Source organism: Janthinobacterium sp. BJB304, from assembly GCF_002735765.1.
GTDB lineage: Bacteria > Pseudomonadota > Gammaproteobacteria > Burkholderiales > Burkholderiaceae_D > Janthinobacterium.
In genome coordinates, this window is sequence record NZ_PDZN01000003.1 from 1 (window position 1) to 363555 (window position 363555).

333 protein-coding genes and 9 tRNA genes are annotated in these 363555 nt (G+C 64.1%); 152 read left to right on the forward strand and 190 right to left on the reverse strand.

Annotated features, from left to right (window positions below; translation table 11 throughout):
• The 5 genes from CSQ95_RS03995 to CSQ95_RS04015 all read right to left on the reverse strand — a co-directional run.
• Positions 1 to 1006, reverse strand: a 1006-nt coding sequence (locus CSQ95_RS03995; protein ID WP_257217944.1) for a thiamine pyrophosphate-binding protein, incomplete at its 3' end; no start/stop codon positions are given.
• Entirely contained in the window at positions 1003 to 2949 is a 1947-nt protein-coding gene (gene iolC, locus CSQ95_RS04000; protein ID WP_099408594.1) for a 5-dehydro-2-deoxygluconokinase, read from the reverse strand. The genes iolC and CSQ95_RS03995, both read right to left, overlap by 4 nt.
• An 8-nt stretch (positions 2950 to 2957) precedes the next feature.
• Positions 2958 to 3743 carry an ATP-binding cassette domain-containing protein gene (locus CSQ95_RS04005; RefSeq protein WP_070218089.1) on the reverse strand — a complete coding sequence of 262 codons (786 nt, stop codon included), beginning with the start codon at positions 3741 to 3743 and terminating at the stop codon, positions 2958 to 2960.
• Between the two features lie 3 nt (positions 3744 to 3746).
• Complete coding sequence (locus CSQ95_RS04010) at positions 3747 to 4880, reverse strand: ABC transporter permease (RefSeq protein ID WP_170933038.1); 1134 nt, start codon at positions 4878 to 4880, stop codon at positions 3747 to 3749.
• Between the two features lie 175 nt (positions 4881 to 5055).
• Entirely contained in the window at positions 5056 to 6105 is a 1050-nt protein-coding gene (locus CSQ95_RS04015) for a sugar ABC transporter substrate-binding protein (RefSeq protein WP_070311795.1), read from the reverse strand.
• A gap of 259 nt (positions 6106 to 6364) precedes the next feature.
• On the opposite strand from CSQ95_RS04015, the gene CSQ95_RS04020 reads away from it, so the two are divergent.
• Genes CSQ95_RS04020 through CSQ95_RS04030 form a run of 3 tightly spaced genes read left to right on the forward strand, consistent with a single transcriptional unit; the run spans position 6365 to position 9261 of the window.
• The gene (locus CSQ95_RS04020; RefSeq protein WP_034757651.1) at positions 6365 to 7231 is read left to right on the forward strand and encodes a MurR/RpiR family transcriptional regulator; all 867 of its coding nucleotides are present in this window, start codon (positions 6365 to 6367) and stop codon (positions 7229 to 7231) included.
• On the forward strand, positions 7224 to 8210 hold the full coding sequence (gene iolG / locus CSQ95_RS04025) for an inositol 2-dehydrogenase (RefSeq protein WP_099408595.1): 987 nt from the start codon (positions 7224 to 7226) through the stop codon (positions 8208 to 8210). The genes CSQ95_RS04020 and iolG overlap by 8 nt, the downstream gene beginning before the upstream one ends.
• 28 nt (positions 8211 to 8238) lie before the next feature.
• The gene (locus tag CSQ95_RS04030; RefSeq protein ID WP_070311797.1) at positions 8239 to 9261 is read left to right on the forward strand and encodes a Gfo/Idh/MocA family oxidoreductase; all 1023 of its coding nucleotides are present in this window, start codon (positions 8239 to 8241) and stop codon (positions 9259 to 9261) included.
• A 13-nt stretch (positions 9262 to 9274) separates the two neighbouring features.
• Here the strand turns inward: CSQ95_RS04030 and CSQ95_RS04035 are convergent, their stop codons facing one another.
• Complete coding sequence (locus CSQ95_RS04035) at positions 9275 to 9622, reverse strand: DNA-binding protein (RefSeq protein WP_099408596.1); 348 nt, start codon at positions 9620 to 9622, stop codon at positions 9275 to 9277.
• Positions 9579 to 9941: a type II toxin-antitoxin system RelE/ParE family toxin gene (locus CSQ95_RS04040; RefSeq protein WP_099408815.1), complete on the reverse strand. Its 363-nt coding sequence runs from the start codon at positions 9939 to 9941 to the stop codon at positions 9579 to 9581. Before CSQ95_RS04040 ends, CSQ95_RS04035 begins: the two co-directional genes overlap by 44 nt.
• A 240-nt stretch (positions 9942 to 10181) precedes the next feature.
• Between CSQ95_RS04040 and CSQ95_RS04045 the strand changes: the two genes are divergently transcribed.
• Positions 10182 to 11399 (forward strand): hypothetical protein, encoded by a 1218-nt coding sequence (locus CSQ95_RS04045; RefSeq protein WP_257217945.1) that lies wholly within the window; start codon positions 10182 to 10184, stop codon positions 11397 to 11399.
• A gap of 16 nt (positions 11400 to 11415) precedes the next feature.
• On the opposite strand, the gene CSQ95_RS04050 is transcribed toward CSQ95_RS04045, so the two are convergent.
• The 3 genes from CSQ95_RS04050 to CSQ95_RS04060 are packed head-to-tail and all read right to left on the reverse strand — an operon-like array spanning position 11416 to position 14888.
• Positions 11416 to 12879, reverse strand: a complete 1464-nt coding sequence (locus CSQ95_RS04050; RefSeq protein ID WP_257217946.1) for an ATP-binding protein — start codon at positions 12877 to 12879, stop codon at positions 11416 to 11418.
• The gene (locus CSQ95_RS04055) at positions 12872 to 13585 is read right to left on the reverse strand and encodes a response regulator (RefSeq protein WP_070218103.1); all 714 of its coding nucleotides are present in this window, start codon (positions 13583 to 13585) and stop codon (positions 12872 to 12874) included. Before CSQ95_RS04055 ends, CSQ95_RS04050 begins: the two co-directional genes overlap by 8 nt.
• Positions 13560 to 14888, reverse strand: a complete 1329-nt coding sequence (locus CSQ95_RS04060; RefSeq protein ID WP_257217947.1) for an ABC transporter substrate-binding protein — start codon at positions 14886 to 14888, stop codon at positions 13560 to 13562. The genes CSQ95_RS04055 and CSQ95_RS04060 overlap by 26 nt, the downstream gene beginning before the upstream one ends.
• Before the next feature lie 355 nt (positions 14889 to 15243).
• Here CSQ95_RS04060 and CSQ95_RS04065 point away from each other — a divergent pair, with 355 nt between their 5' ends.
• From CSQ95_RS04065 to CSQ95_RS04090, 6 genes are all read left to right on the forward strand, one after another.
• Entirely contained in the window at positions 15244 to 16506 is a 1263-nt protein-coding gene (locus CSQ95_RS04065) for an ABC transporter substrate-binding protein (RefSeq protein WP_099408599.1), read from the forward strand.
• Between the two features lie 111 nt (positions 16507 to 16617).
• On the forward strand, positions 16618 to 17532 hold the full coding sequence (locus CSQ95_RS04070) for a carbohydrate ABC transporter permease (RefSeq protein ID WP_099408817.1): 915 nt from the start codon (positions 16618 to 16620) through the stop codon (positions 17530 to 17532).
• A gap of 8 nt (positions 17533 to 17540) precedes the next feature.
• On the forward strand, positions 17541 to 18380 hold the full coding sequence (locus CSQ95_RS04075) for a carbohydrate ABC transporter permease (RefSeq protein ID WP_070218105.1): 840 nt from the start codon (positions 17541 to 17543) through the stop codon (positions 18378 to 18380).
• Between the two features lie 10 nt (positions 18381 to 18390).
• The gene (locus CSQ95_RS04080) at positions 18391 to 19524 is read left to right on the forward strand and encodes an ABC transporter ATP-binding protein (protein ID WP_099408600.1); all 1134 of its coding nucleotides are present in this window, start codon (positions 18391 to 18393) and stop codon (positions 19522 to 19524) included.
• Positions 19525 to 19617: 93 nt separating this feature from the next.
• Positions 19618 to 20853 (forward strand): carbohydrate porin, encoded by a 1236-nt coding sequence (locus CSQ95_RS04085; protein WP_099408601.1) that lies wholly within the window; start codon positions 19618 to 19620, stop codon positions 20851 to 20853.
• A 99-nt stretch (positions 20854 to 20952) separates the two neighbouring features.
• Positions 20953 to 21975, forward strand: coding sequence for a ParB/Srx family N-terminal domain-containing protein (locus tag CSQ95_RS04090; protein ID WP_099408602.1), 1023 nt, complete (start codon positions 20953 to 20955; stop codon positions 21973 to 21975).
• 71 nt (positions 21976 to 22046) lie between these two features.
• Here the strand turns inward: CSQ95_RS04090 and CSQ95_RS04095 are convergent, their stop codons facing one another.
• From CSQ95_RS04095 to CSQ95_RS04115, 5 genes are all read right to left on the reverse strand, one after another.
• Positions 22047 to 23156 (reverse strand): ABC transporter ATP-binding protein, encoded by a 1110-nt coding sequence (locus CSQ95_RS04095; protein WP_099408603.1) that lies wholly within the window; start codon positions 23154 to 23156, stop codon positions 22047 to 22049.
• 9 nt (positions 23157 to 23165) lie between these two features.
• Positions 23166 to 24035: a carbohydrate ABC transporter permease gene (locus tag CSQ95_RS04100; protein ID WP_070290751.1), complete on the reverse strand. Its 870-nt coding sequence runs from the start codon at positions 24033 to 24035 to the stop codon at positions 23166 to 23168.
• Complete coding sequence (locus tag CSQ95_RS04105) at positions 24032 to 24916, reverse strand: carbohydrate ABC transporter permease (protein ID WP_010397323.1); 885 nt, start codon at positions 24914 to 24916, stop codon at positions 24032 to 24034. The genes CSQ95_RS04100 and CSQ95_RS04105 overlap by 4 nt, the downstream gene beginning before the upstream one ends.
• A gap of 114 nt (positions 24917 to 25030) precedes the next feature.
• On the reverse strand, positions 25031 to 26284 hold the full coding sequence (locus tag CSQ95_RS04110; protein ID WP_035817882.1) for an ABC transporter substrate-binding protein: 1254 nt from the start codon (positions 26282 to 26284) through the stop codon (positions 25031 to 25033).
• Positions 26285 to 26528: 244 nt separating this feature from the next.
• On the reverse strand, positions 26529 to 27815 hold the full coding sequence (locus CSQ95_RS04115) for a carbohydrate porin (protein ID WP_099408604.1): 1287 nt from the start codon (positions 27813 to 27815) through the stop codon (positions 26529 to 26531).
• 345 nt (positions 27816 to 28160) lie between these two features.
• Between CSQ95_RS04115 and CSQ95_RS04120 the strand changes: the two genes are divergently transcribed.
• Complete coding sequence (locus CSQ95_RS04120; protein WP_070291724.1) at positions 28161 to 30074, forward strand: glucokinase; 1914 nt, start codon at positions 28161 to 28163, stop codon at positions 30072 to 30074.
• On the forward strand, positions 30058 to 31146 hold the full coding sequence (locus tag CSQ95_RS04125) for a LacI family DNA-binding transcriptional regulator (protein WP_099408605.1): 1089 nt from the start codon (positions 30058 to 30060) through the stop codon (positions 31144 to 31146). Before CSQ95_RS04120 ends, CSQ95_RS04125 begins: the two co-directional genes overlap by 17 nt.
• Before the next feature lie 23 nt (positions 31147 to 31169).
• Here CSQ95_RS04125 and CSQ95_RS04130 read toward each other — a convergent pair whose 3' ends face one another.
• The 4 genes from CSQ95_RS04130 to CSQ95_RS04145 all read right to left on the reverse strand — a co-directional run bounded on the left by CSQ95_RS04130 (position 31170) and on the right by CSQ95_RS04145 (position 35222).
• Positions 31170 to 32102 (reverse strand): carbohydrate kinase, encoded by a 933-nt coding sequence (locus tag CSQ95_RS04130; protein ID WP_099408606.1) that lies wholly within the window; start codon positions 32100 to 32102, stop codon positions 31170 to 31172.
• Positions 32099 to 33313 carry an AGE family epimerase/isomerase gene (locus tag CSQ95_RS04135; protein ID WP_099408607.1) on the reverse strand — a complete coding sequence of 405 codons (1215 nt, stop codon included), beginning with the start codon at positions 33311 to 33313 and terminating at the stop codon, positions 32099 to 32101. The genes CSQ95_RS04130 and CSQ95_RS04135 overlap by 4 nt, the downstream gene beginning before the upstream one ends.
• Before the next feature lie 68 nt (positions 33314 to 33381).
• Positions 33382 to 34383, reverse strand: a complete 1002-nt coding sequence (locus tag CSQ95_RS04140; protein ID WP_180278950.1) for a tetratricopeptide repeat protein — start codon at positions 34381 to 34383, stop codon at positions 33382 to 33384.
• Positions 34380 to 35222: a tetratricopeptide repeat protein gene (locus CSQ95_RS04145; protein WP_099408609.1), complete on the reverse strand. Its 843-nt coding sequence runs from the start codon at positions 35220 to 35222 to the stop codon at positions 34380 to 34382. The genes CSQ95_RS04140 and CSQ95_RS04145 overlap by 4 nt, the downstream gene beginning before the upstream one ends.
• A gap of 134 nt (positions 35223 to 35356) precedes the next feature.
• On the opposite strand from CSQ95_RS04145, the gene CSQ95_RS04150 reads away from it, so the two are divergent.
• Entirely contained in the window at positions 35357 to 35746 is a 390-nt protein-coding gene (locus CSQ95_RS04150; RefSeq protein ID WP_099408610.1) for a DUF1090 family protein, read from the forward strand.
• On the opposite strand, the gene mmsB is transcribed toward CSQ95_RS04150, so the two are convergent.
• The 3 genes from mmsB to CSQ95_RS04165 all read right to left on the reverse strand — a co-directional run bounded on the left by mmsB (position 35743) and on the right by CSQ95_RS04165 (position 39456).
• On the reverse strand, positions 35743 to 36648 hold the full coding sequence (gene mmsB / locus CSQ95_RS04155) for a 3-hydroxyisobutyrate dehydrogenase (protein WP_099408611.1): 906 nt from the start codon (positions 36646 to 36648) through the stop codon (positions 35743 to 35745). The genes CSQ95_RS04150 and mmsB overlap by 4 nt on opposite strands.
• 10 nt (positions 36649 to 36658) lie before the next feature.
• On the reverse strand, positions 36659 to 38173 hold the full coding sequence (locus CSQ95_RS04160; RefSeq protein WP_099408612.1) for a CoA-acylating methylmalonate-semialdehyde dehydrogenase: 1515 nt from the start codon (positions 38171 to 38173) through the stop codon (positions 36659 to 36661).
• 86 nt (positions 38174 to 38259) lie between these two features.
• Positions 38260 to 39456: an ABC transporter substrate-binding protein gene (locus CSQ95_RS04165; protein ID WP_373631425.1), complete on the reverse strand. Its 1197-nt coding sequence runs from the start codon at positions 39454 to 39456 to the stop codon at positions 38260 to 38262.
• 142 nt (positions 39457 to 39598) lie between these two features.
• Between CSQ95_RS04165 and CSQ95_RS04170 the strand changes: the two genes are divergently transcribed.
• The 3 genes from CSQ95_RS04170 to CSQ95_RS04180 all read left to right on the forward strand — a co-directional run bounded on the left by CSQ95_RS04170 (position 39599) and on the right by CSQ95_RS04180 (position 43080).
• Positions 39599 to 40516 (forward strand): LysR family transcriptional regulator, encoded by a 918-nt coding sequence (locus CSQ95_RS04170; protein WP_099408614.1) that lies wholly within the window; start codon positions 39599 to 39601, stop codon positions 40514 to 40516.
• A gap of 55 nt (positions 40517 to 40571) precedes the next feature.
• Positions 40572 to 41102: an isochorismatase family protein gene (locus tag CSQ95_RS04175; RefSeq protein ID WP_099408615.1), complete on the forward strand. Its 531-nt coding sequence runs from the start codon at positions 40572 to 40574 to the stop codon at positions 41100 to 41102.
• A 106-nt stretch (positions 41103 to 41208) separates the two neighbouring features.
• Complete coding sequence (locus CSQ95_RS04180; protein ID WP_099408616.1) at positions 41209 to 43080, forward strand: hypothetical protein; 1872 nt, start codon at positions 41209 to 41211, stop codon at positions 43078 to 43080.
• Positions 43081 to 43092: 12 nt separating this feature from the next.
• On the opposite strand, the gene CSQ95_RS04185 is transcribed toward CSQ95_RS04180, so the two are convergent.
• The 3 genes from CSQ95_RS04185 to CSQ95_RS04195 are packed head-to-tail and all read right to left on the reverse strand — an operon-like array spanning position 43093 to position 47311.
• Positions 43093 to 44250, reverse strand: a complete 1158-nt coding sequence (locus CSQ95_RS04185) for a DUF1624 domain-containing protein (protein WP_099408617.1) — start codon at positions 44248 to 44250, stop codon at positions 43093 to 43095.
• Between the two features lie 3 nt (positions 44251 to 44253).
• The gene (locus CSQ95_RS04190; protein WP_099408618.1) at positions 44254 to 46344 is read right to left on the reverse strand and encodes a TonB-dependent siderophore receptor; all 2091 of its coding nucleotides are present in this window, start codon (positions 46342 to 46344) and stop codon (positions 44254 to 44256) included.
• 55 nt (positions 46345 to 46399) lie between these two features.
• Entirely contained in the window at positions 46400 to 47311 is a 912-nt protein-coding gene (locus tag CSQ95_RS04195) for a LysR family transcriptional regulator (protein ID WP_099408619.1), read from the reverse strand.
• A gap of 120 nt (positions 47312 to 47431) precedes the next feature.
• Here CSQ95_RS04195 and CSQ95_RS04200 point away from each other — a divergent pair, with 120 nt between their 5' ends.
• A complete protein-coding gene (locus CSQ95_RS04200) occupies positions 47432 to 48418 on the forward strand; it encodes a zinc-dependent alcohol dehydrogenase family protein (protein WP_257217948.1) in 987 nt (328 codons plus the stop codon).
• 72 nt (positions 48419 to 48490) lie between these two features.
• The gene (locus CSQ95_RS04205; protein ID WP_099408621.1) at positions 48491 to 48817 is read left to right on the forward strand and encodes a tetratricopeptide repeat protein; all 327 of its coding nucleotides are present in this window, start codon (positions 48491 to 48493) and stop codon (positions 48815 to 48817) included.
• A 7-nt stretch (positions 48818 to 48824) separates the two neighbouring features.
• Here CSQ95_RS04205 and bla (CSQ95_RS04210) read toward each other — a convergent pair whose 3' ends face one another.
• The 12 genes from bla (CSQ95_RS04210) to CSQ95_RS04265 form a co-directional block, all read right to left on the reverse strand.
• A complete protein-coding gene (bla, locus tag CSQ95_RS04210; protein ID WP_099408622.1) occupies positions 48825 to 49745 on the reverse strand; it encodes a subclass B3 metallo-beta-lactamase in 921 nt (306 codons plus the stop codon).
• Entirely contained in the window at positions 49627 to 51609 is a 1983-nt protein-coding gene (locus CSQ95_RS04215) for a M56 family metallopeptidase (protein ID WP_099408623.1), read from the reverse strand. Before CSQ95_RS04215 ends, bla (CSQ95_RS04210) begins: the two co-directional genes overlap by 119 nt.
• The gene (locus CSQ95_RS04220) at positions 51606 to 51998 is read right to left on the reverse strand and encodes a BlaI/MecI/CopY family transcriptional regulator (RefSeq protein ID WP_070310901.1); all 393 of its coding nucleotides are present in this window, start codon (positions 51996 to 51998) and stop codon (positions 51606 to 51608) included. Before CSQ95_RS04220 ends, CSQ95_RS04215 begins: the two co-directional genes overlap by 4 nt.
• Positions 51999 to 52059: 61 nt before the next feature.
• A complete protein-coding gene (locus CSQ95_RS04225; RefSeq protein WP_143449900.1) occupies positions 52060 to 53553 on the reverse strand; it encodes a hypothetical protein in 1494 nt (497 codons plus the stop codon).
• Between the two features lie 89 nt (positions 53554 to 53642).
• On the reverse strand, positions 53643 to 54989 hold the full coding sequence (locus tag CSQ95_RS04230) for a DUF3422 family protein (protein ID WP_099408625.1): 1347 nt from the start codon (positions 54987 to 54989) through the stop codon (positions 53643 to 53645).
• Between the two features lie 122 nt (positions 54990 to 55111).
• Positions 55112 to 56320 (reverse strand): multidrug effflux MFS transporter, encoded by a 1209-nt coding sequence (locus tag CSQ95_RS04235; protein ID WP_099408626.1) that lies wholly within the window; start codon positions 56318 to 56320, stop codon positions 55112 to 55114.
• Positions 56317 to 56973: a CerR family C-terminal domain-containing protein gene (locus tag CSQ95_RS04240; protein WP_070291701.1), complete on the reverse strand. Its 657-nt coding sequence runs from the start codon at positions 56971 to 56973 to the stop codon at positions 56317 to 56319. Before CSQ95_RS04240 ends, CSQ95_RS04235 begins: the two co-directional genes overlap by 4 nt.
• Before the next feature lie 122 nt (positions 56974 to 57095).
• Positions 57096 to 57572 carry a copper chaperone PCu(A)C gene (locus CSQ95_RS04245; RefSeq protein WP_218963575.1) on the reverse strand — a complete coding sequence of 159 codons (477 nt, stop codon included), beginning with the start codon at positions 57570 to 57572 and terminating at the stop codon, positions 57096 to 57098.
• Between the two features lie 17 nt (positions 57573 to 57589).
• On the reverse strand, positions 57590 to 58186 hold the full coding sequence (locus CSQ95_RS04250) for an SCO family protein (protein ID WP_070291700.1): 597 nt from the start codon (positions 58184 to 58186) through the stop codon (positions 57590 to 57592).
• Between the two features lie 62 nt (positions 58187 to 58248).
• Positions 58249 to 58635 carry a DUF2946 domain-containing protein gene (locus tag CSQ95_RS04255; RefSeq protein ID WP_227742147.1) on the reverse strand — a complete coding sequence of 129 codons (387 nt, stop codon included), beginning with the start codon at positions 58633 to 58635 and terminating at the stop codon, positions 58249 to 58251.
• 36 nt (positions 58636 to 58671) lie between these two features.
• Positions 58672 to 59265, reverse strand: a complete 594-nt coding sequence (locus tag CSQ95_RS29945; RefSeq protein WP_257217949.1) for a hypothetical protein — start codon at positions 59263 to 59265, stop codon at positions 58672 to 58674.
• Between the two features lie 62 nt (positions 59266 to 59327).
• Positions 59328 to 60029, reverse strand: coding sequence for a Crp/Fnr family transcriptional regulator (locus CSQ95_RS04265; protein ID WP_070222062.1), 702 nt, complete (start codon positions 60027 to 60029; stop codon positions 59328 to 59330).
• A gap of 115 nt (positions 60030 to 60144) precedes the next feature.
• On the opposite strand from CSQ95_RS04265, the gene CSQ95_RS04270 reads away from it, so the two are divergent.
• A complete protein-coding gene (locus CSQ95_RS04270) occupies positions 60145 to 61779 on the forward strand; it encodes an acyl-CoA synthetase (protein WP_099408627.1) in 1635 nt (544 codons plus the stop codon).
• 2 nt (positions 61780 to 61781) lie between these two features.
• Here the strand turns inward: CSQ95_RS04270 and CSQ95_RS04275 are convergent, their stop codons facing one another.
• From CSQ95_RS04275 to CSQ95_RS04285, 3 genes are all read right to left on the reverse strand, one after another.
• Complete coding sequence (locus CSQ95_RS04275; RefSeq protein WP_099408628.1) at positions 61782 to 63194, reverse strand: MFS transporter; 1413 nt, start codon at positions 63192 to 63194, stop codon at positions 61782 to 61784.
• Between the two features lie 106 nt (positions 63195 to 63300).
• Positions 63301 to 64017: a ribonuclease gene (locus CSQ95_RS04280; protein ID WP_099408629.1), complete on the reverse strand. Its 717-nt coding sequence runs from the start codon at positions 64015 to 64017 to the stop codon at positions 63301 to 63303.
• Between the two features lie 72 nt (positions 64018 to 64089).
• Positions 64090 to 65190 carry a branched-chain amino acid aminotransferase gene (locus tag CSQ95_RS04285; RefSeq protein WP_070291696.1) on the reverse strand — a complete coding sequence of 367 codons (1101 nt, stop codon included), beginning with the start codon at positions 65188 to 65190 and terminating at the stop codon, positions 64090 to 64092.
• A gap of 198 nt (positions 65191 to 65388) precedes the next feature.
• Here CSQ95_RS04285 and CSQ95_RS04290 point away from each other — a divergent pair, with 198 nt between their 5' ends.
• The 4 genes from CSQ95_RS04290 to CSQ95_RS04300 all read left to right on the forward strand — a co-directional run bounded on the left by CSQ95_RS04290 (position 65389) and on the right by CSQ95_RS04300 (position 69243).
• Entirely contained in the window at positions 65389 to 67923 is a 2535-nt protein-coding gene (locus CSQ95_RS04290) for a sulfite reductase flavoprotein subunit alpha (RefSeq protein ID WP_099408820.1), read from the forward strand.
• Between the two features lie 130 nt (positions 67924 to 68053).
• On the forward strand, positions 68054 to 68239 hold the full coding sequence (locus CSQ95_RS04295) for a hypothetical protein (RefSeq protein ID WP_099408630.1): 186 nt from the start codon (positions 68054 to 68056) through the stop codon (positions 68237 to 68239).
• Positions 68240 to 68379: 140 nt separating this feature from the next.
• Complete coding sequence (locus CSQ95_RS29575) at positions 68380 to 68535, forward strand: hypothetical protein (protein WP_175445243.1); 156 nt, start codon at positions 68380 to 68382, stop codon at positions 68533 to 68535.
• 309 nt (positions 68536 to 68844) lie between these two features.
• A complete protein-coding gene (locus CSQ95_RS04300) occupies positions 68845 to 69243 on the forward strand; it encodes a bacteriohemerythrin (RefSeq protein WP_099408631.1) in 399 nt (132 codons plus the stop codon).
• 41 nt (positions 69244 to 69284) lie between these two features.
• Here the strand turns inward: CSQ95_RS04300 and CSQ95_RS04305 are convergent, their stop codons facing one another.
• Positions 69285 to 70145 carry a hypothetical protein gene (locus CSQ95_RS04305; RefSeq protein ID WP_143449901.1) on the reverse strand — a complete coding sequence of 287 codons (861 nt, stop codon included), beginning with the start codon at positions 70143 to 70145 and terminating at the stop codon, positions 69285 to 69287.
• 335 nt (positions 70146 to 70480) lie between these two features.
• Between CSQ95_RS04305 and CSQ95_RS04310 the strand changes: the two genes are divergently transcribed.
• Entirely contained in the window at positions 70481 to 72715 is a 2235-nt protein-coding gene (locus CSQ95_RS04310) for a TonB-dependent siderophore receptor (protein WP_099408633.1), read from the forward strand.
• Here the strand turns inward: CSQ95_RS04310 and CSQ95_RS04315 are convergent.
• Entirely contained in the window at positions 72712 to 73461 is a 750-nt protein-coding gene (locus CSQ95_RS04315; RefSeq protein WP_143449902.1) for a nucleotidyltransferase domain-containing protein, read from the reverse strand. The genes CSQ95_RS04310 and CSQ95_RS04315 overlap by 4 nt on opposite strands.
• Positions 73462 to 73556: 95 nt before the next feature.
• On the opposite strand from CSQ95_RS04315, the gene CSQ95_RS04320 reads away from it, so the two are divergent.
• Both CSQ95_RS04320 and CSQ95_RS04325 read left to right on the forward strand, forming a co-directional pair.
• On the forward strand, positions 73557 to 74123 hold the full coding sequence (locus CSQ95_RS04320) for a methylated-DNA--[protein]-cysteine S-methyltransferase (RefSeq protein WP_099408635.1): 567 nt from the start codon (positions 73557 to 73559) through the stop codon (positions 74121 to 74123).
• A 59-nt stretch (positions 74124 to 74182) separates the two neighbouring features.
• Positions 74183 to 74557 carry a DUF1294 domain-containing protein gene (locus CSQ95_RS04325; RefSeq protein WP_070291691.1) on the forward strand — a complete coding sequence of 125 codons (375 nt, stop codon included), beginning with the start codon at positions 74183 to 74185 and terminating at the stop codon, positions 74555 to 74557.
• 2 nt (positions 74558 to 74559) lie between these two features.
• Here the strand turns inward: CSQ95_RS04325 and CSQ95_RS04330 are convergent, their stop codons facing one another.
• Positions 74560 to 75279: a hypothetical protein gene (locus CSQ95_RS04330; protein WP_099408636.1), complete on the reverse strand. Its 720-nt coding sequence runs from the start codon at positions 75277 to 75279 to the stop codon at positions 74560 to 74562.
• A 165-nt stretch (positions 75280 to 75444) separates the two neighbouring features.
• Here CSQ95_RS04330 and CSQ95_RS29580 point away from each other — a divergent pair, with 165 nt between their 5' ends.
• Positions 75445 to 75621 carry a hypothetical protein gene (locus CSQ95_RS29580; protein ID WP_180278951.1) on the forward strand — a complete coding sequence of 59 codons (177 nt, stop codon included), beginning with the start codon at positions 75445 to 75447 and terminating at the stop codon, positions 75619 to 75621.
• Positions 75622 to 75699: 78 nt separating this feature from the next.
• Here the strand turns inward: CSQ95_RS29580 and cydX are convergent, their stop codons facing one another.
• The 5 genes from cydX to cydD all read right to left on the reverse strand — a co-directional run bounded on the left by cydX (position 75700) and on the right by cydD (position 82249).
• Entirely contained in the window at positions 75700 to 75825 is a 126-nt protein-coding gene (gene cydX / locus CSQ95_RS04340) for a cytochrome bd-I oxidase subunit CydX (protein ID WP_076570210.1), read from the reverse strand.
• 173 nt (positions 75826 to 75998) lie between these two features.
• Positions 75999 to 77153, reverse strand: a complete 1155-nt coding sequence (cydB, locus tag CSQ95_RS04345) for a cytochrome d ubiquinol oxidase subunit II (protein ID WP_099408638.1) — start codon at positions 77151 to 77153, stop codon at positions 75999 to 76001.
• Between the two features lie 13 nt (positions 77154 to 77166).
• Positions 77167 to 78744 (reverse strand): cytochrome ubiquinol oxidase subunit I, encoded by a 1578-nt coding sequence (locus CSQ95_RS04350; RefSeq protein WP_099408639.1) that lies wholly within the window; start codon positions 78742 to 78744, stop codon positions 77167 to 77169.
• Positions 78745 to 78869: 125 nt separating this feature from the next.
• Positions 78870 to 80552 carry an amino acid ABC transporter ATP-binding/permease protein gene (locus tag CSQ95_RS04355; protein WP_099408640.1) on the reverse strand — a complete coding sequence of 561 codons (1683 nt, stop codon included), beginning with the start codon at positions 80550 to 80552 and terminating at the stop codon, positions 78870 to 78872.
• Positions 80549 to 82249: a thiol reductant ABC exporter subunit CydD gene (gene cydD / locus CSQ95_RS04360; protein ID WP_099408641.1), complete on the reverse strand. Its 1701-nt coding sequence runs from the start codon at positions 82247 to 82249 to the stop codon at positions 80549 to 80551. Before cydD ends, CSQ95_RS04355 begins: the two co-directional genes overlap by 4 nt.
• 137 nt (positions 82250 to 82386) lie before the next feature.
• On the opposite strand from cydD, the gene CSQ95_RS04365 reads away from it, so the two are divergent.
• The 3 genes from CSQ95_RS04365 to CSQ95_RS04375 all read left to right on the forward strand — a co-directional run bounded on the left by CSQ95_RS04365 (position 82387) and on the right by CSQ95_RS04375 (position 84147).
• The gene (locus CSQ95_RS04365) at positions 82387 to 82938 is read left to right on the forward strand and encodes a GbsR/MarR family transcriptional regulator (protein ID WP_175444744.1); all 552 of its coding nucleotides are present in this window, start codon (positions 82387 to 82389) and stop codon (positions 82936 to 82938) included.
• Between the two features lie 303 nt (positions 82939 to 83241).
• Positions 83242 to 83808, forward strand: a complete 567-nt coding sequence (locus tag CSQ95_RS29950) for a PEP-CTERM sorting domain-containing protein (RefSeq protein ID WP_257217950.1) — start codon at positions 83242 to 83244, stop codon at positions 83806 to 83808.
• Between the two features lie 159 nt (positions 83809 to 83967).
• Positions 83968 to 84147 (forward strand): hypothetical protein, encoded by a 180-nt coding sequence (locus tag CSQ95_RS04375; RefSeq protein ID WP_070219514.1) that lies wholly within the window; start codon positions 83968 to 83970, stop codon positions 84145 to 84147.
• 71 nt (positions 84148 to 84218) lie between these two features.
• On the opposite strand, the gene CSQ95_RS04380 is transcribed toward CSQ95_RS04375, so the two are convergent.
• From CSQ95_RS04380 to CSQ95_RS04405, 6 genes are all read right to left on the reverse strand, one after another.
• Positions 84219 to 84293, reverse strand: a tRNA-Arg gene (locus CSQ95_RS04380).
• Between the two features lie 94 nt (positions 84294 to 84387).
• Positions 84388 to 84464: transfer RNA gene (locus CSQ95_RS04385), tRNA-Pro, on the reverse strand.
• A 135-nt stretch (positions 84465 to 84599) separates the two neighbouring features.
• Positions 84600 to 85937: a phosphoglucosamine mutase gene (gene glmM / locus CSQ95_RS04390; protein ID WP_099408642.1), complete on the reverse strand. Its 1338-nt coding sequence runs from the start codon at positions 85935 to 85937 to the stop codon at positions 84600 to 84602.
• Positions 85938 to 85975: 38 nt separating this feature from the next.
• Positions 85976 to 86809 carry a dihydropteroate synthase gene (gene folP, locus CSQ95_RS04395; RefSeq protein ID WP_099408643.1) on the reverse strand — a complete coding sequence of 278 codons (834 nt, stop codon included), beginning with the start codon at positions 86807 to 86809 and terminating at the stop codon, positions 85976 to 85978.
• Positions 86810 to 86924: 115 nt separating this feature from the next.
• Positions 86925 to 88805 carry an ATP-dependent zinc metalloprotease FtsH gene (gene ftsH, locus CSQ95_RS04400; protein WP_035817778.1) on the reverse strand — a complete coding sequence of 627 codons (1881 nt, stop codon included), beginning with the start codon at positions 88803 to 88805 and terminating at the stop codon, positions 86925 to 86927.
• Positions 88806 to 89007: 202 nt separating this feature from the next.
• Positions 89008 to 89691, reverse strand: a complete 684-nt coding sequence (locus CSQ95_RS04405; protein WP_070219517.1) for an RlmE family RNA methyltransferase — start codon at positions 89689 to 89691, stop codon at positions 89008 to 89010.
• A 42-nt stretch (positions 89692 to 89733) separates the two neighbouring features.
• Between CSQ95_RS04405 and CSQ95_RS04410 the strand changes: the two genes are divergently transcribed.
• Positions 89734 to 90204, forward strand: a complete 471-nt coding sequence (locus tag CSQ95_RS04410; RefSeq protein ID WP_010397237.1) for a YhbY family RNA-binding protein — start codon at positions 89734 to 89736, stop codon at positions 90202 to 90204.
• Between the two features lie 218 nt (positions 90205 to 90422).
• Here CSQ95_RS04410 and CSQ95_RS04415 read toward each other — a convergent pair whose 3' ends face one another.
• The 6 genes from CSQ95_RS04415 to CSQ95_RS04440 all read right to left on the reverse strand — a co-directional run bounded on the left by CSQ95_RS04415 (position 90423) and on the right by CSQ95_RS04440 (position 97590).
• Positions 90423 to 90866 (reverse strand): DUF4149 domain-containing protein, encoded by a 444-nt coding sequence (locus tag CSQ95_RS04415; RefSeq protein WP_180278952.1) that lies wholly within the window; start codon positions 90864 to 90866, stop codon positions 90423 to 90425.
• Positions 90866 to 91342, reverse strand: coding sequence for a transcription elongation factor GreA (gene greA, locus CSQ95_RS04420; protein ID WP_034757428.1), 477 nt, complete (start codon positions 91340 to 91342; stop codon positions 90866 to 90868). Before greA ends, CSQ95_RS04415 begins: the two co-directional genes overlap by 1 nt.
• 169 nt (positions 91343 to 91511) lie before the next feature.
• On the reverse strand, positions 91512 to 94748 hold the full coding sequence (gene carB, locus CSQ95_RS04425) for a carbamoyl-phosphate synthase large subunit (protein WP_099408645.1): 3237 nt from the start codon (positions 94746 to 94748) through the stop codon (positions 91512 to 91514).
• Positions 94741 to 95919, reverse strand: coding sequence for a glutamine-hydrolyzing carbamoyl-phosphate synthase small subunit (carA, locus tag CSQ95_RS04430; RefSeq protein WP_099408646.1), 1179 nt, complete (start codon positions 95917 to 95919; stop codon positions 94741 to 94743). Before carA ends, carB begins: the two co-directional genes overlap by 8 nt.
• A gap of 295 nt (positions 95920 to 96214) precedes the next feature.
• The gene (locus CSQ95_RS04435) at positions 96215 to 96622 is read right to left on the reverse strand and encodes a heme-binding protein (RefSeq protein WP_034786036.1); all 408 of its coding nucleotides are present in this window, start codon (positions 96620 to 96622) and stop codon (positions 96215 to 96217) included.
• Positions 96623 to 96681: 59 nt separating this feature from the next.
• The gene (locus tag CSQ95_RS04440) at positions 96682 to 97590 is read right to left on the reverse strand and encodes a patatin-like phospholipase family protein (protein ID WP_099408647.1); all 909 of its coding nucleotides are present in this window, start codon (positions 97588 to 97590) and stop codon (positions 96682 to 96684) included.
• Positions 97591 to 97768: 178 nt separating this feature from the next.
• Here CSQ95_RS04440 and CSQ95_RS04445 point away from each other — a divergent pair, with 178 nt between their 5' ends.
• The 5 genes from CSQ95_RS04445 to CSQ95_RS04465 all read left to right on the forward strand — a co-directional run bounded on the left by CSQ95_RS04445 (position 97769) and on the right by CSQ95_RS04465 (position 103092).
• Positions 97769 to 98215: a hypothetical protein gene (locus CSQ95_RS04445; protein ID WP_099408648.1), complete on the forward strand. Its 447-nt coding sequence runs from the start codon at positions 97769 to 97771 to the stop codon at positions 98213 to 98215.
• Between the two features lie 98 nt (positions 98216 to 98313).
• Positions 98314 to 98976 (forward strand): hypothetical protein, encoded by a 663-nt coding sequence (locus CSQ95_RS29815; RefSeq protein WP_218963576.1) that lies wholly within the window; start codon positions 98314 to 98316, stop codon positions 98974 to 98976.
• Entirely contained in the window at positions 98973 to 99260 is a 288-nt protein-coding gene (locus tag CSQ95_RS04455) for a barstar family protein (protein WP_099408649.1), read from the forward strand. The genes CSQ95_RS29815 and CSQ95_RS04455 overlap by 4 nt, the downstream gene beginning before the upstream one ends.
• Positions 99261 to 99612: 352 nt before the next feature.
• Positions 99613 to 101319 carry a 2-isopropylmalate synthase gene (leuA, locus tag CSQ95_RS04460; RefSeq protein WP_070219528.1) on the forward strand — a complete coding sequence of 569 codons (1707 nt, stop codon included), beginning with the start codon at positions 99613 to 99615 and terminating at the stop codon, positions 101317 to 101319.
• A gap of 168 nt (positions 101320 to 101487) precedes the next feature.
• Positions 101488 to 103092: a methyl-accepting chemotaxis protein gene (locus CSQ95_RS04465; protein WP_180278953.1), complete on the forward strand. Its 1605-nt coding sequence runs from the start codon at positions 101488 to 101490 to the stop codon at positions 103090 to 103092.
• A 16-nt stretch (positions 103093 to 103108) separates the two neighbouring features.
• On the opposite strand, the gene egtB is transcribed toward CSQ95_RS04465, so the two are convergent.
• Both egtB and egtD read right to left on the reverse strand, forming a co-directional pair.
• Positions 103109 to 104341, reverse strand: coding sequence for an ergothioneine biosynthesis protein EgtB (gene egtB, locus CSQ95_RS04470; RefSeq protein WP_099408650.1), 1233 nt, complete (start codon positions 104339 to 104341; stop codon positions 103109 to 103111).
• Between the two features lie 7 nt (positions 104342 to 104348).
• Positions 104349 to 105341 carry an L-histidine N(alpha)-methyltransferase gene (gene egtD, locus CSQ95_RS04475; RefSeq protein WP_099408651.1) on the reverse strand — a complete coding sequence of 331 codons (993 nt, stop codon included), beginning with the start codon at positions 105339 to 105341 and terminating at the stop codon, positions 104349 to 104351.
• A gap of 321 nt (positions 105342 to 105662) precedes the next feature.
• Between egtD and CSQ95_RS04480 the strand changes: the two genes are divergently transcribed.
• The 3 genes from CSQ95_RS04480 to CSQ95_RS04490 all read left to right on the forward strand — a co-directional run bounded on the left by CSQ95_RS04480 (position 105663) and on the right by CSQ95_RS04490 (position 112566).
• Positions 105663 to 106355, forward strand: coding sequence for an ABC transporter ATP-binding protein (locus CSQ95_RS04480; RefSeq protein WP_070313594.1), 693 nt, complete (start codon positions 105663 to 105665; stop codon positions 106353 to 106355).
• 179 nt (positions 106356 to 106534) lie between these two features.
• A complete protein-coding gene (locus CSQ95_RS04485) occupies positions 106535 to 106822 on the forward strand; it encodes a hypothetical protein (protein ID WP_034757399.1) in 288 nt (95 codons plus the stop codon).
• A gap of 266 nt (positions 106823 to 107088) precedes the next feature.
• The gene (locus tag CSQ95_RS04490; RefSeq protein WP_099408652.1) at positions 107089 to 112566 is read left to right on the forward strand and encodes a CHAT domain-containing protein; all 5478 of its coding nucleotides are present in this window, start codon (positions 107089 to 107091) and stop codon (positions 112564 to 112566) included.
• Here CSQ95_RS04490 and CSQ95_RS04495 read toward each other — a convergent pair.
• Positions 112499 to 113260, reverse strand: a complete 762-nt coding sequence (locus tag CSQ95_RS04495; RefSeq protein WP_046683713.1) for a GNAT family N-acetyltransferase — start codon at positions 113258 to 113260, stop codon at positions 112499 to 112501. The two genes, CSQ95_RS04490 and CSQ95_RS04495, sit on opposite strands and share 68 nt — an antisense overlap.
• A gap of 145 nt (positions 113261 to 113405) precedes the next feature.
• Between CSQ95_RS04495 and CSQ95_RS04500 the strand changes: the two genes are divergently transcribed.
• The gene (locus CSQ95_RS04500) at positions 113406 to 115730 is read left to right on the forward strand and encodes an FdhF/YdeP family oxidoreductase (RefSeq protein ID WP_099408653.1); all 2325 of its coding nucleotides are present in this window, start codon (positions 113406 to 113408) and stop codon (positions 115728 to 115730) included.
• Here the strand turns inward: CSQ95_RS04500 and fdhD are convergent.
• The 4 genes from fdhD to CSQ95_RS04525 all read right to left on the reverse strand — a co-directional run bounded on the left by fdhD (position 115706) and on the right by CSQ95_RS04525 (position 120118).
• Positions 115706 to 116524 (reverse strand): formate dehydrogenase accessory sulfurtransferase FdhD, encoded by an 819-nt coding sequence (fdhD, locus tag CSQ95_RS04505; RefSeq protein ID WP_257217951.1) that lies wholly within the window; start codon positions 116522 to 116524, stop codon positions 115706 to 115708. The genes CSQ95_RS04500 and fdhD overlap by 25 nt on opposite strands.
• 77 nt (positions 116525 to 116601) lie before the next feature.
• Positions 116602 to 117321: a hypothetical protein gene (locus CSQ95_RS29585; protein WP_257217952.1), complete on the reverse strand. Its 720-nt coding sequence runs from the start codon at positions 117319 to 117321 to the stop codon at positions 116602 to 116604.
• Between the two features lie 93 nt (positions 117322 to 117414).
• Entirely contained in the window at positions 117415 to 118872 is a 1458-nt protein-coding gene (locus CSQ95_RS04520; protein WP_099408655.1) for a Ppx/GppA phosphatase family protein, read from the reverse strand.
• A gap of 163 nt (positions 118873 to 119035) precedes the next feature.
• A complete protein-coding gene (locus CSQ95_RS04525) occupies positions 119036 to 120118 on the reverse strand; it encodes a calcium:proton antiporter (RefSeq protein WP_099408656.1) in 1083 nt (360 codons plus the stop codon).
• A gap of 294 nt (positions 120119 to 120412) precedes the next feature.
• Between CSQ95_RS04525 and CSQ95_RS04530 the strand changes: the two genes are divergently transcribed.
• Entirely contained in the window at positions 120413 to 120751 is a 339-nt protein-coding gene (locus tag CSQ95_RS04530) for a hypothetical protein (protein WP_143449903.1), read from the forward strand.
• A gap of 6 nt (positions 120752 to 120757) precedes the next feature.
• Here CSQ95_RS04530 and CSQ95_RS04535 read toward each other — a convergent pair whose 3' ends face one another.
• Positions 120758 to 121909 carry a diguanylate cyclase gene (locus CSQ95_RS04535; RefSeq protein ID WP_070222978.1) on the reverse strand — a complete coding sequence of 384 codons (1152 nt, stop codon included), beginning with the start codon at positions 121907 to 121909 and terminating at the stop codon, positions 120758 to 120760.
• A gap of 37 nt (positions 121910 to 121946) precedes the next feature.
• Positions 121947 to 122222 (reverse strand): hypothetical protein, encoded by a 276-nt coding sequence (locus CSQ95_RS04540; protein WP_099408658.1) that lies wholly within the window; start codon positions 122220 to 122222, stop codon positions 121947 to 121949.
• A gap of 163 nt (positions 122223 to 122385) precedes the next feature.
• Here CSQ95_RS04540 and CSQ95_RS04545 point away from each other — a divergent pair, with 163 nt between their 5' ends.
• Positions 122386 to 123162 carry a transferase spermidine synthase gene (locus CSQ95_RS04545; RefSeq protein WP_070222982.1) on the forward strand — a complete coding sequence of 259 codons (777 nt, stop codon included), beginning with the start codon at positions 122386 to 122388 and terminating at the stop codon, positions 123160 to 123162.
• A gap of 153 nt (positions 123163 to 123315) precedes the next feature.
• Positions 123316 to 126201 carry an EAL domain-containing protein gene (locus CSQ95_RS04550; protein WP_099408659.1) on the forward strand — a complete coding sequence of 962 codons (2886 nt, stop codon included), beginning with the start codon at positions 123316 to 123318 and terminating at the stop codon, positions 126199 to 126201.
• A 16-nt stretch (positions 126202 to 126217) separates the two neighbouring features.
• On the opposite strand, the gene CSQ95_RS04555 is transcribed toward CSQ95_RS04550, so the two are convergent.
• The 5 genes from CSQ95_RS04555 to CSQ95_RS04575 form a co-directional block, all read right to left on the reverse strand.
• Positions 126218 to 126442, reverse strand: a complete 225-nt coding sequence (locus CSQ95_RS04555) for a hypothetical protein (protein ID WP_070289679.1) — start codon at positions 126440 to 126442, stop codon at positions 126218 to 126220.
• A gap of 22 nt (positions 126443 to 126464) precedes the next feature.
• Positions 126465 to 127346, reverse strand: a complete 882-nt coding sequence (locus CSQ95_RS04560) for a LysR family transcriptional regulator (protein ID WP_099408661.1) — start codon at positions 127344 to 127346, stop codon at positions 126465 to 126467.
• Positions 127347 to 127427: 81 nt separating this feature from the next.
• Positions 127428 to 128045 (reverse strand): hemolysin III family protein, encoded by a 618-nt coding sequence (locus CSQ95_RS04565; protein WP_099408662.1) that lies wholly within the window; start codon positions 128043 to 128045, stop codon positions 127428 to 127430.
• A gap of 136 nt (positions 128046 to 128181) precedes the next feature.
• Positions 128182 to 129681: an NYN domain-containing protein gene (locus CSQ95_RS04570; protein ID WP_099408663.1), complete on the reverse strand. Its 1500-nt coding sequence runs from the start codon at positions 129679 to 129681 to the stop codon at positions 128182 to 128184.
• Between the two features lie 111 nt (positions 129682 to 129792).
• Complete coding sequence (locus tag CSQ95_RS04575; RefSeq protein ID WP_257217953.1) at positions 129793 to 130935, reverse strand: dienelactone hydrolase family protein; 1143 nt, start codon at positions 130933 to 130935, stop codon at positions 129793 to 129795.
• Positions 130936 to 131149: 214 nt separating this feature from the next.
• Between CSQ95_RS04575 and CSQ95_RS04580 the strand changes: the two genes are divergently transcribed.
• A complete protein-coding gene (locus CSQ95_RS04580; RefSeq protein ID WP_099408664.1) occupies positions 131150 to 131521 on the forward strand; it encodes a flagellar basal body protein in 372 nt (123 codons plus the stop codon).
• Positions 131522 to 131540: 19 nt separating this feature from the next.
• On the opposite strand, the gene CSQ95_RS04585 is transcribed toward CSQ95_RS04580, so the two are convergent.
• On the reverse strand, positions 131541 to 132149 hold the full coding sequence (locus CSQ95_RS04585; protein WP_070218208.1) for a TetR/AcrR family transcriptional regulator: 609 nt from the start codon (positions 132147 to 132149) through the stop codon (positions 131541 to 131543).
• Between the two features lie 140 nt (positions 132150 to 132289).
• Between CSQ95_RS04585 and CSQ95_RS04590 the strand changes: the two genes are divergently transcribed.
• Genes CSQ95_RS04590 through CSQ95_RS04600 form a run of 3 tightly spaced genes read left to right on the forward strand, consistent with a single transcriptional unit; the run spans position 132290 to position 135162 of the window.
• Entirely contained in the window at positions 132290 to 133351 is a 1062-nt protein-coding gene (locus tag CSQ95_RS04590; protein WP_070218209.1) for a sugar phosphate isomerase/epimerase, read from the forward strand.
• Between the two features lie 12 nt (positions 133352 to 133363).
• Positions 133364 to 134236 (forward strand): alpha/beta fold hydrolase, encoded by an 873-nt coding sequence (locus CSQ95_RS04595; RefSeq protein WP_099408665.1) that lies wholly within the window; start codon positions 133364 to 133366, stop codon positions 134234 to 134236.
• A complete protein-coding gene (locus tag CSQ95_RS04600) occupies positions 134233 to 135162 on the forward strand; it encodes an alpha/beta hydrolase (protein WP_099408666.1) in 930 nt (309 codons plus the stop codon). Before CSQ95_RS04595 ends, CSQ95_RS04600 begins: the two co-directional genes overlap by 4 nt.
• A 57-nt stretch (positions 135163 to 135219) precedes the next feature.
• On the opposite strand, the gene CSQ95_RS04605 is transcribed toward CSQ95_RS04600, so the two are convergent.
• On the reverse strand, positions 135220 to 135756 hold the full coding sequence (locus CSQ95_RS04605; protein ID WP_257217954.1) for a molybdopterin-dependent oxidoreductase: 537 nt from the start codon (positions 135754 to 135756) through the stop codon (positions 135220 to 135222).
• Positions 135757 to 135783: 27 nt separating this feature from the next.
• Positions 135784 to 137778, reverse strand: coding sequence for a TonB-dependent siderophore receptor (locus CSQ95_RS04610; RefSeq protein ID WP_099408668.1), 1995 nt, complete (start codon positions 137776 to 137778; stop codon positions 135784 to 135786).
• A 269-nt stretch (positions 137779 to 138047) separates the two neighbouring features.
• On the opposite strand from CSQ95_RS04610, the gene CSQ95_RS04615 reads away from it, so the two are divergent.
• The 8 genes from CSQ95_RS04615 to CSQ95_RS04650 all read left to right on the forward strand — a co-directional run bounded on the left by CSQ95_RS04615 (position 138048) and on the right by CSQ95_RS04650 (position 146215).
• Positions 138048 to 138872 (forward strand): IclR family transcriptional regulator, encoded by an 825-nt coding sequence (locus CSQ95_RS04615; protein WP_099408669.1) that lies wholly within the window; start codon positions 138048 to 138050, stop codon positions 138870 to 138872.
• A gap of 51 nt (positions 138873 to 138923) precedes the next feature.
• Positions 138924 to 140078 (forward strand): acyl-CoA dehydrogenase family protein, encoded by a 1155-nt coding sequence (locus CSQ95_RS04620; protein ID WP_070289686.1) that lies wholly within the window; start codon positions 138924 to 138926, stop codon positions 140076 to 140078.
• Positions 140079 to 140089: 11 nt separating this feature from the next.
• The gene (locus CSQ95_RS04625; protein ID WP_099408670.1) at positions 140090 to 141628 is read left to right on the forward strand and encodes a class I adenylate-forming enzyme family protein; all 1539 of its coding nucleotides are present in this window, start codon (positions 140090 to 140092) and stop codon (positions 141626 to 141628) included.
• A 60-nt stretch (positions 141629 to 141688) separates the two neighbouring features.
• Complete coding sequence (locus CSQ95_RS04630) at positions 141689 to 142855, forward strand: ABC transporter substrate-binding protein (RefSeq protein ID WP_099408671.1); 1167 nt, start codon at positions 141689 to 141691, stop codon at positions 142853 to 142855.
• A 104-nt stretch (positions 142856 to 142959) separates the two neighbouring features.
• Entirely contained in the window at positions 142960 to 143832 is an 873-nt protein-coding gene (locus CSQ95_RS04635; protein WP_035817692.1) for a branched-chain amino acid ABC transporter permease, read from the forward strand.
• Positions 143829 to 144803, forward strand: a complete 975-nt coding sequence (locus CSQ95_RS04640; protein ID WP_099408672.1) for a branched-chain amino acid ABC transporter permease — start codon at positions 143829 to 143831, stop codon at positions 144801 to 144803. Before CSQ95_RS04635 ends, CSQ95_RS04640 begins: the two co-directional genes overlap by 4 nt.
• Positions 144796 to 145509 carry an ABC transporter ATP-binding protein gene (locus CSQ95_RS04645; RefSeq protein WP_099408673.1) on the forward strand — a complete coding sequence of 238 codons (714 nt, stop codon included), beginning with the start codon at positions 144796 to 144798 and terminating at the stop codon, positions 145507 to 145509. Before CSQ95_RS04640 ends, CSQ95_RS04645 begins: the two co-directional genes overlap by 8 nt.
• A gap of 4 nt (positions 145510 to 145513) precedes the next feature.
• Positions 145514 to 146215 carry an ABC transporter ATP-binding protein gene (locus CSQ95_RS04650; protein WP_099408674.1) on the forward strand — a complete coding sequence of 234 codons (702 nt, stop codon included), beginning with the start codon at positions 145514 to 145516 and terminating at the stop codon, positions 146213 to 146215.
• 39 nt (positions 146216 to 146254) lie between these two features.
• Here CSQ95_RS04650 and CSQ95_RS04655 read toward each other — a convergent pair whose 3' ends face one another.
• A complete protein-coding gene (locus CSQ95_RS04655) occupies positions 146255 to 147244 on the reverse strand; it encodes an HDOD domain-containing protein (RefSeq protein ID WP_099408675.1) in 990 nt (329 codons plus the stop codon).
• Positions 147245 to 147407: 163 nt separating this feature from the next.
• Between CSQ95_RS04655 and CSQ95_RS04660 the strand changes: the two genes are divergently transcribed.
• Positions 147408 to 147992, forward strand: coding sequence for a DinB family protein (locus CSQ95_RS04660; RefSeq protein ID WP_070218219.1), 585 nt, complete (start codon positions 147408 to 147410; stop codon positions 147990 to 147992).
• A gap of 1 nt (position 147993) precedes the next feature.
• On the opposite strand, the gene CSQ95_RS04665 is transcribed toward CSQ95_RS04660, so the two are convergent.
• Positions 147994 to 148386, reverse strand: coding sequence for a VOC family protein (locus CSQ95_RS04665; RefSeq protein WP_099408676.1), 393 nt, complete (start codon positions 148384 to 148386; stop codon positions 147994 to 147996).
• Positions 148387 to 148469: 83 nt separating this feature from the next.
• Between CSQ95_RS04665 and CSQ95_RS04670 the strand changes: the two genes are divergently transcribed.
• The 7 genes from CSQ95_RS04670 (at position 148470) to fghA (ending at position 153956) form a co-directional block, all read left to right on the forward strand.
• Positions 148470 to 149012, forward strand: coding sequence for a GNAT family N-acetyltransferase (locus CSQ95_RS04670; protein ID WP_099408677.1), 543 nt, complete (start codon positions 148470 to 148472; stop codon positions 149010 to 149012).
• Positions 149013 to 149091: 79 nt separating this feature from the next.
• Positions 149092 to 150666 carry an oleate hydratase gene (locus tag CSQ95_RS04675; protein WP_099408678.1) on the forward strand — a complete coding sequence of 525 codons (1575 nt, stop codon included), beginning with the start codon at positions 149092 to 149094 and terminating at the stop codon, positions 150664 to 150666.
• A 126-nt stretch (positions 150667 to 150792) separates the two neighbouring features.
• Positions 150793 to 151044 (forward strand): hypothetical protein, encoded by a 252-nt coding sequence (locus CSQ95_RS04680; RefSeq protein WP_070218223.1) that lies wholly within the window; start codon positions 150793 to 150795, stop codon positions 151042 to 151044.
• On the forward strand, positions 151041 to 151286 hold the full coding sequence (locus CSQ95_RS04685) for a hypothetical protein (protein WP_070218224.1): 246 nt from the start codon (positions 151041 to 151043) through the stop codon (positions 151284 to 151286). The genes CSQ95_RS04680 and CSQ95_RS04685 overlap by 4 nt, the downstream gene beginning before the upstream one ends.
• 163 nt (positions 151287 to 151449) lie before the next feature.
• On the forward strand, positions 151450 to 152121 hold the full coding sequence (lepB, locus tag CSQ95_RS04690; RefSeq protein WP_099408679.1) for a signal peptidase I: 672 nt from the start codon (positions 151450 to 151452) through the stop codon (positions 152119 to 152121).
• Positions 152122 to 152169: 48 nt separating this feature from the next.
• Positions 152170 to 153033: an NAD-dependent protein deacetylase gene (locus tag CSQ95_RS04695; RefSeq protein ID WP_099408680.1), complete on the forward strand. Its 864-nt coding sequence runs from the start codon at positions 152170 to 152172 to the stop codon at positions 153031 to 153033.
• Between the two features lie 56 nt (positions 153034 to 153089).
• Positions 153090 to 153956, forward strand: coding sequence for an S-formylglutathione hydrolase (gene fghA, locus CSQ95_RS04700; RefSeq protein ID WP_099408681.1), 867 nt, complete (start codon positions 153090 to 153092; stop codon positions 153954 to 153956).
• A 9-nt stretch (positions 153957 to 153965) separates the two neighbouring features.
• Here the strand turns inward: fghA and CSQ95_RS04705 are convergent, their stop codons facing one another.
• The 4 genes from CSQ95_RS04705 to CSQ95_RS04720 form a co-directional block, all read right to left on the reverse strand.
• A complete protein-coding gene (locus tag CSQ95_RS04705; RefSeq protein WP_099408682.1) occupies positions 153966 to 154631 on the reverse strand; it encodes a dienelactone hydrolase family protein in 666 nt (221 codons plus the stop codon).
• 161 nt (positions 154632 to 154792) lie between these two features.
• Positions 154793 to 157111, reverse strand: a complete 2319-nt coding sequence (locus CSQ95_RS04710; protein ID WP_099408683.1) for a xanthine dehydrogenase family protein molybdopterin-binding subunit — start codon at positions 157109 to 157111, stop codon at positions 154793 to 154795.
• Complete coding sequence (locus CSQ95_RS04715) at positions 157104 to 157571, reverse strand: (2Fe-2S)-binding protein (RefSeq protein ID WP_070218230.1); 468 nt, start codon at positions 157569 to 157571, stop codon at positions 157104 to 157106. Before CSQ95_RS04715 ends, CSQ95_RS04710 begins: the two co-directional genes overlap by 8 nt.
• A 24-nt stretch (positions 157572 to 157595) precedes the next feature.
• Positions 157596 to 158894 carry a cytochrome c gene (locus CSQ95_RS04720; protein WP_099408684.1) on the reverse strand — a complete coding sequence of 433 codons (1299 nt, stop codon included), beginning with the start codon at positions 158892 to 158894 and terminating at the stop codon, positions 157596 to 157598.
• Between the two features lie 194 nt (positions 158895 to 159088).
• Between CSQ95_RS04720 and CSQ95_RS04725 the strand changes: the two genes are divergently transcribed.
• From CSQ95_RS04725 to CSQ95_RS04755, 7 genes are all read left to right on the forward strand, one after another.
• Positions 159089 to 160741, forward strand: coding sequence for a Na+/H+ antiporter (locus CSQ95_RS04725; RefSeq protein WP_099408685.1), 1653 nt, complete (start codon positions 159089 to 159091; stop codon positions 160739 to 160741).
• Between the two features lie 194 nt (positions 160742 to 160935).
• Positions 160936 to 161514 carry a YfiR family protein gene (locus CSQ95_RS04730; protein ID WP_240453593.1) on the forward strand — a complete coding sequence of 193 codons (579 nt, stop codon included), beginning with the start codon at positions 160936 to 160938 and terminating at the stop codon, positions 161512 to 161514.
• 8 nt (positions 161515 to 161522) lie between these two features.
• A complete protein-coding gene (locus CSQ95_RS04735) occupies positions 161523 to 162782 on the forward strand; it encodes a diguanylate cyclase domain-containing protein (protein ID WP_306532446.1) in 1260 nt (419 codons plus the stop codon).
• Positions 162783 to 162798: 16 nt separating this feature from the next.
• The gene (locus CSQ95_RS04740) at positions 162799 to 163302 is read left to right on the forward strand and encodes an OmpA family protein (protein ID WP_099408687.1); all 504 of its coding nucleotides are present in this window, start codon (positions 162799 to 162801) and stop codon (positions 163300 to 163302) included.
• A gap of 2 nt (positions 163303 to 163304) precedes the next feature.
• Positions 163305 to 163805, forward strand: a complete 501-nt coding sequence (locus CSQ95_RS04745; RefSeq protein ID WP_257217955.1) for a gluconokinase — start codon at positions 163305 to 163307, stop codon at positions 163803 to 163805.
• A 71-nt stretch (positions 163806 to 163876) separates the two neighbouring features.
• Positions 163877 to 164194 (forward strand): DUF3144 domain-containing protein, encoded by a 318-nt coding sequence (locus tag CSQ95_RS04750; protein ID WP_034782889.1) that lies wholly within the window; start codon positions 163877 to 163879, stop codon positions 164192 to 164194.
• A complete protein-coding gene (locus tag CSQ95_RS04755; RefSeq protein ID WP_099408688.1) occupies positions 164194 to 165135 on the forward strand; it encodes an acyl-CoA desaturase in 942 nt (313 codons plus the stop codon). Before CSQ95_RS04750 ends, CSQ95_RS04755 begins: the two co-directional genes overlap by 1 nt.
• Here the strand turns inward: CSQ95_RS04755 and CSQ95_RS04760 are convergent.
• The 5 genes from CSQ95_RS04760 to CSQ95_RS04780 form a co-directional block, all read right to left on the reverse strand.
• Positions 165108 to 165650, reverse strand: coding sequence for a gamma carbonic anhydrase family protein (locus CSQ95_RS04760; RefSeq protein ID WP_099408825.1), 543 nt, complete (start codon positions 165648 to 165650; stop codon positions 165108 to 165110). The two genes, CSQ95_RS04755 and CSQ95_RS04760, sit on opposite strands and share 28 nt — an antisense overlap.
• 32 nt (positions 165651 to 165682) lie before the next feature.
• Positions 165683 to 166414, reverse strand: a complete 732-nt coding sequence (locus CSQ95_RS04765; RefSeq protein WP_099408689.1) for a CPBP family intramembrane glutamic endopeptidase — start codon at positions 166412 to 166414, stop codon at positions 165683 to 165685.
• Positions 166415 to 166499: 85 nt separating this feature from the next.
• Entirely contained in the window at positions 166500 to 167678 is a 1179-nt protein-coding gene (locus CSQ95_RS04770) for a benzoate/H(+) symporter BenE family transporter (RefSeq protein ID WP_099408826.1), read from the reverse strand.
• Between the two features lie 134 nt (positions 167679 to 167812).
• On the reverse strand, positions 167813 to 169288 hold the full coding sequence (locus CSQ95_RS04775) for a PLP-dependent aminotransferase family protein (protein WP_099408690.1): 1476 nt from the start codon (positions 169286 to 169288) through the stop codon (positions 167813 to 167815).
• Positions 169285 to 170220, reverse strand: coding sequence for a hypothetical protein (locus CSQ95_RS04780; protein WP_099408691.1), 936 nt, complete (start codon positions 170218 to 170220; stop codon positions 169285 to 169287). The genes CSQ95_RS04775 and CSQ95_RS04780 overlap by 4 nt, the downstream gene beginning before the upstream one ends.
• 149 nt (positions 170221 to 170369) lie before the next feature.
• On the opposite strand from CSQ95_RS04780, the gene CSQ95_RS04785 reads away from it, so the two are divergent.
• Together CSQ95_RS04785 and CSQ95_RS04790 are read left to right on the forward strand one after the other, a co-directional pair.
• Entirely contained in the window at positions 170370 to 170837 is a 468-nt protein-coding gene (locus CSQ95_RS04785) for an META domain-containing protein (RefSeq protein ID WP_180278954.1), read from the forward strand.
• Positions 170838 to 170892: 55 nt separating this feature from the next.
• On the forward strand, positions 170893 to 171603 hold the full coding sequence (locus tag CSQ95_RS04790; protein ID WP_099408693.1) for an HAD-IA family hydrolase: 711 nt from the start codon (positions 170893 to 170895) through the stop codon (positions 171601 to 171603).
• Here the strand turns inward: CSQ95_RS04790 and CSQ95_RS04795 are convergent.
• From CSQ95_RS04795 to ssuE, 5 genes are read right to left on the reverse strand one after another with little or no spacing between them, the layout of a single operon-like run.
• Positions 171560 to 172390: an ATP-binding cassette domain-containing protein gene (locus tag CSQ95_RS04795; RefSeq protein ID WP_099408827.1), complete on the reverse strand. Its 831-nt coding sequence runs from the start codon at positions 172388 to 172390 to the stop codon at positions 171560 to 171562. The genes CSQ95_RS04790 and CSQ95_RS04795 overlap by 44 nt on opposite strands.
• Before the next feature lie 17 nt (positions 172391 to 172407).
• A complete protein-coding gene (gene ssuC / locus CSQ95_RS04800; RefSeq protein WP_099408694.1) occupies positions 172408 to 173199 on the reverse strand; it encodes an aliphatic sulfonate ABC transporter permease SsuC in 792 nt (263 codons plus the stop codon).
• A 1-nt stretch (position 173200) separates the two neighbouring features.
• Complete coding sequence (ssuD, locus tag CSQ95_RS04805) at positions 173201 to 174361, reverse strand: FMNH2-dependent alkanesulfonate monooxygenase (RefSeq protein WP_099408695.1); 1161 nt, start codon at positions 174359 to 174361, stop codon at positions 173201 to 173203.
• Between the two features lie 12 nt (positions 174362 to 174373).
• Complete coding sequence (locus tag CSQ95_RS04810; RefSeq protein ID WP_180278955.1) at positions 174374 to 175378, reverse strand: sulfonate ABC transporter substrate-binding protein; 1005 nt, start codon at positions 175376 to 175378, stop codon at positions 174374 to 174376.
• A gap of 24 nt (positions 175379 to 175402) precedes the next feature.
• On the reverse strand, positions 175403 to 176023 hold the full coding sequence (ssuE, locus tag CSQ95_RS04815; protein ID WP_099408696.1) for an NADPH-dependent FMN reductase: 621 nt from the start codon (positions 176021 to 176023) through the stop codon (positions 175403 to 175405).
• Positions 176024 to 176278: 255 nt separating this feature from the next.
• Between ssuE and CSQ95_RS04820 the strand changes: the two genes are divergently transcribed.
• The 5 genes from CSQ95_RS04820 (at position 176279) to CSQ95_RS04840 (ending at position 181309) form a co-directional block, all read left to right on the forward strand.
• The gene (locus tag CSQ95_RS04820) at positions 176279 to 177493 is read left to right on the forward strand and encodes an acyl-CoA dehydrogenase family protein (protein WP_099408697.1); all 1215 of its coding nucleotides are present in this window, start codon (positions 176279 to 176281) and stop codon (positions 177491 to 177493) included.
• 21 nt (positions 177494 to 177514) lie between these two features.
• The gene (locus CSQ95_RS04825) at positions 177515 to 178342 is read left to right on the forward strand and encodes a MetQ/NlpA family ABC transporter substrate-binding protein (protein WP_099408698.1); all 828 of its coding nucleotides are present in this window, start codon (positions 177515 to 177517) and stop codon (positions 178340 to 178342) included.
• A 3-nt stretch (positions 178343 to 178345) separates the two neighbouring features.
• Positions 178346 to 179746 (forward strand): LLM class flavin-dependent oxidoreductase, encoded by a 1401-nt coding sequence (locus CSQ95_RS04830; protein ID WP_099408699.1) that lies wholly within the window; start codon positions 178346 to 178348, stop codon positions 179744 to 179746.
• A gap of 107 nt (positions 179747 to 179853) precedes the next feature.
• A complete protein-coding gene (bla, locus tag CSQ95_RS04835) occupies positions 179854 to 180756 on the forward strand; it encodes a subclass B3 metallo-beta-lactamase (RefSeq protein WP_099408700.1) in 903 nt (300 codons plus the stop codon).
• A 73-nt stretch (positions 180757 to 180829) separates the two neighbouring features.
• Positions 180830 to 181309, forward strand: a complete 480-nt coding sequence (locus CSQ95_RS04840) for an META domain-containing protein (protein WP_099408701.1) — start codon at positions 180830 to 180832, stop codon at positions 181307 to 181309.
• A gap of 137 nt (positions 181310 to 181446) precedes the next feature.
• On the opposite strand, the gene epsC is transcribed toward CSQ95_RS04840, so the two are convergent.
• On the reverse strand, positions 181447 to 182385 hold the full coding sequence (gene epsC, locus CSQ95_RS04845) for a serine O-acetyltransferase EpsC (RefSeq protein ID WP_070218250.1): 939 nt from the start codon (positions 182383 to 182385) through the stop codon (positions 181447 to 181449).
• Positions 182386 to 182574: 189 nt separating this feature from the next.
• On the opposite strand from epsC, the gene CSQ95_RS04850 reads away from it, so the two are divergent.
• Entirely contained in the window at positions 182575 to 183750 is a 1176-nt protein-coding gene (locus CSQ95_RS04850; protein ID WP_099408702.1) for a multidrug effflux MFS transporter, read from the forward strand.
• 117 nt (positions 183751 to 183867) lie between these two features.
• Here the strand turns inward: CSQ95_RS04850 and CSQ95_RS04855 are convergent, their stop codons facing one another.
• Positions 183868 to 184164, reverse strand: a complete 297-nt coding sequence (locus CSQ95_RS04855; protein ID WP_070218319.1) for a hypothetical protein — start codon at positions 184162 to 184164, stop codon at positions 183868 to 183870.
• A gap of 80 nt (positions 184165 to 184244) precedes the next feature.
• Positions 184245 to 184685 carry a carboxymuconolactone decarboxylase family protein gene (locus CSQ95_RS04860; protein ID WP_099408829.1) on the reverse strand — a complete coding sequence of 147 codons (441 nt, stop codon included), beginning with the start codon at positions 184683 to 184685 and terminating at the stop codon, positions 184245 to 184247.
• Between the two features lie 103 nt (positions 184686 to 184788).
• Between CSQ95_RS04860 and CSQ95_RS04865 the strand changes: the two genes are divergently transcribed.
• Positions 184789 to 186273 carry a PLP-dependent aminotransferase family protein gene (locus tag CSQ95_RS04865; protein WP_099408703.1) on the forward strand — a complete coding sequence of 495 codons (1485 nt, stop codon included), beginning with the start codon at positions 184789 to 184791 and terminating at the stop codon, positions 186271 to 186273.
• Here the strand turns inward: CSQ95_RS04865 and CSQ95_RS04870 are convergent.
• From CSQ95_RS04870 to trxC, 5 genes are all read right to left on the reverse strand, one after another.
• Positions 186230 to 186832: a DUF1287 domain-containing protein gene (locus tag CSQ95_RS04870; protein ID WP_099408704.1), complete on the reverse strand. Its 603-nt coding sequence runs from the start codon at positions 186830 to 186832 to the stop codon at positions 186230 to 186232. The two genes, CSQ95_RS04865 and CSQ95_RS04870, sit on opposite strands and share 44 nt — an antisense overlap.
• A 62-nt stretch (positions 186833 to 186894) precedes the next feature.
• Positions 186895 to 187230 carry a DUF6616 family protein gene (locus CSQ95_RS04875; protein WP_099408705.1) on the reverse strand — a complete coding sequence of 112 codons (336 nt, stop codon included), beginning with the start codon at positions 187228 to 187230 and terminating at the stop codon, positions 186895 to 186897.
• A gap of 17 nt (positions 187231 to 187247) precedes the next feature.
• Complete coding sequence (locus CSQ95_RS04880; protein WP_099408706.1) at positions 187248 to 187994, reverse strand: DNA alkylation repair protein; 747 nt, start codon at positions 187992 to 187994, stop codon at positions 187248 to 187250.
• Positions 187991 to 188512, reverse strand: coding sequence for a MarR family winged helix-turn-helix transcriptional regulator (locus CSQ95_RS04885; RefSeq protein ID WP_218963582.1), 522 nt, complete (start codon positions 188510 to 188512; stop codon positions 187991 to 187993). Before CSQ95_RS04885 ends, CSQ95_RS04880 begins: the two co-directional genes overlap by 4 nt.
• Positions 188513 to 188582: 70 nt before the next feature.
• Positions 188583 to 189035 (reverse strand): thioredoxin TrxC, encoded by a 453-nt coding sequence (trxC, locus tag CSQ95_RS04890; RefSeq protein WP_099408708.1) that lies wholly within the window; start codon positions 189033 to 189035, stop codon positions 188583 to 188585.
• 147 nt (positions 189036 to 189182) lie between these two features.
• Here trxC and CSQ95_RS04895 point away from each other — a divergent pair, with 147 nt between their 5' ends.
• The gene (locus CSQ95_RS04895) at positions 189183 to 190613 is read left to right on the forward strand and encodes a coniferyl aldehyde dehydrogenase (RefSeq protein ID WP_099408709.1); all 1431 of its coding nucleotides are present in this window, start codon (positions 189183 to 189185) and stop codon (positions 190611 to 190613) included.
• Here the strand turns inward: CSQ95_RS04895 and CSQ95_RS04900 are convergent, their stop codons facing one another.
• Positions 190614 to 191219: a LysE/ArgO family amino acid transporter gene (locus CSQ95_RS04900; RefSeq protein ID WP_070312363.1), complete on the reverse strand. Its 606-nt coding sequence runs from the start codon at positions 191217 to 191219 to the stop codon at positions 190614 to 190616. It abuts the gene before it with no gap.
• 204 nt (positions 191220 to 191423) lie between these two features.
• Here CSQ95_RS04900 and CSQ95_RS04905 point away from each other — a divergent pair, with 204 nt between their 5' ends.
• Together CSQ95_RS04905 and CSQ95_RS04910 are read left to right on the forward strand one after the other, a co-directional pair.
• Positions 191424 to 192314, forward strand: coding sequence for a LysR family transcriptional regulator ArgP (locus tag CSQ95_RS04905; RefSeq protein WP_035817600.1), 891 nt, complete (start codon positions 191424 to 191426; stop codon positions 192312 to 192314).
• 105 nt (positions 192315 to 192419) lie between these two features.
• Positions 192420 to 193442 carry an alpha/beta hydrolase gene (locus CSQ95_RS04910; RefSeq protein WP_099408710.1) on the forward strand — a complete coding sequence of 341 codons (1023 nt, stop codon included), beginning with the start codon at positions 192420 to 192422 and terminating at the stop codon, positions 193440 to 193442.
• A gap of 106 nt (positions 193443 to 193548) precedes the next feature.
• Here the strand turns inward: CSQ95_RS04910 and CSQ95_RS04915 are convergent, their stop codons facing one another.
• The 7 genes from CSQ95_RS04915 to CSQ95_RS04945 form a co-directional block, all read right to left on the reverse strand.
• Positions 193549 to 194187: a phasin family protein gene (locus tag CSQ95_RS04915; RefSeq protein WP_099408711.1), complete on the reverse strand. Its 639-nt coding sequence runs from the start codon at positions 194185 to 194187 to the stop codon at positions 193549 to 193551.
• Between the two features lie 279 nt (positions 194188 to 194466).
• Complete coding sequence (locus CSQ95_RS04920; RefSeq protein ID WP_099408712.1) at positions 194467 to 194802, reverse strand: hypothetical protein; 336 nt, start codon at positions 194800 to 194802, stop codon at positions 194467 to 194469.
• Between the two features lie 27 nt (positions 194803 to 194829).
• Positions 194830 to 195201: a VOC family protein gene (locus tag CSQ95_RS04925; protein WP_218963578.1), complete on the reverse strand. Its 372-nt coding sequence runs from the start codon at positions 195199 to 195201 to the stop codon at positions 194830 to 194832.
• A gap of 71 nt (positions 195202 to 195272) precedes the next feature.
• Positions 195273 to 195878 carry a pyridoxamine 5'-phosphate oxidase family protein gene (locus tag CSQ95_RS04930; RefSeq protein WP_099408713.1) on the reverse strand — a complete coding sequence of 202 codons (606 nt, stop codon included), beginning with the start codon at positions 195876 to 195878 and terminating at the stop codon, positions 195273 to 195275.
• Positions 195879 to 195889: 11 nt separating this feature from the next.
• Complete coding sequence (locus CSQ95_RS04935) at positions 195890 to 197167, reverse strand: YncE family protein (protein WP_099408714.1); 1278 nt, start codon at positions 197165 to 197167, stop codon at positions 195890 to 195892.
• A gap of 57 nt (positions 197168 to 197224) precedes the next feature.
• Complete coding sequence (locus tag CSQ95_RS04940) at positions 197225 to 197995, reverse strand: creatininase family protein (protein ID WP_099408715.1); 771 nt, start codon at positions 197993 to 197995, stop codon at positions 197225 to 197227.
• Positions 197996 to 198267: 272 nt separating this feature from the next.
• Positions 198268 to 198732, reverse strand: coding sequence for an SRPBCC family protein (locus tag CSQ95_RS04945; RefSeq protein ID WP_099408716.1), 465 nt, complete (start codon positions 198730 to 198732; stop codon positions 198268 to 198270).
• A gap of 216 nt (positions 198733 to 198948) precedes the next feature.
• Here CSQ95_RS04945 and CSQ95_RS04950 point away from each other — a divergent pair, with 216 nt between their 5' ends.
• From CSQ95_RS04950 to CSQ95_RS04955, 4 genes are all read left to right on the forward strand, one after another.
• Positions 198949 to 199368, forward strand: coding sequence for a hypothetical protein (locus CSQ95_RS04950; protein WP_070218265.1), 420 nt, complete (start codon positions 198949 to 198951; stop codon positions 199366 to 199368).
• A 432-nt stretch (positions 199369 to 199800) separates the two neighbouring features.
• Positions 199801 to 200058 carry a hypothetical protein gene (locus CSQ95_RS29000; RefSeq protein WP_143449904.1) on the forward strand — a complete coding sequence of 86 codons (258 nt, stop codon included), beginning with the start codon at positions 199801 to 199803 and terminating at the stop codon, positions 200056 to 200058.
• A gap of 229 nt (positions 200059 to 200287) precedes the next feature.
• Entirely contained in the window at positions 200288 to 200902 is a 615-nt protein-coding gene (locus CSQ95_RS29005) for a hypothetical protein (RefSeq protein WP_143449905.1), read from the forward strand.
• A gap of 77 nt (positions 200903 to 200979) precedes the next feature.
• Positions 200980 to 201537, forward strand: a complete 558-nt coding sequence (locus CSQ95_RS04955) for a hypothetical protein (protein WP_099408717.1) — start codon at positions 200980 to 200982, stop codon at positions 201535 to 201537.
• 225 nt (positions 201538 to 201762) lie between these two features.
• On the opposite strand, the gene CSQ95_RS04960 is transcribed toward CSQ95_RS04955, so the two are convergent.
• The 3 genes from CSQ95_RS04960 to CSQ95_RS04970 form a co-directional block, all read right to left on the reverse strand.
• Entirely contained in the window at positions 201763 to 203409 is a 1647-nt protein-coding gene (locus tag CSQ95_RS04960; protein ID WP_099408718.1) for a methyl-accepting chemotaxis protein, read from the reverse strand.
• A gap of 92 nt (positions 203410 to 203501) precedes the next feature.
• Positions 203502 to 204623, reverse strand: a complete 1122-nt coding sequence (locus tag CSQ95_RS04965; protein ID WP_373631368.1) for a patatin-like phospholipase family protein — start codon at positions 204621 to 204623, stop codon at positions 203502 to 203504.
• A 312-nt stretch (positions 204624 to 204935) separates the two neighbouring features.
• On the reverse strand, positions 204936 to 205862 hold the full coding sequence (locus tag CSQ95_RS04970) for a LysR family transcriptional regulator (protein ID WP_099408719.1): 927 nt from the start codon (positions 205860 to 205862) through the stop codon (positions 204936 to 204938).
• A 107-nt stretch (positions 205863 to 205969) separates the two neighbouring features.
• Between CSQ95_RS04970 and CSQ95_RS04975 the strand changes: the two genes are divergently transcribed.
• From CSQ95_RS04975 to CSQ95_RS05030, 12 genes are all read left to right on the forward strand, one after another.
• Positions 205970 to 207529 carry an MFS transporter gene (locus tag CSQ95_RS04975; RefSeq protein ID WP_099408720.1) on the forward strand — a complete coding sequence of 520 codons (1560 nt, stop codon included), beginning with the start codon at positions 205970 to 205972 and terminating at the stop codon, positions 207527 to 207529.
• 220 nt (positions 207530 to 207749) lie between these two features.
• Entirely contained in the window at positions 207750 to 208967 is a 1218-nt protein-coding gene (locus CSQ95_RS04980; RefSeq protein ID WP_099408721.1) for a carbohydrate porin, read from the forward strand.
• A 299-nt stretch (positions 208968 to 209266) separates the two neighbouring features.
• Complete coding sequence (locus tag CSQ95_RS04985; protein WP_070218272.1) at positions 209267 to 210280, forward strand: substrate-binding domain-containing protein; 1014 nt, start codon at positions 209267 to 209269, stop codon at positions 210278 to 210280.
• A 300-nt stretch (positions 210281 to 210580) separates the two neighbouring features.
• Entirely contained in the window at positions 210581 to 212218 is a 1638-nt protein-coding gene (locus tag CSQ95_RS04990) for an alpha-amylase family glycosyl hydrolase (RefSeq protein WP_099408722.1), read from the forward strand.
• Positions 212219 to 212302: 84 nt separating this feature from the next.
• Entirely contained in the window at positions 212303 to 213388 is a 1086-nt protein-coding gene (locus CSQ95_RS04995; RefSeq protein WP_070311949.1) for an ABC transporter ATP-binding protein, read from the forward strand.
• Positions 213389 to 213498: 110 nt separating this feature from the next.
• Positions 213499 to 214719, forward strand: coding sequence for a maltose/maltodextrin ABC transporter substrate-binding protein MalE (malE, locus tag CSQ95_RS05000; protein ID WP_180278956.1), 1221 nt, complete (start codon positions 213499 to 213501; stop codon positions 214717 to 214719).
• A 147-nt stretch (positions 214720 to 214866) separates the two neighbouring features.
• A complete protein-coding gene (gene malF / locus CSQ95_RS05005) occupies positions 214867 to 216378 on the forward strand; it encodes a maltose ABC transporter permease MalF (protein WP_071654406.1) in 1512 nt (503 codons plus the stop codon).
• Positions 216379 to 216388: 10 nt separating this feature from the next.
• Positions 216389 to 217279: a maltose ABC transporter permease MalG gene (malG, locus tag CSQ95_RS05010; RefSeq protein ID WP_070218276.1), complete on the forward strand. Its 891-nt coding sequence runs from the start codon at positions 216389 to 216391 to the stop codon at positions 217277 to 217279.
• A gap of 2 nt (positions 217280 to 217281) precedes the next feature.
• Entirely contained in the window at positions 217282 to 218928 is a 1647-nt protein-coding gene (locus tag CSQ95_RS05015; RefSeq protein WP_099408723.1) for an alpha-amylase family glycosyl hydrolase, read from the forward strand.
• Entirely contained in the window at positions 218925 to 219836 is a 912-nt protein-coding gene (locus CSQ95_RS05020) for a carbohydrate kinase family protein (protein ID WP_099408724.1), read from the forward strand. The genes CSQ95_RS05015 and CSQ95_RS05020 overlap by 4 nt, the downstream gene beginning before the upstream one ends.
• A 94-nt stretch (positions 219837 to 219930) precedes the next feature.
• Positions 219931 to 221217, forward strand: coding sequence for an O-acetylhomoserine aminocarboxypropyltransferase/cysteine synthase family protein (locus CSQ95_RS05025; protein WP_099408725.1), 1287 nt, complete (start codon positions 219931 to 219933; stop codon positions 221215 to 221217).
• A gap of 43 nt (positions 221218 to 221260) precedes the next feature.
• Positions 221261 to 222253: a GyrI-like domain-containing protein gene (locus CSQ95_RS05030; protein WP_218963579.1), complete on the forward strand. Its 993-nt coding sequence runs from the start codon at positions 221261 to 221263 to the stop codon at positions 222251 to 222253.
• An 18-nt stretch (positions 222254 to 222271) separates the two neighbouring features.
• On the opposite strand, the gene CSQ95_RS05035 is transcribed toward CSQ95_RS05030, so the two are convergent.
• A complete protein-coding gene (locus CSQ95_RS05035) occupies positions 222272 to 223075 on the reverse strand; it encodes an SDR family oxidoreductase (protein WP_099408727.1) in 804 nt (267 codons plus the stop codon).
• A gap of 165 nt (positions 223076 to 223240) precedes the next feature.
• Between CSQ95_RS05035 and CSQ95_RS05040 the strand changes: the two genes are divergently transcribed.
• Positions 223241 to 223819 (forward strand): TetR/AcrR family transcriptional regulator, encoded by a 579-nt coding sequence (locus CSQ95_RS05040; protein ID WP_099408728.1) that lies wholly within the window; start codon positions 223241 to 223243, stop codon positions 223817 to 223819.
• On the opposite strand, the gene CSQ95_RS05045 is transcribed toward CSQ95_RS05040, so the two are convergent.
• The 9 genes from CSQ95_RS05045 to CSQ95_RS05085 all read right to left on the reverse strand — a co-directional run bounded on the left by CSQ95_RS05045 (position 223776) and on the right by CSQ95_RS05085 (position 233262).
• Positions 223776 to 224819: an AAA family ATPase gene (locus CSQ95_RS05045; protein WP_099408729.1), complete on the reverse strand. Its 1044-nt coding sequence runs from the start codon at positions 224817 to 224819 to the stop codon at positions 223776 to 223778. The genes CSQ95_RS05040 and CSQ95_RS05045 overlap by 44 nt on opposite strands.
• The gene (locus CSQ95_RS05050) at positions 224816 to 226195 is read right to left on the reverse strand and encodes an AMP-binding protein (RefSeq protein ID WP_099408730.1); all 1380 of its coding nucleotides are present in this window, start codon (positions 226193 to 226195) and stop codon (positions 224816 to 224818) included. The genes CSQ95_RS05045 and CSQ95_RS05050 overlap by 4 nt, the downstream gene beginning before the upstream one ends.
• A complete protein-coding gene (locus CSQ95_RS05055) occupies positions 226192 to 226785 on the reverse strand; it encodes a hypothetical protein (RefSeq protein WP_180278957.1) in 594 nt (197 codons plus the stop codon). The genes CSQ95_RS05050 and CSQ95_RS05055 overlap by 4 nt, the downstream gene beginning before the upstream one ends.
• A 126-nt stretch (positions 226786 to 226911) precedes the next feature.
• Complete coding sequence (locus CSQ95_RS05060) at positions 226912 to 228693, reverse strand: VWA domain-containing protein (protein ID WP_099408732.1); 1782 nt, start codon at positions 228691 to 228693, stop codon at positions 226912 to 226914.
• The gene (locus CSQ95_RS05065) at positions 228690 to 229661 is read right to left on the reverse strand and encodes a hypothetical protein (protein WP_099408733.1); all 972 of its coding nucleotides are present in this window, start codon (positions 229659 to 229661) and stop codon (positions 228690 to 228692) included. The genes CSQ95_RS05060 and CSQ95_RS05065 overlap by 4 nt, the downstream gene beginning before the upstream one ends.
• 9 nt (positions 229662 to 229670) lie before the next feature.
• Positions 229671 to 230138, reverse strand: coding sequence for a hypothetical protein (locus CSQ95_RS05070; protein ID WP_143449906.1), 468 nt, complete (start codon positions 230136 to 230138; stop codon positions 229671 to 229673).
• Positions 230139 to 230140: 2 nt separating this feature from the next.
• Complete coding sequence (locus CSQ95_RS05075) at positions 230141 to 231721, reverse strand: AAA family ATPase (RefSeq protein WP_099408735.1); 1581 nt, start codon at positions 231719 to 231721, stop codon at positions 230141 to 230143.
• Between the two features lie 75 nt (positions 231722 to 231796).
• Positions 231797 to 232408, reverse strand: coding sequence for a glutathione S-transferase (locus CSQ95_RS05080; protein ID WP_099408736.1), 612 nt, complete (start codon positions 232406 to 232408; stop codon positions 231797 to 231799).
• The gene (locus CSQ95_RS05085; RefSeq protein WP_099408737.1) at positions 232405 to 233262 is read right to left on the reverse strand and encodes an alpha/beta fold hydrolase; all 858 of its coding nucleotides are present in this window, start codon (positions 233260 to 233262) and stop codon (positions 232405 to 232407) included. Before CSQ95_RS05085 ends, CSQ95_RS05080 begins: the two co-directional genes overlap by 4 nt.
• Positions 233263 to 233361: 99 nt before the next feature.
• Between CSQ95_RS05085 and CSQ95_RS05090 the strand changes: the two genes are divergently transcribed.
• Positions 233362 to 234246: a LysR family transcriptional regulator gene (locus CSQ95_RS05090; protein WP_099408738.1), complete on the forward strand. Its 885-nt coding sequence runs from the start codon at positions 233362 to 233364 to the stop codon at positions 234244 to 234246.
• On the opposite strand, the gene CSQ95_RS05095 is transcribed toward CSQ95_RS05090, so the two are convergent.
• The 9 genes from CSQ95_RS05095 to CSQ95_RS05135 form a co-directional block, all read right to left on the reverse strand.
• A complete protein-coding gene (locus tag CSQ95_RS05095; RefSeq protein ID WP_143449907.1) occupies positions 234243 to 234761 on the reverse strand; it encodes a hypothetical protein in 519 nt (172 codons plus the stop codon). The two genes, CSQ95_RS05090 and CSQ95_RS05095, sit on opposite strands and share 4 nt — an antisense overlap.
• 2 nt (positions 234762 to 234763) lie before the next feature.
• Positions 234764 to 235912, reverse strand: a complete 1149-nt coding sequence (locus CSQ95_RS05100; RefSeq protein ID WP_099408740.1) for an ABC transporter permease — start codon at positions 235910 to 235912, stop codon at positions 234764 to 234766.
• A complete protein-coding gene (locus CSQ95_RS05105) occupies positions 235909 to 237090 on the reverse strand; it encodes an ABC transporter permease (RefSeq protein WP_099408741.1) in 1182 nt (393 codons plus the stop codon). The genes CSQ95_RS05100 and CSQ95_RS05105 overlap by 4 nt, the downstream gene beginning before the upstream one ends.
• Positions 237091 to 237096: 6 nt before the next feature.
• Entirely contained in the window at positions 237097 to 238071 is a 975-nt protein-coding gene (locus tag CSQ95_RS05110) for an HlyD family secretion protein (protein WP_099408742.1), read from the reverse strand.
• Positions 238072 to 238073: 2 nt separating this feature from the next.
• Positions 238074 to 239483, reverse strand: coding sequence for a TolC family protein (locus CSQ95_RS05115; RefSeq protein ID WP_257217956.1), 1410 nt, complete (start codon positions 239481 to 239483; stop codon positions 238074 to 238076).
• Between the two features lie 178 nt (positions 239484 to 239661).
• The gene (locus CSQ95_RS05120) at positions 239662 to 241266 is read right to left on the reverse strand and encodes a bifunctional aspartate transaminase/aspartate 4-decarboxylase (protein ID WP_099408744.1); all 1605 of its coding nucleotides are present in this window, start codon (positions 241264 to 241266) and stop codon (positions 239662 to 239664) included.
• A gap of 69 nt (positions 241267 to 241335) precedes the next feature.
• On the reverse strand, positions 241336 to 243024 hold the full coding sequence (gene aspT / locus CSQ95_RS05125; protein ID WP_070218293.1) for an aspartate-alanine antiporter: 1689 nt from the start codon (positions 243022 to 243024) through the stop codon (positions 241336 to 241338).
• A 56-nt stretch (positions 243025 to 243080) separates the two neighbouring features.
• Positions 243081 to 244763: an aspartate-alanine antiporter gene (gene aspT, locus CSQ95_RS05130; protein WP_099408745.1), complete on the reverse strand. Its 1683-nt coding sequence runs from the start codon at positions 244761 to 244763 to the stop codon at positions 243081 to 243083.
• Positions 244764 to 245013: 250 nt separating this feature from the next.
• Positions 245014 to 245883 (reverse strand): ABC transporter substrate-binding protein, encoded by an 870-nt coding sequence (locus CSQ95_RS05135; RefSeq protein WP_099408746.1) that lies wholly within the window; start codon positions 245881 to 245883, stop codon positions 245014 to 245016.
• On the opposite strand from CSQ95_RS05135, the gene CSQ95_RS29590 reads away from it, so the two are divergent.
• Both CSQ95_RS29590 and CSQ95_RS05140 read left to right on the forward strand, forming a co-directional pair.
• Positions 245882 to 246055 carry a hypothetical protein gene (locus tag CSQ95_RS29590; RefSeq protein WP_180278958.1) on the forward strand — a complete coding sequence of 58 codons (174 nt, stop codon included), beginning with the start codon at positions 245882 to 245884 and terminating at the stop codon, positions 246053 to 246055. The genes CSQ95_RS05135 and CSQ95_RS29590 overlap by 2 nt on opposite strands.
• Before the next feature lie 77 nt (positions 246056 to 246132).
• The gene (locus tag CSQ95_RS05140) at positions 246133 to 246396 is read left to right on the forward strand and encodes a heavy-metal-associated domain-containing protein (RefSeq protein ID WP_071078113.1); all 264 of its coding nucleotides are present in this window, start codon (positions 246133 to 246135) and stop codon (positions 246394 to 246396) included.
• Positions 246397 to 246419: 23 nt separating this feature from the next.
• Here the strand turns inward: CSQ95_RS05140 and CSQ95_RS05145 are convergent, their stop codons facing one another.
• Genes CSQ95_RS05145 through CSQ95_RS05155 form a run of 3 tightly spaced genes read right to left on the reverse strand, consistent with a single transcriptional unit; the run spans position 246420 to position 248913 of the window.
• A complete protein-coding gene (locus tag CSQ95_RS05145; RefSeq protein ID WP_099408747.1) occupies positions 246420 to 246953 on the reverse strand; it encodes an SCP2 domain-containing protein in 534 nt (177 codons plus the stop codon).
• Positions 246954 to 246972: 19 nt separating this feature from the next.
• Positions 246973 to 247869, reverse strand: coding sequence for a U32 family peptidase (locus CSQ95_RS05150; protein WP_099408832.1), 897 nt, complete (start codon positions 247867 to 247869; stop codon positions 246973 to 246975).
• A 9-nt stretch (positions 247870 to 247878) separates the two neighbouring features.
• Positions 247879 to 248913, reverse strand: coding sequence for a peptidase U32 family protein (locus CSQ95_RS05155; protein WP_070311960.1), 1035 nt, complete (start codon positions 248911 to 248913; stop codon positions 247879 to 247881).
• A gap of 164 nt (positions 248914 to 249077) precedes the next feature.
• On the opposite strand from CSQ95_RS05155, the gene CSQ95_RS05160 reads away from it, so the two are divergent.
• From CSQ95_RS05160 to CSQ95_RS05190, 7 genes are all read left to right on the forward strand, one after another.
• Positions 249078 to 249494, forward strand: a complete 417-nt coding sequence (locus tag CSQ95_RS05160) for a hypothetical protein (RefSeq protein WP_099408748.1) — start codon at positions 249078 to 249080, stop codon at positions 249492 to 249494.
• A 118-nt stretch (positions 249495 to 249612) separates the two neighbouring features.
• Positions 249613 to 251361 (forward strand): ribonucleoside triphosphate reductase, encoded by a 1749-nt coding sequence (locus CSQ95_RS05165; protein ID WP_099408749.1) that lies wholly within the window; start codon positions 249613 to 249615, stop codon positions 251359 to 251361.
• Entirely contained in the window at positions 251358 to 251555 is a 198-nt protein-coding gene (gene nrdD, locus CSQ95_RS05170) for an anaerobic ribonucleoside-triphosphate reductase (protein WP_070218300.1), read from the forward strand. The genes CSQ95_RS05165 and nrdD overlap by 4 nt, the downstream gene beginning before the upstream one ends.
• A complete protein-coding gene (locus CSQ95_RS05175) occupies positions 251548 to 252252 on the forward strand; it encodes an anaerobic ribonucleoside-triphosphate reductase activating protein (protein ID WP_099408750.1) in 705 nt (234 codons plus the stop codon). Before nrdD ends, CSQ95_RS05175 begins: the two co-directional genes overlap by 8 nt.
• A 148-nt stretch (positions 252253 to 252400) precedes the next feature.
• Complete coding sequence (locus CSQ95_RS05180; RefSeq protein ID WP_099408751.1) at positions 252401 to 256456, forward strand: Pls/PosA family non-ribosomal peptide synthetase; 4056 nt, start codon at positions 252401 to 252403, stop codon at positions 256454 to 256456.
• Between the two features lie 21 nt (positions 256457 to 256477).
• On the forward strand, positions 256478 to 257026 hold the full coding sequence (locus tag CSQ95_RS05185) for a 4'-phosphopantetheinyl transferase superfamily protein (protein ID WP_180278959.1): 549 nt from the start codon (positions 256478 to 256480) through the stop codon (positions 257024 to 257026).
• A 264-nt stretch (positions 257027 to 257290) separates the two neighbouring features.
• Complete coding sequence (locus tag CSQ95_RS05190; RefSeq protein ID WP_099408753.1) at positions 257291 to 258199, forward strand: LysR family transcriptional regulator; 909 nt, start codon at positions 257291 to 257293, stop codon at positions 258197 to 258199.
• Here the strand turns inward: CSQ95_RS05190 and CSQ95_RS05195 are convergent.
• On the reverse strand, positions 258196 to 258873 hold the full coding sequence (locus CSQ95_RS05195; RefSeq protein ID WP_099408754.1) for a phosphoribosylanthranilate isomerase: 678 nt from the start codon (positions 258871 to 258873) through the stop codon (positions 258196 to 258198). The two genes, CSQ95_RS05190 and CSQ95_RS05195, sit on opposite strands and share 4 nt — an antisense overlap.
• Before the next feature lie 126 nt (positions 258874 to 258999).
• On the opposite strand from CSQ95_RS05195, the gene CSQ95_RS05200 reads away from it, so the two are divergent.
• Both CSQ95_RS05200 and CSQ95_RS05205 read left to right on the forward strand, forming a co-directional pair.
• Entirely contained in the window at positions 259000 to 259227 is a 228-nt protein-coding gene (locus CSQ95_RS05200) for a hypothetical protein (protein ID WP_070218305.1), read from the forward strand.
• A gap of 73 nt (positions 259228 to 259300) precedes the next feature.
• The gene (locus tag CSQ95_RS05205) at positions 259301 to 259705 is read left to right on the forward strand and encodes a hypothetical protein (RefSeq protein ID WP_099408755.1); all 405 of its coding nucleotides are present in this window, start codon (positions 259301 to 259303) and stop codon (positions 259703 to 259705) included.
• Between the two features lie 89 nt (positions 259706 to 259794).
• Here CSQ95_RS05205 and CSQ95_RS05210 read toward each other — a convergent pair whose 3' ends face one another.
• From CSQ95_RS05210 to CSQ95_RS05240, 7 genes are all read right to left on the reverse strand, one after another.
• Positions 259795 to 260829: an RNA methyltransferase gene (locus CSQ95_RS05210; RefSeq protein ID WP_099408756.1), complete on the reverse strand. Its 1035-nt coding sequence runs from the start codon at positions 260827 to 260829 to the stop codon at positions 259795 to 259797.
• Between the two features lie 68 nt (positions 260830 to 260897).
• Positions 260898 to 261239: a zinc ribbon domain-containing protein YjdM gene (locus CSQ95_RS05215; RefSeq protein ID WP_070218308.1), complete on the reverse strand. Its 342-nt coding sequence runs from the start codon at positions 261237 to 261239 to the stop codon at positions 260898 to 260900.
• 91 nt (positions 261240 to 261330) lie between these two features.
• Positions 261331 to 262302, reverse strand: coding sequence for a CDF family Co(II)/Ni(II) efflux transporter DmeF (dmeF, locus tag CSQ95_RS05220; RefSeq protein ID WP_099408757.1), 972 nt, complete (start codon positions 262300 to 262302; stop codon positions 261331 to 261333).
• 10 nt (positions 262303 to 262312) lie between these two features.
• Positions 262313 to 262588: a metal/formaldehyde-sensitive transcriptional repressor gene (locus tag CSQ95_RS05225; protein WP_099408758.1), complete on the reverse strand. Its 276-nt coding sequence runs from the start codon at positions 262586 to 262588 to the stop codon at positions 262313 to 262315.
• Between the two features lie 76 nt (positions 262589 to 262664).
• Positions 262665 to 263489 carry a TlpA disulfide reductase family protein gene (locus CSQ95_RS05230; protein WP_099408759.1) on the reverse strand — a complete coding sequence of 275 codons (825 nt, stop codon included), beginning with the start codon at positions 263487 to 263489 and terminating at the stop codon, positions 262665 to 262667.
• A gap of 70 nt (positions 263490 to 263559) precedes the next feature.
• Positions 263560 to 264240 carry a DUF2325 domain-containing protein gene (locus CSQ95_RS05235; RefSeq protein ID WP_099408760.1) on the reverse strand — a complete coding sequence of 227 codons (681 nt, stop codon included), beginning with the start codon at positions 264238 to 264240 and terminating at the stop codon, positions 263560 to 263562.
• A gap of 133 nt (positions 264241 to 264373) precedes the next feature.
• A complete protein-coding gene (locus tag CSQ95_RS05240) occupies positions 264374 to 264979 on the reverse strand; it encodes a hypothetical protein (RefSeq protein WP_099408761.1) in 606 nt (201 codons plus the stop codon).
• Between the two features lie 279 nt (positions 264980 to 265258).
• Here CSQ95_RS05240 and CSQ95_RS05245 point away from each other — a divergent pair, with 279 nt between their 5' ends.
• Genes CSQ95_RS05245 through CSQ95_RS05250 form a run of 3 tightly spaced genes read left to right on the forward strand, consistent with a single transcriptional unit; the run spans position 265259 to position 267409 of the window.
• Positions 265259 to 266122, forward strand: a complete 864-nt coding sequence (locus CSQ95_RS05245; RefSeq protein ID WP_099408762.1) for a PoNe immunity protein domain-containing protein — start codon at positions 265259 to 265261, stop codon at positions 266120 to 266122.
• Between the two features lie 16 nt (positions 266123 to 266138).
• Positions 266139 to 266300 carry a hypothetical protein gene (locus tag CSQ95_RS29595; RefSeq protein ID WP_180278960.1) on the forward strand — a complete coding sequence of 54 codons (162 nt, stop codon included), beginning with the start codon at positions 266139 to 266141 and terminating at the stop codon, positions 266298 to 266300.
• A complete protein-coding gene (locus tag CSQ95_RS05250) occupies positions 266297 to 267409 on the forward strand; it encodes a hypothetical protein (protein WP_099408763.1) in 1113 nt (370 codons plus the stop codon). The genes CSQ95_RS29595 and CSQ95_RS05250 overlap by 4 nt, the downstream gene beginning before the upstream one ends.
• A 57-nt stretch (positions 267410 to 267466) precedes the next feature.
• On the opposite strand, the gene CSQ95_RS05255 is transcribed toward CSQ95_RS05250, so the two are convergent.
• The 7 genes from CSQ95_RS05255 to cysS (CSQ95_RS05285) form a co-directional block, all read right to left on the reverse strand.
• A complete protein-coding gene (locus CSQ95_RS05255) occupies positions 267467 to 269071 on the reverse strand; it encodes a methyl-accepting chemotaxis protein (protein WP_099408764.1) in 1605 nt (534 codons plus the stop codon).
• A 379-nt stretch (positions 269072 to 269450) separates the two neighbouring features.
• Positions 269451 to 269543, reverse strand: a tRNA-Ser gene (locus CSQ95_RS05260).
• Between the two features lie 110 nt (positions 269544 to 269653).
• The gene (locus CSQ95_RS05265) at positions 269654 to 270901 is read right to left on the reverse strand and encodes an aspartate kinase (RefSeq protein WP_070221317.1); all 1248 of its coding nucleotides are present in this window, start codon (positions 270899 to 270901) and stop codon (positions 269654 to 269656) included.
• A gap of 196 nt (positions 270902 to 271097) precedes the next feature.
• Positions 271098 to 272516: a tRNA lysidine(34) synthetase TilS gene (gene tilS / locus CSQ95_RS05270; protein ID WP_099408765.1), complete on the reverse strand. Its 1419-nt coding sequence runs from the start codon at positions 272514 to 272516 to the stop codon at positions 271098 to 271100.
• A gap of 181 nt (positions 272517 to 272697) precedes the next feature.
• Positions 272698 to 273672, reverse strand: a complete 975-nt coding sequence (locus CSQ95_RS05275) for an acetyl-CoA carboxylase carboxyltransferase subunit alpha (RefSeq protein WP_034784047.1) — start codon at positions 273670 to 273672, stop codon at positions 272698 to 272700.
• 54 nt (positions 273673 to 273726) lie between these two features.
• Positions 273727 to 274440, reverse strand: a complete 714-nt coding sequence (locus CSQ95_RS05280; RefSeq protein ID WP_070221359.1) for a DNA-3-methyladenine glycosylase — start codon at positions 274438 to 274440, stop codon at positions 273727 to 273729.
• Positions 274440 to 275837 carry a cysteine--tRNA ligase gene (gene cysS / locus CSQ95_RS05285; RefSeq protein ID WP_099408766.1) on the reverse strand — a complete coding sequence of 466 codons (1398 nt, stop codon included), beginning with the start codon at positions 275835 to 275837 and terminating at the stop codon, positions 274440 to 274442. Before cysS (CSQ95_RS05285) ends, CSQ95_RS05280 begins: the two co-directional genes overlap by 1 nt.
• A 278-nt stretch (positions 275838 to 276115) precedes the next feature.
• On the opposite strand from cysS (CSQ95_RS05285), the gene CSQ95_RS05290 reads away from it, so the two are divergent.
• The 7 genes from CSQ95_RS05290 (at position 276116) to CSQ95_RS05320 (ending at position 281316) form a co-directional block, all read left to right on the forward strand.
• Entirely contained in the window at positions 276116 to 276745 is a 630-nt protein-coding gene (locus CSQ95_RS05290; protein ID WP_175444739.1) for a peptidylprolyl isomerase, read from the forward strand.
• Positions 276746 to 276818: 73 nt separating this feature from the next.
• The gene (locus CSQ95_RS05295) at positions 276819 to 277310 is read left to right on the forward strand and encodes a peptidylprolyl isomerase (RefSeq protein ID WP_070289832.1); all 492 of its coding nucleotides are present in this window, start codon (positions 276819 to 276821) and stop codon (positions 277308 to 277310) included.
• Positions 277311 to 277396: 86 nt separating this feature from the next.
• Positions 277397 to 278152 (forward strand): UDP-2,3-diacylglucosamine diphosphatase, encoded by a 756-nt coding sequence (locus tag CSQ95_RS05300; protein ID WP_099408767.1) that lies wholly within the window; start codon positions 277397 to 277399, stop codon positions 278150 to 278152.
• Between the two features lie 69 nt (positions 278153 to 278221).
• Positions 278222 to 278938, forward strand: a complete 717-nt coding sequence (locus CSQ95_RS05305) for a DUF72 domain-containing protein (RefSeq protein WP_099408768.1) — start codon at positions 278222 to 278224, stop codon at positions 278936 to 278938.
• A gap of 130 nt (positions 278939 to 279068) precedes the next feature.
• Complete coding sequence (locus CSQ95_RS05310) at positions 279069 to 279449, forward strand: GntR family transcriptional regulator (protein WP_099408769.1); 381 nt, start codon at positions 279069 to 279071, stop codon at positions 279447 to 279449.
• Positions 279446 to 280318, forward strand: a complete 873-nt coding sequence (locus CSQ95_RS05315; RefSeq protein WP_099408770.1) for an ABC transporter ATP-binding protein — start codon at positions 279446 to 279448, stop codon at positions 280316 to 280318. The genes CSQ95_RS05310 and CSQ95_RS05315 overlap by 4 nt, the downstream gene beginning before the upstream one ends.
• Positions 280315 to 281316 carry a hypothetical protein gene (locus CSQ95_RS05320; protein WP_099408771.1) on the forward strand — a complete coding sequence of 334 codons (1002 nt, stop codon included), beginning with the start codon at positions 280315 to 280317 and terminating at the stop codon, positions 281314 to 281316. Before CSQ95_RS05315 ends, CSQ95_RS05320 begins: the two co-directional genes overlap by 4 nt.
• 91 nt (positions 281317 to 281407) lie before the next feature.
• Here CSQ95_RS05320 and udk read toward each other — a convergent pair whose 3' ends face one another.
• The 6 genes from udk to rnr all read right to left on the reverse strand — a co-directional run bounded on the left by udk (position 281408) and on the right by rnr (position 287576).
• Positions 281408 to 282049, reverse strand: a complete 642-nt coding sequence (gene udk, locus CSQ95_RS05325; RefSeq protein WP_070221308.1) for a uridine kinase — start codon at positions 282047 to 282049, stop codon at positions 281408 to 281410.
• 48 nt (positions 282050 to 282097) lie between these two features.
• On the reverse strand, positions 282098 to 282601 hold the full coding sequence (locus CSQ95_RS05330) for a DUF2199 domain-containing protein (protein ID WP_099408772.1): 504 nt from the start codon (positions 282599 to 282601) through the stop codon (positions 282098 to 282100).
• 13 nt (positions 282602 to 282614) lie between these two features.
• A complete protein-coding gene (locus tag CSQ95_RS05335; protein ID WP_070221306.1) occupies positions 282615 to 283313 on the reverse strand; it encodes a YceH family protein in 699 nt (232 codons plus the stop codon).
• A 10-nt stretch (positions 283314 to 283323) separates the two neighbouring features.
• Complete coding sequence (gene cysE / locus CSQ95_RS05340; protein ID WP_034784004.1) at positions 283324 to 284073, reverse strand: serine O-acetyltransferase; 750 nt, start codon at positions 284071 to 284073, stop codon at positions 283324 to 283326.
• 194 nt (positions 284074 to 284267) lie between these two features.
• Positions 284268 to 285011, reverse strand: coding sequence for a 23S rRNA (guanosine(2251)-2'-O)-methyltransferase RlmB (gene rlmB / locus CSQ95_RS05345; protein WP_058048541.1), 744 nt, complete (start codon positions 285009 to 285011; stop codon positions 284268 to 284270).
• Positions 285012 to 285026: 15 nt separating this feature from the next.
• The gene (gene rnr, locus CSQ95_RS05350; protein ID WP_099408773.1) at positions 285027 to 287576 is read right to left on the reverse strand and encodes a ribonuclease R; all 2550 of its coding nucleotides are present in this window, start codon (positions 287574 to 287576) and stop codon (positions 285027 to 285029) included.
• A 417-nt stretch (positions 287577 to 287993) separates the two neighbouring features.
• Between rnr and CSQ95_RS05355 the strand changes: the two genes are divergently transcribed.
• From CSQ95_RS05355 to CSQ95_RS05375, 5 genes are all read left to right on the forward strand, one after another.
• Positions 287994 to 288078, forward strand: a tRNA-Leu gene (locus CSQ95_RS05355).
• Positions 288079 to 288268: 190 nt separating this feature from the next.
• A tRNA-Leu gene (locus CSQ95_RS05360) sits at positions 288269 to 288353 on the forward strand.
• Positions 288354 to 288535: 182 nt separating this feature from the next.
• Complete coding sequence (locus CSQ95_RS05365; protein ID WP_099408774.1) at positions 288536 to 289600, forward strand: NF038122 family metalloprotease; 1065 nt, start codon at positions 288536 to 288538, stop codon at positions 289598 to 289600.
• 187 nt (positions 289601 to 289787) lie between these two features.
• Positions 289788 to 289872: transfer RNA gene (locus tag CSQ95_RS05370), tRNA-Leu, on the forward strand.
• Between the two features lie 75 nt (positions 289873 to 289947).
• Positions 289948 to 290032: transfer RNA gene (locus CSQ95_RS05375), tRNA-Leu, on the forward strand.
• Positions 290033 to 290129: 97 nt separating this feature from the next.
• On the opposite strand, the gene CSQ95_RS05380 is transcribed toward CSQ95_RS05375, so the two are convergent.
• Positions 290130 to 290981, reverse strand: coding sequence for an NAD(P)H-binding protein (locus tag CSQ95_RS05380; RefSeq protein WP_099408775.1), 852 nt, complete (start codon positions 290979 to 290981; stop codon positions 290130 to 290132).
• A 114-nt stretch (positions 290982 to 291095) separates the two neighbouring features.
• Between CSQ95_RS05380 and CSQ95_RS05385 the strand changes: the two genes are divergently transcribed.
• From CSQ95_RS05385 to phaP, 4 genes are all read left to right on the forward strand, one after another.
• Entirely contained in the window at positions 291096 to 291524 is a 429-nt protein-coding gene (locus tag CSQ95_RS05385; RefSeq protein ID WP_099408776.1) for a helix-turn-helix domain-containing protein, read from the forward strand.
• Between the two features lie 91 nt (positions 291525 to 291615).
• Complete coding sequence (locus tag CSQ95_RS05390; RefSeq protein WP_099408777.1) at positions 291616 to 293856, forward strand: ATP-binding protein; 2241 nt, start codon at positions 291616 to 291618, stop codon at positions 293854 to 293856.
• A 47-nt stretch (positions 293857 to 293903) separates the two neighbouring features.
• Positions 293904 to 294098: a hypothetical protein gene (locus CSQ95_RS05395; protein ID WP_070310501.1), complete on the forward strand. Its 195-nt coding sequence runs from the start codon at positions 293904 to 293906 to the stop codon at positions 294096 to 294098.
• 107 nt (positions 294099 to 294205) lie between these two features.
• Positions 294206 to 294817: a TIGR01841 family phasin gene (phaP, locus tag CSQ95_RS05400; RefSeq protein WP_070218072.1), complete on the forward strand. Its 612-nt coding sequence runs from the start codon at positions 294206 to 294208 to the stop codon at positions 294815 to 294817.
• 202 nt (positions 294818 to 295019) lie between these two features.
• Here phaP and CSQ95_RS05405 read toward each other — a convergent pair whose 3' ends face one another.
• Positions 295020 to 296249, reverse strand: a complete 1230-nt coding sequence (locus tag CSQ95_RS05405) for an MFS transporter (RefSeq protein WP_099408778.1) — start codon at positions 296247 to 296249, stop codon at positions 295020 to 295022.
• Positions 296250 to 296405: 156 nt separating this feature from the next.
• On the opposite strand from CSQ95_RS05405, the gene CSQ95_RS05410 reads away from it, so the two are divergent.
• From CSQ95_RS05410 to CSQ95_RS05420, 3 genes are all read left to right on the forward strand, one after another.
• Entirely contained in the window at positions 296406 to 297110 is a 705-nt protein-coding gene (locus CSQ95_RS05410) for an SMI1/KNR4 family protein (protein ID WP_099408779.1), read from the forward strand.
• A gap of 95 nt (positions 297111 to 297205) precedes the next feature.
• Positions 297206 to 298858: a VRR-NUC domain-containing protein gene (locus tag CSQ95_RS05415; protein WP_099408780.1), complete on the forward strand. Its 1653-nt coding sequence runs from the start codon at positions 297206 to 297208 to the stop codon at positions 298856 to 298858.
• Entirely contained in the window at positions 298855 to 301119 is a 2265-nt protein-coding gene (locus tag CSQ95_RS05420; RefSeq protein ID WP_099408781.1) for an ATP-dependent DNA helicase, read from the forward strand. The genes CSQ95_RS05415 and CSQ95_RS05420 overlap by 4 nt, the downstream gene beginning before the upstream one ends.
• Before the next feature lie 16 nt (positions 301120 to 301135).
• Here CSQ95_RS05420 and CSQ95_RS05425 read toward each other — a convergent pair whose 3' ends face one another.
• The 16 genes from CSQ95_RS05425 to pstS all read right to left on the reverse strand — a co-directional run bounded on the left by CSQ95_RS05425 (position 301136) and on the right by pstS (position 316568).
• The gene (locus CSQ95_RS05425; protein WP_099408782.1) at positions 301136 to 301564 is read right to left on the reverse strand and encodes an XRE family transcriptional regulator; all 429 of its coding nucleotides are present in this window, start codon (positions 301562 to 301564) and stop codon (positions 301136 to 301138) included.
• Positions 301565 to 301585: 21 nt separating this feature from the next.
• On the reverse strand, positions 301586 to 301987 hold the full coding sequence (locus CSQ95_RS05430) for a type II toxin-antitoxin system RelE/ParE family toxin (RefSeq protein ID WP_099408783.1): 402 nt from the start codon (positions 301985 to 301987) through the stop codon (positions 301586 to 301588).
• A 58-nt stretch (positions 301988 to 302045) separates the two neighbouring features.
• Positions 302046 to 302774: a LytTR family DNA-binding domain-containing protein gene (locus tag CSQ95_RS05435; protein WP_099408784.1), complete on the reverse strand. Its 729-nt coding sequence runs from the start codon at positions 302772 to 302774 to the stop codon at positions 302046 to 302048.
• A gap of 11 nt (positions 302775 to 302785) precedes the next feature.
• Positions 302786 to 303862 (reverse strand): sensor histidine kinase, encoded by a 1077-nt coding sequence (locus tag CSQ95_RS05440; RefSeq protein WP_099408785.1) that lies wholly within the window; start codon positions 303860 to 303862, stop codon positions 302786 to 302788.
• Between the two features lie 6 nt (positions 303863 to 303868).
• Entirely contained in the window at positions 303869 to 304690 is an 822-nt protein-coding gene (locus CSQ95_RS05445; RefSeq protein ID WP_099408786.1) for a LiaI-LiaF-like domain-containing protein, read from the reverse strand.
• A complete protein-coding gene (locus CSQ95_RS05450) occupies positions 304680 to 305063 on the reverse strand; it encodes a LiaI-LiaF-like domain-containing protein (protein ID WP_099408787.1) in 384 nt (127 codons plus the stop codon). The genes CSQ95_RS05445 and CSQ95_RS05450 overlap by 11 nt, the downstream gene beginning before the upstream one ends.
• A 381-nt stretch (positions 305064 to 305444) precedes the next feature.
• A complete protein-coding gene (locus CSQ95_RS05455) occupies positions 305445 to 306359 on the reverse strand; it encodes an NAD-dependent epimerase/dehydratase family protein (protein ID WP_099408788.1) in 915 nt (304 codons plus the stop codon).
• Positions 306360 to 306453: 94 nt separating this feature from the next.
• Positions 306454 to 308400: a UvrD-helicase domain-containing protein gene (locus tag CSQ95_RS05460; RefSeq protein ID WP_099408789.1), complete on the reverse strand. Its 1947-nt coding sequence runs from the start codon at positions 308398 to 308400 to the stop codon at positions 306454 to 306456.
• A gap of 33 nt (positions 308401 to 308433) precedes the next feature.
• Entirely contained in the window at positions 308434 to 309630 is a 1197-nt protein-coding gene (gene senA, locus CSQ95_RS05465; RefSeq protein WP_257217957.1) for a selenoneine synthase SenA, read from the reverse strand.
• Between the two features lie 76 nt (positions 309631 to 309706).
• Positions 309707 to 311023 (reverse strand): phosphate regulon sensor histidine kinase PhoR, encoded by a 1317-nt coding sequence (gene phoR / locus CSQ95_RS05470; protein ID WP_099408790.1) that lies wholly within the window; start codon positions 311021 to 311023, stop codon positions 309707 to 309709.
• Between the two features lie 11 nt (positions 311024 to 311034).
• Complete coding sequence (locus CSQ95_RS05475; protein ID WP_034755074.1) at positions 311035 to 311724, reverse strand: response regulator; 690 nt, start codon at positions 311722 to 311724, stop codon at positions 311035 to 311037.
• A 5-nt stretch (positions 311725 to 311729) separates the two neighbouring features.
• Positions 311730 to 312440: a phosphate signaling complex protein PhoU gene (phoU, locus tag CSQ95_RS05480; protein WP_070218051.1), complete on the reverse strand. Its 711-nt coding sequence runs from the start codon at positions 312438 to 312440 to the stop codon at positions 311730 to 311732.
• Between the two features lie 48 nt (positions 312441 to 312488).
• Positions 312489 to 313271, reverse strand: coding sequence for a phosphate ABC transporter ATP-binding protein PstB (gene pstB, locus CSQ95_RS05485; RefSeq protein ID WP_373631409.1), 783 nt, complete (start codon positions 313269 to 313271; stop codon positions 312489 to 312491).
• A 38-nt stretch (positions 313272 to 313309) separates the two neighbouring features.
• Positions 313310 to 314206: a phosphate ABC transporter permease PstA gene (pstA, locus tag CSQ95_RS05490; protein ID WP_099408791.1), complete on the reverse strand. Its 897-nt coding sequence runs from the start codon at positions 314204 to 314206 to the stop codon at positions 313310 to 313312.
• Positions 314203 to 315174, reverse strand: a complete 972-nt coding sequence (pstC, locus tag CSQ95_RS05495) for a phosphate ABC transporter permease subunit PstC (protein ID WP_227742171.1) — start codon at positions 315172 to 315174, stop codon at positions 314203 to 314205. The genes pstA and pstC overlap by 4 nt, the downstream gene beginning before the upstream one ends.
• A gap of 344 nt (positions 315175 to 315518) precedes the next feature.
• Entirely contained in the window at positions 315519 to 316568 is a 1050-nt protein-coding gene (gene pstS / locus CSQ95_RS05500; RefSeq protein WP_076570857.1) for a phosphate ABC transporter substrate-binding protein PstS, read from the reverse strand.
• A gap of 271 nt (positions 316569 to 316839) precedes the next feature.
• Between pstS and ppk1 the strand changes: the two genes are divergently transcribed.
• From ppk1 to CSQ95_RS29955, 3 genes are all read left to right on the forward strand, one after another.
• On the forward strand, positions 316840 to 318933 hold the full coding sequence (gene ppk1 / locus CSQ95_RS05505; RefSeq protein WP_099408792.1) for a polyphosphate kinase 1: 2094 nt from the start codon (positions 316840 to 316842) through the stop codon (positions 318931 to 318933).
• A 25-nt stretch (positions 318934 to 318958) separates the two neighbouring features.
• Positions 318959 to 319417: a phosphohistidine phosphatase SixA gene (gene sixA, locus CSQ95_RS05510; RefSeq protein ID WP_070290771.1), complete on the forward strand. Its 459-nt coding sequence runs from the start codon at positions 318959 to 318961 to the stop codon at positions 319415 to 319417.
• Positions 319418 to 319839: 422 nt separating this feature from the next.
• On the forward strand, positions 319840 to 319968 hold the full coding sequence (locus tag CSQ95_RS29955) for a hypothetical protein (RefSeq protein ID WP_256267160.1): 129 nt from the start codon (positions 319840 to 319842) through the stop codon (positions 319966 to 319968).
• Positions 319969 to 320051: 83 nt separating this feature from the next.
• Here the strand turns inward: CSQ95_RS29955 and CSQ95_RS05525 are convergent, their stop codons facing one another.
• The 9 genes from CSQ95_RS05525 to CSQ95_RS05565 all read right to left on the reverse strand — a co-directional run bounded on the left by CSQ95_RS05525 (position 320052) and on the right by CSQ95_RS05565 (position 334734).
• Positions 320052 to 321167: a polyamine ABC transporter substrate-binding protein gene (locus CSQ95_RS05525; RefSeq protein ID WP_099408793.1), complete on the reverse strand. Its 1116-nt coding sequence runs from the start codon at positions 321165 to 321167 to the stop codon at positions 320052 to 320054.
• A gap of 324 nt (positions 321168 to 321491) precedes the next feature.
• On the reverse strand, positions 321492 to 324098 hold the full coding sequence (gene clpB, locus CSQ95_RS05530; protein ID WP_099408794.1) for an ATP-dependent chaperone ClpB: 2607 nt from the start codon (positions 324096 to 324098) through the stop codon (positions 321492 to 321494).
• 121 nt (positions 324099 to 324219) lie between these two features.
• Positions 324220 to 324693 (reverse strand): molybdopterin synthase catalytic subunit MoaE, encoded by a 474-nt coding sequence (moaE, locus tag CSQ95_RS05535; protein WP_099408795.1) that lies wholly within the window; start codon positions 324691 to 324693, stop codon positions 324220 to 324222.
• Positions 324690 to 327269, reverse strand: coding sequence for a DUF349 domain-containing protein (locus tag CSQ95_RS05540; protein WP_099408834.1), 2580 nt, complete (start codon positions 327267 to 327269; stop codon positions 324690 to 324692). The genes moaE and CSQ95_RS05540 overlap by 4 nt, the downstream gene beginning before the upstream one ends.
• 180 nt (positions 327270 to 327449) lie before the next feature.
• A complete protein-coding gene (locus CSQ95_RS05545; RefSeq protein ID WP_141749875.1) occupies positions 327450 to 328115 on the reverse strand; it encodes a hypothetical protein in 666 nt (221 codons plus the stop codon).
• Positions 328116 to 328231: 116 nt separating this feature from the next.
• On the reverse strand, positions 328232 to 330913 hold the full coding sequence (locus CSQ95_RS05550) for a bifunctional acetate--CoA ligase family protein/GNAT family N-acetyltransferase (RefSeq protein ID WP_180278961.1): 2682 nt from the start codon (positions 330911 to 330913) through the stop codon (positions 328232 to 328234).
• 110 nt (positions 330914 to 331023) lie between these two features.
• The gene (locus CSQ95_RS05555) at positions 331024 to 332016 is read right to left on the reverse strand and encodes a DUF2804 domain-containing protein (RefSeq protein ID WP_099408796.1); all 993 of its coding nucleotides are present in this window, start codon (positions 332014 to 332016) and stop codon (positions 331024 to 331026) included.
• Positions 332013 to 333296 (reverse strand): winged helix-turn-helix domain-containing protein, encoded by a 1284-nt coding sequence (locus CSQ95_RS05560; RefSeq protein ID WP_099408797.1) that lies wholly within the window; start codon positions 333294 to 333296, stop codon positions 332013 to 332015. The genes CSQ95_RS05555 and CSQ95_RS05560 overlap by 4 nt, the downstream gene beginning before the upstream one ends.
• A 73-nt stretch (positions 333297 to 333369) precedes the next feature.
• Positions 333370 to 334734: an ATP-binding protein gene (locus tag CSQ95_RS05565; RefSeq protein WP_257217958.1), complete on the reverse strand. Its 1365-nt coding sequence runs from the start codon at positions 334732 to 334734 to the stop codon at positions 333370 to 333372.
• 166 nt (positions 334735 to 334900) lie between these two features.
• Here CSQ95_RS05565 and CSQ95_RS05570 point away from each other — a divergent pair, with 166 nt between their 5' ends.
• The gene (locus CSQ95_RS05570) at positions 334901 to 336991 is read left to right on the forward strand and encodes a TonB-dependent receptor domain-containing protein (protein WP_099408799.1); all 2091 of its coding nucleotides are present in this window, start codon (positions 334901 to 334903) and stop codon (positions 336989 to 336991) included.
• Positions 336992 to 337082: 91 nt separating this feature from the next.
• Here CSQ95_RS05570 and CSQ95_RS05575 read toward each other — a convergent pair whose 3' ends face one another.
• Both CSQ95_RS05575 and CSQ95_RS05580 read right to left on the reverse strand, forming a co-directional pair.
• Entirely contained in the window at positions 337083 to 337751 is a 669-nt protein-coding gene (locus tag CSQ95_RS05575; protein WP_099408800.1) for a response regulator, read from the reverse strand.
• A gap of 18 nt (positions 337752 to 337769) precedes the next feature.
• A complete protein-coding gene (locus CSQ95_RS05580; protein ID WP_034755042.1) occupies positions 337770 to 338141 on the reverse strand; it encodes a YajD family HNH nuclease in 372 nt (123 codons plus the stop codon).
• A 273-nt stretch (positions 338142 to 338414) separates the two neighbouring features.
• Here CSQ95_RS05580 and CSQ95_RS05585 point away from each other — a divergent pair, with 273 nt between their 5' ends.
• The 4 genes from CSQ95_RS05585 to CSQ95_RS05600 all read left to right on the forward strand — a co-directional run bounded on the left by CSQ95_RS05585 (position 338415) and on the right by CSQ95_RS05600 (position 347366).
• Complete coding sequence (locus CSQ95_RS05585; protein ID WP_257217959.1) at positions 338415 to 341435, forward strand: PAS domain-containing protein; 3021 nt, start codon at positions 338415 to 338417, stop codon at positions 341433 to 341435.
• Between the two features lie 207 nt (positions 341436 to 341642).
• The gene (locus CSQ95_RS05590) at positions 341643 to 342869 is read left to right on the forward strand and encodes an exonuclease SbcCD subunit D C-terminal domain-containing protein (protein ID WP_099408801.1); all 1227 of its coding nucleotides are present in this window, start codon (positions 341643 to 341645) and stop codon (positions 342867 to 342869) included.
• Between the two features lie 57 nt (positions 342870 to 342926).
• Positions 342927 to 343568, forward strand: a complete 642-nt coding sequence (locus tag CSQ95_RS05595; RefSeq protein ID WP_099408802.1) for a hypothetical protein — start codon at positions 342927 to 342929, stop codon at positions 343566 to 343568.
• Positions 343569 to 343607: 39 nt separating this feature from the next.
• Positions 343608 to 347366, forward strand: a complete 3759-nt coding sequence (locus tag CSQ95_RS05600) for an AAA family ATPase (RefSeq protein WP_099408803.1) — start codon at positions 343608 to 343610, stop codon at positions 347364 to 347366.
• A 4-nt stretch (positions 347367 to 347370) separates the two neighbouring features.
• Here the strand turns inward: CSQ95_RS05600 and CSQ95_RS29600 are convergent, their stop codons facing one another.
• Complete coding sequence (locus CSQ95_RS29600; protein WP_166449232.1) at positions 347371 to 347538, reverse strand: hypothetical protein; 168 nt, start codon at positions 347536 to 347538, stop codon at positions 347371 to 347373.
• A gap of 178 nt (positions 347539 to 347716) precedes the next feature.
• On the opposite strand from CSQ95_RS29600, the gene CSQ95_RS05605 reads away from it, so the two are divergent.
• The 5 genes from CSQ95_RS05605 to CSQ95_RS05625 all read left to right on the forward strand — a co-directional run bounded on the left by CSQ95_RS05605 (position 347717) and on the right by CSQ95_RS05625 (position 350435).
• The gene (locus tag CSQ95_RS05605; RefSeq protein ID WP_034755039.1) at positions 347717 to 347926 is read left to right on the forward strand and encodes a hypothetical protein; all 210 of its coding nucleotides are present in this window, start codon (positions 347717 to 347719) and stop codon (positions 347924 to 347926) included.
• Positions 347927 to 347986: 60 nt separating this feature from the next.
• Positions 347987 to 348844, forward strand: coding sequence for a hypothetical protein (locus CSQ95_RS05610; protein ID WP_099408804.1), 858 nt, complete (start codon positions 347987 to 347989; stop codon positions 348842 to 348844).
• A 58-nt stretch (positions 348845 to 348902) separates the two neighbouring features.
• Positions 348903 to 350081: a class I SAM-dependent methyltransferase gene (locus tag CSQ95_RS05615; protein WP_180278962.1), complete on the forward strand. Its 1179-nt coding sequence runs from the start codon at positions 348903 to 348905 to the stop codon at positions 350079 to 350081.
• Positions 350082 to 350137: 56 nt separating this feature from the next.
• A tRNA-Met gene (locus tag CSQ95_RS05620) sits at positions 350138 to 350214 on the forward strand.
• 144 nt (positions 350215 to 350358) lie between these two features.
• Positions 350359 to 350435: transfer RNA gene (locus CSQ95_RS05625), tRNA-Met, on the forward strand.
• A 67-nt stretch (positions 350436 to 350502) separates the two neighbouring features.
• Here CSQ95_RS05625 and CSQ95_RS05630 read toward each other — a convergent pair.
• On the reverse strand, positions 350503 to 351069 hold the full coding sequence (locus CSQ95_RS05630) for a hypothetical protein (protein ID WP_143449909.1): 567 nt from the start codon (positions 351067 to 351069) through the stop codon (positions 350503 to 350505).
• A 330-nt stretch (positions 351070 to 351399) separates the two neighbouring features.
• Here CSQ95_RS05630 and CSQ95_RS05635 point away from each other — a divergent pair, with 330 nt between their 5' ends.
• From CSQ95_RS05635 to dbpA, 6 genes are all read left to right on the forward strand, one after another.
• On the forward strand, positions 351400 to 351918 hold the full coding sequence (locus CSQ95_RS05635) for a sigma-70 family RNA polymerase sigma factor (protein ID WP_099408807.1): 519 nt from the start codon (positions 351400 to 351402) through the stop codon (positions 351916 to 351918).
• A gap of 1 nt (position 351919) precedes the next feature.
• Positions 351920 to 352927 (forward strand): FecR domain-containing protein, encoded by a 1008-nt coding sequence (locus CSQ95_RS05640; RefSeq protein WP_099408808.1) that lies wholly within the window; start codon positions 351920 to 351922, stop codon positions 352925 to 352927.
• A gap of 102 nt (positions 352928 to 353029) precedes the next feature.
• Positions 353030 to 355531: a TonB-dependent receptor gene (locus CSQ95_RS05645; RefSeq protein WP_099408809.1), complete on the forward strand. Its 2502-nt coding sequence runs from the start codon at positions 353030 to 353032 to the stop codon at positions 355529 to 355531.
• Positions 355532 to 355643: 112 nt separating this feature from the next.
• Positions 355644 to 357308, forward strand: coding sequence for an acid phosphatase (locus CSQ95_RS05650; protein ID WP_099408810.1), 1665 nt, complete (start codon positions 355644 to 355646; stop codon positions 357306 to 357308).
• A 328-nt stretch (positions 357309 to 357636) separates the two neighbouring features.
• Positions 357637 to 357873, forward strand: a complete 237-nt coding sequence (locus CSQ95_RS05655; RefSeq protein WP_099408811.1) for a hypothetical protein — start codon at positions 357637 to 357639, stop codon at positions 357871 to 357873.
• 112 nt (positions 357874 to 357985) lie between these two features.
• Entirely contained in the window at positions 357986 to 359410 is a 1425-nt protein-coding gene (dbpA, locus tag CSQ95_RS05660; protein WP_099408812.1) for an ATP-dependent RNA helicase DbpA, read from the forward strand.
• Here dbpA and CSQ95_RS05665 read toward each other — a convergent pair.
• From CSQ95_RS05665 to CSQ95_RS05680, 4 genes are all read right to left on the reverse strand, one after another.
• A complete protein-coding gene (locus tag CSQ95_RS05665; RefSeq protein WP_070310473.1) occupies positions 359397 to 359939 on the reverse strand; it encodes a hypothetical protein in 543 nt (180 codons plus the stop codon). The genes dbpA and CSQ95_RS05665 overlap by 14 nt on opposite strands.
• Positions 359932 to 360510, reverse strand: coding sequence for a hypothetical protein (locus CSQ95_RS05670; protein WP_143449910.1), 579 nt, complete (start codon positions 360508 to 360510; stop codon positions 359932 to 359934). The genes CSQ95_RS05665 and CSQ95_RS05670 overlap by 8 nt, the downstream gene beginning before the upstream one ends.
• A gap of 42 nt (positions 360511 to 360552) precedes the next feature.
• The gene (cysS, locus tag CSQ95_RS05675) at positions 360553 to 361929 is read right to left on the reverse strand and encodes a cysteine--tRNA ligase (RefSeq protein ID WP_099408814.1); all 1377 of its coding nucleotides are present in this window, start codon (positions 361927 to 361929) and stop codon (positions 360553 to 360555) included.
• Between the two features lie 236 nt (positions 361930 to 362165).
• A complete protein-coding gene (locus tag CSQ95_RS05680; protein ID WP_070223830.1) occupies positions 362166 to 363317 on the reverse strand; it encodes an MFS transporter in 1152 nt (383 codons plus the stop codon).
• Positions 363318 to 363555 lie beyond the last annotated feature (238 nt).

The following is a 363555-nucleotide window of genomic DNA, read 5'->3' on the forward strand; positions in this document are numbered from 1 at the left end:
GGCCCCGGCGTTTCAGCGCATCGAAAGCGTTGACGTTCAGGCTGAGCAGTTGCGCCTGCGCAAACAGGGAGTTCGACCCGGTCGTGAAATCCTGCAGGCGCGTGCCGACGGCCAGCACCACGTCCGCGTCCGCCGCCAGCGCGTTGGCGGCGGGCGAACCGGTGACGCCGATGGCGCCCAGCTGCAACGGGTGGTCCCACGGCAAGCTGCTCTTGCCGGCCTGGGTTTCCGCCACGGGAATGCCGTGCCGTTCGGCAAACGCCTGCAAGGCGGCGCCGGCCTGGCCGTACAGCACGCCGCCGCCGGCGACGATCAGCGGCTGCTTCGCCGCTTGCAGCAAGGCGGCCGCCTCTTCCAGTTCCTGCTCGACGGGCGGCACGGCGCGGAAACGCACGGTCCTCGGCGCAAAGAATGCTTCCGGGTAGTCATACGCCATCGTCTGCACGTCTTGCGGCAACGATAAGGTGACGGGGCCGCAGGCGGCCGGGTCCGTCAAGGCGGCAATCGCGCGCGGCAAGGCCGTCAGTAGCTGTTCCGGATAGACGATGCGGTCGAAATAGCGCGATAAAGGCTTGAACGCATCGTTGACCGACACGCTGCCATCCGTGCCGTCTTCCAGCTGCTGCAGCACCGGGTCGGGCGCGCGCGAGACGAAGACGTCGCCGGGCAGGAGCAGGACGGGCAAGCGGTTGACGTGCGCCAGCGCAGCCGCCGTCAGCAGGTTGGTGGCGCCGGGACCGATGGAAGTGGTGACGGCCAGCATGCGCCGGCGCATGTGCGCTTTCGCATAGGCGATGGCCGCATGCGCCATCGCCTGTTCATTGTGGGCGCGGAAAGTGGGGAACACATCCTTGTACTGGTACAGCGCCTCGCCCATGCCCGCCACGTTGCCGTGGCCAAAGATGGCGAAGGCGCCGCCGAACAAGGGCTGGCCATCCTCGGTGCGCAAGGCAGCCAGGTAGCGCACCAGCGCCTGCGCCATGGTCAATCTGATCGTGGCGCTCATGCCGCACGCTCCAGGCGGTTGCGCGTGCGCTGCCACAAGCTGATCAGCTGTTCGAAATTGGTGCGCACGGCGGCGATCAGGCCCGCATCGTCGAGTTCGCCGGCCAGCCAGCGGCGGCTCGGTTCCTGGAAGATGGTGCGGCCCACCATGAAACCCTTGCAGGTGCTGCTGGCACTGGCCTGTTCGAAACTGGCGGCCAGGGCGGCGATGGGCGCGTTCAAGCCCAGTAATACCACGCCACGGCAATACGGATCGCGTTCGTGCACGAGGGCATCGATGGCTTGCCATTGCTGGGCTGACATGCTTTCCAGTTTCCACCATTCAGGGTAGATGCCCAGGTTATACAGACGCTTGACGGCGCGCAAGACGGTATCGTCACTGTGCGGCAAGGCTTCCGACGGTATGACTTCGAGCAACAGTTCGTGACCGCTCACTTGCGCCGCATCGTACAGGGCCTTGATCTGCGCTTCCTGTTCCAGGCGGTTTTCCACGGCGTCATCCGGATGCAGCTGCACCAGGCATTTGATCACGTGTTCCTTCGGCCAGCTGAGCAGGTGTGAACCGATGGAGCGGCCCCAGTCGAATTGCAGCGGGTTCGATCCCGGCAATTCCACGGGACGGCCTATCCACCAGCCGCGCCCCGTCGCATCGTTGAGCGCATCGACGCCATAGCGGCCATCGATCAGCACGCCCGTCTTGCCGGCCAGTTGCAAGGCCGTTTCCGTTTGCGCCACGGCTTGCACCATCAATTGCTTCAAGGCTGCAATGGCCGCTTCGGGCGCGCCGGTTTGTTGCGCCAGCTCAAAAAATTGCGTGCGGTGGTCGAACGCAAACACGCACAGCTCATTCCACTCCTTGCGCGCGACCGTCGTGCGGTGCAGGCGCGACAAGGTGGCGTCCTGGTCCGGCTGCGTGAGCTTTGCCGCATTTGCCAGGAAATAGTCAAGCTCGACGGGCGACGGCATGGCCGGCGCGCAGCCGTGGCGCGACACGACGAGGGCACCGCAGCCGTTCGCATAGCGGCAGCATGCCTCGTAATCCTCGCCGCGCAGCCAGCCTTTCAGGAAACCGGAAAGAAAAGCGTCGCCCGCGCCAAGCACGTTCAAGACTTCCACGCGCACGCCGCAGTAGTTATACGCATCATCCAAACTGGCCGGCACCACGTTGTCGATGACGGCGCTGCCCAGCGGGCCCCGCTTGACGACGAGGGTGGCCAGGGTGGCGGCCCGCACGGCACGCAGGGACGCCATGATATCAAAGCCGCCGCCGGCGATCATGAATTCCTCTTCCGTGCCGACGATCAGGTCGAACTGCGGCAGGATGGCCTGCAAGTGCTTGGTGACGCCGTCGTTCGAGACGAACCGCGTTTCGCCGTCCGCCTTGCCCGACAAGCCCCACAGCACGGGCCGGTAATCGATGTCGAGCACGGTGCGCACGTTATTGGCGCGGGCCAGTTGCAATGCCTGCGTGCTGACGGCGTGCATGGCGCTAGTCGAGAAATGCGTGCCGGTGATCAACAGCGCTTTACTCGATGCAATGAAAGCCGCATCCACCGACGCGGCGTCAATGGCCATGTCGGCGCAATTTTCGCGATAAAAGATCAGCGGGAAGGTGTTCTTGTCCTTGATGCCCAGCATCACCAGGGCGGTGAGCCGTTCGCGGTCGATGCCGACATGGCTGACGTCGCAGCCCTCCTGCGCCAAAGTGTCGGTGAGGAAACGGCCCATGTGATCGTCGCCCACTTTCGACAGCATGGCCGATTTCAAGCCCAGCCGGGCCGTGCCGAAGGCGATATTCGCCGACGAGCCGCCCAGGTATTTGGCAAAGCTCGTCGCGTCTTCCAGGGTGCTGCCGATCTGCTGCGCGTACAGGTCCACCGCCAGGCGGCCCAGGCAGATCACGTCCAGCGCGCGGCCCTGGGCAAATTGTGTGGAATTATTCATGGCTATCCTTAAATCGTGACACCGTCGAGTTCACTCATCAGCGTTTGCATTTCCGCACCGCCCGCCATCATGTCCAGCAAGGCATCCTTGCTCACCGTATCCTTGGTGAAGGTGCCCAGCGACTTGCCCCGGTTCAACAACGTGAACGAGTCGCCGACCGGATACGCATGGTGCACATTATGCGTAATAAAGATCACGGAAATGCCCCGCTCGCGCGCCTTGTAAATCAGTTTCAGCACATTGAACGATTGTTTCACGCCCAGGGCGGCCGTCGGTTCGTCGAGGATCAGCACGCGCGCGCCGAAGTGGATGGCGCGGGCGATGGCCAGGCACTGCTTTTCGCCGCCCGACATGGTGCCGATGGCCTGGTGCGGGTCGCGCACCATGATGCCCATCTCGGCCAGCTTGTCGCGCGCCGTGTCAGCTGCATAGTCGATATCCATCACGGGCACCAGGCCCAGCAGTTTTTTCATCGGCTCGCGGCCCATGAAGAAATTGCGCGCCACGGACAACAGCGGCACCAGCGCCAGATCCTGGTAGACGGTGGCCACGCCCATGTCCAGCGCTTCGCTGGGCGAATTGAAGACGACGGGCTTGCCATCGACCAGGTATTGGCCATCGGTGGGCTTGTGCACGCCGGCCAGGGTCTTGATCAGGGTGGACTTGCCGGCGCCGTTATCGCCCAGCAAACAATGAACCTCCCCCTCGCGCAACCGCATGGTGATGTTTTGCAAGGCCAGCACGGAGCCGAAGCGCTTGCTGACATTTTCCAGGGCAAGAATATATTCGCTCATGATTTATCTCGCTTCCGTGACGCGTGAGCGTACAAAGTTATTGAACAGCACCGCGATCAGCAGCATCACGCCGAGGAATACGCGGAACCAGTCCGAATTGATATTGGTATAAGTGATGCCAATCTGCACCACGCCGAAGATCAGCGCGCCGAAGCAGGCGCCGACGACGGAACCGTAGCCGCCCGTCAGCAAGGCGCCGCCGATGACGGCCGCGATGATGGCTTCGAATTCCTTTTGCATGCCGCGGTCGGCGGCGGCCGAACCCACGTCGCAGACTTGCAAGGTGGCAAACAGGCAGGCGCAGAAGGCCGTGAAGACGAACAGGGAAATCTTGACCTTGCGCACCGGCACACCCACATTCTTGGCCGCATTGGCGTCGCCGCCGACGGCAAACATCCAGTTGCCGAAACGGGTACGCGACAAGACGAATGCGGCGCCGGCGGCCAGCACCAGCCACCAGGCGATGACTTTCGGCACGCCTTTCACCAGCGGCGAGCCGTCGTCGAGCACGGCGATCCAGCCATGCGCGCCCATCCACTGGAACAGGCCGGTGGCGACGTTGCCGTGGAACAGCAGGCTGGCCAGCCAGTCCTGCGCCGCCAGGTCGCCCACGCCGCTGACGATGGTGCGGTTGGCGAACATGATCGACAGGGCCAGGGTCAGGCCGCGCAGGATGAACAGGAATGCCAGGGTCACGATGAACGATGGCAAGCGTGTCTTGATGACGATGTAGCCGTTGAGCCAGCCCAGCGCCATGGAACCGGCGAAGGCGAACACGATGGCGGCCCACAATGGCCAGTGGAAATAAATCGTCGGGATGGCGATCATCATGCCGGCAAAGCCGATCATGGAGCCGATCGACAGGTCGAATTCACCGGCGATCATCAACAGGCAGGCGCCGATGGCGATGATGCCCAGGTAGGACGCCACTTGCATCCAGTTGACGACGCCATCGAGGTTGAACATGCCGGAATCGCCGGCCGTGATGACGAAGAAGGCAAACACGAGCACCGCGCCGGAGATCGAGGCGAACTCGGGGCGGCCGAAAAACCGTTTGACCCAGCTGGTCGTGCCCACGCGCTCGTCGGCGGCGGCAACTGGCTTGCTGGAGGCGCCGGGAGGCGGAGGAGGATTCATGCCGGGGCTAGCCAGGCTGGATTTGAGCGCAGTCATACGAATTCCTTTCAGTGATACTTGTTACCAATTCCGATTACTTTCCTGCCAGCATCGCTGGCGCCAGGCGTGTTGCTCCCATGCGCCGCCCGCGGGAGGCGGTGCGGCGCAGGGCAACTCCTGGTGGCGACTGTGTGGATTAGCGGTATTGACCGGCGTATTTTTCGACCTTGGCGATGTTTTCCTTGGTCACGAAACCGGGGCCGGAGCTGATGTGGCGCGGGCCGTAGATGGGCGTCAGACCGTATTCAGCCAGGCGCGCCTGGTATTTCGGATTGGCGATCAGGATTTCCTTGACCTTGGCCAGGTCAGTGATTTTTTGCTGTTTCATGATGGCCATCACGGCAACGGGAATGTAGCCTTGCAGGTAGGGCTGCTGGTCGATGGCGAACTGGATGCTGCCATCCTTGATGCCCTTGGCGATTTCTTCCGACAAGTCGAAGCTGGCGAAGTACATCTTGCCTTTCAGGCCCAGCTTTTCGACGGCGCGCATGGCGGCCGGCGCCGAATCCGGTCCCAGCGCCAGCACGGCCTGGGTCTTCGGATTGCTGCGCAGATAGGCGCTGACCTTGCTTTCGATCACGCCTGGGTCGACGCCATTGGTGTCGAGCGTGGACGATTTGAAATCGACGCCGAGCGCATCGGCAAAACCGCGGCAGCGTTCGAACGACGACGCATTCATCGCATAGTGATTCACGCACACGAACGATTTGATGCCCGCTTCCTTGGCGCGCTTGCCGGCGCCCAGGCCCGCGTCATACTCGGGCTGGCCCACGTGCATGATGGCTTTCAACTGTTCGCTTTGCGCGATGGTGCCTGAATTGATGGTCACGAGCATGATTTTCTTCGCCACGACCGTACCCAGCGGTTTTTGCAGCACGCTGAAGTCGGCGATGTCGGCGATCAAGCCATCATAGTTGCGCGCGGCCGACTGCTCGATCAGGCGCGCCATGTCGGCCAGGTCGCCATTCGGCGGATTGCGGTAGTCGACGGACACGTTGAAATCTTCACCGGCTTGCTTGATGGCGTTCTTGATGGTATTCCACCAGGAATCGGAGTCCGGCGCATGGCTGACCATGACGAATTTCTCGCCGGCAGCATGGCTGGCGCCCGTGCTCAAACCCAGGCTCAGGCCCAGGCTGGCGATGGCCAGGCACTTCATCAAACCCTTGCTTTTATTGCTATGCATGAATGTCTCCTAGACGGATTAATTTTTATAGTTGCGAGCTTTTATGAAGGGTGTCACCGGCCTGGCCTTGCGGCACGCGAACCGATGCACTGCGCACAGCTTAGGCCACAAAAAAGACAAATGCAATAAAATTTTCAAAATAAATTTAAATAGAAATTCGTTTCTATTTTCAAGATTCCCTCCTATAATTCTCGCCAGAACCAGCCGCACGTAATTGATACGTCATCGCGGCCCAGCAAGCACACCGAGGAAAAAAATCATGGCAGCCACCGCCCCCATCGAACAGCTGATGCAGCACATTGCCGCCGAGTACGACAACCTGTCGCGCCAGCTGAAAGTCATCGCGCAATACATTGAAAAGCACCGGGCCAGCCTGATGCTCGAGCGCATCAGCGACATCGCCGCCGCCTGCGACGTGCAGCCGTCGGCCATCGTGCGTTTCGCGCAGCGCTTCGGCTACACGGGCTTTTCCGAAATGCAAGATGTGTTCCGCCAGGCTTATACGGACCAGGCCGGCGCCACGCCCGACTACCAGCAGCGCATCCGCAAGCTCATTTCCACGCGCGATGCGGCCCTCAGCGCGGGGGACTTGACGCGCGAATTCGTCGGCGCCAGCCGCGCCGGCCTCGACGACTTGGCCGCCGGACTCGACGACGCGCAACTGGAAGCGGCCGTCAACCTGCTGCTCAAGGCGGAAAACATCTATGTGATCGGCGTGCGCCGGTCGTTTCCGATCGCCTCCTACATCGCCTACGCGCTGGAACACACGGACAAGCGCGTGCACCTGATCAGCGGACTGGGCGGCATGCACCGCGAACAGATGCGCAGCGTGCGCGAACGCGATGTGGCGATCGCCATCAGTTTCTCGCCTTACGGCAAGGAAACCCAGCAGTGCATCAAGGCGGCGCAAGACAAGGGCGCCAAGGTCCTGGTGATTACCGACAGCAAACTGGCGCCGCTCGCGCGGGCCGCCGACGCGCTGCTCACCGTCACCGAGGGCAGCGCCTTCGCCTTCCGCTCGCTGACCAGCACCATCTGCCTGTGCCAGGCGCTGTTCATCGCGCTGGCATACAAATTAGAGCTCGACATCGAAGAAATCCACACCCCAGGAGAACATGATGATTGAAGTAGCGTTGTTCGGCGCCGGACGCATCGGCAAAATCCACGCGGCCAACCTGGCCTTTCACCCCGGCGTGCAGTTCAAGTACGTGGTCGACGTCAACCAGGAAGCGGCGGCCGCGCTGGCCGGCTTGCATGGCGGCAGCAGCGCCACGGTGGAAGCGGCATTGGCCGACCCGGCCGTCAAGGCCGTCGTCATCGCCTCGAGCACGGATACGCACGCGGACCTGATCCTGCGCTCGGCCGCTGCCGGCAAGGCCATCTTTTGCGAAAAGCCCGTCGATCTGACCATCGACCGTGCACGCGCCTGCGCCGCTGCCGTCAAGGAAGCCAAGGTGCTGTGCATGCTGGGCTTCCAGCGCCGTTACGACCCCACCTTCAATGCCGTCAAGACACGGATTGAAGCGGGAGAAATCGGCACGCCGGAATTGCTGGTCGTCACCAGCCGCGATCCCGGTCCGCCGCCCGTGAGCTACATCAAGGTGTCGGGCGGCATCTTCAAGGATATGCTGATCCACGATTTCGACATCTTCCGCTGGATACTCGACGATGAAGCCGTCAGCGTGCACGCCACGGGCAGCTGCCTCGTCGATCCTGCCATCGGCGAGGCGGGCGACCTCGATACGGCCGTCGTCACCATCCGCACGGCCAAGGGCCGCTTGTGCCAGATCAATGCCTCGCGCCGCGCCGCCTACGGCTATGACCAGCGCTTCGAAGTGCTGGGCAGCGCCGGCATGCTGCAGGCGGGCAACCACAAGCCGACGGAAGTGACGGCCTATGGCTCGGTGAACGTCAGCGTGGACAAGCCGGAAGACTTTTTCCTGGAACGCTACCGCGTGGCTTACGCGCAGGAAATGGCGCACTTTTTTGACGCCCTCGCCCACGGCACGCCGCTGCGCACCACCGTCCACGATGGCTTGAAGGCACTGGAACTGGCCGAGGCGGCCACGCTGTCGTGGCGTGAACAGCGCGTCGTCACTGTATAAACCAATAATAAAGCTATCTGGAGACCACATGTCATCCCCAACATTAAAAGTCGGCATCGTCGGCCTGGGAAGGCTGGGCCAGCGCCACGCCATCAACCTGGCGCAGCGCGTGCCCAACGCCGAAGTAGTCGCCGCCTGCAGCCCCGTGCAAGCCGAACTGGACTGGGCCGCCAGCCAGCTCGGTATCACCACCGGCTATGCCGACTACGATGCGCTGCTGGCCCATCCCGGCCTGGACGCCGTCTTCCTCGTCACGCCCACCTCGCTGCATGCGGACCAGATCATCGCCGCTTTGCGCGCCGGCAAGCACGTGTTTTGCGAAAAACCGCTATCGCTGGACCTGGCCGACTGCCTGAAGGTGGAAGCGGAAGCGGCGCGCCACCCGCAACTGACCATCATGATCGGCTTCGTGCGGCGTTTCGACGCCAGCTATCATGACGCGCAGCAAAAGATCGCACTAGGACTCATCGGCAAGCCGTATCTCGTGCGTTCGCAAACCTGCGACCAGAACGACCCCAGCGGCGCCTTCATGCGCTTCGCCCCCACCAGCGGCGGCATCTTCCTCGATTGCAGCGTGCACGATATCGACCTGGCGCGCTGGCTGCTGGGCAATCCCGTGCCCAAACGCGTATATGCGAGCGGCACCAACGCCATCCACACGGGCTTGCAGGCGTTCGGCGACGTCGACAACGGCCTGGCCACAGTCGAATTTTCCGATGGCAGCATGGCCAGCTTCATGGCCTCGCGCACCATGGCGCACGGACATGAAACCCTGACGGAAGTGTTCGGCACGGGCGGCCGCCTGGCCGTGGGCAGCAATCCGCGCCTGAACAGGGTGGAAATTTCCGATGCGCACGGCGTGCGCAACGAATGCACGCCGGACTTCTATGCCCGCTTCGCCGATGCCTTTTTGATCGAAGCGCAGGAATTCACGGATGCGGCGCTGGGCCGGCGCACCTTGTCACTGACCTTGCACGACGCGACGGAAGCGACGCGCATCGGCCTGGCCATGACGCAAGCGATGCGCGAAGCGCGGCCCGTGGAGTTCTAAGCGCCCCGTGGACTCAGGCGGCCGGCGCGGGAAATGGACGTTCGGGCTGCCTGGGTTCCACGGCCAGCCGCAAGCCCATGGCATCGAGGATGGCCGTCAAGGTGCTCAGCGATGGATTGCCCTCGGGCGACAAGGTACGGTACAGCTGGGTAGGATTGAGCTTGGCCGCCTGCGCCACGGCGGGCACGCCGCCAAAGGCGCGCGTCAGCTGGCGCAGCACGGCCAGCAGTTCGCCATGGTCGCCATCGACGAGGATATTGTTGATCAGTTCAAGGGCCAGAGCGGGATCGTCGCGGTACAGTTCGGCCATCGCATCGTCATGCGAGCGGTCTCTCGGTGGTTTGCTTGGCTCCTCTTTCATGTCCTCTCTCCTTCCAGTCGTGCCAGCAGGCACAGGCGTATTCGATATCTTTCGGCTGCGTGCGCTTGTCGCCTCCGCACAGCAATAAAATGATCTGCTCCCCGGCAATGGCGTAATAGATACGGTAACCAGGCCCCACGTCGATGCGCAACTCCCACACGCCATCGTGGCAGAACTTGTGGTCGCCAAAATTGCCGGGAATCATACGCAGCACGCGCCGGGCTATGGCCACCCTGGCCGCAGTATCGCGCTGGCGTTTCAGCCATTCCGTATATAAATCCCTGCCCGATGATGTCAGATAGTGCCGGATCTCGTACATCATATTCGTCCATAAACGAAGAAATATCAAGGAAAAAATCACGTGGTTGCATAAAAAAGAAGTCCACGCCATCTTGCGGCGAAACCGCATGACGCAGGTGCCGAATGCCGGGATTACTGATGTATATCAAGATGCGTTTCCCCAGTTACTGTAGAGAAATGATGTGGCGCGTACACGCCTCACGCGCATGCCATTGCGCTATACAATAAGCGCTGCCCAACCGCGAAAAACTCTGCCGCCATGACGAATAACGATAGCAACTCCCCTCCCCTTGCCGACGTGGCCGAATGCTACGTCAAGCTGGTTCTGGCCATGGGCCAGCACGATGCGTCGTATGTGGACGCCTATTACGGCCCGCCCGCATGGCAACAGGAAGCGGTAGAACAGCAATTGAGTTTGAGCGACATCAAAGCCGCGACTGACAAGGCGCTGGCCCTGCTGGCCGACGAACCTTGCCTGCGCGCCCTTAACCTGCGCAAGCAGTTGCAGGCCGTGCTGGCGCGCGCGGACATGCTGCAAGGCGCACGCCTCGATTTCGATACGGAAAGCGCGCGCCTGTACGACGCCGTCTCGCCCCATCACAGCCGTGCGTACTACGAAGACCTGGTGGCGCAAATCGACGCCCTGCTGCCCGGTCCCGGCACGGTCAGCGCGCGTGTCAACGCCTTGCGCGCGCAACTCGTCATTCCCGCCGACAAGCTGCGTGCCGTCATGGACGCGGCCATCCGCATGGGCCGCGAGCGCACCCTGCGCTACATCGCGCTGCCCGACGGTGAAGATTTCGTACTGGAATTTGTCACCGACAAGCCGTGGAGCGGCTACAACTGGTACAAGGGCAACTACCAGAGCGTGATCCAGATCAATACGGACTTGCCCGTGTACATCGATCGCGCCGTCGACCTCGGTTGCCACGAAGCGTATCCGGGCCACCACGTCTACAACGTGCTGCTGGAACGCGACCTGATGCGCGGCAAGGGCTGGATGGAATACTGCATCTACCCGCTGTACTCGCCACAATCCTTGATCGCCGAAGGCACGGCCAATTACGGCATCGAACTGAGCTTCACGGATGCGGAAAGGCTGGACTTCGAACAGCAGGTGCTGTATCCGCTGGCCGGCCTGGCCCCGGCGCTGGCACCCCGCTATGCGCAACTCAATGCCTTGCTGGCCAAACTGAGCTACGCCGACAACGACATCGCGCGCCAGTACCTCGAAGGCAGCATCACGCGCGAAGAAGCGCTGGAATGGCTGATCAACGTGCGCCTGTATCCGGCCGAGAAATCCGCGCAACGCCTGCAGTTCTACGATGCCATGGGTGCGTACGTCATCAATTACAACCTGGGCCAGGACATGGCGAAAGCCTATGTCGAGCGCCAGGGCGCGACGCGTGCCGCGCATTGGGCCGCCTTCCGCGACCTGATGTCCTCGCCTCGCGTGCCCAGCGCGCTGCTGGCCTGACGCTGCCGCCGGCGCCTTACTGCGCCGGCAGGCGGATGGTCGCTTCCAGGCCGCCCTCGCGGTGGTTGGCCAGGCTCAGCTCGCCACCGTGGGCCTGCACGATGCTGCGCGCAATACCGAGCCCCAGCCCCATGCCGTGCGCATTCTGCTCGCGGCCATGTTCCAGGCGCACATAGGGCTGGAACAGGCTGGCGAACGCCTCTTCGGCCACGCCGGGGCCGTCGTCGCGGATGCGGATGACAATGTGCTCGCCTTCGCGGCGCGCGGACAGGTGGGCCGTCTTGCCATAAAACAGGGCATTGTCGAGCAAGTTGCCGATGGCGCGCTTGAGCGCCAGCGGCTTGGCCGTCACGCTCAGGCCCGTCTCCACGTAATGCACTTCGTGGCCGGCCAGTTGGGCGCCGCGTACCATGCGCTGCAGCAAGGCGTCGAGCCGCACCTCGGTGGCGTTTTCATGGATGTCGCTGTCCTTCACGCATTGCAGCGCCCCCTTCACCATCATGTCCAGCTCGTCGAGGTCGTCGTGGAATTCATTGCGCTGCACATCGTCGTCCAGCAGTTCCGTGCGCAGTTTCAAACGCGTAATGGGCGTGCGCAAGTCGTGCGAAATCGACACGAACAGGCGTTCGCGGTCTTCCAGATAACGCTGGATGCGCTCGCGCATGGCGCCAAAGGCGCGCGCCGTCTGCACGAACTCGCGGCTGCCCGTCTGCGGCAGGGGCGGCGGCGTCTCGCCGCGGCCAAAGGCCTCGGCCGCATCCGACAGGGCCGCCAGCGGCCGCGTGGTCCAGCGCACGACTAGGATGGACAGCAACAGCACAGCCGCCAGCGACAACGCCTGCAGCAGTACCCGGTCCAGGGTCCAAGGGTTGCTGCTTTGCAAGAAATACGGATTCGGCATCAGCGCTGCCAGGTACAGCCAGTTATCCGGTTCCAGCTCGGCCTGGATCACCAGCACGGGGGCCGGATTCGGTTTCAGCAGCAAGATATGCTGGACCCAGTTTTCCGGCAAGTCGCCGATGCGCGCGCCGCTGTCGGCCACCACCAGGTCAGCCGGCCAGGCGAAGCCCACGCGGTAGCCGGCCAGCTGCGGCAAGTCGCTCTTCAGCGCCGTGCCCACGGTCGCCACCACCGTGTCGGCCAGCGCGTTGGGCGCGATTTCGCGGATGGCCAGCGGGCCCTGGTTGACGTTGACAAAGAAGCGCGTGCCGCCCATCTCGCGGAATTGCTGGATCAGGATGGGCCGGTAATTGGCCGGCAGGCTGAGAAAGAAGCGGATGGTGCTGCTGGCGCTGCGGGCCAGGTGCTGCGACGCCATGCGCGCTTCCACGGCCGAGTCGCGGCGCAGCTGCGCGGCCCAGATCAGGTTACCCACCAGTTGCGTGGCCAGCACGCCGGCCACCATCACGACGGACAGGCGGCCCAGCAGCGATGGCGGCAGCAGGCGCTCGAGCAGGCGGCGCGCGCCCCGCTCAGGCATGCGCACTGCTGACGTCGGCCGAAAACACATAGCCGGCGCCGCGCACTGTCTTGATCAGCACGGGTTGCTTGCCATCATCCTTCAGGCGCAGCCGCAGCCGGCTCACCTGCACGTCGAGCGAGCGGTCGAGCGGCCCCGCGTCGCGCCCCCGCGTCTGTTCGCACAGCACGCTGCGGTCGAGGATATCGCCCGGATGCTCGACAAAATAGCGCAGCAGCTGGAAATCGAGGCCCGTCAGTTGCAGCGCTTCGCCGTCCGCGTCCGTGACCGTGCGCTCCAGCGTATCGAGCGTAAAGCCCACGAAGCGGTAGTAGCGTGGCGGCGCCGCCGCGTCGATGCCCGTGCGGCGGTGGATGGCCTTGATGCGCGCCAGCAGTTCACGCGGACTGTAGGGCTTGGCGATGTAGTCGTCGGCGCCCAGCTCCAGGCCCACCACCCGGTCCGTCTCGTCGGAGCTGGCCGTCAGCATGATGATGGGCACGTTCGAGCGGGCGCGCACTACCTTGCACAGGGCAAAGCCGTCCGTGTCGGGCAGCATCACGTCGAGGATCACCAGCGACAGGCTGTCGACATGGCGGTGGAATTCGGCCAGGAAGGTGGCGCCATCGTGCGCCAGTCCCACCTCGTACTGGTTCTTTTCCAGGTAGGCCTTCAGCAGCATGCGGGTCTTTTGATCGTCGTCAACGACCAGGATTTTGCGTGACATGGTCTCGTCCTTTTTTATTCAGCACCTGCAACATGCTGCCGATGCGGCGCTGGGCGTCGGCCGCGCTGATCGTCTCGTCCAGGAAATAGCGGTGCACCTCGGCGATGATGGCGTCCTTGCTGGTTTCATCGGTGGCCATGCGGTGCACGAGGCTGGGCGCCTGGAAGGCGGCGCCGCGCGCGAACGCCTGCGCCGAAGCGCGCCCACAGCTGTCCAGGCGCGACAGGTCGGCCTGGCGCAAGGCGGGAATCGAACCCTTTACCTGGCTGTACTCGAGCTGCACGGACGGCGAAGCGACAACCTGCGCCAGCTTTTCCTGCGCGCCCTGGTGCGTGTAGTCCGAAGCGAACATGGCCAGCGTATCGATGCTGTACAGGTGATAATCGCCCGTGTCGGGCGCGGCGACGCAGCCAAAGACCTCGTCCGTGGCGCGGCCCCAGGCGTTCAGCTCGCCCTTCGCCCAGTCGCCCATGATATACATGGCCGCCTCGCCATCACCGACCTGGCGCGCCATCTCGGGCCAGCTCTGTTCGCGCAGCGGCGCCGCCATCCATTGCTTGAGCGACCTCAAGCGCTGCAAGGCGTGCCGCAGGCGGGGGTCCGCATACGCCTCGGCTTTCTTGTCGACAAACAGGGCGCGGTAGTAGGCAGGTCCCGATGCGGCCAGCACCAGCGTCTCGAACAGGGTGGCCACTTGCCACGCCTCGCTGCTTTGCGCCAGCGGCGTGATGCCGGCCTGGCGCAGCGTGGCGGCCACGCGCTCGAAGTCGCTCCAGCTGCGCGGCACGGCCAGGCCCAGGCGCTGGAAAATCTTGCGGTTGTAAAACAGCGTATTGATGCGGTGGATGCCGGCCGGCACGCCCATCGTATGGCCGCGGTTCTGCAGCAGGCCCCACACGGTCGGATACATGGTCGCGCGCCAGTTGTTGCTGGCGGCAACGCTGTCGAGCTGCAGCAGCAGGCCCAGGTCGCTCCACTCGCCCAGGGTATAGCCGATCAGCTGCATGACTTCCGGCGAATTGCCGGCCAGCACGCGGCTCTTCAGCACCTTGCCCGCGCCGACGCCGGCGCCGCCCGCGATACCCGCGTCGCGCCACTCGACGCCTTCCTGCGCCAGGCGCGCCACCAGCACGTCGGCCGCGCGGCGCTCGCCGGTCGAGGTCCACCAGTGCAGCACTTGCAGCGGCTCGGCCCGCACGGGCACGCCGGTCCACATCAGTGAGAGCAGTGCCAGTGCCGCCACGCCGCGACGGCGGGCGGCCCCGGCATGGCGGTCGGCGGTGCTGCGCGGTGGCGTCTTCAATGCTGTCCCCTTGTTCTTGTCGCGACAAACTATAGCCCAACTACAAAACAGCAGGTTGGTAATTTAGTCACCTGATTTGTAAAGAAACGTGAGCTTTTGTTGCGCCATCTTGCACGGCGTCCAGGCGGCCCCGCCCGCCCGACGCCCCGCACGGCGCGCCACGGCAGCGGCCGACGGTAAGGAAAGGTAAGCAAGCGCACCTGCGCATTTCCATATTATCCTTTGAAATCAACAAGATAAGAAATTATCGTCAGCGCAAAGCCGGGAGCTGGCGTCACATTTCCCCCGATGCTACTGTCCGCCAACTGCAGCGTATCAGGCAGCCAAACAAGACCAACACCAACAAGGAGACATCATGCGATTGCATGCACAAGGCGGCGTGGCCGCGCGCAACACATTGCTGGCCCTGCTGCTGACCAGCGGCACGGCGCAAGCGGGCACGCTCACCATCGAAAGCTGGCGCGTGGACGACAAGACCCTGTGGGAAACGGTGCTCATCCCCGCCTTCCAGAAAAAGCATCCTGGCATCGAGATCAAGTTTTCGCCCACCGCCCCCACCGAATACGATTCCACGCTGAACGCGCGCCTGAGCGGCGGCACGGCAGGCGACTTGCTGGCTTGCCGCCCGTTCGACGTCTCGCTGGCCCTGTACAAACGGGGCCAGCTGGAAAAGCTCGACGGCAAGGCCGGCATGGAGAATTTTCCCGCCTCGGCCAAGGTGGCGTGGCAGACGGACAATGGCAAGGACACCTTCTGCATGCCGATCGCCTCCGTCATGCATGGTTTCCTGTACAACAAGAAAATCTTCCGCGAACTGAAACTGCAGCCGCCCGCCACGGAAGAGGAATTCTTCAAGGTGCTCGAAACGGTCAAAAAGAGCGGCAAGTATGCGCCGCTGGCGCTGGGCACGGCCGACCAGTGGGAAGCGAACCAGGTGGTGTTTACCAGCATCGGCGCCAATTACTGGAAGGGCGAGGATGGCCGCAAGGCGCTGATCGCGGGCAAGGCCAGGTTTACCGATCCGCAATTCGTCGGCGCCTGGGAATATGAAGCCCGGCTGGGCAGCTATCTGTCCAAGGGCGCCAGCGCGCAAACCTATGGCGACAGCCAGAACCAGTTCGCGCTGGGCAAGGCCGCCATCTACCCGTCCGGCTCCTGGGACATCGCCTACTTCAAGCAGGACCCGGAGCTGGAACTGGGCGCCTTCAACCCGCCCGTGCGCAAGGCCGGCGACAAGTGCTATATCTCGGACCACACGGACATCGGCATGAGCGTCAACAAAAAGTCGAAGAACAAGGAAGACGCCTACAAATTCCTCGCCTGGCTCGGTTCGCAGGAATTCGCCGACATCTACACCAACAAGGTGACGGGCTTCTTCTCGCTGTCGAACCATTTGATTTCCATCAAGGATCCGCTGGCCAAGCAGATGAACGGCTGGCGCGCCAGTTGCGCCTCGACCATCCGCCTGAACGCGCAAATCCTCAACCGGGGTGAACCGAGCATGGAAAACGAGCTGTGGAACGTCAACGCCCAGGTCCTGAACGGCAAGCTGGCGCCGAAAGACGCGGCGCGCCAGATCCAGGCCGGCTTTGCCAAGTGGTACAAGCCGCAGCAGTAATCCCCCCATCCTCCCCCCGCAACCGGCCTGAGCAATGCGATGCAGCGGCCCGGTGGCGCGGTTTTGCCGGCGGCCCCGCCGCCGGTGTTTTTATTCGTCTGGAGTTTCGCCGTGAAGAAAGCTTTCCCGTGGCACGTGGCCGTGTTCCTGGCCCCGGCGCTGGTCATCTACTCGCTGTTCAGCGCCTTGCCCCTGGCCGATACCCTGCGCCTGGGCCTGTACACGACCGATGAGGGCGGCCAGCACCATTTTGCCGGTCTGGCCAATTACGCCACCATCCTGTTCGACCCGCAATGGTCGCAAAGTTTCTGGAATGCAATGTGGAACAACTGCAAGTTTTTTCTCATCCACATGCTGCTGCAAAATCCCATCGGCCTGCTGCTGGCCACCCTCTTCAGCCTCAAGGGATTAAAAGGCGAGCGCAGCTACCGCACCCTGATCTTCCTGCCCACCTTATTGTCCGTGGTGATCATCGGCTTCATCTGGCAGCTGATCCTGTCGCCGCTGTGGGGCGTGGGCCAGTCGCTGATGGATGGTGTGGGCATCGGCAGCTATTTCGCGCCATGGCTGGGCCAGGAATCGACGGCCCTGCTGACCATCGCGCTCATTTCTGTTTGGCAATACATCGGCATTCCCATGATGCTGATCTATGCGGCCCTGCTGGCCGTGCCGGAGGAAATCATCGAGGCGGCCCACGCGGAAGGCGCCAGCGCCATGCGCATCTTCTGGCAAATCAAGCTGCCGCTGATCTGGCCCACCCTGGGACTGGTGACCATCCTCACCTTTGTCGCCAACTTCAATGCCTTCGACCTCGTGTACTCCGTGAAAGGCGCGCTGGCGGGGCCGAACTACGCCACCGACATCCTCGGCACCTTCTTCTACCGCACCTTCTTCGGTTACCAGGCCCAGCTGGGCAGCCCCACCATGGGCGCGGCCGTGGCCACCATGATGTTCCTCGTCATCCTCATGGGCGTGGGCGTGTATTTCTTTTTCGTGCAGCGCAAGCTGACACGCTACGAACTGTAAGGGCCGCCATGCGCAACGTTTCCACCCGCCCCCTGGGCCGCGCCGCCGTGCACGTGATCCTGGCCGGCTACACCCTGATCGCGCTGTTCCCCATCGTCTTGATCCTGATCAACTCAGTCAAGACGCGGGCCGCCATCTTCGACAATCCGCTGGCCCTGCCCACGCCCGCCACCTTTTCCCTCGTGGGCTTTCACAAGGTGCTGGCCAATTCGGACTTCCTGCTGTATTTCGGCAACAGCCTGTTCGTCACCCTGCTGTCGCTGCTGCTGATCGTGCTGTTCGGCGCCATGGCGGCCTGGGCACTGTCCGAATACACGTTCACGGGCAACCGCCTGCTGACCCTGTACCTGGCGCTGGGCATCATGATCCCCATCCGCCTGGGCACGGTGTCCATCCTGGAACTGGTGGTGCGGCTCGACCTGATCAATACCCTGACGGCACTGGTGCTCGTGTACACGGCGCAGGGCTTGCCGCTGGCCGTGATGATCCTGTCCGAATTCGTGCGCCAGGTGCCGCGCGAACTGAAGGATGCGGCGCGCTGCGACGGCGTGGGCGAATTCGCCATCTTCTTCCAGGTGATCCTGCCCCTGATCCGCCCCGCCATCGCCACGGTGGCCGTGTTCACCATGATTCCCGCCTGGAACGACCTGTGGTTCCCGCTGATCCTGGCGCCGTCGGACCGCACCAAGACCGTCACCCTGGGCGTACAGCAATTCATCGGGCAATACGTGACCGACTGGAACTCCGTGCTGGCGGCGCTGTCGCTGGCCGTCATTCCCGTGCTCGTCATGTACGTCATTTTCTCTCGTCAACTGATCCGCGGCCTGACGTCCGGCGCGGTCAAATAATAGGTGCACCATGGCCCATGTAAGCCTGCAACAACTGAGCAAATCCTACGACGGCCGCACGAACGTGCTGGCCGGCATCGACCTCGACATCCGCGACGGTGAATTCGTCGTGCTGGTGGGCCCTTCCGGCTGCGGCAAATCGACCTTGCTGCGCATGCTGTGCGGCCTGGAAAGCATTTCGCACGGCACCCTCTCCATCGGCGGCAAGGTCGTCAACGACCTGCCGCCCGCCGAGCGGGGCATCGCCATGGTCTTCCAGAGCTATGCGCTGTATCCGCACATGAGCGTATTCCGCAACATGGCGTTCGGCCTGAAGATCGCTGGCGCCGGCAAGGATGACATCGCCCGGCGCGTGCGCCACGCGGCCGCCATCCTGAAGATCGACCATCTGCTCGAGCGCCTGCCGCGCGAGCTGTCGGGCGGCCAGCGCCAGAGGGTGGCCATCGGCCGCGCCATCGTGCGCGAGCCGCAGCTGTTCCTGTTCGACGAGCCGCTGTCGAACCTCGACGCGGCCCTGCGCGTGCAGACGCGGCTGGAAATCGCCAAGCTGCACCGCCAGCTGAACGCCACCATCGTGTATGTGACGCACGACCAGGTCGAGGCGATGACCCTGGGCGACAAGATCGTCGTCATGCATGGCGGCCATATCCAGCAGGCGGGCACGCCGCTCGAGCTGTACCAGCAGCCGGCGAACCGCTTCGTGGCCGGCTTCATCGGCGCGCCCATGATGAATTTCTTCGAGGGAAAAGTCATTGCCGCTGAGGAAGATGGCGTGCGCGTAGCCCTGGCCAGCGGCCAGGAAATCACGGCCCTCGTCGATCCGGCCGGCCTGCGGGCGGGCGACGCCGTCACGGTGGGCCTGCGCGCCGAACACATCCTGGAAAACGGCGACGGCGGCGCCCGCTTCCAGGGCGTCGTCAGCCTGGTGGAACACCTGGGTGAAGCCAACTTCATCTACCTGAGCCTGGACAACGGCCAGGAACTGGTGATACGCGGCGACGGCAACAACCGCGTGCCGCTGGGCCAGCCATTCACGGTCTCGGCCGCCAGCAGCGCCTTCCACCTGTTCGACGCACAGGGCGTGGCGCGCACGCGGCGCCAGCCCGGCAACCTGATTTCCTCGAAACAAAATCTGGCCGCCTGAGCCTTTCCGCCCAGGCAGCCCCCCGATTGGATCGGCAGCGATCCGGTAGACGACGTGCCCAAGCACGCATTTTAATAACGACAAGGAGATTCCATGCAACACCCGATCAAGACCTCGCTGGCCCTCGCCTGCACCATGCTGCTGGCCTGCGGCGCCGCCCACGCCAGCGATGCCGAAGGCGAATACCACGGCTACTTCCGCGCCGGCCTCGGCTCGAGCACGGACAGCCGCGGCCCGCAAAGCTGCTACGGCCTGGGCGGCAACACCATGCGCTACCGGCTCGGCAACGAATGCGACACGTATGGCGAATTCGAATACCAGAAGGAAATGGCCAAGTCGCCCAACGGCGTCAGCTTCGTCGGCCATATCATGGTGGCAGCCTACACGCCCAGCTCCGCCGTCAGCGATTCGGACCTGAGCATGTCGAAGATGTACGTGGAAGCGAAAAACATACCCACGCTCAACGGCGGCACGGCCTGGATCGGCAAGCGCTACTACATGCGTCCCGACATTCACATGCTGGACTTGCAATATATCAATATGAACGGCACGGGCGGCGGCATCGACCAGTACAAGCTGGGACCGGGCCGCATCAGCTATGGCTTCTTCAAGGATAACGACAAGCCCGGCAACTCGGCCATCCGGCAAAACCTCGTCTACCAGGGCATCCCCGTCAACCAGGATGGCACGCTGGAAGTGCTGACCACCCTCATCACGCCCGACAAGAAGGACAGCACCTCGCACAGCGGCTGGCAGGCCACCGTGCTGCACAAGCAGGATAAAGTGTGGGGCGGCGCCAACACCTTCGGCATCCAGTACGGCGTGGGGCCAGGCACGGGCGCCGGCGGCCAGTGCTGCGACCGCATGGGCACCACGGGCTCGATCCGCAACGGCAGCGACGTGACGCGCCTGCGCATCTTCAATTCGCTGTGGATACAGCCGACTCCCGAATGGAGCGCGGAAATGGTGGCCATCGTGCAGCGCGACAAGTCCAACGTCTCGGGCGGCAGCTCGACCTGGACCACCGTGGGCGTGCGCCCCGTGTATGCCGTCAACGACAACTTCAAGCTGCAGTTCGAGCTGGGCACGGACCGCGTGACCTCGCCCACGGGCGGCGCCGCACAGCGCCTGACCAAGCTGACCTTCGCGCCCACCCTGACGGCGGGCAAGGGTTACTGGGCGCGCCCGGAGTTGCGCGCCTTCGTCACCTACGGCAAATGGAACGACGCCGCCACGGCCGCCGTCAACAAGGCCAACGAGTCCGGTCCCGTGTACGGCAACGCCACCAGCGGCACCTCGTTCGGCCTGCAAGTGGAGACGTGGTTTTAAGAAACTATCTTGATCTGGCGCAGTGCATGCGCCTGTCGGACTGTGCGAAATCGCGTGCCGCGCTATGCTGCACGCCATACCGCTCACTTCGGAGGTCGCATGCACGCCGCACTTCCCCGGGCCGCCGCCGCGCTGGCCCTGTCTTTCGCCAGCATGGCATGGTCCCGCGATGCCGTCGTCGCGCCCGCCCTCAGCGCGCGCCAGCAGGCGCTGATGTCCACCGTGGCGGGCAGCGCCGCCCATCCGCGCATCCTGCAGGTGCGCCTCGATGAACTGCATCCGACCCAACCGGCCATCGGCTACGACCAGGTGTACTACAAGCTGGGACGCTATGCGGCCGAAGAAAAACATATCGCGGACATCGCCAAGCCCAGGAAATTTGCCGACCTGTGCGAGGCCAATGGCCAGGGCGACGTCTTGCCCGGCACGGCCAACGTGGCCGGCGCCACCCTGGCCGCGCCGCCGGCCGGCTACCGCTGCAAGGCGGCCGTGGGCAGTCGCCCGGACGACATGAAGACCGTCGTCATCGGCCCGCGCGGCATCGTGTACCTGACCGATGGCCACCACACGTTTTCCGCCTTCCGGGAAGCCGATGGCGGACGCAATCAGCAATTGCAGGTCTGGGTCAAGGTCAGCGACAATTTCAGCGCGCTGGACGAAGCGGCCTTCTGGACCCGCATGCGCGCAGAAAACAAGGTCTGGCTGAAGAACGGCCGCAACCAGGCCATCACGCCGCGGCAGCTGCCGTCCGCCATCGGCTTGCGCACGCTCGGCGACGATCCCTACCGCTCGCTCGTCTACTTTACGCGCGAGATCGGCTACGAGCCGCCCGGCAAGGCCACGGAATTTCTCGAGTTTTACTGGGCCGACTGGCTGCGCCGCATGCCGGCGCTGGACCTGGCGCGTGTCGACCTGCGCGACCCTGTCGCGTATGCCAATGCCATCCTGCTGGCCGCGCAGGCGATGGTGGCGCTGCGGCCCGGCGACAGCGTCAGCGGCGGCAAGAGCGCGCGCGAGCTGGGCGCCCTGCGGGAAGTCAACCGGGAAGCGTTCGATGATCTGATCGACGACAAGGGCAAGCTGCGCCACGCCATCGCCTATAAAAAATCGCTGGCGCAATAAGCGCGGCGGCGTAAACGACAACGGCCCGCCTGTCATGCGACAAGCGGGCCGTTTTCTGTTGCAGGTGGCGCTTACGCGATGCGTTCGCCGTTGGCCGGGTCGAACAGGGCCGCTTTCGACAGGTTGAACGACAGCTGCATGGTCTGCCCCGGCAGCACCGCTTCGCGCGGGTGCGTGCGGCAAGTCACGGCGGCGCCGTTCAGGCGCGTCGTCAGCAGGGTGTCGGGGCCGGTCGGCTCGACGAGGTCGATCAGGCAACCGAGTTCCTGGCCCACGTCGCCGTGCGCGCTGCTCATGTCCGTGATCTGTTCCGGGCGCACGCCCAGGATCACGTCGCGGCCCGCATAGCTGCGCAGCTTGTCGGCGGCGAACGGCAAGGCCAGGCGCATGCTCTTGCCCGCATTCTCGATGGCGACAAACACTTCGTTGCCCTCGATGACAGGCTTGACGGTGATGAAGTTCATCGACGGCGAGCCGATGAAGCCGGCCACGAACAGATTCGCCGGATTGTCGTAGATTTCCTGCGGCGTGCCCAGTTGCTGCACCACCCCATCCTTCATGACGGCGATCAGGTCGCCCATCGTCATCGCCTCGATCTGGTCATGCGTGACGTAGACGATGGTGGCCTTCAGGCGCTGGTGCAGCAGCTTGATCTCGGCGCGCATTTCCACGCGCAGCTTGGCGTCCAGGTTCGACAGCGGTTCGTCGAACAGGAACAGCGAGGGCTTGCGCGAGATGGCGCGGCCCATGGCGACCCTCTGGCGCTGGCCGCCCGACAGCTGCGCCGGGCGGCGGTCCAGCAAGTGCGTGATCTGCAGCGTTTCGGCCACGCGCGAGACGATTTCTTCCTGCTCCGCCTTCGGCACCTTTTTCACGTTCAAGCCGAACGCGATGTTTTCGCGCACCGTCATCGACGGGTACAGCGCGTAGGACTGGAACACCATGGCGATGTCGCGGTCCTTCGGCGGCAAGTCGTTGACCACCTTGCCGTCGATGAGGATTTCGCCCGAGGTGACGCTTTCCAGGCCTGCCACCATGTTGAGCAGGGTCGACTTGCCGGAGCCGGAGCCGCCGACGAGGATCAGGAACTGGCCATCCTTGATCTCGATGTCGATGCCCTTGAGGACTTCGACGCCATTCGTGTACACCTTGCGGATGCTGCGTATCGATAAACTGGACATATTCTTTCCTTAACCTTTGACTGCGCCTGCGGTCAGACCGCGCACAAAATAACGGCCTGCGACCAGATAGACCAGCAGGGTCGGCAGCGCGGCAATCACCGCGGCGGCCATGTTGACGTTGTATTCCTTCACGCCCGTGGACGTGTTGACCAGGTTGTTCAAGCCCACCGTGATCGGCTGCGAATCGCCGCTGGCGAAGACGATGCCGAACAGGAAGTCGTTCCAGATCTGCGTGAATTGCCAGATGATGCAGACGACGAAAATCGGACCCGAAATCGGCAGCACGATCTTGCGGAAGATCAGGAAGAAGCCGGCGCCGTCGATGCGCGCCGCCTTGATCAGTTCTTCCGGCACGCCGATGTAATAGTTGCGGAAGAACAGGGTCGTGAAGGCCGTGCCGTACACCACGTGCACGAAAACCAGGCCGGTAGTCGTATTGGCCAGGCCGAATTCACCGAGCAAACGCGCCATCGGCAAGATCACCACCTGGAATGGAATGAAGCAGCCCACCAGCAAGGCGGCAAACAGGATTTCCGAACCACGGAAGCGCCAGTGCGCGAACACATAGCCGTTGAAGGCGCCCAGGAAGGTCGAGATCAGCACGGCGGGAATCACCATCTTGATCGAGTTCCAGAAGAACGGCTGCATGCCGTCGCAGGTGACGCCCGTGCAAGCCGAAGACCAGGCCTTGGCCCAGGAATCGAACTGCCACACGTGCGGCAAGGCCAGCAGGTTGCCGCTGCGGATCTCGTCGAGCGACTTGAACGACGTCGACAGGGTCACGTACAGGGGCACGATGTAGTACACCGCGAACAAAATCAGCAGCAGGTATACCACCACCCGTCCGAGGGTGAGTCGATTATTGCGGGTAGGTGTCATCTCATCGCCTTTGCGCTGCGCGTTTCCAGGTACATCAGCGGCACGAGCACGGCCACGATGGTGGCCAGCATCATCATTGCCGATGCCGAGCCCAGGCCCAGCTGGCCGCGGGTGAAGGAAAACTGGTACATGAAGATGGCCGGTACGGACGACGAGTTGCCCGGTCCGCCAGCCGTCAGTGCGATGACCAGGTCGAAGCTCTTGATGGCGATATGCGCGAGGATCAGCAGCACGCTGAAGAACACGGGACGCATGGCGGGAATCACGATGCGCCAGTAGATCGTCGGCAAGGACGCGCCGTCGACTTGCGCCGCCTTGATGATTTCGTCATCGATGCCGCGCAGGCCGGCCAGGAACAGGGCCATGACAAAGCCCGATGACTGCCATACGCCGGCGATCACCACCGTGTAGATGGCCATGTCGGAGTTCACCAGCCAGTCGAAGGTAAACGAGGTCCAGCCCCAGTCGTGCATGACTTTTTCCAGGCCCAGGCTGGGATTGAGCATCCATTTCCAGGCCGTGCCGGTGACGATGAAGGACAGCGCCATCGGATACAGATAGATGGCGCGCAGCGCGCCTTCGGCGCGGATTTTCTGGTCCAGCAGGATGGCCAGGAACAGGCCGATGGCGATGCTGCAACCGATGAACAGGACACCGAAGATGCCGAGGTTCTTGAGCGAGGTCCACCAGCGCTCGTTGTCGAACAGCTCGACGTATTGCACCAGGCCGGCGAACTCGTAGTTCGGCATCAGCCGCGATTCGGTCAGCGACAGCCAACCGGTCAAAAAGATAAAACCATAGACGAATACCAAGCTGGCGATGAGCGTGGGGCCCAGCACCATCTGCGGTATCCATCGGTCGAATTGCTTGCGTATGGACATAGGACAGCCGTAGAAGTAGAACTGCGTGTGGCGCCGGCCTGGCCGAAGCCAGGGCGGACGCCTGCGATGCATGCGATGCAGCGGGCGCCGGCGGGAGTGCCGGCGCCGTCGTGATTACTTCACTTTTGCCGCTTTGGCCAGGGCGGCAACCGCGTCTTTCGAGCTCATGTTGGTATTCATGAACTTGGCGATGACGTCGGTCACGGCGCCTTGCGTGGCCGATGGCAGGGCCATGCCGTGGGCGAACGATGGCACCAGGCCGCCGGTCTTGTTGGTGGCGTCCATGTCTTCCATCGATTTCAGGGCGCAAGCGTCAAACTTGTCCTTCGATACGCCGGAACGCACGGGGATGGAACCCTTGTTCAGGTTGAAGATCGACTGGAACTTCGGATTCATGATAGCGTTGGCCAGGGCGATCTGCCCTTTCTTCGCATTTGCATCCTTTTGCGTGAACATGGCAAACGAATCGATGTTGAAGGTGTAAGCCTTGTCCGTGCCAGGCGCTGCCACGCACAGGTAGTCCTTGCCCGGCACCTTGCCGGCGGCCGTGAACTCGCCCTTGGCCCAGTCGCCCATGAACTGGAAGCCGGCCTTGTTGTTGATGACCATGGCGGTGGCCAGGTTCCAGTCGCGGCCAGCCGCATCCTTGTCGATGTAGGTCTTCACCTTGCCCAGGGTGTCGAACACCTTGAGCATGGTCGGACCGGTCAATTCCTTCTGATCCAGCTTGAGGATGGCTTTCTTGTAGAACTCCGTGCCGCCCACGCCCAGCGCGACGGATTCAAACACGGTGGCGTCCTGCCAAGGCTGGCCGCCGTGGGCGATCGCGATGCCGCCCGATTTCTTGATCTTCTCGGCCGCGTCGAAGAACGCATCCCAGGTGGTCGGGGTGGTGGCCACGCCGGCTTTTTTCAGCACTTCCGGATTGACCCACATCCAGTTGACGCGGTGGACGTTGACGGGAGCGGCAACATAGTGGCCCTTGTATTTCATGATGTCGGCGACGACTTTCGGCAGCACGGCATCCCATTTGCCTGGAATGGCGGCATCATCGATATTGGCCAGCACGCCTTCGGCGCCCCACTCCTGGATCGATGGGCCCTTGATCTGGGCAGCCGTCGGCGGGTTGCCGGAAATGACGCGGGTTTTCAGCGCGGTCGCGGCGTTTTCGCCAGCGCCGCCAGCCACGGCGAAGTCTTTCCAGCCGAAGCCGCTTTCCTTCACGATTTGCTGCAACTGGCCCACGGACTTCGCTTCGCCGCCGGAGGTCCAGTAGTGCAACACTTCCACGTCGGTCGCAAAGGCGCTGCCGGCAAATGCCAGGGTGGTCAATGCGGCCAGTTGGGTAATCTTGAATTTCAGTTTCATCTCCACATTCCTTTTTTGATCAAGCTTTTAGGGGGCTTCGGCATACGGGGGCCGAAAAAGGTGAAATCTGCGCCTGTACCGGCGCTCTTGTGCTCAGACCCGCTTGCAAACGGGCATCATCTTGGTGTAAAGACGGCGCCGTGATCCATGACATGACTACATTGCATTTATATCACGGGACGGCGCCAAAAACGCATCCGCGAAGGATGCGCCAGGTTGATCTAGACTGACAACGCCTGCAAACTTAGAACCAGGTTTCCACCTGGAAACCATACGACGTGCCGCTGGTATTGTTGTTGTAGATCGGGCCGCCGTTGTTCGACGCATTGACCGAGGCGGTGGCCGCATCGTTCCATTTGCCGTAGGTCACGAAAGCGCGCAGCTCGGGACGCGACCACAGGCCAGGACCGGCCGAGATCGTCGGGGCGATGGTCAGCTTGGTCAGGCGCTTGGCCGGCAGGCCGCCCGCTTGCGTCACGCGGTCCGTGCCCAGTTCGCCCACCAGCTTGAAGTTGTTGGTGAACGCGTACACGGGACGCACGCCGACCGAGGTCCAGGTCGAGGAACCGTTGGCGTTCGATTCGTCTTTTTGCCACAGGGCGACGAATTCCATGCCGAAGTTGGCCATCGGCTGGATCGCCATGTCATTGAAGATGCGCGTGCGTTTCACGTCCGAACCGAAATTGGTGTCGCCCGACGCGCCGAACTGCGCGCCCTTGCCGGTGCCAGGACCGACGCCGTACTGCACGCCGAAGGTATTGCCGCCGCCGAAGACTTTCGCTTGACGGTGGAAGGCCGACAGCTGCCAGCCGTTATGCTTCTGGCCAAACGCGTCGTTGTCCTTGCCTTCGCCGATGATGTAGGTCGCGGCCAGGTCCAGGGTGCCGTTTTCATTGACGGGAATCTCGCCGTAGATGAAGTTCTGGCGCACGGCCGATTTGGTGCTGACGACGCCGGTCTTCGACACGGTGTTGATGTCGTTGTCCTTGAAGAAAGCGTACGAGAATTTACCGGGGCCCGCAGGAATGCGGTCCAGGCCGGCGCCCGTGCCGTTCATGTTGATGTACTGCAAGTCCAGCATGTGGATGTCAGGACGGTAGTAGAAGCGCTTGCCGATCCAGGCAGTGCCGCCGTTCAGGAAATCGAGTCCCTGTGCTTCGACATAGGCCTTGACGATGCCCAGTTTGTTGTCGCCGAAATCCGAGTTGGGCGCGTAAGCGTTGACCCAGATGGTGGCCAGGTAGTTCACGCCGCCGGACTGGGCGACGGACTTGGTGTAGCCGAATTCCGTGTAGGCGTCGCACTCATTGCCCAGACGATATTTCATGGTATTGCCGCCCAGACCGAAGCAGCCTTGCGAACCGCCGCCGCCCGAGGTATTGCTGCCGGCGCCGGCGCGCAGGTAGCCATGGAAGCCTTCGGAATCGGATGGGTACATAGGGTCGGCGGCAGCGGAACCGCTGGCGATGGCCAAGACGATGGCAGCTGGCAGTGTCTTCAACACGGCCTTCAACATGTTGCGATGCAGCATGGTAAGTCTCCTCAGTAGTTATTTTTTATCTAGTCATTCGTGGCCGAATGTACTGGCCAGAATTCTTTCCAGCAGGGACATAGTAACTATACTACGAACAAATATCAACATATTATGTTGTAATCCTACGACTACTCTGCGACACTTTATTTGCGCCCGCATTTGCCGTTGGAAGGCACTGCTTTTCATGGTGACGTGTCCGTTTTTGACCCGATACATGAGCATCTGCAAGGCAGGGCTGCATTTTTCGGCACGCTGCACGTATACGAATTAAAATCCTTGGTTTTTGCCCATAACGACAGTGCGCGGCCACGACCACGCACGCAGACGAGACAAAGCACCGCCATGAAAATTGATGAAAAAATGGAAGTAGCAGGCAGCGATCCAGCGGAGCGTTTCAGTGAAGGGCCACGCCTGCTGGCAGACATCGGCGGCACCAATGCCCGCTTCGTGCTGGAAACGCGCCAGGGCCACCTGGAAGCGGTCGCCGTGCTGCCCTGCGACGACTACGCGTCGCTGCTCGACGCCATCACCGCATATATGGATAGCAGCGAGGCGCGCGCCGCCGGTTCGGCGCGCGTGCGCCATGCGGCCATCGCCATCGCCAATCCCATCGACGATGACAATATCCGCATGATGAACCATCACTGGTTCTTCTCGATCGAGGCGATGCGTGCCGCACTGGGCCTCGACACCTTGCTGGTGGTGAACGACTTCACGGCGCTGGCCATGGCCTTGCCCTACCTGCGGCCCGACCAGCGCCAGCAGATCGGCGGCGGCATGGCGCGCGCCGACAGCGTTATCGGTTTGCTTGGTTCGGGCACGGGCCTGGGCGTGTCGGGCATGATCCCCGCCGAAGACCGCTGGATCGCGCTGGGCAGCGAAGGGGGCCACGTCAGCTTCGCCCCCTGCGACCAGCGCGAGATGGACGTGCTGTCCTTCGCCTGGCGCGAACTGTCGCACGTCTCGGCCGAGCGCCTCGCCTCCGGACGGGGGCTGGAACTGATCTACCGCGCCCTGTCCGACCGGGCTGGCCGGCATGACGTGCCGCCGCTGCTGGCGGCCGACATCACCAGCCGCGCCCTGAACAATGAATGCGACGTGTGCCTGGAAGCGGTCGACTGCTTCTGCGCCATCCTCGGCTCCATCGCCGGCAACGTGGCCATGACCCTGGGCGCGCTGGGCGGCATCTATATAGGCGGCGGCATCGTGCCGCGCCTGGGCCCCCTGTTCGAACGGTCGCAGTTCCGCGCCCGCTTCGAGCAAAAGGGCCGCCTGAACGAATACCTGGCGCAGATCCCCACGTTTCTGATCACGGCCGAACTGCCGACTTTTCTCGGCATCGCCGCCATCCTGGCGCAAAAGCTCAAGCGCGCCCATACCGGCGCGCCCGTGCTCGAATCCGTGCGCCAGGCGCGCGGCCGCATGAGCCCATCGGAATGCAAGGTGGCCGACTGGGTATTGAAAGAGCCGAACGCCATGCTGACCCTGCCGATCGCCGAAATCGCCCAGCGGGTCGGCGTGAGCCAGCCGACCGTGATGCGCTTTTGCCGCTCGATCGGCGTACAGGGCCTGGCCGACTTCAAATTGAAGCTGGCGTCCGGCCTGACGGGCGGCGCCATCACGGTGGCCCACTGCCACGTGGAAATTTCGGACTCCGACGCGGAACTGGCGCGCAAGGTGCTGGGCAATAACGCCTCGGCCGCGCTGGCCCTGCGCGACATGCTCGACGTGAAGGCGCTGACAGCGGCCATCGAGCTGCTGCGCGGCGCGCAGCGCGTGGAATTGCTGGCCGTGGGCAGCGCCCGCGTGGTGGCCGACGACATGCAGCACAAGCTGCTTAACCTGGGCATCGTCAGCAGCTTCTTTGCCGATCCGCAGGCGCAGGAAATGAGCGCCGCCATGCTCAAGCCGGGCGACGTGGCGCTGGTCATTTCCCGCTCGGGCGCCCTGCCCGACCTGTTGCGTACCGTCAAGGTGGCGCAGGGCTGCGGCGCGCGCGTGCTGGCGATCACGGCCAGCGGTTCGCCGCTGGCCAAGCTGGCCGACGTGCTGCTGACCCTGAACCACCCGGAAGGCAATCTCAATTTCGTGCCCATGATCGTACGCCTGCTGCAGCTGATGATGCTCGATATCCTGTCGGTGGGACTGGCGCGGCGCGACACGGCGCAGCGCACCAGCGCCGCCCAGCTGGAAGAAGGTCAATTGCACGGCATGCGCATCAGCGGCAAGCTGAAATTCGGTGGCCACCTCGAATAAGGCGGCGCACGCCGCCCACACCGCCGCCGACACGGCCAGCGGCGCCACCGTGCACGATGTGGCGCGCCTGGCCGGCGTATCGGCCATGACGGTATCGCGCGTCATCAACGGGCGCGCCAGCGTCAGCTCGGTCACGCGCGACAAGGTCGAGGCGGCCATCGCCAGCCTGCGCTACCAGCCCAACCTGGCGGCCCGTGCCGCCCGCACGGGCACCTTGCGCATCGGCTTGCTGTACAGCAACCCCAGCGCGGCCTTCCTCAGCGAATTTCTCGTCGGCGCCATGGACCAGTGCCGCCAGGGCGGCGGCCAGTTGCTGCTCGAACGCTGCGAAGACCTGGACAGCCAGCGCGCCGGCATCGATTGCCTGGTGGCGGCCGGCGTGGACGGCATCCTCGTGCCGCCACCCCTGTGCGATTCACCGGAAGTGCTGGCGCAGCTCAATACCATGGGCATTCCCGCCATCGCCGTGGCCACGGCACGCCCCTCGCCCGGAGTCTCGGCCGTGCGCATCGACGACTACGAAGGCGCGCTGGCCATGACGCGCCATCTGCTCGCGCTGGGCCACCGCGACATCGGCTTCATCGAAGGCGATCCGGCGCACACGCCCGCCCTGCTGCGCCGCCAGGCCTTCGAGGACGCCATGCGGGAAGCGGGTTTGCAGGTGCCGCCGCACAGGGTGGCGCAAGGCTATTTTACGTACCGTTCGGGGCTGGACGCGGCGCGCCGGCTGCTGGCGCACGAACCGCATCCCAGCGCCATCTTCGCCAGCAACGACGACATGGCCGCCGCTACCCTGGCCGTGGCGCACGGCATGGGCTTGCAAGTGCCGGCGCAACTGAGCGTGTGCGGCTTCGACGACACGCCCGTCGCCACCACCGTCTGGCCCGAGCTGAGCACCATCCACCAGCCCATCGCCGACATGGCGCGCGCCGCCGTCACCCTGGTAATCGATGAAATCCGCCAGCGCCGCGCGGGGGAAACGGCGCCCGCAACGCATCATCTGATGGCGTTTACCCTGATGGCACGGGCGTCGTCGGGACCCGTTGCGCGGGGTCAGACCCGCCGGCTCTGACCCCGGCTTTATCACTGAGTTGCTTAGCGCACCACGGTGCGCTGCGCCAGCGATTCCACCAGTTCCACCGAAGGCGGCGAGCCGCCGGCCGCCAGGCAGGCGCCCGCGCCCGCAGCGACGGCAAAGCGCAAGTGCTGGCCGCCGTCCGCATCGGGCCGGTACATCAGGCTGTACAGCAAGCCGCCGATGCTGGCGTCGCCCGCACCCACCGAGTCGACCACCTCGATGGCGGGCGGGGCCGCCTGCCATGTCTGCTCGCCCCGGTACAGCGCCGCACCCTGCGACCCGCGCGTATACAAATACGTGGCGTGGGGATTCCAGCCGCGCAGCATGGCAAACGCGCCATCGATGTCGTCGTGGCGGAACAGGCCCGCCAGATCTTCATCGGACACCTTGATCACGTCGGCCAGCTCCGTCATGCGGCGCAGGGTGGCGTCGTAGCGCGCATCCATCATGATGCGGAAGTTCGGGTCGTAGCTGATTTTCACGCCGGCCGCCTTGAGTTCCTGCGCCAGCGCCACCAGCTTGCCCGCCAGCGGTTCGCGCGCCAGGCTGATGCCGCCGAAATGCACCCATTGCGCGCCCTGCATCCAGCCGGCAGGCAGTTGCGCCGCGTCGAAATGCAGGTCGGCGCTGTCGTCGCCGATGAAGTAATAGGTGGGCGGATGCAGTTCATGCACGATGGCCAGCAGCGGCGACTTCGCGCGGCGCTGCAAAAAGCGCATGTCCAGGCCCGCTGCGTCGGTCGCTTGCGCCAGCGCGTCGCCGAAGACATCGAGGCTGACGGCGCCGGCAAAGGCGCTGGGCACGCCCAGGCGCGCCATCACGCGCGCCACGTTCCAGGTCGAGCCGCCCACCTGGCTGCTCCAGGCGTCCGCGCCCGTGCGCAGCATGTCCGTCAGCGCCTCGCCGGCCGACACGAATTGTGGAAATTCGCGCGGGAAGGCGGCGCTCATACGGCACCGCCGATCACGTTCAGCACTTCATAGCAGGCGCCCATCGTGTGGTAATCGACCTTGCCGGCGGGGCTTTTCTCGTTGCTGATTTTTTGGTTCTCGGGTGTCAGGATGCGGTACCAGGCGCCGTGTTCGTGGTCGACGAAATGCTTCCAGCTGTAGTCCCATATCTTGTCGTAGCTTTGCCAATAGGCGTCGTCGCCCGTGCGCGCCGCCAGCACGGCGGCGGCCGCGAAGCTTTCCGCCTGCACCCAAAAATATTTGTCGCCGTCGCAGATTTCACCATGCGGGCCGAAACCGTAGTGGATGCCGCCATGCGCGCCATCCCAGGCCTTGGCCAGCGCCGTGTCGTACAGTTCGCGCGCACGCGGCAGCAGCCAGCCGGACGGACCGGCCATGAACCTGGCGTGGCGCTCCATGATCAACAGCAGCTTGGCCCATTCCGTGAAGTGGCCGGGCTGGTAGCCCCAGGGACGGAAGATATTGCTCTTGTCGTGCAGGTTGTAATCCCAGTCGATAGCCCAGTCGCTCTTGTAGTGTTCCCAGATCATGCCGTTGGCCAGACCCGCCTGGCGCACGGTGATGTTGTGTGCCAGGGTTTCCGCGCGGTGCAGGTAGCGCGCCTCGCCCGTCGCCTCGAACGCGGCCAGCATGGCTTCGCACGCATGCATGTTCGCGTTCTGGCCACGGTAGCCGTCCAGCGTCGACCAGTCGGCGCTGGCCACGTCCGCATACAGGCCGTGTTCGGGCAGCCAGAAGCGCTGCTCCATCAGTTCGAAGGTCTCGTCCAGGTAGGCGCGCGCTTCCGTCACGCCGGCTTGCAAGGCATGCGCATACACGAGCAGCACGAAGGCCAGGCCGTAGCAGTGATTGGCGCCGTCTTCCACAGTCTTGACGCCGTCTTTCCACGACAGTTGCCAGGCGTAGCCGCCCGTGTCCGGGTCGCGGTGCACGTCGCGCAAAAATGCCACGCCATGGCGCAGCGCCGCCTGGTAATCGTCGCCGCCGAAATGGCGGTAAGCCATGGCGTAATTGAAGATGAAGCGCGTGCTGCTGACCAGGTGGCGCGTGGCAGCGTCGTACACGGTGCCGTCGTCGAGGAAGAAGTGATAAAAGCCGCCGCTCGGGTCAAACGCGCGCGGGTGGTAGAAATGCATCGTGTGCAGGATGTGCTTTTCAAGCATGGCCCTGGAGCGGAAATCGGGATTCATGGGTCTCTCATGATATTGTTATCGATAACAATGATGATAGCATGCCGTTTCCGCCCCGTCTCGTCCACTTAGGGAGTCCTGGCCAGCCTGAGCTTTTCGCGCCACAGTGCCGCTTGCGCCGGGTCGGCCGCCTGCCCCAACTCGCCCTTATCGTACACCTTGACCAGCCGCTCGATGGCTTCCGCGTCGCCCTGCTTCGCCGCCAGCAGGTACAACTCGAAGGGCTGGGGTGCCGGCCCTTGACGCGTGGGACCGCCGCGACCCTGCTCCAGCAGGCGCGCAAAACCCGTCTGGCCCGGCGGGCTTTTCGCGATGGCCGCCATTTCGTACCAGCCCAGCGCCGCCTCGTCGCTCTGCGGCACGCCCTGCCCCACTTCATACGAGTAGGCCACATTGTTCAAGCCCGGCGGATCGAGCGCCTTGGCCGCCTGCATGTACCAGCCGAACGCTTCCCTGCGCTGCGCGTCATCGTGCGCCGTCATCATCAGCCGGTAGCCGATTTCATTGTAGGCGGGAATGAAGCCGTTTTCGGCATAGAACTTCAGCCAGTGCAGCGCGTGCGCCTGTTCTTCCGGGCTGCTGTGGATGTTTTCGAAATGCTGGGCCACCATGAAGTTGGCCAGTTCCACGCCTTGCGCTGCGCCCTTGCGCGACCAGTATTCGCCCAGCTTGCGGTCCACCGCCATGCCCTGCCCCAGCGTATAGGCGACGCCCAGGAATGCCTGCGCCGGGCCATAGCCGCCCTCGGCCGATTTCCGCATCCACGCCAGGCCGGCGTCAACGTCGCGCGGCGTGCCCTCGCCTTCGTGCAGCATCTGCGCCAGCTCCAGCTGGGCGGCCGCATCGCCCTTTTGCGCGGCGCGGCGCGTCTTTTCGTAGGCGGCGATTTTTTCCGGCGACAGGTCGGCCGGGCGGTTGACCACGGCCTGCACCTTCGCGCGCATGTCGTCGAGGCCGGACATATCGATTTCGGCCAGCGCCGGATGCTGGCGCGGTTCCTTGGAGGACGCGGGCCGCGCCAGCACGGGCTGCGCCAGCGCCAGGGTCACTAACAATACGATGGTCTTCATTTCTTCTCGCTTTCCGCCAGCCTGGCGCGCCATTCGGCGGCGTCTTCGGCATTCGCCGCCTGTCCCAGTTCACCCTTCACGTACACCTCGAGCATGCGCCGCATGGCGGGCAGGTCGCCGCTCCATCCCGCCCGCTCGTACCAGACCAGGGCCAGCTTGTCCGACTGCGCCACGCCCAGACCCAGCTCGTGCGAGCGGGCCAGGTTGCGCATGCCGGCCGGCTCCTTTTCACGCGCCGATCTGTCATACCAGCGGAAGGCCTCGCCGCGCTCCTGCTCATCGGCGGCTGCGCGCATCAGGTGTTCACCGAGCGCGTTATAGGCAGGAATAAAGTGTTCTTCGAGCGCGGCCTTCTTCAGCCATGCGATGGCCAGCGCCTGTTCTTCGGCAGGGCTGCTGCCATCGATGAATTCCAGCGCCAGCATGGTTTGCGCCAGCGCGTCGCCCTGCGCCACGCCCTTGCGCAGCCAGTACTCTCCCTGCACGCGGTCGATCGGCACCTTGCCGCCCACGGTGTAGGCCAGGCCCAAGGCCGATTGCGCCGGCGCGTAGCCGCCTTCGGCCGACTTGCGTATCCAGGCCATCGAGTGCGCCGTGTCTTGCGGCGTGCCGACGCCCAGCTGCAGCATGCGCGCCAGCTCCAGCTGCGCCTCCACGTCGCCCGTTTCAGCCATACGCCGGGTCTCGGCAAACTCGGCGATGCTTTCCGGGCTATGGCTGGCCGCATCGGCCCGTGCCTTGATGGCGATCAGCTGCAGATCGAGCAAGGTGGGCGAGGTCTGGGCAAGGACGGGCAGCGGCAATAGCAAAGGGATCAGCAATAGTAATTTCGTGGGCATGCGGCGGTGTCGAAAAGAAGAAAATACGCATGGTAGCCGATGCCATGCGGGACAGGCGCGCACGGTAGGCGAAGTTTGACAGGGCACGCCGGCAGGCTTACATTGCACGGGCCCACCACTGACACAGGAATGCCATGAACCTTCTATCGAAAACCGCCTTGACCCTGCTGTTCGCCGCCGCCTCCATGGGCGCCAGCGCCGCAGACACCCAGCTGGCCGGCTGCGCCGCCAAGCGAGAAAGCATCCGCAGCGAATTGCAGCAGGCGCAGGAACAGGGCCTGTCCGACAAGGTCGCGGGCCTGACGCGCGCGCTCGACGAGGTCAACGCCCACTGCCGCGACAGTACCCTGATCGAACGCCACAACAAGAAAATCGTCAAGGCGCAGGCCAAGGTGAACCAGACGGAGCGCTCGCTGCGCCTGGCCCAGGAAGCGAATAAAGAGCCGAAGAAGATCGCCAAGCTGGAAGGCAAGCTGGAAAAAGCCAGGGCGGAACTGGCCGCCCTGCAGGCGCAGCAGCCTTAGGCTTTCTCTCCCAGCAGCTGATAAATGCTGGAAAAATCCATCGCGCCCGCCCCCGCCTTGCTGTGCAAGCTATATAAATTGCGCGACAGGGCGCCCAGCGGCACGCTCGCCCCGCTGGCCAGCGCGCTTTCCACGGCCAGGCCCAGGTCTTTCAGCATCAGGTCGACGCCAAAGCCGCCCGTGTAGCCGCGCGACGCGGGCACGTTCTCGGCCACGCCGGGACACGGGTTGTACACCTCCAGGGTCCAGTTGCGGCCCGAGCTTTTCGCCATCACGTCCGACACCACTTTCGGATCGAGGCCATTGGCCACGCCCAGGCGTATCGCTTCGCTGGTGCCGATCATCAAAATCCCCAGCAGCATGTTGTTGCAGATCTTGACCGTCTGCCCGCAACCCGAGCCGCCCGCATGGAAAATCGCCTTGCCCATGACGTCCAGGTAGGGGCGCGCCGCCGCCAGCGCGGATTCTTCGCCGCCCACCATGAACGTCAAGGTGCCGTTGGTGGCGCCCGCCGTGCCGCCCGACACCGGCGCGTCCAGCATGGGCATGCCCTTCTCCTCGGCCGCGCGGCCCACCTGGCGCGCCGCCTCGGTGGAAATCGTCGAACAGTCGATCAGCAGAGTGCCGGGCCGCGCCTGCGCCAGGATGCCCGCGTCCCCCAAAGGGTTACCCAAATAAGCGCCCAGCACGTGGCGGCTGGCCGGCAGCATGGTGATGACGATGTCGGCCTGGCCTATCGCCGCGCCCTGGTCGCCGGAGACGAGGCCGCCGCCGTCGGCAAACTGCTGCACGCTGGCCGGCAGCAAGTCGAAACCCGTCACCGCATGGCCGGCCCGCACCAGGTTTTGCGCCATGGGCAGCCCCATGTTGCCCAGGCCGATGAAAACGATATTGGTGCTCATCGCCGCCTCCTTATTTCATCGCAATGGTGGTATTGACGCCGCTGCCGCCATCGTCCGGGGCGAACCAGCGCGCCGTGACGGTCTTGGTCTGCGTCCAGAAATACAGCGCCTGCTTGCCGTTCGGGCCCAGGTCGCCCAGTTTCGACGCGCGCGAGCCCGTGAAGCTGAAATACGCCACGGGTACGGGGATGGCCACGTTGATGCCCACCTGCCCCACGTCGATCTCGTTCTGGAACTTGCGCCCCGCCCAGCCGGACGAGGTGAAGATCGAGGTGCCGTTGCCGTTCGGGTTGGCGTTGACGAAGGCGATCGCTTCGTCGAGCGTCTCGGTTTCGACCACGCACATGGCGGGGCCGAAGATTTCCTGCGTGTAGACGGCGTTCGACGCTGCCACCTTCGAGAAAATCGTCGGGCCCATGAAGTTGCCGCCCTCGTAGCCGGCCACCTTGTGGCCGCGGCCGTCGAGCAGCAGCTGCGCGCCTTCGTCCACGCCCGCCTGGATCAGCTTTTCCGCCCGCTGCATGGCCGCCTTGGAGACCATCGGGCCCAGGTCGGCCGTGCGGTCGCTGCCCGGCCCCACTTTCAGCGCCTTGGAGCGGGCGACGATTTCCGGCAGCCAGGAGCGGGCCTCGCCCACCAGCACGACGACGGAATTGGCCATGCAGCGCTGGCCGGCCGCGCCGAACGCGGCGCCGATCAGGTTATTGATCGCCTGCTCCTTGTTGGCGTCGGCCAGCACCACGCAATGGTTTTTCGCGCCCATCATCGATTGCGCGCGCTTGCCCGATTCGCTGGCGCGGCGGTAGACATGCGTGCCCACGTGGGTGGAGCCGATGAAGGACACGGCCTTGATGTCGGGATGGTCGCACAGCATGTTGACGACGTCGGCGCCGCCATGCACGACGTTCAGCACACCGGCCGGCAAGCCCGCCTGGTACATCAGCTCGACCAGGTACATGGTCGATGACGGGTCCTGTTCCGACGGTTTCAGCACAAAGGTATTGCCGCAGGCGATGGCAATCGGGAACATGAAACACGGCAGCATGACGGGGAAATTGAAGGCCGTGATGCCGGCGCCTACGCCCAGCGGCTGGTAGATATTGTAGACATCGACGCCGGTGGCCGCGTTTTCCGCGATCTCGCCCAGCTGCAGGGTGGCGATCGAGCACGCATGCTCCACCACTTCCAGGCCCCGCATCACTTCCCCTTCCGCATCGGGCAGGGTCTTGCCATGTTCGCGCGTGATCAGTTCGGCCAGCGCGCCGATATTGTCGCGGATCAGCTGCTGGTACTTGAGCATGATGCGCATGCGCGCCGCCAGCGGGGTATTCCTCCAGGTTTTAAAGGCTTCCTTGGCCGTGGCGACGGCCAGGTTGACTTCGTCGGGCGTGGAAAACGGCACCCTGGCGACGATTTCCTGCGTGGCCGGGTTGACGACGTCGCGCCATTCCGTGCTGGTCGAGGCGTGATGCTTGCCGGCGATGTGCAGGGGGATGGAGGGGACTGAGGTGAGGGCTTGGTTCATGATTGAGGCTCCGGGTGTGCGATGTTTGTTCAGCTAAACCCAACGGCGTAAAGCTGGGGTCAGACCCGACGGGTCTGACCCCGGAATTATTTTTTAACGAGATTGCACGCCGCCCCATCCATCGGCTTGAACGCCTGGTCGGCGGGGATGGTGGACAGCACTTTCAGGTAATCCCACGCGCCTTTCGATTCGGCCGGGGTTTTGACCTGCACCAGGTACATGTCATGGATGACGCGGCCGTCAGGGCGGATCGAGGCGTTGTTCATGACGGCATCCTTGATGGGCAGCTCGCGCATTTTCTGGGCGACGGCCTTCGAATCGTCGCTTTTCGCGGACGCCACCGATTTCAGGTAGTGGTAGACGCTCGAATACACGCCCGCCTGCACCATGGTCGGCTTGGCGCCCTTGTTGAGCGCCTCGAAGCGCTTGGCAAACGCGCGGCTGCGGTCATCGAAATCCCAGTAAAAGCCGTCCGCGTAGACGAGGCCCTGGGCCGTTTCCAGCCCCAGCGCGTGCACGTCGGAGAGAAACACCAGCAAGGCGGCCAGGCGCTGGTCCTTGCCGCTGCCGATCCGGAATTCGCGCGCCTGCTTGATGGCGGAGACGGTGTCCGCGCCGCCGTTGGCCAGGCCGATCACCTGCGCTTTCGACCCTTGCGCCTGCACCAGGAAGGACGAGAAATCGGACGCGTTCAGCGGATGGCGCACGGCGCCCAGCACCGTGCCGCCATTGCGCTTGACGACTTCGCTGGCGTCCTTTTCCAGCGAGTGGCCGAAGGCGTAATCGACGGTGACGAAATACCAGGACTTCTGTCCCAGCTTGGTCAGCGCCGCCGCCGTGCCGGCCGCCTGCGAATACGTGTCGAACATCCAGTGGAAGCCGTTCGGCGAGCAATCCTCGTTCGTCAGGCGTCCCGTGGCCGGGCCGCTGAACATGGCGATGCCGCCCTTCTCTTTCATCAGCTTTTGCACGGACAGGGCCACCGAGGAATTGGTCAGATCGGCGATGGCGTCGACCTTGTCGCGGTCTATCCATTCGCGCGCCTTGGAGGCGGCGATGTCGGCCTTGTTCAGGTGATCGGCCGAGAGGATTTCGATCTTCATGCCCTTGCATTCGGCTTTCAGACAATCCTCGACGGCCATCTGGCTGGCGACGACGGAGCCGCGCCCGCCCATGGCCGAGTACGGGCCGGACATGTCGGTCAGGATGCCGACCTTGACGACGCCATCGGAAATCTGCGCGTGCGCGCCGGTGAAAGACAGGGAAAGCGCCAGCGCGCCCATGGCCAGAACGGTTTTTTTCATGCGTGTCTCCAGGTGAATGGGTTTTTCTTATATGTATAGATGCATTCTGCATGTGTAAAAATATGCACTCAAGTGAAATTAATGCATAATTCCTTTGCAAAAATGCACAAAGAGACAAGACATGCTCGATTGGGACAATGTACGGGTTTTCCTGGAACTGACGCGCAGCGCGGGACTCGTCGACGCAGCAAAAAAGCTGGGCATCGACCATTCCACCGTATCGCGGCGCATGCGCAAGTTCGAGGAACAGGTGGGCACGCAATTGTTCGACCGTAACTACGTGGGCTACCAGCTGACACCCGAAGGCCACCGCCTGATGGAATACGCGGAGACCATGGAAAGCACGGTGTTTGCCGCCACCGAGGAACTGGGCGAACACAACCGATTGCTGTCGGGCCAGGTGCGCCTTGGTGCTACCGAGGGCTTCGGCGCCATCGTGCTCGCGCCCCATTTGGCGCAGTTTTGCGGACGATACCCGCACATCAGCGTGGACCTGATCGCCGTGCCCCGCTTCGTCAGCCTGTCCAAGCGCGAGGCGGACGTGGCCATTTCCATCGAACGGCCCCTGTCCGGCCCCTACGTGGTGACGAAATTGTCCGACTACCGGCTGAAACTGTATGCCACGCCAGCCTACCTGGCGCGCCACGCAGCGATCACCAGCGTGGCGCAGCTGGCGCAGCACCCGATCATCGGCTACGTGGACGACCTTGTCTTCAGTTCGGAGCTGCGCTACATGGACAACGTGGCGCCCGATTCCCTGCGCGCGTTTCGCAGCACCAGCGTGATCGCCCAGTACCACGCGGCGCGCGCGGGCCAGGCGCTGGCGATCCTGCCCTGCTTCGTGGCCCAGCAGTCGAACGAACTGGTGCCCGTGCTCGACGGCGAGATCGACCTGCTGCGCGCCTTCTGGATGATCTCGCCCAGCGAGCGGCGCAACATCGCCCGGGTCAGCGCCCTGTGGAACTACCTGCGCGGCGCCATCGATTTGAATCACGCCTATCTGATGGGCGAGACGGCCACGCCCAGCTGGCCAACTTGAGCACACTGCGGCGCGCTACACTGTCCTGTCGCCACATACTAATTAGGAGAATGCCATGCTGATGGATGCAAACCAGGCCGTACTGGTCATTGTCGACCTGCAAGGCCGTTTGATGCCGGCCATCCACGACGCCGGCCTGGTGCTGGCGCAAAACCTGCGCCTGGCCAGGATCGCCCGCCTGCTCGACGTGCCCGTGCTGGGCACGGAACAGAACCGCCAGGGACTGGGGCCGAACGTGGAAGAGATCGCCGCCCTGTGCGAACGGACCTTGCACAAGACGCATTTCGGCGCCTGCTTTGATGGCTTGCAGGACATGCTGCCCGCCGGACGCAAACAGATCGTCGTCACCGGTTGCGAAGCCCATGTGTGCATGCTGCAGACGGCCGTCGGCCTGTTGGAACTCGGGTATGACGTCATCATCGCCATCGACGCCGTCGGCTCGCGCCAGGCCACCAGCCGCGACGCGGCGCTGGCCCGCCTGGGCAAGCTGGGCGCCCAGCTGGTGACGGTGGAAATGCTCGCCTTTGAATGGTTGCGCGACTGCAAGCACCCGCGTTTCCGCGAGGTATTGGCGCTGATCAAATAGGCACTCCTTTACGCAGGATCAAACCCATCGGCCGCCCGTTTGCTAGCTTGGTAACAGCGCCGCCATCTTGAACGGCGCAACTGTCCAACCGAGCTGGAGAACCATCATGGCCTATATCCTGCGGGGCAAGCTGTGCGGCGTGATCTGTGCCGAATGTCCGGAACCGTTGTCGCACGTCATCGTGCGCCTGTACCGGCCGCGCGACACGCAAAACGTCACGGCCCTGGCCGTGGCCAGCGCAAAGGAAACCTTCGCCATCCTCACCGACGAGGAAGTGCAGGCGAAAGCCCCCTTCCTGCTGGCCGAAGCGCGCACGGATGACGACGGTAACTACAGTTTCACCCTGGAAGGCGATTATCAGGGCGAGGCTGTGGAGGTCGATATCCTGTGCTCCACCGTGCCCCATTTGAAACCGGGGCCGAAAGAGCCCGTGCCGCTGCAATTTTCCATCACCACCCTCCAGCCGCGCTGGCGCCAGGTCGACAACGATTTCGTCGCTGTCTGGGACTATTGCCTGCCGCAACGCTTCTGGTGCCTGGTGCGCGCCCGCTTCGGCGCCTGGGCCATCTGCGGCCGCCTGCGCACCTGCGACGCGCCGCACACGCCGATCGCGGGCGCCACCGTGCGCGCGTTCGACGCGGACTGGCTGCAGGACGATGCGCTGGGCGTTGCCGTCACCGATGCCACGGGGCGCTTCCGCATCGACTACCTGACGTCGGACTTCACGCTGACGCCATTCTCGCCGTTCATCAACGTGGAATTTGCCAGCGGACCCGACGTGTACTTCACGGCGCAGCTGGGCAGCGTGACCATCCTGTCGGAAACGCAGGCCAACGGCCGCCAGCCGGGGCGCGAAAACGTGGGCCACTGTTTCTGCGTCGAATTGTGCTCGAAAGAAGTGCTACCGCCCGATGTGGAAGGCGTGCCCCACTGGCAGCAGGTGGAAGTGTTCGACATCCACCCCTTCCCTTCGCTGGCGGGCTTTTCCGCGCAAGGCTATGCGGGCGGCCCCGGCGCCTCGTACGTGTTCGCCGGCGGCGTCACCCTGAAAGGCAATTGCCCACTGCGCAACAGCGCCATTCCCGCCAATCCGCTCGAATACCGCTTCCTCATCGGCGAATGGTCCTGGCCGGGCGGCAGCGACGACCCGACAGCCTTGCCGACGGTGGCGCCGGCCAGCCTGGCGCCGCTCACGCAAGTGCTCGGCACGCTCGTCGGCTATGTGTTTTATACGAACGGCCTGGGCTTGAGCGACTCGGCGCAGGTGATCGTCGACGCGGGCGATCTGAAACCGGGCGGCTGGATACGCGTGGACGGCAAGCCCGTCACGGTGGACATGCGCGACGGCACGACGGCCGTCGTCAACGTGGCGCCCAACATCTTCCTGCGCACCTTCGATTTGCTGACCGTGAATACGCCCGCCATCACCAGCCTGCATCCGGCCAAGCTGCCGGGCGGCTTGCCCATCCTCGATGCGGGCCGCAGCTTGACCGCGGCCGAAAGCGAACCGATACGCCGCTATCGCATGGGCTTCGAGGTGCGCGATGGAAATACCCTGGCGCTCGTGGCCACGGACGGGCTCGACTCCATCGTCTTCGACAACTCGCCCGTCATCGTGGCGCTGGACCTGGAAGAGTTGCGCAGCAATGCCTGCAACCCCATCGCGGGCGGGCTCGTGCATATCCTGTACACGATCGACCATCCGCATTTGCGCTTTTTCAATATCACGATTTCCAACAACAACGGCATCCAGCACCCGCCGCCACCGCTGCCGGCCGCCAGTTTCACGCCACCGCCGCCACCGAGTAATTATCTGTTCCGCGGCGGCGCGGGCGGCCCCCACTTATCGGGCAACAATGGCGGTTTTCCCGTCAACGTGGCGCTCGACCCGCCGTGCGCCTACCGCGTGGCCATCGCGTGGCAGACACGGCATTACCTGGCGTCCAGCCACAGCATCGACAGGCTGTACTGTAAATAGAATAGGCTTGACTCAGAAGTAACGCACCCACGCCTGCTGCGACGTGCGCTTGTAATTGGCAAACGCGCGGCAGGGAAAGTACAGCACGGGCATCAGCAGCAAGGCCAGCAGCCAGACTTGCCAGATATGCTCGACGCCGTAGCGGGTGCCGTGATTGGCGCCCAGCACGGCCGTCAGAGTCAGACCGATGGCCAGCAGCAGATACAGGTGCAGCAAGTAATAGAACATGGGCGCGCCGCCAAAGGTGGCGCAAGCCCGCGTGAACCCGTTATCGACGCTTTCCAGCCAGGCCAGGCCCAGCAAGCCAAGGCCCAGGGTGAACAGCAAAAAGTCCAGCGACGGCGGATATTTCGTGAAGTTCAGCACGCTCATGGCCGTGCGCAAGGCCGTGTCGCCCGCCACCCACGGCAGGGTTTCGCCATACAGATTGAAGCCGCGCAGCAGGCCCAGGAGCAGCAAGCTGCCCGCGCCCAGCGCCAGCAGCAGGCGGCGCCGTCCTTCCGGTGAGCGGCTGCGCGCATACAGGGGGCCGGCAGCATAGCCGAGCACGATCACGCCTATCCACGGCAGCAGCGGATAGCTGACCTTGATCTTCATCGCACCGTCGGCCACCAGATAACCGCGTTGCAGCAGCACCGTCAGAGCGTAATAGCCAAGGCTGTCCTGTTCCGCGCGCAAGCCGGTCATCAAATGCTGGCCCGCGATCATCGCCACACCAAGCACGAGCAGCACTTTCAAGGGCAGCTTGTGCAGCACGGCCAGCGCCATCATGGCCAGGCCGATGACCCAGATCACCTGCAGGTACAGCACGGCGGGCGGAAACGCCCCGCTCCACGCGAAATTGACGAACACCAGTTCCAGCACAACCAGCAGCAAGCCCCGCTTGAACAGGAAACCGCTAGCACTGCGAGGACCGGCGGCCGGATGCGCGTACAACCAGGCGGACAGTCCCGTCAGGAAAACGAACATGGGCGCGCACACGTGGGCCGCCAGGCGCGTGAAGAACAGGGCCGGATCGACGTGGGCCGCATCCATCGGGTCGCCGACCTGGTGATGTAAAAAGACGGTTTCGCGCACATGGTCGAACAGCATGATCAGCATGACGAGGCCGCGCAGCACGTCGATGACGGCGATGCGGGTGCGCAGGGTGGCAGATGTAGTCAAGGTCATCCCTTAAAAGCGGTAATGGGCATTCAAGTTCACCGTGCGCTCCGCCCCCGGCGCCACCCACAGCTGGCTATAGGAACTCGCATAGTAGCTGCGGTTGAACACGTTTTCCACGCTCAAAGCCAATCGCAGTCTGGCGTTGGGCGCATACGACGCCAGCAATCTGGCCGTCGTATAGGCCGGCAGGGTAAATTGGCTGCTGACGGCCACGTCGCCGAGGCGCTCGCCCACATACTGAAAACCGCCGCCCACGCTGGCCGTGCCCGTGCCCAGCGCGAACTGCTGTGTCGCGAGTACATTGGCGCTGTGGCGCGGCACGTTGGCGAAGCGGCTGCCCGTCACGATCGTATTGTCGCCGCGCGTGACGGTGGCGTTGGTGTACGCATACGCGCCCGAGACGCGCAAGCCGCGCGCCAGTTCGCCCGACACATCGAGCTCCAGGCCCCGGCTGCCCACCTCGCCCGCCGCGATGGCGAAATCCGTGTTGGCGGGATTGGTCGTCAGCACATTGCTCTTGCGAATGTCATACACGGCCACCGTCCCCGTCAGCTTGCCCGTTTCCAGCTTGGCGCCCAGTTCATACGAGCGGCTGCGCTCGGCCGGGAAAGCCTGGTTATCGATGCTGATGCCGCTGTTGGGCCGGAAGCCCTTCGCCGCGCTCGCATACAGCGACCACATTTTCGACGGCTGGTAGACGAGGCCCGCGCGCGGGCTGGTGGCCGACAGCGACTGGCGGTTGCTCACGTTCAGGCGATGGTTCGCCACATCCTGCGTGTAGCTGTCGCGGCGCACGCCAACGAGCGCCTTCCATTGGGCGCCCAGGTCGATCTGGTCCTGCGCGTACAGGCCGCGCGCCCGTTGCCCTTCCTGCGTGTCGATGGACAGGGCCAGCGGCGCGGCCTTGCCGCCATACACGGGATTGAAAATGTCGATGGCATAGGCATTCGCGGCGCTGGGGTTGCGCCGCAGCTGCACCCGGTGGTCGTCGAAATGGTAGGCGTCCACGCCGGCCAGCACCTCGTGCGCCAGCGCGCCCGTTTTGAACTTGCCCAGCAACTCGACGCGGGCGGAGACGTCGGTGGCCGAGAAATCGCGGTGGCGGCGCTGCCGGTTCAGGGTGCGGCCATCGGCCAGCAGCTTGTTCGCCTCGGTCGAATAACCGCGCAATTCGCTGTCGCGGTAGGAAGCGCCCGCCTGCACAGTCCAGTCGTCGGACAGCGCGTGGTGGATGAACAGCTGCTGCCCCAGCGACTTGACCGTCATGGGGCCGTCGCCCGGCTCGCCCAGGAAACGCGACACGGGCACGGCGCCCAGCTTGCCGTTCACGGCCACCACGCCCCGGTCGAACGGCGCGCGCTGGCGCACCGCTTCGATTTCATACGATACCGTCGTGTGCTCGCCCGCCAGCCAGATAAACGAGGGAGAAAACAGGCTGCGCTCGACTTTCACCGTATCGCGGAAGCTGTGCCCTTCCTCGTGCGCGGCGTTCAGGCGGTAGGCGATGGTGTCGCTCAACGGTCCCGTCAAGTCGACGGCGGCGCGGCGCGTGCGGAAGCTGCCCAGCGCAACATCGGCGCTGTATTCCGGCGCGAACTTCGGCTTTTTCGTCGTGATGTTCACCGTGCCGCCCGGCTCGCCCCGGCCGTACAGGGCCGACGCGGGGCCTTTGAGCACTTCCACATTCTGCGTATTGCTGCCGTCGCGCATGCCGTTGTAGCCGCGGCTGGAACTGAAGCCGTTGACCATGTAGTCGGAACCGAAATTCGGGTCGCCCGTGAAACCGCGCATGGCATAGCTGTCCCACAGGCCGCCCAGCGGACTTTGTTTTGAAATACCGCTGGCCAGGTCCAGCGCGCCCGCCAAAGTCGTCACGCCGGTGTCGCGCAGCAGGTCGCCGGTCAGCACGCGCACGCTTTGCGGCAAGTCCATCAATAAAGCGTCCGTCTTGGTGGCGCCCGTGGCCGACAGGCTGCGGTAGTGCTGGCGCTCGGCCTTGACGGTGACGACATCGTCGGCCTGCACATCATCGATTGCCAGTGACCAGGGGCTGGCAGCGGCAAGTAACAGCGCCACGGGGCGGCGTAAAAACACGGGCATGGAATTCCTGACGAAGGCGCAAATCAATGCAATAGGCTTGCATTATAATTGAGAATCAATTCTCATTAAAGCCTTCGTGAACAATCTGCGCCAAAAACTCCACGAACACCTGCACCTTGGCGGCGCGCAGCTGGCGCGGGTGGAACAGCGCCCACAAGTCCGGCCCCCGCGTGCGGAACGGCTGCAACACTGGCACGAGGCTGCCCTCGCGCAAAGGCTGTAGCACGGAAACGGACAGCGCCTGGACGATGCCGCAACCGGCCTGGGCAGCTGCGATCATCGATTCGATATGGTCGAAAGACAAGACGGCGGCCGGCGTGTGTGCATAGACTACGCCGCTAACCGCGTCCTGAAACAGCCAGGGCCGCACCTGGCGCGCTTTCGGATACAGGAAATGCAGGCAGGCAAACTGATCCAGCTCCTGCGGCGTGCGCGGCACGCCATGCCGGGCGATGAAGGCGGGGGAAGCGCAGCACAGATAATCCATGGTCAGCAGGCTGCGCGCCACCAGCGACGAATCCTGCGGTTCGCCGATGCGCAGCATCACGTCGATGCCCTCTTCCACCATGTCGACCAGGCGGTCGCTGACCGTCAGGCGCAGGGAAATGTCGGGATAGGCGGCGGTAAAGCGGGGCAAGGCGGGCGCCACCAGATTGCGGCTGATGCTGCTGGGCATATCCACGCGCAGGCTGCCCGAAGGTTTCCCGGCCGCCTGTTCCAGACTGGATTCCAGCGCCGCCATGCCGGCCAGCACCTGGCGCGCCTGCGCGTGGCACTGCTGGCCTTCGGCCGTGAGCGACATGCTGCGCGTGGTGCGCTGCAAGAGGCGCACGCCGAAATGCTTTTCCAGCGCCGCCACCTGGTTCGTCACGGACGAGGTGGAAATGCCCAGGCGCTGCGCCGCCTTGCTGAAGCCGCCCGCCTCGACCACGGCGCAAAACACCTTCATCGCTTCCAGCCTGTCCATGTATTTCTCTCCTGTTTGCCAATGATTATCCACGATACTGAAATAGTGCATCGGGCTGCGCCCCGTTTTTCTTTGCACGCCGTCCGCCTAGACTGGGGCATCAACCCAATGGAGAACCCCATGCAAGCCCTCGTCCTGACTACCTTTGCCGCCCACATGAGCATCGAACACCTGCCCGTGCCGCAGCCCGGCCCCGGGCAAGTCCTCGTGCGCATCGCCGCCAGCGGCGTCAATCCGCTCGACACGAAAATCGCCTCGGGCGCCGCGCCGCACGCCCGGCCCAGCCTGCCCGCCATCCTCGGCATCGACCTGGCCGGCACGGTGGCGGCCGTGGGCGAAGGCGTGAAGACTTTTCACGTTGGCGCAACAGTGTATGGCATGGCGGGCGGCATCGCCGGCATCCAGGGCTCGCTGGCCGAGTACGGCGTCTTCGACGCCGCCCTGCTGGCGCCTATGCCGCAAGGATTGAGCATGCGCGAGGCGGCCGCCCTGCCCCTCGTCTTCATCACGGCCTGGGAAGGGCTGGTGGAGCGCGCCCACGTGAAGGCGGACGACAGCGTGCTCGTGCATGGCGGCGCGGGCGGCGTGGGCCACATGGCCGTGCAGCTCGCCGTCGCCCTGGGCGCGAAGGTGTCTGCCACGGGCAGCGCCGCCAGCCGCGCCGCCATCGAAGCGCTGGGCGCGCGCTTCATCGATTACCGCACCAGCACGGTGGACGACTACGTGGCCGAGCATACGGGCGGCGCCGGCTTCGACATCGTCTACGACACGGTGGGCGGCGTCACCCTGGATGCCAGTTTCAAGGCGGCACGCATGTATGGCGGTCACGTCGTCAGTTGCCTCGGCTGGGGCACGTTCGCCCTGAGTCCGCTGACGGCGCGCGCGGCGACTTACTCGGGCGTGTTCACCCTGCTGCCCCTGTTGAGCGGTGAGCATCACGCGCGCCATGGCGCGATTCTGCGCGAAGCCAACAAATTAATAGAGGCGGGCAAGCTGCGGGTGCGGCTCGATCCACGCCGCTTTAGCTTGCGCACGGCACACGAGGCGCATGTGGCGCAGATGGATGGCAGCGCGCGCGGCAAGCTGGTGGTGGATGTGGCGGATTGAAGGCAGGCTTGTTTCTCAAGCGCGCAAGCGCTAATATGCAAGAGTTAACTTGCATATTGAGGTGAGGCGAAAATGCTGCGTGAACAACTGGAAAAACTGCTGGCGCAGGGGCGCGACAACGCGCTGCTGCGCTTTGGCCTGGGCGATGCTTGCCTGAAAGACAATGACGCCGAGCAAGCGGTCCTGCACCTGGCGCAAGCCACCGCGCAGCAGCCCGGCTATTCCGCCGCCTGGAAACTGCTGGGCAAGGCCCTGCTCCAGCTGGGCAGGCTGGATGAAGCGCAGGCTGCCTGGACCACGGGCGTGACGGTGGCCCAGCAGCAAGGCGACCTGCAAGCCGTCAAGGAAATGACGGTGTTCGTCAACCGCCTGCAAAAACAGCGGCAGGCGGCACAGTAAAAACGGCTTAGTGCGCGTGCGCGGCGGCCTTGGCTTCAATAGGCACTGCCTCGCCCCGTTCCTTCGCCAGGCGCTTGGCCAGCAAGCCGCCCGCTTCGGCCGCATAGGCGCGGCAGGCGTTGGCGTCGATCAGGGGATTGTCCGTGCCGCTGCGCCTGGCCGCCTTGCCCAGCACGTCCGTCGTGCCCGGATGCACGGGGATGATGATGTCGCATGGCAAGGCAGCCACCTTGGCGATGCTCGCTTCGAACGCGGCCGAGACGTCCGGCGTCCTGCCTTTGCCCCCGCCCTTGCCCGTGTAAGTAAAATCGCCGCTCGCATACGGGTTCAGACTGTCCGCATACACCACGTTCAGGCAGCGCTGGCCTTCGCACGACGTCCACGTCCATGTCGTGCCGCCTGGCGTGTGGCCGGGCGTCATGCGGGCCGTCAAGGTCAACGGTCCCACCTTGACGGTATCGCCCTCGCCCACCACCTTGACCTTGTGCACCTTGGCCACATGCACGACAGGGTTGGCCTGGTATTGCGGGTCATCCTTGCCATTCGTGCCGCTTTGCAGCCCCAGTGCGCCCGAGGCGCTGGCCACCACGGTGGCGCCGCTCGCCCGCTGCAGCGCGGCAATGCCGCCCGCATGGTCCCAGTGCGCGTGCGAATTGAGGATGAACTTCACATCCTCGATGCGGAAACCGAGCGCCTTGATATTGTCGATGATCAGGGGCGCCGACTGCGGCAGCGCGCCGTCGAGCAGGATATGGCCCTGCGGCCCCGTCACCAGCACGGCGGACAGGCCTGCCGTGCCCACATACCAGCTATTGCCATAGATATTGAACGGCTTGACGGGCGCATTCCATTCCTTGCAACTGTCGCAATCGACAGGCGTATCCTGCACCGGTGCGGGCGTCTTCGCCTGTCCTGTGCCCGCCGACATGGTCGCAACCGTCGCCAGCATCAACTTCGCCAATAGTGTCATCTTCATCTCCAGAGTGTAAAAAAGAAAGGCGGCCGCCGCGCGGCGCGCCCGGGGGGTAGCAATGCATGCGGCCGGTCCTGTCGGCCAGGGTGTCGCGGATGTGTCCGGCGTCAAGCGAGCGCCGCTGCGCGCCGTCGGCGTCCAGCAGCACCACGGTGACGTGCTTGCCGCCGCTGCGCATGCGCATGGTCAGGCAGCTGCCCGCCTCGTGGCTGCTGCCCGTCTTGGACAATACAATGTCCCAGCCCTTGCCGCCGACCAACGGATTCGTGTTGCGCAGGGTGCGGACCTTGCCATTGACGGCCACGCTCGCTTGCGGATGGCTGGTGATGCGCGCAATGTCCGGATAGCGCGCGGCCGCCGCGACGATCTTCGCTACCTCGCTGGCCGTCGACGTATTCGCGGGCGAACTGCCGACAGGGTCCGTCAGGTTGGTGCGGCGCAAGCCCAGCTGGCGTATCTTCGCTTGCAAGGCTTGCTGAAAAGCCGCGTTGCCGCCGGGATAAGTGCGCGCCAGCGCGGCGGCGGCGCGGTTTTCGGATGGCAGCAACGCCAGTTGCAACAGCGCGCCGCGCGACACGGCCACGCCATCGGCCAGCAGGCTGCGGCGCTGCAAGGATGCATCGCCATCGGCGCGCACGATGCGCAGCTGTTCGTCGGGGTCGAGGGCCGCGTCGAGCACCACCATGGCCGTCATCAGCTTGGTGATCGAGGCGATGGGCACGACGGCGTCCGCATCTTTCGCCATCAGCACCTGGCCCGTGCTGTCGTCAAATACCAGCATGTGTTTCGCGCTGACAGGCAAGTCCAGCATCGCGGCGGCGGCATCGGCCAGCATCGTTCCGTTGACGGCAGGCTTGCCCTGCACCTGCAGCAGCAAGGTGGCGCAGGCCAGCAGCAAGGCGGGCACGGCCAGTTTCCAGCCGGCCGTGTCGGCGCCCGGCGCCATCAGCCGTTCGATGCGCGTCAGCAGCGCCCCGCCCCGGGCCGACATCAGCAAGCCGGCATGCCGCGGCGCGGCCGCGTGCAGCGACAGCGCATGCAGCGCCGTGGCCAGCTGCTGCGGGTCTTGCAGCGCTTGCGCGGCCAAGGCGTCGGCCACCTGCTCCCGCTCGGCCCGCATGCGCGCCGACAGCCACCAGACGACGGGGTGAAAGAACAGCAGCGCCTCGGCCACGCTTTGCAACAGATTGACCAGGTAATCCCAGCGCCGCACGTGCGCCAGTTCATGCGCCAGCAGCGCTTCGAGCAAGGCGACGGGCATGCCGCTCAGCAAGGCGGCCGGCAGCAGGATGACGGGGCGCCAGAAACCCACCGTGACGGGGCTGGACAATCCCCCGTGCAGCTTCAGCGGCACTTTCCGACTGCCGTGCAAGCCCATGCGCTGCGCCAGCGCATCGAGGCGCGCCTGCCAGATGGCCGGGGCAGCGACGGCCTGGCGGCGCAGCTTGCCGACCCAGGCCAGGCCCAGGCACAGGCGCAAGCTCATCAGGGCGACACCGGCGCTCCAGGCCAGCACCAGGGCCGGCATCCACGCTTGCAGCGCGGCACGCCAGGCGGGCGGCGCGGCCACCGCCAGCCGGGCCGGCGACGCATCCGACAGCAGAGACAGCAGGTGGATGGCGGGAATACACAGGCACAGCAGCAGCGCCAGCGCGCAGACGGCATAGCGCCAGCGCGCGCTGGCGTAGCGCAGCAGCCAGAGCAGGACGGCGGACACGGCGCCCACGATCAAGCCCTGCCAGACAAAATACAGCAGGACCCAGCCCAGCGCAGGGACCAGCTTGCCCAACTCTATGCCCAGGCGCATGTCCAGGTTCATGGCTGTTTGCCATCCTTGCTGCGCAGGATTTTTTCAATTTCCAGGCGTTCCGCGTCGCTCACGTGTTCGCGCAGCGCCGTCAGCACGAGCGCCTTGCCGGAACCGGAAAACACCTTGCCGATCAAGTCCTTGAGCAAGCTGGTCTGCAATTTTTCCTGCGCGTCGACGGCCGCATACAGCTGCGGCCGTTGGCTTTCATCACGGCTCAGGAGACCCTTGCCATGCATCAGCTGCAACTGGCGCAGCACGGTGGCGTAACTGGCGTCGGCACGCTCTTCGGCCAGGGCGTCGTACACGGCGCGCGCGTCGGACGGACCGCGCCGCCACAGGATGCGCAGCAGATCCAGTTCGGCGGCCGTGGGATGGGGAGTGGAGGTATTTTTTAACATGACGCTAGAATACCCATTCTAGAACTCTATGTCTAGAACTTTTTTTCTAGCGCATGTCTGACTAAAAATCGCGCAAGCGGTCAAACAAGGCATACAGCGCCGCCACATCCGGCAGCGGCACTTGCGCCAGCACCTGCTCCAGCGCCACATAGATTTCATCGCGCTCCACCGTTTCGATGACGCTGGAACGCCGCTCGATCTGGTTGAACACGCCGACATAGGCGGTGACCATCTCCTGCGCCACGGCTTGCGCCGTCCCGGCATCGTTCGCGCCGTCGAGCGTGCGCGCCGTGGCCAGCAGCTTTTTATACGCCTGCGCGGCTTTTTTGGCATACGCCGCCGCAATGTGCGCGCGGCCATCCCAGTCGCGGAACGGATTGTCCAGGTTTTCCGCCAGCCATTCCGGCTTGCGCGGCCGCGTCACCGACAGGTCCAGACCCAGCACCGCCGCCTTTTTATAACTGGCCTTGATGGCCTTGGCGGCGTCGGCCGGCAGGCTGGTCAGGCACAGGCTGGACAAGGCCGGCAACTGCGCCGGCACGGGGAAGTCGTCGGCACCGTAGCCGAACAGTTCATACGCGGTGAAGGAGCGCAAACGGTCCAGTCTGGCGATGCTGGCCACGTTTGACGCCAGCCCCGGCTTGCCCCACACGGTCAGGTCCGTCAGCAAGGGGAAACGCTGCGCCACCATGTCGAAATCCACGGCCGGCATGGCGCTCAGCGACAGGCGCGCCAGCTGGTCGAGGCCGTGGAATGGCGTCAGGGCGCCGGAACACTGCAGGCGCAGGAAGCGCCCTGCATGCGGGTCGTCGATGCGCAGCGCGGACGACGGCGCGCCATTCAGTATCAGGGTGCTCAAACCCTCGTTCAGGCGCAGCGAGCGCAAGCCTGCGCCATGCACGACGAGACGGCTGACATTGCTGTTGCGCAAGTCGAGTTCGCTCTCCGTCGAGGATTGCCAGTGCACTTCGTTGATGATGGGGTTGCCGTTGATGTAGGCGGCCAGCGCCGCGCTGCCGTGGCGCGTCTCGATGGTCGTCAGGCAAGGCAGCTGGTCCAGTTCGGACAGGTCGCCGAGCGCCTGCAGGATATCGTCGCCGATGCGGCTCGTCTTCTGGCGCACGGCCTGGCCGCCGACCATCACTTCCTCGCTCGATGCCGCCTTGAAGCGCTGGCGCCGGGCCGGGTCGACCTGCTCCCAGCGGCGCTGGCGGTACACGCTGTCGCCCATGTGCCAGCCGCCGCTGTAGCTTTTCACTGCCGTCTCGACCAGCGGCGCCACATTGACCACCAGGCTGTAGTGGCGCGGCACCGTCGCGCTGGCAAAGCTGTGGTCGTGGCGCTTGTTCCAGAAATAGTAATCGCACACCAGGGGGCGCATCGCCTGCACGGCGTGCGCATCGGGCAAGGTGTCGCCCGTCCAGTCCAGCTGCAAAATGGCGGCCAGCGGGGCGCTGCCGGACGCGGCATCGTCGATGGCCGTGACCTGGCAAGCCACATACTGCTGCAGCCTGTGCGAAAACACACTGTAGATATCTCCAACCTTGGCAAGCACGCTGATTTCCTTGTAGCAAACAATGAGGCCAGCACGATAGCAAAGATTGGCGGCGCGCGGCGTACGCACCGCCTGAGTGCCTGCCCTGGTCAGTCCGCGTGCAGCTTGTGGTGCATGCGCCGCAAGCCCAGCCAGACGGCCGCCGCCACGAACGGCACCAGGGCGCCGACGAGGATTTCCGGATTCACGGGCAGCCCCAGCACCTTGGCCGCCTTGCCCGTGTAGCTGAACAGGCCGATCACGTAGTAGGAAATGGCCGCCACGGACAAGCCTTCCACCGCCTGCTGCAAGCGCAGCTGCTGGGCCGCGCGGGCGTTCATCGATTGCAGGATTTGCCGGTTCTGCAATTCCTGCACGATGCCCACGCGCGTGCGCAGCAAGTCGTTGGTGTTGGCAATGCGCTGCGCCATCGCTTCCTGGCGGCTGGACATCGCTTCGCACGTGTTCATGGCGGGCGTCAAACGGCGGTCCATGAATTCCTCGACAGTGGGGATGCCCTCGATGCGCACTTCGCGCAACTCGTCGATGCGCGCCTTGACGAGGCCCATATAGGCTTTCGAGGCGGAAAAACGGTAGCTATTGTCGAGCGACAGCTTTTCAATGCGGGCCGCCAGGCGCGTGATGCGGTCGAGCAAGCCTTGCTCGGAGACGCCATCATCGGCCTTGCCCGTACCCGGGGCATCGTCCGTATCGACCATGGCGGCGGCCAGGGTGGCCAGTTCGTTCTCGATGGCATTGAGCGATGGCGCCGCCTGCATGGCGTAGGGCAAGCCCAGTAAAGCCATCATGCGGTAGGTTTCGATTTCCAGCACGCGCTGCACCAGGCGGCCCGACTGCTGCGAGCGCATGCCCGCGTCGCGGATGACGAAACGGCTGAAGCCGTCAGACTGGATGGTGAAATCCGTCCACAATTCGCCGCCCTGCAGCACCTTGCTGCCGGCCAGGGTATTGCCCTCGAACACGCGCGACAAGCCTTGCATGAAGATCTCGGCCGGCTCTGTTGCCTGCTCGAGCACCACGTGGGCCGCCACCATCAGCTTGCCCTTCAAGCCCACCAGCCATTGTTGCGGCAACTGTTCCAGGGGCATGCGCTCGAACGCCTGCTCCAGGGGCAAGGCGGCGCCCGGATGTTCGGCAAAGGTAAACGTGGCAAATTCCGTGTGGCATTCCCATTTCAGGCGGAAGCGGCCGAAGTCGTAATAAAAATACTTGGCTTCGGCAGCGGGCGGCGTGACGCCGAAATGCGTACACAGGGCCGCCAGGGTAGCGTGCTGGGCCGCCATATTCGACGCACCGGGCGCCGCGCTGTCATCCTTGTAGACGGCCAGATGGGTGATCAGCTCGGGGGCATCGAGCTGCAAAAACGGCCGCGAGTGGATTTCCGCAGCCAGCGGCACGCGCAAGGCGTGGTTCAAACTGGAGTTAATCAAGTGCATGATAGCCAAAGGTAAAGTTGCAAAACTGCTTAGACCCGCGCGCGTGCTGTGCTGCCCGCAGCGAGGGTCTGATTGTCACAGTGTAACAAAGCAGAATGCATGCCATCCTTTTCCAGGGCTCGTCATATTGTTTTGACAACCCCTACCACGCCCTGCCCCACCCCTTGCCGGCTGCCCAGCCACCAGAATGCGGCGGCCAGCACGACGGCCGAAGCCTGTCCCAGCGCCAGTTTGAATGCGCTGTCGAACAGCAACGGTGCGACAAAACCGGACACCAGCGCAAACACCAGCATTTGCACGAAGTTTTGCAGGGAGGCGGCCAGGCCCCGCATCTGCGGGAAAATGTCGAGCGTCGACATGGTCATGCCCGGCAAGGCCAGCGACATGCCGAACGCGTACAGCATCACGGGCACGACGGCGAACGGGATGCTGGCCGCAAACCAATGGTTGTAAGCAATATTGATCGCCCCCGTGACCGCCATGGCCAGCAAGCCCCAGCGCACCAGCACGGTGCTTTTCACCACGTGGGCCAGCTTGCCCGACAACGCCGAGCCCAGCACCAAACCGGCCACCATGGGAATGAACATCCAGCCAAACGCCGTTTCCGGCAGATGCAGCAATTCCAAAATAAAATGCGGGGCCGAGGCGATATACAGGGCAAAGCCGCCAAAGGCGAAGGCCACGGCCAGCGAACGCAAGAGGAATGCCCGGTGGCGCAAGGCCAGCCAGTAATTGCGCGCGATGTTGCCTGGATGGAAAGGCTGACGTTGCTCGACAGCTAAACTTTCCGGCAAGCCTTTCAGGCAGGCGAGCGCCAGCAGCACGGTGACGGAAAAGGTGAACACGAACGTCGATTGCCAGCCGTAGGCCACGTGCAGCCAGCCGCCGATGATGGGGGCGATGGCGGGCGCGATGCCGAACACCATCATGATATTGGCCAGCATCTTTTGCGCGGCCGCGCCAGCTAGACTGTCGCGCACGATGGCTTGGCCGATCACCCTGCCCGCGCCGGCCGAGGCGCCCTGCATGCCGCGGAAGAACAGCAGCCAGCCAAAGCTGGGGGCGAAGGCAGCGCCGATGGAACCGGCGGCAAAGATCAGGAGCGAAGCGAGAATCACGGGACGGCGGCCGAACGAGTCGGACAAGGTGCCGTAGAACAAGGTCATGAAGGCATACGCGGCCAGGTAGACACTCAGGGTCTGCTGCACCAGCACGCTGCTGACGTCGAAATGCGTGCCGATCGCGGGAAACGACGGCAGGAAGGTATCGGTGGCGAACGGGCCCAGCATAGCCAGACCGGCCAGCACCAGGGTCAGGTTTCTGGTTTTCATGCGCCCGCCTGCACAGCATATTGGCGGCGCAAGCCGTCGAGGGCCGCCAGCGAGAACGCGGCGACATGCTGCGCAATGCTGGCGGTGCCAGTCTCGTCATAGGTAATTTCCGGCGCCACCAGTTCATGCACGATTCGCGAACGGGCATAGAACACAGCCTGGCCAATCACGCTGAACACGCATTTCTGCACCACGTCCGCCGGCATGGCCTCGCCCACCACGCCACGGATCAAGCCTGTAAACAGGGCGTGGTGCGCGCGCACATCGCGGTCTGCCAGCATGTGGATGGCGGACGTGGGTTCGATCAATTCACGCGCCACCAGGCGGCTGAACAGCGAAGCCGCTCCCGGGCGCAGCATGTCGAAGACCATCGATTCTATCGCCAGGCGCAACTGTTCCACGGGCACCACGGCCGCCGCTGGGCCTGCCTCCGGCGCGGCAGCGGCCGAGGCACGCGCCAGCGCGCGCGCATGGTCGAAGGCGGCCAGGTACAGCTCTTCCTTGCCATGAAAATAATAGTTAACCATCGCCACGTTGACGTGGGCCGCCTCGCAGATCCTGCGCACGGACGCGAGCTTGTAGCCTTCGTCGGCAAACAGCTGGACCGCCGCCTGCAGAATGCGCGTGCGCGCCGTTTCGACTTCTTCTGTCATGCCATTCCCATCATTTAAACATCTGTTTAATATTATCCGGCATTGTATCAAACAGCTGTTTAATTTTCAAATGGACGCAAAAAAGCCCGGCGAACCGGGCTTTGCAAGGGCATTGCCGTAGCTTAGTGCTTCATCGCCGGCATCGCAGTTGACGTCGAGGTGGCGCCCAGCGGACGCGCCACGGCATTGACTTCGATCGTTTCGCGGCGCTTGTCCTCGCCTTCGACGACCAGGGTCAGCGGGATCTTGTCGCCCGCCTTCACCTGCCCTTTCAGGTCGAGCAGCATCACATGGTAGCCGCCCGGCTTCAGTTCCACCGCTTTTCCGGCTGGCAAGGCGATTTCCTTGACCTGGCGCATGCGCATCATATTGTCCGCCATGCTCATTTCATGGATTTCCGCCACGCCCGCCACGGGCGAGCGCACTTCCAGCAGCCGCATGGCTTTTGGCGCCGTGATCTGCATGAAGGCGCCCGTGGCTTTTTGCTGCGGCACGGTGGCGCGCACCCACGGGTCGCTAATCTGCACGGACGTCTGTGCAGCGGCGGAGAAGGACAGCACGGTCAGGGCCGTGGCCAGCAGGGTTTTCAGATGGGTCATGATTATTTCCTCGGTAGTTATAAGGTGTATTTCGATTTCATCAGGGTCTTGATGTCCTGCACGCACTCATCGCCCGTCAACTGGTGCTTCAGGCCCAGGCGCATGCGCCCCTCTGTGTCGAGCACGTAGCTGATGGCCGTGTGGTCCATCGTGTACGAACTGCCGCTCGGCACGCGGCGGTAGAAGACCTTGTAATTGAAGGCCGTCTGCGCCGTGTCCTTCGGGTCCGTGCGCAAGCCGAGGAAACTGGGGTCGAAGGCGCGCATGTATTCGCCCAGCAGCTCGGGCGTGTCGCGCTCGGGGTCGATGCTGATGAAGATCACTTGCAGTTTATCGCCATCGGCGCCCAGTTTCTGGCGGATTTCCAGCGCGCGCGACAGGGCTGTCGGGCACACGTCCGGGCATTGCGTGAAGCCAAAGAAGACCATCACATACTTGCCCTTGAAGTCGGCCAAGGTGTAGACCTTGCCGTCGGGGCCGCTCAACTTGAAGTCGGGCTTGTAATCGCCTCCCGTCAGGTCGAGGCCGTTGTAATGGGGTTTCGGCGCTTGTTCGCAAGCGGCAAGCGTGAGCAATCCCGCCGTGCCGGCGAGAAGGAAAAGACGACGTTTCATGGCATGCTGGCCCGATGGGCGTAGTGGAGACGGTTAAGACGTGGAAGGTATGACTGCTGCGTTCAGGCAGCCGAAGGCGGGCCGCGCGGACTGGCGGCCAGCCACGCGAACGGCGCTTTGGGCGCCTGGTAAAACAATGGCGGATAGTGATCGTGGCCCGTGATGACGGCCAGCGGCGAGGATGAGGACGGCGGCAAGCCCACGCTGCCCGCATGGCTCATGCAGAACGGGCAATGTTCGATGTGGTGCAGCACGGAATCGGTGGTGGATCTGGCGGCTGGCGCCAGGTCCGCCTGCGTATAGACGGCGCCGCTGGCCGAACAGATTTCGACGGCGGCATTGTTCGCGTTCGCATGCCGCGAAGCAAACGCATACGACAGGGACGGCGAAAGCGCATTGAGCAGTATCGCCAGGCAGGCGAACCACATATGCCACTGTTTGCGTTTCAATAAAGATCCCATGGCCCCGATTATAACGGAGTCTGGCTATCCGGGCGCCTGTCCCCGCAGGAACAGGCTGGGACGCACGCCCGCCACGTCCACGCAGGCGTCGCAAAACGCGGGGATCGAGGCAAAGCCAGAGCCGGCCGCCACTTGCGCCAGGTCGCGCTCGCCGTCTTCCCCATCGGCGCCCGCTTGCGCCGCCGTGTGCAGCGCGTGCGCCAAACGCTGTTCGCGTACCAGGCTGAGCAATGCCTCGCCCTCGGCAAACAGGCGGGCACGCGCCTTGTGCGGCGTCACTTGCCACAGGGCCGCCAGCCGTGCCGCCGTCCATTTGCCTTGCGGCGTATCAAAGATATGCTGCGCCAGCGCCTGGCTCCAGCGCTTGCCGCCGCCGTGGCCGCCATCGGCTTCATCGCCTTCCAGCGCCAAGGTGAACACGGCAGGCTTGCCCCGCCCCGGCATCACGTCGCAGGCAAAGCGCAAGAACGCGGGCACGACGAAGCTGTCGCCGCTGCCCAGCTTCTTGGTGGCGATTTCATTATGCAAGGTGACAAAACCCTGGCGCACGGTAACGCGCAGCCGGAGCGGAAAGCGCAAGCCCAGCAAGTGCAGAGGATGATCGGAAACGAGTGCCATGCGTCAATTCAATGTCATAAGCCAGCCGCCAGCATGCCACACATCGCGCGCCCAGTCTGTCATCACAGCGACGCTACGCCATAACGGCGCAAGCCATCGAGGTCGACGACGCGGATCGATTGATAGGCGATGCTGATCAGCTTGAGTTCGGCCAGATGGCCCAGCGCCTGGTTCACGCGCTGGCGCGAAATGCCGGTCAGCAAGCCGATTTCTTCCTGCGACAGCTCAAGCACGCGGGAAGTGCGCGGGTATAACATGGGGTGGAACAGCTGCGCGATCGCTTGCGCCACCTGCGCGTCGACGGCCAGCAGGCGCTGGTTCTGGATGGTGGCGATGAATTGCCCCATGCGCTCGTTCAGCTGGCGGATGACGAAGGCATTGAAGGAAAGGCTCTCGGCCAGCAGCAGATGAAACAGGTCCACGGGCACGAGGATGATGCTCGATGCGCGCACGGCCACCACATCGTAGCGGCGCAGTTCGCGCTTGAGCACGCTGCCCTCGCCGCTCCAGCCGCCGGCCGGCACGCCGGAAAACGTGGCGCCGCGCCCATCGGCGTTGTAGACGGCCAGCTTGATCAAGCCCGTGTGCACGCCGATCCAGTGCGCCGACGGTTCGCCGCGCCGCGTGATGAAGGCGCCCGCCTCGAAATGCCGCAGCACGCTGCCGGCGCGCAACAGGGTCTGATGCCGCGCATCGAGGGCCGCGAACCAGTCGTGGCTGTCGAGTTCCAGCATTGCAAGGTCTACACTATCGTTGCTATCCATTCCATCCTTCAGACCTGTCACTAAGATGACAGTGATTTTCCAGCGCCGGTGCTATGCTAACCGGTATCAATCCCGAAACAGGGAGCTACAGAATTTTATTTAACAGGAGACAAGCATGACTGCTGATTTCAACACCGGCCTCGGCAAAAACAGCGCCAACTACGCCGCCCTCACCCCGCTCGACTATATCGCCAGGGCAGCCGCAGTATATGGCAATCGCCTGGCAATTGCACATGGCAGCCTGCGCCAGACGTGGCGCGAAACGTATGCGCGCACGCGCCGCCTGGCCTCCGGCCTGATCAAGCTGGGCGTGGGCACGGGCGATACGGTGGCCGTGATGCTGCCGAACACGCCCGCCATGGTGGAAGCGAGCTTTGGCGTCCCCATGGCCGGCGCCGTCCTCAATGCGCTGAACATCCGCCTCGACCTGGCCTCCTTGACCTTCATGCTGCGCCACGGCCAGGCGAAAGTCTTGCTGGCCGACACGGAATTTGCCGAGCTGGCGCGCCAGATGGCGGCGCAGATTCCCGGCTTGCGCGTGATCCAGGTCAACGACGTGCTGGGACCGGAAGTGGATGCGTTTTCCGACCTCGACTATGAAACCTTGCTGGCCAGCGGCGACCCCGATTACGACTGGCAGCCGCCTGCCGACGAGTGGGATGCCATCGCACTGAATTACACGTCCGGCACCACGGGCGACCCGAAAGGCGTCGTCTACCACCACCGCGGCGCGGCCTTGAATGCCCTGTCAAACATCCTGGAATGGGACATGCCCAAGCATGCCGTCTACCTGTGGACCTTGCCGATGTTCCACTGCAATGGCTGGTGCTTTCCGTGGACCGTGGCCGCGCGCGCGGGCGTGAACGTGTGCCTGCGCAAGTTCGAGCCGAAGCTCGTGTTCGACCTGATGCGCGAATTGCGCATCACCCACTATTGCGCGGCACCCATCGTGCATGCGGCGCTGGCCAACGCGCCCGCCAACTGGCGCGAGGGAATCGACTGGACCGTGCGCGGCATGGTGGCCGGCGCGCCGCCGCCGGCGGCCATGGTGGCAAAGATCGAAGCCATGGGCTTTGACTTGATCCATTCGTATGGCTTGACGGAAGTGTACGGCCCCGCCGCCATCTGCGCCGAGCAGGACGAGTGGGCGGCCTTGAGCCAGGAAGAGCGGGCCGTTTTAAAGTCGCGCCAGGGCGTGCGCTACCACTTGCAAAGCGCCGTGGCCGTGCTGGACCCGGAAACCATGCAGCCCGTGGCGGCCGATGGCGAACAGATCGGCGAGATCATGTTCCGTGGCAACATCTGCATGAAGGGTTATTTAAAGAATGAAAAGGCGACTCAGGAAGCGTTCGCGGGCGGCTGGTTCCACACGGGCGACCTCGGCGTGATGTATCCGGACGGTTACATCAAGCTGAAGGACCGCAGCAAGGACATCATCATCTCGGGCGGAGAAAACATTTCCAGCGTGGAAGTGGAAGACGCGCTGTACCACCACCCGCAAGTGCTGGCCGCCGCCGTCATCGCCCAGCCCGACGAGAAATGGGGCGAAACGCCGTGCGCCTTCGTCGAACTGCGCGAAGGGGCGACGGTGACGGAAGCAGAATTGATCGCCTTCTGCAAGAACAACCTGGCGGGCTTCAAGGTGCCGAAAGCCATTTATTTCGGCCCCCTGCCCCGCACATCGACGGGCAAGATCCAGAAGTTCGAATTGCGCAAGCGCATGCACTCAGACAAGGCAATCGACGTCTAGGCTTAGCTGCCTTTACCTGTCAGCCACGCCGGCTGCGCCACCGCCAGGCGCGCAAAGCTGGCGATGCTGGCCACGGCGGCGAACCCTGCCGCCAGGCACAGCGCGTACGTCGTGCCCCGGCTGGCGGAAACAGTAAAACAATACGCGACCAGCGCCGCGCCCGTCGCCTGGCCGATCAGGCGCGACGTGGCCACCACGCCGCTGGCGCCGCCTGCCCGCTCGGGCGGCGCGCTGCCCATGATGGCTTTCAGATTGGGCGCCTGGAAAAAGCCGAAGCCGATGCCGCACAAGGCCATGCGCCAGCCGATGTCGAACGCGCTCGGGTGCGCCGGTATCCACACGAGCGTCAGCAAGCCGCCCGCCAGCGCCGCCAGGCCGATGCCGCCCAGCACGCCCGGCGAATATCGGTCGCTCAGGCGCCCCGCCACGGGCGCCATCACGGCCACCAGCACGGCCCACGGCGTCATCAAAAAGCCCGTCTCCACGGGTGAACGGCCCAGGGTGACTTCAAAATAGAATGGCAGCGAGACGAAGGCCAGCCCCTGCGCGGCAAACGTGCAGATGGCCGTCAGCGACGACAACAAGAACAGGGGGCGGCGGAACAGGTCGATCGGCAGCATCGGTGCCGCATGCCCGGCCTGTCGGCGCAGCAGCAACATAAAAAAGACCACTACGGCCACCAGTTCCGCCAGCAGGACGGCGCTGGACGCGTGATGGGCCGCATCGCCGAACAGCAAGATGAGCAAGCCGAAGGCGCCCACGTTGTACAGCGCCGTGCGCGCATCGAGCGTGTGCCCGGACAGTTGAGTCGCCGGCAGCATGCGGCTGGCCAGGAAAAAGCCGGCCACGCCCAGCGGCACGTTGATGGCGAACAGCCATGGCCACGACGCCGTCGCCAGGATCAGCGAAGCGGCCGTGGGCCCGATGGCGAACGCGACGGCCACCACCAGCGCATTGTTGCCGAACGCGCGGCCCAGCAAATGCTTGGGGTACAGGGCGCGCAGCAGCGCCGTGTTGACGCTCATCATGGCGCTGGCGCCGACGCCCTGGAACAGGCGCGCCACCACCAGCGAGGGCAAGGACCAGGCCAGCGCGCAGGCGAGCGACGCCAAAGTAAACAGGAACATGCCGGAGATAAACACGCGGCGGTAGCCGGCGATTTCGCCGAGGGCGGAAAACGGCAGCAAGGTCGCCACCATGGCCAGCTGGTACACATTCACGATCCAGACGGAGGCGGCCGGTGTCGTGTGCAGCTCGCTGGCGATGGCCGGCAAGGCCGTGTTGGCGATCGCCGTATCGAGCGAGGCCATGCCCACGCCGATGGCCAGCGCCAGCATGGCCCATAAACGGGCGCCGGGCGGCAAGCCGTCCTCGCCCACGAGGAAAGGCTGCGCCTTGTTTTTCTGCTTCATCATGTTGCCTGTTCGTCTAGCCCGTCCGGGGCGGCATACGGTACCGCAGCCAAGACACTAGCATGGATGGACGGACTCTGCCGGGCAGGCCCGCCGATTTCACCCTACATCACTTCTGGCAGTCGATCACTTTAAAATCTTTCGAATAACAGATGCGCAGCTCGCCCGAGTGCTTTTCATAGCCGAGCCAGCGGCCTTTCAGCTGCGGGTTGTGCTGCTTCATCCACTGGAACAACTCGTTTTTCGGCATGGTGGAATCCGGCAACTTCAAGGCTTGGAACAGTTCGCGTTCCTTCTCGAAATACTGCTTGGCCGTATCGAAATCGCAGGCGCCATGCTTTTCCCATTCACCCTGCAGCAAGGCTTCGCCGGGCTGCATGCACATGTACGGCAGGATGTCCGACGGCGCCAGCTTCGGCAAATTGCCCTTGCAATAGCGCGGATGCATCTCCGTCTTGCGCGGCGGCGTCACGGAAATGTCTTCGCAAGTGGCCGGATTGTTCGACTGCGCCCACAAGCCATGGACGATCCAGCCGAAGTGGTTGCTCTCGGCGCACTGGAAGGCGGCCTTCTTCGACACTTCGCCGCGGCGGCGCTGGCTGTCGCAAAAACCGGGCGACCACGACAGCGCCAGCATGAAGTAATCAGTGGGCACGTTGGTGCTTTGCTTGTAGCAGGTGTTTTTCTCGTCCGACGGCTTGACGTCGTAATCGTAATAGCTGACGTTGCGCGGAATGGCGCAGGCGGCATCGGCCGCGTGGACGACGCCGGCCGACAGGCTGAGGAAAACGGCGGCCAGCGCCGGCAAGACAGTTCGCAATTGCATCGGGTTTCCCTTTCAAGATATAAAAACGCCGGCAACTGGGTGCCGGCGCGGTAGTGAAATTACACCATCAACTTAGCAGACGGTATGCATCCAGCCGTGGGTATCCGGTGCCGTGCCATGCTGCAAGCCCAGCAGCGCTTCGCGCAGGGCCAGGGTGACGGCGCCGTTTTCATTGTTGTTGATGGTCATTTCAAAGCCGTTGGCCTTGGCCACGCCCACGGGCGTGATGACGGCTGCCGTGCCGCAGGCGAACACTTCGGTCATGCGGCCCGAGGCGATGTCGTCGCGCCATTGCTGGACGGACAATTTACGCTCTTCCGTCGCATAGCCGAGGTCTTTTGCCATTTCCAGCAGGCTGCGGCGAGTGATGCCTGGCAGCAAGGTGCCCGTCAATTCCGGCGTCACGACGGTGACTTTCTCGCCATCCTTGTAGACGAAGAACAGATTCATGCCGCCCATTTCCTCGATGAACTCGCGGTGCACGGCGTCGAGCCACACGACCTGGTCGCAGCCCTTTTCTTGCGCTTGCGACTGGGCCATCAGGCTGGCCGCGTAATTGCCCGCGCACTTGGCTTCGCCCGTGCCGCCCGGCGCGGCGCGCACGAAGTCTTCGCTGATCCACACGGTGACGGGTTTCACGCCTTTCGGGAAGTAGGCGCCGGCGGGCGAGGCGAACAGCACGAACAGGTATTCTTCCGATGGACGCACGCCCAGGTAGGGGTCGGTGGCGATCATCAGCGGACGCATGTACAGGCTCTCGCCCGTGTTCTTCGGCACCCAGTTACGGTCTTGCGCGATCAGCGCATCGCCCGCTTCCAGGAACAGCTCGACAGGGATGGCCGGCATGGCCAGGCGCGCGGCGCTGCGGTTGAAACGCTCGGCATTTTGTTCCGGGCGGAAAGTCTTGATGCTGCCATCGGGCTGGGCAAACGCCTTGTAACCTTCAAAGATGGCCTGGCCGTAGTGCAGCGACGAGGCGGACGGGTCCAGCATCAGCGGGCCGTAGGCCTTCAGTTCGCCCTGCTGCCACTTGCCGTCGCGGTAAGGAATCACCACCATGTGGTCCGTGAAGATGCGGCCAAACGCCGGGTTGACCATGCGCGCGGCGCGCTCGGCGTCGGACAGGGGGTGGGCGGACGGGGTGACGACGAGATTCGGTGTGGAAGTGGTCATGGCAGCAATGGGAACTAGTGAACAGTATCCCTATTGTAGCGCCTCCAGCGCCCGATCAGGCAAACGAGAATGGCCACCGCCCCGCGACAACAGGGAGTCATCATTTGCGAATGATTCTCGTTTGCGTTACTATGTCAATCCTCCTTCTTCCCCGCCATGCCTGATGCCCCGCATGGCGGCGCTATCGAAAGCCGCTTCATGACGACCTCCTCCCTTCCACACCCTCTGCCGCGCGCCGGCGCCGATGAGGCGCCGGAAACCGGCCAGCGGCGCCAGCTTGCCGCCGTCGCGCAACAACGGCGCTGGCACTGGAACTGGAAGCAGGTGTGGTTTCAATTGCACTGGTTCATCGGCATCACGGCCGGCACGGTGCTGGTGATCATCGGACTGAGCGGCGCCACCCTGGCCTTCAAGGATGAATTGCTCGACGTTATGAACCCCGGCGTGCGCCATGTCCCCGTGGAAACGCGCGCACCGCTGACGCCGGCACAGCTGAGCAGCATTGCCGCAGCCGAACACGGCCAGCGCGTGGCCTCGGTCACCATGTATGCGCAGGCGGGCGCGGCGCCACGCCTGTTTTTCGCGCCAAAGAACGGCCAGCGGCGCGGCGAGTCCGTTTATCTGCACCCGTACACGGGCGCGACCCAGCCGGCGCTGGCGGGCGCGGCATTTTTCGAGTGGACGGAATCCTTGCACCGCTGGCTGCTGCTGCCGCGCGATCCGGGCCGGCAGGTGGCGGGCGCGCTGGCCCTGTGCCTGCTGGGCCTGGCACTGTCCGGCCTGTACCTGCGCTGGCCCCGCCGTCCGCTGGACTGGCGCACCTGGCTGACCTTCGACCCTGCATTAAAAGGCCGCTCCTTTTTGTGGAATCTGCACGCCGTGGCCGGCACCTGGTGCCTGGTCGTCTATGTGGCGCTGACCCTGACGGGCATCTACTGGAGCTATGACGTGGTGCGCGACAATATCGACGCCTGGGCCGGCAAGCCCCCGCGCACGGCGCAGGCGCCCGGCAAGAAAGGGGCGCCGCAGGAGCCATCGCCTGTCGCCGACATCGGCCTGGCCTGGAGCGTTTTCCAGCAGCACGCCCCCGGCTGGACCCTGGCTACGGTGCGTCTGCCCGTGCGCCCCGGCGAAGCCGTGCAATTCACGTGGCTGGCCGGCGATGCGCCGCACGAACGGGCGCGCAGCCGCATGAGCATTGCGCCGGCCAATGGCACTCTCACGGAAAACGAACCGTACAGCCAGCAGGCGCTGGGTGCACGCCTCGTCAACATCATTTATCCGCTGCACATGGGCACGTATTTTGGCTTGCCCGGCCGCATCATCGTCACCCTGGCCAGCCTGGGCCTGCCCCTGTTCGCCGTCACGGGCTGGATGCTGTACCTGGGCCGCCGCAAGGCCAAGCGGGCTGTGCAAGCGCAGCGCGCTCTGCTGGCTGGCATTCCGGGCAAGCAAGATATAGGCTTGCCCACCCTGGTGGCCTACGCCAGCCAGTCGGGACAGGCCGAGCGCCTGGCGTTGGAAAGCGCGCGCGCCCTGCAGCAGGCGGGCGTGGCCGTCGATGTGCAGTCGCTGGACCGTTTCGATCCCGCGCAATTGCGCCAGTACGAACGGGCCCTGATCGTCGCCAGCACCTTTGGCGAAGGCGAGGCGCCGGACGGCACGCGCCGCTTCGCGCGCCTGCTGCAACAAACGGCGGGCACGCCGCTGGCCGGCCTGGAATTCGGCATGCTGGCCCTGGGCGACCGCCATTACGGCGCCTTCTGCGGCTTTGGCCATGCGCTGGCGCAACAATTGCAAGCGCTGGGCGCCACGCCCTTGTTCCCGCTGATCGAAGTGGACAAGCATGACCCCGCCGCCCTGGCCGCCTGGTCGCAAGCGCTGGTCCGCTGCAGCGGCAGCGCCATCGACGCCATCGGCGTACAGGAAGAAGCGTCGTACGCCGAATGGCGCCTGGCGCGCCGCGTGCTGCTGAACCCGGGCAGCCTGGGCGGCGAACTGCATGAAATCACCTTGACGGGCCCCGCCGATGCTGCCTGGGAAGCGGGCGCGCTGGCGGAAATCATCGGGTGCAACGCGGATGGCAGCGAGGGCGACGCGCAGAGCGCCCAGCATGCGCCGCGCAGCTATTCGCTCGCGTCGCTGCCGTCCGATGGTGAACTGCAATTGCTGGTGCGCCAGGAACGCCATACGGGCGAGGAAAACGACGGGTACGGCCTCTGTTCCGGCTGGCTCACGCGCTTCGCCCCGACAGGCAGCCCCATCCGCCTGCGCCTGCAAGCCAATCCCGCCTTCGCGCCCGCCCTGGTCGACGTGCCCTGCATTTATATCGGCAATGGTTCCGGCCTGGCAGGCCTGCGGGCACACCTGCGCGCGCGTCAGCGGGCGGGGCTGGCCCGTAACTGGCTGCTGTTCGGCGAGCGCCAGCAAGCTGTTGACAGCGTCTGCGGCGCAGAGTTGCAAGGCTGGCTGGACGCTGGCCACCTGGCGCGCCTGGACCGTGTCTTTTCGCGCGACGGCAACGAGGGCGGCAAACGCGAATACGTGCAGGACCGCCTGCGCGCCAACGTCGGCGAGCTGCGCGACTGGCTGGCGCAAGGCGCCATCGTCTACGTGTGCGGCAGCCTGCAAGGCATGGCGGCAGGAATCGATGCTGTACTGCAAGAAGTGCTGGGCCAGGACGGTCTCGACGCCCTGCTGGCGGCCGGACGCTACCGCCGCGACGTGTATTGATCTGCCTCAGCACATTGCCAGCGCCGCCCGGCTATGTGGGCCGCCGCACGGTCAGCGCCGGCCATCGGACTACAGTAGCGGCATGGCGGCATATCCGCGCCGCCCCCACCCACTGTTTGCGAGGCTAGCCATGAAAAACCCCTGGATGAGCATGTACCTGAGCGCCGCCAACCGCGTCGCCAACACGGCGCGCGGCCACGCCACGGCCGCCGTCAAGCGCGAGGCGGCGAAAAATACGCGGCAATTGACGCAAGTGTGGTTCGACTCCTTCCTGCCCGCCGCAGGCAAGCCGCGGCGCAGCCGCAAGGCCAAATAAGAGGCGTCACTGGTGCAGTGCATCACAGCAACTAGTTGAAGTTTCAATCAGATGAACTAAACTGCAAGCATGGTAGTACATAAGACGTGACCGGCAGGCGCCGCATCCCCGCGCCGCCGCCGGGACACCGGGAGACGACCATGTTGACGCTCAAAGTGCTGCTCTGCCTTGCCTTGTCGGCCCTGATGCTCGTGCCCCTCGTGCTGAGGGATGCGATGCAGACGTCGGCCGGACAGCAGATGCAGGTGCCGAATGTGGATGCGCAGGGCATGTGGGCCCACTGGCCCAAGCAATAAGACGCGCGGCTGAGAACAATAAGACGCGCGGCTGAGAAAACGTCGCTGACTGCGTTGCCGTGCCTCGTCGTACATTCGTACTGCCTTCGGCACGACGCCTTGCCAGCGGCGTTTTTCAGCGGCGCTCGGTAACACGGCGCATCGTTAAAAACCGCTTTGTTGCGGGTGGGAATTTGTTCTCTTCGCCGGCGGCTTTCCTCTTCCCCTCTTCACCATACTTTTGATCCAGATCATGGATTTCGCCCTTCGCTGCGTCCACACTGGAACAGTCCGCTTCGCGCCGCGACGGACTTCACCGGGGGCATCGGCATGGGTAAATCGGATTGGAAAGATGAGATGGCGCTGGGCGTTCCCGCCATCGACGAGGCGCATGAGGCGCTGTTTCAGGAGCTGGCACGGCTGGGGCAATTAAGCGACCAGCATTTCAGCGTGGCGTTTCGCGAGCTGATTGCGGCCGTCGAACGCGATTTCCGCGAGGAAGAAGATTTGATGGAGCAAATCGGCTTTCCCTCGCTGGCCAACCACCGCGAACAGCATGCCCGCGTGCTCAGCGGCTTGCACCATGCCTGGGCCGCCGTCGATGAAGGCGACCTGGAACAGGGCCGCCATGCGCTGTCGCTGTTGCCGCAGTGGCTGATCTTCCACCAGGCCACCATGGACCTGGCCCTGGCGGCGGCGCTGGAACTGGTGCAGCGCCAGCCCAACTAGGTACTTAAGAGCCACATCTTTAAAGGGGTGACTCTTAGCCGCTACAGCAACAGCACTGTCGCCTGCTCGGGCATGACCACGCGGTAGTGTCCCGGGTATTTGTCTTCGCCGTCGAAAATCTTGCAAAACACGGGCTGGTTGATGTCGTTGACGGCCGCCTCGTTCATGGGCAGCGTCGCGATCAGCTGTTCTCCATCCATCAATTGCAAGGCGCTGCCCCGCTCGGCCGCGCAAAAGGCCAGCGATTGCACGTCGCTGGCGAACGGCCGCTTGTACCACGGCGTGATGGCCCGCACGGCGCGCCGGGCGTCGCGCAAGACCTGCCCCACGCGCGTGACGTTCCACGCATCGCGCGCCACGGACGGCTGCAGCACGATATTGGCCGTCAGCTCGCCCCTGCCCTTGTTCACCAAAAACGTGCCGTCCTGCGCGGCGATATCATCGTTGAGCGGCACGACAAACACGCCGCCGGCCGACACCTTGATCGGCATGGGGGCGCCATTGCCTTGCAAGGCCACGCGCACATCGTCGATGGTGGCGCTCAGCTTGGCAGGAATCAGGCGCAGGGCCATGACCACGCTGCCGCTCGACACTTGCCACACTTTCCTGGCCGTCAGATAACTTTCACGGTATGCCGTGAACCGCACGTGCGGCGCCTTGGCATCGCTGGTGGCCGTGATCGTCACCGTTTGCGGTGGCAAGGCTTCCTCTGCTGGCGCCGTTGCCTTGGGTGCTGATGCCGCGGATGTGGCCGGCGCAAGCGGTGGCGCAACGGCATCGGCGGCGGGCGGCACGCTGGCGCTCTGCAGCGGCGCGGGAACAGCCGGCGGCGGCGCGTGTTCCTGGGCCTGACCCAGCGAGACGACACACAACCATCCGGCACAAGCGATCCATGTACGCATGCATTTCTTTCATTAAGGAAAATATTTGTCAGCGCCTGCATTATCGCAGAAGGCAAGCCGATGCGCCGCCCCGGGTCTGCCGGCACTCCTGCCTGCACTCCTTTGGTGCACACGCTTGATTATTTGGCAAATATCACCTATATTGATAATGATTCTTATTCACAAAAGTGACAGGAATCGCGCGCCTTTCTTTTCCACTGCCCGTCCGCGCCGGGCCTTGCGGTGGAACTGCTATCCAAGCCAGACCACGGGCCAGCGTTACGCCATCCCCCAGCTACTGCGCAGCTCGCCAGACGAGATAGGAACACTCACGACTAAAAATATCCAGGAAAATAATGCAATCAACGACAGCCTTCTCATCTTCGCGCCAGCCCGCCTTGCGCGCCCTCCCCCGTTTATTACACATCAGCCTGCTCAGTCTTGCCGCCGGCGTGGCCCTGCCGGCACAGGCCGCCGACGCCGCCGCGGCCGACGTGACCATGCCCGCCGTCACCGTGCTGGGCCAGTCGACCGCGACGACGGAAGGCACGCAGTCGTACACGGCCGGCGAAGCGCGCAGCGCAACGCGCATGGACCTGTCGCTGCGCGAGACGCCGCAATCGGTCAGCGTCATCACGCGCCAGCTGCTCGACGACCTGGGCGCCGTGCGGCTGGACCAGGCGCTGGCGCAGACGACAGGCATCCAGGTGGGCCAGAACGACACGGAGCGCACGACATTTTATGCGCGCGGCTTCGGCATCAACAATCTCCAGATCGACGGCATGGCGCGCGGCGGCAATGCGCCGCTGCAAGACACCATCCTGTACGACCGCATCGAAGTCGTGCGCGGCGCCACGGGCCTGATGGGCGGCAAGGGCGACCCGTCCGCCACCATCAACATGATACGCAAGCGTCCGGCGAAGGACTTCCAGGCCAGCGCCGGTCTCATCATGGGCCGCTGGGATGACCAGCGCTTCGAAGCCGACCTGTCCACGCCGCTGAACGCGGAGGGGAGCGTGCGCGCGCGCACGGCCCTGGCCTGGCAAAAACGCGATTCCTACCTGGACATGTACCACGAGCGCAAGACGGTGGGCATGGCCATCCTTGAGGCGGACGTGCGTCCCGGCACCCTGCTGACGGCGGGCGTCGACTTCCAGGACAACAAGCCGACAGGCGCCACCTGGGGTGCCGTGCCGTACTGGAATGCGGATGGCAGCCTGGCCAGGTTGCCGCGCAACACCAGCCTCACGACGCCCTGGAGCACCTGGGCCAACAAGCAGCACACCATCTTCACGTCGCTGGACCAGCGCCTGCCCGGCAACTGGAACATGCACCTTGGCTATGCGCGCACGGAAAGCACGAACCGCACCACCGTCGCCTATGCGGGCGGCGGCAAGCCCGATCCGGCCACGGGCGAAGGCATGTTCCTGTGGACGGGCGCCTATGGCCCGGGCAAGACCACGGGCGACAATTTCGACGTGTACGCCAGCGGTCCCTTCACCTTGCTGGGGCGCAAGCACACGGCCATCGCCGGGTGGAACGGCGGCAACCAGCGCGCCCGCTCGCTGGGCGGCGAGGCGGAAATCAACTACCCGAACTTCGTCCCCGATTACCGCAGCTGGACGGGCAACATCCCCCGCCCCGTGTTCCACCCGGACGGCTCGCACACGGAAACCGTCACCCGCCTGGCAGGCGGCTATGTGGCCACACGTTTGAGCCTGGCCGACCCGCTGCATGTGATCATCGGCGCGCGCAGCAGTACTTACCGCACGGATACGCGCAGCTACGATACGCATGGTGCGTACATGGGCAGCGGCGACTTCGTGGAAACGCGCAATGAAGTCACTCCGTATGTGGGCGCCGTGTTCGATATCAACAAGCAGTATTCGGCCTACGCCAGCTTCACGCAGCTGTTCAACCCGCAATCGAGCAAGGACCGCAACAACAAGTTCCTGGCGCCGGAAACGGGAGACAATGCAGAACTGGGTATCAAGGGCGAATTTTATGAAGGCAAGCTGAACGCGTCGGCCGCCCTGTTCCATACGAAGAAAAAGAACATGGCGGAACTCGACCGCACGGTGCCGCCCGGCTTCTTGCTGCCCGACGGCGGCCAGGCCATGGTGGCCAATGGCGCCGGCGTGACGGCCAAGGGCGTCGAGTTCGACGTCTCCGGCCAGTTATCGCCCGCCTGGGAAGCGAGCGGCGGCTATACCTATCTGCACGCGGCCGAGGCCGATGGCCGCCGCGCCGCCACCACGCAGCCGCGCCACCTGCTGCGCCTGGCCACCAGCTACCGCTTCGACGGCCGCCTGGCCGGTTTGAGGGCGGGCGCCAGCATGACGGCGCAAAGCGCCACCTACAGCGAATCGTGGTACGGCCGCCCGCCATCGGGAACCATCACCGACATTCCGCAAGCGGGCTATGCGCTGCTCAACGCCATGGCCAGCTATGCGCTCAACCGCCACGCCAGCGTGCAGCTGAACGTGAATAACTTGCTCGATAAAAAGTACTACCGCAACGTGGGCTTCTTCGACGGCGTCTTCTGGGGCGAACCGCGCAACATCAGCCTGAGCTTGCGCACGATGTTTTAAGCGCGCCAGTGCGCGGGCGCCGGCAGGGTAAAGCCGTCGAGCAAGGGACCGCCCACGGGCGCCAGCACGGCGGCGGCGACTTGCCCGAACGCGCGCTGGCCGGCCGGCAAGTCGCCGGCGGCCAGGCGCAGCGCGCCGTCGAGCTGCCCGGCGATGGCGGGATCGACCGCCTGCAGGCGGCGGAACAGGTGCTTGCCGCCGCCGCTCCACTGCCCCGCCGCGCGCAAGTGCAGGTCGGCCAGCGCTTCGTACAGCTGGCAAGCGACGGCCAGCGCCTCGCCCGGGTGCGTGCTGTCGACCAGGTCTTCCAGCGCGGTGGTGATGGCGTAGCGCCGGCGCTGCAGGTTTTCCGCGTCGAGCACGGGCGGCCCGGCCGTGACGAAGGCGTGCGCCAGCGCGTGCAGCTGCGCATAGGCGTCGCCGGCGGCGACGATGTTTTCCCCTTCCGCCACCATCATCGCCAGCGGCACCGTGCCGCCCGGTGCATCTATTTCCTTGCAGAAATACGTGAACGTGGCCACGTCGTGCGCGAACAATTCCACTGTGCGCCCCTCGGCCACGATGGTGTCGCGCCAGGCGCAATCGACGTGGTCGAACAGCAGCAGCAAGTCGATATCGGAAGTAGGCGTTTGCCGGCCCGTGGCGAACGAGCCGCCGATGATGGCCGCCACGGCCGTGGGATAGCGCTCGTGCACCAGCCGCTGGGCAATCGCGCGAATGGTCTCATAGGTGGGGATCGTCGTCAAAGCCGGTGCTCCATGTCGATAAAACACTATCCTACACGCAATACGCAGGCTGCCGCCAGCCTGCTACACTGGCGCCATCTGATCAAGGAACCAACATGGAATACGACTGCATCGTGGTGCCCTCGCCCGTGGGCGAGCTGACCCTGGTGGCGCGCGGGGAAGCCCTGGCCGCCATCCTCTGGGAAAACGACAAGCCGAACCGCGTGCGCCTGGGCGCGATGCGCGTCGATGACGGTTGCGCCGTGCTGCAGGAAACGGCGCGGCAGCTGGATGAATATTTTGCCGGCACGCGCCAGCATTTTGAGGTGCCGCTCGATTTTGCCGGCACGCCATTCCAGCAGGAAGTCTGGCGCGCGCTGCTGACGATACCGTACGGCCAGACGCGCAGCTATGGCGAGATCGCGCGCCAGATCGGCCGCCCCGCCGCCGTGCGCGCCGTGGGCGCCGCCAACGGCAAGAATCCCATTTCCATCATCGCCCCCTGCCACCGCGTCGTCGGCGCCACGGGCGAGCTGACGGGCTTTGCGGGCGGCTTGCATGCCAAGGAAACCTTGTTGGCGCTGGAAGGAATCGCCCTGTCGAGCGACCGCGAAGCGCTGAAAACGGGCCACGCCCGCCGCCGCGCCGTGCATGTCGATGCGGGGCAAGGCAGCCTGTTTTAAGCGGCGGCATCGCTCCCCATGTGGGATACTCACGCCCTCCGTTCAAGCCAACACATCCTATGCCCTACCTTGTCATCGCGTTCTTTGTCGTACTGTACTTACTCGCCACCTTCTTTTTCCACATCCCCGCCCTGGTTGCCCTCGCATATGGCGTGCTGAGCCTGGGATGCTTCGTTGCCTATGCGATCGACAAGTCGGCCGCGAAAGGGGGACGCTGGCGCACCCCGGAGCGCACCTTGCTGCTGCTGGGACTGCTGTGCGGCTGGCCGGGCGCCGTGCTGGCCCAGCAATGGCTGCGCCACAAGTCCAGCAAGCGCTCGTTCCGCATCGTGTTCTGGATCACGGTCGCCCTCAATATCGGCGCTTTCGTGTATTTCAGCATGCATTACGCGGCGCCCGATATCGGCACGGACGTCGCCCCCATCGAGTTATAAGGTCACTCTCCCAGCAGGCGCAGCGACTCCAGCCAGTCCGCCTTCCAGTCGCGCAGCAACGGTTGCGTGGCGAACGCCTTTTTCAAATGCGCCATCGGCACGCGGTGCACGTCGTGCAAGCCGAACGCCAGGGTCACCGGATGCCACAAATGGCTGTTCTTGCCGCCGCGCGAATTCTTGCGCACGCGCGCGCCATCGTCGCCAAAGATGCCCACGCCGCTGGCCATGCCTTGGTCCAGGTCGACCTTGCCCACGCCGGCGAAGGCAATCAAAATCTGCTCGCGTCCCAGGCCTTTCAAGGCGCTGGGCAAGACCACGGGCGCCTTGTCCGCTGCCGTGTCGACCGGCTGCGGATGCTGCAACTCCTTGAGCAAACGCAACAGGTCGCGCTCCTGGAAGTGCAAGCCGTCCAGCGGCACGCGCAAGCCCTGCCCCTTGAGCTCAATGGGGAGATTGCCCGAGTCGCGCGTAAAACGCAGCCAGACATCACCGGCGCCCGCGGCCAGGTGCTGCTTGTCCTCGATGAACACCACGGGCGCCGCATAGCGCGTCACGCCGTCATGGAACAGCTCGGCCCAGGCTGCGCTGTAGTCGAGCCAGATAAACGGCAAGCCGCCCTGCTCGAGCAGGCGCGCCAGGGTCCACGGGGTGCCCGTCTGTTGCGCCAGCCAGGCGCAGGCTTCGGTTGCGGTGGCGCGGTATGGCAGGGTTAGAGAAGTCATGGCAATTCCGTCGGTCAAAGTGGAGCGCAGTGTAGCAGACGCCGCCATCCGCCCCTGCGGCAGGCGCATCCTGCGCGCCATTCCTGCGCGATGTGCTAGGCTGGATGCATCAGTCCGCGCCAAGACCACCCCGGCCCCATGGCGCACCACCGCGAGGGGAATATCATGCATTCCAGCACCAACGCCGCCACCACGCCCGCCCCGCCACCGGAGCGCGATTCGCCCACGCCGGCGGGCGAAAGCCACGCCGAGGAAGCGCTCGATGAAGCGCTGAAGGAAAGTTTTCCGGCCAGCGATCCGATCGCCATTGCCGTGCCGAAACCTGCGCCCAAGACGCCCTGAGTCCCGAATAAAAATGCCCCGCCGGGCGGCGACGGTAAAACCATCGCACCGAGCGGGGCCAGTCAAGCCGACACGCTTTTACTTCGGCGTGTCGCGGTACTGCTCGGGCGTCGTGTCGCCATCGGCGACTTCATACCACATCGCATTGAGCACGGCGAACGTCGCCGCCAGCGGAAGACCCAGTATCCAGGCGAAATACCACATAATTATTTCCTTTCTTCAATTCCAGCTTGATCGTTTTTACTATCAAACTAACGACACCTAACAAAACCGTAGCGAGCGGCAGCGATTTGTGGTCGAGAAGCGCAACCGTACTCCAGTACGGTGAGCATCGCCGGCCGCAAAGGGCGACGCGCAGTAGGTTTAGTTAGGTGTTCTCAATAAGCGTGACCGCTGTCGTCCTTGATTGCTTTTGCATCAACCTTACCCCACAGCACTTTATACACCCAGGTCGTGTACGCCACGATGAGGGGGATGAAGATGGCCGTGACGACCAGCATGATGAAGAGGGTCATGTGGCTGGACGAGGAATCCCACACCGTCAGGCTGGCGCGCGGGTCGATCGACGATGGCAGGATGAACGGGAACATGGCCGCGCCCACGCTGAGGATGATGCCGGCGATGCTGGCCGCGCTGGCCAGCAAGGCGGGCACTTCGCGGCGCGCGCGCAGCAAGGCGAACGCCAGCAAGGGACCCAGCAAACCGGCCGCAGGGGCGATCCAGGTCCACGGATGGGCGGCAAAGTTGAGGAACCAGGCACCCACGTGCACTTGCGCCGTTTTCAGCATCGGGTTCGACGGGCCATCGACGACGACGGCGCTGGTGACGCGGTAGCCATCGACCCACAGCCACAGGGCCACGCCGGCTGCCGCATACAGCACGACCGTGGCGATTGCCGCCACGCTGCCGTAACGGCGCGAACGTTCCGCCACGGCACCGTCCGTTTTCACTTGCAGCCAGGTGGCGCCGTGCATCACCAGCATGGCCACCGAAACGAGGCCGCACAGCAAGGCGAACGGGTTGAGCAGCGCAAAGAAGCTGCCGTCATAGAAGATATGCATGTCCGGCGAGAAACGGAACGGTACGCCCTGCAGCACGTTGCCGATGGCCACGCCGCAGATCAGGGCCGGCACGAAGCCGCCCACGAACAGGGCCGCGTCCCAGCGGGCGCGCCAGCGCGGGTCTTCGCGCTTGCTGCGGAATTTGAAGGCCACGGGACGCACGATCAGCGCCACCAGGATGACGAACATGGCCAGGTAAAAGCCCGAGAACGAGACGGCGTACAGCTGCGGCCAGGCGGCAAAGATGGCGCCGCCGCCGAGGATCAGCCATACCTGGTTGCCTTCCCATACGGGGCCGATGCTGTTGATGATGACGCGGCGCTCGAGGTCCGTCTTGCCGGCGAACGGCAGCAGGATGCCCGTGCCCAAGTCGAAGCCGTCCGTGATGGCAAAGCCCACCAGCAATATGCCGATCAGCAGCCACCAGATCAGGCGCAGGGTTTCGTAAGAAATCATTTCATGCAAAATCATGGTCTGGCCCTCCTCAGGCGCGTTGAGTATGAATGGCTGCGGCCGCCGGCACGGGAGCCCGCGGCGTCTCTTCCGGCCCCTTGCGGATGGCCTTGAGCATGAGCTTCATCTCGATAATCAACAGCACGGTGTAGATGGCGGCAAAGCCGGCGATGGTAATCAGGAGCGTCGACGCCCCCAGGTTGGATACAGCCACGGCCGTTGGCAGCACACCTTCGATGACCCACGGCTGGCGGCCCACTTCGGCCACGATCCAGCCCGCCTCGATGGCCACCCACGGCAACGGGATGGCGAACACGGTCAGCTTCAGCAGCCAGCGATGCTTGTCCAGGGTGCGGCGCGTCGACAGGATGAAGAAGGTGCCGGTCAACAGGATAAAGAACATGCCCAGGCCCACCATCACGCGGAAGGACCAGAACAAGGGCCCCACGGGCGGCACGGTGTCGAGCGCGGCCTGGCGGATCTGCTCGGGCGTGGCCTGGCGCGGATCGTCGACATAGCGTTTTAATAACAAGGCATAGCCCATGGACTGGCCTTTCGACTCGAACATGTCCTTCGCCTCTTGCGGCACAGGCGCACCTGGCGCCACGCTGCGGATGGTTTGCAGCGCGTCATACGCCTTGATGCCATCCTGGATCAGCAGCTCGCCGCGGTCGACCAATTGCTCGATGCCGGGGATTTCCGTCGTCAGCGAACGCGTGCCGATCAAGCCCATCACCATCGGGATATGCACGGCGTAATGCGTTTCGCGCGCTTTCGCGTCGGGAAAGCCGATGGCCGTGAAGGCGGCGGGCGCCGGCTCCGTGGTCCACATGGCTTCGATCGCGGCCAGCTTCATCTTTTGATGTTCGGACGACAGGTAGCCGCTTTCGTCACCGAGCACCACCACCGACAAGGTGGCGGCCAGGCCGAACGAGGCGGCCACCGTCATCGAGCGCTTGGCCAGCTGCACGTGGCGGCCCTTCAGCAGATACCAGGCGGAAATACCCAGCACGAAGATCGCCGCCGCCGTGTAGCCGGCCGACACCGTATGCACGAATTTCGCCTGTGCCACGGGATTCGTCAGCACGGCGCCGAAATCCGTCACTTCCATGCGCATGGTCTGCGGATTGAAGGCCGCGCCGACGGGATTTTGCATCCAGCCGTTGGCGATCAAAATCCACAGGGCCGAGAAGTTCGAGCCGATGGCCACCAGCCAGGTGGTGACCAGGTGGCCCCGCTTCGACAGCTTGTCCCAGCCGAAGAAGAACAGGCCGACGAAGGTCGCTTCCAGGAAGAAAGCCATCAAGCCCTCGATGGCCAGCGGCGCGCCGAAAATGTCGCCCACATAATGGCTGTAATAGCTCCAGTTCATGCCGAACTGGAATTCCATGACGACGCCCGTCGCCACGCCCATGGCGAAGTTGATGCCGAACAAGACACCCCAGAACTTGGTCATGTCGCGCCAGATGGGGCGGTTCGTCATCACGTAGACCGTCTCCATGATGGCGAGGATCACTGACAGCCCTATCGTCAGCGGAACGAATATAAAGTGGTACAGAGCTGTCAGCGCGAACTGCAGTCTGGATAAAGCGACAATATCGAAGTCCATATGATTTCCTTGGTATTTCCCTACTGTGTGTAAACTTGGTATCTATCTGATGCTGTTTCGCTTGGCGCTGTTGTTGCAAAGCTGTCAGGCAGCGCCGCCTGTGCCTCCAGTCTTTCCTTGATGCCTTAATCGCCGCGCAGGCCCGCCAGGGCCGCCTCGAAGGCTGGCGTGCCACGGCGCACGTCGCCGACGATACGGCCATCGCGCAGGCTGACCAGCCGGTCCGCCAGCGCTGCTTCGCGCCGCAAGTGGGTGGCGATCAGCAAGCTGCGCCCTTCGCAGCGCGCGCCCAGGCGCTGCAGGACATCGATCGCCGTCTGCGCATTGAGCGCTTCCGTCGCCTCGTCCAGCAGCCACAAGGTCGATGCGTGCAGGAACAGCCGCGCCAGTGCCAAGCGGCGCGCCTGGCCGCCCGACAAGCCCAGGCCGCCCTCGCCCAGCATGGTATCGAGGCCGTCCGCGAAGGCCCGCACCTCGTCGTCCAGGCCGGCCGCCTGCAGCGCCGCCCACAGCTGCGCATCGCTGGCGGACGGGTCGGCCAAGCGCAGGTTGTCGCGCAAGCTGTCCTGGAACAATTCCGTCTTCTGCGTAAATAAACAGGCGCGGCCCGCGTGCACCGTGCCCGACAACGGCGCCAGCTCGCGCGCGGCGATGGCCAGCAAGGTCGACTTGCCCGCGCCGCTGGGGCCGATCAAGGCCACGCGTTCGCCCTCGCCGATGTGCAGGGAAACATCATGCAAGATGGCGACATGGCTGCCCGCATGTGCGGCGCTGACCTGTTCCAGGCGCAAGCCCGGTGCGCTGTCAGCCGGCGGCACTGCGATCTCCTGAGCGTCGAGGCGCGGCGCCAGGCGGCGCATGGCCAGCAGCATGCGCCCCGCTTCCAGCGCGCCGCGGCGCAGTCCCGCAAACGGTTCCACGGCCGTCAGCGCGATCAACAGGGCCAGGGCCGCCAGCGGCACGTTCAGCGCCTGCTGCTGCACCAGCGCGGCCACGGCCAGCAGCACCCCTGCCAGGGTCACGCTGCCCGCCACGCCATATGCAGCGCCCGCCGCCGTCTCCAGGCGCAGCAGGGCAACATCGGCTTGCGCCAGCGAGCGGTCGATCTGTCCCAGCGCGGCGCACTGGGCGTCGATGCGGCCCGCCATCACCAGGTCCGTCTGGCCCGCCACCAGGTCGATGGTGGCGGAACGCAGTTTTTCGATGGCGCGTGTACGCACGATGGCGGGACGGCGGGCGCCGCGCGCCAGAAGCCAGCTGATGCCGCCGCCGGCGGCCAGCAGCCACGCGGCCAGGCCCAGGCCCAGCTGCCACCGCATCGCGCCCAACGCCACGCCGGCCAGCATGGCCACGCACAGTGCCGTGAAGGCGGGCACCAGCAGGCGCAAATACAGCGATTCGAGCGCGTCGATATCGGCCGTCAGGCGGAACAGCAGCCTGGCGGGCTGGCGCAGCAAGCGGCTGGCCGCTTCCGGGCGCGACCAGCCGCGAAACAGCTGCACGCGGATACTGGCCAGCGCGGCGAACGTGGCGTCGTGCGTGACGAGGCGCTCCGCATAGCGCGAGCCCGTGCGGCCGATGGCCAGCAGGCGGATGCCGGCCGACGGGCCGAACACGTCGAAGACGATGGCGGTGGACGCATGCAAGCCGGCAATCGAGGTGGCCGTGATGAACCAGCCGGACAAGCCCAATAAGGCCATGCCGGCCACGGCCGTCAGGGCCGCCAGCACGGCGCCCCCGATCAGCTTGCGGGGCTGGGCCAGCAGCAATTGCCGCAGCACGGGGTGCGATATCAGCGATGTTTTCATGCGCGCGCCTCTGCCTTCTGCGTCTGCGCATGCGCCTGGGCATCAACTTGCACCGTGCGCTGCAACCGGCCAGCCAGCACGGGGTCGTGCGTGGCGACAAGCAAGGTCTTGCCTTTTGCCAGGGCCAGCAAGGCGTCCGTGACGCGCGCCGCCGTTTCGCTGTCCAGGTGGGCCGTCGGTTCATCGACCAGCAGCAAGTCCGCATGCGGATGCAGGGCCACGCGGGCCAGGGCCAGGCGCACGGCTTCGCCGCCGGACAAGCCCTGGCCGCCATCGCTGAGCATGACGGCCGGCTGCGCCTGCGCCACGCTGGCCAGGTCGGCCAGGTGCAGCGCCTGCGTCACGTGCGCGGCGTTCGCACCTGCCCGGCCCAGTGTCACGTTCTGGCTGACGGACGCGGCAAACACGTGCGGACGCTGGCCCATCCAGGCCATGCGCTGGCGCACGGTATTGACGGTACCGTCATTCAGGCGCACGCCGCCGATGCGGATGTCGCCGCCGCCGGCGGGCAGCAAGCCGGCCAGCAAGGACAGCAAGGTGGTCTTGCCCGCGCCGCTGGCGCCCAGCAGGGCCACGTGTTCGCCGGCGCGCACGCTCAAGTCCAAGCCGTCGAACACGGGCGCTTCGCCGGGATGGGCAAAGCGCAGTTGATGGATGTCAATGGCGGGCGGCGGCGCCACCGCCATGGCGGCGGCGGAGACGGCAGCCACTTCCGCACCAAAGCCAGGCAAAGGCACGCCCTCGGCGGCCAGGTCGTGCAATCCGGCCAGGCCCGCCTCGCCGGCCGCCTTGTCGTGCCAGACGGCGGCCAGCTCGCGCAGCGGCTCGAAGAACGCGGGCGCCAGCAGCAGGATGAACAAGCCCTGCCCCAACGTCAGTTCGCGGCCCCAGGTGCCGAAATCAAGGCTGCCCAGCAGCGAGAAGCCGATGAACGCTGCCACCATGGCCACGCCCAGCGCGGAAAACAGTTCCAGCACGGCGGACGACAAAAAGGCGATGCGCAGCACCACCATCGTGCGCCGGCGCACGGATTGCGACGAAGCGTCCAGCCGCGCGGCCGTGGCATCGACGGCATCGAGCGCGCGCAAGGTGGCCAGGCCGCGCAGGCGGTCCAGCAGAAAGGCGTTCATGCTGCCCATTTCCACCATCTGCGCGCGGCTGGCCGCCTGCGCGCCCATGCCCACGAGGGCCATGAAGACGGGAATCAGAGGCGCGGCGATGAGCAGGATCAGCGCGGCGATCCACGACAACGGCGTCACCACGGCGAGGATCACGAGCGGCACGAGCATGACTTTCCAGCGCGCCGGCTTGTAGCGCACCAGATACGGCACGATGGCTTCGGCCTGCTCGGCAATGACGCTGGCCGCCTGCCCCGACTGGGCGCGCTGGCGGTCCAGCGGCGAACGGCGCGCCAGCGCCTGCGCCACTTGCCCGCGCAAGGTGGACAGGTGCGCGCGCGCCGCCGCATACATGCGCCGCGCGCCCCACGCTTCGCAGCCGGCGCGCAGCACGCCCAGCAGCAGCACGCCGGCGGCCGGCAACAGGGCCGCGCGCCACGGTGCGCCATCGAGCATGGCTTGCACGGCCCAAGCCAGCAAGGCAGCTTGCGGCAGCCACAGCAAGGCGGCACCGCCTTGCGCCAGGCTGGCGGCTCGGGGAAGAATAAAGCGGGGCAAGGACAGTGGCGAGGTCGGCATCTTATATTTTTTGAGTTTTCAGAATTTTCTGTAAATTCGATTTTTTGTATAATACTGCGAAACATGACATATATCAATTGACCCTGGCGGTTTGGCGTGAAAAAATTCAGATAATTATGAAAACTCAAAATATCCAAATGACGCCGCTGATCCTGACCTTCGTCAGCCATTTCGGCGAGATGGGCAGCCGCTGGGGCTTTAACCGCACGGTGGGGCAAGTGTACGCCTTGTTGTTTGTCGCGGAGCATCCTTTACACGCGGATGAAATCGCGGAACACCTGAGTTTCTCGCGCTCGAACGTAAGCATCGGCCTGAAGGAATTGCAGGGCTGGGGCTTGATCCGCCAGTCGCGCATTCCCGGCGACCGGCGCGAGTATTTTTCCTCGCTGGGCGATGTGTGGCAAATCTTCCGCGTGGTGGCCGCCGAGCGCCGCCGCCGCGAGGTGGCTCCTACCCTGACGGTGCTGCGCGAAGCGCTGCTGGCGCCGGCCACGGAACCGGTGGACCAGTACGCGCAGGAGCGCATGCGCGAAATGTATGAACTGGTCGACCTGGCCAATACCTGGTTCGACGACTTGCAGCGCCTGTCGCCCGAATCGATGGCGCAGCTGATGAAAATGGGCGCCAAGGTACAAAAGCTGCTCAACGCCAAGGATCGTCTGTTTGGCGTCAGCAACAACAGCGACTGAAACCCGCCTCCCCTTTTCCCACGCAAGACACCGCTAGCACAAACTGGCGCACCTTGTCACGCCATTTCGCAACGTCATGCTGGCGATCGCTGGCACACCCATACATAGCCGTATGCGATATTGTCAAGCAAACCAATAGAATTATTAAAATTGTATTAATTTGCATCAAGAGTAAGCTTGCATTTGCGTACTCAGTACGCGCAGGAAATAGCAGCTAAAAACGGGCAATGGGATGACTTCCCCGGCAGGCAGGGGCGTATCCCTACACGATGAAGCAACTGTCTCAAGCACAAGGGGATTTTCATGAAAAGCATAAAAAGCATTGCCGTCAAGGCATCCATGCTGGCCGCAATGACCGTACTGGCAAGTGCGGCGCAAGCGGCCACCTGGGTGGATGTAGGCCCGGCCAGCGGTTTCGTCATCGCCGGCAGCACCGTCACCTATTCGCCATCGCCGGCGCTGCAGGTGAAATATTATGACGATGATCTGGTGCCGCAGAGCCCCTCCGACATCCAGGGCTATATTAATGGCGTGTTCGGCACCAGCCTGGGTTCAGCCGTCTCGTATTGCGACAACGCCACCTCGGGCTGCACTGCCGGCACCACGGCAGGCTTGAGCGGCGGCGTCAATTCCTATACGAGCGCGGCTGCCTATGACTACCTGGCCATCCACTTCGGTCACGGCGAACTGGTATTCCACTGGGCTGCACCCGTGGCTGCCGGCACCACCTTCACGGTGGAAGGCCTGCCCAAGGATCTGAGCAACTACAGGGCCTTCATTTCCGCCGTGCCGGAACCTGGAACCTATGCCATGCTGCTGGCCGGCTTGGGCCTGCTGGGCTTCCTCGCACGCCGCCGCCAGGAAAAGTAAGTATCACCAGCGGCAGCGGCGCACCATCGCCCGCTGCCGCCTCCATGCCAGCCGCATCTTTACGCCGCGCTTGCGGCGCCAGGCCCGCTTTTTACACCATTTTTAGATCCCTCTCGCTATGCTCGACGGCATCCACTGCTGATCGACGAGGGAGATCTCATGCACGAACAACCGTTTCAGCCACGCGCGCGCAGCGTGATCCGCCAGCACTTGCCCGCGCGGGAACGGCTGCGCCTGGCCCGACTGGCCAGCAAGAAAATGGGGTCGCTACTATCCGCGCTGCTGTGCGCGGCGCCGCTGCTGTATTTGCTGAGCGTGGTGCTGTTTGCGCAGCCGTGACACGGCAGGCAGACAAAAGATGAAAAGTGATGGCAATGCGACAGGCTGTCGCGTGCATGACCAGCGTGAGCTGGTCCGCCCAGAGGGAATCGAACCCCCATTCACGGTTTAGAAGACCGTTGTCCTATCCGTTGAACGATGGGCGGAAAGGTGCAGCATTTTAGTCTATGCGCGCCAGCAATGCCAAGGCGTCGCACAATAGAAAACGGGCTGTCATTTCTGACAGCCCGCTTATGACTTTGGTCGGAGTACAAGGATTCGAACCTTGGACCCCCTGGTCCCAAACCAGGTGCGCTACCGGGCTGCGCCACACTCCGAAGACAAGATAATAACGCCCCCACCCAATTTCGTCAATTGCCCCAGGCGAATTAGATGGAAATAACTATCACTCCCGCTTGGGCGCTTGCTGAAAACGTACAGGGCAAGGCAGTGCAACGCCGCCCTGGGCGTTTTCAGCTGGCGACCTTGTCGGCGATGCGGCGTGCCATCGACTCGGCCTTCTCCTTGTCCTTCGCCTCCACCATCACGCGGATCAGCGGCTCGGTGCCCGAAGCGCGGATCAGCACGCGGCCCGTGTCGCCCAGTTCGGCCTCGACCAGTTCCTTTTCGGCCACCATGGCGGCATTTTTCTGCCAGTCGAAACCGGGCGCCACGCGCAGATTGATCAGGGTTTGCGGGAACAGCACCAGTTCGGCCAGGCATTGCTGCAGGCTTTGGCCGCTGCGCTTGAGCGCAGACAATACTTGCAGCGCAGAGACGATGCCGTCGCCCGTCGTGTGGCGGTCCAGGCACAGCAAATGGCCCGAGCCTTCGCCGCCCAGTATCCAGCCCTTTTCCTTCATGACTTCCAGCACGTAGCGGTCGCCCACCTTGGCGCGCGCAAAGCCGATGCCCTGCTGCTTGAACAGCACTTCCAGCGCCATATTCGTCATCAACGTGCCGACGGCGCCGGCCACGGGACCCGTCGCCAGGCGGTCCTTGACCATGACGTACAACAATTCGTCGCCGTTGTACAAGCGGCCCGTGGCGTCGCACATGATCAGGCGGTCGGCGTCGCCGTCAAGGGCGATGCCCAGGTCCGCGCCGTGCTCGACGACGGCTTCGGCCATGGCCTTGGTTGCCGTGGCGCCAAAGCCCGCGTTGATGTTGAAGCCATCGGGCTTGTTGCCGATGGCGATGACTTCCGCGCCCAGCTCATGGAAGACGTGCGGCGCGATATGGTAGGCGGCGCCATGCGCGCAATCGACGACGATCTTCAGGCCGCGCAAGTCCAGCTCGTTCGGGAAGGTACTCTTGCAAAATTCGATGTAGCGGCCCTGGGCATCGTCGAGGCGCTTGGCGCGGCCCAGCTTGTCCGACGCCACGCAAGCCATGGGCTCGTCGAGCGCCGCTTCGATTTCCAGTTCCACGCTGTCGGGCAGCTTGGTGCCCTGGCCGGAAAAGAACTTGATGCCATTGTCGTGATACGGATTGTGCGAGGCGGAAATGACCACACCGGCCGACAGGCGCAGTGCCCGCGTCAGGTAAGCGATCGCCGGCGTCGGCATGGGGCCGGCCAGCATCACATCCACGCCTGCGGCCGACAGGCCCGCTTCCAGCGCCGCTTCCAGCATGTAGCCGGAAATGCGCGTGTCCTTGCCGATCAGTACCGTCGGACGCGCCTTGCCGCCCTCCGACTTGGCCAGCACCTTGCCGGCCGCATAACCGAGGCGCATGACGAAATCGGGGGTGATCGGAGCGGTGCCCACCAGGCCGCGGATGCCATCGGTGCCAAAATATTTACGCGTCATAAATTTCTCTTTTGTTGTTTATAATGAATCTTACAGGTTCAGTGCGCCATGCGCCAGACCTTCAGGGCATCGACGGTTTCTGCTACATCATGCACACGAATAATTTCCGCGCCTTGCGCTACCGCCGCAAGCGCACCGGCAACACTGCCGGCCAGGCGCTGCTCGACGGGACGTCCCGTCACGGCGCCGATCATCGACTTGCGCGACAGGCCCGCCAGCACAGGCAGGTCCAGCTCGCTGCGCAGCTGGCGCGTGGCGCGCAATAAAGCGTAGTTCTGTTCCACCGTCTTGCCAAAGCCGAAGCCGGGATCGACGCACAGGCGCTCGCGGGCGATGCCGGCGGCCGTCAGGATATCGATGCGTTCGCGCAGGAAGTGGATAACTTCGCGCACCACGTCGTCGTACTGCGGCTGGGCTTGCATGGTTTCTGGCACGTTTTGCATGTGCATGATGCACAGCGCGCAATCGCTGTCCCGCACGGCCTCGATGGCGCCTGGCGCGCGAAAACCGTTGATGTCGTTGATCATGTCGGCGCCCGCCAGGATGGCTTCGCGCATGACTTCAGGCTTGTACGTGTCGACGGACAAGGGCTTGCCGCAGTCGCGCAAGGCGTACAGCACCGGCATGACGCGCGCAAGCTCGTCCTGCAGCGGCAGCGGCGGCGCGCCGGGGCGGCTCGATTCGCCGCCGATATCGATGATGTCGGCGCCATCAAGCATCATCTGCTCGGCGCGCGACAGGGCAAATTCCAGGTGCTGATACTGGCCCGCATCGGAAAACGAGTCGGGCGTGATGTTCAGGATGCCCATCACCAGCGCCTGCGCGCCGGACAGGTTGAAGCCGAAACGGCCGAATTGCAAATAGTGTCGCATGTGAATCTTTGTAGTCGTCAGGAAAAAACTGCTGCGGCAACGAAAAAGGGCAAGGATTGCTCCTTACCCTCGTTCTTGCCATCCCCTTGCGTGCCGCCCGTCAGGGCCGCACTAATCAGGCTGGTGCCGTCACGTTTGGCGAGATGCCGCCCGTGCCGCTGTCGCCCGCATTGCGGCGTGGCGGAATGACTTTCGGTGGACGCGGCTCCAGGCCGGCCATGATGTCATTGATTTGCTCTGCATCAATGGTTTCCCATTCCAGCAAGGCTTTCGTCATCATTTCGACCTTGTCGCGGTTGCCTTCCAGCAAGGTGCGCGCCAAAGCATATTGCTTGTCGAGAATGTTGCGGATTTCAGCATCGACCTTTTGCTGGGTCGCTTCCGAGATCGTCTTGGTGGCGCCACCGAAGAAACCTTCGTTTTCGCTGTCTTCGTAGACCATCACGCCCATGCTGTCGGACATGCCGAAGCGGGTCACCATGGAACGGGCCAGCTTGGTGGCGCGCGAGAAGTCGTTCGACGCGCCCGTGGACATCTGTCCGACGAAGATCTCTTCGGCGATACGGCCGCCGAACAGGATGGAAATTTCTTCCAGCATCTTGTCCTTGTAGGCCGACAAGTTGTCATGTTCCGGCAGCTGCCAGGTCAGGCCCAGGGCCCAGCCGCGCGGCATGATCGTCACTTTATGCACGGGGTCGGCTTTCGGCAGCAGTTTGGCGACGACGGCGTGACCGGACTCATGGTAAGCCGTATTACGACGCTCTTCCTCGCGGATGATCATCGATTTACGCTCGGGACCCATGTAGATCTTGTCTTTCGCATCTTCGAAGTCAGCCATTTCCACCAGGCGCTTGCTGCGGCGGGCGGCGAACAAGGCTGCCTCGTTGACCAGGTTGGCCAGGTCGGCACCCGAGAAACCCGGCGTACCGCGGGCCAGGATATCGGCTTTCACATCGGTACCGATAGGCACCTTGCGCATGTGCACGTTCAAGATCTGTTCGCGGCCGCGGATATCGGGCAAGCCGACGGACACCTGGCGGTCGAAGCGGCCCGGACGCAGCAAGGCTTTGTCAAGCACGTCGGCGCGGTTGGTGGCGGCCACGACGATGACGCCGGAGTTCGCTTCAAAACCGTCCATCTCGACCAGCAACTGGTTCAGGGTCTGTTCGCGCTCGTCATTGCCGCCGCCCATGCCGGCGCCGCGGTGACGGCCGACAGCGTCGATCTCATCGATGAAGATGATGCACGGCGAGTGTTTCTTGGCGTTTTCGAACATGTCGCGCACGCGGGACGCGCCCACGCCGACGAACATTTCCACGAAGTCGGAACCGGAAATCGAGAAGAACGGCACCTTGGCTTCGCCGGCGATGGCGCGCGCCAGCAGGGTTTTACCCGTGCCCGGAGGACCGACCATCAGCACGCCGCGGGGAATGCGGCCGCCCAGTTTCTGGAATTTGCTCGGGTCCTTGAGGAAGTCGACCACTTCGTTGACTTCTTCTTTCGCTTCGTCGCAACCGGCGACATCGGCGAAGGTGACGGTATTGCTGGCTTCATCCATCATGCGCGCCTTCGACTTGCCGAACGAGAATGCCCCGCCCTTGCCGCCGCCTTGCATCTGACGCATGAAGAAGACCCAGACGCCGATCAACAGCAGCATGGGGAACCAGGAAACAAAAATAGTTTGCAGGAAAGACGCTTCCTCGGGCGGACGCACATCGAAATGCACGCCATTGTCGCGCAAGTCGCCGATCAGGCCCTTGTCGAGGCTGGTGGCGGTGGTACGCACCTTGGTGTCGTCCATCAGCTTGGCGGTGATCGACGAACCTTCGATCACGACATCCTTGACGCGCTTGGCTTTGACTTCATCCAGCAAATCGGAATAAGCGATGGCCTTGCTGCCGCCTGTGGCGCCATGACTGTCGAATTGCTTGAACAGCATGAACAACAGCAGCAATACGACTACCCAGATGGCAGATTTGGAAAACATGTTATTCACGAAGACTCCTTGGATGCAGTGCGCATCTCTTTACCTATAGCTAGAAACACGATTTTACTCGCAATAAGCGGGCCGTGCCAAAGCCCGCCGATCCGTGCGCGCGAAAAAACCGCGTTCACGCAAAAAAATGCAGTATAAACAATTTAGGCTTTTATGCCATCAGACGCTACTGCACTTCTCGTTCCCATGTGCGGATTCCCGCTTAAATATCAAGGGCGGGATCATCTTCTTCTACGGCATTTTTCAGCGGATTCTTGATTCCACGGCCCATCAGGAAGATTTCCGACGATTTATCGCGGCTGGCCTTGGGCTTTTTCTGCACCACGACCTTGAATTCAGCGCGGAATTTCTCCACGATCTGGCTGAAACCCATGTCTTTAAAGCATTTCACCAGCAATACGCCCGATGGTTTCAAATGCAATTGCGAAAATTCGATGGCCAGGTCGATCAGATGCTCCATGCGCGCGGCGTCCGCCGTGGCGATGCCCGACAGGTTGGGCGCCATGTCCGACAGGACCAGGTCCACCTTGCGGCCTTGCAACACCACTTCCAGCTGGCGCAGCACGCGCGCTTCGCGGAAGTCGCCCTGGATGAAGTGGAAATCGGCGATCGGCTCCATTTCCAGCATGTCCAGGCCAATCAGGGTACCATTGACCCCGCCGCCGTCCTTGCCGGCCAGCTTGCGCCGCGTGTACTGAGCCCAGCTGCCGGGAGTGCAACCAAGGTCGACAATCACCTGGCCAGGTTTGATCAGTTTCTCGTCTTCATCGATTTCTTTGAGCTTGTATGCTGCCCGGGCGCGGTAGCCCTCTTTTTGCGCCAACTTCACATAAGGATCATTTATGTGGTCGTGCAACCAGTTTTTGTTTAATTTCTTCTTTGCCATTCGCGTAGAATACTGCTTTTAAGGGAATTACTAAATATTATTATGCTAAAACTTACACCCGTAGAGCGCAGCGCACTGCGCGCCGAAGCACACGCGCTGAAGCCTATCGTCATCATTGGCGAAGCGGGCTTGACACCTGCTGTCCTCAAAGAGATCGACCTTGGCCTGGATTCGCACGGTCTGATTAAAGTCCGCGTGTTCGGCGACGACCGCGAAGCCCGCGTCGGAATGTACGATACGATTTGCGGCAATCTCGGCGCCGCCCCGGTACAACATATTGGCAAACTGCTGGTAATCTACCGTCCGAAAAAAGAAGTGGTTAAGGAGAAGGTCAGCGCCGGCAAAGGCATGCGCGAAGTGACCATCGTCAAGGCCAGCGCCAGCGGCACCAAGCGCCCCAGCGTGACGAAAGTCATGATCAAGGGCAATGAGCGCGTTACCGAAGGCGGTTCCATCAAGCGTGCCAAGCCACGTCAGAAAAGCGCCAAGAAAAGCGCACTGGGCAGCAAGTAAGCCTGTTCACCCGGCCACCGCGAGGCGGCCGGGCTTGAAACAAGAAGCGGAGCACGGGATATCCCCTGCTCCGCTTTTTTATTACTGTTATTACATGGACATCGTCGGATTACGCGCTGCGCGCTAATCCGACCTACGATATCGACCGGCAGGTCGGATTAGTCAGTAGGTCGGATTAGCGGGGCCGCAGGCCACGCGTAATCCGACAAGCACAGCGATTACTGCTGTTTCCAGATCAGCACGCCCGCGAGCAGGCTTTGCACGGCAAAGATCGCGGTCGATGCGCCATGCAGCATGCCGAAGCGGCTGCGCATGGCCTCGTCCATGATGCCCGACGGCGCTTGCGCCTTGAGCTCGGCCATCAGCGGCGTGATGCCGAAATGGCTGAGCAGCGCACACACCAGCATGGACAGCACCAGCGCGCCCAGCAGGCGGCGGCGCTTGAGTTCCAGCGCACCGGGGCTCCATTGCAGCAAGGCCAGCAGTACCAGCGCACAGGCGATGGACAGCCAGGCCTCGGCGCGGAACATGCTGCCGGCGATATTACCTGCCAGCACGCGGTCGCTCAAGGTGCCGAACAGGGTGGGCGCCACGATGAAGCCGATGGTCCACAGGCTGCCCGCCCACAAGGTGGCAACGAGGAAGCGCACGCGGCCCAGCATCAGATGTACAGTACTTCCAGGATTTCGTATTCGCGCGGGCCGGACGGCGCCTGCACTTCCACCACGTCGCCGGCGTACTTGCCGATCAGCGCGCGGGCGATCGGGGACGTCACGGAAACCTTGTTCATTTTCAGGTCGGCTTCATCGAGGCCCACGATCTGGTACGTGACTTTCTGGCCCGATTCCAGGTCCTCCAGGTTCACGGTCGAGGCAAACACCACGCGGCCTTCCGCGTCGAGCGCGGTCGGGTCGATGATTTGCGCTGCGCCCAGCTTGCCTTCGAGCTCGGCGATGCGGCCTTCGACGAAGGCCTGGCGTTCCTTGGCGGCATCGTACTCGGCGTTTTCCGACAGATCTCCGTGCGAACGCGCTTCGGCGATCGCATCGATGACGATGCGGCGTTCCTTGGTCTTCAAATGATGCAGCTCTTCCTTCAGGAGTTCTGCGCCGTATTTGGTCAATGGGACTGAGGTCATGTTATCTCTACTATCTGCTAGTTATCGGCGCCGTTGTCCGTGTTTTGCCACGGTTAACGGACTTACCAAGTGAAAACCACAGAGGCCGCGCGCTGCTCTGCACGGAACTCTGTGGTTGATAAGCATGCAGTGTACCGCCTAACGGCGGCCACTGCAAATGACACGCGGACTATGCTTGCTGCAGGGTCTTGTGCAGGCCTTGCAAATCGTACACACGCAACTCGTCCAGATGGCGGATGCCTTCGACGGCCGCTTCCGCGCCCGCGATGGTCGTGTAGGTCGTCACGCGCGAGGCCAGGGCCGAGGTGCGGATGGCCCGCGAATCGACGATGGCGCTGCGCTTTTCTTCCACGGTGTTGATCACCAGCACGATTTCATGGTTCTTGATCATGTCGACCACGTGCGGACGGCCTTCGATCACCTTGTTCACTGGCGTGACGGCGATGCCGGCAGCAGCGATCACGGCGGCGGTGCCCTTGGTGGCGACCACGGTGAAACCGGACTCGACCAGGTCGCGCGCCACTTGCACGGCGCGCGGCTTGTCCGACGCTTTCACGCTGATGAAGACCTTGCCCGATTTTGGCAGGTTGACGCCGGCGCCCAGTTGCGATTTCACAAACGCTTCGCCGAACGTCAGGCCTACGCCCATAACTTCGCCCGTCGATTTCATTTCAGGGCCGAGGATGGTGTCCACGCCGGGGAACTTGACGAACGGGAACACGGCTTCCTTGACGCTGAAGTATGGCGGCACGACTTCCTGCGTGATGCCTTGCGACGCCAGCGACTGGCCGACCATGCAGCGCGCGGCGATCTTCGCCAGTTGCAGACCGGTGGCTTTCGAGACGAAAGGCACGGTGCGCGACGCACGCGGGTTGACTTCCAGCACGAAGACGACGTCTTTCATTGCGCCGTCGATCTCCTGTTTCTGGATCGCGAACTGCACGTTCATCAGGCCAACCACGTTCAAACCCTTGGCCATCAGCGCCGTCTGGCGTTTCAGTTCTTCAATGGTTTCCGGTGCCAGCGAGTATGGCGGCAAGGAGCAAGCCGAGTCGCCCGAGTGCACGCCAGCCTGTTCGATGTGTTCCATCACGCCGCCGATGAAGGTCGTTTCGCCGTCGGAGATGCAATCGACGTCGCACTCGATGGCGTCGTTCAGGAAGCGGTCCAGCAGCACGGGCGAATCGTGCGAAACCTTGACGGCTTCGCGCATGTAGCGCTCGAGGTCGCGTTGCTCGTGGACGATTTCCATGGCGCGCCCGCCCAGCACGTACGATGGACGCACGACCAGCGGGTAGCCGATTTCCTGCGCCAGCGCCAGGGCGTCGGCTTCCGTGCGCGCGGTGCGGTTAGGCGGCTGGCGCAGTTCCAGCTTGTGCAGCATCTGCTGGAAACGCTCGCGGTCTTCGGCCGCGTCGATCATGTCGGGCGAGGTGCCGATGATCGGCACGCCATTCGCTTCCAGGTCCAGCGCCAGTTTCAATGGCGTCTGGCCGCCATACTGCACGATCACGCCCACCGGTTTTTCGATGGCGACGATTTCCAGCACGTCTTCCAAGGTCAGCGATTCGAAGTACAGGCGGTCCGAGGTATCGTAGTCGGTCGAAACCGTTTCTGGGTTGCAATTGACCATGATGGTTTCGTAGCCGTCTTCGCGCATGGCGAGGGCCGCGTGGACGCAGCAATAGTCAAACTCGATACCCTGGCCGATACGGTTCGGGCCACCGCCCAGCACCATGATCTTTTTCTTGTCGGTCGGGTTCGATTCGCACTCTTCGTCGTACGTGGAATACATGTACGCCGTGTCGGTCGAAAACTCGGCCGCGCAGGTGTCGACGCGCTTGTAGACGGGACGGATGTTGAGCGCATGGCGCTGCTGGCGCACGGCCGTGTCGGTCGTCTGCAACAAAAAGCCCAGGCGGCGGTCCGAGAAGCCCTTCTGTTTCAACTTGTACAGGGTGTTCTTGTCCAGGTTTTCCAGTTTCTGCGTATCGAGCCACAGTTCCAGGTCGACGATTTCCTTGATCTGGATCAGGAACCATGGGTCGATCTTGGTCAGCTGGTGCACTTCTTCCAGGGTGAAACCCTGGGCAAACGCATCGCCCACGTACCAGATGCGCTCAGGACCAGGCTCGCCCAGTTCTTCTTCGATCTTTTCGCGGTCCTTGGTCTTCTCGTTCATGCCGTCCACGCCCACTTCCAGACCGCGCAAGGCTTTCTGGAACGATTCCTGGAAGGTACGGCCGATGGCCATCACTTCGCCGACGGATTTCATCTGCGTCGTCAGGTGATCGTCGGCGGTCGGGAATTTCTCGAACGTGAAACGGGGAATCTTGGTGACGACGTAATCGATCGACGGTTCGAACGATGCCGGCGTGGCGCCGCCCGTGATTTCATTGCGCAGCTCGTCCAGGGTGAAACCCACGGCCAGCTTGGCGGCGATCTTGGCAATCGGGAAACCCGTCGCTTTCGATGCCAAGGCAGACGAACGCGATACGCGCGGGTTCATCTCGATGACGATCATGCGGCCATCGACGGGGTTGATCGAAAATTGCACGTTCGAACCACCGGTGTCGACGCCGATCTCGCGCAGCACTGCCAGACTGGCATTGCGCATGATCTGGTATTCCTTGTCCGTCAGGGTTTGCGCTGGCGCAACCGTGATGGAGTCGCCCGTGTGCACGCCCATCGGGTCGAGGTTTTCGATCGAGCAGATGATGATGCAGTTGTCCGCCTTGTCGCGCACCACTTCCATCTCGTACTCTTTCCAGCCCAGCAACGATTCTTCGATCAGCAGCTCTTTCGTCGGCGATGCTTCCAGGCCGCGCTTGCAGATGGTTTCGAATTCTTCTTCGTTGTAGGCGATGCCGCCGCCGGTACCGCCCATGGTGAACGATGGACGGATGATGGTCGGGAAGCCCAGGGTGCGCTGCACGGCCCACGATTCTTCCATCGAGTGCGCCACGCCCGAGCGTGCCGAACCGAGGCCGATCTTGGTCATCGCGTCCTTGAACTTGGAACGGTCTTCGGCCTTGTCGATGGCTTCCGGCGATGCGCCGATCAGCTCGACGTTGTATTTCGCCAGCACGCCATTGTTGAACAGGTCCAGCGCGCAGTTCAGCGCCGTCTGGCCGCCCATCGTCGGCAGGATGGCGTCAGGACGCTCCTTGGCGATGATGCGCTCGACAACCGACCAGGTGATCGGTTCGATGTAGGTCACGTCGGCCATTTCCGGATCTGTCATGATGGTCGCAGGATTGCTGTTGACCAGGATGACTTTATAGCCCTCTTCGCGCAGGGCCTTGCACGCTTGCGCGCCGGAATAATCGAATTCGCAGGCCTGGCCGATCACGATCGGGCCAGCGCCAATAATCAGAATACTTTTGATATCTAAACGTTTAGGCATTTTTCTTTTTCTCCTCCGCAGCCATCAAGTTGATGAAGCGGTCAAACAGGTAAGCAACATCCATCGGGCCCGGCGACGCTTCAGGGTGGCCCTGGAAGCAGAAGGCCGGCTTGTCCGTGCGGGCAAAGCCTTGCAGGGAGCCGTCGAACAGCGATTCATGGGTCACGCGGCAATTCGCGGGCAAGGTTGCCGCGTCGACTGCGAAACCGTGGTTTTGCGAGGTAATCAACACCTGTTTCGTTTCCAGGTCTTGCACCGGGTGGTTGGCGCCGTGGTGGCCGAACTTCATCTTCAAGGTTTTCGCGCCGGAAGCGAGCGCCATGATCTGGTGGCCAAGGCAGATGCCGAAGATCGGGATACCCTTCTCGATCAACTCGCGGGTCGCCGCGATGGCGTAGTCGCACGGTTCCGGGTCGCCGGGGCCGTTCGACAGGAAGATGCCGTCCGGATTCAGTGCCAGGGCGTCGGCCGCCGTCGCTTGCGCGGGCAGCACGGTGACTTTGCAGCCGCGCGCCGTCAGCATGCGCAGGATGTTGCGCTTGACGCCGTAGTCGAAGGCGACCACGTGGTATTTCGCGTCCGCGTCGGCCAGCTGGCCGTAGCCTTCGCCCAGGGTCCATTCCGTTTCGCGGTATTCATAAGCAGCCGGGGCCGACACTACTTTGGCCAGGTCCATGCCGGCCAGGCCGGGGAAGGAGCGGGCCAGTTCCAGCGCTTGCGCGGCGGATGGCTCATTGCCTTGCGTACCGACGAGGATGGCGCCGCCCTGCGCACCTTTTTCACGCAGGATGCGCGTGAGCTTGCGTGTATCGATGCCGGCGATGGCGACGATATTTTCAGCTTTCAGGTAATCGGACAGGGAGAGCGTGGAACGGAAATTGGATGCCAGCAATGGCAGATCGCGGATGATGAGGCCAGCGGCGTGTACCTTGGAAGACTCGACGTCTTCGGGATTGACGCCCGTATTGCCGATATGCGGATAGGTCAGGGTGACCATCTGGCGGCAATAGCTTGGGTCGGTAAGGATTTCCTGATACCCGGTCATCGAGGTGTTGAAAACAACCTCGCCCGTGGTATGACCGGCGGCACCGATCGAAAAACCTTTAAAGATCGTTCCATCAGCAAGCGCTAATATGGCTGGAACGGCAGGGCCAGAAAAAAATGGCGGCAAGGGCAACTCCTGATAAAGTTACCGTAGCTGCGCCACGTCAGACCGACCGCCTAGATACCCGAGCCAGATGCACTCAGGGTGTTTCAACGGTCATTTTGAATGAGGGGATGGGTAGTCGCTACGGTATATGTGTGATTGGCTAAACCTTTGAATTATAACCAAAAGGAAGCTTTTCCACAAGGAAGAAAATTCAGAAAGCCCGGCATTTTTTTGCGCAGCAACATAAATCCTGCGCCCCATGAAAAAAGCCGCCCGGCTTGCGCGGAGCGGCTTGTTCTGCAACTACGGGTAGTACTTAGGCTGTCAGAGCTGCAATACCCGCTTTGGCGATTTGCGCATCCTCGGCTGATTTCACGCCCGAGACGCCGACGGCGCCCACGTAGTGGCCGTCGAACACGATGGGCACGCCGCCTTCGAGCAAGCCGTCGATTTCCGGGGCGCTCAGGAACGACACGCGGCCGCCGTTGATCATCTCTTCATAGATGCGCGATTCGCGGCGGCCCAGCGCGGCCGTCTTGGCTTTCGATGGGGCGATGTGCGACGAGATCGGCGCCACGCCGTCCATGCGCTGCAGCCACAGCAGGTGGCCGCCGTCGTCGACGATGGCGATCGTGACCGCCCAGTTATTCTTGACCGCTTCCGCTTCGGCGGCGGCAGCGATTTTCTTTACGTCGTCCAGGGTCAAAATCGGTTTCGATTGCATGGTGCATCCTTGTTATGTTGAAACAAAATTGTATACGAAATGCGCAGCGGCGCCATCGCCTACTGCTCGCGTTTGGCCTTCAGCTTTTGCTTGAGTTGCGCCATGACGGCAAACGTCGCCTGCTCGCCCGCCAGGATGGCCTGGTTGCGGCTGTTGAAATCGTTCCCTTTCATGGTGCCCAGGCTGGGCTGGATCACCACGTCCGCATCTTTCAATTCGAACTGGTTGATGCGCTGACCCATGATGGCGAAGGTTTGCATGATGACTTCCATCGAACTGATGGCCTTTTGCGTATCCGTTTGCGACGAAATATTCACGGCGATGATGAAGTCGGCACCCATGTCGCGCGCAAAGCGCACGGGCACGGGAGCGACGAGGCCGCCATCGACATAGGTATGGCCGGCGATCGTCACGGGCTGGAACACGCCGGGCACGGCCGACGAGGCGCGCACGGCCATGCCGGTGTTGCCGCGCTGGAACAGGATCGGCTGGCCATTTTTCAGATCGGTCGCCACCACGCCAAACGGAATCTTCAGCTTTTCCAGCGACACGCCGCCGACCGCCTTGTTGACATAGCTTTGCAGCGCTTCGCCTTTCAGCACGCCGGACGACTTGCCGAACAGGGGCAAGGCCCAGTCGGAAATGGCCGCCTCGTCCATGTCGAAGGCCATCTTTTGCAGGACGAAGCCGGAATTGCCTGCCGCATACAGGGCGCCCACCACGCTGCCGGCGCTGGTGCCGGTGACGATGTCGGCATGTATACCCTGCGATTCGAGCGCCTTGATCACGCCGATGTGTGCAAAACCGCGCGCCGCGCCGCCGCCCAGCGCCAGGCCGATCTTGATCTTGCGGGGAGCGACGACGGGTTCGGGCGGCGTCAATACTTGTACGGGTTTCGGGGCGGTGGTATCGCAGCCGGCCAGCACGAAGGCGGCCAGGGCAAGCAGGGTCAGGCGTTTAGGGAACATGGTGGCAGGAGAGAACCGCGCGCGGCAGTGGCAATAAAGGAGAGCCGATTGTAGCGCAAGCGGGGCCGGCCGCACTGAAGGCGGTCTTAAATGTTTATAGTGACAAGATTGCGAACCGTGCGCGCCACGCCGGCTGCTAGACTGGCGCCTGGTTTCCCACCTCCCCACCTCCTGGCTTATGAAAACAGACCTGTTCCGCTTCATCGCGCACCCCTGCTTGCTCGTTGCCGTCCTGCTCGGCGCAGCCTGCGCCAACGCCACCCCCGCCGCGGCGCAGCGCCCAGATAGCATCGCGGAAAGGATGGCGGGCGTTACCTGCACGGGTAACATACAGATTCCCAATGATCAGGGGGAGCACACGATTGAACTCAGCTTCGACGCCCCCGACCGGCACGGCGCGCAAGGCACCCACATCATTGACGGGCGCGGCAAAGCGAGTAATTTCTACGATTGCCGGCAAAGCGGCGACAGCTTGTCTTGCACATATGACGCGGGACCAAGCAGCGGCCCGCTGACCATGCGCTTTAGCGGCAACTTGACGCAAGTAAAGGGCGAGTTCAATTCCCCGTTTGAAAACAGCACCGCCTTGCCATTTTCCGCACGCTGCCAAAAATCGGAGCAATAGCAGCGTCCGGTCCATGGGCCAAGCGAAGAGCACCCGCTGGGTAGCTGGCTCGCATGCAGAATCGCCCCAACCGCCTCTCACTCGCCGAATCAGTCAACATGTCCAACGAATATCAATTTTCCGACAGCCGCGCCCTGAGCGCCCCATTTGCACAACAGTTATCGCAGCAGCCGCCCGACGGCGCCCTCGCCTGGCTGAGCGCCATCTTCGCCACGCAGGCACCCATGCTGCGCTCGTCGAACGCCATCCTGCTGGCCTACACGGGCAATCCGGCCGCAATCGCCTGGATCGACGCCAATATCGGCTCGCCCGTGGCGGGACAATGGGGCGTGGCGGCGGCCCTGCTGGACACGCCGTGGCCGCAAATCGTTGATTGGCTGCAACGGGGCGGCGCGCACCGGCTGATGGCGCTCGATACCCTGCTCGCGTACCGCAAGCCCGCCGTCAACATGTCGCCGCTGGAACAGATCGCCGCCCCCGTGCTGCCGCAAGCGCCAGCGCGCGCCGAACTCGACGCCGCGCTGGCCGCCTGCCTGGCGGCATCTTCCACGCCGCGCATCCAGGCTGCCATCCACTCGATCAACAAGCATGTGGACGAGATCCTGCGCGGCGGCCCGCGCGGCGTGGCCGTGGCCGACTTGCCGCGCCTGTACCTGGACCCGGCACCGTTCAAGGATGCGCCCGCCATCCTGGAGCAGCACGAGGCGGTGGTGGGCGGCATGCGGCAAAACCTGCAGAACTTGCTCAAGGGCATACTGTGAACAGGCCAACCCATATCAGCATCGACTTGAGCGAAATCAACTCGCCGCGCCAGCTGCATGCCGCCCTGGCCGCCGCACTGGATTTCCCTTCCTTCTACGGCATGAACTGGGATGCCTTCTGGGATGCCATCACGGGCCTGGTGGGCATGCCGCAACAACTGGAGCTGCTGGGCTGGCAGGGGCTGGCGTCGCGGCTGCCCCGCGATGCGGCCCTGTTGCGGCGCTGCCTGGAACGCGCGCAGCAGGAAATGCCGAACGGGGCATCACACGTGCACTACATGTAAAACGGAAACGCTTGACAGCCCCGCCCGACATCCCTTACATTGAGTGCATGTCCTCCTTCAAACATTCCTCCCCTTCCCTGCTGTCGCTATCGCGACTACTACTAGCACGCGCATAAGTTTGCCGCATTGCTTCGCCTGGCCACACGCCGGCGTGTTTCAAAAACCCTGGAAGGTTTGATGATGTTTGCACCATCCCCATACGTACACGTAATCCCCGCTGCGACTGCCCCTGCCGGCATCGCGGCCGCACTGCTACCGCTACCGATCGCTTGCCTGGCCTAGTGTTGCGTGGCCGCCCGGCAAGCTTGCGCCACAACCATTGATTTCCCCCTATCTTCAGGAGTACCCGATCATGATGTTGCAAAACCCAGCTTCCAAATACCGCGCCTTTCCTCCAGTTAAATTGACCGACCGTCAATGGCCGAACCAGATCATCAGCAAACCGCCGATCTGGATGAGCACCGACTTGCGCGACGGCAATCAGTCCTTGATCGAGCCGATGAGCGCGGAAAAGAAGCTGCGGTTCTTCGAGATGCTGATCGCCATCGGCCTGAAGGAAATCGAAGTGGGTTTCCCATCGGCATCGCAGACGGATTTCGATTTCGTGCGCAAGCTTGTCGATGAAGGCCGCATTCCGGACGACGTCACCATCATCGTGCTGACCCAGTCGCGCGAAGAATTGATCCGCCGCACGGTGGAATCCGTCGTCGGCGCCAAACGCGCCATCGTCCACCTGTACAACTCCGTGGCGCCCGTGTTCCGCAAGGTCGTGTTCGGCATGTCGCGTGAAGAAATCACGACTATCGCCACCACCGGCACCACCCTGGTAAAACAGCTGGTGGCCCAGCATCCGGAAACGGAATGGGGCTTTGAATACACGCCGGAATCGTTTTCCACCACGGAGCTCGATTTCTCCAAGCATATCTGCGACGCCGTCAGCGCCATCTGGAAGCCGACGCCGGCCAACAAGATGATCATCAACCTGCCCTCGACCGTCGAATGCAGCACGCCCAATGTGTATGCGGACCAGATCGAATGGATGTCGCGCAAGCTGGCGCGCCGCGATTCCATCATCATCAGCGTGCACCCGCATAACGACCGCGGCACGGCCGTCGCCTCGGCCGAACTGGCCGTGATGGCGGGCGCCGACCGCGTGGAAGGTTGCTTGTTCGGCAATGGCGAGCGCACGGGCAACGTCGATCTCGTCACCCTGGCGATGAACTTGTACACGCAGGGCGTGCATCCGGGCCTGGATTTCTCCGACATCGACACCGTGCGCAAGTGCGTGGAAGAGTGCAATCAGTTGCCCGTCCACCCGCGCCACCCGTATGCGGGCGACCTGGTATTTACTGCCTTCTCCGGCTCGCACCAGGATGCCATCAAGAAAGGTTTCGCCAAGCAGCAACCGGACAGCATCTGGGAAGTGCCCTACCTGCCGATCGACCCGGCCGACCTGGGCCGCAGCTACGACGCCGTGATCCGCGTCAACAGCCAGTCCGGCAAGGGCGGCATGGCATATCTGCTGGAACAGGAATACGGCCTGGTCTTGCCGCGCCGCCTGCAGATCGAATTCTCGCGCGCCGTGCAAGCCGTGGCCGACGCCACGGGCCGCGAAATCGCCGCGCAGGATATCCATGAAATCTTCCAGAAGGAATACCTGGAGCAAACGGCGCCGTACGCCTACGCTTCGCACCGCATGGTGGAAGACACGAGCAGCGACGAATCCGTGCAGATCGACATCAGCCTGTCGCACCGCCAGACGCCGCTGGCCCTGCAAGGCGGCGGCAACGGCCCCATCGACGCCTTCGTCAATGCGCTCGGTCTCGACATCAAGCTGATGGATTACCACGAACACTCGATCGGCTCCGGCGCCAACGCGCAAGCGGCGTGCTACGTGGAATTGCGCCTCGATAACGGCCCGACCCTGTTCGGCGCCGCCATCGACAGCAACATCGTCACCGCCTCGTTCAAGGCCGTGCTGTCGGCCGTGAACCGCCGCATTGGGCAGACGGAAGCCGAAAAAACAACAACGGCCAACGTGGCGGCGAGCGCCGTCTAAGGACTGCGTTCCCTCTGGCACAGGGAAAAAAAGCGGTACGGCTTGATCGCCGTGCCGCTTTTTCATTTCCGCAAGGCAATTGTTGCTGCAAAAGAAGTATCACGCGCCGTATAATCGACTCATAATAAGACCACCGGGGACAGATCATTAGCTACCGAGGGAATCAGTATGAAATTGACGGATATGAAGATAGGCGCGCGCCTGGGTGCCGGCTTTGGCGTGGTGCTGCTGCTGATGGCAGTACTGGTGGGAACGGGCCTGTTCCGGCTGGACAAGATCGGCGCGCTCAGCGAGTCCATCATCGAGAAAGACTGGGCCAAGGCGGACGCCATCGCCACCATCCGCAGCACGACGCGTTCGAATGCGGCATTGGTGCTGGAACTGTTCATCCATGAAGATCCAGCCCGCGCCAACGCCATCCATGGCGAAATCGATGCCAACAAGGCCACCATCACCGATGCGCTGGCCATCCTCGACCGCCTGATCGTGCTGCCGGAAGGCAAGGACCTGCTGGCCACCCTGAAGCAGCAGCGCAAGGCCTATGTCGTCTCGTTCAGCCAGGCAGACAAGCTGCTGGTGGCGGGGCAGCGCGCGGAAGCGGCCAAGCACGTGCGCGACGATACCCTGCCCGCCCTGAACCAACTGCAAAAGACGGTGAACCGCCTGAATGAAATTCAGCGCGGCGTGGTCGTGCATGGCGGCCAGCAAATCCAGCAGAATATTTCCGCGGCGAATGTGCTGATGGCCAGCCTGGGCACGGCTGCCCTGCTGCTGGGCGTGCTCTTTGCCTGGCGGGTCACGCGCTCGATCACCGCGCCGATCGCATATGCGCTGCGCGTGGCGCAAGCCGTGGCTGGAGGCGACTTGAGCAGCAAGATCGTGGCCGACGGCAAGGATGAAGCGGGCCAGCTGCTGCAAGCCTTGCGCGACATGAACACCAACCTGGCCACCCTCGTGGGGCAAGTGCGCGGCGGCACGGGTACGATCGCCGTGGCGTCGAGCCAGATCGCCAGCGGCAATGCCGACCTGTCGGCCCGCACCGAAGCGCAGGCCAGCGCGCTGGAAGAGACGGCTTCGTCGATGATCGAACTGACGGGCACCGTGCGCAGCAACAGCGACAATGCGCGCCAGGCCGACAGTCTGGCCCGCTCGGCGTCGGCCATCGCGCAGCGCGGCGGCTCGGCCATGGCGGAAGTGATCGGCACCATGGACGCCATCAATGCCTCGTCGCGCAAGATCGTCGACATCATCGCCGTCATCGACGGCATCGCTTTCCAGACGAATATCCTGGCACTGAATGCGGCCGTGGAAGCGGCGCGTGCCGGCGAGCAAGGCCGCGGCTTTGCCGTCGTGGCGTCGGAAGTGCGCAACCTGGCGCAACGCTCGGCGGCGGCGGCAAAAGAGATCAAGGAACTCATTGCCGACTCCGTCACGCGGGTCGGCCAGGGCGCGCAGCTGGTCAGCCAGGCGGGCGCCACGATGGATGAAGTGGTGGCCAGCGTGGGCCGGGTCAGCGCCATCGTCGGTGAAATCAGCGTCGCCAACCACGAGCAGAGCGAAGGCATCGAGCAGATCAATGCGGCCATCATGCAGATGGACCAGACGACGCAACAGAACGCGGCCCTGGTCGAGGAAGCGGCCGCGGCGGCGGCGGCCATGCATGAACAGGCGGGCGACCTGGAAACCCTCGTCAGCCAGTTCAAGCTCGAGCAGAACGCCAGCGCCAAGGCACCGCCCCGTCCTGACGCGCCCGCCGTCCCGCGCCTGCACTAAGTTATTCCACCTTTGCTTATTCCACCTGGCGCGCCAGGCGGATGCCCGTAAATTGCCAGCGCGCGCCGGCCGGGAAGAAATTGCGGTAGCTGGCGCGCGCATGGCCGGCAGGAGTCGCGCACGACGAGCCGCGCAGCACATACTGGTTCAGCATGAACTTGCCGTTGTATTCGCCCAGCGCCCCGGGCGCCGTGCGGTAGCCCGGGTACGGCGCATAGCTGCTGCTGGTCCACTGCCAGCAATGGCCGAACATCTGCCGCAGTCCCGTTCCCGGCGCGCCGGCCGCCGGATGCAGCTGGCCCACCTGCATGTCGACGCCCTGCGCCGCCACTTCCCACTCCGCTTCCGTCGGCAGGCGCGCGCCGGCCCAGTGCGCATACGCATCGGCCTCGAACAGCGACAAGTGCGTGGCCGGCGCCTGCGGGTCCAGCGGGCGCAAGCCGGATAAAGTGAATTCCTGCCAGCGGCCCGCCTCGTCGCACTGCCAGTACAGGGGGCATGTCAGCTGTTGCGTGCGGACCCAGTCCCAGCCTTCAGCCAGCCACCAATGCGCCGTGCGGTAGCCGCCCGCCTCGATAAAGGCGAGAAATTCCCCATTCGTCACCAGCGCGCTGGCCAGTTCGAACGGCGCCACGTATTGCGGGTGGCGCGGCAATTCATTGTCAAAACAAAAGCCGTCGCCCGCATGGCCGATCTGCGCCAGGCCGCCGTCGAAGGCGAGCCAGGCCGTGGGCTGCGCGTGTTCTTGCGCTGGCGCCACCGCGCCGTCTAGATAGGCGGGAAACAGGGCGCTCTGCGCCAGCAAGTGTTTGACGTCCGTCAACAGCAATTCCTGGTGCTGCTGCTCGTGTTCGAGGCCCAGCGCCAGCAACATGGTCAGCCGTTCGCGCGCGTCGCGCGCCAGTTCCCCCGCCAGCAGGCGCGCGATGCGCGCATCGACGTCGGCCCGGTAAGCGCGCACCTGCGCCATGCCGGGGCGCGTCAGCAAGCCACGCTGGGCGCGCGGGTGCTTCTCGCCCACGCCGTTGTAATACGAGTTGAACAGCACGCGGAAAGCCGGGTGGAATGGCGCGAACGCCGCTTCCATGCTTTCCAGGATAAACGTTTCGAAAAACCAGGTGGTATGCGCGAGGTGCCATTTGACGGGACTGGCGTCCGGCATCGACTGGGCGCCGCAATCTTCGTCGGACAGGGGTTCGGCCAGCCGCAGCGAGTGCTGGCGCACTTTATTGTAATGATCGATCAGCATCTTTTTCTTAGTCCCTGATGATGCGCGCATAAATGACGGCAAACCACTGCTGCGGGTCCGTCCAGACTTGAACGGTGGAAAACCCTGCCTGCTCCAGCAAGCCGACGAAGGCCGGGCGCGTATATTTATAGCTGTCTTCTGTATGGATGCGTTCGCCTTTCGCGAAACGGCGCTGGCCACCTTTCCAATGGACAACTTGTTCGCTGCGCGCTTCCAGGTGCATTTCGACGCGGTGCTCGTCGGCGTTGAAAAAGCCGTGGTGCTGCCACGCGCGCACGTCGAAGTCGGCGCCGATCAGGCCATTCACGTGGCGCAGCATGTTCAGATTAAAAGCGGCCGTGACGCCCAGCGCATCGTCATAGGCGGCGTCGAGGATGGCGTCTTCCTTGATCAGGTCGACGCCGATCAGCAGGCCGCCATCGCCGTCCGCATTCGCGCGCAGGCGGCGCAAAAAGGCGATCGCTTGCTCAGGCGCAAAATTGCCGATCGACGAGCCGGGATAGAAGAACAATCGCCGCGCGTCGCGCACGCTGTCGGGCAAGTCCAGGCGACTGGAGAAATCCAGGCCCAGACCGGTCATCTCGATATGCGGAAAGCGCTGCTGCAGCCGGCTCAGCGATTCACTGAGAAAATCGTAGGAAATATCCACGGCCACATATTGCGCCGGATGCAGCAGCGGAAACAGGCTGGCGGCCTTGGCGCAATTGCCCGCGCCCAGGTCGATCAGGGTGCTGCCCGGCCCCACGGCGTGCGCGATCTCGGCGCCGTGGCGCGCGAAGATGGCCGCCTCGGTACGCGTCGGGTAGTACTCGGGCAAGGCGCAGATGGCTTCGAACAGTTTCGAGCCGAGCGCGTCGTACAGATACTTGGGCGAAGTCCAGGCATCGCGCGCCAACAGGCCTGCGCTGATCTCGGCTATCGTGACAGGAGTGGCGCTGGCCGCACTGGCGTTGCTGGCGGGATACAAATCGGACTGCTGTTGCGCGAGTGGCATGGTCATGGGCTGGCGTCGTCAATATGAGGTTCACGAAGGGCTTGCACGGTCGGCCACCGGGCGCGCCGCCCCTGCCGCAGCGGTGTGCGGGCGCCTTGCCGATGACTTTTTTCCATCATAGCGGAATCCGCGCAAGCCAGCCGTGCGGCAGGTAACTTAAGGTCGAACAGCCGGCATGCACATAAAATTGGTATTACCCAGCAAAAATGATAAGGCTGTCGTATACTACACATTGCCGGCCAAACAATCCGCGCCCCTTGCAGTTCCCAGGCCCCCCTCTCCCCCGCGTGCCTCCCTTTACGATAGCCGTTATTAATCAAGATCACCATGCTCGAATTGCGCCATCTGTCGAAGTCCTATGCCAATGCCCGTCCCGTGCTGGCCAACCTTTCCTGCCGCTTCAAGGCGGGGGAATTCATCGCCATCATGGGCGATTCGGGCGTGGGCAAGTCGACCTTGCTGAACCTGATCGCCGGCCTCGATACGCCCGATGCGGGTGCCGAAGCGCACCCTATCCTGGTGGACGGCATTGCCATGTCCAGCCTCGATGACGCCGCCGCCACCCGGCTGCGTCGCGCCCGCATGGGCTTTATCTTCCAGGCTTTCCACGTCTTGCCGCACCTGACCCTGCTGCAAAACGTGGCCCTGCCGCTGCTGCTCAACGGACTGCCCCAGGAGCGTGCCGCCAGCATGCTCGAGGCCGTCGGCCTGGGCGGACGCGGCGGCGACTTTCCGCAGCAATTGTCGGGCGGCGAAATGCAGCGCGTGGCCATCGCCCGCGCACTCGTGCACAAGCCGGCGCTGGTGCTGGCAGATGAGCCCACCGGCAACCTCGACCCGGACACGGCGCACAGCATCCTGCAATTGCTGCGCGCCGAAATCAAGGCCAACGGCAGTTGCGCGATCATGGTCACGCACTCGCTGGCCGCCGCCGAAATGGCGGACCGGACCATGATTCTGACGAAAAGCGGCTTACAAAATACAACAACCGTCAACCAAATTGATCAAACAATCAGTTAATTTAACTGACCATCTGTCACAAGTTTTGTTATCGTAGTATTATTGAAAACACTTGCCTGGTTATCAATGTTGTAACGCGAATGTTGTCACGTCACCCAGACAGCCGTACTGCGATGACGAACTATAGCCGGGACCATATAAAGTGGTCTCGTCCCTTGCATAACCTGAAGGAGGAGTAAATGAACGTTCGACAAAAGAAGCTGGAAATGATTGAAGCGATGAACCGGGCGCGGGCGCTCGAACCATCGAGTTTTGTGCCGAACAAGCTGCTCGATACCCTGATCGAGAAGCTGAACTTGAAAAATGATGCGGAACTGTGCCGCGTCCTGGAAGTTCAGCCTCCCATCATCAGCAAGATTCGGCACGGCAAACTGTCGGTCGGTGCAACGATTTTATTGCGCATGCATGAAAAATCGGACATCACCATCCGCGAACTGAAGGAACTGTCCGCCACACCAGTCCATTGAACCACCCGCTGTTGTAATGCCATGCCAGGCACCCAGGTCCCCGGCGCCATGAACTTTTGCCATACAATTCGCGTAGTTCGCTCACCGCACAACATCCGAGCACGATAGCGAAGAGACCCAGCCCAAACCATGCTGACCGTTTCTCTGCCCTGCCGCGCCAGCCCTCCCAGCTTCTCCCCCTGCATTTCCACACATACTTGATCTGACACAACACGCATAGTCCGCGCAGGCATCAAGGTCAGCTTTTAACCAGTGATCTCAACCGCATGTCCAGCGATCCCCTTGCGCCGCCCGTGCTGCGCCTGACGCTCACGCGCGATCCCCTCGCCAGCGCCGGCGACTGCCCCGCCGCGCCCGGCTGGCACAGCGAAACCCACGTGCTGTCGAGCGCGCGCGGCATCGGCAGCTGCCGCATCGCCCTCGATATCGGCCCGGCCGACGTGGTGCAGCTGCTGCTGTGCGACGGCAGTTCGCTGCTGGCAGGCAGCCTGGACCTGCCACGCTACCTGGGGCCGGCCACGCTGGCGCGCGACGGCGCGCCCGCCAGCATCGAAGTGGGGCTGGCCCTGCGCCCGCAGGCGGCGCGCCCGCCGCCCGGCGCCAGCCGCGACGGCCTGGGCGCCTGGATGCTGCGGGCCGTGCGCGTGTACCGCTGCGGCGCCGCCGCCATGACGGCGCTGGCGGCGGCGGGCGCCTTCCAGGACCGCCAGCTGGAACAACGGCTGGGCCTGTACCGCTGCGGCATCGAGGCGGGCGGCATGACGGCCGTCGCCAGCCTGCCCGCCGGGCCGGAACCGGTGCTGCTGCTGTTGCACGGCACGGCCTCGTCGACCCAGCGCAGCTTTGCCGGCCTGTGGCGCAACGGCCTGGCGCCGCAACTGGCGGCGCAGTACGGCAACCGCATCTACGGCTATGAGCACCGCAGCCTCAGCGACAGTCCCATCGAGAACGCGCTGGCCCTCGTGCGCCAGTTGCCGCACGGCGCCGTGCTGCACCTGCTGACCCATTCACGCGGCGGCCTGGTGGGCGAATTGCTGGCCCGGGCGCAGCGCATCGACAGCCGCGGCGCCGTCGACCTGGCCGGCGACGGCCTGGAGCGATTGAGCGAAAACACGGTGGGCGGCGAAGCGTTCAACAGCCACGATATCGAACACTTCACGGCGCAGGCGCGGCTGGGCGGACGCGGCGGCTACGACGCGGATGCGGTGCGCCTGCGCGAATTGAGCGTGGAACTCAAAACACGCGCCATCCGCATCGCCCGTTTCGTGCGCGTGGCTTGCCCGTCGCGCGGCACCACCCTGATGTCGGGCCGTCTGGACCGCTGGGCCAGCGTGATGTTCAACCTGCTGCTGCACGGCAGCGTTCCCGACGGCGCCATGGCCTTCCTGCTGGCCGTGGTGCAGCAGCGCTGCGACGCGCGCATCCTGCCGGGACTGGAAGCGATGATGCCCGACTCGCCCCTGGTGGCGCTGCTCAACGCGCCCGACGTGCGCGTGGCCAGTCCGCTGCACGTGCTGGCCGGCGCGTGCAGCGGCGATGGCCTGCTGGGCTGGCTGGGCGACTGCCTCGACGACCAGCTGTACGGCGGGCAGAACGACCTGGTGGTCAATTGCGCCTCGATGGCCGGCGGCGCCACGCGCAGCACACCCGTGCGGCAACTGCTGCTGCGCGGGCCGCACACGCACCACCTGAACTACTTCGAGCGCGCGCCATCGAGCCAGGCCGCCGTGCAGGCGCTCAGCGGCGACGAGACCGCCTACCAGCCGCTGCCCGGCATCGAGCACGGCCCGCTGGCGCGCAGCGGCGAGGTGCCGAAACGGCGCGCACACGCGCCCATCGTGCTGCTGCTGCCCGACATCATGGGCAGCCACCTGCAAGTGGGCAGCAACCGCATCTGGTTCGACCCCGTCAACCTGGTCGAAGGGCGCATCGAACGCCTGGCCGTCGGCCAGCCGCACATCGTCAGCGCCGGCTGGCTCGAGTCCTGCTATGAACCGTTCGCCCGCTTTCTCGCGCAAAGCCAGGAAGTGCGGCCCTTTACCTATGACTGGCGCTTGTCGCTGCAGGAGTCGTGCCGCGCCTTCCTGCCCGTGCTCGACGACGCCATGCGCGACGCCGAGCAGCGCGGCCAGCCCTTGCGCATCGTAGCCCACGGCATGGGCGGACTGGTGGCGCGCCTGGCCCTGAAGGACCGCTGGCAGCGCTTCGGCGCCCTGCCCGGCAGCCGATTGCTGCAGGTGGGCACGGCCAACCGTGGCACGCAGGCGATGGTGCAAGTGCTGCTGGGGCGTGACCGGCTGGTGCAGATGCTGGCCTGCTGGATCGGCTGGAAGCACACGCGGCGCCAGTTTCTCGGCTTCGTGCGCGCCTTTCCCGGCGTGCTCGACATGCTGCCGTGGCCGCAGGCGGGCGCCATCGATTATTTCGACGCCGGCGCCTGGGCGCAGCTGGCCGCCGGCGACGCGCAAGCGGGGCTGCCCGGCGGCTGGCAGGCGCCCGAGGCGCCGGCGCTGGCCGCCGCGCGCGCCACCGTGACCCTGCTGGAAGCGGCCCCGCTCGACGCGCGCCATTGCAGCTACCTGGCCGGCTGCGCCGACACGCCGGTGGCGCTGCGCCTGCGCGACGGCGCCATCGAGACGGCCTGGTCGCCGGACGGCGATGGCCGCACGGCCTGGCTAGGCGCGGTGCCGGACGGCGTGGCGGCCTGCTACCTGCCGGTGGCGCATGGCGACCTGCTGCTGCAAAAGGAATACTACCCGGCCATCGCGCAGCTGCTCGACGGCGGCCAGGGCGCCGCCCTGCCCCGGCACCCGCCGCACGCGCCGGGCGGCGCCCCGCCCCGCTTCCATCCCTACGTGCCCGACGCCACGCCGCTGTACCCGCAGCCGCAGGAATTGCTCGACGCGGCCATCGGCGCCGCCGGCCCCGCCAGCGCGCCGGAAAGCCGCGCGCCGCAGCTGAGCCTATCCGTCATCCACGGCAGCATGGCCTCGGCCGACGCGCCCGTCATGAGCGGCTGCTACGCATCCGAATCGCTGCGCGGCAGCATGAGTTTTCTCGACCGCCTGCTGGCGGGCAAGCTGCAGGAAATCCACGCGCTCGGGCGCTTTCCGCAGCGTCCCGACTCCGCCCTCGTGGTGCTGCAGCCCGATGCGGCGCGCCGGCCCGGCGGCGCCATCGTCATCGGCCTGGGCGCGCTGGGCGAGCTGACGCCGGGCGAACTGGCGCGCGCCTTTGCCGGCGGCCTGCTCGAATACGCGTGCGTCTGCCTGCAGGTGCGCGCCGCCGGCCATGTGGCCACGCCGCCGATGGGCGAGCACGGCTTGCGCGTGGCCAGCCTGCTGTCCGGTTCCGGCTACGGCGGCTTGAGCATCGCCCTGTGCGCGCGGGCCCTGATCGACGGCGCGCGCAGCGCCAACCGGCGCCTCGAAGACGCGGGCATGGCCTGCCGCATCGGCCACATCGCCATCTACGAACAGTCCGAGGCGCGCGCCATCGCCGCCGCCGTGGCCATCGAACAGATCATGGCCGAAGCGCGCTACCAGGGCAGTTTCACGTTCGAGCGGCGCATCCGCCACAGCCCCGGCGGCTACCGGCGCATCCTGCCCAGCCTGAGCGGCGACAACGGCTGGCGCCGCGTGCAGATCGTCGCCGCCGATCTGTCGGGCGCCCTGCGCTTCACGGTGCTGACGGACCGCGCCCACAACAGCGTCGACGAGGAGCCGAACCAGCGGCAAGCCGTCGATGGCCTGATCATGGATGCCACCGACAACACCACCGACCAGCCGGGCCTGTCGCGCGCGCTGTACGAACTGATGCTGCCCAATGGCCTGAAGGCAGCCATCCCCGAGATGCGCGGCCTGATCCTGGCCGTCGACCAGAGCGCCGCCATCTATCCGTGGGAACTCATGCGCGACGAGGCGGGCAGCGAGGAAAGCCCCCTGTCGACGCGCATCGGCATGGTGCGCCAGCTGGCCAGCCTGCGCGAGCAGCCGTCCGCCGTCAGCCCGCCCAGCAACAGCGTGCTGGTGATCGGCGACACCGATTCCGGCCTGCCAGAGCTGTCCGCCGCGCAGGCCGAGGCGCAGGACGTGGCGCGCATGTTCTGCGCGTACGGCTACCAGGTGCGCGAGCTGCTGCGCCCGCAGGCGCAGCGCGTGCTGGTGCACCTGTTCGACGAGCGCTATTTCGCCATCCACCTGGCCGGCCATGGCGAAGTGGCCGGCCCCGGCATCGCCCATACGGGCCTGGTGCTGGGACCGAAGACGCGGCTGACGGCGGCGCAGGTGGGTAAATTGAAGCGCGTGCCGCAATTCGTCTTCATCAATTGCTGCCACCTGGGCGACATGCGCCCGGACGCCATCGCGCCGTGGTCGAAACTGGCCGCCAGCCTGGCCACGGCCTTCATTGAAATGGGCTCGCAGGCGGTGATCGCGGCCGGCTGGCGCATCGACGACCAGGCGGCCAGCATCTTCGCGCACAGCTTTTACCACGCCATGCTGAGCGGCGAATACTTCGGCGACGCCGTGCGCCTGGCGCGCGAGGCGGCGTATCTGCAATTCCCCGCCTCGAACACCTGGGGCGCCTATCAGGCGTACGGCGACGACCGCTACCGCTTTCCGAACACGCAGAGCCGGCCCTGGCAAGCGCCCGATTACCACTACCACGGCCATTTGCTGGCCGACCTGGAAACCCTGCACGCGCGCCTGGCGGGTGCCGATCCTGCACGCCGCGCGGCCATCGAGGAAAAGCTGGGCAGCATCGAGGAAGCCGTGCGTGCCCGCTTCTTCGGCTGCGCCGACATCCGCGAAAACATGGCTGCCACGCGCGCCGGTCTCGGTGGACTGGAGAACACCCTGCGCGCCATCGAACATTACCGGGCGGCGCACAGCGCGGCCGACGGCAAGGTGGGCTTGCGCGCGCTCGCCCACTGGGCGGAACTGGAGATACGCCAGGGCGCGGCCCTGTGCGGCCTCAATGCGGGCGCCGGCATCGAGGTGCCCGCCGTGCCCGACCCGGCCCAGGGACGCCAGCTGCTGCAGGATGGAAAGCAGCATATCGACCTGCTGGTGGCGCTGGCGCCCACGGCGCAGCGCCTGGCCCTGCTGGGACGCTACTGGGCCTTGCAGGCGCGCCTGGCCTGCCGCGAAGGAAACTCCGGCGCATCGGCCCTGCGCGCCATGACGGACGCCTGCCTGGCCGCGCTGGAAGAAGCGCGGCGGCGCAGCGGCGCGGCCGACTGCGACCTGATTTTCCAGGTGCTGGCGGGCGCCCTGCTGCTGAAAGCCCATGGCGACGGCGGCGCCTGGCGCGCGCTCGATCCGCAGTTGGGCGACTTGCTGCACGACGCCATCGCCTATGCGCGCCAGCGCCACGCGGATGAACACCGCGCCATCGACGCCGGCGCCCCCGTGCGCGCCGCCCTGCTGGCGGCCCTGTGGCAGGCGCCGGACGGCCAGTCCTTCGACGCGCCCGCGCGCGCCGCCTTCCTGGCCCTGTACCACGGCGCCGTGCGGCGCCACGGCAGCATCGGCGAACCCGAAACGATCACGGCGCCGCTGCGCTTCCTGCTCGAACTGCTGCCGCCCGACAGCCCGGAGACCGGCTTGCGCAGCACCGTGCAGGCGCTGGCCAGCCAGCTGCAGGCCTTACTGCCCGGCGTGAGCCCTGGCAGCCTTAGCCAGGCACCACCCCGTAATGGCGCGCATAGCGCTCGTCCAGATTCGCCAGCGGCATCATCATGAACATATCGGCGCTTTCGAAATCAGGATCCCACGCCGGTTCGCCGCAAATCCAGGCGCCCGAACGCAGATAGCCCTTGATCAGCGGCGGCACTTGCGGCTTGTGCGCCGCTTCCACCTGGTGGATGGGGAAAGGCAGGTGCGGCGTGACGCGGTACTCGCTTGGGGCCATGTGCTTTTCCGCCAGCGCCTGGTACACGGCGACGGCGTTGTGGCCGCCATCGGCCAGGCTGATGCTGGCGCAGCCGACCAGGTAGTCGCAGCGCTCGCGGCGCATGTACTCGGCCAGGCCCGACCACAGCAGCATGATCACGCTGCCGCCCCGGTATTTCGGGTGGATGCAGGCGCGGCCCGCTTCGACCATGCGCCCGCGCAGGTTCTTCAGGCGGCTCAGGTCGAACTCGTTTTCCGAATACAGGCGGCCGATCTTGGCCGCCTTGGCCGCGCTCAGCACGCGGTAAGTGCCCACTACTTTCAGGGTGTCGGCGTCGCGCACGATCAGGTGATCGCAGTGCGCGTCGAATTCATCGCTGTCGAGGCCATCGGCGTTGGCAAGCGACGTCAATCCCATCGTCTCGATAAACACCTTGTAACGCAAACGCTGGACTTCACGCAATTCCGCCGCCGTCGTGGCCTGGCTCAGCACCAGTTGGACCGGACGGGCCTTGGCTTCGTTTGATGCGATTATGTTTTGCATGGTTTCATCCCCTGTGATCAAGACGACTCCAGCGTACTTGCCTAATATGTCAGGAAAATGACAGCCGAATGTCATTTCCATGACGCAAGTCAACGTCATTCGGGGATCGTGCATAATTACCACACTCGCCCAGCCGAAAGAGCCCATGACAGACACCGACGCCGTCCATATCACGCCCTACACCAAGCCTGCCGCCGGCTGGGACGCCTTGAAACACGTGGCCATCAGCCTGCGCCAGGAGCGCGTCGCGCCCGGGAATCTGAAGGCGCTGCTGGCGCAAAACCAGCCAGACGGTTTCGATTGCCCCGGCTGCGCCTGGCCCGACCGCCACCACGCGTCCACGTTCGCCTTTTGCGAAAACGGCGCCAAGGCCGTCGCCGCCGAAGCGACCAGCCGCCGCGCCGGACCGGAACTGTTTGCCAGCCACACCGTCACGCAGCTGCTGGAACAGTCGGACTACGCGCTCGAGCAACACGGCCGCCTGACAGAACCGATGGTCTACGACGCCGCCAGCGACCGCTACGTGCCTATCGCCTGGGAAGACGCCTACGCCCTCGTGGGCCGCCACCTGCGCGCCCTGCCCGATGCCAACCAGGCCGCGTTCTATACGTCAGGACGCGCCAGCAACGAAGCGGCCTTTTTGTACCAGCTGATGGCGCGCCTGTACGGCACGAACAACTTCCCCGACTGCTCCAACATGTGCCACGAGGCGACCAGCCGCGGCTTGCCGGCCACCGTGGGCATCGGCAAGGGCACGGTGACCCTGGCCGACTTCGAACTGGCCGACACCATCCTCATCTTCGGCCAGAATCCCGCCACCAACCACCCGCGCATGCTGGGCGAACTGCGCGAGTGCGCGCGCCGCGGCGGCAGCATCGTTTCCATCAATCCCCTGCGCGAGCGGGGCTTGCAGCGCTTCATGGACCCGCAAAGCGCGCGGGAAATGGCGACCCTGGACAGCACGCGTCTGGCCGGCCTGTTCGTGCAACCGACGCTGGGCGGCGACTTCGCCCTGATCAAGGCCGTCGCCAAGCGCGTCGTCGAACATGACGACGCGGCGCAGGCGGCAGGCAGGCCCGCCGTCATCGACCACGCCTTCATTCTTGAGCACTGCAGCGGTTTCGACGCCTTCCGCGACGACCTGCGCGCAGAAAGCTGGGAATTGCTGCTGCGGGAGTCGGGCGTGGCGCGCGCGCAGATCGAGGCATTGACGAACATTGTCGTCAAGGGCCGACGCATCATCGCCACCTGGGGCATGGGCCTGACGCAGCACAAGCACAGCGTGGCGGCCATCCGCATGCTGTCGAACCTGATGATGCTGCGCGGCCAGATCGGCAAGCCGGGCGCCGGATTATGTCCCGTGCGCGGCCACTCCAACGTGCAGGGCGACCGCACGATGGGCATCGAGGAAAAGCCGACAACCGCCTTCCTCGACCGCCTGGGCCAGGTGTATGGTTTTACTCCGCCGCGCGCGCACGGCCACGACGTGGTGGCCACCATCGAAGCCATGCGGCGCGGCGACGTCAAGGTGTTCATCGCGCTGGGCGGCAATTTCGCGGCCGCCACGCCGGACACGCCCGTCACCTGCGCCGCGCTGCGCCAGTGCGCGCTGACGGTGCAGGTGGCCACCAAGCTCAATCGCAGCCACCTGGTCATCGGCAAGGAAGCCCTGCTGCTACCCACCCTGGGCCGCACGGAGATCGACCTGCAGCACGGCGTGGCGCAAGGCGTGACGGTGGAAGACTCGATGAGCATGGTGCATATCTCGTACGGCCGCAATGCGCCCGCTTCGCCGCAGCTGCGCTCGGAAGTGGCCATCGTGGCCGGCATGGCCGAAGCGGTGGTGGGCAGCAATCTAGTGGACTGGCGCGCGTACGCGGCCGACTATGCGCGCATCCGCGACGATATCGAAAAGGTGTTCGACGATTTTTACGACTACAACGCCAGGGTGGCGCAGCCGGGCGGCTTTCATCTGACAGTGGCCTCGCGCGAACGCGTGTGGAAGACGGCCAGCGGCAAGGCCAACTTCCTCGTCGCCCCGCTGGACCTCGACACGCCGCTGCACCGCGCCCGCGCGCGCCACGGCGAGCGCCTGATGGTCTTGATGAGCACCCGCTCGCACGACCAGTACAACACCACCATCTACGGCATGGATGACCGCTACCGGGGCGTTTACGGCACGCGCAAGGTCGTCTTCGCCAATGCGGCCGATATCGCCATGCTGGGTTTTAAGGATGGCGATATGATCGATTTGATAGGCGCCTGGGACGATGGCGTGGCGCGCCGGGCCGACGGTTTCCGGCTGGTCGCCTATGACATCCCGCGCGGCTGCCTGGGCGCCTACTACCCGGAGACGAATGCGCTGGTGCCGCTGGCCAGCACGGCCGACGGCGCCGGCACGCCCACGTCGAAGTCCGTGCCGGTGCTGCTACAAGCGGCGAATGTTCAGATGCCGATATCCGGCGTGTAATCGACGTACGCATCCTGGCGGCAGAAACCCACCAGCTTCATGCCGGCCTGCGTGGCGATGGAAATGGCCAGCGAACTGGGGGCGGAAATCGTCGCCAGCAAGGGTATCTGCATGCGCGCCGCCTTGCGCGCCAGCTCGTAGCTGCCACGACTGGACAGGAAGACGAAGCCGCGCCGCATGTCGATATCGTGCAGCGCCAGGTAGCCAATCAGCTTGTCGAGACCATTGTGCCGGCCGACATCCTCGAACACGTGCACGATGTCGCCGTCGGGCGTGCACCACGCGGCCGCGTGCACGCCGCCCGTTTCCCGCATCAGCGCCTGGTGCTCGCGCAAGCCTGCGGATGCGCGCGCCAGCGCGGCCGGCAAGTCGACGCGGATCAGGGACGGCGGCAGCGCCGCGGGCCGCAAATCGAGCATGTCGATGCTGTCGATGCCGCACACGCCGCAGCCCGTGCGGCCCGTCAGCTGGCGGCGCCTGTCCTTCAGGCGCACGAAATCCTCCTGCGCGATGCTCAAGGACACTTCGGCGGAATCGGGACGCAGCAACACTTCGCAATCGAAGATGGCGGCAGCCGATGCCACCACGCCTTCCGTCAGCGCGAAACCGTAGGCAAACGCTTCCAGGTCGCGCGGGGTGGCCATCATGACGACGTGGGAAATGCCATTGAAGACCAGCGCGACGGGGATTTCCTCGGCGACGTGGTCGATGGCATCGGTGAACTGGCCCGCGCGATGGCGGACGATGGCGCGCTCGACGAAGCCGGCGCGTTCGATCTCTGTATCTTCTGACATGGCAACCATGGGGGAACTATCACAGGCCCCATGGTAAACCAGAACGGCCAGGCAGGGGGCGGCCCCTGCCCGCGCCATCAATCCTTCTTCGGACGGCCCGTTTTCAGCTGCGGCAAACCGGCCAGCACGTTTTGCAGCGTGGCCAGGTCGATCTGGCTGATCAGCGCCACGCCGATGCGCAGCAATTCGCTTTTCTTGATCTCGAAACCGGCCTTCAGGCAGGCTTTCTTGACCTGGCCCAGGACTTCGTATTCCGCTTCCGGCATGGTGAAGCTGTCACGCACCAGTTTTGGCTTGCGGGCTTTTTCCTTGACGGCGACGACCTTGGCGACCGGCGTTTTTTTCGCTGGCGCAGGCTTGGCGGCGGCCTTGGCAGCCGGTTTGACGGCGGTTTTCGCTGCCGGCTTGGCGGCGGGCTTTGCAGCAACCTTGGCCGCTGGCTTGGCAACGGTTTTTACTGCCGTCTTGGCGGCAGGCTTGACAGCGGCCTTGGCGACAGGTTTGGCAACGGGCTTGGCCACGACGGCCTTGGCCGCCGGCTTGGCGGCTGGCGCCTTGGCGGCGGTGGGCTTGGCGGCAGCCGGTTTCGCTGCCGCCGGCTTCGCAGCGGCCGGTTTGGCGGCCACTGGCTTGACGGCGGCCTTGGCCACCGGCTTGGCTGCCGGCTTCGCGGCGGGCTTCACTGCAGGCTTGGCGGCCGGTGCGGCCTTGGCCGCTGCCGCGTTGATCGATGCGCTGGTCGGGAACATCGATACGGGCGCGCTGTCGGCCTTTTTCGCTGGGGTGGTTTTGGTCATGGATTCTCCAATCTAGTAAATAATATAAACAATATATACTGTTTTTTGAAATCTTGCTTGCTGCACATCAAGTCATGCGCATGCCATGACCTTCTAGGCGCTGGCGCGGATGGTGAAATCGACCCCGACCTCATCCCAGAATTCCTGCTCCTTCTCGATCCAGAACGACACGGTGGGATGGTGCGCCACCCAGCCGCGCTTGATGTCGAGTTCGATGCGGCTCTTCATGCGCAGGCGCAGTTCGCTGAAATCGGCCTCGATGCGCGCATGCATGAGCAGAATCGACAGGCGCAGCGCCAGCACGGCCTTGGCGAAATCGGGGTCGGACAGCACCTCGCCGATCTTGCGCAAGTTGCCCTTCTGCGCCAGGATCAGCCGGCTCATGGTCTTCTGTTCGCGCGTGGTAAAACCGGGCAAGTCCGCATTTTCCACGATGTAGGATGCGTGCTTGTGATAGCCCGTCTGCGACACGGCCAGGCCCACCTCGTGCAGCAGGCTGCTCCAGCGCAGGCATTTCACCAGGGCGTCGGACGTGGGCTTGAGCTGCGCGTACATGGCCAGCGCCTGCTCGGCCACCCGGCCGGCGCGCTGCTGGTCGATATGGAATTTTTCCATGCAGCCCTGCACCGACTGTTCGCGGCGGTCGCGCTTGGTCGAACGCAGGTACAGATCCCACATCACACCCATGCGCAAACCCGCCTCGATCGGCGTCATGGCGGGAATGGCCAGTTCGCGGAACAGGCCGATCAGGATGGCCAGGCCGCCGACGATGGTGCTGGCGCGGTCGGGGCGCAAGCCCGGCATGTCGATGCGGCTGGTGTGACCGAGTTCGATGAAGCGGCGCGCCAGCGCATCGAGGCTGATGCTGGTGAGCAAGCCGTCACCAAGCTTGTTGCGGGCGATGATGTCGGCGATCGTGCGGATGGTGCCGGAAGAGCCGTAAGCCGTCTTCCAGTGCTGCGGATGGTACGGCGGCGCGGCATCCTCGAAATGGCTGCGCGCCGACAGGATGGCCGCCTCGAACGACGGCGCGTCGATGCGTCCGCCGATGAAGAACGACAGGCTTTGCTTGACCGTGCCCAGGCTGAAGGATTCGACGCGTTCGATATCATTGCCGCGCCCCAGTATCAGTTCGGTCGAACCGCCGCCGATATCCATCACCAGCCGGCGTTCGCCGGGAATGGCCAGCGCATTGGCCACGCCCATGTAGATCAGGCGGCCCTCTTCCTCGCCCGAGATGATCTCGATCGGGTAGCCGATGGCTTGCTCGGCCAGCGGCAGGAAGACGGCGCCGTTGCGCGCCACGCGCATGGCCGACGTGGCCACCACGCGCACGGCATCGAGTTCGAAGCCGGCGAGGATGGCGCGAAAGCGCTGCAGGCAGGCCAGCGCGCCCTGCATGGCCGCTTCGGTCAGGTCGCCATTGGCGTCCAGGCCGGCGGCCAGGCGTATCGGATCGCGCACGCTCTTGACCACGCGAATGGTGTCGCCATCATGCTTGCCGACGTGTAAACGAAAACTGTTGGACCCCAGGTCCACCGCTGCATACATACTGGCCTCTTGTCTTGTCATGACTGTGCCAACTGAAAAAGTTGGCAAATTCAGTTGCTAAACTATATAAATCATTTAAACGATTTAAAAATCCTACCACACTACCCTCATCGTATGACAGCGGCGTGACAGGATTGTGACAAAACGGCAGCCGTGCGGCAGCTTATGGGACGACGGTGGTAAACAGGTACACGGCGAAAATCACCAGGTGCACCGTGCCCTGCATGACCGTGGTGCGGCCCGTGCCCAGCGACAGGGTAGCGACCATCAGCGACAGCAGCAACAGCACCGTCGACTTGATATCGAGTCCCAGCGTAATGGTCAGGCCCGTGGCCAGCGACACCACGACTACGGCGGGTATCGTCAGGCCGATGCTGGCCAGCGCGGAGCCGAGCGCCAGGTTCAAGCTCGTTTGCAGGCGGTTCGCGCGCGCGGCGCGCACGGCGGCCAGGCCTTCGGGCAGCAGCACGATGGCGGCGATGACGATGCCGACCAGGGTTTTCGGCGCGCCCATGGCGGCAATGGCCGTCTCCAGCGCGGGCGCCAGCGACTTGGCCAGCAGCACCACGGCGCCCAGGCACACCAGCAGCGCACCGGCACTGACCCAGGCGACGGTGGGCGTGGGTGGCGCCGCATGCACCTCTTCATCGCCGACGGCTTCCTTGGGCAGGAAGTAATCGCGGTGGCGCACCGTCTGCACCAGCACGAAAGTGCCGTACAGGACCAGCGAGATGACGGCGATGAAAATGAGCTGGCTGGAGTTGTAGTAAGGGCCGGCGGCGCTCGACGTGTAGTTCGGCAGCACCAGCGTCAAAATGGCGATGGCCGCCAGGGTGGCCAGCGACGCGCTCACGCCCAGCAGGCCGAAAGTCTGCTCGCGGTGGCGCCCGGCGCCCAGCAGCAGGCAGATGCCGACGATGCCGTTCAAAATGATCATGATGGCGGCAAACACGGTGTCGCGCGCCAGCCCCGTCGTTTCCGGTCCGCCGGCCAGCATCAGCGAGACGATCAGCGCCACCTCGATCAGGGTCACGGCCAGCGCCAGCACGAGGGTGCCATACGGTTCGCCGATGCGGTGCGCGACCACTTCCGCGTGGTACACGGCGGCCAGCACGCTGCCGATCAGGCCAGCCACCAGCAGGATCTGATAGGCGCCGCCGAGATTGAGGGTGGAACCGAACAGGAACAGCCAGCCGGCAAGCGGGGCGGCAAGCGGCCATACAGGCAGGGATTTGAGCATTTTCATTATGGGCCTGGCAAGAGTAAAAAAAGAGGGGCGCGGTGCGGACGGCAAAGGACAGCCTGGCGTGCATGCCACAGCATAACTTGCCTAGCTTAAATGCAAGTTAGGGAATACACATCTCGAATGACGGCGACCCGCGCCTGACCCGCCTTTCAATCACCTTGCCACAGTGCACCTGCTTGCTACCAGTAACTATAGTCCCTTTGGTAACATGCCGTTGCAATTTTCTTGTCTTTTTGCTTGCTGCCGCCGTCATAATGCAGGGTCCGCCTTCCAGGCACCGACCAAGGACAAACCGTGATTTCCATAAACAGCACAGCCATGCGCGCGTTCTTTTTCGCGGGCAGCCTGCTGTGCGCCGCCGCGCACGCGGACACACCGCCGGCGCAGGCAGCGCAGGTTGACGTCAACTGGGCCACCGCGCCCGCGCCTGCCCCGGAGGCACGCTGGCAAGACAGCCTGCCGCCCGCGCCGCCCGTGGCGCCACGCGAAGAAAAGATACTGCCCAAGAGCGAATGGCTCAGCGTCGAGCCGATGAAGGCGCCTGACCGGCGCTGCGATCCGGGCCTCGATGCCCTGTTCTTGCCCAAGGAATGCGGCAAGGAACCCAGCTGGCTGGGCTCGCGCAAAAAATAATCCGGTTTAGATATCGAGGGTGCTGGCGCCCTGCGCCTCCACCACCCTGTTGCGGCCCGCCTGCTTGGCCGCCTGCAGCGCCTCGTCGGCCCGCTTGAACAGGCTGACGGTGCTGTCTTCGGCGCGGATGGTGGTCACGCCCAGGCTTGCCGTCAGTTGCAGCACGGCACGCTCCGTCTTGACGGGCAGCGCTTCGACGGCGGCGCGGATGCGCTCGGCCACCATCAGCGCATCGGCCAGAGTCGTGCGCGGCAACTGGATGGCGAATTCGGCGCCGCCCAGGCGGCCCATCAGGTCGCTGTCGCGCAGCTGCTGGCGGCAGGTATCGACGATGGTTTTGAGCACAGCATCGCCGACCGGATGGCCATAGCTGTCGTTGACTCTTTTAAAATGGTCGATATTGAGCACCACCAGCGCCGTCGGCAAGCCGGGCCGGCGCGCCAGCGCCATCCACGGCGCCAGCGCCTGGTAAAAGCCGCGCCGGTTCGGCACGCCCGTGGCCGCGTCGAGCACTTCCAGGCGCGCCAGCTCGCCGCCCAGTTTTTCACGCGACAGCAGCAGATAGCCGAAGGCGTTCGTCAGCATCATCAGGTACAGGGCGCCGAAGCCGGCCAGCTGCATCAGCTCCGCATCGAAACCGGGAACGGTGGCGGCAAGCACGCCGCGCGCGGCGATCAGCAAGGACAGCACGCCCATGCTGACGACGAGGAAGCGGCGCAGCATGCTCGCCTCGCGCCATTTCAGGCACAGGGCGGCCACGCCGGCGAGGAAAAAGCCGGCCACGATGAGCGAGCCGCCGGCGCTGCGCAGCAGCGGCGCCACGTCGAACAGGTAGCAGGCGGCAAACAGGGCCACCGACAGGCCCAGCGCCGGCAAAACATAACGTCGCCAGCCGCCGCGCCCGGCCGCCTGCCACAGCGCGCCCGCATCGAGCGCCATGCCGGCAAACAGCAGGCTGTTGCCGAGCAGGATGGAGAGGAAATCGGGCAGCACGCCGCGGAAATACAGCAGGCACCAGGCAATAGCCTGGCATTGCTTGGCCACCGCCCAGGTGGACATGCTGAGCGACTTCTTGCGCTCGTATTCGAAGAAGAACAGGGCCGCGCACAGGCTCAGGTTGCCGAGCGCCAGGGCCAGTACCAGGGTCTTGATATCCATGGGCTACGCCATCGCCGCGCTGCCGCGGCACGCTGTGTCAGATTTCGTGTTCGACATTCGTGCTGCCGTCGCCGATCTTGCTGGCCCACGCCTGCACGAAATACTGCTTTTCCACGTCGCTGGGCGCCTCGTGCCAGAACACGATGAGGGTGCCCTTGTGGTCGTGGATCTGCGCCACTTTTTCAATGAAGCCGACATTGGCGGCCTGGTCCGCCAGCGCTGCCGCGTAGCCGTACACGCGCGTCAGCCGCTCGATGCGGTCAGGCTCCGTAAAACTGTTCGTCGCCGTAATGATGGGGTGATCCAAAAACATGCTTGTCTCCATGGTGCCCGACTGCGCGGCCGTGCCGCCGCGCGCCGTATATCTGCATATACGCATGCTCGGCGCGGATTAATCGGGTATGCTCACGGGAGCTTATCAGATTTCTCTGAATGCAACAAAGCATCTTCCCCAGTCCACTCAGCGAAGTCGTCCCATGCCGGAACACAGAAGCACCACCCCACTTGCCCCGCAGGTGCATACCTGTGGCGACCGGCGCCGCCTGGAATTCCAGCCCGGCATGATCCAGAGCGAAATGCTGCTGTCGCGCCCCGACCATCTGCTGCTGCGCTATGCGCGCGCCATGATGTGCTTTACCCTGTTCGTGCCGCGCCCGCGGCATATCCTGATGGTGGGCCTGGGCGGCGGTTCGCTGCTGAAATTTTGCCACCGCCACCTGCCTGATACGCGCATCACCGTGCTGGAACTGCGCGCCGACGTGATCGCCCTGCGCGAGCAATTCATGCTGCCGCCCGACGACGCCCGCCTGCGCATCATCGAGACGGATGCCGTCAGCTATATCCGCCAGCATCCGGGCTGCGCCGACGTGCTGCTGCTCGACGGCTACGATGAAACGGGCTTGCCGCCCGCCCTCGGCAGCGCGCGCTTCTATGCGGACTGCCTGCGCGCGCTGCTGCCCGGCGGCGTGCTGGCGGCCAACCTGTTCAGTTATGACGAGCACTATCCCGCCATGCTGGCGCGCCTGATGCTCACCTTCCGCGGCGCCGTCTGTCACTTCGACGGCATCGCCGGCAACAACCGCATCATCTTCGCCGCCAAGCCTGAGCAAGGCCAAGGCGCCGACGGCCGCGCCGTGCGCGTCGTGCGCCTGGTGCGCTGGCGCCGGGTATGCGGCCTGGCTTTCCTGAACCGGCTGCTGCCGGCATGGCAACTGTGGCGTTTGCGCCGGCAATCAGGCGCACGCGACAACTGACAGTCGTCTGCCATGGCCATCTATATTGTTGCTTATTAGCAGCGATCTGGTGCAAAATTCGCATGATGGATGTGGTTTATGACAAACTACGGCCTGCGCGGGCCGGCAGGTGCTGCCGAGCAATTGTGTCCATGAAGTGAGATAGGAAAAACCATGCTGCGTGGCCGCCTGCCATTGTCGATTTCCGCCGCGGCCGCGCTGACCTTCGCCTGCGGCGTCAGCGTGACGGCCGTGCTGTTCGCCGCCATCAGCCAGCTCGAATACGACAAGATGAGCCTGAGCCTGCAGCAACGCGCCGGCGCCAGGGTGGCCGCCATCGAGCAGGGACTCGACGACGCGGTCGAGGTGCTGACCACGACGAACCAGCTGTTTGCCGCCGTCGTGCCCGTCACGCGCGAACAGTTCCACGACTTCACCACGCCGCTGCTGCAGCGCCACCCGTTCATCCAGGCCTTCAATTTCCACCGCATCGTGCCGCATGCGCAGCGCGCGGCATTCGAGGCCGAGCTGCGGCGCATCGTGCCCGACTACGCCATGATGGAAATGCGCGACGGCGTCATCGTGCCCGCGACGACGCGGGCCAGCTACATGGTGGTCGACTATCTCGAACCCTTGCAGGGCAACCGCCCCGCCTTCGGCCTGAACGTCAGCCCGAGCGGCATGCTGGCGCGCGCGCTGGAACAATCGGTCATCAGCGGCCAGACCACCGCCACAGGCCTGCTGACCCTGGCGCAGGGACCGCAGCAGGGCTTCGTCATCGTACGGCCCGTGTACCGCCACGGCGTGCCCCTGCAAACGGTGCAGCAGCGGCGCGCGGCGCTGATCGGCGATACGGCGGCCATCGTGCGCGCCGGCGAACTGGTGCAGAAAATCCTCGCCGGTGCCGACCTGCTGGGCGACCCGCAGCTCGAACTGAGCGTCTATGCCGACGCCGGCGCCGACCCGCGCCAGTTGATCTTCCGGCATGGCCAGGCGCCTGCCGACGAAGCGGGCGTCACCTGGGAGGTGCTGCCGCGCTGGCTGCACTTTGCCTACCACAGCCATTATGACCGTGCCTTTTTTTCCGCCGGCCGGCCCTGGCACGTGCGCGTGGTGGCCCATCCGCGGCCCTTCCTGGCGGACCACCTGGGCTCGCTGTTCACCGTGATCATGGGTTTGCTGTTCAGCTTACTGACGGCCGCCTTCGTGCAATCGCTGACGCAGCGCTCGCGCCGCGTGCAGCTGCTGGTGGAGCAGCGCACTGCCGACCTCAAGCGCAGCAACGAGCTGCTCAGCGCCGACGTGCGCGCGCGCCAGCGCACGGAGCGCGCCCTGCAGGAAAGCGAAAAGCGCTTCCGCCGCCTGCTGGCCTTGTCCTCGGACTGGTACTGGGAGCAGGACGCCAACTTCTGCTTCACCCACATCACCAGCGGCTTCACGGACAAGTCGAACATGCCGCTGGAACGCTTCATCGGCATGACGCGCTGGGACAACAACCCGGAGATGCGCAATTCGCGCTGGGGCAAGCAGCATATCGCCAACCTGGAAGCCCACCTGCCCTTTTCCAACCTCGAATATGCGATGCACGACCGCAATGGCCAGCTGCGCTGGTTCAGCGTCAATGGCGAACCGCTGTTCAACGAGTTCGGCGAATTTCGCGGCTACCGGGGCACGGGTTCCGAAATCACGGAACGCAAGCTGGCCGAGCAGCAAATCCAGCACATCGCCCACCACGACGTGCTGACGGGCTTGCCCAACCGCGCCCTGCTGCGCGACCGCCTGGCGCAAGCGATGGCCCTGTCTCGCCGCAAGAACCGCGCGCTGTGGGTGCTGTTGATCGACCTCGACCGCTTCAAGTTCGTCAACGACAGCCTCGGTCACAAGGCCGGCGACCTGCTGCTGAAAACCATCGCCACGCGCCTGCAGGCCAGCCTGCGCGAAACCGATACGGTGGCGCGCCTGTCGGGCGACGAATTCGTCGCCATCCTGTGCGAACAGGCCGACGAAGCGCTCAGCGCCGCCATCGTGCAGCGCGTGATGGATGCCGTGGCCCAGCCGGTATTGCTGGATGGCAAGGAATTCTTCGTCACCTGCAGCATCGGCGTAGCCGTCTACGACATCTCGCGCTACGACGCTCCCGGCGACGTGACCCTGAACGGCGAGACGCAGAACCTGATCGAGCAGGCCGACATCGCCATGTACTGCGCCAAGAAACAGGGCCGCAACAACATCAAGTTCTACACGACGGCCATGAACCAGGCCACCCTGGAGCGCCTGCGCATCGAGACGGCGCTGCGCAACGCCCTGGAGCGCGAGCAGTTCGTGCTGCATTACCAGCCGCAGCTGGACCTGGCCAGCGGGCGCATCGTCGGCGTGGAAGCGCTGCTGCGCTGGCAGCATCCGGACCTGGGCATGGTGGCGCCGCAGCGCTTCATCGCGCTGGCGGAAGATACGGGCCTGATCGTGCCGATCGGCGCCTGGGTCATGCGCGAGGCGTGCGCGCAGGTGAAACGCTGGCATGCGGCGGGGCTGGACACGCTGCGCCTGGCCGTGAACCTGTCGGCGCGCCAGTTCAACGAGCCGAACCTGGTCGCCTCGATCGCCGAAGTGCTGCTGGAAACGGGCCTGCCGCCCGCCTGCCTGGAACTGGAACTGACGGAAAGCCTGTTCATGCACGACGTGGCGCTCGCCGTCAGCCAGCTGCACGACATGAAGGCGCTGGGAGTGCAGCTGTCGATCGACGACTTCGGCACCGGCTATTCCAGCTTCGCCTACCTGCGCACCTTCCCCATCGACGTATTGAAGATCGACCGCAGTTTCGTCGGCGACGTGGCGCGCGACGCGGACGACGCAGCCATCGTCGTCTCCATCATCGCCCTGGCGCACAACTTAAAACTGCGCGTGGTGGCCGAAGGCGTGGAAACGGCCGAGCAGCTCGATTACCTGCGCCGCCATGGCTGCGATGAGGCGCAAGGCTATTACTTCAGTCACCCGCTGCCCGCGCACGAGGTGGAACTGCTGCTGCGGGCCGAAACGAAGGAAGCGAACGCCGCGGCCTGACGCGCGTGCGCGCAGGCTAGCCGGCCGGCAGCCTGGCGAGCAGCGCCAGTTCCTCCCAGTCGTCAGCGAGACCGGCTGCCGCCAGAAACTCCGCCACGCCCTCGCTGGCGTCGATGTCGGGCGCGCTGCCCGGCTCGGCCCACAGATTGTCGCATTCGGTGCAAACGACCACCTCCTGCCCCGTCTTTCTGACTTTCGCAAGGATCAGGTCGCCGTATTCGCCGCAGGTGGGACACTGCATGCCCTTCTCCTTCATGCCCGGCCTACAGCTTGTGCTGCAGGAATTCGAGAAAGCAGCTGATGCGCTGCGCCAGCTGCGTGTTGCGGTAGTAGACGGCATGGATCTGCTGGCGGTAGCCCGTGTAGAACGGCTGCAGCACTTTCACCAGGCGGCCGGCGGCGATATCGTCCTTCGTCATGAAGTCGGACAGGCAGACGATGCCCTGGTCGTGCAGGGCCAGCTGGCGCAGGGTTTCGCCGCTGGAGGCGGCCAGCGCGGGCACGATCTGCAGGCTGTTGCCGGCTTCGTGACGCAGCGGCCAGTTATTCCCCAGGTCGTACTGGGCAAAGCCCAGCAGCGCATGGCCGGACAGCGCTTCCGGCGTGGCCGGTTCGCCGTGGCGCGCCAGGTAGGCGGGCGTGGCCAGCACGTGCAGCGGACTGGCAGTCAGGGCGCGCGCATGCAGGGTCGAGTCGACCAGGGCGCCGATGCGGATGGCGATATCGGTACGGTGCTCGAGCAGGTCAGCGATCTGGTCGTTGCTGGTCAGCTCCAGGCGGATCTCCGGATACATGGCGCGAAATTCGGCCACGTGGGGCACCACGCAGTGGAGCATGAAGGGCGAAGCGGCATCGACGGACAGCCGCCCGGCCGGCTTCTGGCGGCGGATGCGGATCGACTCTTCCACGTCTTCCATCGAGGCGAGGATGGCGCGCGCCTTGTCGAGGAACAGCTGTCCCTCTTCCGTCAGCTCCATGCGCCGCGTGGTGCGCGTCAGCAGCGAGGTGGCCAGCTTGTCTTCGAGCCGCGACAGCGCGCGGCTGACGCCGGAGGTGGTTTGTCCCAGGTGCACGGCGGCCGCGCTCAGGGTGCCGCTGTCGATGACGGTGACGAAGATTTTCAGGTCGTCCGAGTTGATATCCATTCTTGCCCTTGTTTCACAGATCAGGGCATTATAATGGATTACAGGCAATAGTCGGCGAGGGTGGCCCGGCTGCGCGCTACGTCAGGCAACGTAGAACAAAATGGCGATAAAGTGGCAACTGCTGCCGGCCAGCACGAACAGGTGCCAGATGCCGTGGCCATGGCGCAGCTTGTGATCGGTGGCATAGAAGACGATGCCGCCCGTGTAGCACAGCCCGCCCGCCACCAGCCACAGGAAACCGTTCCACTCGAGCGCCGCCAGCAGCGGCTTGATGCCGATGACGATCAGCCAGCCCATGGCCACGTAAATCACCAGCGACAGGATGCGCGCGCCTTTCGCGTACACATATTCCTGCACGATGCCAAACAGCGCCAGCCCCCAGACGACGCCAAACAGCGACCAGCCCCACGGCCCGCGCAGGGTCACCAGCATGAAGGGCGTGTAGGTGCCCGCGATGAGCAGGTAGATGGCGCAATGGTCGAGCCGCTGCAGCACGGCCTTGGCCCTGCCGCGCACGCTGTGGTACAGGGTGGAAGTGAGGTATAGGGTCAGCAGCATGGCCGCGTACACGCTGCAGCTGACGATTTTCCAGGGGTCGCCCGTGCGGGCCGCCGCGACGATCAGGATGACGCCGCCGATGGCCGCCAGCGCGGCGCCCACCGTATGGGAAATGCTGTTGAACCGTTCACCGTGGTACATGCCTGACCGCCCGCTGCGTTAAAAACAGGCTCATCCTACACGCTTGGGGAGATCGGGGTGCGCGGTTTGCGCAAGGCAGGCACAGGAAAAGCCGGGGCGCATGCGATTGCCGCCCCGCTTGTTCCTGCTCAAACTATCAAGCCGCTTCCGCCTTCTTGCGCGCGGGACGGCGCGCCGGCGTCTTGCGCGGCGCCTTGGCCGGCTTGTCTTCGGCCACGACGGCCACTTCCACCGGCGCCGCCTCAATCACAGGCGCCGCTTCCGCCACGGCTTCAGCCGCCTTTTTGGCCGGCTTCTTCGCCGCTGCCGTCTTGCGCGCCGGCGTGCGCGGCTTGGCCTTCGGCTTCGCTTCGGCGGCCGCTTCCACGATCGCTTCGGCTACCGGTTCAGGCACGGGCGCAGGCATGGCTTCCGCCACCGCCACCGCCACCTCGACGGCCTCGACGCGCGCTTCACGGCCGCCATCGCCGTTCTTGCGGCCGCCACGGCCATTGCGGCGCGAACCGCGCTTGGCGTTGCCCTCGTCCGCCACGACCTCGACTGCGGCTTCGGCCACTTCATGCACGATCTCCGGCTGCGGCGCCGGCGCATACTGCTCGACGGCCGTTTCCGCGTCGGCCACCGGCACGAAAGCCTGTGGCGCGGACTCGCTGCGGCGCTGCTCGTTCTGCTTGCGGCCGCCACGGCCATTGCGGCGCGAATCGCGGCGGCTGCCGCCATCGCGGTGATTGCCCTCTTCCGCCGTCGCGCCGGCTTCGCCGCTGGCGATGACTTCACTGGCGACTTCCCCGTTCACGGGCGCAACGACAGGCACCAGGCCGCTGCTGCGGTAGACATAGGCGCCCGATTTCTCGTCGCGGCCAAATTCCAGCAAGCCGCGCGTCTGCGCTTCTTCCAGCAGGTTGCCGAAGGTGCGGAAACCGTAATACGATTCGCTGAAGTCCGGCTTGCGGCGCTTGATCGCCTCCTTCAGCATCGAGGCCCAGATCTTGCCGCTGTCGCCGCGCTCCGAGACCAGCGCGTCGAAGGTGGCGACGGCCATTTCGATCGCTTCCGTCTTGCGCGACTCGTATTTTTCCTTGCGGCGCACTTCCTCGTCGGGCGAGCGCTTGGCCGCCGGAGTTTCGCGCGCGTCGCGCTTGGCGGCCGTGCGGCGGCTCTCGCGCACCAGGTCGTCGTAGAAAATGAATTCGTCGCAGTTGGCCACCAGCAGGTCCGACGTCGACTGCTTGACGCCCACGCCGATCACCTGCTTGGCGTTTTCGCGCAGTTTCGACACCAGCGGCGAAAAATCGGAATCGCCGCTGATGATGACGAAGGTGTTCACATGGGCCTTGGTGTAGCACAGGTCCAGTGCATCGACGACGAGGCGGATGTCGGCCGAATTCTTGCCGGACTGGCGCACGTGGGGAATTTCGATCAGTTCGAAGTTCGCCTCATGCATGGTGCCCTTGAAACTTTTATAACGGTCCCAGTCGCAATATGCCTTCTTGACAACGATGCTGCCCTTGAGCAGCAAGCGTTCGAGGATGGGCTTGATATCGAATTTTTCGTAATTTGCATCTCGCACGCCGAGCGCGACGTTCTCGAAGTCGCAAAACACGGCCATGCTGAGGTTTTCTGGGGATGACGCCATAAGGGTGAATTCTCGCTGATGATAAGGGCGGACGGGAAGCGCAACGCCTCCCTTTTCGACTAGTATATTCGCCCATCCCCCGTTTCGGCGACAACTATCGTGCGCGGCAGCCTATTGCGCGCCGCCGGCGGCGCTCGCGCTGGCGCCGGCGACGGGCCAAACAACGCTTTCATCGACCGAATACAGCTGGCATGGCAGGCTGCTGCGGCGCTGGCACGAAGCGAGCGCGCGCACATCGGGGCTTTCGCCCTCCTCGGCCCAGCCCCAGGCGCCGCTGGCCGACAAGGCAAAGGCGCGTGGCGCGGTTTTTTCCAGGAAGACGCGGTACGCGGCGCGGCCCTGCTCTTCCAGGTAGGGCACGGCGGCGATATCGTCCTGCGGCGCGAAATGCGTGGCGGGCGGCGACGGCGCATCGGCCACGCGGTAGACCTGGCGCACCGGCATGCCGATCTTCTGCAAGAAGCGCTCGGTGGCGGGCAGCCACACGGCCACCCCATCGCGGCTGCCCAGGGTCAGGTGGGCGTCGCGCTTGAACGGGCCGTAGGCCAGCAGCTGCGCCCGGCCGCCTGAACCGGTAAAGGAATTGAACAGCCGCCGCGCCAGCGCCGGCGAAAAGTACGCGTCATTCGCGCCATACAGCCACAGGCTGGGAATGTGGTTGTAGGCGCCCAGGGTGGCGAAGGTCTTGGCCAGCGCCCCTTGCCAGTCGCAGCCGGGCATGTCGATGCGCAAGCCGCCCGCAAAATTGAGCACGCCGCGCACGCCGGGCACCATCCGGGTGGCCAGTGCCAGCGCCGCCATGCCGCCGTACGACTGCCCCGCGACGACGATGCGCTGCGGGTCGACCCAGCTCTGGCGGCGCGCATACGCGAGTGCGGCGAGCATGTCGCGCGCCTGGCCCTGGGCGTTGCCCAGCATGTCGCAGCCGAAATCGCGGTAGGCGCCCGTGGAGCGCGCAAAGCCGGCGCGCATCGGCAGCATCACGGCATAGCCGCGGCGCACGAACTCGGTCGCCATATAGATGAAGCGCTCGCGCTGCTGCAGCCGGGCCGGGCCGGCCTGCTTGCCGTGATTCATCAGCAGCAAGGGAAACGGGCCGGAGCCGGGGGGACGAAACACCGTCGTCTCCAGCGTCTCGCGCAAGCCGTCCCCGGCCGGCACCATGATGACTTGCTCGTTCAGGCGCGCATCGAGCGGTAGCTGGGAGGGAACAAGCTGGGCTTTCAGGGGCAGGCAAGGCAGGCTGAGCAGCAAACCCAGAAAAATGGGGCGTAACAGGTGGAAAATGGCGCACTCCGTGGATGACTTCCCTGCCAGTCTAGGCAGTGAAATGCCACAGAACAATATAAAAAAATTACGTGACGTACATATTTTTTGCGGCAAGCACCTGCGGGAAAAATTGTTGCCTTGCGCCACCACACTTTTTCCGCAGACGGGAGTAAACTGGGCGTATTCTGAAGGAGTTGCCATGTCCATATCCGCCCTCACCACCGGTACCTCGGGGCTGACCGCCAACCAGCGCGCGCTGGATGTGGCCGCCAACAATATCGCCAATGCGAATACGCCGGGCTTCCAGCCGCAGCAAGCCGAATTCCAGGAAGCCAGCCCGGCCGGCACGGGCGTCACCCTCTCCGTCGAGGGGCGCAAGCTGGCCGCCAGCGAAAGCGTCAGCGGCGCCAATGCCAATGCGGCCAAGGCGGCCGAAAGCCGGCCGAACGGCGTGGGCCTCGCTTCCGAACTGACCGATAACCTCGTCTACAAGGCCGGTTTCAACCTGTCGGCGAACGTCGTCAAGGCGGCCGACCAGGCACTGGGCAGCCTGATCGACATCAAGACTTAAGCACAACAGTCACTAGCGCTTAGATAGTCTGCTTGTTCATTTCCAGCGCCAATGGCGCCATCGCCGGCGTGATCAGCGCCAGCAGCCGTTCGGCCGGAATGCCGTCGCGCGCCTGCACCGACAAGCCATGCAGCAAGGCCGCATAGTAGTCGCCCAGCGCCTGCACGTCCGCCTCCGCTTTTAACTCTCCCGCCAGCTGCGCCGCGCGCAGCCGCTCGATGACGGCTTGCGTGCGCGCGCGGCGGTGCTGCGCCAGCCAGTCGGCGATGCCCGCGTTTTCCGCACTCGTGTTGGTGGCGGCCGTGACCACCATGCAGCCTTGCGGCTGGCCGCTGCGCGTATACAGCAGCACGGCTTCTTCCAGCATGCGCGCCACCGCATCGCGCACGTTCAGGCTGGCCGCCAGCGCGTGCACGGCAAACGCGCCCTCTCCCGTTTCATACAGCTCCACGGCTTCGCGGAACAGCTGCTCCTTCGAGCCGAACGCCGCATAGATGCGCGCCGAGGCGATGCCCAGCGCCGCCACCAGGTCCGCCATCGACACCCCCTCGTAGCCGCGCGTCCAGAACGCGTCGCGCGCTTTTGCCAGCGCCAGCGCGCGGTCGAATTCCCTCGGTCTTCCTGCCATCTTGATCCTCTGCTTGCGAAGTGGCGGCCAGTATAACGCCTGGCGCCCGCGCCGCGTTCGCCATTTATTTTGCTTCACGGGCTTGACCGCGCCAACAATTTCGCCTATTCTTTGTCGATCGACAAACAATAGGAGCCGATATGAAAACCATCCAAGGACCAAGCCTGCACCTGGCACAATTCGCCGCCGACACGGCGCCCTTCAACACCCTGCCTGCCATCGCCGAGTGGGCGGCCGGCATGGGCTTCAAGGCCCTGCAGATTCCCGCCTGGGATGCGCGCCTGTTCGACGTGGCGCAGGCGGCGCACAGCCAGCAATACTGCGACGACCTCGTTGCCATGCTGGCCAGCCATGGCCTCGTCATCAGCGAACTGACGACGCACATCCTCGGCCAGCTGGTGGCCGTGCATCCGGCCTACGACGCGCTGTGCGACAGCTTCGCCCCGGCACACCTGCACGGCCAGCCGGCCGCGCGCACCGAGTGGGCCATCGAGCAAGTGAAACTGGCGGCCATGGCGTCGAAACGCCTGGGCCTGACCGACATGGGCACGTTCTCCGGCTCGTTCGCCTGGCCATATCTGTTCCCGTTCCCGCAGCGCCCGCCCGGCCTGATCGAGGCGGCCTTCGACGAACTGGCACGCCGCTGGCTGCCCATCCTCGACGTGTGCGAGGAACAGGGTGTCAACCTGTGCTACGAAATCCACCCGAGCGAAGACCTGCATGACGGCATCAGCTTCGAGATGTTTTACGAGCGCGTAGGCCGCCACCCGCGCTGCAAGATGCTGTTCGACCCCAGCCACTTCGTGCTGCAGCAGTTGAACTACCTGGAATTCATCGATATCTACAAGGACCATATCCGCATGTTCCATGTGAAGGATGCAGAGTTCAATCCGACGGGGCGGCAAGGCATTTACGGCGGCTACCAGTCATGGGAAAACCGCGCCGGGCGCTTCCGCTCGCTGGGCGACGGCCAGGTCGATTTCAAGGCCATCTTCTCGAAGATGGCACAAAACGATTACGCGGGCTGGGCCACGCTGGAATGGGAATGCTGCCTGAAGGACCAGGAGGTGGGCGCGCGCGAAGGCGTGGCCTTCATCAATGCCCACATCATTCCCGTCACCGACAAGATCTTCGACGACTTCGCCGGCGCCCCCGTCAGCGCACAACAGATCAATACCCTGCTCGGCATCGAGCATCACTAATCAAGGAAACATATGAACGACTTCATTCACGACTACGTCCGCATCGACGGCCAGCGCCTGCATTGCGTCATCGCTGGTCCCGGCACCGGCAAACCCGTGCTGCTGATCCCCGGCTGGCCGCAAACCTGGTATGCATGGCGCCACGTGATGGCGGCGCTGGCCGCCAGCGGCTACCAGGCGATCGCCATCGATCCACCGGGCAGCGGCCACTCGGACCGCCCGGCCGGCGGCTATGACACGGGCGCCGTGGCGACCACCCTGCACCGCGCCATGCTGGCCCTGGGCCACGCGCAATACGACGTGGTCGGTCACGACATCGGCATGTGGGTCGGCTATGCGCTGGCCAGCGATTTCCCGCAGGCCGTGACGAAACTGGCGCTGACGGAAGCCGTGATTCCCGGTCTGGCGCCCGCGCCGCCGATTTTCATCGCGCCGTCCGACAACATCTTCCTGTGGCACTTCATGTTCAACCAGGTGCTCGATTTGCCGGAGATGCTCACGGCGGGCAAGGAACGCGAATACATCCGCTTCATCCTGGACCGCTGGTCCTACCGCCGCGACAAGGTCGCCGTCGACGTGTATGCGGATGCCTATGCCACGCCGGGCGCCTTGCGCGCCGGTTTCGCCTACTACCGCGCCATACCCGAAACCATCCGTCAAAATCTGGAACGGGCAAAACGCAGCCTGACCATGCCGGTACTGGCCATCGGCGCCGACCATGCGACCAACGACGCACCGCTGCTGACCATGCAGGGCAAGGCGGACAATTTGAAAGGCGCCATCGTTGCCGAATGCGGCCACTTCATCATGGAAGAACAGCCGGAAGCCTTCATCGCCCACCTGCTGCCCTTCCTGGCCGGAGAAAAATCAGGAAACAACGCATGAGCCTCGATCCGCTGATTGCCGCCTGGCTGGAACAGACAAGGGATGCGCCGCCACCCGCCTCGCTGGCGGACTTGCGCGCGGCCACGGAAACGGGGTTGCGCCAGCTGCATGGCCCCCTGGAAGACGTCGCATCCATCACGGATTACGTGCTGCCGGGCGAGCATGCGCTGACCGTGCGCGCCTACGTGCCCGCCGGCGCGGACACAAGCCAGCCCCTGCCGGCCATCGTCTTTGCGCATGGCGGAGGATGGTGTCTGTGCTCGCTGGACCTGTACGACAATCCCTGCCGCGCGCTGGCCAACGCCACCGGCTGCGTGATCGTTTCCGTCGACTACCGGCTGGCGCCCGAGCACAAGTTCCCCGTGCCACTGAACGACTTTTACCGCGCGTTGTGCTGGGTCGCCGAACATGCGGCGGCGCTGGGCATCGATGCGAAACGGCTGGCCGTGGGCGGCGACAGCGCGGGCGGCAACCTGGCGGCGGCCGCCGCCCTGATGGCGCGCGACCAGGCCGGTCCCGCGCTGGCGCATCAGCTGCTGCTGTACCCGGCGCTCGATTTTGCCTTCGACACGCCGTCCTACCAGCGCTATGCGGAGGGCCACTCGCTGACGCGGGAAGCGATGCGCTTTTGCTGGTCCGCCTACCTGAACGAGCCGGCCGACGGCGCAAACGCCTACGCGGCGCCCCTGCGGGCAACGTCGCTCAAGGACTTGCCGCCGGCGACGGTGCTGGTATGCGAGTACGACCCGCTGCATGACGAGGGCGAAGCCTATGCGCGGTATTTGCGCGACGACGGCGTGGCTGCGCAATGCGTGCAGCTCGACGGCATGATCCACGCATCGATACACATGCCGGGCTTGGCACCAAAGGCGCGGGGATTGTTCGACGTGGCGGGCCAAGCAATGAAAAGTGCCATGTTTGCGTAAATAGTCCACTAGAAAAATTCTGGGGTCTGACCTGGCGGGTCAGACCCCAGCATGCCTCTATTCCACCAATTTGCGCACCTCGATGGCGTTCAGCCACTTCACATGGCGCGGACCCGTGCGGATGTCCTTTGCCGAGATGAGGGCGATTTCGCCATCGCTGTCGTCGAGCGCCTTGCCGTTCTTTTCGTAGTAGACGATCACGCCCTCGCCGGCCGGCGCGTTATACAGCTCGCCCCAGGAAAACACCACCGCATAGCCATCGGTGGCCGTGGCGATGATGGCGAGCTTCTTGACGTCGTTGTGGCCGGGCGCATCGAGCGCCGCCTTGTCGAGGATGTCGTGCAGGCGCACGCCCTTGTAACTGGTGATGGTTTCGGCCTTGTCGCCGTTGTGGCGCGTGACGGCGATGTCTCCGCCATTGGCTTGCGGCAGCCGGCGCAGGTCGGCTACCGTCAGGGTCAACGGCGTTGCCACCTTGCCCGTGACGGCGAGCGCGCGGCTCATGTTCTCGCGCGCCGGCGCCGGGTCGGCCCATGCGGGGGCCGCCGCCAGCAGTGCGGCCGAAGCCAAACCAAGGAATATTTTCTTCAACATGCTGTGTCCTTTCATGACAGTGAAAACTCAAAACTGGTATTGCGCATTGGCCAGCCAGGTGCGGCCCGCGCTGGGAAAACCGTCGGCCAGCGCATAGTTGCGGTCAGCCAGGTTGCTCAAGCCCGCTTCCAGGGTCAAGGCCGGCAAGGGGCGGTACACGGCTTTCAGGTTCACGCTGGCAAAGCCGCCCAGTGCCAAAGTGTTCGAAACCCAGCGGCCGCTGTTCGCTTCCGCGATGGCCACCACGTCGACCTGGCGCGCCGCGTGCAATACGGCGTGCGCCGTCAGCTTGTGGCGCGGCACGTCCGTCAGGCGGATGGCGCGGTCGCTGACATTTTTCATGGCCGTGTAGGTGTAATTGCCGCCGAAATCGAGCCAGGCGCCGGCGCGGCCGCGCACGCCCAGTTCCACGCCGCTGATGTGCGCCCTGCCCGCGTTGCGCATCTGCGCACGCCCGCCCGCCACATTCGCCACGCTCTGGATCTTGTCCTTCACGTCGCTGTAGAACAGGGCGGCATCGAGCGCCAGCCCGCGCACGGTTGCCTGGTAGCCCAGCTCATAATTCATTGCCTCTTCCGCGCGCAAGGCCGGGTTTTCAATATATGTACCCAGGCGCTGCGAGTAGCGGTCCTTCAGGGTCGGCAGACGCGACTTGCGCGCCACGGTGGCGTACACGCGCGATGCAAGACCGGTCTTGTGGAACAATCCCGCCTGCAGGTCGGTGGCCGATTGATTACTCGGCAAGGTATACGCATTGCCGGCGCTGTAGACGGTGTCCGGGCGCAGCGCGTTGCGCGAGGCGCCCAGCGACAGTTCCGTCGCCGCATTGAGGGCAATGCTGTCTTCCGCGCCCAGGGTCCACAGGGCATCCTTGTACCAGGTGGTGCGCACGCCCCTGGCGTCGAGCTCCTGGTGCTCGTCGGCCTTGTAGCTGGCAACGAAGCGCAGGCTGTGCGCGGCCAGGCGGAACGATTCGAGTTCCACCGCGCCGCCGTTCGTGCGGTCGTTATAGATGCTGCGCCCGCCGCTGACGCTGCCCTGGCCGCTGGTCTTCAGGGTCGCGTAGCTGCCGTTTGTATAGGACGTGATTTCATTGTCGTAGCTGTCGTGGTACAGGCGCAGTTTCAGGCGCTCGGCTTCGCCCAGGCGCGTCTGCGAGACGAGATACACGCTTTCCTTGTTCCAGTACGGCCACTGCCAGTAGCGCGCGCCGACGGGATTGGTCGATGGCGGCTGGCCCTTTTCGCCATGCTGCTTGTAGTAGCTGAGCGCATATTCATCGCCTGCATGCGCGCCGCCCGGCGTGTAGCCCACCTTGAACGACAGTTTATGATCCTTGCGATAGGCGTTATTGCGCATGCCGCCGTCTTCCGTGGCCGTGGGGCGGAAATCGGACGACAGGGGAAAGCCGTCGCTGTCGATGTAGGACACGCCCGCCTGCAGATACCACAGGCCCTGGTTGGTGCCCACGTTGGCCGACACCTGGCGCTCGCTGCCCGAACCGAATCCCACTGACGCATCGCCTTCCATCAAAGCCGTCGGTTTGCGCGACACCAGGTTGATGGCGCCGCCCAGGGTATTGGCGCCGTAGGCCACGGAACTGAAGCCCTTGGCCACCTGGATCGCGGCCAGGTCGCTGGTCGTGAAGCGGTTGAAATCGACGTAGCCGTCATACGGCACGTAGACGGGAATGCCGTCGATGTAGAGCGGCACCTGGCGCGCATCGAAGCCGCGGATGGCGACGGTTTTCTCGTTGCGCGCATTGGTCGACAGCGACACCCCGGACAGCAAATTGAGGGCGTCGCCCACGTTGTCGCGGTTAAAGCGGCGCATCTCGGCGCGGCTCACTTGCGTGCCCACTTGCTGTTCCACCTGGCCGGCCTGCTCGCGCTGGCCGATCACCGTCACCGTGCCCAGCACGAACGGCGCAGCCTCATCTTTGCCTGCTGTCTGCTGCGCCTGCACCGTCTGCGCCAGCGCCAGCATCACGGCGCCTGCCATTACCTGTTTCACCATCGTCATCTTGTTCTCTTCCGTTATATATCGTTTTATATAGCGATATGCAAAAAAGCGGCCACTCGTGCGGCGGCCGTCATCCAACAGCGCAATATACAGACGTATATAGCGATACTCAAGCGGGGAGAGGCAAAACGGGCGCACAAGTCAATTTTCCGGCGATTTTTCATGCACCGCACCATTTCGCTGTGCGAACGAATGTTTCACAAAACGGTTGACATGCGAGAGTCGGCTAGGCAAACTGATTTCCAGGGAGCCAGAAAATGAATGCAAATATGACAAATATTCAGGCCGCAGCCGATCCGGAAATCATCGTCTTCAGCGATGACGAGGAAGGCAAGGACCGCCAGTTCGTCAACGCGCTGGCGCGCGGCCTCGAAGTGCTGCGGTGCTTTCGTCCCGGCGAAGTCTTCCTGTCGAACGCGGACATGGCCAAGCGCACGGGCATCCCGAAACCGACGATTTCCCGCCTCACCTACACCCTCACCAAACTCGGCTACCTCAATTACTCGGACAGCCTGGGCAAGTACCAGCTGGGCGCCGGCGTGCTGGCCCTCGGCTACCGCATGCTGTCGAACCTGGACGTGCGCAAGATGGCGCGCCCGCTGATGGAAGAACTGGCCGAACATGCGCAGGCGTCCGTGTCGCTGGGCACGCGCGACCGCCTCAGCATGGTGTACGTGGAAACGTGCCGCAGCAGCGCCAACGTCACGCTGCGCCTCGACGTCGGCTCGCGCATTCCCCTGATGACGACGGCCATGGGCAAGGCCCTGCTGTGCATCCTGCCGCAGGCCGAGCGCGACTATCTGATGGACCATGCGCGCGTGCACGAGGCGGAACGCTGGCCGCGCATCAAGGCCGGCATCGAGCAAGGCTTCAAGGATTACCAGGACCGCGGCTTTTGCATCTCGGCCGGCGAATGGCAGAACGACGTGCATGCCGTGGGCGTGCCCATGCTGGGTGCCGACGGCGAACAGGTGATGGCCTTCAATTGCGGCGGCCCCGCCTTTTTGCTGTCGCGCGAAAAACTCGAATCGGACCTGGGTCCGCGTCTGGTGGCCCTGGTCAAGACAGTGGAAAAAAACCTGGGCCGCGGTTAGACTGCGCGCCCCCTCTCAACAACAGATCAAATCAAAGCGCCGAGGAACCCGATGATACGCGACGAAGAAACCCTGAACATCCTGCTCGACAGCATCGCCCGTTTCGTGCGCGAAGTGCTGGTGCCGAACGAGGCGCTGGTGGCTGAAACGGACACGATCCCGCCCGCCATCGTGGCGCAGATGCGCGAACTGGGCCTGTTCGGCCTGTCCATTCCGGAAGCCTACGGCGGCCTGGAACTGAGCATGGAAGAGGAAGTGCGCGTCGCCTTTGAAATCGCCCGCACCTCGCCCGCCTTCCGCTCGCTGATCGGCACGAACAATGGCATCGGCTCGCAAGGCATCGTGATCGACGGCACGGAAGCGCAAAAACAATACTATCTGCCCAAGCTGGCGGCCGGCGAGATCATCGGCTCCTTCGCGCTGACGGAAGCGGGATCGGGCTCCGATGCCGCCTCGCTGCGCACCTCGGCCGTGCGCGATGGCGACTTCTATATCCTCAACGGCAGCAAGCGCTACATCACCAACGCGCCCGAAGCGAGCATCTTTACGGTCATGGCCCGCACGGACCCCGTCAAGCGGGGCGCCTCGGCCATTTCCGCCTTCATCGTGGAAAAGGATACGCCGGGCCTGTCCCTGGGCAAAATAGATAAGAAAATGGGCCAGCAAGGCGCGCATACCTGCGACGTCATCTTCGAAAATTGCCGCGTGCCGGCCGCGAACGTCATCGGCGGCAAGGAAGGCGTGGGTTTCAAGACGGCCATGAAGGTGCTCGACAAGGGCCGGCTGCACATCGCCGCCGTCTGCGTGGGCGCGGCCGAGCGCATGCTGGCCGACGCCCTCGCCTACGCGATGGAACGCCAGCAGTTCGGCCAGCCCATCGCGGAATTCCAGCTGATCCAGGCCATGCTGGCCGACAGCAAGGCGGAAATCTACGCGGCGCGCAGCATGGTGCTCGACGCGGCGCGCCGGCGCGACAACAAGGAAGACATCTCGACGGAAGCGTCGTGCTGCAAGCTGTTCGCCTCCGAAATGTGCGGCAGAGTCGCTGACCGCTCCGTGCAGATCCACGGCGGCGCCGGCTACATCAGCGAATACGCGGCCGAGCGTTTCTACCGCGACGTGCGCCTGTTCCGCATCTACGAAGGCACGACGCAGATCCAGCAGATCGTCATCGCCCGCAACATGATCAAGGCAGCGCAAAAGTGAAGGAGGCCGCGATGGATATTCCCGCCCTGCTGGCCCACTTGCCGGCGCGCCTGTCGGCCATCTCCATCTATTGGGCGACGCGCGCGCCCGACGCGCCCGCGCTGCATGAAGCTGGCCGCAGCTGGACCTACGCCCAGCTGCAGCACGGTGTGGAAAGCGCCGCGCAGCTGCTGCGCCAGCTGAACGTGCGCGCCGGCGACCGCCTGATGGTGGTGGGCGAGAACTGCGCGCTGCAGGTGGCGCTGATTTTTGCTGCCGCCAGCATCGACGCGTGGATCGTCAACGTCAATGCGCGGCTGTCGGCGCGCGAGATCGACACCATCGCTGCGCACAGTTCGGCGCGGCGCGTGCTGTTCCTGGCCGGCGCCTCGCCGGAAGCGGCCGCGCATGCGGCGCGTCTGGGCGCGGCCAGCGCCACGGTCGACGGCATGGGCGAGCTGCTGGCGGGCGACTTGAACGAGGCGGCCATCGCGGAAGACACGGTGCCCGGCAACGAACAGGTGGCAGCGCTGATCTACACGACGGGCACGACGGGACAGTCAAAAGGCGTGATGCTCACGCACCGCAACCTGCTGTTCATCGCCGCCGTCTCCAGCACCCTGCGCGGCCTGACCAGCAGCGACCGCGCCTACGGCGTGCTGCCGATTTCGCACGTGTACGGCCTGGCCTCGGTGGCCCTGGGCACCCTGTATGCGGGCGCCGCGCTGTACCTGGTGCCGCGCTTTTCCGTCGACGGCCTGCTCTCGGCACTGAAGGACGATGAACTGACCATTGTGCAGGGCGTGCCCGCCATGTACGCCAAGCTGCTGCAAACCCTAGGCGGCGCCGATACGCCGCTGCCCACGCGGCTGCGCTTTGCGTATGCGGGCGGCTCGCCGCTGGCGCCGTCGCTCAAGCACGAGGTGGAAAAGCTGCTCGGCACCGCGCTGCACAATGGCTACGGCATGACGGAAAGCTCCCCCACCATCAGCCAGACGCGCCTGGAAACGCCGCGCCGCGACGATTCCGTGGGCATGCCGATCCCCGGCGTGGAAGTGCGCGTGGTCGACGTGGCCGGCCAGGACGTGACGCCGGGCCAGCCGGGGGAACTGTGGATACGCGGGCCGAACATCATGGCCGGCTATTACCGCGAACCAGCCATGACGGCGGCCACCATGCGCGACGGCGGCTGGCTCAATACGGGCGACATGGCGCGCCAGGACCCGGACGGCGCGCTGTTCATCGTGGGCCGCACCAAGGAACTGATCATCCGCTCCGGCTTCAATGTGTATCCGCTGGAAGTGGAAACGGCCCTGAACGCCCACGCTTCCGTGGTGCAGTCGGCCGTGGTGGGACGCACCCTGGCCGATGGCAACGAGGACGTCATCGCCTACGTGGAACTGGACCCGCGCCAGCCCGCCAGCGTGGCAGAATTGCAAGCCTGGCTGGCGCAGACCCTGTCGCCGTACAAGTGCCCGTCCGCCATCATCGTCATGGAAGCGCTGCCGGCAGCCGCCACGGGCAAGATTTTAAAGGGGCAGCTGCGGCAAATGGCGCAGAATGCACGATAAGTTGACCATGTAGTAGCAGACCCGACAATAAAACCAAGCCACATCACCGGAGGAGACACGATGAAACGCACCTACACACGCATCGCCATGGCAGCGCTGGTTGCCAGCGCCTGGATGGCACAGGCCAGCGCCGACGAATTCCTGGTCGGCGCGGAAATCCCGCTGACGGGCAACCTGGCGCGGGTCGGCGCCGGCATGCAGGAAGGGATCATGGTCGCGGCCGAGGTATTCAACAAGACCAACGGCAAGCACACCATCAAGATCATCACCGTCGACGACGAATCGGCGCCCGCCAAGGCCATCGCCGCCGTGGAAAAGCTGGCCAGCCAGGGCGTGTTGGCCATCACGGGCGGCTATGGCTCGAACAATATCTCGCCCGCCTCGGACACGGCCAATAAACTGGGTCTGGTCTACATCACCTCGGGCGGCGTGGACGACAGCCTGGTGGCCAGCGGACGCAAGAATTTTTTCCGCATCAATAACACGGCCGGCTACGAAAAAGCCATGCTGGGACTGCTGCAGGATGTGGGCGCCAAGTCCGTCTCCATCGTGTATTCGACCAAGGACGCCACCACGGGCCTGGCCAAGGACGTGGAAAAGGCCCTGGCGGCCAAGGGCGTGAAGGTGACGACGCACTCGTTCGACCCGGCCATTACGGACTTCAAGCCCATCATCAACAAGATCAAGCTGCAGGATAAATCCGAAGTGGTGGCCATGGTCGGCTACGAAAACGACTACGTGGGCATCATCCGCGCCGCCCGCGTGCTGAAACCGAAGATCAAGGCCATGGTGGGCGTGTGGTCGCTGGCCACGCCGAAGATGGCGGCCGACTTCCCCGACCTGATGCCGAACGTCTTCGGCACGGCCCTGCTGCCCTTCCCGACGGAATTCAAGACGGCCGACGGCAAGGCCTTCAGCGACGCCTACAAGCAGCTGTACAAGAAGGAGCCGGACTACCTGGGCCAGTTCGGCTACGTGCAGTCGATGCTGCTGTTCGAAGCGATCGCGCGCGCGGCCGACAAGGGCACGCTCAAGAAAGGCGGCGTGGCCGACGAGATGCGCAAGACGGACCGCGAAACCCTGATCGGCCGCGTGCAGTTCGCCGCCAACGGCGACAACCAGAACTTCGTGCACCGCATGGCGCAGCACCAGGACAAGAAAGTGGTGATCGTCTGGCCGAAGGAACACGCGACGGGCAAGCTGAACTATCCTGCCCTGCCCTGGTAAGCAGCCTCCCGCTGCACACGAGCGCGCCCGCCGGGCGTGCACCGATGAACGGCGGTCCTGGTGCCTCTTCGCGATGCGCCTGGGCCGCCTGACGGGATGACGATATGACAGAATTAATCTTGCAAGCCCTGTATTCGGGCTTGCTGCAGGGCGGCTCCTACGCCCTGATCGCACTGGGACTGGCGCTGGTCTTCGGCACCATGAAAGTGATCAACCTGGCGCACGGCGAACTGGTGCTGCTGGCCGCCTACATCGCCTACAGCGTGGAGTCCGGCCTGGGCCTGGGGCCGATGTTCGCCATTCCCATCGCGCTGGTGATCGTCAGTCTGACGTCGGTGGGCGTCTACCTGATCGTCAGCCGCATCAAGAAAGACCGCGAAATCAATTCGCTGATCCTTACCTACGGCATCGGCGTGATCCTCACCAACTTCATTTTGCTGGTATGGAAGGCCGACATCCGCTCGACCTCATCGAGCTGGCTGCAGGAAGGCTTCGAGATCGGCCCGTTTTTCAGCATGCGCAGTGAAGTGATTTTCTTTGGCGTCAGCCTGGTGCTGATGGCGGCCCTGTGGCGCTGGCTGTCGACCAGCTGGTATGGCCGCGCCGTGCGCGCCGTGTCCAGTAACCGCGACGCGGCCAAACTGATGGGCATCGATCCGGGCCGCACGGAACTGGTCTCGTTCCTGGTCGCAGGCATCCTGGCCGCCTTCGCCGGCGTCGCCTTGTTCAGCTATGGCGTGATCCAGCCTGCCTACGGCGGCGCGCTGACGGTGAAAGCCTTCATCATCACGGTACTGGCCGGCATCGGCTCGATTCCCGGCGTGCTGCTGGCCGCCGTGCTGCTGGGCGTGGCCGAAGCCTTGACCGTCACCCTGGCCAGCTCCGCGCTGCAGGAATTGTCGGGCATGGTGCTGTTCCTGCTGGTGCTGTTCATCATGCCGAACGGCCTGTTCGGCGCACAACGGAGGCGCGGATGAAGCGCTCGACACTGATTTCCACGGCAGTCCTGCTGCTGGCCGCGTATGTCGCCGTGCCGCTGGCCCTGGGCGCCAACCAGTATGTGATGAGCATGGTGGTGGCGGCCCTGATCATCGGCGGCGTGGCCATGTCCTGGGCCCTGCTGGGCAATTTGGGCGGCATGGTCAGCTTCGGCCATGCCGCGTTCTTCGGCGTGGGGGCGTATGTCTCCGCGCTGGCCACCGTGAAACTGGGCTTGCCCGTGTTTGCCGCCATGCTGCTGGGCGGCGCGGGCGCGGCCATCGCCGCCGTCATCATGCTGCCCGTGCTGCGGCTGCGCGGGCCGTATTTTGCGCTGGCCATCCTCGCCTACGCCCACATCTTCCGCATCCTGGCCACGGAATGGAGTGCTGTGACGGGCGGTGCCGGCGGCATCAACAATATCCCGGCTTTACCCACCGTCTTCGGTTTTGATCTGGCCAGCAAGACGGGCGCCTACCTGGTGGTGCTGACCCTGGTGGTGTGCTGCGCGTTTGCCTACAGCCGCATCCGCGCCAGCCACTACGGCATCGCCCTGCGTGCCATGCACGACAGCGAGGACGCCACGCGCGTCGTCGGCGTCAACAGCACCTTGCTGAAAGGCGCGATGCTGCTCGTGTCGGCCTTCATGGCCGGCCTGTTCGGCGCCTTCAACGCCCATTACATCAACTTCCTCGAGCCCGACTACGCCTTCAACAGCCTGTGGGTCACGTTACCAATCGTGGCGGCCATCTTCGGCGGCTACCGCACGATACTCGGCCCCGTGCTGGGCGCCGTCGTGGTCTACCTGGTCGACCAGCTCATTTTCAAGTCGCTGATCCCCACCGGCCACCAGCTGGTGCTGGGCGTGCTGCTGGTGGCGATGATCGTCTTCAGCCCGAACGGCTTGCTGCCGCTGCTGCAAAAATGGCTGAAAAACACCTTCAAATCGAAGGAGAAACAACATGCTTGAACTCGATAATGTGTCCGTGCGCTTCGGCGGCCTGACGGCCGTCGATTCTGTCACGTTAAAAGTGGGCAGCCACGACGTGATCGGCCTGGTGGGCGCGAATGGCGCCGGCAAGACCACCCTGTTCAACGCCATTTCCGGCCTGGTGCGCCCCACCGGCGGCAGCATCCGCTTCGAGGGACGCGACATCATGGCCACGCCCATGTACCAGCGCGCCCGCCTGGGGCTGGGCCGCACCTTCCAGATCCCGCAGCCGATGCATGAATTGACGGTGCGCGAAAACCTCGTCGTGGCGCAGCGCTTCGGCACCGGCAAGGTGGACATGCGCAAGATCGATGAAATCCTCGACTTCACGAGCCTGGCGGACAAGGCGCAGCGCGACGCGGCCAGCGAACTGGCGCTGACGGAATTGAAAGCGCTGGAAGTGGCCAAGGCGCTGGCCACCAATCCGAAACTGCTGCTGCTCGACGAAGTGCTGGCCGGCCTGGAAACGAACGGCAAGCGCCGCTTCATGGGCATGCTGAAGGATTTGCATGCCGCCTTTGGCGTGGGCATCGTCATGATCGAGCACGACATCGAGACCATCAGCAATCTGTGCCAGCGCGTGGCCGTGCTCAATTTTGGCCAGCTGATCGCCGACGGCACGCCGGATGCCGTCTTCCGCGATCCGGCCGTCATCGAAAGCTATACGGGAGCCGCGCATGCTTGAAACGATGCTTGAAGTAAATAATCTGCGCGCCGGCTATGGCGCCATCAATGTGCTGTGGGACGTGTCGCTCTCGATCCAGAAGGGCAAGCTGACCACCATCATCGGCCCGAATGGCGCCGGCAAGACGACCTTGCTGCGCGCCATCATGGGTTTGCTGCCCGTGGGCGCGGGCAGCATCGCGCTCGACGGCGTGGCCATCAACGGCACGCCGACATGGAAGATGAGCGATGCGAGGGTCACGATGATCCCCGAGGGGCGCATGACGTTTCGCGACATGAGCGTGGAAGAAAACCTGATCATGGGCGCCTTCCCGAAGGAGCACCGCAGCCACATGCCGGCGCGCCTGGCCGAAGCCTACGCCATGTTCCCGCGCCTGCACGAGCGCCGCAGGCAGCTGGCCGGTTCCTTGTCCGGCGGCGAGGCGCAGATGCTGGCGATGGCGCGGGGCCTGATGTCGGATCCGTCGTTATTGATCATCGACGAGCCGTCACTGGGCCTGGCGCCGCTGGTGGTCAACGAGCTGTTCGAGATCCTCGCGCACCTGAACGACGGCAAGCGCACCATCATTTTAGTGGAGCAGAACACGGCGCGCGCCGTCGGCGTGGCCGATCACGTCTACCTGATGCAAAGCGGTAAGGTGGCGCTGTCGCAGGCGGCGGTCGATGTCGACCTCGAGCATCTGCATGCGCTGTATTTTGCGCGCTGAGCGGCATGGCCGGCGCCGAGGTTGAGCGGACTGCGGCCATCACTCCTCGTCGTCGTCCTCGTCGTCGGCCAGCTTGTCAAACACCTGCAGCTCGGCCTTGCTCAGTCCCGTCATCACGAAGGGATCATCGGCAGGAAAGCGGCCGGTATCGAGCAGCATGCGCAGCTTGCTCAAGCGCTCGCCCAGCGCCAGCGCTTGCGCCTGCGGATCGGCATCGGCTTGCCCCACCTGAGCGATCGCGCGGGTCACGGACGCGGGAAACTCCCATAATTCCGCGATCCGTACCGACAAGATGCGCGCTTGCGCAAACACCTGGGCAATGAAGGCGTCCGATTGCGGAAAGGCATCGGGCGCATGCATCTGGTCGATCAGCCGGAAGGCCACCACTAGGCCGACATTGGCCATCAGTCCCGCCAGATAGGCGTCGAAGGCGTTGGCCTGCATGGCCGGCGCGACCAGGTTGGCCGCCAGCGCACATTTCTCGGACTGGCGCCAGATCAGCGGCGCCGTGCGTATGGTCAGGCCGCCGCTTTGCATGCTGACGATGGGACGGAAGGCGACGCGGGCGAGCAGCATGCGCATGCCGTTTTGCCCGAGCAGCATGATGGCGCCTTCCATGTTGTTGATCGACGGGCTGGCGTTGTAGCGCGAATGGTAGCGGGGCCGGTTCGCTTCGCGGTAGACCTCGGCGACCAGCAGCACGTCCTGGGCCAGCTGGGCCGACAGCTTGGCCGCACTCATGTTTTCATCTTGCAAGGTACGCATCAACTGGGGAATGATGGCCGGAATGCGCGGTATCAACGCAGCGCCAGCGACCGGTTCACGGACCAGGCGCGCCAATTCGTCCAGAATCTGCTGTTCCGCCTCCGCCGGCGCCTGCGCCGAACCGGCGGCCGCCAGCCAGCGGTAGTAAATGGCATCGATTTCGGTGATGGTGGCCGGCTGCCGTGCCGCCTCGGGCGCCGCCGCTGCCGTGAGGTGCGCAGCCTTGTCGTCGCTGCCGCTCAGTAATTTTCCTATCCAACCCATTTTATTCTTCCAGCCCTATGTGCATCACTATCGCGAAATCCGCCCCGCGATTTTACTTGATGACAGCGGCGCCGGTGCGGCGGGCGTGAGCGCTTTGTCCACCTGCCGCAACATGCTAAAGTGGCATGACATGTCCCCTGTCCTGCCTAACAAGCGATCCATCATGAACAATCCACTTGCGCACTACATCACCAGCCAGGCGTACAACAACGCCTGGGCCAACCACCGCCTGCTGAAAGCTTGCGGGCAGCTGACCCGGGCCGAGTTCCAGGCCACGCGCGTCAGTTTTTTTCCCACCATCCAGTTCACCTTGAACCACATCCTCACATGCGACTGGTTTTATCTCGACGCGCTCGAGCGCGAGCTGCGCGGCGAAGCGCCCCATGCCGACTGCTACGTCTTCTTTGCACAGGATGAACCGTTCACCGATTGCGCGGCCCTGCACGCGGCGCAGCGCGCATCGGACCTGCGCCTGATCGCCCATTGCCGCAGTCTGTGCGACCTTGACCTGGCGCGGCCCGTGACGATCTTGCGCGACACGCCGCAAGTCGACACGCGCCAACGCCTGCTGGCGCATGTGTTCCAGCACCAGATCCACCACCGGGGGCAAGTGCACGCCATGCTGGCCGGCACGCGCATCGCGCCGCCGCAGCTCGACGAATTCTATTGCGCCGGCGAAGCGGACGAGCGGGCGCAGGATTTTCTGGAACTGGGCTGGACGGAAGACGAGGTGTGGGCAGAACGCTGAGTTATTCCTCGCCGTGGCAGCAGACGCACAGCTTGTTGCCGTCGAGGTCGCGGAAATAGGCGCCATAGTAATTATCGTGGTAATGGGGGCGCAAGCCAGGCGGCCCCTCGCACACGGCCCCCAGCGCCAGCACGGCCTGGTGGCAGCGGTCCACCTGCGCGCGGCTGGCCGCCAGCAAGGCCGTCATCTGGCCATTGCCGGACGTGGCCGGCAAGCCGTCGTGCGGCGACGTCAGCACGAACAGGGGACGCGGCGCGTGCCGCGCCATCCAGCCCGCCCAGGGCTTGGCCGGATCATGAAATTTTTCGATCAGGTCGAGTTCTCCCAGCAAGGCCGTGTAGAAGGCGTAGGCGCGGGGAAAGTCGTTGGTGCCGAGGCAGAGATGGGACAGCATGCTGCTCCTTCATGGGTAGAAACGGGTGTGCGGCGGAATGCGCCAGCTGATTATAATGGCGCATCTCTTTCGGACCAGATCCCATGCCAGACATCGACCGCCTCCAATTGTCCCCTCCGACCAGCGCCGACCTCTCCGCCTTGCTGGCCTTCGAGCTGGACAACCGCGCCTATTTTGAATCCTGGGTCACGGCCCGGGCGCCGTCCTACTATAGCCAGGAAGCCATCGCCGCCGCCATCGAGCAGGCGCAGCGCGAGCGCGAGCAGGACCGCGCCTACCAGTATCTGGCCAGGCTGGACGGACAGATCATCGGCAGGGTCAACCTGACGGCCGTCACGCGCCCGTATTTCAACAAGGCGGCGCTCGGTTACCGCATCGGCGAACGATTCGGCGGACGCGGCTACGCCACGCGCGTCGTGGCCCTGCTGCTGGAAGAAGCGTTCGGTCCACTGGAACTGTGGCGCCTGGAAGCGACGGCGCGGCCGCAAAACCTGGGCTCGGTCGCGGTCATGCAGCGCAACGGCTTTCACCAGTATGGGCGCTCGGAAAAAGCCATGCATTTCCAGGGCGCCTGGTCGGACTTGCTGTATTTTGAACGGCGCAACGAGCACGCCGGCATGGAATAAAACCGAGCAGTTGCTCTATTGTGAGGCCGCTTCTCCCCTGATGTTATAAAATAGGCAAATATCACATTCAGGGAACAATATGCACAATACAGATAAAAAAGCCTACCTCGTCGGCGGCGGCATCGGCTCGCTGGCCGCGGCCGCCTTCATGATACGCGACGGCGGCATGCAAGGCAGCAACATCACCATCTTCGAAGCGGCGCCCGTGACGGGCGGCAGCCTCGATGGCGGCGGCAATGCCGAGGATGGCTACACCTTGCGCGGCGGGCGCATGCTGACCACCGACAATTACGAATGCACGTGGGACTTGTTCAAGAGCATCCCCTCGCTCGAGCATGCGGGCCAGAGCGTCTACGACGAAACCATCGCCTTCAACGAACGGCATATTCCCCACTCGCGCGCGCGCCTCGTTGACCGCAACCGTTTCAAGGTCGACGTCAGCAGCATGGGCTTTTCCATGCAGGACAGGCTGGAACTGCTGAAGCTGACGGAAGCCGATGAAGACGCCCTGGGCAGCAGCGCCATCACGGACTGGCTCTCGCCCGCATTTTTCGACACCAAGTTCTGGTACATGTGGGCCACCACGTTCGCCTTCCAGCCCTGGCACAGCGCCGTCGAGTTCAAGCGCTATCTGCACCGTTTCATGATGGAATTTTCGCGCATCGAGACGCTGGCCGGCGTCAAGCGCACCGTCTACAACCAGTACGATTCGCTGGTGCGCCCGCTGGTCGCGTGGCTGCAGGAGCAAGGCGTGAACGTCATCATGGATTGCGCGGTAACCGATATCGAAGTGCAGGAATCCGAAGGCCGCCTGAGCGCCACCGCCATTGCCTGCCAGCGCCGCGGCATGGCCGACGTGATTCCTGTCGCTGCCGGCGACCTGGTCTTTTTCCAGAATGCCTCGATGACGGATGCATCGAGCTATGGCAGCATGCACAGCGCGCCGGCCAAGCGCACGAAGAACGATAGCCACGGCTGGCGCCTGTGGGAAAAGCTGGCCGAGGGCCGCCCGCAACTGGGTCGCCCCGCCGCCTTCAACAGCAGCATTCCCGAATCGTACTGGGCCTCGTACACGGTCACCCTGAAAGACAGCGTCTTCTTCGACAGGATGGAACAATTCACGGGCAACAGCGCGGGCACGGGCGGCCTCGTCACCTTCAAGGACAGCAACTGGTTCATGTCCATCGTGCTGGCGCACCAGCCCCATTTCGCGGGCCAGCCCGAGGGCGTGCAAGTGTTCTGGGGCTATGCGCTGCACCCCGACCGCATCGGCAACTTCGTCGCCAAGCCCATGTCCGACTGCAGCGGCGAGGAAATCCTGCGCGAGCTGTGCGGCCATCTGAATTTCGACCTCGACATGATGGCCACGGGCAACTGCATTCCCTGCCGCATGCCCTACATCACCAGCATGTTCATGCCCCGCGCGAAAAGCGACCGCCCGCTGCCCGTGCCGGCCGGCTCCGTCAACCTGGCCTTCGTGAGCCAGTTCGTGGAAATCGCCGACGATGTCGTGTTTACCGTGGAATACTCGGTGCGCGCGGCGCAGACGGCCGTCTACCAGCTGCTCGGCGTGCCGCGCGACGTGCCGGCCATCCACGCGCACGACAAGTCGCTGAAGGTCAAGCTCGATGCCGTCATCAAGGCTTTCACATAAGCCCATTTTCCCGCGTCAACGTCGTTTTCATCCTATCGGGCGCGCCTTTGTGACAGCGCAAAGCACGGCGATATCGGACTGATAACGTCAAGGTCCGGGAATCTTCCCCACCTTGCCAAGTCCAACATGAAACTGCGGCTACGCCTGTTCGAACATGTGCTGCTGGTGCTGGCCTTGGCCCTCGTCATCTTTGCCGCCGCCATCGTGCTGGCACGCATGACGCAATGGGCGGAAGCGCAGGAATTGCCCGCCTACCTGATACAGGGCATGCACCTGGTGGGCAAGGTGCTGTTTTTCCTGGACGGTTGCATCGTCATCGCCGTCAGCAGCATCCTGGCCGCCCGGCTGTTCCGCATGCTCACCAAGGAGGATGTATGAAGCACCTTCATTACCTGTTCACGCTCCGGCATCCGCGCCGTTTCTGGTGCAGCGCCCTCGTCATCGCCGTAGCCTCGGCCATCCTGCTGGGTCCCTGGCTCGACAGCATTCCATGGCTGGTGGCGATCCCCCTCGTGGCCGGCGGCCTGCTGGTGGCGCTGGGCGAACTGTGGGATGAAATGCATGGCAAGCGCCTGCCGAACGGCAACGACGACACGCAAGCGCCGTGCCGCCATCCCTGATGGCAGGCATGGTGATGCGTGCACGCAACAGCGGTCACGCCATCGGCCCCGCATGCACTGGATTTAAGACTGGCTTCAGCCTCGCCGTGCATCGTGCATAGGACGCCAGCAGCAATGGCGCCTCCCTACACCATCACGGGCACAGCCCAGCGAAAGAGCCGACATGAGCACATGGATGCGCGCCAACAAAGGTTTTTTGATGTTTCTCCTGCTGTTCGGCGTGTTCCGCACGGCCGTGGCGGACTGGAATCCCATTCCGTCGGCGTCCATGCGCCCCAATCTGCTCGAGGGCGACGTGGTCTTCGTCAACCGCCTCGCCTTCAACCTGAAAGTGCCGCTCACCGATATCGTGCTGCAGCGCCTCGGTGAACCGCAACGGGGCGACATCGTCACCTTTTCCTCGCCGAAAGACGGCACGCGCTTGATCAAGCGCATCATCGCCCTGCCCGGCGACACGGTGGAAATGCGCAATGAACAGCTGGTCATCAATGGCCAGTCGGCCCAGTACACGGCGCTCGACACGGCGCCCGAAACCATCGCCCACGTGGGCCAGCTGACAGCGCAGCGCATCAGCGAGCGCAACGCGACCGAGCAGCACCGCATCCAGGTCTTGCCGCAAATCGCCGGTGCGGCGCGCAGCTTTGCCCCCGTGACGGTGCCGGCTGACCATTTCCTCATGCTGGGCGATAACCGCGACAACAGCGCCGACTCGCGCTACTTCGGTTTCGTGCCCCGCGCATTGCTGATCGGCAAAGCCGAACGCATCCTCGTCTCGGCTAATATCCAGGAGCATTGGCAGCCGCGGCTGCAACGTTTCGGCATGAAACTCGAGTAAACCTCGCCCTCGCAACGGCGCCATGCTTTTCGGTTAGCATGGCGCATCATGCAAAACTTTCCTTCATCCAGCCAGCAGTGCGCCAGCGACGATGCCGCCCTCGAGCAGCTGGCACAGTTCCTGCGGCGCCATCCCGACGTGCTGCTGCTGACGGGCGCGGGCATCAGCACGGCGTCCGGCATACCCGCTTACCGCGACACGGAAGGCGTGCGGCGCGGCAATGCCCCCGTACAAGGCCCCGATTTTCGCCGCCAGGAAGCCGTGCGCCGCCGCTACTGGGCGCGCAGCATGGTGGGCTGGCCGACCCTGGCGCGCGCCATGCCGAATCCCGGTCACCTGGCCATCGCCCGGCTGGCCCAGCGCCAGTGCATCGGCGGCCTGGTCACGCAAAACGTGGATGGCCTGCATCAGCAGGCAGGCAGCGCCGCCGTCACGGAGTTGCACGGCAGCATACATGGCGTGATCTGCCTCGATTGCCGGACCCGCCATACGCGCCGCCTGATCCAGGATCAGCTCGAACGCGACAATCCCCGGATGCTGGGCGCCACGGCCACGCCGGCGCCCGACGGCGACGCCTTGCTGGAGCCGTCCCAGCTGGCCACCTTCCACGTGCCGGTGTGCCCCCGCTGCGGCGGCACCCTGCAGCCCGACGTGGTGTTTTTCGGCGATGGCGTACCCGCCGCCTGCGCGGCCGAAGCCGAAAGCAAGATGCACGCGGCCAGCGCCCTGCTGGTGGTGGGCTCGTCCGTCATGGTGTATTCGAGCTTTCGCCTGTGCCGCATGGCGGCCGAGACGGGCAAGCCCGTGGCCGCCATCAACATGGGCAAGACGCGCGCCGACCATTTGCTGGCATTCAAGACCGATGCCCCGGCACAAGACATCTTGCCTGCATTAGCGGCCATGCTGGGCTGATCCCGTGCCGGCCCCGCGCCGCTCTGGCTATACTGTGCAATTAACGAGGAGAATTCATGCTGGAACTGTTGAGTGAACACGCCTGTTTTGGCGGCGTACAACGCTTTTATCGCCACGACGCGCAAGCCATCGGCTTGCCCATGCGTTTCTCGGCCTTCATTCCCGACACGGCGCCGGGCAGCATGGTCACCACCAAACGCCCCGCCCTGTTTTACCTGGCAGGCCTGACTTGCACGGAAGAAACGTTCATGATCAAGGGCGGCGCGCAGCGCGTGGCGGCCGAGGAAGGCTTGATCCTGATCGCCCCCGACACCAGCCCCCGTGGCGCCAACATCGCGGGCGAGAGCGAATCCTGGGATTTCGGCGCGGGCGCCGGCTTTTACGTGGATGCCACCGAGGCGCCCTGGAGCGGCCACTACCGCATGTACAGCTATATCCTGGAACTGCGCGCGCTGCTGGAACAGGAACTGGCGATCGATGCGCAACGCACGGGCATTTTCGGCCATTCGATGGGAGGCCACGGCGCGCTGGTGCTGGCCCTGCGCAACCCGGACCTGTTCCGCTCCGTCTCCGCCTTCGCCCCCATCGCCGCGCCCAGCCAATGTCCGTGGGGCAAGAAAGCGTTTACGGGCTACCTGGGCGGCGACGCGGCCAGCTGGCAGCCGTACGACGTCAGCGCGCTGATGCGCGGCCTGCAGGGCCAGCCGCCGCTGTTCCCCGAAGGCATCTTGATCGACCAGGGCCTGGCCGACAAGTTTTTGCCCGAGCAACTGCACCCCGAGGTATTCGAAGCGGCGTGCCGCGACGCCGGCCAGCCCTTGCGGCTGCGCCGCCATGCCGGCTACGACCACGGCTATTACTTCATCGCCAGCTTCATGGAAGAGCACGTGCGCTTCCATGCGCGCACGCTGCGCGCCGCCTGATCTGCCGCCTTACTGCGCCGTGCTGGTATGCCCGTTGAAATGGCGCGTGTACCAGTCCGTGGCCAGCAGGGCCGCCTGGTGGCGCGTGTCGGGGCCGCCAGGTGCGGCGATCTGTTCCAGCTGCTTGTCGCAGCGCAAGGTGGCAAACGCCATGCGGTTCAGGCCGGCCACGTCGGGGTCGCGCCCGCCCACGATCAGCAACGATGGCACGCGCACGTTTTCCAGCGCCGCCTTGCCCGCCATTTCCACCTGGCCATCGCACACGGCCAGCGCGGCGATCTCCGCGCTGCGCCAGGCCGCCAGCTGCATCACGACAGCCGCACTGGTGCCATAGCCATACAGGCCGCAGGGCAAGCGTCGGGTGGACTGGTCGATTTGCAGCCAGCTCAGGGCTTTTTCCAGCTGGCGCGCCAGCAGCACGATATCGCTGCGCACGAAGTAGGCGTGGCCATTGCTGCCGCCGCCAGGCTCGATACCGCCCTGATCGAAGCGCAAGGTGGCGATGCCCGCTCGCAAAAAATCCTGGGAAGTGGCGTGGCTGGAGGCGCCCAGATAGTCGCTATCGGCGCCCGCGCCGTGGGCAAACAGGACGATGCCCACGGGCCGCTCGGGCATTTCAAGCACGCCGTCCATTTGAAGTTCATCGGCCGTGATGCTGACAAATTGTTCTTGCATGGCTGCCTCCGCTATCGAGCTGAAATCGGACTGACATCAAGCTGCTGTTGCGTTGATCTTGCCGGAACGGGCACCGCCTGCGCGCCCTGAGCGGCAAGCCTCAGTGTACCAGCCTGCGTCCGTTCGCGCGCGGCGCACGTCAAATTCGCCACGCCTCCGCATCAGACGGCGCCGTACCGGTCCAGCCCCTTCAGCACGGCTTCCGGACGGATCGGCAAATGCCGCACGCGCGAGGCCACGGCGGCGAAGATGGCGTTGCCGATCGCGGGCGCCACAGCCGTCGTGGGCGGCTCGCCCATGCCCGTCGACGTTGCCGTGCTGGCAACGAATTCAATGTCGAGCTCGGGCACGTCGGCCATCCGCAACGGCGTGTAAGTGTTCAGGTTGGTATCCTTCACTTCGCCATTGAGGAAAGCCGTGCCTTCGTGCAAGGCCATGCTCACGCCCCACAAAGCGCCCCCTTCCGCCTGCGCCAGCGCGCCGTCGGGATCGACGATGCTGCCCGCGTCGATCACCATGAACAGCTTTTCGACTTTCACCATGCAAGTGCTGCGGTCCACTTTCACCCGGGCAACGCAGGCCGTCCAGGTGGGCATGTCGCGTTCCTGGCCGAACGTGGCGGCGATGCCCAGGCCCGTGTCGGGCGGCATGGCCGTGCCCCAGCCCGCCTTGTCCGCCACCCGCCGCAGCACGTGGGCCAGGCGCGCGGCGCCGCCGACGGCATTCGGCGCGCTGCCCGCATTGCGCCCCGTGGCCTGCAGCAAGGACAAACGAAACGCCAGCGGGTCGACCTTGGCCGCCTGCGCCGCCTCGTCCATGAAACTTTCCACTGCCCAATTCGTCCAGCCCGGCCCCACGGAGCGCAGCCAGCCGGGACGAAAACTGCTGTTAGCCAGGTCGTTCGACACGGCCCGCACACGCTGCGCGCCCACCGCATACCAGTGGTCGGCGCCGGCGATGGCGAACGGGTCGTATGGATGGCCCTGCTTATCCTTGGCCAGCAAGGCGGGGATCATCGCTTGCGTGGGCCAGCCCGCGCTGGCCTCGTGCACCATCGCCGACACCTTGCCGGCGTCGTCGAACGCCATGCGCACATGTTGCGCGGACGGCGAACGGGGCGAATCGAAACGGGCGTCGTCGGCCCGCGTGCAGATCATCTTGACGGGGCGCCCCACGGCTTGCGCCGCCAGCGCGGCCGGCACGCAATAATCGCCGTTCAGGCGCCGACCGAAGCCGCCGCCGAGCAAATAGGTATGCAGCATGACCTTGCTCTCCGGCACCTTCAACGCCTGCGCCAGCACGGGCAGGATCAACGATTGCCATTGATTGCCCGCATGGATATGCCAGACGCCGTCGACTTCCTGGGCCAGCGCATTCACGGGCTCCAGCTGGAAATGCAGCACGGTGCTGGTCGTGTAATGGCGTTCCAGCTGCAGGCTGGCATCCTTGAAGGCTTGCTCCACACCATCATCGTCGACCACGCGAGCGCCCAGGCTCGCGTCGGCCAGCTGCTTGCCCGCATAGCTGACGATATCCTGCTCCGACACGTGGGCGGCCGCGCCGGCCCGCCATTTCACCTGCACCAGATCGGCCGCGCGCATGGCGGCCGCATACGTTTCGGCCACCACCATGACCCAGCTGGGCACCGTGCCGCTGGGGTCCTGCAGCGCCACGCTGCGCAGATAGCCGTTCACTTTCTTTGCCGCCGAGTCGTCGATGGAGACCACCCTGGCACCGTAGCGCGTGGGCGGGATCTTCGGACGCGCATACAGCATGCCCTCCACCTGCGCATCGATGCCGTACACGGCCGTGCCATTGATTTTCGCGGGGATATCGAGCGCCTGCACCTGCTGGCCGATCAGCCTGCGCTGCTGCGGCGTTTTCAGCACGATGGCTTTCAGTTGCTCGGGCGTGTACTGGCGCGCCAGCTTGCCACGGCGCACGATGTCGCCATAGCTGATCGAGCGCCCCCGGCCATGCACGACGCCCAGCCGGGCGTGGCAGGCGGACACGGGCACGCGCAGCAGGCGCGCGCCCTCCTCGACCAGCGCGAGGCGCCCGGCCGCGCCGGCTCGGCTGAGCGGATCGAAGTTCTGCCAGACAGACCAGCTGCCGCCCGTCACCATCAAGCCCCATTTCGGGTCCGTGTCCACGTAATGCAGGCGTACCTTGCTCCAGTCCGCTTCCAGCTCTTCGGCAACGATGCGCGCCAGGGCCGTGCCGATGTGCTGGCCCATTTCCGCCTTGGCGATATTGACGGTGACGATGCCGTCCCGGTCGATCTGGAACCAGATGCTGGGATCGAAATCGGGCGCGGTGGACTTTGTCGGTGGCGCGGGCGCCGCCTTGCCTGCGGCCGATGAGCTGTCCGCGCGCAGGAAGGCCAGGGTAAACCCCGTGCCGGCGGCGGCGATCAGGAAGCCGCGTCGGCCCGGCGAGGGAGCGCGGGTCCCTGAATTTTCTTTCGGCAACTTAAACACCGGGCGCCTCCTGCATGCCGGCCGCCAGCTTGATCGCCTTGCGGATGCGCACATACGCCATGCAGCGGCACAGGTTGCCGCTCATGACGGCATCGATATTCGCATCGGTCGGCTGCGGATAGTCTTTCAACAAGGTAGCCGCCTGCATGATCTGGCCCGACTGGCAATAGCCGCACTGGGGCGCCTGCGTGGCAAGCCACGCCCGCTGCAGCGGATGCGTGCCGTCCGGCGAAAGGCCTTCGATGGTGGTGATGGCGCAGCCGGCCACGGCGGCAATCGGCGTGATGCACGAGCGCATGGCGCGCCCATCGACGTGCACGGTGCAGGCGCCGCACATGCCGATGCCGCAGCCAAACTTGGTGCCTTTTAAATGGGCTTCGTCGCGCAGTACCCACAGCAGCGGTGTTTCGGCGTCGGCCTCGGTGCCGAAGGGCTGGCCATTGACGGTAATGTTATACATAAATATTTAAGACACTTTCAAGTATCACTTGCCGGCGCGTGCGCGTGCCACGGCCGCTTCCAGGTTCGTCCAGGCCGGCTGGTGGCTGCGGCTGCGGCGCAGATAGGCGGCCAGGTTGGCCACGTCGTTGTCCGTCAGCGAGGCGGCAAAGCCCGGCATCAGCACGCCGGACATGGCTTCGTCCTTGCCGATGCCATGCAATATCACCTGGATCAGGTTGGCGGGATCGGGCGCGCTGACGGCGCTGTTCAGGCTCAGTTCCGGGCGCAAGGCCGCGGGTTTTCCATCGCTGTTCGAATGGCACGACGCGCAGGCGGCCACGTACAGGCTGGCGCCACGGTCATTGTCGACCAGGCTGACGCGCTGCGAGCGTTCGATGCCGGCTTTCACCACGGCATCCGCATCCACCTTGCGCTGCTCGGCCCCGGCCACGCCGGCAAAATACACGGACAAGGCACGGATATCGCTGTCGGGCGACGCGCCCATGCCTTCGTGCACGACGGCCGACATGGGACCTGCCGCCACGCCGTGCAAGGCCGTCGCCCCCGTGCGCAAAAAGGCGTACAGCTCGTCCTGCGTCCACGGCAAGGGCGCCGTGTTGGCGCTGGTCAAGGCCGGCGCATACCAGTGGTCGATGGACGCGCCCAGATAGGCCGAACCGGCAAGCTCGGCACCCAGCGCATTGCGCGGCGTGTGACAGGCGGCGCAATGGGCGAGGCCCTCGGCCAGATAGCGGCCCCGGTTCCAGTCCAGCCCTTGCGCGGGATCAAGCTGAAAGCCGGCCGGCTTGAAAAACAGCAACTTCCAGCCCGCCTGCAAGGGACGCAGGTTCAAAGGGAACGGCACGCTGTTGGCGGGCACGGCCGCGTACACGGGCGGGCGCGTCATGAAATACGCGTACAGGGCCGTCAGGTCGGCATCCGAAACGAGGTTGAAATGGGTGTACGGAAAGACGGGATACAAATGCGCGCCATCGCGGCCCACGCCTTCGCGCATGGCGCGCTGGAAAGCGGCCAGCGACCAGCGGCCGATCCCCGTTTGCCTGTCGGGCGTGATATTCGTCGCATAGATCGTGCCGAACGGCGTAGCCAGGCCGTGGCCGCCCGCGTACTCGGCGCCGCCCTGGGCCGTATGGCAGGCGGCGCAATTGCCCATGCCGGCCAGGATGCGGCCCCGCTCCACCGCTTGCAAGGAAAAGGCCGTGGCGGCGGGCGGGTCGATGGGCGCCAGCGCGGGGCGCCAGTAATACAGGTAGGCGGCCAGCGCCGCGACGATGAGCAATGCCAGCGACAGCAGCAGGCCGGTGAGGATTTTCTTGAGCAAAACAGGAACCAATGAAAAGTAAAGGCCAGGGTAAAAGCAAGGCGCACGGACCGCCAGCCAATGGCGGCCGCAACAAGGCCACAGTGACAATCTTACCGCGATTGTGACTTGTTGTATGTACGCAATGACACGGAGGTCGTGCCGCAGGCGGGCTGCGCCTTATAATCAGCGTTTCAGCACGCCGCCGCTCCTTCATGCATACCGTTACCATCATCCTCATCCTCGTGTTGACCGTCGTCCTGTGCGGCTTTCTCGCCCGCTCGCGCTGGGTCAAGCTGCCGCTGCCCCTGATCCAGATCGCCGGCGGCACGGGATTGGCCGTGTTTGGCGTGCAAGTGCCGCTCGATCCCGACATTTTCTTCCTGCTCTTCATTCCGCCGCTGCTGTTTCTCGATGGCTGGCGCATTCCCAAGGGCGCCTTCTTTTCCGACGCGCGCTCGATCCTGATGCTGGCCATCGGCCTGGTGCTGTTTACCGTGCTGGGCATGGGTTTCTTCATCGACTGGCTGATCCCCAGCGTGCCGCTGGCCGTCGCCTTCGCGCTGGGCGCCATCCTCTCGCCCACGGACCCCGTGGCCGTCTCGGCCATCGCGGCAGGCAATCCCATCCCGCCGCGCCTGATGCACATCCTCGAAGGCGAATCCTTGCTGAACGACGCCTCGGGCCTCGTCTGCTTCACGTTTGCCGTGGGCGCCATGATGACGGGCGGCTTTTCCATCGGCGCCGCCTCGCTGAGTTTCCTGCAGGAAGCGGGCGGCGGCATCGTCATCGGCCTGGGCATCTCCTGGGGCGTGGGCCTGGCGAATAAATGGCTGGTGAGCAAGGTTGGCGAAGAGCCTGGCCTGCAAATCCTCATCAGCATCCTGATCCCGTTCGCCGCCTACCTGGGCGCCGAGCAAATCCACGGCTCCGGCATCCTGGCCGCTGCCACGGCGGGCGTGTCCATGCATTATGCCGACCTGATCGGCCGTCCGCTGGCCGCCACGCGCACCCAGCGCAAGGCCGTCTGGGATACCGTGCAACTGGTCTTGAATGGCGTGATCTTCGTCATGCTGGGCGCGCAACTGCCCGCCACAGTGGCCGGCTTGCCCGCCGCCTCCATGGAGGTAGGCGCCGGCAGCGCCTGGAAATTGCCGCTGTTCGTCATCGCCATCACGGCGGGGCTGACCTTCATGCGCTTCCTCTGGGTCTTCATCTCGATGAAACTGACCCTGTTCAAGCACCACAAGAAAGTGGCGGGCGAGCCGAAGGACGCGGCGCTGCTGGCGCGCCCCAGCCTGCGATTGCTGCTGGTGGCGTCGTTCGCGGGCGTGCGCGGCGCGCTGACCCTGGCCGGCATCCTGACCTTGCCGCTGTTCTTGCCCGACGGCAATCGTTTCCCCGCGCGCGACCTCGTCATCTTCCTGGCCATGGGCGTGATTTTGCTGTCGCTGCTGCTGGCCAGCGTCACCCTGCCCCTGCTGACCAAGGGCCTCGTGTTCGCGCCGCCCGCGCGCCGTTCGACGGAGGAGCGCAATGCCCGCGCCGCTGCCGCCGAAGCGGCCATCGCGCGGCTGGAAAAAGTGTGCGAAGGCATCGACAAGAATGACAAGCAGCAAGTCGTCACGGAGGCGGCCAACCGTCTGATCGAAGCCTACCGGCGCCGCCTGGCCTATGGCGAAAGCAGCAACGACGAGGCGATGCGGCTGCAGGAACTGGCCAAGGCCGAGCGCGCGCTACGCCTGGAAGCGCTCAATGCGGAGCGCGACGAGCTGTTCCGCCGCCGCATTTCGGGCGAACTGGACGACACCATCCACTTGCGCCTGCTGCGCGAAATCGACTTGCTGGAGGCGACATTGGAAGAATAGCAACACTCTGGCTTGCCAAAGCAGTGTTGGTAAGTAATTCTCATGGTAAAGAATGCAAGTTTTCCTATTCGTGTTTATAATGCAAGGTTGATGGCGTCATGCCGTGATTTACTTTCGACAGGGACTTCCGTAGAGTCTGGGTTGCTGAGTAACTATTTGAATAGCCCCCCGACCTGCATAAAGACACCGACGCCGTGCCCTCCTCCCCCCGCCACCGGCAGCGCTCCGCGCCGCCCGTCCTGCTCGCCGTCGTCCTTCTGGCCGCGCTGTTCGCCTGCAGCGCGCTGGCGCCATGCGCCTGGGCACAAGCGGGCGCGGCGGCCGACGCCAGGCGTCCCGCCGAAGTGGCCCAGGTCCTGTTTGGCATCATCAGCTATGTGCGCTGGCCCGTGGCGCGCCAGGAAGTGCGCGTCTGCATGCTCGGAACACCCCGCTACGGGGCGGCCATCGTCGACACGCCCGCCTCCAGCCTGGGACCGCGCATCCGCGTGAAAATTCCGCCGCCGGCAAGCGCAGCCAGCGAATGCGACGTCGCCTACCTGGGCAGCCTGCCCGAGAGCGAACGCGAGCATCTGCTGGCGCAGATCATCGGCAAACCCATCCTGTCGGTCGCCGAGCCCGGCACGTCGTGCGCCGTGGGCACCATGTTCTGCCTGCGCCTGAACGAGGCGCAGATCGGTTTTGACGTCAATCTCGACGCCATCGCCCGCAGCGGCCTGCGCGTGCATCCGAACGCCTTGCAAATTGCACGTCGCAAGGGACCACCGCCATGAGCGCCCGCATGCGCAATAAGCCAGCCCGCACGCCCCGCCCCACGCTCGACAGCGTGCTGCGGCGCGCCCACCTGAGCGTGTCGCTGATCGCCGTGCTGGCGGCCGGCCTGACCCTGACGGCCGTGGCGCTGCTCGCCCTGCGCGTGTATTCGGACCAGAACCTGCGCCTGGTGGCCCGTTCGATGAGCTATACGGTGGAAGGGGCCGTCGTCTTTGGCGACTCCTTCGCCGCCAGGGAAGCGCTGGCCCTGATCGGCGTCAATGAAGACATCGACCAGGCGCAGGTGAGCGACCAGGCCGGCAAGGTGCTGGCCCGCTGGGAACGGGGCCAGCACGGCACGCGCTACTACATCGAACGCGCGCTGACGGGCTGGATGCTGCCCGATTCGCTGTCGTTCCCCATCACGCGCAATGAACAGGTCATCGGCAGCATCAAGCTGGTGCCGCACAGCCGCAGCCTGCTACCCTTCCTGCTCAGCGGCCTGACCTGCCTGCTCGCTTGCCTGGTGCTGAGCCTGGTCGTCGCCGTGCGCCTGTCGCGCAGCATGGAAACGGAGATCACGTCGCCGCTGCGCCACCTGGCGGAAACGGCCCACCGCGTGCGGCGCGACCGCTCGTTCGAACTGCGCGTGCCGCCCGCCAATATTGCCGAGCTGAACCAGATCAATGACGACTTCAACGCCCTGCTCGACGAACTGGAAGCGTGGCAAAGCCACCTGCAAAAGGAACACGCTTCGCTGTCGCACCGCGCCAACCACGACAGCCTGACGGGCCTGTCGAACCGCGCCTTCATGGAAGCGGAACTGGAACGCGCCATCCTCGAAGCGCGGGTCGGCAATGGCAAGGTGGCCGTGCTGTTCCTCGACAGCGACCGGTTCAAGTACATCAACGACACCTTCGGCCATGCCTCGGGCGACCGCGTACTGGTGACGATCGCCGCGCGCATCAAGCAGCAATTGCGCGAGGGCGACCTGGTGGCGCGCCTGGGCGGCGACGAATTCGCCATCGTGCTCAAGCCGCTGCGCAACAGCAGCGACGCCATGCACATCGCCGACAACATCATCGCCGCCATGGCGCAAGCCATTGAACTGCCCACTGGCAACAGCATCGTCAGCTCGCTGACCATCGGCGTGGCCGTCTTCCCTGATCACGCCATCGACGCCGTCTCGCTGGTCGGCGCGGCCGACGAAGCCATGTACCGCGCGAAGCAGGCGCAGCGCGGCACGCGCCAGGTGGCGCGCCTGCCGCAACCCCATATTCACCCCTGAACCAAGGAGCAACACCATGCAATTCATCTACAAGCAATTACGCCGCGGCTTTCTCGGCCTGTTCATGCTGGGCCTGCTGGCCGCCTGCCAAAGCACGCCCGAGACCAAACCGCTGTTCAGCCCCGAGCAAGTCGCCACCCTGAAGGAGCAAGGCTTCAACCAGACCGACGAAGGCTGGGAACTGAGCTTTACCGACAAGCTGCTGTTCGAATTCGACGCCGCCAAGCTGACGCCGCCGAGCCGCATGGCCATCCAGAAAATCAGCGCCGCCCTGCTGAAAGTGGGCATCACGCACATGCGCGTGGAAGGCCATACGGACAACGAAGGCACGGAGGCGTACAACAACAAGCTGTCGCTGGCGCGCGCCAACGTGGTGGCCGACGCCATGAGCGCATCGGGCATTCCACGCGATAACATCAGCGTCAAGGGCCTGGGCATGAGCAAGCCGGTGGCCTCGAATGCCAGCAAGACGGGCAAGGCGGAAAACCGCCGCGTCACCGTCATCGTCTCGGCCCCTTGACCATGGGCGTGCCCGCCGTGCGCTGGGTCGTGATGGGTGTGTCCGGCTGCGGCAAGAGCGCCGTCGGCAGCCTGCTGGCCGAGGCCTTGCATGTGCCCTACGTGGAAGGCGACGACGTGCATTCCCCGGAAAACGTGGCCAAGATGGCCGCCGGCATCGCGCTCGACGATGCCGACCGGGCCGGCTGGCTGGCCGCCCTGCGCGACCGGATCGCCACGACCCGCGCGCAAGGCAGCGGCCTCGTCGTCTCCTGCTCGGCCCTGAAGCGCGCCTACCGCGACGTGCTGCGCGCAGGCGATCCGGCCCTGCGCTTTGCCCACCTGGACGGCCCGCGCGCCGTGCTGGAAAACCGCTTGCAGCGCCCCGGCCATTTCATGCCGGCCAGCCTGCTCGACAGCCAGCTGGCCACCCTGCAGCCGCTGCAAGCGGACGAAGCCGGCATGGTGCTCGACATCCGCCAGCCGCTGGCCGTGCTGGTCGCACAGATCCTGCAAGCGCCCTGACAGGCAGCCGCGCGGCTGGACAGCCCGCGCCCCCCTGTGTAGACTGGCGCGCACTTTCATGAGGGATTTCTATGAGCACACCAACGACAAAACCAGCACCGGGCCCGGAATTCTGGGAACGCGCCGACCAGGTCATCGCCCTGGCCAATGAACAATGCATGCACAGCGGCGGCAATGAAGTGGCCACCTCGCTGCTGTACGCGGCCGCCCGCTTCAACGCCTTCCTCGTCGCCAGCAAGAGCAACGACGTGGCCAAGATGCAGGAAGAGAAGGAAGGCGCCGTGGCCTTCTTCACGGAACAGTACAAGCGCATGCTGACCGACAACTTCAACGACTACATCACCAACTTCGACAAGTACACGCAACCGTCGTCGGCCCCCAAGGGCTGATGTCCGCAGCCAGCCTGGACGGCCACCGCGCCCGCGCCACCCATGCCGGCAGCGTCCTCGACGGCACGGTGCGTTACGCGCCGCTGCAATCGCTGTGGCTGCTAGCCATGCTGGCCGGCGCCGTGACGGGCGCCCTGCTCTTCTTCAGCTGGATGGGCCTGCTGCTGTTTGCGGCCGGCACGGCCGTCGTCCTGCTGTTCGGCCACTCGCTGGGCAGCCACCGCAAGCTGATCCACAACAGCTTTGCATGCCCGCCATGGCTGGAATATGTACTCGTCTACCTGGGCGTGCTGGTGGGCCTCAGCGGCCCGCTGGGCCTGCTGCGCCAGCACGAGCTGCGCGACTATGCGCAGCGCCTGCCCGCTTGCCATCCCTATCTGCGCCACGGCGCCGGCTTCTGGCGTGATGCCTGGTGGCAATTATTCTGCCGCCTGGAACTCGACCACCCGCCCCACATCGCCATCGAGCCGCGCATCGCGCTCGACCGCTTTTACCGTTTCCTGGAAAGAAGCTGGATGCTGCAGCAATTGCCATGGGCCGTGCTGTTCTATGCCTGGGGCGGCTGGGGCTTCGTCTGCTGGGGTGTCTGCGCGCGGGTCAGCGCCGGCGTGCTCGGCCATTGGCTGATCGGCTACTTCGCCCACAACCATGGGCACATGCACTTTCATGTCGACGGCGCCGCCGTACAAGGCAGGAATATCCGCCTGACGTCGCTGCTGACCATGGGCGAATGCTGGCACAACAACCATCATGCGTATCCGGGCTCAGCCAGGCTGGGCCTGCTGCCGGGCGAATGGGACCCGGGCTGGTGGATGCTGCTGCTCTTGCGGTGCCTGGGCCTCGCGTCAGGCCTGCGCCTGCCGCAAGACCTGGCGCCGCGGCCGGAACTGCGCCGCCTTGATGGCGCTGGCGGTCAGGCGTCGTCGCCGCCGGCCAGATAATTGTTCTTGACGCGCACATAATGCTCGGCCGAATAGCGCAGGTAGGCGATCTCCGCCTCGGTCAGTGCGCGCACCTTGACAGCGGGACGGCCCACGTACAGATGGCCGCTTTCCAGCACCTTGCCCGGCGATACCAGGCTGCCCGCGCCCAGCATCACGTGCTTTTCCACCACGACGTCATCCATGACGATGCTGCCCATGCCGATCAGGCATTCGTCGCCAATCGTGCAGCCGTGCAAGATCACGGAATGGCCGATGGTCACGTATTTGCCGATGGTCAACGGTGACCCGTCGGGCTTGGCCGCATTCCTGTGCGACACATGGCCCATGGAAAAGTCCTGGATATTGCTGCCCTCGCCGATGACGATGCGGTTGACGTCGCCGCGCAGCACGCTGTTGCACCAGATGGAACAGTCGTCGCCGATCTGCACATCGCCAATCACTTGCGCCGTGTCATGCAGGTAGACTCTTTCGCCCAGCACGGGACGGGTATTCAGGTAGGAACTGACAGGCATCGCTTTCTCGCTTTTCATTAATTAGTAGACATTCACACCCAGCCGGCCGCCAGCGCAAAAATCGCCAGGCCATGGGCCAGCGATGCGCCCAACAAGCCGGCACGGCAATATACCAGCCCCGCCACCACGCCTTCGATCACGGTGAACACGAGGATGGGCGCGCCCACCTGCGTGACGGTGGTGGCGAGAAAGGCGTGGCACAGGCCGAACAGCAGGCCCGACACCAGCGCCGCGCGCCAGGCGGGCAGCCAGGCGCGCAATTGCTGCTGCAGCAAGCCGCGGAACAGCAATTCCTCATAACAGTTGGCCGCCAGCGCAAAGCCCAGCAGCAAGGGCAGCGTGGATGGCGCGACGGGCGCCAGCGACGGCAAGCCGAACAGCGCTTTCAAGCCCGCCGCCAGCGCAACGATCACGCACGCGCCCGCCACGCCGAGCAGCACGGACAGGGCTGGCCGCATGCCCAGCCAGCGGATCTGGCGGCGCGCCTCGCTTTCCAGCCAACACGTGCTTGCCACCAGCCCCAGCGACATGGCGCCCAGCGCCAGCAAGACCGGTGGCGGCGCCGTGAAGCGCAAGCCGCCCGCCGCCACTTGCCAGTAGCCGTGCGCCGTCATCGCGTCGCGCGCCAGCACGAAAAACAGGATATGCACGAGCACGCGCAGCAGCGGTACCGTCCGGGGAATAGCCAGCAGCAAGGCGGCGCAGACGAGGAAGGCAGGCGTGATCGCCAGCAGATACTGCGCCAGGGAAGTCAGGTCGTCCATCGTTCACATCGGAGAAAGTACGGTGCCAACGGGCACGGGCGCAGCAATTGTATGCGCCGCCTGGCAACATGGGCAACCTGTCTTGCTATGCCGCCTTGCGCCAGCCATGCATCAGCCCATGCGCAGCCAGCCCCGCCGCCAGTCCCCACAGGGCGCCGCCCACGCCCAGCAGGGTCACGTTCGCGGCCGTGGCCAGGAAAGTAATCAGGGCCGTTTCGCGCATGCGCACGTCCGCCATCGCCTGCGCCAGGCTGTTGCCGATGGCGCCCAGCAGGGCCAGGCCCGCCAGCGCCGTGATGAAGGGGCGCGGCAGGACCATGAACAGGCTGGCCAGGGTCACGCCAAAGATGCCCACGAGGATGTACAGCACGCCACACGCCAGGCCCGCCACATAGCGCTTCGACGGGTCCGCATGGGCATCCTTGCCCGTGCAGATGGCGGCCGTGATGGCGGCCACATTGAAGGCGTGCGCGCCGAACGGCGCCATGAGCAGCGAACCGAGGCCCGTCACCGTCAAAATCGGATTGGCGCTGACGGCGTAGCCGTCATTGCGCAGCACCAGCATGCCGGGCATGTACTGGCCCGTCAGCGTAATCAGGAACAGCGGCAGCGCCACGCCCAGCAGCGACGCCACGGAAAAGCGCGGCATCTCGAACACGGGTGCGGCCAGGGCCAGTTCGATGCCTTGCGCATCGATGCGCCCCTGCGCCAGCAGCAGGGCCAGGCCGATCAGCATGATGCCCACCACGGCAAAACGTGCCGTGAAACGGCGCAGCACGGCGTACGACAGCAGCAATACGACGACCAGCACCGGGTCGGCGCTGGCGCCGCCAAATGCGTTGACGCCAAACTGCAGCAAGATGCCGGCCAGCAATCCGGCAGCGATACCGCCCGGTATCAGCCGCACCAGGCGCTCGAAGGCGCCGGACATGCCCAGCACAATGAAGGCGATGGCGGAAATGATATACGCGCCGATCACCTCGGCATACGGCGTATGCGGCATGACGGTGGCCAGGAAAGCCACGCCGGGCGTGGACCAGGCCGTGATGATGGGAGCGCGGTAGCGGTAGCTGAGCCAGATGCCCGTCACGCCCACGCCGATGCTCAGCGACCAGACCCAGGACGCCGTCTGCGCAGCGCTCAGCTGGGCCAGATGGGCGGCCTGGAACACCAGCACGAAGGTGCCGCCATAGTTGACGAGGACGGAGATGAAGGCCGCCATGGCGGGGGACGCCAGGTCGCGCCAGCGCGTCCGGTCGGCCATCGCGGTGGTGGTGGTGGTTGCTGTCATGTGTATGCCCCTGCCATTGAAAGGGAGCATCTTAATGGTCACATGGACTGCTCAGGCAGGCCAATTTCTTCACATACGGCAGACCACTTGCGCGCTCACCCCAGCGCTCACCCCAGCGCGCGGGCCAGGCGGACGATGCCGCTGTCGATCTCGTGCGGCGTGAGCGCCGCAAAGCCCAGCAGCCAGCCGCCGCGTTCCGGCGGCGTCGCGTACAAGCGGCTCAGGCCAGGCAGCACGATGCCCGCCTGCGCCGCCAGGCGCAGCGTGTCCAGCTCGTCCCTGCCCTCGTGCAACAGACATGGCATCTGCAAGCCGCCCGGCGGCAGCTGCGCCGTGACGACGTGCGGCAAATGCCGCTGCACGGCCTGCGCCATCGCATCGCGGCGCACGGCGTAGACCTTGCGCATGGCGCGCACATGGGCCGCGAAATGGCCATCGGCGATGAAACGGGCCAGTGTCAGCTGGTCCAGCTGCGGCGTATGACCATCGAGAATGCTGCGCGCATACGTCATCGGTTTCACCAGCGCGGGCGGCAGCACCATGTAGCCGATGCGCAGACCGGGATACAGCGACTTGGCGAAGGTGCCCAGGTAAATCGTGCGCTGCTGTGCGTCGAGCCCCTGCACGCAAGCCGTCGGCAAGCCCGCGTAGTGAAACTGGCTGTCGTAATCGTCTTCGATGATCCAGCCCTGGCGCTCGGCCGCCCAGGCAGTCAGCGCGAGGCGGCGCTCGAGCGCCAGGGTGGCGCCCGTCGGGTATTGATGCGACGGCGTGACATAAATCGTGTTGGCTCCGCTGCGGTCCGCGCGCAGGTGGTCGATGGACAGGCCATGCGCATCGACGGGCACGGGCACGATCTGCAATTGCGCCATCTCGAACGCCTTGCGCGCGCCGAAATAGCCGGGATCTTCCATCAGGATGGGGCCATGCGCGTCGGCCAGCACCTGCGCGCACAGGTACAGGGCCTGGCGCGTGCTGCTCAGCACCAGCACCTGGCCGGCCGTGGCCCGCGCGCCCCGCTCCAGGTTCACATAGTCGGCGATGGCCTGGCGCAGCGGCTCGGCCCCTTGCGGGTCGCCGTGCAGCAGCATGCCCGCATGGTGTTCGCCGGCCGCCTGGCGCCGCAAGCGCTCCCACACGTCGAGCGGAAAGGCCCGCGTTTCCGGCAAGCCCGTGGCAAACGCCTTCACGCTTTGCTGGTCGGCCACGCCGCCGCTGGCGAGTATCTGCGCGCCGCGCGCGCTGAGCGCCATCGGCTGCGCGGACAAGGGCGGCAGCGTCGTCGCAGGCTTGCCCAGCAAGCTCGCGCCTATCGTCGGCGAGACGAAACTGCCCGATCCCGCTTGGCGCCGCAGATAGCCATCGAGACGCAGCTGCGCATACGCCATTTCCACCGTGTCGCGCGACACGCCCAGCGATTGCGCCAGCGTGCGCGTGGCCGGCAGGCGCACGCCGGGCGCCAGCACGCCGTCGAGTATCAGCTGTCGCAGCGCGCGCTGCACGCGCACGCGCAGGTCGAGCGCCGCCAGTCCGGGAGCGGCGAGGCGGATTTTCAGGGTGTCGAGTTCGAACTGCTGCGTCATATGGCCTTGGCGCGCGCCGCATCCACGGCCGCCATGCTGCTGGCCAGCGAAAAGCCATGCTGCTGCAGCACCGCCACCAGCTGTTCGCCGGCGCAGCCCAGGCGCAGGTTTTCCGCCACCCAGTCCTGCCACTCGCGGCTGATGTCCGGCATCGGTTCATCGTCCAAGGTGAGACCGAGTATGCAGCTGGCCAGCAAGCCGTTGATGCGCTTCGTGTCGATCAGGTGCTGCACCACCGCGTGGCCCGAGTGGGGAAACGGATGCAGGGTGCAGCGGCCGAAGGCGGCCAGGCGCTGTGCGTGCATGGCGTCGAGGTTCACCGATTCGCTGGCGCTGGTGCCGGGATTGGCCACGTCAGGCCGCGTGCCGAACAGCAGGTGCATCCGCGTATATTCGGTGGCCCTGGCGCGGCACAGGGCCGCCAGGTCGTAATAACCCGAGGCCGGAGGATCCTGCGCCAGCGACTCCATCACGGGCAGCCAGCGCAGCTCGTGATACAAACGCGCCTGCTGCACGTCGAGAAAAGACAGCGGCCCGAAGGCGACGATTTGCTGCGCCTCGAGCAGCAAGCCATACATGACGGCCGCGTAACCGCCCATGGACTGGCCGAGGGTGGTAACCTGACTTGGCGCGATGCGGCGCACGAGCTCGCGCAAGGCTTGCGCCGTTTCGTCGACATGATTGCCCAGCCCCGCGATGCGTCGGTGGTACCAGGCGTTGCCCGAATCGCGCACGAGGATCTTGTTCAGATGCTGCCCGCTGGCCTGCTCGAGCTTTCTCAGGCGCCCGTAGAAATCAAAGGCGGGACGCGTCGTCCACGAGACGAAGCCGAAGGCGATGACCAGCGGCGCGCCGGGCACGATGCGGTCGATCAGCACGTCGTCGCCAGTGGTGGCGACCAGTCGGTTATCCAGCGCTTGCGCTTCCAGCATCGGCCCGGCTCCCCGATCAAGGTTAAAACAATGGAAGCATGAGTGTAATGCCAGGACTGGCAAAATGGAAACAATCGCCGCTGCGGTACGCCGGCCGGCGCGAAAAATCTGCTAGGCTGCAGGCATACCACCCATCACAGGAGCATCCCATGCTGCATCGCCTGACGCATCGTTTCAAATACCTGTGCCTCGCCACTGCCATCGCCATGGCTGGCGGCTGCGCCGCCACAGCCGACAGCGCCAAGCCGGACACGGGCCTGACGCCCACGTACAGCCTGACGAATACCTACTGGAAGCTGACGGAACTCGATGGCGCCCCCGTGACGATGGCGCCCGGGCAGGAGCGCGAAGTGCGCATCACCCTCACCGACGATGGCAAGGTCCATGGTTTTACGGGCTGCAACCGCGTCATGGGCGGCTATACCTTGACCGGCAATACCCTGCGCTTCACGCAGCTGGCCGGCACCCGCATGGCCTGCCCGCCGCCGTTGATGCAGCTGGAAAGCGCCGTGCTGGCCAATTTGAACAGCGTGACGGGCTACCGTTTCGAAGGCGAGTACCTGATCCTGCTCAAGGATGGCGCGCCCGTGGCCAGGTTTGAATCGGTCTACCTGTGAAATAAAAACCGGCTGCCGTTACAATGGCTTCCAACCCATCAATTGGAAGGAAGCCATGTCCGCACTGCCCTCGCCGTCGTCATCCCCAACACCATCGGCCGCCGGCCGCTACCGGGCTTTTCTTTTCGACATGGACGGCACCGTCATCAATTCCATCGCCGCCGCCGAACGCATTTGGGGCACCTGGGCGCAGCGCCAGGGCCTCGACGTGGCGACCTTTCTGCCCACCATCCATGGCGCGCGCTCGGTCGACACCATCGCCAAGCTGCGCTTGCCCGGCGTCGACGCGCAGCGCGAATCGCAGGGCATCACGGATGCGGAAATCATCGATGTGGAAGGGATTATTGAAATCGCGGGCGCGCTGCGTTTTTTAACGTCGCTGCCGCCCGCGCAATGGGCCATCGTCACCTCGGCGCCGCGCGCGCTGGCCACGGCGCGCCTGAAGGCGGCCGGCATGCCGATACCCGCCATCATGGTGACGGCGGAAGACGTCAAGGCGGGTAAACCAAAGCCCGATTGCTACCTGCTGGCGGCGGAAAAACTGGGCGTGGCGCCCATGGATTGCCTGGTGTTCGAGGATGCCTCTGTCGGCATCGAGGCGGGCGAGGCAGCCGGCGCGAAGGTCATCGTCGTCACTGCCACGCATGCGCACCCGCTGGCCACGCGCCACCCGGCCATCGCCAGCTACGAGGGCATCGTGGCGACCGTCGATGGCGACGGCTTTATTGTCCTGGCCGAGACGGCTGCAGCACCCGCGACAAGATAGCCTGCTCCAGCGCGGCGAAATCCGCATGGCCGCGCTGACGCGGGCGCGGCAAGTCCACCTGCACGTCCATGGTGATCTGGCCATCCTCGATCAGCAGCACGCGGTCGGCCAGCGCCACCGCTTCGGCCACGTCATGCGTCACCAGCACTGCCGTGAAACCGCGCGCCAGCCACAGCGACTCGATCAGCTGCTGCATCTCGATGCGCGTCAGGGCGTCGAGCGCGCCCAGGGGTTCGTCGAGCAGCAGCAGTTGCGGCTCGTGCACGAGCGCGCGCGCCAGCGCCACGCGCTGCTTCTGCCCGCCCGACAGGGCCGACGGCCAGTCGTCCGCCCGCTCGGCCAGGCCCACCGTCCACAGCGAGGCGGCCGCCGCGCCGACGGAACGGGGCAGGCCCAGGGCCACGTTGTCGAGCACCGTCTTCCATGGCAGCAGCCGCGATTCCTGGAACATGATGCGGATGTCGGGCGCCCCGACACCGCTGCCGATGGCGACGCTGCCTTCATCGATGCTTTCCAGCCCCGCGATCGAACGCAGCAAGGTGCTCTTGCCGCAGCCGCTGCGTCCCACGATGGCGACAAATTCTCCCGCCTCGAGCTGCAGGTCGACGTTTTTCAGCACGGGGCGGCTGGTGTAGGATTTGCTCAGCTTCGTCAGTTCCAGGGGCACGCCGCGCCGTTGCAAAGGGGTGGATGGCGCCGTCTTCGCCTGCGGCGGCGCGCTGGCCGGGTCGTATTGCACGAAGTGCGACAAAAAATCCGTTTCGATCTGGATGGGGGCGAGCAGCATGGTGTCCTCTTCAATCATTAGCGGTAGGCGGGATTCCAGCGCAGGCAGTGGCGTTCCAGCCGGCGCGAGAACAAATCGGCCAGCTTGCCCAGCAAGGCGTACAGCAAAATCCCCACCAGCACCACGTCCGTTTGCAAGAATTCGCGCGCATTCATGGTCATGTAGCCGATGCCGGCCTGCGCCGAGATGGTTTCGGCGACGATCAGCAGCACCCACACGAGCCCCAGCGAAAAGCGCACGCCAACCAGAATGGAGGGCATGGCGGCCGGCAGGATCACGTCGCGGTACAAAGGCCAGCCGGACAAGCCATAGCTTTTCGCCATTTCGATCAAGCCCTGGTCGGCCGAGCGGATGCCGTGGAAGGTGTTCAGGTAGACGGGAAAGAAGACGCCGACGGCCAGCAGGAAGAGTTTCGCCGTCTCGTCGATGCCGAACCACAGGATCACCAGCGGAATCAGGGCCAATGCCGGGATGTTGCGCACCATTTGCAAGGTCGTGTCGAGCAGGGTTTCCGCATGGCGGAAGCTGCCCGTCAATAGGCCCAGCAGCAAGCCCAGTCCCGCGCCCACGGCGAAACCGACGGTCGCGCGCCACAAGCTCGTCTTCAGGTGCAGCCACAATTCGCCCGACACGGCCAGATGCCAGAAGGCTTTCGCCACGGCCCACGGCTCGGGCAGGATGCGGCTCGACAGCCAGCCCCACTGCGACGCCAGCTGCCAGGCCAGCAGCAGCGCCACGGGCAAGGCCCATGGCGCCAATGCATTGCGCCACGGCGCGGCGCTTGTCCGTTTTGTGGTGCCGGCCGCCATCTCAGGCCGCCTTCTTCTGCGGCGCGACAGGCACGATATTGCTGGCCATGACTTCGCCGAAGGGGCCGCTCAAGGATTGCTCGCCCACGGCCTTGCCCTTGCCCAGCAGCGGGAACACCAGTTCGGCGAAGCGGTACGACTCTTCCAGGTGCGGATAACCGGAGAAAATGAAGGTGTCGATGCCCAGGTCCGCATATTCCTGCATGCGCGCCACCACGGTCGGACCGTCGCCCACGAGGGCCGTGCCCGCGCCGCCGCGCACCAGGCCCACGCCGGCCCACAGGTTGGGCGACACTTCGAGCTTGTCGCGCCGCCCGCCGTGCAGAGCCGCCATCCGTCGCTGGCCCACGGAATCCATCTTGCCGAACGCCGCCTGCGCCTTGGCGATGATGTCGTCGTCCAGGTGGCTGATCAGTTCATCGGCCGCGCGCCAGGCCGCTTCGTTGGTCTCGCGCACGATCACGTGCAATCGGATGCCAAAGCGTACCGTGCGGCCTTTTTTTGCGGCACGCGCGCGGATGTCGGCGATTTTCTCGGCAACGGCGGCGGGCGGCTCGCCCCACGTCAGGTACACGTCCATCTGCTCGGCCGCCAGTTCGTGCGCCGGCTCCGACGAGCCGCCGAAATACAGGGGCGGATACGGTTTCTGCACGGGCGGATACAGGGTTTTCGCGCCCTTCACCTGGATATGCTTGCCCTCGAAATCGTAGCCGGCCGCGCCGCCCTCGCCCGCCAAGGTGGCGCGCCACACCTTGATGAATTCATCGGAGATTTCATAGCGCTTGGCGTGGTCGGCAAACAGGCCGTCCGCTTCCAGCTCGCCCTGGTCGCCGCCCGTGACGACGTTGATCAGGAGACGCCCGTTCGACAGGCGGTCGAACGTGGACGCCATGCGCACGGCCAGGCCGGGCGTGGACAGGCCGGGGCGCACGGCCACCAGGAATTTGAGCTTTTGCGTCACGCTGATCAGCGACGATGCCACCACCCACGCGTCTTCGCAGGAGCGGCCCGTGGGCAGCAGCACGCCGTCGTAGCCCAGCGTGTCGGCGGCCACGGCCACCTGGCGCAAGTAATCGGCATCGACGGGGCGCGCGCCCTGCGACGTACCCAGGTAGCGGCTGTCGCCGTGGGTAGGAATAAACCAGAAGACATTCAATGACATGATATTTGTTCCTTATTTTGTGCTGGTGGCCAGCTGACGCGCCGGCAGCAGCGCATCCTTGACGACGATGGGTTTCGGAATCAGCTTCAGAGCGGAAAACGCGTCGGCCACCCTTTGCTGCGAGGCGATGACGTCGACGGAGACGGGTTTGACGCCATACGCATAGCGCGAGGCGGCCAGCGCCACGACATCCTTGCCCAGCCCCGTCTGCGCCGACAGGATCGTCGCCACCTCGTCCGGGTTGTTGCGGCCCCAGTCATCGACCTTGGCCACTTCATCGAGCACGATGCGCAGGATTTCGGGATTTTTTTCCGCATATGTACGCGAGGCGAGATAAAACTGGTAGTTCGCCACCAGGCCCTTGCCGTCGGCCAGCACGCGGGCGCCCAGCTGCTTTTCGGCGGCGGCCAGGAACGGGTCCCAGATGGCCCACGCATCGACGCTGCCCCGCTCGAAAGCGGCGCGCGCATCGGCCGGCGGCAGGAACACGGGCTGGATGTCGGCGTACGCGACGCCGGCCTTTTCCAATGCCTTCAACAACAGGTAATGCACGTTCGAGCCCTTGTTCAGGGCGATTTTCTTGCCCTTCAAGTCGGCCAGGGTGCGCAGGCCCGAAGCCTTGGGCACGACGATGGCTTCGCTGGCCGGGGACGCCGGCTCATTGCCGACATACACCAGGTTGGCGCCGGCCGCCTGGGCAAAGATCGGCGGCGCCTCGCCCACGGTGCCGAAATCGATGCTGCCCACGTTCAAGCCTTCCAGCAGCACGGGGCCGGCCGGGAACTCCGTCCATTTCACGCCCACGCCCTGCTCGGCCAGGCGTTTTTCCAGCGTGCCACGCCCCTTCAACAACGTCAGGGTGCCGTATTTCTGGTAGCCAATACGCACCTGCAGCTCCCCCTTGGCCTGCGCCTGCGCTGCGGCCGGCATGCCGGCCACCATCACGCCGGCAGCAGCGGCAAACAGCAAGCCCAGGGTGGTACGGCGCGAGAGGCGTTGTGCGTGGCGGTGTGTCATGGCGGTTCCTTGGTCGGTGAATGGTCAGGCGGCTTGAAATCGGGGTGCGTAAGGCTGGTCATGCAGCGAACGCACGGGAGGCGGGACTTCTGCCGGCGCGGGCGGACGCCGGTGCTGCAGCACGAACAGGCCGGCAGACAGCTCCTCGATGCCGGCCTGCACGCGCGCGGCAATCGGCGCGTCCAGGCTCAAGCCCCCCTCGTCGTGCCACGCCAGCTGCTGCGCATTCGCATAAATGCTGGTGAAGACCTGTTTGGCGCCCAGCGCATGGAGCACGGGGCGCAGCGCATAGTCGAGCGCCAGGGTGTGGGCATGGCCGCCGCCCGTGGCCAGCGGCAGCACCAGCTTGCCGGCCAGGCCATCCTGCGGCAGCAGGTCGAGGAAGGCTTTCAGCAAGCCCGTATAGGAGGCCTTGTAGATGGGCGTGGCGATCACGATGGCGTCGGCATCGGCCACGGCGCGCACGGCGCGGGCGATCGCCGCATCGTCGTAGTCGGCCAGCAGCAAGGCGCGCGCCGGCAGGTCGCGCACATGCAGCTGGGCGTAGCTGTGGCCCTGCAGCGCCAGCTGTTCGCCGATATGCAGCAGCAAACGGCTGGAACTCGATGGGAGTTGCGGGCTGCCGCCCAATAACAAGATGCTCATGTGATGCCCGTCCCTGTACGTGATGGTTTGATTTGGCTACTTGGATGCTTGCAGCCTATCGCCATCAGCGGCCCGACAAAACGAATGCTTTCGCGCTTCGATATGCGTTTTTTGTCTATCCGGGCCTGACGCCCCGCAAGCGAAGACGCTCCTCCCCACATGGCTTTTTTCGCATATCCATGCGCGGTTTTCTTCGTGTACGGCGCGCGCCCGGCGGTGCAATATCGGCCTCATCGTCTTTCTGGAATGTCACCCATGTCTAGCGTTTTTCTCCATGCCGCCCGTCCTCAGCCGCCTGTGCCGGAACCCCTGCAGGACGCCATCAGCATCGCCACGTCGCTGGCCGCGCGCCTGGCCGAAACGGCCAATGCCCGCGACCAGGCCGGCGGCCATGCGGCGCAGGAACGCGAATGGCTGCGCGAGTCAGGCTTGCTGACCCTGTCGATTCCCGTGGAATTCGGCGGCCAGGGCGCGTCGTGGCCCCTCGTGTACCAGGTGATCCGCATCCTGGCGCGGGCCGACAGCGCGCTGGCGCATGTCTTCGGCTTCCACCATCTGCAACTGGCGGGCCTGCAGCTGTATGGCAGCGCACAGCAGCAGCGCCGCCTGCTCACCTTGACCGTCGACGAGCGCCTGTTCTGGGGCAATGCCCTCAACCCGCTAGACAAGCGCGTCACGGCCAGCGACAGCGGCGACGGCTACGTCCTCGACGGCATCAAGAGCTTTTCTTCCGGTTCCGTCGGCTCCGACTGGCTGACCGTCTCCGCCTGGCACGCGCCCACGCAGACGGCGCTGATCGCCGCCCTGCCCACGCGCCAGGATGGCGTGACCGTGCAGGCAGACTGGGACGCCTTCGGCCAGCGCCAGACGGACAGCGGCAATGTCCGCTTTGAAGGAGTCGCCCTGCCGCGCGAACTGGTGCTGCAGGCACCCGCGCAGGCCGCCACGCCGCAAGCCACCGTGCGCTCGCAGATCGCGCAGCTGATCATGGCGAATTTATACCTGGGCATCGCCGAAGGCGCGTTCGAGGCGGCGCGCCGCTACACGGGCGAGCAGGCGAAAGCCTGGTTTGCCTCGGGCGTGGCGCAAGCGACGGATGACCCTTTGATACAGCACCGCTACGGCCAGCTGTGGCTCTTGCTGCGCCCCGCGCAAGTGCTGGCCGACGCGGCGGCGCAGGAACTGGAAAAGGTCTTCCGCAAGGGCGCGCTGGTGACGGCGCGCGAACGGGGCTTGCTGGCCGTGGCCGTGGCCGAGGCGAAGTGCCTGGCGCACAAGGCGGGACTGGAGATCAGCAGCCAGATGTTCGAACTGACGGGCGCGCGCTCCACCTCGGCCCAATACGGCTTCGACCGCTACTGGCGCAACGTGCGCGTGCATACCCTGCACGACCCCATCGACTACAAGCTGCGCGACCTGGGACGCTTTGCCTTGACCGGCACGGTACCCGAGCCGACGGCGTATTCATAATTCACACACCAAGGAGCCACCATGACCATCGCCCGCCGCAGCATCGTCCTCACCGCCCTGACCCTGGCCTTGACGGCCAGCTTCACCCACGCCAAGGACCCGAAAGACATCACCATCGGCACCAGCGCCGGGCCGTATGCGGACCAGATCAAGCTGGGCATCAAGCCCATCCTGGAAAAACAGGGCTACAAGGTCAAGCTGGTCGAGTTCAACGACTATATCCAGCCGAACTTCGCGCTGGCGGAAGGTTCACTCGACGCCAACGTGTTCCAGCACATCATCTACCTGAAGAAATTCGCGCTCGAGCACAAGCTGGCCCTGACGGACCTGATCACGATCCCCACGGCGCCGATCGCCATCTACAGCAAGAAGCACAAGACGCTGGACGACGTGAAGGAAGGCACGACCGTGGGTTTGCCGAACGATCCGACCAACCAGGCGCGCGCGCTGGTGCTGCTCGACCAACTGGGCTGGATCAAGCTGCGCGCCAGCTTCGACCCCGTGCGCGCGTCGGAAAAGGATATCGCCGTCAACACGAAGAAAATCAAGCTGCTGCCGCTGGAAGCGGCGCAACTGCCACGCTCGCTGGGCGACACCGATTACTCCTTCATCAATGGCAATTACGCGCTGGCGTCGGGGCTGAAACTGACGGACGCGCTGGTGGCCGAGAAGATCTCGCCCAACTACATCAACCTGGTGGCCATCCGCACGGCCGACAAGGACAAGCAGTTCGCGAAAGACCTGGCGGCCGCCTACCGCTCGCGCGAATTCCTCGACATCACGAATAAACACTTTGCCGGCTACTCGAAACCCGACTACCAGCAAGCCTTGCAGACGGCGGCCAAATAAGCCATGGCCAAGACGATACGCTTCAACGCCTTCCAGATGAATACCGTCGGCCACCAGTCGCCGGGACTGTGGACGCATGCGCGCGACCGCAGCCACCGCTATACCGATCCTGCACACTGGACGGAACTGGCGCGGCTGCTGGAAGCGGGCCTGTTCGACGCGGTTTTTCTCGCCGACGTGCTGGGCGTGTATGACGTGTACCGGGGCAGCCTCGATGCGGCCCTGGAACACGGCGTGCAGGTGCCGCTGAACGACCCGCTGGCGCTCGTGCCCATCATGGCGCAAGCCACCACGCACCTGGGTTTCGGCGTCACCTGCGCCCTCACCTATGAACATCCGTACACGTTCGCGCGGCGCATTTCCACCCTCGACCACCTGACCGGCGGGCGCATCGGCTGGAATATCGTCACTGGCTACCTCGACAGCGCGGCGCGCAACCTGGGCTTGCAACAGCAACTGGGTCACGACGAGCGCTACGACCTGGCCGACGAATACCTGGAAGTGGTCTACAAGCTGTGGGAAAAGAGCTGGGACGACGACGCCGTCGTCAACGACAAGGCGCGCGGCATCTACGCCGATCCAGCCAAGGTGCATCCGATCAACCATGCCGGGCGCCACTACCAGGTGCCCGGCATCCATTTGTGCGAGCCGTCGCCGCAGCGCACGCCGCTGCTGTACCAGGCGGGCACCTCGCCGCGCGGCACGCGCTTCGCGGCGCGCCATGCGGAAGCGACGTTTGTCAGCGGTCCCAGCAAGACGGTCGTCAAGCGCTACGCCGACGACTTGCGCGCCGCCGTGCGGCAAGGCGGGCGCGATGGCGAAGCGCTGCTGATCTACGCCCAGGCGCTGGTCATCACGGGCGCCACGGAGGCAGAAGCACGCGCCAAACACGCCGACTACTTGCGCCACATCAACATCGAGGCGGCGCTGGTGCTGCTGTCGGGCTGGACGGGCGTCGATTTCAGCCGCTATCCGCTCGACGCCACCATCGACTACATCGATTCCCCGGCCGGACGCTCGGCGCTGGCCTCGTTCAGCCAGGCCGACCCGGACCGCACGTGGACGGTGCGCGAGGCCGCCGAATACATCGGCCTGGGCGGGCGCGGCCCCGTGCTCGTGGGCGACGCGCGCCAGGTGGCCGACCAGCTGGAAAGCTGGCTGGACGAGACGGGCATCGACGGCTTCAATCTCGCCTTCGCCGTGGCGCACGACAGCATGGCCGACGTGGTGGAACACATCGTGCCGGAACTGCAGCGGCGCGGCCGCTACCGCACCCGCTACGAGGAAGGCAGCTTGCGCCACAAGGTCTTCGGCCAGGGCCCGCGCCTGCCCGCCAGTCACGCGGGCCGCCAGGTCAGCATCGCGCCTTTGGCCCCGCCCGGCGCCACGCTGGCCGCCGCCTGAGCGCCTGCTAGCCAGACGACGCCCTGGCCGGCATGACTGCCAGCGTTTGCATCGCGCCCCGTTCCGTGTCAGCATATGCCACCCTGGCAACACGGATAAGGATCGCAATGCCCCTCACACCACCACGCGCGCTGGTCCTGGCAATGCTGCTGGGCAGCCCCGCCACCCAGGCACAAACATCTGCGCCAGCCACGCCGCCGACGCCTGGCTGCGAAGTCTGCGCCGCCTGGAACGAGGACCAGACGCCGTTCCGCATCTTCGGCAATACCTATTATGTGGGCGTGAAAGGCCTCAGTTCCGTGCTCATCACCTCGCCGCAGGGCCATGTGCTGATCGACGGCGGCTTGCCGGAATCGGCGCCGAAGATCATCGCCAATATCGGCGCGCTGGGATTTCGCATCGAGGACGTCAAGCTGATCCTCAATTCGCACGGCCATATCGACCACGCGGGCGGCCTGGCCGAGCTGCAGCGGCGCAGCAATGCGCTGGTGGCCGCCAGCCCGTCGGCCGCGCTGGACCTGGCGTCGGGCGAAGTGGGGCCGGACGACCCGCAATACCACGCGCTGCCCAAGTATCCGCCCGTCAAGGACATGCGCTTGGCGCGCGACGGCGGCCAGTTCAATGTCGGCCCCATCAAACTGACGGCGCACGCCACGCCGGGCCACACGCCCGGAGGCCTGAGCTGGACGTGGCAATCGTGCGACGGCCCCCGCTGCCTGAACATGGTCTACGCGGACAGCCTCAACGCCGTCTCGCGCCCCGGCTTCAAGTTCAGCGCCAGCAGCGAGTATCCGAACGCGGTGGCGGACCTGCGCCACAGCTTCGAGACCCTGGAAAAGCTGCCTTGCGACGTGCTGATCTCGGCCCACCCGGAAGCGTCGCAGCTATGGGAACGCCTGGAAGCGAGCGCCACGGCCGGCAGCGAGGCCTTCGTCGACCCGCAGGCCTGCCGCGCCTACGTGGCGGCGGCGCGCACCTTGCTCGAGGCGCGGCTGGAGCAGGAGCGATAGGCTTGTCAACCGTGCACGCCGGCGCGGCGCGTATCTGCTAATCTGGCGTCATTCATTTGAAGAAGGAAATGCCATGTTCAAGATCGCCAGACTGATTCCCCTCGCCGCCATCGTCGCCATCACGGCCGGCTGCGCGCAAACGCCCGTGCGCAGCGATGCGGCCGCCGCCGCGCCAGGCGCCACCTCGCCCGCCAAGCCGGCGCCGAAGCTGACGGGCACGCAGTGGAAGCTGAAGGAATTGAAGGGCAAGCAAGTGGTGCGCAAGGCGCCTGAACAGCGCGAAGTGACCCTGCAGTTGGCCGAAGGCCGCGCCAGTGGCCACAGCGGCTGCAACCAGATGATGGGCGGCTACACCAGCGATGGCGTCAGCACCTTGAACTTTGGGCAGCTGGCCGGCACCATGATGATGTGCCAGCCGCAGGACATGGACCTCGAACGCGAGCTCCTGACCACCCTGGGCGAAGTCAATGGCTACCGCTACGCGGACCAGGAATTGCTGCTGCTGAAGGATGGCGTGCCCGTGGCCCGCTATGAAGCGCTGACGGTGAAGTAAGGTTTTTGCAAAGCCAGGCGCCACGCCCGGCTTGAAGAGTGCCCGAAAAACGTTCAGGGCAAGGCGCAGCGCCGCAGGCAGTACGCTAGTACGGCCAGGCGCTGTAACGCCGCCATGGACGTTTTCTCGGCCACTCTTCAATCGTTGCGCATCTGCGCCTGCGATACATTGCTATTCGCCGGCACGCTCTGCGTCAGCCACACATTCCCCCCGATAGTCGATCCCGCGCCGATGGTGATGCGCCCCAGCACGGTCGCGCCCGCGTAGATGACCACGTCGTCCTCGACGATGGGATGGCGCGGCGTTCCCTTGATCAGAGCGCCGGAAGCATCGGCGGGAAAGCGCTTGGCGCCCAGGGTGACGGCCTGGTACAGGCGCACGCGCTGGCCGATGATGGCCGTCTCGCCGATCACCACGCCCGTGCCATGGTCGATGAAGAACGATGCGCCGATGTGCGCGCCCGGGTGGATGTCGATGCCCGTCAGGGTGTGCGCGATGTCGGCGATCAGGCGCGCCAAGAAAGGCGCGCCGAGCGCGTGCAGCTGGTGGGCCAGGCGGTGGTACAGAATGGCGATGGTGCCCGGATAGCACAGCATGATCTCGGCCACCGAGGTGGCGGCCGGGTCGCCCGCATAGGCGGCCTGCACGTCCGACACCAGCAGGGCGCGGATGTCGGGCAGGCTGGCGGCGAAGGCGCGCGTGATGTCGCGCGCCTGCTGCGCCAGCGCCGCATCATCGCTGGCGCCGTTCTGTTCATCGCCAGCTGGTATGGAAAATAGCAAGCCGCGCCGCACCTGCTCGCTGAGTCGGTTCAGAGTCGTGTTCAGCGTGTCGCCGACAAAATAGTCGATGCTTTCATCGGTCAGATTCGGACGCCCGTAATGCGTGGGGAACAGGGCCGCCGACAGGCCGTTGACGATGGTGGTGAGCGCTTCGCGCGACGGCAGTTCACGCACCCTGCCGTTATGGCGGATCTTGTGCTTGTCTTCGCGCGAGCTGCGCAGGGCCTGGATCACGGGTCCCAGGTTCCACTGGGCCGTGTCGTCGGCGGGCGCCGCCGGATAAATACTGTGCATGGCGTATCACTTCCAAAAAGCGGCTAACAAGCCGGGTCGCCCCAGCTTAACGGTGACGGCAAGCGGTGCAAACGAAGAATTCCAAGGTTTCATATGCGAAAAACGCATATGGATGGCAAACCACCGCGGCGCCGGACCCGATTCCCGCCGCTAGCGTAAAATGACGGACTAACAAAAACACTCTTCCACATGACTAAATTATTAACCTGGATTTTGGCGGGCCTGGCGATGGTCGGACCGCTTGCAATTGACACCTATCTGCCGTCGTTCCCCGCCATCACGCAAGATTTCAATGCCAGCCCCCTGCTGGTGCAGCAGACCCTGAGCTTTTTCCTGTTCACGTTCGCCTTCATGATGCTGTTTTACGGCACCCTGTCCGATTCGTTCGGCCGCCGTCCCGTGATCCTCGTTTCGCTGGTGCTGTACGTGATCGCTTCCGTGGGCGCCGCGCTGGCGCCGTCGCTGGGCTGGCTGCTGGCCTGGCGCGTGCTGCAGGGCCTCTCGGCGGGCGCCGGTTCCGTGATCGGCCGCGCCATCGTGCAAGACCGCTATTCGGGCGCCGCCGCGCAGAAAATCCTCTCGCACATCATGATGGTGTTCGCACTGGCTCCGGCCATCGCGCCCGTGCTGGGCGGCTGGCTGCAGGTCAGCCTGGGCTGGCGCTGGATTTTCTGGTTCCTCACTGCTTTCGGCGTGCTGATGTTCGTCGTCGTCTGGCGCGCGCTGCCGGAAAGCCTGTCGAAGGAGCAGCGCCACGCCTTCCACCTGGGCGACATCGCCGTCAATTACTGGAAAGTGCTGTGCCACCGCCAGTTCCTGCTGCTGTCGACGGCCATCGGCGCCGCCTTTGGCGGCTTCGCCCTGTACATCGGTTCGGCCGCCTACTTCATCATCAACATCCTGCATTTGCCGGAAACGGCCTTCGCCTGGCTGTTCATTCCCCTGATCAGCGGCATGGTGTTCGGCTCGGCCCTGTCGGCGAAGATCGCCCACCGCTACAGCCAGCGCCAGATGATCTGGGCCGGCTTCATCTTGATGCTGGTCGCCGCGCTGGCCAACATCGGCTATAACTACTTCTTTGCCGCCGAAGTGCCGTGGGCCGTGCTGCCGCTGTTCTTCTACTCGTTCGCCCTGTCGATCGCCATGCCGCCGATGACCCTGATGGCCCTGAACCACTTCCCCAACAACAGCGGCTTGGCGTCATCGATGCAGTCGTTCATCCAGATGCTGCTGTTCGCGCTGGTCTCGGGACTGGTGGCGCCGCTGCTGTTCGACAGCGCGCTGAACCTGGCGTATGGCGTGATGGCGGGGCTGCTGGTGAGTTTGGTTTGCTGGGTGTTTGCGCAAGGGAAGGCAGAAGCGTAGGTCGGATTAGCGCGCAAGCGCGTAATCCGACTGCATCTGCCTACCATGTTGTCGGATTACGGCCCTTCGGTCCTAATCCGACCTACAACCAAGATAGAGGCACGATGACGGCCAAGGTTACGGCCACGGTGCCGGCGTCACATCCTGGTATTGCGCCCCGCCCTGCTCCGGTTCCGCTTCATTGTTCAGCGATGGCTGGTTCAAGGAACCGGCCGGCGAACGCAAACTCAATATCTCCTTGCGCGTCTCGACGAAGTCGGCGGAACTGAGGGGGTGTTGCTGGTCCGGCCAGTGGCTGACGGCCCATTCCTGCAACGCTTCGAAGCGCCGCCACAGTTCGGCGATGAATTCGCGGCGCGCCTCTTCCTCCTGCTGCGGCGTCTTTTCGGCGCCTTCCCCGATATGTACTTGCATGGCTGCTCCCTGGCTGATCAATCGTCCTGCCAGACTACGCAGGGACCAGCCAGGCGTCTGTTCGCGAACGAACACAGGATTTATTCAGGCATCTTGCGAAAGCCCACGGCCAGGCGGTTCCAGGTATTGATGGAGCCGATGGCCAGGGTCACGTTGACCATTTCCGCCGGCGTCAATTGTTCCGCCAGCGCCGCGTAGTCTTCGTCGGACGCATGATTCTGCGGCAGCAGGGTCAGCGCCTCCGTCCAGGCCAGCACGGCCCGCTCGCGCGGCGTGAAGAACGGCGTTTCGCGCCAGACGGAGACGGCATACAGACGGCGCTCCGTTTCGCCCGCCTTGCGCGCGTCGCTCGTGTGCATGTCCACGCAAAAGGCGCAGCCATTGATTTGCGACGCGCGCAGGCGGATCAGCTCGAGCAGCGAATGTTCCACGCCCAGTTTGGCGATGGCCGCTTCCAGCGCATACATGGCCTTGACGGCGTCGGGCGAGGCTTGCGTGAAATCGAGTCGTTGCTGTGTCATGATGCATTCCTTGATAATGAGAGATGCACCATTGTAGAAGCGCAGCAAGTACGCGCGGCAGGCCAATCCTCCCGAAAAACAGCAGACCACCAACAGATACTCCATGGAATTACACATCCTGATCGACGGCACGCGCGACCTGGGCGGCCAGCTGTACCGCCAGCTCAGCGAAGCGATTCGTTCGGGCCGGCTGACGGACGGGCAGCAATTGCCGCCCTCGCGCCTGCTGGCCAGCCAGCTGGGCCTGTCGCGCAAGACGGTGTCCGACGTATATGAAAAGCTCGGCTATGAAAAGCTGCTGGTCGGCAAAGTGGGCGTGGGCAGCTTCGTGCAGACGCCGCACGCCTCGCCGCAGCGCCGCCATGCGAGCGCGCCGCTGGCCAGCGCCCAGCGCATCGCCCGCTGGGAAGCGACGCCCACGCCCCTGCGCCGCGCCAGCCAGGAAACGCCGGCACGCTATGCATTCATCGGCGGACGTGCCACGCCCGCGCATTTCCCGCAGGATGAATGGCGCGCCTGCATGCTGCATGCGCTGCGCCAGGGCGGCCAGGCGCGCGGCCGCTATGGCCCCGCGGAAGGCTTGCCCGCCTTGCGGGCGGCGATTGCCGGCCATGCCGCCTTCAGCCGCGGCATCCATTGCACTGAGGAACAGGTGCTCGTCACCAGCGGCGCGCAGCAAGCCTTGCACCTGCTCGCGCTGACCCTGCTCGAGCCGGGCGACACGGTTGCCGTGGAAGAACCCGGCTACCCGGTGGCGCGCGCCGTGTTCGCCAGCCAGGGCGCGCGCGTGGTGGGCGTCGAAGTGGACGAGGATGGGATCATCGTCGCGCAAATCCCGGACGGCACGCGGCTGATCTATGTCACGCCCGCCCATCAATTTCCGCTCGGCATGCCGATGAGCATGGCGCGCCGCCATGCCCTGCTGGAACGGGCGCAGCAGCTGGGCGCCATCATCATTGAGGACGATTACGACAGCGCCTTCCGCTACGAGGGCCGGCCCGAGGATGCGCTGCAAAGCATGGACCGCTACGGCATCGTCGCGCACGTGGGCAGCTTTTCCAAGATCATGCTGCCGGAATTGCGCCTGGGCTATGTTGTGCTGCCGCAAGCCATCGTGGCCGCCATGCAGACGGTGAAATACCTGAGCGATTGCCATACGGCCAGCCTGGGCCAGCATGCGCTGGCCAAGTTCATCGGCGATGGCCATTTGCTGCGCCATATCCGCCGCTGCCACGACATCTATGCGGGGCGGCGCGAACGGCTGCAGCACTGGTTCAACGGTCCCTTGGCCCCATGGTTCCGCCTGGTGCCGGCCAGCGCCGGCTTCCACGTGGCGGCGCTGGCGCAGGCGCCGCTCGATATCGCCGAATTGCTGCGCCGCGCGCGCCTGGCCGACGTCAGCCTGTATGCGCTGGCCAGTTTTTACCATGGCCCCGCCCGCCATGAAGGCCTGTTTCTCGGCTATGGCGCCATTGACAAGCTCGATATCGATATGGCACTGGCCATCGTGCTGGCGATCCTGCAAGAGATGGCGCCCCTGCCTCTCAGCGGGGTTGCCAGCCGGGTTGCCAACGATAGTGCCCCGTGATCGGATAACTGAATAAAATATTTTCCTCGCGCGCGCCCTCGCCGATGTTGTGGATGATCAGCGGCACGCCGCCCCACGACTGCTTGTCGCTGACGATGCCGATGTGCGTGAGGTTGCGCGGCAGGCGCCAGGTGACGATGTCGCCCGCGCGGTAAGCGTTTGCTTCCTTGCTTGGCGGCAGGCTGGTGCCGTGGCGGGCAAAGTAGGTCCCCAGGTTCGGCACGCGCCGGTGGTCGATATTGCGGTCCGGCCCCTTCATCTGCCAGCGGCCCTGTTGCTGGTACACCTGCCACGCCTTGCGCATGTCTTCGTGCACGAGCACCTGCAAATCCTGCCCAAGTTTACGGTAGGCACGCACGACCACGTCCGTGCACACGCCGCGCTCGAGCGGCACGTCGCCGCCCGGATAGGCCAGGCGTTCGTAGCGCGGGTCGTACTGCAGGGTCACGCCCACCTGGCTGCGGGCGGCGGCGACGAGGGCTTGCGGGGTGGCAGGGGCTGCCGACGCCAGCAGGGGCGCCAGGGCAAGCATCAGGAGGGAGAACAGTTTGATTGGCATCAACGTCGGTGATCAGATGGAAATGCCAACTTTACCGCAGCGGCAAGGAAAACGCCGTACGCTTAGACGGCGGCCAGCTGCGCCAGGTGTGCGGGAAAATCCACGGCCGGGCCGGCCGCATTGATGGTGTCGAAATAATCATGCCAGCCCGTGGCGGCGATGCCGGCCAGCAAGGCGTCCAGTGCCGCCTCGTCCGGGAAGCGCCAGACGGCATAGAATTGCTGGGGTGCCGCATGCAGCTTGCCGCCGTCGATGGCGCCCATGGCCAGCGCTTCGGCGCCGCTGCCCGACAAGGCCGCCATGCCGGCGCCCACCGTGGCGAAATACGCCTGGCGCGCGGCGCCGTCGAGGGCCAGCCAGGCCGGTTTCGGGCTGTACTGTTCTAACAGGTAATGCATGTTTGTCCTCCAAAGAATCAAGTAAGCGAACGCTGCGCCCGCTTGCAAATGCGTGCCGTGGCGGCAGTGGGGCTGTCCAGCAGCCATTGCGCGCACAGGCTGCGCACCCAGTCCGGCTGGCTCTTGGCCGCATCGTTGAGCCAGTTGGCCACGGAATCCTGCACGTAGACGGCCGGGTCGGCGCGCAAGGCTTGCAGCAGGGGCAAGGCCAGCTGCGGCTCTTCCTTTAGCTGGGCGATATGCGCGCACCACACGCCGCGCGGGCGCAGCGCTTCGCAGGCAAAGCGGCGCACTCTTTCCGACGGGTCCGCCGTCCACGGCGCCAGCAGCGCGATGGCATCCAGCAAATGCGCGGCCAGCCGGGGCCGCAGCGCCAGCCAGGCCCATTCGCGCACGCCGAAATGGCCATCGTCGGCCAGCGGCCGCATGGCGGCCAGCTGTAGCGGCAAGGTCAAGCCCGCTTGGGCGGCGATGGCAAAGCAGGCCCAGCCCCGCACCGTGTCGGACGGGTGCACTTGCAGCATCGCCGGGTCGGTGCCGGCATCGAGCAGCAATTGCGCCGCCAGCGCCATGCGCCCGGTGATGCCGGCGGCGGCCTGCGCGCGCATCCGCTCCAGGCGGGCCACACCGATAGCGGGCACGGCTGCAGCCAGCAGCTGGGCAAAATCGATGGCCAGCCCTTCCGTCAGGGTGGCGCTGGCCACCGCTCCCTGGTTCAGCAGGGCCAGGCGCGCGGGGGCGATATCGGCGACGCCGCGGCTCATGCAGCACCCTGCATTTCACCCTTATCCGTCTTGCGCCAGGCTTTTTCCAGCAGCGCACTCAATAATTGCATTTCTTCCGGCGTGAAATCGGCAAACAGGCTGGCGATCCATTGCGCGTGCTCATCGACCAGGGTGGCGGCCGCCGCGTCTCCCTTGGCACTGAGGCGCACCAGAAGCTTGCGCCGGTCGACCTGGTCCGCGTGGCGCGCCAGGAAGCCGTCGCGCTCCAGGCCGTCGAGCAAGCCCGTGATGGTGCCGCGCGTCACGCCGGCCCGCTCGGCCAGTGTGTGCGGCGAGAGTCCATCGGGCACGTCGCGCAGCAGGGCCAGCAGCACGAACTTGCCTTCCGACAAGCCATGCCGGCCCAGGCGCGCGGCGCAATCGCCATCGATGGCCGATGCCAGGCCCAGCACTTCAAAGCACAGGCGCAAGCGTCCGACGGATGCCGGCATGTCGGGGCCGAGCGAGCGGCGCTGCACGTCACCGAGCAAGGCCGTGTATTTCTGTTCGAGCTTTATCATATGGTGCAATATAATATGGCACCATACCAAATGTCAAATGGAAAACCTGAACGGCTTTCCCTTGTGCTTAGAAACGCGCCTTGTCCCTCGCCCACGCAACGATGGCGTTGGCATCGATGGCACCGGGCTGGCGCGCCACTTCCACACCGCGCAAAAACAGAGCCAGGGTGGGAATGCTGCGGATATTGAAACGGCTGCCCAGGTCCGGCGACGCTTCCGTATTCACCTTGACGACGCGAAATGCCGGTTCCAAGGTCCTGGCGGCTTGCACATAGAATGGCGCCATGCTGCGGCACGGGCCGCACCATGGCGCCCAGAAATCGACCAGCACGGGAATGTCGCTGCGTTCGATATGCTTGAGGAAACGGGCGCTGGCCAGGTCCACTGGCTGGCCCGTGAATAGCTCCTTCTGACACTTGCCGCACGTGGGCTGTTCCGTGAGCCGGGCCGCCGGCAGGCGGTTGACGGCGTCGCAATGGGGGCACACGATGTGCAGGGAGTCTGGCGTGGTCGAGGTCATGGCATTCCTGGAAAGCGTAGCGTCAAGTTGACGGACATTTTACGGGGTATCGTGCAGCAGCGTCGGCTCGCTGGCGGCACATTTGCCAATACTCGCCTATAGTGCGCTGGAACGGCGCGCGTATTGCCCGGCCGGCCAAGGAGCAACATGCCTGATGTCGCAAACAACATGGAACTGAAGCACGCCGAACTCGCTGCCGCCCTGGCCTTGCAGCGCGCCGCCTGTCTGGCCCACCCCGCGCCGACCCTGGCCGAGCGCAAGCGCGACCTGCAAACCCTGCAGCGCTACCTGCGCGACCACAAACAAGCGCTGTGCGCGGCGATCAGCGCCGATTATGGCAACCGCTCCCACCACGAAACCTTGCTGGCGGAGATATTCCCCGCCATCGACGGCATCGACCACGTACTGAAAAAGTTGAAAAAGTGGATGACACCGCAGCGCCGCAGCGTGGACTGGCGCAATTTTCCGGGCGCCCGCAACCGCGTGCTGCCCCAGCCCTTGGGCGTGGTAGGCGTCATCGTGCCGTGGAATTTCCCCGTCAACCTGAGTCTGGTGCCTCTGACTTACATTTTTGCCGCCGGCAACCGCGCCATGGTCAAGATGAGCGAGAACTCGCGCCACCTGGCGCGGCTGCTGATGGAGACCATGCCCGCCTATTTCCCGCCGGAAAAGCTGCAGTTTGTTGACGAAACGGGCGGCGTGGGCATGGCGTTTTCGCAACTGCCGTTCGACCATCTGCTATTTACGGGTTCCGGCCAGACGGGCCGGGCCGTCATGGCGGCGGCCGCACGCAATCTGTGCCCCGTCACGCTGGAGTTGGGCGGCAAGGCGCCGGCCATCGTCTGCGCCGATTTCGACGTGCGCACGGCTGCCGAGCGCATCCTGTTCGTCAAGTACCTGAATGCGGGGCAAATCTGCACCAGCGTCGACCACGCCTGGCTGCCCGAGGCCGCCATCGCCGCCTTCGTCGAGCATGCGCGCCGGATCGTGCCCACGCGCTACCCGCGGCTGGACACGCCCGACTACACCTCCATCATCGACGAGGCCGCCTTTGAGCGCCTGCTGCAGGCCCTGGATGAAGCGCGGGAACGGGGCGCGCAAGTGATTTCGCTGCTGCCGGGGCCAGCGTATGACCGGGCCACGCGCAAGATCGCGCCGCACATCGTGCTCGACGCGCCCGAAGATTGCCTGCTGCTGACGCGGGAAATCTTCGGCCCCATCCTGCCCCTGCGCGGCTATGCGAAGCTGGAGACCGTAGTCGCCAGCATCAACGGGGGACCGCGCCCGCTGGCCATCTATCCGTTCAGCAACGACAAGCAGACTGTGCAGATGCTGATCGACACGGTGATGTCGGGCGGCGTGTCCGTCAACGACGCGCTGTTCCACGTGGGCCAGCATGATCTACCCTTCGGCGGCGTGGGCGAGTCCGGCATGGGCCACTACCACGGCGTCGAAGGTTTTCACACATTCAGCAAGCTGCGGCCCGTGTTCTACCAGGCGCGCTACAGCCCTTTGACGCTGCTGCGGCCGCCATACGGCAAGCTGGCCAGCCGCGTATTGAACTTCCTGACCCGCTGATTACAGGAACAGCGAGGCGGCGATGGCCCACATGACGAGGGCGATAATGCCGTCGAGCACGCGCCATGCCATGGGCTTGGCAAACACGGGCGCCAGGTAGCGGGCGCCAAAGCCCAGCAGGAAGAACCACAGGGCCGAGGCCATGATGGCGCCGCCGGCGAAGTAAAAGCGTCCCACGCCTTCATGCTGGCCGCCGATCGAGCCAAGCAAAATCACCGTATCGAGGAAGGCGTGCGGGTTCAGCAAGCTGAACGCCAGCGCCGCGCCGATCACGGCCCAATAGCCTTCGGGCGCCTTGGCGGCCGATACCGTCATGGCCGTCGGGCGCCAGGCCGATTTGGCCGCGCGCAAGCCGTAGGCGATCAGGAAGGTGGCGCCGCCCGCCTTGGCCCACAGCAGGAAATTGGGATTGTCGGCGATGAAGGTGCCCATGCCCGCCACGCCGGCCGTGATCAGGATGGCGTCGCACAACAAACATACAAGAATGCAGGTGAGCACGTAGTGACGCTTCAAGCCCTGCTTGAGCAAGAAGGCGTTTTGCGTGCCGATGGCCACGATCAGGCTCGCGCCGAGCCCCATGCCTTTCAAGAAAATTGCGCTGTCCATATCGATTCCTTTCCATTGCTTTCCATCACGCGCACGGCCGCCCACGCTCTGCCGGCAACGGCAAAGTCATCAGAGGTAGGTGGAGGGTGGTGCGGTACCAGGGGGACCGCGCGGGAGAGTGGAGTTGTTACCCTATTTCAACAGTGTAAAGAAAAAGTAAATATAAGTATAATGAATGATTCTAAACATATATAAGAGAAACTTATGCGCGTCGTCGATTACCGTGGATTGGCCGCCCTCGACGCCGTGATCGGCCTGGGCAGCTTTGAAAAGGCCGCGCAGGCGCTGGCGATCAGCCAGCCGGCCGTGTCGCAGCGCATCCGCACCCTGGAAAACCTGGAAGGCACGTTATTGATCATCCGCAGCCACCCGCCCCTGCCGACGGAAGCGGGCCAGCGCCTGATCGCCCATTACCGGCAAGTCAAGCTGCTCGAAGCGGCGCTCGACGCCCAGCCCGGCCCCACGACGCAATTGCCGGCACTGGCCATCGCCGTCAACGCCGACAGCGCCGCCACGTGGATCCCGGAAGCGCTGGGGCCGCTGCTGTCGCCGCCGTCCTGCCTGCTCGATATCCGCCTCGACGACCAGGACCATACCCTGAGCCAGCTGCGCGAAGGACGCGTGTTTGCCTGCGTCACCAGCGCCAACGACCTGGTGGCCGGCACCACGGCCACGCCGCTGGGCGGCATGCGCTACCTGTGCGTGGCGTCCCCCGCATTCGCGCAGCAGTGGTTTCCGCATGGATTTACGGTGGAAGCCGTCAGCCAGGCGCCCGCCATCACCTTTGGCAGCAAGGATGCGCTGCACGAGCGCTATCTGCAGCACCGCCTCGGCTACACGGGCCGCTATCCGCACCATGTGCTCGGTTCGGCGCGCGACTTCGTACGCTTCATCGAAGCGGGCTATGCTTATGGCATGGTGCCCTTGCTGCAGGCGGAAACGGCGCTGGCCGCCGGCAGGCTCGTCGACGTGGCGGCCGGACAGGCGCTCGACGTGCCCCTGACCTGGCATGCCTGGGATATCCAGACCCCCCTCACGCGCACCCTGTCGGACGCCGTCATCGCCACGGCGCGCAAATGGCTGTTACAGGATTGATAGACGCATGCGACAGTTATCTATGATAAAGAGCAACATCCCCATGTGCGCCCTGCCCAGCCTGGCCTACACTGCAAGCATCATCCACAAGAATCAGGAGCCCGCATGACGATCCTGCGCACCACCCTGCTCGGTTTGCTGGCGGCCATCCCGCTCGCTGCCGGCCTGGCTGCCTGCTCGCCCTTGACCGCCATCAATGCCTTGTCATCCGGCAGCACCTCGCAAGTGACGCGCGGCCTGGCCTACGGCCCCCTGCCACGGCAGAAACTCGATGTGTACGCGCCCAAGACCCGCACGGGACCCGTGCCCGTGGTGGTATTCTTTTATGGCGGCAACTGGACGACGGGCGAGCGCGCCGACTATGCCTTCGTCGGCCACGCGCTCGCGGCGCGCGGCTACCTGGCCGTGATCGCCGACTACCGGCTGTATCCGGACGTGCATTACCCCGAGATATTGCAGGATGCGGCCCGCGCCGTGGCCTGGGCCGCGATGGAATCGAGCCGCCATGGCGGCGACCCGACGCGTTTGTTTGTCATGGGCCATAGCGCCGGCGCCTACAATGCGGCCATGCTGGCGCTCGACGCCAGCCTGCTGGCGCGCCATGGCATGCGTCCGCACGACTTGCGGGGCTGGATAGGCCTGGCCGGCCCCTATGATTTCCTGCCGATCGAAAACACCATCACCCGGCCCGTGTTCTTTTACCCGGACACGCCCGCCGCTTCGCAGCCCATTCACCACGTGACGGCCGACGCCCCGCCCGCCCTGTTGATCGCTCCAAGGCCCGGCAAGGACAAGCTGGTCGATCCACAACGCAACACGGGCGGCCTGGCCAGCGCCTTGCGCGCGCTGCACCGGTCCGTGACGGAAACCTATTTCGACCATGTGGGCCACGCCACCCTGGTCGCCACGCTGGCCACCCCGTTGCGCAGGCTGGCGCCCACGCTGGACGCCGTCAGCGCCTTCATCGATGCGAACAGTGGCGCCGGCAACGCGGTCTCGTCAGCGGTCTTGCCCGCAGTCGTGTCAGATACCGGCTCGCCGGCAGGCCCAGCCTTGCCGCCCCGCTCACCTGGCTCAGGCACGTCAGCCCCGGAGCTGCACGCATACGACAAAACGCCCGCCCCGTGAAGGGCGGGCGCTCTGCCCAAACCAATACGCACAATGCCGCGTGCCGGCTGGCCGCATAGCAAGGCTCGGCCCTCGCGATGCGGCTCAGCTGCAAGCAGCTTCGTACTTACTCTTTACGGCTGGCGCTGCTGCTCTTGCTTTGAGCGGAGCCCGCTTGCGATGCGCTGCCGCTGGCCGAGCTTTCGCTGCCGGACGACTGCTGGCTGCCCTGGTGGCTGGCGCTTTGCAGGCTTTGACCGTCACGGCTTTGCGCACCACGCTGCTGGTCGCGGTTAGCGCCGTTTTGCTGATAGGCCTGGAACGGTTCGGCCATGCGCTGCATGGCTTCCTGCTGCTTGCGCACGTTTTTCTCCGTTTCTTCCGAAGCGGTGCGGGCCACTTCTTCAGCCAGGGCCTTGGCGGTACGGCTCGTTTCATTCACATGACGCTCTGCCACATTGGCCAGCTCGACCTGCGTATCGGCAGCCAGGCGCGACACCTGTTGCTGATACTTGCGCAGTTGCTCGGCGGCTGGCTGGCCCGAGGCGGCGGCCACCTGGAACATATCTTCGGCGCGCTCGACCGTCAACAGGTTCTGGCTGGTGACCGTGCTTTCTTCCAGCAAGCCTTGCGCCAGTTGCATGTTCAGGTCACTGAAATGCTGCATCGATTGAAACAGCGACTTCGACAGGCCATTGAAGAAAGCCAGCTGCGCTTCCAGGTGATTTTTGGCGGCGGGGGTAACACTACGGGAATATGGATACATGGAGTTCCTCATTAATAGCGGTTGGGTGGACATAAACAGATGGCGACACCACCGGCTGTCGAACGGTGAGACAGACAGCAGGGCTACGCCACGAAACGCGAAAAAACATATCCGATTGGTGGGAAGATGCTTTGCAACGCGAGTCCCAAGGCTACGTGAGCACCGCAGGTGAGGCATGATCTGGATCAAAGGTGCGCTAGGCTGCGCAAAAAGTCTGGGCTGGACGGCTTGCTCTTGGCAAACGTCAGTAACGGAAAGGAAAATCTGTGTCAGGCAAGCTCAGCCAGCGGCACCCGTGCCCGGCACGACGGGCCTGTAGCCATGGCTGCGCAGCGACGCTTCCAGCCAGCGGTTGCCGTACCAGCCGCGCGCCAGCAGATAACTGAGTTCCGCGCCGGCCATCAGCAGCATCATCGGGCCGATGCGCATTTCGGTGGCGAGATGGCTGCCAAACCACAGGCACGCATCCATCGCCAACATGAGCAGCACCAGCCACCAGCGGCGCTTGGCGACGGCCCAGAACGAGCCCAGGAACAGGGCCGGCCAGGAGAAACCCGCCTTGACGTAGGCATAGCGGCCGGCATCATCGGCAAACAGGGTGGCGCTGTGCTTCATGCTGCTCTCTTCAGGTAATGCCCGGCATCAAGGCTCGGGACGGTGGCAGACGGCTTCGACATTGTGGCCATCGGGCCCCAGCACGAAAGCGCCATAGTAATTCGGGTGATAGATGGCGCGGATGCCGGGCGCGCCATTGTCTTTGCCGCCCGCTTCCAGCGCGGCCTTGTAGAACGCGTCCACCTGGGCGCGGTTGTCCGCCGCGAAGGCGAGATGCATGCCGGCATGCGCCGCACCGCCCACGCCGAACCAGAAATCGGGCTTGCCATCTTTACCCATGCCAATCCAGCCCTGCTCTTCCATCACCACCGAGACGCCCAGGGGCGCCAGGGCGGCGGAAAAGAAAGCCTTGCTGGCCTGTGCATCGCTGACAGTCAAACCGATGTGATCAAGAATCATGATGGCGCTCCTTGCAGGTAGTGGGAAAGGAAGCGCAGTATGCGCCAGCATTGCCTTTTAAGCAAGCAAAGCTACAGATCCTGCGCGTAGCGGGCAAGCATCTGCTCCTGTGTTTCCAGCGGGCCAATACTTCCCGTCTGGTCCCCGATCATCCGGCCCATCGTCGGCAAGACGGAGCGTTCGACCTGGGCCGTGCTATCCCACAGGCGCGCACGCATCAAGGCCTTGGCGCAGTGCAAATAAGCTTCGGCCACGCGCAGGCGCATGAGCAGGCGCGGCGGGTTGCGCTCGCCGGCAAAATACGCCAGCAGCGCCGCATCGTCGCTGAGGCTGGCCTCGCCATTCACGCGCAAGGTTTCATCGACGCCGGGAATCATGAACAGCAGTCCCGCCTTGCCCGTCTCGGCAATATTGCTGAAACTGTCCAGGCGGTTATTGCCCTTGGCATCGGGCAGCAGCAGAGTATGGGCATCGAGCACGTGCACGAAACCGGGCGCACCGCCGCGCGGCGAGGCGTCGAGCTGGCCGCCAGCCCCGCCCGTGGCCAGCACGACGAACGGCGACAGCCCGATGAAGGCGATGCAATGCGGATCGAGGTGGTCGAGCTGCTTGCTCAGCGCCCGCCCCTGCGCGGGCGGATAATGCGCGCGCAGTTGCTCCAGCGAATCGATTTCCATGCGTTCCACGCTTAGCGCAGATTGCCCGTATGACCCAGCGAATAGCGGCCCGGCTGCGGCCAGACGGTCAGGCCGTGCGGTTCCTGGCCGACTTTCACTTTGGACACGTCGCCGCTGTTCGTATCGATGCGGTACACCACGTCGTCGAAACGGCCGGACAGCCACAGATACTTGCCGTCGGCGCTCACGTTGCCCATGTCGGGGCTGCCGCCGCCGGGAATCGGCCAGTTCGACACGACTTTTTCCGTGGCGAAATCGATCACGCTGACGCTGCCCTTGCCCTTCGGCTTGCCGTGGATGCGGTGCGTGCCGCGGTTGGCCACGTATAACTTTTTACCGTCACGGCTCGGGTACAGGCCGTGCGCGCCCACGCCCGTCTGGATGAAGCCGATTTCCTTCAGGGTGGCGCCATCGACGATGTGCACGCCATCGGCGTCCATGTCGGCGATAAAGAATTTCTTGCCGTCCGGCGAGATGCGTATGTCTTGCGGCATGCCCTTCTTGACGCTGCAGATTTCATTCGCCGGGCCGCCCACGGGGCCGGACTCGGCAAAGCGCTTGGCCGGCATCTGCAATTTCAAGTAACCGTCGACCTTGCGGCCCACCAGGTCGATCTTGGCGATGGTGCCGTCGAATTCGCAGGTGAACATGGCGTAGCGGCCATCGTTCGAGAAATCCGCATGGTTGATGCCGCCGCACTGGGGCGTATCGATCGAATACTGCACCGCCATGGTTTTCGGATCGCGGAAATCGAGACGGTGGCGCGCTTCGGCCACGACGATAGCCGACTTGCCGTCCGGCGTGAAATACATATTGTAGGGATCATCGACGGGCACTTCCTTGCCCGGCTTGCCCGTCAAGGGGTCGACCGGCGTCAGGCTGCCCTTGTCCGTGCGCTCGGCATTGTTCGCCACCCACAGGGTGCGCAAGTCCCACGACGGCACGACGTGCTGCGGGCCGCTGCCGACCTTGAACTTGTCGACCACTTTCAGGCTGTCCTGGTCGATCACGTAAACGTCGTTCGAGCGCAAATTGGGCACGTAGACCCGGCGCAGGTGATCCTTGACGACGGGACTCATATTGCTGCTGGCGATGCTGCCATACACGTTTTTCGGGTCCACCAGCGGCGGCATGCCCGGCAGCGGCGAATAGGTTGCCGCCGGCGCCGCAGCGACAGCGGCCGGGGCCGGCGTGCTGGCGCCGATGACCTGGCTGGCCACGCCCAGGCCGGCCAGTGCGGCAGCCAGGGCGGACAAGGTGACGATGGTGCGTCGTTGAGATTTTTTCATGTTTTTTCGCGTCGTTTCGTTGCAAAAGCCGGAAGTTCAGCACTCCCAGCGGAAGATTTACTTATTTCGTTGCAGCAATTGCTTGATGGCGGCCACCGAGGTGTCCACCTGCAGCTTGATACCGATCTGGCCCAGCTCCTTTGTTGCCCGCGTCGCGTCGCCGCGCACGCCGTCCGCCACACCCGGCTTCGCTCCGTGGGCCATGGCCTCGCTGCGCACGAGCGACGGGTCCGTCGCCAGCATCAAGGCCGCGTCCGCCAATCCCGCATGCAGGCCAATCTCGGCGCTGCTGTGGCCGCGCTTCTGCAATTCGGCAATATAGGCCGATTGCGTGATGTCATAGTAATCGAGCAAGGCGTAGGCGCGCGCGTCCTTGCCCGCAGGTGTCTTGCCCCAGGCGCGGTTGAGTTTATTCGCCACGTTCTGCTCGTTCTTCTGGTAGCCACCGTGATCGCCAAGGAAAATGATGTCGCGGAAGCCATGCTGACGCAGGCTGGCGGCGGCCCCTTCCAGAAGGGCTTCGAAGGCGGCCGGCGGTATCGAAATCGTGCCGGCAAAGCGCATATGGCCGGCCGGCGGCGAAATCGCGCCTTCCGGCACGTAGGAAACGACGGGGGCGACGATGGTGTTACCCAGCTGCTGTGCGATCTGGCGCGCCAGCAAGCCGGCGCGCACATTGTGCTTGCCCAGCGCGATATACGGCCCGCTCTGCTCGACGCCGCCGATCGGCACGAGCACGGTGGTGGCGCCGTGGTCGATACGGCTGCGCAACTCCGTGCTGGTCAGCTCTTCCAGCATGACGCTGCTACCGGCAGGAGCGGCAGCCATGACGGGTGCCGTGACCAGCAGAGCCGAAAACGTCAGGACGAACAGGGAAACGAGGGGCTTGCGTGAAATACGGAGCGTGGATGGCGCGCAAGGCGCCGGTCGCTGGGGGAACTGCAGAGTCATAAGCCAACATCTTTCCGAGGTCAAAGGCGCCGTGCCCGGCCTTGCCAGGCAAGCTGGCCGCCACGCAGGAATTGTATTCCATCATGACGGGAAGGGCACGTTAATTTGACGCGGTGCTTTGCAAGGAATTGACCAAGAGAAACTATCTGTCAGGCAGTGGTCGCCTTCGCCCTGCCCGCCTCGCCATCATGGAGGGTTTCGTTGCGTTTCTCGGCATAGGCCTTGAGCGAGCGCATCGTTTTGGGTAGCCCTTGCCGGACTTGCCTGGCAACGCCTGGCCCGAACAGAAAGGCAAGCGCACCAGTGAACCACACGCGGTGAACGACTTCCGATCCGCCATTGACGGCGGCAACCGTGTGCTCGAAGTGGATGCGGAACAGGGGGATGTGGCCCTCGACGGTGAACGAGCGGCCGGCCGTGCGCTCCGTGACCAGCAGCGGAATGCCCATCCCCTTGCTGGGAACGATCCTGCCATGCGTGCCCACCGCGAACGGCCCATTGAGCCGGGCTTGCTTTGTATCCGGATCCCACAGGTGCCATCGGTCGACTTCGCTCCAGATTTGATCGATGACCATGGGCGGGACGGCTATGTGGATGCTCTCTTCGATTTGCATCAATGGGGATTCTCCCTATTCATATCAATATCATTGCAATATCATTGAATTCTGGCGGTACTTGCCACAGGCAGAGCCGGGCCATGACGAGCCAGGCTGAACCGGCATGCCATTGAGCAGGCGCGCACCTGATAAAAAAATGACAATGCATGCATTTACACCTGGGCACGATGCTATCCTAAAAACGCTGACCGTGAGCACCTTGAATATTGAGAAATGATGAAAGCAACACACTGGAGGGTTGAAGAGCTAAAGCATCACGTAGCGGATATCATTTGGCTTGATGCCGAGGGGGCTCGCCGTGCCTATGATGTAGTGCGCCTTCATGATTCGAAGACGCATCCCGGCCTGGACGTTAACACCGTTGGCTCCATCGAACGGTTCGCATTCGGCGATGATGTGGCCAGCGCGACCAGATGGTTACGTGCCCGTATGCAGGGAAGTCAGCAGGTCGTAGTTGTGTTTGGAGAAGACGAATGCTTCGTATGCAGCAGTGTGTTCCTGGTCGATAATTGGTCGGATATTTTTGTCCCTTCGCGTGACGACGCGATGGTCTATTCGAACGACACGCCGTGCATCCTGTTTCATTGCCATGAGAATGCATTCGAGGTGGGGCAGCGACTTGTCTTTGATTAAGAAGCGGGTCCGGCCAGGAGCCAACAACCAGGACGATGTCCGGTCCCGAATTGCACCGCCAAGATGAGCCTGCTATCATCGCCTGCATGCAACGCAACTATGATCGGAGTTCACAGTGACGGCATACATCCCCGCTTTGATCTGGCTGCTTTCAGCAGTGGCTTGCCACCTGATTGCCACACGACGCCTTCTGAAAAGAACTGCGGTCAGGGACATGATAGTCGCTCTGACAGGCCCGTTTGCCATCCCCTGGCGTCTCATCGCAAAGCCCGAAAAAACCTAAGCACGCGAGCACCCGCAGGTCCGGGCTGAACGTCGGCAGTGGGGCGAAAACTGCTGGCGACGGCAGCCGGCCAGGCGCAGCGGTCGCGCTTTTAACTCTTCCTTCAGCCGAGCTTAGCTGCGCCGCTGATCATTTATATTAGGCTGCTCGTGAGAACAAATTTTCATTGCGCCTCGATCGAAGATTATGGCAACGGCCAGTTAGCAATTGTTCGAGGCTCATTATCGTCAGGAACTGTTTCCCCAGGGATGTCGCTTCAGATTGGATTGAGCGGCACATTCGGCATGACGGTTCCAATCACCGACATACTCGATTCCGGCGAGCTGTTGATTGACTGCGACGATCAGGAGGGCGTGGAGATGCTCCTTGCATTTGATGTGGCGAACGAAGATCTCGACCTTGGGTAGAATTCAATATCGTCAAGCCTGCGTTCAGATGTCCGTTTTGGGGCTGAACCTGCCGACGACTGCAACCGGCCACAAGCGGTCATTCGCGGCAGCGTGACAATTTGTGAGTTTTTCTGCTTAGCAATCCACTATGCTCTGGTGCCGCTACCGGCCACATGCGGACCTTGCCGCCCCTTACTCATAGAACCTTACTTTAAAATCGCACTACCAGATTCATCGTTGAGGAAGAATGGCCACGAACGATATAAATCGCCTGATAGCAAATGCTGCAAAGTCTACGCTCAGGCCGTTGGGCTGCAAACAAAAGGGCACATCGCGAACATGGCTCGATTGTCATCCGCTATGGGTTGGCGTAATAGAGTTCCAACCCCACTCATGGTCCAATGGAAGTTTTCTGAATGCAGGTGCTTGTTGGCTCTGGTATGAAAAGGACTATTTTTCGTTCGACGAGGGTTATCGCGTTGAAGCATTCAAGCGATTTGAAAATGATGAGCAGTTTACCGAGGCGGCGGTCGCTCTCGCAATGCGTGCCCATGATGAGGTCCTGAAGCTGCGTGCGCGATTTTCCTCACTGGAGCGAATTGCGGCGCATTTGAAGACGAAGGATTTCTCCGATATATGGTGTAACTATCATGCCGCCATAGCGGCGACGCTTACCAACGATTTTGCACATGCAACTAAACGCTTCGTAGCGGTAGCTGAATCGCCCGAGGCGTACCCGTGGGCCATAGAGCTGAAGGACCGCTCATCAAAGTTACAGGCACTTGCGGCCAATCCAGCTCAATTTCTTGACGCGATAAGCCGGATTGTCGAGTCCTCAAGGACGCGATTGAGGCTATCATAGAGCGATTGTTGACCGCGTTCGGCCACAAGCGGACCTTTAAATGCAGCCAGCACCTAGCGCGAAATGACTCTCAACTAATGATCAAGCTTACGGATTTACAAAGTTTTCGCGCAGTTGTTGACGACCTTGCACAGGCCTATGATTTCGACATCGACCGCGCTTCCCGGGACTATTCGTGGATAAGAATCACTCCGGAACACAGGTTTCTTGTGATCGCAGGCGAAAGCACGGGCGGCGCATTTCTCGCGTACGGCGACGGCGACTTCGACCAAATGCCAATACTTTATGTAACGTCCGAAGGCCAGGCGGGTAAGGTCGCTTCCAACCTCAGTGAATGGCTCGCCATCGTTGTAGCAGTACCTTACTGGCAAGACTTGCTCCATTTTTCGGGCGGTGGCGACCTAGCAGAGATGCGAAGAACAGCTGAACTTGTAAACGGAAGATATGCAGAAGAAGAAGTCGCCAACAGTGCGAGGACGCATTTGATGAAGGTCCTGACTATGCAAGAGATTTCGGATCCCATCGCGGTTTTTCATCGCAACGTTGCTGCCACCGATTGCACCGTTGTTGCTGCGGATGGCTGGCGGTACGAGTCACTTTTCAATAAGTTCAGATCGGACGACTTGCGTAGCTGAAATCAGTTGGGCAGCAGTGATCGTCCGGTTTGGGGCGTAAGCGGACTCACGCGCCCGAAAATGAGACAGGCACCCGGACTGGCGCAGAGCCGGGTGCCCCCCCTCCTTCCGCCCTGCCCGCCCGAGCAACTTGACGACCCTCGCCACAGGCGCAGCACGTCAACGCTCGCGTACCGGACGGTTGCGCCGCAAAAAAAACCCGGCGTACCGGGGCAGTCACAAAGTTTAGGCGCGGGCACTGCGGCCCGGCAGCGCCAGGCGCCGGCTGGCGGCGCTTGAAGCCGGGGCCGGCAAGCCGCCCGCCACCTTCAATGATTTTTCCTTGGCATCGCCGCGCAGGCGGAATACGGCCACCACATCGACCAGTTCGACGGCGCGGTCCTGCAGCGAGGATGCGGCGGCCGCCGCCTCTTCCACCAGGGCCGCGTTTTGCTGGGTGACCTGGTCCATTTGCGAAATAGCCTGGTTCACTTGCTCGATGCCGGCGCTTTGCTCGTGGCTGGCGTTGGCGATGTCGCCCATGATGTCCGTCACGCGGCGGATGCTGGCGACGATTTCTTCCATCGTCGCGCCCGCCTGGTCGACCAGCGCGCTGCCCGTGTTGACTTTATCCACCGAGTCCTCGATCAAGCCCTTGATTTCCTTGGCAGCCGCTGCCGAACGCTGCGCCAGGTTGCGCACTTCCGTTGCCACCACGGCGAAGCCGCGGCCCTGCTCGCCCGCGCGGGCCGCTTCGACGGCCGCATTCAGCGCCAAAATGTTGGTTTGGAAGGCAATGCCGTCGATCACGCCGATAATGTCGGCGATCTTCTTCGCCGATTCATTGATCGAGCCCATCGTACCTACCACTTGCGCCACCACGGCGCCGCCCTTGCGCGCCACGTCCGAGGCGGACACGGCCAGCGAGTTCGCCTGACGCGCATTGTCCGTATTCTGGCGCACGGCCGAGGTCAGCTCTTCCAGACTGGAGGCCGTTTCTTCCAGCGACGACGCCTGCTGCTCCGTGCGCACGGACAAGTCCGCGTTGCCGGCGGAAATCTGCGCGGCCGCCACGCTGACCGTATCGGCCGAGGTGCGCACGGTGGCGATCACGCCGACTATGCGCTCCAGAAACTTGTTGAAGGCGGTGGCCGTGCGGCCCACTTCATCCATGCGCTCGACGGGCATGGCCGCGGACAGGTCCAGCGAAGCGCTGACCCGCTCCAGCGTATGTTCGATATTGCCCAGGCCGCCGCTGATGGTGCGGTAGATATGCCAGGCCAGCGCGCCCGTCAGCAGCACGGCCACGCCCAGCACGGCCAGCATGGTGTTGAATGCCGTGTCGTAGGCGGCCAGGCTTTCCGCTTTGACATCGTCGACCAGCTTGTTGTTGTAGGCGATATGGTCATCCATGCTCTTTTTCGCGGCGGCGGCCGTGATGGCCAGCGGCGTGCCGGCCAGCAAGGTGGCGCGCACGCCATCCATGTCGCCCGCGTAGGCGGCGGCAAAGAATGGCACCAGCGCGCGGCGGTACGCTTCCATGGCGGCCTGGTCGGCGTCGAGCATCTTGCTGTCCGTCGCGTCGTACAGGCGCTCGGCGCGGTAGGTGGCAATCACTTTGTCGAAATTCGTGTTGGCGTCGGCCACGGCCTTGTCCAGCGCCGTCTTGTCGGCCAGATTCGAGAACACGGACAGGCGATAGCCGGCCAGGCGCGAATCGGCCAGGAAACCCTTGGCCGCATTCAAGCCCTGGATGCTGGGAATGATGCGGTTTTGCACAGTGTCAAAGCGCTCCTGGGCGCGCTGCAGCTGGATGGCGCCGCCGGCGCCCAGCAATAGCAGGGCCAGCAAGGCGATGGTGAGGGTCAGGATTAATTGCTTGGTGATATTCATGGTGTTTCACAGTAAAAAGGTGGCCTGGCAAGGCCAGGCGGGATGAGTAGCTGCCGATCAGGTGGCCAGGACCGGTTGCAGGCGGCGCGGGCTTAGGCCGCCAGCGGAGCTGCGTCAGGCGTGCGGCGCAGCAAGTCGCCGTGCTGGCGGCAAAACGCCAGGCCCGCCTTGTGGCCCACGTCGAACAGCAGCTGCATGTTCGAGCTGGACCAGTCCAGGGTGTCGGGCCAGTGCTGCTCCGGGATGCCGCCCATCAGATCGAGTTTCAGCAGACGCCGCTTGGGCTGGCCCGTGCGCGCATCCGTGTTGTGCTCGAGCTCAAACAGGCGCAGTTCGCTCTTGGAAATTTTCACCAGCGGCGTGATGATGGAGCGCACCCAGGCGTCGTACAGGTTGCGCGGCTTGCGCAACAGGCGCTCGTCGCCGAGGATGTCGAGGATGACCAGGGTGTCGGCGTCATGGTGCTCGCCCTTGCCTTCGATAAACGGGTCGAAATTGAGCGTGTCGAGGGCCGCGCCTTCGATGTAGTCGTCGCCGTCGATGGTCGTCGGCGCATATAGGAAGGGAAACGACAGGGCCGCGCGCACGTGGATGGGCTCGATCTCGTGCTTACCCCAGATTTGCATGCGGTGCTCGCTGAGGTTGTAGGCATTGATGTAGAAATCGGGGCGCATGCGCGTCACGCCCGAGAAGTCGACGGCTTTTTCCAGGAAGGGCAAATGCGCGCACAGGCCCAGGCTTTTCGCGGACAGGTCCGATGGCGACAGCGACGACACCATCAGCTTGCCCCAGTCCGACCAGGCCGTGGGCACGCCCGCAAACGTTTGCTGGAATGCCTGAAAAAAAGGATTGTTGGCCGGCGGCTGGAAAGCGTCGCGGAAGGTGCTCGCGTGCATGCCCGGCTTCTGGAATACCTTGTAGTTGATCGGGATCATCTTGTAGATGCTGTCGGCCACGCCCGTGTCGGCCCAGCTTTGCAGGGCCTGGCGCGGCGTGGCCTCGTGCGGCGTCGTGTAAAGCAAACCCATCAGCACTCCCGCGCCGGACGCGGAAATGACGTCGAACTCGATGCCCTCATCGAGGAAAGCGGCCAGCGCGCCAGCGATCAGGGTGGAATTTGGTGCGCCGCCACCCAGCAGCAAACCCGTTTTGCGGGCCGGTTTCGCGGTCGCGGCTGGTGCCGGATCCGGCGGCGTCGTCATCACTGTCTTCATGCACACTCCCTGAACGGAACGGGGCAGTCACCCCTTAATTGTTGGTTACTACACGCTTATGGCGCCTAATCCTGCACATGTCCCGGCAACCGCCGAAGCGATTCAATGTTGCAGAAACAGATATGAAATTAACATAAATAAATTCCTTATGGCAATTTCAATAACGTATGACTGGTATTCAGGAAGGGCATAAGCTGATGCTGTGCGGCATTGCTTGATGCGGCGCAGCAAATATAAATTTAGCGGATTAGGATTAATCGCTTTGGGGTAGGAATATTCCCCAACCCGCCGCCAGCACGGGGGCCAGAGGTATCAAGCGATGGATGCAGGGTCGGGAGGGGACGCGGAAAAATGCAGGTGGGTACACAGATGGTCAACAAAGACGCGAATTTTGGGCGACAGGTGGCGGCTCGACGGCCACAGCACCCAGAACTTGCTCGAGTACAGCAAGCTGTCTGCCAGCACGGCTTGCAGTTCACCGCGCGCGATGGCGTCGCGCACGATAAAGTCAGGTAAATAGGCGAGGCCCACGCCCTGCGTGGCGGCACCGATCAAGGCTTCGATATTGTTGCAAGTCAATGCGGTCGGCAAGCGCAACTCGCCGCCGCTGTCGCCCTCGGCGCGCTGCAGCGCCCATTCCTGCAACTTGCCCGTGGTGGGGAATTTATAGCGCACGCAGGCGTGCCCTTCCAGCGCGCGCGGCGAGGCCGGCACGCCATGGCGGGCGAAGTACGCGGGAGAACCGACGATGGCAAAGGCAAACGGCCCCAGTTCGCGCGCCATCAGCCGCGAATCCGTGAGCGTTCCGCTGCGCACGGCCACGTCGACGCCTTCGGCCACCACGTCGACCAGGCGGTCGTTGAAATCGAGGTCGAGCTCGATCTCCGGGTACTGGCGCGTAAAATCGGCCAGCAGGGGCAGGATGATGCGGTAGCCGATCACGGGCAGGCTGACGCGCAGCTTGCCGCGCGGCGCCTCGGCCAGGTGCGACAGTTCCGCCTCGGCATCGCCCAGGTCGGCCAGGATGCGCTGGCAGCGCTCGTAAAACAGCGCGCCCTCGTTGCTCAGGCTGATGCGCCGCGTGCTACGGTTGAGCAGGCGCACGCCCAGCTTTTCTTCCAGCCGCGCCACGCTCTTGCCCACGGCCGAAGCCGACACGCCGAGTAGCCGCCCGGCCGCCACATAACTGGAAGTTTCCGCCGCGCGCACGAAGGCGGCAATGCCGTTCAAATTATCCATGCGACCTCAATTAGGGAATATTTGTCCGTTATGAGTGGATTTTCAGCCACTTTTTCATGGATTGCATCCATATTATCATCGGATTCCCTCTTTCTGGAATCATTCCCATGGATACGAATCACCGTGTGCAGCCTGCCTCCGCGTCCCGGCGCGCCTTCGTGCTGGCCGCCGTCTGCCTCGCTGCGCTGTGCATGCCGCTCAGTTTTACGGGGCCGGCTATCGCCATTCCCGCCATCGCCGCCGAGCTGCGCGGCACGCCGCTGGCGCTGGCCTGGATCACGAATGCCTTCATGCTCAGCTTTGGCGGCTGCCTGATGGTGGCCGGCGCGCTGGCCGACCGTTATGGCCGCAAGCGCGTGTTCTTGCTGGGCATGGCTGTGTTTTCCGCCGCCGCGCTGGCCTTGGCGGCCGCGCCCGCCATCCTGTGGCTTGACGTGCTGCGCGCCGTCCAAGGCCTGGGCTGCGCCATGGCCCTGTCGAGCGGACTGGCGGCCCTGGCACAGGAATTCGACGGCCCGGCCCGCGCGCGCGCCTTCAGCCTGATCGGCACGGCCTTCGGCGCGGGCCTGGCCTTCGGCCCCTTCCTGGCCGGCACCTTGATCACGCACACGGACTGGCGCGCCATCTTCATCGTCACGGCCGTGGCCGGCCTGGCCGCCCTGCTGGCCGCCGCGCGCGCCATGCGCGAATCGCGCGACCCGCAGGCGCAAGGCGTCGATTGGCCCGGCGCCCTGACGTTTACGGGTGCGCTCTCCCTGTTTACCTATGGCTTGCTGCAGGCGCCGCACAAAGGCTGGGCCAGCGCCGCCAGCCTGGGGCTGTTCGGTGGCGCGGCCTTGCTGCTGGCCGCGTTCATCCGCGTGGAGCGGCGCGCCGCGCGGCCCATGCTGGACTTGACCCTGTTCCGCCTGCCCGCCTTTGCAGGCGTGCAATTGCTGGCGGCCGCGCCCGCGTTTTCCTTCGTCGTGCTGCTCGTATTGCTGCCGGCCCGCTTCATCGGCATCGAAGGCTACAGCCCGCTGGAGGCGGGACGCATGATGATCGCCCTGTCCGCGCCCATGCTGGTGCTGCCGGTCCTGGCCGGCCTGGCGGCGCAACGCCTTGCCGCCGCGCACATCTGCGCCAGCGGCCTGCTGCTGGCGGCGGGCGGCTTGCTGTGGCTGTCGACCTGCGCGCCAGGCCAGTCGCCCACCAGCTTGCTGGGGCCACTGCTGCTGATCGGCTGCGGCATCAGCCTGCCCTGGGGCTTGATGGATGGCCTGGCCATCAGCGTCGTGCCCGTCGAGCGGGCCGGCATGGCGGCCGGCATCTTTAACACGACGAGGGTCGCGGGCGAAGGCCTGGCGCTGGCCATCGTCAGCGCGCTGCTGGGCACGTTTACTGTCGCGGCGCTGGGCCACGCCGACCTTGCCGGCATCGGCGCGGAACAGGCGGCGCACGCGGGCTCCTTCCTGGCGCTGGGCGAACTGCGCCATGCGGCCACCCTGCTGCCGCAGGCTGGCGCCGCCGAACTGGCGCAAGCGTACGGCACGGCCTTTCGCCACTTGCTGTATGTGCTGGCCAGCATTACCACGGCGTCTGCCCTGCTGATTCTGGTGTTCCTGCGGCATCCTGCCCTTGCCGCAACGGACCCGACCACCCTGCCCGCCTGCGACACTCCCTCCTGATCTCTTCCTGCCATACACGGCGGCGCCCACGCGCCGTCGCCCGCCTTTGATGTTTCTCCGCAACACCCACAAAGTTTCCGAACGACGCCAAGAACAAAACGAGTTTACTTATCAAAGCGCTTTGAACTATACTCAAAGCGCTTTGAGGCATAGTTAAAGCGCTTTGGTTGTGCAAAGTGATGCGCACCGATCCCACACCTATAAAAACACTGGAGACACAATGAACAAATTTTTCTTGAAAGCGTTGCCAGCGGCAGTGCTCATGGCCTTGAGCGCGTCGGCCCAGGCGGCCCTGCCGATCGACTTCGGCGGTTACATCCGCTCGGGCATCGGCACCAGCAGCGAAGGCGGCAAGGAAGCGTGTTTCGGCCTGGCCGGCGCCTCGTCCAAATATCGTCTGGGCAATGAGTGCGAAACCTACGGCGAGCTGAAATTCGGCGGCGAGGCCTTCAAGGCAGCGAACGGCACCACCTTCCGCATCAATACCCTGGTGGCGTTCTCCGTGAACCAGAACCAGGACTGGGAACAATCGGACCCGTCGTGGCGCGAAATGAACGTGGCGGCCGACAAGATCGGCACGGGCGCCTTCGCCGAAGCGCGCGCCTGGGTCGGCAAGCGCTACTACGACCGCCAGGACGTGCACATCACCGATTACTACTTCTGGAATAACAGCGGCCCTGGCGCCGGCCTGGAAAACATCGACCTGGGCGCGGCCAAGCTGGCCTACGCCATCGTGCGCACGGCCGACGACGGCGACAGCAAGCGCATGGGCCTGTCCCACGACTTGCGCTTTTCCGGCATCAAGGTCAACCCGGACGGCGAACTGACCTTGGGCCTGCAATTCAACCAGAAACGCAACGCGCAAGGCGCGGCCCCCATCGCCAGCGGCCACTTGCTGACCATCATGCATACGCAAGGCAATCTGCTGGGCGGATTCAACAAGGTGGCACTGCAGTACGGCAAAGGCAGCGCCGCCAACACGGGCGGCTTCAGCCTGGGCGCCAGCAAGGATGACAAGGTCGTGCGCCTGACGGAACAAATCATGATCCAGCCCAAAGGTTCCTGGTCGGGCATGGGTACCTTCGTCTACGAAGACAAGGAAACGGCAGGCGTGAGCAGCAAGTGGACGTCGATCGGCGCGCGCCCCGTCTACCACTTCACGGACAACTACAGCCTGGCCGTGGAACTGGGCCACGACATCGTCAAGCCGGAAGGCGGCGAAAGCCGCAACCTGACCAAGCTGACCTTCGCGCCGCAACTGTCGGCCGGCAACAGCTTCTGGTCGCGCCCCGTGCTGCGCGCCTTCTACACCTACGCCAAATGGAACAAGGCAGCCCAGTCGGCCGCCGCGGCGGAATCGGCGCTGTCGTCGACGGGCGTGTTCGGTGGCAAGACCAATGGTAGCTCGATGGGCTTCCAGGTGGAAAGCTGGTGGTAATCGCCGGCATCTAGAACGTCGGCAAGCGTCCCCGGACGCTTGCCGGTGGCAGCAACACCGCCCGCATTTCGGGGCAGGCAGTAACCGGACCCACCATTTCGCCGCTGCACGCGATGGCCGGCAGCTTCAATGTAGTGATTCAGCAGTATCCTCTTTTAGCGCGGGCGCCCCTGGGTTTGCCCGCGTATTTTTTTGGGCGCCGCCGCCGCAGGTCATACCCCTGATCATTCCGGCATTTATCAGATAAACTACCCTTCATCGCACCGCATCGCTCCCGACCCACCCCATACGCAGCATTCATGAACCTCAAAAATCTCGCCAGAACGCTAGGAATATCCGAAACCACCGTCAGCCGCGCCTTGAATGGCTATCCGGAAGTGAGCGAACGCACGCGCGAGCGGGTGCTGGCCGCCGCACAGGCGGCCGGCTACCGCCCCAATCCCATGGCGCGCAGCCTGGCCGTGGGACGCACGAACATCGTCGGCATCATCTACCCGCTGATGCCGAACGACCTGGCCGACCCCATGTTCATCGACATCGTGGGCGGCATGTCCGAAGCGCTGGAAGCGCAGCAGATGGACATGATGATCGCGCCCGCCTCGGCCACCAACGAATTCCACACGTATGAACGCATGGTCAAGGGCCGCCGCATCGATGGCTTGATCGTCGGACGCACGAAACCGTTCGACGAGCGCATCGCCTACCTGGCGCAGCAGGGCATGCCGTTCGTCGCGCATGGCCGCACGCAGCTGAACCAGCCGCATGCGTGGTTCGACTACGACAACGAAGCGGGCATGCGCCTGGCCGTCGAGCGCCTGGCGCAGCTGGGCCACCAGCGCATCGGCCTGATCAGCGCCACGCCGGACCTGAACTTCGTGCGCCAGCGCGTCGAGAGTTTCCAGCACGCCATGCAGGCGGGCGGCCTGGCCGTCGATCCCGACAACCTGGTCGACAATGCGCACGATCGCCGCGCCGGCTACCAGGCCATGCAGCGCCTGCTGGCCCGCTCGCCCCGCCCCACCGCCGTCATCGTCGATAACCACATGTCGGGCGTGGGCGCCGTGCGCGCCCTGCTCGACGCGGGCATCGCCATCGGCCGCGAAATGTCGCTGATCGTCTGGGGCGTGATGGAAGATTCCCTGGCTGGCCACAACGTCACCACCGTCGTCCAGCCCGACCCGCGCGGCGCCGGCGCGAAGATGATCCACATGCTGCTGGCCCTGATGGACGGCACGCCCGTCACCGACCTGCAGGAACTGTGGCCGTGCGAACTGTTGCCGGGCGAGTCGGCGGGACCAGTAATCCACGCCTGATTTCCCCTCGCACCGCGCAATCCGCGAAATACCGGGGTCAGTCACTGCGTGATCGGAATGCGCCCCACCGGGACGCATTCCCCCGGCGGGTCTGACCCCGGCTCTCCCGTCTTGTTGTCCTGAATCACCCTCATAAAAAAATCGTATGTCTGGCGCGTGTATCGCTTTACTTTTCAAAGCGCTTTGAACTATACTCATTTCATACCCAAAGCGCTTTGAATTTTAAAATAAGACGTTCGCCTACCAACCAGCAGCGCCGCCCTGATAGCCACGGCTACAGGCACTTTTAAGAAATCATTCATGCCGACCATCCAGAACAATCTCGCCCACCTGCCCGCCGACTGGTGGCGCAGCGCCGTCATCTACCAGGTCTATCCACGCAGCTTCCTCGACAGCAATGGCGACGGCATCGGCGACTTGCCCGGCATTACCTCCAAGCTCGATTACATCGCCGCCCTGGGCGCCGACATCGTCTGGATCTCGCCCTTCTTCACGTCGCCGATGAAAGACTTCGGCTACGACGTGGCCGACTTCTGCGACGTCGACCCCATGTTCGGCACCCTGGCCGATTTCGATCGCCTGGTGGCGCGCGCCCATGAACTGGGCCTGAAAGTGATGATCGACCAGGTGCTGTCGCACTCGTCCGACGTCCACCCGTGGTTCGTGGAAAGCCGCTCCAGCCGCGACAATCCCAAGGCCGACTGGTATGTGTGGGCCGACCAGAAACCGGACGGCACGCCGCCGAACAACTGGCTGTCCGTGTTCGGCGGTTCCGCCTGGCAATGGGAGCCGCGCCGCGGCCAGTACTACCTGCACGATTTTCTCGTCAGCCAGCCCGACCTGAACTTCCACAACCCGGCCGTGCAGCAGGCGCAGCTGGACAACCTGCGTTTCTGGCTCGAGCGCGGCGTCGACGGTTTCCGCTTCGATTCCTGCAATTTCCCCTACCACGACCAGTTGCTGCGCGACAATCCGCCCGCCGCACAGCGCGATGCGAGCAGCGTGTCGGCCATCAACCCGTACGGCATGCAGGCGCACATGTACGACAAGACGCAGCCGGAAAACATCGCCTACCTGCAGCGCGTGCGCGCCATCCTTGATGAATACCAGGCCATTTCCATCGGCGAAGTGGGCGACGACAATGCGCTGGCCACGATGGCCGCCTACACGGGCGCCGACAAGCTGCACATGGCTTACAGTTTCAACCTGCTGACGGCCGAGTTTTCCGCCGCGCATATCCGCAAGCAGGTGGAAGAATTCGAGGCGCAAGTGGCCGACGGCTGGGCTTCCTGGTCCGTGGGCAACCACGACAGCGTGCGCGTCATGACGCGCTGGGGTGGCCAGAACCCGTCGCCGTCGCTGGCCAAGGTGGTGCTGGCCGTGCAGGCGGCCTTGAAAGGCACGCCCTGCCTGTACCAGGGCGACGAGCTGGCCCTGACGGAAGCGGACATTCCTTTCGAAGCGCTGCAAGACCCGTACGGCATCCCGTTCTGGCCCCAGTTCAAGGGCCGCGATGGCTGCCGCACGCCGATGCCATGGGTGGCCGATGCGCCGCATGGCGGCTTCAGTTCGGCAAAACCCTGGCTGCCCGTGCCGCCCGAACACCTGGCGCGCGCCGTCGATGTGGAAGAAAACGATGCCGGCTCGCCGCTGCGCTTTGCGCAAAATATCCTCGCCTGGCGCCGTACCTTGCCGCAGTTGCTGCGCGGCGACATCGTCTTCTTCGATGCGCCGGAACCCGTGCTGGCCCTGCGCCGCGACTTGCCGGGACAGCCGTCCGTGCTGGCCGCCTTCAACCTGGGCACGGAGGCGGTCACCTTCACTTGGCCTGACGCGGCGCCAGCAGCCGGCCTGGCCGGTCACGGCTTGCCAGGCAGTAAAGATGGCCAGCAGATCAGCCTGCCCCCGCATGGCGGCTGGTTCGGTACCCTGGCGTAAATCGCAGGCATTGGCGGCCATGCCGCCAATTACAATAACGAGCCCCGCGCATCAGCGGGGCCAAATTGAGAGAACGAGGACGACATGGCTGGACTGAAGTTAACAGGCCTGAAGAAGGCATATGGCGACGTGCAAACCCTGCACGGCATCGACCTGGAGATCGCCGATGGCGAATTCATGGTCTTCGTGGGTCCGTCGGGTTGCGGCAAATCGACCTTGCTGCGCAGCATCTGCGGCCTGGAAGAAATCAGCGGCGGCGACTTATTCATCGGCAAGACGCGCATGAACGACGTGCCGCCCGCCAAGCGCGGCATCGCCATGGTGTTCCAGAGCTACGCCCTGTACCCGCACATGAGCGTGGCACAGAACATGGCCTTCGGCCTGAAACTGGCCGGCATGAGTAAAGTACAGATCGCCGACGCCGTGCAGCGCGCCGCGCAAATCCTGCGCATCGAACCTTTGCTCGAACGCAAACCGAAAGATTTATCGGGCGGCCAGCGCCAGCGCGTGGCCATCGGCCGCGCCATCGTGCGCAAACCCGACGTCTTCCTGTTCGACGAACCGCTGTCCAACCTGGACGCCTCCTTGCGCGTGCAGATGCGCATCGAACTGGCGAATCTGCACCGCGAATTGCGCTCGACCATGATTTACGTCACGCATGACCAGGTCGAGGCGATGACCCTGGCCGACCGCATCGTCGTGCTCAACGCGGGCCGCATCGAGCAGGTGGGTGCACCGCTGGAGTTGTACCACCATCCCGCCAACCTGTTCGTGGCCGGCTTCCTCGGTTCGCCCCGCATGAACTTCCTCAAAGGCAAGATCCACAGCTACATCGACGGCGTGGCCACCATCGCCACGAATGCGGGCGGCATGCTGCAGGCGGCGTTGACGCAGCCGCTGGCCAGCGGTATGCCCGTCACCGTCGGCGCGCGCCCCGAGCACGTGCAGGCATGCGCGCCCGGCGCCGCTGCCGCCATCACGGCCACCGTGCAAGCGGTGGAAAAACTGGGCGACATCAGCTATCTGTATGTGCACGTCCCGGGCGGCGACGAGCCGCTGGTGGTGCGTGCCGATGCGGATACGGACTGGGCGATTGGCCAGTCCGTGGCGCTGCAGGTGGCGCCCGCCCGCGTCCACGTGTTCGACGAGCACGGCCAGACCCGCACCTGATCTATCCGCTTTAGGGGCCAGGCGCTACAGGCGCCGCCTGGCCTGGTTGCATCGTTTCAGCCTTGATACTCAACATAAACTTAGCATAAAAAAAGATACTGGAGATTGACATGTCCTTCACGCACCCGAAACGCAGCTTCATCAAAACCACCCTGATCGCCGCCGCCCTGGCCGGCATCGGCAACCTGGCCGCCGTCAGCATGGCGAACGCGGCCGAAGCAGGCACCCTGTTGATCTGGATCAATGGCGACAAAGGCTACAAGGGCCTGGCCAAGGTCGGCGAAGAATTCACCAAGAAGACGGGCGTCAAGGTCGTCGTCGAACACCCGGAAGATGCGCCGAACAAATTCCAGCAAGCGGCCGCCGCCGGCAAGGGCCCGGACATCTGGATCTGGCCGCATGACCGCATCGGCGGCTGGATCGACGCAGGCTTGCTGCAACCAGTAACGCCAAGCAAGGAAGCGCGTGCCGCCATCCTGCCGCTGGCCTGGAACGCATTTACCGTGGGCGGCAAGACCTGGGGCTACCCGATCTCGATCGAAGCCGTCGCCCTCGTCTACAACAAGGACCTGGTGCCGACCCCGCCAAAAACCTTCGAGGAAATCGCCGCGCTGGACAAGAAACTCTCCGCGCAAGGCAAGAAAGCCATCCTGTGGGATTACACGAATACCTATTTCACGTGGCCGCTGCTGGGCGCGGGCGGCGGCTTCCCGTTTGAAGTCAAGTCCGACGGCCGCTACGATGCAGCGAAAACGGGCGTGAACAATGCCGGTTCGCAAGCCGGCGTGAATGCGCTGATGAGCCTGATCAACAGCGGCGCCATGCCGAAGGGCGCGGGCTACGCGGAAATGGAAGCGGGCTTCAACCAGGGCAAGATCGCCATGATGATCAACGGTCCATGGTCGTGGGACAATGCGCGCAAATCGAAGATCAATTACGGCGTGGCAACGATTCCTACCGTGGCAGGCAAGACGGCCACCCCATTCGTGGGCGTGCTGGGTGCGATGATTTCGAAAGCCAGTCCGAACAAGGACCTGGCGACGGAATTTCTGGAAAACCAGATGCTGCAGCTCAATGGCCTGAAAACCATCAACGCCGACGTCCCGCTGGGCACGCCAGCTAATAAAGTGCTGTTCGCGGAATTGAAAGCCAATCCGAACATCCAGGCGACGATGGAAAGCGCCCAGGCGGGCCGCCCGATGCCGAACAACCCGGAAATGGGCCGCTTCTGGTCGTCGATGCAATCGGCGCTGGAAAACATCACCCAGGGCCGCCAGACGACCAAGGATGGCCTGGATGCGGCGGCGAAGCGGATTACGACCGCCAATTAATTAGCTTTAGGTAGGTCGGATTAGGCCCGAAGGGCCGTAATCCGACAACATTGTTGGCGGCTGATGTCGGATTACGCGGCGCAGCCGCTAATCCGACCTACGCCACCACGCTTGACATCCAGCATCCATCTTCACAGGTATCCCATCGTGCGCAAGTTTATCGGCCCTACGGTATTGACCATCAGCATGGCGCTGGGTCTGTATCTGCTCTTCATGTTGTACATTTCCGGCCAGACCATGCTGGCCGCCGTTTTCCTCGGCTTGCTGACCCTGACGACGTTTGTCTTCACGTCGCCGCGCGCCTATGCCTACCGTTACCTGTTCCCCGGCATCACGGCGGTAATCGTCTTCGTGCTGCTGCCGATGGTGTACACGGTGTCGATCGGCTTTACCAATTTCAGTTCGCGCAACCTGCTCACCTACGACCGGGCCACGCAATACCTGCTCGACGAGACGCAGCGCGTGGAAAGCGCCGGCTATGCCATGACCGTGCATGCCGACAACAAGGAATACCGCTTGCGCCTGGAAAGCCCGGACACGGGCGAAGTGCTGCTGACGCCGCCGCTAGCCCTGAAGCGCGCCGTCCCGCTGAAGGTGGACGTGGCGCCGGCTGACCCCGTGCAGGCGCCCGTGCTGGCCCCTGCCCTGCCCATCAAGGACATCATCGCCCTGCAAAAGGACTTGAAGCTGCTCACCCTGGTCCTGCCGAACAGGATCGAGCTGCGCATGGTGGGCTTGCGCGAATTCGGTCCCGTCGCGCATGTCTACAAGCAATTGCCGGACAAGACCCTCAAAAAAGTCGCCACGGGCGAACTCGTGACGCCGAACTTCAAGACGGGCTTTTATGAAATGCCGGACGGCACCAAACTGGAACCGGGCTTCAAGGTCAATGTGGGCTTTGCCAACTTCGTGAAAATCTTCTCCGATGAAGCGTTCCGCGGCCCCTTCCTGCGTATTTTCGTCTGGACCATCGTCTTCGCCCTGATCAGCGTGGCCACCACGACGGGCCTGGGCATGGTGCTGGCCGTGCTGCTGAACTGGGATGCGCTGCGCTTCCGCGGCCTGTACCGTACCCTGCTGTTCCTGCCATACGCCGTGCCCGGTTTTATCTCCATCCTGGTCTTCAAGGGGCTGTTCAATAACAACTTCGGCGAAATCAACCTCGTGCTCGATGCCTTGTTCGGCATCAAGCCCGCCTGGTTCTCGGACACCACCCTGGCCAAGGCCATGATCCTGATCGTCAACACCTGGCTCGGCTACCCCTACATGATGGTCGTGTGCATGGGCCTGATCAAGGCGATCCCGTCGGACCTGTACGAAGCCTCGGCCCTGGCCGGCGCGGGACCGCTGACGAATTTCTTCAAGATCACCCTGCCGTTGATCATCAAGCCGCTGACACCGCTGATGGTGGCCAGCCTGGGGTTCAATTTCAATAATTTCGTGCTGATCAGCTTGCTGACGGGCGGACGTCCCGATTTCCTCGATACAACGTTACCGGCCGGCACGACGGACTTGCTCGTGTCCTACACCTACCGCATCGCGTTCGAGGATTCCGGCCAGAACTTTGGCCTGGCCGCCGCCATCTCGACCCTGATCTTCTTCCTCGTGGCCGCGATTTCGCTGGTCAACATGCGCCTGACGCGCATGAACAAAGCATAAAGGACAGCATATGGCTATCGTTGTCGACCGTTCCAACCGCTGGCGCATCCTGGCGGCCCACGTCGCCGTGATCGCCCTGATCGCGCTGGTGATGTTCCCCTTCCTGATGATCCTGTCGATTTCATTACGCCCAGGCAACTTCGCCTCGGGCAGTTTGATCCCGCCCGAGATCAGCTTCGAGCACTGGCGATTGGCGCTGGGCATGTCCTACCAGGCGCCCAACGGCGCCCTGGTCGAACCGGACTTCCCCGTGCTGCTGTGGCTGTGGAACTCCATCAAGGTGGCCAGCATGAGCGCCACCGTCACCGTGCTGCTGTCGACCACCTGCGCGTATGCGTTCGCGCGCATGCAGTTCCGCTTCAAGTCGCAGACGCTGTCCGCGCTGATGCTGCTGCAGATGTTCCCCGCCGTGCTGGCCCTGGTGGCCATCTACGCCATCTTCGACGTGCTGGGCAGCTACGTGCCGTGGCTGGGCATCGACCACCACGGCAGCCTGGTGCTGGCCTACACGGGCGGCATCGCCCTGCATATCTGGACCATCAAAGGCTATTATCAAACCATCCCCGTCGAGATCGAGGAAGCGGCCAAGGTCGACGGCGCCACGCAGTGGCAGGCCTTCGTCTACGTGCTGCTGCCGATGACGGTGCCCATCCTGATGGTGGTGTTTTTGTTGTCCTTCATCGGCGCCATCATCGAATACCCGATCGCGTCCGTGCTGCTGCATGAGCAGAACAACCTGACCCTGGCCGTCGGCTCGAAACTGTTCCTGTACGAGCAAAAATACCTGTGGGGCGACTTCGCCGCGGCGGCCATTTTGTCCGGCCTGCCCATCACGGCCGTATTCCTGCTGGCGCAAAAATGGATGATTTCCGGCCTGACGGCCGGCGGCGTGAAGGGCTGACCATGCGACGCTCCCTGACCACGCTGGCCGCCCTGTTACTCAGCGCTTCGGCGCAGGCAGGCAGCTTCAGCTTCGCTGACAACCCCATCGTCTACTTTGCCGTCACGGACCGTTTCGCCAACGGCAATCCCGGCAACGACCACAGTTACGGCCGCGCCGCCGACCCGCAAGGCGGCGACGTGGGCAGCTTTCACGGCGGCGACATCGCCGGCATCACGCAGCGGCTCAAAGCCGGCTATTTCAAGGAACTGGGCGTCAACGCGCTGTGGATCACGGCGCCGTACGAGCAGATCCACGGCTGGGTGGTGGGCGGCAAGCAGCAATTCCAGCACTATGCTTACCACGGCTACTGGGCGCTCGACTACACCACGATGGACGCCAACATGGGTACGCGCGACGAGCTGCGCGAGATGATCGCCACGGCGCACGCGCAAGGCATCCGCGTGCTGTTCGACGTAGTGCTGAACCATCCCGGCTATGCGGACTTGCGCACCCTGGCCGAATACAAGGTGCCCGTGCTGTGGCCCGGCCATGACAAGGCCGCGCTGCGCGATTATCACAGCTTCATCGACTACAACAACTTCGAATTCAAGCAATGGTGGGGGCCGGACTGGGTACGTGCGGGCCTGCCCGGCTATTCCGATGGCGGCAAGGACGACTACACGATGCAGCTGGCCTACCTGCCCGACTTCCGCACGGAGAGCGGCAAGGCCGTGGGCTTGCCGCCGATTTTGCAGCGCAAGACGGACACGCGTGCCGTCGCCCTGCCCGGCACCACGGTGCGCGGTTATCTGGTGCACTGGCTGGCCGACTGGGTGCGCGAATTCGGCGTCGACGGTTTCAGGGCCGACACCGTCAAGCACGTGGAGCCGGCCAGCTGGCTAGCCCTGCGCGCGGCGGCCACGGAGGCATTACAAGACTGGAAAACGCGCCATCCAGAACAAAAGATCGACGACGCACCGTTCTGGATGACGGGCGAAGCGTGGGGCCATGGGCCCGAGCGCAGCAGCTGGTTTGATGCCGGCTTCGACTCGATGATCAATTTCGACTTTCAACACCGCGCGGGCGGCGACTGGAAAAGCATCGACGGCGTGTACCGCCAGTACGCGGGGCTGCTGGCCAAGCGCATTGGCAATGAGCCCCATTACGACATCCTGTCGTACATCTCCTCGCACGACACCAGCCTGTTCCCGCGCGATCAATTGAAGCACGGCTTGTCCGCCCTGCTGCTGGCGCCGGGCGGCGTGCAGCTGTTCTATGGCGATGAAAGCGCGCGCCAGCCTGGCACGGCGCCCATCGGCGACGAACAGCAGGCCACGCGGTCAAGCATGAACTGGGGCTCGCTCGATGCCGCCACCCTCGCGCATGCGCGCAAGCTGGGCCAGTTCCGCCTGCGCCACCCTGCCCTGGCGCGCGGTGAACACCGGTTCATCAACGACAAGCCGTACGCCTTCGCCCGCGTGATGGATGGTGACGCCGTCATCGCCGTGCCCGAGGCGCAAGGCGCGCTCTCACTGAAGGTGCACGGCGTGTTCGCCGATGGCACCCTGCTGCGCGACGCCTACACCAATCAAACCTACATCGTCAAAGATGGCACCGTCGCGGTGAACGCGGCCGGCACCGCCCTGTTAGAAAAGGCTGCACCATGAGTACCTATGACATTTTAGTAGTTGGCGGCGCCGGCATCGACACGATCGTGCGCGTCCCCGACCTGCAATTGCCCGTGGCCGATTCGCTGCACGTGCCCCCCATCCGCGACTACGTGGCGCACACGGGCAATGGCGTGGCGCTCGGTTGCCACGCGCTGGGCCTGCGCTGCAAGTTCATCGACTTCATCGGCGACGATGCGCAAGGCGCGGCCATTCTGCAGCGCTATAAAGAGACCAAACTCGATTTTTCACACCTAGTCGAACCCTCGGGCACGCGGCGCAGCGTCAACCTGGTCGACCCGCAAGGGCGCCGGCTGTCGCTGTACGACGGCCGCCACCCGGAAGACGTGCGCATGCCGGCCGCTTTTTATCTTCCCTACCTGGGACCGGCGCGCCACGCGCACTTTTCCATCATGGGCTGGGTGGCCGCACTGTTTGACGACGCCCAAGCGTGCGGCACGACGGTGTCGACCGATTTGCACGACTGGGATGGCGTCAACCCGCATCACAAGGTATTCGCGCTGCGCGCCGACCTGGTGTTTCTCAGCACGGCGGCGCTGGGCGAGCGTACGGAGTCCGTCATGCGCGAAATTATTTCGCAAGGCTGCGCGCAGGCCGTGATCGCCATGGCCGGCGCGCACGGCGCCTACCTGCTGGAACGGGGCAGCGCGTCCGTGCGCCACACTCCGACAGCGGGATTGAAGCTGCCCGTGGTGGACACGAATGGCGCGGGCGACTCGTTCGTGGCCGCGTTTTTGCACGCCTGGCTGGCAGGATTGCCGCTCGACGAAGCCATGCGCCACGGCGCCATCGGCGGCGCGTTTGCCTGCGCCCAGCATGGCACGCATGAACGGTTTATCAGCCAGACGGAGCTGCATGACTTATATCAAGACCGCACTAGCTTATGACTTAATATTCTATCAAGCGTAGCAACGAGCTAACGGGCGCATGGCACAATGGCTGCGGATTTGACCACCGCAGCCCATTCGAACCGGAGACCACATGAGAATCGAAACCCTGGCCGTGCACGCCGGCTACACCCCCGACCCGACCACCAAGGCCGCCGCCGTCCCCATCTACCAGACGGTGGCCTACGCCTTCGACAATGCCCAGCATGGCGCCGACCTGTTCGACCTCAAGGTCGCCGGGAACATCTACACGCGCATCATGAACCCCACGCAGGACGTGCTGGAAAAGCGGGTCGCGGCGCTGGAGGGCGGCGTGGCCGCGCTGGCCGTCGCTTCCGGCATGGCGGCCATCACTTACGCGATCCAGACGATCGCCGAAGCGGGCGACAATTTCATCTCCGCCAGCCAGCTGTACGGCGGCACCTACAACCTGTTTGCCCACACCCTGCCGCAGATCGGCATCGAAGTGCGCTTCGCAGACGCGCGCCAGCCCGAGACCTTCGCCGCCCTGATCGACGCGCGCACCAAGGCCATCTTCTGCGAATCGATCGGCAACCCGCTGGGCAATGTGACGGACGTGGCCAAGCTGGCCGAAATCGCGCATGCGCACGGCATCCCGCTGATCGTCGATAACACTGTGCCGAGCCCCTATCTGTTCCGCCCCATCGAGTATGGCGCCGACATCGTCGTCCATTCGCTGACCAAATACCTGGGCGGCCACGGCACCACCGTGGGCGGCGCCATCGTCGACAGCGGCAAATTTCCGTGGGCCGAACACAAGGAGCGTTTCAAGCGCCTGAACGAACCGGACGTGTCCTACCACGGCGTCGTCTACACGGAAGCGTTCGGCCCCGCCGCCTTCATCGGCCGCGCGCGCGTCGTCCCGCTGCGCAATATGGGCGCGGCCATTTCGCCCCTCTCCGCCTTCCAGCTGATCCAGGGCATCGAGACGCTGGCCCTGCGCATGGACCGCATCTGCGACAATACGCTGGCCCTGGCCAAGCACCTGAAGCAGCATCCGAAAGTCGCGTGGGTCAATTACGCGGGCCTGGAAGACCACCCGGACCACGCGCTGGTGAAAAAATACATGCACGGCCGCGCCTCGGGCATCCTGTCCTTCGGCCTGAAACTGGCCGCCGGAGAAGATCCGCGCGCTGCCGGCGCCCGCGTGCTCGACGCCCTGCAGCTGTTTACGCGCCTGGTCAACATCGGCGACGCCAAGTCGCTGGCCACCCACCCGGCGTCCACCACGCACCGCCAGCTCAATCCCGAGGAACTGGCCAAGGCGGGCGTGTCCGAAGACATGCTGCGCCTGTCCGTCGGCATCGAGCATATCGACGACTTGCGCGAAGACCTGGAACAGGCCTTGAACGCAGCCTGAGGCACACGCCACCCGGAGGGGAGTTCATGCCATAATCGGCGGCATGTCTTCCCCTCCTATTCCCCCTGAACAGCGGGCGTCCGGGCTGTTCCGCGCCGAATATGCGCGCCGCATGAACGCCGTGCTCGACCATATCGACCGCCACCTGGACACGCCGCTGGACCTGGCCCAACTGGCCGACGTCGCGCACTTTTCGCGTTTTCACTTTCACCGCGTATTCGCCGCCTGGATGGGCGAAACCTTGGGCGATTATGCGCGCCGCCGGCGCCTGGAATCGGCCGCCTTGCGGCTGGCCTGCCGTCCCGGCGAGTCGATACTAGACATCGCGCTGGCGACGGGCTTCGGTTCCGGCGAAGCTTTTGCGCGCGCCTTCAAGCTGAAATTCGGCTGCACACCGACAGCCTGGCGCGCCGGCATTGCCGCGAAAAACGCCGCCATGCTCGCGTCCATGCGCCTGCGCCGGCAAGATAGCAATCCGGATCAGGCCATGCGCAATACCGATCAGGAATACGGACCGAACTTCCAGCACCATGGGCACTCCAATCCACTTGATAGAGAGAGTCCCATGCAAGTCACCATCCTCGACCTGCCGCCCGCCACCGTCGCGTGCCAGCGCCATATCGGCCCCTACGGCCCCGCCATCAGCGCCTTCTGGCGCGACACCGTATCACCGTGGATGCAGTCGCACGGCCTGGGCGACGCCACCTGCTACGGCATCGGCCTTGACGATCCCGCCATCACGCCGCCGGAAAAATGCCGCTACGACGCCTGCGTCGCCGTGCCCGACGGCTTCCAGTCAGCCGGACGCGCCAGCCTCGCCACCCTGCCCGGCGGGCGATATGCGGTGGCGCAATTCAAGGGACCGTCCAGCGCCATCGCCGACGCGTGGACGCGCATGACGCGCGAATGGCTGCCGTCCAGCGGCCTGCAGTGGGACGAGCGCCCCTGCTTCGAGCGATTTTCCGCCGCCACGGCGATGGACCCGGCCACCGGCGAATTCTCTTGCGAGATCTGCATCCCCGTGCGGCCGCTGTAGCTGCCGCACGCGGGCCTGTCAGCCCTTGATGCCATAGCGCGATGCCGGCGCGGCGCGCATCGCGCCCGCGAACAGCGCCAGGCGCGCCGCGTCAAACTGCTCCCACAAGGCCTGCTCTTCGACAGAGGGCAAAGTCACCAGTTCGCCCTGGTCCAGGCCCGCCAGCGCCGCATCGACGCAGTCTTCCGCGCGCATGATGGTGGCCTGGTCCAGCTGCGACAGCGGCACGCCGCTCAACTCCCAGATTTCCGTCGCCGTCGACGCAGGCAGCACCAGCTGCACCACGATGCCCGTGCCGGCCAGCTCCTGCTGCAAGCCCCGCGTGAAATTCATCACATAACCCTTGGTGGCGCTATAGATCGTGCTCACAGGCAGGATGTGGAAGGACAGCACGGAACCGATGTTGATGATGGTGCCCCCGTTGCGCTGCTTGAATTGCGGTAGCACGGCGTAGGTCAGCTCGGCCAACGCCGTCACATTGACCTTGTCCATGGTGGCGATGCCCGCCCTGGCCGTATCGACGACGGGCGCCAGGGTCGAGGCGCCCGCATTATTCACCAGCATGGTGATGGCCGGATTGCTGGCCAGTTCATCGGCCACACGCTGCAGGTCGGCCGGCGCGGACAAGTCGGCCGCCATGGCGCGCACTGCCACGCCATACTTGTCCGCCAGCGACTTGGCCAGCACGCCCAGGCGCTCGACCCGGCGTGCCACCAGGATCAAATCAAATCCGCGCGCGGCCAGGCGGTCCGCATACACGGCGCCAAGGCCGGAAGAGGCGCCGGTGACGAGGGCCGTGCCTTGGGTAGTAACTGCATTCATGATGATTCCTTCTTCAAGATAGGGGGTGGATTGTGTCATCAAGCATGATGATTATCATGCTTATATGCATTAAATATGACGATCATCATGTTTAATAGGTTGAAGCATGACGAACATCATGTATGATGTCAACCATTATTTTTGAACCGCGATCAGGAGCCTGCCATGCGTTATCCCGCCGAAGAAACCGCCGAAAAGCACCAGCGCATCCTCACGGAAGCGGCGCGGCTGTTCCGCGAACAGGGCTTTGACGGCGTCAGCGTGGGACAGATCATGAAGGCGACAGGGCTGACGCATGGTCCCTTCTACAATCATTTCGCCTCGAAGGAAGCGCTGATGGCCGAAAGCACCCGGCACGGCTCGGAGCACTCGCGCGTGGCGCTCGATGCGGCCACGGCCAGTCCGGAAAGCATGCGCCAATACGTGCGCGATTATGTGAGCGCGGCCCACCGCGATGCGCCGGGCCATGGCTGCCTGCTGGCGGCGCTGGCAGGCGACGCGCGCAAGCAGCCTGCCGTGCGCCCCGCCTTCACATTCCACCTGAAATCCATCATCGGCAAGCTGGCGACGCATTTTCCGTGGCAGAGAAAACGCAACCCCCGGCAGGAAGCCATCGTCATGCTGTCGGCCATGGTGGGTGCCGTGGCGCTGGCGCGCGCAATTGACGATGAAGCTTTTTCCGATGAAATCCTGGCGGCAGTCAGCGCAGCGTTTGCGCCGCCAACACTTGCGCCACCTGCCTGACTCTCTCGTCCACCGAACCTGATACATTGACAAAGGTAATCCCCCGCCGCGCCAGCTCGGCCTGATACCACGCATGCTGGCGCGCGCGGAAATCCTCGTCGCGGCGGGTGCCGTCCTGGATGAAGGGGAAATCAGGGGCGCACAGCAGCATAAGGTCATAGCGGTGTTCGGCCAGCTGGGCCAATTCCTGCTCGGCCCTGCCGAACATCTCGACGCAGTAAAAATACGTGGTCATGGGCGAGGTATCGCAAAACAGCCAGCGCCGCGCAACCAGGAGCGCCTGCGCTTCGCGGCGCAGCTGTTCCCGGCCGATCTTCAGCAGATCGTCATAGTGCAATACGCCATCCTGGCGCTCCCATAACTCTCGGCCATATTCGGCCACCCAGGCCGTCTCGAAATACCGCGCCAGCGCTTGCGTCAAAGTCGTCTTGCCGCTCGACTCGCCGCCGAGCACGCACACGCGCGTGACGAAATCGGCGCGCACAACGGGCGACAGGAAGGCGCTGTGCGCATGCGGGTCTTGCCGCACGAGGGTGCCGGACACGGGTACCAGGGTTCTTGCCTGGTCCACGCTCACGTGCGCCACCGCGCCAGCTGCATAATGCCGTTCCAGCACCTGCGCAAAGCCGGGGCCATACTCTTCGCTGGTAAACACGGCATCGACGGGCAAGTCCAGCACCGTCCAGCACAGCCAGCCCATGAAGTGGCGATGGTCGTCGCCATCGGCGTCGTTGTGCGGCAGCGCGCGCGCCGGCACGCCGCGCGCCGCGCACAGGGCGGCCAGGCGCGCATCGTCGAGCACCACGATGTGCGCTTGCGGGAATTGCGCGCGCAGCCACCGTTCCCGGCGCGCCGGTTCCAGGCCGGGAAATTCGGGCTTGGTGTAGCTGACCACCAGCAGCTCTTCGCAGGCGTCTTGCGCACGGTTGATCAACAGTTCATGGCCCTGATGCAGCGGGCAAAATTTGCCGACCACAAGGCCGCGTTTATGGAGCTTCATGCTGCCGCTTCCCGCAAATCCGAGGTGTATTGAATGATCTTGTCTTCCGCCAGCAAGATCTCGACCGTGATGGCGCCGAAAAAAGGCGCGAGCAAGGCGCGAGCACGGTCAGCCTGCGGCATGGCGTTCGGTGCCAGGCGCAGCGCGACGGCGCCGTCGCCATGCTGATGCACGCCGAACAGGGCGATGGCCAACGGTTTCAGGGCATGCGTGATGTCGATATTGTTGATCCACTCGCCATTGACCGTCCTGTAGCGCAAAGGGCTGCGGCCAGCCAGGCCCACCAGCACAGGGCCATGCGGGCCATGCAGCAGCGACGCGTAATCGCCCGTGCGGTAGCGCACGAGGGGCAGGCAAAAGTTAAAACCGCCCGTCACCGTGATTTCGCCGCGCGCGCCATCGGGCACGGGCTGTCCCGCAGCATCGAGGATTTCCACGTACAAGCGGTGCTGCAGCAACACATGGCCGCCCGCCCGCTCGTCGTAGACGGCGACGGGCCCCACCTCGTTGAGCGAATAGATGTCGAGCACGGGGCAAGCAAAAGCCGCTTCCAGCCGCGCGCGCATGCCGGGCAACAGCATCATGGAGACGGACAGCAGCGCGGCAGGCTTGTGCGTCATGGACAAGGTCAGCAGCTCGGCAAACGAGATGGGGTCGCCCGCGATCAGCTCGGGCGCCATGGCATCGAGGTAGCGCGCGCGGTCTTCAGGCTGGCGCCAGTCGTCCACGTGCAGGTTGATCTTCGCCAGGCCCGATTCGTTCATCGTCGGCGTGACGGAGACATAGGTGAAGCAGCGGCGCTGGTGCCCCAGCAGCATCACGCCCACCTGGCCCGCGCCATGGCGCAGGGTCACGCCGAAGCGGCGCAGCGCGCGCTTGTGGAAGGCCAGGTAGCGCCCCGCCACCAGCGGATGCGAGGCGATCAGCAGCGGATGGCCCGTGGTGCCCGTCGTCTGGAAATTGATCATGCGCGCCAGGTCCGCATCGTCGGGCACGAAGGCGGCGATGTCGTGGGCCAGTTCGGCGCGGCTGACAGGCGCCACGTCCGCAAGGCGCGCGGGGGGCGAGCCGCAGGCGCGGTAATACGGCACCGTGGAGTAGGTCGTCCTGAGATAATCCGCCAGCCAGGACGGCGGCGCATCGACGCTCCAGCCGATCGCGGCATCCATGACGTCCTGTTCATAGGCGCGCAGCGCTTCGACTTCCGCCGCCTGCAGCTTGTTGCCGCTGCGGTTGCGGTACCGGGGCGCGCAAGGATGGCTGCGCAGTTTGTCCAGCATGCGCGCGCCCGCCGGCGTCAGGGTGGGACAATAGTCGCGGTCCGATTCCCAGGCGCCGCCCGGCAGGTTGACGTCAGGTTTGCCAGCGAGCGTCATTCGCGCGACCACTTGTCGGCCGACTCCTCGGCCGCCTTTTTCGCCAGCGCCTCGCGGATCTCGCGCGAACGCTGCTCGGCCAGGCGGCTCGCTTCGAGCAGGCGGCGGCGCTCCGTGCCGCTGATGGCAGACAAGCGGTCCGTGGCCTGCGCCACGCTTTCGTCGCGGGGCCGAAAACCCAGGCGCGCCAGCACGATGCGCGCCAGTTCCTCGCGCCGCTCCGGGTCTTGCGTGAACTGGTGCGCGGGCGTGGCGGCGGCCAGTTCGCGCGCCGCCTCGCCCAGCACCTGCAGCAGGTCATGCTGCGGCAACCGCTGTGCGATGAACCACTCGTCGGCCAGCAGCCAGCACAGGATCATGGCCAGCGCCAGCCGGTTGCGGTCCGCCTTCACCTGGGTGCCGATAAAACCCTGCAGTGACGCGGCCGGCGCACGCGCGCCATGCAGCAGCACAATGTCGTTGACCAGCGCGGCCACCGCCACCGCCTGCGCATTGGCAACACCGGCGATACGGGGCTCGGCGAGGAATTCGACTGGCGTGTCGGCCAGGCGGTGGGTTAATATTTCGAGGTGGGGACCGATTTGCATCATGATGTCATTACCTCAACCCAACGGCAAATGCTGGGGTCAGTTCCTTCGGAATCGCAATACGGTCCATTGGACCGTATTGCCCCGCCGGGTCTGACCCCGGAATTTTGCTGCGCATATTCATCTTATTTAACTCTTCACATAATGCCTGCGGCTGAACGCCCGCGCAAAGTCCAGCAAGTCCTCGTAGCGCTCGACGGCGTGGATATCCCAGTCCTGCTCGCGGCGCGCGCGTTTCAGGTCGTCATAGGTTTGCTGCAGCCACTTGCTGGCCGCTGCGCCATCCCAGTCGCGCGCCAGGTTCAGGGCCATGGTGCCGCCCGCGCCGCCCTGGGCCAGCGCCTTGGCGGAAATATCCCAGCCGCTGTTGCCCAGTTCATCCTTGTCGAACATGGTGGTGATGCCATCGTCGGAAATCATCAGGATGTGCGCGGGCCGTTCGCGCTTGCCCGCATAGGTCTTGCGCAGACAGTGGATAGGGAAACAGGTGCCGCCGCCAAAAAACTCCGTCAGCACGCCCAGGATCAGGTCTTCATCGCGCACGAAGCCGGGCGTCTGCATCACCTCGTTCTTGCCGCTCCACAGGGTCACCTGCACTTTCGCGCCGGCGCGCAGGGCGGACAGGGCGATGACGGCGCCGGCCAGGGTCAGGAACGAGGTGTGCGCCTGCGGATTCGGCATGGAACCGGAACTGTCCACGTACATGTCCAGGTCGACGGGCACGGCGTCGATGGCGCGCGCCGGTTCGCGGCCATACACGCGGCGCACGGTCGTCACGCCGGGCACGGGGCGCGGCGACTGCATCACGGATTGCAGCCAGTCGATTTCCTCGAGCGGATCGCCGATTTCCCACGCTTCCAGCCCTTCCATCTGCGGCTCCTGCGACTCGGGCGCGGGGCGGCTGGGAAACGCTACCAGGTGCGGCAAGGCCCGCTCGCGGTAGTAGCGGATGGCGATTTCATGGTCGCTCAGGTCGATGCCCGAGGCCTTCAGAATGTCGCCCAGCTCGAACGGTTCGCGCAGCTGGCCGCCGCCCGGCCTGGCCGGCGCCTCGCCCTGCGGTTCCTCGCCATCGAGGCCCGAGATGCGCTTGTCGTGCACGGGGTGGATGGCGCCGCCCTCCTCGTCATCCTCGATCTGCTGCGCGCCATACGTCTGGCAGCCACGGGCCGCGTCGCGCGTGTCCTGCAGATAGCGGCTCGGGCCCAGGGCGTCCGTATCGTCGACCAGGTAGGGCAGCAGCAAGGTGGCGAAACGGCCCGCCGCCAGCATCCAGTCGTTCGCATACACGCGTATCAGGCGCGCGCCCAGCCAGGCGTCCGTGTCCAGGCGTTCGTCCGCCTCGTTCTCAGCCCCTGCTCCGCCCAGCTCTCCCTTTTCCAGCTGCCACAGGTTTTCATAGATGCGCATGTACAAGGTCCACACGCCGCCGCTGCCCTTGGCGCGCGCTTCCACCGTGCGCCCCTGCTGCAGCTTGCGGTAGATGTCGGCCATGCGCAGATTCGCCTGGCGCTGCAAGCGGTCATTGATGAACAGGTCCGTGTACAGATTGGCCACCATGGGCGCGTGCTGCTCCAGGGTGGGCAAGGCGCGGCGCATGCGCGCCAGCAAACGGAACTGGTCGCCGGCGCTGCCCGGCGCGAGGATATGGTGGCCGATTTCATGGGCGAGGATTTCCAGCGCATAGTCGTCCAGCCCCAGTTCCGTCACCAGCGGCAAGTCCACCACCACGCTCTGGTCCAGCAAACGGATCATGGCGAAGCTGCCGGACAGGCCCTGCTTGCTGGCCTCGACGCGGCTGGCGCACAGGCTGGGGTCACGCAAGCGTGTAAATTTGCTCCACACGGCCAGGGCCTCGGGCCAGGCGGCGCGCCAGGCCTCGATCAGCGCGGTGTCGGCATCGTTCTTCATGCGAGCGGCAGCAGGCGGATCGCGTGCGTCCATGGCGACGTGATGGCGAGCGTATGCGCATTGGCGGCGATGGCGATGTCGCCGGCCGGCACATCGAGTTCGATGCGGCGCGCGCCGATATGCAGGATCGCCCCATCGAGCCGCACGGCCGATGGCGTGCCCGTTTGCGCCTGATCAAACTCCGGCGCCGTGGCGCTGTGCAGCACGGCGCCATAGGCGTCGGCCACCAGCAGGTAATGGCGCTCGCCGCTGCGCACGATAAAACCATCCGCCGCAGCGCGCACCTGCGGCGGCGTGCCGAAGTCGCCACCGAGGCCTGTGAAGCTGCCGAACTCCCTGCCGTCAGCATTGCCGCGCCACGGGTACTCCATCAGCTGCGCATGCACCTGCGGCCATGGCGCACCGGGCTCGCCAAAGGCGGCCAGCGCCAGCGCGGGCGGCAAGGTATCGGCGGCGGCCAGCGCGCCCTGGCGGAAATGCGCGACGCCGGCGCGCCAGGCCAGCACCTGGCCCACTGCGCGCAGCTGCGCCAGCGTGGCGATCTGCGGCGCCAGGGCGGCCAGCTCGCGCTGCCATTGCGCGGGACGCGCCCCCGCCACGGAGGCGATGTGGACGGCGGCGTTGCTGAGCATGCCCAGCACGTCGATGGGCGCCGTCGCCAGCAGCGTTGAAAGCTGCGGTGCCAGCTCGCGCCAGACGGTATTCAAGAACGGGTTTTTCGCCGCCGGACCGGCCAGGCCATGGCCCACCAATTCCAGGGCCATGTCGTAGGCAGCGAGGGTCGCGCCGCCCGCCCGCTCGGGCGCGGCGGCGACCACGGCGACTATCAGCGGATCGACGCCGTCGAGCAAGAAGGCGCCGAAGGCGGCCATGTCGAGCGAGGGAAAGCGCCGACGCGCTTCCGCTGCGCGCGCATTGAACTGGGCGCGGCCCCCGGCAAGTAGCGAGGCAAAGGCAGGAGAGATCATCGCGGCCCCTCAGTCGCTGTGCGAAAAGTGCAGCAGATAGCGTTCATTCCCCAGTTCGAACGCGATCTCGTCCCAGTGGATCGCGTACCAGAAACCGGAGGGCGGCGTCATCGTCACGGCATACGTGGAAAAACCGCCCAGCGCCTCGTCGAGCGATGCGAGGAAGGCGGCCACCAGCTGCGCGCGGAAGCGTCCCGGTGGCGCCGCCTGCATGTGCCGCGACGAGAAAAACCAGCGCTGGCACACCTGCTCCAGATGCGCACGCGCGCACGGCGCCAGCTTGATGTGCCACAAGGGCGCAGGCAAGTGGCGTGCCGGTTCGATGACGTTCAAGGCATAATCTTCGACGCGCAAGCCCAGCGCCGTGGCAAGATCGGGCGCGTCGGGCAGACGTGATAATTCGTAGCTCGCGCACAGGTCGCTCGCCTCGCCATTGAGCATGGCCAGCGCTTCCAGGAAGCCTTGACAGTGCGGCACGCTCATTGCGAACGCAGCCAGCTGCGGTAGTTGGTATAGCGCTGATGCAGGTATTTGAGCTTCAGCAGGTCGTCGTACAGGGGGCCGTACAGCTTGCGCCCCTTCGTGCGTTCGCCGATCAGCTTTTCGATGCGGTTCAGGCGCGCCAGGGTTTCGCGCTCGCTGACGCCATCGAGGCCCAGGTCGAATTCGGCCGACAGCACGCCGACGGGATCGTCGCGGTCCAGGTCCAGGCGGTTGAATTCATCGTTGGACAAGTCGAACAGGCGGCGCAGCCAGCCTAATCTGTCGCTGCGGTAGGCGGCGTTTTCCGGCAGCGCGAAAAACGGCGCGTCCGGGTCCGGCTGCAGCTTGTTATGCAAGACGAAGGGCAGCACCTGGCGCAAGTCTTCCAGCGCCACCTCGCCATTGCCGCGGAAATACGCCATGGCCTTGGCGTAGATCATGAGCGCCATCAGGGTGCGCACGGAGATGCCGTTCAAAGTCTGGCAACCGAGGTCCTTCAGGCGGTCGCGCCCATTGTCGGCAGCCTGCGCGGCGCCCCGGTCGGCGCCCGCCAAACGGGCCGTATCCTTGGTCATGTATTCGAACTGGCCGCCGGCCGTCTCGAACAGCTCGAACTGGCTGGCAAAAAATTCCAGGCGGCGGCGCACGGCGTCGGGTATGCCCACCTGGCGGATCGCCTCGCCGATCTGGTCGACCTCCCCTTCCGTGAAGATGATATCGGGCGGCACCAGCTCTTCGGGACGCACGTTTTCTTCCACGCGCAGCAGCAATTCGTTCAGGAAGCGCGGGTTGAAGGCCAGCGCCTGCACCGTCACGTCGACCCGGTCGCGCAGCGCCTCGATCACCTGGTACGTGCCGCCGCCCTGGTCGTCGTTGGCCGTCAGGTACCAGGCCGCTTCCGGGCACTCGTAAATATGGTTCAGCACTTCCGCGTAATTGTCGCCCATCACGGTGAGCAGCGCGCTTTGCGTGCGCGTGGGGATGCGGTTGTATTCATCGACGATCTTCACGCGCATGCCCAGCCAGGCGCGCCAGGCGATGCGGATATCGTCCATGCTTTGCGCATTCACCAGGTCGGCCGGTAAGGGATTGCCGAGCAAATCGGCCACCGTCATCTGCGGGTGGCCATGCTGCATCGCGCGTTTCACCTCCTTGACGGTGGAACCGGCCAGCACGCCCATCAGCAGGGCGCTGGCCGTCTTGCCCCGCCCCGGCCCGCCCACAAACAGGCATTTGCGGCGCGTGGCGAACGTCAGCAGGGGCAGCAAAATAAAACTCGAATAGCTTTGCGCCGACGGCAAATTCAATGTACGGCGGCTGTCGCCCACGGAATACGTCTGCGACGGGCCGTCGTTGTACTCGATGTCGTAGTGGGGGCTGATGATGGCATGGTTGACGATCCAGAAATACGCCTGGCGCAGCTTTTCATCGAAAGGCCGCGCTTGCGCCTCGCCTTCCGCTCCCAGCGCGATGGGGCCCTGGTACAGGTCCGCCACATCGAACTGCCGCACGGCGGGCGCGGCCTTGGGCTTGGTGGGGGCCTGGGACAGGCGCTGGAACAGGTTAAAAGACGGCATGGCAATACTCTTCCATTAAGGAAATGAAATTATTGCACAAGCCACCTGCAAGCACCGGTTCGGATGAAAAGCAGCTCAGCCCGCCATCGGCGTGGCCAAAAATACCGGCTGCTGCTCGGCCAGCGCCGTCAAAGCGGCCACGGCCGGATAATCGCTGGCAGCCATCACGTCAGGCACCATCTGCTGAGCAAAACTCCAGGCCACCGCAATGGTGATGCCGGCAATACTCAAGCAGTCTGGCGCCTCTTCGCGCAATGACGCTTCCAGCTGCGCCCAAGCCCCATGCAACTGCAGCTGGATGCGGTCCAGCCAGGGCTGGTGCTGCTTTTCCTGCGGGCGCAAGCGCCGTTCATAGACGATCTGCACGGCTTTGTCACAGGCTGCCAAAGCATAGCTGGTTTGGCACAGCGCGCGCAGGCGTGCCGGACCCGGCTCCGGCTCCGGCCTGATGCGGGGAGCATGCGCGGCCAGTTCCTCCAGATACGCCAGGATCAAGGTCGACTCCATCAGCACCCGGCCGTCGTCCGTGACCAAGGTCGGCACTTTGACGGCCGGGTTGATGCTCCGTACCTGGTTGAAATCGGAAAACACCGACAGGGGCCGGTGTTCGTGCTCCAGGCTCAGCACTTTCATACCGATGGCAACGCGCCTGACGTAGGGCGAATCGAGCATTCCGATCAATATCATGGTCTTCTCCTCTCCATCTGATGAAGAAACGTGATGACTTGCGCCGCGACGGGCAATGGCGCGTCTTCCATCAGGAAGTGCCCGGCCTCGTCAAACAGGTGCAAGGTGGCGCCGGGAATATCGCGCTGCAGGCGATGGCCGTAAGCCACCGGCTGCCACTCGTCCTGCTGGCCCCATAATACCTGTACCGGCACTGTCAACTGCGGCAGTCTTTCGGCAAAGTCCATCGTATAGCAGGCGTTATAGTGCGCCACCTGGTGCTGGTAGAACGAGGGCTGGCCCAGCACGCCGCACAGCGGCTCCAGGTAGCACCGCAGAAGCTCGCCCTGCATCCTGTCCTTGTGAAAAACGGCCATGCCCAGCTGGCGCGCCATCGTGCCGCGATGCTCGCTGGCCGGCGTCAAGGCACGCCGGGCGAAATCATCGCGCAGATGCTTCCAGGTGGGCGACGGCCACGAATCGTAGCTGGGCGCGTCGGCGATGCTCAAGCTGCGCAGGCGCGACGCGTGGTCGAACGCCAGGCGCAGCGCAATGGCGCCGCCGATATCGTGGCCGAACAAATGGGTGGCCGGCAGTTGCCAGTGGTCGAGCAAGGCTGCCAGCAAGGTCACCTGCGCCGCTACCGAGGTATCGGCCTCGACGGGCCGCTCCGACCGTCCAAAGCCCAGCAAGTCATACAGGTGCACTTGGAAACCGGCATCGACGAACAGCGGTACCAGTTCGCGCCAGATAATGCTGTGCGCCGGCGTGCCATGCACCAGCACCAGCGGCGTGCCTGCGCCATGGATACCGGTGGCGATACGGTGGCCGTGGATCAGGGCGTGGCCATTCAACAGCAGTTCTTGACTCGTCATCAGATGTCCTTTTGTTTGCAGAACCTGCAGGTTAAGGCTTGACTGGACATGACGCCAGTGACATTCTTTTGCTCTTCAATACAACTTTTGTCATAACTCATGAATTTGCGCCTATCCGTCGATGCCCTGCGTGTGTTCAGGGCAGTGGTACAAACCGGCAGCATGAGCCAGGCCGCCAGCATGCTGCATCTGAGCCAGTCGGCCGTCAGCTGGAAAATCAAGCGACTGGAGCAGCAGCTCGATTGCCAGCTGCTGGCGCGCAGCGGCGGGCTGTTTGGCACGACCGACCAGGGAGCCGTGCTGCTGCGGCACGCCGTCAACATACTCGATGCCCACGATGATGCCGTCGCCCATTTTTCGCCATCGGCGATGCATGGCCGGCTGCGCATCGGCGTGACGGAGCAGATTTCATTGACGGACGTGTGCGCGGTGCTGTCGCAGTTCTCGCATCACCACCCCAAGGTGGACGTGCAACTGGTGGTGGAGCAAAGCCAGGTATTGCGCGAACGCTTTGCCGACGGCGTGTTCGATGTGATTTTGCATCAGGATTTTGCCGGCATGGCGGCGCCGGCCGACACACTGTTATGGACGGAAACGCTGCATTGGTGCGCTGCCACGGCAGAGCAGACTTTGCCGGGCGAGACCGTCAAGCTGATCACCTACGGGCCGCACTGCTTTTACCGCCGGCTGGCCGAGGAAAAGCTGGGTCAGGCCGGCATGGCCTGGAGCGTGGGCCTGGAATGCCCGTCGGTGGCGGGCGTGCTGACCGCGATTGCCGCCGGCCTGGGCATGGCGGTGGTCAATGAACGCAACCTGGGCCAGGGCGTGCACCGGCATGCGGCACTGGAACGGCTGGTGCCGCTACCCCGTGTCGCCAGCCTGCTGCGGGCCAATGACAACCTGCCCGACCCCGTGCGCGACGGTTTTTGCCAGCTGCTGCTGGCAGCATTGCAGAACAAGAGGCATGATGGATCCCGTCTCTAGCGATGCGGCCAGAGCAGGTCAACCTTCTTGTCGTCGGTCAACCACCAGCGCTTTCCGTCCTTGCTCTTGTGCACACCGAATATTTTCTGGTAGTTGTAGGTCTTGCAGTGCAGCTTCAGCCAGGCGTGGTAGTAGTCATCAAGAAAAGCGCTGAATATCTGCTGGAAGCGTGGTTCGTTGGCGTCTTTTTCGGGCAACTCGAAGCGACCTATCCTGGCAACGATGTGCGCGATGTCCGTCCTGCTGACACCGTCGAATTTCACGGGATCGGGCAAGGCGATCCTGAACGCCAGCACTTCCGCGCCCTCCTCTTCCCACCACTCGCGCAAATTGAAGCGGGAAATATCTTTTCCGCTTAGTGCCTGCAATTGATCCGCGAGTCTGTCGTATTCGGCGTTGTCGTCGTCGCCATGTGCGTCACAGAACTGCGCATAAGCCTGTATCGATGCCAAAATCGTGGCATATCTTTCTTCCGCCACAGCCAGTGGGGGCTCCAGCGCTTTCTCTGGTTTCATGCTCATCCTTGTTTGATGGCGGGTGCTGGCGCCTCGGCGCGCCAGCGCCACCAGCCCAGCGCCACGCTGGCCAGCAGCAGGGCCAGCAAGCCCGCCACTTCATGGCGGATTTCATACAGCGACGCGCCCATCTGGTTGAGCGCGACAAAGCCCTGGATGCCGGCCGTGGACGGCAGCAGCCAGCGCAGCCATTGCAGCACGACGGGCATGGACGACACGGGCCAGGTCAGGCCCGCGAGGAACAGCACCGGCATCGAGGTGGCGATCATCAGCTGCGTGCCCCGTTCGCGCGTGCGGAACAGCATGCCCAGCAGCATGCCGAACGCCGCTTCCGCCAGCGAGAACAGCACCAGCAGCAACAGCATGCCGCCGAAGTTACCGCCACGGGGGTAATCCTGGAACCAGAAGACGAAGCCGAAGAAATAGCAGCAATTGAGGAAAGCGACGCAGGCAAACGCCAGCAGCATGCCCGCATAGCCGCCCGCCGTGCGCCGGCCGGCCACAGGGAAGCTCTTGCGTTGGTACCAGGTGCCGAACAGCAAGGTCATGCCGATCAGCAAGGTCTGCTGCACGATCAAGGTCGCCACGCCCGGCACGACATACGCGCCATAGCCTTCCTTGACGTTAAACAGGGGCACGGCATCGAAGGCAATGGGCGAGCGCTGCTGGTTGGCCTGCACGGTCGATGGCGTGCCCGCCCCCAAGCGCTTGAGCTCAATGCCGGCCGACACCGTGCCCACCACTTCCGCCAGGCCGTTCAAGGCCACCTTGTTCAGCATCAAATACAAGCCATTGCCCGCCACCTGCGCATGGGCGGCGCGGCCGGCCAGCACGTCCGTCTGCAAACCGTCGGGAATGATCAGCACGCCCATGACCTGGTCGCGCCACAATAAATCCTGCGCGACGGGCAAGTCCGGCGTGACGGCCACGACTTGCAATGAGGGATGGGCCATGGCGAAGCGCGTGAGCTGGCGCGACATGGCGCTGCGGTCCTGGTCGACGACGGCCACGGGCACGCGCTGGACGATTTCCGTCGAGTATGGCAAGGGATAGAAGAAGGAATAGATGATGCCGCCGATATACAGCAAGGTCAGCGCGCCCTTGTCCGTCAGCATGGCGCGCCAGGTGGCGATAAAAGCCGGCCAGATCATGCGCGCCCCCAGGCCGCAGGCATATTCGCGCGGCGCGCCAGCAGGAATACGCCCACGACGCCGCAGCCGACGGCAAAGCCGGCTAAAATCAGCATTTCCTGCACGCCATAACGCCACGGTGCGCCGGCCAGCCAGTATTTCGTTTGCAATTGCAGATAGTGCGTGAGCGGCAAGGCTTCCGCCCAGGCGCGCGCCGGTGCCGGCATGGCCATCAGGGGAAAGGCCTGGCCCGCGAACGCGAAGGCCGGTGCGGTAATAAATGCCGCGCCCGACAGGGCCAGGCGCAGGGACAGGGTGGCGCCGATCAGCAAGGTGGCCAGGCCGCAATACGCGAGCACCAGCAGCAGCATGCTCAGCAACAGGGCCGGCAAGCTGCCCGCCACGGCCCAGCCTCGCGCCAGGCTGAAGAACAGCAAGTACAGCAGCGCCAGCGCGCAGTAGGCGATCACGGGAAACAGCAGCTTGGCGCCGATGGCACGCAGCCAGCTGCCGTTGGCCGAGGCCAGCCATTGCGGCACCGTGCCGTCGCGCAACTCGCGTCCGATGGACGTGACGACGGCGACGACGATGAAAATCTGCAGCATGGCCGGCATCAGGGCCAGGGTCAGAAACGCTTCATAGCTGGTGTTTTCATTGTATAGGCTGTTCAGTGTCGTGCGGATCGGTTCGAACTGGGCCGCCGCCTGCACGCCCGACATGCCTTTTTTTGCGCGCGCCGTCATTTCGATGCCGGCCGACAAGGTCGTGCTGACCGTGCGCACGTCGCGCAGCAAGGCGCCCGCGTGCGAGGAAAACTGCGCGTTGTACAGCCATTGCACGGTGGCTTGCCGGCCGCCCAGCAGTTTCTGTTCGAAATCGTTGGGGATCAGCAGGTAGCCGAACGCCGTACGCTCGCGCAGCCGGTGCAGGGCTTCGTCGCTGGACGCCACCTTGGCCGCCACCGCGATGCCGGGCGAAGCGTCGAGCCAGCGCGTGAGCTGGCGCGACAAGGTCGAGTTGTCGTTATCGATGACGACGATGGGCAAGTCGCGCGCGATGCCGGCGGAAAACACCAGCCACAGCATGCCGCACAGCGCGACGGGAATCCAGCTGAGCATGCCGAAGTCCCAGAAGTCGCCGCGCAGCCGCGCCCACTCGCGCGCCAGCGCAGAAACCGGCCCCTTATCCGCTTCGTTCATCGCGTATCAGAGCGGTGGAAACACGACCGACATGCCCGGACGCAAGCCCTCGACCTTGATGGCCGGGCGCAGCCGGATTTCAAAGGTGCGCAAGTCCGTACCGCCCGGGCGGGCCGCGCGCCACGTGGCGAAATCGGGCAGCACGGCCACGGAACTGACCTTGAAGCTCACTTGCTGTTTCAAGGCCGGCACATTGGCCGTATGCGTGCTGCCCATGGCAAACGCGGCCATTTCATCTTCGCGCACCTGCAGCACGGCCCAGGCGTCATCGAGGTTCACCAGGGTGATCACGGGGAAGCCTTGCGGCGCCAGTTCACCGGGCTGTATCTGGATCTTGCTGACTTGCCCGGCCACCGGGGCGGCGATCTTCGTCTCCGCCAGGGCGACCTGCGCTTCCGTCAGCACGGCGCCCACCTGGCGCGCCTGGGCGGCGGCGGCCGTCTTGTCTTCCGGACGGGCGCCTTTTTGCGCCATGTCATATTGCGCGCGGGCCGCTTGCGCCAGCTGGTCGGCGGCGCGCCATTGCGCTTGCGCCTCGTCACGTTTCTGCTGCGCGATCACGCCTTGCTCGTACATATTGTTGACGCGGGTGTACGTGGTCCTGGCGATGGTGGCGCCCGTTTGCGCCCGCTCCCAGTTGGCTTTCGCGGCGGCGATTTCTTCAGGACGCGCACCCGCTTGCGCCTTTTGCGCCACGGCATCGGCTGCCTGCGTGGCGGCCGTCGCTTGCGCGACCTTGGCATCCACTTCAGGACTCGTCAGCTGGAACAGCAGCTCGCCTTTCGGCACCGTCTGGCCCAGCTTGACGTAAAGCTGGCCCACCCTGCCTGGCACTTTCGACGAGACATTGACTTCCTGCGCATCCATCTGTCCCTGCAAAGGCAGGCGCTGCGGCTGGAACGCCTGGTACAAGCCCCAGCCCACGAAGCCGAGGACGATGATGGCGGCGACTATGGCCAATGGTTTTTTGGAAGTGCTCATTATTATTTGTCCACAGGTAATTGGATATCGGCCGCGGCGGCCAGGCTGCCCAGGCGCTGCGTCTCGCCCGTCGCTTCCAGCAATTGCGCCAGCCCCATCACATAGTTATAGGCCGTCTGTGCGCGCTGGGTCTCGACCTTGGCCAGGTTCAGGCGCGCGTCGACCACTTCCAGCGACGTCACTTGCCCTTGCTGGAAGGCGACCGTTTGCAAACGGATATTTTCGCGCGCCAGCTCCACCGACGAGGCCGTGGACAGGTACTGGATGCGCGCGTTTTCCAGCGCGCGCCAGTTCTTTTCGATCAGGGTGGGAATGTCGCGCTCGGCCTGGCGCGCCACCACTTCCACGCGCTCCTGGTCCGGCTTGGCGGCGGCGATCATCTTGCCTGTGTTGATGCGGTGCACCAGCGGCACGGCCACGACGAGGCCGATGGCCCAGTTCGAGCGCACGAGTTTTTCGTTGCCGCGATTCAGGTTGTAATTACCGATGGCAAACACGGTGGGCGCATATTCCTTGCCGTGCAGCTTCAAGGCTTGCTCGGCCTGCACGCGCTTGCTGTCGATCTTTTTCCAGTTCGCATTTTCGCGCATGCCCGTGCTGATGAACGATTGCAAGGTACCCACCGGCAGGCTGTTGACGAACAGGGGCGTGCTGGGCCGCACTTGCGTATTGACGGCGAGCAAACGGTCGAGTGCCACCTGGGCGATTTCCTCATCGCTGCGCGCCTGCGCCTCGTCGCTGCGGGCGCTGTCGAGGGCCACGTCGGCACGCAGGCGTTCCGCGCGCGAAATCAGGCCGCCCTTTTCCAGCCTGGCCGCGTCGCGCTGGTGCTGCGTCACGCCGGCCGTCACTTCGGCCCGCACGGCCACCACCCGCTTCGCCAGCAGCAACTGGAAATAGCGCTGCGCCACCAGGGTCGCCAGCTGTTCTTCCGCTTCCGTGCGCTCCGCCTGCGCGGCCAGGGTCAGGCTCGACGCGAGGCCCTTGACGGCGTCCAGGCGCCCGCCCGTGTAGATGGGCCACATGCCCAGCAAGCCGAACGAGGTCAGGTCCGTCACCACTTCGCGGTTCAGGGAGTTGGGAATGTGCGGCGTGGGCAAGCCGGGAATCGGCGGCAGCACCGATTCGATGCCGCCCACCACGCCGGACAAGCCGCTCGTATCGATGTTCAAGTCCGTCGACAGGCGGCCGCGAAACGCCGTCAAGTCCACGGAAGGACCGTCGATATTCGACAGCGCCTCCGCCTTGAGGGTCTTCGCGCGCACGTCGAGCGCGGCGCCCTGCACGGCGCCCGAAGCGGCTGCCGCTTGCTGCAGCGCTTCGCTGAATGTCAGAGGTTCCGCCAGGGCCGGCATGGCCGCGCCCAGCGCGCTCGCCAGCAATAATGATAAATGTCCTTGCAATCTGCCCATGTAGCGTCCAGTCAATGAATGAGGGGAAAGCACGGGGTTGCCATGTTTATACTTTCACAATAGCAATTATATCCATGGATGTCCATTCCAGCCTGCACTATTGGTTACGCAAGCTGACAGACAAAAACGGGCGCCTCATGCGGGGCGCCCGTTTTTGTCAGCCTAAGCTTCTAGCGGCTTACTTCTTCGCCTTCTTGCCGCCCTTTTCCTTTTCAAACACGGCAAAGAACTCGGACGCCATGCTGCGGATGGCGCGGCCGATATTCGCATAGTCGTATTCGTTCAGGTTGGCCAGCGAGACGCGGCCGGACGGATGCGTGGTGCCGAAGCCGCGGCCCGGCAGCAGGATGACGCCCGTTTCCTCGGCCAGGCGGAACAGCGCTTCGTTCGGTTTGAGTTTTTTCAGCAGCCACTGCGAAAACTCCACGCCATGCATCTGCGCGGCCAGCGATTCCATGTCCAGCAGATGGTAGTAGCGCACGGAATTGGCGTCGTGCACCATCGGCAAGCCCAGTTCGCGATACAGCGCTTCCTTGCGGCGCAGCACGATGCGTTTCATCGACTGCTTGTACTTTTGCTCTTCATCCATCAGCGAGAACAAGGAGAACAAGGTCATCTGCGCCTGCACGGGCGTCGACAGGCCAGCCGTGTGGTTCAGCGCCACCGTGCGGCTGTCGGCCACCAGGCGGTCGATGAATTTCAGTTCGCGCGGCTCCGTCGTGATCGAGTGATAGCGCGCATCGAGCTGCTTCTTGATGGTTTCCGGCAACTTGGCAATCTTGTCGTCGAGCACATTGTTCTCATGCGTGGCCACCACGCCCATGCGCCAGCCCGTCGCGCCGAAGTATTTCGAGAACGAATATACGAGGATGGTGTTGAACGGGCAGATAGCGAACAGCGAGACAAAATTGTCGGCAAACGTGCCATACACGTCATCGGTCAAGATGATCAGGTCCGGGCGCTTCTTGATGATCTTGGCGATGTATTCCAGGGTCTCGTCATCGATCTTGACGGAAGGCGGATTGCTGGGGTTGACGAGGAAGAAAGCTTTCACTTTCGGGTCCAGCAGCTTGTCCAGCTCCTTCTTGGTGAATTGCCAGTTGTTCGATTGCGGCGCATCGATGTGCACGGTGTTCAGCTTGTAATCGTTCAGCTGAGGAATCTCGATGTAGGGCGTGAAGATCGGCATGCCCAGGGCGATCGTGTCGCCTTCCTGGATGATGTGGTTCGATTTCAGGCTGGCGAACAGATAGGTCATGGCCGCCGTGCCGCCCTCGACCGCGTACATGTCGAAGTTGCCGACGAATGGATGGTCGCCGATCATTTCGCGGTGGATATACTGGCCGACAATTTTTTCGGACAGGCGCAGCATGCGGTCCGGCACGGGATAGTTGCAGCCGAGGATGGCTTCGCACATCTCATAGATGAAGTCGCCCGCGCTCAGGCCCAGCTGGTCGCGCACATACGACACGGCCGCCTCGATGAAATGCGCGCCCGGGTTGCCCTCATGTTTGCGCACGAAGATTTCAAAGCGCGCCTCGATGCCCTCGCGCGTGGGAAAGCCGCCCACGTCGTCCATGTACACATACGAGCGCTCCGCTTCCGTCATGGCGAACTGGCCGAACTGGAAGAAACCGTGACGCGGCGTGGTAGCCAGGAAATTCGGGTTGCCGCGACCCGCATTGAGCATCAGGCGGTTGCTTTGCTTGGCCGTCTGGATCAGCGCATCCTTCAATTCGAAGGGGCTCAACAGGGCGAGTTTGCTTGGGTTACTGAAATCCATTTTTGCTACTCCTTATCAGACTGATAATTTTGAGGGTTCTTGCAAAGGTGCTTGCACATACATGCAGACTCAGACGAAGGCCACAATCAGCGGCCCCAGCAAGGTCAGGAAAACGTTGGCCAGGGCATATGTGATGGCAAACGGTACGGTGGGAATCGAGTTTTGTGCCGCGTTCAGCACTTCGCCGAACGCGGGATTGGCGCTGCGCGAGCCGGACAAGGCGCCCGCAAACACGGCCACGTTGTCATAGCGCAAGACGTAACGGCCGATCAGCATGGTCAGAATCATCGGCAGGATGGTCACCACGACGCCCACGCCGAACAGGGTCAGGCCGTGTTCGCGCACGGTTTGCACGGCTTGCAGGCCGGACGTGAGGCCGACGACGGCAACGAAGCCGGCCAGGCCCAGATCCTTGAGGATTTGCACGGCGCCGCTGGGCATGTAACCGAAGGTCTGGCGCTTGGCGCGGAACCAGCCGAACACGAGACCCGACAGCAGCACGCCGCCGCCGCTGCCCAGTGTCAGCGGAATCGAACCGATGCGCGCCACCAGCAAGCCGACCAGCAGGCCGACGACGAGGCCGGCGCCCATGTAGACGAAATCCGTCTTGGCGCTCGGCACGATCATGTAGCCCACTTCGGCCGCCACGCGCTTGACGTCCTGCTCGGCGCCATAGATGGTCACCACGTCGCCCGTCTGCACCACGGTTTCCGGCTGCATGGGCAGGATCTTGCCCATGCGGCTCAGCTGCACGACAAAGATGCCGTGACGCACGCCCGGCGCCGTCGCGCTGCGGATTTCGCCCACCGTCTTGTTGTGGTAAGCCTTGTTGGTCAGCACCATGTCGCGGCGCTGCATCACCAGTTCCATGCCTTCGACGGCCAGCAATTCCTTGCCCAGCTGGGAAGACACGCTGAGCATGGCTTCGCGGCGGCCCACCAGCAGCACGATATCGTCGGCGGCCAGCACCAGGTCCGGACTGACGTCGATGATCTGGCCATTGCGTTTCACGCGCTCGATGGTGATGGCCGTGTTCGGATGAGCGCTTTCGATCTCTTCCACGGTGCGGCCGGCACCCGGACCCACGTCATAGATGCGGCCGATCAAGTCTGGCGCGGCCGGCGTCTGGCCAGGTCCCAGCACCTGCACGCCCGCCTGCAGCGCCGTTTCCGCCTTGATCGCATCTTCGCGGATGGTGCGACCCATGAGTTTCGGCAAGATATTGACGCAAACGATGATGGCGCCAAACGAGCCGAACACATAGGTGACGGCATAGCCGACGGCCACGTTGCCCTGCAGGCGCGCCACCTCGTCGGCCGCCAGGCCCAGCTTGGTGATCGCATCGCCGGCCGTGCCGATGATGGCCGACTGCGTCAAGCCGCCCGCCGCCACGCCGGCCGCCAGGCCCTTGTCCAGGCCGAACACCTTGGCCATGATGACCACCGTCAGCAGCGCCGTCACGGCCAGCACGACGGCCAGGATGATTTCGCGCACGGACTGGCGCCCCAGCGAATTGAAGAATTGCGGTCCGCTTTCATAGCCGACCGCGTAAATAAACAGGGCAAACAGCACCGACTTGACGCCGGGATCGATGGCCACGCCTACCTGGCTGACGAGGACCGCCACCAGCAGTGAACCGGCGACCCCGCCCAGCTGAAACGAGCCGAACTTGATCTTGCCGATGTAGTAGCCCACTGCCAGGGAGAGAAACAAGGCAATTTCGGGCGACTTCTTGAATAACTCATGCAACCATTCCATGCGGACCGCCTTTCGTGTTGAAGGAATTCTTTACTGCCTGTGCTCTTGCAAGCTGCTCATGCATGGACGGACCCGGCCAGGGCCACGATGAGCGGCCCCAGCAGAGGCAGCACCACGTTCGAGATGGCATAGGTAATCGTGTAGCCCAGCAAGGGCGTGGAATTGCCGGCCGCGTTCTGCACGGCCGACAAGGCTGGGGTGCTGCACTGCTGGCCGGCGATGGCGCCCAAGAGCACGGGCGCTTCCAGCTTGAGGAAAAAATGGCCCACCAGCAACGACAGCGAGGCGGGGATGACGGCGATCAAGACGCCCATCACGGGCAGCGACAAGCCGTACTGGCGCACCAGCTCGATTGCCTGCGGTCCCGACGCCAGGCCGACGCAGGCGATGAAGGTGGCCAGGCCGATATCCTTCATCATGTCGAGCGCGCTGGAGTGGATGCCCGGCATGCCAGGTTTTCTCGCCTGGTACCAGCCGAACACGAGCCCCGTCAGCAAGGCCCCGCCGCCCGTGCCCAGCGAAAACGGAATGCCGCCCAGCTTGGCGGTAAAGCCGCCGATATACACACCGAGCACGATGCCGATGCTGGCGTAGACGATATTGCTGCGGTCGCCAGTGGGCACGCGCTTGCCGATGGCCGACAGCGCCGTGTTCAGTTCGCGTCCTTCCGTCGTGCCGTACAGGCGCAGCACGTCGTCGCGCTGCAGGGCCAGGTCGGGCAAGGGCGGCATGCTGTGCTCGCCGCGGATGACGGCCGCCACATGCACGCCGGTGGGCAAGGCCAGCTGGCGCAGGGGCTGGCCGACCAGCGCGGCTTGCTGCAGCACCACTTCGACGGCGGCGACGGCCATGTTCAAGCCCGTCGTGTCGGCAAATTCCTCGCCCAGGATGGCTTCGGCCGCCACCAGCGCGGGACGGTGGCCGATCACCAGCACTTCGTCGTTATTGCGCAGGCGCAGTGCCGGCTCCAACGGCAAGACCTTGCCATGCCGGCGCACGCGCGTGATGCTGGCGCGGCCCGCAAAAATATGCTGCAAGGCATCGAGGCGGCGTCCCGCGCCCCGGCTGATGCGGTAAGCGCGGCCGACCATTTCCGGCGTCGCCTGCAAATCGTCGGCGCCCGCCTGCGCGCCGCCCATTTTTTCCCATAATTTGTCCGCTTCCTCGCGCAGATTGACGCGCAACAACAGCGGAAAAATCTGGCTGGTGACGATGACGATGGCGATCAGGCCGAAGATATACGTGATGGAATACGCGGTGACCACATTGGCTTGCAGCTCGGCGATGCGGGCCGCCGGCAGCGCCAGCTTCGAGATCGCGTCCGTGGCCGTGCCGACGACGGCCGATTCCGTCGCCGCGCCCGCCATCATGCCGGCCGCCGTGCCCTGGTCCAGGCCCAGGAAACGCGTGGCCAGCAGCACCAGCGCCAGCACCACCACCACTTCGATCAGGCACAGCAGACCCAGGCGCAAGCCCTTGGCATTGAGGTTGGCAAAGAACTGGGGACCGCCCGCGTAGCCGAGGGCAAAGATGAACAGCATGAAGAAAACGTTCTTGACGCTGGCATCCAGCGTGATGCCCAACTGGCCGATCAGCAGCGCGGCGATCAGGGTGCCGCACACGCCGCCGAGCTGGATCGGGCCGAAGCGTATCTGCCCTACCGCGTAGCCCAGCGCCAGCGCCAGGAACAGGGCCAATTCCGGCACTTGGTGCAATACCGACGCGATCGAATCGAGCATGAGCGAACCTTCGAAAAGAGACGGTTGGTTACCCGTTCCCTGGCTGGCAAGCGCTGGCGATTGAACGGGCGTACAGGATCCCGCGCAGCACATGCCATGGAGGTTTGCACTGGGGAAAAGTTGTTACGAGGAATCATGTTCGGTGAAAATTTTACAAGTGTCAACAGGTGTTCTGTTGAACTCGCTTTGCGTTTTATCAAACATCCTGCGCACGATTGAAGCAGTCGTTTGACATAGCTCAACTAAACCATTAGTAATGATTTGGACGATACCAAAGTGCCTTGCGCGCCAGCGGCGTCTCTTCCGGCAGGTCCGGATTGACCAACTCCAGCACGTAACGCCGGGACAGATTCAGGCCCTGCGCGAGACGGCCGAAATGGCGTTGGAACAGCTGCGCAAAGCTGCCATCGGCCAGCATGGTTTCCAGTCCCAGTTCAATGTGGCGCGCCAGTTCCGGCCGGTGCTTGCCGACAAAAAAGTACAGTGCGGCCGGGTAGCGGATGACCAGATGGGTGTCTAGCGCCAGCGGCAATTGCGCGTGGCTGGCCAGCTCGCTTTGGGCCTCGATCACGGAGCGGGGAAAGTAGTCGATGCGCCCCGCCGCCAGCTGCTGGAACAGGCCTTCGTAGGTGCTCGATGTATCGAGGCGCAAGCCGTTCGCCTGCAGGATGGCGCAGTCGGGCCAGTCGCGCATCTGGCCGGCAGACAGCCGCGCCAGGGCGGCGACGCTGCGCACGCCGCGCAGCAGCTGCGTCTGGCGGGCATGGATCAGGGCCACGCGCCAGCCGATCAGGCCGCGGTCGATCGGTATGCGCACCGGCAGCAATTGCGTTTCGCGCGCCCGGCTCGTCATGGCCCAGACGACATCGACGCTGCCCGACGCCATGGCGATTTCCTGCATGGCGCGCGTCTGCACCATGCGCAGTGCGGAGCGGCGCAAGGCATATGCCTGGCCCGACCGCGACAGCGCCTGTTGCAGCAAGGCCGTCACATAACCTTGCTGCGGATCATCGAGCGCCTGATGGCGCGGATACACGAGCGGCAGCGGCGGCGACGTGCCGGCGGCGGCAGCGCCCAACGGCCACAGGCCGGCAAGCATGAGCAGGGGGCGGCGCTGCATGGCCCCTCCTTTCCAGCGCTTTCATCAGCGTTCTTATCAGAATGACAGTATCGCGCAGCAGGGCACGCTTGTCGACTGGATTATGGAAACTGTGTACAAAACAACAGCAATTCAGGCGGAAGTGGAGCGGTGCGAATTAATCCAGATCAATAAAACCGCAAATAGAAAATAAATCTTGCGTGCTGCTCTGGACGGCATGCGCGCCCCTCGCCTACGCTGTTTTTTTTATCTGAAAAACAAGAGGACCACATGCAGACAGCGCGCTTGAATATTATTGGAATGGATCACGAAGGCTGCGCCGACAGATTGACGGGCGCACTTGAGGCCGTCACGGGCGTGGCCACCGTCTGCGTCTCGCTGGCGCGCCACGGCGCCACGGTGCAATTTGACGAACGCCTGGCCACGCAGGAACGCCTGCTGGCCGCCGTCAACGACGCCGGCTTCATGGGCGAGGCGTCCGATGAAGAACAATTGCCATCGTGCAGCGGCGCCTGCGGCCACTGCCGCCACTGAGCGCCCGCCTCCCCCATTTCCGCTCAGCCTCCCCGCGCGCCCCGGTCGCGCAAATGCGCCAGCACGCGGCGCGGTCCCAGCGACTGCAGGTCGAACGGCGGCAATTCGATGGCATCGAGCGTATTCTTGAACAGCAAGCCCAGCTCCGTATCGCCTTCCAGGCTCAAACGGCGGCTGAAGAACAGGGTGTCCGGATCTTCCTGGCGCCGCGCCAGCAGCATCAAGTCATGCACGCTGGCGGCGATGCACAGGTCCGGCACGTCGACATAGCGCTCGGCTACAAACACCGTGCCCTGCCACTCGAAATCGAAGGCGATACCGGCGTCCAGCAAGCGCAAGCGCAGGCTGCGCCCTTCCAGGCTGCAGCGCACGTCGTCGGGCAATTGCGGCGCCAGCAGGCGGTTCAAGCCTTGCACGAACAGCCAGGAGGCGGGATACGGCGGCAGCTTGGACAGCAATTCTGCCAGCGGTTCGGGCAGCCGGTACGACACGGCGGGCTTGCTCATGGCAGGCTTGGCCGGGACCGGGACGGGTAATCTTTCCAGTTGATCTTGCATAGTCTTCCTTTCGATGCGTTCAATGGGCGGCGTGCTGTTCCATGCCGGGCTGGCCGTGCCAATAGCCGTCGCAGGCGCCGGCCGGCTGGCAGGCCGCCAGCTGGGCCTGGGCGCCGATGCCGCTGACCTGCCCCCGGCGGGCGCGGTCGAAGATGGCGATCACCTGTTCCGTGTGCATGGCTTGCGGACTGATGCGCGCCACCGACACGCCCATGTCGCGCATGGCGTCGAGTTCGCGCACCAGGTTATAGACGAGCGCCGACTGCGTCTGCGTGCCATTCAGTACGAGGAAGGGCACTTCGTCGCGCGTGCGCAGCAGCAGCCCGTCCGGCTCTTCCAGGCAGCTGTAGCCGCAGTCGTCCTTCGGCAGGTTGCGGTTGCGCGCCGTGAAGCAGCGCGCGGAAAACGCCAGCGGCATGCGGCCGTAGGCAAACACTTCCGTCTCCAGCCCTTCCGGTTTCTGGCGCTGCATCTCGGCCAGCGCCGTCTGCCCCATTTCCAGCGGCATCACCCAGCGCCGCGCCCCCATGCGCGCCATCAGTTGCAGGCTGGGGCCATTGAACAGGTTCAAATGGGGACCGGCGACGAAGGACGCGCCCTTTTCCATGCAATGCACGGCGCCCATGTCGTTGGCCTCGACGCCGTAGCGCCCATTGCCCGTGATGCGGCGCAGGGTGGCCAGTTCGGCGCCCGCCTCGATCAGCGCCTGCGTCGACAGCACCACTTCCTTGCCGGCGGCGGCCAGCATGTCGGCGATATCGAGCCAGTCGGCCAGGCGCAGCTCATGCCGGCGCGAGCAGACGGTTTCGCCCAGGTACACGATATCGACGGCGGTGCCGGCGATCTGCTGGTAAAACTCGAAGACGGTGGCGCGCGGCCAGTAGTACAGCAAGGGACCCAAAGATAGTTTTAACATGTTCATCCTCTATTTCCAGGAGCGGTGATACGCGCCCAAGGTGTGCTGCTGGCCTTCGGCCAGCTTGTCCATGGCCGCCATCCAGCCCGGCTTGACGGCGTAGCGCGTATTGCCTTCGCGGCAGGCGTCGATCGCTTCGCGCCACACGCGCGTCACCTGCGCCACATACGCGGGGCTGCGCTGGCGCCCTTCGATCTTCACGGCGCGCACGCCCATGGCGATCAGCTGCGGCAGCAGCGCCAGCGTGTTCAGGCTGGCCGGCTCCTCGATGGCGTAATACTCTTCGTCGTTAACTTCGAAACGCCCCTTGCACAGGGTCGGATAGCTGGCGTTTTCGCCCGGTGCGTAGCGGTCGATCAGCACGCCGTTCAGGCGCGATTCGAGGCCGTTCGGCGTTTCCAGCCAGCGCACGGATTTCGCCGGCGAGCACACGCCGTGCGTGTTCGGCGCCTCGCCCGTCGCATACGACGACAGCGCGCAGCGCCCTTCGACCATCACGCACAGGCTGCCGAAGCCGAAGACCTCGATCTCGACGTCCGTCTTGGCGATCAGTTGCTCGACCTGCGCCATCGACAGCACGCGCGGCAGCACGGCGCGGGCGATGCCGAAGTGTTCCTGGTAAAAATTGATCGCTTCGTAGTTGGTGGCCGAGCCTTGCACGGACAGGTGCAGGCGCAGCTGCGGGTGATGCTCGCTTGCATACGCCATCAAGCCCGGATCGGCCACGATCATGGCGTCGATGCCGGCTTGCGCGGCGCGGTCGATGGCGCTGCGCCACACGGCCCAGTTGTGCGGCTGCGGATAGGTATTCAGCGCCAGCAGCACCTTGCGTCCATATTGGTGGGCGTAGCGCACGCCCTCGGCGATGGCCTTTTCGTCGAAATTGAGGCCGGCGAAATTGCGTGCATTGGTGGCATCGCGAAAACCCAGGTACACGGTGTCGGCGCCATTGTCGACGGCCGCTTTCAAGGCGGGCAGGCTGCCGGCGGGGCAGACCAGTTCCAGCGGTCCGGCCACGCGGGTGGCGGTAGTTGATTCAAGCATCATGATGTTCACAGTCCTGTATCGGCTCAGGGTGCAGACTATAGCCCCGCCCATACCGCCCAGTCCTTGACACAGGTGAAGGAATGCATGCATGGCTGGCGCGCGTTCAACTTGCTTGACCTGGCTGTAAAATGCCCCACTTTTTCCCTATCCGATTGCCCGCCATGACCCGCAAACCGCTGCTGATTTTCCTGCTCACCCTGTTCCTCACCGCGCTGCAGGTGCAGTGGGCCGGGCCGCCCGATGGCTATGACGCAGGGACCATCTCCGTGCTGTCGCCGGAAGTGCTGGGCGCGTATCCGGGCGTGCTGCTGCTGTTCCTGCTGGCCGTGTTCGCGCGCCGCAAGATGCCGCTGCTGCGTCAGGCCGCCATCTGCACGGGCTTGCTGGCCGTCTACTGGCTGCTGGCGAACTACGTCACCTTCGACGCGCGCGTGGCCAGCTGGAGCACCTACACGCCGCTGGAAATCTGGATGCACGTGCTGCCCGCCTCCGTCGCCAGCGTCGCCGCCTGCGGCGCCGCGTTCTTTTGCGCGAGCTGGCTGATCCTGCGCGAAACGCGCTGGAACAAAAGCGGCTGACGTGGTTTTTTCACCTGCATCAAGGATTCGTCACGCAACTGCACGCGCCCTTTGACTCCACTATATTTAGTGATTAATCTCCATAAAAACACCGCATGTTGTGTTTATTGGAGGTTTCATGACGACAAATGCAGTTTCCCCCACACGCGGCCAGGTCGATGTCGCCGCATCCATCAATGAATACCTGGACCGGCGCGACTGGCGGGTCAACGCCAACGCCAACCAGGGTTACTCGCTGGGCGGCCTGATACTCAATGTATCGGGCAAGGTCATCGCCAACTACTGGCTGGACCAGGTGTATCCGCCGGAAGTGGGCGCGGCGCACCGCGAAGCGGCCCTGCACATCCACGACCTCGACATGCTGGCCGGCTATTGCGCCGGCTGGTCGCTGCGCACCCTGCTGCACGAAGGCTTGAACGGCGTGCCGGGCAAGATCGAATCGGGCCCGCCGAAACACATGTCGAGCGCCATCGGCCAGATCGTCAATTTCCTCGGCACCCTGCAAAACGAATGGGCCGGCGCGCAGGCGTTCAGCTCCTTCGATACCTACATGGCGCCCTACATCCGCAAGGACAGCCTGTGCTATGAAGACGTGCGCCAGTACATGCAGGAGCTGATCTTCAACCTCAACGTGCCGTCGCGCTGGGGCACGCAGACGCCGTTCACCAACCTCACCTTCGACTGGGTCTGCCCGGACGACCTGCGCGAGCAGATTCCCGTCATCGCCGGCCGGGAAATGGATTTCAGCTATGGCGAGCTGCAGGCGGAAATGGACATGATCAACCGCGCCTACATCGAGATCATGATGGCGGGCGACGCCAAGGGCAGGGTCTTCACCTTCCCCATCCCCACCTATAACATCACCGAGGATTTCGACTGGCATAGCGAAAACGCGGAGCGTCTGTTCGAAATGACGGCCCGCTACGGCCTGCCCTACTTCCAGAACTTCATCAATTCGGAACTCAAGCCGAACATGATCCGCTCCATGTGCTGCCGCTTGCAGCTGGACTTGCGCGAACTGCTGAAAAGGGGCAATGGCCTGTTCGGTTCCGCCGAGCAGACGGGCTCCCTGGGCGTGGTGACGATCAACTGCGCGCGCCTGGGCCACCTGTGGCGCGGCGACGAAGCGGCCTTGATGGCGGACCTGGACCGCCTGCTGGAACTGGGCAAGACCAGCCTGGAAATCAAGCGCCGCACCATCGAGGAACTGATGCAGCAAGGCCTGTTCCCGTACACGAAGCGCTACCTGGGCACCCTGCGCAACCACTTTTCCACCCTGGGCGTGAACGGCATCAACGAGATGATCCGCAATTTCAGCGGCGACGCCTGGGACATCACGTCCGCCGAGGGCCATGCGCTGGCGATCCGCCTGCTCGACCACGTGCGCGCCCGCATGGTGGCCTTCCAGGAAGAGACGGGCCATATGTACAACCTGGAAGCGACGCCGGCCGAAGGCACGACGTACCGCTTCGCCCGCGAAGACCGCAAGCGCTATCCCGCCATCCTGCAGGCCGGCACCGTCGACAATCCGTATTACACGAACTCGTCGCAACTGCCCGTCGGCCACACGGACGACCCGTTCGAAGCGCTGGAATTGCAGGACGCGCTGCAGCGCAAGTACACGGGCGGCACGGTACTGCACCTGTACATGACGGAAGCGCTGTCGGACGCGAACGCCTGCCGCGAGCTGGTCAAACGCGCCCTGAGCCGCTTCTCGCTGCCCTACATCACCGTCACGCCCACGTTTTCCATCTGCCCGCGCCACGGCTACCTGGCCGGCAAACATGAATTTTGCCCCACCTGCGACGCGGAGCTGATCGCCCGCAAGCAGGCCCACATTGCTCCATCACTTGAGGAAACGCCATGAACGCACGTCCCGACTTCACTCCCGCCATCACCCTGCTCGACAGCGAACGCCAGCGCTGCGAAATCTGGACGCGCGTGATGGGCTATCACCGCCCCGTCGCCTCGTTCAACATCGGCAAGCAGGGCGAATTCCACGAGCGCCAGTATTTTACGGAAGCGAGCGCCCGGGTTGGCCAGCCGGCCTGCCATGGCTGAGTTGAAAGTGGGCGGCCTGACGCCCTTTTCCGCCACCGACTACCCGGGCAAGCTGGCTGCCGTGGTGTTCGTGCAGGGCTGCCCCTGGCGTTGCGGCTATTGCCACAATCCGCACTTGCAGGCGCGCACGCCCGAAGGCGCCATGCCGTGGCAGGACGTACTGACCTGGCTGCGGCGCCGCGTGGGCCTCGTCGACGCCGTCGTCTTCAGCGGCGGCGAGGCATGCATGGACCCGGCGCTGGCGCGCGCCATGCTGGACGTCAGGGCGCTGGGTTTCGGCATCGGCCTGCACACGGCCTGCATCTATCCGCAGCGCCTGCAGGAAGTGCTGCCCCTGGTCGACTGGGTCGGCTTCGACATCAAGGCGCCGTTTGCCGACTATCGTCATGTGACCCGCGTGGCCGGCAGCGGCGACCCGGCGCGCGCCTGCCTGGACGCCATCCTCGCCAGCGGCGTCGCCTACGAATGCCGCACCACCACCCATCCGGACTTGCTGCCGGACGAACAGCTGCTGGCCCTGGCCGCCACCCTGGCCGCCAACGGCGTCGACAACTACGTGCTGCAGCAGTTCCGCGCCGAAGGCTGCGCGGACGCGGCGCTGTCCGGCCGCCCCCTGCACGGCTATCCGGCGGCGGCTACTGTGGCGCAAATCGGCGCCATGTTTCCCCGTTTTACATTCCGTAATCATGGCAGTTGATCGTGCAGCCACATAATTATTGAAAGTCCCGCAAAATTCCCCGTTCTGCAACGCTGAAATGTCTTGTGTGCTGTAATGTATCAACTGTGCCGCGCACCATGCGCAGCCCGTCAGATTCCTCACACCGCATTACAGATAAGCGTCATCCATGAACGATTTCACCGCAGTCAGCCCAGACATCCCTTCCACCCACGCCGACATCCTGTACGGCCCGCCGCGACCGGATCTGCTGCGCGAGGAAGTGCTGGCCGACCTGCTGGAAGCGACGGCGCGCCGCTGTCCCGAACAAATCGCCCTGATCGATGGCGCGCGCAGCATCACGTATGCCGAACTCGATGCGCAGGCGGGCCTGGCGGCTTCGCGCCTGGTGGCGGCCGGCGTCAAGCCCGGCGACATCGTGGGCCTGTGGCTGCCGCGCGGCGCCCCTCTGCTGCTGATGCAGGCGGCCATCGCCAAGGCGGGCGCCGCCTGGCTGCCCGTCGATGAAGACACGCCCGTCGAGCGCCTGCAAGTGTGTCTCGATGACGCCAATGGTGCCGGTGTCGTCAGCTGCGCACAGTTCGCGCCGCGCCTCGAGCAGGCTGGCATCGAGCGTCCCGTATGGACGGCGGAAAGCCTGCTGGCCCCTGCCGCGCCGGGCGAACTGCTGCCCGCGCGCGGCACAGTCTTGCCCGAACACCCGGCATACGTGATCTACACGTCCGGCTCCACGGGCAAGCCCAAGGGCATATTGATCAATCAGCGCAGCATCTGCCACTTCCTGCGCAGCGAAAACGCCGTGCTGGAAGTGACGCAAAGCGACACCGTCTACCAGGGATTTTCCGTCGCCTTCGACATGTCGTTCGAGGAAATCTGGATCGCCTACCTGGTGGGCGCCACCCTGTGGCTGGGTCCCAAGGAAATCTCGGGCGACCCGGAAGCCTTGCCGCGCGCGCTGGCCGAGAACAAGGTCACCGTTCTCCATGCCGTGCCGACCCTGCTGGCCCTGTTCGCCGAGGAAGTACCGAGCCTGCGCCTGATCAACCTGGGCGGCGAGATGTGCCCCGAGTCCCTGGTCGAGCGCTGGTCGCGCCCGGGCCGCGCCATGTTCAACACCTATGGCCCGACAGAGGCGACCGTCTCGTGCAGCCTGGCGCGCCTGCGCCCCGGCGAACCCGTCACCATCGGCACGCCGCTGCCCAACTACGGCTTGCTGGTGCTGCAGGTGGCCGAGCCGGGCGAAAACCGTCCCTTGACATTGCTGGCGCGCGGCGAAACGGGGGAATTGTGCATCATCGGCCCCGGCCTGGCCGAGGGCTACCTGGGCCGGCCCGACCTGACGGTGGAAAAATTCCTGCCCAACCCGTGGGCGAGCAGCGACGACGACGCGCGCCTGTACCGCACGGGCGACCTGGCACGCATCGATGCCGACGGCCAGGTGCTGTGCCTGGGCCGCGCCGACGACCAGGTGAAGATACGCGGCTTCCGCGTGGAGCTGGGCGAGATCGAAGCCGTGCTGGCGCAGCAGCCGGGCGTGGGCACGGTGGCCGTCCTGCTGCGCAAGGATGACGGCATCGACCAGCTGGTGGCCTACATCGTCGGCAGCGACGAGGCGCCCGGCGACGCCCTGGCGGCGAAAACCCTGCGCGCGGCCCTGAACCTGCATTTGCCGCCCTACATGGTGCCGGGCCGTTTTGAATTGCTGCCGCTGATGCCGCGCCTCACCTCGGGCAAGATCGACAGGAAGGCCTTGAAAGCCATGCCATTATCCGCGCCGCAGGCCGGCGAGGCGGGCGTCTCGGACGTGCCGGAAACGCCGGCCGAAGCGGCCCTGTTCGCGGCCCTGGCCAAGCTGTTCCCGGGCCAGGCCATCTTGCGCCAGCTGGATTTCTTCAGCGACCTCGGCGGCCACTCCTTCCTGGCCGCGCGCCTGGCATCCGCCCTGCGCGCCGATCCGGCCTACGCCCACATGACGGTGCGCGACATTTACCAGAACCGGCAGATCGGCAAGATCGCCGCCGTCTTGAACGAAGTGCCCGCGCTGGCCACGCCGGAAGCGGATTGGACGCCGCCATCGGCCTGGAAACGCTGGGTCTGCGGCGCGGCCCAGGCAGCGGCCGTGCCGGGCCTCGTCACCCTGCGCATGGCGCAGTGGATGGCGCCGTTCTTCACCTACCACTTCTTCACGGGCGACACGGGCGACACCGTGCCGCGCGCCATCGCCGCCTCGATCGGCGTGTTCTTGCTCGCGACCCTGGCAGAATTTGCCATCGCGATTGCCGGCAAGTGGCTGATCGCCGGGCGCCTGAAGCCGGGCAGCTATCCGCTCTGGGGTTTCACCTATTACCGCTGGTGGCTGGCCGACCGCCTGGTCGAATCGGCGCCCGCGTATCTGCTCAGCGGCTCGTCCCTGAACAGCTGGTGGCTGCGCGCGCTGGGCGCCAAAGTGGGCAAGGAAGTGGTCATCGGCTCGATGACCCTGCGCGCGCCCGACTTGCTGTCCATCGGCGACAACGTCAGCGTGGGCAATGCCGTCAACTTTGAAAACGCCAGGGTGGAACGGGGCCGTTTGCTGCTGGGCCGGATCAGCATCGGCGACGATGCCTGCATCAGCTCTTACGCTATCCTGGAAGGCAATACGCAAGTGGGCGCCTTCGGTCACCTCGAGGGCCAGTCGGCGCTGGCCGACGGCGCCTCGGTGCCGGCCGGTCGCGTCTGGACGGGGTCGCCCGCGCGCGACATCGGCCCCTATGACAGGGCCAGCCAGCCGCCGCGCCCCGCCGTCTCGCGCCTGCGCCTGACGGGCGAAACCATGTTCTTCTGCTTCGGCATGGTCCTCATCGCCGTGCTGTTCTTCATGCCAGTCTTCCCCAGCTTCGTGCTGATCGACTGGTTCGACGAGCGCGAAATGATGCCGTGGCTGCAGGGGCGCGACGTGACGACCCAGCTGGCCCGCTATTTCCTGCTGGCCTTCCCCGCCAGCGCCGTGCTGATCGTGCTCACGGCCCTGCTGTCGGCCGCCATCCGCTGGGGCGCGCTGCCGCGCCTGAAACCGGGCAGCTCGCCCGTGCACAGCAATATCTATTGCGCCAAGTGGCTGGTCAGCCATATCCAGGAATCGAGCCTGAACGTCCTGCACGGCATCTACGCCACCGTGTACGCGCCGTACTGGTACCGCCTGCTGGGCGCCAAGGTCGGCAAGGGCGCGGAGATTTCCACGGCGCTGGGCGTGGTGCCCGACATGCTGACCCTGGGCGACGACACCTTCATCGCCGACGCCGTCATGCTGGGCGACGAGCAGATCGACGGCGGCTGGATGACCATGCGCCCCACCGTCGTCTCGCACCGCAGCTTTGTCGGCAACGGCAGCTATATCCCGGACGGCACCGTGCTGCCCGAGCACGTACTGATCGGCGTGCACACGCACGCGCCGCGCAATGAGCAGATGCACAGCGGCGACACCTGGCTGGGTTCCCCGCCCATGCATTTGCCCGCGCGCGAACAGGTCAGCGGCTTTGCCGAGCACCTGACGTTCAAGCCATCGCTGCTGCGCCGCCTGGGCCGCAGCCTGATCGAAGCGTTCCGCATCGTCGCGCCGCACGCCGTGGTGATCGCCGTCGGCTATACGCTGGTGCTGGACGTGATGCCGATCGCGGGCGCCGGACGCTGGGGCGAAGTGGTGAGCGACCTGGCGATCGCCGGCATCGCCTACGGCATCGGCAATTTTTTGGTCGTCGTGCTGTTCAAGTGGCTGCTGCTGGGACGCTACCGCAAGCACGCGGCGCCCATGTGGACGCCGTTCGTGTGGCTTTCCGAAGGCGTGACCAACCTGTATGAAGGCATCGCCGTGCCCAACTTCATGCGCTACCTGCGCGGCACGCCGTGGCTGCCGCTGGCCTTCCGCCTGTTCGGCTGCAAGATCGGCCGCGGCGTCTACATGGATACGACGGACATCACGGAGTTCGACTGCGTGCACATCGGCGACTACAGCGAATTGAATGCGCTCACCTGCCCGCAAACGCATCTGTTCGAAGACCGCGTGATGAAGATCGACCACGTGGAAATCGGCCAGCGCGTCTACATGGGCCCGCGCAGCTCCGTGCTGTACAGCGCCAAGGTGGGCGACAATGCGCGCCTGGGACCGCTGACCCTGGTGATGAAGGGCGAGCACATCCCCGCCGGCAGCAACTGGGCGGGATGTCCGGCCGCGCCTTTGCGTAGCTGATTGCAGCTGATGGATTTTACGGTGCTCTTGTCAAGAGACGGCGTGCTGGCGATCGGCATCGTGCCGCCGCCATTTCGCATGGAAGCACGCGCGCACCTGCGCCAGGCCGTGCGCGAAGCGGCGGCACAGTGGCAAAACCTGGACATCGGGGCGATTACAGTGGAGTCGACGCCGGGCGCCCCTCCCCGTTTGCTGCTGGCCGGCCGCGCGGCCAGCCTGTCGTTCAGCCATGACGAAGGACTGTCGCTGGCCGCCATCGGCCTGCATGGTCCCGTCGGCATCGACATGATGCGGGTGCAGGACATTGCCGACTGGTTCATTCTGGCACGCGACTATCTGGGGCCGCAAGTGGCGCAGGAACTGGCCGCCGGCCCCGATGCGCAACGCCCGCGGCGCCTGGCGCAGGCATGGACGGCGCGCGAGGCGGCGCTCAAGTGCGCGGGCAAGCAGTTGGCGGAGTGGGATGGGGTGGCATTGAATTGTCATTTGCAAGCCGTGGAGACACCGCAAAATTTCGTGGCAATGTTAGCGACAATCCGGGGGCAGACCCGACGGGGGAATACGGTCTGATAGACCGTATTCCGATTCCGAAGGAACTGACCCCAGCTTCACGCTGTTGGGTTAATTCCCTATCAATCCTCTTTACCGTCATCAGCCGCGCCGATCTGGACGAAAATCAGTTTTACGATAATACTGACGAGCAGTCCCAGCACCCCGATCAATTCCAGCATGGTCTTTCCTTTGCAGTGACAGCAGACCAGGCCACTGTAGCGCGAACGCCGGGGCCAGGCCAATATCAAATCAGGCAGTCTCCGATCTCGAAAAGGCATACGATTGATTTCCATCAGACAGTTCCGCTACTTTGTCGAAGTCGTCGATGCGGGCAGCTACTCGCGCGCGGCGGAAAAGCTGTACATCGCGCAGTCGGCCCTGAGCCGGCAAATCAAGGAGCTCGAGGGCGAAGTGCAAGCCCTGCTGCTGACGCGCGACGCGCGCCATATCGAACTGACGCCCGCGGGACAGCTGTTTTATGAACGCGCCAGGCGCATTCTCGACGACATCGAGGAAACCGTGCGCCAGACGCGCCACGTGGGACAAGGCGCGCAAGGCATCATCCGCCTGCTGCATTCGAGCTCCGTCACCCTCACGCCCGCCATCGGCGCCGTGCTGAACCGGCTGCTGGCGCAATTCCCCGGCGTTTCGCTCGACGTGTCGAAAGGCTCGTCGGAAAACCAGGCGGCCGACATCGAAGAAGGCCGCGCCGACCTGGGCCTCGTGCGCCTGCCCACCCTGCGCAAGCACGCCAACATCGTCGTGCGCGAACTGTACGCGGAAAAGCTGGTGGTGGCCGTGTCGTCGGCCTCGCCGCTGGCCGCGCTGGAGCGCACGACGATCGCCGCCCTGCGCGACGAAGCGTTCGTCTCGATCCCGCACAAGGACCGGGGGGGCCTGAGCTACCTGGTGGCGGGCTTGTGCCTGGCGCAGGGATTCTTCCCGAAGGCGGCGCGCGCGCTGTCGCGCAAGACGTCGCAACTGAACCTGATCGAAGCCAATATGGGCATCGCCATCGTCCCCGACAGCATGCGCCTGGTGGCGCCGCCCGGCGTGCGTTTTATCGCCCTGCCGGACGAGGAATCGCATTCCGTCGTGGGCCTGATCTCGCCGCGCGCGGCCAGCGGCATGGTGGCCGCGTTTACGGAAGCGTTCGTGCGCGAGATGAACGCGTCGGCAACGGCGGCTTAGCCTTCCGCATACAGCGCCGCATCCACGTCGCGCACGGCCGCCATCAGCAAGGCCAGCTTCATGACATCGAGCTGGCCGTCCGTGCGCACGCGCGAGCACAGGTCGATGCCGTAGGGGCGTACCTGGCGCAGCGCCTCCATCACATTGTTCGCATCGAGGCCGCCGGCCAGGAAGACGGGACGGGGGCTGGCGCGCACGAAGCGCGCGCTGACGGACCAGTCGTGCGTGCGGCCCGTGCCGCCCAGCTCCGGCACAGCCGCGCCGGGGCGGCCCGAGTCGAGCAAAAAAGCGTGGATATGGGGCGCATAGGCGGGGATCAGCGCCAACGCCTCGGGCCCTTCCACGTGGATCACCTGCACGCGCCGCACGTGCGGCAGCAAGCGCGCCAGCTGCGCCACTTCGCAGGGATCGATATGGCTGACGATCTGCACGGTGGACGGCTGCGTGGCGCGCACGTGTTCGGCGATGGCTGCCGCCGTCGTCTCGGACGTCAGCAGGAAGGTGGCCACGGGCGGTGGCGTCCAGGCGGCGATCTGCGCGATGCGCGCGTCGGGAATCGGGCCCGGACCGGACGGCATGGCGGCCACCAGGCCCAGCGCGTCGGCGCCGGCGGCAATGGCCAGTTGTGCTTCGTCGATGGAAGCGATGCAGCAGATCTTGATGCGGGTTCTCATGGCCTTGCGTGTTCAAATGAAATGATCAACATTACAACACAGGGCGGCGCGCGCGCCAAGACACGCCGTCAAGGCCGTGCACGATTGTGTGCCAAAATGGGCCATTATCCACTCCCCGAGGAAGCCATGGCCGACTACAAAAACCCCAGCTACGTGGCCCGCTCCATGCACCCGCGTTTCGATGAACTGACCTCGCCCGGCGAAGCCGTGCCGTATTCGGGCATCTACCGCTGCGATGGCTGCGCGCACGAGATCGTCTCGACGGAAGGCCACGTCATGCCGCCGCAAAACCACCACCAGCACAGCAGCGAGCAGGGCGCCATCCGCTGGCGCCTGATCGTCAGCCCGCGCTGATTGACATGCGCCAGGCGGCGGACGATACTTGATTGATACCGGATCGCCATTGGAACGTCACTGGAACACCAGCATGCGCATCGCCGATTTTGAAGTCCGCAAGGAGTGCCCGCCGCAGCTGTGCGACTGCGAGCGCGAGCGCCTGCTCGACGATCGGCAGGCGGACCTTGCCATCCTGCGTCTGAACCTGACGGAGGAAAAGCGCCTGCTGGCGCACATCGAGGACATCGCCACGTATGCGCAACTGCAGAAGCTGCAGCTGCTGTTGAAGAGCAACCTGGGCGTGGAATTGCAGATCGAGCCCGGCAGCGGCGAAGTGCGCACCGTGCGCGGCTTCCAGATCCGCCTGCTGGAGCGGCCCGGCCTGTGCCGCAAGACGCGCGCCGCCATTCCCGCCGCCGTGCGCCGCTGCCTGGCCGCGCATCCCGAGATCGCGTTTGCGATATTGAATGAGAACGATTTGCTGGGTGGGGTGTGAGCCGAGTAGGTCGGATTAGCGGGCACCGCGTAATCCGACTTCATTGTTGGCGTATGGGCGAATGTCGGATTACGCTCCGCTAATCCGACCTACGCCGTCACGCTGGCACGGATGGGAATGACCCTGCCCTTCGCTTCGCGCGCCCGCAACTGCCCGCAGCCCCCCTCCACGTCCTGACCGGCCGAATCGCGCAATTTGGTCAGCACGCCGCGCGCGTGCAGGGCGGCGGCGATCGCACGCGCCTTGCCCCAGCTGGGGCGCCTGAACGGCAAGTCATCGATGGTGTTATACGGGATCATGTTGAGCACCGCGTATTTGCCCTGCAAAAGCGCAACGATACCATCCATCTCGTCCTCTCCATCGTTGACGCCTTCCATCAGGGTCCATTGATACTGCACCGGATAGCCGGTCAGGCGCGCATACGCTTCGCCGAAGTCCACCAGCTCGCGCGGGGATAATTTGGGCGCGCGCGGCAGCAGCTGTTCGCGCAGCGCCGGCTTCGTCGTGTGCAGCGACAGGGCCAGCGCCGGCTTGACTGGCCCCTGCGGCAGGCGCTCGAAGGCGCGCGGGTCGCCCACGGTGGAGAACACGAGGTTCTTGTGGCCGATATTGCCCTCCGTGCCCAGCAGCTCGATCGCTTCCATCACATTGTTCAGGTTATGCGCCGGTTCGCCCATGCCCATGAAGACGACTTTTTTCACGGGGCGCAAGGTACGCGCCAGCACCACCTGGGCGACGATCTCGCCGCTGGTCACTTGCCGGATCAAGCCGTCGCGGCCCGTCATGCAGAACTGGCAGCCGACGGCGCAACCGACCTGGCTCGACACGCACAGGCCGTCGCGCGGCAGCAGCACGCTTTCCACCGTCTGGCCGTCGTGCAGCCCCACCAGCAGGCGCGCCGAACCGTCGGCACCCGGATGGGTGCTGAGCAGTTTCAGCATACCCTGCAGTTCGAGGTCGAGCGCAGGCAAGGCGTCGCGCACGGGCAGCGGCAAAAAGTCTTCGGCGCGGCGCCGGCCCTGGTCGTGCGGCTGGCCCTGTATCCAGTCGCGCAGCACGCGCTGTTCGTGCAGGGGCTTGGCGCCCAGGGCGCGCAGGCGCTGGCGGAGATGGTCGATTTGCATGGCGTCTGAAATAAAAAACGGCGCGCCGGCAACAATGCGAGGCGCGCCGCGAATGGCAAGGAAAAGTCTTACACTTTCTTGACGAATTCCGTCTTCAGGCTCATGGAACCGAAGCCGTCGATCTTGCAGTCGATGTCGTGGTCGCTGTCGACCAAACGGATGTTCTTGACCTTCGTGCCCATCTTGACGACACCGCCGCCGCCCTTCAATTTCAAGTCCTTGATGACGCTGACCGTGTCGCCGTCCTGCAGGATATTGCCGGCCGAATCGCGGTACACACGGGCGCCCTCTTCCACGGCTTCGCCAGCGGTGGCCGACCATTCATGCGCGCACTCAGGGCAGATCAACTGGCTGCCGTCTTCGTACGTGAATTCGGATTGGCATTGCGGGCATGGTGGTAATGTGCTCATTTTCTTCTCTGTCTGGTGAACAGCGCGTGCTGTAAAAGCCGACATTATACGGCCTACGCCCCGCATCAACGGGCTTTTTTCCCCATCATTATCAAGGCCGGAGAATAATCTCGATGGTGCTGTGGACAATTTCCTCGTGGATGCCGATGCGCGCGCGCAGTTCGGCGGCCGTCAATGCGGCGTCGCGGCTGACGACGGACAAGGCGCAGGAATACAGCTGCTTGCCGACTCGCCACACGTGCAGGTCGACGATGCGCGGCGTGTCGCCGGCGCTTTCCACTTCCACCGCTTCGCGGATTTCATCCACCACGGGGTGGTCCATCTCGCGGTCCAGCAAGACCTTGCCCGTGTCCAGCATGAGCTTTTTCGCCCACAGCGCCACCAGCACCGCGCCCGCGATACCCATCACGGGATCGAGCCACTGCCAGCCGTAAGCCCACGCGCCGGCCAGCGCCACGATGGCCAGCACGGACGTGGCGGCGTCGGCCAGCACGTGGATGTACGCGGCCTTCATGTTCAGGTCTTCGCCATGGCCATGGTGGTCATGGTGCCCGTGATGGTCATGGTGATCATGGCCATGATGATGGTCATGGTCGTGGTGGCCGCCGAGGATCAGCGCGCACACGAGGTTGACCGCCAGGCCGAAGGCCGCCACCGCCATCGCCTGCGGATAGTGGATGGGCTGCGGCGAGAACAGGCGCTCGACGGAAGCGGCCACCATCAGCACGGCCACGCCCAGCAGCAGGATGGCGCTCGTATAGCCGGCCAGCACCTCGATCTTCCACGTGCCGAAGGCAAAGCGGGGGTCGCGCGCATAGCGGCGCGCCGCCGCATACGCAAACGCGGCCAGGCCGATGGCCAGCGCGTGCGAACTCATATGCCAGCCGTCGGCCAGCAAGGCCATGGAGTTGTACCACCAGCCGGCGACGATTTCCAGCACCATGGTGGCCAAGGTGATCCACATGACGATGCGCGCGCGGCGTTCCGCCTTGTCGCTGGCGGCGCCGAAGACGTGTTCGTGCTGCCAGGCGGAGAGGTCTTCGCTGAGGGATTGCGTTTTCATGACGTTCTCCTTATTTGAGGTAGGTGCGCAGGATGCCCGCGATGTCGTCGGCGCCCCTGGCCCGCTCTTCGCCGGAGATATCGGGGCTGGCCACGTGCTCGCGCAAGTGCTCCTCGATCACTTCGGCCATCAGGCCATTGACGGCGCCGCGCACGGCGGCGATCAGCTGCAGCACTTCGCCGCAGTCGCGGCCCTCTTCCAGTCCCCGCTCCAGGCCTTCCACCTGGCCACGGATGCGTTTGACGCGATTGAGCAGCCTGGTCTTGTCGTGTGCCGTGTGGCCCATGATTCACTCCGATAAATACTATAGGGGGGTATACTATCAGAGAACGCCACGGCTACGTCAACAAAGCATACCCGCCTCAGGGAACGGGCGCGATCTTCTGCAGCTTGCTGGCCAGCGAGGCATCGGACAATTCGCCCAGGTGCGTATCGACCAGGCGCCCCCGCGCGTCATAAAACAGGGTGGTGGGCAGGGCCGAGGAACCGGCCGCCTTGCCCAGCGCCGCCTCGCCGTCGAGCACCACATTGCGCAGGGTCGCGCCGCTCCTGTCCAGGAACGCGATGGCGGCTGCCGCAGCCTCGCGCTGGTTCGCATACACGAAGACGATATCGGCGCGCGCCTGCTGCGCGGCGGCCAGCACGGGCATCTCGCGCCGGCATGGCGGGCACCAGCTGGCCCACAGGTTGACCACCATGGGCTTGCCGCCTGCCAGCGCCGCCAGGCTGGTGGACGTGCCGTCCAGCGTCTGCAGCGCCACGGCCGGCAAGGCCGCCGGCTTGCCGTACGCCAGCCCCAGCCCCGCGCTCAACACGCCCCAGGCCAGCGCGCCGCAGGCCACGCTGACAGCCAGCGGCCGGCGCATGAGCGCCATGGCGGGACGCCGGCAGCGCCACGCGGCGATGGCCAGCGCGGCCGCGATGCCGGCTGACGCCATGAAGCCGCCGTCGCGGATATTGATGATGGACGCGGGCGCGGCCAGATACTGTTCGTGCCAGCGCAGCACGAACGCCACGCGCGCCCCCAGCAGGCCGGCGATCAGCATGTCGGAAACGAGGGGGCCGGCGTCCGGCAGCCGGCGGTGCTTCCGCAGCCACCACGCCGCGCCGTAGGCGACGCACAGGGAAACGAACAACAGGACCAGGCCCGTGGGCAGGGCCAGGGGACCGATTTGCAGGGACAGCATGGGCGCTCGCTATAACATCGAATGGGTGGCCATTCTGCCCCATACGGATTAAGCAGGCGTTAATCCGGCATCAAAAATCGGCCAGCGCTTCCTTGCGCACGAAATGCATGGCTTGCGGCTGGTCCACCAGCACGCACTGCTTGCCCGTGCGCTTGCAATGGTCATGCACGCGCCAGTAGGCATCGTGGCTGACGCAGCCCGTCTGGCAAATCACCAGGTCGGCCGCCACCAGACCGGCTTCCAGCGCAGCCACGTCGTCGGCGCCGTCATCGCCGCCCGCATGGTGCAGGAAGCGCCCGCCGGCCTGCTCGATGGCCAGCTGCGCCACGTTGGCGCCGGCCGCGTGCTGGCCCGGTGCCAGGCTTGAATAATTGCCCACATACAGCACGGCTTTTTCGCGCACGTCGGCCTGCAAGGATGGCGCCGGCAGCCACTGCAGGCGCAGCAGCTCGCGCATCAGGTCCTGCACGCGCTCACCGAGCCACTCGACCCGACGGGCCAGCCTGGCACGCGTCGGCAAGCCCGGTACGCTGGCCGCCAGTTCGGCCAGTTCATCGCGCGCCAGCGCCAGCTTGGAATCGCGGATCACGACCTGTGCCCGCGCGCGCATCAATTCCGACTCCAGCTGCGCGATGCGGGCCGCCTGCGCCGCCAGCTGCGCACTGCAACGCGCCTGCGCCCGCCCATATTCGCCCATCAGTACGCGATGCTCGTGCGCGATCGCGTCCTCGTTGCCATACACACTGCCCATCATGCCCTCCTTCACTACCCGTGGCGCCATGGCGCCAGCCCATTGCACCCCCATAGCGCTGAATTATAAATGAGAATCATTATTATTTGTGTATGCACGTGCACGCAGCAGGGATATGCGAAGGCGACCGGCTTCACGCGGCCGGCGAGCAGGACAGCATGCGTTTCCAGACATCGTCCTGCACTTGCCGCACCTGCCGCAGGGCATCCGGGCCGCGATAGATATCCAGCGTGTTCGGCCACGCGATATCGATGAACAACTGCCGTGCCGGATCGATCAGCAGCGACTGCCCCACATAGTTTCCCTTGATCTCGCCCTTGTTGACGGCCAGCAGGCGCGCGCCGCCCGCAAGCGCCCGCTCGTCCAGCGCTACGCCGCTGCGCTCGGCCACGTCGCGCAGCCAGCGCTCGCGCCAGCGCGCCTGCTCCGCGAACTGTCCCTGTGGCGGCCGGTCCAGCTTGACGACAGCCGCCACGGGACCGCCTGTGCCCGCCTGCAGCGAAAAACCCATGCGTTCCTGCAGTTCGACTGTGTAGGCCTCCCCCTTGACGTCGATCTGGTAGCGCCCCGCCCCGTTCTGTACCAGCAGGTCGGCCTGATGGTAGGCAGGTTTGACGCAATTGGCGTACTCATAGGCGAGCACATCGAGGAACGGTGGTGCGGCCGAGGTGGACGCCGCCATGGCGGGCGACAGGCTGGCCCATAAGACCGCTGCGGCCGCGTATTTCATCTTGCTCATGCTTGCTCCGGTTCACGTAAAAAGACGATGACGGCCGAAAAATACCTGCGGCACGCCATCGAGTCACCCATAGTAGCTATTTTGAATATTTCTTTCTGGCACACGATTCAATTGAATCGCGCTTGTTGAATCGCTATTTCTAGTATGTAATCTTGCAAACAAGTCATTACATCAACTGCCAGTACGTTTCCCTCATCACACGGAGTCCCAGGCAATGTCCGCATTTTTCCATGCAAGCGCATCTTCCTTACGCATCGATCACGACGGCAGCCAGACAAGATGAACAAACGCCCATTCACCGAGCGGCGGCGCCAGCAATTTCTTGATGAAGAACTGTATGCCAAGACACGCAACAATCAATTTGCGCTGATTGCAGGAGGACTGGAAAACAAAAAGGTCGCCGATTCAGCGCTGGAAAATGCTTCCGTTCATCATTTTTTGTATCTGGAACTGCTCTGGCTCTGGATGCTCGACTACACGGCGGGCGAGTCAATCGAGGCCTTGGCGCCGCGCATCGCGGACATCGTGGACAAGTTTGAAGAATGGAATGCGGTCGACCAACTCTATCAGCAGGATGCGGCGCTTGAGTTTCCAGAGTTTGGGCCCTACGAATATGAGGGAGCACCAGAGTTTTCCATCCTGTCCGACTATGAGGACACCTTGCAACTGCTGAGCATTGCCATCCTGCTGCGCGATCAGCGTTCGGTGCTGCGCATCATCCACGTGCTGCGCAGCCATCGTGGCCGCGATGGCCTGTTCGAGCAATTGATCGACGGATATGTGGAGGATGGACAAGCACTCGACGCCTGCATCATCGCCAGGCCCTATGACACCCTGCTGCAAGTGTTCTATGAGAAGGATAAGGAAGCTACCTTCGCCCTGCTTCAGAAATACCTGAAACAATGGTATCCAGCCATGCGACATCATCCGCGCTGGTACAACGAGCATCTCAATATCAGCGAGGAAGGCTATGCCGGCTACTACGGCTACTGGGCATTCGAAGCGGGGGCGACGGTTTTCCTGCTCGACCTGGACGATAGCCAGGCCGCGCATCTGGTGTACCCCAGGGATCTGGTCGACCATGCGCGACGGCTACGCAAGGAAGCGCGTTACACCAGCGAAGTTACATGGCCGCAACCATAATCAGCAAGGGGCAAGGATGCAGACGCTGAACGAACGGGATTTTTTGGCCAGGCGCAGGGAAGCGGCCGCCATCACCCGCGTGCTCGATATCGATGACAGCGGCTATCGCGGCACGCCCCTCTATCCAGCCGACCTGGTGGCGTTCTGCAGAAGGCAAGGGAAAGGTCCCGGCGCATGAAAGCTGCCAGCGCCAGCATCGCCACCGCCGTCACCGTGGCTGCCGGACTCTGCTTCGCCCTGCCCAAGCAGTCGTCTGTCGCCACCGATCCCTTTCCGGGCATTTACGCCATCATCGACCCCGTCACTGGCGAGACCAAAGATGTCCTGAAAGTAGAATCGCTGCTGGGCGAGTACGTGGTACTCGCGCGCTTTGGCGGCCACGGGCCATGGACGGGCCCCATCTACGCCAAAGTCATGGGCAACGGCGACAGCTATGCATCCCCGCCACTGTTTCAGCAGGACCGCATGGTCAGCGCGCTATCGCTGGACGAGATCGGCTACCTCTACCACACGCCGGGTAACAGCCACTCGCGCGTCGGCCCGTCCGATACCGGCTATATCAGCAATATCGCGAGCTTCGGCATTGAACCGCTGTACCGCCGGCCCCTGCTTGCAGGCCACGACGAGCGCGGGGAACGCGGCCTGCACGCGTACACGCCCGGCGCCGGTGAGCGCAAGGTATCGGTCAGTACATTGAACTACAGCCCGCGCATGATCCAGGTGGGCATCAGTTCCGTCGGCGATCCCGACAACGCTGTCGATACCGATCCCCTGAATCCGTACATGAGCAGCGCCGCCAGCTGCTGCTTCTACCTGCCGGCGCAGGCCGCGGCGCCGTCGCAGGTCAAGCTCGAATATCGCTGGCTGCCCAAGGGCAAGCCTGAAGTGCTGGCCGTGACCTTGCCAGCCAACAGCGACGCCGACGAACTGCTGATACTGGTGCAGGCGGATGGAACAATGGGCGTGGAATTTCGCGCCCCCGGCAAGGACCTGGATCTGACGCCCGAGGGCGTCAAATCCATCAATGGCAAGCCGTATCCGCTGCCACCGGCCGCCGAGCGCAAGGCGCGCCTGGCTGCGGAACTGGCGCGAAGAAAACGCTTCTTGAAAGATATGTACAGGCTGCGGGACAAAGGCACGGGCGAATCTGTCGAGATGGCATATCAGCTGCGCTACCTGATCGACGAGTACGAGAAAACCATCACCTATCTGGAAACGTTTTCCGCATGCACAGGTACCTTGGCAACGTGCGACAAGCAAGCCACGGCAGCGGCCCGCGCGCCATAGCGCAGCCACGCCCAGGAAACGCCAAGCTGAACGGCGTCCTGACCGCCAGCCAGCCTGTCAGCGGCCCGGTTGCGCGGGCGCTGCCAGCGCGCTGGCAGCGCCGCCCGCATCGAGCTTGAACACCCCCACTTCCCGCACCAGGCTGGCCGCCTGCTCTTCCAGGCTGCCGGCGGCGGCAGCCGCTTCCTCGACCAGGGCGGCGTTCTGCTGCGTGACCTCGTCCATCTGCGTGATGGCCTGGTTGACCTGTTCGATGCCCAGGCTCTGTTCCTGGCTGGCGGCGGCGATCTCGCTCATCAGGTCAACCACCTGCTTGACGGACGTCACGATCTTGTCCATCGTGGCGCCCGCCTCGTCCACCAGCTTGCTGCCCGCGTCGACGCGCTCTACCGAATCGCCGATCATGGCCTTGATCTCGCGCGCGGCGCTGGCCGAACGTTGCGCCAGGCTGCGCACTTCGCTGGCGACGACGGCGAAGCCGCGTCCCTGTTCGCCCGCCCTGGCCGCCTCTACCGCTGCGTTCAAGGCCAGGATATTGGTCTGGAAAGCAATGCTGTCGATCACGTCGACGATATCGACGATCTTGCGCGAGCTGGCATTGATAGCGCCCATGGTATCGACCACGCGCCCGACCACCTGTCCACCCTGCACGGCAAATTCCGACGCCGACACCACCAGCTGGTTCGCCTGCCTGGCATTGTCGGCATTCTGCTTTACCGTGCTGGTCAGCTCCTTCATCGCGGAAGCCGTTTCTTCCAGCGAACTGGCTTGCGCCTCCGTGCGCGACGACAGATCGAAATTGCCGGCCGCGATTTCGCGCGAAGCGATAGTGATGCTTTGCGTGCTGCTGCGCACCTGGCCCACGGTGCGCGACAGGCTGCCATTCATCGCTTCGAGCGCCTGCAGCAATTGACCAGGCTCGTCGGAAAAGCGCTTGTCGACACGATTGCTCAAGTCGCCGGCCGCCACCCTCTGCGCGGCCAGCAACGCCTCCTGCAAGGGGCCGGTAATACTGCGACTGATCAGCACGGCGCCGGCGATGCTGACGCCCAGCGATGCCAGCAGCAAGCCCGCCAGCAGCACGGTTGCCGAGCGCGCCCTGTCGGCCGATTCGGCCTCGAACGCGGCCGAGCGCTTGCTGGTCATATCGACCACGCGGTTGATGGCCGCCAGATGGCTGTCGTAGCTGGCGGCCATGGCCGCCATGGCAGTGGCGACGCCCGCCTTGTCCTGCCCATGAAGCGCCGGGATGAAGCGCGTGAATGCCGTCTCATAGAATGCCACGGCAGGGGCGTGCGACTGCGTCAGCAAGGCTTCGGCGATATCGTGATCGAGATCCTGGGTACGCCAGAACTGATGGCGCGTGTCGTACTCGGCCTTCAAGGTTTTCAGGCGTTCGACCAGCTTGTCTTGCGCGCCCCGGTCTTCGGACGCCATCAACTGAAAGGCGACCAGATACGATTCGAGGATGTATTCCGGCGGCGGCAGCACGTCGGCCACCAGGTCCTTGCCCTGTACGATACGGTGATATACGGGGCCGTTGACCTTCAGTTCGTGCAGCACGCGCAGCGACCAGCCGCCATACACGATCAGGCCCAGCGAAAAGATGGCGACCAACAAGGCCAGCCGGCGCGACAGTTTGACTTGGCGAAGCAGCTGCATGTGCGTACCCCCTCGTTTATCCGGACCATGCCGTCAATGCCGCCGGCATAGGCCGCGCTGGCCAGTATGAAATTTCTGCGCGGCATTTGTGGATTATGCAACTTTTTAAGGGGATTGGGCTGAATGCGGTGAAAAAGAATCTCTTGCTGAGCACCGGCCGGCGTATGTGCTCGCATAAGCCGGCGCTGGCGCTGGCCGCCATTGCCTGAGATGGGGGGACGGCGTTGGCCGCTGCGCGGCCAACGGGGCCGCGCGGGGCGCGGCAGATGGACGATTCGGAGAGCCTGCGCGCCCTTCAGGGCGCTCCGTCTTCGAATCCCACCGTTCCGTCCAGACAAATAAAAAAGCCTCCCGCAGGGGAGGCTTTTTTATTTGATTCTGGCGGAGACGGTGGGATTCGAACCCACGATACAGGTATAAGCCGTATGCATCCTTAGCAGGGATGTGCCTTCGGCCACTCGGCCACGTCTCCTAGCTGATTACTCAACTATGTCTCTGTAGCTAACTGCGCTGCAGCGACGAACGTCATAATATCGATTGCCCCCCCTTTGGTCAAGGGCGTGGGGCAATATTTTTGGATATTTAAGCTTTTTCCAGCTCGAACGCTTTATGCAGCGCGCGCACGGCCAGTTCCATGTACTTTTCATCGATCAGCACAGAGATCTTGATCTCGGAAGTGGAGATCATCATGATGTTGATGCCCTCTTCCGACAAGGTACGGAACATCTGCGATGCGACGCCCACATGGCTGCGCATGCCCACGCCGACGACGGACAGTTTCGACACTTTCGCGTCGCCCGTGATGCTGGCCGCACCCAGTGCTTCGCGGTTCGCTTCCAGCACGGCCAGCGCGCGCGTGTATTCGCCGCGCGAGACGGTGAAGGTGAAGTCCGTTTTACCGTCGACCGACTGATTCTGTATGATCATGTCGACTTCGATATTCGCGTCCGCCACCGGTCCCAGGATGTGGTAGGCCACGCCTGGACGGTCGGGCACGCCGAGCACGGTGATTTTGGCTTCATCGCGGTTGAAGGCGATGCCGGAGATGACTGCTTGTTCCATGTTTGTATCTTCCTCAAACGAAATCAGGGTGCCTGAATTGGCTTCTATTTCCAGCGGCAACATCGGGTCGGTCAGCGACGACAGCACGCGCGTGGGCACGCGGTAGTTGCCGGCAAATTCCACCGAACGCGTTTGCAGCACTTTGGAGCCCAGCGAAGCCAGTTCCAGCATTTCTTCAAAGGTGATGGTCTTCAGGCGGCGCGCCTCGGAGACCACGCGCGGGTCGGTCGTGTAGACGCCGTCGACGTCCGTGAAGATCAGGCATTCGGACGCCTTCATGGCGGCGGCGATCGCCACGGCCGAGGTGTCGGAACCGCCGCGGCCCAGGGTCGCGATGTTGTCGTGCTCGTCGACGCCCTGGAAACCGGTAATGATGACGATCTTGCCCGCATCGAGGTCGCGTTTGACTTTCTCGTCATCGATCGACTGGATGCGTGCCTTGGTGAAGGCGGAATCGGTCTTGATCGCGACTTGCCAGCCAGCATAGGATACGGCTTGTTTGCCGATCGCCAGCAGTGCCATCGACAATAGGCCGACGGACACCTGTTCGCCTGTCGAGGCGATCATGTCAAGTTCACGGGGATCGGGTTGATCCATGATTTCCTTGGCCAGTCCAATCAGGCGGTTGGTTTCGCCCGACATGGCGGATGGCACCACCACGATTTGATGCCCGGCGTCGTGCCACTTGGCAACGCGCTTGGCGACATTCTTGATACGGTCAGTCGAGCCCATCGACGTACCGCCATATTTGTGGACGATTAAAGCCATAAGAGTGAAGTTTCCGCTCAAGAAGAATAAAAAAGGAGGGCTTTACTCTACATGCCGCAATGCAAAATAACAAGCTAAAAAGCGCATTAGCTCATACCGATTGCGTATATGGAAATAACCAATCCATGCAGTCCAGCCGGCTTGAGCAGCCACTTGCCGGCCACCCCGGGAGTGGCCGTGGCGGCTGCCCTTACGCTCAGCAGGAGAGCCAGCGCAAGGCGACGCGGGGACGGTCCAACAGACTCAGGCAATGGCAGTCGAGGCCAATACCCGCCGCATACAGCAATTGTTGCGCCGCACAGACAAGGGGCAGGCGTTCGCGCTCCCAGGCGGGCACGTCGAACGCCTGGTAATGGTATTTCAAGCTCTTGGTGGGACGGTTCAAGGCCAGCTTCAGGCGCTCGCCGCCCTGGCGGAAATCGATCGTCAAGGTCTGTGCTTGCAGCCAGGCAACATCGATACCCTCCCCGCCCTCTTCCACCGCATCGAAATGCAGCACGCCGCCATACGCGGGAAAGGCCAGACTCGCTTCGCCCTGCCACGTAAATTGCTGGCCGGCTTTTTCCAGGCCGGGAATGCCCGCATCGTCACGCTCGCGCATGCCGGCCAGATCATCGAGCTTGGGCGTCAGGTACAGCCGGTCGCGGTGGCGCCGCACATGGCATTCGGGATGCGTGACCAGCAGTTGCGCATCGGGCCGCGCTTCCAGCAATTGCGCCAGCATTTCCGCCAGCCATGCCGTCGACGGCATGCGCAAGCCGCGCGTGCCGAACCAGTGACGCAGCAGGTTGTAGCAGCGGTCCGCGCTCAGCGCGCGCAATTTCGCCAGTTCGATGCAGTCGCCATCGAGGCACGCCGCCAGATCCTGCGTCGCCAGTTCCGTCAGCAGACGCTGCGCCGATTGCGCGTGCTGGGCGCTGCGGGCGAAACGTTCCTGGAAACCGGGAAACGCCTGCGCAAGCACGGGCATCACCTGGTGCCGCAAGGCATTGCGGGCAAAGCGGGGATCGTCGTTCGATTCGTCGTGGATGTGCGCGATCGCATGGCTCGCCACGTACGCCTCCAGTTGCCTGCGCGACACAAGCAGCAGCGGGCGCGCCATCACCAGGTCCGGGTTGCCCAGCAGCTCGGGCGCGCTGTTGGCGCCATCCATGCCGGACAAGCCCGCCGTGCCCGAGCCGCGCAGCAGCTGCAGCAGCACCGTTTCCGCCTGGTCATCCTGGTGGTGGGCCGTCAGCAGCAGGCGCACGCCGTGCGCGGCGCACAGCTCGCCCAGGGCCGCGTAGCGGCGCTTGCGGGCCGCCTCTTCCGTGCCCGTCTTCGCATTCTTTTCCAGGGTGACCTTGCGCGCCTCGAAGGCGATGCCCATGCCGGCGCACAATAGCGCGCAGTGCGCCAGCCAGGCATCGGCGTTCGGGCTCAGGCCGTGGTGCACGTGAAACGCGTAAAGAAACACGCCGTGCTCTTGCGCCCAGGCATGCGCCAGGTGCAGCAGGGCCGCGGAATCGAGGCCGCCGCTCAGGGCGATGCCGACGGTGCTGCCGGGTGCAGGTGCGCAGGCATCCAGCGCGCGGGCGAAGATGTCGGGCACGGTGGCGGTTTGTTGCTTTTTCATTCGGACTCCGGGAATGCAAAGAGGGACAGGCGGCTAAACGGATGGTGTCGTTTAGCGGACTGTCCCTGGTAACTCTTGATATTTTGTCGGATTACGTCTTGTCGGCTTACGTCTTGTCGGCTTACGCTGCGCTAAGCCGACCTACGCCGACCTACCTCGACCTGCGCCGACTTGCGCTGGCTTATTCGCTCGGCGTGGTTTCCTTGAACTTGCCGTAGCTCAGCAGTTTTTCGTGGCGCGCGGCCAGCAAGTCCTTGGTTTTCATGCCCTGGAACTGGCGCAGGGTGTCGGCCAGTGCGCGTTTGAGCAAGGTTGCCATCTGTTTCGGATCGCGGTGGGCGCCGCCCAGCGGTTCGTTGATGATCTTGTCGATCAGGCCCATGGCTTTCAGGCGGTGGGCAGTCAGGCCCAGCGCTTCGGCCGCGTCGGAGGCGCGCTCGGCGCTCTTCCACAGGATCGAGGCGCAGCCTTCCGGCGAAATCACGGCGTAGGTCGAGTATTGCAGCATCAGCACGGCGTCGCCCACGGCAATGGCCAGCGCGCCGCCGGAACCGCCTTCACCGATGATGGTGGCGATCAGCGGCACTTTCAGCTCGGCCATCACATACAGGTTGTGGCCGATCGCTTCCGACTGGCCGCGCTCTTCCGCGTCGATGCCGGGGAAGGCGCCTGGCGTGTCGACGAAGGTGAAGATGGGCAGGTTGAACTTTTCCGCCACTTTCATCAGACGCATGGCCTTGCGGTAGCCTTCCGGTTTCGGCATGCCGAAATTGCGCATGGCGCGCTCTTTCGTGTCGCGGCCCTTCTGGTGGCCGATGACCATGCACGGCTGGCCGTTGAAGCGGGCCAGGCCGCCGACGACGGACAGATCGTCCGCGTAGCTGCGGTCGCCATGCAATTCGTGGAAATCGGTAAAGATTTCATTCACGTAATCCATGGTGTACGGGCGCTGCGGGTGGCGCGCGATCTGCGCCACTTGCCAAGGGGTCAGCTTGGCGTAGATATCCTTGGTCAGCTGCTGGCTCTTCTTGGCCAGGCGGTCGATCTCTTCCGAGATGTCGACGGCCGAATCGTCTTGCACGAAGCGCAACTCTTCGATCTTGGAATCGAGTTCCGCGATCGGCTGTTCAAAATTGAGGAAAGTCGTTTTAGTCATTGTACCTCCAGGTTTTACCGGCCACGGCGCCAGGGCGCGCGGCGTCATCTATGTTTATTTTACCGTACCGGCTGGTGCGCCGGGGGCTGTATCGGATGCGGCAGGGGCGGCTGCAGGGTCGAGACTGCGCCACAAATACCACGTCGCCACGGTGCGCCAAGGTTCCCAATTGGCGGAAACTTCGCGCGCATCGCTGCGGGAAACTGGTTCGCCGGAGAAATAATTGACGCTGATGCCCTGGATCAGACCAGGGTCGTCGAGCGGCAAGACATTCGGCCGGAGCAGATTAAATATCAGAAACATCTCGGCTGTCCAGCGGCCGATGCCGCGGATCTGCACCAGTTCGGCGATGACGGCTTCGTCATCCATCTGGTCCCACTGGCTCGCGTGCACGCGCTTGGCCTTGAAATGGTCGGCCAGGTCGAGGATGTATTCGGTCTTGCGTTTGGACAAACCGCAGGCGGACAATTGCTCGGCGCCCGCCTTCAATACTTGCGAAGGCGTGCATTTCGGGCAAGCCAGCAGCAGCTTTTTCCAGGCGGCATCGGCCGCCTTGGGCGTGATCTGCTGCCCCACCAGCGAACGGGCCAGGGTGGTAAACGGGTCGCTGTGGCCGACCAGGTGCAGGTCGCCAAATTGCGGGATGAGTTTTTTCATGATGCGGTCGCGCTTCATCAGCTCGATCTTCGCCTCTTCCCAGTAATGCGGCACCTGGATCACCTGCGCAGCGATTACTGGCGCTTCCCCGTTTTCCCTGGACGTCGCCATCATGCGCGGCGCCAGTTGGTCGAGCCGTCAGGCTTGTCTTCAAGAATGATGCCTGCGGCCAACAATTCCGCGCGGATTTTGTCGGACTGGGCAAAGTCGCGCGCCTTTTTCGCCGCGCTGCGCGCCGCAATCGCCGCTTCGATGCCGGCCGCCTCGTCCTGTCCACCGGCGGCGGCGCCGACAGTTGCCTGCAGGAATTGCTGCGGTGTGCGTTCGAGCAAGCCGAACACGCCCGCCAGGCCTTTCAGTTGACGCGCCAGGGCGGGCGACTTGCTCTTGTTGACTTCCGTCGCCAGGTCGAACAGGGCCGCCACGGCCAGCGGCGTATTGAAATCGTCATCCATCGCTTCGCGCACGCGCACGGCATGCGCTTCGTTCCAGTCGATGGCGCCCTCTTCCACCGCCACGTCGGCCAGCGCCGTGTACAAACGCGTCAGCGACAGGCGCGCGTCGTCCAGATGCACGTCCGAGTAATTCAGGGGGCTGCGGTAGTGCGCGCGAAGGATGAAGAAGCGGATCACTTCGGCATCGAATTTTTGCAGCACTTCGCGGATGGTGAAGAAATTGCCGAGCGACTTGGACATTTTTTCATTGTCCAGGCGCACGAAGCCGTTATGGATCCAGTAATTGACGCTGGTATGGCCGAACGCGCCTTCGGATTGGGCGATCTCGTTTTCGTGGTGCGGGAATTGCAAGTCCGCGCCGCCGCCGTGGATGTCGAATTGTTCACCGAGCAAGGCGCACGACATGGCCGAGCACTCGATATGCCAGCCCGGGCGGCCCTTGCCCCATTTCGAATCCCATTTGACTTCTTCCGGCTCCGACTCTTTCGACGACTTCCACAGCACGAAGTCGAGCGGATCGCGCTTGCCCGTGTTGACGTCGACGCGCTCGCCCGCGCGCAGGTCGTCGAGCGACTTACCCGACAGCTTGCCGTAGTGGGGGAAATTGCGCACGGCGTAGTTGACGTCGCCGTCCGCGCCCTGGTAAGCCAGGTCCTTCGCTTCCAGCTGCTCGATCAGGCGCAGCATCTGCGGCACGTATTCGGTGGCGCGCGGCGTGTAGTCGGGCGTCAAAATGCCCAGCGCGGCCGTGTCTTCATCCATGTACTGGGTGAAACGCGTCGTCAGCTGGGAAATCGTCTCGCCGTTTTCCACGGCGCGGCGGATGATCTTGTCGTCGATGTCCGTAATGTTGCGCACATACGTGACGTCGAAACCGGACGCTTTCAGCCAGCGGTAGATGACGTCGAACGCCATCATCATGCGCGCATGGCCGATATGGCAATAATCGTAGATGGTCATGCCGCACACGTACATGCGTACCTTGCCCACTTCCATCGGGACGAATACCTGCTTCTCGCGAGCCAGGGTGTTGTAAATCTTTAGATTGCTCATCGTACTTTGCAAGTGAAGCGGCCGCCAGCCTGGCAAAACGACAGACAGGCGCGGACACCAGGGGTGCCGCGCCACTGAACTGCCGTGTGCGCCGAAAACTGTCGACCCGCTATATTGTTGTTCTTGTTTGTTAGAATTGGGGCGTTAGCGGTCAAGTATAACATTGATAAAAACCATACTGGCTCGATATGAATCAGGTTTTTACGATGTTCAACCGAATTTTCAGTTCTTTACAATTAAAGCAAGTTTAGAGAAAAATAACGATCAAGGACGCCCTCATGCAAGAAACCAAATCGAAACGCCTGTCTTTCCTGGCCCGCTTTTGCACCCTGTTTGCCGGCCTGACCCTGGGCAGCGCCGTCGTGGCGGCCGCTCCGGCGACCGCCCTCGACCCCACGCCCCATGTGGCCCTGAAAACCAGCATGGGCGAAATCGTGCTGGAACTGAATCAGGAAAAAGCGCCGCAAAGCGTGGCCAATTTCTTGCAGTATGTCAAAAGCGGTTATTACAAGGGCACGGTGTTTCACCGCGTCATCGACGGCTTCATGATACAGGGCGGCGGCTTCGACAAGAACATGAAGCAGAAAGCCACCAAGGCGCCGATCAAGAATGAAGCGCAAAACGGCTTGCAAAACGTCACCTACAGCATCGCCATGGCGCGCACGGGCGATCCGCATTCGGCCACCGCGCAATTCTTTATCAACGTAAACGATAACGGCGCGCTCGACTACCCTGGCCGCGACGGCTTCGGCTACACGGTGTTCGGCAAAGTCATCAAAGGCATGGACGTGGTCGACAAGATCAAGGCCGTGCCCGTGGCAGACAAGGGACCGCACCAGAACGTGCCCGTCACCCCCGTGGTGATCGAATCGGCGACTTTACTCAAGTCCGCGCCCGCAAAACTGTAAAATAGCGTTTTTGCGGCGCCGGCCTGCCTGGCGCCGCTGAATCAATTATTCATCCAATTTATTAAGGATCATCATGACCTCCGTCATCATCACCACCAATCTGGGCAAGATCACCGCTGAACTGGACGCCGAAAAAGCGCCGAAAACGGTTGCCAACTTCCTGGCCTACATGCAAGCCGGCCACTACGACAACACGATCTTCCACCGCGTCATCGACGGCTTCATGATCCAGGGCGGCGGTTTCGAGCCAGGCATGAAACAAAAGCCAGCCGATACCACCGTGGAAAACGAAGCCAAGAACGGCCTGAAAAACGATACCTACACCCTGGCCATGGCCCGCACGTCGGACCCGCACTCGGCATCGGCCCAGTTCTTCATCAACATCAAGAACAACAGTTTCCTCGACTACCCGGGCCAGGACGGCTGGGGTTACGCCGTGTTCGGTAAAGTTACCGACGGCAAGGAAGTCGTCGACGCCATCCGCGCCGTGAAAACCTCGCGCGCCGGCATGTTCGCCGATGTGCCAGTGACCGACGTCATCATCGAGAAGGTAGAAGCCGCGTAATTCGGCTCAGGCATCATGAATCACAGGCATTGCCGCGTTGGCGCCTCTCCATCTACATCACTTTTTGGGAGCGTTGAACGATGACAATGCCTGCCGCACTCTTTATTTCCGACCTGCATCTGCAGAGCTCGCACCCGCGCACCAGCGCGGCGTTTCTTTCTTTCCTGGAACATCATGCGCAATATGCACAAGCGCTGTATCTATTAGGCGACCTGTTCGAATACTGGGCCGGCGACGATGACCTGGAAGACCCGTTCAATGCGCGCATGACGGCCGCCATCCGCGCCGTCAGCGATGCTGGCGTGCATGTTTATTGGATCGCCGGCAACCGCGACTTTCTTGTCGGCTCCGGCTTTGCCGCCGCCGCCGGCGCCACCCTGCTCAGTGAACCGCATGTGGCCACGATTGCCGGCCGCCGCATCGTCCTGCTGCATGGCGACGCCGAATGCACGAAAGACGTCAGCTACATGGAGTTTCGCGCCATGGTGCGCCAGCCCGCCTGGCAAAAACAGTTCCTGTCCATGCCGCTGGCGCAGCGCAAGGCCATCATCGATGGTTTGCGCCAGAGCAGCCGCGAGCACAATGGCGAAAAAACCATGGACATCATGGATGTCACGCCAGATGCCGTCGCGCAAGTATTTGCCGAACACGCGAGCACCGTCATGATCCACGGCCATACGCACCGCCCTGCCGTGCATAAAGTCGACGAAACCTTGCGCTATGTCCTGCCCGACTGGGAATGCGACGTGACGCCGCCACAACAGCCGCGCGGCGGCTGGATCGCCATCGATACGCGCGGCAACATCACGCGCCACGACCTGAACGGCGAGATCGTCGACTAGGCCTGCGCCGACGGCCGCACGGGTGTTTGTCCGATAGCCGCGCCCGCCTGGCCTTGCTGTAATGGCGCCATGCATACCGTTTACATCGGCACGGCTGGCTGGAGCATCGCCAGCGCCGCCGCCAGCCGCTTCCCCCTCGATGGCAGCCACCTGCAGCGCTATGCCCAGGTACTGGACTGCGTGGAAATCAACAGCTCGTTCTACCGCCCGCACCAGCCCTCCACGTACGCGCGCTGGGCCGCCAGCGTGCCCGAGCATTTCCGCTTCAGCGTGAAATTACCGCGAAGCATCACACACGAACGGCGCTTGCGCGACTGTGCGGCCGAACTGAACCGCTTCGCGGGAGAAGTCATGCAACTGGGGAATAAACTGGGCTGCGTGCTGGTGCAGTTGCCGCCCAGCCTGCGTTTCGAGGCCGACATGGCGGCCGCATTTTTCCATGCGCTGCGCCAGCGCTTCGACGGCATGCTCGCTTGCGAAGCGCGCCACCCCAGCTGGTTCGAGGCGGGCGCGACCGACCTATTGACGCTGCAAGGCATCACGCGCGTGCGGGCCGATCCGCCCGCGGGACAGCCGGGGCCGCACATACCGACGACCAGCGTGGCCTACCTGCGCCTGCACGGCAGCCCAAAGATTTATTACTCGGACTACCCGGCCGACTACCTGGCGGCGCTGGCCGCCGACTTGCACACATCGGCGCAGGCGGGCAGCTGGTGCATCTTCGACAACACGGCGGCCGGCGCCGCCCTGTTCAATGCGCTGGACCTGCATGCGCGGCTGGCCTGAAAATACGTGTTGATTTTTTGAGACTTAGTGTTATAGTTAACTACAACACCAACTCAATAAACCACGGAGCTCCGATGCCTACAGCATTTTTCACGCGCCGCACCGCCCCGCCCTTGTCGGAGCGCATCCCATGAGCACGGAATGGAATGACAATAGCCCCATCTACCGCCAGCTCAAGGCCAGGGTGGTGGGCATGATGCTCGATGGCGTGCTGCAGTCCGGCGACGCCTTGCCGTCGGTGCGCCAGGTGGCGGCCGATTATCAATTGAATCCCATCACGGTTTCGCGCGCCTATCAGGAACTGGTCGACGATGCCCTGGTGGAAAAACGCAGAGGACTCGGTATGTATGTCTTGGAAGGCGCCCGCGACAAATTGCTGGCCAGTGAACGCGAGCGCTTCATGCGCGAAGAATGGCCGGCGATGCTGGAACGCATCACGCAACTGGGCCTTAACCTAGAGCAACTACTGCAGGCGAGCCGCGACAGTGGCGCACACGGAGAGAGCGCATGAATGCATTGAACAAGGACAGCGTCATCAGCGCACGTGGCCTGCGCAAGCAGTATGGCAAGCAGGTCGCCATCGACGGCATCAGCTTCGATATCGCGCCGGGGCGCATCGTCGGCTTGATCGGGCCGAACGGCTCCGGCAAGACCACCACGCTGAAAGCCATCCTGGGCCTGACGGGCTTCGAAGGCCAGCTGTCGGTGCTGGGGCGCGATCCGCGCCTGCAGCGCGACGCGCTGATGGACGACGTGTGCTTCATCGCCGACGTGGCGATCCTGCCGGGCTGGCTGCGCGTGGCCGACGCCATCGATTTCGTTGCCGGCGTGCATCCACGTTTCGACCGCAGCAAGGCCGAGCGCTATCTGGCCCATACCAAGCTGGCGCCGAAGATGAAGGTCAAGTCCATGTCGAAAGGCATGGTGGTGCAGCTGCACCTGGCGCTGGTGATGGCCATCGACGCCAAACTGCTGGTGCTCGACGAGCCGACCCTGGGGCTGGACATTCTGTACCGCAAGCAGTTCTACCAGAACTTGCTGGAAGACTATTTCGATGAAAACAAGACCATCGTCATCACCACGCACCAGATCGAGGAAGTGGAACACATCCTGAGCGATCTGATGTTCATTCGCGACGGCAAGATCGTGCTGGCATCGAGCATGGAAGACGTGGGCGAGCGCTACATCGAGGTGATGGTGGGCCCGCAGCACGTCAATCCGGCGCGCGCGCTGCAGCCGATCAGCGAACGCAGCGTGTTCGGCAAGTCGGTGATGCTGTTCGACGGCGTCGCCCGCACCCAGCTGGCCGCCCTCGGCGAAGTCCGCACGCCCAGCCTGGCTGACCTGTTTGTCGCGACCATGAAAGGATCGTACCAATGAGTATTTCCCCTGCAAACAAGATGCAATGGCTGATCCGGCGTGAATTGTGGGAACACAAGGGCATGCTGGTATGGACGCCCGCCCTCATCGGCGTCGTCATGACGGTACTGGGCGCCCTGATGACGATAGGCACCATCGCCAAGACCAAGATGCGCACGGCGCTGATCGTCAATGGCGAAGAAGTGTCCTGGAGCACGGTCTTCAATACCCGCACCTTCGGCCCGCGCCGCACGGAAATCATCGACGCCGTCGCCAACAACTACACGTACGCGGCCGCGCCGCTGTTCCTGGCACTGGGCTTTCTCGTGTTTTTCTATTGCCTGAGCGCCCTGCATGAAGACCGCCGCGACCGCAGCATGCTGTTCTGGAAGTCGCTGCCCATCTCGGATGCCCAGACGGTGCTGTCGAAAGCGGCCATCGCCCTGCTGGTCGCGCCGCTGATCGTGGCCGCCGCCGCCAGCGTGACTTCGCTGCTCCTGGTGCTGATCCTGAGCGGCGTGCTGGCGGTCAACGGCATCCATGTGTTCGCCGAACTGCTCGCCACGCCCGGCCTGTATCTGGGACCGCTGCGCGTGTTCGGCTTGCTGCCCGTGTATTGCCTGTGGGCCTTGCCGACGGTCGGATGGCTGCTGATGGTGTCGAGCTGGGCCAAGTCGAAAGTCTTCTTGTGGGCCGTCGGCGTGCCGCTGCTGCTGCTCATCCTGGCCGTCTGGGCCGGCAAGCTGACGCAGACGGAAAGCGGCGTCGACTGGATACAGATGAACGTCATCGGACGCGCCCTGCTGGGCACCCTCCCCGGCAGCTGGTATCTGTTCGAGCCGGACCTGCTGCCGCAGATGCACGCGCTGGCAGAGGGGGGATCGCACGCGACGCACACTGATGTGTTCAGCAACTCCTGGTCCAGCCTGGCCTTGCCAGCCGTGTGGCTGGGTGCGGCGGCAGGCGCGGCGCTGATTTACGCCGCCATCCGCCTGCGCCGCTGGCGCGAGGAAGGCTGAGTCCCCTCTTCCATGATGGGAGGATTTGGGCAGCGCCCTGCACGCGTAACGCGTATGCCGGCCCGGCATACGCGCAGCGGACCGGCGGGGATCAGGCCCGCGTCAACCGGCCGATCACGCTGGCCACCTTGGCCGTGATCATGTCGACCGCGGGACCGTTGGCGCCGTGCGGCAAGATCACATCGGCATTGCGCTTGGTCGGTTCGATGAATTGCTTGTGCATCGGGCGTACCGTTTCCAGATACTGCTCGATGACGCTTTCCACGGAACGGCCGCGTTCCGTGATATCGCGTTGCATGCGGCGGATGAAGCGCACGTCGGAAGCCGTGTCGACAAAGATCTTCAGCGACATCATGTTGCGCAAGTCTTCGTCATACAAGGCAAACAGGCCTTCGATCACGATCACCGGCGCCGGCTTGACGGGAATGGTCCTGTTGGAGCGGTTGTGCAGCGTGAAGTCGTACTCCGGCATCTCGATCGCTTCGCCATTGCGCAAGGCCTGGATGTGCTGCACCAGCAATGGCCACTCGAACGCCTGCGGATGGTCGTAATTCTGCTGGCGCCGGACTTCAGGGGAGAGATGGGTTTGGTCGCAGTAATAGTCGTCCTGCATCACGACCGAGACCATGTCGGCACCGAACGACGCCAGCACCTGCTGTGATACGGTTGACTTGCCACTGCCGCTTCCGCCAGCGACACCAATAACAAACGGTTGGAAGGAAATATTATTCATGCCGAATGATACCGGAAACGCGGGCGGACTGACAGGGAGCGGCTCCTGTCACGCGTCATGCACGAGCCGCACATACAGCTCGGCCACCCTCTCGGCCGTGATGCCGTCGCGCTGTTCCACCGCCAGCGGATGGCCGGTCGGCTCCAGCTCGAGGTACGGACGCATGCCGTCGTCGCGCAGGTGTACCCGGGTTTTCAGGTTCAGGGTAGCCGGATACACGGGCAGCTGCGTGCTGAGCCAGCCGAAGAAGGGGCCGATGTGAGTGCGCCTGGCGTCATTGAAACAGGCATCCCACGCATCGAAGCTCTCGCTGCTCAGCGACACCCACACGCCCCAGCTGAATGGTTCATCCGAGCCATGCACGGGGATGTCGATGGTGGCGCGCACGAAGCAGTGTTCTTCATCGACGATGCAGGCGTCGCTGTCGAGCTGGCAGCGCGTTTCGCGCTCGGCGGGCGCCATCTGCTCAACCAGCCACGGCGCGTCGGCGCCGAAGCTGGGCATGCCCGTGTGGGTCTCGCCGCAGGCGCGGCACAGGAAGGAAAAACTCATGCGTGAAGGCCGCTTATTCGAACTGCTTGCGGAACGCCTCGAACTGCGCCGCCAGGCCATCGAAGTCGCTGCGCAGCTGCAGCACTTCCTGTTCCAGCTGGGCCACCCTGCTGCCCTGCTGCGGCGCGCTGACGGCACCAGCGTAACCTGCCGCCGTCTCGATTTGCGCCAGCGCTTCCTCGCCGCCCAGCAAATGGCCGTAGCGCGGTTCCTTGGCGCCGGGGGCGACGGCCAGTTTCGCCACCAGCGGCGGGTATTTGTCGATCAAAAATTGCAGGCCGGATTCCACCTCGGCGACGGACTTGAATTCGTGCACACGGCCGCTGCGGCTGCGGATTTCGCCCGCCGTCTGCAAGCCGCGCAGCATCAAGATCGTCAGGATGGCCAGCTTGTCCTGTTCCAGCGACCACTTGATGCGCATGCGGTGTTCATACTTGGCGACCCGCGCGCCCGCCTGCGTGATGCCGTTGACGAACTTGCGCTGCATCAAGCGCTGCAGCACGTCGTACACGGTTTCCTCGGAGAGGGCCATGACGGGGTCGCGGCTCGACAGCTGGTTGCAGCCGTTCGTCAGCGCGTTGAGCGAGAGCGGGTAGCTGTCCGGCGTCAGCGCTTCCTTTTCGGCCAGCACGGCCAGCACGCGGATCTCGAAGGGGTCGAGCAGATTCGGATTGTCATTGCTTTTTTCGCCTGCCGTCACATCAGTATTCATGCCTGTATCCTTAATCAACCAGCTTGTTCATTTGCTCGGAATCGAATTTATCACACTCGGGCACGCCCTGGCAGCAGATGCCCGCCGCCTTCAGGGTGGCGAGGATGGTTTCGATGCGCTGCTCCTGCGCCACGGCGTGCGTGATCAGGCCTTGCAGGGCTTTCGACAGCGGATCGTCGCCGTTGGGCGTGACGCCGTACGCGGCGAACAGGTGCGCCGTACTGCCCTCGCGCAGGGCGCTGACATCCTTTTGCACGATGTGCGCGGGGTTGCCCACGGCCGTCGCGCCGGATGGCACGGGTTTCAATAGCACCGCGTTCGAGCCCACCTTGGCGTATTCGCCCACCGTGAAGCTGCCCAGCACCTGCGCGCCGGCGCCGACGATGACGCCGCGCTCCAGGGTCGGATGGCGCTTGGCGCCGCTGTGCAGCGAGGTGCCGCCCAAAGTGACCCCCTGGTAGATGGTGCAGTCGTCGCCGACGACGGCCGTCTCGCCGATCACCACGCCGAAACCGTGGTCGATGAAGACGCGCCGGCCGATGACGGCGCCCGGATGGATCTCGATGCCCGTGATGATGCGGGCGATATACGAAATGAAGCGCCCCACCCATTTCATGTGCCGCGTCCAGCACCAGTGCGCCCAGCCGTGCATGACGATGGCGTGCAGGCCCGGATAACAGGTCAGCACCTCCCAGCCATTGCGGGCGGCGGGGTCACGTTCAATGATGCTGTTGATGTCTTCGCGCAAGTGGTGGAACATAATGAAAATGGATAAGGTGGAATGCAAATGGTAGCGTATTCGGCGGCGTGCTGCCGGAGAGGCAGATAAACAACCGCCGCCTCAAGGGCGGCGGCTGATTTTCTGGAAGCGCTACAAAACGTTCAGGGCAAGGCGCATTGCCGAAGACAGTACGAATGTACGGCGAGGCAATGCAACGCAGCCATGGACGTTTTTTAGGCTTCCAGCGCGATGCGCTGGCGGCGGGCTTCGTAGAGGCACACGCCGGAAGCAACCGACACGTTCAGGCTCTCGACGGAGCCGAACATCGGGATGCTGACGAGGATGTCGCAGGTATCGCGCGTCAAACGGCGCATGCCTTCGCCTTCGGAACCCATGACGAGGGCCGTCGGGCCCGTGAAATCGGCTTCGTACAAGCCTTTTTCGCCGTCGTCCGAGGTGCCGATCAGCCAGATGCCGCGGTCCTTCAGTTCGCGCATGGTGCGCGCCAGGTTCGTCACGGTGATGTACGGGACGGTTTCGGCGGCGCCGCTGGCGACCTTGGCGGCCGTGGCGTTCAAGCCCACGGCGCGGTCCTTCGGCACGATGACGGCATGTGCGCCGACGCCGTCGGCCACGCGCAGGCAGGCGCCCAGGTTGTGCGGGTCGGTAATACCGTCGAGAATCAACAGCAGCGGCGGGCCATCGATGGCGTCCAGCAGCTCGTCGAGATTGCGCGCCAGCGACAGCTGCGACGCAAACGCGATCACGCCCTGATGGCGGCGCGTGCCGACGATTTTATCGAGACGCGACGAATCGACGGGCATGACGCGCACGTTGGCCGCTTTCGCGGCGGCGATCATGTCCTTCATGCGGCCGTCGACGCGGCTGGCATCGACGAAAATTTCTTCCACGGACGACGCTTCATGACGCAGACGCGAAGTGACGGCGTGGAAGCCGAAAATCATTTTATTCTTCATTTGTTATCGTTTCTTTTATCGCTTGTTCTTGCTTGATTTTGATACAGTTTTTGCTGCTCGTGGTGCCGCCGCAGCGGCTGCCGCGGCTGGTTTCTTGCTGCGCTTCGGCGCGGCGGCCTTGGGGGCTGCTGCTTGCGGCGCTGCCTTGGCTTGCGCCTTGGCGGCAGGTTTGGCGCCATTGGCACGGCCGCCGGAACCATTGCCGGATTTGCCGCCGTTGTTGCCGCTGGCCTTGATTTCATGGCGCTGCTCGGTCGCGGGACCGGGCTTGACCATCGATTTCTTTTCGCCCTTGCGCTTGCCGCCAGACTGCTTGGCCGGCGCTTCTTCGCCCGCCAGTTCCGCATCGGTGACCAGACGCAGGTCGATCTTGCGCGTTTCCAGGTCGACACGCGCCACTTGCACCGTCAAACGGTCGGTCAGCTGGTAGCGCTTGCCCGTGCGTTCGCCGCGCAACTCATGGCGCGCATCGTCGTACTGGAAGTAGTCGGTGCCCAGCTCGGTGACGTGCACCAGGCCTTCGACAAACAGGGTGTCGAGTTGCACGAACACGCCGAAGGTGGTCACGCCGGTGATGGTGCCGGTGAACTCCTCGCCCAATTTGTCTTGCATGAAGTAGCACTTCAGCCAGGCTTCCACGTCGCGCGACGCTTCATCGGCGCGGCGCTCGTTGGCCGAGCAATGCACGCCCAGCGCGTCCCAGATGGTCAGGTCCGTCTTCTTCGGCTTGCCGTCGGCCTTGTCCTTCGCCTGCTGCTTGCGCGTGGCGTTCGACACGTTGGTGTTCAGCACGACCTTATCGGACAGTTTCGGCTCGTATTTCTTGCCTTGCAAAATGGCCTTGATGGCGCGGTGCGTCAGCAGGTCGGGATAGCGGCGGATCGGGCTGGTGAAGTGGGCATACGCCTCGTAGGCCAGGCCGAAGTGACCGATATTGTCCGGGCTGTAGACGGCTTGCTGCATCGAGCGCAGCAGCATCGTTTGCAGCAGGGCCGCGTCGGGACGCTGCTTGATCTGCTGCATCAGGGTCTGGTAATCGGAGGCTGACGGCGTGTCGCCGCCCGTCAGGTTCAGTCCGACCTGTTTCAGGAAGGTGCGCACTTGCGTGAGCTTTTCCTTGGTCGGGCTGGCGTGGATGCGGTAGGTGCCTGGATGCTTGTTACGCAGCAACAAATCAGCCGCGCAGACGTTGGCCGCCAGCATGCACTCTTCGATGATCTTGTGCGCTTCGTTGCGCGTGCGGGGGATGATCTTTTCGATCTTGCCGGCGCTGTTGCAGACGATATACGTTTCCGTCGTCTCGAAGTCGATGGCGCCCCGCTCCGTGCGTGCTTTCAGCAAGGCGCGGTAGACGGCTTCCAGGTTCTGCAGGTGCGGCAGGATGTCCGCGCGGCGTGCCGCTTCGGGTCCCTTGGTGTTGCCCAGTACGGCGGCTACTTCGTCATACGTGAGGCGCGCAGCAGAGTGGATCACGGCCGGGTAGAACTGGTAGGCCTTCAGTTCGCCCTTGTCGCTGACGACGGCGTCGCAAACGAGGGTCAAACGGTCGACGGCCGGGTTCAGCGAACACAAGCCGTTCGACAGTTTTTCCGGCAGCATCGGGATCACGCGGCGCGGGAAGTAGACGGACGTGCTGCGTTCGAGCGCGTCGATATCGAGCGCGTCGTTCGGTTTTACGTAATGGCTGACGTCGGCAATCGCCACGATCAGGCGGAAGCAGTTGGCGCGGCCGATCTTGACGGGTTCGCAATACACGGCATCGTCGAAATCGCGCGCGTCTTCGCCGTCGATGGTCACCAATGGCACGTCGCGCAGGTCGACGCGGTCTTTCAGATCGGCGGCGCGCACTTCGAACGGCAGTTTTTCAGCTTGCTTGAGGGCGGCGGCGGAAAAGATGTGCGGCACGTTGAATTTACGCACGGCAATCTCGATTTCCATGCCGGGATCATCCAGGGCACCGAGCACTTCGACGATCTTGCCGACCGGCTGCTTGAAGCGCATCGGTTGCTCGGTCAGCTCCACGCTGACGATCTGGCCGGCTTTTGCCTTGCCCACCGAACCGGTGACGAGAATGTCCTGGCCGATGCGCTGGTCTTCCGGCGCCACGACCCAGGTGCCGTTTTCCTGGATCAGGCGGCCGATGACGTGGGTATTGGCACGCTGCGTGACTTCAACGATCGTGCCTTCCGGGCGGCCGCGGCGGTCCGTGCCGACGATGCGGGCCATGACCTTGTCGCCATGCAGTACTTTCTGCATTTCTTTCTCGGGCAGGAACAGGTCGGCGCTTGCGTCGTCGGGAATGACGAAACCGAAGCCGTCGCGGTGGCTCATGACGCGACCGGCGACAAGCGCGCTCTGGTCGGCCAGGCTGAAAACACCGCTGGCGTCAGACTTGAGCTGGCCGTCGCGCTCCATCGCCTTCAGGCGACGGACCAGGACATCCATGGAATCGGCATGCACTTGCAGCGTTTTCCCGAGAGACTGCGGGTCGAGAGGCGCGTTGACGCTGCGGAATATGCCGAGAATGTCCTCCCGGCTGGGGATGGTGTGGGTATTTTGGCTCAAAAGTATTTCTATAGTTGTTATTGACAGTGATCAAACGGAAGACAAAGACCGATGACATCACCGTCAATATTGACACGGTGATGTGCGGTAGTGTACCGGAGGACGCCTTGGTTTGCCTAACGCACAGCGTAGCGGAAACCGAACAAGTGCCCCGCCGATGAAAAAAAGGAGAAAAGCTGCGCAATGCATTTGACTTCGGCAAATATTGCTCTATAATCTCGGTCTCTTGCAGCAACAAACCTTCACGGGAATGCAGTTGCAGGAAAGCGGTACAGGGTTGATGTGCAGTATGGAGCGAAAGCTCATCTGGCGCAAAACTCTTCAAGTCGCTATAATAGCAGAATTGCTGTAAAGTTATTTTGCAACAAGTACTCGAGCAGTAAAGTAGTAAGCAACAAGTAATAGAGCAGCATCAGTGCCCACGTGGCGGAATTGGTAGACGCGCATGGTTCAGGTCCATGTGCCTTCGGGTGTAGGGGTTCGAGTCCCTTCGTGGGCACCATTACCTAATTCGCAAAAAAGCCGCAAACTTTCACGAGTTTGCGGCTTTTTTCATTGCAGCTCCCCTGCCGGAGTCCGCCCCGCATTTATTTACCACTTTCCATATTTTTTCATTGACCTCCACGCTGGCAGCCTCTATGATCCTGCCTTCTCTGCAGAACACGCAAAGAAAGCAGCAAAGCAGCATCAGTGCCCACGTGGCGGAATTGGTAGACGCGCATGGTTCAGGTCCATGTGCCTTCGGGTGTAGGGGTTCGAGTCCCTTCGTGGGCACCATTACCAAAATTCGCAAAAGAGCCGCAAACTTTCACGAGTTTGCGGCTCTTTTCATTTCCAGCCTCAGCAAACCCTGTCGGCATTCTTGACAGTTGACGGCTGCGCACGCGCCAAGTCCCTGATTTTACGAGTGAGCACGCTTCTTGCCTGCACGATGGCATCGCCATTGCTGGAGCGCCGCCATGAAAAGCCTCGTCGCCGTCCTCGCCTTGATGTTACCTATCAGCACTATCGCCTCGCCCCTGTTCAATCTGCAATACGTACCCGGCACTTCGCTGCAGGCGCAGCAGGGATTCCAGGCGGCGGCCGCGCGCTGGTCGCGCGTCCTGAAAGACAATGTCACCATCGAGCTGACGGTGGGCTTCAATTCGCTGGGCGGCAACATCCTGGGGCAAACGGGCTCGTCGGAAGCGTTTTACCGCTACAGCGACTTTCGCGGCGCCCTGGCCGCCGACGCCACGTCCACCATCGACCAGCGGGCGCTGGCGCACCTGCCAACGGGCAACAGCGTCGGCATGCTGATCAACCGCACGGCCAACAGCCCCAACGGACCCGGCAGCGCCCTGCCCTATCTCGACAACAATGGCGACGCCAACAATCAGTATTTATCCCTGAGCAATGCTGAAGCCAAGGCCGTCGGCCTGGCGCCGCCGCCGCAATCGCTGGACGGCTGCATCGGCAATTGCGACGGCTTCATCCAGTTCAACAGCGATTTCAACTTCGATTTCGATCCCGGCAATGGCATCGGCGCCCGCAGCATCGACTTCATCGGCGCGGCCATGCATGAAATCGGCCACGCATTGGGCTTTCTCAGCGGCGTGGATATCCTCGACTACAACTCGCCGCCGCTGGGCGGCCCCTATGACGACACGGAATTTACCTACGTCTCGGGACTGGACCTGTTCCGCTACTCGGCAGAAAGCGCCGCGGCCGGCGTGATCGACTGGACGGCCGACAACCGCGACAAGTATTTCTCGCTCGATGGCGGCGCGACGCGCGGTCCGCTGTTTGCCAACGGCAGCTTTCACGGCGACGGCGACCAGGCCAGCCACTGGCGCGACAATTTACACCTGGGCATCATGGACCCGGCGGTGGCATACGGCGAATTATTGCGCCTGCGCTGGAACGACTTGATCGCCCTCGATGCCATCGGCTGGGATATCGCCCCGAACGCCATCCCGGCGCCGGGCACCTTCCCACTGCTATGTCTGGCACTGATGCTGCTGGCATGGCAGCAACGACGCTGACTACGCTGAAAAAACAGGCAGTTTTACGCCATTTCTCATAGGGAAAACCCTTTTTTCAGCAGAAAAGGGGGTTTCTTGAAGAAAAGAGCAAAATGTTCATTGACCGAATCGCCGCCAACCCTTATTATTTTGTCCGTCGCTGCAGAACACGCAGCAGACAGCAAGCAGCAGCAAAACGCAGCACAATGCCCACGTGGCGGAATTGGTAGACGCGCATGGTTCAGGTCCATGTGCCTTCGGGTGTAGGGGTTCGAGTCCCTTCGTGGGCACCACCAGCAACGAGTTGTTTTCGTTGTAGTCCGCAGTACAGTAGTGAGATACAGCAGTAAGCAACAAGCAGCATCAGTGCCCACGTGGCGGAATTGGTAGACGCGCATGGTTCAGGTCCATGTGCCTTCGGGTGTAGGGGTTCGAGTCCCTTCGTGGGCACCATTACCTAATTCGCAAAAAGGCCGCAAACTTTCACGAGTTTGCGGCTTTTTTCATTCCAGAATGCCGCGCGGCTTCCCCAACCTGCGGCACCCTCCCCTTATTTGCCCAGCGCCGCCTTCACGGCGTCAAGCAGCGTCGTCGTCGGACGGCCTGTCAGCGCGCTCAATTGCTTGCCGTGGTCTTCCAGGCCGCCCTTGGCCGCGCCCGCGTCGGAATCGGCCAGCAACTCGGCAAACCCTTCCGGCACGCCCACACCCACCAGCGCCGCCTTGAAGTCCGCCTGCGGCAAATCCTTGTAGACGATCGCCTTGCCCGACTGGCGCGCCACTTCGGCCGCATACTCGGCCAGGGTAAAGCCGTGGTCGCCGGCCAGTTCATAAATGGCTTGCGGCTGGGCCGCCGTCAGCACGGCAGCGGCGGCGGCCGCATAATCAGCGCGCGCGGCCGACGAGAAACGCCCGTTTTGCGCCGCGCCCAGCACGACGCCATGCTCGAGCACGGGCGCCAGGTGTTCCGTATGATTTTCCAGGTACCAGCCGTTGCGCAGGAACGTGTACGGCAGGCCGGACGCGCGGATGGCCGCTTCCGTGATCACGTGTTCGGCGGCCAGGCCCAGCGGCGACGTATCGGCGCGCAGGACACTGGTATAGGCCAGCAGGGAAACGCCGGCGCGCCTGGCCGCATCGATGACGTTCTGGTGCTGCTGCGCGCGCTGGCCCACTTCGCTCGACGAAATCAGCAAGATTTTCGTTGCACCCTTGAATGCCGCATCGAGGCTGGCGCCATCGTTGTAATCGGCCTGGCGGACCTGCACGCCCTTGGCGGCCAGGCCGGCGGCCTTGGCCGGGTTGCGCACGGCGGCAATGATGTTGGCTGCGGGAACGGATGCGAGCAGGCTGGCGATGACGTGCTGGCCCAGATTGCCTGTGGCGCCGGTGATGACGATCATGATTTCTCCTTGGAGGGTGGCTGGTAAAACCCTATAATAGGACTATTACTTACTTATTGTAAGTACGTACCTTTTGGTAAGTATGGATTACCCTCACATTGAAGACCAACTATCATGCCCACAGACACTCCCGGCGCCAGCCTGCGCGCCGCCCTCGCCCGCCAGAACCAGGAGGCGCACCTGCTGGCGGCCACCTGCCCGTCGCGCGCCGTGCTCAGCCACCTGACCAGCCGCTGGGCCGTGCTGGTGCTGGTACTGCTGCTGAGCGGCACGCGGCGCTTCAGCGAACTGCGCCGCGAAGTGGGCGGCGTCAGCGAAAAAATGCTGGCGCAAACCCTGGAAGCGCTGGCGGGCGACGGCTTCGTGCTGCGCCAGGCGTATCTGGTGATCCCGCCCAAGGTGGAATACAGCCTCACGCCGCTGGGGCGCGAGGCGGCCGAACGCCTGGCCGTGCTGGTCGACTGGATCGAAGACAATTACCCGCGCATCGAACAGGCGCGCGCGGCCCTGGATGCGGCACCGGCAGCGCAAAATGCGGCTTGAGCAGATTGCTTTTGATCATCAAGAATTATCGTTTACTCCTACTTGCCTTGATGTAATACTAGGCCCATGAACCGCGTAAGGGCGCGACACCATGAATCAGTTGATTTCTTCCATCACCGACCGGGCCAATGTGCTGCTGGTCAGCAATTCGCCGAACGAAGTGCGCGAACTGCTGTATGTGCTGGACCGGCATAACCTGGGCACGGGGCTGGCGGGCGATATCGACGAAGGCGTGGAACTGGCGGCCGGCGGCACGGACCTGATCCTGCTCGACGCGGCTCTGGCGGGTTCGAATATCGGCGCCACCTGCATGCGTCTGCGCAATGCGGGCGGACGCCACAGCGTGCCCCTGCTGCTGATGTCGGCCACACCCAGCGCCGAGGAGCAGGGCCGCAGCGTGGGCGCCGGCGCTTCCGACTACATCAAGATGCCCTTCAATGCGCGCGACGTGGCGGAAAAAATCCTCATGGAACTGGCCTTGCACAAGGCCGAAGCTTCCGCGCCGCATGCCGCCACGCCGCCGCGCCCCGTGCATCCGCAAACGCTGGAAGTCAATTACCACTCGATATTGGCCGGTTCACCCGACGCCGTGCTGCTGTTCGATATCGACAACGAGCTGCTGATCGACGCCAACCACCTGGCCGAAGAACTGTTCGGCATGGCACTGGCCGAGTTGCTGCAAGGCGGCATGGAGCCGCTGTTCCCCAAACATCAGAGCGATGGCCGCGCCTCGCCGCAATTGCTGGAAGAAAAGATCCGCGATACCCTGCAAGGCAAGATCGTCGTCTTCCGCGCCAGCTGCTGCCACCGCGACAGCCACCCGATCGCCTGCGAAATCCGCCTGATGCGCCTGTCCGTTCCGGGCCGCCAGCTCGTGCATGCGCGCATCATCGACTTGACCGAACGCAACCTCGCCGAAGCGATGCGCTCGGGCCAGAGCGCCCTGCTGGAAATGGTCGCCAAGGGCGCGCCCCTGGTCCCCACGCTGAACCAGCTGCTGCTCTTGATCGAAGGCCAGTCGCGCGGCGTGCTGTGCTCCATCATGCTGCTCGACGACGACGGCACCCACATGCACAGCGCGGCCGGTCCCAGCCTGCCGACCGAGTACATGGCCCTGCTAGAAGGCGTAGCCATCGGCCCCGGCGTGGGCTCCTGCGGCACCGCCATGTTCCTGCGCGAACAGGTGGTGGTCAGCGACATCATGCGCGATCCGCTGTGGGCGCCCTACCGCGAGCTGGCCGCGCCGTTCGGCTTGCGCGCGTGCTGGTCGCAACCCATTTTCGGCCAGGATGGCGCCGTGCTCGGTTCCTTCGCCATGTACTACCGCGAAGTACGCCAGCCCGATGCGCGCGACCTGGAACTGATCGACACGGCCACCGACCTGGCCGGCATCGCGATTGGCCGGATGCGCCATGAACGCGAGCTGCAACGCCACCGCACCCACCTGGAAGAGCTGGTGGCCGAACGCACGGCGGCCCTGACGCAGGCCAAGGAACACTCGGAGCAGACGAACCGCGAGTTGGCCGCCGCGCTGGAAAACCTGTCCATCACGCAGGAAGAACTGGTGCGCCGCGACAAGTTGGCCGCGCTCGGTGCGCTCGTCGCCGGCATCGCGCATGAACTCAATACGCCGATCGGCAACGGTCTGGTGGTGGCCACCACCATGGCCGAACGCACGCGCGAAATCCAGGCCAGCTTTCTCGATGGCCTGCGCCGCTCCGAACTGGGCGCCTACCTGACCCAGGCCAGCGAGGCGGACGCCATCATGCTGCGCAACCTGCAGCGCGCGGCCGACCTCGTTTCGAGCTTCAAGCAGATCGCCGTCGACCGCGCCAGTTCGCAACGCCGCCACTTCCTGCTGCGCCAGTTCGTGGCCGAACTGATGCTGCCCCTGTGCACGCAGCTCAAGGCCGCCGGCCTGAGCCTGACGCAGGACGTGCCGGAGGGCCTGGCGATGGACAGCTATCCGGGTCCGCTGGGCCAGGTGCTGAGCAACCTGCTGGAAAACTGCCTGCGCCACGCCTTCGAGGGCCGCAGCGGCGGCACCATAAACGTCAGGGCGCGCGGCAGCGACGACGGGAAGACGATCACCATGTCCATCGCCGACACGGGCGTGGGCATCGCCGCCGACGACCTCGTGCACGTCTACGACCCTTTCTTCACGACCAAGCTCGGTTCCGGTGGTTCGGGCCTGGGCTTGCATGTGGCGCACAACATCGTCACTGGGGTGCTGGGCGGCCATATCGACGCCACCAGCAGCATCGGCGACGCCAGCGGCACCACCTTCACCCTGCAGCTGCCCGCCGTGGCGCCGCAATCGCCCGCCCCCTGAACGGCAGGCACGCTACAATGCCGGCAGGCTTTTCTTTCGGAGTACTTATGAAATACCTGATCGCCACGGCTCTGCTGGCCGCCTGCGCGTACGCCTCGGCCGGACCGGCGCCCTGGTACAAGTGGCGCAGCAAGATCGACGGCACCCTGTCGTGCGCCCAGTCCACCCTCGGATTTGGCTGGGAACTGGCCTCGGGACCGTACAAAGATAGCCGTTGCGAAAAACCGGCGCTTGTTAAATAATGGGGCCATGACCACACGGGGCACCGGCTTGAGATCAAGCGATGGCAATGCGGCGTCGAAAGAGTATGGAACGATAAGAACGTATCTATTCAAACCGAGGAGACCACATGTTTACGAATCCCGAACAATTCGCATCGGCCACCAAGGCCCTGTTTGAATTCCAGCTGATGACCTTCAACACCCTCACTTCCAAGGCCGTGCAAGGCGTGGAACAGGTGCTGGCATTGAACATGGCCACCGCCAAGTCCGGCATCGAGGATGGCCTTGCCGCCGGCAAGGAAATCAGCCAGGCCAAGGATCCGAAGGCTGCCATGGCCGCCGCCGCCGCCCAGCTGCAACCGGGCGTGGCAGGTGCAAAAGCGTATAAACAGCAACTCGACGACATCATCAAGGAAATCCACACAGAATTCACCACGGCCGCCGAAGCCCATGTGGCCGAAGCGAAAAGCAATCTGAGCGCCCTGATCTACGACGTCACGAAAAACGTGCCGCCAGGCTCGGAAAATGCCGTCGCCATCGTCAAGGCCGCCATCGACAACGCCTTCCTCGGCTACGAGCAGGTGACCAAGGCCACGAAACAGGCCGTGAAGACCGTGGAAGAGCAGATCGCCAAGGCCAGCGCGCAAGTGGCGCAGGCCACGGAAAAAGCGACGGCCGGCGCACAGGCTGCGGCTGAAAAAGCGGCGCCTGCCGCCAAGCCGAAGGCTGCTAAAAAGTAAGCGATACAGGCCGGACTAGCGCGGCAACGCCGCGCGTAATCCGGCGCATTGTTGGCGCCAATGGTGATGTCGGGTTACGCGCGCAGCGCTAACCCGACCTACAACCGGGCCGACGACGCATCCACCGGCACGAGCCGGTACACGCACCACCTCCCCTCCAGCAGATATTCGCCGCCGATACCCGCCGAAAGATGGCCAGCGCCTAGCTGCAGAAATCCTGGCGAGCCTTCGCCTCGACGGTTCCGGCCAGCTGGCGGCGCCAGGCCGCCATGCGCCATGCGGCCCAGGCGGCGGACAAGGCGCCCGCGACGAGGATCAGCCGCGTGTCGATCAGGGTCAGCACGGAGCCGCTGAGGGCCACGACGATGTTGGCGATGCAAAAGGTGGTGGCCAGCAAGCCCATCACGGCGCCCTGTCCGTGCGCACTGAAGCGCTCGGCGCACCAGCCCTGTATCACCGTGTTGTACAGCGCATTCGGAATGCCGAACAGCACGATGGCGGCGATACCCACCCAGATATTGCCCAGCGCCAAAATCCCCACGGCCAGCGCCACGCCGCACGCATACCAGCAGGCCCGCAGCAGCGGCGCATGGCGGCTGGGACCGCCCGCCAGCAAGGACGTAATCGTCATCGTGCCGCACAGGCCCACATTCACCCAGGCAATCTCCTGCGCATGATAATGGGCCGTCTCGACCAGCCACAGCGGGTAGAACTCATAAAAACTGGCCACGCCGCAGGTGAACGCCAGTTGCACGATGAACAGGGTGCGCAGCTCCTCATGGCGCAGCAAATTGAGCGAATGGCGGTCGCGCGCCACTTGCCACCACGACGTCGTCAATAGCGAGGGCGTTTCGCGCGGCAAGCCGACGGCCACCAGCACGGCGACGAGCATCAGCGCGGCGGCGGCGATCCAGAACGGCACCGTCACGCCCCAATGCAGGGTCGCGCCCGCCAGGATCGGGCCCACCAGCCAGCCCAGGTAAAACGCGCCGTTCAGCCACGACATGGCGCGCAGGCGCAGCGCTCCCGTCAGCTGGTCGGCCAGCATGGCGCGCGCCACGGCGCCGTTACCCTCCAGCAAACCCGTGATGAAACGGGCGACGATGAACAGCGGATAGGACTGGATCACCAGCGCCCAGGCCGTGATGGCGTGGCCGATGGCGGCGCCCACGGCCGTGCGCATCAGCAAGGGGCGGCGGCCGTAGCGGTCGGACAGCGGCCCCAGCAGGGCCGAACCGATCAGCAAGCCCAGCGGGTTGATGGTCAGCGCCAGACCGAACAGCAATTTGGATGGCAAGCCGAGGAAATTGTTGAAGGCATTGGGCGCCTCGGCCGCGAACAGGGGCGGCAGGATCGGGTATGGCAAGGAAGCGCCGATGGTCGACAGCAGCGCCAGCAGGCAGGCGGCGGAAATCAGGATGATGTTTTTCATGCGGGCTCAGCGAATTTTAGTCTGGTAAGCATACGTTGACCATGCCACACAAGCAAACTTAAATATCTATTAATCATGCCATCATTGCCGCCATGAAGCGCGCCAGGCATCGCCTCGGCTATCATGCCGCCATGACCCACGTTGAACAGGACAAACATGACACTGTCAGAAATTGAAAGCAAACTCGGCTTTATCTATCCTGCGCTGTACCGGCAGCTCGAGCGCGACGGCATGCTGGCCGTGGGCGAATATGGGCCCGACTGGTACAAGCTGGTCTATCCCACCTTGACGGAGCGCCCTACCCTGCTGTTGCATGCCGATGATTTCGAATTGCTCAACATCAAGGCCGTGGCCGAAGAGGCGGACACCTTGCGCGACGCGGACGATTACCGGCAGATCGATCCGGCCTTCCGCTTCATCCCGTTCGCGCAAACGGGCGCGGGCGACCACTACTGCTTTTTCGCCTCCGGCCAGCAGGACGGCGATATGCCCGTCGTGCTGCTGTGGCATGACCAGAATGAAGCGCAGTACCTGGCGAAAAACCTGCAGGATTTCGTGTTCCACATGTTGTTGAACAACATGGCGGATCAGGATACCTATAACGAGGTCAGCGACGAGGCATTCAGGGAACAGCTGGCCAACACCCTGGGCACGCATGCGCGCTACCTGACGGCGCGGCAAGCCGAAGTGCTGCAAACCTTGCTGGCCAGGGACATCCTCGATTACGAGGTGACGTTGCCGAAAGGACGCAAGCAGGCGCACCGGGGCTTGCTGACCGACATCGAACTGGCCAGCCTGCGCGCCGAACTGATTCCCTACGAAAAGTTTGATACCTGTTTTGCCTACAGCGCGGCTGGCTGAACATAAAATCGCTGGGCAAGCGGCGGCTGAAGGTTTAAACTGTATATAAACACAGTAAAACCGATCATCTTGCATCTTGCCCTATTGCCATCCCCATGTTGAAAGTCCTGGAAAATCCCCTGTACTATCTGGATAATTTCCAGGACGTGCTGAACTGGATCAGCGCCCGTTACGCCGATCTGCTGAGTGCGGAAGAAACGCGCTTCATCGCCGCCTTCGGCGCACTGCCGCAGCCATCGCGCGCCCTGTTCGTGCGCCTCGTCATGCGCCAAGGCTGCCTGTTTCGCGCCAGTAAGCTCAATTATCCGGAAATCGGCGACACGCGCGCGGCCGCCCTGCCCTTGCTGGCCCTGGCATGGGTGGAAGCCGATCCCGTCATTGCGCTCGACGAGCTGTTCGACTTGCTGCTGAAAGCGGAAATCGCCCAGGCTTTCGATCTCGCCCCGTCCCTGAAGGCGGCGCGCAAGGCCGAGCAGCTGGAGGTCTTGCGCGAGCAGCATGCGGAAAACAGACCGTTTTCCGCATGGCATCCGGCCTGCCGCGACGTGCTGTACCGCATCGGTTTGCAGCCCCTGTGCGACCGCCTGCGCCTGATTTACTTTGGCAACTATCATCAGGACTGGTCGGAATTCGTGCTGTCCGACCTGGGCGTATACAAGTATGAAAAAGTGGAATTCTCGCCCGAGTCGCGCGGTTTTCGCACGCGCCAGGATATCGAGCACTATGAAGTACTGCACCAGTGCCGGGAACGCTACAACGACAGCGCGCCGGCGGACGAAGTGCTGCAGGAACTGGCCGCGCTGCCATTGCCAGAAGACAATACCTGGCTGGCCAGCCGGCGCGACAAGCTGCGTTTCCAGATCGCCCAGCACCTGGAGAAATGCCAGGACTGGCCGGCCGCCTACCGTGCCTATGCCGATTGCCGCTATCCGGGCGCCCGGGGCCGCGCCATCCGCGTGCTGGAAAAAGACGAGCAGCCGCAAGCGGCCTATGAACGCCTGACGATCGCCCTGGCGGCGCCGGAAAGCGAGGCGGAACAACAATTGCTGCTGCGCATGGCCCCCCGTTTGCGGCGCAAGCTGGGCCATGCGAAGCAGGCAACCAGCACCCCCGCCGCCGTGGACCGCATCGACCTGCTGCTGCCCTGCCCGGAACAGGCGTGCTACGTGGAAACGGTGGTGCGGCAACACCTGATGCAGGACGATGCCCCTGTGTACTACGTGGAAAACACCCTGATCAACTCGCTGTTCGGCCTGCTGTGCTGGCCCGCCATCTTCAAGGCCATGCCGGGCGCTTTCTTCCACCCGTTTCACCGTGGCCCGGCCGACTTGCACAGCGCCGATTTTTACCAGCGCCGCAGCATCGACTTCGCCGCCTGCCTGGCGCTGCTGGACGACGGCGGCTACCACGCCGCCATCCGCGCCACCTTTGACGCCAAGCACGGCATCGTTTCGCCCTTCGTCAGCTGGGAGGCGCTGGACGACGGCTTGCTGGACCTGGCGCTGGCCTGCATGCCCGCCGCGCACCTGAAGAAGGCGTTCGAGCGCATCTTGCTCGATATCAAAAGCAACCGCAGCGGCTTGCCTGATCTGATCCAGTTCTGGCCGGCGGAACGGCGCTACCGCATGATCGAAGTCAAGGGTCCGGGCGACCGCCTGCAAGACAACCAGCTGCGCTGGATCGCGTATTGCGCCCAGCACGCCATGCCCGTCAGTGTGTGCTATCTGCAATGGCAGGCGGCGGCATGAGCGCCAGGAGGTACACGATCGCCGTGCGCGCCCTGTGCGAATTCACGGCCAAGATGGGCGACCTGGACCTGCGTTTCACGCCCTCGCCCACGGCGCAGGAAGGCATGGCCGGCCACGCCACCGTCACGGGCCGGCGCGACGACGATTACCAGCGCGAAATCAGCCTGTGCGGCGACTTCGGCCCCCTGCACGTGCGGGGCCGCGCCGATGGCTACGACCCGGCGCGGCGGCAGCTGGAAGAAATCAAGACCTACCGGGGCGAACTGGACACGATGCCCGCCAACCACCGCCAGCTGCACTGGGCGCAGGCGCGCATCTACGGCCACTTGCTGTGCCAGCAGCTGAACCTGCCCATGCTGCGCGTGGCGCTCGTATATTTCGACATCGCCAGCCAGAAGGAATCGGTCATGCACGAGGAATGCACGGCCGAGGCGCTGCGCCTGTTCTTCGAGCAGCATTGCGCGCTGTTCCTCGACTGGGCCGAACAGGAAATGGCGCACCGCGCCAGCCGCGACGCGCAGCTCACGGCCATGGCCTTTCCCCACGCGGACTTCCGCCCGGGACAGCGCCAGCTGGCCGAAGCCATGTACAAGGCCAGCAGCCGCGGCTGCGGTTTGCTGGCGCAGGCGCCGACCGGTATCGGCAAGACGGTAGGCAGCCTGTTCCCCATGTTGAAAGCGACGGCCGCGCATGGCCTCGATAAACTGTTTTTCCTCGCTGCCAAGGTGCCGGGCCGCCAGATGGCGCTCGACGCCTGCGCCATCCTCAAGGAGAGCGCCCCGCTGCTGCCCTTGCGCGTGCTGGAACTGAGCGCCAAGACCAGCGCCTGCGAACACCGGGACAAAGCGTGCCATGGCGAATCGTGTCCGCTGGCCAAGGGTTTTTACGACCGCCTGCCGCTGGCGCGCGAGGTGGCGCTGGCCAGCGGTTTGATATTGGACAAGGAAGCCGTGCGCGCCGTCGCCTTGCAGCAGGGTATTTGCCCGTATTACCTGGGCATGGAATTGGCACGCTGGAGCGACGTCGTCATCGGCGACTACAATTATTATTTCGACCTCAGCGCCATGCTGTATGGCATGACATTGGCCCACGACTGGAAAGTCAATGTGCTGGTCGACGAAGCGCACAATATGGTGTCGCGCGCGCGCAGCATGTATTCGGCCGAACTGGCGCAGATCGACCTGAAAATGCTGCGCAAGTTCGCGCCCGAAGGGCTGAAAAAGCCGCTGGACCGCCTCTCGCGCCAGTGGACGGCCTTGTTGAAAGAGCAGGATGGCGATTACCACGTGCATGCGGCCTTGCCCGACAAATTCTTTGGCGCCCTGCAAGGCGTGGCGACAGCCATCGGCGACTACATGGCCGAACATGCCACGGCTCTGGACGAAGATTTGCAGCGCTTCTATTTCGACGTGCTGCTGATCAACCGCCTGGCGGAAAGCTTTGGCGAGCATTCGCTGTTCGACGTGAGCAAGACGGAGACGGGCTCCACCGTCTGCATTCGCAACATCGTGCCGGCCCCGTTCTTGAAAGAGCGCTTCGCGGCCAGCCACAGCACGGCCCTGTTTTCCGCCACCCTGAGCCCGTGGAATTACTACAGCGACACCTTGGGCATGCCGGCCGACACGGCCTGGGTCGACGTGGAATCGCCATTCCAGGCGGAACAACTGTCCGTGCGCGTGGCCGATACCATTTCCACGCGCTACCAGCACCGCGCCGCTTCGCTGCTGCCCATCGCGCAATTGATGGCGAAGCAATACGCAGAAACGCCGGGCAATTACCTGGCCTTCTTCAGCAGCTTCGATTACATGGAAAAGACGGCCACCCTGTTCGCCCAGCACTACCCGGACGTGCCCATCTGGCAGCAGCCGCGCCGCATGGATGACGGTGCCCGCGCGCAATTTCTGGGCCGTTTCGGTCTGGAAACACGCGGCATCGGCTTTGCCGTGCTCGGCGGCGCCTTCGGCGAAGGCATCGACCTGCCCGGTGCCCGGCTGATCGGCGCCTTCATCGCCACCCTGGGTTTGCCGCAGATCAATCCCGTCAACGAGCAGATCCGCCAGCGCATGGGCGACATCTTCGGCGCCGGCTACGACTATACGTATCTGTATCCGGGCATGCAGAAGGTGGTGCAGGCGGCCGGCAGGGTCATCCGCACCCAGTCGGACAAGGGCGTCGTCTACCTGATCGACGACCGTTTTTCACGCCCGGAAATCCGCCAGCTCTTGCCCACGTGGTGGGATGTGCAGCTGGCTGGCGGATAGCACGCGGTTAATCTCTTCAGGTGTTGCCAGCCCGCTTGCGCAGCACACTGGCCTTCCGCTTTCGGGGGGGCGTCGCAGACTCAGCAAGTGCGCTGTCATGGACATCGGCATCAACTTCCTGGCTACGCAGAAAATTCTGCAGTTCGATACGAACGCCGTTTTGCGCGACGACCGACAATTCCAATGTCATGCCCAGCGATTGCAGGAAGCGGCGCAAGGTCGAGACATAGGTATCGGTACGCTTTTCCAGCTGGGAAACGGCATGCTGTTGAATCCCCAGTTCCCTGGCAACCTCCGCCTGGGTCTTGCCCACGGCCTTGCGGAAATCCGTCAGCGTGGCGGCATGCGCTATCATTTCCTGCATTTTTTCCTGGGACAGAGCCGCAATTTTTGCCTGACGCTCGGCCGGCAAACTGTGGATCACGTCGTTCAGATTTCTTCCCATGGCAAGCTCCTGTTCCTGAAATCATCTCCTGCCTTTGCCCTGCCTTGCTTTCGCCGTGGTCAGGTTTTTGAGGTGTTGCTCGTAGCGCGCATTTGCCTTGAACAACAAATCCCTGTAAAACCTGTCCTCGCCGACACCCTGCTTGGCTGCCGCAACCAGAATCACCGCCTCTCGCCGGGTATCGAAAGCAAAGACCGCACGCCACACCTCTGCCCCGTTATTGCCCTTGAAACGCAGCTCTTTCATGTTCGGGTGTTTAGGATTTTTCAACGTCCCGACATGAGGACGCCCGGCAGCCGGCCCCAGCTTCGACAGCGCATCGGCACTCGCCAGCAATTCATCCTGGACATCTATCGGCAGAGCATCGAATTCCGCATCGAAGTCATCGTGAAACGTGACCGGCCAAGTCTTCGGCGCATTCAATTATCATCTCCTGATGATATCACGCATAGATGATTATGCATCTACGCCACAGAAAATGCTAGCCCACCAATAATCTGAGTTTCTGATAGCCCGCCTTGCTCACCGGTATCCTCGTCTCGTCGCGCAGAATGGCCACGTGGCTGTCCTTGGTGGCCGCCTCGATGCGGCGGATGCCGTCGATATTGAGCAGGTACGACCTGTGTACGCGCAGGAACTTGGCGGGATCGAGCTGGATTTCCAGCTCCGATAAGCGTTGGCTTTTCAGGTAGGACTTGCCCTCGGAACGGATGCTGATGTAATCGTCCTGCGCCTCGATGTAGTCGATGCGCGCGCTGGCGATGACGTGGACCTTGGCGCCATCGCGGATCAGCACGCGATCCAGGGGCGCGGCGCGCGTGGCCGCCTCGCGCGCCACCATTTGCACAGTGTCCGGCGTGCTGCGGTTGGCGCGCGCATGGGCCAGCGCCTGCTCGAAGCGCTGTTCGCTGAACGGTTTCAGCAGATAATCGAGCGCATGGCATTCGAACGCCTTCAAGGCGTACTGGTCGTAGGCCGTGACAAAGATCAGCTTAGTCTTTGCGCCGATCAGCTCGGCCACTTCAAAACCGTCCAGGCGCGGCATCTGGATGTCGAGGAACACCAGTTCCGGTTCCAGTTCCGCGATGGCCTTGACGGCGTCGAAGCCATTGGCGCACTCGGCCACGATGTCGATATCGTCATGGCGCGCCAGGTATTCGCGCAACACGCTGCGCGCCAGTAATTCATCATCGACGATGGCCACCCGCATTCTTGCCTGCATCATGCTTCCTCCGTGTCACCGGTCTGCGCCGGCATCGATAGCGTAACTTCAAACGTCGCGCCGTGCCGCGCCCAGTGCACGCCGGCCTCGTGGCCATACGCGCCGGCCAGGCGCTGGCGTACATTTTCCAGGCCCACGCCATTGCCGCGGGCTGGCCCTTGATCCGCATCAACAGGATTGCGCACGGCGATCTGCAACAGACTGCCCGCGCGCCGGACTTCGATGGCGATCAGGCCGCCCTCCGTCAAGCCGCAGATACCGTGCTTGACGGCATTTTCCACCAGCGGCTGTATCAGCATGGGCGGCAGCAAACAGGCCAGCGCGGCAGTGTCGATGCTTTCCACCACTTGCAGGCGCGTGCCAAAACGCACTTGCTCGATGGCGAGAAAGTGGCGGATCAGCACCAGTTCCTCTTGCACGGTAATGTGCTTGTGCGCTTCCAGGCTCAGGCTCTGGCGAAAGAAACTGGCCAGCTGCACCGTCATCTGGCGCGCGCCCGCCGCATCGATAGACGTCAGGGCGCTGATGGAGTTCAGGCTGTTGAACAGGAAATGCGGATCGATTTGCGTGCGCAGCATGCGCAGTTGCGCTTCCTGCGCCATCAGCTGCGCTTCCAAGCCCCGCTGCTCGGCCATGCTGGCGCGCACGAATTCGAGCAGCAGATAATGCACGGCGGCGGCCAGACAATACAGCAGCGCGCCCAGGCCGAAGAACAGGGCCAGCAGCGACTGCGTCAGGTCCACGCCCAGCCAGTGCTGCTCCAGCAACAGGCTGACGCTGTTCAGAAATTGCAGCAGGGTCGCCCACAGCAAGCCCGCGAACAGGGCCGCCACGCCCATCACGCCGGCAATGGCGAGCGGATGGCGGGCGTGCAAGGGATAGGCGCGGCACAGGTAAAACGCGGAAAAGCCCGAACCGATCGCATACACGAGCGTGGCGGGCACCACCAGCAGGGTCGCATTGAGCCACGGCGCATGCGCCACCCTCGCCAAGATGGCGGCCAGGGCCAGGCCCAGCGCGATGCAGACCAGGAACACCACCACGGCGCCGCGCCGCTTCGACAAGGGTCCGGACATGCGCGCCTAGTTGCGGATTTCCAGGCCGCCCATGATGGCGTAACCCGTCACGTACAGGCGCTTGTTCTGGTTCGGCGGCACGATGGTCTTTTCCTCGAAGCCGCCAAGGATGGGCGTGCCCTGCAGCACCACGCTCCAGTCGGGCGGAATCTTGATAGTGACGCCGCCGCACAGGGCAAAGACGTTGAGCACGGCTTCGCCGTCGATCGATGCCTGGCGCAAGTCGATTTCGCAGCCCGCCATGATGACGTTGATATCGCCGCCCCTGAAGCGCTGCGACGACACGCGCCGCACGTAGCCGCCGAGGATGGCCGTCACTTCGATGATGCTGTCGTCGTCCGCCTGGCCGCCCGTGCCGGGTGCTGCAGCGGCATCGGCATCGGCGGCGTCCTTGTCGAGCGATACGGCGCCATTCCTGGCCTGGCCGAATGCGTCGGGCGCTGCGCTAGCCTCGGGCGGCGCGGCAAAATGCCGGCGGCGCTGCCGCTGCTGTCCGCCGGGCAAGGATTTCGACACGACGGCCACGCCGGCGGCGATGATGAGCAGCGGCCACAGCATGCTCCAGTTAATATAAAACAAGCCCATGGCTTTCAGGGTCCAGCTCAGGCCCAGCAAGACCATCACGCCGCCGAGAATGTAGCCGGAGCGGTTATGGCTTTGCGATATTTTCAGCAAGCCGAAAATGATGAGGATGGTGGGCCAGAAACGGAAGGTGTAGCGCACGTTGATAAAGCCCAGGTTATCGAGCAGGAACAGCAGCCCCAGGCCGATGACGATGACGCCCAGCACGATCTGCGATGGCGAGTGCAGCGGCGGTCTATTTTTCATGCTCGGACTCCCGGTAGGCAATAAAGTGTTTGTTCAACAACGGCTCCAGCACGAGGCCCACGCCCCAGGCGATCAGCAAGGCTGGCCAGCTATTGTAGAAATTCAAGTTCCACAGTTCTTCATACGACACATACCACCAGGCGGCAAAGAAGATCAGCCACAGGCCGCTCAGTACCTGCTTGGCGGACACGGGCGTGAGCAGCTTGTTGAGGCCGAAGACGGCCAGTATCAGCGGCCAATAATGCCATAGTGCATAGTAATCATGAAGATAGATCACATCGAGCCGGTCCAGCAGGATCACGGCGCCGATGGCGATCAGCAGCACGCCCCACAGCAGCTGGGTACGGCGGTAGTACGCTGGTTCAGGTTTCACGGTCGCCCCTTGAAGTTAATTGATCGTAAAGATACGCGGATTTCGGCCGCGCGAAAACAGCGCTTCGGCGAGTGGCGGACAGGTGGCGGTGAATGGCGCAACGGCGGTACGACAGGCAAAAAAAAGACCGGCTAGGGCCGGCCTTGAAGGGGTTCGCAGTTCACACCGCGACCTGGAGTTGCAGTGCATGGCTGCCTGGCGCAAGCGCGCCGGCAGCGGAAATCTGGTGCCGATCCTTGAGGCGACCGGCTGACCTGCTGGAAGATCGAACATGCCGCCAACTTCACGGCAGTGCGTCTCAACCAAGCAAAGGCATCATACTCCCGATCGGGCAAAAGCACCGTTCGCTAGCGCACACAGATGCGGATTTGCTGAGCTGCATCAAGCAGTCGTGGCGCGCGGCGAACGCAGCATGTCGTTCCCGATCCATGCCAGCACGGACGGTCCCTGCGGCTGCCAGCCCAGCAGCTTGCGCGCCCGCTCGCCGCGCACGCGGCTGTTGGAGCCGAGGCCGTAGGAAGCCATCTCGTAACCCCATTCAGCAATCGCCTCGGGCAGCGGCCAGTCCTGCGCAGGTCCCAGGTCCAGCGCCTCGGCGATGGCGGCCGTCATGTCGCGGAAAGCCGCTTCGCCCGACTCGACAAAGTAAAAGGTGCCGGCCGGCGAGTTTTCCAGCGCCAGCAAATACAGGCTGACGACGTCGTCGATATGCACGTTGGACCAGATATTGCGGCCCGGACCCACGTGGCGCACGATGCCGCTCTTGCGCGCCTGTTTCAATAAGCGGGGCAATTGCACGCTGTCGCGCGGCAAGGCACCGTGGCCGTAGATCAAGGTGTTACACAGCACGCTGGCGCGCACGCCCTGGCCTGCGCTGGCCAGCACCAGCTCATCGATGGCGACCCGTGCCACCTTGTCGGCCGTGGGCGCCGGCAGCTTGTCTTCATAATAGATCTGTTCCGTACCCTCGCCGCCCGACGCGTCGCCCACAATGGACGAGCCGCTGGTGTGGAGGAAAGGCTTGTTGCTGCCGGCCAGCGCTTCAATGATGGCTTCCACGGCGCCCCGGTGGTCACTGCTGGCGGCATTGATGACGGCGTCCGCCGCCCTCGCCTGTTCGATGATCAGCTCGCGGTGGTTCAAGGTGCCGACGATGCCTTGTACGCCGATGGTGGCCAGCTCGGCCACCTGCTCCGGCTTGCGCACGAGGCCCGTGACCTGATGGCCGGCGCGCACGAGGCCCGCCGCGATGGAACTGCCGATGAAACCTGCCGCGCCTGTCAAGAATACTCGCATCATTACTCCTTTGTTGGTTCAGATTGCAATCAATCACAGCAACAAAGTATGCCCGCTTTCGTCTTTCGCAAAAAGCGGCCGCGCGGCAAAAGGTTTATGACTTGGACGCAACAATCTTCTGCTTGAGCTGCAGGGCGGCGATGTAGCGGCTCCGGTAGGCGGGGTCTTCCGGCGTCAGCAAGCTGAGCCTGTCGCGTGCGCGCGTGGCGGCCACATAGAAACGGTTCTCTTCTTCCAGCGGGTCGGTCTTGCTGCGCGGGAATTCATCGACGGCCAGGTAGGGCAGGATCACGTGGTTGTATTCGAGGCCCTTGATCTGGTCGATGCAGGCGATGACGAGTTTGGCCTTGCCGGTCGAGACCGTCACGGCCTCTTCCATCTCGCCCAGCCAGCCGGCAAAGCCGCCCAGCGCCACGCCCGCTTCGCGGCATACGTCGATAAAACCGTGCAGGGAACGGGCCACGACCCGCGCCTGGGCCGGATCGACATAGATGCGGCGCGCCGTCTGTTCCAGCTGCATCAGGCCAAAGATGTGCTGCAGCGCGTCGCCGGCCAGGGCGTCGGGGGGCAGCGCGCGCAGGTAGTCGACGGCGGCCAGGGTCAGCGCCGCCTTGTCCTGGTTCTGCGACTTGGCCAGCTGGTTCGTCAAGAAGCCTTCCAGCAAGTCAGGGTAATTGGCCACGTCGGCCTTGGCTTGCTGCAATTCCGCGCGTGTAAAAGGGATTTCCGCGAAGGCCACCAGGGCTTCGAGGATTTCGCCGCGGCGCGGGCCGCTCTTGATCGCGTGCAAATCCTTGCGGGCGATGGCGACCATGCCGCGCAGCATCAACACTTCCAGGCTCAGCAGATAGCTGTTCATGTCCACCAGGCCATACGCGATGCCGCTCTGGAACAGGGCCGTTTCCACGCGGATCGCTTGGTCGCGGTCGCGCAGCAAGATGGCCGTCGTGCCCGCATGCGCGTGTTCGAGCGCGGCGATCAGCTGGGCGCTGCACGCCTGCGGCTGCGCATGGTCATACTCGAGCAGCTCGATGTGGGTGGCGCGCGACAGGGCCGACACGCTGGGCTTGTTCTTCAGCACGCCCACGGCCTGCGCCAGCTGCGGGCCGTAGCGGTAGGACGCCGTCAGCGGCAGGCGTTGCAAGGCGGGAAATTCCTGCTCGAAGCGCTGGCGCAGGAAGCGGTGGTCGGCGCCCGACCACGTGTAGATCACTTGATCCTTGTCGCCGGCGCCGCAGAAAAAAGCGTTGCCACGGCGTATCAACATGGTCAGCAGGCGGAACGACGCTTCGTTCAAGTCGTGCAATTCATCGGCCACGATGATCTGGAAGGCCGGCAATTGCTGGCGCAGCGGTTCGTCGCCGTCGAGCATGCGCACGAGGTCGTAGGTGGCGTCGAACGGGGCGCGGAACTGGATATCGCCTGTGTCGGCGCCGCGCAAGCCCTCGTATTCGCGCAGCCACAGATAATGCGTGCGCGACATGCCCAGCATTTCCAGGTTGTCATCGAGGGAATTGCTCTCGAAGTCGGGATTCTGGAAATCCAGGCGCGCCTTGGTGCGCAACTGCAATTTCAGGAATTCGGCGATGGCCCCGTTGGTCGTATTGATTTCCAGCGGATAGCGGTGAGCGTATTTCTCGGAGACCACTTCCAGCGCTTCCCAGGCCACGGGGCGCAGCTCTTCATCGCTACGCATGATTGCCACTTGCATGTTTTCCAGCTGCAACAGCACCTTGGCGGCAAAGGCGTCGAAGGTATCGACGGTCAGGCGCTTGACGACACCCAGCGGCACGCCCACTTCCAGCAGGCGCTGGCGCAGGGCCACGCGCGCCGCTTCCGTGAAGACGAGGGCCAGCATGCGTTCAGGCGCGCGGCCCCGGTGCAGGGCTTCGGCCAGGCGCAGGGCCAGGGTCGTCGTCTTGGCCGCGCCGGCATTGGCATCGATCAAGACCACTTTCTTTTGCGCCGTCTGGATGGCGACCTGCTCCGGCGTGGGCGTGATGCGTTTGGGAATGAACTGCGGGGCGTTATCTGTACTCAAGGGTATCCTGAAATGATGTCTGTTCTCGGCGCGCTACCAGGCGCAGGTGCGCAGGCCGGCAAAGATGTCGCCCCGTTCGGGCGCATGGAAGGCGCGCATGCGGGCCGAATGCAGGCGCGGCGGCGTGGCGAAGGAGGCGCCGCGCAGTACCTGGTGCTGCATGAAATACGGCGCCGAATATTCGCGCCAGGCATCCACCGCAAAGCCCGGATACGGCTCGAACGGCGTCGCCGTCCACTCCCACACCTGGCCCCAGTGAAAGCGCGGATGGCCGGACAGCGCAGCATACTCCCATTCCGCCTCGGTCGCCAGGCGGCGCCCGGCCCAGGCGCAGTAGGCCTGCGCTTCATACAGGTTGATGTGGCGCACGGCTTCGTTCGGCGGCAAGGTCGTGCGCTGGCCGAAACGCATGGTGCGCCACTGCGTCGCTTCGCGCAGCCAGTACAGGGGCGACGAGCGCTCCTGCCGCATCAGCCAGGCGCTGCCGGCCGCGCTCCAGAACTGGCGGTTCTGGTAACCGCCATCGGCGACAAAATCGGCAAACTGGGCATTGGATACGGCGCAGGCATCGATGGAAAACGGCGCCACGTAGCAGCTGTGGGGCGGCGATTCATTGTCGAAGGCAAACCCGTTCCCGCGCGGCGAGCCCAGTACGATGGTACCGCCAGGAAAAGCGATCTGGGCCGCTCCGGGCGGCAAGGCAGGGCTGGCAGCGAGGGATTCCGGTGCTGCCAGGCCCAGCCATTGCAGGCCGGCCAGCATTTCCTCGCCACACAAGTCTTCATGGGCCAGGGCCAGCCGGTACGGCGCCAGGGCGCTGTCGACATTGGCTTCGCGCGACAGTTTATCGAGAACCCTGTCGAGTACTTCGTGGCAATACGTTTTGACGGCGCCGGGGCTGGGCAGTTCCAGCGTCCAGCGCGCGCGCTGCTGCACCATGTTGGCGTCGAACAAGTCGTCGCCGCGCGTCAGCAGGGAGTTATAAATGGCATCGGCCGGATGGCTGGACGCCGCTTCGCGCAGGATGAACCACTCGGCAAACCAGGCGATCTGCGCCAGTTGCCATAAAGGCGGATTGAGGCGCGGATGACGGGGCAGGCCCGCCACCACATCCAGGCCGGCAGTGACGTAACAGTCGAACAGGGAAAGGGTGTCCTGGCGCGCGGCCAGCAGCGACTGGGCCAGTTGCTGCGCGCCGGCGTGGCGAAAAGAGGCGTTGATTAAAGTCATAGCCAGATTGTAACGACTTATGGCAACCTTGCACTAGTCGCACAGGAAACAGGAAGGGAATACTCCCCTCCCCCGCCTACTTGACCAGCAACTCGCCCTGCAGCGGCGTGACGACGGATTTGGGCATGCTGACGATAAAACTGCTGCCCTTGTCGGCCACGGACTGGATGGCCAGGGTACCGCCGTGGCGCAGCAGCACGTGCTTGACGATGGCCAGGCCCAGGCCCGTACCCTGCGTTTCGCGCGAGCGGCTCTTGTCGACGCGGTAGAAACGTTCTGTCAGGCGCGAAATATGTTCCTGGCTGATGCCGATGCCCGTGTCTTGCGCGATGAATTGCGGTCCGGCCGGGCCATCCTGCCAGCGCAGGGTGATGGTGCCGCCGGCCGGCGTGTAGCGCACGGCGTTCGAGGCCAGGTTGCCGAAGGCGCTGTACAGTTCATCGTAGCTGCCCAGTACGTCGGGGCCGTCGCATTCCATCGTCACGTCATGCTTGCCGGCCGACAAGCCCTTGGCGTCGCGCATGACTTGCTGCATGAGCTTTTTGATGTCCACGGGCTCGGGGCGCAGCGGATAGTCGACCGATTCCAGGCGCGACAGGGTCAGCATGTCCTCGATCAGATGCTGCATGCGGTGGCCCTGCTCCGTCATCAGCTTGAGGTGGGCGGCGCGCGTGGCGGCATCGAGGTCCAGCTCGGCGGAAGCGATTTCCAGGAAGCCGACGATGACGGTGAGCGGCGTGCGCAATTCGTGCGAGGCGTTGGCGATGAAGTCGCGGCGCATCATTTCGATGCGTTCCGTCTCCGTCACATCGTGCGTGACGAGGATCTGGCGGCGGTTTTCAAATGGAATGATCTGCACGATCAGCTTGCGGTTGCGGAAGGTGATCGTCAGCGGCTGGTCGTAGCGCCCCAGGATGATGTAATCCATGAACTCGGGGCTGCGGATCAAATTCGTCACGCGCATGCCCTTGTCGCGCTCGTGCGTGAGGCCCAGGTGTTTCTCGGCGGCAGGATTGCACCATTCGAGGAACAGCACGTCATCCATGATGACTACGCCGTCGGGCAACAGATGCATGGCCTGGCGGAAACGCGCCAGCCATTCCGTCAGCTCGGCCTGGTTTTTCTCGTCATCGCGGCGCATGCGGTACAGGCGCGCGAAGATGCTGGTCCAGGCGCCCCAGCCGTCGGGCAGCTTGGCGCTTTGCGGATTGTCCAGCCAGTTACTCAGCTGGAATAGATACGACAGCTGCACGAACACCATCATGGCCATCAGCACGAAGGCGATGCCCAGCGCATACGTGGCGCCAAACAGATACCAGACGACGGCCACGCCCAGCAGCGCCAGCACCATGCGCAAGGCGGCCGGTACCCAGAACAGCAATTTCGGATTCATAGAGTGAGGCTTTACTTTTCAGACAACATGTAGCCGACGCTGCGCACGGTCTTGATCAGGCTTTCCGCCTCTTTCAAGGCTTTGCGCAAGCGCAATACGTGTACGTCGACCGTGCGTTCCTCGATCACCACATGGTCGCCCCACACCTTGTCGAGCAGCTGGCTGCGCGAAAACACGCGCTCCGGATGGGCCAGCAGGAATTTCAGCAGCTTGTATTCGGCATGGCCGATATCGATCTTCTGTTCATCCATCATGACGGTGCAGCTGACGGGGTCCAGGGCCACGTTGCCGGCGCGCATGGGCGCCTGCGCGTGTTCCGGACTCTTGCGTCGCAACAGGGCCTTGGCGCGGGCCAGCAGCTCGCGCGGCGAGAACGGCTTGGTCACGTAATCGTCGGCCCCGCTGTTCAGTCCGGCCAGCTTGTCTTCTTCCATGCTCTTGGCGGTGAGCATGATGACGGGGATGGCGGCGAAATTGCGGTCGGCGCGGATGCGCGACAGCAGGCGCAAGCCCGTCTGGTCCGGCAGCATCCAGTCCAGCAGGATCAGATGCGGCGTGCGGTGCTGGATGAATTCCCAGGCATCGGCGACGTTTTGTACGGAACAGCAATTCCAGCCGGATTCGCGCAGCGAATAGGTCACCAGTTCAACGATGGCCGGCTCATCTTCAACAATCAATACCGTGGTTTTATCAGATGCCATAAAGCTTACTCAGGGAGCTCCTCGGAAATGGCGGGAGCAGCCACCTTGGTGTGGCGGATGTCCTTGCCTTCAACCACGTAAATCACGTATTCGGCGATGTTTTTCGCATGGTCGCCGATCCGTTCGATGGCCTTGGCCACCCACAGGGTATCGAGCGCCGCCGAAATCGTGCGCGGGTCTTCCATCATAAAGGTAATCAGGTTGCGCATGATAGACCGAAACTCATGGTCGATGATGGCGTCTTGTGCAATTAATTGTAATGCCTGCTTGCCATCGTTGCGCGCGAAAGCGTCCAGCGCGTCGTGCAGCATGTCGGTGGCCGTGTTGGCGATGCCGCGCACCATCTCGTAATGGTTGACGACGGCGTTGCCCCGCTTGTGCAAGTTCTTCGCCACGCGGGCAATCTTGGTCGCCTCGTCGCCTACGCGCTCGAGGTCGGTAATCACCTTGATGGTGGCCATGATGGTGCGCAAGTCGTTGGCGGCCGGCTGGCGGCGCACGATCAGATGGCTGCAGGCGTCGTCCAGCGACACTTCCAGCTGGTTGACGACGTCGTCTTCGCGCATCACGCGGTCGGCGCGTTCCGGGTTGCCGATGCGAAAGCATGTCATCGCGTCGAGGAACTGGGTTTCAACGATGCCGCCCATCAGGAGCACTTTCGAGCGGATCGCTTCGAGTTCGTTGTCGTATTGCTTGGATGAATGTTCGCCTATCATGCTGTCTCTCCGTATTCAGTAGTCTTGTATATCGTTATTCTGGGCGGATCAGCCGAAGCGGCCCGTGATGTAATCCTGCGTTTCCTTGCGGGCCGGATTCATGAAAATCTGGTCCGTTTCGCCGAATTCCACCAGCTCGCCCAGATACATATACGCCGTGTAGTCGGAGCAGCGCGCCGCCTGTTGCATATTGTGCGTCACGATGGCGATCGTGTAATCCTGTTTCAGTTCGCTGATCAGCTCTTCCACCTTCGAGGTCGAGATCGGGTCCAGCGCCGAGGTCGGCTCGTCGAGCAGCAAGACGTCCGGTTTCACGGCCACGCCGCGCGCAATGCACAGGCGCTGCTGCTGGCCGCCCGACAGCGACAGGCCGCTCTTGGTCAGCTTGTCCTTGACTTCGCCCCACAGCGCGGCCTTCTTCAGGGCCCACTCGACGCGCTCGTCCATTTCGCCCTTCGACAGGTCTTCATACAGGCGCACGCCGAAGGCGATGTTGTCGTAGACGGACATGGGGAACGGCGTGGGCTTCTGGAACACCATGCCGACCTTGGCGCGCAGCATGTTGACGTCCTGGTCGGCGTCGAGCACGTTGCGGCCGCGGTACAGGATGGAGCCTTCCGCGCGCTGGCCCGGATACAGGTCGTACATGCGGTTCAGGGTGCGCAGCAGGGTCGACTTGCCGCAACCGGACGGGCCGATGAAGGCCGTGACCTTCTTCTCGTGAATGTCCAGGTTGACGTTATGCAAGCTTTGCGTTTTGCCGTAAAAAAAGTTCAGGCCCGAAATCTCGATGGTTTTTTTCTTTGGTGCCAAGTCTTGGGCTGGATTCATTTGCGTATTCATATGGGTTCGCTTCGCTCGGTATCTGTTTAATGTGGGACTTTTTGGCTGAACACGGTGCGCGACAGGATATTCAGGGCCAGCACGCTGAAGGTGATCAGCAGTGCGCCGCCCCAGGCCAGCGAGCGCCAGTTGTCGTACGGGCTCATTGCAAACGATGCGATGACGGACGGCAAGTTGGCCATCGGCGCATTCATGTTAAAGCTTTGGAACTGGTTATTCAGGGCCGTGAACAGCAGCGGTGCCGTTTCGCCGGCGATGCGGGCCAAGGCCAGCAGCACGCCGGTGATGACGCCCGCTTTCACGGCGCGCAAGCGCACCAGGGTGGCGACTTTCCAGCGCGGCGCGCCGAGGGCAAACGCCGCTTCCAGCAGGCTGTTCGGCACCAGGCGCAGCATATTGTCCGTCGTGCGCACCACCACGGGCACGGCGATCAGGGACAGGGCGATGGCACCGGCGTAACCGGAGAAGTGTTTGACGTGCGCCACGTACAGCGCATACACGAACAGGCCGATGACGATGGACGGTGCCGACAGCATGATGTCGGTGACGAAACGCGTCACTTGCGCCAGCCTGTTTTCTTCGCCGTATTCGGCCAGGTAGATGCCGGCCAGGATGCCGATCGGGGTGCTGACGACAGTGGCCAGGCCCACCATCAGGGCGCTGCCGACGATGGCGTTGATCAAGCCGCCGCCTTCGCTGCCGGGAGCCGGCGTCGTTTGCGTGAACAGATCGACGGACAGCGCGCCGAAACCCTTGATCACCAGCGTGAACAAAATCCACACGAGCACGGCCAGGCCCAGGGCCATGGCGGCCACCGACAGGGCGATGCCGACGCGGTGCATCAGCAGGCGCTTGCGGTAGACGGGGTTCATGGCCGGTTTGGCCGGAACGTCGAGGGTGCTAACTTGGCTGAGCTGGCTCATTTCGTGCCTTCCTTGCGGGACATGCCAGCCAGCATCAGCTTGGCGGCGGATAAGACGATAAAGGTGATGACAAACAGGATCAGGGCCAGCGAGAACAGCGAGGACACGTGCAACGCCGATTGCGCTTCGCCGAATTCGTTCGCCAGCAGCGAGGTGATGCTGTTACCGGCGGCAAACAGCGACCACGACAGTTTATTCGCGTTGCCGATGACGAAGGTCACGGCCATGGTCTCGCCCAGCGCGCGGCCAAGGCCCAGCATGACGCCGCCGACGACGCCGGTCTTGGTGTATGGCAAGACGATCTTGCGCACCACTTCCCAGCGCGTGCAGCCCAGACCGTAGGCGGATTCCTTCAGCACGGCAGGGACGATTTCAAACACGTCGCGCATCACGGAAGCGATGAAGGGGATGATCATGATGGCCAGCACCAGGCCGGCCGTCAGCAAGCCGATGCCCATCATGGGGCCGCTGAACAGCTGGCCGATGACGGGCACGTTGCCCAGGGTGGCTTTCAGCAGGGGCTGGACGTGGTCGGCGAACAGGGGCGCGAAGACGAACAGGCCCCAGATGCCGTAGATGATCGATGGCACGCCGGCCAGCAGCTCGACAGCCGTGCCCAGCGGGCGGCGCAGCCAGGCCGGGCAGATTTCCGTGAGGAACAGGGCGATGCCGAAGCTGACGGGAAAGGCGATCAGCAAGGCGATGACGGACGTCACCAGGGTGCCGATGATGGGGATCAGGGCGCCGTACTGGTCATTGACGGGGTCCCATTCCGCGGACACGATGAAATGCAGGCCGAAGGTCTTGAAGGCCGGTATCGATTCCATGATCAGCGAAATGATGATGCCGACCAGGACGATCAGCACCGACAGGGCGAACAGCATCGTCACCTTGTGGAACATGAAATCCTGGAAGCGCTGCTTGCGCATGGTGGAAAGCATTTGCGCGTGACTGATGGAATCGGTCATGGTGCCGCCTGGCAGGGGGATCGTGGAGGAGGTAGATTGTGCGCTCATATTGTGCCAGATGTGGGTGGTACTGCCGGTGCTGCTGTTTTAATACGCCTGTCAAAACCTACTGCGCGTCGGGATTTACGGCCTGCGATGCTCACTGTACCTTCGTACAGTTGCGCTTCTCGACCGCAACTCCCTTCCGCTCGCTACGGTTTTGTCAGGCGTCGTTGCTTTTATTCTTTCAGCTACTTTTATTCTTTTAGCCAGGACCGTCTGCAAGGGCTTGCGGGCGGTCCTGGCTAACTCCCTGCCCCGCCATACTGCCGGCGGGGCAAGGATGAATGACTCAGGCTATGCGATTAGTAGATCGACTTGCCCGATGCATCTTTCAGGTTGGCTTTCCACGATTCCTGCACCAGTTTCACGACCGATGCCGGCATCGGCACGTAGTCCAGTTCGACGGCAGCAGGGCCGCCGTTCTTGTAGGCCCAGTCGAAGAATTTCAAGACTTCTTTTGCCTTGGCTGCGTCAGCCTGGACTTTGTGCATCAGGATGAACGACACGCCCGTGATAGGCCAGCTGTTCTTGCCAGCCTGGTCGGTCAGGACCACGCCGAAGCCTGGGGTTTGCGTCCAGGGTGCCGAAGCGGCGGCGGCCTTGAAGTTGTCGTCGTCAGGCTGCAGGAAGTTGCCGTCCTTGTTTTGCAGCTGGGTGTGCGACATCTTGTTTTTCTTGGCGTAAGCCCACTCGACGTAGCCGATCGAACCCTTGATGCGCTGTACGTTTGCTGCCACGCCTTCGTTACCCTTGCCACCCACGCCGACGGCCCATTTCACGGCCGAGCCAGCGCCGATTTTCGATTTGAATTCCGGGTTGGTTTTCGACAGGAAGTCGGTGAACAGGAACGAGGTGCCCGAACCGTCGGCGCGGTGCACCACGGTGATTTCCGTGTCCGGCAGCTTGACGCCACTGTTCAGTGCAGCGATTTCAGGCGCGCTCCACTTGGTGATCTTGCCCAGGTAGATGTCGCCAACGACCTTGCCCGTCATTTTCAGCTGGCCTGGGGTCACGCCGTCGAGGTTGACGATGGTGACCACGCCGCCCATGATGGCCGGGAACTGCATCAGCCCCGCTTCTTCCAGCTCTTCCGCCTTCAAAGGCATGTCCGAAGCGCCGAATTCAACAGTCTTGGCCTTGATTTGCTTGATGCCGGCGCCGGAACCGACGGACTGGTAGTTCAGGCCGTTGCCCGTGTTGGCTTTGTACGTCTCAGCCCATTTGGCGTAAATCGGGTACGGGAAGGTTGCACCAGCACCTGTCATATCTGCCGCCATGACGGAAGCGGAAGAAAATGCCATCGCTGCCGAAGCACCCACGACGATAAATTTGAACATTTGCTTCATTTGCATATCAAGTCCTCAGGGTTGTTAGGGCTCAAAGTCCCGGTTGAATGCTGCGCAGTCTAGCAAGCGAATATGACAGCTTTATGACATAGGTAAAAAATCCTGAAATAATTGGCTACGCCCCGGGAATCGCCCTTTTCGGCGCGAAAAATGACAGGACGGGCGACGCTTTATGACAGCTTATGTCACGCTTACGTCATATTTCATGATTACACTCACAACGCGTCATATACGATGAAATACGGCTAGAATTAACTATCTGCAAAGACAAAAGAATATGAAACCTGAACTGCACACGGAAGTGACCAAATCGGGCATCCTGCTTGACCGCGAACTGTCGCAACTGACTTTCAACCGGCGCGTGATGGCCCAGGCGGAAGACCCGAACATTCCGCTGCTCGAGCGCCTGCGCTACCTGTGCATCGTCAGCAGCAACATGGATGAGTTCTTCGAAGTGCGCGTGGCCAGCCTGCTGGCGGCCGGCAGCATCGGCGGTTCGCTGGCCGGCCACCCTGCCCTGGCGGCCAATCTGGAGCGCATCGGCAAGGAATGCCATGCGCTGGTGGAACGCCAGTACGAGATATTAAATAGCGAAGTCTTGCCGGCCCTGCGCGAAGCGGGCGTGCATTTGCTGCGCGACAACGACCGCAACGATGCGCAGCGCGCCTGGGTCAAGCAGTATTTCGACCGCGAAGTGCGCCCCCTGCTGACCCCTATCGGCCTGGACCCGGCCCACCCGTTCCCACAGGTAGTCAACAAGAGTCTCAATTTCATCGTCTCGCTGAGCGGCAAGGATGCGTTCGGCCGCGGCACGGCCATCGCCATCGTCAAGGCGCCCCGTGTCTTGCCGCGCGTCATTAAGCTGCCGGACGAGATTTCCGGCGACGGCGTCTCCTTCTGTTTATTGTCGTCCGTGATCCATGCGCATATCTCGGACCTGTTCGCCGGGCGCGAGGTGATTGCCTATTCGCAATTTCGCGTCACGCGCGACAGCGACCTGTGGGTCGATGAGGACGAAGTCAAGAATCTGCGCCAGGCCTTAAAAGGCGAACTCGTGGGGCGCCAGTTCGGCACCTCGGTGCGCCTGGAAGTGGCGCGCAATTGCCCGCCAGAATTGTCACAGTTCCTGCTCGACCAGTTTAATCTGGATCAAAGCCGCCTCTACCGCGTCAACGGCCCCGTGAACCTCGTGCGCCTGTCGGAAATGATCGACCACGTCAAGCAGCCCGAGTTGCGCTTCCCGCCGTTCTTCCCGGGCCTCGCGCACAAGGCCATCGGCAACGACATCTTTGCCGCGCTGACCAAGCACGACATCCTGCTGCACCACCCGTATCAATCGTTCCAGACGGTGATCGACTTCATCCGCAGCGCCGCCTACGATCCGTCCGTCGTCGCCATCAAGCAGACGATCTACCGCACGGGCATGAACTCGGACCTGATGGAGTCCTTGATCACGGCGGCGAAGATGGGCAAAGAGGTAACAGTCATCGTGGAATTGATGGCGCGTTTCGACGAAGAAGCCAATATCAACTGGGCCGACAAGCTGGAACAGGCTGGCGCGCAAGTCGTGTACGGCGTGGTGGGCCTGAAAACCCACGCCAAGGTGGCGCTCGTCATCCGCCGCGAAGAAGGCGCTCTTCGCTTCTACGCCCACTTGGGCACCGGCAACTACCACCCCACGACCACCAAGCTGTACACGGATTTCGGCTTGCTGACGGCGAACCAGGACCTGGCTGTGGAAGTGAACGAAGTCTTCATCCACCTGACCAGCCTGACCAAGCCGCACAACCTGAACCATTTGTGGCTGGCGCCGTTCGGCCTGCAAAGCGAAATCATCAAGGCCATCCGCAACGAGGCGAAGATCGCCCGTTCCGGCCGGCGCGGTCGCATCATCGTGAAAGTCAACGCGCTCGTCGATGAATCCGTGATCCGCGCCCTGTATGCGGCCTCGACCGATGGCGTGAAGATCGACCTGATCGTGCGCGGCGCCTGCACCCTGAAGCCGGGCGTGCCGGGCTTGTCGGAAAACATCAAGGTGCGCTCCGTGATCGGCCGTTTCCTCGAACACAGCCGCATTTACTACTTCCGCAACGACCTGGCGCACGATGTCTACCTGGCCAGCGCCGACTGGATGAGCCGCAACCTGTTCCGCAGGGTAGAAGTGGCCTTCCCCGTGCTGGACCGGGCGCTGAAACGGCGCGTGATCGCCGAGGGCTTGAATCCGTATTTGAAGGATAATACAAATGCATGGGAACTGGAGCCGACGGGCCATTATGCGCGCCGCAAGCCGCGCGGCAAGCAGATGCCGTTCAGCGCCCAGCAATACCTGATGCACACACTGGGCACGCCGGGCGCGGAGGTCGGCGAATAGGCAACTCTACACACAGGAGTACAGCATGGATCTCATCTTGTGGCGACACGCAGAAGCCGAGCCGGGCCTCCCCGACCTCGAACGCGCCCTGACCGTCAAAGGCCAGAAACAGGCGCGCCGCATGGGAGAATGGCTGGCCTCGCAACTACCGGAAAATTGCCGCATCCTCGTCAGCCCCGCCCTGCGCACCCTGCAAACGGCGGAGGCGCTGGGACGCAAGTTCAAGCTGATGCCGGAACTGGCGCCCGGCGCCGAAGCGGAAGACATCCTGAAGGCGGCCAACTGGCCCGGCGGCAAGGAAACCGTGCTCATCGTCGGCCACCAGCCCACCCTGGGCCAGGCAGCCGCCCTGCTGTTGACGGGCGAAGAGCAGGAATGGGAAATGCGCAAGGCCAGCGCGTGGTGGTTCTCCCAGCGCGAGCCAGGCGACCCCGTCAGTGTCTATTTGAAAGCCGTGATGGCGCATGATCTGGTGGTGAAATAGTAAAACAGGGAAATGCGCAAGGCCAGCGCAGAATGGACAGGTTCTCGCCGCGCGAGCCAGGCGACCCCGTCAGTGTCTATTTGAAAGCCGTGATGGCGCATGATCTGGTGGTGAAATAGTAAAACAGGGAAATGCGCAAGGCCAGCGCAGGATGGGCAGGCTCTCCCAGCGCGAACCAGGCGATCCCGTCAGCGTCTATTTGAAGGCCGTGATGGCGCATGATCTGGTGGTGAAATGAGGGTGGTGAAGCAGAAAATGCGCAAAAAGTGCGCTGGGACAAATACTGGTAGGAATTACAACTCGGCAGCCTTGTAAAGCGCTGCCGATCTGCTAGAGTTTAATTGCATCAACTACGTGCTGGAGCGCTGCTCCCGCACATTGAGCAACCCAGCGGACGGCCGTCCAACGGCGGCTGAAAGACCATGTTAATCACCTTCCTCGTTTTTCTCTTCATCGCCATCTTCGCTGCCATCATCGGCTTTGTCGCCTTTGAACTGGTCGAAGAAATGCGCGGCAGCCACCATAAGCTGATGGACCGCTATCACGAGTAGCGTTCACCTCGGCACTATCGCATGGCGCCAGCGACGGCCAACAGGCCCGTCTCTCGCGCCATCCTTGCTTTTACGCTCCCGTCTTACACTCCCGTCTTGAACTTCGTATAAATGCGCGTCATCAAGCGGCGGATATCGGCCGTGATCGCTTCCGGCGCGGCCATGCGCTGCTTGTCGGCGTCCGACAGGAAGATGGCCTTGTTCTCGCCGATGTCCTTGCGTACATATTTGATGCTGGCCGGATTCGGATTCGCGTAGAAGACCTTGTTGCTCAGGCTGGCATGCACTTGCGGACGCAGGATGTAGTTGATGAACAGGTGCGCATTGTTCGGGTGCGGCGCGTCGGCGGGAATGGCCATGGTGTCGAACATCAGGGCGGCCGTCTTCGGCACCAGCACCTGGATCACGTTGCCATTCTTCGCGTCAATGGCGCGCTGGCGCGCGATATTGATGTCGCCCGACCAGCCCAGCGCCACGCAGACGGAACCGTTGGCCATGTCATTGATGTAGCCTGAGGAGCTGAACAAGGTTACGTAGGGGCGGATCGCCTGCAGCACCTTGCCCGCTTCCTGGTAGTCGGCGGCCGTTTTCGAGTACGCGGGCTTGCCCAGGTATTGCAGGGCGGCCGGCAGCACTTCCGACGGCGAGTCGAGGAAGGACACGCCGCACGATTTCAGCTTGGCCGCATATTTCGGATCAAAGATCAAATCCCAGGCATTGTCTGGCATGGGCATGCCGCCCAGCGCGGCCTTGACCTTGTTGACGTTGATGCCCACCGTCGTGTAGCCCCACAGCCAGTCGACCAGGTAATCGTTGTTCGGGTCGATCTTCGACAGCTTCGCCTGCAGGTTCGGGTCCAGGTTGCCCAGGTTCGTCAGCTTGCTCTTGTCGAGCTTGCGCAGCAGGCCCGCATCGATCTGCAGCCGCGCCCACTGGGCCGTCGGCACGACGATGTCGTAGCCGGACTTGCCCGCCACCAGTTTCGCATTGAGGATTTCGTTATTATCGAAAACGTCGTAGCGCACCTTGATGCCCGTTTCCTTCTCAAAATTCTTGATCGTATCGTCGCCGATATAGTCCGACCAGTTGTAGATGTTCAGGACTTTTTCTTCCTGGGCGTGCGCAGGCAAGGCCAGCACGGCCGCCGCCAAGGTCAGTCCCAGTCCAATGCGCCGTCCTGCTTGCCATGTGTTTGCCATCGTACCGCCTCCGAAAATTAGTCAGAAAATAGTGACGATGATAGCAAGAAGGGCGCGATCAGGTCTAGCCCGATCGCGCCCTGCCTGAGGACGTCTAACAAAACCTACTGCGCGTCGCGCTTTGCGGCCTGCGATGCTCACCGTACTAGAGTACGGTTGCGCTTCTCGGCCACAAATCACTGCCGCTCGCTACGGTTTTGTTAGACGTCGCAAATCGTCGCAAATCTTCCTCACTGCAAATGCCGTAAAACTGGGGTCAGACACGACGGGGGAAGCTGCCCCAATGAAATAGCTTCCAATCCCGCAGGGACTGACCAGCCAGCATTACACCTTGTCCAGCCCCACTTGCGCCCCTGTAAACACCAGGTTGCCGTTCTGGGCGTCGATGCGGATCTCGTCTTTCGGACCGAAGCGGCCTTCGAGGATCAGCTTCGACAGCGGATTTTCGATCTGCTGCTGGATCGCCCGTTTCAACGGACGGGCGCCATACACCGGGTCGTAGCCCGCTTCGGCGATCTGCTGCAGCGCAGCGTCCGTCAAGCTCAGCTGCATGTCCATGCGTTCCAGGCGTTCTTCAAGGATCTTCAGCTGGATCTTCGCGATCGCGCCGATATTCTTCTCGTCGAGGCCGTGGAACACGACGATTTCGTCGATACGGTTGACGAACTCGGGACGGAAGTGCGAGCGTACCTCGGCCATCACGGCCAGCTTCACGACACCGGGATCATCGCTTTCCATCGCCTGGATTTTATGCGAACCCAGGTTCGAGGTCATGATGATGACGGTATTCTTGAAGTCCACCGTGCGGCCCTGGCCGTCCGTCATGCGTCCGTCGTCGAGCACCTGCAGCAGCACGTTGAAGACGTCGGCATGCGCCTTTTCCACTTCGTCGAGCAGGATCACGCTGTACGGCTTGCGGCGCACGGCTTCCGTCAGGTAGCCGCCTTCGTCGTAGCCCACGTAGCCCGGTGGCGCGCCGATCAGACGGGCCACGGAATGCTTCTCCATGAACTCGCTCATGTCGATGCGGATCATCGATTCTTCCGTATCGAACAGGAAGGTCGCCAGCGCCTTGCTCAGCTCGGTCTTACCCACGCCCGTCGGTCCCAGGAACATGAAGGAACCATAGGGACGGTTCGGATCGCTCAAGCCGGCGCGCGAGCGGCGGATGGCGTCGGCCACGGCCGTGATGGCTTCATCCTGGCCCACGACGCGCTCATGCAGCTTCTCTTCGATGTGCAGCAGCTTGTCGCGCTCGCCCTGCATCATGCGCGACACGGGAATGCCCGTCGCGCGCGACACCACTTCGGCGATTTCCTCGGCACCCACTTCCGTGCGCAGCAGCTTCGGCTGGTCGGGATCGAGCTTGGGCATGCCGCTGTCAGCCTGCTTGAGCTGGGCTTCCAGCTGCGGCAGCTTGCCATACTGCAATTCCGACACTTTCTGCCAGTTGCTTTCACGCGTGGCCTGCTCCATCTGCAGCTTGACCTGCTCGATTTCTTCCTTGATGTGCGTGCTGCCTTGCACCACGGCTTTTTCCGCCTTCAGGATTTCTTCGAAGTCATTGTATTCGCGCTGCAGCTTGAGGATTTCTTCCTCGATCAGGCCCAGGCGGCGCAGCGACGCTTCGTCTTTTTCCTTCTTGACGGCTTCGCGCTCGATTTTCAGCTGGATCAAGCGGCGTTCCAGCTTGTCCATCACTTCCGGCTTCGAGTCGATCTCGATCTTGATCTTCGCCGCCGCCTCGTCGATCAGGTCGATCGCCTTGTCGGGCAGGAAGCGGTCGGTGATGTAGCGGTGCGACAGCTCGGCGGCCGCGATAATGGCCGCGTCCGTGATTTCCACCTTGTGGTGCAGCGCGTACTTATCCTGCAAGCCGCGCAGGATGGCGATCGTCGCCTCCACGGTCGGTTCGTCGACGAGCACTTTCTGGAAGCGGCGTTCCAGCGCCGCATCCTTCTCGATGTATTTTCGGTACTCGTCGAGGGTGGTGGCTCCCACGCAGTGCAGTTCGCCGCGCGCCAGCGCCGGTTTGAGCATATTGCCGGCATCCATCGCGCCGTCGGCCTTGCCCGCGCCCACCATGGTGTGCATCTCGTCGATGAAGACGATGGTTTGCCCTTCATCCATGGCCAGTTCCTTGAGCACGGACTTCAGGCGCTCTTCGAACTCGCCGCGGAATTTCGCGCCGGCAACCAGGGCGGCCATGTCCAGCGCCAGCACGCGCTTGCCTTTCAGCGACTCGGGCACTTCGCCATTGACGATGCGCTGCGCCAGGCCTTCGACGATGGCCGTCTTGCCCACGCCCGGCTCGCCGATCAGCACGGGGTTGTTCTTGCTGCGGCGCTGCAGGATCTGGATGGTGCGGCGGATTTCATCGTCGCGGCCGATCACAGGGTCGAGCTTGCCCTTGCGCGCCCGCTCCGTCAGGTCCAAGGTGTATTTTTTCAAGGCTTCGCGCTGGCCTTCGGCTTCCTGCGAATCGACCTTGTTGCCGCCGCGCACGGCGTCGATGGCCGCTTCCAGCGCCTTGCGGGTCAGGCCGTTTTCGCGCGCCAGCTTGCCGCAGTCGGACTTGTCGTCCGTCATGGCCAGCAAGACCATTTCGCTGGACACGAACTGGTCGCCCGCCTTTTGCGATTCCTTGTCGGCCAGGTTCAGCAAGGCCACGAATTCACGGCTCACCTGCACGTCGCCGCCCGTGCCGGAGACCTTCGGCAAGCGTTCGATGGACGCACCCAAGGCCTTGGACAGGCCGCCCACGTTGACGCCGGCCCGCTGCAAGAGCGAGCGGGCGCCGCCGTCGTCCTGGTTCAACAGGGCCGTCAGCAGGTGGACTGGTTCGATATAGGGGTTGTCGTTGCCCACGGCCAAGCTTTGCGCATCGGCCAGGGCTTCCTGTAACTTGGTAGTCAGTTTATCTTGTCGCATGAAAAGCGCTCCCGGTTAATTAGTTGTTAACCAAATTGGGGTGAGGCAGTACTTTTCAAGCATACACAAAGCAGAAAACTGATGCATTTTGGCAAATGCTAGCGTGCGCGGCGCGTTCGCTTCAAATGGCGCTTGCTTTTGCGGCCCACTTGTCCAGGGCCGTCTCGTCGCTGTCGCGCGCATCGACCCAGCGCGCCCCTTCCGGCGTGTCTTCCTTTTTCCAGAACGGCGCTTCCGTCTTCAGGTAATCGATGATGAATTCGCAGGCGGCAAACGCCTCGCCCCGGTGGGCGGACGAGACCGCCACCAGCACGATCTGCTCCTGCGGCAGCAAGGGCCCGACGCGGTGGATCACCAGCGCGCCGGACAGGGGCCAGCGCGCCCGCGCCTGTTCGACGATTGCTTCGATGGACTTTTCCGTCATGCCCGGATAGTGCTCGAGCTCCATCGCGGCCACGTCCAGCCCCTCGTTCATGTCGCGCACCGTGCCGACGAAGCCGACGACGGCGCCCACCTTGGGGTTGCCTGCACGCAATTGTGCGATTTCTTGACTCAAGTCAAAATCGGCGTGCTGGATGCGGACGGAAGTGTTCATTTCGCATGACCTCCGATGCGGCGCAGCAGGGTTTCGATGCGGCTGGCCGTGCGCGCATCGGTGGCGGCGGCAATCGCGCACAGCTGCATCAGCTGCGACACTTGCGTGAGCGGCTTCTGGCCCGATTTGAGCGACGATTGCAGCACTTCCACCTGCATTTTCAGGCGGTCGCGGGCAAATTCGGCGCCGCTGTCGACGCCGGCGACGATTTCCAGGCGCAACACTTCAGCGAGCAAGCGCTCCTGGTTGGCCTGCAATTGCCGCGCGTAGGCGGAAGCGCCCTCGCCCAGCGCGGCCTGGGCGGCGGCAAAGCGCTGCTGCAGGCTGCGTTCGTACTGGGCGTCGAGCGGCGGCAAGGCGCTCCAGCGTTCGCTCCACGCCTGCGCGTCGGCGCCGTCGCCGCCATCGGCCAGTGCGGCTTCCAGCGATTGCACCAGACGCAGCTTGTCGCGCAAGGCGTTGGCCTGCGCGGCACCGGCGCGCTCGGCGATGGCGTCCGCCTGCGCTTGCACGCCGGCGACCGCCGCCTGGTAGCGCTGCTCGATCTTCGCTTCGCTGGCGCGCGGCACGGGGCCGGTGGCGTTCCAGGCGGCGCGCGTGTCACGCAGCAAGTGGTTGATGAAGGCGCTGCGGGCCTTGTCGTCGCCCTCGGGCACGACGGCCGTTTCCAGCGCGGCGCACAGCGCTTCGCGCGCATGCAGGTGTTCGCGGCGCTCGTGGTCGGCCGCGTGGGCCGTTTCCTTGCGCCTGGCGAAGATATCGTCGCAGGCGGCACGGAAACGCTGCCACAGCGCCTGTTCCGCGCGGCGTTCCAGCGGCAAGGCTTTCGCCAGCTCCTGCCATTTGTCCTGCAAGGCTTTCAGCATGTCGACCGTGTTGCGCTCCGATGGTTTGAGCAGGCCCACTTCGACGATCAATTGTTCGCGGCGCGCCGTCTCGATCTGGCGCTGCGTGTCCAGCGGCTTGGACAGGGCGTCCAGCGCGGCGCCGAATTCCGTATCCAGGCGTTTCTTTTCCTTGCGGTCGATGGTGCCCAGGCGCGTCCACGCCTGGCGCAAGCGCTGCGAGGCGGAAGCGACATGTTTCCAGTCGGTACTCTCTTCGGCCGCCAGGGCCGCCGTTTCCGCGATCAATTCCTGGGCCTTGGCCGCATTGCCGTGGCGCTCTTCCGCCAGTTGCTTGAAATGCTGGGCCGCCGGCGCATACGCCACGCTGCAGGCGGCGTCGAAACGCTCCCACAGGGATTTCGGTGCGGGGCCGGACAAGGTGTCGAGCGACTTCCAGCGCTCGCGCAGGCTGCCCACTTTCTTGGCCAGCTCGGCCATCGGCAATTGCTGCGCCGGCAATTCCTCGCCCGCCTTGACCAGTTCCTCGCGCGACACGTTGCCGCCCCAGCGCGCCCAGTCGGCCAGGCGCTTGAACTCGCCGCGCACATGGGCCAGGCGATCCGCTTGCGCAGGCGTCAAGCGGCCATGCTTGCTATCGCGCAAGGTTTTATCGTGCTCGGACGCCACGTGCAGCAAGCCTTCCTGCAAGGCCGCGTCCATGGCGTCGAGGGTCTTGATGAACTGCTCCGTTGCTTCCTTCGACACGGGGGCGTGTTCCTGGCGCGGCTTGCGCGGCGCCGGTTCCGCATGCGCTGGCGCGTCCACGGCTGCGGCAGGGACGACCGGCGCCGGGGCGCTGGCCAGCAGGGCCGCAAATTGCTGCTGCAGGCTGTCGGACAATGGCGACTCGGGCAGGCGCGGCAAGGCTTGCCACGCGCGTTTCAAGGTGTCTGCATCGAGCGTGGCGGCATCCTGCGCCTGCCATGCGGCCAGCGCAAGCTGGCGCGCGTCGAACACGGCCTGGTGCTGCTGCAGCGCCTGCAAGGCGGACTGCGCCTGCTCGCGCGCCTGCGTGAAATCGCTCTCCAGGTGTTTCGGCAAGGAAGCGCGCTCCGGCGATTGCGCATGCTGCGCATGTTCCGCGTCCAGGCGGGCCAGCGCCTGCGCCAGCTCATCGGAGGACTGGCCACTGGCAGCCAAGGCGCGCGCGGCGGCGACGGTGTCGATCACGGCGCGCTGCAGCACCACTTGCGCTTCCAGGCGGGCGGCCAGCGCGGCGCGCGCGGCGGCAAAGGCGCTCTCCAGCTCGGGCGTGGCCTTGATGACTTGCCATTGACGGTCCAGCTCGGCTACCTGGTTCGGGCTCAGCTTGTCATCGTTCAACAGGCGCTGGGCCGTGGCGATGCTGGCCTGGGCGCGTTGCGTCTCGGCCGCCTGATGACGGATCAGGTCGATGCGGCCCTGCATCAGCTTGGCAACGCGGCGGTCCGTATTGCGCATGGCGTGGTGGACTTTTTCCAGCAGGGGCAAGCTATGGACGTGTTCGGCCGCGATCAGGCGGGCATCGGCAAATTCGCTGGACACGATGAATTCACAGGCGGCGGCTTCGTCGCCCGCCACGGCATGGGCACGCGCAACCTGTTCGGCGCGGCGCGATGCGCTCTGCGCCGAGGCGGCGGCCTGTTCTGCCACGACAGGATCGGGGACGGCAGTCTTGCTGGCAGAACGCTTGAAGAGAAATTCGAACATGACGGGTTTCGCGTGGATCAAAACCACCATCATAACAAAGCCCGGGGTATTGCATCGGACAGGGCTGAACAAGTTATCAAATGACTAAAATGAATCTTTTCCCTATGACGGCGCCATGTGCCCGGCGATAAAACCGCCCTGGCACAGGCGGGCCTGCCGGGGTGTGCGCTCGCTACCCGTTCAAGCCTGCGCGCGCAGCGGCGGTGACGGTGCAAGCTGCGCCGACGCGCCGCCGGCCTCGGCGTTTTCCCCGCCGGTGGCAGGCGCGCCCGGCGCCGGCAAGGATGTCGGCAAAGGCGCCGGCAAAACAAAGGGCAGCACCTGCGCCTTGCCACGGCGCGCCTCCTGCGCGCGCGCGTCGTGGGCGAGGAACTGGTAGGCGATGGCAAACCACGCTTCGCCCACGATGACCTTGCGCGCCAGCGCGAACAGTTCGCGCTCTTCTTTTTCCAGGCGCTGCAGCAAGGCCGCGCAAAAGGCGTCGATGGCCGCGCACAGCTGCTCGGCCTGCAATTCGGAATGGTCGATGGCGGCGCCCGCGCCCTGCTGCACCACATTGATGCTTTCCAGCGCCGCGTGGTTCAGGCCATTGAGCTCATCAAGCAAGCCATCCGCATGGGGCGCGGCCTGGCGGATGGCGGGAATCAGATACATCTCGACCTTGCGCCAGTAGCCGCCCTGGTACAGCCGGCTCAGCCAGTCGCCCGCATACTGCAGCTGCGCCAGGCTGAGTCTGCTCTGGTGACGCAGCTGCACATGCATGTACTTCTGAAAGGCCAGCAGGCTCATGCGGATGCTGGCCTGCTCCACTGACAGGGAAACCAATATATATGTTGCCGTAAGCATGCACTCACTCCCAAAAATGCGCTGGATGTCTGATCCTGGAAGTGAAAGTGTAAAGACTACCGACAGCGATGGGTTTGATCCTGCACAAACCCGCAGCGGGCCAGCCGCGCTTTCTTTTACGGCGCGCGCAGGCCGATATGCAGGTTGACGACGCCGGGCTCTTCCGATGGCGTGACTTCGCCGCCAAAGCTTTTCACCAGCCGCTGCATGCCCTTGTTGCGCGCCATGGCCTCGCCCACCAGCGCTTCCGTGCCCCGGCTGCGGAAGTAGTCGACGAGCTTCTCGAACAGGATATGGCCGAGGCCCTTGCCCTTCAGGGCCGAACGCACGGCGATGGCGAAATCGGCGTGGATATTGTCCGGGTCGGCCACGGCGCGCACCACGCCCAGGGTTTCCGGCTTGCCGTCCGGCCCCGTGTGCGTGGCGATGAAGGCCATGGCGCGGTCGTAATCGATCTGCGTCAGGCGCGCCAGCTGCGACACGGGCAGCTCGCGCATGGAGGTAAAAAAGCGCAGGCGCACGTCGTCCGGGTCCAGCGCGTGGAACAGATCCATGTGCTGCGGCGCGTCCTCGGGGCGGATGGGGCGCAGCAGAATCGATTGCCCCATCCACGTCACCTGCTCTTCCAGCTCCTGCGGATACGGGCGGATGGCCAGGCGGTCGCGCTGCTGGCCCGGCTGCAGGCGGATGCGGGCGTCGAGCGCGATCACGCCGTCGGCGTCGGCCACCAGCGGGTTGATGTCGAGTTCGGCCAGCTCGCCGATGTCGGCCACCAGTTCGGCCACCTGGATCAGCGTGTAGCAGATGGCGTCGATGTCGGCCGGCGGCTGGTTGCGGTAGCCGGCCAGCAATTTCGACACGCGCGTGCGCGCCAGCATGTCGCGCGCCAGCACCATGTTCAGCGGCGGCAGGCCGATCGCGTGGTCGGCCGTCACTTCCACGGCGATGCCGCCCTGCCCCACCAGGATCACGGGGCCGAAGGCGGCGTCCGTCGTGACGCCGACGATCAATTCATGCGATTGCGGCCGGCGCGCCATCTGCTGCACCGTAAAACCGTCGATCAGCGCGTCGGGCCGCATGCGGCGCACGCGCTTGAGCATGGCGGCGGCGGCCGTGCGCAGGATGTCGGGCGTGTCGAGGTCGAGCGCCACGCCGCCCACGTCGGATTTATGGGCGATGTCGGGCGAATGGATTTTCAGCGCGACGGGATAGCCGATGTCGGCCGCCACGGCCAGCGCCTCTTCCACGTCGGCCGCCATGCGCGTGGTGGCGACGGGAATGCCGTAGGCGGCCAAAATCTCCTTCGAGCGGCATTCGCCGAGCACCGTCTGGCCGGCCGCCAGCGCGGCGGCGACGATTTCGCGCACCCTCGCGCGGCGCGGCGTGGCCGACATGGGCAGCTGCGCCGGCACCTGCATCAGGGTTTCCTGGTTGCGCCGGTATTGCACGATCTGCATGAAGCCATGCACGGCCTTTTCCGGCGTGTCATAGGTGGGAATGCCGGCGCGATTAAAAACCTGGCGCGCGGGCGCCACGGTGGTGCCGCCCAGCAGGCACGACAGCACCGTGCGGGAGGTGGCCTTGATCAGCGGCGTGACGGCTTCGGCGATGTCGATCGACGAAACCATGGCCGTGGGCGCGTGCAGCAGCAGCAAGGCGTCCGCCTGCGGCTCGTCGAGCAGGGGCTTGATGGCGTCGGCATAGCGCTGGACGGCCGCGTCGCCGGGCAAGCCGACGGGGTTGTCGTGCGACCACCCGCGTGGCAGCGCCTTTTCCAGCGCGATCACGGTGTCCGGCGACAGCTCGGCCAGCTTGCCGCCGCTGCTCACCAGCGCATCGGTGGCCATCACGCCCAGGCCGCCGCCGTTGCACAAAATCGCCAGGCGCTCGCCGCGCTGCGAACGGATGTGCGTGAGCGTTTCCACGGCGTCGAACAACTCTTCGGCCGAGTACACGCGCAGCATGCCGGCGCGGCGGATGGCCGCGTCGTAGACGGCGTCGGAACCGGCCAGCGCGCCCGTATGCCAGGCCGCCATGGCCGCGCCTTCCGCCTCGCGCCCCGCTTTCAGCACGATGACGGGCTTGCTGCGCGCGGCCGCCCGCGCCGCCGACATGAATTTGCGCGCCGCCTGGATGTCTTCCATGTACAGCAGGATGGCGGCCGTGTCGATGTCGCCGGCCAGGTAGTCGAGCAGGTCGCCGAAATCGATGTCGTAGCTGGCGCCCAGCGAAATGAACTTGGAAAAGCCCACGCCGTGCGCATTGGCCCAGTCGAGCACGCCCGACACCAGCGCGCCCGATTGCGAGACGAAGGCGATCTTGCCGCTCGTCGCACCGACGTGGGCGAAGCTGGCGTTCAAGCCCAGTTTGGGCACCAGCAACCCCATGCTGTTGGGGCCGAGGATGCGCAGCAAATGCGGTTTGGCCGCCTTCAGCATTGCCAGGCGCAGCGATTGCTCGCGCACGGGATCGAGGCCCGACGTCATGACGATGGCCGCGCGCGTGCCCAGCGCGCCCAGTTCGCGGATCAGCGCCGTGATGGTGGCGGGCGGCGTGCAGATGATGGCCAGGTCCGGCGCCTTGGGCAGGTGCGCCAGCTTGCGGTAGCATTTCAGGCCCATCAGCTCGTCGTACTTGGGATTGACGGGCCAAAGATCACCTTTGTACTGCGCGCCTTGGTCGCCGCCGCCCAGCAGGTTGTACAGGGCGATGGCGCCCAGCTTGCGCTCGCGCGCCGTGGCGCCGATCAGGGCCACCGAGGCCGGCTTGAACAGCTTGTCGAGATTACGGATACTCATGTTCTGGCCTCATGGTTTGCCGGAGTGGCTAAAGGTACTCCCCAGTGTATCGGATGCCTTGCCAAAAAAATTTGACTTTGCGTAGCGTTTCACGAAAAACCCGCACGCGCCTACCAGCGCGAGCGGTGGCTTTCCGTCACGCCCGCCAGTTGCGCCACGATGCGCTTGGGTGAGTCCGCGCTGGTGCGCACCCAGCCGCTGAACGTGCCGATGGGCTGGATGTAGCGGCTGGCGGCGATCCACAGGTTTTTATCCTCGCGCCGCGCTCCTTCCGGTTTGAAGTGCAAGTCCAGCAGATCGTCGTCCGTCCATACGTGCCACGGCGCCAGCGGGTTGTCGGGATTGAAGTCGAAATGCGCGCGGCCCAGCGGATACAGCTGGCCATCGAGCCACAGCGCGTTTTCATGCGCGCCGAAATAGCCGGCCTGCAGGTTGAACCCGAGGTCCAGGCTGTGCGCCGAAGCCCAGCGCCATTCCGTCTCGCGCGCCAGCAAGCCGTTCGAATAATCGAAGCTGGCCACGCCGTCGTCCAGGCTGTAGCCGACGGCGCCGCAGCGCACGCTGCCCCACAAGGGCAAGCCGCCCGATTTTTGCGTCGCATGCACGCTGCCGCCCTCGCCCACAGGGCCGATGGCCAGCAAGGTGGGCGCCACGGGCGGGCCGCATTCCGCATCGATGCCGAAATGGCCGCAATCGAGCCGCAATCGGTAGCGCTGCTGCGGCTGCGCCTCGATGCTGATTTTCTGCGACAAAAAACGGAAACGGCTGCTGGCCCCCGCATGCGGCGCCAGCGTGGCGCACAGGCCGGGGACGCCATCCTGCGAAAAGCTCGCCACGATCTTGCCCTTGTGGCGGTCGAAGGCATAGGCGAAGGCCGTGCTGGTCCAGCCCAGGTCGACGATGGCCACGCCGCAAAACACGGCCGGCGTCGACAGGGCCACGTAATGCCAGCGTTTGTGGTGGAACAGGCGCCAGAGGGCGCCGCGCGCGTAGGGCGGCGCCAGCGCGGCCCAGTCGAAAGCGTCCAGCTGGCCCGTGTAGCGGCCGAAACATGGCTGGCCGTCGGCGGCGAGCAGGGATGACGGCGCGGGCGGCAGCATCATGCGGCCTGCCTTGCGGCAGCGCCGCCGTCGTGCAGGGCGGCGGCCAGCAGCGCACCGAAGGCGGCCGGCTGCGCCTGGGCTATCTCGACCTGCGGGCAGGCATGCCAGAGCGCCAGGCGCCGCACGGCGCCGGCCACGTCCTGCACCAGGCGGGGGCTGACGCGCACGCCCTCTTCCAGCGCCAGCGATTTGATCTCGAAGCGCCCCTGCGCGCGGTGCGCCTTGGCGTCCAGGCGCCCCACCAGCGCGCCGCGCCGCAAGATCGGCAACGTGAAGTAGCCATAGCGGCGTTTTTCAGCGGGCGTGTAGCATTCGAGCCGGTAGTCGAAATCGAACAGTTCCAGCGCGCGGCGCCGGTCCCAGACGACGGGATCGAACGGCGACAGGATCGTCGTCAAGGTGGGCGCCAGCTTGCCGGCGGCCGCCGCGCGCAGCAACTCCCCATGCTCGGCATGCACGTAGACGGCGTCGCTCCAGCCGGCCACCGCGCAGCGCAGCAGCGCGCCCTCGTCCACCAGCGCCTGCAGATCGTGCGCCATGCTGGCGCGTGACTGTTTGGTGCGGAAATAGTCGCTGATCCAGCTGGCCCGCGCCAGACCCAGCGCCTTCACGCTGGCCAGCAGCAGGCGGCGGCGCACCTGGTCCTCGGGCGGCAGCAAGCCGTCGTGCCAGCCCGGCAAAATGCGTTCGGCCAGGTCGTAATAGCGCTGGAACTGATGGCGCTTGGCGATCATCAGCACGCCCGACGTAAACAGCACTTCGAGCGAGCGCTTTTCCGGCTTCCAGCTCCACCAGCCGCCCGCCTGGCCATCCGTGCGTTCGAAGTCGGCCGAGCGCGCGGCGCCGTTGGCGCGGATGTGGTCGAGCACCGACGCGACGGCGTCGCCCTGCTCGGCCATCCATTTGACCGAATACTTCCAGCCCATGGCGGCCGGATCCAGCATGCGGTGACGGTACAGGCCATAGTCTTCGATGGGCACGAAGCACGCTTCATGCGCCCAGTATTCGAACAGCGCGCCCTCGGCCAGCAACTGCTCGAGCCACGGCTGCGGATAGTCGCCCAGCCGGCTCCACAGCACCAGGTAGGGGCTGCGCGCCACCACGTGGATGGTGTCGATCTGCAGCACGCCCATCCGGCGGATGGCATCGAGCACGTCGGCCTTCACGGCTTTTTTACGCCGCGCCTGCAGCAAGCCCTGCGCGGCCAGGTGCAGGGCGCGCGCGGCGGCCAGCGAGAGCGGGGGGACGTCGGAAGGCGGGTGCTTGTCTGGTCTGTGCATAACAGAAAGATACCGCATTCTGCCCACGCATTGTGCGTTTTATCGCTATCGGATCGCGCAGCCTTCAGCCTCGCTATGCGGCGGGAAACACCAGCGTCACCGCCAGCCCCCTGCCCTGCAGGCCGGCGCCCAGGACGATGGCCGCGCCATGCCGCTCGGCGATGCGGCGCACGATGGACAGGCCCAGCCCGCTGCCGGGCAGCTGGGTCGCACTTTCCACCTGCACCAGGCGCACAAAACGTTCGAACGCGCGCTCATGCATGTCTTCGGCGATGCCCGGTCCCGTATCGGCCACGCGCACATAGCTGCGCCCGCCTTCCACGCCGCAGCTGATCTCGACGGCGCCCGGCGCCGGCGTGTAGCGCAGCGCATTGTCGACCAGGTTACGCAACAGCATCTGCAGGCTGTCCGCATCGAGCGCGCAGGGCGCCGGCGCCACGTTCACAGCCAGCGACAGCCGGTACGGCGCGGCCAGCGCCTGCCACTGCGCGGCCTGCTGCGCCAGCAGCTGCGCCAGGTCGCCCGGCGCCAGCGCCACCTGGGCTTGCGCCTGCGGATCGAGCCGGGCCAGCGCCAGCAGCTGGTTGACGAGGCGCGTGGCGCGCTCCACGCTGGCGCCCAGGGCGGCGATGAATTCCTCGCGCTCGTCCGCGCTGCGGGCCCGCTGCAGCACTTGCAGATTCGTCTTGATGGCGGCCAGCGGCGTGCGCAGTTCGTGCGCCGCATCGGCCGTGAAGCGCTGCTCGTTGTCGCGGCTGTGCCGCACCCTGCCGAACAGGCGGTTAATTTCCAGCAGCAGCGGATGCAGTTCGTCCGGCGCGCCAGCGAGCCCGACGTCGGCCAGTTCATCGGGCGTGCGCGCCGACACTTCATCGGCGCACGCTTGCAGCACGCGAAACACGCGGTGGACGGCCCACCAGATGGCGAGGGTGGCCAGCGCCACCAGCAGCAGGCCGAACAGCGCAACGCGGTAAAAGAAGCCGCGGCTGATGTCGTCGCGGTGGCTGGTCGGCTCGGCCACCAGCAACTGCAGGCTGCGCTGCGGGTCCCACAGCGAGAACAGACGCCAGCGCTGGCCACCTATCGTGGTCCACGACAGGCCATCGGGCGCGCTGCGCGACAGGGCGATGTCGGAAGCCGCATCGTTGCGGTACAGCACGCGCTGCTGCGCGTCGCGCACCTTGAACAGCAAATACTGGTGGGGATTGCGCTGGCCGCGCAGGGGCAGGTCGATGGGCCCCGTCAAGCCGTGTTCGCGCGCCTCCTTTGCCACCAGCGACAGCAGCAGATGCCCCGTCTCGGTCAGCGACTGGTCGAACAATTCCTGGCTTTCGCGGCGCGCTTCCACATACACGATGGCGGCGCTGCCCACCCACAGGGCCAGAGTCAGGCCCAGCAGGACCGTCAGCAGGGTGCGCCGCAGCGACCAGGTTTGCACGCCGCGGCCGGCAGTTAAGAATCTCTTAAGAACTTCTGCGCAAGATCCGGAGCGAAATATTTTCTGGGTAGCCATGGCCGCAATTGTAAATGATTCTTATTGCTTTCATGATTCCCATTCCCTCGTTAATACAGCGCAATTATTCATTCACCCTTCAGGAGTTTGCATGTCCAACCGCACCCGCCGCGCGCCCCTGCCGCGTCCCACCACCCTGGCCCTGACTCTGGCCGCCCTGTCATGCCTGCCGGCTCACGCCCAGACGGGCACGCCGGCCAGCATGCCGGAAGTGGTCGTGTCCGCCTCCGGTTTCGAGCAGGACATCAAACAGGCGCCCGCCTCGATCACCGTGCTGACGCGCGAGGAGCTGTCGAAGGAACGCTTCGGCAATCTGACGCAGGCGCTGGAAAGCGTGGAAGGCATCGACGTGGGCGCGGCGGGCGACAAGACGGGCGGCATGAACATCAGCATCCGCGGCATGCCCAGCGACTACACCCTGGTGCTGATCGACGGACGCCGCCAGAATGCGGCCGGCAACGTCACGCCGAACGGCTTCGGCGGCACGCAGACGAGCTTCATGCCGCCACTGGCCGCCATCGAGCGCATCGAGATCATCCGCGGCCCCATGTCGACCCTGTACGGCTCGGACGCCATGGGCGGCGTGATCAACATCATCACGCGCAAGGTGGGCAAGCAGTGGATGGGTTCCATCTCGGCCGACTATACCGCGCAGCAGGAATCGGACTTCGGCGACGTGAAAAGCGGCCGCTTCTACCTGAGCGGCCCCATCGCCACCGATCTGCTGGGCCTGTCCCTGCGCGGCAGCAAGCAGCGCCGCGATGCGGCCGCTATCCGCTACAACGGCGCGGCCGGTGCGGAAGTCACGCCGAACATGGGCGCCAATCCCGTGCGCGCGGACATCGCCAACTTCGGCGCGCGCCTGGCGTTAACGCCGAACCGTTACCACACCGTCATCCTCGACGCGGACGCGGGCCGCCAGACCTACGACAATTCGAACGGCCAGCTCGGCACCAAGACCGTGCAAGGCGGCTACGGCCCGGAACAAAAATATAACCGCGACCAGTGGACCCTGTCGCACACGGGCCGCTTCGGCTTCGGCACGCTCGACAGCAGCTACATGGTGAACAAGACGGAAACCCTGGGCCGCACGATTCCGCCAGGCACGCCCGGCGCCGTCGCCGGCAGCGCGCGCACGCTGGAAGTGGAAAGCCAGGTGCTCGACACCAAATTGGTCATGCCTTTGGGCAAGCACATGGCGACCGTCGGCGCGCAATGGTGGAAGGCGGAAATGACGGATGGCGTGGCACCGAAAAAATTCGAATTCACGCAAAAAGCCCTGTTCGTGGAAGACGAATGGCAAGTGCTGGAAAACGTCGCGTTGACCTTTGGCGCCCGTTATGACGATCACAGCATCTTCGGCGGCCAGACCAGCCCCCGCGCCTATGCCGTGTGGAACGCGACGCCGAGCTGGACCGTCAAGGGCGGCGTCAGCAAGGGCTACAAGACGCCGCGCGTGGAACAATTGTCCCCAGGCATCAACGGTTTCGGCGGCCAGGGCACGATCCCCCTCGTCGGCAGCCCGGACCTGAAGCCGGAAACGAGCACGACGACGGAAATCGGCGCGTACTTCGACAACCTGGCCGGCTGGACGGCCAGCGGCTCCCTGTTCAACAACGCATTCAAGGACAAGATCACGACGGGCACGGGCCTCGTCAACTGCGACTACCGTCCGTCGCCGAACCGTCCCGGCTGCGTCAGCTTCGGCAACTGGCCCAACGTCGATGCGTTTGGCCAGTCCGTCAACGTGGATGAGGCCGTCACACGCGGCGTCGAGCTGAACACGCGCTTCCCGCTGGGCAAGACCTTGTCGGCCAGCGCCAACTACACGTACACGGAAAGCGAACAGAAGAGCGGCAGCAATGCGGGCAAGCCGCTGAGCGACACGCCCAAGCACGCCGTCAACGCGCGTTTGAGCTGGGATATCTCGCGCGAGTGGAACGGCTGGCTGCGCGCCGAATACCGCAGCGAGCGCTTCCGCGATCCAGGCACCTCGGCTTCCACGCGCGCCGCCAAGGCTGCGCTGGGCGACTACAAGGGCTACACCATGCTGCACCTGGGAACCAGCTACCAGCTGAGCAAGCGCGTGACCCTGAACGCGGCCGTGTACAACCTGCTCAACAAGGACTTCATCGACTACCAGCCTTACCGCGCACCGGCACTGAGCTACGCGAACCGCTAGGTCAACAGCCTGGACGGCCGCCGTCTGTGGCTGTCAGCCACCGTCGATTTCTGATCAAGGGGGGGGCGGCCTCCCGGCCGCCTTTTTTCCGTCAGGCCGCTTTGGGCTTGTCGATGCAATAGCCGACCGCATGCACGGTGCGTATCAAGTCCCGCCCCAGCTTCTTGCGCAGGTGGTGGATGTGCACTTGCACGGCGTTGCTTTCCACTTCATCGCCCCAGCTGTACAGGTTTTTCTCCAGCTGTTCCCGGCTCAGCACGCGGCCGCCATGTTCCAGCAGCAGTTGCAGGATGCGAAATTCCTTCACGGTTAACATCACGGGCACGCCCCCTTGCGTCAGCTGCCGGTCCGCGATATCGAGTACCAGGTCGCCGTGCACGAGCTGCTCGCGCAGGCGGCCCGCGGCGCGCCGGCAGGCGCTGCGGATGCGCGCGGCCAGTTCGTCGAGGTCGAACGGTTTGACGATAAAGTCGTCGGCGCCCGCATCGAGGCCGGCGATGCGCTCGCCCACCTGGTCGCGCGCCGTGACGACCAGCACGGCGCCGCTGTAGCCGTTATCGCGCAGCACGCCCAGCGCCTGCATGCCGTCCTGCCCCGGCAAGCCCAGGTCGAGCAGGATGCAGCCATAGTCGTGCAGGCGCACGGCCGTGTGCGCGTGTTCGGCGCTCGTGACCCAGTCGACGGCATAGCCGCCCTGTTCCAGGCCGATTTGCGTGGCGCGGCCCAGCTGCGGGTCGTCTTCGGTCAGCAGGATGCGCATGGAGAAGCGGCGATCCGCTCAGTCCTTCTTCTTGATCAGGCCGGCCAGCGCGGCAAACGGATTGTGCGTGGCGGGCGCCACCTCGGCCGACAGCAGGCCGGCGCCACGGTCCGCTTCCAGATAGCGCGAGTGCTCATTGTCGTGGCAATACAGGCACAACAGTTCCCAGTTGCTGCCGTCGGGCGGATTGTTGTCGTGGTTGTGGTCGCGGTGGTGCACCGTCAGTTGCTGCACGTTGGCGCGCGTAAATTCGCGCATGCAGCGGCCGCAGACCCACGGATACATCTTCAGCGAGCGCTCGCGGTAGCCGCTCTCGCGCTGGTCGGCGGCGCGGCGCGCTTCGGCCACGATCTTGTCCAGTCTTGCCGCGTCGGGCTTTTTACTCTGCATGACAACTTTCGATATGGGAGGAAGAAGCATCCATTTTAATGAGGATGGGGGCGCAATTGTACTTTTTCTGCCACGGCGCAAGCCCGTGCCGCCCCCGGCGTGCTTTTTTTAGCGTGCGCGGCACCACAGGTTCTTGATTTAACGCAAAATAAGCCCAGCGACAGACCACGAACAGACGCTAGGGCAGCAGGCAGCGCGCAGGTCAGCATATTTCGGCTATGATGCGCGCCACGCCGCCCTTCACCTTTCCATGACCCTAGCCTGCAAGCGCCCGTGATAGCGATAACAAGACCCCTGCAACGCCTTGCCCGCCGCCTGTACCGTCTCAGCCTGGTACCCCTGTTCGCGCTCATCTTGCTGCTGGCGCTGTGGGCGGCCGTCTTGTACCAGGTGGGCCAGGAACGGGCCAGCGCCGTGCGCGACGCCGTGGCCGTCAGCCAGTCGCTGGCCCGTACCTTGGCCGACCATACCAGTTTCACCCTGCGCCAAACGGACCACGCCACGCAATTGTTCAAGCTCAAATACGAGGAAACGGACGGCACCCTGCGCCTGAACGAATTCACGCGCCGCCAGGGCTTGCTCGACAGCGTGCTGCCATCGAAGCTGGAACTGCCGATCGCGCTCGTCGACGCGCGCGGCGACGTGATCGACAGCGCCAACGCGTATCTGCCGGAAAACCTGGCCGGCCAGGCATTTTTCAAGGCGCTGGCCGCCAATGCGTCCGACACGGCCCTGGTCGACACGCCCATGCTCGACGCGGGCAGCAAGCACTGGACCATCCGCCTGGCGCGCCGCCTGAACGATGGCCAGGGCCGCTTTGCGGGCGCCATCGTCATCCACGTCGACCCTACGTATTTTGTCGACGACTACGACCGCCTGAACCTCGACGAGCATGGCGCGCTGATGCTGGTGGCGCGCGACAGCGGCCTGACGGTGGGGCGCATCGGCGAGCAATTGATCCTCAGCGACCGCATCGACTTCCGCATGCCGGGCCCGCCGCAGCACGCGCCCGAGGAATTGCTGATCGAGCCGCCCGTCGATGCGACGGCGCGCATCTACAGCTACCACGAACTGTCCCGCTACCCGCTGCTCGCCGTGGTGGGAGTGAGCCGCGCCACGGCACTGGCCCGCTTCGAACACCGCCGCCTGGTGTATATCGGCGCCCTGCTCGCCGCCAGCGTGCTCATCGCCGGCTTTACGGCGCTGCTGATGCGCCAGAGCGCGCGCCTGCGCCGCAGCATCCGCCAGGCCAAGGAAACACAGGCGCTGCTGCGCGCGGCGCACCAGGCCAGCCTCGATGCCGTACTTCTGCTCAAAGCCTGGCGCCCCGCGCCGGGCAAGCCGGTGGAAGATTTCACCTTTGCCGACATTAACGAGCGGGCCGCCGATATGCTGGGCAAGCCGCGCTCCGAACTGCTGGGCCAGCGCGTGCTGCCGCGCGTGCCGCTGCTGCGCGGCGAGCGCTTTTTCAAGCGCTTCGTGCTGGTGATGGAAACGGGCCAGCCGCTGGAGGATGAATTCGAGCTGAAACTGGCGTCGGGCGGCACGCGCTGGCTGCGCCACCAGGTGGTGCCGATCGCCGACGGCGTGGCCGTCACCTCGCGCGACATCAGCGCGCGCAAGCACGACGAACTGGCGCTGCAGGACAACCGCAGCTTCCTGCAGTCGCTGATCGACCACCTGCCCGTGCTGGTGTACGTGAAAAGCGCGCGCCCGGAAAACTTCGGCCGGATGGAAGTGTGGAACAAGGCGGCCGAGGACATCACGGGCCACCTGGCCGCCGACGTCATCGGCAAGACCGATTGCCAGGCCTTTCCGCCCGACTTCGGCCTGCACGATGCCGAGGACGACCGCGCCATCCTGGCCGAGCGCGGTGTCATCGACCATACGGAAAAGCCGCTGCGCCTGCTTGACGGCAGCCTGCGCTACCTGCGCGCCGTCTCCGTGCCCGTGTTCGACGAGCGCCAGCAGGTCGAGCATATCCTGTGCATCGCCGAGGATATCTCGCAGCGCCGCCAGCAGGAACTGGAACTGCGCCAGAAACAGGCAGAGCTGGCCGCCGTCAACGACGCCTCGCCGCTCGGGCTGGTGCGCCTGGACCGTCAGCGCCGCTGCACCTACGTCAACCGCACCTTCGAAGCCATCACGGGCCTGCCGCGCGCCGCCGCGCTGGGCGCCGGCTGGACCAGCGCCCTGCACCCGGACGACTATCCGCTGATGCACGTGGCGCTGGAACAGCTCACGCGCAGCCACGCGCCATTCCAGTCCACCCTGCGCTGCCTGCAGCGCGACGGCAGGCTGGTCTGGGTCTCCGTCAAAATTGCCCCCATCCTCATCGACGGCCAGATCGACGGCTACGTGGGCAGCCTGGACGACATCACCACCTTGCGCGAATCGGAAGTGGCGCTGCTGGAAAGCGAAGCGCGGCTGCGCACCATCGCCGACACCTTGCCGGCCATGATCGCCTACATCGACGCCGACCAGGTCTACCGCTTCCTGAACATCGCCTATGAACGCGAATTCGGCCTGACGGGGCGGCAGGCGCTGGGCAAGAGCGTGCGCGACACGGTGGGCGAGGCGCGCTACGGCACGGTGGCGCCGTATATCGAAAGAGTACTGGCCGGCGAAACCTTGAGCTTCGAGGAAGAAGACGAGAAGGAAGGCATAGAGCGCTGCATGGAAGTGATCTACATCCCGCAGATCGGCGAAGACAGGCTGCAGGTCGTGGGTTTTCACGTGATGCGCCAGGATATCACCGTGCAAAAGCGCGAAAAACAGCGGCTGCTGAAGCTGTCCCAGGTCGATGCATTGACAGGATTGTCGAACCGCGCCGGCTTCCAGCAAAAGCTCAGCGACGCCATGCACGCGAGCCGCCGGCAGCAGCACCTGATGGCCGTCATGTACATGGATATCGACCGCTTCAAGCCCGTCAACGACACGCACGGCCATGGCACGGGCGACGCCCTGCTGCGCGCCTTCGCTCAGCGCCTGACGCAGACCATGCGCGCCACCGACATCATCGCCCGCCTGGGCGGCGACGAATTCACCATCATCATGGAACAGATCGCCCGGCCCGACGACGCGGCCGTGCTGGCGGAAAAAATCGTCGCCGCCATGCGGCAGCCGTTCGAACTCGACGGCATCACCGTGCGCATTTCCGCCAGCATCGGCCTGGCCTTCTACCGCGACGAAGACATTTCCCCCGCCGTGCTGCTGCAGCGGGCCGACGTGCTGCTGTACCAGGCCAAGCAGGATGGGCGTAATACCTACAGGGCCGGCGTGCTGACGACTTGAGCACCTGAGAAAACGTCCATGGCTGCGTTGCAGTGCCTTGCCGTACTATTCGTACTGCCTACGGCACTACGCCTTGCCCTGAACGTTTTTCAGGCACTCTGGATGTATCGATAAAAATCGAAAACGCTCTTCGAAATTCGTTCAATTCTCCAGTACCTGCCTCATTTCAGCTATATTGGCGCCTGTCTTCCCTACCCTTGCCACACCATGCGCCTGCTGCACACTTCCGACTGGCATCTGGGCCAGACCCTGCACAATTTTGAAAGGGGTTACGAACACCAGCGCTTCCTCGACTGGCTGCTCGACACGCTCGTGATGGAGCAGGTCGACGTGCTGCTGGTGGCGGGCGACGTATTCGACAACGCCAACCCATCGGCCGCCTCGCAAAAGCAGTTATATGTCTTCCTGCAGCAGGCGCGCGCGCGCCTGCCCGCGCTGCAACTGGTCGTCGTCGCCGGCAACCACGATTCGGCGGGACGGCTGGAAGCACCCGGCCCCCTGCTGGCCGCGCATGGCACGCACGTGATCGGCCATGTGCTGCGCGGCGACGATGGCCAGATCGACCTGGAACGCCTGCTGCTGCCGCTTACCGGCAACGATGGGCAAGTGCAAGCCTGGTGCCTGGCCGTACCGTTCCTGCGCCCCGGCGACGTGCCGAAACTGCCGGCCGGCGACACCCAGGATGCCTACCTGGGCGGCATCGCCCTGCTGTACCGCCAATTGACCGACCTGGCGCTGGCGCGCCGCCGGCCCGGGCAAGCCATCGTTGCCATGGGCCACTGCCACATGGTGGGCGGCGAAATGTCGAACGATTCCGAACGCCGCATCGTCATCGGCGGCACGGAAATGCTGCCCTCGGGGATCTTCGATACGTCCATCGCGTATGCGGCGCTGGGCCATCTGCACAAGGCGCAGGCCGTGGGCGGCCAGGAGCACATCCGCTACTGCGGCAGCCCGATACCGCTGTCGTTCGCGGAAGTGAATTACCGCCACCAGGTGCTGTGCCTCGACATCGACGGCGAAGCGCTGCAATCCGTGCGCGCCATCGAGGTGCCGCGCGCTGTGCCCTTGCTGCGCGTGCCCGCCGCACCGGCGCCCATAGCCGAAGTGCTGGTGCAGCTGGCCGCCCTCGACGTGCCGGACGCTCCAGCCGAAGCGCAGCCGTTCCTGGAAGTGCGCGTGCGCCTCGAGGCGCCCGAACCGGGCCTGCGCACGCGCATCGAAACGGCGCTCGACGGCAAGAGCGTGCGCCTGGCGAAGATCGAAACGTCGAGCGCTGCGCGCAGCAGCGCGCCCGAGAACATGACGCTCGACCAATTGGGCCAGCTGCAGCCCGACGACATCTTCCGCCGCCTGTACCTGCAAAAATACGCGAAGGAAGCGCCGCCCGAACTCCTCTCGGCCCTGGCCGAATTGCTGCTGCCCGGCGCCTGACGTCCAGGGGCATTACGCCCACAATCCATTCTCCCACGGTACCATTTGAAAGGTTTTATGAAGAAAATCCGTCATTTCCCCCTGCTGGGCGTTTCGTTGCTCATATCGCTTGCCGGTTGCGGCCCAAGCGCCGAGTACCCGCCCCCGATGCCGGCCGAAAAGACAGCAGCGTCGCAACTGTCGAAACCCATCATGCTCAAGGACCTGAGCACCGGCATCAAGGCGGGGGAATCGGTGGCCGATGGCTATCTGGGTAAATGGAGCTATTTCGGCAAACCGCGCGTCGTCACCACCGAGCAGCTGGCTGACGGCACAGTGACGGCCATCACGGTCTTGCTGGAAGGGTCTGACTCATACCAGCTCCAGAAAGAGCTTGAGGAAAAATACAGCAAGGAAGAAGGGCATCCCGTCACATTCAGCTGCAACCGGGCGTACCGCCGCCTCCCCGCACTCGACAACTTGAGAATCGTCGATGAAAACTGCATTGTGTATCATGCCGATCAAATATTGCGCATTCATTCCCTCTCTCCGTATGACACAGAGATGATCAACAAATTGTGGTCCGCCAGAGCCCTGTTCTTCACCACCAAACTGACGCTGGTCGATGCCGGCCTTGAAACCAAACGCGAAGCCGCCATAGCGGCGGCGTCCGCCGAAAAACACGCGGCCGAAGAAGCCAAGGCGAAAAAAGATCTGTAAGCGCACCCGTCGGGCGACTGCATCAGCATAAAGAACAGCATGAAAATCCTGAAAATCAGCGGCAAGAACCTGGCTTCGCTGGCCGGCGAATTTGAAGTCGACTTCCAGCAGGAACCGCTCGCGTCCTCCGGCCTGTTCGCCATCAGCGGCCCCACGGGCGCGGGCAAGAGCACCCTGCTCGACGCGCTGTGCCTGGCCCTGTACGACGCCACGCCGCGCCTGCTGAAGGTATTGGGCCGGGGCAGCGCCCTGCCCGACGTGGGCAAGGAAACCGTCAACGCGCAGGATACGCGCACCCTGCTGCGCCGCGGCACGCCGGACGGCTACGCGCAGGTGGACTTCGTCGGCAACGATGGCGGTCACTACCGCGCGCGCTGGAGCGTGCGCCGCTCGCGTACCAAAGCGGAAGGGGCGCTGCAGGCCACCGCCATGAGCTTGCACCAGCTGCCCGCGCTGCAGCCCATCGGCGGCACCAAGACGGAAGTAAAGGAAGAGATCGAAAAACGCATCGGCCTGTCCTTCGACCAGTTTACGCGCGCCGTGCTGCTGGCGCAAAACGAGTTTTCCACCTTCCTCAAGACGGAAGACAATGAACGGGGCGAATTGCTGGAAACCCTGACGGGCAGCAGCATCTATACCGATATTTCCATGCGCGCCTTCGAGCGGGCGAAAAAGGAAAAGCAGGTGCTCGAACGGCTGGGCGAAAAGCTGGCCGACCAGCGGCCGCTGTCGCCGGAAGAGCGCAGCGAGACCGAAGCGTCAAGCGGCGCGGCCGAGACCGCCCTGCAACACATCGACTTGCGCAAGGCGGTGCTGGAATTGCAGCAGCGCTGGCACCAGGAGACGCACAAGCTGCAAACCCAGGTGACGGCCGCGCAAGAGACGCTCGATAACGCCGATGCCGAACGGACCGCCGCGCAAGAACGCCGCGCGGCGCTGGCGCAGTGGGAATTGCTGCAGCCGGCGCGGCCCCTCGTCGACGACGTGGCGCGCCTGGCCAACGAGGTCGCCGGCACGGGCGCCGCGCTGGAAGCGTCGCGCGCGCAGGCGGCGCAAGCCATCGCCAGCGAAGCGCAGCTGGCGCAGGCCGTGCAGCAGGCGGCAGCGGCCTTGCTTGCCACGGAAGCGGCGCAGCGCGATGCCGCGCCCCCGCTCGACCAGGCCAAGGCGCTCGACGCCGGCATTGCGGCGCACATGCCCGCGCATCGCCAGGCGCAAGATGGGGCCCTGGCCGCCGACCAGGCCAACGAGGCGGCGCGCGCCGCGCTGCACGCGCTGCAGCAGCGCCAGCATGCCGCGCAAGCGGAACAGGAAGCGGGCCGCCAGTGGCTGGCATCGCACCAGCAGTGGCAGGCGCTGGCGCAATCGTGGCAGTTGTGGGATCAACTGTTTGCCCAGGCCGGCCAGGCGGCCGCGCAAGCCGATGCGGCCGACGCCAGCATGGCCGAGTCAAGACAGCAGCTGCGCCAGGCCTTTGACGCCGCGCAGGCGGCGCAAGCGGCGCTGGCCAGCGCCGCTGCCGTGCTGGCGGCGCGCGATGCGGAACGGCGCGAGGCGCAAGCGGCCGTGCAAGCCATCGATGGCCAGGGGCTGCAGGAACAGCGCGGCCGGCTCGAGGCGCACGCGCGCACGTTGGCCAGCGCGGAAAAGACCTGGAGCGAACTGGCGCGCCAGCAGCAGGCGCTGGCGCACTGGCAAGCGAGGGCGGCCCAGCTGGCGCAGGCCGCGCAAACGGAAAGTACGGCATGGGCGGCGGAAGCGGCGCAAACGGCGCTGCTGGAAGCGCGCCTGGCGCAGGCGGAAAAATCCTTGAAAGGCGCGGAGGCGGCATGCGCGGCCAGCGTGGAGCAGCTGCGGGCCAATTTGCAGGACGGGCAGCCCTGCCCCGTCTGCGGCGCGCTGGAACACCCGTACAGCCACGCCGACCACGCCTTGCAGGCGATGCTGGCCAGCTTGCAGGATGAGGTGCTGGCTTGCCGCACGCAGGCGCGCGGCAATCTGGAGCGGCTGGCCACGCACAAGGCGGCGCTGGCCGCGACGGCACGCGAACAGGCGCAAACGGAGGCCGAACTGGCGGCCCTGCCGCCCGCCATCGACAGCTTGCTCGCGCAGTGGCAGCCGCATGCCAATACCCTGCAGCTGCCGCCCGAAAACCGGCGCGCGGACTGGTTCGCGCAGCAGCTGGCGGCCAATGCGGCCGGCTTGCAGGCACTGGCGCAGCAGGAAACGGCGCTGCGCCAGGCCGGCGTACGGCGCGAGCAGGCGCAGGCGGCGCACGAACTGGCGTCCAGCGAGCACGCGCGCCGCACCAGCACCGCCGCCGAGGCGCAGGCGCGCCTGGCGCAGCTGCAAGCGCAGCAAGCGGGCAACGCCGACAAGGGCGCGACGGCGCGCGCCGCGCTCGACGCCTTGCTGGCGCAGCTCGATGGCGCGTTCGCCGACGCCGACGGCGCCGAGGACTGGAAAGACAGCTGGCGCGCCGGCCCGGCCGACTTCCGCGCCGCGCGTGAATCGGAAAGCCGGCAATGGCTGAAGCAGCAGGCGGACCAGGACAAGCGCGGCCACGCGCTGGCGACCCTGGCCGCGCAACTGGAAGCGGCGCTGCCGGCCGCCGCCAAGGCGCAGCAAGCGGCACAGGAAGCCCACGCCGTCTTTGCCGCCGCCGACAAGCAGCGCACGACAATGCAGGCGCAGCGCAACGCGCTATGGCAGGGCCGGAGCGTGGCCGAGGTCGAACGCGCGCTGGCAGGCGCCATCGCGGCAGCCAAAGAGCTGCTGACGCAGCAGCAAACGGCGGCGCAATCGGCCAGCCATCAGCGCACGCGCCTGGAAGAAGCGTGCGTGCAGCTGTCGCAGCGGCTGGCTGCCCTGCGTGAACAGGAACACGGCGCCAGCGCCGCCCTGCACGGCTGGCTGCGCCAGTTCCAGGATGCCCATCCGGCCCGTGCGCCGGGCGACATGGACGCCTTGCGCGCGCATCTGGCCATCGCGCCGGACACCATGCGCGCCGAACGCGACGCCCTGCAAGCGATCGCCGACCTCCACACGGCGGCCGTTTCCGTGCTGGCCGAGCGCCGGCAGCAGTTGGCGGCGCATGTGCAGCAGCCGCCGGAGGCACTGGAAATGGACGAGGCGGCGCTGCAGGATGCGCTCGACGCGCTGCTGCTGGAACGCCAGGCGGCCAACCAGGAAGCGACACGGCTGCGCCTGGCGATCGCGCAGGACGACGCGCGGCGCCACGGCGCGCAAGCGATGCTGGCGCAAATCGAGGCGCAAGCCGTCATCGAGCGGCGCTGGGCCAGCCTGGATGAATTGATCGGCTCGTCCGACGGCAAGAAATTCCGCAACTATGCGCAGCAATTCACCCTGGAAGTGCTGCTCGGCTATGCCAACGCGCATTTGAACCAGCTGGCGCGCCGCTACCAGCTCGAACGCATCGACAACCCGGACAAGCCGTCGCTGGGCCTGATGGTGCGCGACCAGGACATGGGCGGCGAGCTGCGCTCCGTGCATTCGCTGTCGGGCGGCGAATCGTTCCTCGTCTCGCTGGCCTTGGCGCTGGGCCTGGCCTCGCTGTCCTCGAACCGCGTGCGCGTCGAATCGCTGTTCATCGACGAGGGCTTCGGCAGCCTCGATACGGAAACCCTGCGCGTGGCCATGGATGCGCTCGACGGCTTGCAAGCGATGGGCCGCAAGGTGGGCGTCATCTCGCACGTACAGGAAATGACGGAGCGCATCGCCACCCGTATCCTCGTGAAGCCCGGTTCAGGCGGCAAGAGCGTGGTGACGGTGCTCTAGGTCGCTAGCGGCTGGCCGGCTCCCGGCACAGCCTGAGCATATCCCAACCCAGTTCGCGGCGGATCTGCTCGGGGTCGGGCGGGGGGCGGCGCTGTTCCAGCTCCGCTTTCAGCCACTTCCTGACCAGCTCCTTGGCGGGCTGTGCAGGCTTTTCCTTGTCATGCTTGTCCATGGTGCTACCTCTTCAATGGCGGTCAGACGACCTCCTATATACGCTCAACGTCATGGCGCGGATTCAGTTGACGTGCGCGTGGCGCAGATGCAACAACGTGTAACGATGGCCGGAGTGCGTTAAAATCGCCGCCTTCGCGTAACTACCCGCTACGCCCCGCAACAGTTCAAGGAGCCCCATGAAAGCCGCCCGCAGCCTCACCTTCAAGTGCGTAAAATGTCACAAATCCATGCAGGTTTACCTGCAAAAAGTCTCCGCCTGCTCGCATATCCAGCCATACCAGGGCATTTGCGCATGCGGCGAACTCAAGCGCCACGCCACGGGCCAGGCCGATGCCGTCAAGTCCTACCTGGAATCGGCGGACGGTAGCTGGTCGCACCACCACTAATGGTTAAAGAATGGGGCACGGCTGCCGTTAACTGAGTACTTACTCATTCGGAATTTGTTCATGTCCCAGCTTCCCGCCCTCGTTCCCGGCTCGCGCCAGCCCGCCGCCAATACCCTGGCAGGGCAAACGCCGCCTAAAACGGGCGCCGGCCTGGCCGCTTCCCCCCTGATGCAGCGCACGGCGCAAGACGTGGTCGCGCTGTCGAAGAATGGCCTGGACCTGTCGGCCAAGGGACTGTCGCAACGGACCGATGCGCTGGGCAACGCCACCGTCGACGTGGCGCAGGATTTTCTGAGCAACATGACACGTCAGCTGTTCGGCGACGGCGCCGCCGTCGCCTTCGATTCAGTCGACCTGCAAGCCGGTTCCAGCTTCAGCAGTGCTGGCGCCAGCGTCTCGGGCGCAGGCGGCAGCAGCCGCGCGGCCGCCTTCAGCCTCGATGAAAACGCGCATTTCATCGGCAAGGGCAAGATCACGACGGCCGATGGGCAAACCTTCGACTTCGAAGTGGAAGTGCAATATCAATCGAACATCAGCGCGGGCGTCCTTGAGCAAACGCAAGGTGAAACGCCGGAAGCCACATCCTCCGAAGACGACGCCCTGCCCGCCAAGGAGTTGCCCGCCACGCACTTCGGCGGCAATCTGCACGACCTGCTCAAGCTGCTGGGCCAGCAATTGCAAAGCAACATTTTTAATAACAACGTCAACAGCAACGCCGATGGCGCCAGCGCCAGCGGCAAGGATGGCGACCTGGCAGGCAGCCTGAGCTTGCGTTTGCTCAAGCTGGTGCAGCCGGACGCGGCGGTCAAAGCCGACCAGAAAGCCGTAGAGACGACGCCGGAAGACCAGGCGCGCGCCCGCGCGCTGGCACTCGCCTATGGCACGGACACTGCTAAGAGCACGGCCAGCGACGTATAATGGAAGACGGCCTGCGCAGGCGACCATGCCGCGCGCCCCCTTCTATCGATTGAAATCCATGTCCGACACTTCTTCCCCTACCGTTCATCCGCAGATCCACTGGAGCGAAAACGGCGCCGAGCATTCGGCCCGCTGGCGCTCGGAAAGCGGCATGCCGCCGCCCAAGCGCGTCGTCATCGCCGATGACCGCACGACGGCCGACCAGGCTTACCGCCTGGCCTGCGAAGGCACGGCCATGCTGTGGCGCGGCGACTTCCAGAACGCGCGCCAGCTGCTGCAGGCGCTGGCGCGGCGCGCCGACCACAAGAACGACAAACCGAGCAAAAAGGCCAAGGCCGCCAAATTGGCCAAGCCGGAACCATCGGCCACGGAAGCGTTCCATTTGCACCGCCAGGCGCAGTCGCAGCGCGCCCGCACCCTGGCCATGCTGCTGCTGCCGTTCGATGCCGACTACACGATCCCGCTGCGCCGCGCTCCGGACGTGAAACTGGCTTGCAATGAAGCGTATGGCCGCGGCGAGGAAGCGTTCGTCGCCTCGCTGCGCGAGCTGCTGGGCCTGATCGGCGCGCATGAATGGCGCCGCACGGGCGTGGACCTGCCGGCCCTGGGCCAGCGCATCCACCCGCATTACGGCGTATTCGCGCCCATCCGCGGCGAATACGTGGGCCTGGTGGCGGAAGCGCCGCTGCCCGCGCGCGCCAGCCTGGCCTTCGACATCGGCACCGGCACGGGCGTGCTGGCCGCCGTGCTGGCGCAGCGCGGCGTCGCCCGCATCGTCGCCACCGATCAGGACCCGCGCGCCCTGTCCTGCGCGCGCGAAAACCTGGCCCGCCTCGACTTGCAGGACAAGGTCGAGGTGGTGCAGGCCGACCTGTTCCCCGCCGGCCGCGCGCCGCTCGTGGTATGTAATCCGCCATGGCTGCCGGCCCGCCCAAGCTCGCCGATCGAATACGCCGTCTACGATCCGGACAGCCGCATGCTGCGCGGCTTCCTTTCCGGCCTGGCGGAACACCTGGAAGCCAACGGTGAAGGCTGGTTGATCCTGTCGGACCTGGCCGAGCACCTGGGTCTGCGCCCGCGCGCGCAATTGCTCGAATGGATAGAGCAGGCAGGCTTGAAGGTCGTCGGCCGCCTGGACGTGAAACCCACGCACCCGCGCGCGCAGGACGCCACCGACAGCCTGCACGCGGCACGCTCGCAGGAAATCACCTCGCTGTGGCGCCTGGCGGCGGCGTAATCGAGGGTCTGAAACCCGGCCATTGCGCATTGCAGCAAACCCCGCTATAATTCGCCTGCGGGGTGGAGCAGTCTGGCAGCTCGTCGGGCTCATAACCCGAAGGTCACAGGTTCAAATCCTGTCCCCGCAACCAGACACCGAAAAGCCGCTGATTCTTGCAAGAGAATCGGCGGCTTTTTCCATTGCGGCGCAGTATCTCAAGGGCCATCCTGCAAGCCAAATATCCTTCATTTCCATCCGCTCTTTCGCAATGCAGCAAACTCGGTTATAATTCGCCTGCGGGGTGGAGCAGTCTGGCAGCTCGTCGGGCTCATAACCCGAAGGTCACAGGTTCAAATCCTGTCCCCGCAACCAATACATAAAAACCGCTGATTCCTGCAAGGGAGTCAGCGGTTTTTTCATTCCGGGCCGGCGCATGCCTTTACGCGCTAACGCTGGCCCTGATCTGCCTGGCCGCCGCATGCAGGCTGGCCGCCACCCGTTCCAGCTTGTCGGCGCCCGCCGTTTCGGCCAGGGCGGCAAACGCGCTGATATGAAACGTGGCCACCATGGCCGGCGACACTTCCAGCTCCAGCGCCGTCTTGCTCAACTCCGTCGACGCCTCGAGATAAGGCTCGCTGCCCGCCTCGAACGCCTGCTTCGTTTCCAGCAATTCCTGTCCGCCCTCGGCCTTGGCCAAACATGCATCGACCTTTTGCTGGAAAGCAGGCAAGGTATCGCGCTCGGGGCCGGCGTCGGGCGCCGCTTCCGGCTCCGGCTCCACTGGCGCAGGCGCAGCGGCGGCCGGCTTGTTCGCCGCCGGCATGTCGCGCATAGTCAGCCAGCGCTCGACGGCGAGAAAATCGGCAAACGGCTCGTCCACCTTGGGGTTCATCAGCCAGACTTCCCCCGTGCGCCAGTCGATCCGGGCACCGCGCTCGTTTCTCGCCAACAGAATATCCTTGCCGCCATCGGCATTCGACACCCGGCCGATGTCAATCCAGTTCATCACTTCCGCCTGGCGCGACATCGCGTTGACCCGATGGAAATAGGCCAACCATAAAAATCTGGCGACCAGGAGAACCAGGGCACCGCCAACCATCCACATCATTTTTCGCTCCGCTCCGCACCACATCGACAGCCCGCATTTTCTCACATGAAAGCTTGCGCCAAGGAAACTTTTACATCTGCCGTGCGCAGGCGCAAAGCCCGGGCCGCGCGCGGCCCGGGCGCGCAGTCGCATTTCAGCAACGCCGCGTTTTCCTCATTGCCTGGCGGGCGCCGCTGCGCTATAATGAGAACAATTCTCATTTAGATTAAGATATTCCATCCCGTCCGCATGCTGTCCGCCCCTTCCCCGCCGTCCGAATTCCAGGACCTGTACGCCGAGCACCACTCGTGGCTGCTGCACTGGCTGAAGCGCCGCCTGCACGATGCGGGGCTGGCGGGCGACCTGGCGCAGGATACCTTCCTCAAGATCTTCGTTGCGCGCAGCAGTGCCGGGATCGCGCAGCCGCGCCCCTTCCTGGCCACCATCGCCAAGCGCCTGCTGGCCAACCACTGCCGGCGCGAAGAACTGGAACGCGCCTACCTCGACGCCCTGCGGCACCAGCCGCAAGCGAGCACGCCGTCGCCGGAAGCGATGTCCATCCTGCTCGAATCGCTGCAGCTGGTCGACCGCGCGCTGGACCGGCTCTCCGCCAAGGCCAGGGCCGCCTTCCTGCTGGCCCACCTGGACGGCATGAGCTATGCCGAAATCGCCGCCGAACTGGGCACCACCACACATTCCGTCAAAAAATACCTGAGCAAGGGCAACTTGCTGTGCTTTTTTGCCGTGCCCGATTTTGCCGCGCCCTGACATGCGCGGCGCCACCGTCTACGCCCAGGGCCAGCCCATCGACCTGGCCATCGCCATGCAGGCGGCCGAATGGCTGACCACCCTGATGAGCGGCGAAACGACGCCGGCGGAAAAAACGGCGTGGCAGCAGTGGCGCCAGGCGCACCCCGACCATGAACGGGCATGGCGTCACATCGAAAGCGTCAGCGGCGGCTTGCGCGAACTCGATGGGCCAGCCAGCCGCAAGGCGCTGCTGCAAAGTCCCCTCTCGCGTTCCGCCTCGCGGCGCGGCAGCCTGCGGCTGCTGGCGTGGGTATCGGCCATCGGCATCACGGGCTGGTTCGGCGCGCGCTCGGAATATGCGCCCGGCATGGCCCGCGCCGCGCTGGCCGACCTGTCCACCGGCGTGGGCGAACGCCGCGAGCTGACCCTGGTCGACGGCAGCCGCCTGCATCTGAACAGCGGCAGCTCCGTCAACATCCGCTACACGGACACGCAACGGCTGCTGCAACTGGTGCGGGGCGAAGTCTTCATCGCCACCGCCCGCGAAACGGGCCGGCCTTACCGCCCCTTCCTCGTCGAAACGGCGCAAGGCCACGCGCAGGCGCTGGGCACGCGCTACTCGGTGCGCCAGGCCGAGGGCAGCACACTGGTCGCCGTCGAGGAAGGCGCCGTGCGGCTGATGCCGCGCCAGGGCGATGGCAGTCTCGTGATCCAGGCCGGCCAGGGCGGCGGCATGACCGCGCGCAGCATCGGACCCGCGCACGCCGTCTCGCCCGACATCTGGGCCTGGCGGCAGGGATTGCTGCTGGCCGACGCCATGCCGCTGCGCGACTTCCTGCATGAATTGAGCCGCTACCGCCACGGCTTGCTGGGCTGCGACGACGCGGTGGCCGGCCTGCGCATCTCCGGCGTCTTCCCGCTGGCCGACCTGGACGCCGTGCTGCTGTCGCTGCCCGATTCCCTGCCGGTGGACGTGCGCCTGCGCACGCGCTATTGGGTGCAGGTGGAAGCGCGGCGGCAGCGCTGAACATGTATTTTGACGCCAGCGCAAAAAAAAGGTACCCGTTTTCGATTCTCGCGTGACCTGTGTAGGCAACGTTCTTTTTGACGACTACACCACAAGGTAACCATGTCTCCTGCCATTCATTCCAAGCCGCGTATCAAACCCATGGCGTATGCCATCCAGCTCGTCTTCATCGGTTCGGCCCTGCTGCTGAATATTCCCGCGCCAGCCCTGGCGCAGGAAAGCGCGGCCGCCGCTGCGGCCAGCCTCGACTTCCAGGTGCCGGCCGGCGACCTGGCGGCGGCGCTGCGCCAGGTCGCCAGCCAGTCCAGGGTCATCCTCAGCTTCACGCCGGAGCAGACGCGCGGCAAGACGTCGGCCGGCTTGAGCGGCCGCCACGACGTGCTGGCCGCCCTGAACGGCGTGCTGCGCGGCACGGGCCTGAAGGCCGAGCGCAGCGCCAATGGCAGCTACGTGCTGCGCCCGGCCCAGGCCCCGACGGAATCCGGCGCGGAGGCCATCGCCATGATGCCGGAAGTGTCGGTCAAGGCGCAGCAGGACGCCACCGAAGGCTCGGGCGCGTATGTCTCCGCCCTGCCGATCGCCACTGCCACGCCGCTGGGCCTGTCGATCAGGGAAACGCCGCAGTCGGTCAGCGTCATCACGCAGCAGCGCATGCAGGACCAGGGCTTGAGCACGATCGCGCAAGTGATGGCGCAAACGCCGGGCATCACCCTGTTCTCGCTGGGCAGCGAGCGCACGGGCTTTACCTCGCGCGGCTATTCGATCACCAATTACCAGCTCGACGGCGTCAGCACGCATTCGGAAAACCTGGGCCTCGACGCGATACCGTCGCAAAGCCTGGCCGACATGGCGCTGTACGACCGCATCGAAGTGCTGCGCGGCGCCTCGGGCCTGATGACGGGCGCGGGCGATGCCTCGGGCGCCATCAACATGGTGCGCAAGAAGCCGACGGCGCAGTTCCAGGCCGCCGTCGAGGGCGAGCTGGGCTCCTACGATGAGCGGCGCGCCATGGCCGACATCTCGGGTCCGCTGAACGAGGCGCGCACGGTGCGCGGCCGCCTGGTGACAGTGTACGAGGAAGGCGACAGCATCATCGACGGCTACAGCCGCGACAAGAAAGTGGTCTACGGCGTGGTCGAGGCGGACTTGTCCAGCGACACGAAACTGACGGCCGGCGTGACGCACCAGCGCAAGCGCTCGGACGGTTCCCTCTCCTACCTGGGCTTCCCCCTGTTCTACAGCAATGGCGCCATGACGGACCTGCCCCGCTCCTTCAGCCCGGCGGCCAGGTCGAATCGCTTCAACACCAATTCAACCGACATCTTCGCCACCGTGGAGCACGCGCTGGCGAACGACTGGAAGCTGAAAATCTCGGCCAACCGCGTGCAGTCGTCGCAGGAGGAGCGCGCCGTCTACATGAACGTGAGCGCCAGCTTCCCCGACCAGGCCACGGGCGATGGCCTGCGCTTGAGCGCCGACTACCGCGATTACCAGCTGAAGGTCAACAGCGTGGACGTCAACGTGCGCGGGCCATTCAGCGCCTTCGGCCGCCAGCACGAGCTGGTGCTGGGCATGGACTACAGCCAATTCCAGAGCAAGACGGATGGCCGCTTCGACTGGAGCATCCAGGGCAGCGGCGTCAACCTGTACCGCTGGAATCGCCTGGCAACGCCCGCGTTTGGCGATACCTACGTCACCTACGACAGCACGCGCCGCCAGGCCAGCGCGTATGCCGCCACGCGCCTCAACCTTTCCGAGCGCCTGAAACTGATCGCCGGCGCCAAGGTGCTGCGCTACAGCGAGAACTACATCTCGGACGCGCCTTCCGTGCCGTTTTACAGCGCGTCGCCAGCCTCGGAAAGCCGCGTCTTCACGCCGTATGGCGGCCTGGTGTTCGACATCGACGGCACGCACAGCGCCTACGCCAGCTATTCCACCATCTACCAGCCGCAAGCCCAGCAAGACCGCTACGGCAAGCTGCTGGCGCCGCGCGAGGGCAAGACGTTCGAAGCGGGCATCAAGAGCAGCTGGCTCGATGGCCGCCTGAACACGGCCGCCGCGCTGTACCAGATCCGCCAGAGCAACCTGGCCGAATCGGACCCCGGCTACACCGTCCCGGGCACGAACAATCCCGCCAACCGCACCATCAAGGGCGCCAAGACCCAGGGCGTGGATCTGGAAGCGACGGGCGCGCTGACGCCGGACTGGAACATCTCGGCTTCGTGGTCCTACAGCCAGACGGAAAACAATACCGGCAAGGCGATCCTGACCACCTTCCCGCGCCACCTGGTGAAACTGTGGACCACTTACCGGCTGCCCGGCGAGCTCAATCGCCTGACGGTGGGCGGCGGCGTGAACTGGCAAAGCCGCGTGTATTCCGACATCGACGCGTGGCAGATCAACAGTACCCTGCACTGGGAACAGAAGGCGTACTCGGTGGCCAGCCTGATGGCGCGCTATGACGTCAACGACAAGCTGTCGGCCACCGTGAACGTGGCCAACCTGTTCGACAAGCAGTACACGGCTTCCGTGTCGGACTGGTGGTACTCGGGCATGCATGGCCCGGCGCGCAAGGTGGCCTTGAGCGTGCGCTACCAGTTCTGACGCGCTGAAGGGGCGGGGCGAATATTTCACATTATCCAGGGGCCGGTGATACAATTTTCCGCTTCACGGGCAGCACCGTGGCCCGTGCCACAGAGACACCCAAGGAGAATGTGTGAAGGACCTCGCCCCCGCCCTGCCAGCCGATCCGGCCGACCAACCCGCCAATCCCTCGCGCCGGCGCATTTTCCAGGCTGCTTCCGCAGTCGGTCTGGCCGCCAGCCTGCCGGCGCTGGCCGACGCCGCGCCAGCCAGGAAGACCATCGCCAAGGGTTCGCTCGACGCGAAACTCAAGGCGCACGTCAAGAACGTGGTCGTGATCTACCTGGAAAACCGCAGCTTCAACAACCTGTTCGCCAACTTCCCCGGCACCAGCGCGCCCCTGTCCGCCGTCACGGCGGAACAGGCGCAGCAGCTGGACCGCGACGGCAAGCCGCTGACTACCCTGCCGAAGATTTGGGGCGGCCTGGTGCCGAACCAGCAAAACATCGGCGGCATCGATTACCTGATCAAGGAAGAGCAGATTTTCGGCCTGCCCAACGCGCCCTACAAACTGAGCGACGCGGCCGGCAAGCCCCTGCCCGAGAGCATCATCACGCGCGACCTCGTGCACCGCTTCTATAACAACCAGATGCAGATCAACGGCGGCAAGAACGACGGCTTTGCCGCGTGGGCCGACAGCGGCGGCCTGGTGATGGGCCACTACGGCGAAACGTCGAAAAACCTGAACCTGTGGCAGATCGCCGAGCAATACACGCTGTGCGACAACTTCTTCATGGCGGCCTTCGGCGGCTCCTATATGAACCACCAGTTCCTCGTCACGGGCCGCGCCAACGAATATTTCAATGCTGCCGAGACGGCGGCGAAGAAAAAGATCGCCGTGCTGTCGGACGGCCCGCAAGGCGTGCGCCTGGCCATCTCGCCCGACTGCCCCGCCTCCGCGCTGGACGGCAAGCCGAAATACGTGAACGACGGCGCCATCACGCCGGACGGCTATGCCGTCAACACCATGGCGCCGCCGTACCAACCGAGCTACATCCGCCCCGCCTTCGACGGCGACCCGCTGCACGCCGACCCGGCCGACGCGAATACGCTGCCGCCGCAAACCTACGACACCATCGGCGACCTGCTGTCGCGCAAGGGCGTCAGCTGGGCATGGTATGGCGGCGGCTGGCAAGCGGCGCTCGACCACAAGGGCGGCGGCAGTAAACCAAACTTCCAGTTCCACCACCAGCCGCTGAACTACTTCAAGCAGTTCGCGCCCGGCACGGCGGCGCGCGCCGAACACCTGCGCGACGGCGGCACGGGCGACAGCCCGATCTCGAACAAATTCCTCGCCGCCGCCGTGGCGGGCAAGCTGCCGGCCGTGACCTTCTACAAGCCGCAGGGCAACCTGAACCTGCACGCGGGCTATTCGGATATCGAGTCGGGCGACCAGCACGTGGCCAACGTCATCCAGCATCTGAAGGAATCGCTGCAGTGGAAGGACATGATCGTGGTGATCACGTTCGATGAGAACGGTGGCTGGTGGGATCACGTGGCGCCGCCAAAGGGCGACCGCTGGGGCCCGGGCACGCGCATTCCCGCCATCGTCGTCTCGCCGTACGCGAAAAAAGGCGCCGTCGACCACAGTTTCTACGACACGACGTCGATCCTGCGTTTGATCACGCGCCTGCACGACCTGCCGCTGCTCGAAGGCCTGAAAGTGCGCAACGATGCGTTTGCGGCACGCGGCGCGCTGCCGCCGGGCGACCTGACGGGCGCCCTGAGCTTCCGCTAAACGCCATCCAAAACCTGCTGCGCGTCGCGATTTGCGGCCTGCGATGCTCACTGTGCTAAAGCACAGTTGCGCTTCTCAGCCACAACTCACTGCCGCTCGCTACGGTTTTGTCAGGCGTTATAAGCCACCCACGGTGCGGCACGCCTGTGATACACTGCGTGCCGCACTTAAATCCGCAGGACAAGTTTTCCTGAAGGTTATCCCAACCATGAGCCCGACTCCAGTAGCCGGGCTTTTGTTTTGTGGATGAAGTGAAAGCGTATTGACATAGGCGGGCAGCACCTTGCCCGCCCCTTGGCCTTCGCAGGCCAGGGACAGAGGTTAGCAAATGAGAGATAAAAAAGACAACGCCACCATCGACTTGCCCGGTTTCGGTCCGCCGCCAGCGCTCGAGGCGCCAGAGCCGGCGCCGGAGCCGCAGCGCCGCGCGCGCGCGCGCAAGGCGGCGCTGAAGCAGGTGCAGCTCGAATTGCTGGAGCCGACCGACGCCACGGGCCTGCCCGTATGGACGCGCGACGCCGGCCTCGATCTGACCGGTTTGCCCATCTGGGCGCCCGATAATTAGTACCCCACGCCGGCGGCCGTTCGCCGCCGGCTTCCACACCACCATCCGCACAAGGGCGTAGAACGCCTGTAGACTGTGCCCATTCACCCGCTTTTTACCGGCTCCGCCCTTTATGAACACCACATCCGCCACCACCTCTTTTTCCTGCCTGCCGCTGACGCCCGCCTTTTTGGCCAACCTGGATTCGCTCGGCTACCACGAGATGACCACCATCCAGGCGCAAAGCCTGCCGGCGGTGCTCGATGGCCGCGACCTGATCGCGCAAGCGAAAACGGGCAGCGGCAAGACGGCCGCCTTCGGCATCGGCATCCTGCACAAGCTCAATCCGGCCTGGTTTGCCGTGCAAGGCCTGGTGCTGTGCCCCACGCGCGAGCTGGCCGACCAGGTGGCCAATGAGCTGCGCCGCCTGGCCCGCGCGGCCGGCAACATCAAGATCCTGACCCTGACGGGCGGCGCGCCGATGCGCCCGCAAATCGCCTCGCTGGAACACGGCGCCCACATCGTCGTCGGCACGCCGGGCCGTTTGCGCGACCACCTGGGCCGCGGCACCATCAACCTGAATCACGTGCAGACCCTGGTGCTCGATGAAGCTGACCGCATGACGGACATGGGCTTTTACGAGGAAATCGCCGGCATCGTCAGCGCCTGCCCGGCGCGCCGCCAGACCCTGCTGTTCTCGGCCACGTACCCGGAAGACATCCGCCGCGCCACGGCGTCGTTCCTCGTCAATCCGCTGGAAGTGACGGTCGAAGCGCAGCACGACAACGACAAGATCGAGCAGCGCTTCTATGAAATCGGCTTCGACGAGCGCAACAGCGCCGTCGGCAAGCTGTTAAAACACTTCAAGCCGGAATCGACCCTGGCCTTCTGCAACACCAAGGTGCATTGCCGCGAACTGGCCGAAGAATTGCGCCAGCAAGGCTTTTCCGCGCTGGCCCTGTACGGCGAGCTGGAACAGCGCGAGCGCGATGAAATCCTCGTGCTGTTCGCCAACCGCAGCTGCTCCGTGCTGGTGGCCACCGACGTCGCCGCGCGCGGCCTCGATATTTCCGACCTGGGCGCCGTGATCAACGTCGACGTCTCGAAAGACACGGAAGTGCATATCCACCGCATCGGCCGCACGGGCCGCGGCAGCAAGAAGGGCCTGGCCCTGTCGCTGTGCGCGCCGAACGAGAAAAAATGGGTCAAGCTGATCGAGCAATACCAGAACAGCGCCGCCGAATGGCACGACCTGAAGGAACTGGCGGAAGATGACGGGATGGAGGCGCTGCCGGCGCCGATGGTCACCCTGTGCATCATGGGCGGCAAGAAGGACAAGCTGCGCCCGGGCGACTTGCTGGGCGCGCTGACGGGCGATGCGGGCCTGACGAAAGAACAGGTGGGCAAGATCAACGTGTTCGAGTTCATGACCTACGTGGCGCTCGACCGCAAGGTGGCAGAAGCGGCCTTCAAGCGCCTGAACGCGGGCAATACCCTGGGCCGCGACTTCGGCAACATCAAGGGCCGCAGCTTCAAGATGCGCTTTATCGAGGCGTAAGCGCCTGCAACGCACGCAGGGCCGCCATGGTCCTGCGTCCCGGGTAGCTGTCCCACACGGGATACTGCCCGCGGTAGTAGCAGTTCCAGTAACTGACGTTGCGCCGCTCCAGCGTATCGAGATACGCGGGGTTCTCCCGCAGGTAGCGCGCCAGTGCATCGGCATTCCAGGCCGGCAGCGCCGCGCCAATGACCTCGACAATCTCCAGCACGTATTCGCCGCACAGGTGCACGACGAAGGGCACCGTCCACGCCCGCTCCTGCAGCAACAGCTGTCTTGCACACGCTTCGCGCAGATGGCCGTCATGGTGGCGCGTGCCCAGGCACAGGGCGAGCACGCCCGCGTCGCCGGGCAGCCGCGTACAGGCCAGCAGCGGCTCGCGGTCATAATAGGTGCGCGCCGGGATCAGCAAGGCCTCGCCATCCTGGCGCACGGCAAATGGCGGGTGTGTCCGGCCGCTCCCCAGTGCGGGCAGCAGCTGCGCCACGGTGCCGGCCAAGGCCGCCGGAAAGGCATCCGCTTCAGCCATCGCGCCCCTCCCGGCACACCTTGCGCACGCCCAGTGCGGGTTTATCCATCTTTTCAAAGATCACGTTCGAATACCAGTCGGCGGGGCCGCCGTCCGTGGGCTTGCCCAGCGAAATATAATAGCCGCCATGGGTGAACAGGGCCGTCGTTTCCTTGCCTGGCGTGGTCCTCTGCAGGAAGGCGGGCCAGGCCGCCTTGTCGACTGGATTGAAACGCGCGGCCAGCAGCGCCAGCAAACGCGCATGCGTAGCCGCCGCATACGGGAACAGATACAGGTATTCGACCAGTTCGCCGCCATCGGCCAGGCGCGTGACCGCGGCCGTCGCGGCATCGACCGTTCCCCCGTCGTCGCCGAAGCGGCACAAGGTGCCGCCGCTGTAGGCGAAATCGATGACGGTCGCCGGCGCGCACGCCTGCCGTTCGCGGTCGATGCCGACGGGCGGCAGCGCGCGCACTTGCGCCAGCAGCGCTTCGCTTGACGTGGCCAGCACGGGAAAGCCCGGACACTCGCTGGCCGCGCGGGCGGCAGAAAAGGCCAGGCAACAACTCAACAACAGCAAACGACGCTTCACGGCATCTCCAGTTTCATCAGGCGGCCATTATGCAGGACATCTTCACAAAGGCCGCGCCTGTTGCCCCTGCGGCGTATCGTCGATGTCGTAGCCGGCCGCGCGCGCCAGTTCGCGCAAGCGGTCCGCCTCGGCCCACTGGCGCTGCGCGCGGGCGTGGGCCCGTTCCGCCAGCCACGCCAGCACCGGCTGCGGCACTTCCACCTGCGCCGGCTGCCAGGCCAGCAGATCGAGCCCCAGCGCCGCGTCGAAGCTGGCCATGGTGGCCTTTTTCACGCCATCGGGCAGCGCGCTTTTCAGCAGCTCCCAGGTCACGGCCAGCGCGCGCGGATAATTCAGGTCATCGTTGACGCAGGTCCTAAAACGCGCCAGCCATGTCGCATCGGCCTCGCCGCCTGCGTCCCCCAGGCCATGCACGGCCACGCGCAGGCGCGCCAGGCCGCTGCTGGCGGCGCGCAGGGCTTCATCCGTGAAGTTGAGGCTGCTGCGGTAGTGGGCGCCCAGGCACAGGTAGCGGTAGGCCAGCGGATCGATGCCTTGCTCCGCCAGGCTTTGCAGGCGCAGGAAGTCGCCCGAGGATTTCGACATCTTCGCATCCTGCGTCTTGAGGAAGGCGCCGTGCAGCCAGAAGTTGGCCAGGCGCGTGCCATGGCGCGCTTCCGTTTGCGCGATCTCGTTGCTGTGGTGGACGGCCACGTGGTCTTCGCCGCCGCAATGGATGTCGAAATACGCGCCCAGGTGCTTTTCTGCCATGGCCGAGCATTCGATGTGCCAGCCGGGGAAACCCAGGCCCCAGGGACTGTCCCACTCCATCTGCCGCTGTCCCGGCACGCCGCTGAACTTCCACAGCGCGAAGTCGCAGATGTCGCGTTTCTCCCCAAGGCCCACCCTTTTCCCCGCCTGCAGTCCATCGCGGTTCAGGCGTGCCAGCTTGCCGTAACTGTCCTGGCGCGTCGTGTCGAAATAGATGCCGTCGTCCGTGCGGTAGGTATAGCCCTTCGCTTCCAGGTCGAGGATGAAGGCAATCTGCTCCGCGATGTGGTCGGTGGCGCGGCACCAGACGGTGGGCGGCAGGATATTGAGCTGGCGCAGATCGTCCTCGAACGCGCGGGTAAATTCAAGGGCGATGTCCCAGGCCGACTTGCCGCTGCGGGCGCTGCGCGCTTCGATCTTGTCGTCGCCGCTGTCCGCGTCCGACGTCAAATGGCCCACGTCCGTGATGTTCATCACGTGGCGCACCTGCAAGCCGTTGAACGCGAGCGCGCGGCGCAAGCCGTCGACGAACAGGTAGGTGCGCAGGTTGCCGATGTGCGCGTAATCGTAGACGGTGGGGCCGCACGCGTACAGGCCTGCCTGGCCCGGGGCGATGGGTTCAAACGGGCGCAGGCTGCGCGCATAGGTATCGTACAGATGAAGTGTCATGCGGGGCTTTCATTAACGCTGCGGAAAAAGAAAATGGCCACAGGTTTTTCAACACTGTGGCCATCGAATGAGGAGTAAAACGTCAGCGGCGCGCAGCCGCATCCTCACGGGGCCAGGCGCACGGACACAGCGCAGCAGCGGCGCCGGATGCAGAAACTGGAGGGAGGATGAAAGTGATCATGGGACGAATATCGCATGTACGCGGGCGGGCCGTCAAGCCCTCCCGCGTCCCCCGCTTATTTTTTCGCCTGCTCGATCTGCGGCAGCAGCACCGTCAGAATGCCCAGCAGCGGCAAATAGGAGCAGATTTTATACACATAGGCGATGCCGGAGATATCAGCCAGGTGGCCCATGGCGGCGGCCGCGATGCCGGACACGCCGAACATCAGGCCAAAGAAGATGCCTGCGATCATGCCGACCTTGCCCGGCACCAATTCCTGCGCGAAAACGACGATGGCGGAAAACGCGGACGAAATCACGAAGCCGATGATCACCGTCAGGACGGCCGTCCAGAACAGGTCGACGTACGGCAGCAGCAGGGTAAATGGCGCGGCGCCCAGGATGGAAATCCAGATCACGCGCTTGCGGCCGATGCGGTCGCCGATGGGGCCGCCCATGAAGGTGCCGGCCGCCACGGCGGCGAGGAAGAGGAACAGGTAGAGCTGGGCATCGCCGAGCGACAGGTGGAATTTGTCGATCAGGTAAAACGTGTAATAGCTCGACAGGCTGGCCATGTAGATGTACTTCGAGAACACCAGCAGCGCCAGCACGCCCAGCGCGCCAATCACCTTGTTGCGCGACAAGTTCGGGCCATGGCCGCCCGCCTTCGGCTTGAAGCTGGCCAGGTGGCCGCTATACCAGTGGCTGACCTTGTACAGCACGCCGATGGCCAGCACGGCCAGCAAGCTGAACCAGGCGACATTGCCGTGGCCACGGTTCACGATGACGGCGGCCGCCAGCAGCGGCCCCAGGGCGGAACCGACGTTGCCGCCCACCTGGAACAGGGACTGGGCAAAGCCGTAGCGCCCGCCCGAGGCCATGCGCGCCACCCGCGACGCTTCCGGGTGGAAAGTCGAGGAACCGACGCCGATCAGGCCGGCGGCGAGCAGCAGGGTCGGGAAGGTCGAGACGACGGACAGCATCAGCACGCCGGCAAGGGTAAAGCACATGCCGACCGGCAGCAGGAATGGCAGCGGACGGCGGTCCGTGTACAAGCCGATCCAGGGCTGCAGCAACGATGCCGTGCACTGGAACGTCAGGGTTATGAGGCCGACCTGGGTAAAACTGAGTGAAAACTCGGCTTTCAGCATCGGATAAATCGACGGCAATAATGCCTGGATCAAGTCATTGAGCAAATGCACGAAGGCGACGGCGCCCAGGATGTGCATGGCCAGACCGGATTGTTGTTGGGAACTATGAAGCGAGGGAGCCGCCGGCACGGACTTGGCCAATGGCGGGGCAGTTGTGGTTGTATGCATGTGTCTTCCGCAATAATCGGGCGCGGCGGGCGGCCCGGCAAAGAAGCCAGTATAGTATGGTCACTGAACTGATAACTTCCAATAATCGTCGCCCAAGTGACAACTGAGTGACAATCAGGCGACAAGCCAACGACCGACATGTACACCC

Bases quoted from the DNA above. Each gene is read 5' to 3' on its own strand.
- CSQ95_RS04075 (WP_070218105.1), top strand. From the start codon at position 17,541: ATGCGCAACGTTTCCACCCGCCCCCTGGGCCGCGCCGCCGTGCACGTG.
- CSQ95_RS05590 (WP_099408801.1), top strand. From the start codon at position 341,643: ATGCGCCTGCTGCACACTTCCGACTGGCATCTGGGCCAGACCCTGCAC.
- CSQ95_RS04350 (WP_099408639.1), bottom strand. From the start codon at position 78,744: ATGGACTTCGATATTGTCGCTTTATCCAGACTGCAGTTCGCGCTGACA.
- CSQ95_RS04050 (WP_257217946.1), bottom strand. From the start codon at position 12,879: ATGCCTGAGCGGGGCGCGCGCCGCCTGCTCGAGCGCCTGCTGCCGCCA.
- CSQ95_RS04775 (WP_099408690.1), bottom strand. From the start codon at position 169,288: ATGACGCAGCAGTTCGAACTCGACACCCTGAAAATCCGCCTCGCCGCT.
- CSQ95_RS04680 (WP_070218223.1), top strand. From the start codon at position 150,793: ATGAAACTGCGGCTACGCCTGTTCGAACATGTGCTGCTGGTGCTGGCC.
- CSQ95_RS04045 (WP_257217945.1), top strand. From the start codon at position 10,182: ATGACGAATAACGATAGCAACTCCCCTCCCCTTGCCGACGTGGCCGAA.
- CSQ95_RS04165 (WP_373631425.1), bottom strand. From the start codon at position 39,456: ATGGGCGCGCTGGCGCTTTCCCTGTCTTTCACCGGCGCGCACGCGCAG.
- CSQ95_RS04795 (WP_099408827.1), bottom strand. From the start codon at position 172,390: ATGCTGCTCGCCCCCATCCAGATCGAAACGGATTTTTTGTCGCACTTC.
- CSQ95_RS04745 (WP_257217955.1), top strand. From the start codon at position 163,305: ATGGGCGTGCCCGCCGTGCGCTGGGTCGTGATGGGTGTGTCCGGCTGC.
- CSQ95_RS04110 (WP_035817882.1), bottom strand. From the start codon at position 26,284: ATGAAACTGAAATTCAAGATTACCCAACTGGCCGCATTGACCACCCTG.
- malG (WP_070218276.1), top strand. From the start codon at position 216,389: ATGGCTATCGTTGTCGACCGTTCCAACCGCTGGCGCATCCTGGCGGCC.
- CSQ95_RS05245 (WP_099408762.1), top strand. From the start codon at position 265,259: ATGAACAAACGCCCATTCACCGAGCGGCGGCGCCAGCAATTTCTTGAT.
- CSQ95_RS04850 (WP_099408702.1), top strand. From the start codon at position 182,575: ATGACTAAATTATTAACCTGGATTTTGGCGGGCCTGGCGATGGTCGGA.
- CSQ95_RS05240 (WP_099408761.1), bottom strand. From the start codon at position 264,979: ATGAGCAAGATGAAATACGCGGCCGCAGCGGTCTTATGGGCCAGCCTG.
- CSQ95_RS04980 (WP_099408721.1), top strand. From the start codon at position 207,750: ATGAACAAATTTTTCTTGAAAGCGTTGCCAGCGGCAGTGCTCATGGCC.
- CSQ95_RS04900 (WP_070312363.1), bottom strand. From the start codon at position 191,219: ATGGACAGCGCAATTTTCTTGAAAGGCATGGGGCTCGGCGCGAGCCTG.
- CSQ95_RS04940 (WP_099408715.1), bottom strand. From the start codon at position 197,995: ATGGCTGCCGCTCCTGCCGGTAGCAGCGTCATGCTGGAAGAGCTGACC.
- mmsB (WP_099408611.1), bottom strand. From the start codon at position 36,648: ATGAGCACCAATATCGTTTTCATCGGCCTGGGCAACATGGGGCTGCCC.
- CSQ95_RS04985 (WP_070218272.1), top strand. From the start codon at position 209,267: ATGAACCTCAAAAATCTCGCCAGAACGCTAGGAATATCCGAAACCACC.
- CSQ95_RS04480 (WP_070313594.1), top strand. From the start codon at position 105,663: ATGCTCGAATTGCGCCATCTGTCGAAGTCCTATGCCAATGCCCGTCCC.
- CSQ95_RS04905 (WP_035817600.1), top strand. From the start codon at position 191,424: ATGCGCGTCGTCGATTACCGTGGATTGGCCGCCCTCGACGCCGTGATC.
- ssuE (WP_099408696.1), bottom strand. From the start codon at position 176,023: ATGAGCATCTTGTTATTGGGCGGCAGCCCGCAACTCCCATCGAGTTCC.
- pstC (WP_227742171.1), bottom strand. From the start codon at position 315,174: ATGACCGATTCCATCAGTCACGCGCAAATGCTTTCCACCATGCGCAAG.
- CSQ95_RS04085 (WP_099408601.1), top strand. From the start codon at position 19,618: ATGCAACACCCGATCAAGACCTCGCTGGCCCTCGCCTGCACCATGCTG.
- CSQ95_RS04485 (WP_034757399.1), top strand. From the start codon at position 106,535: ATGAACGTTCGACAAAAGAAGCTGGAAATGATTGAAGCGATGAACCGG.
- CSQ95_RS04640 (WP_099408672.1), top strand. From the start codon at position 143,829: ATGAAGCGCTCGACACTGATTTCCACGGCAGTCCTGCTGCTGGCCGCG.
- CSQ95_RS04765 (WP_099408689.1), bottom strand. From the start codon at position 166,414: ATGGACGACCTGACTTCCCTGGCGCAGTATCTGCTGGCGATCACGCCT.
- CSQ95_RS05550 (WP_180278961.1), bottom strand. From the start codon at position 330,913: ATGAGTATCCGTAATCTCGACAAGCTGTTCAAGCCGGCCTCGGTGGCC.
- CSQ95_RS04965 (WP_373631368.1), bottom strand. From the start codon at position 204,623: ATGAAGACAGTGATGACGACGCCGCCGGATCCGGCACCAGCCGCGACC.
- CSQ95_RS04065 (WP_099408599.1), top strand. From the start codon at position 15,244: ATGCGATTGCATGCACAAGGCGGCGTGGCCGCGCGCAACACATTGCTG.
- CSQ95_RS04115 (WP_099408604.1), bottom strand. From the start codon at position 27,815: ATGCTGCATCGCAACATGTTGAAGGCCGTGTTGAAGACACTGCCAGCT.
- CSQ95_RS04135 (WP_099408607.1), bottom strand. From the start codon at position 33,313: ATGAATCCCGATTTCCGCTCCAGGGCCATGCTTGAAAAGCACATCCTG.
- CSQ95_RS29595 (WP_180278960.1), top strand. From the start codon at position 266,139: ATGCAGACGCTGAACGAACGGGATTTTTTGGCCAGGCGCAGGGAAGCG.
- CSQ95_RS04655 (WP_099408675.1), bottom strand. From the start codon at position 147,244: ATGGGTTGGATAGGAAAATTACTGAGCGGCAGCGACGACAAGGCTGCG.
- CSQ95_RS04915 (WP_099408711.1), bottom strand. From the start codon at position 194,187: ATGTATCCATATTCCCGTAGTGTTACCCCCGCCGCCAAAAATCACCTG.
- CSQ95_RS05380 (WP_099408775.1), bottom strand. From the start codon at position 290,981: ATGATCGTCATCACCGGCGCCACAGGCAATCTGGGCCAGCACGTCATC.
- CSQ95_RS05255 (WP_099408764.1), bottom strand. From the start codon at position 269,071: ATGCAGCTGCTTCGCCAAGTCAAACTGTCGCGCCGGCTGGCCTTGTTG.
- CSQ95_RS04920 (WP_099408712.1), bottom strand. From the start codon at position 194,802: ATGAAGCACAGCGCCACCCTGTTTGCCGATGATGCCGGCCGCTATGCC.
- bla (WP_099408622.1), bottom strand. From the start codon at position 49,745: ATGTCGGCGGGCACAGGACAGGCGAAGACGCCCGCACCGGTGCAGGAT.
- CSQ95_RS04635 (WP_035817692.1), top strand. From the start codon at position 142,960: ATGACAGAATTAATCTTGCAAGCCCTGTATTCGGGCTTGCTGCAGGGC.
- iolG (WP_099408595.1), top strand. From the start codon at position 7,224: ATGATTGAAGTAGCGTTGTTCGGCGCCGGACGCATCGGCAAAATCCAC.
- CSQ95_RS04605 (WP_257217954.1), bottom strand. From the start codon at position 135,756: ATGTTGAAGAAAATATTCCTTGGTTTGGCTTCGGCCGCACTGCTGGCG.
- CSQ95_RS04625 (WP_099408670.1), top strand. From the start codon at position 140,090: ATGGATATTCCCGCCCTGCTGGCCCACTTGCCGGCGCGCCTGTCGGCC.
- trxC (WP_099408708.1), bottom strand. From the start codon at position 189,035: ATGACCTCGACCACGCCAGACTCCCTGCACATCGTGTGCCCCCATTGC.
- CSQ95_RS04200 (WP_257217948.1), top strand. From the start codon at position 47,432: ATGCAAGCCCTCGTCCTGACTACCTTTGCCGCCCACATGAGCATCGAA.
- CSQ95_RS05435 (WP_099408784.1), bottom strand. From the start codon at position 302,774: ATGCGGGTGGCCATCGTCGATGATGAATTACTGGCGCGCAGCGTGTTG.
- cydB (WP_099408638.1), bottom strand. From the start codon at position 77,153: ATGATTTTGCATGAAATGATTTCTTACGAAACCCTGCGCCTGATCTGG.
- CSQ95_RS05195 (WP_099408754.1), bottom strand. From the start codon at position 258,873: ATGAGAACCCGCATCAAGATCTGCTGCATCGCTTCCATCGACGAAGCA.
- CSQ95_RS05105 (WP_099408741.1), bottom strand. From the start codon at position 237,090: ATGAACGAAGCGGATAAGGGGCCGGTTTCTGCGCTGGCGCGCGAGTGG.
- CSQ95_RS05290 (WP_175444739.1), top strand. From the start codon at position 276,116: ATGCAAGAAACCAAATCGAAACGCCTGTCTTTCCTGGCCCGCTTTTGC.
- CSQ95_RS05100 (WP_099408740.1), bottom strand. From the start codon at position 235,912: ATGATCTGGCCGGCTTTTATCGCCACCTGGCGCGCCATGCTGACGGAC.
- clpB (WP_099408794.1), bottom strand. From the start codon at position 324,098: ATGCGACAAGATAAACTGACTACCAAGTTACAGGAAGCCCTGGCCGAT.
- CSQ95_RS04735 (WP_306532446.1), top strand. From the start codon at position 161,523: ATGCGCAATAAGCCAGCCCGCACGCCCCGCCCCACGCTCGACAGCGTG.
- CSQ95_RS29590 (WP_180278958.1), top strand. From the start codon at position 245,882: ATGGCCCCTCCTTTCCAGCGCTTTCATCAGCGTTCTTATCAGAATGAC.
- CSQ95_RS05115 (WP_257217956.1), bottom strand. From the start codon at position 239,483: ATGGGCAGATTGCAAGGACATTTATCATTATTGCTGGCGAGCGCGCTG.
- CSQ95_RS05455 (WP_099408788.1), bottom strand. From the start codon at position 306,359: ATGCGAGTATTCTTGACAGGCGCGGCAGGTTTCATCGGCAGTTCCATC.
- CSQ95_RS05060 (WP_099408732.1), bottom strand. From the start codon at position 228,693: ATGAAGAACGATGCCGACACCGCGCTGATCGAGGCCTGGCGCGCCGCC.
- CSQ95_RS29815 (WP_218963576.1), top strand. From the start codon at position 98,314: ATGTCCAACGAATATCAATTTTCCGACAGCCGCGCCCTGAGCGCCCCA.
- CSQ95_RS04595 (WP_099408665.1), top strand. From the start codon at position 133,364: ATGAACGACTTCATTCACGACTACGTCCGCATCGACGGCCAGCGCCTG.
- aspT (WP_070218293.1), bottom strand. From the start codon at position 243,024: ATGGAATGGTTGCATGAGTTATTCAAGAAGTCGCCCGAAATTGCCTTG.
- CSQ95_RS05555 (WP_099408796.1), bottom strand. From the start codon at position 332,016: ATGATGCTGCCGCCCGCGCCGTCATCCCTGCTCGCCGCCGACGGCCAG.
- CSQ95_RS04150 (WP_099408610.1), top strand. From the start codon at position 35,357: ATGAACCTTCTATCGAAAACCGCCTTGACCCTGCTGTTCGCCGCCGCC.
- CSQ95_RS04435 (WP_034786036.1), bottom strand. From the start codon at position 96,622: ATGCAATCGAAACCGATTTTGACCCTGGACGACGTAAAGAAAATCGCT.
- CSQ95_RS04830 (WP_099408699.1), top strand. From the start codon at position 178,346: ATGGCCAAGACGATACGCTTCAACGCCTTCCAGATGAATACCGTCGGC.
- CSQ95_RS04290 (WP_099408820.1), top strand. From the start codon at position 65,389: ATGACGACCTCCTCCCTTCCACACCCTCTGCCGCGCGCCGGCGCCGAT.
- CSQ95_RS04855 (WP_070218319.1), bottom strand. From the start codon at position 184,164: ATGCAAGTACATATCGGGGAAGGCGCCGAAAAGACGCCGCAGCAGGAG.
- CSQ95_RS05175 (WP_099408750.1), top strand. From the start codon at position 251,548: ATGGCTGAGTTGAAAGTGGGCGGCCTGACGCCCTTTTCCGCCACCGAC.
- CSQ95_RS04785 (WP_180278954.1), top strand. From the start codon at position 170,370: ATGCTGCATCGCCTGACGCATCGTTTCAAATACCTGTGCCTCGCCACT.
- CSQ95_RS04465 (WP_180278953.1), top strand. From the start codon at position 101,488: ATGAAATTGACGGATATGAAGATAGGCGCGCGCCTGGGTGCCGGCTTT.
- CSQ95_RS04500 (WP_099408653.1), top strand. From the start codon at position 113,406: ATGACAGACACCGACGCCGTCCATATCACGCCCTACACCAAGCCTGCC.
- CSQ95_RS04860 (WP_099408829.1), bottom strand. From the start codon at position 184,685: ATGACACAGCAACGACTCGATTTCACGCAAGCCTCGCCCGACGCCGTC.
- CSQ95_RS04975 (WP_099408720.1), top strand. From the start codon at position 205,970: ATGGATACGAATCACCGTGTGCAGCCTGCCTCCGCGTCCCGGCGCGCC.
- CSQ95_RS04440 (WP_099408647.1), bottom strand. From the start codon at position 97,590: ATGTTCCCTAAACGCCTGACCCTGCTTGCCCTGGCCGCCTTCGTGCTG.
- CSQ95_RS05120 (WP_099408744.1), bottom strand. From the start codon at position 241,266: ATGGATTTCAGTAACCCAAGCAAACTCGCCCTGTTGAGCCCCTTCGAA.
- CSQ95_RS05045 (WP_099408729.1), bottom strand. From the start codon at position 224,819: ATGAAGCTCCATAAACGCGGCCTTGTGGTCGGCAAATTTTGCCCGCTG.
- CSQ95_RS04910 (WP_099408710.1), top strand. From the start codon at position 192,420: ATGACGATCCTGCGCACCACCCTGCTCGGTTTGCTGGCGGCCATCCCG.
- CSQ95_RS04670 (WP_099408677.1), top strand. From the start codon at position 148,470: ATGCCAGACATCGACCGCCTCCAATTGTCCCCTCCGACCAGCGCCGAC.
- CSQ95_RS05225 (WP_099408758.1), bottom strand. From the start codon at position 262,588: ATGGGCCACACGGCACACGACAAGACCAGGCTGCTCAATCGCGTCAAA.
- ppk1 (WP_099408792.1), top strand. From the start codon at position 316,840: ATGAAACCTGAACTGCACACGGAAGTGACCAAATCGGGCATCCTGCTT.
- CSQ95_RS05230 (WP_099408759.1), bottom strand. From the start codon at position 263,489: ATGCTGTCCCTGCAAATCGGTCCCCTGGCCCTGCCCACGGGCCTGGTC.
- leuA (WP_070219528.1), top strand. From the start codon at position 99,613: ATGATGTTGCAAAACCCAGCTTCCAAATACCGCGCCTTTCCTCCAGTT.
- CSQ95_RS05635 (WP_099408807.1), top strand. From the start codon at position 351,400: ATGCTGTCCGCCCCTTCCCCGCCGTCCGAATTCCAGGACCTGTACGCC.
- CSQ95_RS04520 (WP_099408655.1), bottom strand. From the start codon at position 118,872: ATGTATGCAGCGGTGGACCTGGGGTCCAACAGTTTTCGTTTACACGTC.
- CSQ95_RS05080 (WP_099408736.1), bottom strand. From the start codon at position 232,408: ATGATATTGATCGGAATGCTCGATTCGCCCTACGTCAGGCGCGTTGCC.
- CSQ95_RS04195 (WP_099408619.1), bottom strand. From the start codon at position 47,311: ATGGACAGGCTGGAAGCGATGAAGGTGTTTTGCGCCGTGGTCGAGGCG.
- CSQ95_RS04615 (WP_099408669.1), top strand. From the start codon at position 138,048: ATGACAAATATTCAGGCCGCAGCCGATCCGGAAATCATCGTCTTCAGC.
- CSQ95_RS04280 (WP_099408629.1), bottom strand. From the start codon at position 64,017: ATGCAATTGCGAACTGTCTTGCCGGCGCTGGCCGCCGTTTTCCTCAGC.
- senA (WP_257217957.1), bottom strand. From the start codon at position 309,630: ATGACTTTAATCAACGCCTCTTTTCGCCACGCCGGCGCGCAGCAACTG.
- CSQ95_RS04685 (WP_070218224.1), top strand. From the start codon at position 151,041: ATGAAGCACCTTCATTACCTGTTCACGCTCCGGCATCCGCGCCGTTTC.
- CSQ95_RS04820 (WP_099408697.1), top strand. From the start codon at position 176,279: ATGTCTAGCGTTTTTCTCCATGCCGCCCGTCCTCAGCCGCCTGTGCCG.
- CSQ95_RS04525 (WP_099408656.1), bottom strand. From the start codon at position 120,118: ATGAAAATGCTCAAATCCCTGCCTGTATGGCCGCTTGCCGCCCCGCTT.
- CSQ95_RS04265 (WP_070222062.1), bottom strand. From the start codon at position 60,029: ATGGATAGCAACGATAGTGTAGACCTTGCAATGCTGGAACTCGACAGC.
- CSQ95_RS04770 (WP_099408826.1), bottom strand. From the start codon at position 167,678: ATGGCCGACCGGACGCGCTGGCGCGACCTGGCGTCCCCCGCCATGGCG.
- CSQ95_RS05330 (WP_099408772.1), bottom strand. From the start codon at position 282,601: ATGAGTTTTTCCTTCCTGTGCCGCGCCTGCGGCGAGACCCACACGGGC.
- CSQ95_RS04960 (WP_099408718.1), bottom strand. From the start codon at position 203,409: ATGAATATCACCAAGCAATTAATCCTGACCCTCACCATCGCCTTGCTG.
- CSQ95_RS04565 (WP_099408662.1), bottom strand. From the start codon at position 128,045: ATGTACCACGGTGAACGGTTCAACAGCATTTCCCATACGGTGGGCGCC.
- lepB (WP_099408679.1), top strand. From the start codon at position 151,450: ATGAGCACATGGATGCGCGCCAACAAAGGTTTTTTGATGTTTCTCCTG.
- CSQ95_RS04230 (WP_099408625.1), bottom strand. From the start codon at position 54,989: ATGCACTTGATTAACTCCAGTTTGAACCACGCCTTGCGCGTGCCGCTG.
- CSQ95_RS05645 (WP_099408809.1), top strand. From the start codon at position 353,030: ATGTCTCCTGCCATTCATTCCAAGCCGCGTATCAAACCCATGGCGTAT.
- CSQ95_RS05250 (WP_099408763.1), top strand. From the start codon at position 266,297: ATGAAAGCTGCCAGCGCCAGCATCGCCACCGCCGTCACCGTGGCTGCC.
- udk (WP_070221308.1), bottom strand. From the start codon at position 282,049: ATGAATAATATTTCCTTCCAACCGTTTGTTATTGGTGTCGCTGGCGGA.
- CSQ95_RS05415 (WP_099408780.1), top strand. From the start codon at position 297,206: ATGTTGAAAGTCCTGGAAAATCCCCTGTACTATCTGGATAATTTCCAG.
- pstS (WP_076570857.1), bottom strand. From the start codon at position 316,568: ATGCAAATGAAGCAAATGTTCAAATTTATCGTCGTGGGTGCTTCGGCA.
- malE (WP_180278956.1), top strand. From the start codon at position 213,499: ATGTCCTTCACGCACCCGAAACGCAGCTTCATCAAAACCACCCTGATC.
- CSQ95_RS04375 (WP_070219514.1), top strand. From the start codon at position 83,968: ATGCACGAACAACCGTTTCAGCCACGCGCGCGCAGCGTGATCCGCCAG.
- CSQ95_RS04130 (WP_099408606.1), bottom strand. From the start codon at position 32,102: ATGAGCGCCGCCTTCCCGCGCGAATTTCCACAATTCGTGTCGGCCGGC.
- CSQ95_RS04675 (WP_099408678.1), top strand. From the start codon at position 149,092: ATGCACAATACAGATAAAAAAGCCTACCTCGTCGGCGGCGGCATCGGC.
- CSQ95_RS04330 (WP_099408636.1), bottom strand. From the start codon at position 75,279: ATGACTTCTCTAACCCTGCCATACCGCGCCACCGCAACCGAAGCCTGC.
- CSQ95_RS04100 (WP_070290751.1), bottom strand. From the start codon at position 24,035: ATGACACCTACCCGCAATAATCGACTCACCCTCGGACGGGTGGTGGTA.
- CSQ95_RS04190 (WP_099408618.1), bottom strand. From the start codon at position 46,344: ATGCCCGTGTTTTTACGCCGCCCCGTGGCGCTGTTACTTGCCGCTGCC.
- CSQ95_RS04925 (WP_218963578.1), bottom strand. From the start codon at position 195,201: ATGATTCTTGATCACATCGGTTTGACTGTCAGCGATGCACAGGCCAGC.
- folP (WP_099408643.1), bottom strand. From the start codon at position 86,809: ATGCGACACTATTTGCAATTCGGCCGTTTCGGCTTCAACCTGTCCGGC.
- CSQ95_RS05610 (WP_099408804.1), top strand. From the start codon at position 347,987: ATGTCCCAGCTTCCCGCCCTCGTTCCCGGCTCGCGCCAGCCCGCCGCC.
- CSQ95_RS05440 (WP_099408785.1), bottom strand. From the start codon at position 303,862: ATGTCCGGACCCTTGTCGAAGCGGCGCGGCGCCGTGGTGGTGTTCCTG.
- CSQ95_RS04245 (WP_218963575.1), bottom strand. From the start codon at position 57,572: ATGACCCATCTGAAAACCCTGCTGGCCACGGCCCTGACCGTGCTGTCC.
- CSQ95_RS05630 (WP_143449909.1), bottom strand. From the start codon at position 351,069: ATGAACTGGATTGACATCGGCCGGGTGTCGAATGCCGATGGCGGCAAG.
- CSQ95_RS04105 (WP_010397323.1), bottom strand. From the start codon at position 24,916: ATGTCCATACGCAAGCAATTCGACCGATGGATACCGCAGATGGTGCTG.
- CSQ95_RS04930 (WP_099408713.1), bottom strand. From the start codon at position 195,878: ATGGAAATCGATTCGCTGGAGCAACTGCGCGCGCATTATCCGCCCGCG.
- CSQ95_RS04755 (WP_099408688.1), top strand. From the start codon at position 164,194: ATGTCCGCAGCCAGCCTGGACGGCCACCGCGCCCGCGCCACCCATGCC.
- CSQ95_RS05665 (WP_070310473.1), bottom strand. From the start codon at position 359,939: ATGGCTGAAGCGGATGCCTTTCCGGCGGCCTTGGCCGGCACCGTGGCG.
- CSQ95_RS04650 (WP_099408674.1), top strand. From the start codon at position 145,514: ATGCTTGAAGTAAATAATCTGCGCGCCGGCTATGGCGCCATCAATGTG.
- CSQ95_RS04945 (WP_099408716.1), bottom strand. From the start codon at position 198,732: ATGCAAATCGAAGAGAGCATCCACATAGCCGTCCCGCCCATGGTCATC.
- CSQ95_RS04250 (WP_070291700.1), bottom strand. From the start codon at position 58,186: ATGAAACGTCGTCTTTTCCTTCTCGCCGGCACGGCGGGATTGCTCACG.
- CSQ95_RS04540 (WP_099408658.1), bottom strand. From the start codon at position 122,222: ATGTTTTTGGATCACCCCATCATTACGGCGACGAACAGTTTTACGGAG.
- epsC (WP_070218250.1), bottom strand. From the start codon at position 182,385: ATGCACAGTATTTATCCGGCGGCGCCCGCCGACGACACGGCCCAGTGG.
- CSQ95_RS04990 (WP_099408722.1), top strand. From the start codon at position 210,581: ATGCCGACCATCCAGAACAATCTCGCCCACCTGCCCGCCGACTGGTGG.
- CSQ95_RS29575 (WP_175445243.1), top strand. From the start codon at position 68,380: ATGTTGACGCTCAAAGTGCTGCTCTGCCTTGCCTTGTCGGCCCTGATG.
- CSQ95_RS05560 (WP_099408797.1), bottom strand. From the start codon at position 333,296: ATGCACAGACCAGACAAGCACCCGCCTTCCGACGTCCCCCCGCTCTCG.
- CSQ95_RS05210 (WP_099408756.1), bottom strand. From the start codon at position 260,829: ATGCAAATCGACCATCTCCGCCAGCGCCTGCGCGCCCTGGGCGCCAAG.
- cysS (WP_099408766.1), bottom strand. From the start codon at position 275,837: ATGAGCAATCTAAAGATTTACAACACCCTGGCTCGCGAGAAGCAGGTA.
- CSQ95_RS04095 (WP_099408603.1), bottom strand. From the start codon at position 23,156: ATGTCCAGTTTATCGATACGCAGCATCCGCAAGGTGTACACGAATGGC.
- CSQ95_RS05055 (WP_180278957.1), bottom strand. From the start codon at position 226,785: ATGATGCAAATCGGTCCCCACCTCGAAATATTAACCCACCGCCTGGCC.
- CSQ95_RS04220 (WP_070310901.1), bottom strand. From the start codon at position 51,998: ATGTTAAAAAATACCTCCACTCCCCATCCCACGGCCGCCGAACTGGAT.
- CSQ95_RS04705 (WP_099408682.1), bottom strand. From the start codon at position 154,631: ATGCAAGAACAATTTGTCAGCATCACGGCCGATGAACTTCAAATGGAC.
- CSQ95_RS05445 (WP_099408786.1), bottom strand. From the start codon at position 304,690: ATGAAAAATAGACCGCCGCTGCACTCGCCATCGCAGATCGTGCTGGGC.
- ssuC (WP_099408694.1), bottom strand. From the start codon at position 173,199: ATGGCGGCCGGCACCACAAAACGGACAAGCGCCGCGCCGTGGCGCAAT.
- ssuD (WP_099408695.1), bottom strand. From the start codon at position 174,361: ATGTCATTGAATGTCTTCTGGTTTATTCCTACCCACGGCGACAGCCGC.
- CSQ95_RS04600 (WP_099408666.1), top strand. From the start codon at position 134,233: ATGAGCCTCGATCCGCTGATTGCCGCCTGGCTGGAACAGACAAGGGAT.
- CSQ95_RS05265 (WP_070221317.1), bottom strand. From the start codon at position 270,901: ATGGCTTTAATCGTCCACAAATATGGCGGTACGTCGATGGGCTCGACT.
- CSQ95_RS04750 (WP_034782889.1), top strand. From the start codon at position 163,877: ATGAGCACACCAACGACAAAACCAGCACCGGGCCCGGAATTCTGGGAA.
- CSQ95_RS04145 (WP_099408609.1), bottom strand. From the start codon at position 35,222: ATGCCCACGAAATTACTATTGCTGATCCCTTTGCTATTGCCGCTGCCC.
- CSQ95_RS04545 (WP_070222982.1), top strand. From the start codon at position 122,386: ATGCCGGAACACAGAAGCACCACCCCACTTGCCCCGCAGGTGCATACC.
- phaP (WP_070218072.1), top strand. From the start codon at position 294,206: ATGTTTACGAATCCCGAACAATTCGCATCGGCCACCAAGGCCCTGTTT.
- CSQ95_RS05475 (WP_034755074.1), bottom strand. From the start codon at position 311,724: ATGGCATCTGATAAAACCACGGTATTGATTGTTGAAGATGAGCCGGCC.
- CSQ95_RS05280 (WP_070221359.1), bottom strand. From the start codon at position 274,440: ATGGCGACGTCCAGGGAAAACGGGGAAGCGCCAGTAATCGCTGCGCAG.
- CSQ95_RS04495 (WP_046683713.1), bottom strand. From the start codon at position 113,260: ATGCAAAACATAATCGCATCAAACGAAGCCAAGGCCCGTCCGGTCCAA.
- greA (WP_034757428.1), bottom strand. From the start codon at position 91,342: ATGACCTCAGTCCCATTGACCAAATACGGCGCAGAACTCCTGAAGGAA.
- CSQ95_RS04585 (WP_070218208.1), bottom strand. From the start codon at position 132,149: ATGGCAGGAAGACCGAGGGAATTCGACCGCGCGCTGGCGCTGGCAAAA.
- CSQ95_RS04035 (WP_099408596.1), bottom strand. From the start codon at position 9,622: ATGAAAGAGGAGCCAAGCAAACCACCGAGAGACCGCTCGCATGACGAT.
- CSQ95_RS04365 (WP_175444744.1), top strand. From the start codon at position 82,387: ATGACGCCGCTGATCCTGACCTTCGTCAGCCATTTCGGCGAGATGGGC.
- CSQ95_RS04780 (WP_099408691.1), bottom strand. From the start codon at position 170,220: ATGCTGGAAGCGCAAGCGCTGGATAACCGACTGGTCGCCACCACTGGC.
- CSQ95_RS04180 (WP_099408616.1), top strand. From the start codon at position 41,209: ATGGCCTATATCCTGCGGGGCAAGCTGTGCGGCGTGATCTGTGCCGAA.
- CSQ95_RS04590 (WP_070218209.1), top strand. From the start codon at position 132,290: ATGAAAACCATCCAAGGACCAAGCCTGCACCTGGCACAATTCGCCGCC.
- CSQ95_RS05165 (WP_099408749.1), top strand. From the start codon at position 249,613: ATGACGACAAATGCAGTTTCCCCCACACGCGGCCAGGTCGATGTCGCC.
- CSQ95_RS29005 (WP_143449905.1), top strand. From the start codon at position 200,288: ATGGCCACGAACGATATAAATCGCCTGATAGCAAATGCTGCAAAGTCT.
- CSQ95_RS05320 (WP_099408771.1), top strand. From the start codon at position 280,315: ATGAGTATTTCCCCTGCAAACAAGATGCAATGGCTGATCCGGCGTGAA.
- CSQ95_RS05425 (WP_099408782.1), bottom strand. From the start codon at position 301,564: ATGGGAAGAAATCTGAACGACGTGATCCACAGTTTGCCGGCCGAGCGT.
- CSQ95_RS04160 (WP_099408612.1), bottom strand. From the start codon at position 38,173: ATGAACCAAGCCCTCACCTCAGTCCCCTCCATCCCCCTGCACATCGCC.
- CSQ95_RS05310 (WP_099408769.1), top strand. From the start codon at position 279,069: ATGAGCACGGAATGGAATGACAATAGCCCCATCTACCGCCAGCTCAAG.
- CSQ95_RS05335 (WP_070221306.1), bottom strand. From the start codon at position 283,313: ATGAATACTGATGTGACGGCAGGCGAAAAAAGCAATGACAATCCGAAT.
- CSQ95_RS05600 (WP_099408803.1), top strand. From the start codon at position 343,608: ATGAAAATCCTGAAAATCAGCGGCAAGAACCTGGCTTCGCTGGCCGGC.
- phoR (WP_099408790.1), bottom strand. From the start codon at position 311,023: ATGAATCCGAAATTGCTGTTCTGGGTACCGGCCGCCTTGCGCATGGTG.
- CSQ95_RS05085 (WP_099408737.1), bottom strand. From the start codon at position 233,262: ATGACGAGTCAAGAACTGCTGTTGAATGGCCACGCCCTGATCCACGGC.
- CSQ95_RS05580 (WP_034755042.1), bottom strand. From the start codon at position 338,141: ATGCAGAGTAAAAAGCCCGACGCGGCAAGACTGGACAAGATCGTGGCC.
- CSQ95_RS05305 (WP_099408768.1), top strand. From the start codon at position 278,222: ATGCATACCGTTTACATCGGCACGGCTGGCTGGAGCATCGCCAGCGCC.
- CSQ95_RS04015 (WP_070311795.1), bottom strand. From the start codon at position 6,105: ATGCATAGCAATAAAAGCAAGGGTTTGATGAAGTGCCTGGCCATCGCC.
- CSQ95_RS04550 (WP_099408659.1), top strand. From the start codon at position 123,316: ATGCTGCGTGGCCGCCTGCCATTGTCGATTTCCGCCGCGGCCGCGCTG.
- CSQ95_RS05035 (WP_099408727.1), bottom strand. From the start codon at position 223,075: ATGAATGCAGTTACTACCCAAGGCACGGCCCTCGTCACCGGCGCCTCT.
- CSQ95_RS05540 (WP_099408834.1), bottom strand. From the start codon at position 327,269: ATGTTCGAATTTCTCTTCAAGCGTTCTGCCAGCAAGACTGCCGTCCCC.
- CSQ95_RS04825 (WP_099408698.1), top strand. From the start codon at position 177,515: ATGACCATCGCCCGCCGCAGCATCGTCCTCACCGCCCTGACCCTGGCC.
- rlmB (WP_058048541.1), bottom strand. From the start codon at position 285,011: ATGAAGAATAAAATGATTTTCGGCTTCCACGCCGTCACTTCGCGTCTG.
- CSQ95_RS05315 (WP_099408770.1), top strand. From the start codon at position 279,446: ATGAATGCATTGAACAAGGACAGCGTCATCAGCGCACGTGGCCTGCGC.
- CSQ95_RS05020 (WP_099408724.1), top strand. From the start codon at position 218,925: ATGAGTACCTATGACATTTTAGTAGTTGGCGGCGCCGGCATCGACACG.
- pstA (WP_099408791.1), bottom strand. From the start codon at position 314,206: ATGAGCCAGCTCAGCCAAGTTAGCACCCTCGACGTTCCGGCCAAACCG.
- CSQ95_RS04580 (WP_099408664.1), top strand. From the start codon at position 131,150: ATGTCCATATCCGCCCTCACCACCGGTACCTCGGGGCTGACCGCCAAC.
- CSQ95_RS04840 (WP_099408701.1), top strand. From the start codon at position 180,830: ATGTTCAAGATCGCCAGACTGATTCCCCTCGCCGCCATCGTCGCCATC.
- CSQ95_RS04570 (WP_099408663.1), bottom strand. From the start codon at position 129,681: ATGGCGTCATCCCCAGAAAACCTCAGCATGGCCGTGTTTTGCGACTTC.
- CSQ95_RS29580 (WP_180278951.1), top strand. From the start codon at position 75,445: ATGCATTCCAGCACCAACGCCGCCACCACGCCCGCCCCGCCACCGGAG.
- CSQ95_RS05300 (WP_099408767.1), top strand. From the start codon at position 277,397: ATGCCTGCCGCACTCTTTATTTCCGACCTGCATCTGCAGAGCTCGCAC.
- CSQ95_RS04645 (WP_099408673.1), top strand. From the start codon at position 144,796: ATGCTTGAACTCGATAATGTGTCCGTGCGCTTCGGCGGCCTGACGGCC.
- CSQ95_RS04170 (WP_099408614.1), top strand. From the start codon at position 39,599: ATGCTCGATTGGGACAATGTACGGGTTTTCCTGGAACTGACGCGCAGC.
- CSQ95_RS05390 (WP_099408777.1), top strand. From the start codon at position 291,616: ATGAATCAGTTGATTTCTTCCATCACCGACCGGGCCAATGTGCTGCTG.
- CSQ95_RS04410 (WP_010397237.1), top strand. From the start codon at position 89,734: ATGCTAAAACTTACACCCGTAGAGCGCAGCGCACTGCGCGCCGAAGCA.
- CSQ95_RS04320 (WP_099408635.1), top strand. From the start codon at position 73,557: ATGGAATACGACTGCATCGTGGTGCCCTCGCCCGTGGGCGAGCTGACC.
- CSQ95_RS05075 (WP_099408735.1), bottom strand. From the start codon at position 231,721: ATGCCGTCTTTTAACCTGTTCCAGCGCCTGTCCCAGGCCCCCACCAAG.
- CSQ95_RS04270 (WP_099408627.1), top strand. From the start codon at position 60,145: ATGACTGCTGATTTCAACACCGGCCTCGGCAAAAACAGCGCCAACTAC.
- CSQ95_RS04215 (WP_099408623.1), bottom strand. From the start codon at position 51,609: ATGAACCTGGACATGCGCCTGGGCATAGAGTTGGGCAAGCTGGTCCCT.
- CSQ95_RS04995 (WP_070311949.1), top strand. From the start codon at position 212,303: ATGGCTGGACTGAAGTTAACAGGCCTGAAGAAGGCATATGGCGACGTG.
- CSQ95_RS29950 (WP_257217950.1), top strand. From the start codon at position 83,242: ATGAAAAGCATAAAAAGCATTGCCGTCAAGGCATCCATGCTGGCCGCA.
- CSQ95_RS04175 (WP_099408615.1), top strand. From the start codon at position 40,572: ATGCTGATGGATGCAAACCAGGCCGTACTGGTCATTGTCGACCTGCAA.
- CSQ95_RS04020 (WP_034757651.1), top strand. From the start codon at position 6,365: ATGGCAGCCACCGCCCCCATCGAACAGCTGATGCAGCACATTGCCGCC.
- CSQ95_RS04010 (WP_170933038.1), bottom strand. From the start codon at position 4,880: ATGAATCCTCCTCCGCCTCCCGGCGCCTCCAGCAAGCCAGTTGCCGCC.
- CSQ95_RS04405 (WP_070219517.1), bottom strand. From the start codon at position 89,691: ATGGCAAAGAAGAAATTAAACAAAAACTGGTTGCACGACCACATAAAT.
- CSQ95_RS04355 (WP_099408640.1), bottom strand. From the start codon at position 80,552: ATGAAAACATCGCTGATATCGCACCCCGTGCTGCGGCAATTGCTGCTG.
- fghA (WP_099408681.1), top strand. From the start codon at position 153,090: ATGCTGGAACTGTTGAGTGAACACGCCTGTTTTGGCGGCGTACAACGC.
- CSQ95_RS04310 (WP_099408633.1), top strand. From the start codon at position 70,481: ATGCAATCAACGACAGCCTTCTCATCTTCGCGCCAGCCCGCCTTGCGC.
- CSQ95_RS05040 (WP_099408728.1), top strand. From the start codon at position 223,241: ATGCGTTATCCCGCCGAAGAAACCGCCGAAAAGCACCAGCGCATCCTC.
- CSQ95_RS04285 (WP_070291696.1), bottom strand. From the start codon at position 65,190: ATGACCACTTCCACACCGAATCTCGTCGTCACCCCGTCCGCCCACCCC.
- CSQ95_RS04040 (WP_099408815.1), bottom strand. From the start codon at position 9,941: ATGTACGAGATCCGGCACTATCTGACATCATCGGGCAGGGATTTATAT.
- CSQ95_RS05395 (WP_070310501.1), top strand. From the start codon at position 293,904: ATGAAATACCTGATCGCCACGGCTCTGCTGGCCGCCTGCGCGTACGCC.
- sixA (WP_070290771.1), top strand. From the start codon at position 318,959: ATGGATCTCATCTTGTGGCGACACGCAGAAGCCGAGCCGGGCCTCCCC.
- CSQ95_RS05410 (WP_099408779.1), top strand. From the start codon at position 296,406: ATGACACTGTCAGAAATTGAAAGCAAACTCGGCTTTATCTATCCTGCG.
- CSQ95_RS04880 (WP_099408706.1), bottom strand. From the start codon at position 187,994: ATGAGCCGCGGCGTCGCCGATATCGCCCCCGCGCGCCTGGCCCTGCTG.
- CSQ95_RS05155 (WP_070311960.1), bottom strand. From the start codon at position 248,913: ATGCTTGAATCAACTACCGCCACCCGCGTGGCCGGACCGCTGGAACTG.
- CSQ95_RS04055 (WP_070218103.1), bottom strand. From the start codon at position 13,585: ATGTCACGCAAAATCCTGGTCGTTGACGACGATCAAAAGACCCGCATG.
- CSQ95_RS04895 (WP_099408709.1), top strand. From the start codon at position 189,183: ATGCCTGATGTCGCAAACAACATGGAACTGAAGCACGCCGAACTCGCT.
- CSQ95_RS05050 (WP_099408730.1), bottom strand. From the start codon at position 226,195: ATGACGCTCGCTGGCAAACCTGACGTCAACCTGCCGGGCGGCGCCTGG.
- CSQ95_RS04305 (WP_143449901.1), bottom strand. From the start codon at position 70,145: ATGCGTACATGGATCGCTTGTGCCGGATGGTTGTGTGTCGTCTCGCTG.
- CSQ95_RS04235 (WP_099408626.1), bottom strand. From the start codon at position 56,320: ATGAAAACCAGAAACCTGACCCTGGTGCTGGCCGGTCTGGCTATGCTG.
- CSQ95_RS04715 (WP_070218230.1), bottom strand. From the start codon at position 157,571: ATGTATAACATTACCGTCAATGGCCAGCCCTTCGGCACCGAGGCCGAC.
- CSQ95_RS04610 (WP_099408668.1), bottom strand. From the start codon at position 137,778: ATGACGATGGTGAAACAGGTAATGGCAGGCGCCGTGATGCTGGCGCTG.
- CSQ95_RS29585 (WP_257217952.1), bottom strand. From the start codon at position 117,321: ATGACCAAAACCACCCCAGCGAAAAAGGCCGACAGCGCGCCCGTATCG.
- cysE (WP_034784004.1), bottom strand. From the start codon at position 284,073: ATGTTCCACCACTTGCGCGAAGACATCAACAGCATCATTGAACGTGAC.
- CSQ95_RS05215 (WP_070218308.1), bottom strand. From the start codon at position 261,239: ATGAGCACATTACCACCATGCCCGCAATGCCAATCCGAATTCACGTAC.
- tilS (WP_099408765.1), bottom strand. From the start codon at position 272,516: ATGAAAAAGCAACAAACCGCCACCGTGCCCGACATCTTCGCCCGCGCG.
- CSQ95_RS04935 (WP_099408714.1), bottom strand. From the start codon at position 197,167: ATGAAAAAATCTCAACGACGCACCATCGTCACCTTGTCCGCCCTGGCT.
- CSQ95_RS04695 (WP_099408680.1), top strand. From the start codon at position 152,170: ATGCAAAACTTTCCTTCATCCAGCCAGCAGTGCGCCAGCGACGATGCC.
- CSQ95_RS04630 (WP_099408671.1), top strand. From the start codon at position 141,689: ATGAAACGCACCTACACACGCATCGCCATGGCAGCGCTGGTTGCCAGC.
- glmM (WP_099408642.1), bottom strand. From the start codon at position 85,937: ATGACGCGTAAATATTTTGGCACCGATGGCATCCGCGGCCTGGTGGGC.
- CSQ95_RS05275 (WP_034784047.1), bottom strand. From the start codon at position 273,672: ATGACTAAAACGACTTTCCTCAATTTTGAACAGCCGATCGCGGAACTC.
- CSQ95_RS05385 (WP_099408776.1), top strand. From the start codon at position 291,096: ATGCCCACAGACACTCCCGGCGCCAGCCTGCGCGCCGCCCTCGCCCGC.
- phoU (WP_070218051.1), bottom strand. From the start codon at position 312,440: ATGATAGGCGAACATTCATCCAAGCAATACGACAACGAACTCGAAGCG.
- iolC (WP_099408594.1), bottom strand. From the start codon at position 2,949: ATGAATAATTCCACACAATTTGCCCAGGGCCGCGCGCTGGACGTGATC.
- CSQ95_RS05365 (WP_099408774.1), top strand. From the start codon at position 288,536: ATGAAAAGCCTCGTCGCCGTCCTCGCCTTGATGTTACCTATCAGCACT.
- CSQ95_RS04970 (WP_099408719.1), bottom strand. From the start codon at position 205,862: ATGGATAATTTGAACGGCATTGCCGCCTTCGTGCGCGCGGCGGAAACT.
- CSQ95_RS05160 (WP_099408748.1), top strand. From the start codon at position 249,078: ATGACCCGCAAACCGCTGCTGATTTTCCTGCTCACCCTGTTCCTCACC.
- CSQ95_RS05655 (WP_099408811.1), top strand. From the start codon at position 357,637: ATGAGAGATAAAAAAGACAACGCCACCATCGACTTGCCCGGTTTCGGT.
- CSQ95_RS04665 (WP_099408676.1), bottom strand. From the start codon at position 148,386: ATGCTGTCCCATCTCTGCCTCGGCACCAACGACTTTCCCCGCGCCTAC.
- CSQ95_RS05525 (WP_099408793.1), bottom strand. From the start codon at position 321,167: ATGGCAAACACATGGCAAGCAGGACGGCGCATTGGACTGGGACTGACC.
- CSQ95_RS04090 (WP_099408602.1), top strand. From the start codon at position 20,953: ATGCACGCCGCACTTCCCCGGGCCGCCGCCGCGCTGGCCCTGTCTTTC.
- CSQ95_RS04490 (WP_099408652.1), top strand. From the start codon at position 107,089: ATGTCCAGCGATCCCCTTGCGCCGCCCGTGCTGCGCCTGACGCTCACG.
- dbpA (WP_099408812.1), top strand. From the start codon at position 357,986: ATGAACACCACATCCGCCACCACCTCTTTTTCCTGCCTGCCGCTGACG.
- CSQ95_RS05065 (WP_099408733.1), bottom strand. From the start codon at position 229,661: ATGATCTCTCCTGCCTTTGCCTCGCTACTTGCCGGGGGCCGCGCCCAG.
- CSQ95_RS04950 (WP_070218265.1), top strand. From the start codon at position 198,949: ATGATGAAAGCAACACACTGGAGGGTTGAAGAGCTAAAGCATCACGTA.
- CSQ95_RS04790 (WP_099408693.1), top strand. From the start codon at position 170,893: ATGTCCGCACTGCCCTCGCCGTCGTCATCCCCAACACCATCGGCCGCC.
- cydX (WP_076570210.1), bottom strand. From the start codon at position 75,825: ATGTGGTATTTCGCCTGGATACTGGGTCTTCCGCTGGCGGCGACGTTC.
- CSQ95_RS05025 (WP_099408725.1), top strand. From the start codon at position 219,931: ATGAGAATCGAAACCCTGGCCGTGCACGCCGGCTACACCCCCGACCCG.
- CSQ95_RS04740 (WP_099408687.1), top strand. From the start codon at position 162,799: ATGCAATTCATCTACAAGCAATTACGCCGCGGCTTTCTCGGCCTGTTC.
- CSQ95_RS04560 (WP_099408661.1), bottom strand. From the start codon at position 127,346: ATGGATATCAACTCGGACGACCTGAAAATCTTCGTCACCGTCATCGAC.
- CSQ95_RS29600 (WP_166449232.1), bottom strand. From the start codon at position 347,538: ATGGACAAGCATGACAAGGAAAAGCCTGCACAGCCCGCCAAGGAGCTG.
- CSQ95_RS04120 (WP_070291724.1), top strand. From the start codon at position 28,161: ATGAAAATTGATGAAAAAATGGAAGTAGCAGGCAGCGATCCAGCGGAG.
- CSQ95_RS05640 (WP_099408808.1), top strand. From the start codon at position 351,920: ATGCGCGGCGCCACCGTCTACGCCCAGGGCCAGCCCATCGACCTGGCC.
- nrdD (WP_070218300.1), top strand. From the start codon at position 251,358: ATGAACGCACGTCCCGACTTCACTCCCGCCATCACCCTGCTCGACAGC.
- CSQ95_RS05605 (WP_034755039.1), top strand. From the start codon at position 347,717: ATGAAAGCCGCCCGCAGCCTCACCTTCAAGTGCGTAAAATGTCACAAA.
- CSQ95_RS04325 (WP_070291691.1), top strand. From the start codon at position 74,183: ATGCCCTACCTTGTCATCGCGTTCTTTGTCGTACTGTACTTACTCGCC.
- CSQ95_RS04760 (WP_099408825.1), bottom strand. From the start codon at position 165,650: ATGCCTGTCAGTTCCTACCTGAATACCCGTCCCGTGCTGGGCGAAAGA.
- CSQ95_RS05015 (WP_099408723.1), top strand. From the start codon at position 217,282: ATGCGACGCTCCCTGACCACGCTGGCCGCCCTGTTACTCAGCGCTTCG.
- CSQ95_RS05615 (WP_180278962.1), top strand. From the start codon at position 348,903: ATGTCCGACACTTCTTCCCCTACCGTTCATCCGCAGATCCACTGGAGC.
- CSQ95_RS05235 (WP_099408760.1), bottom strand. From the start codon at position 264,240: ATGGGCAGTGTGTATGGCAACGAGGACGCGATCGCGCACGAGCATCGC.
- egtB (WP_099408650.1), bottom strand. From the start codon at position 104,341: ATGCTGATCGATCATTACAATAAAGTGCGCCAGCACTCGCTGCGGCTG.
- CSQ95_RS04810 (WP_180278955.1), bottom strand. From the start codon at position 175,378: ATGACACACCGCCACGCACAACGCCTCTCGCGCCGTACCACCCTGGGC.
- CSQ95_RS04620 (WP_070289686.1), top strand. From the start codon at position 138,924: ATGATACGCGACGAAGAAACCCTGAACATCCTGCTCGACAGCATCGCC.
- CSQ95_RS04875 (WP_099408705.1), bottom strand. From the start codon at position 187,230: ATGCATTACCTGTTAGAACAGTACAGCCCGAAACCGGCCTGGCTGGCC.
- CSQ95_RS05570 (WP_099408799.1), top strand. From the start codon at position 334,901: ATGTCCAACCGCACCCGCCGCGCGCCCCTGCCGCGTCCCACCACCCTG.
- egtD (WP_099408651.1), bottom strand. From the start codon at position 105,341: ATGACCATGCCACTCGCGCAACAGCAGTCCGATTTGTATCCCGCCAGC.
- CSQ95_RS05680 (WP_070223830.1), bottom strand. From the start codon at position 363,317: ATGCACATCCTGGGCGCCGTCGCCTTCGTGCATTTGCTCAATGACTTG.
- CSQ95_RS04240 (WP_070291701.1), bottom strand. From the start codon at position 56,973: ATGACAGAAGAAGTCGAAACGGCGCGCACGCGCATTCTGCAGGCGGCG.
- CSQ95_RS05295 (WP_070289832.1), top strand. From the start codon at position 276,819: ATGACCTCCGTCATCATCACCACCAATCTGGGCAAGATCACCGCTGAA.
- CSQ95_RS04030 (WP_070311797.1), top strand. From the start codon at position 8,239: ATGTCATCCCCAACATTAAAAGTCGGCATCGTCGGCCTGGGAAGGCTG.
- fdhD (WP_257217951.1), bottom strand. From the start codon at position 116,524: ATGTCAGAAGATACAGAGATCGAACGCGCCGGCTTCGTCGAGCGCGCC.
- CSQ95_RS04185 (WP_099408617.1), bottom strand. From the start codon at position 44,250: ATGACCTTGACTACATCTGCCACCCTGCGCACCCGCATCGCCGTCATC.
- CSQ95_RS05545 (WP_141749875.1), bottom strand. From the start codon at position 328,115: ATGCTTACGGCAACATATATATTGGTTTCCCTGTCAGTGGAGCAGGCC.
- moaE (WP_099408795.1), bottom strand. From the start codon at position 324,693: ATGAACACTTCCGTCCGCATCCAGCACGCCGATTTTGACTTGAGTCAA.
- CSQ95_RS04005 (WP_070218089.1), bottom strand. From the start codon at position 3,743: ATGAGCGAATATATTCTTGCCCTGGAAAATGTCAGCAAGCGCTTCGGC.
- dmeF (WP_099408757.1), bottom strand. From the start codon at position 262,302: ATGAAAACGCAATCCCTCAGCGAAGACCTCTCCGCCTGGCAGCACGAA.
- CSQ95_RS05205 (WP_099408755.1), top strand. From the start codon at position 259,301: ATGCGCATCGCCGATTTTGAAGTCCGCAAGGAGTGCCCGCCGCAGCTG.
- CSQ95_RS04555 (WP_070289679.1), bottom strand. From the start codon at position 126,442: ATGCAGTGTCCCACCTGCGGCGAATACGGCGACCTGATCCTTGCGAAA.
- pstB (WP_373631409.1), bottom strand. From the start codon at position 313,271: ATGAATCCAGCCCAAGACTTGGCACCAAAGAAAAAAACCATCGAGATT.
- CSQ95_RS04415 (WP_180278952.1), bottom strand. From the start codon at position 90,866: ATGCTGGGCCGCGTGCGCTTCCTCGTTGCCACCTTGTGGGCGGGCAGC.
- CSQ95_RS04955 (WP_099408717.1), top strand. From the start codon at position 200,980: ATGATCAAGCTTACGGATTTACAAAGTTTTCGCGCAGTTGTTGACGAC.
- CSQ95_RS05140 (WP_071078113.1), top strand. From the start codon at position 246,133: ATGCAGACAGCGCGCTTGAATATTATTGGAATGGATCACGAAGGCTGC.
- CSQ95_RS04140 (WP_180278950.1), bottom strand. From the start codon at position 34,383: ATGAAGACCATCGTATTGTTAGTGACCCTGGCGCTGGCGCAGCCCGTG.
- CSQ95_RS05180 (WP_099408751.1), top strand. From the start codon at position 252,401: ATGAACGATTTCACCGCAGTCAGCCCAGACATCCCTTCCACCCACGCC.
- CSQ95_RS05030 (WP_218963579.1), top strand. From the start codon at position 221,261: ATGTCTTCCCCTCCTATTCCCCCTGAACAGCGGGCGTCCGGGCTGTTC.
- CSQ95_RS05200 (WP_070218305.1), top strand. From the start codon at position 259,000: ATGGCCGACTACAAAAACCCCAGCTACGTGGCCCGCTCCATGCACCCG.
- bla (WP_099408700.1), top strand. From the start codon at position 179,854: ATGCCCCTCACACCACCACGCGCGCTGGTCCTGGCAATGCTGCTGGGC.
- CSQ95_RS04865 (WP_099408703.1), top strand. From the start codon at position 184,789: ATGGAATTACACATCCTGATCGACGGCACGCGCGACCTGGGCGGCCAG.
- CSQ95_RS04205 (WP_099408621.1), top strand. From the start codon at position 48,491: ATGCTGCGTGAACAACTGGAAAAACTGCTGGCGCAGGGGCGCGACAAC.
- CSQ95_RS05095 (WP_143449907.1), bottom strand. From the start codon at position 234,761: ATGAAACCAGAGAAAGCGCTGGAGCCCCCACTGGCTGTGGCGGAAGAA.
- CSQ95_RS05575 (WP_099408800.1), bottom strand. From the start codon at position 337,751: ATGCGCATCCTGCTGACCGAAGACGACCCGCAGCTGGGCCGCGCCACG.
- CSQ95_RS04870 (WP_099408704.1), bottom strand. From the start codon at position 186,832: ATGCCAATCAAACTGTTCTCCCTCCTGATGCTTGCCCTGGCGCCCCTG.
- CSQ95_RS04725 (WP_099408685.1), top strand. From the start codon at position 159,089: ATGCATACCGTTACCATCATCCTCATCCTCGTGTTGACCGTCGTCCTG.
- CSQ95_RS29955 (WP_256267160.1), top strand. From the start codon at position 319,840: ATGTTAATCACCTTCCTCGTTTTTCTCTTCATCGCCATCTTCGCTGCC.
- CSQ95_RS05595 (WP_099408802.1), top strand. From the start codon at position 342,927: ATGAAGAAAATCCGTCATTTCCCCCTGCTGGGCGTTTCGTTGCTCATA.
- cydD (WP_099408641.1), bottom strand. From the start codon at position 82,249: ATGCCGACCTCGCCACTGTCCTTGCCCCGCTTTATTCTTCCCCGAGCC.
- CSQ95_RS04660 (WP_070218219.1), top strand. From the start codon at position 147,408: ATGAACAATCCACTTGCGCACTACATCACCAGCCAGGCGTACAACAAC.
- CSQ95_RS05420 (WP_099408781.1), top strand. From the start codon at position 298,855: ATGAGCGCCAGGAGGTACACGATCGCCGTGCGCGCCCTGTGCGAATTC.
- CSQ95_RS05405 (WP_099408778.1), bottom strand. From the start codon at position 296,249: ATGAAAAACATCATCCTGATTTCCGCCGCCTGCCTGCTGGCGCTGCTG.
- CSQ95_RS04080 (WP_099408600.1), top strand. From the start codon at position 18,391: ATGGCCCATGTAAGCCTGCAACAACTGAGCAAATCCTACGACGGCCGC.
- CSQ95_RS05135 (WP_099408746.1), bottom strand. From the start codon at position 245,883: ATGCAGCGCCGCCCCCTGCTCATGCTTGCCGGCCTGTGGCCGTTGGGC.
- CSQ95_RS04445 (WP_099408648.1), top strand. From the start codon at position 97,769: ATGAAAACAGACCTGTTCCGCTTCATCGCGCACCCCTGCTTGCTCGTT.
- CSQ95_RS04535 (WP_070222978.1), bottom strand. From the start codon at position 121,909: ATGGATATCAAGACCCTGGTACTGGCCCTGGCGCTCGGCAACCTGAGC.
- CSQ95_RS05110 (WP_099408742.1), bottom strand. From the start codon at position 238,071: ATGAGCACTTCCAAAAAACCATTGGCCATAGTCGCCGCCATCATCGTC.
- CSQ95_RS05145 (WP_099408747.1), bottom strand. From the start codon at position 246,953: ATGCAAGATCAACTGGAAAGATTACCCGTCCCGGTCCCGGCCAAGCCT.
- cysS (WP_099408814.1), bottom strand. From the start codon at position 361,929: ATGACACTTCATCTGTACGATACCTATGCGCGCAGCCTGCGCCCGTTT.
- CSQ95_RS29945 (WP_257217949.1), bottom strand. From the start codon at position 59,265: ATGGCACTCGTTTCCGATCATCCTCTGCACTTGCTGGGCTTGCGCTTT.
- CSQ95_RS05150 (WP_099408832.1), bottom strand. From the start codon at position 247,869: ATGTTAAAACTATCTTTGGGTCCCTTGCTGTACTACTGGCCGCGCGCC.
- carB (WP_099408645.1), bottom strand. From the start codon at position 94,748: ATGCCTAAACGTTTAGATATCAAAAGTATTCTGATTATTGGCGCTGGC.
- CSQ95_RS04300 (WP_099408631.1), top strand. From the start codon at position 68,845: ATGGGTAAATCGGATTGGAAAGATGAGATGGCGCTGGGCGTTCCCGCC.
- aspT (WP_099408745.1), bottom strand. From the start codon at position 244,763: ATGCTCGATTCGATCGCGTCGGTATTGCACCAAGTGCCGGAATTGGCC.
- CSQ95_RS04275 (WP_099408628.1), bottom strand. From the start codon at position 63,194: ATGATGAAGCAGAAAAACAAGGCGCAGCCTTTCCTCGTGGGCGAGGAC.
- CSQ95_RS04295 (WP_099408630.1), top strand. From the start codon at position 68,054: ATGAAAAACCCCTGGATGAGCATGTACCTGAGCGCCGCCAACCGCGTC.
- CSQ95_RS05090 (WP_099408738.1), top strand. From the start codon at position 233,362: ATGAATTTGCGCCTATCCGTCGATGCCCTGCGTGTGTTCAGGGCAGTG.